Origin of the sequence: Streptomyces sp. NPDC053079, from assembly GCF_044546695.1 — a bacterium.
Classification (GTDB): Bacteria; Actinomycetota; Actinomycetes; order Streptomycetales; family Streptomycetaceae; genus Streptomyces.
The window spans coordinates 111140-511011 of record NZ_JBITZJ010000001.1; the positions used below are offsets into that span (position 1 = coordinate 111140).

339 protein-coding genes, 1 tRNA gene, 3 pseudogenes and 4 riboswitches (1 of these 347 cut by a window edge) are annotated in these 399872 nt (G+C 72.1%); of the genes and pseudogenes, 149 read left to right on the forward strand and 194 right to left on the reverse strand.

The window, feature by feature from the left end; translation table 11 throughout:
• The 5 genes from yvcK to ACIGXW_RS00565 all read right to left on the reverse strand — a co-directional run.
• Positions 1-702, reverse strand: the 5' portion of a protein-coding gene (gene yvcK, locus ACIGXW_RS00545) for a uridine diphosphate-N-acetylglucosamine-binding protein YvcK (RefSeq protein ID WP_399568430.1). It extends 351 nt beyond the left edge of the window; only the first 702 of its 1053 coding nucleotides appear in the window; its start codon is at positions 700-702; its stop codon lies off the left edge, out of view.
• On the reverse strand, positions 699-1637 hold the full coding sequence (gene rapZ, locus ACIGXW_RS00550; RefSeq protein ID WP_071964482.1) for an RNase adapter RapZ: 939 nt from the start codon (positions 1635-1637) through the stop codon (positions 699-701). The genes yvcK and rapZ overlap by 4 nt, the downstream gene beginning before the upstream one ends.
• 142 nt (positions 1638-1779) lie before the next feature.
• Positions 1780-3762, reverse strand: coding sequence for an excinuclease ABC subunit UvrC (gene uvrC / locus ACIGXW_RS00555; protein WP_399568432.1), 1983 nt, complete (start codon positions 3760-3762; stop codon positions 1780-1782).
• Positions 3763-3939: 177 nt separating this feature from the next.
• On the reverse strand, positions 3940-4806 hold the full coding sequence (locus ACIGXW_RS00560) for a hypothetical protein (RefSeq protein WP_399570750.1): 867 nt from the start codon (positions 4804-4806) through the stop codon (positions 3940-3942).
• Positions 4807-4811: 5 nt separating this feature from the next.
• The gene (locus ACIGXW_RS00565; protein ID WP_399568434.1) at positions 4812-5435 is read right to left on the reverse strand and encodes a papain-like cysteine protease family protein; all 624 of its coding nucleotides are present in this window, start codon (positions 5433-5435) and stop codon (positions 4812-4814) included.
• Between the two features lie 315 nt (positions 5436-5750).
• Between ACIGXW_RS00565 and ACIGXW_RS00570 the strand changes: the two genes are divergently transcribed.
• Positions 5751-6692: a hypothetical protein gene (locus tag ACIGXW_RS00570; protein ID WP_399568437.1), complete on the forward strand. Its 942-nt coding sequence runs from the start codon at positions 5751-5753 to the stop codon at positions 6690-6692.
• Positions 6693-6710: 18 nt separating this feature from the next.
• Here the strand turns inward: ACIGXW_RS00570 and ACIGXW_RS00575 are convergent, their stop codons facing one another.
• A complete protein-coding gene (locus ACIGXW_RS00575; RefSeq protein WP_399568439.1) occupies positions 6711-7145 on the reverse strand; it encodes a Rieske (2Fe-2S) protein in 435 nt (144 codons plus the stop codon).
• A gap of 85 nt (positions 7146-7230) precedes the next feature.
• On the opposite strand from ACIGXW_RS00575, the gene ACIGXW_RS00580 reads away from it, so the two are divergent.
• A complete protein-coding gene (locus tag ACIGXW_RS00580) occupies positions 7231-8148 on the forward strand; it encodes a carbohydrate kinase (protein ID WP_399568442.1) in 918 nt (305 codons plus the stop codon).
• A 98-nt stretch (positions 8149-8246) separates the two neighbouring features.
• Here ACIGXW_RS00580 and uvrA read toward each other — a convergent pair whose 3' ends face one another.
• On the reverse strand, positions 8247-11354 hold the full coding sequence (gene uvrA, locus ACIGXW_RS00585; RefSeq protein WP_399568444.1) for an excinuclease ABC subunit UvrA: 3108 nt from the start codon (positions 11352-11354) through the stop codon (positions 8247-8249).
• Between the two features lie 211 nt (positions 11355-11565).
• Here uvrA and ACIGXW_RS00590 point away from each other — a divergent pair, with 211 nt between their 5' ends.
• The 3 genes from ACIGXW_RS00590 (at position 11566) to ACIGXW_RS00600 (ending at position 14352) form a co-directional block, all read left to right on the forward strand.
• Positions 11566-12252, forward strand: coding sequence for a maleylpyruvate isomerase family mycothiol-dependent enzyme (locus ACIGXW_RS00590; RefSeq protein ID WP_399568447.1), 687 nt, complete (start codon positions 11566-11568; stop codon positions 12250-12252).
• Positions 12253-12262: 10 nt separating this feature from the next.
• A complete protein-coding gene (locus tag ACIGXW_RS00595) occupies positions 12263-12919 on the forward strand; it encodes an MBL fold metallo-hydrolase (protein ID WP_071961670.1) in 657 nt (218 codons plus the stop codon).
• Between the two features lie 125 nt (positions 12920-13044).
• Positions 13045-14352 carry an MFS transporter gene (locus ACIGXW_RS00600; RefSeq protein ID WP_399568449.1) on the forward strand — a complete coding sequence of 436 codons (1308 nt, stop codon included), beginning with the start codon at positions 13045-13047 and terminating at the stop codon, positions 14350-14352.
• 21 nt (positions 14353-14373) lie between these two features.
• Here the strand turns inward: ACIGXW_RS00600 and ACIGXW_RS00605 are convergent, their stop codons facing one another.
• The 4 genes from ACIGXW_RS00605 to uvrB all read right to left on the reverse strand — a co-directional run bounded on the left by ACIGXW_RS00605 (position 14374) and on the right by uvrB (position 20527).
• Positions 14374-15393, reverse strand: coding sequence for a TerC family protein (locus ACIGXW_RS00605; RefSeq protein WP_071961669.1), 1020 nt, complete (start codon positions 15391-15393; stop codon positions 14374-14376).
• Between the two features lie 112 nt (positions 15394-15505).
• On the reverse strand, positions 15506-17464 hold the full coding sequence (locus tag ACIGXW_RS00610) for a TerD family protein (protein WP_399568451.1): 1959 nt from the start codon (positions 17462-17464) through the stop codon (positions 15506-15508).
• Between the two features lie 128 nt (positions 17465-17592).
• Complete coding sequence (locus ACIGXW_RS00615) at positions 17593-18171, reverse strand: TerD family protein (RefSeq protein WP_071961667.1); 579 nt, start codon at positions 18169-18171, stop codon at positions 17593-17595.
• 214 nt (positions 18172-18385) lie between these two features.
• The gene (gene uvrB, locus ACIGXW_RS00620; protein ID WP_071961666.1) at positions 18386-20527 is read right to left on the reverse strand and encodes an excinuclease ABC subunit UvrB; all 2142 of its coding nucleotides are present in this window, start codon (positions 20525-20527) and stop codon (positions 18386-18388) included.
• Between the two features lie 231 nt (positions 20528-20758).
• Between uvrB and ACIGXW_RS00625 the strand changes: the two genes are divergently transcribed.
• From ACIGXW_RS00625 to ACIGXW_RS00640, 4 genes are all read left to right on the forward strand, one after another.
• Positions 20759-21751: a glycerophosphodiester phosphodiesterase family protein gene (locus ACIGXW_RS00625; RefSeq protein WP_079273545.1), complete on the forward strand. Its 993-nt coding sequence runs from the start codon at positions 20759-20761 to the stop codon at positions 21749-21751.
• A 63-nt stretch (positions 21752-21814) separates the two neighbouring features.
• Positions 21815-22387, forward strand: coding sequence for a methylated-DNA--[protein]-cysteine S-methyltransferase (locus tag ACIGXW_RS00630; protein WP_399568453.1), 573 nt, complete (start codon positions 21815-21817; stop codon positions 22385-22387).
• Between the two features lie 100 nt (positions 22388-22487).
• Positions 22488-23918 carry a WGR domain-containing protein gene (locus ACIGXW_RS00635; RefSeq protein ID WP_399568455.1) on the forward strand — a complete coding sequence of 477 codons (1431 nt, stop codon included), beginning with the start codon at positions 22488-22490 and terminating at the stop codon, positions 23916-23918.
• Between the two features lie 57 nt (positions 23919-23975).
• Positions 23976-24248, forward strand: coding sequence for a DUF6343 family protein (locus ACIGXW_RS00640; protein WP_399568457.1), 273 nt, complete (start codon positions 23976-23978; stop codon positions 24246-24248).
• 36 nt (positions 24249-24284) lie between these two features.
• On the opposite strand, the gene ACIGXW_RS00645 is transcribed toward ACIGXW_RS00640, so the two are convergent.
• From ACIGXW_RS00645 to rpsA, 8 genes are all read right to left on the reverse strand, one after another.
• Positions 24285-24593: a hypothetical protein gene (locus tag ACIGXW_RS00645; protein ID WP_071964031.1), complete on the reverse strand. Its 309-nt coding sequence runs from the start codon at positions 24591-24593 to the stop codon at positions 24285-24287.
• 13 nt (positions 24594-24606) lie between these two features.
• A complete protein-coding gene (locus ACIGXW_RS00650; RefSeq protein ID WP_399568459.1) occupies positions 24607-25341 on the reverse strand; it encodes a hypothetical protein in 735 nt (244 codons plus the stop codon).
• Positions 25342-25347: 6 nt separating this feature from the next.
• Positions 25348-25662, reverse strand: a complete 315-nt coding sequence (locus tag ACIGXW_RS00655) for a type VII secretion target (RefSeq protein ID WP_071964029.1) — start codon at positions 25660-25662, stop codon at positions 25348-25350.
• Positions 25663-25697: 35 nt separating this feature from the next.
• Entirely contained in the window at positions 25698-26288 is a 591-nt protein-coding gene (locus ACIGXW_RS00660; RefSeq protein ID WP_399568461.1) for a hypothetical protein, read from the reverse strand.
• Positions 26289-26545: 257 nt separating this feature from the next.
• Positions 26546-26917 carry a tetratricopeptide repeat protein gene (locus ACIGXW_RS00665; RefSeq protein WP_071964027.1) on the reverse strand — a complete coding sequence of 124 codons (372 nt, stop codon included), beginning with the start codon at positions 26915-26917 and terminating at the stop codon, positions 26546-26548.
• Positions 26918-27029: 112 nt separating this feature from the next.
• On the reverse strand, positions 27030-27623 hold the full coding sequence (coaE, locus tag ACIGXW_RS00670) for a dephospho-CoA kinase (protein WP_399568463.1): 594 nt from the start codon (positions 27621-27623) through the stop codon (positions 27030-27032).
• 24 nt (positions 27624-27647) lie between these two features.
• Complete coding sequence (locus ACIGXW_RS00675; RefSeq protein WP_399568465.1) at positions 27648-28592, reverse strand: PAC2 family protein; 945 nt, start codon at positions 28590-28592, stop codon at positions 27648-27650.
• 175 nt (positions 28593-28767) lie between these two features.
• Entirely contained in the window at positions 28768-30273 is a 1506-nt protein-coding gene (rpsA, locus tag ACIGXW_RS00680; RefSeq protein ID WP_360913027.1) for a 30S ribosomal protein S1, read from the reverse strand.
• A 500-nt stretch (positions 30274-30773) separates the two neighbouring features.
• Here rpsA and ACIGXW_RS00685 point away from each other — a divergent pair, with 500 nt between their 5' ends.
• Both ACIGXW_RS00685 and hrpB read left to right on the forward strand, forming a co-directional pair.
• Positions 30774-31577 carry a class I SAM-dependent methyltransferase gene (locus ACIGXW_RS00685; RefSeq protein ID WP_071964023.1) on the forward strand — a complete coding sequence of 268 codons (804 nt, stop codon included), beginning with the start codon at positions 30774-30776 and terminating at the stop codon, positions 31575-31577.
• Between the two features lie 45 nt (positions 31578-31622).
• Positions 31623-34208: an ATP-dependent helicase HrpB gene (gene hrpB / locus ACIGXW_RS00690; protein ID WP_399568467.1), complete on the forward strand. Its 2586-nt coding sequence runs from the start codon at positions 31623-31625 to the stop codon at positions 34206-34208.
• A gap of 60 nt (positions 34209-34268) precedes the next feature.
• Here hrpB and ACIGXW_RS00695 read toward each other — a convergent pair whose 3' ends face one another.
• The 4 genes from ACIGXW_RS00695 to polA form a co-directional block, all read right to left on the reverse strand.
• The gene (locus ACIGXW_RS00695) at positions 34269-34460 is read right to left on the reverse strand and encodes a hypothetical protein (RefSeq protein WP_071964021.1); all 192 of its coding nucleotides are present in this window, start codon (positions 34458-34460) and stop codon (positions 34269-34271) included.
• On the reverse strand, positions 34457-35479 hold the full coding sequence (locus tag ACIGXW_RS00700; protein WP_399568469.1) for a DUF3068 domain-containing protein: 1023 nt from the start codon (positions 35477-35479) through the stop codon (positions 34457-34459). The genes ACIGXW_RS00695 and ACIGXW_RS00700 overlap by 4 nt, the downstream gene beginning before the upstream one ends.
• 14 nt (positions 35480-35493) lie before the next feature.
• Positions 35494-35628 carry an SPW_0924 family protein gene (locus tag ACIGXW_RS00705; protein ID WP_399568472.1) on the reverse strand — a complete coding sequence of 45 codons (135 nt, stop codon included), beginning with the start codon at positions 35626-35628 and terminating at the stop codon, positions 35494-35496.
• 191 nt (positions 35629-35819) lie between these two features.
• Complete coding sequence (gene polA / locus ACIGXW_RS00710; RefSeq protein ID WP_071964019.1) at positions 35820-38558, reverse strand: DNA polymerase I; 2739 nt, start codon at positions 38556-38558, stop codon at positions 35820-35822.
• 134 nt (positions 38559-38692) lie between these two features.
• Here polA and ACIGXW_RS00715 point away from each other — a divergent pair, with 134 nt between their 5' ends.
• From ACIGXW_RS00715 to ACIGXW_RS00745, 7 genes and pseudogenes are all read left to right on the forward strand, one after another.
• Positions 38693-40981, forward strand: a complete 2289-nt coding sequence (locus ACIGXW_RS00715) for an FdhF/YdeP family oxidoreductase (RefSeq protein WP_399568474.1) — start codon at positions 38693-38695, stop codon at positions 40979-40981.
• Between the two features lie 67 nt (positions 40982-41048).
• Complete coding sequence (locus ACIGXW_RS00720) at positions 41049-41522, forward strand: hotdog fold thioesterase (protein ID WP_071964018.1); 474 nt, start codon at positions 41049-41051, stop codon at positions 41520-41522.
• Between the two features lie 342 nt (positions 41523-41864).
• Positions 41865-43081: pseudogene (locus ACIGXW_RS00725) on the forward strand (branched-chain amino acid ABC transporter substrate-binding protein).
• Between the two features lie 120 nt (positions 43082-43201).
• Positions 43202-44131 (forward strand): branched-chain amino acid ABC transporter permease, encoded by a 930-nt coding sequence (locus tag ACIGXW_RS00730; protein WP_360913040.1) that lies wholly within the window; start codon positions 43202-43204, stop codon positions 44129-44131.
• 5 nt (positions 44132-44136) lie between these two features.
• Entirely contained in the window at positions 44137-45921 is a 1785-nt protein-coding gene (locus tag ACIGXW_RS00735; RefSeq protein ID WP_399570753.1) for a branched-chain amino acid ABC transporter permease, read from the forward strand.
• 5 nt (positions 45922-45926) lie between these two features.
• Complete coding sequence (locus ACIGXW_RS00740; RefSeq protein ID WP_399568478.1) at positions 45927-46814, forward strand: ABC transporter ATP-binding protein; 888 nt, start codon at positions 45927-45929, stop codon at positions 46812-46814.
• A complete protein-coding gene (locus ACIGXW_RS00745) occupies positions 46811-47527 on the forward strand; it encodes an ABC transporter ATP-binding protein (RefSeq protein WP_399568481.1) in 717 nt (238 codons plus the stop codon). The genes ACIGXW_RS00740 and ACIGXW_RS00745 overlap by 4 nt, the downstream gene beginning before the upstream one ends.
• Positions 47528-47591: 64 nt before the next feature.
• On the opposite strand, the gene ACIGXW_RS00750 is transcribed toward ACIGXW_RS00745, so the two are convergent.
• On the reverse strand, positions 47592-48242 hold the full coding sequence (locus tag ACIGXW_RS00750) for a response regulator (RefSeq protein WP_361889579.1): 651 nt from the start codon (positions 48240-48242) through the stop codon (positions 47592-47594).
• A 96-nt stretch (positions 48243-48338) separates the two neighbouring features.
• On the opposite strand from ACIGXW_RS00750, the gene ACIGXW_RS00755 reads away from it, so the two are divergent.
• Positions 48339-48413, forward strand: a tRNA-Leu gene (locus ACIGXW_RS00755).
• A gap of 118 nt (positions 48414-48531) precedes the next feature.
• Entirely contained in the window at positions 48532-49302 is a 771-nt protein-coding gene (locus tag ACIGXW_RS00760) for a transcriptional regulator (RefSeq protein WP_399568483.1), read from the forward strand.
• 14 nt (positions 49303-49316) lie between these two features.
• On the opposite strand, the gene pyk is transcribed toward ACIGXW_RS00760, so the two are convergent.
• Both pyk and ACIGXW_RS00770 read right to left on the reverse strand, forming a co-directional pair.
• The gene (gene pyk, locus ACIGXW_RS00765) at positions 49317-50753 is read right to left on the reverse strand and encodes a pyruvate kinase (RefSeq protein WP_399568486.1); all 1437 of its coding nucleotides are present in this window, start codon (positions 50751-50753) and stop codon (positions 49317-49319) included.
• A gap of 132 nt (positions 50754-50885) precedes the next feature.
• On the reverse strand, positions 50886-51596 hold the full coding sequence (locus tag ACIGXW_RS00770; RefSeq protein WP_071964016.1) for an SIMPL domain-containing protein: 711 nt from the start codon (positions 51594-51596) through the stop codon (positions 50886-50888).
• A gap of 121 nt (positions 51597-51717) precedes the next feature.
• On the opposite strand from ACIGXW_RS00770, the gene ACIGXW_RS00775 reads away from it, so the two are divergent.
• Positions 51718-53514 carry a bifunctional metallophosphatase/5'-nucleotidase gene (locus tag ACIGXW_RS00775; RefSeq protein ID WP_399568488.1) on the forward strand — a complete coding sequence of 599 codons (1797 nt, stop codon included), beginning with the start codon at positions 51718-51720 and terminating at the stop codon, positions 53512-53514.
• Here the strand turns inward: ACIGXW_RS00775 and ACIGXW_RS00780 are convergent.
• Together ACIGXW_RS00780 and ACIGXW_RS00785 are read right to left on the reverse strand one after the other, a co-directional pair.
• Positions 53470-54900 carry a lysine N(6)-hydroxylase/L-ornithine N(5)-oxygenase family protein gene (locus tag ACIGXW_RS00780; RefSeq protein ID WP_399568490.1) on the reverse strand — a complete coding sequence of 477 codons (1431 nt, stop codon included), beginning with the start codon at positions 54898-54900 and terminating at the stop codon, positions 53470-53472. The genes ACIGXW_RS00775 and ACIGXW_RS00780 overlap by 45 nt on opposite strands.
• Entirely contained in the window at positions 54897-56312 is a 1416-nt protein-coding gene (locus ACIGXW_RS00785) for a pyridoxal phosphate-dependent decarboxylase family protein (RefSeq protein ID WP_399568492.1), read from the reverse strand. The genes ACIGXW_RS00780 and ACIGXW_RS00785 overlap by 4 nt, the downstream gene beginning before the upstream one ends.
• 245 nt (positions 56313-56557) lie before the next feature.
• Between ACIGXW_RS00785 and ACIGXW_RS00790 the strand changes: the two genes are divergently transcribed.
• A complete protein-coding gene (locus ACIGXW_RS00790; protein WP_071964736.1) occupies positions 56558-57112 on the forward strand; it encodes a F0F1 ATP synthase subunit B in 555 nt (184 codons plus the stop codon).
• A gap of 95 nt (positions 57113-57207) precedes the next feature.
• Here the strand turns inward: ACIGXW_RS00790 and pepN are convergent, their stop codons facing one another.
• From pepN to ACIGXW_RS00805, 3 genes are all read right to left on the reverse strand, one after another.
• Positions 57208-59721 (reverse strand): aminopeptidase N, encoded by a 2514-nt coding sequence (gene pepN, locus ACIGXW_RS00795; protein WP_399568494.1) that lies wholly within the window; start codon positions 59719-59721, stop codon positions 57208-57210.
• 363 nt (positions 59722-60084) lie between these two features.
• Positions 60085-60390, reverse strand: a complete 306-nt coding sequence (locus ACIGXW_RS00800; protein WP_071964734.1) for a chorismate mutase — start codon at positions 60388-60390, stop codon at positions 60085-60087.
• Positions 60391-60406: 16 nt separating this feature from the next.
• Complete coding sequence (locus tag ACIGXW_RS00805; protein WP_399568496.1) at positions 60407-61297, reverse strand: helix-turn-helix domain-containing protein; 891 nt, start codon at positions 61295-61297, stop codon at positions 60407-60409.
• A gap of 132 nt (positions 61298-61429) precedes the next feature.
• On the opposite strand from ACIGXW_RS00805, the gene ACIGXW_RS00810 reads away from it, so the two are divergent.
• Entirely contained in the window at positions 61430-63226 is a 1797-nt protein-coding gene (locus ACIGXW_RS00810; RefSeq protein ID WP_399568498.1) for a beta-galactosidase family protein, read from the forward strand.
• A gap of 46 nt (positions 63227-63272) precedes the next feature.
• Here the strand turns inward: ACIGXW_RS00810 and ACIGXW_RS00815 are convergent, their stop codons facing one another.
• Positions 63273-66341: an endo-alpha-N-acetylgalactosaminidase family protein gene (locus ACIGXW_RS00815; protein WP_399568500.1), complete on the reverse strand. Its 3069-nt coding sequence runs from the start codon at positions 66339-66341 to the stop codon at positions 63273-63275.
• 191 nt (positions 66342-66532) lie between these two features.
• On the opposite strand from ACIGXW_RS00815, the gene ACIGXW_RS00820 reads away from it, so the two are divergent.
• Positions 66533-67807 carry an alpha/beta hydrolase gene (locus ACIGXW_RS00820; protein WP_399568502.1) on the forward strand — a complete coding sequence of 425 codons (1275 nt, stop codon included), beginning with the start codon at positions 66533-66535 and terminating at the stop codon, positions 67805-67807.
• A 71-nt stretch (positions 67808-67878) separates the two neighbouring features.
• The gene (locus tag ACIGXW_RS00825) at positions 67879-68277 is read left to right on the forward strand and encodes a VOC family protein (protein WP_071965177.1); all 399 of its coding nucleotides are present in this window, start codon (positions 67879-67881) and stop codon (positions 68275-68277) included.
• Here ACIGXW_RS00825 and ACIGXW_RS00830 read toward each other — a convergent pair.
• From ACIGXW_RS00830 to ACIGXW_RS00850, 5 genes are all read right to left on the reverse strand, one after another.
• Positions 68274-68987, reverse strand: coding sequence for an MBL fold metallo-hydrolase (locus ACIGXW_RS00830; RefSeq protein WP_399568504.1), 714 nt, complete (start codon positions 68985-68987; stop codon positions 68274-68276). The two genes, ACIGXW_RS00825 and ACIGXW_RS00830, sit on opposite strands and share 4 nt — an antisense overlap.
• Before the next feature lie 91 nt (positions 68988-69078).
• Positions 69079-70230, reverse strand: coding sequence for a sensor histidine kinase (locus ACIGXW_RS00835; RefSeq protein ID WP_399568507.1), 1152 nt, complete (start codon positions 70228-70230; stop codon positions 69079-69081).
• Positions 70227-70907, reverse strand: coding sequence for a response regulator (locus ACIGXW_RS00840; protein WP_399568510.1), 681 nt, complete (start codon positions 70905-70907; stop codon positions 70227-70229). Before ACIGXW_RS00840 ends, ACIGXW_RS00835 begins: the two co-directional genes overlap by 4 nt.
• A 148-nt stretch (positions 70908-71055) precedes the next feature.
• A complete protein-coding gene (locus ACIGXW_RS00845; RefSeq protein ID WP_399568513.1) occupies positions 71056-71736 on the reverse strand; it encodes a hypothetical protein in 681 nt (226 codons plus the stop codon).
• A gap of 311 nt (positions 71737-72047) precedes the next feature.
• The gene (locus ACIGXW_RS00850) at positions 72048-72848 is read right to left on the reverse strand and encodes a S1 family peptidase (RefSeq protein WP_399568515.1); all 801 of its coding nucleotides are present in this window, start codon (positions 72846-72848) and stop codon (positions 72048-72050) included.
• A gap of 194 nt (positions 72849-73042) precedes the next feature.
• On the opposite strand from ACIGXW_RS00850, the gene ACIGXW_RS00855 reads away from it, so the two are divergent.
• Positions 73043-73915 (forward strand): hypothetical protein, encoded by an 873-nt coding sequence (locus ACIGXW_RS00855; protein ID WP_399568517.1) that lies wholly within the window; start codon positions 73043-73045, stop codon positions 73913-73915.
• A gap of 4 nt (positions 73916-73919) precedes the next feature.
• Here the strand turns inward: ACIGXW_RS00855 and ACIGXW_RS00860 are convergent, their stop codons facing one another.
• Complete coding sequence (locus ACIGXW_RS00860; protein WP_399568520.1) at positions 73920-74987, reverse strand: glycoside hydrolase family 113; 1068 nt, start codon at positions 74985-74987, stop codon at positions 73920-73922.
• Positions 74988-74992: 5 nt separating this feature from the next.
• Entirely contained in the window at positions 74993-76828 is a 1836-nt protein-coding gene (locus ACIGXW_RS00865; protein WP_399568522.1) for a DUF2334 domain-containing protein, read from the reverse strand.
• A 531-nt stretch (positions 76829-77359) separates the two neighbouring features.
• Here ACIGXW_RS00865 and ACIGXW_RS00870 point away from each other — a divergent pair.
• From ACIGXW_RS00870 to ACIGXW_RS00880, 3 genes are all read left to right on the forward strand, one after another.
• Positions 77360-78613, forward strand: a complete 1254-nt coding sequence (locus tag ACIGXW_RS00870) for a glycosyltransferase (protein ID WP_360913085.1) — start codon at positions 77360-77362, stop codon at positions 78611-78613.
• A gap of 98 nt (positions 78614-78711) precedes the next feature.
• A complete protein-coding gene (gene wecB / locus ACIGXW_RS00875) occupies positions 78712-79905 on the forward strand; it encodes a non-hydrolyzing UDP-N-acetylglucosamine 2-epimerase (RefSeq protein ID WP_399568524.1) in 1194 nt (397 codons plus the stop codon).
• Positions 79902-80567 carry a calcium-binding protein gene (locus ACIGXW_RS00880; RefSeq protein ID WP_399568526.1) on the forward strand — a complete coding sequence of 222 codons (666 nt, stop codon included), beginning with the start codon at positions 79902-79904 and terminating at the stop codon, positions 80565-80567. The genes wecB and ACIGXW_RS00880 overlap by 4 nt, the downstream gene beginning before the upstream one ends.
• Positions 80568-80682: 115 nt before the next feature.
• Here ACIGXW_RS00880 and ACIGXW_RS00885 read toward each other — a convergent pair whose 3' ends face one another.
• The 4 genes from ACIGXW_RS00885 to lgt form a co-directional block, all read right to left on the reverse strand.
• Complete coding sequence (locus ACIGXW_RS00885) at positions 80683-82143, reverse strand: glutamate synthase subunit beta (RefSeq protein WP_071964950.1); 1461 nt, start codon at positions 82141-82143, stop codon at positions 80683-80685.
• The gene (gene gltB / locus ACIGXW_RS00890) at positions 82136-86686 is read right to left on the reverse strand and encodes a glutamate synthase large subunit (protein ID WP_399568528.1); all 4551 of its coding nucleotides are present in this window, start codon (positions 86684-86686) and stop codon (positions 82136-82138) included. Before gltB ends, ACIGXW_RS00885 begins: the two co-directional genes overlap by 8 nt.
• A gap of 309 nt (positions 86687-86995) precedes the next feature.
• Positions 86996-87727, reverse strand: coding sequence for a VIT1/CCC1 transporter family protein (locus ACIGXW_RS00895; RefSeq protein ID WP_399568530.1), 732 nt, complete (start codon positions 87725-87727; stop codon positions 86996-86998).
• A gap of 259 nt (positions 87728-87986) precedes the next feature.
• Entirely contained in the window at positions 87987-88916 is a 930-nt protein-coding gene (gene lgt, locus ACIGXW_RS00900; protein ID WP_399568532.1) for a prolipoprotein diacylglyceryl transferase, read from the reverse strand.
• A gap of 107 nt (positions 88917-89023) precedes the next feature.
• Here lgt and ACIGXW_RS00905 point away from each other — a divergent pair, with 107 nt between their 5' ends.
• Positions 89024-89176, forward strand: a complete 153-nt coding sequence (locus tag ACIGXW_RS00905) for a hypothetical protein (protein ID WP_399568534.1) — start codon at positions 89024-89026, stop codon at positions 89174-89176.
• A 257-nt stretch (positions 89177-89433) separates the two neighbouring features.
• On the opposite strand, the gene ACIGXW_RS00910 is transcribed toward ACIGXW_RS00905, so the two are convergent.
• From ACIGXW_RS00910 to hisI, 12 genes are all read right to left on the reverse strand, one after another.
• Positions 89434-89982 carry an SMI1/KNR4 family protein gene (locus ACIGXW_RS00910; RefSeq protein ID WP_399568536.1) on the reverse strand — a complete coding sequence of 183 codons (549 nt, stop codon included), beginning with the start codon at positions 89980-89982 and terminating at the stop codon, positions 89434-89436.
• Positions 89964-100229, reverse strand: a complete 10266-nt coding sequence (locus ACIGXW_RS00915; RefSeq protein ID WP_399568538.1) for a LamG-like jellyroll fold domain-containing protein — start codon at positions 100227-100229, stop codon at positions 89964-89966. Before ACIGXW_RS00915 ends, ACIGXW_RS00910 begins: the two co-directional genes overlap by 19 nt.
• A 380-nt stretch (positions 100230-100609) precedes the next feature.
• Entirely contained in the window at positions 100610-101392 is a 783-nt protein-coding gene (locus ACIGXW_RS00920; protein ID WP_399570756.1) for a DsbA family protein, read from the reverse strand.
• Between the two features lie 65 nt (positions 101393-101457).
• Positions 101458-102273 carry a tryptophan synthase subunit alpha gene (trpA, locus tag ACIGXW_RS00925; RefSeq protein WP_399568541.1) on the reverse strand — a complete coding sequence of 272 codons (816 nt, stop codon included), beginning with the start codon at positions 102271-102273 and terminating at the stop codon, positions 101458-101460.
• On the reverse strand, positions 102273-103514 hold the full coding sequence (trpB, locus tag ACIGXW_RS00930; protein WP_399568543.1) for a tryptophan synthase subunit beta: 1242 nt from the start codon (positions 103512-103514) through the stop codon (positions 102273-102275). Before trpB ends, trpA begins: the two co-directional genes overlap by 1 nt.
• Positions 103515-103615: 101 nt before the next feature.
• Positions 103616-103768 (reverse strand): tryptophan biosynthesis modulator TrpM, encoded by a 153-nt coding sequence (gene trpM / locus ACIGXW_RS00935; RefSeq protein WP_399568545.1) that lies wholly within the window; start codon positions 103766-103768, stop codon positions 103616-103618.
• Between the two features lie 6 nt (positions 103769-103774).
• The gene (gene trpC / locus ACIGXW_RS00940) at positions 103775-104584 is read right to left on the reverse strand and encodes an indole-3-glycerol phosphate synthase TrpC (RefSeq protein ID WP_071964047.1); all 810 of its coding nucleotides are present in this window, start codon (positions 104582-104584) and stop codon (positions 103775-103777) included.
• A 146-nt stretch (positions 104585-104730) separates the two neighbouring features.
• A complete protein-coding gene (locus ACIGXW_RS00945; protein ID WP_399568548.1) occupies positions 104731-105171 on the reverse strand; it encodes a DUF2752 domain-containing protein in 441 nt (146 codons plus the stop codon).
• A 112-nt stretch (positions 105172-105283) separates the two neighbouring features.
• Positions 105284-105514 carry an HGxxPAAW family protein gene (locus tag ACIGXW_RS00950; protein WP_071964049.1) on the reverse strand — a complete coding sequence of 77 codons (231 nt, stop codon included), beginning with the start codon at positions 105512-105514 and terminating at the stop codon, positions 105284-105286.
• Positions 105515-105625: 111 nt separating this feature from the next.
• Complete coding sequence (locus ACIGXW_RS00955; RefSeq protein ID WP_071964050.1) at positions 105626-106273, reverse strand: TIGR02234 family membrane protein; 648 nt, start codon at positions 106271-106273, stop codon at positions 105626-105628.
• Between the two features lie 140 nt (positions 106274-106413).
• Positions 106414-107958, reverse strand: coding sequence for an anthranilate synthase component I (locus ACIGXW_RS00960; RefSeq protein WP_399568550.1), 1545 nt, complete (start codon positions 107956-107958; stop codon positions 106414-106416).
• Positions 107959-107969: 11 nt separating this feature from the next.
• Positions 107970-108338 carry a phosphoribosyl-AMP cyclohydrolase gene (gene hisI, locus ACIGXW_RS00965; RefSeq protein ID WP_071964051.1) on the reverse strand — a complete coding sequence of 123 codons (369 nt, stop codon included), beginning with the start codon at positions 108336-108338 and terminating at the stop codon, positions 107970-107972.
• 138 nt (positions 108339-108476) lie between these two features.
• On the opposite strand from hisI, the gene ACIGXW_RS00970 reads away from it, so the two are divergent.
• On the forward strand, positions 108477-109109 hold the full coding sequence (locus ACIGXW_RS00970; RefSeq protein ID WP_399568553.1) for a TIGR03085 family metal-binding protein: 633 nt from the start codon (positions 108477-108479) through the stop codon (positions 109107-109109).
• A 49-nt stretch (positions 109110-109158) separates the two neighbouring features.
• The gene (locus tag ACIGXW_RS00975) at positions 109159-109698 is read left to right on the forward strand and encodes a DoxX family protein (protein WP_071964053.1); all 540 of its coding nucleotides are present in this window, start codon (positions 109159-109161) and stop codon (positions 109696-109698) included.
• 73 nt (positions 109699-109771) lie between these two features.
• Here ACIGXW_RS00975 and hisF read toward each other — a convergent pair whose 3' ends face one another.
• Genes hisF through hisD form a run of 8 tightly spaced genes read right to left on the reverse strand, consistent with a single transcriptional unit; the run spans position 109772 to position 115485 of the window.
• Entirely contained in the window at positions 109772-110527 is a 756-nt protein-coding gene (gene hisF, locus ACIGXW_RS00980) for an imidazole glycerol phosphate synthase subunit HisF (protein WP_071964054.1), read from the reverse strand.
• Entirely contained in the window at positions 110524-110928 is a 405-nt protein-coding gene (locus tag ACIGXW_RS00985) for a RidA family protein (protein WP_360913128.1), read from the reverse strand. Before ACIGXW_RS00985 ends, hisF begins: the two co-directional genes overlap by 4 nt.
• Positions 110925-111650: a bifunctional 1-(5-phosphoribosyl)-5-((5-phosphoribosylamino)methylideneamino)imidazole-4-carboxamide isomerase/phosphoribosylanthranilate isomerase PriA gene (gene priA, locus ACIGXW_RS00990; RefSeq protein ID WP_360913130.1), complete on the reverse strand. Its 726-nt coding sequence runs from the start codon at positions 111648-111650 to the stop codon at positions 110925-110927. The genes ACIGXW_RS00985 and priA overlap by 4 nt, the downstream gene beginning before the upstream one ends.
• Positions 111650-112306 (reverse strand): imidazole glycerol phosphate synthase subunit HisH, encoded by a 657-nt coding sequence (gene hisH / locus ACIGXW_RS00995; RefSeq protein ID WP_399568555.1) that lies wholly within the window; start codon positions 112304-112306, stop codon positions 111650-111652. The genes priA and hisH overlap by 1 nt, the downstream gene beginning before the upstream one ends.
• Positions 112303-112470, reverse strand: a complete 168-nt coding sequence (locus ACIGXW_RS01000) for a hypothetical protein (protein ID WP_177338469.1) — start codon at positions 112468-112470, stop codon at positions 112303-112305. Before ACIGXW_RS01000 ends, hisH begins: the two co-directional genes overlap by 4 nt.
• On the reverse strand, positions 112467-113060 hold the full coding sequence (gene hisB / locus ACIGXW_RS01005; RefSeq protein ID WP_071965893.1) for an imidazoleglycerol-phosphate dehydratase HisB: 594 nt from the start codon (positions 113058-113060) through the stop codon (positions 112467-112469). Before hisB ends, ACIGXW_RS01000 begins: the two co-directional genes overlap by 4 nt.
• Entirely contained in the window at positions 113057-114163 is a 1107-nt protein-coding gene (locus tag ACIGXW_RS01010; RefSeq protein ID WP_399568558.1) for a histidinol-phosphate transaminase, read from the reverse strand. Before ACIGXW_RS01010 ends, hisB begins: the two co-directional genes overlap by 4 nt.
• Complete coding sequence (gene hisD, locus ACIGXW_RS01015) at positions 114160-115485, reverse strand: histidinol dehydrogenase (protein WP_399568560.1); 1326 nt, start codon at positions 115483-115485, stop codon at positions 114160-114162. The genes ACIGXW_RS01010 and hisD overlap by 4 nt, the downstream gene beginning before the upstream one ends.
• Positions 115486-115676: 191 nt before the next feature.
• Between hisD and ACIGXW_RS01020 the strand changes: the two genes are divergently transcribed.
• From ACIGXW_RS01020 to ybaK, 3 genes are all read left to right on the forward strand, one after another.
• Complete coding sequence (locus tag ACIGXW_RS01020; protein ID WP_399568562.1) at positions 115677-117284, forward strand: oxidoreductase; 1608 nt, start codon at positions 115677-115679, stop codon at positions 117282-117284.
• 64 nt (positions 117285-117348) lie between these two features.
• Positions 117349-118083, forward strand: a complete 735-nt coding sequence (locus ACIGXW_RS01025; protein ID WP_399568564.1) for an LON peptidase substrate-binding domain-containing protein — start codon at positions 117349-117351, stop codon at positions 118081-118083.
• An 11-nt stretch (positions 118084-118094) separates the two neighbouring features.
• On the forward strand, positions 118095-118601 hold the full coding sequence (gene ybaK, locus ACIGXW_RS01030) for a Cys-tRNA(Pro) deacylase (RefSeq protein ID WP_071965896.1): 507 nt from the start codon (positions 118095-118097) through the stop codon (positions 118599-118601).
• Between the two features lie 547 nt (positions 118602-119148).
• Here the strand turns inward: ybaK and ACIGXW_RS01035 are convergent.
• From ACIGXW_RS01035 to ACIGXW_RS01050, 4 genes are all read right to left on the reverse strand, one after another.
• Complete coding sequence (locus tag ACIGXW_RS01035) at positions 119149-119823, reverse strand: hypothetical protein (protein ID WP_399568566.1); 675 nt, start codon at positions 119821-119823, stop codon at positions 119149-119151.
• A 59-nt stretch (positions 119824-119882) separates the two neighbouring features.
• Positions 119883-120719: an ABC transporter permease gene (locus ACIGXW_RS01040; protein WP_399568569.1), complete on the reverse strand. Its 837-nt coding sequence runs from the start codon at positions 120717-120719 to the stop codon at positions 119883-119885.
• A gap of 43 nt (positions 120720-120762) precedes the next feature.
• Entirely contained in the window at positions 120763-121791 is a 1029-nt protein-coding gene (locus ACIGXW_RS01045) for an ABC transporter ATP-binding protein (protein WP_177337927.1), read from the reverse strand.
• Between the two features lie 108 nt (positions 121792-121899).
• A complete protein-coding gene (locus ACIGXW_RS01050) occupies positions 121900-123201 on the reverse strand; it encodes an NYN domain-containing protein (protein WP_071963501.1) in 1302 nt (433 codons plus the stop codon).
• Positions 123202-123452: 251 nt separating this feature from the next.
• On the opposite strand from ACIGXW_RS01050, the gene ACIGXW_RS01055 reads away from it, so the two are divergent.
• Positions 123453-123623, forward strand: coding sequence for a hypothetical protein (locus ACIGXW_RS01055; protein ID WP_177337925.1), 171 nt, complete (start codon positions 123453-123455; stop codon positions 123621-123623).
• A gap of 92 nt (positions 123624-123715) precedes the next feature.
• On the opposite strand, the gene dnaE is transcribed toward ACIGXW_RS01055, so the two are convergent.
• Positions 123716-127255 carry a DNA polymerase III subunit alpha gene (gene dnaE / locus ACIGXW_RS01060; protein ID WP_399568572.1) on the reverse strand — a complete coding sequence of 1180 codons (3540 nt, stop codon included), beginning with the start codon at positions 127253-127255 and terminating at the stop codon, positions 123716-123718.
• A gap of 158 nt (positions 127256-127413) precedes the next feature.
• Between dnaE and ACIGXW_RS01065 the strand changes: the two genes are divergently transcribed.
• The 6 genes from ACIGXW_RS01065 (at position 127414) to ACIGXW_RS01090 (ending at position 133792) form a co-directional block, all read left to right on the forward strand.
• A complete protein-coding gene (locus ACIGXW_RS01065; protein ID WP_399568574.1) occupies positions 127414-128751 on the forward strand; it encodes a DUF2252 domain-containing protein in 1338 nt (445 codons plus the stop codon).
• A gap of 37 nt (positions 128752-128788) precedes the next feature.
• Positions 128789-129421, forward strand: coding sequence for a hypothetical protein (locus ACIGXW_RS01070; RefSeq protein ID WP_399568577.1), 633 nt, complete (start codon positions 128789-128791; stop codon positions 129419-129421).
• A 45-nt stretch (positions 129422-129466) separates the two neighbouring features.
• Positions 129467-130315, forward strand: coding sequence for a thioredoxin domain-containing protein (locus ACIGXW_RS01075; protein ID WP_399568580.1), 849 nt, complete (start codon positions 129467-129469; stop codon positions 130313-130315).
• A gap of 91 nt (positions 130316-130406) precedes the next feature.
• Positions 130407-131096 (forward strand): hypothetical protein, encoded by a 690-nt coding sequence (locus tag ACIGXW_RS01080; protein WP_071963503.1) that lies wholly within the window; start codon positions 130407-130409, stop codon positions 131094-131096.
• 43 nt (positions 131097-131139) lie between these two features.
• Entirely contained in the window at positions 131140-131997 is an 858-nt protein-coding gene (locus ACIGXW_RS01085; RefSeq protein WP_399568583.1) for a thioredoxin domain-containing protein, read from the forward strand.
• A gap of 109 nt (positions 131998-132106) precedes the next feature.
• On the forward strand, positions 132107-133792 hold the full coding sequence (locus tag ACIGXW_RS01090) for an alkaline phosphatase D family protein (RefSeq protein ID WP_399568586.1): 1686 nt from the start codon (positions 132107-132109) through the stop codon (positions 133790-133792).
• Between the two features lie 43 nt (positions 133793-133835).
• Here the strand turns inward: ACIGXW_RS01090 and ACIGXW_RS01095 are convergent, their stop codons facing one another.
• Positions 133836-134432 (reverse strand): dienelactone hydrolase family protein, encoded by a 597-nt coding sequence (locus ACIGXW_RS01095; RefSeq protein ID WP_071963493.1) that lies wholly within the window; start codon positions 134430-134432, stop codon positions 133836-133838.
• A gap of 100 nt (positions 134433-134532) precedes the next feature.
• On the opposite strand from ACIGXW_RS01095, the gene ACIGXW_RS01100 reads away from it, so the two are divergent.
• Complete coding sequence (locus ACIGXW_RS01100; protein ID WP_399568589.1) at positions 134533-135636, forward strand: mechanosensitive ion channel family protein; 1104 nt, start codon at positions 134533-134535, stop codon at positions 135634-135636.
• A gap of 24 nt (positions 135637-135660) precedes the next feature.
• Here the strand turns inward: ACIGXW_RS01100 and ACIGXW_RS01105 are convergent, their stop codons facing one another.
• The 4 genes from ACIGXW_RS01105 to ACIGXW_RS01120 form a co-directional block, all read right to left on the reverse strand.
• A complete protein-coding gene (locus tag ACIGXW_RS01105) occupies positions 135661-137253 on the reverse strand; it encodes a Na+/H+ antiporter (protein ID WP_399568592.1) in 1593 nt (530 codons plus the stop codon).
• A 71-nt stretch (positions 137254-137324) separates the two neighbouring features.
• A complete protein-coding gene (locus ACIGXW_RS01110) occupies positions 137325-138266 on the reverse strand; it encodes an RluA family pseudouridine synthase (protein WP_399568594.1) in 942 nt (313 codons plus the stop codon).
• Positions 138267-138353: 87 nt separating this feature from the next.
• Positions 138354-138935, reverse strand: a complete 582-nt coding sequence (gene lspA, locus ACIGXW_RS01115) for a signal peptidase II (RefSeq protein ID WP_071963489.1) — start codon at positions 138933-138935, stop codon at positions 138354-138356.
• 64 nt (positions 138936-138999) lie between these two features.
• The gene (locus ACIGXW_RS01120; RefSeq protein ID WP_399568597.1) at positions 139000-140310 is read right to left on the reverse strand and encodes a TraR/DksA family transcriptional regulator; all 1311 of its coding nucleotides are present in this window, start codon (positions 140308-140310) and stop codon (positions 139000-139002) included.
• 442 nt (positions 140311-140752) lie between these two features.
• Here ACIGXW_RS01120 and ileS point away from each other — a divergent pair, with 442 nt between their 5' ends.
• On the forward strand, positions 140753-143908 hold the full coding sequence (ileS, locus tag ACIGXW_RS01125; RefSeq protein WP_399568599.1) for an isoleucine--tRNA ligase: 3156 nt from the start codon (positions 140753-140755) through the stop codon (positions 143906-143908).
• 173 nt (positions 143909-144081) lie between these two features.
• On the opposite strand, the gene ACIGXW_RS01130 is transcribed toward ileS, so the two are convergent.
• The 16 genes from ACIGXW_RS01130 to rsmH all read right to left on the reverse strand — a co-directional run bounded on the left by ACIGXW_RS01130 (position 144082) and on the right by rsmH (position 162048).
• Positions 144082-145269, reverse strand: a complete 1188-nt coding sequence (locus ACIGXW_RS01130; protein ID WP_071963488.1) for a DivIVA domain-containing protein — start codon at positions 145267-145269, stop codon at positions 144082-144084.
• A 61-nt stretch (positions 145270-145330) separates the two neighbouring features.
• Positions 145331-145615 carry a YggT family protein gene (locus tag ACIGXW_RS01135; protein ID WP_099197393.1) on the reverse strand — a complete coding sequence of 95 codons (285 nt, stop codon included), beginning with the start codon at positions 145613-145615 and terminating at the stop codon, positions 145331-145333.
• Between the two features lie 71 nt (positions 145616-145686).
• Entirely contained in the window at positions 145687-146295 is a 609-nt protein-coding gene (locus ACIGXW_RS01140; protein ID WP_360911534.1) for a cell division protein SepF, read from the reverse strand.
• Between the two features lie 121 nt (positions 146296-146416).
• Positions 146417-147136, reverse strand: a complete 720-nt coding sequence (locus ACIGXW_RS01145) for a YggS family pyridoxal phosphate-dependent enzyme (RefSeq protein ID WP_399568602.1) — start codon at positions 147134-147136, stop codon at positions 146417-146419.
• 3 nt (positions 147137-147139) lie between these two features.
• Positions 147140-147907 (reverse strand): peptidoglycan editing factor PgeF, encoded by a 768-nt coding sequence (pgeF, locus tag ACIGXW_RS01150; protein WP_399568605.1) that lies wholly within the window; start codon positions 147905-147907, stop codon positions 147140-147142.
• Positions 147908-147934: 27 nt separating this feature from the next.
• Positions 147935-149182: a cell division protein FtsZ gene (gene ftsZ / locus ACIGXW_RS01155; protein ID WP_399568608.1), complete on the reverse strand. Its 1248-nt coding sequence runs from the start codon at positions 149180-149182 to the stop codon at positions 147935-147937.
• 240 nt (positions 149183-149422) lie between these two features.
• Positions 149423-150301 carry a cell division protein FtsQ/DivIB gene (locus tag ACIGXW_RS01160; protein ID WP_399568611.1) on the reverse strand — a complete coding sequence of 293 codons (879 nt, stop codon included), beginning with the start codon at positions 150299-150301 and terminating at the stop codon, positions 149423-149425.
• Positions 150302-150330: 29 nt separating this feature from the next.
• On the reverse strand, positions 150331-151425 hold the full coding sequence (murG, locus tag ACIGXW_RS01165) for an undecaprenyldiphospho-muramoylpentapeptide beta-N-acetylglucosaminyltransferase (protein WP_071963485.1): 1095 nt from the start codon (positions 151423-151425) through the stop codon (positions 150331-150333).
• Positions 151426-151431: 6 nt separating this feature from the next.
• Complete coding sequence (gene ftsW / locus ACIGXW_RS01170; RefSeq protein ID WP_399568613.1) at positions 151432-152802, reverse strand: putative lipid II flippase FtsW; 1371 nt, start codon at positions 152800-152802, stop codon at positions 151432-151434.
• 59 nt (positions 152803-152861) lie between these two features.
• Positions 152862-154289: a UDP-N-acetylmuramoyl-L-alanine--D-glutamate ligase gene (gene murD, locus ACIGXW_RS01175; protein WP_071963483.1), complete on the reverse strand. Its 1428-nt coding sequence runs from the start codon at positions 154287-154289 to the stop codon at positions 152862-152864.
• Entirely contained in the window at positions 154286-155350 is a 1065-nt protein-coding gene (gene mraY / locus ACIGXW_RS01180; protein WP_399568616.1) for a phospho-N-acetylmuramoyl-pentapeptide-transferase, read from the reverse strand. Before mraY ends, murD begins: the two co-directional genes overlap by 4 nt.
• Positions 155350-156771: a UDP-N-acetylmuramoyl-tripeptide--D-alanyl-D-alanine ligase gene (gene murF, locus ACIGXW_RS01185; RefSeq protein ID WP_071963481.1), complete on the reverse strand. Its 1422-nt coding sequence runs from the start codon at positions 156769-156771 to the stop codon at positions 155350-155352. The genes mraY and murF overlap by 1 nt, the downstream gene beginning before the upstream one ends.
• Positions 156772-156836: 65 nt before the next feature.
• The gene (locus ACIGXW_RS01190) at positions 156837-158540 is read right to left on the reverse strand and encodes a UDP-N-acetylmuramoyl-L-alanyl-D-glutamate--2,6-diaminopimelate ligase (protein WP_399568618.1); all 1704 of its coding nucleotides are present in this window, start codon (positions 158538-158540) and stop codon (positions 156837-156839) included.
• 12 nt (positions 158541-158552) lie between these two features.
• Positions 158553-160460, reverse strand: coding sequence for a peptidoglycan D,D-transpeptidase FtsI family protein (locus ACIGXW_RS01195; protein ID WP_399568620.1), 1908 nt, complete (start codon positions 160458-160460; stop codon positions 158553-158555).
• Positions 160461-160468: 8 nt separating this feature from the next.
• On the reverse strand, positions 160469-161092 hold the full coding sequence (locus ACIGXW_RS01200; protein WP_071965997.1) for a septum formation initiator family protein: 624 nt from the start codon (positions 161090-161092) through the stop codon (positions 160469-160471).
• Positions 161089-162048 carry a 16S rRNA (cytosine(1402)-N(4))-methyltransferase RsmH gene (gene rsmH, locus ACIGXW_RS01205; RefSeq protein ID WP_071965998.1) on the reverse strand — a complete coding sequence of 320 codons (960 nt, stop codon included), beginning with the start codon at positions 162046-162048 and terminating at the stop codon, positions 161089-161091. The genes ACIGXW_RS01200 and rsmH overlap by 4 nt, the downstream gene beginning before the upstream one ends.
• Positions 162049-162345: 297 nt before the next feature.
• On the opposite strand from rsmH, the gene ACIGXW_RS01210 reads away from it, so the two are divergent.
• The 4 genes from ACIGXW_RS01210 to ACIGXW_RS01225 all read left to right on the forward strand — a co-directional run bounded on the left by ACIGXW_RS01210 (position 162346) and on the right by ACIGXW_RS01225 (position 167812).
• Positions 162346-162900 (forward strand): beta-class carbonic anhydrase, encoded by a 555-nt coding sequence (locus tag ACIGXW_RS01210; protein ID WP_399568622.1) that lies wholly within the window; start codon positions 162346-162348, stop codon positions 162898-162900.
• A 168-nt stretch (positions 162901-163068) separates the two neighbouring features.
• A complete protein-coding gene (locus ACIGXW_RS01215; RefSeq protein ID WP_399568624.1) occupies positions 163069-164067 on the forward strand; it encodes an AAA family ATPase in 999 nt (332 codons plus the stop codon).
• A complete protein-coding gene (locus ACIGXW_RS01220) occupies positions 164067-165416 on the forward strand; it encodes a DUF58 domain-containing protein (RefSeq protein ID WP_399568626.1) in 1350 nt (449 codons plus the stop codon). Before ACIGXW_RS01215 ends, ACIGXW_RS01220 begins: the two co-directional genes overlap by 1 nt.
• Positions 165413-167812 (forward strand): DUF3488 and transglutaminase-like domain-containing protein, encoded by a 2400-nt coding sequence (locus tag ACIGXW_RS01225; RefSeq protein ID WP_071966003.1) that lies wholly within the window; start codon positions 165413-165415, stop codon positions 167810-167812. The genes ACIGXW_RS01220 and ACIGXW_RS01225 overlap by 4 nt, the downstream gene beginning before the upstream one ends.
• Positions 167813-167896: 84 nt before the next feature.
• On the opposite strand, the gene ACIGXW_RS01230 is transcribed toward ACIGXW_RS01225, so the two are convergent.
• The 3 genes from ACIGXW_RS01230 to ACIGXW_RS01240 all read right to left on the reverse strand — a co-directional run bounded on the left by ACIGXW_RS01230 (position 167897) and on the right by ACIGXW_RS01240 (position 169905).
• Positions 167897-168292 carry a DUF3040 domain-containing protein gene (locus ACIGXW_RS01230; RefSeq protein ID WP_399568629.1) on the reverse strand — a complete coding sequence of 132 codons (396 nt, stop codon included), beginning with the start codon at positions 168290-168292 and terminating at the stop codon, positions 167897-167899.
• 236 nt (positions 168293-168528) lie between these two features.
• On the reverse strand, positions 168529-169284 hold the full coding sequence (locus tag ACIGXW_RS01235) for a methyltransferase domain-containing protein (protein WP_071966005.1): 756 nt from the start codon (positions 169282-169284) through the stop codon (positions 168529-168531).
• 117 nt (positions 169285-169401) lie between these two features.
• The gene (locus ACIGXW_RS01240; protein WP_071966006.1) at positions 169402-169905 is read right to left on the reverse strand and encodes an SAV_6107 family HEPN domain-containing protein; all 504 of its coding nucleotides are present in this window, start codon (positions 169903-169905) and stop codon (positions 169402-169404) included.
• A 192-nt stretch (positions 169906-170097) separates the two neighbouring features.
• Here ACIGXW_RS01240 and ACIGXW_RS01245 point away from each other — a divergent pair, with 192 nt between their 5' ends.
• The 4 genes from ACIGXW_RS01245 to ACIGXW_RS01260 all read left to right on the forward strand — a co-directional run bounded on the left by ACIGXW_RS01245 (position 170098) and on the right by ACIGXW_RS01260 (position 175476).
• Positions 170098-170892, forward strand: a complete 795-nt coding sequence (locus ACIGXW_RS01245; protein WP_399568631.1) for an ATP-binding cassette domain-containing protein — start codon at positions 170098-170100, stop codon at positions 170890-170892.
• Positions 170864-172990 (forward strand): YhgE/Pip family protein, encoded by a 2127-nt coding sequence (locus tag ACIGXW_RS01250; protein WP_399568634.1) that lies wholly within the window; start codon positions 170864-170866, stop codon positions 172988-172990. Before ACIGXW_RS01245 ends, ACIGXW_RS01250 begins: the two co-directional genes overlap by 29 nt.
• A 35-nt stretch (positions 172991-173025) precedes the next feature.
• The gene (locus ACIGXW_RS01255; RefSeq protein WP_071966009.1) at positions 173026-173643 is read left to right on the forward strand and encodes a TetR/AcrR family transcriptional regulator; all 618 of its coding nucleotides are present in this window, start codon (positions 173026-173028) and stop codon (positions 173641-173643) included.
• A 330-nt stretch (positions 173644-173973) separates the two neighbouring features.
• On the forward strand, positions 173974-175476 hold the full coding sequence (locus ACIGXW_RS01260) for a phytoene desaturase family protein (protein WP_399568636.1): 1503 nt from the start codon (positions 173974-173976) through the stop codon (positions 175474-175476).
• A gap of 22 nt (positions 175477-175498) precedes the next feature.
• On the opposite strand, the gene ACIGXW_RS01265 is transcribed toward ACIGXW_RS01260, so the two are convergent.
• From ACIGXW_RS01265 to ACIGXW_RS01285, 5 genes are all read right to left on the reverse strand, one after another.
• The gene (locus ACIGXW_RS01265; RefSeq protein WP_399568638.1) at positions 175499-176467 is read right to left on the reverse strand and encodes a hypothetical protein; all 969 of its coding nucleotides are present in this window, start codon (positions 176465-176467) and stop codon (positions 175499-175501) included.
• A 39-nt stretch (positions 176468-176506) separates the two neighbouring features.
• Positions 176507-177424, reverse strand: a complete 918-nt coding sequence (metF, locus tag ACIGXW_RS01270) for a methylenetetrahydrofolate reductase [NAD(P)H] (protein WP_071966012.1) — start codon at positions 177422-177424, stop codon at positions 176507-176509.
• A gap of 86 nt (positions 177425-177510) precedes the next feature.
• Complete coding sequence (gene thiE / locus ACIGXW_RS01275; protein ID WP_071966014.1) at positions 177511-178182, reverse strand: thiamine phosphate synthase; 672 nt, start codon at positions 178180-178182, stop codon at positions 177511-177513.
• A gap of 91 nt (positions 178183-178273) precedes the next feature.
• Positions 178274-178639, reverse strand: a complete 366-nt coding sequence (locus ACIGXW_RS01280) for an Rv2175c family DNA-binding protein (protein WP_071966015.1) — start codon at positions 178637-178639, stop codon at positions 178274-178276.
• Positions 178640-178730: 91 nt separating this feature from the next.
• Entirely contained in the window at positions 178731-179957 is a 1227-nt protein-coding gene (locus ACIGXW_RS01285; RefSeq protein ID WP_399568640.1) for an NAD(P)/FAD-dependent oxidoreductase, read from the reverse strand.
• A 188-nt stretch (positions 179958-180145) separates the two neighbouring features.
• A riboswitch (TPP riboswitch) is annotated at positions 180146-180258 on the forward strand.
• On the opposite strand from ACIGXW_RS01285, the gene thiO reads away from it, so the two are divergent.
• From thiO to ACIGXW_RS01310, 5 genes are all read left to right on the forward strand, one after another.
• On the forward strand, positions 180256-181434 hold the full coding sequence (gene thiO / locus ACIGXW_RS01290; RefSeq protein ID WP_399568642.1) for a glycine oxidase ThiO: 1179 nt from the start codon (positions 180256-180258) through the stop codon (positions 181432-181434). (Overlaps the previous riboswitch by 3 nt.)
• Positions 181431-181661 carry a sulfur carrier protein ThiS gene (thiS, locus tag ACIGXW_RS01295; protein ID WP_071966019.1) on the forward strand — a complete coding sequence of 77 codons (231 nt, stop codon included), beginning with the start codon at positions 181431-181433 and terminating at the stop codon, positions 181659-181661. Before thiO ends, thiS begins: the two co-directional genes overlap by 4 nt.
• Before the next feature lie 9 nt (positions 181662-181670).
• The gene (locus ACIGXW_RS01300) at positions 181671-182474 is read left to right on the forward strand and encodes a thiazole synthase (RefSeq protein WP_071966021.1); all 804 of its coding nucleotides are present in this window, start codon (positions 181671-181673) and stop codon (positions 182472-182474) included.
• 102 nt (positions 182475-182576) lie between these two features.
• Positions 182577-184565 (forward strand): Stk1 family PASTA domain-containing Ser/Thr kinase, encoded by a 1989-nt coding sequence (gene pknB, locus ACIGXW_RS01305; protein WP_399568644.1) that lies wholly within the window; start codon positions 182577-182579, stop codon positions 184563-184565.
• 50 nt (positions 184566-184615) lie between these two features.
• Positions 184616-185470, forward strand: a complete 855-nt coding sequence (locus ACIGXW_RS01310) for a deoxyribonuclease IV (RefSeq protein WP_399570759.1) — start codon at positions 184616-184618, stop codon at positions 185468-185470.
• Positions 185471-185500: 30 nt separating this feature from the next.
• Here the strand turns inward: ACIGXW_RS01310 and ACIGXW_RS01315 are convergent, their stop codons facing one another.
• Complete coding sequence (locus ACIGXW_RS01315) at positions 185501-186124, reverse strand: sulfite oxidase-like oxidoreductase (protein ID WP_071966024.1); 624 nt, start codon at positions 186122-186124, stop codon at positions 185501-185503.
• Between the two features lie 201 nt (positions 186125-186325).
• On the opposite strand from ACIGXW_RS01315, the gene bfr reads away from it, so the two are divergent.
• Positions 186326-186814 carry a bacterioferritin gene (gene bfr / locus ACIGXW_RS01320; RefSeq protein ID WP_399568647.1) on the forward strand — a complete coding sequence of 163 codons (489 nt, stop codon included), beginning with the start codon at positions 186326-186328 and terminating at the stop codon, positions 186812-186814.
• Between the two features lie 14 nt (positions 186815-186828).
• Here the strand turns inward: bfr and ACIGXW_RS01325 are convergent, their stop codons facing one another.
• Both ACIGXW_RS01325 and ACIGXW_RS01330 read right to left on the reverse strand, forming a co-directional pair.
• Positions 186829-187092 (reverse strand): (2Fe-2S)-binding protein, encoded by a 264-nt coding sequence (locus ACIGXW_RS01325; protein WP_177338503.1) that lies wholly within the window; start codon positions 187090-187092, stop codon positions 186829-186831.
• Positions 187093-187230: 138 nt separating this feature from the next.
• Entirely contained in the window at positions 187231-188580 is a 1350-nt protein-coding gene (locus ACIGXW_RS01330; RefSeq protein WP_071966026.1) for a class II 3-deoxy-7-phosphoheptulonate synthase, read from the reverse strand.
• A 123-nt stretch (positions 188581-188703) separates the two neighbouring features.
• Here ACIGXW_RS01330 and ACIGXW_RS01335 point away from each other — a divergent pair, with 123 nt between their 5' ends.
• Both ACIGXW_RS01335 and ACIGXW_RS01340 read left to right on the forward strand, forming a co-directional pair.
• Entirely contained in the window at positions 188704-188766 is a 63-nt protein-coding gene (locus tag ACIGXW_RS01335) for a hypothetical protein (protein ID WP_107423055.1), read from the forward strand.
• A gap of 121 nt (positions 188767-188887) precedes the next feature.
• Entirely contained in the window at positions 188888-190816 is a 1929-nt protein-coding gene (locus tag ACIGXW_RS01340) for an anthranilate synthase family protein (RefSeq protein ID WP_399568649.1), read from the forward strand.
• A 158-nt stretch (positions 190817-190974) separates the two neighbouring features.
• On the opposite strand, the gene ACIGXW_RS01345 is transcribed toward ACIGXW_RS01340, so the two are convergent.
• The 4 genes from ACIGXW_RS01345 to ACIGXW_RS01360 are packed head-to-tail and all read right to left on the reverse strand — an operon-like array spanning position 190975 to position 194742.
• Positions 190975-192006, reverse strand: coding sequence for a 6-phosphofructokinase (locus tag ACIGXW_RS01345; protein ID WP_399568651.1), 1032 nt, complete (start codon positions 192004-192006; stop codon positions 190975-190977).
• Positions 192007-192048: 42 nt separating this feature from the next.
• Positions 192049-192717 (reverse strand): response regulator, encoded by a 669-nt coding sequence (locus tag ACIGXW_RS01350; RefSeq protein ID WP_399568653.1) that lies wholly within the window; start codon positions 192715-192717, stop codon positions 192049-192051.
• Positions 192717-193940 carry a MacS family sensor histidine kinase gene (macS, locus tag ACIGXW_RS01355; RefSeq protein WP_399568655.1) on the reverse strand — a complete coding sequence of 408 codons (1224 nt, stop codon included), beginning with the start codon at positions 193938-193940 and terminating at the stop codon, positions 192717-192719. The genes ACIGXW_RS01350 and macS overlap by 1 nt, the downstream gene beginning before the upstream one ends.
• 28 nt (positions 193941-193968) lie before the next feature.
• Positions 193969-194742, reverse strand: coding sequence for a lysophospholipid acyltransferase family protein (locus ACIGXW_RS01360; RefSeq protein ID WP_399568658.1), 774 nt, complete (start codon positions 194740-194742; stop codon positions 193969-193971).
• A 122-nt stretch (positions 194743-194864) separates the two neighbouring features.
• Here ACIGXW_RS01360 and ACIGXW_RS01365 point away from each other — a divergent pair, with 122 nt between their 5' ends.
• Both ACIGXW_RS01365 and ACIGXW_RS01370 read left to right on the forward strand, forming a co-directional pair.
• Positions 194865-195683 (forward strand): alpha/beta hydrolase, encoded by an 819-nt coding sequence (locus ACIGXW_RS01365; protein ID WP_399568661.1) that lies wholly within the window; start codon positions 194865-194867, stop codon positions 195681-195683.
• The gene (locus tag ACIGXW_RS01370) at positions 195676-196320 is read left to right on the forward strand and encodes a hypothetical protein (RefSeq protein ID WP_399568663.1); all 645 of its coding nucleotides are present in this window, start codon (positions 195676-195678) and stop codon (positions 196318-196320) included. Before ACIGXW_RS01365 ends, ACIGXW_RS01370 begins: the two co-directional genes overlap by 8 nt.
• A 45-nt stretch (positions 196321-196365) precedes the next feature.
• Here the strand turns inward: ACIGXW_RS01370 and ACIGXW_RS01375 are convergent, their stop codons facing one another.
• From ACIGXW_RS01375 to ACIGXW_RS01400, 6 genes are all read right to left on the reverse strand, one after another.
• The gene (locus ACIGXW_RS01375) at positions 196366-197115 is read right to left on the reverse strand and encodes an endonuclease/exonuclease/phosphatase family protein (protein WP_360911464.1); all 750 of its coding nucleotides are present in this window, start codon (positions 197113-197115) and stop codon (positions 196366-196368) included.
• Positions 197116-197190: 75 nt separating this feature from the next.
• On the reverse strand, positions 197191-198132 hold the full coding sequence (locus tag ACIGXW_RS01380; protein ID WP_071965298.1) for an ROK family glucokinase: 942 nt from the start codon (positions 198130-198132) through the stop codon (positions 197191-197193).
• Between the two features lie 87 nt (positions 198133-198219).
• Positions 198220-198681 (reverse strand): DUF5304 domain-containing protein, encoded by a 462-nt coding sequence (locus ACIGXW_RS01385; protein ID WP_071965297.1) that lies wholly within the window; start codon positions 198679-198681, stop codon positions 198220-198222.
• A gap of 57 nt (positions 198682-198738) precedes the next feature.
• Positions 198739-199980 (reverse strand): ArsA family ATPase, encoded by a 1242-nt coding sequence (locus tag ACIGXW_RS01390; protein ID WP_399568665.1) that lies wholly within the window; start codon positions 199978-199980, stop codon positions 198739-198741.
• Between the two features lie 50 nt (positions 199981-200030).
• Positions 200031-200480 (reverse strand): SRPBCC family protein, encoded by a 450-nt coding sequence (locus ACIGXW_RS01395; RefSeq protein WP_071965969.1) that lies wholly within the window; start codon positions 200478-200480, stop codon positions 200031-200033.
• A 71-nt stretch (positions 200481-200551) separates the two neighbouring features.
• On the reverse strand, positions 200552-201313 hold the full coding sequence (locus ACIGXW_RS01400) for a metallophosphoesterase family protein (protein WP_071965968.1): 762 nt from the start codon (positions 201311-201313) through the stop codon (positions 200552-200554).
• A 267-nt stretch (positions 201314-201580) separates the two neighbouring features.
• Here ACIGXW_RS01400 and ACIGXW_RS01405 point away from each other — a divergent pair, with 267 nt between their 5' ends.
• The gene (locus ACIGXW_RS01405; RefSeq protein ID WP_071964161.1) at positions 201581-203377 is read left to right on the forward strand and encodes an AMP-dependent synthetase/ligase; all 1797 of its coding nucleotides are present in this window, start codon (positions 201581-201583) and stop codon (positions 203375-203377) included.
• A 59-nt stretch (positions 203378-203436) separates the two neighbouring features.
• Here ACIGXW_RS01405 and ACIGXW_RS01410 read toward each other — a convergent pair whose 3' ends face one another.
• Positions 203437-204579 carry a glycosyltransferase family 4 protein gene (locus ACIGXW_RS01410; RefSeq protein ID WP_399568668.1) on the reverse strand — a complete coding sequence of 381 codons (1143 nt, stop codon included), beginning with the start codon at positions 204577-204579 and terminating at the stop codon, positions 203437-203439.
• Positions 204580-204794: 215 nt separating this feature from the next.
• Between ACIGXW_RS01410 and ACIGXW_RS01415 the strand changes: the two genes are divergently transcribed.
• Positions 204795-205976: a glycosyltransferase 87 family protein gene (locus tag ACIGXW_RS01415; RefSeq protein ID WP_399568670.1), complete on the forward strand. Its 1182-nt coding sequence runs from the start codon at positions 204795-204797 to the stop codon at positions 205974-205976.
• Here the strand turns inward: ACIGXW_RS01415 and ACIGXW_RS01420 are convergent.
• From ACIGXW_RS01420 to ACIGXW_RS01440, 5 genes are all read right to left on the reverse strand, one after another.
• Positions 205966-207225, reverse strand: coding sequence for a hypothetical protein (locus tag ACIGXW_RS01420; protein WP_399568673.1), 1260 nt, complete (start codon positions 207223-207225; stop codon positions 205966-205968). The two genes, ACIGXW_RS01415 and ACIGXW_RS01420, sit on opposite strands and share 11 nt — an antisense overlap.
• A gap of 48 nt (positions 207226-207273) precedes the next feature.
• Positions 207274-208332, reverse strand: a complete 1059-nt coding sequence (locus ACIGXW_RS01425) for an NlpC/P60 family protein (protein WP_399568675.1) — start codon at positions 208330-208332, stop codon at positions 207274-207276.
• Positions 208333-208618: 286 nt separating this feature from the next.
• Positions 208619-209689 (reverse strand): NlpC/P60 family protein, encoded by a 1071-nt coding sequence (locus ACIGXW_RS01430; RefSeq protein WP_399568678.1) that lies wholly within the window; start codon positions 209687-209689, stop codon positions 208619-208621.
• Between the two features lie 173 nt (positions 209690-209862).
• Positions 209863-211215: an NYN domain-containing protein gene (locus ACIGXW_RS01435; protein WP_399570761.1), complete on the reverse strand. Its 1353-nt coding sequence runs from the start codon at positions 211213-211215 to the stop codon at positions 209863-209865.
• A 40-nt stretch (positions 211216-211255) separates the two neighbouring features.
• Entirely contained in the window at positions 211256-211495 is a 240-nt protein-coding gene (locus ACIGXW_RS01440) for a hypothetical protein (RefSeq protein WP_360911442.1), read from the reverse strand.
• A gap of 155 nt (positions 211496-211650) precedes the next feature.
• Here ACIGXW_RS01440 and ACIGXW_RS01445 point away from each other — a divergent pair, with 155 nt between their 5' ends.
• Together ACIGXW_RS01445 and ACIGXW_RS01450 are read left to right on the forward strand one after the other, a co-directional pair.
• A complete protein-coding gene (locus ACIGXW_RS01445) occupies positions 211651-212370 on the forward strand; it encodes a rhomboid family intramembrane serine protease (RefSeq protein WP_071964902.1) in 720 nt (239 codons plus the stop codon).
• Positions 212367-212648: an Lrp/AsnC ligand binding domain-containing protein gene (locus ACIGXW_RS01450; RefSeq protein ID WP_071964901.1), complete on the forward strand. Its 282-nt coding sequence runs from the start codon at positions 212367-212369 to the stop codon at positions 212646-212648. The genes ACIGXW_RS01445 and ACIGXW_RS01450 overlap by 4 nt, the downstream gene beginning before the upstream one ends.
• A gap of 29 nt (positions 212649-212677) precedes the next feature.
• Here the strand turns inward: ACIGXW_RS01450 and ACIGXW_RS01455 are convergent, their stop codons facing one another.
• From ACIGXW_RS01455 to ACIGXW_RS01480, 6 genes are all read right to left on the reverse strand, one after another.
• Positions 212678-214033: an aminotransferase class V-fold PLP-dependent enzyme gene (locus ACIGXW_RS01455; RefSeq protein ID WP_071964900.1), complete on the reverse strand. Its 1356-nt coding sequence runs from the start codon at positions 214031-214033 to the stop codon at positions 212678-212680.
• Between the two features lie 143 nt (positions 214034-214176).
• A riboswitch (SAM riboswitch) is annotated at positions 214177-214293 on the reverse strand.
• Positions 214294-214354: 61 nt separating this feature from the next.
• The gene (gene trpD, locus ACIGXW_RS01460; RefSeq protein ID WP_399568680.1) at positions 214355-215419 is read right to left on the reverse strand and encodes an anthranilate phosphoribosyltransferase; all 1065 of its coding nucleotides are present in this window, start codon (positions 215417-215419) and stop codon (positions 214355-214357) included.
• A 153-nt stretch (positions 215420-215572) separates the two neighbouring features.
• Positions 215573-217195, reverse strand: coding sequence for a cytochrome bc complex cytochrome b subunit (locus ACIGXW_RS01465; RefSeq protein ID WP_399568682.1), 1623 nt, complete (start codon positions 217193-217195; stop codon positions 215573-215575).
• The gene (locus ACIGXW_RS01470; RefSeq protein WP_399568684.1) at positions 217192-218247 is read right to left on the reverse strand and encodes a Rieske 2Fe-2S domain-containing protein; all 1056 of its coding nucleotides are present in this window, start codon (positions 218245-218247) and stop codon (positions 217192-217194) included. The genes ACIGXW_RS01465 and ACIGXW_RS01470 overlap by 4 nt, the downstream gene beginning before the upstream one ends.
• On the reverse strand, positions 218244-219053 hold the full coding sequence (locus ACIGXW_RS01475) for a c-type cytochrome (protein WP_360911431.1): 810 nt from the start codon (positions 219051-219053) through the stop codon (positions 218244-218246). The genes ACIGXW_RS01470 and ACIGXW_RS01475 overlap by 4 nt, the downstream gene beginning before the upstream one ends.
• 68 nt (positions 219054-219121) lie before the next feature.
• Complete coding sequence (locus ACIGXW_RS01480) at positions 219122-219742, reverse strand: heme-copper oxidase subunit III (protein WP_071963529.1); 621 nt, start codon at positions 219740-219742, stop codon at positions 219122-219124.
• A gap of 238 nt (positions 219743-219980) precedes the next feature.
• On the opposite strand from ACIGXW_RS01480, the gene ACIGXW_RS01485 reads away from it, so the two are divergent.
• Positions 219981-220400 carry a hypothetical protein gene (locus tag ACIGXW_RS01485; RefSeq protein ID WP_071963528.1) on the forward strand — a complete coding sequence of 140 codons (420 nt, stop codon included), beginning with the start codon at positions 219981-219983 and terminating at the stop codon, positions 220398-220400.
• A gap of 3 nt (positions 220401-220403) precedes the next feature.
• Here the strand turns inward: ACIGXW_RS01485 and ACIGXW_RS01490 are convergent, their stop codons facing one another.
• The 4 genes from ACIGXW_RS01490 to coxB form a co-directional block, all read right to left on the reverse strand.
• Complete coding sequence (locus ACIGXW_RS01490; RefSeq protein ID WP_399568686.1) at positions 220404-221651, reverse strand: Ig-like domain-containing protein; 1248 nt, start codon at positions 221649-221651, stop codon at positions 220404-220406.
• A 116-nt stretch (positions 221652-221767) separates the two neighbouring features.
• Positions 221768-222166: a cytochrome c oxidase subunit 4 gene (locus ACIGXW_RS01495; RefSeq protein ID WP_399568688.1), complete on the reverse strand. Its 399-nt coding sequence runs from the start codon at positions 222164-222166 to the stop codon at positions 221768-221770.
• Positions 222163-223890, reverse strand: coding sequence for a cytochrome c oxidase subunit I (ctaD, locus tag ACIGXW_RS01500; RefSeq protein ID WP_071963526.1), 1728 nt, complete (start codon positions 223888-223890; stop codon positions 222163-222165). The genes ACIGXW_RS01495 and ctaD overlap by 4 nt, the downstream gene beginning before the upstream one ends.
• Positions 223887-224858 carry a cytochrome c oxidase subunit II gene (gene coxB / locus ACIGXW_RS01505; RefSeq protein WP_071963525.1) on the reverse strand — a complete coding sequence of 324 codons (972 nt, stop codon included), beginning with the start codon at positions 224856-224858 and terminating at the stop codon, positions 223887-223889. Before coxB ends, ctaD begins: the two co-directional genes overlap by 4 nt.
• A gap of 347 nt (positions 224859-225205) precedes the next feature.
• On the opposite strand from coxB, the gene ACIGXW_RS01510 reads away from it, so the two are divergent.
• Entirely contained in the window at positions 225206-226591 is a 1386-nt protein-coding gene (locus tag ACIGXW_RS01510; RefSeq protein ID WP_399568690.1) for a cysteine desulfurase/sulfurtransferase TusA family protein, read from the forward strand.
• Between the two features lie 125 nt (positions 226592-226716).
• Here the strand turns inward: ACIGXW_RS01510 and ACIGXW_RS01515 are convergent, their stop codons facing one another.
• Complete coding sequence (locus ACIGXW_RS01515; protein ID WP_360911421.1) at positions 226717-227691, reverse strand: carbohydrate kinase family protein; 975 nt, start codon at positions 227689-227691, stop codon at positions 226717-226719.
• A 167-nt stretch (positions 227692-227858) separates the two neighbouring features.
• Here ACIGXW_RS01515 and ACIGXW_RS01520 point away from each other — a divergent pair, with 167 nt between their 5' ends.
• Positions 227859-228071, forward strand: a complete 213-nt coding sequence (locus ACIGXW_RS01520; RefSeq protein ID WP_071963522.1) for a hypothetical protein — start codon at positions 227859-227861, stop codon at positions 228069-228071.
• Positions 228072-228194: 123 nt separating this feature from the next.
• A complete protein-coding gene (locus ACIGXW_RS01525; RefSeq protein WP_399568692.1) occupies positions 228195-229721 on the forward strand; it encodes a hypothetical protein in 1527 nt (508 codons plus the stop codon).
• Positions 229722-229786: 65 nt separating this feature from the next.
• Here ACIGXW_RS01525 and erpA read toward each other — a convergent pair whose 3' ends face one another.
• Positions 229787-230143, reverse strand: a complete 357-nt coding sequence (erpA, locus tag ACIGXW_RS01530; protein ID WP_071963520.1) for an iron-sulfur cluster insertion protein ErpA — start codon at positions 230141-230143, stop codon at positions 229787-229789.
• A gap of 246 nt (positions 230144-230389) precedes the next feature.
• On the opposite strand from erpA, the gene nadA reads away from it, so the two are divergent.
• Positions 230390-231577, forward strand: coding sequence for a quinolinate synthase NadA (nadA, locus tag ACIGXW_RS01535; RefSeq protein WP_071963531.1), 1188 nt, complete (start codon positions 230390-230392; stop codon positions 231575-231577).
• 66 nt (positions 231578-231643) lie between these two features.
• Here nadA and ACIGXW_RS01540 read toward each other — a convergent pair whose 3' ends face one another.
• The 4 genes from ACIGXW_RS01540 to ACIGXW_RS01555 all read right to left on the reverse strand — a co-directional run bounded on the left by ACIGXW_RS01540 (position 231644) and on the right by ACIGXW_RS01555 (position 234844).
• Positions 231644-232327, reverse strand: a complete 684-nt coding sequence (locus ACIGXW_RS01540) for a response regulator transcription factor (protein WP_071963519.1) — start codon at positions 232325-232327, stop codon at positions 231644-231646.
• A 9-nt stretch (positions 232328-232336) separates the two neighbouring features.
• On the reverse strand, positions 232337-233623 hold the full coding sequence (locus ACIGXW_RS01545; RefSeq protein ID WP_399568694.1) for a sensor histidine kinase: 1287 nt from the start codon (positions 233621-233623) through the stop codon (positions 232337-232339).
• Positions 233624-233719: 96 nt separating this feature from the next.
• Positions 233720-233998 carry a hypothetical protein gene (locus ACIGXW_RS01550; RefSeq protein ID WP_399568696.1) on the reverse strand — a complete coding sequence of 93 codons (279 nt, stop codon included), beginning with the start codon at positions 233996-233998 and terminating at the stop codon, positions 233720-233722.
• 48 nt (positions 233999-234046) lie between these two features.
• Positions 234047-234844, reverse strand: coding sequence for a PspA/IM30 family protein (locus tag ACIGXW_RS01555; protein ID WP_399568699.1), 798 nt, complete (start codon positions 234842-234844; stop codon positions 234047-234049).
• A 281-nt stretch (positions 234845-235125) separates the two neighbouring features.
• Here ACIGXW_RS01555 and ACIGXW_RS01560 point away from each other — a divergent pair, with 281 nt between their 5' ends.
• Entirely contained in the window at positions 235126-235719 is a 594-nt protein-coding gene (locus ACIGXW_RS01560) for a DUF3043 domain-containing protein (protein ID WP_399568701.1), read from the forward strand.
• A gap of 59 nt (positions 235720-235778) precedes the next feature.
• Entirely contained in the window at positions 235779-236534 is a 756-nt protein-coding gene (locus ACIGXW_RS01565) for a class I SAM-dependent methyltransferase (RefSeq protein WP_399570764.1), read from the forward strand.
• 61 nt (positions 236535-236595) lie between these two features.
• Here the strand turns inward: ACIGXW_RS01565 and ACIGXW_RS01570 are convergent, their stop codons facing one another.
• Positions 236596-236811, reverse strand: coding sequence for a hypothetical protein (locus ACIGXW_RS01570; RefSeq protein ID WP_071963514.1), 216 nt, complete (start codon positions 236809-236811; stop codon positions 236596-236598).
• 114 nt (positions 236812-236925) lie between these two features.
• On the opposite strand from ACIGXW_RS01570, the gene ACIGXW_RS01575 reads away from it, so the two are divergent.
• The 4 genes from ACIGXW_RS01575 (at position 236926) to ACIGXW_RS01590 (ending at position 241797) form a co-directional block, all read left to right on the forward strand.
• The gene (locus ACIGXW_RS01575) at positions 236926-238125 is read left to right on the forward strand and encodes a bifunctional adenosylcobinamide kinase/adenosylcobinamide-phosphate guanylyltransferase (protein ID WP_399568703.1); all 1200 of its coding nucleotides are present in this window, start codon (positions 236926-236928) and stop codon (positions 238123-238125) included.
• Positions 238126-238189: 64 nt separating this feature from the next.
• Positions 238190-239236: a nicotinate-nucleotide--dimethylbenzimidazole phosphoribosyltransferase gene (locus ACIGXW_RS01580; protein ID WP_399568705.1), complete on the forward strand. Its 1047-nt coding sequence runs from the start codon at positions 238190-238192 to the stop codon at positions 239234-239236.
• A 78-nt stretch (positions 239237-239314) separates the two neighbouring features.
• Positions 239315-241081: a phosphatidylglycerol lysyltransferase domain-containing protein gene (locus tag ACIGXW_RS01585; RefSeq protein WP_399568707.1), complete on the forward strand. Its 1767-nt coding sequence runs from the start codon at positions 239315-239317 to the stop codon at positions 241079-241081.
• Positions 241078-241797 carry a hypothetical protein gene (locus tag ACIGXW_RS01590; protein ID WP_399568709.1) on the forward strand — a complete coding sequence of 240 codons (720 nt, stop codon included), beginning with the start codon at positions 241078-241080 and terminating at the stop codon, positions 241795-241797. Before ACIGXW_RS01585 ends, ACIGXW_RS01590 begins: the two co-directional genes overlap by 4 nt.
• Here ACIGXW_RS01590 and ACIGXW_RS01595 read toward each other — a convergent pair.
• Complete coding sequence (locus ACIGXW_RS01595; protein ID WP_071963509.1) at positions 241764-242501, reverse strand: hypothetical protein; 738 nt, start codon at positions 242499-242501, stop codon at positions 241764-241766. The two genes, ACIGXW_RS01590 and ACIGXW_RS01595, sit on opposite strands and share 34 nt — an antisense overlap.
• A 71-nt stretch (positions 242502-242572) precedes the next feature.
• Between ACIGXW_RS01595 and ACIGXW_RS01600 the strand changes: the two genes are divergently transcribed.
• The 6 genes from ACIGXW_RS01600 (at position 242573) to ACIGXW_RS01625 (ending at position 250453) form a co-directional block, all read left to right on the forward strand.
• Positions 242573-243370, forward strand: a complete 798-nt coding sequence (locus ACIGXW_RS01600) for an adenosylcobinamide-GDP ribazoletransferase (RefSeq protein ID WP_399568711.1) — start codon at positions 242573-242575, stop codon at positions 243368-243370.
• Between the two features lie 140 nt (positions 243371-243510).
• Entirely contained in the window at positions 243511-245034 is a 1524-nt protein-coding gene (locus tag ACIGXW_RS01605; protein ID WP_399568713.1) for a leucyl aminopeptidase, read from the forward strand.
• A 279-nt stretch (positions 245035-245313) separates the two neighbouring features.
• Positions 245314-246702, forward strand: coding sequence for a dihydrolipoyl dehydrogenase (gene lpdA / locus ACIGXW_RS01610; RefSeq protein WP_071963506.1), 1389 nt, complete (start codon positions 245314-245316; stop codon positions 246700-246702).
• A gap of 49 nt (positions 246703-246751) precedes the next feature.
• Complete coding sequence (gene sucB, locus ACIGXW_RS01615) at positions 246752-248536, forward strand: 2-oxoglutarate dehydrogenase, E2 component, dihydrolipoamide succinyltransferase (protein WP_399568715.1); 1785 nt, start codon at positions 246752-246754, stop codon at positions 248534-248536.
• Positions 248537-248671: 135 nt separating this feature from the next.
• Positions 248672-249295 carry a GntR family transcriptional regulator gene (locus tag ACIGXW_RS01620; protein ID WP_399568717.1) on the forward strand — a complete coding sequence of 208 codons (624 nt, stop codon included), beginning with the start codon at positions 248672-248674 and terminating at the stop codon, positions 249293-249295.
• A 192-nt stretch (positions 249296-249487) separates the two neighbouring features.
• Positions 249488-250453 (forward strand): WYL domain-containing protein, encoded by a 966-nt coding sequence (locus ACIGXW_RS01625; protein ID WP_071964675.1) that lies wholly within the window; start codon positions 249488-249490, stop codon positions 250451-250453.
• Here ACIGXW_RS01625 and ACIGXW_RS01630 read toward each other — a convergent pair.
• Positions 250444-251373, reverse strand: a complete 930-nt coding sequence (locus tag ACIGXW_RS01630; protein ID WP_399568718.1) for an SDR family oxidoreductase — start codon at positions 251371-251373, stop codon at positions 250444-250446. The two genes, ACIGXW_RS01625 and ACIGXW_RS01630, sit on opposite strands and share 10 nt — an antisense overlap.
• Before the next feature lie 186 nt (positions 251374-251559).
• Between ACIGXW_RS01630 and ACIGXW_RS01635 the strand changes: the two genes are divergently transcribed.
• The 6 genes from ACIGXW_RS01635 to ACIGXW_RS01660 all read left to right on the forward strand — a co-directional run bounded on the left by ACIGXW_RS01635 (position 251560) and on the right by ACIGXW_RS01660 (position 257888).
• Positions 251560-252078: a DUF4240 domain-containing protein gene (locus tag ACIGXW_RS01635; RefSeq protein ID WP_071964678.1), complete on the forward strand. Its 519-nt coding sequence runs from the start codon at positions 251560-251562 to the stop codon at positions 252076-252078.
• A gap of 11 nt (positions 252079-252089) precedes the next feature.
• Positions 252090-252986: a TIGR01777 family oxidoreductase gene (locus tag ACIGXW_RS01640; protein WP_399568721.1), complete on the forward strand. Its 897-nt coding sequence runs from the start codon at positions 252090-252092 to the stop codon at positions 252984-252986.
• A 177-nt stretch (positions 252987-253163) separates the two neighbouring features.
• The gene (locus ACIGXW_RS01645) at positions 253164-254483 is read left to right on the forward strand and encodes an NAD(P)/FAD-dependent oxidoreductase (protein ID WP_399568723.1); all 1320 of its coding nucleotides are present in this window, start codon (positions 253164-253166) and stop codon (positions 254481-254483) included.
• 324 nt (positions 254484-254807) lie between these two features.
• Positions 254808-255578 (forward strand): precorrin-4 C(11)-methyltransferase, encoded by a 771-nt coding sequence (gene cobM, locus ACIGXW_RS01650; protein WP_399568725.1) that lies wholly within the window; start codon positions 254808-254810, stop codon positions 255576-255578.
• Between the two features lie 98 nt (positions 255579-255676).
• The gene (locus ACIGXW_RS01655; RefSeq protein ID WP_399568728.1) at positions 255677-256513 is read left to right on the forward strand and encodes a MerR family transcriptional regulator; all 837 of its coding nucleotides are present in this window, start codon (positions 255677-255679) and stop codon (positions 256511-256513) included.
• A 121-nt stretch (positions 256514-256634) separates the two neighbouring features.
• Entirely contained in the window at positions 256635-257888 is a 1254-nt protein-coding gene (locus tag ACIGXW_RS01660) for a serine hydrolase domain-containing protein (RefSeq protein ID WP_399568730.1), read from the forward strand.
• A gap of 1 nt (position 257889) precedes the next feature.
• On the opposite strand, the gene ACIGXW_RS01665 is transcribed toward ACIGXW_RS01660, so the two are convergent.
• Positions 257890-259059 carry a cobalt-precorrin-5B (C(1))-methyltransferase gene (locus ACIGXW_RS01665; protein ID WP_399568733.1) on the reverse strand — a complete coding sequence of 390 codons (1170 nt, stop codon included), beginning with the start codon at positions 259057-259059 and terminating at the stop codon, positions 257890-257892.
• Positions 259060-259160: 101 nt separating this feature from the next.
• Here ACIGXW_RS01665 and ACIGXW_RS01670 point away from each other — a divergent pair, with 101 nt between their 5' ends.
• Positions 259161-259946, forward strand: coding sequence for a cobalt-precorrin-6A reductase (locus ACIGXW_RS01670; RefSeq protein ID WP_399568735.1), 786 nt, complete (start codon positions 259161-259163; stop codon positions 259944-259946).
• Positions 259947-259989: 43 nt separating this feature from the next.
• Here ACIGXW_RS01670 and ACIGXW_RS01675 read toward each other — a convergent pair whose 3' ends face one another.
• Genes ACIGXW_RS01675 through ACIGXW_RS01685 form a run of 3 tightly spaced genes read right to left on the reverse strand, consistent with a single transcriptional unit; the run spans position 259990 to position 263557 of the window.
• Positions 259990-261501, reverse strand: a complete 1512-nt coding sequence (locus tag ACIGXW_RS01675) for a precorrin-2 C(20)-methyltransferase (protein ID WP_399568737.1) — start codon at positions 261499-261501, stop codon at positions 259990-259992.
• Positions 261498-262151 (reverse strand): precorrin-8X methylmutase, encoded by a 654-nt coding sequence (locus tag ACIGXW_RS01680; protein ID WP_071962489.1) that lies wholly within the window; start codon positions 262149-262151, stop codon positions 261498-261500. The genes ACIGXW_RS01675 and ACIGXW_RS01680 overlap by 4 nt, the downstream gene beginning before the upstream one ends.
• A complete protein-coding gene (locus ACIGXW_RS01685; RefSeq protein ID WP_399568740.1) occupies positions 262148-263557 on the reverse strand; it encodes a cobalamin biosynthesis protein CobG in 1410 nt (469 codons plus the stop codon). Before ACIGXW_RS01685 ends, ACIGXW_RS01680 begins: the two co-directional genes overlap by 4 nt.
• A gap of 118 nt (positions 263558-263675) precedes the next feature.
• A riboswitch (cobalamin riboswitch) is annotated at positions 263676-263749 on the forward strand.
• 112 nt (positions 263750-263861) lie between these two features.
• Between ACIGXW_RS01685 and cobN the strand changes: the two genes are divergently transcribed.
• The 9 genes from cobN (at position 263862) to ACIGXW_RS01730 (ending at position 275133) form a co-directional block, all read left to right on the forward strand.
• Positions 263862-267530 (forward strand): cobaltochelatase subunit CobN, encoded by a 3669-nt coding sequence (cobN, locus tag ACIGXW_RS01690; RefSeq protein ID WP_399568743.1) that lies wholly within the window; start codon positions 263862-263864, stop codon positions 267528-267530.
• A gap of 57 nt (positions 267531-267587) precedes the next feature.
• Entirely contained in the window at positions 267588-268268 is a 681-nt protein-coding gene (locus ACIGXW_RS01695) for a Crp/Fnr family transcriptional regulator (RefSeq protein ID WP_399568746.1), read from the forward strand.
• 153 nt (positions 268269-268421) lie between these two features.
• The gene (locus ACIGXW_RS01700) at positions 268422-269300 is read left to right on the forward strand and encodes a hypothetical protein (protein ID WP_399568748.1); all 879 of its coding nucleotides are present in this window, start codon (positions 268422-268424) and stop codon (positions 269298-269300) included.
• Entirely contained in the window at positions 269297-271396 is a 2100-nt protein-coding gene (locus tag ACIGXW_RS01705) for a hypothetical protein (protein ID WP_399568751.1), read from the forward strand. The genes ACIGXW_RS01700 and ACIGXW_RS01705 overlap by 4 nt, the downstream gene beginning before the upstream one ends.
• A complete protein-coding gene (locus ACIGXW_RS01710) occupies positions 271393-272232 on the forward strand; it encodes a hypothetical protein (protein ID WP_399568753.1) in 840 nt (279 codons plus the stop codon). Before ACIGXW_RS01705 ends, ACIGXW_RS01710 begins: the two co-directional genes overlap by 4 nt.
• Before the next feature lie 15 nt (positions 272233-272247).
• Complete coding sequence (locus ACIGXW_RS01715; protein ID WP_399568756.1) at positions 272248-272445, forward strand: hypothetical protein; 198 nt, start codon at positions 272248-272250, stop codon at positions 272443-272445.
• Between the two features lie 71 nt (positions 272446-272516).
• A complete protein-coding gene (locus ACIGXW_RS01720) occupies positions 272517-273101 on the forward strand; it encodes a restriction endonuclease (protein WP_399568758.1) in 585 nt (194 codons plus the stop codon).
• 47 nt (positions 273102-273148) lie between these two features.
• Entirely contained in the window at positions 273149-274405 is a 1257-nt protein-coding gene (locus ACIGXW_RS01725) for a VWA domain-containing protein (protein ID WP_071962486.1), read from the forward strand.
• Entirely contained in the window at positions 274405-275133 is a 729-nt protein-coding gene (locus ACIGXW_RS01730) for a hypothetical protein (protein WP_399568760.1), read from the forward strand. Before ACIGXW_RS01725 ends, ACIGXW_RS01730 begins: the two co-directional genes overlap by 1 nt.
• 52 nt (positions 275134-275185) lie before the next feature.
• Here the strand turns inward: ACIGXW_RS01730 and ACIGXW_RS01735 are convergent, their stop codons facing one another.
• Complete coding sequence (locus ACIGXW_RS01735; protein WP_399568762.1) at positions 275186-276166, reverse strand: trypsin-like serine peptidase; 981 nt, start codon at positions 276164-276166, stop codon at positions 275186-275188.
• A 202-nt stretch (positions 276167-276368) separates the two neighbouring features.
• On the opposite strand from ACIGXW_RS01735, the gene ACIGXW_RS01740 reads away from it, so the two are divergent.
• From ACIGXW_RS01740 to ACIGXW_RS01760, 5 genes are all read left to right on the forward strand, one after another.
• Positions 276369-276752, forward strand: a complete 384-nt coding sequence (locus tag ACIGXW_RS01740) for a hypothetical protein (protein ID WP_399568764.1) — start codon at positions 276369-276371, stop codon at positions 276750-276752.
• Between the two features lie 314 nt (positions 276753-277066).
• Positions 277067-277549 (forward strand): helix-turn-helix transcriptional regulator, encoded by a 483-nt coding sequence (locus ACIGXW_RS01745; protein ID WP_360915029.1) that lies wholly within the window; start codon positions 277067-277069, stop codon positions 277547-277549.
• Positions 277546-278214: a hypothetical protein gene (locus ACIGXW_RS01750; protein WP_071965771.1), complete on the forward strand. Its 669-nt coding sequence runs from the start codon at positions 277546-277548 to the stop codon at positions 278212-278214. The genes ACIGXW_RS01745 and ACIGXW_RS01750 overlap by 4 nt, the downstream gene beginning before the upstream one ends.
• On the forward strand, positions 278207-279418 hold the full coding sequence (locus ACIGXW_RS01755; protein WP_399568767.1) for an MAB_1171c family putative transporter: 1212 nt from the start codon (positions 278207-278209) through the stop codon (positions 279416-279418). Before ACIGXW_RS01750 ends, ACIGXW_RS01755 begins: the two co-directional genes overlap by 8 nt.
• A gap of 166 nt (positions 279419-279584) precedes the next feature.
• Positions 279585-280763 (forward strand): cytochrome P450, encoded by a 1179-nt coding sequence (locus ACIGXW_RS01760; protein ID WP_399568770.1) that lies wholly within the window; start codon positions 279585-279587, stop codon positions 280761-280763.
• A gap of 120 nt (positions 280764-280883) precedes the next feature.
• Here the strand turns inward: ACIGXW_RS01760 and ACIGXW_RS01765 are convergent, their stop codons facing one another.
• Positions 280884-281474 (reverse strand): YIP1 family protein, encoded by a 591-nt coding sequence (locus ACIGXW_RS01765; RefSeq protein ID WP_071965774.1) that lies wholly within the window; start codon positions 281472-281474, stop codon positions 280884-280886.
• Positions 281475-281546: 72 nt separating this feature from the next.
• Complete coding sequence (locus ACIGXW_RS01770) at positions 281547-283106, reverse strand: APC family permease (protein WP_071965775.1); 1560 nt, start codon at positions 283104-283106, stop codon at positions 281547-281549.
• A 193-nt stretch (positions 283107-283299) separates the two neighbouring features.
• On the opposite strand from ACIGXW_RS01770, the gene ACIGXW_RS01775 reads away from it, so the two are divergent.
• A complete protein-coding gene (locus ACIGXW_RS01775) occupies positions 283300-284520 on the forward strand; it encodes an FAD-dependent monooxygenase (RefSeq protein ID WP_399568773.1) in 1221 nt (406 codons plus the stop codon).
• A riboswitch (cobalamin riboswitch) is annotated at positions 284482-284698 on the forward strand. It overlaps the preceding gene by 39 nt.
• 29 nt (positions 284699-284727) lie before the next feature.
• Complete coding sequence (locus tag ACIGXW_RS01780) at positions 284728-285864, forward strand: HoxN/HupN/NixA family nickel/cobalt transporter (RefSeq protein WP_399568775.1); 1137 nt, start codon at positions 284728-284730, stop codon at positions 285862-285864.
• A 27-nt stretch (positions 285865-285891) separates the two neighbouring features.
• Here ACIGXW_RS01780 and ACIGXW_RS01785 read toward each other — a convergent pair whose 3' ends face one another.
• The 3 genes from ACIGXW_RS01785 to ACIGXW_RS01795 all read right to left on the reverse strand — a co-directional run bounded on the left by ACIGXW_RS01785 (position 285892) and on the right by ACIGXW_RS01795 (position 288086).
• Positions 285892-286092 carry a hypothetical protein gene (locus ACIGXW_RS01785; RefSeq protein ID WP_071962672.1) on the reverse strand — a complete coding sequence of 67 codons (201 nt, stop codon included), beginning with the start codon at positions 286090-286092 and terminating at the stop codon, positions 285892-285894.
• A 142-nt stretch (positions 286093-286234) separates the two neighbouring features.
• The gene (locus ACIGXW_RS01790; RefSeq protein WP_071962711.1) at positions 286235-287356 is read right to left on the reverse strand and encodes a HAMP domain-containing sensor histidine kinase; all 1122 of its coding nucleotides are present in this window, start codon (positions 287354-287356) and stop codon (positions 286235-286237) included.
• Entirely contained in the window at positions 287349-288086 is a 738-nt protein-coding gene (locus ACIGXW_RS01795) for a response regulator transcription factor (RefSeq protein WP_399568778.1), read from the reverse strand. The genes ACIGXW_RS01790 and ACIGXW_RS01795 overlap by 8 nt, the downstream gene beginning before the upstream one ends.
• A 193-nt stretch (positions 288087-288279) precedes the next feature.
• On the opposite strand from ACIGXW_RS01795, the gene ACIGXW_RS01800 reads away from it, so the two are divergent.
• From ACIGXW_RS01800 to ACIGXW_RS01810, 3 genes are all read left to right on the forward strand, one after another.
• Positions 288280-290667 carry an ABC transporter gene (locus tag ACIGXW_RS01800; protein WP_399568780.1) on the forward strand — a complete coding sequence of 796 codons (2388 nt, stop codon included), beginning with the start codon at positions 288280-288282 and terminating at the stop codon, positions 290665-290667.
• A gap of 88 nt (positions 290668-290755) precedes the next feature.
• Complete coding sequence (locus ACIGXW_RS01805) at positions 290756-291943, forward strand: FAD-dependent monooxygenase (RefSeq protein ID WP_071962712.1); 1188 nt, start codon at positions 290756-290758, stop codon at positions 291941-291943.
• A 35-nt stretch (positions 291944-291978) separates the two neighbouring features.
• Positions 291979-292842: an Fpg/Nei family DNA glycosylase gene (locus ACIGXW_RS01810; protein WP_399568782.1), complete on the forward strand. Its 864-nt coding sequence runs from the start codon at positions 291979-291981 to the stop codon at positions 292840-292842.
• Between the two features lie 7 nt (positions 292843-292849).
• On the opposite strand, the gene ACIGXW_RS01815 is transcribed toward ACIGXW_RS01810, so the two are convergent.
• The 3 genes from ACIGXW_RS01815 to ACIGXW_RS01825 form a co-directional block, all read right to left on the reverse strand.
• Complete coding sequence (locus ACIGXW_RS01815) at positions 292850-294109, reverse strand: hypothetical protein (RefSeq protein WP_399568785.1); 1260 nt, start codon at positions 294107-294109, stop codon at positions 292850-292852.
• A 258-nt stretch (positions 294110-294367) separates the two neighbouring features.
• Positions 294368-295810 (reverse strand): amino acid permease, encoded by a 1443-nt coding sequence (locus ACIGXW_RS01820; protein WP_399568787.1) that lies wholly within the window; start codon positions 295808-295810, stop codon positions 294368-294370.
• 97 nt (positions 295811-295907) lie between these two features.
• Positions 295908-298262, reverse strand: a complete 2355-nt coding sequence (locus tag ACIGXW_RS01825; RefSeq protein WP_399568789.1) for a GH92 family glycosyl hydrolase — start codon at positions 298260-298262, stop codon at positions 295908-295910.
• Between the two features lie 198 nt (positions 298263-298460).
• Here ACIGXW_RS01825 and ACIGXW_RS01830 point away from each other — a divergent pair, with 198 nt between their 5' ends.
• The gene (locus ACIGXW_RS01830; RefSeq protein WP_399568792.1) at positions 298461-299648 is read left to right on the forward strand and encodes a serine hydrolase domain-containing protein; all 1188 of its coding nucleotides are present in this window, start codon (positions 298461-298463) and stop codon (positions 299646-299648) included.
• Between the two features lie 86 nt (positions 299649-299734).
• A complete protein-coding gene (locus ACIGXW_RS01835) occupies positions 299735-300448 on the forward strand; it encodes a (2Fe-2S)-binding protein (protein WP_399568794.1) in 714 nt (237 codons plus the stop codon).
• Here the strand turns inward: ACIGXW_RS01835 and ACIGXW_RS01840 are convergent.
• Entirely contained in the window at positions 300427-301035 is a 609-nt protein-coding gene (locus tag ACIGXW_RS01840) for a PAS domain-containing protein (protein ID WP_399570767.1), read from the reverse strand. The genes ACIGXW_RS01835 and ACIGXW_RS01840 overlap by 22 nt on opposite strands.
• 176 nt (positions 301036-301211) lie before the next feature.
• Between ACIGXW_RS01840 and ACIGXW_RS01845 the strand changes: the two genes are divergently transcribed.
• From ACIGXW_RS01845 to ACIGXW_RS01865, 5 genes are all read left to right on the forward strand, one after another.
• Positions 301212-304409: a bifunctional cytochrome P450/NADPH--P450 reductase gene (locus tag ACIGXW_RS01845; RefSeq protein WP_399568796.1), complete on the forward strand. Its 3198-nt coding sequence runs from the start codon at positions 301212-301214 to the stop codon at positions 304407-304409.
• A 117-nt stretch (positions 304410-304526) separates the two neighbouring features.
• Complete coding sequence (locus tag ACIGXW_RS01850) at positions 304527-305543, forward strand: phosphatidylinositol-specific phospholipase C domain-containing protein (RefSeq protein ID WP_399568798.1); 1017 nt, start codon at positions 304527-304529, stop codon at positions 305541-305543.
• A 36-nt stretch (positions 305544-305579) separates the two neighbouring features.
• Positions 305580-306149, forward strand: a complete 570-nt coding sequence (locus ACIGXW_RS01855; RefSeq protein WP_399568800.1) for a hypothetical protein — start codon at positions 305580-305582, stop codon at positions 306147-306149.
• Positions 306142-307329, forward strand: coding sequence for an MAB_1171c family putative transporter (locus ACIGXW_RS01860; protein ID WP_399568802.1), 1188 nt, complete (start codon positions 306142-306144; stop codon positions 307327-307329). Before ACIGXW_RS01855 ends, ACIGXW_RS01860 begins: the two co-directional genes overlap by 8 nt.
• Positions 307326-308522: a cytochrome P450 gene (locus ACIGXW_RS01865; RefSeq protein ID WP_399568806.1), complete on the forward strand. Its 1197-nt coding sequence runs from the start codon at positions 307326-307328 to the stop codon at positions 308520-308522. Before ACIGXW_RS01860 ends, ACIGXW_RS01865 begins: the two co-directional genes overlap by 4 nt.
• Here the strand turns inward: ACIGXW_RS01865 and ACIGXW_RS01870 are convergent.
• From ACIGXW_RS01870 to egtA, 5 genes are read right to left on the reverse strand one after another with little or no spacing between them, the layout of a single operon-like run.
• Complete coding sequence (locus tag ACIGXW_RS01870; protein ID WP_071962686.1) at positions 308519-308731, reverse strand: dodecin; 213 nt, start codon at positions 308729-308731, stop codon at positions 308519-308521. The genes ACIGXW_RS01865 and ACIGXW_RS01870 overlap by 4 nt on opposite strands.
• A gap of 54 nt (positions 308732-308785) precedes the next feature.
• Complete coding sequence (gene egtD, locus ACIGXW_RS01875) at positions 308786-309754, reverse strand: L-histidine N(alpha)-methyltransferase (RefSeq protein WP_071962687.1); 969 nt, start codon at positions 309752-309754, stop codon at positions 308786-308788.
• Positions 309751-310560, reverse strand: a complete 810-nt coding sequence (gene egtC, locus ACIGXW_RS01880) for an ergothioneine biosynthesis protein EgtC (protein WP_399568808.1) — start codon at positions 310558-310560, stop codon at positions 309751-309753. Before egtC ends, egtD begins: the two co-directional genes overlap by 4 nt.
• Positions 310560-311888, reverse strand: a complete 1329-nt coding sequence (egtB, locus tag ACIGXW_RS01885; protein ID WP_399568810.1) for an ergothioneine biosynthesis protein EgtB — start codon at positions 311886-311888, stop codon at positions 310560-310562. Before egtB ends, egtC begins: the two co-directional genes overlap by 1 nt.
• Positions 311885-313165, reverse strand: a complete 1281-nt coding sequence (gene egtA, locus ACIGXW_RS01890; protein WP_071962691.1) for an ergothioneine biosynthesis glutamate--cysteine ligase EgtA — start codon at positions 313163-313165, stop codon at positions 311885-311887. Before egtA ends, egtB begins: the two co-directional genes overlap by 4 nt.
• Before the next feature lie 312 nt (positions 313166-313477).
• Here egtA and ACIGXW_RS01895 point away from each other — a divergent pair, with 312 nt between their 5' ends.
• A complete protein-coding gene (locus ACIGXW_RS01895) occupies positions 313478-314776 on the forward strand; it encodes a cytochrome P450 (RefSeq protein WP_399568813.1) in 1299 nt (432 codons plus the stop codon).
• Here the strand turns inward: ACIGXW_RS01895 and ACIGXW_RS01900 are convergent.
• The 4 genes from ACIGXW_RS01900 to ACIGXW_RS01915 all read right to left on the reverse strand — a co-directional run bounded on the left by ACIGXW_RS01900 (position 314754) and on the right by ACIGXW_RS01915 (position 318669).
• A complete protein-coding gene (locus ACIGXW_RS01900; protein ID WP_399568815.1) occupies positions 314754-315509 on the reverse strand; it encodes a hypothetical protein in 756 nt (251 codons plus the stop codon). The two genes, ACIGXW_RS01895 and ACIGXW_RS01900, sit on opposite strands and share 23 nt — an antisense overlap.
• A 30-nt stretch (positions 315510-315539) precedes the next feature.
• Positions 315540-316163, reverse strand: coding sequence for a hypothetical protein (locus tag ACIGXW_RS01905; RefSeq protein ID WP_399568817.1), 624 nt, complete (start codon positions 316161-316163; stop codon positions 315540-315542).
• A 98-nt stretch (positions 316164-316261) separates the two neighbouring features.
• Positions 316262-317026: a crotonase/enoyl-CoA hydratase family protein gene (locus ACIGXW_RS01910; protein ID WP_399568819.1), complete on the reverse strand. Its 765-nt coding sequence runs from the start codon at positions 317024-317026 to the stop codon at positions 316262-316264.
• On the reverse strand, positions 317023-318669 hold the full coding sequence (locus ACIGXW_RS01915; RefSeq protein WP_399568821.1) for an isovaleryl-CoA dehydrogenase: 1647 nt from the start codon (positions 318667-318669) through the stop codon (positions 317023-317025). The genes ACIGXW_RS01910 and ACIGXW_RS01915 overlap by 4 nt, the downstream gene beginning before the upstream one ends.
• An 86-nt stretch (positions 318670-318755) precedes the next feature.
• On the opposite strand from ACIGXW_RS01915, the gene ACIGXW_RS01920 reads away from it, so the two are divergent.
• From ACIGXW_RS01920 to ACIGXW_RS01935, 4 genes are all read left to right on the forward strand, one after another.
• Positions 318756-319511, forward strand: a complete 756-nt coding sequence (locus tag ACIGXW_RS01920; RefSeq protein ID WP_399568824.1) for a PaaX family transcriptional regulator C-terminal domain-containing protein — start codon at positions 318756-318758, stop codon at positions 319509-319511.
• A gap of 81 nt (positions 319512-319592) precedes the next feature.
• Positions 319593-320294, forward strand: a complete 702-nt coding sequence (locus ACIGXW_RS01925) for a response regulator transcription factor (protein WP_071962696.1) — start codon at positions 319593-319595, stop codon at positions 320292-320294.
• Between the two features lie 23 nt (positions 320295-320317).
• Complete coding sequence (locus ACIGXW_RS01930) at positions 320318-321820, forward strand: ATP-binding protein (protein WP_104531582.1); 1503 nt, start codon at positions 320318-320320, stop codon at positions 321818-321820.
• Complete coding sequence (locus ACIGXW_RS01935) at positions 321817-322374, forward strand: hypothetical protein (protein WP_399568826.1); 558 nt, start codon at positions 321817-321819, stop codon at positions 322372-322374. The genes ACIGXW_RS01930 and ACIGXW_RS01935 overlap by 4 nt, the downstream gene beginning before the upstream one ends.
• Positions 322375-322405: 31 nt before the next feature.
• Here ACIGXW_RS01935 and ACIGXW_RS01940 read toward each other — a convergent pair whose 3' ends face one another.
• On the reverse strand, positions 322406-324667 hold the full coding sequence (locus tag ACIGXW_RS01940; protein WP_399568829.1) for a heavy metal translocating P-type ATPase: 2262 nt from the start codon (positions 324665-324667) through the stop codon (positions 322406-322408).
• Positions 324668-325109: 442 nt separating this feature from the next.
• Here ACIGXW_RS01940 and ACIGXW_RS01945 point away from each other — a divergent pair, with 442 nt between their 5' ends.
• The 5 genes from ACIGXW_RS01945 (at position 325110) to ACIGXW_RS01965 (ending at position 330827) form a co-directional block, all read left to right on the forward strand.
• Entirely contained in the window at positions 325110-325751 is a 642-nt protein-coding gene (locus tag ACIGXW_RS01945) for a TnsA-like heteromeric transposase endonuclease subunit (RefSeq protein WP_399568831.1), read from the forward strand.
• A gap of 17 nt (positions 325752-325768) precedes the next feature.
• On the forward strand, positions 325769-326134 hold the full coding sequence (locus ACIGXW_RS01950) for a hypothetical protein (RefSeq protein WP_399568833.1): 366 nt from the start codon (positions 325769-325771) through the stop codon (positions 326132-326134).
• 436 nt (positions 326135-326570) lie between these two features.
• On the forward strand, positions 326571-328025 hold the full coding sequence (locus ACIGXW_RS01955) for a hypothetical protein (RefSeq protein ID WP_399568835.1): 1455 nt from the start codon (positions 326571-326573) through the stop codon (positions 328023-328025).
• The gene (locus tag ACIGXW_RS01960; protein ID WP_399568838.1) at positions 328022-329305 is read left to right on the forward strand and encodes a TniB family NTP-binding protein; all 1284 of its coding nucleotides are present in this window, start codon (positions 328022-328024) and stop codon (positions 329303-329305) included. The genes ACIGXW_RS01955 and ACIGXW_RS01960 overlap by 4 nt, the downstream gene beginning before the upstream one ends.
• A 304-nt stretch (positions 329306-329609) precedes the next feature.
• Entirely contained in the window at positions 329610-330827 is a 1218-nt protein-coding gene (locus ACIGXW_RS01965) for a TniQ family protein (RefSeq protein WP_399568840.1), read from the forward strand.
• A 42-nt stretch (positions 330828-330869) separates the two neighbouring features.
• Here ACIGXW_RS01965 and ACIGXW_RS01970 read toward each other — a convergent pair.
• Positions 330870-331033: pseudogene (locus tag ACIGXW_RS01970) on the reverse strand (transposase); the annotation flags it as partial.
• Between the two features lie 439 nt (positions 331034-331472).
• On the opposite strand from ACIGXW_RS01970, the gene ACIGXW_RS01975 reads away from it, so the two are divergent.
• Positions 331473-332210, forward strand: a complete 738-nt coding sequence (locus ACIGXW_RS01975) for a hypothetical protein (protein WP_399568842.1) — start codon at positions 331473-331475, stop codon at positions 332208-332210.
• Between the two features lie 179 nt (positions 332211-332389).
• Positions 332390-333277 (forward strand): hypothetical protein, encoded by an 888-nt coding sequence (locus ACIGXW_RS01980; protein ID WP_399568844.1) that lies wholly within the window; start codon positions 332390-332392, stop codon positions 333275-333277.
• A gap of 574 nt (positions 333278-333851) precedes the next feature.
• Here ACIGXW_RS01980 and ACIGXW_RS01985 read toward each other — a convergent pair.
• From ACIGXW_RS01985 to ACIGXW_RS02015, 7 genes are all read right to left on the reverse strand, one after another.
• The gene (locus tag ACIGXW_RS01985) at positions 333852-334370 is read right to left on the reverse strand and encodes a hypothetical protein (RefSeq protein WP_399568847.1); all 519 of its coding nucleotides are present in this window, start codon (positions 334368-334370) and stop codon (positions 333852-333854) included.
• Positions 334371-334504: 134 nt separating this feature from the next.
• Entirely contained in the window at positions 334505-334885 is a 381-nt protein-coding gene (locus ACIGXW_RS01990; RefSeq protein WP_399568849.1) for a hypothetical protein, read from the reverse strand.
• 526 nt (positions 334886-335411) lie between these two features.
• Positions 335412-335918 (reverse strand): MarR family transcriptional regulator, encoded by a 507-nt coding sequence (locus tag ACIGXW_RS01995; RefSeq protein ID WP_360915726.1) that lies wholly within the window; start codon positions 335916-335918, stop codon positions 335412-335414.
• An 83-nt stretch (positions 335919-336001) separates the two neighbouring features.
• Entirely contained in the window at positions 336002-337327 is a 1326-nt protein-coding gene (locus tag ACIGXW_RS02000; protein ID WP_399568851.1) for an FUSC family protein, read from the reverse strand.
• Positions 337328-337348: 21 nt separating this feature from the next.
• Positions 337349-338365, reverse strand: a complete 1017-nt coding sequence (locus ACIGXW_RS02005) for an acyl-CoA dehydrogenase family protein (RefSeq protein WP_399568854.1) — start codon at positions 338363-338365, stop codon at positions 337349-337351.
• Entirely contained in the window at positions 338362-339582 is a 1221-nt protein-coding gene (locus tag ACIGXW_RS02010) for an acyl-CoA dehydrogenase family protein (protein WP_399568857.1), read from the reverse strand. Before ACIGXW_RS02010 ends, ACIGXW_RS02005 begins: the two co-directional genes overlap by 4 nt.
• On the reverse strand, positions 339582-340418 hold the full coding sequence (locus ACIGXW_RS02015) for an enoyl-CoA hydratase (protein ID WP_399568859.1): 837 nt from the start codon (positions 340416-340418) through the stop codon (positions 339582-339584). The genes ACIGXW_RS02010 and ACIGXW_RS02015 overlap by 1 nt, the downstream gene beginning before the upstream one ends.
• A gap of 45 nt (positions 340419-340463) precedes the next feature.
• On the opposite strand from ACIGXW_RS02015, the gene ACIGXW_RS02020 reads away from it, so the two are divergent.
• The 3 genes from ACIGXW_RS02020 to ACIGXW_RS02030 are packed head-to-tail and all read left to right on the forward strand — an operon-like array spanning position 340464 to position 343085.
• Positions 340464-341264: an SDR family oxidoreductase gene (locus tag ACIGXW_RS02020; protein ID WP_399568861.1), complete on the forward strand. Its 801-nt coding sequence runs from the start codon at positions 340464-340466 to the stop codon at positions 341262-341264.
• 12 nt (positions 341265-341276) lie between these two features.
• Complete coding sequence (locus ACIGXW_RS02025; RefSeq protein ID WP_399568863.1) at positions 341277-341909, forward strand: TetR/AcrR family transcriptional regulator; 633 nt, start codon at positions 341277-341279, stop codon at positions 341907-341909.
• 18 nt (positions 341910-341927) lie between these two features.
• The gene (locus ACIGXW_RS02030) at positions 341928-343085 is read left to right on the forward strand and encodes an acetyl-CoA C-acetyltransferase (protein ID WP_399568865.1); all 1158 of its coding nucleotides are present in this window, start codon (positions 341928-341930) and stop codon (positions 343083-343085) included.
• Between the two features lie 27 nt (positions 343086-343112).
• Here ACIGXW_RS02030 and ACIGXW_RS02035 read toward each other — a convergent pair whose 3' ends face one another.
• From ACIGXW_RS02035 to ACIGXW_RS02050, 4 genes are read right to left on the reverse strand one after another with little or no spacing between them, the layout of a single operon-like run.
• Positions 343113-344165: an NAD(P)H-dependent flavin oxidoreductase gene (locus ACIGXW_RS02035; protein ID WP_399568867.1), complete on the reverse strand. Its 1053-nt coding sequence runs from the start codon at positions 344163-344165 to the stop codon at positions 343113-343115.
• A complete protein-coding gene (locus tag ACIGXW_RS02040; RefSeq protein ID WP_399568869.1) occupies positions 344162-344926 on the reverse strand; it encodes a CoA-transferase subunit beta in 765 nt (254 codons plus the stop codon). The genes ACIGXW_RS02035 and ACIGXW_RS02040 overlap by 4 nt, the downstream gene beginning before the upstream one ends.
• On the reverse strand, positions 344923-345771 hold the full coding sequence (locus ACIGXW_RS02045; RefSeq protein WP_399570770.1) for a CoA transferase subunit A: 849 nt from the start codon (positions 345769-345771) through the stop codon (positions 344923-344925). The genes ACIGXW_RS02040 and ACIGXW_RS02045 overlap by 4 nt, the downstream gene beginning before the upstream one ends.
• A 14-nt stretch (positions 345772-345785) precedes the next feature.
• Positions 345786-346535: an enoyl-CoA hydratase family protein gene (locus ACIGXW_RS02050; protein WP_399568873.1), complete on the reverse strand. Its 750-nt coding sequence runs from the start codon at positions 346533-346535 to the stop codon at positions 345786-345788.
• 75 nt (positions 346536-346610) lie between these two features.
• Between ACIGXW_RS02050 and ACIGXW_RS02055 the strand changes: the two genes are divergently transcribed.
• Together ACIGXW_RS02055 and ACIGXW_RS02060 are read left to right on the forward strand one after the other, a co-directional pair.
• Positions 346611-347414 (forward strand): SDR family oxidoreductase, encoded by an 804-nt coding sequence (locus ACIGXW_RS02055; protein WP_399568875.1) that lies wholly within the window; start codon positions 346611-346613, stop codon positions 347412-347414.
• A 1-nt stretch (position 347415) separates the two neighbouring features.
• Positions 347416-348348 carry an SDR family oxidoreductase gene (locus ACIGXW_RS02060; protein ID WP_399568877.1) on the forward strand — a complete coding sequence of 311 codons (933 nt, stop codon included), beginning with the start codon at positions 347416-347418 and terminating at the stop codon, positions 348346-348348.
• A 127-nt stretch (positions 348349-348475) separates the two neighbouring features.
• Here the strand turns inward: ACIGXW_RS02060 and ACIGXW_RS02065 are convergent, their stop codons facing one another.
• The 3 genes from ACIGXW_RS02065 to ACIGXW_RS02075 form a co-directional block, all read right to left on the reverse strand.
• On the reverse strand, positions 348476-349330 hold the full coding sequence (locus ACIGXW_RS02065) for an ABC transporter permease (RefSeq protein WP_399568879.1): 855 nt from the start codon (positions 349328-349330) through the stop codon (positions 348476-348478).
• Positions 349327-352053: an alpha/beta fold hydrolase gene (locus tag ACIGXW_RS02070; RefSeq protein ID WP_399568881.1), complete on the reverse strand. Its 2727-nt coding sequence runs from the start codon at positions 352051-352053 to the stop codon at positions 349327-349329. The genes ACIGXW_RS02065 and ACIGXW_RS02070 overlap by 4 nt, the downstream gene beginning before the upstream one ends.
• 96 nt (positions 352054-352149) lie before the next feature.
• On the reverse strand, positions 352150-352689 hold the full coding sequence (locus ACIGXW_RS02075; RefSeq protein WP_399568885.1) for a DUF1697 domain-containing protein: 540 nt from the start codon (positions 352687-352689) through the stop codon (positions 352150-352152).
• 97 nt (positions 352690-352786) lie between these two features.
• Here ACIGXW_RS02075 and ACIGXW_RS02080 point away from each other — a divergent pair, with 97 nt between their 5' ends.
• A complete protein-coding gene (locus ACIGXW_RS02080) occupies positions 352787-353878 on the forward strand; it encodes an alpha/beta hydrolase (protein WP_399568887.1) in 1092 nt (363 codons plus the stop codon).
• Between the two features lie 96 nt (positions 353879-353974).
• Here the strand turns inward: ACIGXW_RS02080 and ACIGXW_RS02085 are convergent, their stop codons facing one another.
• The 6 genes from ACIGXW_RS02085 to ACIGXW_RS02110 all read right to left on the reverse strand — a co-directional run bounded on the left by ACIGXW_RS02085 (position 353975) and on the right by ACIGXW_RS02110 (position 363574).
• Positions 353975-357022 (reverse strand): alpha-mannosidase, encoded by a 3048-nt coding sequence (locus ACIGXW_RS02085; RefSeq protein ID WP_399568889.1) that lies wholly within the window; start codon positions 357020-357022, stop codon positions 353975-353977.
• Positions 357023-357034: 12 nt separating this feature from the next.
• On the reverse strand, positions 357035-359089 hold the full coding sequence (locus tag ACIGXW_RS02090; protein ID WP_399568891.1) for an endo-beta-N-acetylglucosaminidase: 2055 nt from the start codon (positions 359087-359089) through the stop codon (positions 357035-357037).
• Between the two features lie 126 nt (positions 359090-359215).
• Positions 359216-360472, reverse strand: coding sequence for a glycosyl hydrolase (locus ACIGXW_RS02095; protein WP_071964947.1), 1257 nt, complete (start codon positions 360470-360472; stop codon positions 359216-359218).
• A 52-nt stretch (positions 360473-360524) separates the two neighbouring features.
• Entirely contained in the window at positions 360525-361355 is an 831-nt protein-coding gene (locus ACIGXW_RS02100) for a carbohydrate ABC transporter permease (RefSeq protein WP_399568893.1), read from the reverse strand.
• A complete protein-coding gene (locus tag ACIGXW_RS02105; RefSeq protein WP_399568896.1) occupies positions 361355-362248 on the reverse strand; it encodes a carbohydrate ABC transporter permease in 894 nt (297 codons plus the stop codon). Before ACIGXW_RS02105 ends, ACIGXW_RS02100 begins: the two co-directional genes overlap by 1 nt.
• Before the next feature lie 3 nt (positions 362249-362251).
• Positions 362252-363574: an ABC transporter substrate-binding protein gene (locus ACIGXW_RS02110; RefSeq protein ID WP_399568899.1), complete on the reverse strand. Its 1323-nt coding sequence runs from the start codon at positions 363572-363574 to the stop codon at positions 362252-362254.
• Positions 363575-363733: 159 nt separating this feature from the next.
• Here ACIGXW_RS02110 and ACIGXW_RS02115 point away from each other — a divergent pair, with 159 nt between their 5' ends.
• Positions 363734-364792, forward strand: coding sequence for a LacI family DNA-binding transcriptional regulator (locus tag ACIGXW_RS02115; protein ID WP_399568901.1), 1059 nt, complete (start codon positions 363734-363736; stop codon positions 364790-364792).
• A gap of 53 nt (positions 364793-364845) precedes the next feature.
• Here the strand turns inward: ACIGXW_RS02115 and ACIGXW_RS02120 are convergent, their stop codons facing one another.
• Positions 364846-365376, reverse strand: a complete 531-nt coding sequence (locus tag ACIGXW_RS02120) for a hypothetical protein (RefSeq protein ID WP_399568904.1) — start codon at positions 365374-365376, stop codon at positions 364846-364848.
• Positions 365377-365817: 441 nt separating this feature from the next.
• On the opposite strand from ACIGXW_RS02120, the gene ACIGXW_RS02125 reads away from it, so the two are divergent.
• From ACIGXW_RS02125 to ACIGXW_RS02145, 5 genes are all read left to right on the forward strand, one after another.
• The gene (locus ACIGXW_RS02125; protein ID WP_399570773.1) at positions 365818-367416 is read left to right on the forward strand and encodes an ABC transporter substrate-binding protein; all 1599 of its coding nucleotides are present in this window, start codon (positions 365818-365820) and stop codon (positions 367414-367416) included.
• A gap of 32 nt (positions 367417-367448) precedes the next feature.
• Positions 367449-368414, forward strand: coding sequence for an ABC transporter permease (locus tag ACIGXW_RS02130; protein ID WP_399570775.1), 966 nt, complete (start codon positions 367449-367451; stop codon positions 368412-368414).
• A complete protein-coding gene (locus ACIGXW_RS02135; protein ID WP_071962895.1) occupies positions 368407-369273 on the forward strand; it encodes an ABC transporter permease in 867 nt (288 codons plus the stop codon). Before ACIGXW_RS02130 ends, ACIGXW_RS02135 begins: the two co-directional genes overlap by 8 nt.
• A 122-nt stretch (positions 369274-369395) precedes the next feature.
• On the forward strand, positions 369396-370316 hold the full coding sequence (locus ACIGXW_RS02140) for an oligopeptide/dipeptide ABC transporter ATP-binding protein (protein ID WP_399570777.1): 921 nt from the start codon (positions 369396-369398) through the stop codon (positions 370314-370316).
• Positions 370309-371028 carry an ATP-binding cassette domain-containing protein gene (locus ACIGXW_RS02145; RefSeq protein WP_071962894.1) on the forward strand — a complete coding sequence of 240 codons (720 nt, stop codon included), beginning with the start codon at positions 370309-370311 and terminating at the stop codon, positions 371026-371028. The genes ACIGXW_RS02140 and ACIGXW_RS02145 overlap by 8 nt, the downstream gene beginning before the upstream one ends.
• Here ACIGXW_RS02145 and lysX read toward each other — a convergent pair.
• Positions 370973-374344 (reverse strand): bifunctional lysylphosphatidylglycerol synthetase/lysine--tRNA ligase LysX, encoded by a 3372-nt coding sequence (gene lysX, locus ACIGXW_RS02150; RefSeq protein WP_399568906.1) that lies wholly within the window; start codon positions 374342-374344, stop codon positions 370973-370975. The two genes, ACIGXW_RS02145 and lysX, sit on opposite strands and share 56 nt — an antisense overlap.
• 265 nt (positions 374345-374609) lie before the next feature.
• Between lysX and ACIGXW_RS02155 the strand changes: the two genes are divergently transcribed.
• Positions 374610-374804: a hypothetical protein gene (locus ACIGXW_RS02155; protein WP_071962893.1), complete on the forward strand. Its 195-nt coding sequence runs from the start codon at positions 374610-374612 to the stop codon at positions 374802-374804.
• A gap of 31 nt (positions 374805-374835) precedes the next feature.
• On the opposite strand, the gene ACIGXW_RS02160 is transcribed toward ACIGXW_RS02155, so the two are convergent.
• From ACIGXW_RS02160 to ACIGXW_RS02170, 3 genes are all read right to left on the reverse strand, one after another.
• A complete protein-coding gene (locus ACIGXW_RS02160) occupies positions 374836-376242 on the reverse strand; it encodes a family 2B encapsulin nanocompartment shell protein (RefSeq protein WP_399568909.1) in 1407 nt (468 codons plus the stop codon).
• A gap of 153 nt (positions 376243-376395) precedes the next feature.
• Positions 376396-377808 (reverse strand): family 2B encapsulin nanocompartment shell protein, encoded by a 1413-nt coding sequence (locus tag ACIGXW_RS02165; RefSeq protein WP_399568912.1) that lies wholly within the window; start codon positions 377806-377808, stop codon positions 376396-376398.
• Between the two features lie 135 nt (positions 377809-377943).
• Positions 377944-379182 (reverse strand): phosphodiester glycosidase family protein, encoded by a 1239-nt coding sequence (locus tag ACIGXW_RS02170; protein WP_399568914.1) that lies wholly within the window; start codon positions 379180-379182, stop codon positions 377944-377946.
• Positions 379183-379387: 205 nt separating this feature from the next.
• On the opposite strand from ACIGXW_RS02170, the gene ACIGXW_RS02175 reads away from it, so the two are divergent.
• Both ACIGXW_RS02175 and ACIGXW_RS02180 read left to right on the forward strand, forming a co-directional pair.
• Positions 379388-380245, forward strand: a complete 858-nt coding sequence (locus tag ACIGXW_RS02175) for a phosphatidylinositol-specific phospholipase C/glycerophosphodiester phosphodiesterase family protein (protein WP_071962889.1) — start codon at positions 379388-379390, stop codon at positions 380243-380245.
• 423 nt (positions 380246-380668) lie between these two features.
• Positions 380669-381070, forward strand: a complete 402-nt coding sequence (locus tag ACIGXW_RS02180; protein ID WP_399568916.1) for a hypothetical protein — start codon at positions 380669-380671, stop codon at positions 381068-381070.
• Positions 381071-381092: 22 nt separating this feature from the next.
• On the opposite strand, the gene ACIGXW_RS02185 is transcribed toward ACIGXW_RS02180, so the two are convergent.
• Together ACIGXW_RS02185 and ACIGXW_RS02190 are read right to left on the reverse strand one after the other, a co-directional pair.
• Entirely contained in the window at positions 381093-382337 is a 1245-nt protein-coding gene (locus tag ACIGXW_RS02185) for an SWF or SNF family helicase (RefSeq protein ID WP_399568919.1), read from the reverse strand.
• Positions 382334-385270 carry a DEAD/DEAH box helicase gene (locus ACIGXW_RS02190; protein ID WP_399568921.1) on the reverse strand — a complete coding sequence of 979 codons (2937 nt, stop codon included), beginning with the start codon at positions 385268-385270 and terminating at the stop codon, positions 382334-382336. The genes ACIGXW_RS02185 and ACIGXW_RS02190 overlap by 4 nt, the downstream gene beginning before the upstream one ends.
• A 241-nt stretch (positions 385271-385511) precedes the next feature.
• Between ACIGXW_RS02190 and ACIGXW_RS02195 the strand changes: the two genes are divergently transcribed.
• Entirely contained in the window at positions 385512-386573 is a 1062-nt protein-coding gene (locus ACIGXW_RS02195; protein WP_399568923.1) for an acyl-CoA desaturase, read from the forward strand.
• Between the two features lie 49 nt (positions 386574-386622).
• On the forward strand, positions 386623-386805 hold the full coding sequence (locus ACIGXW_RS02200; RefSeq protein WP_360915609.1) for a hypothetical protein: 183 nt from the start codon (positions 386623-386625) through the stop codon (positions 386803-386805).
• Here the strand turns inward: ACIGXW_RS02200 and ACIGXW_RS02205 are convergent.
• From ACIGXW_RS02205 to ACIGXW_RS02220, 4 genes are all read right to left on the reverse strand, one after another.
• On the reverse strand, positions 386802-387824 hold the full coding sequence (locus tag ACIGXW_RS02205; RefSeq protein WP_399568926.1) for a TolB-like translocation protein: 1023 nt from the start codon (positions 387822-387824) through the stop codon (positions 386802-386804). The two genes, ACIGXW_RS02200 and ACIGXW_RS02205, sit on opposite strands and share 4 nt — an antisense overlap.
• Positions 387821-389101: an MFS transporter gene (locus tag ACIGXW_RS02210; RefSeq protein ID WP_399568929.1), complete on the reverse strand. Its 1281-nt coding sequence runs from the start codon at positions 389099-389101 to the stop codon at positions 387821-387823. The genes ACIGXW_RS02205 and ACIGXW_RS02210 overlap by 4 nt, the downstream gene beginning before the upstream one ends.
• Before the next feature lie 2 nt (positions 389102-389103).
• Positions 389104-389937 (reverse strand): alkaline phosphatase family protein, encoded by an 834-nt coding sequence (locus ACIGXW_RS02215; protein WP_071962904.1) that lies wholly within the window; start codon positions 389935-389937, stop codon positions 389104-389106.
• A 195-nt stretch (positions 389938-390132) separates the two neighbouring features.
• Positions 390133-390414 carry a hypothetical protein gene (locus ACIGXW_RS02220; protein WP_399570779.1) on the reverse strand — a complete coding sequence of 94 codons (282 nt, stop codon included), beginning with the start codon at positions 390412-390414 and terminating at the stop codon, positions 390133-390135.
• 294 nt (positions 390415-390708) lie between these two features.
• Between ACIGXW_RS02220 and ACIGXW_RS02225 the strand changes: the two genes are divergently transcribed.
• Complete coding sequence (locus tag ACIGXW_RS02225) at positions 390709-391125, forward strand: roadblock/LC7 domain-containing protein (protein WP_071962886.1); 417 nt, start codon at positions 390709-390711, stop codon at positions 391123-391125.
• A gap of 150 nt (positions 391126-391275) precedes the next feature.
• Entirely contained in the window at positions 391276-392253 is a 978-nt protein-coding gene (locus ACIGXW_RS02230) for a DUF6397 family protein (protein ID WP_399568932.1), read from the forward strand.
• On the opposite strand, the gene ACIGXW_RS02235 is transcribed toward ACIGXW_RS02230, so the two are convergent.
• Positions 392231-394744: a DEAD/DEAH box helicase gene (locus tag ACIGXW_RS02235; protein ID WP_399568935.1), complete on the reverse strand. Its 2514-nt coding sequence runs from the start codon at positions 394742-394744 to the stop codon at positions 392231-392233. The genes ACIGXW_RS02230 and ACIGXW_RS02235 overlap by 23 nt on opposite strands.
• 133 nt (positions 394745-394877) lie before the next feature.
• Between ACIGXW_RS02235 and ACIGXW_RS02240 the strand changes: the two genes are divergently transcribed.
• Complete coding sequence (locus tag ACIGXW_RS02240; RefSeq protein WP_399568937.1) at positions 394878-395669, forward strand: metal-dependent hydrolase; 792 nt, start codon at positions 394878-394880, stop codon at positions 395667-395669.
• Positions 395670-395701: 32 nt separating this feature from the next.
• Here the strand turns inward: ACIGXW_RS02240 and ACIGXW_RS02245 are convergent, their stop codons facing one another.
• Together ACIGXW_RS02245 and ACIGXW_RS02250 are read right to left on the reverse strand one after the other, a co-directional pair.
• Positions 395702-397483, reverse strand: a complete 1782-nt coding sequence (locus ACIGXW_RS02245) for an ABC transporter ATP-binding protein (protein ID WP_071962882.1) — start codon at positions 397481-397483, stop codon at positions 395702-395704.
• Positions 397480-399297: an ABC transporter transmembrane domain-containing protein gene (locus ACIGXW_RS02250; protein ID WP_399568939.1), complete on the reverse strand. Its 1818-nt coding sequence runs from the start codon at positions 399295-399297 to the stop codon at positions 397480-397482. The genes ACIGXW_RS02245 and ACIGXW_RS02250 overlap by 4 nt, the downstream gene beginning before the upstream one ends.
• 218 nt (positions 399298-399515) lie before the next feature.
• Between ACIGXW_RS02250 and ACIGXW_RS02255 the strand changes: the two are divergent.
• Positions 399516-399767 (forward strand): annotated as a pseudogene (locus tag ACIGXW_RS02255) (peptide-N4-asparagine amidase); the annotation flags it as partial.
• Between the last annotated feature and the right edge of the window lie 105 nt (positions 399768-399872).

The following is a 399872-nucleotide window of genomic DNA, read 5'->3' on the forward strand; positions in this document are numbered from 1 at the left end:
CGGGATGACGGAGGAGAACCAGGAGCCCGGGCCGAGCACGACCCAGTCCGCGTCCAGCACCGCCTCCACGGCCTCGGGCACCGCCGGCGGGTCCTCCGGGACGACGTGCACGGACTGCACCTCGCCGGGGGTGAGCGCCACGGTGGCCTGGCCGCGCACGGTGGTCACCTCGTCGGGGGCGGCCGGGTCGTGGCCGCGTACCAGCGCCTGGAGCTCCAGCGGGACCGCCGACATGGGCAGCACCCGGCCGTGCGCGCCCAGCAGCTTGCCGACCAGGTCCAGGGCCTGCACATGGTCGCCCAGCTGCTCCCAGAGGGCGACGATGAGGAGATTGCCGACGGCGTGGCCGTGCAGCTCGCCCCGGCTCTCGAAGCGGTGCTTGATCACGCGCGCCCAGGTCTGGCCCCAGTCGTCGTCGCCGCACAGCGCCGCCAGGGCCTTGCGCAGGTCGCCCGGGGGCAGCACGCCCAGCTCGTCGCGGAGCCGGCCGCTGGAGCCGCCGTCGTCGGCGACGGTGACGACGGCCGTCAGGTCGCCGGTGATCCGGCGCAGCGCGGCGAGGGAGGCGGACAGCCCGTGGCCGCCGCCGAGGGCGACGACCTTGGGCTGCGCGCCGCGGGCGGGACGGCCCTCGGCGCCACTGCGGCGGCGGCTCGGGACCAGTCTGCCGACGCGGCGCATGCGGGAGGTGCGGCCGGTCACTCGCGCCCCATGTCCCGGTGGACGACGACGGTCTCGACACCCTCCGAGACGAGACGGTGGGCGAGCTTCTCGGACATGGCGACGGAGCGGTGCTTGCCGCCGGTGCAGCCGACCGCGATCGTCACGTAGCGCTTGCCCTCGCGGCGGTAGCCGGCGGCGATGAGCTGCAGGAGCTCGGTGTAGCGGTCGAGGAACTCCTTGGCGCCGGGCTGGTTGAAGACGTAGCCCGAGACCTCCTCGTTCAGGCCCGTGAAGGGACGCAGCTCCGGCACCCAGTGCGGGTTGGGCAGGAAGCGGCAGTCCACGACGAGGTCGGCGTCGACGGGCAGGCCGTACTTGTAGCCGAAGGACATGACGGTGGCGCGCAGCTCCGGCTCCTCCTCGCCCGCGAACTGGGCGTCCATCTTGGCGCGCAGCTCGTGGACGTTGAGGCTGGAGGTGTCGATGACGAGGTCGGCGTCGCCCCGCAGCTCGCGCAGCAGGTCGCGCTCGGCGGCGATGCCGTCGACGATGCGCCCGGAGCCCTGCAGGGGGTGCGGGCGGCGCACCGACTCGAAGCGGCGCACCAGGGCGTCGTCGGACGCCTCCAGGAAGATCACCCGTCGCTTGACCTTCTTCGCGGCGAGGTCCGCGAGGGACTCGCGGAGGTTGTCGAAGAACCGCCGGCCGCGTACGTCCACGACCACGGCGATGCGCGCCACGTTGCCCTGGGAGCGGGCGCCGAGGTCCACCATGGTGGGGATCAGTGCGGGCGGCAGGTTGTCCACGACGAACCAGCCGAGGTCCTCCAGACACTTGGCGGCGGTGCTGCGGCCCGCCCCCGACATGCCGGAGATGATCACCAGCTCGGGGATGCCCGCCGCCTCGCCGGTCGCGTCCGCCGCCGTCGTCGTGCCCGTACTCACCTTTGCTCCGTCCCGGTCGGTCACGTTCATGCCGTCTTCCCCCGTTCTGCCGACGACGCCTTCGGCGCCGTCCTCTCTTCCATACTGCGGCTTTCCCGGGCCCACGGCCCGGGCCGCGGGCGGCGCCGGTCCGTGCGCCGTCCGCGGGAGCCGTCCTGTGCGGCCAGGTCCATCATTCCTCCGCGTCGTCCATGATCTCGCCCGTCGCCGTGTTGACGGCCGGAGCCGGGGGCGCCGCCCCGGCGAGCGCCGCGGCGATGGTCTCGGCCGTCTTGCGGCCGATGCCGGGCGTCTCGCAGATCTGCTCGACCGTGGCGGCGCGCAGCCGCTTGAGCGAGCCGAAGTGCTTGAGGAGCGCCTGCTTGCGGGTCTCGCCGAGGCCGGGGACCGCGTCGAGCGGTCCGGCCTTGAAGCTCTTGGCGCGCTTGCTGCGCTGGTAGGAGATGGCGAAGCGGTGCGCCTCGTCACGGACCCGCTGCAGGAAGTACAGGCCCTCGCTGGTGCGCGGCAGGACCACCGGGTCGTCCTCGTCCGGCAGCCAGACCTCCTCCAGCCGCTTGGCGAGGCCGCAGACGGCCACATCGGTGACGCCGAGCTCGTCCAGGGCCCGCTTGGCGGCCATGACCTGCGGCTTTCCTCCGTCGACCACGACCAGCTGCGGCGGGTAGGCGAAGCGCTTGGGCTTGCCGTCGTCCTCCGGGAGCGGCTCCTCTATCTCGCCGCCGGGGGCCTCCTCGCCCCACTCCCCCGTCTTCATCTTCTCCTGCAGGTAGCGCCGGAAGCGGCGGCTGACCACCTCGTGCATGGAGCGGACGTCGTCCTGCCCCGCGAAGCCTTTGATCTGGAAGCGGCGGTACTCGCTCTTGCGGGCGAGGCCGTCCTCGAAGACCACCATGGACGCCACCACGTCCTGGCCCTGCAGATGGGAGATGTCGAAGCACTCCACGCGCAGCGGCGCCGAGTCCAGGCCGAGGGCTTCGCTGATCTCCTCCAGGGCCCGGGAGCGGGTCGTGAGGTCGGAGGCGCGCTTGGTCTTGTGCAGCACGAGCGCCTGCTGGGCGTTGCGCTGGACCGTGGCCATGAGGTCCTTCTTGTCGCCGCGCTGCGGGATGCGCAGGTCGACGCGGGAGCCGCGGCGCGCGGCCAGCCACTGGGCGACGGGCTCGGCCGGGGCGGGCAGGGCGGGGACGAGGACCTCCTTGGGGACGGCGTCGCCGCTCTCCTCGCCGTAGAGCTGCTGGAGGGCGTGCTCGACGAGGCCCGCGGTGTCGACGGCCTCGACCTTGTCCGTCACCCAGCCGCGCTGGCCGCGCACGCGCCCGCCGCGGACGTGGAAGATCTGCACGGCCGCTTCGAGTTCGTCCTCGGCGACCGCGATCAGGTCGGCGTCGGTGGCGTCGGCGAGGACGACGGCGTTCTTCTCCATGGCACGTCGGAGCGCCTCTATGTCGTCCCGCAGCCGGGCCGCCTTCTCGTACTCCATCTCTTCGGCGGCATCATGCATCCGCTGTTCCAAACGGCGGATGTACGCGCCCGTACGCCCGGCCATGAAGTCGCAGAATTCCTCGGCCAGTTCGCGGTGCTCCTCGGCGCTGACGCGGCCGACGCAGGGGGCGGAGCACTTGCCGATGTAGCCGAGCAGGCAGGGGCGGCCTATCTGGGCGGAGCGCTTGAACACCCCGGCCGAGCAGGTCCGTACGGGGAAGACCCGCAGCATCAGGTCGACCGTCTCGCGGATGGCCCAGGCATGGGCGTACGGGCCGAAGTAGCGCACGCCCTTCTTCTTGGGGCCGCGCATGACCTGGACGCGGGGGAACTCCTCGCCCAGCGTGACCGCGAGGGAGGGGTAGCTCTTGTCGTCGCGGTACTTCACGTTGAAGCGCGGGTCGTACTCCTTGATCCAGGAGTACTCGAGCTGGAGCGCCTCGACCTCGGTGGAGACCACGGTCCACTCCACGGACGCGGCCGTGGTGACCATCGTCCGCGTGCGCGGGTGCAGACCGGCGAGGTCCTGGAAGTACGAGGAGAGCCTCTGGCGCAGGCTCTTCGCCTTCCCGACGTAGATCACCCGGCCGTGCTCGTCACGGAACCTGTAGACCCCGGGCGAGTCGGGGATCTGTCCCGGCTTGGGTCGGTAGCTGCTGGGGTCGGCCATGTCACACACCCTACTTGCGGGCAGTGACAATCCGTCGTCCGGCGGCCGGTACGGGCCCGGGGCCGTAAGGCGCACCGCGGCCCCGGCAGTGGTGGCTGCCGGGGCCGCGGCGAAGGGGCGGACCGCCGGGTCCCGCTCAGGGCCCGGGGGCCCTCACGGGGGGGGTGGCCCGGCCGGTCAGCGGCGCCTCAGCCTGCGCACCGCCACGGTGCCCAGGCCGAGGGCCAGGGCCGTCGCCCCTCCCGCCGTCGCGAGGGAGGCCGCGGCCGGCGAGCCGGCGTCGCCGCGTGGCGCCGCGGTCGCCGTCCGGTCCGCGCCGGCCTCCCCTGCGGCGGGGCTCCCGCCGTTCGGTGCGCTCTCCTCGAAGCCGCCGGCCGTGCCCTTCTTCGCATAGGAGGAGCCGGGCAGCTTGTCGCCGTAGGCCTGGTGCACGCGGGTGCGGTAGGCGTCGACGGTGGTGCCCTGCTTGCCGATCGCGCGGACGGCGTCCTCGTCGAGCGGCAGGATCTTCTCGCCCCGCTGCACGTACCAGGCGTTGATCTGCGGCTCGCGGAAGACGGTCCCGCCCTCCAGCGTGCGCGCCCCTTCGGCCGCGTAGCGTGTCTCGTCGTCACCGGTGGCGATGTTGACGACCTTCCAGCCGTCCCCGGTGCGGGCGGTCCACACCGAGGCCTTCTGCCCGTCGGCCGCCACCGCCGCGCTGGCGAGGAAGTCGAACGAGGCGATGGCGGCCCCGTCCCTGCCCGCCACGAACTCCGGCGCGAGCGTGTAGACGGGCACCGTCGCGCCCTCGATCCTCGGCCGTGCGTGAGCCGTGGTGAGGGCGCCGTCGCGGGCGAAGAAGCGCGAGAGGGTGGTGAGCGTGGCGGGTGCCGTCGCCGCGTCGTGGGCCTCGGCGACCCCGGCCGCCGGCGGCGGGGCGGGGAGGGGCGGCGGCGCGGCGTGCGCGAGCGGGGCGAGGCCGAGCAGCGCGGCGGTCAGGGCGCCGGCGGCGGCGGCGCGGGCCGCGCTCCGGCGCGAGCGCGAGTGGTCGTGGTGCGTCATGGCCCTCACGCCCCGATCCGGTAGAGCGAGTGGGTCCAGGAGAACTGGTTGTTGTCGACGTACCAGCTGTGCGCCGCCCAGTTGTAGCGGTTGCTGGAGGGCCAGGGATCGCCCCAGTAGACCATGCTGTTCGAGTCGTCGTACCCGTAGATGACGTGCATGTGGCCGCCGCCGGACTGCCATCCGATGCGGGTCTCCACGGGGCGGCCCGCGTCGATCTCGGCCTTGACGGTCGCGTAGCGCAGCCAGCCGCTGACGTACGAGCCCTGGTTGATGCCGGCCCAGGCGAGGGCGTTCTGCACATTGCCCAGCGTGGCCTGGTTGTTGGGGCAGGTGGTGCCCTGTGTCCGGTTGAACGCGGCGTTGCAGAACTGGTTCTGGCTGTACTTGCGGCCCATCCAGGTGGCGATGGTGTTGCCGGACGCCGCCCAGCACCAGTTCGTCTTCTCCTGGGCCTGCATGCTGATGTTGAGCTTGTTCGTCGCACGCACGGCGGCCTGTTCGCCGGTCGCCGCGTTCGCCGTTGTGGGGACGACGAGCAGGGCGCAGGCGACGAGGGCGGCCAGGGACAGCCGTCTGCCGCGTATGCGGGACTTCTCTCTGTGTGCCGATGCCGAAGCACGGGTCATGTGGCGTTCCTCCCGTGGCGGGGGGTTGGTGGTGGAGGAGCGCATCCGGACGCGTGTGGGGAGCATCGGGTGTTGTCGGGAACTGGTCAACCGGCTTCAATACCGCGTGGGGCCACGGTGTGAACAGATCGAATCGGATGTGAACGGCGGGTGCCCGTCCAGGAGGAATGCGACGCTCCCGGCCACCGGAGCCCCCGACGGCATAGGTGAACGTTCACATTCACACAGGGCTTTGCACGGCCTTCGCCGCGGGCGCCGCACGGGGGGGGGGCGGCAGAGGGAGCTCGGCGCGGAGCATCACGAAGGAGCGAGCGGATGGCACGCAGCACCCCACGCGCCGCCGAGGCCGAACTGGCGCAGGCACTGCGCACGGGCCCGTTCCACCTGGCGTTGCGCATGGCGTTGTCGGCGCGCGGGCTCGCCCTGCACCGGGTGCAGCACCGGCTGGCGCAGCGCGGGGTGAAGGTCGGTGTGACGAGCCTGAGTTACTGGCAGCAGGGCGCCCGGCGGCCCTGCCGTCCCGAGTCGCTCCGGGCGGTGCGGGTGCTGGAGGACGTCCTGGACCTGCCCGCGCACGCCCTGACCCGGTTACTCGCGGAGCCCCCCGCGCGGACGGCCCCGGACCGGCCGGCCGCGCGCTCGTACCGCTCGCTGGTGGAGGAGTCCCGGGTCCTGGGGCGGCTGCTGGCCGATCTGGAGTCGCCGGAGGACGGCGGCCTGCACACCGTCTGCCAGCTGGAGCGGGTGCTGATCGGCGCGCACCGTGAGCTGCGCGCCCGCGACTCGCACCATGTGGTGCGGGCGCACCGCGACGGGGTGGACCGCTATGTGGCCATTCACCACGGCGACCCGGGCTGCGACCCCGGGCAGGTGGCCGTGCGGGCCACCGAGAACTGCCGGGTGGGCCGGGTGCGGTGGCACACCGCGGCCGGCGTGCTCGTCGCCGAGCTCCTCTTCGACACCCGGCTGCGCGCCGGGGAGACCCATGTCTTCCGCTACGGCTTCGACGACGGTACGGGCGGTACGAGCAGCGAGTACGTGCGGGGCTTCAGCTTCGCGGGCGGGCAGTACGTGCTGCAGGTGCGCTTCGACGACGCCGCGCTGCCGGTCCGCTGCCGCCGCTTCACCCAGGCGTCGGCGGGCGCGCCGCGCGGCGGGCAGCAGGAGCTGACGCTGGCGGGGCGCCACCGGGGGGTGCACCTGGTGGAGCAGGGGGTGCGGCCGGGGATCCTGGGGATCGCCTGGGACTGGGCGTAGGCGCGCCTCCCGCGCGGCTCAGGCCTCCGGACCCGCGATCAGCTTGCCGCCGTCCGCCTTGACGGGAACGGCCGGCAGGGCCACGCTCGCCGGGCCCTGGAGGACCTTGCCGGTGGTCGCGTCGAACGTGCTGCCGTGGCAGGGGCAGCTGACCTTGCCGTCCTCGACCTTGTCGGCGACGCAGCCGGCGTGCGTGCACACCGCGCTGAACGCCTTGTACTCCCCCGCCGCGGGCTGCGAGACGACCAGCCGCTGCTCGCGGTAGAGCCGGGCCCCGCCGACGGGGACCTCGCCGACCGCCCCGAGGTCCACGGGCGCGGTCGGCACCGCGGGTCCCTTGGGGCCGCCCGTACCGCCGGAGCAGGCGGTGACGCCGAGCCCTGCGGCACCGGCCAGGGCGGCTCCGCGCAGCACGGTGCGGCGGGACGCCGGCGAAGGGGTGGGGCTGGACATGGGGGCTCCAACGGGGAAGGGCGGCGATGCGACACAGCGACAATACCGGCACTGGTTGCTCCGCTTACCGAGAGGACTCCACCCCATGATCGTCGTCGCCGGAGAAGCCCTGATCGACCTCGTGCCCGACGGCCCCGGGGGCGACGGCGGCCTGCCGGCACTGCTGCCGCGGTGCGGCGGCGGCCCCTACAACACTGCCCTCGCGCTGGGCCGGCTGGGCACGCCCACCGCCTTCTGCTCCAGGGTGTCGGCGGACGGCTTCGGCGAGGCGCTGCTGGGCGGCCTGCGGGTCGCGGGCGTCGACCTCTCCCTGGTGCAGCGCGGCCCGGAGCCCACGACGCTGGCGGTGGCGGCCATCGGCGCGGACGGCTCGGCGGGCTACGGCTTCTACGCGGGCGGCACGGCAGACCGTCTCTTCGCACTGCCGGAGGCGCTGCCGGACGGCACCGAGGCGCTGTGCCTGGGCACGTGCTCCCTGGTGCTGGAGCCGGGTGCGAGCGCGTACGAGGCGCTGCTGCGACGCGAGGCCCGGCGCGGGGTGTTCACCCTGCTCGACCCCAACATCCGTCCGGAGATCATCGGGGACGCCGCCGCGTACCGCCGGCGCTTCCTCTCGTGGCTGCCGGACGTGACCTTGCTGAAGCTGTCGGCGGAGGACGCCCGGTGGCTGGGCGGCGAGGTCACCGACTGGCTGGCGTCAGGCCCTGCCGCCGTCGTCGTGACCGGGGGCGAGGAGGGCCTGTCCGTCCACACGCGGGAGGGGCGGACGTACACCGTCCCGGCACGACGGGTGGACGTCGTGGACACGATCGGCGCGGGCGACACCGTGAACGCCGCCCTCCTGCACCGCCTGTCCCGCCTGACCGCCCTCTCCCCCGACGCCCTGGCCACCCTGGATGCCCCCACCTGGCAGGACACCCTCACCTTCGCGGCCCACGCGGCGGCCACGACCTGCTCCCGAGCGGGAGCGCAGCCCCCGTTCGCGGCGGAGGTGGGGGTGTAGGGCCAGAGCCCTTCCCGCCGCGACGGCGAGGCGCCCGACGGCGGAGTCCGGCGGTGCCGAACCCTCCGCAGCCGGGCGCCGACGCGCACCGGACCGGCTCAGGCCTTCCGGGCCTTGGCCGCCGTCCCCTTCTTGGCCGCCGTGGCGGTCTTCTTCGCCGCCGTGGCGGTCTTCTTCGCCGCCGTGGCGGTCTTCTTCGCCGCGGCAGCCGTGGCCGTCTTCTTGGCCGCCCCCGCCCCCTTGGCCCGCGCCGAGACCGTCTTCTTCGCGGCCCCCGCCGCCACTGCGGCAACCGTCTTCTTCGCCGGCGCCCGCTTCGCGGTCTTCCGCGCCGACGGCGCGGGCGACGCGGCCGCGTCGCTGACGCGGTCACCCAGCATGTCGCGCAGGAACTTGCCCGTGTGGCTGGCCGGCACCGACGCGACCTCCTCCGGCGTGCCCTCGGCGACGACGAGGCCACCGCCCGCACCGCCCTCGGGGCCCATGTCGACGACCCAGTCGGCAGTCTTGATCACATCGAGGTTGTGCTCGATGACGATCACGGTGTTGCCCTTGTCGACCAGCCCCGACAGCACGGAGATCAGCTTGCTGATGTCCTCGAAGTGCAGACCGGTCGTCGGCTCGTCGAGGACGTACACCGTCCGCCCCGTCGACCGCTTCTGCAGCTCGCTCGCGAGCTTCACGCGCTGCGCCTCGCCACCGGAGAGGGTCGGCGCGGACTGCCCGAGCCGTACGTAGCCCAGACCCACGTCGTGGAGCGTGCGCAGGTGACGCGCGATCGTGGGCACCGCCTCGAAGAAGCCGAGCGCCTCCTCGATGGGCATGTCCAGGACCTCGGCGATGGACTTGCCCTTGTAGTGGACCTCCAGGGTCTCCCGGTTGTAGCGCGCACCATGGCAGACCTCGCACGGCACGTACACGTCCGGCAGGAAGTTCATCTCGATCTTGATCGTGCCGTCGCCGGAGCAGTTCTCGCAGCGGCCGCCCTTGACGTTGAAGGAGAAGCGGCCCGGCAGATAGCCGCGGACCTTCGCCTCCATCGTCTCCGCGAAGAGCTTGCGGACATGATCGAAGACACCGGTGTACGTGGCCGGGTTGGAGCGCGGCGTACGGCCGATGGGCGACTGGTCGACGTGGACGACCTTGTCGACCAGGTCGTCGCCGTCCACGCGCGTGTGCCGGCCGGGAACGGCCCGGGCGCCGTTCAGCTCGCGCGCCAGGTGGGTGTAGAGGATGTCGTTGACCAGCGTCGACTTACCGGAACCGGAGACACCGGTGACGGCCGTGAGCACCCCGAGCGGGAAGGACACGTCGATGTCGCGCAGGTTGTTCTCCCGGGCCCCGCGCACGGTCAGGCGGCGCGAACCGTCGACGGGCCGGCGGATCTCGGGGGTGGGGATGGAGCGCTTGCCGGACAGGTACTGCCCGGTCATCGACGCCTCGGTCTTCAGCAGCTCCTTGAGGGGACCGCTGTGGACGACCTTGCCGCCGTGCTCACCGGCGCCGGGGCCGATGTCGACGACCCAGTCGGCGACCTTGATGGTGTCCTCGTCGTGCTCGACGACGATCAGGGTGTTGCCCATGTCGCGCAGGCGCACGAGCGTCTCGATCAGGCGGTGGTTGTCGCGCTGGTGCAGGCCGATGGACGGCTCGTCCAGGACGTAGAGCACGCCGACGAGGCCGGAGCCGATCTGCGTGGCGAGGCGGATGCGCTGCGCCTCACCGCCGGAGAGCGTGCCGGCGGCGCGGTTGAGCGAGAGGTAGTCCAGGCCGACGTCGACGAGGAACCTCAGGCGTTCGTTGACCTCCTTGAGCACCCGCTCGGCGATCTTCTTCTCGCGCCCGGTGAGCTTCATGTCCCGCAGGAAGTCGGCGCACTCGTTGATCGACATCGCGGAGACCTCCGCGATGGAGCGGCCCTGGACCGTGACCGCCAGGACGATCGGCTTGAGCCGCGTGCCCTCGCACGTGGGGCAGGGCACCTCGCGCATGTAGCCCTCGAAGCGCTCGCGGCTGGAGTCGCTCTCGGCCTCGGAGTGGCGCCGCTTGACGAACGGGACCGCGCCCTCGAAGGCCGTGGTGTACGCGCGCTCGCGCCCGTAGCGGTTGCGGTAGCGCACCTCGATCTGGGTGCGGTGGCCGTTGAGCAGCGCCTTCTTGGCGCGCTGCGGGAGGCCGGCCCAGGGGATGTCCGTGCGGAAGCCGAGCTCGTCGGCGAGGGCGCCGACGAGGCGGTTGAAGTAGTCCTTGGTGTGACCGTGCGACCAGGGGTTGATCGCGCCCTCGTCGAGGGACTTGTCCTCGTCGGGGACGATCAGATCGGGGTCGACCTCCATGCGCGAGCCGATGCCGGTGCAGTCGGGGCAGGCACCGAAGGGCGAGTTGAAGGAGAAGGAGCGCGGCTCGAGCTCCTCGAAGGACAGATCGTCGTACGGGCAGTAGAGGTGCTCGGAGAACATCCGCTCGCGCTCGGGGTCGTCCTCGGCGAGGTCGACGAAGTCGAGGATCACCATGCCGCCGGACAGGCCGAGCGCGGTCTCGACCGAGTCGGTGAGCCGGCGCTTGGCGCTTTCCTTGACGGTGAGGCGGTCGACGACCACCTCGATGGTGTGCTTCTCCTGCTTCTTCAGCTTGGGCGGGTCGGAGAGCTGGATGGTCTCGCCGTCGACCCGGGCCCGGCTGTAGCCCTTGGTCTGCAGGTCGGAGAAGAGATCGACGAACTCGCCCTTGCGCTCGCGCACCAGCGGGGAGAGCACCTGGAAGCGGCTGCCCTCCGGCAGCTCCAGCACCCGGTCCACGATGGCCTGCGGCGACTGGCGGGTGATGGGCCGCGCGCACTCGGGGCAGTGCGGCTTGCCGATGCGGGCGAAGAGGAGGCGGAGGTAGTCGTAGACCTCGGTGATCGTGCCGACCGTCGAGCGCGGGTTGCGCGAGGTCGACTTCTGGTCGATGGAGACGGCCGGGGACAGGCCCTCGATGAAGTCCACGTCGGGCTTGTCCATCTGCCCGAGGAACTGCCGTGCGTAGGAGGAGAGCGACTCGACGTAGCGGCGCTGCCCCTCGGCGAAGATCGTGTCGAACGCGAGGGAGGACTTGCCCGACCCCGAAAGCCCGGTGAAAACGATGAGGGAGTCACGCGGGAGGTCGAGCGAGACGTTCTTGAGGTTGTGCTCGCGAGCGCCACGGACGATGAGACGGTCTGCCACGCCGGTCGGCACCTTTCTTGAGAGTCGGCTCTGGGGGGAGCTGCGGGGTGCGCCGTGCCCCTCGATCCAGAGTACGGGGGGCCTCTGACAAAGCCCGGTTCACACGGATGCAGTAAGCGATGACCCTCCCGACCATATAGCACGCACATTCGATTTACGGGCGGGATCCACCTCCTTCACCCGAAGGAGTCACCGGACTATCGTCGGCGGCATGATTGATCATGTGCACGACCTGACCGCGGTACGTGAGGCGACCGACCGGCTGCTCGACGCGGTCGGCGAACTGGACAACGCGGCGGTCGCCGGGCCGTCACGGCTTCCCGGCTGGACCCGCGGCCACCTCCTGGCCCACCTCGCCCGCAACGCGGACGCCCTCGTGAACGTGCTCGAGGGCCGCCCCATGTACGCGAGCGCCGAGGCCCGCGACGCCGACATCGAGCGCGACGCCTCCCGCCCGCTCGACGCGCACCTCGCCGACCTGCGCGAAAGCGCCGCCCGCTTCCGGCAGGCCACCGACGCGCCCGCCGACTGGACCCGCACGGTCACCCTGCGCAACGGCGTGACCGACGTCGCCGCCCGCGTCCCCTTCCGCCGCCTCGTCGAGGTGGAACTGCACCACGTCGACCTCCGCATCGGCTACGAGCCGGCGGACCTGCCCGCCGAATTCACCGCGCGCGAGATCGAGTTCCTCACCGAACGCTTCTCCGGCCACCCCGACGTCCCCGCCCTCCGCCTCACCGCGACCGACGGCGGCACCTGGAGCACCGGCCGCACGGAGGGCGAGCCCCTGGCCGTCACCGGCACCGCCGCCGCCCTGATGTGCTGGCTCGCCGGCCGGCAGGGCGGCCCGGAACTCGAAACGGGTGGCGCTCCGCTCCCCGTTCTGCCCCCGCTATAGGGTGATCCCCATGACGTACAGCGGAGCGGTAGAGGTCGGCGGACCTGCGGACGTACACGAGTTGGCCGATCTGATGATCTCGAAGGTCGCGGTCGGTCCGATGAACAACAACGCGTATCTGCTGCGTTGCCGGACCACGGACGAGCAGCTGCTGATCGACGCCGCCGCAGAGCCGCACACGCTGCTCACCCTGGTCGGCGACAGCGGCATCACCTCCGTGGTGACCACCCATCAGCACCCCGACCACTGGGGCGCGCTGCGCGAGGTGGTGGACGCCACCGGCGCCCGCACCTACGCGGGGCGCGAGGACGCCGACGGCATCCCGGTGCCCACGGACGTGCTCGTCGACGACGGGGACATCATCCGCGTCGGCCGGGTGGAGCTGACGGCCCGCCATCTGGTCGGCCACACCCCGGGCAGCATCGCGCTCGTCTACGACGACCCGCACGGCCACGCCCACGTCTTCACCGGCGACTGCCTCTTCCCCGGCGGCGTCGGCAACACCCACGACGACCCCAAGGCCTTCGCCAGCCTCATCGACGACGTCGAGACCAAGATCTTCGGCACGCTGTCGGACGAGACCTGGGTCTACCCGGGCCACGGCAACGACACCACCCTGGGCACCGAGCGCCCGCACCTCGCGGAGTGGCGCGAGCGCGGCTGGTGACCTCCCGGCACGACAAGGGGTAGCGCGCCTTCCGCACAGCAGGCGGAAGGCGCGATTCCTTTGCGCCCCCGGCAGCACTTCCGAGCGCCCCGTTTCCTGTGGGCCACCCGGAAGTTGGGCAGTACATGCATCGTGACCGTTCCCCGGCCATGTTCCGCCTGGCGGCCGCCTCCATGGCCGGCACCGCCATCGAGTTCTACGACTTCTTCGCCTACGGCACCGCGGCCGCCCTCGTCCTGGGCCCGCTGTTCTTCCCCACCGTCTCCCCCCTCCTCGGCACCCTGGCCGCCTTCGGCACCTTCGGCATCGGCTTCATCGCCCGCCCGCTGGGATCCGTGCTCTTCGGCCACATCGGCGACCGGCTCGGCCGCCGCCCGGTGCTCATCTCCTCCCTGCTGCTGACGGGCATCGCGACCGTCACGGTCGGCCTCGTGCCCACCTACAAGGACATCGGCATCGCCGCCCCCGTCCTGCTGCTCCTCCTGCGCTTCCTGCAGGGCCTGGGGGTGGGCGGCGAGTGGGGCGGCGCCGTCCTGCTGACGGCCGAGCACGCACCCGCCCACCGCCGCGCGCTGTGGGCGAGCATCCCCCAGATCGGCCCGACGCTGGGCTTCCTGCTCGCCAACGGCATCACCCTGACCCTGTCGACCACCCTCACCGACGCCCAGTTCCTGTCCTGGGGCTGGCGCGTGCCGTTCTGGGCGGCGGGCGTCCTGGCGGCCGTCGGACTCCTGCTGCGCGCCCAGCTCACCGAGACACCGGACTTCCGCGAACTGACCGCGAACGACACCCGCTCCTCGCGGCCCTTCGCCGAAGTCGTACGCGGTCACTGGCGGCTCGTCCTGCTCACCGCCGGCGGGCTGTCCATGGGCTACTCCGTCTTCTACACGGTCACCACCTGGTCCCTGGCCTACGGCACCGAACAGCTCGGCATCGACCGCACGGTCATGCTCGGCTGCATCATGGTGGCGGTGGCCGTCTCGGGCGCGGCCGCTCCCCTGGCCGCCGTGCTGGGCGACCGCTTCGGGCGCCGCCCGATGTGCCTGGTCGGCTGCACCGCCGTCGCGCTGTGGATGTTTCCGCTGATCGGTCTGTTGCGCACGGGCCGGCCTGCCCTGATGGTGCTGGGCTTCGTCGTCGCGATGCTGTCCTTCATGACCGCGTTCGGCGTCGTCGGCGCCTATCTGCCCGAGCTCTACGACGCCAGGGTGCGCTGCACGGGAGCGGCCGTCGGCTACAACCTGGCGGGCGTACTGGGCGGCGCCCTCACCCCGCTCGTCGCGACCGCCTCAGCCCGGGGCGACGGGCCGCCCTGGGGGGTCGCCGTCTATCTGACCGGCATCGCCCTGGTCAGCCTGGCCTGCTTCCTGCTGCTGCCCGAGACGCGCCCCAGGGTCGCGGTGGGGGCGGCCCCCGACGCGGCGCCCGCCTGAGCCGGAGGGAGCGCCCGCCCGTCAGACGCGGGCGCTCTCCCGCTCGCCCTCCACCGCACCGGCCTCCGCGACGGCCGCCTCGGCCGCCTCGGCCCGTGCCTGCTTGGCGGAGGCCCGCAGGCTGGTGACGGTCGTGACGACCAGCACCGCGCAGATGACGCCGAGCGAGACCGGGATGCTGATCTCGGGAACCCCGACGCCGCCCTCGTGCAGGGCGTGCAGGACGAGCTTGACGCCGATGAATCCGAGGATGACCGACAGGCCGTACGAGAGGTGGACCAGCTTCTTCAGCAGGCCGCCGATGAGGAAGTACAGCTGCCGCAGGCCCATGAGCGCGAAGGCGTTGGCGGTGAAGACGATGTACGGGTCCTGGGTGAGGCCGAAGATCGCCGGTATGGAGTCGAGCGCGAACAGCACGTCCGTGGTGCCGATCGCCAGCATGACGATCAGCATCGGGGTCATCAGCCGCTTGCCGTTCTCGGTGATGAACAGCTTGGTGCCGTGGTACCGGTCGGTGGAGGGGAAGCGCCGCTCCACCAGCTTGAGAAAGCGGTTCTCCTCGAACTCCTCTTCCTCCTCGTCCGCCCGCGCCTCCTGGATGAGCTTCCACGCCGTCCAGATGAGGAAGGCGCCGAAGATGTAGAAGACCCAGGAGAAGTTGGCGATGATCGCCGCGCCCGCGCCGATGAAGCCGGCCCGCAGGACCAGGGCTATGAGCACGCCGACCATGAGCACCCGCTGCTGGTACACCGACGGCACCGCGAACTTCGCCATGATCAGGACGAACACGAAGAGGTTGTCGACGCTCAGCGACTTCTCGGTGATGAAGCCCGCGAAGAACTCGCCGGCCGGCTGTCCGCCGCCGAAGACCAGGAGCCCTAGCCCGAAGAGCCCGGCCAGGGCGACCCAGACCGCCGTCCAGATACCGGCCTCCTTGAGGGAGACCTCGTGCGGCTTGCGGCCCCCGATGAAGAAGTCGGCGGCCACGAGGGCGCACAGACCGAGGATGGTCAGGACCCACAGGGTCAGGGAGACGTCCACTGTTCCTCCGGTACGTCGTACGGGCGTACGGCAGTTCCCAGAACAGTACAGGAACACCCAAGGGACAGTAAAGAGAAACCCAAAACCCCAGCTCAGACGGCGTGTCGTCGCGTCAGATGCCGTACGCCTTCCGTGCCTGGCCGACCTGCCACAGCACCTGCCGCATCACATCGCTGCCCACGGGCACCGACGGGGGCTCGTACGTCCACGCGTGCCCCACCCACGGGTCGGCGAGGTGGTCGTCGGGCACCGGCGTGATCCGCAGCAGGGAGCGCCACAGCGGGTCCAGGACCGGCCCGTAGGCCCGTGCGTCCTCCCGGTCGGCGACCATCAGCAGGTGCACGCCCACGGACGGCCCCTCGTCCGCCAGATAGCGCAGCTGCGTGACGGCGCGGTCGTCGAAGCCGTGCGGGAAGTCGTTGACGATCAGCAGCTGCTCGGAGGTGTCGAGGTCCGCCGGAAGCGAGTCCAGCGCACCGCTGCGGACCGCCATCTGCACCAGGTCCACGCGCCGCGTCAGCCGCGCCAGCGCCTCGGTGACCCCGCGCGCCCCGGCCGCCGGCGGCTCGCGCAGCGCCCCGTACTCCAGCAGCGGGGCCAGCGCGGCCCCGGCCGTGCCGGCGGGGTCGATGACGTGCACCGAGTAGTCGCCCACGGGGTGGACGGCCAGGAGCCGCACGGCGTGGGCGACCGCGCAGTCCATCGCGAGCCTGCGCACCTCGGACGAATCCAGCAGACCGGCCTCGACACCGCCCTGGGAGCGCCCCGCGTCGACCCACAGCCCGCGCTCCAGCGGCAGCCGCACCAGCATGGGGATGCGCAGGTCCTTGCGCTCCGGCAGATGCAGGTCTCCCAGCCGCAGCGCCATGGGCCTCTCCAGCGGCACCTGGTAGCCCTGCCAGACGGGGCTGTCCCAGCGCGCGAAGGCGGGCGGCAGGGCGTGCTCGACGACCTCGGCCTCGGCGGCGAGCTGGGTCAGGTCCCGGTCGAGCGCGGCCCGCGCCTGGTCCACCAGCTGCGCCTGCTTGGCCCGCGCCTCCTGGCGGACCGCGTCGGCGGCGGGGCCGACGCGGGTGGCCGGGTCGGACAGCACCCGGTCCAGCTCCTGCTCCAGGCGCGACTCCGCGAAGTCGACCGCACTGCGGTAGGCGGCGGTCGTCCGGGCCAGGTCCTCGAACATGCCCCAGACCTGGTTGTAGAGCCGCTCGTCCATCGTCCAGCCCGTGGCGTCGCCCGCGACCGGCCGGGGCGGCTGCCCGGGCTCGGCGGGCGCGGCGACGGGGGCCGGGTCGGGAGGCGTGGAGGTCCGCCGGCCGGGGTGCCGGTAGCTGATCGGGCCGTCACCGGCCGAGGACTGCGACGCGGCCGCCACGGAGTCGCCCGGCACGGGCCCCTGCGCGGCGTCCTGGCCGTGGCCGGCCGGACCGGCCACCGTACGGGCGTCCGCCGCCGCGCCGCCCCGGTGGGCCGCGCTCTCGCCCCCGGCGCGCTGCGCGGGCGGCACGGCGACCGCCTGGGCCATGCCCCGCGCGACGGCCTCCTCGATGCTCGCCGCCATCTCGACCGCACCGGGCAGCCCCTGGTCGTGCAGCATCGCGGCCAGGCCGTCCGCGTACCCCTGGCCGACGGCGCGCACCTTCCACGCGCCCTGCCGGCGGTACAGCTCCAGGGCGACCACCGCCGACTCGGCGCCCAGGTCGGTGATGGTGTAGCTGACGACCTCCGCGCCGTCGACGCCGGTGACCGCCAGGAACGGGGCCGCCATCGCGCCGAAGCGCGCCGCGGCGCCCGCGCCGGACGGCAGGGCGAGCAGCACGTTGACCCGGTGGGCGCCCTCGGGGAGGGCCTCCAGGTCGGCGGCCAGCCGGTGCTCGGCGGCGGCCTGCCGGGACACCTCCAGGCCCGGGAGCCGCGGCGAGGCGGGGTGCGCGACCCACTCGGCGCCGGGGACCCTGCCGTCCGCGTCGCCGAGCGTCGCGCCCGCCACCACCGGTTGGCCCGCCGAGACCCGGATCTCCAGTCGGGTACCGGACAGCGGGTGGTTCTGCCCCCGCACCAGCTCGGCCGTCATCGCCGCTTCCCCCTTGTCATGTCGGCTCACTGTGCCGCGGGCCCGGCGGATGCCGCTCCGCCGGGCCCGGCTCGTACTGCTCTTGGGTCCGTACCGCTGTCGTCCCGGCCGGGGCCGGGACCGCTCGGCTACAGGGTGGCCTGGATCTCCGACAGCAGGTCCTGGAAGGTGCGGCCGTTGGCCGGCGTGCCGATCGCCGTCATCTGCCAGCCGTTGCCGACCCGGTGCACCTTCGCCATGATCTGCGCGGTGTACGGGCCGCCGCCGTCCAGGGTGTAGCGGGCCAGCTCCTGGCCCGTGCCCTCGTCGACCAGGCGGCAGAAGGCGTTGCGCACCTCGGCGAACGTCTGGCCGGTGAAGGAGTTCACCGTGAAGACGATCTGGTTGACGTGCACGGGCACGCGCTGCAGGTCGACGAGGATCGACTCGTCGTCACCGCCCTGGCCCGCGCCGCCGACCAGGTTGTCGCCGGTGTGGCGCACCGAGCCGTCCTTGCTCACCAGCTGCTGGAAGAAGGCCACGTCGACCGGCTGCTTGTCGGCGAAGAGCACCGCCGAGGCGTCGAGGTCGATCTCCTTCGTCCGCGTCCCGAACAGCCCGCGGCGAGGGGCCGCCTGCCAGCCCAGCCCCATCCGCACCGCGGTCAGGGTGCCCCCGTCGGCCTTCTGCAGGCTGATGCCCTGGCCCTTGGACAAGTTGACCGTCACGCGCAGTCCCTCTCTCGTTCGTTCGTCCCCGTGACCACGCGTGCGCGTGGCCTCCTTGAACGACCCTATGCACTGCCGGGGAGCGGGTACTCACCCGAGGGGGGTTTGTGGCGGTCTTGCAACATGCCCGCTCACCGTCGCGTACCCTGCCCCGCCCACCCCCTTCGCCCCGCGCGGCCCGCACGTCCCGCGTGCGGGCCGGACCGCCCGGCCGTCAGGCCAGGCCCGCCTCCCGCATCTGCCGCAGCTCCTTCTTCAGCTCGCCCACCTCGTCGCGCAGCCGCGCCGCGACCTCGAACTGCAGCTCCGCGGCCGCGGCCCGCATGCGGTCGGTCATCTCCTCGATGAGCTGTGCCAGTTCCGCGGCAGGCCGGTCCGTCGCGACCACCGCTTCCTTCGCCTTGCCCTTGGCCTTCGTCTTGCCCTTGGCGCCGGCGCCGGACGCCACCGTGGGCACGGGGGCCTTGCCCTTGTCCTTGCCGGTCTGGCGGAAGCCCGAACCCAGAAGTTCCTGGGTGTCGATCTCCTCGCGGGCGAGCGTGGCGACGATGTCGCCGATCTTCTTGCGGAGCGGCTGGGGGTCGATCCCCCGCTCCGTGTTGTACGCGATCTGCTTCTCGCGGCGGCGGTTGGTCTCCTCGATGGCCTTCTCCATCGCGGGAGTGATCTTGTCGGCGTACATGTGCACCTGGCCGGAGACATTGCGCGCCGCGCGGCCGATGGTCTGGATCAGGGACGTCCCGGACCGCAGGAAGCCCTCCTTGTCGGCGTCCAGGATGGCCACCAGGGACACCTCGGGGAGGTCGAGGCCCTCACGGAGCAGGTTGATGCCCACCAGGACGTCGAACTCGCCGGCCCGCAGCTCACGCAGCAGCTCGACGCGGCGCAGCGTGTCGACGTCGCTGTGCAGATAGCGCACCTGGATGCCCAGCTCCAGGAAGTAGTCCGTGAGGTCCTCGGCCATCTTCTTGGTCAGCGTGGTGACCAGGACGCGCTCGTCGCGCTCGGTCCGGGTGCGGATCTCGTGCACCAGGTCGTCGATCTGGCCCTCGGTCGGCTTGACCACGACCTCGGGGTCGACCAGGCCGGTGGGGCGGATGATCTGCTCCACGAAGCCGTCGCCGCGCGAGAGCTCGTACTTGCCGGGCGTCGCCGAGAGGTAGACGGTCTGCCCGATGCGCTCGGTGAACTCCTCCCACTTCAGCGGGCGGTTGTCCATGGCCGACGGCAGGCGGAAGCCGTGCTCGACGAGGGTGCGCTTGCGCGAGGCGTCGCCCTCGTACATGGCGCCGATCTGGGGGACGGTGACGTGCGACTCGTCGATGACGAGGAGGAAGTCCTCGGGGAAGTAGTCGAGGAGGGTGTTCGGCGGGGAGCCCGGCTCACGGTCGTCCATGTGCAGCGAGTAGTTCTCGATGCCGGAGCAGGAACCGACCTGACGCATCATCTCGATGTCGTAGGTCGTCCGCATGCGCAGCCGCTGCGCCTCCAGGAGCTTGCCCTGCTTCTCCATGCGGGCGAGGGTCTCCTCCAGCTCGGCCTCGATCCCCGCGATGGCCTTCTCCATGCGCTCGGCACCGGCGATGTAGTGGCTGGCGGGGAAGACGTACAGCTCCTGGTCGTCGGAGATGACCTCACCGGTGAGCGGGTGGAGCGTGGACAGCGCCTCGATCTCGTCGCCGAACATCTCGATGCGGACGGCCAGCTCCTCGTAGACCGGGAAGATCTCGATGGTGTCGCCGCGCACGCGGAACGTGCCCCGGGTGAAGGCCATGTCGTTGCGCGTGTACTGGATCTCCACGAAGCGGCGCAGCAGCTGGTCCCGGTCGATCTCCTGACCGACCTTGAGCGGCACCATGCGGTCCACGTACTCCTGCGGCGTACCCAGGCCGTAGATGCAGGACACGGACGCCACCACGACGACGTCGCGCCGGGTGAGCAGCGAGTTCGTCGCCGAGTGGCGCAGCCGCTCGACCTCTTCGTTGATCGAGGAGTCCTTCTCGATGTACGTGTCCGACTGCGGGACGTACGCCTCGGGCTGGTAGTAGTCGTAGTACGAGACGAAGTACTCGACCGCGTTGTTGGGCAGGAGCTCGCGGAACTCGTTGGCCAGCTGGGCCGCGAGCGTCTTGTTGGGCGCCATGACGAGCGTCGGCCGCTGGAGCTTCTCGATCATCCACGCGGTGGTCGCCGACTTTCCGGTGCCGGTGGCACCGAGCAGGACGACGTCCTTCTCCCCCGCCCGGATGCGCTGCTCGAGCTCGGCGATGGCCGTGGGCTGGTCACCGCTGGGCTGGTAGGAGCTGACGACCTCGAAGGGCGCCACCTTGCGTTCGATCTTGGATACGGGCCGCATGAGACCACCGTACGGCCCACCACTGACAACGGCCTCGCCCCTGGGGTTCCGCCCCTGTTTTCCGGGGCGAACGCCCGGCGAAAAGTCGGCAAAGGGTGCCGTCTGCGGGTGCCCCGCCCGTCGCGGGCCAGTAGGAGTTTCGTGTACGACTTTCCGTGCACGCCGTACGACTTTCCGTACACGAGGCCCGGGGCGCCGCCGGCCCGGGCCCGGACGCCGCGAGGAGCCCTTATGCGCATCCGCACCGTCTCCGCCGTGACCAGCGCACTTCTCGGCCTGTCCCTCACGACGCTCGCCTCCGCGTCCACGGTCGGCCTCGTCGCCACTCCCGCGCACGCCACGGCCGGCGATCCGGCCGTACCGGTGGCCATCGGGCACCGGGGGGTGCCGGTCCAGGCGCCGGAGAACACCCTGGCGTCGATCGACAGAGCGGCCCGGCTGGGCGTCGAGTGGGTGGAGAACGACGTCCAGCGCACCAAGGACGGCGCCCTGGTCGTCATGCACGACACCACTCTGGAGCGCACCACCGACGTCAAGCGCCGGTATCCGCGGCGCGCGCCCTGGAAGATCGCGGACTTCACGCTCGCCGAGATCGAGAAGCTGGACGCGGGCAGCTGGTACGGCCGGCGCTTCGCCGGCGAGCGGGTTCCCACCCTCGGCCGCTATCTGCAGCGGGTCGACCGCAACGGCCAGAAGCTGCTGCTGGAGGTCAAGGCCCCGGAGCTGTACCCGGGCATCGAGCGGCAGATGGTGGCGGAGCTGCGACGGGCGGGCTGGCTGGACAGCCGGCACGTCAAGAGCCGGCTCGTCGTCCAGAGCTTCAACGCCTCGTCCCTGAAGACGCTCCACAAGCTCCGCCCGGACATCAAGAAGGGCTTCCTGGGCGCCCCGAAGCCCGCCGAGCTCCGCACGTACGCCGCCTTCGCCGACCAGATCAACCCGAACCACAAGAGCGTCACCGCCGCCTGGGTACGCTCCGTGCACGCGCTCAAGGGCCCGCACGGGCGGCGTCTGGAGGTCTCGGCGTGGACCGTCGACGACGGCGACCGGGCGGTCTCCCTGGCCCACATGGGCGTGGACGGCATCATCAGCAACGCCCCCCACGTCGTCGCCGACGCTCTGGCCGAGGACGCCGGCGACCCGACGTTCCTGTCGGACCCCTCCGAGCTGTCCGGCTTCCCCGGCCTGACCGAGGCGGCCGTGGTCCTGGACTCCACCCTCTGACTGGACTCCACCCTCTGAACCGCCCCGGGGGGCACCGGCGGGGGACGCTCTACGCTGGATGACGTGACGGAATCCGAGCGCCCCCTGCCGGCCACCCCCCGGGCGTGGGCCTGGACGACGATCGATACGCCCGTGGGCCCCCTGGGACTGGCCGCGACCGCGGACGGCCTGCTCAACGTCGTCTTCCACGCCGACGCCGCTCTCGCCGCCCGCTGCGTCGGCCGCCTGACCGGTGTCCTGGGCTCCGCCCCCGCCGCCCCGCCCTCCCCCTGCCACGACGTCCTGGCCGGGGCGACGGCGCAGCTGCGGGCCTATTTCGACGGCCGTCTGAACACCTTCACCCTGCCGTTGGACTGGTCCCTGACCTCCGGCTTCAACCGCCGCACCCTCCGCGAGCTCCTCGACCACGTCCCCTACGGCACCCTGGTCGCCTACCAGGACCTGGCCGACCGGGTGGGCGAGCCCGGTGCCGCCCGGGCCGTGGGCGCGGCCATGGGCAGCAATCCGCTGCCCGTCGTCGTGCCCTGCCACCGGGTCGTCGAGAGCAACGGCGGCCTGGGCGGCTTCGGCCCCGGCCTGGAGGCCAAGCGCACCCTCCTGGCACTCGAAGGCGTCCTTCCGCAACCGCTGTTCTGACGGCTCCGGCGCCGGGCCGGAGCCGATTGTCAGTGGCACGCCCTAGCGTTCCCCTCACTGCAGACCGGTCGCCGCGACCGGCGGGGAGAGGGGCGTTGCCATGTCGTCGGACACCACGTATCTGGAGCTGTCCCAGGACGGCGGCGGGGCGCACAAGTTCTACGAAGTCGCCGTCGACGGCACGACCGTGACGGTGCGCTACGGACGGATCGGCGCGGCCGGGCAGGTCCAGACGTCCGCGTTCCCGACCGTGGAGAAGGCACGGGCCGCCGCCGCCAAGAAGGTGGGCGAGAAGGTCCGCAAGGGCTACGCGCCCGCCGTGCGGGGCGGCCGCGCGGCCCGCGCGGTGACGCGCCGCCAGGTCGCCTCCGCACCCTCCACCGCCCGGGCCGTGGCACCGGTGCTGTGGCGGTTCCGCACGGGAGCGGCCGCGTTCGGCATCCACATCGGCGAGGACCGCTGCTGGGTCGGCAATCAGTCCGGCGACGTCTACACGCTCGGCCACGACGGCGAGGTACTGGCCCGCTACCAGCTGCCGGACGGTGTGAAGTGCCTGGTGGCCGACGACTTCTGGATCTACGCGGGCTGTGACGACGGCACCGTCTACGACCTCTCCAGCAAGCTGCCGTTCGCCGCCTACGAGATCGCCTCCGACGTCGACATCTTCTGGCTCGACATCCACGAGGGCATCCTCAACGTGGCCGACCGCGACGGCGGCCTGACCGTCATCGACCACGAGGACGAGTACCAGTGGTCGCGCAAGAGCACCGGAAACCACGCCTGGATGGTGCGCCGGGACGAGCGCGCCGTCTACCACGGCCACGGGCGCGGCGTGACGGCGTACGCCCAGGACGGCGGCCGCGAGCTGTGGCACACCCCGACCGACGGCTCCGTGCTCTTCGGCTGGCAGGAGGACCACTCCGTCTACGCCGGCACCCACCACCACGTCGTCCAGCGCCTGTCCAAGGCCAGTGGCGCCGTCGAGGCGACGTACCGCTGCGACGCCGCCGTCTACTCCTGCGCCACCGCCCCCGGCGGCCGCTACGTCTTCGCCGGTGACTCCGCCTCCTCCGTCTACTGCTTCGCCGCCGACGGCACCCGCCTGTGGAAGCTGGGCACGGGCGGCGGCTCGGCCCTGTCCATGCAGTACCTCGGCGAGAAGCTGTACATGGTCACCACGGACGGCTCCCTGGTCTGCGTCGACGCCACGGAGGCCGCCATCACCGCCGCCCAGTCCGGCACGGTCCCCGTCCCCCTGGACGTCAAGTCCGCCGCCGCCCTGCCCACGTACGCCCCGTCCGCCACCGTCCGGACGGTCGCCACCCCGCCCGCCTCGGGCATCGTGGTCGAATGCGTCCAGGAAGCCGGCCGCCTCCGCGTCCACGTCGTCTCGGGCGGCTACGACCCCACCTGGAACGTCCAGTTCCCCCGCCACATACGCCAGCCCGGCGCCCGCTACGTCGTCGAGGCCCTCTCCCCCGCCGCGTCCGGCTTCTACCGCGTCCGCGGCGAGATCCAGCGCCTGCTCTGAACCGGGCCCGCCCCTCCCCCGGAAAGGGTGGATCCTGGGAGGAGGAGATGGTGCGCCATGCGTACGGGCAACGAACCGATCACCGCCCGCAGCCCCCTACGGCTGCGCTGCGCCCTGGCCTCCTTCGGCCTCGTCTGGGCCCTGGCCGGAACCCTCCTCTTCGCGGCCGCCGGCCACCCGGGGTGGGCGATCGCCTGCGGGGTGCTGGCAGCGGTGGCGGCCACCGACCTGGGCCTCGTGATCCGGCACATCCGGCAGGGCCCGCACTACCAGCCGGGGCGGGACGTCCCGCCGTACGAGCCGGTCAAGGGCAAGAAGCCCGAACGGTAGGGCCTGGGGCCTGGGCGGCAAGCCGGCGGGCCCCGCTCAGGACCCCTCGGCGTCCAGGGAGCTACGGGCGTCCGCCAGGCAGCGTTGGCGTTCCTCTTCGGACATGCCCTCCCACGCCTTGTGCGCCACGTGGGCGTGCTCGCCCAGCGCGTCCGCGTAAGCACCCACGCGCACGGCCTCACGCAGACCGACCCGGCCGGAGAGGACGTCACGCGCCATCTCCTGGAGGACGTCGCCCGCCCCACCGGCGGCCAGGTGCTGCAGGGCCTTGTGGACGACCCGGGCCTGCTCGCGGTCCCGGCCCGGAGCCAGGAACTCTTCGAACCCCACCTCTTGTTCAGGCATACGCCCTCCTGTCTCAGACCGCCGGGTGGTCATAGCCCGCCCGTGGCAGTGGAAACGCGTTGAGTTTCGCCATGACTTCGCCGCCGATATGTCCCATGACCGCGTAACCGCTGTTCACGGCCAGTTGGGCGGCGCCGATGAGCCGGGTCATCCGCTGCCACTCCTTGAGAATGACCTGGGCTTCCATCGCCCCGATGGCGTAGCCCATCGCTGCGGCGCACCCGGTCCAGCCGAGCGCTGCGGTAGCCGCTGCCGTGATGGACATGGTCACCAGAGCATCGACCATCGCGCTGATGCATCCCCCGATCGCCTGACCGGTGAGCGAGATCGACTGCGCGACGGCGCGGTACTCGTCGCCCATCCTGTCCAGCGCTTCCCGCACGTCCTCGAGGTTCTTCCGCAAGGCGTCGAAGTAGAGAAGCGCGGCTTCGGCGGCGTTGCCGTCCCACGTCCTGGCGATGCCTCTGCCGCCGGACTCGACGTTGCGCGCCACAGCGCCGCATGCCCGGCCCATGCGCTGCCACGACTCGGCGCATTTGGCATAGGCCGCCCAGTCCCCGGCCAGCTGCTCCTGGGCCCACTCGACGGGATTCTTCGGCAACATCAGCTCGGCCAGCTTGAGAAACCACCCGCCCGGACTCAGGAAATCACAGACCGCGTTGAGCGACAGCAGCGGATCGGTGAACTCCTCCGGCTTCCGCGGCGGAACGAGATACTCCGTAGGCTGCACCACATCGGTGAATTGCACGGCAGGTCAGCGCCTCTCCCGCGCGTACCCGGCGTCCAGGGAAGCGGCCACAGCGTGATCGGTGCGGCGGTAGTAAGCGGCAGCGGCACGCAGCTCTTCCGACGACTCCGTCAGGATGCCGGAGAGATGCTTCAGAGCTTGCAGAACCTCGTGGCGTAATCCGTCGTGACCATCGACGGCAAGGGCAAAGAGCCCATTCTGCCGGGCGGTGATGTGCGTGAACTTCCCGGCATAGTTCAGCACTTCCCGTGAGTCTTCGGCACCCCGGTAGATCTGACGCGCGAAGGCTTCCAACTGTCCTGAGTCAACCCGCAGTTCCATCCGATCACCCTCCCGGCGCGAAGCATGCCGATCCATCAGTGAGAAATGAGCGCCAGTACGAAGCACAGCACCAGGCCCGCCACCCCTACCCTCCGCAGCCACCTGAGACAGTCCGCGACCGCCGGCTGCAGACGCAGCAATGACTTGACCGCATCGAGTTCCTCCAGCGTTTTCGCATGAATCCCGACGATGACGGTCACCATCCCCAAGCAGACGAGAAGAGCCCCGCCGAAGGCGCAGGCCAGCCAGCCCCAGAACGCACGCCAGCCGATGACGTAGTACTCGGAGTCCTCGCGGTACACCCGTACACGCTCACCTGGCACGTAGAAGCCCTTGAGCTCGGCACCGTCGCGTACGGTCCGCCCGTTCTCCCCCCGGTAGAGGCCGACGCACACGTCCCGGTCGCCGTCACCGTGCCGCGCATGCGTGGTGCGCACCCAGCAGCGCTCCACGGTCAGGGTGCCCTTGTCGGTCACGTGCCCTGCGGCTTTCTCCGCCTGCGCGACCGAGAGAGCGGCTAACAACAGGCCGAGGAGCACCCAGCTCGCGCCCAGGGCCCGGGCCTTGTACCGGGGCCCGGACGGGGGCGCGACGGGGCTGACACCGAGCAGTTCCGGCATGGCCATGGACGGTCTCCTGGGGGCGGCTCGACAAGCAAGATCGAGACGGCCACGCTATGCACGGACAGGCGGGGCAAGCGCACGCCGCTCCCCCTGCGACCCCGCCCCGCACAGGACCCTCAGCCCCAAAGCAGCTGTATGCAGCGTTTCTCCAGAGGCAGCACGCGGCAAAGGAGCCCCTCACGCCCCTCACCCGATAGGACGAACCGATCAGTCCACCGGCCGCGCCCCGCACCCCTGCCCGAGCCGGGCTCGGTCCGCCCTCAGCCCCTCTCCCCGAACCGGGCCGCCGCCACGAAGTCCGGGCGGGGGTCCAGGGCCGCGGCGAGGCGGAAGTGGCGGAGGGCTTCGGTGGGACGGGCGGCGCGTTGGAGAGTGCGGGCCAGGGCGAAGTGGGCGAAGGCGTTGTCCGGCTCGCGTTCGAGGACGAGCTGGAATTCGAGCTCGGCGGGGCGGAGTTGCGCGGTCGCGAAGAAGGCGCGGGCGCGCAGCAGGCGGGCCGCGGTGTTCTCGGGGTGGGCGGAGATGACGGAGTCGAGCAGCTTGATGGCGCCGCGCGGGTCACCGGCGTCCAGCAGGTGCTCGGCAGCCCGGAAGTCGATCACGTGGGTCTCGGGCGTCGTCCGCTCGGTCACGTCCGTGTCCTTTCACCGCAGAACTCCACTACAGCACACACTGCAGAGCTGGCCGCAGCCTCGCTACAGCACTCAGCAGCACTCAGCAGCACTGCGCCACAACGCCTCCGCGCTACGACCTATTCCGCAGTTCCTCCCACACCGCCCGGACCCTGGGCTCCAGCTCCTCCAGCGGGCCGTCGTTCTCGATGACCAGGTCGGCGACGGCCAGCCGCTGCTCGCGGGTGGCCTGGGCCGCCATGCGGGCGCGGGCCTCGTCGGGGGTCATGCCGCGCATGCGCACCAGCCGGTCGAGGCGGGTCTCGGTGGAGGCGTCCACGACCAGGACGAGGTCGTACAGGGGCGCCAGCGCGTTCTCGGCGAGCAGGGGGACGTCGTGGACGACGACGGCGTCCGGGCCCGCCGCGGATTCCAGCTCGGCTGAGCGGGCCCGGACCAGGGGGTGCACGATGGCGTTGAGGGCGGCGAGCCGGTCCGTATCGGCGAAGACGATCGCGCCGAGCTTGGGACGGTCGAGCGCGCCCTCGGGGGTGAGGACCCCGGGGCCGAACTCGGCGACCACCGCCGCCAGTCCGGGCGTGCCCGGCGCCACCACTTCCCGTGCGATCTTGTCGGAGTCGACGAGCACCGCTCCGTAGGAGACGAGGAGCCGCGACACCTCGCTCTTGCCGGCGCCGATTCCGCCGGTGAGGCCCACCTTCAGCATGGGCCCACGCTATAGGGCCGGCGGTCAGCGACCGCCGTCGCCCTCCCTGTCGGCGAGGAAGCGCTCGAATTCCGCGCCCAGCTCATCGGCGGAGGGCAGGTCGACGGGCTCGGCGACGAGGTTGCCGCGGGTCTCGGCGCCGGCGACCGCGTCGTACTGGTGCTCGAGGCCCCGTACGAGCGCCACGAGCTCCTCGTCGCCCTCGGCGAGCTGACGCTCGATCTCCTCCTGGGTGCGCAGCGCCTCGGTGCGCAGGGCGTGCGCGGCGTTCGGCAGGACGAGGCCCGTCGCGGCGGTGACCGCTTCCAGTGCCGTCAGTGCCGCGTCCGGGTAGGGGGAGCGGGCGATGTAGTGGGGGACGTGGGCGGCGACGCCCAGAACATCGTGGCCGGCCTCGGCCAGGCGGTACTCGATGAGCGACTCGGCGCTGCCGGGCACCTGGGCCTCGTCGAAGTAGCTGCGGTGGCCCGGCATCAGGTCGGTGCGGTTGCCGTGCGGGGTGATGCCGACGGGGCGGGTGTGGGGGACGCCCATGGGGATGCCGTGGAAGTTGACGGACAGGCGTACGCCGAGGCGCTCCACCAGCTCTCGCACGGCGGCCGCGAAGCGCTCCCACTCCACGTCCGGCTCGGGGCCGGTGAGCAGGAGGAAGGGGGCGCCCGTCGCGTCCTGCACCAGACGGAGCTCGATCCTGGGGACCTCGTACGCGCTCCAGCGGTCGCGCTCGAAGGTCAGCAGGGGGCGGCGCGCCCGGTAGTCGATGAGCCGGTCGTGGTCGAAGCGGGCCACGACCTGGTGCGGCAGGCCGTCCAGCAGCCGTTTGACGATCTGGTCGCCCGTCTCACCGGCGTCGATGTAGCCGTCGAAGTGGTAGAGCATGACCAGCCCGGCCGTGTCCTGGGCCAGGGCCAGGTCGGCTACGGCGAGCCCCTTGGGCTCCCATTCGTACAAACCCTGCGGATCCAACACAGTGACCGTTCCTCCTCATGTTCCGTACGGAAGAACGCCCTTGAAGGGCGCCGGCATTCCCCGTGCGGGCGGTCAAGAGGATCAATGCGGGGGGCACACGGGCATGAGTAAGGCCCGCTCTCCAAGGAGAGCGGGCCTTACGTCAGTCAGCTGTCAGCTGCTGCCGGTCAGAGCGTCAGCTCTGGCCGCCGGCGAGCTTCTCGCGGAGCGCGGCGAGCGCCTCGTCCGACGCCAGGGCGCCGGACTGGTCGGCCGACTCCGAGGAGTACGAACCGCCGGAGACGGTGCCGGCACCCGAGGCGGCGGCCGGAGCGGCAGCGCCCTCGGCAGCGGCCTGCTCGTCGGCCTCGCGGGACTTGATGACCTGCGCCTGGTGCTGCTCGAAGCGCTGCTGCGCCTCGGCGTACTGGCGCTCCCACTCCTCGCGCTGCTTCTCGTAGCCCTCGAGCCAGTCGTTGGCCTCGGGGTCGAAGCCCTCGGGGTAGATGTAGTTGCCCTGGTCGTCGTAGGACGCGGCCATGCCGTACAGGGTCGGGTCGAACTCGACCACGGACGGGTCGGCACCGAAGGACTCGTTGGCCTGCTTCAGCGAGAGGCTGATGCGACGACGCTCGAGGTCGATGTCGATGACCTTGACGAAGATCTCGTCGTTGACCTGGACGACCTGCTCCGGGATCTCCACGTGGCGCTCGGCCAGCTCGGAGATGTGGACCAGGCCCTCGATGCCCTCGTCGACGCGCACGAACGCACCGAAGGGAACGAGCTTGGTGACCTTACCCGGGACGACCTGACCGATCTGGTGGGTCCGGGCGAACTGCTGCCACGGGTCTTCCTGGGTGGCCTTGAGCGACAGGGAGACGCGCTCGCGGTCCATGTCGACGTCGAGGACCTCGACGGTGACTTCCTGGCCGACCTCGACAACCTCGGACGGGTGGTCGATGTGCTTCCAGGAGAGCTCGGAGACGTGGACGAGACCGTCGACGCCACCCAGGTCCACGAAGGCACCGAAGTTGACGATGGAGGAGACGACGCCGGAGCGCACCTGACCCTTCTGGAGGGTGGTGAGGAAGGTCTGACGGACCTCGCTCTGGGTCTGCTCCAGCCAGGCACGGCGGGACAGGACCACGTTGTTGCGGTTCTTGTCCAGCTCGATGATCTTGGCCTCGAGCTCCTTGCCCACGTAGGGCTGGAGGTCGCGGACGCGGCGCATCTCGACCAGGGAGGCCGGGAGGAAGCCACGGAGGCCGATGTCGAGGATGAGACCACCCTTGACGACCTCGATGACGGTACCGGTGACGATCCCGTCCTCTTCCTTGATCTTCTCGATGGTGCCCCAGGCGCGCTCGTACTGGGCGCGCTTCTTCGAGAGGATCAGGCGACCTTCCTTGTCCTCCTTCTGGAGAACCAGGGCCTCGATCTCGTCGCCGACCTTGACGACCTCGTTCGGGTCGACGTCGTGCTTGATCGAGAGCTCGCGGGAGGGGATCACACCCTCGGTCTTGTAACCGATGTCGAGCAGGACCTCGTCCCGGTCGACCTTCACGATGACGCCGTCGACGATGTCGCCGTCGTTGAAGTACTTGATCGTCTCGTCGATCGCGGCGAGGAAGGCTTCCTCGTTACCGATGTCGTTGACCGCAACCTGCGGGGTGGTGGCGGTGGTCTCGGTGCTGCTCGTCATGTGGGAAAGGGCTCCGGTACGGACATTGAAGTCGTAGGTACTGCTACGCCGTGGGCCCGTATCGCACCGCCGAAGCCGGACAGCCTTGGAGGCGCAGTTTCCGTAAGGAGTCCGAAGACCCGATAGAAAACCAGAAGCGCCTCGACAACCGAGGGGACATACAACAAGTGCGAGCGCGACCTGCTCCGTCTGAGGCGCGCAGGCTCGCAGCGCAACTTGTAGCATACGGGGGCAGCCGGACACGGTCAATGCGCGAAGGCGCACACCCGGGACGAAATACCCGAAATCCGGCACAACTCAGGTTGTGCGAGGCCACGAGGGCCCCGCGACACCCCGTAGCGCCACGCCCGGGCCCCCGGAAGGACCCCGGCGAAATCCCGGCCGAGCGCCGCCGGACCCCGCGGCGACACGCTCCGGAGGGGACCTGTAAAGATCGAAAGACCTATTCAAGATCAAGAACCGCTCACCGCGGTTCCCTGGCCGAGGGCGCGACCGTCGAGATGACCCAAGAGTACGAGCCGGAAGCGACCCGCCGTGAGAGCGGCGGGACGGAGAGCAGCCGGGCCAGCCGCGGCTGGTGGGACCGCAACGCCGACGAGTACCAGAGCGAGCACGGCGGCTTCCTCGGCGACGACCGCTTCGTCTGGGGGCCCGAGGGCCTGGACGAGGCGGAGGCCGCGCTGCTGGGCCCGGCGAGCGGCCTCGAGGGCCTGGCCGTCCTGGAGATCGGCGCGGGCGCGGCCCAGTGCGCGCGCTGGCTGGCCGCCCAGGGCGCCCGCCCCGTGGCCCTGGACCTCTCCCACCGGCAGCTGCAGCACGCCCTGCGGATCGGCGCGGACTTCCCCCTGGTCGAGGGCGACGCCGGCGCGCTGCCCTTCGCGGACGGCTCCTTCGACCTGGCCTGCTCCGCCTACGGAGCGGTGCCGTTCGTCGCCGATCCGGTACAGGTGATGCGCGAGGTGCGCAGGGTGCTGCGGCCCGGCGGCCGCTGGGTCTTCTCCGTCACGCACCCCATCCGCTGGGCCTTCCCCGACGAGCCCGGCCCGGAGGGTCTGTCCGTCGCCGCCTCCTACTTCGACCGCACCCCTTATGTGGAGCAGGACGAGAACGGCCGGGCCGTCTATGTGGAGCACCACCGCACGCTCGGCGACCGGGTGCGCGACGTGGTCGCCGCCGGCTTCCGCCTGGTCGACCTGGTCGAACCGGAATGGCCGGCCTGGAACACCCAGGAGTGGGGCGGCTGGTCCCCGCTGCGCGGCCATCTGATCCCCGGCACGGCGATCTTCGTCTGCGAGCGCGACTGACACCGGGCCGCGGGGCCGCGCCGGGCCTCGGCGAGACTTGATCCCGTGATCCGCACCGAGGCCCTCGACCACCTGCCCGTACGCACCGCCCTGCCCGCGCTCACCCGTGCGCTGGACGACAGCGGCGCCGCCGTCCTGTGCGCGCCGCCCGGCACGGGCAAGACGACCCTGGTGCCGCTGGTCCTCGCCGGGCTCGTGGCGGCCGGCGATCAGGGCCCCGCGCCCGTACGCCGTGTGGTGGTCGCCGAGCCGCGCCGGATCGCGGCACGGGCCGCGGCCCGCCGCATGGCGTGGCTGCTGGGCGAGGAAGTGGGCGGCGCCACCGGCCGGGTGGGCTTCACCGTGCGCGGGGAGCGCAGGGCGGGGCCCGCGACCGTGGTCGAGGTGGTCACGACCGGTGTGCTGCTGCAGCGCCTGCAGCGCGATCCGGAGCTGGCCGGAGTCGACGTCGTGGTGCTCGACGAGTGCCACGAGCGGCATCTGGACGCCGACACGGCCGCGGCGTTCCTGCTGGACGTACGCGCCGCCCTGCGCCCCGAGCTGCAACTGGTGGCCGCCTCGGCCACCACGGACGCCGAGGGCTGGGCGCGGCTGCTGGGCGACGCGCCCGTGGTCCGGGCGCAGGGCGTCTCGCACCCGGTGGACGTGGTGTGGGCGCCGCCGGAGCGGGCGGTGCAGCCGCCGCACGGGATGCGCGTGGACCCAGTGCTGCTGGAGCACGTGGCCGCGGTGGTGCGGCGGGCGCTGCGCGAGCGCGACGGCGACGTGCTGTGCTTCCTGCCCGGCGTGGGGGAGATCGGGCGGGTGGCGGGCCTGCTGGGCGGGCCCGGGGTGCTGGGCGGCGCCGAGGTGCTGCAGGTGCACGGCAGGGCGCCGGCGGCCGTGCAGGACGCGGTGCTCGCCGGTGGCCGCGGTGCGCGACGGGTGGTGCTGGCGACGTCGGTGGCGGAGTCGAGCCTGACCGTGCCGGGGGTGCGGATCGTGGTGGACGCCGGCCTGGCCCGGGAGCCGCGCATGGACCACGCCCGGGGGCTGAGCGCGCTCACGACCGTACGGGCGTCGCGGGCCGCGGCCCGTCAGCGTGCGGGGCGTGCGGGCCGTGAGGCGCCGGGAGTGGTGTTCCGCTGCTGGTCGGAGGCCGACGAGGTGCGGCTGCCGGCGTTCCCCGCCGCGGAGATCACGGTCGCGGACCTGACGGCGTTCGCCCTGCAGGCGGCCTGCTGGGGCGATCCCGACGCGTCCGGTCTCGCGCTGCTCGACGCCCCGCCCGCCGGCGCGCTGGCCGCGGCCCGTGCGGTACTGGCGGCCACCGGCGCGACCGGCCCGGACGGGCGCCCCACCGAACGGGGCCGGCGCATGGCCCGGCTGGGGGTGCACCCCCGTCTGGCGCGCGCCCTCCTGGACGGCGCGCACGAGGTCGGCGCGCGCCGCGCGGCCGAGGTCGTGGCGCTGCTCAGCGAGGAACCGCCCCGGGAGTACGGCGACGACCTGGCCGCCGCCTGGAGGGCGGCCCGGCGCGGCGGCGACGCCTACGCGGCGCGCTGGCGCACCGAGGCCCGCCGCCTGGAGAACGCGGTACGGGGCGTCGCGGGCGGCGGCCCGGACGGGGCGACGGGTGAGGGCCACGACCGCACCGGGGCCGCACCTGCCGACGACGCCGTCGCCGGGCTGATCGCGGCGCTGGCGTTCCCCGAGCGGGTGGCACGCTCGCGCGGGGAGGGCTCGTATCTGATGGTGTCGGGGACGGGCGCCGAGCTGGGCGAGGGGTCACGGCTGCGCAGTGCGCGGTGGCTGGCGGTCGCCGTGGCGGACCGGCCGGTGGCGGCGGCGTCGGCGCGGGTGCGGCTGGGCGCGGTGATCGACGAGGGCACGGCGCGGGCCGCGGCCGGGGCACTGTTCGCCGAGGGCGAGGAGGTGCGCTGGTCGGAGGAGCGGCGTGACGTCGTGGCGCGCCGGGTGACGCGGCTGGGGGCGGTGGAGCTGGCCACGAGCACGCTGACCGCGCCGGACCGGGCGCTGGTGCGTACGGCTCTGCTGGAGGGGCTGCGGCGCGAGGGGCTCGGTCTGCTGCGCTGGAGTGCGGAGGCCGGGGGCCTGCGGCAGCGTCTGGCGTTCTTGCACCGGGAACTGGGCGAGCCGTGGCCGGAGGTGTCGGACGAGGCGCTGCTGGCGCGTACGGACGAGTGGCTGGGCCTGGAACTGGACCGGGCGCGCAGGCGCGCCGACCTGGAGCGGGTGAACGCCGGCCCGGCCCTGGAGCGGCTGCTTCCGTGGGCGAGCGGGGACGCGGCGCGTCTGGAGGAGCTGGCGCCGGAGCGTCTGGAGGTGCCGAGCGGCTCCCGGATCCGGGTGGACTACGCCGGTGAGCAGCCCGTCCTGGCCGTCAAGCTGCAGGAGCTCTTCGGGCTGCGGCAGACGCCGCGCCTGGCGGGCGGCCGGGTTCCCGTGCTCGTCCACCTGCTGTCGCCGGCGGGCAGGCCCGCGGCGGTCACGGCGGATCTGGCGTCGTTCTGGCAGGACGGCTACCGCTCCGTGCGGGCCGAGCTGCGCGGCCGCTACCCCAAGCACCCCTGGCCCGAGGATCCGTCCACGGCCGTGGCGACGCGGCGCACCAACGCGCGCCGCCCGTAGGACGTGCACCCCGGGCGCGCGGGTGCGGCGTGCGCGCCCGGGTGGCGGTGTCCTGCCCCGTCAGGGGAGGTAGCGCTCGACCGCCGCGGCCCCCTCCTTCTCCATCAGGCGCTTGGCCCTCTCGATCCGTTCCGGTGTCACGTCGCGACCGGAGGCCATGACCAGGTCTTCGGGGTCGTAGGGCCGCTCGCCGCCGGTGTACAGCCGGCGCGGCCGGGACGTGGTGGACGCGTCCTCGGGACTCTCCTTCACGGCGAGCCTCCTCTGCTCAGCGACCCCTCGTCGGGGGTCGGCCGTTCGGGTTTCCCTCCATCGTGTGCCACGTTCGCGGCGAGCGCACGACGATCTCGGGCCTCCAGGACGAGGGAAAGGGACAGCAGCGCGCCGCCGAGCGCCACGAAGCCCCAGGGGAGGTAGGCGGTGAGCAGCAGGACCAGCCGGCGCTGCGATTTCACCAGCGCAACCGTGTCCTCGACGTAGTCGGGCCGCATCTTCACATGGCCGGCGAAGGCGGTGATCGGCTTCTTGTCCGGCCGGCCGGTCCAGCGCATCTCCTCGCGGTGGTCCTCCTCGCCGTTGACGGGCGCGCCGGTGGTGGGGTCGACCCAGAACATGCGCCGGGTGGCGTACCAGCGCTCCAGGCCGAGCTGGCGGACGGTGTCGGGGGTGATGCCCAGCGGCAGGGTGCGGGGCAGGGGGACCTTGGTCCAGGGGATGGTCTGCTCGAAGTAGTAGACCTTCAGGCCGTGGAAGGTGCGGGTGCCCTTGTAGTGGATGGGCGCGGAGGTGCGGGTCATCAGGTCGAAGTAGCGGTAGGCGCGCTTTTCGACGAGGAAGGGCCACTTGTACTGAATGCCGTCGCGGCGCACCGGGGTGCCGTCGACGTGTTCGCCGCCCGCGTGGACGGGCTGCTGGCTGTGGGCGTCGAAGACATAGCGCTCGGGTATCCGCGAGATCATGGCGCCGTCGGGGCCGGCGGCGTAGGAGAGGCCGTCCCAGACGACGACGTCGCGGCCGGTCGCGTCCTTGATCTTGCGGGCCTGCTCCACGTTGCCCTTGAGGGTCTGCACCATGGTGAGGCGGGAGACCTTCTTCGGGGTGAGCGTGGCGTAGTCGATGAGGGTGGCGTCCTTCGCCTCCAGGACGGCCGTCTGGTAGCGGCCGGCGGGGACCTTGGCCAGGCGGGGGAAGGCGTACCAGCGCAGCAGTGGCGACAGGGCGGTGAAGAACACCGCGAGGGCCAGCAGCACCAGGCTCGCTCTGCGGCGCATGAGGGGCCTCCCGGCTACGGGTGTGCGGGGGCGGTGGACAGCAGGGGCTCGGGCGAGGTCTCGCCTTCGGGCGGGCCGATGGCCGTGACGGCGAGGACCAGGGCGAGGGCCGCGGCCAGTCCGATGGCCGCGGCGGCCAGTGCGCGCATGCGTAGCCTCCTGGCAGCGTTCCCCGGATATGACGAGGCGTCAGGAATGGGCACGGTAGCAACGCACACCGCGGATGAGAACCACACCGCCGACCACAACCGCGCCGGCCCTCCTCCCCCCTCGGCTCACCGAAGGGAAAGAAGGGCCGGTCAACGCGTACGAGTCCGCAAACCGGACCCCGCGAGGGCGATCAGTGCGCGGCGGACTCCCAGTCCCGGCCGACACCCACCGACACATCCAGCGGGGCACGCAGCTCGACGGCACCGGCCATCTCACGGCGGACCAGCGCCTCGACCTTCTCGCGCTCACCCGGCGAGATCTCCAGCACGATTTCGTCGTGCACCTGGAGCAGCATCCGGGACGTGAGCGTCTCGGCCGCCAGGGCCTCGCCCACCCGCAGCATCGCGATCTTGACGATGTCCGCGGCGGTGCCCTGGATCGGGGCGTTCAGCGCCATCCGCTCCGCCATCTCACGACGCTGACGGTTGTCGCTGTTGAGGTCGGGCAGATAACGACGACGGCCGAGCATCGTCTCGGTGTACCCCGTGGCACGGGCCTCCTCGACCACACGCTGCAGATAGTCGCGCACCCCGCCGAACCGCTCGAAGAACGTGTCCATCAGACGACGCGCCTCATCGGGCGCGATGTTCAGCTGCTGCGAGAGCCCGAACGCCGACAGACCGTAGGCCAGACCGTACGACATGGCCTTGATCTTGCGGCGCATCTCCGCGTCGACCTCACTCTTGGCGACGCCGAACACCTGGGAGGCCACCGTCGTGTGCAGGTCCTCACCGGACGCGAACGCCTCGATCAGACCCTCGTCCTCGGACAGGTGCGCCATGACCCGCAGCTCGATCTGGCTGTAGTCCGCCGTCATCAGGGACTCGAAGCCCTCACCGACGACGAAACCACGACGGATCGCACGCCCCTCGTCCGTACGCACCGGAATGTTCTGCAGGTTCGGATCCGTGGACGACAGCCGGCCCGTCGCCGCCACCGTCTGGTTGAAGGTGGTGTGGATCCGCCCGTCGGGAGCGATCGCCTTGATCAAACCCTCGACCGTGGAACGCAGCTTGGACTGCTCCCGGTGCCGCAGCATGATCACCGGAAGCTCGTTCTCCGTCTGCGCGGCCAGCCAGGCCAGAGCGTCGGCGTCCGTGGTGTAACCGGTCTTCGTCTTCTTCGTCTTCGGCAGGCCCAGCTCCCCGAAGAGAACCTCCTGCAGCTGCTTGGGCGAGCCCAGATTGAACTCACGACCTGCCGCCGCGTGCGCCTCGAGCACCGCCTGCTGCACCGCCGCCGCGAACTGCTGCTCCATCCGCTCCAGCCAGCCACGGTCCGCGGCGATGCCCGAGCGCTCCAGGTCTGAGAGCACCGCACTGGTCGGCAGCTCCACATCAGTGAGCAGATCCGCCGCGCCCACCTCCCGCACCCGGCCCTCGAACGCGCCACCGAGGTCCAGGACCGTACGGGCCCGGCCCATCAGGGCGTCCGCCTCGGCCTGCTCGTCCGCGCCGAACGCCAGCTGCCCGTCACCGGCGGCGGCCGTGGCCAGCTCCCGGCCCAGGTACTCCACCGACAGCGTGTCCAGGGCGAACGAACGACGGCCCGGCTTGACCAGGTACGCGGCCAGGGCCGTGTCCATCGTCACGCCCTCCACCGGCCAGCCGTGCTCGGCGAAGACCCGCATCGCGGCCTTCGCGTCGTGCATCACCTTCGGCCGCGCCGGGTCGGCGACCCACGCGGCGAACGCCCGCTCGTCGGCCTCGTCCAGCTCCGCCGGATCGAACCAGACCGCCGGGCCCTCGCCCGTCGCCAGCGCGATCTCCGCGACCCGGCCCGCGCCCTGCGCCCAGGTGTCGGTGATCGCCACACCCAGCGGGCCCGTGCCGTGCCCGGCCAGCCACGGCGCCAGCTCACCCGCGCCCAGCACCACGCCGTCCACCTCGGCGCCCGCCTCCGGGGCCGCCTCCTCGGACGACTCCCCACCCGGGTCCGCGGCCAGCAGCCGGTCCCGCAGCCCCTGGTTGCGGATCTCCAGCTGCTCCAGGAACGCCACCAGCGCCAGCCGGTCGAACGCCTGGCGCTCCAGGTCGTCCGGGTGCGTGGACAGCTTCACGTCCCGCACCATCTCGGTCAGCCGGCGGTTGAGCTTCACCGCCTCCAGGTGATCCCGCAGGTTCTGCCCGGCCTTGCCCTTGACCTCGTCCACCCGCTCGACCAGCTCCGCGAACGAACCGAACTGGTTGATCCACTTCGCGGCCGTCTTCTCGCCCACGCCCGGGATGCCCGGCAGGTTGTCCGACGGGTCGCCGCGCAGCGCCGCGAAGTCCGGATACTGCTGCGGCGAGAGGCCGTACTTCTCCACGACCTTCTCCGGCGTGAAACGCGTCAGCTCCGAGACGCCCTTCGTCGGATACAGCACCGTCACCGCATCGGTGATCAGCTGGAAGGAGTCACGGTCACCGGTGACGATCGCGACCTCGAAACCCTCCGCCTCCGCCTCCGTGGCCAACGTCGCGATCACGTCGTCGGCCTCGAAGCCGTCGACCGCGAACCGCCGCACGTTCATCGTGTCGAGCATCTCGCCGATCAGCGCCACCTGCCCCTTGAACTCGTCAGGGGTCTTCGAACGCGTCGCCTTGTACTCCGGGAACTCCTCCGAGCGCCACGTCTTGCGCGACACGTCGAACGCCACCGCGAAATGCGTAGGCCGCTCGTCACGCAGCGTATTGGCCAGCATCGACGCGAAGCCGTACACCGCGTTCGTCGGCTGACCACCCGAAGTGGTGAAGTTCTCCGCGGGCAGCGCGAAGAACGCCCGGTACGCCATGGAGTGCCCGTCCATCAACAACAGACGGGGCCGGCCTCCCTCCGCAGATGCCTCGGTGCCGGTCGGTTCGTTCGTCTTCGATGCCTTTGCTGCCACGCCCCCGATCCTGCCACGGCCCACTGACAAACCAGGCCACGCGGCCCTCGCCACCGCCGCTGCCGGACCCCCATGACAGGATCGGCACCGTACGCACACACCCGCGTACCACCGACCGCTCAAGGGGGAGCGAGATGGCAGGCAAGCCGCCCACCGGCGATCCGGTACAGGACGCACCCGACGTCACCGCCCCGCAGCACGCAGCCGCCGGCCTGCCCGCCATCGCCCATACGCTGCGCATCGCCCACGACCAGATGGGCGTCCGACGCACCGCCCTCACCCTCCTCAAGGTCAACCAGAAGGACGGCTTCGACTGCCCCGGCTGCGCCTGGCCCGAGCCCGACAAGCGCCACGCCGCCGAATTCTGCGAGAACGGCGCCAAGGCCGTCGCCGAGGAAGCCACTCTGCGCCGCGTCACCCCCGCGTTCTTCGCCGAGCACTCCGTGCCCTCGCTCGCCGACCGCAGCGGCTACTGGCTCGGCCAGCAGGGCCGCCTCACCCACCCCATGTACCTCGCCGAAGGCGCCGAGCACTACGAGCCGGTGACCTGGGAGCGGGCCTTCGACATCATCGCCGGCGAGCTCACCGCCCTCACCGGACCCGACGAAGCCGTCTTCTACACCTCCGGGCGCACCAGCAACGAAGCCGCCTTCCTCTACCAGCTCTTCGCCCGCGAATTCGGCACCAACAACCTGCCCGACTGCTCCAACATGTGCCACGAGTCCTCCGGCTCCGCACTCACCGAGACCATCGGCATCGGCAAGGGCAGCGTCCTGCTCGAAGACCTCTACAAAGCCGACCTGATCATCGTCGCCGGCCAGAACCCCGGCACCAACCACCCCCGCATGCTCAGCGCCCTGGAAAAGGCCAAGGCCGGCGGCACGAAGATCATCACGGTCAACCCGCTCCCCGAAGCGGGCATGGAACGCTTCAAGAACCCCCAGAACGCCCGCGGCCTCATCGGCGGCGGCACCCCCCTCACCGATCTCTTCCTGCAGATCCGCCTCGGCGGCGACCAGGCCCTCTTCCGCCTCCTCAACAAACTCGTCCTCGACACCGAAGGCGCCCTCGACACCGCCTTCATCAACGAGCACACCCACGGCTTCGAGGACTTCGCACGCGCCGCCCGCACCGCCGACTGGGACCAGACCCTGCGCGCCACCGGCCTGCGCCGCGAGGAGATCGAAACCGCCCTGCGCATGGTCCTCGCCTCCCAGCGCACCGTCGTGTGCTGGGCCATGGGCCTCACCCAGCACAAACACGCCGTCCCCACCATCCGGGAAGTCGTCAACTTCCTCCTCCTGCGCGGCAACATCGGCCGCCCCGGCGCCGGCGTCTGCCCCGTACGCGGCCACAGCAACGTCCAGGGCGACCGCACCATGGGCATCTTCGAGCGCCCCTCCACCGCGTTCCTCGACGCCCTGCAGAAGGAATTCGGCTTCGCCCCGCCCCGCGCCCACGGACTCGACGTCGTACGCGCCATCCGGGCCCTGCGCGACGGACAGGCCAAGGTCTTCTTCGCCATGGGCGGCAACTTCGTCTCCGCCACCCCCGACACCGACGTCACCGAGGCAGCCGTCCGCCGCGCCCGCCTGACCGTCCACGTCTCCACCAAGCTCAACCGCTCACACGTGATCACCGGCGCACGGGCCCTGATCCTGCCCACCCTCGGCCGCACCGAACGCGACCGCCAGCACAGCGGCGAGCAATTCGTCACCGTCGAGGACTCCATGGGCATGGTGCACGCCTCACGCGGCCGCCTCGCACCCGCCGGCCCCCAGCTGCTGTCCGAACCCGCCATCGTCTGCCGCCTCGCCCGCCGCGTCCTCGGCCCCACCAGCACCACACCCTGGGAAGAGTTCGAGAAGGACTACGCCACCATCCGCGACCGCATCGCCCGCGTCATCCCCGGCTTCGAGGACTTCAACGCCCGCGTCGCCCGCCCCGGCGGCTTCACGCTCCCCCACGCCCCCCGCGACAGCCGCACCTTCCCCACCAAGACCGGCAAGGCCAACTTCACCGCCGCCGACGTCGAACACCCCCACGTCCCCGAAGGCCGCCTGCTGCTGCAGACCCTGCGCTCGCACGACCAGTACAACACCACCATCTACGGCCTCGACGACCGCTACCGCGGCATCAAGAACGGCCGCCGCGTCGTCCTCCTCCACCCCGACGACGCGGCCGCCCACGGCCTCGCCGACGGCTCCTACGCCGACCTCGTCAGCGAATGGACCGACGGCAGCGAACGCCGCGCACCCGGCTTCCGCGTCGTGCACTACCCCACCGCACGCGGCTGCGCCGCCGCCTACTACCCCGAGACCAACGTCCTGGTCCCCCTGGACCACACGGCCGACACCAGCAACACCCCGGCCAGCAAGTCCCTCGTCATCAGGCTCGAGCCCCGGACCGACCACGACAGTTGACGCCGAAGCGGTCCAGCTGAAAAAACTTTCACCACACAACGACCAAAGGTGATCGGAGCCACGACGCATGGGCGAGCACAGCAAGACCACGTTCCCGCAGGACATCCTCGACCAGTGGGCCGACAGCGGGCTCGACCTCGGCGCCCTCTTCTCCGCGGGACACCTCGGCGAGCGCATGAGCGTCCACGTCGTCGAGGCCTCCCCCGAGCGCGTCGTCGCCACCATGCCCGTCGAAGGCAACACCCAGCCCTACGGCCTCCTCCACGGCGGCGCCTCCGCCGTCCTCGCCGAAACCATCGGCTCCGTCGGCGCCATGCTCCACGCCGGCCCCGGCCGCATCGCCGTGGGCGTGGACCTCAACTGCACCCACCACCGCGGAGTCCGCTCCGGACTGGTCACCGGCACCGCCACCCCCGTCCACCGCGGACGCACCACCGCCACCTACGAGATCGTCATCACCGACGAGCAGGACAAGCGCGTGTGCTCCGCCCGCCTCACCTGCCTCATCCGCGCGGCCGCCGACACCACCCCCGCCGCCTGAGAAAACCCACCGCACCACCCCACCGATGCCGCCCCCGGAACGCTTCCGGGGGCGGCATCGGTCTACTCAGCGCGACCCATACGCTCAACTCTGTTAAACAAACGCCCCCGAGTGACCTGCGGCATAACAAGACAGTCACATCATGGCCTGCACCTCTGCCCCTTAGTGCCGCACACCCCTAGAGTCACGGCCATTCACCACCCCGCCGGGCGGTTCGCACAAGGACTCTCCGCACCTCTCGAATTTCTCGTTCCGCCTTGCCTTCCTCCCGCCCGGCGGCGATACGGCACCTCCGCAGCGAGGGCCTCGCCAGGGAAAGGAAGCACCGTGCGACACCATTCCTTGCTCATCCTCACCACCGCGATCACCGCGGGAGCCCTCACCCTCAGCGCCTGCGGATCACGCGACGGCGACGGGGACAAAGACACCGACTCAGGCCGGAAGACCACCGTCACCATCGGCCTCGACGCCCCACTGACCGGCGACCTCTCCGCACTCGGCCAGGGAATCAAAAACTCCGCCCACCTCGCCGTCACCAACGCCAACAAAGCCAAAGAAGTCCCCGGCATAACCTTCGAACTCACCCCCCTGGACGACCAGGCCCAACCCACATCCGGCCAGCAGAACGCCACCAAACTCGCCGGAGACAAAAAGGTCCTCGGCATCGTCGGCCCCCTCAACTCCAGCGTCGCCCAGTCCATGCAACAGGTCGCCCAGGCCAACAACGTCGCCCTCATATCCCCCGCCAACACCACCCCGACCTCACCCAGGGCAAGGACTGGAAACAGAACAACCGCAAACGCCAGTTCAGCACCTACTTCCGCACCGCCACCACCGACGAGATCCAGGGCGCCTTCGGCGGCCAGTACGCCTACGAACAGATCAAAGCCAAAACGGTCTACGTCATCGACGACCAGAAAACCTACGGCGTCGGCCTCGCCGCAGCCTTCTCCGCCAAATTCACCTCCCTCGGCGGAAAAGTCACCGGCACCGAACACGTCAACCCGGAAGACCGTGACTTCAAAGCCATCGTCTCCAAAGTGAAGACCGCCAACCCCGACCTCGTCTTCTACGGCGGCGAATACCCCGCCGCAGCACCCCTCAGCCAACAACTCAAGGACGGCGGCGTCAAAGCACCCCTCATGGGCGGCGACGGCATGTACAGCGGCGACTACATCACCCTCAACAAAAAGTCCGCCGGCGACTACGCCACCTCCGTCGGCAAACCCGTCGAACAACTCGACTCCGCCAAGAAATTCATCGCCGACTACAAGGCCGCCGGCTACAAGGACCGCTACGAGGCCTACGGCGGCTCCACCTACGACGCCACCTGGGCCATCATCCAGGCCGTCAAAACCGTCGTCGCCGACAACGGCGGAAAACTCCCCGACAACGCCCGCACCAAAGTCGTCGAAGCCCTCAACAAGGTCAAGTTCGACGGCGTCACCGGCCCCGTCTCCTTCGACCAGTACGGCGACACCACCAACACCATGATCACCGCATACCAGGTCGATTCAGCCGCATGGAAAGCCCGCCACAGCGCCGAATACAAGCGCTGACCCCCACACACCCGCACACCACGCACCACACCCACCGGCCGGGCCGTACGAACCGACCACCCACCCCGCACGGCCCGCGCCGACCGCCCGCACCCCTTCCCATCCCACGGAGGCCCGGCGGTGCACGAACTGCCGCAACAACTGGCGAACGGACTCATCCTCGGCGCGATGTACGGACTCATCGCGATCGGCTACACGATGGTCTACGGCATCGTCCAGCTCATCAACTTCGCCCACGGCGAGATCTTCATGGTCGGCGGCTTCGGCGCACTGACCGCCCACCTCATCCTCCCCGACAGCACCGGCCTGCTCCTCGCCCTCCCCCTCATGATCCTCGGCGGCATCATCGCCGCCACCGCCGTCGCCGTCACCGCCGAACGCTTCGCCTACCGCCCCCTGCGCGGCGCACCCCGCCTCGCCCCCCTCATCACCGCCATCGGCCTGTCCATCGCCCTCCAGCAAGCCATCTGGAAGTGGTACCCCGACGCCAAGAAGGCCCGCGTCTTCCCCCAGTTCAAAGGCGAATCCCTCGACATCCTCGGCGCCACCGTCCAACGAGGAGAAATCTTCCTCCTCATCGCCGCACCCCTGTGCATGACCGCCCTCGGCCTCTTCGTCGCCAAAACCCGCACCGGCCGCGGCATGCAAGCCACCGCACAGGACCCCGACACCGCCAAACTCATGGGGATCAACACCGACCGCATCATCGTCATCGCCTTCGCCATCGGCGCCGCCTTCGCCGCCATCGCCGCCGTCGCCCACGGCCTCAAATACGGCCAAGTCGACTTCCGCATGGGCTTCATCACCGGCCTCAAAGCCTTCACCGCAGCCGTCCTCGGCGGCATCGGCAACATCTACGGCGCCATGCTCGGCGGCGTCGTCCTCGGCGTCGCGGAAGCCCTCGCCACCGGCTACATCGAGGAGATCCCCGGCATGACCCAATTCGGCGGCGGCTCCTGGAAGGACGTCTGGGCCTTCGTCCTCCTCATCCTCGTCCTGCTGCTCAGGCCACAAGGCCTGCTCGGCGAACGCGTCGCGGATCGGGCGTGATCACCATGACCGGCACCCACCCCACTCCACGCCCACACCACGCCCTCATACCCCTGTCCCCCAACACCGCCCGCATCCTCGTCATCACCGGCGCCACCCTCGCCATCGCCTCCACCTTCACCGCCTGGACCTGGACCACCAAATTCCCCGGCAACCTCACCGTCACCGGATACCCAGGCGGCCTCCAGACCATCACCCTCGCCGGCGCCCTCCTCACCCTCCTCCACGCCGTCGCCGGACACGGCACCCCCGGCCTGCGCTGGCTCACCCCCGCCGGCGCCACCGCACCCACCCTCCTCCTCACCCTCGGCACCTTCGCCACCACCTGGTACACCCTCGCCGCCATCGCCATCGACCTCGGCGGCCTCGCCAACCTCGAACCCGGCGGCTACCTCGCCGCAACCACCACCCTCCTCACCCTCGCCGCCGCCCTCGCCCTCCCACCCGACCACCCCTACGACGACCACGACGGCACCCGGCCACCCACCCCCTGGCACCGCCTCCGCCACACCCTCACCACCCACCGACCACCCCGCCCCACCCCCCTCCCCACCTGGGCCGAAATCCTCATCATCGCCACCGCCTTCGGCCTCGGCCTCTACCTCTTCAGCTACGGCATCGACACCGAATACGGCGAACTCTTCGTCGGCTACCTCCTCCTCACCGGCTGCGCCCTCGCCGCCATCGGCCGCTCCGGACTCACCACCCGCCTCACCACCCTCACCGCCAAACACCGCAACACCACACTCACCGCCGCCTTCGTCGCCGCCGCCTGCTTCCCCCTCACCCAGACCAACGACGCCTACACCAACCTCGCCACCAGCATCCTGATCTTCGCCACCGTCGCCCTCGGCCTCAACGTCGTCGTCGGCCTCGCCGGCCTCCTCGACCTCGGCTACGTCGCCTTCCTCGGCGTCGGCGCCTACGCCGCGGCCCTCGTCTCCGGCTCCCCCGAATCCGCCATCGGCGTCCACTTCCCCTTCTGGGCCGCCGTCCTCACCGGCATCGCCGCCTCACTCGTCTTCGGCGTCCTCATCGGCGCCCCCACCCTCCGGCTCCGCGGCGACTACCTCGCCATCGTCACCCTCGGATTCGGTGAAATCTTCCGCATCACCATGCTCAACCTCAACGGCAAAACCGGCCCCGACATCACCAACGGCGCCATGGGAATCCCCAACATCCCCGAACTCAACATCCTTGGATTCGACTTCGGAAAGACACACGACATACTCGGCACCCCCATCGGCCGATTCGGCAACTACTACCTCCTCATGCTCCTCGCCACCATCGTCGTCGTCCTTGTCTTCCGCCGCGCCACCGAATCCCGCATCGGCCGCGCCTGGATCGCCATCCGCGAGGACGAAACCGCCGCCACCGCCATGGGAATCAACGCCTTCCGCCTCAAACTCCTCGCCTTCGCCCTCGGCGCCGCACTCGCCGGACTCGCCGGCACCATCCAGGCCCACGTCATCACCACGGCCACCCCCGACCAATACCAATTCGCCGGCACCGTACCCCCCAACTCCGCATTCCTCCTCGCCGCCGTCATCCTCGGCGGCATGGGCACCATCACGGGACCGATCGTCGGAGCAGCCCTGCTCTACCTCATACCGAGCAAAATGGACTTCATGCAGGACTACCAACTCCTGCTCTTCGGGCTCGCCCTCATCCTCCTCATGCGATTCCGGCCCGAAGGCCTCGTCGCCGACCGCAGAAAACAACTCGAATTCCACGAACACGAGGACACCACCCCGGCCGGCGGCGCATCCCTCACCAAGGCGGAGGCGTAACCACCATGACGACCACCGCCACACCCAACCCGCTCACCACGCCCGTACTCACCGCCACCGGCGTCACCATGCGCTTCGGCGGACTCACCGCCGTCCGCACCGTCGACCTCACCGTCGGACACCGCGAAATCGTCGGCCTCATCGGACCCAACGGCGCCGGAAAAACCACCTTCTTCAACTGCCTCACCGGCCTCTACACACCCACCGAAGGCACCGTCACCTACCAAGGCACCACCCTCCCGCCCAAACCCCACCTCGTCACCCAGGCAGGAATCGCCCGCACCTTCCAGAACATCCGCCTCTTCCCCAACATGACCGTCCTCGAAAACGTCCTCGTCGGCCGCCACACCCGCACCAAAGAAGGCCTCTTCTCCGCCCTCCTCCGCGGCCCCGGATTCCACCGCGCCGAAAAAGCCTCCGAAGAACGCGCCATGGAACTCCTCACCTTCACCGACCTCGCCCCCAAACGCGACCACCTCGCCCGCAACCTCCCCTACGGCGAACAACGCAAGCTCGAAATCGCCCGCGCCCTCGCCAGCGACCCCGGACTCCTCCTCCTCGACGAACCCACCGCCGGAATGAACCCCCAGGAAACCCGCGCCACCGAAACACTCGTCCGCGCCATCAGGGAAAAAGGCACAGCCGTCCTCGTCATCGAGCACGACATGCGCTTCATCTTCAACCTCTGCGACCGCGTCGCCGTCCTCGTCCAAGGCCAAAAACTCCTCGAAGGAACACCCGACACCGTCCAGGCCGACGAACGCGTCATCGCCGCCTACCTCGGCACACCCTTCGAAGGCGCACCCGGCCAGGAAGAAATAGCCGAAGTCGAAGCCGCAGAAGCCACAGCCGAAGCCGCCACCACGGCGGAAACGGAGGGAGACCAGCGATGACCCCCCTCCTCGAAGTCGACAACCTCCGCGTCGCCTACGGCAAGATCGAAGCCGTCAAAGGAATCTCCTTCACCGTCCACGCCGGCCAGGTCGTCACCCTCATCGGCACCAACGGCGCCGGCAAGACCACCACGCTGCGCACCCTCTCCGGCCTCCTCACACCCGTAGCCGGAACGATCCGCTTCGACGGCAAACCCCTGGGCGGCGTCCCCGCCCACGAAATCGTCGCCCGCGGCCTCGCCCACTCCCCCGAAGGCCGCCACATCTTCCCCCGCCTCACCATCGCCGAGAACCTCCAGCTCGGAGCGTTCCTCCGCAAGGACACCGACGCCATCGCCCACGACATCCGCCGCGCCTACGAGCTCTTCCCGATCCTCGGCGAACGCGCCGCCCAGAAAGCCGGCACCCTCTCCGGCGGCGAACAACAGATGCTCGCCATGGGCCGCGCCCTGATGTCCCGCCCCAAGCTCCTCATGCTCGACGAGCCCTCCATGGGCCTCTCGCCGATCATGATGCAGAAGATCATGGACACCATCGCCGAACTCAAGGCCTCCGGCACCACCATCCTGCTCGTCGAACAGAACGCCCAGGCCGCCCTCACCCTCGCCGACCACGGCCACGTCATGGAGATCGGCAAGATCGTCCTCTCCGGAACGGGCACGGACCTCCTCCACGACGAATCGGTCCGCAAGGCCTACCTCGGCGAGGACTGACCCCGCCCACGCAGAAGGGGCCCGCGTCCATACGGACGCGGGCCCCTTCTCCTGCCAAGGACGACTACTGCTCCTTGGCCGCCTTCTTCTCCTTGGCGTCCTCGATGACGGCCTCGGCGACCTGCTGCATCGACAGCCGGCGGTCCATCGACGTCTTCTGAATCCACCGGAACGCCGCCGGCTCGGTCAGCCCGTACTGCGTCTGCAGCACGCTCTTCGCCCGGTCGACCAGCTTCCGCGTCTCCAGCCGCTGCGAGAGGTCGGCGACCTCCTGCTCGAGGGCCTTGAGCTCGGTAAAGCGCGAGACGGCCATCTCGATGGCCGGCACGACGTCGCTCTTGCTGAACGGCTTCACCAGGTAGGCCATGGCCCCGGCGTCCCGGGCCCGCTCCACGAGGTCGCGCTGCGAGAACGCCGTGAGCATCAGGACGGGCGCGATCGACTCGGCCGCGATCCGCTCGGCGGCGGAGATCCCGTCGAGGACCGGCATCTTCACATCGAGGATCACCAGGTCGGGCTTGTGCTCCCGCGCCAGCGCGACGGCGGTCTCGCCATCGCCGGCCTCGCCCACGACGGAGTAGCCCTCCTCCTCAAGCATCTCCTTGAGGTCGAGACGGATCAGGGCCTCGTCCTCGGCGATCACGACGCGGGTGATGTGCGGAGGGGTGTGCTGCGGCTCGTCGTCGACGGGCGGCTGGGGCTCGGCGGCGGTCACGGGTCTCCTCAGTAGGGCAGGTGCTGCTGCACGAGCCTACCTACGTCATGTAGGTTTGAGCACCGAGGGGGTATACACTTCCCTTGGATTGCAAGGGCCCCGGTAGCCCAATTGGTTAGAGGCCATGGATTCAAAACCCATCCAGTGTCGGTTCGAGTCCGACCCGGGGTACTTTACCTTCAATTCAAAGACGAGCTGAGATCCCCCACCGTTGGGGATCTTCACTCGCCGTGGTGAACATGGCTTCGAATCAGCCCGTGCCGACATTTATTCGGCCACGCTCGCAGCTATGTACGATCTCGAGACGCGCCAGCACGTCCTCGCCCTCGTCAGCCAAGGCCGCAGCCTCAACGCCGTGAGCAAGCAGACCGGCATATCCCGGTGGGCGATCCGCTCGTGGCAGACCCGGATCGAGCCCCTGGCCCGCACATCCGTGTGCTCGCTCTGCGGCCCCAGTCCACAGCCGCCCCAGGACACCACTGCATACGCCTACTTACTGGGCCTCTACCTCGGCGACGGCTGCGTCAGTCGGCAATCAAGCGGCAGCTACACGCTCCGCATCGCGTGCGCTGATGCGTGGCCCGGCCTCATCGACGCCTGCCGTGAGGCGATCAAACGTGTCCGCCCCACAAACAGCGTGTGCCTCGTTCAGAACCCGGGCTGCGTCTCTGTGGCCAGTGCGAGCAAGCACTGGCCCTGCCTCTTCCCTCAGCACGGCTCAGGCAAGAAGCACGAGCGGCGCATCACGCTGGAACGCTGGCAACAGTGGATCGTAGACACCCACCCCTGGGAATTCCTGCGCGGCCTGATCCACTCCGACGGCTGCCGCATCACCAACTGGACCACCCGTCTCGTCGGCGGCGAGCGCAAGCGCTACGAGTACCCGCGCTACTTCTTCACCAACAAGTCCGACGACATCCGGAAGCTGTTCACCGACACCCTCGACAAAGTCGGCGTCGAGTGGAAGATGACCCGGCGCGGCAACGGAACCGTCGACGTCTCCGTCGCCCGCCGCGCCTCCGTCGCCCTCATGGACGTCCACATCGGCCCGAAGTACTGACCGCCCGCCCCTGGTTACCCCTTCGGCGAATCGTCCTCCCCGATGTGGTGCACCCGCACCAGGTTGGTCGTCCCCGCCACCCCCGGCGGGGACCCCGCCGTGATGATCACCATGTCACCCTTCCGGCACCGCCCGATCCGCAGCAGGTACTCGTCCACCTGCTCCACCATCTCGTCCGTCGTCTGCACCATCGGCCCCAGGAACGTCTCCACCCCCCACGTCAGATTGAGCTGCGACCGCGTCGCCGGCTCGGGCGTGAACGCCAGCAGCGGGATGGGCGACCGGTACCGCGACAGCCTCCGCACCGTGTCACCGGATTGAGTGAAGGCCACCAAAAATTTGGCGCCGAGGAAGTCGCCCATTTCGGCGGCGGCCCGGGCGACGGCGCCGCCCTGGGTGCGGGGCTTGCTGCGCTCGGTCAGCGGGGGGAGGCCCTTGGCCAGAACGTCTTCCTCCGCCGCCATCACGATGCGGCCCATGGTCCTGACGGTCTCGATGGGGTGCTTGCCGACGCTGGTCTCGCCGCTGAGCATGACCGCGTCGGTGCCGTCGATGACGGCGTTGGCGACGTCGGAGGCCTCGGCCCTCGTGGGGCGGGAGGCGTCGATCATGGAGTCGAGCATCTGGGTCGCGACGATGACCGGCTTGGCGTTGCGCTTGGCGAGCTTGATCGCTCGCTTCTGCACGATCGGGACCGTTTCGAGGGGCATTTCGACGCCCAGGTCGCCGCGGGCGACCATGATGCCGTCGAAGGCGGCGACGATGCCGTCGAGGTTCTCGACGGCCTGGGGCTTTTCGATCTTGGCGATGACGGGGAGGCGGCGGCCTTCTTCGTCCATGACGCGGTGGACGTCGTCGATGTCGCGGGCGCTGCGGACGAAGGAGAGGGCGATGGTGTCGGCGCCGGTGGTGATGGCCCAGCGGAGGTCTTCGACGTCCTTTTCGGAGAGGGCGGGGACGGAGACGGCGACGCCGGGGAGGTTGAGTCCCTTGTGGTCGGAGACCATGCCGCCTTCGAGGACGACGGTCCTGACACGGGGGCCGTCGACGTCGGTGACTTCGAGGGTGACGCGGCCGTCGTCGACGAGGATGCGCTCGCCCTTGGTGACGTCGGAGGCGAGGCCGTCGTAGGTGGTGCCGCAGCAGTGACGGTCGCCCTCGGTCTCCTCGACGGTGATGGTGAATTCGTCGCCGCGTTCAAGGAGTACGGGGCCTTCCCGGAAGCGGCCGAGGCGGATCTTCGGGCCTTGAAGGTCGGCGAGGATGCCGATGTTGCGGCCGGTTTCCTCTGCGGCCTTGCGCACCCGCTGGTACCGGGCCTCGTGTTCGACGTAGGTGCCATGGCTGAGGTTGAAGCGGGCTACGTCCATGCCTGCTTCGACGAGTGCCTTGATCTGCTCGTACGAGTCGGTGGCGGGGCCCAGGGTGCAGACGATTTTCGCTCGGCGCATGGCACGACCTTATGACCTACTGGTGGGTAGAGAATTGGCCCCTCGCAACTCCCCAACGTCCGTTGGGTAAAAGCTTGTTGACACTTTGTGAAACGTGCAAGGGGCCGCTCTGATGAGCGCCTCGCGTTCCTCTCAGAGCACCGGTGGGCTCATCGTAAAGCGGGCGTTGACTTGTGCGTAGACGGTCTGGCGCTGGGGTTCGAGGTCGAGTGCGGGGGCCGGGGCGGGGGCGCCGCCGTAGCCGGCGGTTCGCATCATTCCGCCGGGGGCGGGCGGCGGGTAGCCGGGGAGGCCGGTGTTCTCGGCTCCGGTGTCGGCGAGTTCGACGACGGCGGTGAGTTCGGCGCCGAGTGCGGCGGCGTATTCGCGGGCGCGCTGGACGGCTTCGCGTACGGCTTGCTGGCGGGCGTCCCGGTGGGCGGGCGAGTCGGGGCGCAGGGACCACCAGGGGCCGTCGACCTGGGTGAGGTCGAGTTCGGCGAGGCGGGTGGCGATTTCGCCGAGGGCGGTGAAGTCGGCGAGGGTGGCGGTGAGATGGACGGTGCCGTGATAGGCGCGGATGCGTTCGTTGCGGCCTCTTTCGGTGAGCTGTGGGGTGATGGAGAAGCGTCCGGTCTCGAGTTTTTCGACGGCGGTGCCGTAGGACTTGAGGAGGTCGAGGACGTGGTTGTTGCGGTGGGTGAGGTCTTCGAGGGTGTTTCGGCGGTCGGTGCCGCGGGCGTTGACGGTGATGCCGATGCGGGCGATTTCGGGGTCGACTTCGAGGCGGGCTTCGCCGCGGACGGCGACGCGTGGGGTGTCGGGGGTGCCGTAGGGCAGCGGTGCGGGTGCCGGTGTGGTCATGGGTTCAGCGTCTCAGGTGGTGGTGATGTATTCGCAACCTTGTGAGGGTGTTGGGGGGTGTGGTTGCTGGGCCAGAATCTACGCGCGTTGGTTCTGATGATGAATGGGGAGAACAGAACATATGCCGCTCAACCGTAGGAATTTTCTGGGACGTACCGCTGCGACGGGTGCGGGTGTCGCGTTGGCCGGTGCCGTGGGTGCCGCGCCGGCGGAGGCGGAGTCTCTCGGGGGCCGGAAGAAGCGGTACTCCTTCACCGTGATGGGCACCACGGATCTGCATGGCAATGTCTTCAACTGGGATTACTTCACGGATGCGGAGTTCGATGACAAGGCGCACAACGATGTGGGTCTTGCCAAGATTTCGACGCTGGTGAATCAGGTGCGTGCCGAGAAGGGGCGGCGCAACACTCTGCTGATCGATGCGGGTGACACGATTCAGGGTACGCAGCTGTCGTACTACTATGCGAAGGTCGATCCGATCACCGGGGCGAACGGCCCGGTGCATCCGATGGCGCAGGCGATGAACGCGATCGGCTATGACGCGGCGGCCCTGGGCAATCACGAGTTCAATTACGGCATTCCGACGTTGCGGAAGTTCCAGGAGCAGTGTCGTTTCCCGATTCTGGGTGCGAATGCTCTGGATGCGAAGACGTTGCGCCCGGCCTTCCCGCCGTATGTGATGAAGAAGGTGTGCACGCCGCACGGTCGTGATGTGCGGGTGGCGATCCTGGGGTTGACCAATCCGGGTATCGCGATCTGGGACAAGGCGAATGTGCAGGGGAAGATGGTGTTCCCGGGCCTGGAGGAGCAGGCCGCGAAGTGGGTGCCGAAGTTGCGTTCGCTGGGTGCGGATGTGGTGATCGTTTCGGCGCATTCGGGTTCGAGTGGTACGTCGTCGTACGGTGATCAGTTGCCGTACATCGAGAATGCGGCGGCTCTGGTGGCCGAGCAGGTGCCGGGTATCGATGCGATTCTCGTCGGGCACGCCCATACGGAGATTCCCGAGTACCGGGTGACGAACAAGGCGACGGGCAAGCAGGTGGTGCTGTCCGAGCCGCTGAAGTGGGGGCAGCGGCTGACGCTGTTCGACTTCGATGTGGTGTGGGAGCGGGGTCGCTGGCAGGTGGAGTCGGTGGCGGCGAAGGTGTTGAACTCCAACACGGTGGCCGAGGACCGGAAGATCACGGGTCTGCTGAGCGATGAGCATCGCAAGGTGGTGGCGTATGTGAATCAGGTGATCGGTACGTCGTCGGCGGCGATGAGTGCGGCGGAGGCGTCGTACAAGGACACGCCGATCATTGATTTCATCAATCATGTGCAGGCGGAGACGGTGCGTGTGGCGCTCGCCGGTACCGCGTACGCCGCCCTTCCTGTTCTCTCCCAGGCGTCGTGTTTTTCCCGTACGGCTGCCGTTCCGGCGGGGAAGGTGACGATCCGCGAGGTGGCGGGGTTGTATCCGTTCGAGAACACGCTGGAGGCGCGGGTGCTGACGGGTGCGCAGCTGCGTGAGTATCTGGAGTTCTCGGCGCGTTATTACGTGCGGACGCCGGCGGGTGCGCCGGTGGATCCGGCGAAGCTGACGAACGCGGAGAGCATTCCGGACTACAACTACGACGTGGTGAGCGGCTTGTCGTACGAGATCGATGTCGCGAAGGCGCCGGGTTCGCGGATCGTGAATCTCTCGTTCGACGGGAAGCCGCTCGTGGATTCGGCGGAGTTTGTGTTGGCGGTGAACAACTACCGGGCGAGTGGTGGCGGGAATTTCCCGCATGTGGCGCGTGCCAAGCAGGTGTGGGCGAATTCGGAGGAGATTCGTAACACGATCATCGGTTGGGTGAAGGCGAAGCAGTCGATCGATGTGGGGGCTTTTGCGTCAGTGGACTGGAAGTTGACGCGGGATGGTGCGCCTGTTTTCTGAGGTGATGCCGGTGTGGGGCCGTGGCTGTGGTCGCGGCTCCAGGCCGAAGGTGGTGAAGGCGGTGCGCTGGGGCAGGGGGTAGTGGGTTTTTCCGGTGAGGGCGTTGAGGATGACGGCGCTGCGCCAGGCGGCGAGGCCGAGGTCGGGGGTGCCGATGCCGTGGGTGTGGGTTTCGGCGTTCTGGACGTGGATGGCTCCCTTGACGGAGGGGTCGAGGATGAGCCGGTGGTGTTCGTCGATGCGGGGGCGGCCGTTGGAGTCTCGGCGGATGTAGGGGTCGAGGGCGGCGAGGAGGGTGTCGACGCGGCGTTCGCGGTAGCCGGTGGCGAGGATGACGGCGTCGGTGGTGAGGCGGGAGCGGGCGCCCTGCTGGATGTGTTCGAGGTGGAGTTCGACGCGGGTGGTGCCGACGCGGCCGGCGGTGCGGACGAAGACGCCGGGGGTGAGGACGGCGTCGGGCCAGCCGCCGTGGAGGCTGCGGCGGTAGAGCTCGTCGTGGATGTCGGCGATGGTGTGGGCGTCGATGCCTTGGTGGAGTTGCCACTGTTGGGGCAGGACGTGGTCGCGTACGGCTTCGGGGAGGGTGCGGAAGTAGTGGGTGTAGTCGGGGGTGAAGTGTTCGAGGCCGAGTTTGCTGTATTCCATGGGGGCGAATGCGGGGCTGCGGGCGAGCCAGGCGAGTTTTTCGCGGCCGGTGGGGCGGCGGCGGAGGAGGTCGAGGAAGACTTCGGCGCCTGATTGGCCGGAGCCGATGACGGTGATGTGTTCGGCTTCGAGGAGTTTTTCGCGGTGTTCGAGGTAGTCGGCGGAGTGGATGACGGGGACGTTGTGTGCTTCGGCGAGGGGGCGTAGGGGTTCGGGGATGTGGGGTGCGGTGCCGACGCCGAGGACGAGGTTGCGGGTGTAGGCGCGGCCGAGGGCGTCGGCTTCGCCTTCGGGGTCGAGTTGGGTGTAGTCGATTTCGAAGAGGATGCGTTCGGGGTTCCAGCGGACGGCGTCGATGTGGTGGTTGAAGTGGAGTCCGCCCAGGTTTTCGCTGACCCAGCGGCAGTAGGCGTCGTATTCGGCGCGGTGGATGTGGTGGCGCTCGGAGAAGTAGAAGGGGTAGAGGCGTTCGCGGGATTTGAGGTAGTTGAGGAAGGTCCAGGGGCTGGTGGGGTCGGCGAGGGTGACGAGGTCGGCGAGGTAGGGGACTTGGAGGGTGGTGCCGTCGATGAGGAGGCCGGGGTGCCACTGGAAGGTGGGGTTCTGGTCGTAGAAGGCGGTGCGGAGGTCTGCTACGGGCTGGGCGAGGGCGGCGAGGGAGAGGTTGAAGGGGCCGATGCCGATGCCGACGAGGTCGAGGGGTTGGTCGGGGGCGGAGGCGGGGGGCTGGGGGTTGGTCATCGGGTCGTGTGGCCTTCCACGAGTTTCAGCAGGTGTCGGAGGTCGTCGGGGCGGGTGTGGGGATTGAGGAGGGTGGCTTTGAGCCAGAGGCCTTGGGGGGTGGTGGCGCGACCGAGGACGGCGTGGCCGGTGTGAAGGAGGCGGCGTCTGGTGTGGGCGGTGGTGTGGTGGTCGGCGCCTAGGGGGCGGAAGAGGACGGTGCTGATGGTGGGGCGGGAGTGGAGTTCGAGTGCGGGGTGGGCGTCGATGAGGTCGGCGAGGTGGTGTGCGGCGGCGCAGACGCGTTCGACGAGGTCGGCGATGCCTTGGCGGCCCAGGGCGCGGAGGGTGACGGCGATCTTGAAGATGTCGGGGCGGCGGGTGGTGCGCAGGGAGCGGTGGAGGAGGTCGGGGAGGCCGGCTTCGGTGTCGTCGGGTGCGTTGAGGTAGTCGGCTTGGTGGGCGAGGGGGCGCAGGGCGGTGGTGTCGGGGACGGCGAGGAGGCCTGCGGCGATGGGTTGCCAGCCGAGTTTGTGCAGGTCGAGGGCGATGGTGTGGGCGCGGTCGAGGCCGGTGAGGGCGGTCTTGAGGGTGTTGCTGAAGAGCAGTGGTCCGCCGTAGGCGGCGTCGATGTGCAGGCGGGCGTGGTGGGTGTCGCAGTGGTCGGCGATGGAGGGCAGGGGGTCGATGCGGCCGGTGTCGGTGGTGCCGGCGGTGGCGACGACGAGGGTGGGGGTGTCGTGGTGGGCGGTGAGGGCGGTGTGGAGGTCGTCGGGGTTGAGGGTGCCGGTGGGGGTGGGGAGGGTGTGGGGTTCGGGGAGGCCGAGGAGCCATGCGGCGCGGTGGATGCTGTGGTGGGCGTTGGCTCCGCAGATGATCTGCAGGGGTGTGGCGTGGTGGGTGCGGGCGGCTTCGCGGGCGAGGAGGAGGGCGAGCTGGTTGGACTCGGTGGCTCCGGTGGTGACGAGGGCGTCGGGTGCGGGGTGGTCGGGGTAGGCGAGGGCGGCGAGGGCTTGGGTGGTGAGGGCTTCGAGGGCGGTGGCGGAGGGGGCCTGGTCCCAGGAGTCGAGGGAGGGGTTGAGGGTGCCGGCGGCGAGGTCGGCGGCGGTGGCGAGGGCGAGGGGTGGGCCGTGCAGATGTGCGGCGCAGTGGGGGTCGGCGGGGTCGGCGGCGCCTTCGGCGAGGGCTTGGACGAGGGTGTGGAGGGATTCTTCGGGGCCGGTGCCGTGTTCGGGCAGGGCGGGGCCGGTGGCTCGTATGCGGGCGGCGACGGTTTCGGGGCCGCCCGCGGGTAGGGGGCCGCCGCGGGCGGTGGCGCCGCGGGCGAGGGCGTTGAGGGTGATGTCGAGGAGGGGGCGCAGGGCGCGGGTTCCTTGGGCGCCGCCCGCGAGTGCTGTTGCGGGGGTGGGGTGGGGCGTGGGCGGCGCAGGCATGACTATGTCCCTTTTGGGTTGGTTTTCTGTGTGTCTTCCTGGGTGTGCTGGTGGGTCCGGGGCTGGCACCAACGGGCCAAGCTACCGGCTGTGCACGCTCGGTGACCTCGAGTGGAGGAGGGTTCGCCCGATGGTGGTACGGGGCTGTCGTCGCCTTGTGGCGGGGGCGAGTTGGGGGTTCGCGCGGGGGCGCGGGGCGGGTGCGGGTCGGTGGGTGGGCGGGGCCGCAAGGTAATGTGCACACCATGGCCATGACTTTTGCCCTCGACATTGGGCCCCTGAAGCCCGAGCCCGCTCCGCTGATCCTCGGGCTGGTGCTGTTCTTCATCGTTTTCGCCGTGATGGCGAAGGTGATCCTGCCGCGGATCAACAAGGTCCTCGTCGAGCGTGAGAGCGCCACCGAGGGTCGTTTCGAGGAGGCGGACGAGATCCGCGCCGAGGCGGCGCAGGTCCACGCCGAGTACCAGGCGCTGCTGGCGGAGGCCCGTCACGAGGCGGCGCGGCTGCGGCAGGAGTCGGTCGAGCAGGGTACGGCGATCATCGCCGAGCTGCGGGCCGAGGGTCAGCGTCAGCGTGAGGAGATCGTCTCCGCGGGTCACGCGGTGATCGACGCCGAGCGTGCGGTGGCGGAGGCCGAGCTGCGGGAGCAGGTCGGTGCGCTGGCCACGGAGCTGGCGGGCAAGATCGTCGGCGAGTCGATGGCCGACTACGCCCGGGAGAGCGGCGTCGTCGACCGCTTCCTGGAGGAGCTGCGGACGGCTCAGCCGTCGCAGGCCGCGAAGGGCGACGCGCGCGACTGACCGTCGGTCCTGACGGTCGGCAGAGCCATGGGCCAAGGCTCCCGTACCCCCACCGGGGGTACGGGAGCCTTTGTCGTGTCCGCGGCCCGCGTCGGCTAGGGGTGTGCCGCGCGGACGGCCAGGGCGCGGCGCAGGTCGTCGAGCTGGTCGGCGAGCTTGCGGCGCAGTGCGGGGGTGGGGTCGGCGTCGCGCAGGAAGTCCTGGCCGCGGCGCAGGGTCTCTTCCTCGATCAGGGTGTGGGGGAAGCCGTGGGTTCCGGCGGCGGCGGCGAGGGCGGGGCCGCGGCGGGTGGCGAGGGCGAGGGCGTCGGGGTAGTAGCGGTCGCGGTAGGGGCGCAGGAGGTCTGCTTGCTCGGGCTGCCAGAAGCCTTGGGCGGTGGCGGTGAAGAGGTAGTTGCTGAGCTGGTCGTCGGTGTAGAGGGTGTGCCAGGCTGCGGCTTTGGCGGCGGGGTCGGGGCGGGCGGCGCGGCAGCGGGCGGCGCCTTCCTGGCCGGTGGCGCTGGGGTCGCGGGTGAGTTCGGTGTCGATGTCGTGGGGTGTGGCGGCGCCGAGGGTGGCGAGGCGGGCGAGGGTGCGCCAGCGCAGTTCGGGGTCGAGGGCGGGGCCGCCGGGGGCGGTGCCGGTGTGCAGCCACTGTTGGAGGGTGTCGGGGGTGGTGGCGCTGTCGATGAGGGTGCGGGCGGCGGCCAGGCGCAGTCCTTCGGTGCCGGTGGTGCCGTGGGTGCGGTCGAGGAGGTCGTGGCAGAGGTCGGTGAGGGTGGCCAGGGCGTGGTGGCGCTGTTCGGGGGTGAGGTAGCGGTCGGCGATCTGGGTGCGGGTGAAGGCGAGGACGCCTTGGACGACGGCGATGTCCCTCTCGTGCGGTAGGTGGGTGCGGGCGGCGTCGAGGTAGGCGGTGGGGTCGAGCTCGCCGTCGCGGACCATGTCGCGGGCGGCGTTCCACAGCACGGCCCGGCTGAGGGGGTCGGGGATGCCGGAGAGGGCGGTGAGGGCGGTGTTCCAGGAGGTGGGGTCGAGGCGGACCTTGGCGTAGGTGAGGTCGCCGTCGTTGAGGAGGACGAGGTCGGGGCGGGGGCCGGGCAGGGTGAGGCTGTGGGTGCCGGGGCCGGCGGGGAGGTCGGTGGTGGTGCGGTCGCGGGCGGTGAGGGTGGGCCGGTCGCCGGGGGCGTGGTCGTAGAGGCCGATGGACAGGCGGTGGGGGCGGGTGCCGTCGTGGTGGAGGTCGAGCCGCCAGCCGTCGGGGGTGTCGCTGACGGTGGGGGTGAGGGTGTCGACGCCGCTGGTGCGCAGCCAGGTCCGGGCCCAGGCGGGGATGTCTCGGTCGGTGTTGCGGGCGAGGGAGTCGATGAAGTCGGCGAGGGTGGCGTTGCCGAAGCGGTGGCGGGCGAAGTGGTCGTTGATGCCGGCGAGGAAGTCCTTCTCGCCGAGCCAGGCGACGAGTTGGCGCAGGGCGCCGGCGCCCTTGGCGTAGGAGATGCCGTCGAAGTTCAGGAGGGCGGCGGCGGTGTCGTGGACGTCGTCGGGGGTGGGGGCGACGGGGTGGGTGGAGGGGCGTTGGTCGGCGTCGTAGCCCCAGGCCTTGCGGGCGATGGCGAAGTCGGTCCAGGTGTCGTGGAAGCGGGTGGCTTCGGCGAGGATCTGGACGCCCATGTATTCGGCGAAGGATTCGTTGAGCCAGATGTCGTCCCACCATTGGAGGGTGACGAGGTCGCCGAACCACATGTGGGCCATTTCGTGGGCGATGGTGGTGCCGCGGCCCAGGCGTTGGGTGTCGGTGACGGCGGAGCGGAAGACGTATTCGTCGCGGAAGGTGACCAGGCCGGGGTTCTCCATGGCGCCGGCGTTGAATTCGGGGACGAAGGCCTGGTCGTAGGAGTCGAAGGGGTAGGGCTCGTCGAAGATCTCGTGGTAGCGGTCGTAGCAGCGGCGGGTGATGTCGAGGATTTCGTCGGCGTCGGCGTCGAGGTGGGCGGCGAGGGACTGGCGGCAGTGCAGGGCGAAGGGCAGTCCCGCGTGTTCGGTGCGGATGCTGTGCCAGGGGCCGGCGGCGAAGGCGACGAAGTAGGTGCTGAGGGGTTTGGTGGTGGCGAGCTGCCAGCGTCCTTCTTCGGGTGGGCCGAGGCGGGTGGCTATGGCGTTGCCGAGGACGGTCCACTCGGGTGGTGCGGTGACGGTGGCGTCGAAGAGGGCTTTGAGGTCGGGCTGGTCGAAGGCGGCGAAGACGCGCTGGGCGTCGTCGAGGAAGGTCTGGGTGTAGAGGTAGGTGCGGCCGTCGGCGGGGTCGGTGAAGCGGTGCATGCCTTCGCCGGTGCGGGAGTAGCGCATGTCGGCTTCGACGCGTAGTTCGTGCTCGCCGGCGCTCAGGGTCAGCGGGAGGCGGTTGCCGTCGAGGTCGGCGGGGTCGAGGGGCTGTCCGTCGAGGGTGGCGCGGTGCAGGGTGGCGGGCTTGAGCTCGACGAACGTACGGCCGGCGGTGCGGGCGGTGAAGCGGATGACGGTGGTGGAGCCGAAGTGTTCCTCGCCGCGGGTGAGGTCGAGGTCGATCCGGTAGCGGTGGATGTCGAGGAGCCGGGCTCGGCTCTGCGCTTCGTCGCGCGTCAGTACGGGCATGCGGCCCATGCTGCCGTAACGCTGGGCGCTGGGCCTGGGCATATTGCGTGCGGCCGCTTGCGCGTGGCGCTGTACTCGGGGTTGCCGGTGCGGGCCGTTTGCGCGCCGCGCCCCGGTCCGGCACCGCCGGGCCGGGCCGTTGCGGCTGGGCACCGCGGCGGCGGGAAGAGGCGCCGCTGTCGCGGCGAACCGTTTGTGCGCCGCAACGGCGGGAATCCCCGCCGTCCGGCCCGGCGCTGCCAAAGCCGGCGCAAGCCCTCGGGGCACCGGACCGCGCCGTCTCGGCCGGTCGCCGCCGCGGCGGGAAGGGGGTGCGCCGAGCCGCCCAGCGCCTGATGCTGCGGGCACCCGGCGCGAGCCGGGCTAGGCCCTCGCGATCGTTTCGTGGTGGCGGATGACCTCGGCGATGATGAAGTTCAGGAACTTCTCCGCGAACGCCGGGTCGAGCTTCGCGTTCTCCGCGAGTTCGCGCAGGCGGGCGATCTGGCGGGCCTCGCGGGCCGGGTCGGCCGGGGGCATCTTGTGGGCGGCCTTGAGGTGGCCGACCTGCTGAGTGCATTTGAAGCGTTCGGCGAGCATGTGAATGACCGCCGCGTCGATGTTGTCGATGCTGTCGCGCAGGCGGCCCAGCTCGGCGCGTACGGACTCGTCGTTGGCACTGTTGTTCATCTCCACCCCACCGAGCCTATGCGGACGGGCGGGATCCGATGACCGGTGGGTGCTCCGGATCGGGGATCTCGTTGCTCCAGCCGCCGGGCACGGTGCGGCCGCAGCGCTCGCGGAAGCGGATGGGGGCGGTGCCGACCCGGCGGGTGAAGAGCCTGCTGAAGTAGGCGGGGTCGTCGTAGCCGACGCGGCGGGCGACGGCGGCGACGGGCAGCTCGGTGGCGGCCAGGAGCTCCTTGGCGCGGCCGAGGCGGATGCCGAGCAGGTAGTCCTTGGGGCTGCAGCCGGCGCCGTGCCGGACGGCCAGGCGCAGCTCGGCGGGGGTCATGCCGTGGCGGGCGGCGTGCTGGGTGACGGACAGCGGGAGGAAGGCGTCGCGGGCCAGGGCGCGCAGGACGGGGTCGGTGTCGGTGGCGGAGTCGGCGCGGGCCCGGCGCAGGGCGACGAGGAGTTCGTGGACGGCGGCGGAGGTCTCGACCTCGAGCAGGGGGTTGCCGCGGCGGGCGGCGCGGGCGATGCGGGCGACGGCGGTGCGGGGGCCGGTGGTGTCGGTGAGGGGGATGAGGGGCCGTTCGGGGTCGATGTAGCCGAGTTCGGTGTAGGCGGCGACGGCGCTGCCGGTGAAGTCGACGAAGGCCTCGTCCCAGCCGGCGTCGCGGCCGGCGCCGTAGTGGTGGGGGACGCCGGGGGTGAGCCAGAGCAGGGCGGGGGCGGTGACGGGGTGGGTGCGGGCGTCGGGGGTGCGGTACCAGCCGGTTCCGGCGCTGATCACGACGGCCACGTGGTGGTCGAGGACGCGGGGGCCCACGGCGGGCAGGGCGCCGTGCTGGAGGCCGACGCCGAGGCAGACCAGGCCGAGCCGGTGGTGGACCGGGCCGGGGGTGAAGTAGCGCATCCATGTGTGATACACGCGTCCCGCCTTCCGCGGCGCCGTCGGCTCCGTCCAAACAGGGCCGATCTTTGTCCATGGCTTGCTCCCCCGCCAGAGGGCGAGGATGGCCGGGGTCGTGTCGGGACCGGGTCGAGGGCGGGAGGCGGGCGCGTGCCGGAGTTCGTGGTGGGGGACGAGGGTTTCGAGCTGGACGGGCGGCCGGTGCGGCTGCTGTCGGGGGCGCTGCACTACTTCCGGGTGCACGAGGGGCTGTGGCGGCACCGGCTGGGGATGCTGCGGGCGATGGGGCTGAACTGTGTGGAGACGTACGCGCCGTGGAACTGGCACGGGCCGGCCCCGGGGCGGTGGCGGGACGTCGGGGCGCTGGGGCGGTTCCTGGACGCGGCGGCCGATGAGGGGCTGTACGCCGTGGTGCGCCCGGGTCCGTACATCTGTGCGGAGTGGGAGAACGGTGGACTGCCGTCGTGGCTGACGGGTGAGCTGGGGTGCCGGGTGCGGACGCGGGAGGGGCGGTTCCTGCGGGCCGTGGACGAGTGGTTCTCGGTCGTGGCGGGCGAGGTGGTGGGCCGGCAGGTGGACCGGGGCGGTCCGGTGGTGCTGGTGCAGGTCGAGAACGAGTACGGGTCGTACGGCAGTGACGGGGTTTATCTGCGGCATCTCGCAGAACGGTGGAAGGCGCTCGGTGTGACGGTGCCGCTGGTCACCTCGGACGGGCCGGAGGAGCACATGCTGTCGGGTGGTGCGGTGCCGGGTGTGCTGGCGACGGTGAACTTCGGCTCGGGTGCGCGTGAGGCGTTCGAGGTGTTGCGGCGGTACCGGCCTTCGGGGCCGCTGATGTGCATGGAGTTGTGGTGCGGCTGGTTCACGCACTGGGGCGGGCAGGCGGCGTCCCGGGGGGCCGCGGAGGCGGCGCGGGTGCTGCGGGAGGTCCTCGAGTGCGGGGCGTCGGTCAACGTCTACATGGCGCACGGGGGTACGAACTTCGGCGGCTGGGCGGGGGCGAACCGGGCCGGGGACGACCATCGCGGGGCGCTGCTGCCGACGGTCACCTCCTACGACTACGACGCGCCGGTGGATGAGTTCGGTCGCCCTACGGAGAAGTTCTGGGCGTTCCGCGAGGTGCTGGCGGAGTACCGGCAGGCCGCCGGCCCGCTGCCCGCCCTGCCGCCGGCGCCGCCCGCGCTGAGCTCCCCCGTGGTGGCCCGGCTCGGCGAGTGGGCGCCGCTGGGCGAGGTGGTGGACGCGCTGGGGGACGAGGAGCGGGAGGGTGCGGTGCCGCCGGCGTTCGAGGAACTGGGCGTCGAGCGCGGGGTGGTGCGGTACCGCTTCGAGGTGCCGGGGCCGCGCGGGGCGTATCCGCTGCGGCTGGTGGGGCTGCGGGACGTGGCGACGGTGTACGTGGACGGGGTGCGCGCGGCTGTTGCCGGGGATGTGGACGGCGGTGGCGTGGTGCCGGCCGGTGAGGTGGCGGGGCCGGCGTCGGTGGAGGTGTGGGTGGAGTCACTGGGCCGCGTCAACTACGGCCCTCGCCTGGGCGAGTCCAAGGGCGTCACGGGAGGCGTGCTGCACGACCGGCAGTACGTGCACGGGGTACGGGCGCGGGCGCTGCGGCTGGATGCCGTGGAGGAGGCGGCTGCGTCGCGGAGGGTGCCGTGGCGGGCGTGGGACACGACCGGCGGGGACGGCGGCCCGGGTCTGTACCGGGGGGTGTTCGCGGTGGTGGGTGCCGGTGACGCGACGGTGGAGCTGCCGGGGTGGGTGCGGGGCTTCGTGTGGGTCAACGGCTTCTGTCTGGGCCGGTACTGGGACCGGGGACCGCAGCGTGCCCTGTATGTGCCGGGGCCGGTGTTGCGTGAGGGGGACAACGAGCTGCTGGTGCTGGAGTTCGACCGGGCCGGTGGGCCGGCGCTCCCGGTGGGGGCGGTGGCTGAGCTCCCGTCCCGCTGATCACCGGCCGATGACGGTGACCAACGGGACGGAACCCCGTGGATGTCTATTGCCCGACTGCGTGCACGGTGAAGCCATCCAGAGCGAACTCAGCGGTCCCGTTGTCTCCGACCTTCCGCAGTCCCACCCACGCCTCACCCGTATCGGGTGCGGTGAACTCGTAGGTGTGCGTCGCCGGGGCGGTGGCCGCGGGCAGGGGCGTACGGGTCAGTTCGCGTTCCCCGGGCTCGTCCACCGCCGTGATCCACGCGTACTGGTCCGCCCGCTCGTTCTCGTAGCGGAACGTCACGCGGTAGCGGCGTCCGGGGGTGAAGCGCACGGTGTGCGGGACGGTGCGGTAGACCAGGCCGGGGTTCTCGCCGCGCGACTTCAGCGACTGGGTGCCGTCGATGACGTCGTCGATCGCCTTGCCGTTCCAGCCGCGCTGGGTGTAGGGGGCGTGCCGCTGGGCGATGTGGGTGCGCGGGTCGGTCACGCCGCCCGCGTCGCCCTTGACGAACGGGCCCCAGCCCTGCGGCACGTTCTCGAAGTCCTCGAGGACCAGGGCCCCGGGAGCGGTGGCCCGCCGTGCGGGGACGACGCGCACCGCGTCGAAGCGGACCCGGGCCCGCCCGGCCGCCGCGGTCAGCGCCAGGGTCACGGGGCCGCCGCCGGGCGGCACGGTGAAGTAGGTGAACATCCGCTGGAAGCGCGTGCCGTGCTTGTGGTCGGCGGCCATGTGGTTGACGGCGGTGGAGGTGTCCGTCCAGTTGGTGGCGGTGACCCCGTCGGCGGTGCGGACGGTGAGCGCGGCCCGTCTGCGCTCCCCCGCCGTGGTGCCGACCTCGACCTGGACGGAGGCGGCGTAGGTGCCGGGCGCCAGCCGGGCCAGCTTCTGGCTGACGGTGGCCGCTCCCCCGGCGCCGACGACCAGTTCCCAGTCTCCGAGGGCGCTGCGTACGGCCCGGGCGGGGCCGGTGGCGTGCCAGGAGTCGAGGGTGCCGGAGAGGAAGTGCGGATCGCGTACGGGGGTGCCCTCCCCCCAGCGGGGGTCGGGGCGGTGCCGGTCCCGGGTGCGGGTGAGGACGTAGGGCTGTGCGGGTGCGGCGTCGAGGGTGACGCGGCCGTCGCGCACCGGCACGTCGGTGGCGTGGGCCCGGCCCTGGTCGGTGAGGCGGTGCAGCACCACCGAGCGCAGGGCGGCCCAGGCCCGTGGCAGCTCCCAGGTGGTCCGGCCGCCGCGGGGGTTGTAGTGGTAGAGCTTGGCGGGGTCGGTGGCCCTGAGCGGTTCCCAGGGCAGGAGGTAGGCGCCGTCGTCGTGGACGAGACGGCCGTCGGTGGTGATCTTCTTGGTGCCGTCGGCGTCCGAGACGTGGGTGGTGACGCCGTCGGGTGCGGCGAGGGTGATGTCGTGCTCGCCCCAGGTTTGGATCGCGAACGCCTGCAGATACTTCGCGGGAAGGTTCTCGGTCCACAGCAGGCGGTGGAACGAGGTCCAGTCGGTCTTCGCGCGCCAGCCCTCGAAGCTGCCGAGCTTCGCGGTGCCCAGGAGTGGCCACTTGTCGGCGAAGACGTCTTTTTGGTGGTGCCGGATGAAGCGGATGAGCCGGGAGTTGATGCCGCGCGAGGTGTCGGGGCCGTAGTCGGTCTCGGCGGCCCAGTGGGCCCACAGGCTGGAGCGCTCGAGGCCGTGGCCCCATTCGGTGGTGATCTGCCAGCCCTGTTCGCGCAGGAGGCGCTGCAGTGCGTCGGAGGTCCAGCCGGACTCGCGGAAGACGTCGATGTAGAGGGTGTTCAGGGCCGGGTCGGTCTCCTGGCGCAGTCGCCGGAAGCGGCGGGCGATGTCGCCGGAGACCAGGTCGCGGCGGGCGTCGATGCGGTACGACTGGTCGAGCCAGTCCCACTGCCGGTTGTTCTTGTCCACGAGGGTCTCGGAGAAGGCGTGGGCGACCGGGTAGGACTCGGTGGTGTTGACGTGCACGGCGAAGTCGCTGTTCCAGCGCTTGCCGATGCGCAGCAGCGTGTTGAGGTCGGCCAGGCCGCCGGCGCGGGTGTTGTAGTTGCCGCCGTAGTCGGGGTGGGCGCTGTCGTGGCCCTCGGACTGGTAGCCCTTGAGGAGGGTGAACTGGCGTAGCCCGTCGGTGGCGAGGTGGATGCGCTTGATGTGGTCGAGGGTGGCGAGGAACGGGTTGGTGGCCTGGCTGGCGAAGTTGAACGGGATGTGCGGCACGACGCGCAGGTGCTGCTCCCGGGCGCCGAGGGGTTCGGTCATGATGTCGCGCATCGCGATGGCGGCGTCCTGCCAGTCGGCGGTGCCGTCGCCGTTGCGGTCGCCGGTGACGATGACGGTGGCGTAGGGCAGGGGTTCGGTGGTGGTCAGGGGGGCGGTGGCGGCGCGGTGGGTCCACTGGCCGCAGGTGAGCTGGGCCTTGGTGTAGCCGGTGCGGGTCAGGGTCTGCCGGCGGAGGCGGCCGTTCTCCCAGGAGGAGGTGGCGTCCGGCTTGTCGTGGACGGTGTTGGTCTCGAGGGCGGCGGCGAGTTCGCCGGTGCTGACGACGGCGTAGGCGCAGCCGGTGGGGGCCGGGTCGGCGGGGGTGCGGGGGGTGGGTCGTACGAGGGTGTCGCCGTCGGCTGCCGCGTCCAGGTGGATGCGGGCGGCGAGGAGGGTGGCGTGGGGCTGGGTGCTGCGTACGGAGAGGAAGGCGAGCGTGGGGATGTCGAGGGTGCCCACGCGTAGGGCGGGGGTGTCGGCAATGCGGGTGACGCGCCAGTGCACGCGGGGGCCGTCGACGCGGATCTCGACGTCGATGCGGGTGGGGCCGAGGGTGAGGCGGTAGGTGGCGTGGGCGGTGCCGGTGGAGGAGGTGACCTGGGGGGTGTGTTCGACGCCGTCGATCAGCAGGGAGGTGACGGGGTCCTCCTGGCCGTACAGGACGGCGCCGTGGGCGCGGTCGGTGTAGGACACGATGCGCGGGAAGCGGGTGTCGACGCGGACGTCGAGCGTGTCGGAGCGCAGTACGGCCTCGGTCGGCGCGGCGGCGGCGTGGGCGGTGGGGGCCAGGGAGGTGCCGAGGCCGGCGAGGGCGGTGGTGACGACGACGGTCCGTCTGCTGGGGCCCGTGGTTTCTGCGGTCACGGCGTCACTGTGGGGCGGATGTGGTGGGGGTGCCCATGGACAAAGGGGGGTGCGGTGTTGGACTAACGCGATCCGGTGGGGTGGGGCGTCGTCTCGGCTGCGGGAACGATCCGTCCCCTAGGGGTGGGCCGGAGGGCGGCCCTTCTCAGGGAGGGGGCGGTCGCGGTGCGGTGCCGCCTAGGGTCGTGTCCATGATGATCAACGGCATCGGCAACGGGCGTTCGGGCAGGGGCAGTTCCATGGGGCGGCGGGGTGTGGCGGTCGCCACGGCCCTCGTCGTGGCGGCTCTGGGGGCGGCGCCCGCGGTGGCGGCGGAGCCCTCCGGGAAGGCCGCGTCCGCGCGGCAGCACGGCGAGCGGGGCGCGCTGCTGTCGGTGACGCCCGTCGCCACTGTGAGCCGCGACGAGGTGGCCGCGTTCCTGGGCAAGGCGGAGATCGACGCGTCGCGGGCCGTCCATGGCGTACGGGCGTACCGGCTCACGTACCGGACGGTCACCGCGCAGGGTGCGCCCACGACCGCCACGGGCCTGTTCGTGCTGCCCGAGGGGGGTGGGCGCACGCTGTCTCTGGTCGCCGAGACGCACGGCACCATGGCCAACCGCGACTACGCGCCCTCCGTGGGCGAGGGCTTCGGGCGGCTGTCGCCGTATCTGCACGCCTCGGCGGGGCGTGCGGTCGCCGCCCCCGACTATCTCGGGCTCGGCAAGGGGCCCGGCCGGCACCCGTACATGGACACCGCGTCCTCCGTGACCGCTTCGCTGGACATGCTGCGGGCCTCGCGGACGGCCGCGCAGCGGCTGGGCCGGCCGCTGAACGGCGATGTGTACGGCACGGGCTTCTCCCAGGGCGGGCAGGTGGCCATGGCGCTCGGGAAGGCCCTGGCGGGCGGCGCCGACCGGCACTTCCGCCTCCGTGGCCTCGCGCCGGTGGCCGGTCCGTACGACCTCGAGAACGCGGAGATGCCCGGCATCTTCGACGGCAGGGTCAACCAGACCAGTGCCGTCTTCTACCTCTCGTACTACCTCACGGCGCAGAACCGGCTGCGCCCGCTCTACAAGGACCCGGCCGAGGCCTTCAAGCAGCCGTACGCGGGCGTCGTCGACGCGCTCTTCGACAGCCGTCACACGGAGGAGGAGATCTTCAAGGCGCTTCCCGCGACGGTGGATCAACTGATCACGGACGGGTTCCGGGAGAAGCTGCAGCATCCGTCGGGGGCCCTGCTGGAGGCGATGCGGGCCCAGGACGGCACCTGCGCGTGGAAGCCGGACGTGCCGGTGCGGCTGCACGCGGCGGGCGGTGACACGGATGTGCCGATCGCGAACTCGCGCAGCTGTGCTCGCCAGTTGGCGCGCAACGGTGTGAAGGTGCCGGTGATCGACCATGGCAAGGCCGACCACTTCGGCACGTTCAAGGAGGCCGAGCCGCAGATCGTCCGCTTCTTCGACGCGCTGGAGCGTCGTTCCTAGGCGCGGCTCGCCCGTGCGGGGACGGCCCGGCCGTCGTTCCCCCGCGCTGTGCGGCACGGCATCATGAGTTCATGATCGCCACATTGCAGTGCACCGTCATCGACTGCCCCGACCCGTCGGCCCTGGCCCGCTTCTACTCCGCGATCCTCGGCTGGCGGGTCGAGGGCGACGAGGGCGACCCGGAGTGGGTCTGGCTGACCGACCCGGTCACCCGCCGGCGCATCGCCTTCCAGGGGGTGCAGGGCGAGTACCACCCGCCCCGCTGGCCCGACCCGGGTCACCCGCAGCAGATGCACCTGGACTTCGACGTCGACACGCGTGAGGACGTGGAGCGGGCGCAGGAGGAGGTCATCGCCCTCGGTGCGACGTTCCTCCACGACAGCGGCGGCCAGAAGAGCGGCTTCCGGGTCTTCGCCGACCCGGCCGGGCACCCCTTCTGCCTCTGCTACGGGCAGTCGTCCGCGGCCTAGGCCACGGGCTGCCCGGCCGCCGCCTCCCGCAGGGCCTCGCCCGCGCCGCCGACTATCGGCGCACCATGACCGAAACAGGCCGTTTGAACGTCGAGCTCGGCCTGACGGTGGAAGGACGCGAGGGCCTGGCGGCGGTCGGTGTTGAAGACGCCCAGAATCACGTGCGGGTGATTGGCGATGGTGTCGCCCGTGAACAGCACGCCGGACGACGTCAGGTGCAGCGCGACACTGCCGTCGGTGTGCCCGGGCACGGCGAGGACCCGCACCTCCTCGCCCCAGTCCAGGACGTCACCGTCGGCGAGCTCGCGGTCCACCCGGCACGGCGCGGCGGGCGGTACGTCCCCCAGGCCGGCCTGCACCGAGTCCCACAGGGGCACCTCCCAGTCCTCCAGCACCGGCGGCGGCCCGGGAACCTCTCCGCGGATGACGGGCGCGTCGGGGGCGCCCGCCAGCACCCTGGCCCCGGTGGCCGCCGCCAGGGCGGCCGCGGACCCGCTGTGGTCCAGGTGGAAGTGGGTCAGCACGATGTCCTTGACCTCCTCGGGGCGGGCCCCCAGATCCGCCAGGGCGTCCAGGATCCGCTGCTCGTTGCCCGGCAGCCCGGCGTCGACCAGCGCCCAGCCGGCGCCGTCTCGCATGCGCACCGCGTAGGCCTGGCCCGCGGTGAAGGTGAACATCCAGATGTGGGGGGTTACTTGTACGGTCTCCATGGCGTGAGGCTAGGCAGCGGCGCCGGCCCGCTCCAAGGCTTTGCGCCGTCGGCGGATTGAGCCCCCGGCGAACGCTGCCCGGCCGGCCCGGTCAGGCCGCCCGGTCCACCGGGAACAGCGCCGTCACCTGCCATCCGCCCTCCGGGGCGGGGCCCGCCGTCAGCGCGCCGCCCATGGCCTTGGCGCGCTCGGCGAGCCCGACGAGGCCGAATCCCCCGCCCCGGGCCTGCTCGGCCAGGCCCGCGGCCCGCTTGCCGTCATCCGCGATGCGCAGCTCGACGCCCGCGGGGACGCCGCGCACCCCGATCCGTACGGCCGTGGCGTCGGCGGCGTGCTTGCGGACGTTGGTGAGGGCCTCGCGGACGACGCGGTGGACGCCGGCGGCGACGTCTCCGGGGATCCAGGTTTCCATGCCCCGCTCGATGTAAAGGGCGACGGGTGGTCCGGTGCGGGCGAACGCCTCGGTCAGTTCGCGCACCTCCGGGAGGCCGGCGACGGGCTCGGTCTCGGCCTCGCCCTCCCGCAGGACGCCCACCAGGCGGCGCATCGCGCCCAGCGCCTCGCTCGCGGAGGTCTCGATGCGTTCGAAGGCCCTGGCGGCGGCCGGGCCTTCCAGGGCGGTGAAGCGGGCGGCCTGGGCCTGCACGGCGATGCCGGTGATGTGGTGGGCGACGAGGTCGTGGAGCTCGCGGGCCAGCTCCAGGCGTTCGGCCGTACGCACGGCGGCCATGTCGCGCACGCGCCGCGCGGACTGGCCGCGCAGTAGCAGGGAGTAGCTGCCCACGACGACGGTCAGCACCGTGAACAGGGCGGTGAACCACTCGGGGTTGAGGTCGCGCATGGGCGCGGCGACGATGGCGAGGGCGAGCATCGGGCCCAGGACGGCGGCGACGCGGCGGGAGGAGCGGCTGACGACGAGGGTGAGCAGGACGAGCAGGGCAACGTCCTCGCCCATGCCCCACACGATCGTGGGGTGCTGTCCGGCCATCAGGGCGGCGGAGGCGGTCCAGGAGACGGCGACGGCGATGGACGCCCGTACGTTCAGGGTGATCCAGCTGTAGGGCACGGCGCACAGGCAGACCAGGACGCCGGAGGCCAGGACGATGGCGTGCGGCCGGCTGGGCTGGCGGGCCAGGGCGATGCCCTCGAGGGCGACGAGGCAGAGCAGGACGACCCCGAGGCCGGCCTTGGCGGCTGCCGTTCCGCGGGGGTGGCGGGCGGCCCATGCGGCCCATCTGTTCACGTGCCGCCCGCGGCCAGTCCGCTCTCCCATGCCCAGGCGGCGATCTCGACACGGTTGCGGGCGTCGAGCTTGAGCTGCACGTTGGCCAGGTGGGTCTTGACCGTGGACAGGGAGACGAACAGTTCACCGGCGATCTCGGCGTTGGTGGCCCCGCGGGCCAGGCAGCGCACGACGTCGGCCTCGCGGTCGGTGAGCGGTTCGGAGGGCTGCCTGACGGTGCTCGGGGCGGAGCCGGCCGGGGCCATGTCGCGCAGCAGCCGCACGGTGATCGCGGGTGAGATGAGGGAGTCGCCGACGGCGGCGGCGTGGACGGCCTCGACCAGCATGGCGGGGCTGGCGTCCTTCAGGAGGAAGCCGGAGGCGCCGTTGCGCAGGGCGGTGTGCACGTATTCGTCGAGGTCGAAGGTGGTGACGATGACGATGCGGGGGCGCTGGCCGTGCTCGGGGTGGGCGGCGGAGAGGGCGGACAGGCGGCGGGTGACCTCGAGGCCGTCCAGCTTGGGCATGCGGATGTCGAGGAGGAGGACGTCGGGCCGGTGACGCTCTACGGCCTCCAGGGCGGCCTCGCCGTCGACGACGTCGGCCACGACCTCGATGTCGGGCTGGCTCTCCAGGATCATCCGGAAGCCGGTGCGGACCATCTCCTGGTCGTCCGCGATGACCACGGTGATCGCCATGCTGTGCCCTCGCTCCTGTCAGGCTTCGGAGGTTCCCGGATAAGGGTTCGGTGCTCGCGGAGCCCCGCCCGTGCGGGCGCCCCTCCATGTCACCGGGGGTGCGCGGGTGCCGCAACCGCAGGGGCGGCACGGGCGCGGCCGGCGCCCGTCAGTCCGCGGTGCGGCCGCTGCGGCGCAGCGCGACGCGTACGCCGTAGGCGCCGGCGCCGGCGGCCAGCAGGGCGACGCCGCCCGCGACGACGGGGGTGCCGACGTCGCCGACGTCGTGGCTGGCCTTGATCACCTGGCCGGCCTCGACGACGCGCTTGACGGGGTTGCCGGTCGAGTGGTGGGGCGGCTTGCCCGTGCCGGCCGTGCGGCGGGCGTCGGTCTTGGTGTCGGCCTGCCCGGCGGCGGCGGTGCGGTGGGCGGCCGTGGTGGCCGCCGGGGTGGTGCCGGACGCCTCGGGGGTGTGGCGCAGGGTTCCGGAGGCGAAGTCGTAGTAGTGGGTCAGGCTGCTGCCGTCGAGCCGGGCGCGCAGGGTGGGGCGGGGGCTGTCGCCGCCGAGGATGCGCAGGTGGAGCCGGTCGAGGTCGGCGCTGGGGCGGCCGGTGTCGAAGGTGCGCTGCTGCTTGCCGTGGCTGGTGACGGTCACGCTCGTGCGGCCGTCGCCGGAGGTCAGGCTGGCCCGGCTGCCGTCGGGCAGCCGTACGTGCTGGACCGTGGTGTGCCCGGGGCGGGTGTCGTGGTCGCGCTGGTCCGCCGCGAAGGCGCTCGCCGTCGGGTACGCCACGGCCGCGACGGCGGCGGTGAGGACGGTGGCGGCGGCGATGCGGGACTTCACGGACACGGGAGGTGCCTTTCCGTAACGGTCGGCTCTGGCGGTGGCCGCCGGGCTTCCGGGGGCACGCCTTCACGTTACGGACGTTTATGTGCCGCACACCTCGACTGTCCGACCATTCTCGTCTCGGCCGAAAGGATGACCGGGGCCCGTCCGCGTCATACCAAAGTGCGGTGCCCGGCGGTCGGGGCCGGGGCGGGCGGGGTGCGTGGACGGGCCGTCGGGGCCCGTACCGGGGCTGGGCCGTCCGGGTCAGCGGACGGCCTGCCGGACCGGTACGGGCGGTCGGGTGCGGGTGGGGTACGGGCCGGGGGACGGGCTCAGCCGCCCAGGCCGGCGGCGGCCGACCTGATGGCCGAGGCGAAGGTGCTCACCTCGGTGTAGACGCCGGGGTAGCCGGGGCGTGCGCAGCCCTGGCCCCAGCTGACGATGCCGACCTGGATCCAGGCGCCGGCGTTGTCCTTGCGGAACATCGGGCCGCCGGAGTCGCCCTGGCAGGTGTCCACGCCGCCCTTCTCCAGGAAGCCGGCGCATATCTCCTCGCCGGGGGTGAGGCTGCCGCCGTAGGCACCCTCGCAGGTGGCGTCGTCGACGTAGGGGACCTCGGCCTTCTGCAGGTAGCGCTGCTGCGGGCCGCCCTCGCGGGTGGCGCCCCAGCCGGCGACGGTGAAGGTGCCCTCGTTGTAGGCGGTGGTGTCGGCGATCTTGAGGGTGGGCAGGTTGATCGGCTGGGCGAGCTTGATGAGCGCCCAGTCCTTGCCGACGCCGTTGTAGCCGGGGGCCTGCAGGACGCGGGTGGACTTGACCTTGACGGCCTGGGAGGACTGGAGGTCCACGACGCCCGCGGTGGCGGTGATGGAGGTGTTGGCGCCGCTGCCGTTCACGCAGTGCGCGGCGGTCAGGACGATCTGCTGGGTGTAGAGGGCGCCGCCGCAGCCCATGGACAGCCGCACCATGAAGGGGAACTCGCCCTGGGTGGCGGGCACGCCGCCGACGACGCTGGGACCGGGCCGGGGCTCGGGGTCCTGGGCCTGGGCGGAGGAGGGCTGGAGGCTGAACGCGGCGAGGGCGACCGCGCCCACTGCGGTGCATCTTCTGAGCACCTTGAGGTAGTTGCGCAACGGTCTTCCTTTCGTGGGAGGTTGTGCGCACCGCACGGCCGGACGGTGGGGGTCCTTGTAGGGCTCATGACAATGCGCTTGGCGATTATCGGGCCGGGTGACACCCGTGATCTAGCCGCGTTTTCGGCCAGTCGGCGAAGGCCCGCCGCCCGTACAGTGGAAGGGCACCGGCAACCGCACGGGGGTGGTCACGCGTGGGCTCGGACATCGCGATCGAGCACGGCTTCCCGCACCTGGAGACCGTGCGGTCGGCGATCACGGCGCTGTACAAGCGGCTCTCCTACGACGGAGTGCGCTCCTTCGAGGCGAGCGTGCCGCCGGCCGGCGTCGCCTTCTCCGACGACGAGGACCCCTACCTGGGCGTCCAGCGCGTCGCCGGTGAGATGGTCCGGCATCTGCGCCTGCCCGACGCCCGAATGATCGTCAGCTTCCGGGAGATGCGGCACGCCGGAAACGTCGAACTCGCGGCGGGACCGGAGTACTTCATCGAGCTCAACGCCCGCTTCAAGACCCACCGCCGCGACATCGGCGCCGCGCTCTCGCACGAGGTGATGCACGTCTACCTGCACCGGCTCGGCCTGGAGTTCCCCGGCACACGCGACAACGAGATCCTCACCGACACCGCCGCCGCCTACCTCGGCGCGGGGTGGCTGCTGCTGGACGCCTACCGGGAGTCCTCGGTCTCGACGCAGAAGCTGGGCTACCTCACGCCCGAGGAGTTCGGCTACGTCCTCGCCAAGCGCGCCCTCGCCTTCGACGAGGACCCCTCGCCGTGGTTCACCAGCCCGCAGGCCTACGACGCGTACGTACGGGGGCGGGAGTGCGCGCACCGGGACGCGCGCCGCCCCCCGCTGGCGGCCGCCGGCCGGCTGGGGCACCACCGGTACGCCCGGGACCGGCGCACACGCACCGCGCCCGCCGGCGCCGGGTACGCCTTCGAGGGCGCCGATCCGCTACGGGTCAGCTTCCCCTGCCCGACGTGCCATCAGCGCATCCGGGTGCCGGTGCGCGGGCGGCTGCGGGCGCGGTGCGCGCTGTGCCGGACGGTGCTGGAGTGCGACACCTAGCGGTTCACGAACGCGCCCACCATTTGCGCAGGATCTTCTCCGCCGGCTTTCCGTGCGGCGTGTACGACAGCCTCTTCGCGGTCTCGCCGCTGTCCGGCCAGTCGTCCCACATCCACCAGCACACGCCCGCCCACCAGGGCTTGCCGTCGAACGCGGCGAGCAGCGCCTCGTACGCGGCGGCCTGTTCCTCCTCGCCGTCGCGCTTGCTGACCGTCCAGGAGAAGGGGGCGGTGGTCGTGCCGCGCTGGCTGACGTAACCGGCCTCGGTGAAGAGGATCTTGCGGTGCTGTCGCTGCGAGAAGGCGGCGAGCTCCTCGGTGATCGGCTGCCAGGCCTGCCGCAGCCGGGCCGTGTCCGTCGTCGCCTTGTCCGCCAGCGGCCAGTACGCGTCGATACCGATGACGTCGAGGTCCTTCCAGAAGGGGATCTTCTGGTACTCGTCGTAGTTGGCGGCGTACGTCAGCGGGCCCTTGTAGCGCTCGCGGACCGCGGCGATGGTCCGGCCCCAGCGTTCGCCGTCCTGCGAGGTGCCCGCGAGCTCGGTGCCGACCGAGAACTGCTCGACGCCCGTGTCCTGGGCCAGCCGCGCGTAGTGGGTGATGAAGCGCCGGTACGCGTCGAACCAGGCGTCCCGGTCGCGGGGGCGGATCTCGGCGCGGTCACCGCCCTTGGTCAGGTCCACATGGGGCTTGACCATGGCCTTGAGCCCCGCCTCGTGGGCGAGGCGGATGATGTGGCGCAGGCTGTCGTCGGCGGCGGTCTCGCCGGTGGTGCGCATGGCCGAGTCGGTGACGCGGTCCTGGTACCAGGTCGGCGTGAAGGTCACCCACCGGGCGCCGGTGGCGGCGATCTGGCGCAGATACGTTCCCGCCTGGGGACTGCTGTAGTCGTCGGTGTTCCACGAGGGAAGCGTGACGCCCCGCACTCCGCTCACCTTCCTGTCGTCGGGCCGGCCGCTCCGGTCGCCGCCCGTGGGGCCGGGTCCGGGGTCGCCGTCACCGTCGCCGGACGAGGAGCACCCGGCGACGAAGAGGACGGCCACCGCCGCCAGCGCGGCGGCCGTCCTCCTCATCGCGTTCACTGGGTGAGAGCCGCGGGGGCCACGAAGGTGTAGCCGAGGGCACGGATGCCTTCGACCGTCTGCTTCAGCGGCTCCACGTCGTAGTACGGGTGGTAGAAGAAGCTGGCCACGCCGTCACGGACGGCCAGGTTGGCCTTGGCCGACGCGATGAGGTCGGCCGGCAGCCTCGCCGGGTGGTTGTTGTAGGGCACGGGCTCGTAGTTGCCGATGTTCTCGGGAAGCACGGTCGTACCGTAGACGTCCTTGACCGCGTACGGGAAGAACTGCCCGATGTATCGGCTGGAGTTCACCGTTCCGCCGCTGAGCGTCCCGGCGAAGTACAGCGAACGCTCCAGCCGCGCGGTGTAGTTCTGGCCGAAGACCCGGTAGTCGGTGGCCGAGGCCGCGTAGTGCGGCGTCGTCCACAGCGTGGGCTTAGGCAGGCCCGCGGCCGTGAAGGCGGCGAGGGCGGACGTCACCCTGGACTGCGCCCAGACGGTGGAGTCCTCGGGGACCGGCCCGTCGTAGATGACGCTGTCGGCGGCGTCGACGTGGGCGCGGAAGAACTCGAAGTCGTCACCCGTGACCCCGGTGTAGGGGTTGTTGACGTTCTTGTACTGGTGCGTGTAGCCGTGGTTCATCAGGACGGCGCCGCGCTGGATCATGTACTTCAGCGCCGAGACGACCTGCGGGGCCTGGGCCAGGGTGACCGTCTTGGGCACGCCGTTGTTGTAGGCGCCCTTGGGGTCGGTGTACACCGGGATGACGTTGATCCCGTAGGGGATCTTCTGCGAGTAGAGGTAATCGGCCATCGCCCGCAGCTTCGCCGGGTCGGCGTCGGGGCTGATGTCCTCCAGCCTCACGAACGCCCGGTGGCGCTCGGCGGTCGCGGGGGCCAGGCCGTCGAAGAGCAGGTCCTCGAAGACGATGACGCGGTCGGCCTCGGAGACGTAGCTGAAGGGGATCTCCCCCACGTACGTGAGGTTGCCGGAGCGCAGGGCCCAGGGGAAGGTCGCCCCGCTGTTGGCGTCCTTGGCCTGGGCGATCTCGGTGATGTCGGGGTAGTCCGGGCCGTCGGAGACCGCGGGGTGCAGCACGCCGCCGTCGAAGCCGGTGGGGATTTTCCGGGTCAGCGTCTGGTTCTTGTACGTGACCTGGTTGACGTTGCCGACGTTGCCGTTGGTCTCGAAGAACGAGTTGGTCGGGTCCCAGCCGTACTTCTTCTTGAAGTTCTCCACGCCGACCGCGTTGGCCATGCCCCAGATGTTGTCGCCGATCCAGTTGACGGGCTTGGTGGTCTTCAGCGCGTCCTGGTAGAAGGCGGCGGGGATGGCGTCGGGCAGCGTACCGCCGTAGTAGGTGGAGCCGATGTAGTAGGTGGAGGTGTACTGCTCCACCATGCCCGCGGTGTAGGCGGAGACCGGCTTGGCGGTGACGGTGCCGAAGTGGCCGGCGAGGTTGGAGACCGCCATGGCGTAGAGCTCGCCGAGGTGGCCGTAGGGGCCGGTCGTGTCGTAGAGGACGAGCGCCGAGGGACCGGCCGCGGCGGCGAGCGCCTGGGGGCCGGCGGCGGTGACGGTCGTCTTCGGGGCGGGCGCGGGGCTGATGGTCAGCGTGCCGGCGCGGCGCTTGCGGTCGTTCGCGAGACGGCTGCTCGCCCAGGCCTTGAGGTCGTTGGTGCTCGCCCCCGAGAGCGAGGCGGAGCTGATGCCCTTGAGTCCGTGCGGGGGCCGGGGTTTGTCGTCCCGGCCTATCGCGGCCTCGGCGCCCGTGGAAAGCGCGACGCCGCCCAGCAGGGCGGCGATGAGGGCCAGGATGAGCGAGAGCCGGGAAATCCCCGCTCTCCCTCGCATGTTTTCCATTGTTGTTCCCCCCTGGTTGACCAGCTGTTGTCGATTCCTTCCCCCGTAGGGGGCGGGTCCCGACAGTTGGCTGATTCTTGTGGCCCTCTGGAGGGGGTGTCAATAGACAGCCCTGGTCCGGACCGTTCAATAAATGACAACCAAATTGGTGCAGACCAAAGATCCCATCAGTCACACCACTGTCACCAGCAGGCATAACTACCGGTTGGTACACAGAATTTACTGTTCCGATTCAACATCTCTCACCATGAAGGACTGAACAGGTCGCTCGGTCTGATACCTTCCCAGCGCACGCCTCAAGCGAGGCGGAATCCGGGGGGAACTCATGTACGGAAAACCCGCTCTGGGGACAGTCCTGCCTTTGGCCGGGCTGACGGCAGCCCCAGAAGTTATGCCGGGCATACCCTTTGCCAGGGGACTGCAGGAAGCGGCGGGGGCAGGTTTCCTGCTCTACTGCGCGATAGCCGCCGTACTTCTTTCGGCCAAATTCTGGTTCGTGCTCCGAAGCTCCGGTGACCGTTGATGATCACCGAAGTCCTGCTGTGGTCCAGCATCGCCATCATCGTGATGGCCGGGTGCTACAACAGCACCCTCTTCGTCCTCTCCAGACGTCGCGTCCGCCGCGACCGCGGCCCACGCGCCGAACGTCTCTACGTCTTCCTCCTCGCCTGTCTGAACGAGGAGAAGGTTCTCGCCGAGAGCCTGGCCCGCATCACCGCCCTGCCGGCCGGAAACTTCATGGCCCTGGTCATCGACGACGCCTCCGACGACCGCACGGCCGCCATCGCCCGCGCCGCCGACCCCGACCGGGTCCGGCTGCTGCAGCGCCACCTTCCCAACGCCCGCAAGGGCAAGGGCGCCGCCCTCAACGACGGCATCCGCCACCTGCGGGAATCCGGCCTCCTCGACGGCCGCGACCCGAGCGACGTCATCGTCTGCGTCGTCGACGCCGACGGCCGGCTCGATCCTCATGTCGTCCAGGCGGTCGACCCCTACTTCGACGACCCGCGCACCGGCGCCACCCAGGTCGGCGTGCGCATGTACAACCGGCACAAAGGCCTGCTCGCCCGGCTCCAGGACATGGAATTCGTCATCTACGGCGACATCTTCCAGTCCGCCCGCCGCTACTTCGGCAGCGTCGGCATGGGCGGCAACGGCCAGTTCATGCGGCTCTCCGCGCTGGACACCCTCGGCGACGGAAGCGGCAGGGGACCATGGAGCGACTCCCTGACCGAGGACCTCGACCTCGGGGTGCGCCTCATCGCCCGCGGCTGGACCAACCAGCACTGCACCACCGCCGCGGTCTCCCAGCAGGCCGTGCTCGACGTCCGCCGGCTCGTGCGCCAGCGCTCCCGCTGGTTCCAGGGCCACCTGCAGTCGGCCGGGCTGGTCCCGCTGATCCTGCGCGAGGTGCCCACCAAGGCCGCCGTGGACCTGCTGTACCACCTCTCCAGCCCCGTGCTGATCCTGCTCACCTCACTGCTGCCGCTGTCCTTCCTCGTCGCCACGGCCGGCACCGTCATCGGCTCCATCCAGGCCGGACACGCGCTCATCTCGCCCATGTGGATCGCCGGCCCGTACGTGCTGTCCTTCACGGCGGCGTACGCCTACGGCTGGGTCTACTCCCGGCGCGAGCGAGGACTCGGGCTCGTCCGCGCGATTCTGCTCTCCCACGTGTTCGTCCTCTACGGCTACATCTGGTTCGCCGCCGGATGGTGGGGCCTGTGGCGGATGCTCACCGGCAAGCAGACCTGGCTCAAGACCGCGCGCACCTGACGCCGGCACCGCGCGCGCCGCAGAACCGGCGCGCGCCCACCGGAGGACCGGCAGCGCCCCCAATCATCAGCCAAGCAAAGGTACTTCTAGGGAGACCCATGTCCCCGAACGTCATCGCCACGCCCGTACGCGCCATGCTCGTGCTGGGCACCCGGCCGGAAGCCATCAAGCTCGCGCCGCTCGCCCGCGCCATGGCCGCCTCACCGCTCTTCGACCCCATCGTCGTCACCACCGGCCAGCACCGCGAGATGCTCCACCAGATGCTCGAACTCCTCCAGGTCGAGGTGGCCGTCGAACTCGACGTCATGCGGGAGCGGCAGGAGCTGTCCACCCTCACCGCCCGTCTCGTGGACGGCCTGGGCGAGGTCGTCCGCGAGCAGCGCCCCGACGTCGTGGTCGTCCAGGGCGACACCACCTCCGCCCTGACCGGCGCCCTCGCCGCCTTCTACGAGCACATCCCCGTCGCCCACGTCGAGGCCGGGCTGCGCACCGGGGTGCTGGACAACCCCTTTCCCGAGGAGCTCAACAGGCGCCTCATCGGGCGCATGGCCCGCTGGCACTTCGCGCCCACCCCGCGCGCCGCCGGCCACCTGACCGCCGAAGGGGTGCCGGACGCCGAGGTGTTCGTCACCGGCAACACCGTCATCGACAACCTGCTGTGGGTCCTCGAACAGGACACCGGCACCAATCTCTTCCGCACCGACCTGCGGCGCGTCCTGGTCACCCTGCACCGCCGCGAGAACCAGGGCGACAAGATGCGGGCCATGGGCAAGGCCCTGCGGCAACTCGCCGACCGCGGCGACGTGGAGCTCGTCCTGCCGCTGCACAAGAGCCCCGCCGTCCGCGAGGCCCTGCTGCCGGAGCTGACCGGCCACCCCCACATCCGCGTCGTCGAGCCGCTGGGCTACGTCGACTTCTCCGCCACGCTCGCCGGCTGCGACCTCGTGCTGACCGACTCGGGCGGCATCCAGGAGGAGTCCCCCAGCCTCGGCAAGCCGGCCCTGGTCCTGAGGACCACCACCGAGCGGCCCGAGGCCGTCGAGGCGGGCGCGGCCAAGCTGGTCGGCACCGAACCGCAGGCCATCCTCGACGCGGCCGTACACCTGCTGGACGACGAGGAGGAGTACCGGCGGATGGCGACGGCCGGCAACCCCTTCGGTGACGGTCGGGCCACGGAGCGCATCGTGGCGCAGCTGGCGGAGGACTTCGGCGCCGACGCAGAAGCGGTGGCCGTATCCGATGCCGTGATCGCCCCACAGCCCGATGGTCCGGGGTCATACTCGACGGCATGACGAGAGATCGCCGGCTTCTCGCCCTCGCCGTGCTCGCGGCCGCCGTGGTGGCGGGCATCGCACTGGCCGTGAGCACCATGTGGGAAGACAGCGGAGAGCCGGCGAGGCCGTGGGCCGAGGGATCGGTCCACGGCCCCTGGCGGTCGGTCTTCGACGGCCACGGAGTGAACATCGGCCGCCACGACGGCCTGGCCCTCTCCCCCCAGCCCGCCAAGGTGCCGGAGGAGACCCACGCGGGGCTGATCGTCTCCACCGAGCGGTACGGGGACGTCGACTACCGCGCGCGCATGCGCACGGAGGCCCAGCTGCGCACCCCCGAGCCCAACCCGTGGGAGGTGCCGTGGCTGGTGTGGGGCTACACCGACCCGGAGCACTTCTACTACATCACGCTCAAGCCCAACGGCTGGGAGCTGGGCAAGCGCGACCCCGCCTATCCCGGCGGGCAGCGGTTCCTGGCGACCGGCGCGGAGCGGTTCCCGGTGGGCAAGTGGTCGGACGTGCGGGTCGGGCAGCGCGGGGCCCGGATAGAGGTGAGCGTGGACGGGCGGGGCCTGGTGGCTTACGAGGACAAGGAGCGCCCGTATCTGCGGGGCAACGTCGGGGCGTACACGGAGGACGCCCGGGTGGTGTTCAGCGACGTGTCGGTGCGCTCCGCCGACTGACGGTCCGGCGGTCCCCGCCGGATCGTCGCGAACCATCGTGGAACGGCGCCTGCCTCGGCCGGGGAGGTGAGGCAGGCGCCGGGTAGGGCGGGCCGCGTGCTCGGCGGCCGGGGGGTCAGACGCTGAGCGCGCGGTCCGTCGGCCTGACCGGGGCGGGCAGGGTGCTGGTTCCGGTCAGGTAGCGGTCCACGCCGCGGGCGGCGGAGCGGCCCTCGGCGATGGCCCAGACGATGAGTGACTGGCCGCGGCCCGCGTCGCCGGCGACGAACACACCGGGGACGTTGGTGGCGTAGTCGGTGTCACGGGCGATGTTGCCGCGCTCGTCCAGGGCGAGGCCGAACTGCTCGACGAGACCGTTCTGTCGATCGGTCCCGGTGAAACCCATCGCGAGGGTGACGAGCTGGGCGGGGATGCGACGTTCGGTGCCGGGCTTCTGCTCGAGCTTGCCGTCGACGAACGCGACCTCAACCAGGTGCAGCCACTGGACGTTGCCGTCCTCATCGCCCTCGAAGCGGGTGGTGGAGACGGAGTAGACCCGCTCGCCGCCCTCCTCGTGGGCCGAGGTGACCTTGTAGAGCATGGGGAAGGTCGGCCAGGGCTGGTTCGCGTTCCGCTCCTCCCCCGGCCGGGGCATGATCTCCAGCTGGGTGACGGAGGCGGCGCCCTGGCGGTGGGCGGTGCCGACGCAGTCGGCGCCGGTGTCGCCGCCGCCGATGACGACGACGTGCTTGCCCTCGGCGGTGATCGGGGAGACCGTGAGGTCGCCCTCCTGCACCTTGTTGGCCAGCGGCAGGTACTCCATGGCGAAGTGGATGCCCGCCAGGTCGCGGCCGGGGACGGGCAGGTCGCGGGAGGTGGTGGCGCCGGCGGCGATGACGACGGCGTCGTAGCGCTTGCGCAGCTTGGCGGCGTCGATGTCGCGGCCGATCTCCACCTCGGTGCGGAACTTGGTGCCCTCCGCGCGCATCTGCTCGATGCGGCGGTTGATGTGGCGCTTCTCCATCTTGAACTCGGGGATGCCGTAGCGCAGCAGTCCGCCGATGCGGTCGGCGCGTTCGTAGACGGCGACCGTGTGGCCGGCGCGGGTCAGCTGCTGGGCGGCGGCGAGTCCGGCGGGGCCGGAGCCGATGACGGCGACGGTCTTGCCGGAGAGGCGCTCGGGCGGCTGCGGGGTGACGTCGCCGGTGTCCCAGGCCTTGTCGATGATGGTGACTTCGACGTTCTTGATGGTGACGGGCTGCTGGTTGATGCCGAGGACGCACGCGGACTCACACGGCGCGGGGCACAGCCGCCCGGTGAACTCGGGGAAGTTGTTGGTGGCGTGCAGCCGCTCGGAGGCGGCGCCCCAGTCCTCGCGGTAGGCGTAGTCGTTCCACTCGGGGATGAGGTTTCCGAGCGGGCAGCCGTTGTGGCAGAACGGGATGCCGCAGTCCATGCAGCGGCTCGCCTGCTTGGAGATGACGGGCAGCAGGGAGCCGGGGACGTAGACCTCGTTCCAGTCGCGGACGCGTTCGGCGACGGGACGGGTGCGGGCGACCTCGCGGTCGGTGGTCAGAAAGCCCTTCGGGTCAGCCATGGGTCGCCGCCTCCATCATCTTCTCGTGGGTCTCGGTCTCGGAGAGACCGGCTCGCTCGGCGGCGTCCTTGGCGGCGAGCACTGCCTTGTACGTGGTCGGCATGACCTTGCTGAAGCGGGTCACGGCCGTGTCCCAGTCGGCGAGGAGGCTCGCCGCGACGGTGGAGGCGGTCTCCTCGTGGTGGCGGCGCACCACGTCGTGCAGCCACTGCCGGTCGTCGGCGTCGAGGGTGTCGACGGCGGCGGCCAGCTCCTTGTTGACGTTGTCGGGGTCGAGGTCGACGACGTAGGCGACGCCGCCGGACATGCCGGCCGCGAAGTTGCGCCCGGTGGCTCCGAGGACGACGGCGCGGCCGCCGGTCATGTACTCGCAGCCGTGGTCGCCGACGCCCTCGGAGACGACGGTGGCGCCGGAGTTGCGGACGCAGAACCGCTCGCCGACGCTGCCTCGCAGGAACAGCTCGCCGCCGGTGGCGCCGTAGGCGAGGGTGTTGCCGGCGATGGTGGAGTACTCGGCGAGGTGGTCGGCGCCGCGGTCGGGGCGGACGACGATCCGGCCGCCGGAGAGGCCCTTGCCGACGTAGTCGTTGGCGTCGCCCTCCAGGCGCAGGGTGACGCCGCGCGGCAGGAAGGCGCCGAAGGACTGGCCGGCGGAGCCGGTGAAGGTGATGTCGATGGTGTCGTCGGGCAGTCCGGCGCCGCCGTACTTCTTGGTGACCTCGTGGCCGAGCATGGTGCCGACGGTGCGGTTGATGTTGCGGATGGGTACCTGGGCGCGGACGGGCTGGGCCTGCTCGGCGCCGACGGTGTTGAGTGCGTCGGCGGCGAGCTTGATCAGCTGGTTGTCGAGCGCCTTGGCCAGGCCGTGGTCCTGTGCGGTGGTGCGATGGCGGACGGCGCCGGCGGGCAGGTCGGGCACGTGCAGCAGGGGCTCGAGGTCCAGGCCCTGGGCCTTCCAGTGGCCGACGGCCTTGGCGGTGTCGAGGAGCTGGGCTTGGCCGACGGCCTCCTCGAGGGTGCGGAAGCCCAGTTCGGCGAGGATCTCGCGGACCTCCTCGGCGATGAACTCGAAGAAGTTGACGACGAATTCGGCCTTGCCATTGAAGCGCTCGCGCAGGACGGGGTTCTGGGTGGCGATGCCGACGGGGCAGGTGTCCAGGTGGCAGACGCGCATCATGACGCAGCCGGAGACGACCAGCGGGGCGGTCGCGAAGCCGAACTCCTCGGCGCCCAGCAGGGCGGCGATGACGACGTCGCGGCCGGTCTTGAGCTGGCCGTCGGTCTGCACGACGATGCGGTCGCGCAGCCCGTTGAGCAGCAGGGTCTGCTGGGTCTCGGCCAGGCCCAGCTCCCAGGGGCCGCCTGCGTGCTTGAGCGAGGTCAGCGGGGAGGCGCCGGTGCCGCCGTCGTGGCCGGAGATCAGGACGACGTCGGCGTGGGCCTTGGAGACGCCCGCCGCGACCGTGCCGACGCCGACCTCGGACACCAGCTTCACATGGATGCGGGCGGCGGGGTTGGCGTTCTTGAGGTCGTGGATGAGCTGGGCGAGGTCCTCGATGGAGTAGATGTCGTGGTGCGGGGGCGGCGAGATCAGGCCGACGCCGGGGGTGGAGTGGCGGGTCTTCGCGACCCAGGGGTAGACCTTGTGGCCGGGCAGCTGGCCGCCCTCGCCGGGCTTGGCGCCCTGGGCCATCTTGATCTGGATGTCATCGGAGTTGACCAGGTATTCGCTGGTCACGCCGAAGCGTCCGGAGGCCACCTGCTTGATGCTGGAGCGGCGTGCGGGGTCGTAGAGGCGCTCGGGGTCCTCGCCGCCCTCACCGGTGTTGGACTTGGCGCCCAGCCGGTTCATGGCGATGGCGAGGGTCTCGTGGGCCTCCTGGGAGATGGAGCCGTAGGACATGGCGCCGGTGGAGAAGCGCTGGACGATGGCGCTGACCGGCTCGACCTCGTCGAGGGGGACGGCGGGGCGGTCGCTTTTGAAGGAGAACAGGCCGCGCAGGGTCATCAGCCGCTCGGACTGCTCGTCCACGCGCCGGGTGTACTGCTTGAAGATGTCGTAGCGGCGGGCACGGGTGGAGTGCTGCAGCCGGAAGACGGTGTCGGGGTCGAAGAGGTGCGGCTCGCCCTCGCGGCGCCACTGGTACTCGCCGCCGATGTCGAGGCGGCGGTGGCTGGCGGGGACGCCGGTGACGGGGTAGGCCTTGGTGTGCCTGGCCGCGACCTCGCGGGCGACGACGTCCAGGCCGGCGCCGCCGATCTTGGTGGCCGTGCCCTGGAAGTACGTCGCGACGAAGTCCTCGTCCAGGCCGACCGCCTCGAAGACCTGGGCGCCACGGTAGGAGGCGACCGTCGAGATGCCCATCTTGGACATGACCTTCAGGACGCCCTTGCCGAGCGCCTTGATGAGGTTGCGGATGGCGTCCTCGGGGGCGAGGTCCGGCAGGAACGTCCCTGCCCGGACGAGGTCCTCGACGGACTCCATGGCCAGGTACGGGTTCACCGCCGCCGCGCCGTAACCGATGAGCAGCGCGACGTGGTGGACCTCGCGGACGTCCCCGGCCTCCACCAGCAGCCCCACCTGGGTGCGCTGCTTGGTGCGGATGAGGTGGTGGTGGATGGCCGAGGTCAGCAGCAGGGACGGGATGGGGGCGTGCTCGGCGTCGGAGTGCCGGTCGGAGAGCACGATGAGGCGGGCGCCGTCGGCGATGGCGGCGTCGGCCTCGGCGCACATCGCCGCGAGGCGGGCGGCCAGCGCCTCGCCACCGCCGGAGACCCGGTACAGGCCGGAGAGCGTGGCGGCCTTCAGGCCCGGCAGGTCGCCGTCGGCGTTGATGTGGATGAGCTTGGCGAGCTCGTCGTTGTCGATGACGGGGAACGGCAGGGTGACGCTGCGGCAGGACGCGGCGGTGGGGTCGAGGAGGTTGCGCTGCGGGCCGAGGGAGGAGATCAGCGAGGTGACGAGCTCCTCGCGGATGGCGTCCAGCGGGGGGTTGGTGACCTGCGCGAAGAGCTGGGTGAAGTAGTCGAAGAGCAGGCGCGGGCGCTCGGACAGGGCGGCGATCGGCGAGTCGGTGCCCATCGAACCGATGGGCTCGGCGCCGGACTTGGCCATGGGGGCGAGGATGACGCGCAGCTCTTCCTCGGTGTAGCCGAAGGTCTGCTGGCGGCGGGTGACCGAGGCGTGGGTGTGCACGATGTGCTCGCGCTCGGGGAGGTCGGCCAGGTCGATCAGGCCGGCCTCCAGCCACTCCTGGTAGGGCTGCTCGGCGGCGAGGGCGGCCTTGATCTCGTCGTCCTCGATGATGCGGTGCTGCTCGGTGTCGACGAGGAACATCTTGCCGGGCTGCAGGCGGCCCTTGCGGACGACCTTGGCGGGGTCGATGTCGAGGACGCCGACCTCGGAGGAGAGCACGACGAGGCCGTCGTCGGTGACCCAGTAGCGGCCGGGGCGCAGACCGTTGCGGTCGAGGACGGCGCCCACGACGGCGCCGTCGGTGAAGGTGACGCAGGCCGGGCCGTCCCAGGGCTCCATGAGGGTGGAGTGGTACTGGTAGAAGGCGCGCCGGGCCGGGTCCATGGAGGCGTGGTTCTCCCAGGCCTCGGGGATCATCATCAGCACGCTGTGGGGCAGCGAGCGGCCGCCGAGGTGGAGGAGCTCCAGGACCTCGTCGAAGGAGGCGGAGTCGGAGGCGTCGGGGGTGCAGACGGGGAAGATCCGCTCGAGGTTGCCGTCGGCGCCGAACAGCTCGCTGGCCAGCTGGGATTCGCGTGCCCGCATCCAGTTGCGGTTGCCCTTGACCGTGTTGATCTCGCCGTTGTGGGCGACGAAGCGGTAGGGGTGGGCGAGCGGCCAGCTCGGGAACGTGTTGGTGGAGAACCGGGAGTGCACCAGCGCGACGGCGGTGGCGCAGCGGCGGTCGGAGAGGTCCGGGAAGAACGGCTCCAGCTGCCCGGTGGTGAGCATGCCCTTGTAGACGATGGTGCGGGCGGACAGCGAGGGGAAGTACGTGTCCGCCTCGCGCTCGGCGCGCTTGCGCAGGGCGAAGGCCTTGCGGTCGAGGGCGAGGCCGGTGTTCACACCGTCGCCGACGAACAGTTGGCGGAAGGCGGGCATGGTGGCGCGGGCGCCGGCGCCGAGCAGGTCGGGGGCGACGGGCACCTCGCGCCAGCCGAGGACGGTCAGGCCCTCCTCGGCGGCGATCGTCTCGATGCGCGAGACGGCGGCGGCCGCCTCCTGGTCGTCCGCGGGGAGGAAGCCGATGCCGACGGCGTAGGAGCCGGCCTCGGGGAGCGGGAAGCCGGCGCTCTCGCGGAGGAAGGCGTCGGGGACCTGCAGCAGGATGCCCGCGCCGTCGCCGGAGTCGGGGTCGGAGCCGGTGGCGCCGCGGTGCTCCATGTTGCGCAGGACGGTGAGCGCCTGTTGCACGAGCTCGTGGCTCGCCTCGCCGGTGAGAGTCGCGACGAAGCCCACGCCACAGGCGTCGTGCTCGTTGCGCGGGTCGTACATCCCCTGCGGGGCGGGGTGGGATGCGTGGCGCATCGGCGCTCCCGTCGTCGTCTGGCAGTCATGTCAGAGGCATGTGCCGAGGGACGACGTTGGCCCTCGCTGAAGAAGGTTGGTGCAAATTACATGATGGGGCGCTTCTCGAAAAGTGGAAGGGTCGGTCCATCATGTGGACATCGGTGTGGCGGGCGGGCGCTCCGGATCCCTGGGATCGCCAGGCCCGGCCGCGCCGAGAATCAGCACAGCACGGGCGGCGTTGCCCGCTGCGCTTCCGGATTGTGCCCTGTCACCGAGGAACTGAAACCGCGGAGAAACACGCACGTTATGCGGAAGCGTGCATAAGAATTACCCGACGGCGGTACCGAAGGCAATACCGAGGAGGTATGTCACACCCGCCGCGGCGCCGCCCAGCACCAGCTGCCGCAGCCCGCTGAACCACCACGACCGGGCCGTCACCCGGGCCACGACGGCCCCGCAGGCGAAGAGCCCCACCAGCGCCAGCAGCACCGCGGGCCATAGCTGGGTGGCCCCGAGGAGGTACGGCAGGACGGGCAGCAGGGCGCCCAGCGCGAAGGAGCCGAAGGAGGACACGGCCGCGATGGCGGGCGAGGGCAGGTCGGACGGGTCGATGCCGAGCTCTTCGCGGGCGTGGATCTCCAGCGCCTGCTCGGGGTCCTTCGACAGCTGCCGGGCGACCTCGCGCGCCAGCTTCGGCTCGACGCCGCGCGAGACGTACAGCGCGGCGAGCTCCGCCAGCTCGTCGCCCGGGTGCTTGCGCAGCTCGCGGCGCTCCACGTCCAGCTCGGCCAGGACCAGTTCGCGCTGGGAGGCGACGGAGGTGTACTCGCCGGCCGCCATCGAGAAGGCGCCCGCCGCGAGGCCGGCGAGGCCGGCTATGACGATGGCGTGCGAGGAGGCGGTGCCGCCGGCGACGCCCGTCATCAGGGCCACGTTGGAGACGAGTCCGTCCATGGCCCCGAACACCGCCGGTCGCAGCCAGCCGCCGTTCACATCGCGGTGCGTGTGATTGTCGCGGTGGGCGGCGTGTGTCGCCGCGGCCGTATCCAGGACAGCCATCTCTTCGAGCGCTCCCTTCCCCAGGGGCACGGGCCCTTCGCCCCACCCCTCCATGACTCGAAGGTACGCACGAATGGCGGTGATCCGCTAGCAAGGAAGGCCGAACTTACCTCTCTGACCTGCGGTTTTGTGGTGAGGGCGGGGAGATTTCCGGTGAGCGGAAGAACTAATTCCGGCCAGCGGCGACAAAGCGACGACGAAAAGGCCCCCACGGCGAAGTCCGTGGGGGCCAGAAGCGACGCTCAGCGTCAGACCTTCGTCAGACCTTCTTCTCCTTGGAGGGCTTCGAGGGCGTGGCGGGCTTACGAGGCGAACGCTCGGCGTCTGCGCTGTCGCCCTCGGCGCTGTCGCCGTCCGTGGCCTCCTCACCGGCGCCCGGCTCCACCACGAGCTCCCGTCCGGGGGCCTTCTTCGCGGAGATCACGATGTAGGCGACGGCGGCGAGGAAGAGGACGATGGAGGTCCAGCCATTGAGGCGCAGGCCCAGCACGTGGTGGGCCTCGTCGACGCGCAGGTACTCGGTCCAGAAGCGCCCGACGGTGTAGGCGGCGACGTAGAGCGCGAAGGCCCGCCCGTGCCCGAGCTTGAAGCGGCGGTCGGCGACGATCACCAGCGCGGCGACGCCGAGGCACCACAGCGACTCGTACAGGAACGTCGGGTGGTACGTACCGGCGACGCGCCCGATCGCCGGGTCCGCGTCGATCTTCAGCGCCCATGGCAGGTCCGTGGGCTTGCCGTAGAGCTCCTGGTTGAACCAGTTGCCCCAGCGCCCGATGGCCTGGGCCACCGCGAGCCCGGGCGCGACGGCGTCCGCCCAGGCCGGCAACGGAATCCCCCGCCGCCGGCACCCGATCCACGCCCCGACCGCCCCGAGCGCCACCGCGCCCCAGATGCCCAGGCCGCCTTCCCAGATCTTGAAGGCGTCCACCCAGTTCCGACCCGAGCCGAAGTACAGCTCGTAGTCGGTGATCACGTGATAGAGCCGCCCACCGACAAGCCCGAACGGCACCGCCCACACGGCGATGTCGGCCACCGTGCCGGCCCTGCCGCCGCGCGCTACCCAGCGCCGGTTGGCGAGCCAGACAGCGACGAAGACGCCGATGATGATGCAGAAGGCGTAGCCGCGCAGGGGGACCGGCCCGAGGTGGACCACTCCGGTGGAGGGACTGGGGATGTATGCGAGATTCATGGCAGCTATGAACCTACCGTGTGATGCCGCCGAACCCCAGAGTGGGCCATGGGGCCCTTACCGACAGTAGTGCCGCGCACACGGAAGCACGTTGAGGGAAGGACTCCGTGGCGCTCGGCGCGATCATCGTGGCCCAGGATGCGCTGCGCCTCGTCATCGACGGTGCGCTGCCCCTGAGCACTATCGTCTTCGCGGCCACGATCCTGCTCGGGTGCCTGAAGAAGGAGGGCACCGCTTGGTTCCGCTTCCCCCGTACCTGACCGGAACGGGCACGGAGTGTCAGGGCCGGCAGCATGAGCCTTCCCTGGCGTGAGTGATCCGGCAATGGGACTACTGAAACGGCTGAGCGGAGCTCTGGACCACATCGCCCAAGGACCTCAGCGGGCCGCCACGGCCCGCTGCAGGGCTTCCCCGCGAAAGCGCGAGGCTGACGACGCGCAACGGCCCGCCCGGGCTTATCCGGGCGGGCCGTCACTCACGGAGTCATGGTCTCCGAATCAGTGGAACCTCCTGTAGTTCAACCACCGAAGAGCTGAACTCTGGGATTCAAAGATGGCACAGCCTCAGGGAGTCCGCGCCTTTCCATGCTCCCTCCCAGCCAGGCGGTCAGGAACTCCACAAATCCTCCAGGGAACTCCCACCAGTCATCATTTGTTCCGCTGATGACCACCGGCCACTGGCTAGGGTTTGAATCACTGGCCCGCCAGTAGAACACATCCCCAGAGAAAGAGGAGGCGCAAGGAATGAGACCCCCCGGCTCCGGATGCGGAACATAGCCATGACTATCCCCCTCCTCGGCGAGATCGCCCAGCATCTCGAGATCGCTCGCGACTCCGTCGCAAAATTCGCGCTCCTTCCCAACAATGGGCAGGTGAACGCTAAGGAAGTCATCTACTACAAAGGGAGGGTACGCCTCGGCGAGCTCCTTGTAGTCAGCGGGCAGTGCGATACGGAGTCGCCCCTCCACCATCAACCAGTCCACATTGCGGCCGGTTGATGGACGCTGACGCCGAAGATCTGGGACAACCGATTCGAGTTGCTGGATCATCAACAGGTCGCCTGCCAATCTGCTCGATTCTCGACAAAGACGTTGAACAATGGCCCGTCCTTGGTCCTGGCCGTCATTTGGATCCCCTTCGGTATGACAGAGTTCCCATTTTCATAGTCAAGCCGACCGGAGTACTCAACCCAGTTACCCTTCTTCAGCTGACTGGCCATCCTGTTCTCACATCGCTTCATCCCACTGGTATTCATCCGAGCGTATCCGGTGAAGAGATTCTCGGACCTCCACTCACCGTAGAAACGGTCACCCACGATGTGGGTTCGGTTGAAGATCGGCTTTCCGTCCGACCCAATGTTATTACCGTCCGGGAAGCCCTTGACAGAGACCGTGGCGCCATCATCCCGCTTGCTACCCGTCGGTTTGATATCGGTCCTGCACATGAAGGCTGTAGCACCCGTCGGGCGTCCCTGTCCGTCCAAGGGCTGGTAGTTGTACCGCGCCGCACGGGGCTTGGAGCAAGGGTCGTCATTCTGGCCCTGTGACAGTCCTCCGCCACCCGGCGAAGGGTTTGCCCCCGGAGCCTGGTGAACGTTCGGCTGTTGGGCCTGGTTCGGCTGGTACGAGTCACTGTTGAACATCTCAAGGATGCGCACGGCAGTGACCGCAAGGTCGACGAGATCACCGGGCTTCCAACCACCCCGGTTCGGCTCCCAATCCGGCTTCAACGGCGGGCGATTCGGCGCCGGCTTGGGATTCTTGCCGTTGTTCGGGTTCTGGTCGATCGGCGGGGGCGGAGGATGGACCGGCACGCGGGGTCGGGGGCGGGCTATCGTCCTGCCGTAGCCCCGGCTGGTCGTGGACCGGTAAGAGGGACGGTACGGGCGGTAGTAGGTCGGTTCGTCATAGCCCCAGCCGTCGTCCTCGTCTTCCCAGAGGTTGCTGTTGTTCTCCTCGGCAGCCAGTCTCCTGAAGTGCTCAGCCTGGGCATTGATGCTGGTCGACTGGCTGCTGATCCAGTTCTGGGACCACGAGTTGTCGTAGGAGCTGCTGCTCGAATGACCGTGCGAGCGGTTGCGATCCCATGTGTCGTAGACCGTAGCGCCGCCACCGACGACGATACTGCCGAGGACGCCCCAGCCGACCGCTTCTCCGATCGCTGCTCCGCCCCAGATGACGAGCGGGATGAAATGCCCGCTGGGGTCCGTCCCGCTGAGGGGTGATCCGTTGGCGTACAGGTAGCGGTTCGCCTGAACCGACGGGCTCGGGTCCAGCTGCCACGTGTCACGGGCCGCGAAGCGTCCCGTGCCCGGCTGGTACCAGCGGGAGGCCATGTTGACGTCGCCGCTCGCCGGGTCGGTCCAGCCGGACTGGTAGCCCAGCGAGGATCGCGAGCCGGCCTTGGACCGGACCGTGCCGAACGGGTCGTACGAAGCGGACCCCACGACCTTCGTGCCGTCGGCCGACAGGCCGGCCACCACGTCGGTGTGCTGGTCGGTCACCGACCGCTGCGCGGTCGTGCCGTCCGTGCTGCCGAGCAGTGCGCCGCCCGGCGTCCGGCTGTAGGTGCTGGTGCCGTCCGAGACCAGGTTGTTGGAGCCGCCGTCGTACGTGAAGGCGGTGTCACCGTGCCGGCTCACTCGGTCGAGCGAGTCGTAGGTGAACCTCGTGTCCCCGTCGGCGATGCGGCGCTCGAAGGCGTCATGGGCCAGCGAGCGCTTGCCGCTGCCCGTGTCGACGGACGAGAGCGTGCCACGCGGCGTGTAGCCGTACCGGGTGGTGCCGTCCGTGAGCTGGCGGTTGGCCTCGTCGAAGGTGGCGGCGACATCGCCGGCCTTGACGCGGTTGCCCGCGTCGTCCCACACGTAGGTGGTGGTCTTGTCGCCACTCGTCCAGGACGTCATGCGGCCGGACTTGTCGTACTCGTACGTCTCCTTTCCGGCGCCCGAGACGCCACTGGTGGTCTTCGTGGTCAGGAGGTTGTTGAGGTCGTAGGCGTACGCGGTCGACATGACCTGGGTCGTGCCGTCCGCACCGATGACCTTGGACTCGGTCAGACGGCCGAGCGGGTCGTAGGTGTAATCGCGCTTGCCGCCGTTCTTCCAGTCGATGGCACCGGCCGGCTTCGTGGCGTACTGCTCCTGCAGGACGCGACCCGCCGGGTCGTAGGCGGTCATCGTCTGACCGCCGGTCACGGCGTCCTCGGTCCGGTTCAGACGGCCTGCGACGTCATAGCCGTACGTCGTCGTACCGGACTTGTCCGTCCGGGACGTCATGGCGCCGTCGGCGTCGTAGGAGTAGGTGGACTTGCCTCCAGGGCCGTTCGTGGTCAGCAGCTGGCCACGGTCGTTGTAGGTGTAGGTGTTGGGGTTGAGCACGTCACCCGAGCCGACCTTGGTCAGACGGCCCGCGAGGTCGTGCTCCAGGGTGCGGTCGGCCGTCTCGGCCTCGGCACCCGTGCCCGTCTCCTTGGTCAGGCGACCGTAGACGTCGAACGTGCTGCGCCGCTCGACGCCGCCGGGCAGCAGCTCGGCCACGTTCTGGCCCGCCGCGTCGTAGATCTTCGTCCACGTGCGGTCCGCCGGCTTCGGCTGGGCCGCCGTGGCGGGCTCGATCGTGGACTCGGGCAGGCCCCACGGAGTGAAGGAGTAGGTCGTGACGTTGCCACGGCCGTCGGTCAGGCGCGTGCGGTTGCCCATCACGTCGTAGCCGAACGATGTGGTGAGGGACTTGCCGTCCGCGACCGGCTCGGCCTGCTGCGTCATCCGGCCCAGGGCGTCGTACGCGAAGGTGGCCTTCGCGCCGGTCGCCGAGGTCGCGGAGACGCGGTTGCCGTCGGCGTCGTACTCCACCGCGGTGGACCGCAGAGCAGTCGTGCCCGTGCCGTAGTCGGCGGTGCCCACCACGCTGCCGAAGCCGTCGTAGCGCGTGACGCTCTTGCGGCCCGTGGGGTCCACGGTCTCGGTCTGGCGGCCCAGGACGTCGTAGCCGCGCTTCGTCGTCCCCCCACCCGGCATCGTGGCGGTCAGCACCTCGCCCGCCACGTTGTACGTGGCAGTCGTGACCCGGCCCGCCGGGCTGGTGGACGAGGTCTGGCGACCCGCGTCGTCCCAGGCGTAGCGCGTGGTCAGGTTCTGCACCGACGGGTAGCGCTCGACGGTCGTCGCCGTCAGCTGGCGGCCGAGCTCGTCGTAGGTGGCCTCAGTCCGCGCGCCGGTGGGTCCGGTGGCGGAGAGCTGGAGGCCCGTGGGCGTCCAGGAGAAACGATTCGCCTTGTCGTCGAGCGTCGACGGCTGCTGCAGGGTGCCGCCGTCGTTGTTCAGCAGGTTCGTCGCCGGGAGCGACTGCCGGATCAGGTGGCCGAGCTGGTCGTAGGTGTACGTCACGGTCCGGCCCAGCGGGTCGGTGGTCGTGGTCTTGCGGCCCAGGGCGTCGTAGGAGGCCCGGGAGACAGCAGTGATCTTCTCCCCGCCCGGCGGGGTGTAGTCGGGCAGAGTCACGGCGGTGGCCCGGCCGAGCTTGTCGACCGCGGTACGGGTCACCGACCCGTTCGCGGCACGGGCCTCGGTGGCCTCGCCGAAGGTGTTGTACCCCCTGAGGGTGGTCGGCTTGACGGCCTCGGGCTGCTGGCCCGGCTTCTCGGCCTGGACCTGCGGGGCGGTCTGCTCCACGAGGCGGCCGAGGGCGTCATAGCGGTTGGTGGTGGTGAAGGCGGCGGCGTCCGCACCGGTCTCGGTGCCGCGCGGCGTGACGGCCGTGACGGGAAGGCCCCGCTGGTCGTACGTGAACTTGGCCGTGCGCGTGCGGTCGCCGTCGACCGCGGTCTGGGTGAGCTTGTTGCCCGCCTTGTCGTAGGTGAAGCGCTGCGTGTTCAGCGCGGTCTTCTGCTCGACGGGCCGGTCGCCGTCGTCGTAGGTGAACTCGGTCCAGCGGTTGAGGCCGTTGGGGTCGAGCACGCTGCGCTTGACGCGGCCGGTGGCGTCCACCTCGTTGGTGACGGTGGGGGTGCCTCCGGTGCCGGTCCGCTGGACGAGATTGCCCGCACCGTCGTAGGCGTTGGCCTCGAGCACGATGTCGTGCTTGCTGCCATCCGCCTGGGTAACGCTCTTGGCCGTCTTCGACGCGAGCTTGCCGTCGTCGTAGTAGGTGTAGGCGGTAGTGGCTCCCATCGCGTTGGCCGTCGAGGCCAGGCGGCCTGCCGGGTCGTAGGCGTTGGAGACCACTACCAGGTCCTTGGCGTCCCCGGAGGGGTCGCCCTTCCAGTCCTTGAGGACCGTTTCCGCGGGACGGCCGGCGGCCGTGTAGCGGAACTCGTAGGTCGTCCCGAGGGGGTCGGTCGTACGGACCTTGCGGCCGAACGCGTCGTAGGCGACAACGGTCTGGTTGCCCTCGGCGTCGGTCGACTTGTCTTCCAGGCCGTGCTCGTCGTAGTGGTGGGAGACGGTGCGCTTGGCGTCGCCGCCGGTGGTGTCCTCCGTGGATTCGGTCAGCAGAAGGCCGTCGGGATCGAAGGCACGCGAAATCTTGGCGGTGTGGGTCGCGCCGGTGACCTCGTTCTTCACCGCGGCACCGGTCTCGGAGACGATCCGCGACATGGCGTCGTAGGCGAAGGTCGTGGTCACACCGTTCGGCTGGCTGTCGGAGACCTGGGTCTCGGACACCTTCCGGCCGATGCCGTCGTAGACGTAGCGCGTGACGAGTCCGGACGGAGCCGTGGCCTGGGCGAGGTCGCCTTGGGCCGTGTAGGCGTACTCCGTCACGGCACCGCCAGGTGCGGTGATCGTGCGGACCAGTCCTGCCGGAACGGTTCCGCCACCCACGGCGGACTCGCTGCCGGTCGTGTAGGCCGTGACGGATTTCCGCCCGTCGGCCAGCACCGTCGTGTCCGGAAGACCGAGCGCCGTGTACGTCATGGACGTGCGGTAGCGGTCGTCGCGGGCGCTCGTGGAACGGGCGTCGCGCGTGGCCGTCGGCTTGTCGTTGCGCGGGTCGAGCGGGTCGCCGCTGTTGAGGTAGTAGTCCGTGAACGATGTCCAGCAGGAGTTCGCGTCACGGCAGGTGGTCTTGGAGACCGTGTTGCCGCGGGCGTCGTGCCCCGTGACGGCGAAGTGCCCGTTGGGGTCGGTCACGGTGTGCAGGAAACCGCCGCTGTCGTACGCGTAGGTGGTCCGGCCGCCTTCCGCGTCCGTCGCGGTCACCGGGCGCTGGCCGCGCAGGGCGTCGTACGTCGCGCTGCTGGTGCGGCCCGCCGGGTCGGTGACGCTGACGGTGGACGTCAGCGAGGACATCCCCGAGTGGCGCATGGCCCGGTAGTGCTCGGCCACCTGGTCCTCGGTCAGCTCCTTCGGGTAGAAGGCGGCTTCGTCGAGGTCACCCGTGAAGTAGCGGGTTCCGGGCGCCTTGCCGTCCCAGCCCTCGCTCGAGTAGCCGCCACCGAGGTAGGTGTGGGCCATCGTCTCGGGCTTGGACGGCTCGTTCAGGCTGCCGACCTTCGTACCGTCGAGGTAGAGGGACTGGCTGCTCGCACCGCCGGTGATCACGGCGTGGTGCCACTGGTTGTCGGTGACGGCCGTGCCCGAGACGATCGGCTTTCCGGAGCCGCCGTGCCACAGTTGGCCCCGCAGCTTGCCGTCGGAGTCGATCAGCAGGCTCGGGTTCCAGTCGGTGGGGACCTTGCCCAGCTCCGCGTTCTGCAGACCCAGCAGGACGCCGCTCGCCTTGCCGGTACGGAACCACAGCTCCGCCGACATCGCGGGCGTGTTGCCCATGATGCCGTAGGGCAGTTCGACCGAGCCGTCCCCCGCCAGAGTCACGGCGGCGTTGTCGCCGGGCCCGAAGGCGCCGGTGGCAGCGAGCTTGGCCTTGCTGTACGTGCCGTCGCCGGGGTACACCGCGGTCTTGCTGCGGGCCTTGTCGCCGCTAGTCTCGTCGAGGCGCCAATAGCCGGACGGCGCGTCAGCGGTGATCGTGCCGCGGTAGTGGGCACCGTCGCCGGAGACCAGGCCGGCGCGCGAGCGGTAGTGCTCGGCGACCGTGTCCTGCGTCAGCTCCTTGGTGTAGAAGGCCACCTCGTCGAGCTGACCGGTGAGGTAGCGGGTTCCGGCGCTCTGGCCGTCCCAGCCCTCACTGGAGTGGCCCGCGCCGAGGTAGGCGTGGTCCAGAGTCTCCGGCTTGGCGGCACCCGCGAGGGATCCGGCCTTGGCACCGTCGAGATACAGCACCTGTCCACTGGTGCCACCGGTCAGAACGGCATGGTGCCACTCGTTGTCCGTGACCTTCTTCCCGGAGATGATCGGCTGCCAGGAGCCGCCGTGCCACAGCTGGCCCCGCAGCTTGCCGTCCGAGTCGACCAGCAGGCTCGGGTTCCAGTCGGTCGGCGTCTTGCCCAGCTCCGCGTTCTGCAGACCCAGCAGGACGCCCTGCTTCCCCGTGCGGAACCACAGCTCGAAGGAGAGCGAGTCGGCCCCCTTCAGCGGGTCCGTGGGGACCTCCACGGCACCCGTGGAGCCGTCGAGCGTCACCGAACCGTCGTCACCGTCGGAGAAGGCCCCGACCGCGCCGAGCATCACGCCGTCGCGGTACGAACCGTCCGCGCCGCCGGTGATCTCGTTGGACGCGGTGGAACCGCTGCGGTCACCCAGCCGCCAGTACTCGACGGGCCCGGAGGTACGGACCGTATCGGCGTACGCCGCCGAGCCGGCGGAATAGGAGGGCGCGGAGACCTTCCAGGTGCCGCCCTTGTCGTCCGTGGTCTCCGTGACACGACCCGTACCGGTGTCGTAGGCGACCTGGGCGTGGACGCGTCCCGACGGAGGAGTGACCTTGGTCAGCCGGCCCGACGCGGCGCGGGCGCGGTAGTGCTCGGCCACCGTGGTGGCGTCCAGGGACTGGTGGTAGACGGCCACCTCGTCCATGAGGCCGGTGAAGTGCCGGATGCCGGCGGCCTGGCCGTCCCAGTTGGTGCTGGAATAGCCGGCGCCAAGGTAGGTGAAGGACTGCTTGCGGTGGTCGATCGGTCCGGTCAGCGAGCCGACGAGGACACCGTCGAGGTACAGCGACTGCGTGGTACCGGCGGCGGTGAGCGCCGCGTGGTGCCAGGTGTCGTCGTTGACGGCGGTGCCGCTGACGATGGGCTGGACCCTTCCGGTCCAGTACTGTCCGACCAGCTTGCCCGCGCTGTTCACGGAGAAGGCAGGCGTCCAGTCGTTGGGCTCGCCGTCGGCCAGCCGGCCGTCCTGGAAACCGACCAGAACGCCGGGCTTGGTGGTCTTGAACCACAGCTCGGTCGTCAGCGAGGTCGAGGTCCGGATGGTGTCCTCGGGCAGCTCCACGTACGAGTTGGTGCCGTCGAAAGCGGCGGCCTTGTCACTCGTGCCCGCCACGGCTCCGGCGGAGCCCAGCTTCACGTCCCGATAGAGGGCCTGGTTGAGGCCGGTGCGGGAAGGGGCTTCGCTTGCGGCGATGGCTCCTTGGGCCTCCCCCAGCCGCCAGTAGGAGACGGGGTTCTGGTCGAGGACCATGCTGCGGTAGAGCGAACCGTCGCCGTACTCGTAGACCGTGCACTTGTCGGTCACGCCCGGCGGGCAGACCTTGGTGAGACGGTCACCGGTGTAGGTGTACGCCCACGTCAGCCCGTCGGCGCCGGAGCCGGTTCCCTTGGCCGTGGCCGAGGCGACCTTGCCTCCGCTCCAGCTGAAGGCGAGCGAACGCCCCGACAGCATGTCGCGGGCCTCGGTCAGCTTGCCGTCGGTGTACGTCAGGCGCTGTTCCCGGCCCGAACCGTCGGTGATCTTCGTCAGTCGGCCGGAGGGGTCGAAGGAGTACGCGGTGGCTGACTTGTCCCGCAGCACCCAGCCGCCGCCGGTAACGGAGGCGAGAGTGGTCGGTTTGCCGGACGGGGCGGCGTAGGTGCCGTCGGTGTTCCTGCCGAAGCGGACCCGACTGCCGCCCGCGGTCGTCACCACGACGTTGCCGGTGCTCTCCGCGACGGCGCGCATGTCCCAGCGGGTGGACCAGCCACTGCCGAAGACATTGTCGTCGCGTGGGTCGAGCGAGTTGTACGTGCGCGCGACCGACAGCTCCGGGCCCACGGTGGGGACGGACGCGTCGGTGGCGGCCGTGGCGTAGTTGCCCGACCGGCTGCCGAACTCACGGCCGCCGTCGCCGCCGAGGTGGGCGGTCACAGCGGGCTGCGGCACCTGGGTGGTGAAGTACGCGGGTCCGGGACGGTTGGAGGTGTCCTTGCCGTCGTACACGTACGCGTACCAGGCGTAGCTCTTGCTCCAGGAGAGCCAGCCGTTGGGCACGGCCCACTGCTGGGACGTTCCCCTGGGGCCGCTGCGGCAGTTCTTGCGGGCGTCCTTGCCCTCGACCTCGCAGACCTCGAACGAGTACTGCAGGGCGCCGGCCGGGGAGTGGTCCTCGTCCTTGCCGGATGCCCACAGAGTCGGGGTCAGGGAGTTGAGCATCCCCCCGCTGGCCGGGGACTCGGCCATGAGCTGTGGCGGCAGGTTCACCGCGGCGAACTTGATCGGTGCGCCGGGGACGCCCTCGCTGGTGAACCGGGGGCCGTCCAGGACGTCCATGGTCCACACCAGGGTGTAGGTGGCCGGCTGCAGTGCGGCGATCTTGGCGTCGAGAGTGACGCTCTGGCCCGGTGCGACGTCCTGCGGCATGGGCGTCCAGGCGACGTGCGCCGTGTCGTTGAACTCCTTGCCCGACTCGTCGTAGAGGTTGTAGCGCAGCTGGATCTTGCCACCCTTGGTCCAGGTGTCCTGGCCCTGGTTGGTGACGGTGACCTTCATGGAGCCCTGGGAAGTAGCCGTCACCGGCTTGGTGAAGTCGCCGACCTTGTAGGTGGCGCCGTACCGGGTCCAGGTGATGTCCAGGCTGGGCTTGCCGTTCGGGTAGTCGTCGGAGCCGAACTGCTTCCAGCTCTTGGTGTCCGACTCCGAGGCCTTGACGGCGAGTCCGTAGTTCTTCTTGCGTCCGTGGGTCCAGTCGCTCACCAGCTCACGGCCGGCCGATCCGAGGCCTATGGACTCCCAGGCCGCGCCGCACGACCACGACTGAGTGTTCGGCGGTCGCCAGCCGTGCGCGAAGCTCTTCGAAGCCAGGGACGATCCGGTGTCCGGTCCCGGGTAGGTCTTGGTCGAGGACTCGGACCAGTCGGACGTGATGGCGTGGACGGTCACCGGCCGTGCGTCGCAGGAGTACGACCAGGTGTTGTACAGCGACAGCTTCGCGTCGAGCACCCAGGCGTTCTTCAGCGAGCTCTCGACTCCGTCGAAGCGCAGGAAAGACGCGGCCTTGTGCGTGCCACCGTCGTAGGTGCCCGCCTTGAGGATCGTGTCGCTCGAGAAGTCGGTGTTGTAGGGGGACTGGACGTAGGTGCCGGACGTCGCGTCGACGCCCTTGACCGACGGGTCCACCTTCACCGGGAACACGCGCTCCGGCGCGTTCAGCCAGTCCTTGTCGAGGGTGACAACGAGGACCTGGCGGCCCTTGTCCGTGGCGAGGCCGTAGCGGACGCCCGTGGAGATCTCGCCTTGGTTGGCGTTGTCCGCAAGGTGGGAGTCCTCCATCCAGCCGGCCGGTATCCGAGCACGCTGCCGGGCGGCCTTGTCGGTGAACACCACCCCGCCCTGGTCGTCCAGCTTGGCCGTCAGGCCCTCGGTGCCGAGCGGGAAACGCCATTCGGTGGGCGCGTCCTTGCTCTTGAGGACGAGGGTCTCCTTGACCGTGTCGTTGCTGGCGATGTACTGCAGGTCGGCGGAGGGACGGGCGTCGGGGTAGGTGATGACGCTGCCGTCCACCGTGCCTGTCGCACGTGAGGCGCCCTCGAGCCCGTAGGCCAGCGCGATCCCGTCGCCCAGGCCCATGCGCAGCACCGGGTCCGCGTCAGCGGTGGCGGAGAAGCGGATGGCGACGGCGGTCGATCGGGTCTCCCAGAGGGGAGCGGCCTCGCCCGCCGAGCGCGTGGCCTTCTGCTCGGGACGGGTCAGCGTGGGGTCGATCTGCTCCCACGTGCCGTCGGCGGCACGGCGGTTGACCGGCTCGTTGTAGTGCCGGGTGGTGTAGGTGCCGTCCTCGTTGAGGAAGGTGCGCTGCCGCTCCTTGCGCTCGGCGGGCAGCTCCTTGCTGTCCTTCTCGGAGAAGCCCTGTGGCGCCGGAAGAACGGGAGCCTCGGCCGGCTCCGCCGGGCCCATCTTGGGTGCCTGCGGACGACCGCCCAGTTCCTGACCGCTGAGCTTGTGCTCCGCCGGCAGCTGGCCAGGGGCCTCCAGCGCGCCGCGGCGGCCGCCCTCGGCCACCGCCTCGGTGGCACCACCGGGTGCCCGGTGGTCACGGCCCGCGGCTGATCCCCAGCGCTGGTCGGGAGCTCCGGGGCTGGATGAACTTCGATTCCATTGATCGACTGCCAGCGCAACCTGTTCGGTTCCGCATAGCAGGGCCATGACAAATGCCATGGCGAATGCTATTTGCCGTATAAAGCGCACGAGTTTCCCTCATGGGTGAACAAAATCGATCATTATTACTACCTGACGCGATCTTTATTCAACCCAAAGCGGGCACGCTCGACCATGAAGTGGCGTATGTCATGCCCGCTTTGACGTAACATCAATGCGCATTGAGGGACTTACACCGCAACTCCGGGCAAGTCACACCTGATGCGAACGAGGGACCGGGCCGCCTACTTCTGCGCCTCCGCCACCAGCTGCCGCAGCTTGTCCGGGGTCAGGGGCTTCGTCGGGTCGTCGTAGAGGCTCTGGCCGTTCAGCATGACCGTCGGGGTGCCGCGCAGGCCCGAGGTGCTGAAGTTGTCCTGGGACTTCTGGACCCAGCTGTTGTGGGTGCCGTCGTTGACGCATTTCTCGAAGGCCGGGGTCTTCAGGCCCTCGATCTTGCCGGCCAGTTCCAGCAGCTTCGCCTTCTTGCCGTAGGCGTCGTCCGTCTCCGGCGGCTGGTTCTTGTAGAGCTCGTCGTGGTAGGCGAGGAACTTGCCGGCGTCCTGGGCGCAGGCCGCCGCGTTGGCCGCGTTCAGGGAGCCGGAGCCGGGGAGGTTCTTGTCGATCAGGGCGACCAGGTGGTACTCGGCCTTGAGCTGGTTCTTGTTCTGCAGGTCGTGGATCGTCTCGCGGAAGCCGTTCTCGAACTGGCCGCAGCCGGGGCAGCGGAAGTCCTCGTACACCACGAGGGTGGCCTTGGCGGCGGGGTTGCCGACCGGGATGGCGAGGTTGTCCTTGCCGATGGCGCCCTGGGGGGCGACGACCGGGCCGGATGTCTGCTTGTTGTCCTTGCCCTGCTGGGAGCCGGCCACCAGCGCCGCGATCCCGGCGCCCGCGCCGAGGACCGCCACCACCACGACGCCCGCGATCAGGGTCCGCTTGCGCTTCGCGCGGGACTCCTCCAGCTGCCGCTGTTCCTGCAGGCGCTCACGGGCGCTGCGCTTACCGTCGCTGTTCTTCTGGCTCACGTCCCCGTACAACGAACCGGGGGTGCGCACCAGCGCACCCCCGGCCGTCGTTTCCTTCAAAAGAGTTACGCGCGCTTGCGCACGCCCTCCGCCAGTTCGCCCGCCAGTGCGCGGACCGCCGTCAGGCCGGACTCCAGGTCGGGGGCGTCCAGCAGGCGCTTGACGAAGGCCGAGCCGACGATGACGCCGTCGGCGAACTGGGCGACCTCGCTCGCCTGTTCGGCGTTGGAGACGCCGAGGCCGACGCACACCGGCAGCGACGTCACCGCGCGGGTGCGGGCCACCAGTTCCTCGGCCTCGCGGCCCACCGACGCCCGCGTCCCCGTCACGCCCATCAGGGACGCGGCGTAGACGAAGCCGCTGCCCGCCGCGGTGATCTTGGCGAGGCGCTCGTCTCGGCTGCTCGGCGCGACCACGAACACCGTGGCCAGGCCGTGCTGTTCGGCGGCCTTGCGCCAGGCCTCGGACTCCTCGACCGGCAGGTCGGGCAGGATGCAGCCCGCTCCCCCGGCGGCGGCGAGGTCGGCGGCGAAGCGCTCCACGCCGTAGGCGTCGACCGGGTTCCAGTAGGTCATCACCAGTACGGGCGCACCGGTGATCTCGTGCGCCTCCTTCACCGTGCGGATGACGTCGGTGATCTTGATGCCGCCGCGCAGGGCGATGTCGTCCGCGGTCTGGATGACGGGGCCGTCCAGGACCGGATCGCTGTGCGGCAGGCCGACCTCGACGACGTCGCAGCCGCCGTCGAGCATTGCGGTGATGGCCCGTACGCCGTCGTCGACGGTGGGGAAGCCGGCCGGGAGGTAGCCGACCAGCGCGGCGCGGTTCTCCGCCTTGGCCGCGGCCAGGACCGAGCTCAGCAGTTCGATGTTGCCCGCCATTACCGGTCCCCCGCCTCGTCGTCGTACAGCCCGAAGTAACGCGCCGCCGTGTCCATGTCCTTGTCGCCGCGCCCGGAGAGGTTGACCAGGATCAGCCCGTCCTTGCCGAGCTCGCGGCCGAGCTCCAGGGCGCCCGCGAGCGCGTGGGCGCTCTCGATGGCGGGGATGATGCCCTCGGTGCGCGAGAGCAGGCGCAGCGCCTGCATGGCCTCGTCGTCGGTGACGGCGCGGTACTCGGCGCGGCCGATGTCCTTGAGGTAGGAGTGCTCGGGGCCGATGCCGGGGTAGTCCAGGCCCGCCGAGATGGAGTAGGGCTCGGTGATCTGGCCGTCCTCGTCCTGCAGGACGTAGCTGCGGGAGCCGTGCAGGATGCCGGGGGTGCCGGCGGTGAGGGTGGCCGCGTGCTCGCCGGACGCCACGCCGTGGCCGCCCGGTTCGCAGCCGACCAGGCGTACGCCCTCGTCGGGGAGGAAGGCGTGGAAGAGTCCGATGGCGTTGGAGCCGCCGCCGACGCAGGCGACGGCGGCGTCCGGCAGCCGGCCGGCGCGCTCGAGGATCTGGCGGCGGGCCTCCACGCCGATGACCCGGTGGAAGTCGCGTACCAGCGCCGGGAAGGGGTGCGGGCCGGCGACCGTGCCGAAGAGGTAGTGGGTGCGGTCGACGTTGGCGACCCAGTCGCGGAAGGCCTCGTTGATGGCGTCCTTGAGCGTGCGGCTGCCGGACTTCACGGCGACGACCTCGGCGCCGAGCATCCGCATGCGGGCCACGTTCAGCGCCTGTCGCTGGGTGTCGACCTCGCCCATGTAGATGGTGCATTCGAGGCCGAACAACGCGCAGGCCGTCGCGGTCGCCACGCCGTGCTGGCCGGCTCCCGTCTCGGCGATGACGCGGGTCTTGCCCATGCGCTTGGTGAGCAGAGCCTGGCCCAGCACGTTGTTGATCTTGTGTGAGCCGGTGTGGTTGAGGTCCTCGCGCTTGAGGAACACCCGTGCGCCGCCCGCGTGTTCGGCGAAGCGGGGCACCTCGGTCAGGGCGCTGGGGCGGCCGGTGTAGTTGACCATCAGGTCGTTGAGCTCGGCGGCGAAGGCGGGGTCCGCCTTGGCCTTCTCGTACTCGGCGGCGACCTCGTCGACGGCGGCGACGAGGGCCTCGGGGATGAACTTGCCGCCGAAGTCGCCGAAGTAGCCGGAGGCGTTGGGCACGTGGCCTTCGGGGTCGGGAACGAAGAAGTCAGAGGACACGGAGGTACTCCTCGAACAGGTCTGTGAGGGTTCCGGGTGACGGGTGGACAGGAAGGGCCCACCACGGGCGCGAGAGCGCCGCACCCGGCGATGACGGGAGACTAGAGCGCGGCGCGGCCGCGCCATCGCATCCCGTTGATCTGTCCCGGCTCACAGCCGATGTGGTACCGCACGCGGCGCCCGAGGACGCGGCGTGCGGGCGCACGGCAGCCACGCGGCCTGCAGCCGCGGGCGAGCCGTGCGTACGCGCTCATGGCGGGTCAGCCCCGCCCGTGCCGCAGCGCGGGGTGCGCGCCCGCGGCGACCAGGTCGGCGACGGCGCCCTTGGGGTCCCGCCCGGTGACCAGGGACTCGCCCACCAGGACGGCGTCGGCGCCGTCGTTGGCGTAGGCGATGAGATCGTGCGGGCCGCGCACACCGGACTCGGCGATCTTGATGATGCCGTCCGGGATCTCGGGGGCGACACGGGCGAAGGTGTCGCGGTCCACCTCGAGGGTCTTGAGGTTGCGGGCGTTGACGCCGATGACGCGGGCGCCCGCGTCCACCGCGCGCTGGACCTCCTCCTCGTCGTGCACCTCGACCAGGGGGGTGAGCCCGATGGACTCGGCCCGCTCGATCAGGGAGACGAGGGCCTCCTGCTCCAGGGCCGCGACGATCAGCAGGGCCAGGTCGGCGCCGTAGGCGCGCGCCTCCCACAGCTGGTAGGCCGTGACGATGAAGTCCTTGCGCAGGATCGGGATGTCGACGCGGGCCCGGACGGCCTCGAGGTCGGCGAGCGAGCCGCCGAAGCGCCGCTGCTCGGTGAGGACGCTGATGACGGCCGCGCCGCCCGCCTCGTAGTCCGCGGCGAGTCCGGCCGGGTCGGCGATGGCGGCGAGGGCGCCCTTGGAGGGGCTGGACCGCTTGACCTCGCAGATCACGCTGACGTTCTCGCCGCGCAGGGCGGCGGCGCCGTCCTTGGCCTGGGGGGCCTTGGCCGCGCGCTCCTTGAGCTCGTCGAGGCTGACGCGCGCCTGCCGTTCCGCGAGGTCGGCACGGACTCCGTCGATGATCTCGTCGAGCACACTCACGCGAGCGGCCCCCTTCCGGACTCGGATGGTCTGGGCTGGTGCGGCGGGATATCACCTCACCAGGCACTGCGATGGTACTTGCCGGAGGGCGAAGGTTTCGCATCCGGTTGACGCAGGTCCCACCAGGCGGACCCCCGTCTGGACGCTCATGGCGCGAGCGCGGACCCGAACGGCAGGTTCCGCACCACGGTGAAGACGAGCACGACCCCGGCCAGCACCCACCAGTGTTTTGCCCGCAATTCGACCGGCATACCCCCGCCTGTCCGCAGTGCCCGGACCAGCCACAGCACCCAGAGCACGGCGAACGCGGCGTAACCGGCGACGGCCAGGGCGTTGGCGCCGAGCGCGGCGACCGGGTCGCCGTGGACCAGCGCGTGCAGGCCCCGCAGACCGCCGCAGCCCGGGCAGTACAGCCCCGTCCAGCGCAGCAGCGGGCACGTGGGGTAGTGCCCCGGCAGACCGGGGTCGACCGCGCCCACCCAGGCGACGGCGGCGCCCAGCGCGGCCGCGACGCCCAGCGGCGCCCCGGCCCGGCGGGCCGCGGCCACCGGGCGGCCGGCCGGCCGGTCGTGTGCTTGCTCCCTCACCCTGCCGAGTGTGGGCCGCACAGCACGAAGGCGCAGCTCAAACCTTGCGTACGGGCGTCCGTACGGGTCCGGGCCACGCCTTGGCGCGAAGGGGCCGCAGAAGCGGTCCAGGTCAGCTCTGGGCCTGGGCCTGCGTCCGCGTGCCGCGCTTGGGGGCCTGGCCCATGCCCATGGAACGCATGATCAGGCCGACGACGCCGCCGAGGGCGACCACGACCATGCCGGCCCAGAAGCCGGCGGGCTTCGCCATCACGACGAACGCGCCCGAGATGCAGAAGCCGATGAAGGCGATGGTGACGCCGGTCCAGGCGGCAGGGGTGTGGCCGTGGTCGCTAGCCGACATGAGTTGACTCCTCGTTGCTGTATCGCGCCTGCGGGCGCAGAGATCGCTCGGGGATATTGTCCCCGACGCCGTGGGCCGCGCCGATCTGGGGTGCGCGTGTCCGGCGGCGGGTCACTTCCCGGTCCCGCCGGTGGGGTCCTCGCCGCGGTCCAGAGCCTTCCACAGCTCCTCGGGGCGGTCCGGGTCCGCGACGGTACGGGCGCGGCGCGGGCGGGGGGTGCCGTCGCGCTCGTAGCGGCCGGACATCGTGGGCCAGTACCGGCCGTAGCGCAGGGCGAGCAGCCCGGCCAGGAGCAGCAGCACGCCGCCGGCGACCGCGACCCACGGCCAGGCGGTGTGGCTGACGTTCTCGATGGAGGCCCGGGTCAGGCCGGAGATCTTGGCGGCCTTCTCCTCCAGCGCGGCGGTGTCGCCGGCGCCGGTGAGCGCGGCGGCCACGACGCCCGCGCCGCTCAGCGCGAGCAGGCCGGCCACGAGGGTGCGTCCGGCGCCGCGCACGGCGAAGACGGCGACGAGGGCGGCGAGGGCCACGATGGCCAGGGCGCCGGGCAGGGCGGTGACGTCCTGCCCGGTGGCCTGCTCGGGGACGGGGCTGCCCTGGGCGACGGGGGCGGTGCCCTCGGACCAGGTGCGGCCGCCGGCGAGCAGGACGAGGGCGGCGCCGGCCGCGCCGAGGAGCAGGGCGATGCCTACGCTTCGGCGGGCGGGGCGGGGTGCGGTGGCGGCGGCCTGGTCGGTGGGGGGTACAGCTGTGGTCACGGGTACCACTATCCCTTGCCGGGGCCTGGTGGGGTGCGGTCGGGGGTCGGGACGGGCCGGTGGTCCCGGTTGTGCCCACCCGTTCCGCCCCAGCGGAACGACTGCCCACAACCGGGCGGGCCGACTGCCCACAACCGGGACTACAGGCGGTTCGCCGTGTGGACTGCCCTGAGGACCGCCGCTGCCTTGTTGCGGCATTCGGCGTCTTCGGCTGCCGGGTCGGAGTCGGCCACGACGCCGGCGCCGGCCTGGACGTAGGCGGTGCCGTCGCGCAGCAGGGCGGTGCGGATGGCGATGGCGGTGTCGGAGTCCCCGGCGAAGTCGAGGTAGCCGACGCAGCCCCCGTACAGCCCGCGGCGGGTGGGCTCCAGCTCCTCGATGATCTGCATGGCGCGGGGCTTGGGCGCGCCGGAGAGGGTGCCGGCGGGGAAGCAGGCGGTGAGCACGTCGAAGGCGGTGCGGCCCTCGGCGAGCCGGCCCGTCACCGTCGAGACGATGTGCATCACGTGGCTGTAGCGCTCGACCGACATGAAGTCGACGACCTCGACGCTGCCCGGCGCGCAGACCCGGCCGAGGTCGTTGCGGCCGAGGTCGACGAGCATCAGGTGCTCGGCGCGCTCCTTGGGATCGGCCAGCAGCTCCTCGGCGAGGGCCGCGTCCGCCTGCGGGGTGGCCCCGCGCGGCCGGGTGCCCGCGATGGGGTGGACCATCGCGTGGCCGTCCTCGACCTTGACCAGCGCCTCGGGGCTGGAGCCGACGACGTCGAACCCGTCGAAGCGGAACAGGTACATGTACGGGCTCGGATTGGTCGCCCGCAGCACGCGGTAGACGTCCAGCGCCGAGGCCGAGCACGGTGTCTCGAACCGCTGCGAGGGCACGACCTGGAAGGCCTCGCCCGCGCGGATGCGCTCCTTGATGTCCTCGACGGCCGCCATGTAGTCGGCGCCGCCCCAGCGGGCCGTGTACTCCGGCAGCTCGGAGGGGGGCAGGGCGGTGGGCGCGGTGGGGGTGGGCCGGTGCAGGTCCGCGGCCATCGCGTCCAGACGGGCGACGGCGTCGGCGTACGCCTCGTCGACGCCGGTCGCCAGGTCGTTGTGGTTGATCGCGTTGGCGATCAGCAGGACGGTGCCGTTCCAGTGGTCGAGGACGGCGAGGTCCGAGGTGAGCAGCATGGTCAGCTCGGGCAGGTCCAGGCCGTCCTGCTCACCGCCGGGGTGCTCGCCGATCTTCTCCAGGCGGCGGACGACGTCGTAGCCGAGGTAGCCCACCATGCCGCCGGTGAAGGGCGGCAGTCCGGCACCCTCTATGAGGTCGCGCGGGGTGTGGAGGGTCTCCACGGTGGCCCGCAGGGCGGCGAGCGGGTCGCCGTCGGTGGGGACGCCGACGGGCGGGGTGCCCAGCCAGTGGGTCCGCCCGTCGCGCACGGTGAGGGTGGCGGCGCTGCGGACGCCGACGAAGGAGTAGCGCGACCAGGTCCGGCCGTTCTCCGCGGACTCCAACAGGAACGTCCCGGGCCGCTCGGCGGCGAGCTTGCGGTAGAGGCCCACGGGCGTGTCGCCGTCGGCGAGGAAGCGGCGGGTCACCGGGATGACCCGGCGGTCCTTCGCCAGCATGCGGAAGGTCTCGGCGTCGGGGGTGACATCCCCGCTGGACCCGTGGGAAGCAGATGCGGACGTGGCAGCCATGGCAGCGGAGCCTACTGGCCCAGCGGGAGGTTGCCGGAATCGAAACAGGTGCGGGTCCCGGTGTGGCACGCGGGGCCGACCTGGTCGACCTTCACCAGGAGGGTGTCCGCGTCGCAGTCCAGGGCCACCGACTTCACGTGCTGGACGTGCCCGGAGGTGTCGCCCTTGACCCAGTACTCCTGGCGGCTGCGGCTCCAGTAGGTGCAGCGGCCGGTGGTGAGGGTGCGGTGGAGCGCCTCGTCGTCCATCCAGCCGAGCATGAGCACCTCGCCGGTGTCGTACTGCTGGGCGATGGCGGGGACCAGGCCGTCGGCGCTGCGCTTGAGGCGGGCGGCGAGGGCGGGGTCGAGGGCGGAGGAGGGGCGGGCGTTGCCGGTCATGGGTCCATGATGCCTGGCCCGGGGGCCGGACGGGCACCGGGCGGCGAGCGCCGGACCCGGCCGGGGCGGGCGCCGGACGCCGTCCGGATCTGGCGCGGCGGCGTGGTCCCGCCGGGGGCGCGCCCGTAGGCTGACGCCATGTCAACTCACGCCCAGCGCGAACGTCTGCTTCTCGCCGACCTGTTGGAGACGGTGGGCCCCAACGCGCCGACCCTGTGCGCCGACTGGCGCGCCCGCGATCTGGCCGCGCACGTGGTGGTGCGCGAGCGGCGCGCCGACGCGGCCGCCGGCATCGTGTTCAAGCCGCTGGCCGCGCGCCTGGAGCGGGTGCAGGCCGAGTTCGCGGCGAAACCGTACGAAGAGCTGATCCAGCTCATCCGTACCGGTCCCCCGCGCCTGTCGCCGTACGCCCTCAAGCCGGTCGACGAGGCGGCCAACACCGTCGAGTTCTTCGTGCACACCGAGGACGTGCGCCGCGCCCAGTCGGAATGGACGGCGCGCGAGGTGGACCCGGTCTTCGCCGACGCGCTGTGGAGCCGGCTGGAGCGGACGGCGCGACTGCTGGGCCGCAGAGCGCCGGTGGGTCTGGTGCTGCGCCGGCCGGACGGCCGTACGGCGGTGGCGCACCGGGGCGCGCCCGTGGTGACGGTCACCGGGGAGCCCGGGGAGCTGACGCTGTTCGCCTTCGGGCGCCAGGACGCGGCGCAGGTGGAGCTGGAGGGCGAGAAGGACGCGCTGGCGAAGCTGCGGGAGGGGACACTGGGAATCTGAAGGCTCGGGGGCCCGGACCGGACACCGACACCGGAGGAAGGTGCCCATCATGGCTTTTCCTGGCAGAACCAACGTTCTCGGCGACCGCGCGGGCCCGCTGCCGGCGACCGGCATCTCGCTGGGGCTTCTGCTGCTGCGCCTGATGCTCGGCATCATCATGGTCGGACACGGCACGCAGAAGCTCTTCGGCTGGTTCGACGGGCCGGGCATCGACGGGGTCGCGAAGGGCTTCGCCGCCCTTGGTTATCCGGCGCCGAAGGCCATGGCCGTCATCGCCGGTCTCAGCGAGACGCTGGGCGGTCTGGGCCTCGCCCTGGGGCTGCTCACGCCGCTGGCCGCGGCGGCGGTCCTGGGCACGATGGTCAATGCGCTGGGTGTGACCTGGGACGGCGGATTCTTCCTGCCGAAGGGCGTGGAATTCACCCTTTTGGTCGCGTTGTCGGCCACCGCTTTGGCGCTGACCGGGCCGGGGCGGTACTCGGTGGACGCGCACCTGCCGGTGCTACGGGAGAACCGGCTGGTGTACGGGGTGGGGGCGATCGCGCTGGCGCTGGTGGCGGGGGCGGTGTTCCTGCTGATCCGGGACTGAGCCGGGCAGGGGGAATGTGCCCCTGCCCCGCCCTTTCACCGTTTCCTGTCCTCGATCGCCGGACGGGCTGAATTCAGCGCACCGGGTGCCCCGCCTCGCGGAGGGCCGTTTTGACCTCCGGGATGCGCAGGGTGCCGAAGTGGAACACCGACGCGGCCAGGACCGCGTCCGCGCCCGCCTCCACTGCCGGGGCGAAGTCCGCGAGCTTGCCGGCGCCGCCGCTGGCGATGACGGGGACCGTGACGTGGCGGCGCACCGCCGTGATCATCTCGGTGTCGTAGCCGTTCTGCGTGCCGTCGGCGTCCATGGAGTTCAGCAGGATCTCGCCGGCGCCCAGCTCCGCCGCGCGGTGCGCCCACTCCACGGCGTCCAGGCCGGTGCCACGGCGGCCGCCGTGGGTGGTGACCTCGAAGGATCCGGTCGCGGTGCGGCGGGCGTCCACGGACAGCACCAGCACCTGGCGGCCGAACCGCTCCGCGATCTCCTTGATCAGTTCGGGCCGCTCGATCGCGGCGGTGTTGACGCCGACCTTGTCGGCGCCGGCGCGCAGCAGCTTGTCGACGTCGTCGGCGGTGCGCACGCCGCCGCCCACGGTCAGCGGGATGAAGACCTGCTCGGCGGTGCGGCGCACCACGTCGTAGGTGGTCTCGCGGTTGCCGGAGGAGGCGGTGATGTCGAGGAAGGTCAGCTCGTCGGCGCCTTCCCGGCCGTAGACCGCGGCCATTTCGACGGGGTCGCCCGCGTCGCGCAGGTTCTGGAAATTGACGCCCTTGACGACGCGGCCGTTGTCCACGTCCAGGCAGGGGATGACTCGGACGGCGAGGGTCACGCCGGTTCTCCTTGGAAGGCTTCTACTTCTACTTCCACCAGGACGCGCGAGTCGACGAAGCCGGAGACCACGACCAGGGTCGCGACCGGCCGGACGGTGTCGAAGAGCTCCTTGTGGGCGCGGCCGACCGCGTCCACGTCCCGCGCGTGGGTGATGTACATCCGGGTGCGGACGACCGCCTCGGGCCCGAGGCCGAAGCGCTTCAGCGCGTCGAGGGCGTTGCCGAAGGCGGCCAGCGTCTGCTCGTACGGATCGCCTTCGCCGTGCAGCACGCCGCCCACCAGCGGCATGGTCCCGGCGACGAGCACCCGGTCCCCCACCGCCACGGCACGTGCGAAGCCGATCGACTCCTCCCAGGAGCTGTCTGTCTGCACGCGCCGCGGGGCTGGGGTTTCGGTCATACGGACACTGCCTCCAGGGCCTCTTCCAAGGTGAACGCCTTGGCGTAGAGGGCCTTGCCGACGATGGCGCCTTCGACCCCCTCCGGTACCAGGGTCGCAAGTGCGCGCAGATCGTCAAGGGAGGAAACGCCTCCGGAGGCGACGACCGGCCTGTCGGTGGCCGCGCAGACGTTCTTCAGCAGCTCCAGGTTGGGGCCCTGCAGCGTGCCGTCCTTGGCGATGTCGGTGACGACGTAGCGGGCGCAGCCCTCGGAGTCCAGGCGGGCGAGGGTCTCGTAGAGGTCGCCGCCGTCGCGGGTCCAGCCGCGGCCGCGCAGGGTGGTGCCGCGTACGTCCAGGCCGACCGCGATGCGGTCGCCGTGCTCGGCGATGACCTTGGCGACCCACTCGGGGGTCTCCAGGGCGGCGGTGCCGAGGTTGACGCGGGTGCAGCCGGTGGCGAGGGCGGCGGCCAGGGAGGCGTCGTCGCGGATGCCGCCGGACAGTTCGACCTTGATGTCCATCGAACGGGCGACCTCGGCGACCTGCGCCCGGTTGTCGCCGGTGCCGAAGGCGGCGTCCAGGTCGACCAGGTGCAGCCACTCGGCACCGGCCCGCTGCCAGGCCTGGGCGGCGGCCATCGGGTCGCCGTAGGAGGTCTCGGAACCGGACTCGCCGTGCACCAGGCGGACGGCCTGGCCGTCGCGGACGTCGACGGCGGGCAGGAGTTCAAGCTTGGGCATCAGAGCGTCTCGATCCAGTTGGTCAGCAGCGTCGCACCGGCGTCGCCGGACTTCTCGGGGTGGAACTGGGTGGCCCACAGCGGGCCGTTCTCCACGGCGGCGACGAACGGCTCGCCGTGCGTGGCCCAGGTGACCTTCGGCGCGCGGATGTTGGCGTTGGTGACCTCGAGGTTCCACTCGCGCACCGCGTAGGAGTGCACGAAGTAGTACCGGGTGTCCGCGTCCAGGCCGGCGAAGAGCTGCGAGTCCTCGGCCGGGGTGACGGTGTTCCAGCCCATGTGCGGTACGACGGGGGCCTTGAGCGGCTCGACCGTGCCGGGCCACTCGTCGAGGCCCTCGGTCTCGACGCCGTGCTCGATGCCGCGCTCGAAGAGGATCTGCATGCCGACGCAGATGCCCATGACGGGGCGGCCGCCGGAGAGCCGGCGCCCGATGATCCAGTCACCGCGGGCGGCGCGCAGGCCCTTCATGCAGGCCTCGAAGGCGCCGACGCCGGGGACGAGCAGCCCGTCGGCGTTCATCGCCTTGTCGAAGTCGCCGGTGATCTCCACGTCGGCGCCGACGTGGGCCAGGGCGCGCTCGGCGGAGCGGACGTTGCCGAAGCCGTAGTCGAAGACGACGACCTTCTTCGCGGTCTTCGTGACGGGGGTGCTCATGACCACAGCCCTTCGATACGCATCACACCGGCGGTCAGGCACATGGCGGCGCCTATGCCGAGCAGCACGATCACGCCCTTGGGCATGCCCTGCTTGAGGAAGGAGATGATGCCGCCGAGGAGGAACAGCCCGACGACGATGAGGACGGTCGACAGGCCGTTCACAGGGCACCCTTCGTGGAGGGGAGGATTCCGGCGGCGCGCGGGTCGCGCTCGCAGGCGTAGCGCAGGGCGCGGGCCAGGGCCTTGAACTGGCACTCCACGATGTGGTGGGCGTTGCGCCCGTACGGGACGTGGACGTGCAGGGCGATCTGCGCCTGTGCGACGAAGGACTCCAGGATGTGCCGGGTCATCGTCGTGTCGTACGCGCCGATCATCGGCGCCATGTTCTCGGGCTCGCTGTGCACGAGGTACGGGCGGCCGGAGAGGTCGACGGTGACCTGGGCGAGGGACTCGTCCAGGGGGACCGTGCAGTTGCCGAAGCGGTAGATGCCCACCTTGTCGCCGAGGGCCTGGCGGAAGGCGGCGCCCAGCGCGAGGGCGGTGTCCTCGATGGTGTGGTGGGTGTCGATGTGCAGGTCGCCGTCGGTCTTGACGGTGAGGTCGAAGAGGCCGTGGCGGCCGAGCTGGTCGAGCATGTGGTCGTAGAAGCCGACCCCGGTCGACACGTCGACCTGTCCGGTGCCGTCGAGGTCTATCTCGACGAGGACGGACGTCTCCTTGGTGGTGCGTTCGACGCGTCCAACGCGACTCATGAGTTGTTCTCCTTGCGAATGGCGCGTACCGCGTCCAGGAACGCGTCGTTCTCCTCGGGGGTGCCGGCGGTGACCCGCAGCCACCCCGGCACGTCGTTGTCCCGTACCAGGACACCGTGGTCGAGGAGGGCCTGCCAGGCGGCGTGGCTGTCCTCGAAGCGTCCGAACTGCACGAAGTTGGCGTCCGATTCGGTGACCTCGCAGCCGATGGCGCGCAGCTCGTCGACGATGCGGTCGCGCTCGGCCTTGAGCTGTTCGACGTAGCCGAGCAGCGTGTCGGTGTACTCCAGGGCGGCGAGCGCCGTGGCCTGGGTGACGGCCGAGAGGTGGTAGGGCAGGCGCACCAGCTGGACGGCGTCGACCACGGCGGGGTGGGCGGCGAGGTAGCCCAGGCGCAGCCCGGCCGCGCCGAAGGCCTTGGACATGGTGCGGGAGACGACGAGGTTCGGGCGGCCCTCGATGAGGGGCAGCAGCGAGGGGTGATGGCTGAACTCGCCGTAGGCCTCGTCGACCACCACGATCGACGGCTTGGCCGCCTGCGCGGCCTCGTACAGCCGCAGGACGGTCCGGGCGTCGACCGCCGTGCCCGTGGGGTTGTTGGGCGAGCAGACGAAGACGACGTCGGGCCGGTGCTCGGCGATGGCCCGCTCGGCCGCGTCGACGTCGATGGTGAAGTCCTCGTGGCGCGGGCCGGGGATCCAGCCGGTGCCGGTGCCGCGGGAGATCAGGGCGTGCATCGAGTACGAGGGCTCGAAGCCGATGGCCGTGCGGCCGGGGCCGCCGAAGGTCTGCAGCAGCTGCTGGAGGACCTCGTTGGAGCCGTTGGCGGCCCAGACGTTCTCGCGCGTGACCGTGTGCCCGGCGGTGCGGGTGAGGTAGGCGGCCAGCTCGGTGCGCAGCTCGACCGCGTCCCGGTCGGGGTAGCGGTTGAGGTGCCGGGCGGCCTCGGCCACACGCTCGGCGATGCGGGCGACGAGGGGCTCGGGCAGGGGGTAGGGGTTCTCGTTGGTGTTCAGGCGTACGGGCACATCGAGCTGGGGGGCGCCGTACGGGGACTTGCCGCGCAGTTCGTCCCGGATGGGGAGGTCGTCAATACCCGTCACTTGCTGTCCGGAACCTTCCAGTCGAACCTGGCCCTGACCGCCGCGCCGTGCGCGGGCAGGTCCTCGGCGTCGGCGAGCGTCACCACGTGCGCGGCAATGTCGGCCAGCGCCTCGCGGGTGTAGTCCACGACGTGGATGCCGCGCAGGAAGGACTGGACCGACAGGCCGGAGGAGTGGCAGGCGCAGCCGCCGGTGGGCAGCACGTGGTTGGAGCCGGCGGCGTAGTCGCCCAGCGACACCGGGGCGTACGGGCCGACGAAGATCGCGCCGGCGTTGCGCACCCGGGCGGCGACCCGGGCGGCGTCCTCGGTCTGGATCTCCAGGTGCTCGGCGCCGTAGGCGTTGACGACCTCGAGGCCCTGCTCGATGCCGTCGACCAGCACGATGCCGGACTGGCGCCCGCTCAGAGCGGGCAGGATGCGGTCCTCGACGTGCTTGGTGGCGGCCACCTGGGCGGCCAGTTCCTTCTCGACGGCGACCGCGAGGTCCTCGGAGTCGGTGACGAGCACCGAGGCGGCCAGCGGGTCGTGCTCGGCCTGGCTGATCAGGTCGGCGGCGACGTACGCCGGGTCGGCGGTGTGGTCGGCGAGGATGGCGATCTCGGTCGGGCCGGCCTCGGCGTCGATGCCGATGCGGCCCTTGAGCAGCCGCTTGGCGGCGGCGACCCAGATGTTGCCGGGGCCGGTGACCATGGTGGCCGGGCGGCACTCGTCGGTGCCGTAGGCGAACATGGCGACGGCCTGGGCCCCGCCCGCCGCGTACACCTCGTCGACGCCCAGCAGCGCGCAGGCGGCCAGGATCGTGGGGTGCGGCAGGCCGTCGAAGTCGGCCTGGGGCGGCGAGGCGACGGCCATGGAGCCGACGCCGGCCTCCTGGGCCGGCACCACGTTCATGATCACGGACGAGGGGTAGACGGACCGGCCGCCAGGCACGTAGAGCCCGACGCGGTCGACGGGCACCCAGCGCTCGGTGACGGTGCCGCCGGGCACGACCTGGACGGTGTGGTCGGTGCGGCGCTGCTCGCGGTGGACGAGCCGGGCGCGGCGGATGGACTCCTCCAGCGCGGCCCGCACGGCCGGATCCAGCTCCTCGAGGGCACGGGTGATCGCCTCGGCGGGCACCCGGACCCGCTCGATGCGCACGCCGTCGAACCGTTCCGCGTAGTCGATCAGGGCCGCGGTGCCGCGATGATGCACGTCGTCACAGATGGGCCGCACCTTCTCGAGGGCGGCCGCGACGTCGAGCTCGGCACGGGGCAGCAGATCGCGGTCGACGCCTTCGGAGGGGAAGGCGGCGCCGCGCAGATCGATTCGGGAGATCACGCGGTCAATTGTCTCAGACCCGTCCCGCCACACGGCTTCGCGTACCACTCAGTGATACGCGGCGAAAGAGTTGATCTTTTTCTGACCGAGGACGGACAATCGCTCCTCACCGCCGGTGTTCAACCGGTCACCCGGCGGGAAAGGCCCCTGCACGGGGTGCACGAAGGGGACGGGGGCAGGAAGGGGGAACCGTGACCGAGCCGGCCGACGGCGAGCCGCCCACCGGGCTGGAGCTCACCGCCGTCGAACGGGACATGTGGCAGGCGTTCCGCAACGGCGCCACCCTCGACCTGCGCAGCACCGCCTCCGCCGAGCACAACGACCCCGCCGGCCCGCATGTATGGGGCCCCGAGCGCAGCGTGCGCGCCCGCGTCGTCGCCCTGCTGCTGCTCCACGGGCCCGCCGCCCACCCCGGGCGTGTCGCCGCGCTCAAGCTCAACGGCGTGCGGATCACCGGCACCCTCGACGTCGCCGGCGGCACCGTCGTGCCCTACGTCGAGCTCCACAACTGCCGCTTCGACGAGCAGCTGCTGCTGCCCGAGAGCAACTTCACCACCCTGCGCCTGGTCGGCTGTGCGATGCCCCGCCTGGAGGGCGCCCGCATCCGCACCGAGGGCGATCTGCACCTGCCCCGCTGCGTGATCCCGCACGGCATCCGGCTGACCGACGCGCACATCGGCACCGACCTGCTGCTCAACCAGCTGGTGGTGCGCCGCGACCGGCGCGGGCTGTCCATAGCCGCCGACGGGATGACGGTCGGGCAGGACCTGCAGGCCGAGATGATGCGTTCGCACGGCGAGCTGAGCATGCGCGGCGCGACGATCGGCGCCTCGCTGAGCCTGCGCGGCACCACGCTCAACAACCCCTACGGGCGACGCGCCCTGAACGCCCCGCAGCTGACGGTGGAGCGCACCCTCTACCTCACGGCGGCCGGCATCGGCGGCCGCCGGTACGGCGGCGGCGCCACTCCCCCGTACGGCATCACCCTCAACACACCCGAGCAGGGCACGCGGCTGCGGCGCTTCGAGTGCCTGGGCGGCGCGCGGCTGGACGACGGGCGGTTCGGCGACGCGGTGGACCTCAGCCAGGCCCGGTTCGTGATGGAGGCCGACCAGGAGCTCTCGCTGCGCCGCGTCCAGACGCCCGAGCTGCGCTTCCTGGGCGAGAAGCAGCAGCGCGGACGGGTGGTGCTCTCGGGCGCGAAGGTGGCCAACCTGATCGACCGCTACGACAGCTGGCCGGGCCCGGGCGGCCTGGTGATGGCCGGCTTCTTCTACGAGAACCTGATACCGATGGGCCACTTCCCGCTCGCCCGCCGCCTGGACTGGGTCGCGGCGGCCACCCCGGAGTACGCCCCGGAGCCGTACGAGCGGCTGGCGGGCGCCCTGCGCGGCAGCGGCGAGGACGCGGACGCGCGGGCGGTGCTGCTCGCCAAGCAGCGACGCCGGCGCGAGACCCTGCCGCCGGCCGGCAAGGCGTGGGGGTACCTGCAGGACTGGACGGTGGCGTACGGCTACCGGCCGGGGCGGGCCGCGGTGTGGATGGCGGTGCTGTGGGCGCTGGGGGCGCTGTACTTCTCCTACCGTCCGGTGCCGCCCCTCAAGGAGGGCGAGGGCCCGCGGTGGGACGCCGCGCTCTACACCCTGGACCTGCTGCTGCCCGTCATCGACCTGGGGCAGGGCACCGCCTGGCGGCCCGGCGGCGGCACCCAGTGGGTGGTCGCGGCGCTCACGCTGCTGGGCTGGATCCTCGCCACGACGGTGGCGGCGGGCGCCTCCCGGCTGCTGCGCAGGCAGTGATCAGGCTGCGCCTCCAGTGAAATCCTCCCGGGGACCGGCAGCCCGGCCATTAGGCTTACCGGCCGTGACCACCGCGCGCCTTCCCCTCTTCCCGCTGAACTCGGTGCTGTTCCCCGGCCTCGTGCTGCCGCTGAGCGTCTTCGAGCAGCGCTACCGCGCCCTGATGCGCGATTTGGAGAAGCGGCCGGAGGACGAGCGCCGGTTCGGGGTGGTCGCCATCCGCGACGGCCACGAGGTGGCGCCCAGCGCACCGGGCCTGCCCGACGAGGACCGCCCCGAGCCCGGGCCCGCCTCCGGCTTCGGCGCCGACCCGCTGAAGGCCTTCCACACCGTCGGCTGCGTCGCGGACGCGGCCACCATCCGCGAGCGCCCGAACGGTACGTACGAGGTGCTGGCGACCGGCACGACGCGCTTCCGGCTGCTGTCCGTCGACGCCTCCGGGCCGTATCTGACGGGCGAGGTGGAGACCGTCGAGGAGCGCCAGGGCGAGGGGGCCGGGGCGCTCGCCTCCGGCGTTGTCCGGGCGTTCAGGGCGTACCAGAAGCGGCTGGCCGGGGCGAACGAGGCGTCGCTGGCGGGCCGGGCGGACCTGCCCGGCGAGCCGCAGGTGCTGTCGTATCTGGTCGCGGCCGCGGCGGTGCTGGACACCCCGGTCAAGCAGCGGCTGCTGCAGGCCCCCGACACCGCGACCCGGCTGTCGGAGGAGCTCAGGCTGCTGCGCGCCGAGACCGCGGTGATCAGTAAGCTCCCGTCGCTGCCGGCCGTCGAACTCACCCGGCGGCCCACCAGCCCCAACTGAGGAATCCGGCCTTGGCGAAGAAGCCGAAGAAGCAGCAGCAGGCGTCGGGGGCGACCCCGGCGATCGTCGCCCTGGAGAAGGCGGGCACCGCCTTCTCGGTGCACGCCTACGACCACGACCCGGCCGCGCCCTCCTACGGCGAGGAGGCCGCCCAGGCCCTGGGCGTCGAGCCGGGGCGCGTCTTCAAGACGCTGGTGGCCGACGTGGACGGCACACTGACCGTGGCCGTCGTGCCGGTCTCGGGCTCGCTCGACCTCAAGGCCCTGGCGGCGGCCGTCGGCGGCAAGCGGGCGGCGATGGCCGACCCGGCCGCCGCCGAGCGCACCACGGGGTACGTCCGGGGCGGCATCTCCCCGCTGGGGCAGCGCAAGCGGCTGCCGACGGCGCTGGACGCCTCCGCCCGCGCGCACGCCACGATCTGCGTCTCGGCCGGTCGCCGCGGCCTGGAGGTCGAGCTCTCCCCCGACGACCTGGCACTTCTGACGAAAGCGGTGATCGCCCCGATCGCCCGGGCCTGACCGTTGGCCCGCGCCCGGGCTGGACTGATGCCCGTCCCTTCGCTACGACCAAGGGGCGGGCCGCCGCGCGTGCGTCCCGCCCAGGGAGGGGACGCCCATGTCGAAGCGCACCCGCAAGCGCCGCTGGCGCCTGAAGAAGGGCCGCGCCAACCACGGCCGCAGGCCGGCCTGATCCAGCCCGTCCGGAGCAACACCCGGCGCGGCGATCCCAGCCCGTCCGGCGTTTGAGGACAGCCGCAACCGTCCCGGCGCGGAGCCGCCGACGCAACCCGGCGCGGCACCATCCAGCCGGGAAGGGGGGCGGCACCATCCAGCCCGGAACGGGGGCGGCACCACCCAGCCCGGGAAGGGGGCGCGGCACCACCCAGCCCGGCACGGGCCCGGCACCACCCAGCCCGGCACGGGCCTGGCACCATCCAGCTCGGAACGGGCGCGGCACCACCCAGCCCGGAACGGGGGCGGCACCACCCAGCCCGTCCGGCGCTTGAGGACAAGAAACGGTGAAAGGGCGGGGCGGGGAGAAGGCATCCCGCCCCGCCCCCAAGGCCTAGGCCCGGTCGGACTCCGGCGGCGCCTCCGGCGCCTCCGGCGCCCACGCCAGAGCGGGCTCCGGGTCGCGAGGCCCGAACAGGGCCGTGAGGCCCAGGTGCACGGCCATCGCCGCCAGCGGCCACGCCAGCAGCATCCCCTTGGCGGCCAGCTTCAGCGGTGCGTCGAAGACCACGCCCTTGCCCACGGCCCGCGCGTGCGCGGCCACGTCGGAGGACGGGCCCAGCCGGACGCCCAGCCGCCAGCCGATCACCGAGGCCAGCAGGGAGCCGGCCGCGAGGCCCACCACGAGGGCGATGCCGCCGCGCCGGCGGAAGAGGAAGACCGCCGTCGCACTGACCGCGCCGAACGCCAGGCCCAGCAGCGCGAACCAGCCGTCCGCGCCGATGGCCTGCTCGCCTTCGGTGTTCTTGAGGTAGACGGCCTTGCCGTCGGAGATCAGCGGCACCCGCGGCGCCAGCCACATCCACAGCAGCCCCAGCAGGACGCCGGCCACCGTGACGGCCGCCGCGACGATCGCGGCGTCCCGCATCTCGAGGCGCGTCTCCTCGGCCCGGGCCAGGGCCGCCTCGTCCCGCACCGCCTCCGGCAGCTCCGGGCCCGGCGAGGGCACGGCGCCGGCGGGCGCGGGGTCGGGGGAGGAGTCGTCATGCGGCGTCAGCGGTGCGGTCACCTTGCCATCGTGCCAGGCGCGGGCCGGGGCCCCGGCGCCAGGAGGGTCACTGCGGCGCGTCACCGCACGGCCGCCCGACGGTAGGCCCAGGTCGCCACGGCCAGCGACACCACACCGACGGCCGCGCACACCCCCAGGTCCGCCGCCACCAGCAGCCAGTCGGGGTGCGCGTCGAAGCTGCGCGCCAGCGCCTCCACGCCGTAGGTGGACGGCAGCAGGTCACGGGCGTAGCCGATCGGCGCCGGCATGCGGTCGGCCGGCAGCACGCCCAGCAGCAGCGCCGCCGACATGCCCAGCTGGCCGCAGAGCGTCGCCAGCTCCTGGCGCGGCGCCAGCAGTCCGAGGGCGGCGCCGAGCCCGGCCAGCGCCGCGCCGGACAGCGGGACCACCGCGGCCAGCACCCACAGGTGCACCATCGACAGCTTGAACAGCACGCTGCCGACCACCGCCGTCACCAGCGTGCCGGGCGCGGTGAAGGAGGCGTACGCCCCCGCCGCCCCCAGCACGACGGCCGCGGGCGGCACCGGAAGCGTCGCGTAGTGGTCGAGGCCGCCGCTGGCGCGCAGCTGGCCGAAGTACTGGGCGAGCAGGTTCAGCGCGACGAACGCGACGACCAGCACGCTGGAGCCGGCCACGACCGCCCGCGCCTCGGCGCCGCCGTCGACGACGCCCCGCATGAGGATCATGATGCCGACGGACTGGAACGTGGCCACGAACAGCAGCGGGATCCGCGCGACGCGGGCTCGCGAGAGCTGCGCGCGGTAGACCGCCGCCAGCGCCGGCAGCAGCCGCGCCCGGGGGGCCAGCGGTGCGGCCCCCTGGCCGTCGGGCCACGACTGGGTTCCGCCCTGCGCCCGGGCCTGCCCGGGCACCGCCTCTGCGGATACGGCACTCACGCGGCACAGCTCCTGTTCGGTTCGGCCTTCACGCCGGCGCCCCTCATGCCTTGACCAGTCCCTGGGCGCGGCCGCCGCCCAGCGCCAGATAGACGTCCTCCAGGCTGGGCGTGGCCAACGTGAAGTCGTCGAGGGCGGCGAACGCGGGCCCCCCGGTCACGGCGGCGACGGCGGCGCGGGCCTCGGCAGGGGCGAGCCGCAGCGACCACCGGCGGCCCGTCTCGTGGGCGGCGTCGCGCAGCGCGGCGACCTCCGGGACGTCCAGCGGCGGCTCGCCGCGCCAGACGAGGTCGACCCGTACCTCGTCCCCGACGAGCTCCTTGAGCCCGGCCGGGGTGTCGCAGGCGATGATCCGCCCGTGTTCGAGCACCGCGACCCGGTCCAGCACAGTCTCGGCCTCGATGACGTTGTGGGTGACCAGCAGCACCGTGGTGCCGCGCTCGGCGCGCCGGCGGTCCACGGCGGCCCAGACGGCCCGGCGGGCCACGGGGTCCATGCCGGTGGTCGGCTCGTCCAGGACGAGCAGGGGCCGCTCGCCGACCAGGGCGGCGGCGAAGCAGGCGAGGCGGCGCTGGCCACCGGAGAGCTTCTTGAGCGGGCGGCCGGCGATCGCGGTGAGCCCGAGCTCCTCGAGGACGGCGTCGCGCTCGGCGCGGGCGGCGCGCAGGTCCAGGCCGCGCAGCCGGCCGGTGGTCTCGGCGGCCAGGGACACGGTCAGCTCGTCCAGCGCGGTCGACTCCTGGCCGAGGTAGCCGACGAGGCGGGCGGCGCGCTCGGGGTGGCGCACGAGGTCGTGGCCGAGGAGCTCGACGCTGCCCTCGTCCGGGCGCAGCAGGCCCGTGAGCTGGCGGACGAGCGTGGTCTTGCCGGCGCCGTTGGGGCCCAGGAGGCCGAAGATCTCACCGCGCCGGACGTCGAGGTCGATGCGGTCGCTGGCCCGCACGGCGGCGGCGCCGGGCGCACCGCGCCGGCCGCGCGCGGCGGGGTAGGTCTTGACGAGGCCGCGCACGGCGCACACCACGCCGTCCCCCGATCGCCCCGGGGACCCCCGCTCCGCCTGTTTCGCGCCCATCCTCACGAGCTATGAGGGTACGCGCCCCGGCGCCTGCGGCGTGCTCCGGGGGCCTCCTCCGGCCACCGGTGGCGCCGCTCGCCGGGCGCCCCGTCGCCGCGCACGGGCTCAGTCCCCGGCGGGAGCGTGTTCCGCGGCGGTGCGGGCGTCGATCTCGCGCCAGAAGCCGGCGCGGATCGCGTAGCGGTCGTGCTCGTCGATCTGGTCGTCCTTGTGGGCGAGGAGACCGAAGCGGGCGGCGTAGCGCAGGAGCTCGCCGTCGATGCGGTGCGGGATGCGCGGGTACTCGGTGGACAGGTGCTGGAGGTGGATGGAGTCGGTGATGCGCTCGGTCCAGCGGCGGGCGAAGACCTGGCCGACCTCGAAGGGGTCGCCGCCGACGGTGGTGATGTCCTCCTCGCGGTCGGCCCACCGCTGCTCGGCGCTGGTGAGCTGGGCGAGCATGGGCAGGGAGGCGGTTTCGGGGGGCTCCCCGAGGCCGTTGCCGGCGCCGCGCTCGACCCAGCCCTTGTCGGAGGACCAGCGCAGCGTGGCGCTGGGGGTCGCGGACGCTCCCGAGGCGGCGGACTGTGCGGCTGCGGGCTGGGGGGCGCCGGCGGCGGGGCCGCGACCCAGGCCGGCGAGGTCCTTGGGGGTGGGCACGCCCCGTACCGCGGGGGAGTCGGCGCCGCGCTCGGGGGAGGTGCAGGGGGCGGTGGCGGTGGCCGCGGGGCGGGTGCCGTTGCGCTCGGCGGCCGGGCGGGCGTCGGCCGTACGGCTCGCCGCGGCGGCGGCAGCGGCCGCGGTCTCGGGCAGCGGCGCGGAGAGGATGGCGGCGATCTCGGGCCCGGGGGCGGGCTGGGGGGCGCAGATGCCGGTGAGTTCCTTGGCGCGTACCGCCCGGGTGATCCACGTACGGTCCAGGACGCGCCGCTCGTCGGCCTCGGCGACGAGGTCCTCGGACTGGTTGTAGTCGCCGTCGGCGGCCTGGACGGCCCACAGGTGGACGGCGACGCCGTGTTCCTTGGCGGACATCAAACCCGGGAGCAGGTCGCCGTCGCCGGTGACGAGCACGATGTCGGAGCAGGCGCGGTTGCGGGCGAGCTCGGTGAGCTCGGCGTGCATGGCCGCGTCGACGCCCTTCTGGGCCCAGCGGCCGTCGCTGCGGGTCAGGGCGCCGAGCCGGACGGTGACGCGGGACATCACGCGCAGCCGGCGGTGCTCGGGCTGGGGCACGCGGTCGGGGGCGCCGTCGAACCAGTAGATGCGCAGCAGCGGCCGCTGGGTGTCGGCCTCGGCGCGTTCGCGCAGGCCTTGGATGAGGGTCGCGTGGTCGACGGTGATGCGGGACCGGGCGGGTTCCCCGGCCAGTAGGCTCGCGGCGGCGCCCAGAAGATACCCGGCGTCCACCAGGACGACGCAGCGGTCCACGTTCCACCCTCTTTCCGTGAGTTCAGAAGTGCGGCCCCCCGGCACAGGCGTGCCCCGGTCTCCTTTGGCTTTCCCAGGAGTCTGCCCGACCGCGCGGGGGTTATCAGTCCGAACTGGATCTTCGGCGTGGCGGATACGGGCCACGGCCGATAAGTACCCCTGTCACCCACGGTAATTACCCGAAATGCACGTTTGGCCGCTGCGTGGGAGGGTGAATCGAGGGGGTCATCCCGATGCGGAGGCACTTCAGCATGGCCAAGAACAAGAACCGGAAGCAGCCACAGTCGTCGAGCGCCGCCGAACGCGGGCAGCAGCAGGCCAAGAGCTCCTCGATGGAGCAGCAGACGGAGCAGCGGCAGTCCCAGGTCACCCCTGGCGACATGGCGCGCAAGGGCCGCCAGAAGCGGTTCGGCCACAACTGACCGGCGCTTAGGTGCGTTTGAGGGGCGCGCCCGCTTGAAGCGGGCGCGCCCCTCGCGCGTTCCTCAGGGCCGGTGTACGGCCGGGTGCGGGCTCAGCCGGCCAGGCAGGACGGGCCGAGCAGCTGCTTCAGGTCGCCGAAGAGCGCCGGGTCCGGGGTGACCCGGTGCCGGTCCAGGCGCAGGACGGTGGTCTTCCGCGGGCCCTGGAGCTTGATCCGCACCTCGGTGGAGCCGCGGTGGTGGGTGAGGACCTGGCCGAGCCGCTCGACCATCGGCGGGGTGACCTTCACGGTGGGGATGGTGATGATCACGGGTGCGTTGGTGCCGGCGTTGGACAGGTCGGGGACCATCAGCTCCATGGCGACCAGCCGGGGGATGTCCTCGCGCTTGTCGAGCCGGCCCTTGACGAAGACGACGGCGTCCTCGACGAGCTGGGTGGAGACCAGCTGGTAGGTGGCGGGGAAGAACATGCAGTCGATGGAGCCGGCGAGGTCCTCGACGGTGGCGATGGCCCAGGCGTTGCCCTGCTTGGTCATCTTGCGCTGCAGGCCGGAGATGATGCCGCCGATGGTGACGATCGCGCCGTCGGCGTGCTCACCGCCGGTGAGCTGGGAGATCGAGGCGTCGGCCTTGTCGTTCAGGACGTGCTCGATGCCGAACAGCGGGTGGTCGGAGACGTAGAGGCCGAGCATCTCGCGCTCCTGGGCGAGCAGGTAGGACTTCTCCCACTCGAGGTCGGAGAACTCCACGTCGAGCCCGAAGCCCGGCTCGCTGCTGTCCTCCTCGCCCATGCCGCCGAAGAGGTCGAACTGTCCCTCGGCCTCCTTGCGCTTGACCTGCACCACGTTGTCGATCATCGGTTCGTAGTGCGCGGTGAGGCCCTTGCGGGTGTGCCCCATCTCGTCGAAGGCGCCGGCCTTGATCAGCGATTCGACGGTGCGCTTGTTGCAGACGACGGCCTCGACCTTGTCGAGGAAGTCGGGGAAGGAGGTGTACTTCCCCTTGGACTTGCGGCAGCGGATGATCGAGTCGACGACGTTGGCGCCGACGTTGCGGACGGCGGTGAGGCCGAAGAGGATCACGTCGTCGCCCTGGGCGGCGAAGTTGGACTCCGACTCGTTGACGTTCGGCGGGAGCACCTTGATGCCCATGCGGCGGCACTCGTTGAGGTAGGTCGCGGACTTGTCCTTGTCGTCCTTGACCGAGGTCAGCAGGGCGGCCATGTACTCGGCGGGGTGGTTGGCCTTGAGGTAGGCCGTCCAGTACGAGACCAGGCCGTACGCGGCGGAGTGGGCCTTGTTGAAGGCGTAGCCGGCGAAGGGGACCAGCACGTCCCACAGGGCCTGGATGGCCTCGTCGGTGTAGCCCTTCTTGCGGGCGCCCTCCTGGAAGAGGACGAAGTTCTTCGCCAGCTCCTCGGGCTTCTTCTTGCCCATGACGCGGCGGAGGATGTCGGCCTCGCCGAGCGAGTACCCGGCGATGATCTGGGCGGCCTTCTGGACCTGCTCCTGGTAGACGATCAGGCCGTAGGTGACGGCCAGGACCTCCTCGAGGGGCTTCTCCAGCTCCGGGTGGATCGGGGTGATCTCCTGCTGCTTGTTCTTGCGCAGGGCGTAGTTCGTGTGCGAGTTCATGCCCATCGGGCCCGGCCGGTACAGGGCGGACACGGCGGAGATGTCTTCGAAGTTGTCGGGCTTCATCAGCCGCAGCAGGGACCGCATGGGCCCGCCGTCGAACTGGAAGACGCCGAGGGTGTCGCCGCGCTGGAGCAGCTCGAAGGTCGTGGGGTCGTCGAGCGGCAGGCTCAGGAGATCGATGTCGATCCCCTTGTTGGCCTTCACCATCTTGACGGCGTCGTCCATGATCGTGAGGTTGCGCAGGCCGAGGAAGTCCATCTTCAGCAGGCCGAGCGACTCACAGCTCGGGTAGTCCCACTGGGTGATGGTCACGCCGTCGGAGTGGCGGACCCAGACGGGGACGTGGTCGGTGATCGTCTCGCTGGACATGATCACGCCGGCCGCGTGCACACCCATCTGCCGGACCAGGCCCTCGACGCCCATGGCGGTGTCGATGACCTTCTTGACGTCCGGCTCGTTCTCGTACATCCCCCGGATCTCGCCGGCCTCGCTGTAGCGCGGGTGCTTGGGGTCGAGGATGCCGGAGAGCGGGATGCCCTTGCCGAGGACGTCGGCGGGCATCGCCTTGGTGAGGCGGTCACCCATCGCGTAGGGGTAGCCCAGGACGCGGGCGGAGTCCTTGATGGCGTTCTTGGCCTTGATGGTGCCGTAGGTGCCGATCATGGCGACCTTGTCGGCGCCGTACTTCTCGGTGACGTACCGGATCACCTCGGCGCGCCTGCGCTCGTCGAAGTCGATGTCGACATCGGGCATGGAGATGCGCTCGGGGTTCAGGAACCGCTCGAAGATCAGGCCGTGCGGGATGGGGTCGAGGTCGGTGATGCCCAGGGCGTACGCGACGATCGAGCCGGCCGCGGAGCCCCGGCCGGGGCCGACCGCGATGCCCTGCTTCTTGGCCCACATGATGAAGTCGGCGACCACGAGGAAGTAGCCCGGGAAGCCCATCGAGATGATGGTGTCCATCTCGTACTCGACCTGCTTCATGCGGTCCTCGGGGATGCCGCCGGGGAAGCGGCGGTGCATGCCCCGCATGGTCTCCTCGCGGAACCAGGTGACCTCGGTGTAGCCCTCGGGGATGTCGAACTTGGGCATCAGGTTCCGGAACTGGAACATGCCCTCGGTGTCGATCTGCTCGGCGACCCGCTGGGTGTTGGCGCACCCCTCCTGCCAGGCGTCCGAGGCGTCGATGGCGTACATCTCGTCCGTGGACTTCAGGTAATAGCCCGAGCCGTCGAAACGGAAGCGGTCGGGGTCGGAGAGGTTCTTGCCGGTCTGGATGCACAGCAGGGCGTCGTGGGCGGTCGCCTCGTGCGCGTAGGTGTAGTGCGAGTCGTTGGTGACCAGGGGCGGGATGCCGAGCTTCTTGCCGATCTCCAGCAGTCCGTCGCGGACCCGGCGCTCGATCTCGATGCCGTGGTCCATCAGCTCGAGGAAGTAGCGGTCCTTGCCGAAGATGTCCTGGTACTCGGAGGCGGACTTCAGGGCCTCGTCGAACTGGCCGAGGCGCAGCCTGGTCTGCAGCTCGCCGGAGGGGCAGCCGGTAGAGGCGATCAGCCCCTCGGACCACTGGCTGATGGTCTCCTTGTCCATCCGGGGCCACTTGGTCAGCCAGCCCTCGGCGTAGGCGTCGGAGGACAGCCGGAAGAGGTTGTGCAAACCGGTGGCGTTGGCCGCCCAGATCGTCTTGTGGGTGTAACCACCCGAACCGGAGACGTCGTCCCGCTTCTGGTGCGGCTGGCCCCACTGGATCCTGCGCTTGTTGCGCCGCGACTCGGGGGCCACGTACGCCTCGATGCCGATGATCGGGGTGATCCCGGCCTTCTGGGCGGAGTGGAAGAAGTCGTAGGCGCCGTGGAGGTTGCCGTGGTCGGACATGGCGATGTGTGTCATGCCCATCTCATTGCAGGCATTGAACATGTCCTTGAGCCGCGCGGCACCGTCCAGCAGGGAGTACTGGGTGTGGACGTGCAGGTGCGTGAACGGCGTCTTGGCCACGGTGGACGACCTCCGGGGGGTGGGGCAGCGGGTCGGCGGGGACAGCTTCGAAGGTTACCGGCCCCCACCGACAGCCGCGGGCACGCGCCGGTACCCTCACGCGTTGAGCACGACAGCACTCACGTTCGTTCCATGCCCCACCCCAGGAGGACCCCGCGATGGCGACCGAGCACGACCGGGCCACGCAGCGAGGCGAGGAGATCCTCGCCGTCTTCGACACCGCTTTCGGGGAGCTGCTCGCGGCCGACCCTGCCGCCTTCCGGGTCAAATTCCGGAAGATGGCCGCCTCCGCCTTCGCGTTCTACCGGGGCACGGCCTGCCTGTTCTACTCCGACCTGGAGCACGAGCGCGACGCCGGCCCCTACCTGGACGACCGTACGAGCCGGGTGTGGATCCACGGCGATCTGCACGCCGAGAACTTCGGCACGTACATGGACGCCAACGGCCGGCTGGTCTTCAACGTCAATGATTTCGACGAAGCCTATGTGGGCCCTTTCACCTGGGACCTCAAGCGCTTCGCGGCCTCCGTGGCCCTGCTCGGCTACACCAAGGCGCTGAGCGACGAGAAGATCGGCGAGCTGGTGCGGATCTACGCCGCCGCCTACCGGGAGCGCGTCCACGCCCTGGCCATCGGCGCCAGCAACGACGAGCTGCCGCCCTTCACCCTGGACACCGCCGGCGGCCCGCTGCTGGACGCGCTGCGCGAGGCCCGGTCGATGACCCGCTTCGGGCTGCTCGCCACGATGACGGAGATCCGGGACTTCGACCGCCGCTTCCTCCCCGACGGCGGCTCCATCGAGCTCGACGCGGCCACCCGCTACAAGATCCTCGCGGCCTTCGACGGCTACCTGGAGACCCTCCCGGACACCAGCCTGGCCCGCCCCGACTCCTACCGCGTCAAGGACGTCGTCGGCCGCCGCGGCATCGGCATCGGCAGTGCCGGGCTGCCCTCGTACAACATCCTCCTGGAGGGCAACAGCGACGCCCTGGAGAACGATGTCGTCATCTACATGAAGCAGGCGCAGACCCCGGCGGTCTCCCGGCACGTCACCGACCCCCGGGTGCGCGGCTACTTCCAGCACGAGGGCCACCGCACGGTCATCTCCCAGCGGGCCCTGCAGGCGCACGCCGACCCGTGGCTGGGCTGGACGGAGCTCCAGGAGGACGGCAGGAGCTACGGACAGCTGGTCGCCGAGGTCTCCCCCTACGCGGTCGACCTCGACTGGTCGGACATCGACGACCCCGCCCAGATCGCGGCCGTCGTCGCCGACCTGGGCCGCGCCACCGCCACCATGCACGCCGCGGCGGACGACCAGAGCGGCCACTCGCTGGTGCCCTTCTCCACCGAGCGGGCCATCGACGCCGTGATCGCCGCCGACGAGGAGGGCTTCGCCGAGCTCCTGGTGGACTTCGCCCACACCTACGGCGCCCGGGCCCGCGCGGACCACCAGATCTTCGTGGACCTCTTCCGCAACGGCAGGATCCCGGGCCTTTAGCCGGGGCTCACCGCACGGCATGGCACACTCGGGCCTCATGGACATATCGGCGGCACGGCTGCGGGCACTGCGCGCGGCGCTGTTCTCAGCGCTGTGCGTCCTGCTGTCCGCCGCTTCGCACGTGCTGCTGTCCGGCCGGACCCTGCCCGCCTCCGCCGTCGCCGCGGCCGGCGCCGCCGTCTTCGCGCTCGCCTACGCCCTGGCGGGCGCCGAGCGCGGCTACTGGCGCATCGCGGCCCTGCTGGTGCCCCTGGAGCTGGCCTCCGGGGCGCTCTTCACCACCGGCCAGGACACCTGCTACGGCTCCGGGGGGCACCCGGCCCCCGGAGCGCTGACCTGGCTGTGCAGCGGCAGCATGGGCGGCCCCCTGGCGGGGGTCGCCACCCCGGGCGCGGCCCCCTGGCTGCTGCTCGCCGGCCACGTCACGGTGGGCCTCGTGGCCGCCGCCTGGCTGCGCCGCGGCGAGGCGGCGCTCGGCAGGCTGCTGCGGGCGGCCGCCGCGTGCGCCTTCCGCCCGCTGCTGCTGGCCGCCGCCGCGCTCGGCGCGTACGCCCGCCCCGAGGGGGCGCCCGTACGGCCCCCGCGCCCCGCGCGCACGGCCCGGCCCCGCACTCCGCTTCTCCACTCCGTCGTCCGGCGCGGTCCTCCGCTTCGCCCCGCCCTCGGCTGAGCAGTAGAGAACACACCGCACAGAGCACCACGGAGAAGCATCACCATGAGCAAGCGCAACACCTGGGAGAACAAGCAGACCGCGCGCGAGCGGCTGCGTGCCGAGCGCGAGGCCCAGGCCAAGAAGGAGAAGGCCCGCCGCCAGCTCGTCGTCGGCGGCGCGGTCGTCGGCATCCTCGCCATAGCCGGCGGCATCGCCTACGGCGTGAGCCAGCTGGGCGGCAGCGGCAGCAGCGGCAAGTCCACCAACGCCGCCTGGAAGGCCGCGGCGGACAGCAGCCTCGTCAAGCCCGCCAACACCGCCGGCGACAAGGGCACCGAGATCGTCATCGGCAAGAAGGACGCCAAGCACACCCTGGAGATCTACCAGGACATGCGCTGCCCGATCTGCTCGGTCTTCGAGCAGAACGTCGGCGAGACGATCGACAAGGACGTCAAGGACGGCAAGTACAAGCTGTCGTACCACGTCGGGACCTTCCTCGACCGGAACCCGCAGATCGCCGGCACCGGTTCGAAGAACGCCCTCAGCGCGCTCGGCGCCGCCCTGAACGTGAGCCCCGAGGCCTTCTCGGCCTACAACAAGGCGCTGTACTCCAAGGCCAACCACCCCGAGGAGACCAAGGACGACTACGCCGAGGACGACGCCCTGCTGAAGGTCGCCCGGCAGGTCCCCGCCCTCAAGGGCAACGCCACGTTCGAGAAGAACGTCAAGGACGGCACCTTCGACAAGTGGGCGCTGGAGGTGTCCGACTCCTTCGACAAGGCCAAGGACGTCACCGGCACCCCCACCCTGAAGGTCGACGGCAAGAAGCTCGAGGTCGAGACCGTGAACGGCAAGGGCGTCCCGATGACCCCGCAGCAGTTCACCCCGGCGATCGAGAAGATGCTGAAGTAGCCGCCCCCGCCGGCGGCACCGGCGACCGTCCCCTCAACGATGCCGAATCTTGACACGACACCTCCCTGATGCCGTGGCAGACTTCGGCGTCATGGAGGGGACGGGAGTTCGGTACAGGACGCTGCGCGCAGCGCTGTTCACCGCGCTGTGCGTCACCCTGTCCTCGGCCTCCCATGTGCTGTTGTCGCGCATGCCGTTGCCGCTGCCCACGGTCGCCGTGCTGTCGGCGGCGGTCTTCGCGATCGCCTATGCGCTGGCCGGCCGCGAGCGCGGCTACTGGTCGATAGCCGCCCTGCTGGTTCCGCTGGAGCTGGCCGCGGACACCGTCTTCACCACCGGCCAGCACGCCTGTTACGGCCAGGCCGGCGGCCCCGTCGCCGGCCCGCTGCGCTCGATGGGCGTCGATCTGGTCTGCCGCGGCGGCGACTTCGGCACCCCGCTGGCCCGCATGGCCGCCCGCAGCGGCGCCGACCCGCTCGCGAGCGGCGCCGCCACCCACTCCGCCACCCCCTGGCTGCTGCTGGCCGCGCACGTCGCCGTCGGCCTGCTGGCCGCCGCCTGGCTGCGCCGCGGCGAGGTGGCGCTGGGCCGGCTGCTGCGCGCGGTGGCCTCGTTCGCCTTCCGGCCCCTGCTGCTGGCCGTCGCCGCGCTCGGCGCCCGCACCCGTCCGCACGGGGCGCTCCCGCGGCCCGTACGCGACACCCTCCCCTCCCGTGCGCTGCCCCTGCTCGTCCACTCCGTCGTCCGGCGGGGACCGCCGCTGTGCCCGGCATCCGTCTGAGCACACCACCGGTCCCTTTCCCGTACTTTCACGGAGCGACATCATGAGCAACCGCAACACTCCGCAGAACAAGGCCGCCGCGCGCGAGCGGCTGCGCGCCGAGCGCGAACGCCAGGCGAAGAAGGACAAGACGCGCCGTCAGCTCCTGGTCGGCGGCGCCATCGTGGCCGTCCTCGCGATAGCCGCCGGCGCCGGCGTGGCCCTGACCAAGGCCACCGACGGCAGCAAGAACAACAAGGTCAGCAGCGAGGACTGGGAGAGCGCGGCCAAGAAGCGCGAGTTCAGGAAGCCCGCCAACTCCACCGGCGACAAGGGCACCTCGGTCGTCCTCGGCAAGCAGGACGCGAAGAACACCCTCGAGGTCTTCGAGGACATGCGCTGCCCCGTCTGCTCGGGCTTCGAGCAGACCGTCGGCGAGACCGTGCTGAAGGACCTCAAGGACGGCAAGTACAAGGTGCAGTACCGGATGGGCACCTTCCTTGACCGCAACCCGATGATCAAGGGCTCGGGCTCGAAGAACGCGCTGAGCGCGCTCGGCGCGGCGCTCAACGTCGGCCCGCAGGCGTTCCTGGACTACAAGAAGGCCCTCTTCGACAAGAAGAACCACCCCGACGAGCGGGACGACGCCTTCTCCGACGACTCCAAGCTCCTGTCGATCGCCGGGGAGGTCAAGGAGCTCAAGGGCAACGCCGCGTTCGAGAAGGACGTCAAGGACGGCACCTACGACAAGTGGGCGCTGGAGATGTCCGCCAGCTTCGACACGTTCGTCGGGCAGGGCAAGGAGCTCCAGGGCACCCCGGGCCTCAAGCTCAACGGCAAGGTCCTGGCCAACGAGCAGGGCCAGGCGCCGCGGGCCCCCGAGGAGTTCACCGCCCTGGTCGACAAGTCGCTCCAGAAGTAGGGCCGCCGGGGCGCGTCGCCGTCACCGGGGCGACGGGCGGGCGAACACTTGGGTTTCCGCCCGCCCGCGGCCTTACCGCCGGTCGTACCGGCCAGTAAAGTGACGGCTCGTGACATCCCACGACATATCGCGACGCTCTGCCGTCTCGGCCGCCGCGGTCACCGCGACGGCCGCCCTGCTGCCGCTGGCCTCCGCGCCGGCCGCCCTGGCCGACTCCACCACTCCGACCACTCCGACCGCCCCGGCCGGCCTCCGCCCCGCCTTCCTGCACGGCGTCGCCTCCGGCGACCCGCTGCCCGACGGCGTCCTGCTGTGGACCCGCGTCACGCCCACCCCCGACGCCGTGCCCGGCTCGGGGCGCGGGCCGGCCGTCGAGGTCACCTGGCAGGTGGCCGAGGACGCCGCCTTCGCCCGCGTCGTCGCCCACGGCACGGTCACCGCGTCCGCCGCCACCGACCACACCGTCAAGGCGGACGTGCGCGGCCTGCGCCCCGCCACCGGCTACCACTTCAGATTCTCGGTCGCCGCTGACGGCGGTGACCGCGTCCACTCCCCCGCCGCCCGCACCCGCACCACGCCCGCCCACGACGCGGCCACGGCGGGCGTCCGCTTCGGCGTGGTCTCCTGCGCCAACTGGGAGTCGGGCCACTTCTCCGCCTACCGCCACCTCGCCGAACGCCGCGACCTGGACGCGGTGTTCCACCTCGGCGACTACATCTACGAGTACGCCTCCGGCGAATACCCGAAGGCCAAGTACACCGTCCGGCCGCACGCCCCGGCGCACGAGATCGTCACCCTCGCCGACTACCGCACCCGCCACGGCCGCTACAAGACCGACCCCGCCCTGCAGGCCCTGCACCACGCGCACCCGATCGTGGCCATCTGGGACGACCACGAGTTCGCCAACGACGCCTGGACCGGGGGCGCGGAGAACCACACCCCGGGCGCCGAGGGCGACTGGGCGGCCCGCTTCGCCGCGGCCAAGCAGGCCTACTTCGAGTGGATGCCCGTGCGCACGTCCGTCCAGGGCACCACCTACCGCCGGCTGCGCTTCGGCCGCCTGGCCGACCTGCACCTGCTGGACCTGCGGTCCTTCCGCTCGCAGCAGGTGAAGGCCGGCAGCGGCAAGGTGGACGACCCCGAGCGCACGATCACCGGCCGCGCCCAGCTGGACTGGCTCAAGGCGGGCCTGGCCTCTTCCGACACCACCTGGCGGCTGGTGGGCAACCCGGTGATGATCTCCCCCGTCGCCTTCGGCGCCCTGCCCTCCCACCTGCTGGAGCCGATAGCCGAGCTGCTGGGGCTGCCCTCGGGCGGCATCACCATCAACGCCGACCAGTGGGACGGCTACACCGACGACCGGCGCGAGCTGATCGCCCACCTCGCCGACCGGGCCATCCGCAACACCGTCTTCCTGACCGGCGACATCCACATGGCCTGGGCCAACGACGTGCCGAAGAAGGCCGCGACCTATCCGCTGTCGTCGTCGGTGGCCACGGAGTTCGTGGTCACCTCCGTCTCCTCCGACAACCTCGACGACGTCCTGCACGTCGCACCGCACACGGTGTCCCTGGCCGCCGCCACCGCCATCAAGGCGGCCAACCGCCATGTGAAGTGGCTCGACATGGACTCGCACGGCTACGGCGTCCTCGACGTCACCGCCGAGCGGGCGCAGATGGACTACTACGTCCTGTCCGACAAGACCGACCCGGCCGCGACGTCGTCCTGGACCCGCTCCTACCGCACCCGTTCCGGAACCCAGCAGGTGGAGCGCGTACACAACCCGGTGTACTGACCGGCTCCGGCCCGATCGCGGGGGTCCGGGGCGGAGCCCCGTTTCAGGCCTGGGCCTCCGCGATCTCCTCCAGGAAGCCCAGCGCCACCTTCCACGTGGTCTCCGCGGCCTCCGCGTCGTAGTCCGCGAGGTCCGGGTCCGTGAAGAGGTGCCCGGCACCGGCGTAGCGGTGGACCTCCACGTCCGCACCCGCCCGCTGCATCCGCAGGTACCACGCGGTGAGCCAGTCGTGCGGCTCGAACGGGTCCGGGTCCGCCACGTGCAGCTGCACCGGCAGCTCGTCCACGGACGCGTCCTCGGCCAGGTCCGACGTGCCGTGCAGGAGCAGCAGGCCGCGCGCCTTCTCGTCGCCCAGCGCCAGGTTCTGCGCGATGGATCCGCCGAGGGAGAACCCCGCGTAGACCAGCCCCCGGTCGGACAGCGGCGCGACGGCGGTCACGGCGCGGCGCAGCAGCTCCTCATGGCCGATCTCGTCCTTGATGGCCATGCCGTCCTCGACGGTCTCGGCCGTGCGGCCCTCGTAGAGGTCCGGTGTGTGCACCTCGTGCCCGGCGGCGCGCAGGCGGTCGGCGGCGGCGTGGACCGCGGGCCGCAGTCCGTAGGCCGAATGAAAAAGGACGATCGTGGTAGGGGACGCCACTGGAGGTCACTTCCTTACAGCTGTGGGGGCACCCCCGGCATCGGGCTGGGGGAGCGTGCCCCCATCGTGCCAGCTACGTTCGGAAGGAGCGGAGGTGCCCATGGAGCACATACTGCGTCCCCTCGCGGTGGTCGGCGCGGCGGTGGTGATCACACTGCTGGCGGGCTGGGTCGCGGACCAGGTGGTGCGCCGGATCGGGCAGCGCCACCCGGAGACGCCGCTGTGGGGGCTGCTGGGCCGCTGCCGGGTGCCGGTGCGGCTGGTGCTGTGTGCGGCGCTGCTGCGGGCGGGCTATCCCTCGGCGGAGCTGTCCCCGTGGCACGCGGCGGTCGCGGAGCAGGTGCTGACGCTGGTGCTCATCGGGGCCTGCGCCTGGCTGGCCGTCCGGGTGGCCACGGCCGTGGTCGAGGCCACCTACGCGCGCTACGCCGCCGGCGCCCAGGACCCGGCGCGGGTGCGACGGGTGCGGACGCAGGTCACGCTGATCCAGCGGGTGGTGGCCGCCGCGGTGATGGTGGTCGCGGTGGCCGCCATGCTGCTGACCTTCCCGGCCATGCGGACGGCGGGCGCGTCCCTGCTGGCCTCGGCCGGCGTCATCGGCATCGTCGCCGGCATCGCCGCCCAGTCGACGCTGGGCAACCTCTTCGCCGGGCTGCAGATCGCCTTCGGCGACATGGTGCGCATCGGCGACACGGTCGTGGTCGAGGGGCAGTGGGGCACCGTCGAGGAGATCACGCTGACCTATCTGGTGGTGCGCACCTGGGACGAGCGGCGCCTGACCATGCCGGTGTCGTACTTCACCAGCAAGCCGTTCGAGAACTGGTCGCGGGGCGATCCCCGGATGACGGGCACCGTCTTCTTCCACCTGGACCACGCCGCCCCCGTCGATCTGATGCGCGAACACCTGCACGACATACTCAAGGCGTCCCTCGAGTGGGACGAGCGGGCCTGGAACCTGGTGGTCACGGACACCACGCCCACCACGGTCGAGGTGCGGGCGCTGCTGACGGCCGGCAACGCCGATGACATCTGGGCCCTGCGCTGCATGGTGCGCGAGGAGATGATCGCCTGGTTGCGCCGCGAGCACCCCTACGCGCTGCCGCGGATCAGCACCGCGCCCGCGCCCGGACGCGCCGAGGTGCCCGCCCGCCCGCAGGCGCTGCCGGCCGCCGAGGACATGGGGCCGGGCCCGGGCACGGCGTGAGGGCGGGGCCGGGGTCCAGTGGCCTCAGATGCCGCGCAGCGTGCGGTCGTCCAGGTGCCGCAGCACCCTGTCGACCACTTCAGGGTCCATTCCCGGCTCGCTGCGTGCCGCCAGCACCTCGTGCCGGGCCGCCGACAGCAGCTGCCCCTGCACCCGGTGGAGCGTACGCAGCCGTTCCACGCGCTGCGCGTGGGCGTCGCGGCGCTCCTCGTCGACCATGTCGGGGCTGATGCGGGCGCCCATGTCGTAGGCGCGTCGGCCGAGCATCTCCATCATGTCCTCGGGAAGGTCCTCCTCCTCGACGATCTCCAGCAGGCGGTGCCGGGCCGCCTTCGCCGCCCGGGCGGCCAGCTGCCGCTCCAGTTCCCGGCTCACGTCGATGTCGGCGCGCACGCCCAGGAGCCGGACCAGCCAGGGCAGGGTCAGGCCCTGGACGACGAGGGTGGCGATGATGACGGCGAAGGCGATGAAGAGGATCTCGTCGCGGGCCGGGAAGGGCGTCTTGTCCGCCATGGTCAGGGGGATGGCCAGGGCGAGCGCCACGGTGGCCACGCCGCGCATCCCCGACCACCACGTCACCACCGTCTCGCGCCAGCTCAGCAGGACCTCCTCCTCGGTGTCCCGGCGCTTGTGCAGCTTCTTGGTCAGCCACGCGGCGGGCAGCAGCCACAGCAGCCGTACGCCCACCACCACGGCCACGATGGCGCCGCCGATGCCCAGCATCTCGCCCCAGCGGCCGGAGGCGGTGCTGACGGCGTTGTGCAGCTCCAGGCCGACGAGGCCGAAGGCCGCGCCGGTGACGAGGGTGTCGACGACCTCCCAGAAGGTGTGGCCCGCCAGCCGGCCGAGGACGTCGTCGGGGTCGTGGGCGTACTCGGCCAGGAAGAGGGCGGTGGTGAGGACCGCGAGGACGCCGGAGCCCCTGAGCTCCTCGGCCAGGACGTAGGAGACGAACGGCACCAGCAGGGTGAGGCCGATCTGGAGGGTGGCGTCCCCGAGGACGTCCATCAGCCGTTTGGTCGCCCAGCCGAGCCCGAGGCCGACGGCGACGGCCACCACGGCGGACAGCACCAGCTCGGCGAGCGCGCTCGGCAGCGAGAAGTGGCCGCTGACGGCGGCCGCGATGGCCACGTGGTAGAGCACGATGGCCGTGACGTCGTTGAAGAGCCCCTCGCCCTCCAGGATGGAGACCAGGCGGCGCGGCAGTCCGAGGGAGCCCGCGACGGCGGTGGCGGCGACCGGGTCCGGCGGGGCCACGAGCGCGCCCAGCGCCACGGCGGCGGCCAGTGAGAGCCCCGGCACGATCGCGTTGGCGACGGCGGCGACGGCCGCGGTGGTGACGAAGACGAGCGCGACCGCCAGGAGGAAGATCGGCCGCTTGTTGGCCGCGAACTGCCGCCACGAGGTGCGCTGGGCGGTGGCGTAGAGCAGCGGCGGCAGCACCAGCGGGAGGATGAACTCCGGCGGGATGTCCACGGCCGGCACGAACGGCAGCAGGGCGAGGACGATGCCGCCGATCGTCATCAGGACCGGGGAGGGCACTCCCAGCCGGTCCCCCAGCGGAACGGTGACCAGCGCCCCCAGCAGCAGGACGAACAGCAGGGCGAGCTGGTCCACGGATTACCCCCGGGCCGGGTCGGTGCGGTGGAACTGGCTTTCAAGCCTGCCGCACCGGCCCGGAGGCCGCCTTACGAGCTCTCGGCGCGCACCGTGTCCAGGGCGTGCTGCAGGTCCTCGGGGTAGGCGCTCTCGAACTCGACCCAGCGGCCGTCCGAGGGGTGCTCGAAGCCGAGCCGCATGGCGTGCAGCCACTGGCGGGTGAGCCCCAGCCGCTTGGCGAGGGTGGGGTCGGCGCCGTAGGTGAGGTCGCCGACGCAGGGGTGCCGGTGCGCGGACATGTGCACGCGGATCTGATGCGTACGGCCGGTCTCGAGCTTGATGTCGAGGAGGCTGGCGGCGCGGAACGCCTCGATGAGGTCGTAGTGGGTCACCGACGGCTTGCCCTCGGCCGTGACCGCCCACTTGTAGTCGTGGTTGGGGTGGCGGCCGATGGGGGCGTCGATCGTGCCGCTCATCGGGTCCGGGTGGCCCTGGACCAGCGCGTGGTAGCGCTTGTCGACCGTGCGCTCGCGGAACTGCTGCTTGAGCAGGGTGTAGGCGCGCTCGGACTTGGCGACCACCATGAGGCCGGACGTGCCGACGTCGAGGCGGTGCACGATGCCCTGGCGCTCGGCGGCACCGGAGGTGGAGATGCGGTACCCGGCGGCGGCGAGCCCGCCGATGACGGTGGGGCCCGTCCAGCCGGGGCTGGGGTGGGCGGCCACGCCGACGGGCTTGACGATCACGACGATGTCGTCGTCGTCGTGGACGATCTCCATGCCCTCGACGGGCTCGGCGACGATCTGCACCGGCGCGGCCGGCGCGGGCATCTCGACCTCGAGCCAGGCGCCGCCGGTGACCCGGTCGGACTTCCCGGCCTCGGCCCCGTCGAGCTGGACCTTGCCCGCGGCCGCCAGCTCGGCCGCCTTGGTGCGGGAGAAGCCGAACATACGGGCGATCGCAGCGTCGACGCGCTCGCCCTCGAGGCCGTCGGGAACGGGCAGGGCGCGGATCTCGGGAATGGTGCTCACCCGTCGAGTATGACGGACGGCTGTGACAGGCCCGCACGCGCGGGCCCGCCGCGGCCTCCCGGGGGCTGCCCCGGGTTCCCTCCCGGGTCAGTCCTCGTGGACGGTCCCGTCCGGGTCCAGGCCCCGGAAGGAGAGGATGACGATCAAGAAGCCGCCGCAGACGATCGCGGAGTCGGCGAGGTTGAAGACCGCGAAGTGGGCGGGGGCGATGAAGTCCACCACCCCGCCCTCGAAGCCGCCGGGCGCGCGGAAGAGCCGGTCGGTGAGGTTGCCGAAGGCGCCACCCAGCAGCAGGCCGAGCGCGATCGCCCACGGCAGGCTGTAGAGCTTGCGGGCGATGCGGGCGATCGCCACGATCACGGCGGTGGCGATGACCGTGAAGACGATCGTCATCGCCTCGCCGATGCCGAAGGCCGCGCCGCGGTTGCGGACGACCTCGAACTGGAGCCACTCGCCGATCACCTGGACCGGGTCGTGGTGCTCCAGCTGGGCCACGACGAGCAGCTTGCTGCCCAGGTCGAGGAGGTAGGCGAAGGCGGCCACCGCGAGCAGCACCGCGATGCGCCGCTTGCCCGCGGGCGCGCTCGCCCCGTCGGCCCCGGCCGCCCCGGTGGGCTGGGCCGGGCCGGTGGGCTCGGTGGGCCGTCCGGCCTGTTCCGCCTCAGTCACGTGAGTCCCTGGATGTCGTCCCTGCTGACTGAGGACGAGGGTACGGCACGTGGTGCCGGGCCGGTCAGCGACGTTCCTGGCGCTGTTTGCACTCCACGCAGAGGGTGGCCCGGGGGAAGGCCTGCATACGGGCCTTGCCGATGGGTTTCCCGCAGTTCTCGCAGAGGCCGTACGTTCCGGCGTCCAGGCGTTCCAGCGCCCGCTCGGTCTGCTGCAGCATCTCGCGGGCGTTGGCGGCCAGGGCCAGCTCGTGCTCCCGGGTGATGTTCTTGGTGCCGGTGTCGGCCTGGTCGTCGCCGGCGCCGTCGCCCGAGTCGCGCATCAGGCCGCTGATCGCCTCCTCGGAGGCCTGGATCTCCGCCCGCAGCCGCATCACCTCGCTCTGCAGCTCGGTGCGGGCCTCCGCCACCTCCCCCGGCGACCAGGGCTCCTCGCCCGGCCGTACGGCCAGCGCCCCCGGCTCGGCGGCGGCCGTGCGCGCTCCCGGCACCTTGTTCGCGGTCTTCTTCGCAGCCACCGTCCTGGCTCCCGTCTCCTCAGCGGGCACCGCCGTGGGGGCCGGTGCGGACTTGTTGGCCCTGGCGGCCGTATCGGCCGGGGCGGCCTTGCCTGCCGCCCCGGCCGTACCGACCGAGGTGGCTCTCTTCCCTGAAGCGCCCTTCCCTGCGGGTGCGGTGCCCTTTCCGGCGGACGCAGCCCTACCCACGGCGGCCTCCGCCCCCACGGCTTCGGCCACCGTGGCAGTCTTCCCCGCCGGCACGCTTTTCCCCGCCGATGCGGCCTTTTTGGCTGGCGCCGACTTTTTGGCCGGTGCGGTGCCCTTGGCGGGGGCGGCCTTCCCGACGCCGCCGACCCGCTTGCCGGAGCCGGCCTCCGCGCCGGACACGGGCTCCTGGGGCGGGGCGGCCTTCTTGGCCGGAGCGGCCTTCTTGGACGAGGCGATCTTTTTGACCGGAGCGGCCTTCTTGGCGGAAGCCGCCTTCTTGGACGAAGCGGCCGTTGCGGCCGGGGCGGTGTTCGCCGCGGGCGGGGCTTCGGCCGGGGCGGCCGAGTGCGCCGCGGAGGACTTCTTCGCGGGGGCGGGCTTCTTCGCAGAGGTGGTCTTCGCAGCCTTCTTCGCGGGGGCGGTCTTGGCTACCGCCTTCTTCGCGGGGGCGGTCTTGGCTGCCGCCTTCTTCCCGGACGGGGCCTTCTTGGCCGGGGCGGTCTTCGCCGCAGGCGCAGCTTCGGCCGCGGCGGCCGAGTGCGCCGCAGCGGATTTCTTCGCGGGAGTGGACTTCGCCGCCTTCTTCGCGGCCGCGGTCTTCGCCGCAGGCGCGGCCGAGCGCTTCGCCGCGGCCTTCTTCACGTTCGCGGACGCCGACTTCTCCGCCATGGCCGCGACCCCTTCACATTTTATGATCTTGCGCGCAAATCGTGCGGGAACGATAAATCGCCTCAGGGCACGCGGCAACGGGGCACGCCGGTCTCCACCGTTGTGCCCCGCCTCCGGCCCCGTAATCGGTGGGCCGCCGCACGCGCGGCCCCGTACACTGGGCGGCAGCGAAAGGCGTGGAAGGGACGAGTAGCGCCGCACGCAGCCATGAGCGACCCGGGGACGGTGTGAGCCCGGGGGTGTGCGCGGTCGTGAAGATCAGCCCGGAGCCGCCGGAAGAACGCCCCGAGGGGTCAGTAGAGCCGGCATCGCGATCCCAATGAGGGGGCCGGAGGCGTGACACGCCTGCGGCCAAGGAGGGTGGTACCGCGGGAAGCGCAGCGGACAGCGCGTTCTCGTCCCTCCGACGGACAGCGCAATGACGTCCCGCCGGAGGAAGCCGATGACGCAGTACCGCCAGGTACCCGCACAAGTGGATCTGCCCGCCCTCGAGCACGCCGTGCTCGAATTCTGGCGCGAGAGCAAGACCTTCGCCCGCACCCTCGAACAGTCCGAGGGCCGCCCCGAGTGGGTCTTCTACGAGGGCCCCCCGACCGCCAACGGCATGCCCGGTGCGCACCACATCGAAGCGCGCGTCTTCAAGGACGTCTTCCCGCGCTTCCGCACCATGCAGGGCTACCACGTCGGCCGCAAGGCCGGCTGGGACTGCCACGGCCTGCCGGTCGAGCTCGCGGTCGAGAAGGAACTCGGCTTCAACGGCAAGCAGGACATCGAGAAGTACGGCATCGCCGAGTTCAACGCGAAGTGCCGCGAGTCCGTGACCCGCCACACCGACGCGTTCGCCGAGCTCACCACCCGCATGGGCTACTGGGTCGACCTGGACGACGCGTACCGGACCATGGACCCCGAGTACGTCCAGTCGGTCTGGTGGTCGCTGAAGGAGATCTTCAACAAGGGACTGCTGGTCCAGGACCACCGCGTCGCCCCCTGGTGCCCCCGCTGCGGCACCGGCCTGTCCGACCACGAGCTGGCGCAGGGCTACGAGACGGTCGTCGACCCGTCCGTCTTCGTGCGTTTCCCGCTGACCTCCGGCCCGCTCGCGGGCGAGGCGGCGCTGCTGGTGTGGACGACCACCCCCTGGACGCTCGTCTCCAACACCGCCGCCGCCGCGCACCCGGACGTCACGTACGTCGTGGCCACCGACGGCAACGAGAAGCTGGTCGTCGCCGAGCCGCTGCTGGAGAAGGCCCTCGGCGAGGGCTGGACCGCGACGGGGCAGTCCTTCACCGGCCGCGAGATGGAGCGCTGGGCCTACCGCCGCCCGTTCGACCTGGTCGAGTTCCCCGAGGCCGCCCACTTCGTCGTCAACGCCGAGTACGTCACCACCGAGGACGGCACCGGTCTGGTCCACCAGGCCCCGGCCTTCGGTGAGGACGACCTCAGGACCTGCCGCGCCTACGGCCTCCCGGTCGTCAACCCGGTCCGCCCCGACGGCACCTTCGAGGAGGGCCTCGACCTCGTCGGCGGCCAGTTCTTCAAGAAGGCCGACGAGAAGCTCGTCGCCGACCTCACCGAGCGCGGCCTGCTGTTCAAGCACATCGCGTACGAGCACAGCTACCCGCACTGCTGGCGCTGCCACACCGCACTGCTGTACTACGCACAGCCGTCCTGGTACATCCGTACCACCGCGATCAAGGACCGGCTGCTCGAGGAGAACGAGAAGACCAACTGGTTCCCCGAGTCGGTCAAGCACGGCCGCTTCGGCGACTGGCTGAACAACAACATCGACTGGGCGCTCTCCCGCAACCGCTACTGGGGCACCCCGCTGCCCATCTGGCGCTGCGAGGACAACCACCTCACCTGCGTCGGCTCGCTGGCCGAGCTCTCCGAGCTGACCGGCACCGACCAGAGCGGCCTGGACCCCCACCGCCCGTACATCGACGACGTCACCTTCACCTGCACCGCCGAGGGCTGCGCCCACCCGGCCGTCCGGGTGCCCGAGGTCATCGACGCCTGGTACGACTCGGGCTCCATGCCGTTCGCCCAGTGGGGCTACCCCTACAAGAACAAGGAGCTCTTCGAGCAGCGCTACCCGGCGCAGTTCATCTCCGAGGCGATCGACCAGACGCGCGGCTGGTTCTACACCCTGATGGCCGTCGGCACGCTCGTCTTCGACAAGTCGAGTTACGAGAACGTCGTCTGCCTGGGCCACATCCTCGCCGAGGACGGCCGGAAGATGTCCAAGCACCTGGGCAACATCCTCCAGCCGATCCCCCTGATGGACCAGCACGGCGCCGACGCCGTCCGCTGGTTCATGGCCGCCGGCGGCTCCCCGTGGGCCGCGCGCCGCGTCGGCCACGGCACGATCCAGGAGGTCGTCCGCAAGACGCTCCTCACCTACTGGAACACGGTCGCCTTCCAGGCCCTGTACGCCCGGACCTCCGGCTGGGCCCCCTCGGCCGCCGACCCGGCCGCGGCCGACCGCCCGCTGATCGACCGCTGGCTGCTCAGCGAGCTGAACGCCCTGACCGACCAGGTCACGCAGGCCATGGAGGCCTACGACACCCAGCGCGCCGGCAAGCTGCTGTCGTCCTTCGTGGACGACCTGTCCAACTGGTACGTGCGCCGCTCGCGCCGCCGGTTCTGGCAGGGCGACGCGGCCGCGCTGCGCACGCTGCACGAGGTCATCGAGACCGTGACCCGGCTGATGGCGCCCCTGGTGCCGTTCATCACCGAGCGCGTGTGGCAGGACCTCGTCGTCCCGGTCGACCCGCAGGCCCCGGAGTCGGTGCACCTGGCCACCTGGCCGAAGGCCGACACCTCGCTGATCGACCCGACGCTGTCCCAGCAGATGCTGCTGGTGCGGCGCCTGGTCGAGCTGGGCCGCGCCACTCGCGCCGAGTCCGGCGTCAAGACGCGCCAGCCGCTGTCGCGCGCGCTGGTCGCGGCGGCCGGCTTCGAGGCGCTCGGCGAGGAGCTGCGCGCCCAGATCGCCGAGGAGCTCAACGTCTCCTCGCTCGCCTCCCTCACTGATTCCTCCACTGGCCCAGCGGGCGGCGGCTCGCTGGTCGACACCACGGCCAAGGCGAACTTCCGTGCCCTGGGCAAGCGCTTCGGCAAGGGCGTCCAGGCCGTGGCCAAGGCGGTCGCCGCCGCCGACGCCGCCGCGCTGTCGCTCGCGCTGCGCGAGGGCACGGCCTCGGTGGTCGTCGACGGGGAGACCGTCACGCTCGCCCCGGACGAGGTCATCATCACCGAGACCCCGCGCGAGGGCTGGTCGGTCGCCTCCGACTCCGGTGCCACCGTGGCGCTCGACCTGGAGATCACCCCGGAGCTGCGGCGCGCGGGCCTGGCCCGCGACGCCATCCGGCTGATCCAGGAGGCCCGCAAGAACAGCGGCCTGGACGTCGCGGACCGGATCGCCCTTCGGTGGACCTCCACCGATGAGGAGACGGTGACCGCGCTGACCGAGCACGCGTCGCTCATCGCGGACGAGGTTCTCGCGACGGACTTCGCCGGCGGCGAGGGTGACGACACGTTCGGCGCCCCCTTCACGGACGAGGGCCTCGGACTGGCGTTCCGCCTCCGTAAGGCGTAAGCAAACGGGTGATGACCCCCGGCGCTGACGCGCCGGGGGTTTCGCCCACCCACCCGCCCGAAACCCGGAACGTCATGGCGTTCGGAATGGTCGGGCGGGCGGGCGCACAAATGGGCCGGGCCCCTGGGGAATCCCAGGGGCCCGGCCCATTGATGCCGACGACTACGCGGCCGTCAGTTGTCGTCCTCGTCGATCAGGAAGCCCCGCATCGGCGAGGGAGCCTGCATCGGCTGCTGGCCCTGCGGCCGCACCGGTGCCATCGGCTGCGTCATCGCCGGCGACATCTGCTGCTGACCGCCGTACGACGGGGCACCGGTCGACGGACCGCCGTGGCCGCCCATGGACTGGTTGCCACCCATGGAGTTGCCGCCCATGGAGTGACCGCCCATGCCCGCACCGGCCGGAGCCATCGACCCGCTCATCGAGGGGGCCGGCGGCAGCGACGCGGTCGCCGGGGTCCGCGGCGGGGCCAGCGAGTCGTCCGCCTGGTTCTCCAGCTGACGCAGCTGGCTCTCCAGGTAGGACTTCAGTCGCGTGCGGTACTCGCGCTCGAAGCCGCGCAGGTCCTCGACCTTGCGCTCCAGCGTGGCGCGCGCGGACTCCAGGGAGCCCATCGCCACGCGGTGCTTCTCCTGCGCGTCCCGCTCCAGGGCGTCCGCCTTGGCACGGGCGTCCCGCTCCAGACCCTCGGCGCGGCTGCGGGCCTCGCCGACGATCTTGTTGGCCTCGGAACGGGCCTCCGCGATCGCCTGGTCGGCCGTCTGCTGCGCGAGCGACAGAACACGGGCCGCGCTGTCACCGCCGGGACCCTGCCCCGGCTGCGGCAGCTGCGGACCACCCATGGGGCCGTTCTGCTGCATCGGGTTCTGGCCCATCGGACCGTTCTGCTGCATGGGGTTCTGCCCCATAGGTCCGTTCTGCCCCATGGGTCCGCCCATCGGGCCACCCATCGGACCGTTCTGTCCCATCGGGCCGGGACCGTGCGGACCCTGGGGACCGTGGCCGTGTCCGCCTGGGCCGGCCGGCAGCTGCGGGGCACCGCCCGGAAGCTGCGGCGGGCCACCCATCTGCTGCTGGTTCGGCGGCACCGGCTGCGGGCCGGATATGGCAGCGGGCACCGGAGCGCCGGGTCGCTGCTGCTCCTGCGGCTCGGGCTTGCGCATGGCCTGCTGCTGGTTCTGCGCGGCGGCACGCGTCGCGGCGGCCAGCTTGGCGCGCAGGTCCTCGTTCTCCCTGAGCAGGCGGGTCAGTTCGGCCTCGACCTCGTCGAGGAAGGCATCGACCTCGTCCTCGTCATAGCCTTCTCGGAGGCGGACGGTCGTGAACTGCTTGTTCCGCACGTCCTCGGGGCTCAGCGGCATCTCTTCTTCACCTCAACGTAGTCGTCGGCAATCGGCAAGACCGTATCGTTCACAGCCGCGTTCACAGCCGGCTCACGACGGTGATCAGGATGTAGACGATGATCATCAGTACGAAGAAGGACAGGTCGAGCGCCACGCCCCCGAGACGCAGCGGCGGGATGACCCGCCGCAGAAGCTTGAGTGGCGGATCGGTGACAGTGTAGGTGGCCTCCAGGACCACCACCATCGCCTTACCGGGTTGCCATGAGCGGGCGAACTGGAAGACGTAGTCCATCACCAGCCGGAAGATCAGCACGATCAGAAAGCAGTACAGCGCGATGTAGATCACCTGCTGTGCGATGCCCATCTCGCGCTTCCCTCTCCCCTTGCTCGTACTCGGCCTGACTGGCCGTTGTCCGGATTGCCCGGTGTTGCGTCTCAGCTCTGGTTGAAGAACCCACCCTCTGCGATACGGGCCTTGTCCTCCGCCGTGACATCGACGTTAGCAGGAGACAGCAGGAACACCTTCTGCGTCACCCGCTCGATGCTGCCGTGGAGTCCGAAGACCAGACCCGCCGCGAAGTCGACAAGGCGCTTCGCGTCGGTGTCGTCCATCTCGGTGAGATTCATGATCACCGGAGTACCTTCGCGGAAGTGTTCCCCGATGGTACGGGCCTCGTTGTAGGTCCGGGGGTGCAATGTCGTGATGCGGTAGGGCTCCCGCTCGGACACAACCTTGGGCATGATCACCGGTGCGTTCTTCTCCAGAGAGTGGCGTTCGGGTGTGATGGACGACACGGGGGCGATTCGGGCGGGTCGTCCCGGTTCCGCTACGAGCGGAGCGGGTTCGCGCTGCGCGGGCGGCTGGGCGACTCGAACCGGTTCGTCCGATTGCGTCTGTTGTGCTTGATGTGTCTGGTGCTGCCGGCGCCGGTCCGGCTCGGGCTCGGGCTCGAACTCGTCGTCGGGGTCGAACCCCGGGCCGTCATACCCATCGTCCTCCACGAGGCCGAGGTAGACCGCCATCTTGCGCATCGCGCCGGCCATTCTCTGCGTCCTCCGCTCTGTGGTGGATCGGCTCCGTCAACGGCGCCCGGATCCACGTGGTCCGCCCGCCTTTTGACGGGAATGACCATATTTTCTGCTGTGGTCCGACTTCTTGGCGACGTTACCCGAGCCGGGGTCGGACTCCGAGTACCGCTGAGCCGACACGTACATGTGTCGCACCGGCCGCAACCGCGTCCTCGAGGTCCGCGCTCATCCCTGCTGACACCATGTTCGCAGCCGGATGGGCCGCGCGCAGGTCCGTTGCGATTTCCATCAGCCGGTCGAATGCGGCCCGAGGCCTTCCCGCGTAAGGCCCCTCGAGCGGAGCGACCGTCATGAGACCGGCGGGCCGCAGCCCTTCCGCCTCCGCGATCGCGTCCGCCAGGGCCGCCACCGCGTCGGGTGCGACGCCGCCCCGCTCTCCCCGGGCTCCGGACTCCGCGTCAAGGGCCACCTGGATCAGGCAGTCCAGTTCCCGGCCGGCCCGGACGGCCGCGGTCGACAACGCCGTGACCAGTCTGTTCCGGTCAACGGAGTGCACCAGACCGGCGTAATTCACCACCGACCGGACCTTGTTTGTCTGCAACTGACCGACGAAGTGCCAGGTGAGGGGCAGATCCGAGCACTCGGCGGCCTTGGGGGCGGCGTCCTGGTCGCGGTTCTCCGCGACATGACGCACCCCCAGCTCCGCGAGGAGGCGGACGTCGCTCGCCGGGTAGGTCTTGGTGACCACGATGAGCGTCACCTCCTCCCGCTTGCGCCCCGCCGCGGCGCATGCGGCGGAGATACGTTCCTCCACCTGGGCGAGGTTGTCCGCCAACTGGGTTCTACGGTCCGTCACAGCTCAGCCGTCCAGCCACACGTAGCTTGCGAGCCGCCCGGTGGTGCGCTCGCGCCGGTAGGAGAAGTGGTCCGCCGACTCCAGCGTGCAGATGTGAGATTTGCCGCTGACGGTGACACCCATTCGGTCCAGCTGCGCCGCGACCCCCGCCGCGACGTCCACCGCCGGGGTGCCCTGGCGGGTGGTGGCCCAGGCCTCGGGCACCGCCGCGGCGACCTCGGCACGCATGGCCTCGGGCACCTCGTAGCACAGGCCGCAGACCGAAGGACCGATGTGGGCGAGGATCCGGGCCGGGTCGGCGCCCAGCCGGAGCATCTCCCCGACGACCGCGGGGACGACCCCGGCCAGCAGCCCGGGCCGCCCGGCGTGGGCGGCGCCCGCGATCCCGGCGACCGGGTCGGCGAGCAGGACCGGGGTGCAGTCCGCGGTCAGCACCGCGAGGGTCAGGCCCCGACGGGTCGTCACCACGGCGTCGACCGCCGGGATCTCACCCGTTCGCCCGGCTTGCCAGGGTTCGTCCACTACGGCGACGTCCTTGCCGTGCACCTGGTTCATCCAGACGACCGCGGCCGGGTCGAGACCGAGCGCGCCGGCCGCCCGTTCCCGGTTGGCCAGTACGGCGGCCGGGTCGTCGCCGACCGCGCCGCCGAGGTTGAGCTCCGCATACGGAGCGGCGCTCACCCCGCCCCACCTGTCGGTGAAGGCGAAGTGCGCGCCGCTCGCGTGTGCCACGTGCTCTACGGGAGGCACTGTGTGCTGTTGCCCTATCACTGGGAGCCGCTCACCGGTTCCTTGAGGTCACTTCAGGAAGTCGGGAACGTCCAGTTCCTCGGCGGTCGAGTCCTGGTAGGGACGCGCCGGCGGGACCTGGGGGGAGGCGACCGGGGGCGGCGGAACCTCGGCGACGGGCGACGGGTCCGGCACGGGCTCCTCGGTGCGCGGGGTCACGCTGCCGAGGCTGCCGAAGGACGGCCGGGACGGCTCGGACGGAGCGGCCGGACGGCTCGCGGCCGTACCGGCCGAGCCGCTCTCCTCACGGCCGGAGCCGTAGGAGGAGGAGCCGCCGAGCACCTTGTCGCGGCTGCCCTTCGCCGGCGGCTGGCCGCCGTCGAAGCCGGCCGCGATGACCGTGACCCGGACCTCGTCACCGAGGGCGTCGTCGATGACGGCACCGAAGATGATGTTGGCCTCGGGGTGGGCCGCCTCGCTGACCAGCTGCGCCGCCTCGTTGATCTCGAAAAGACCGAGGTCGGAGCCGCCGGAGATGGAGAGCAGGACGCCACGGGCGCCGTCGATGGACGCCTCCAGCAGCGGCGAGGAGATCGCCATCTCGGCGGCGGCCACCGCGCGGTCGTCGCCGCGGGCCGAGCCGATGCCCATGAGGGCCGAGCCCGCCTCGGACATCACGGACTTGACGTCGGCGAAGTCGAGGTTGATCAGGCCCGGGGTGGTGATGAGGTCGGTGATGCCCTGGACGCCGGACAGCAGTACCTGGTCGGCCGACTTGAACGCGTCGAGCACGCTCACCTGGCGGTCCGAGATGGACAGCAGTCGGTCGTTGGGGATGACGATGAGGGTGTCGACCTCGTCGCGCAGACCCGCGATGCCGTCCTCCGCCTGGTTCGCGCGACGGCGGCCCTCGAAGGTGAACGGGCGGGTGACCACACCGATCGTCAGGGCGCCCAGCGAGCGGGCGATGTTGGCCACGACGGGCGCGCCGCCGGTGCCGGTGCCGCCGCCCTCGCCGGCGGTGACGAAGACCATGTCGGCCCCCTTGAGGACCTCCTCGATCTCCTCGCGGTGGTCCTCGGCGGCCTTGCGGCCGACGTCGGGGTTGGCGCCGGCGCCGAGGCCGCGGGTGAGCTCACGGCCGACGTCGAGCTTGACGTCGGCGTCGCTCATCAGCAGGGCCTGCGCATCGGTGTTGATCGCGATGAACTCGACGCCCTTGAGACCGACCTCGATCATCCGGTTGATGGCGTTCACGCCACCGCCGCCGATACCGACGACCTTGATGACTGCGAGGTAGTTCTGCGGTGCTGCCACGTCGAAGGCCTCTCGCCTCGAGTTACGTATGCCTGGGGGCGGTTCTCAATGCCGACCCGAACCCTAACGTTGAAGTTTAGGGTTACCGGTGTCACTGTTCCGTGGGTTCTCTGAAGCAGGACACTAAGTCGACAAGCGGCGCGGCTTCAACGAACACGCCGAACCTCCCGTTTTTCTTTTCACCCTATGTGATCACCCATAGCCGTAGCCAACCAGGGTGCTGGCAGGCCGGGAAGGACGTCAACTCCCGGACACCGCCGGGGCGCCCGGGGCGCTCACGTCGTAGCGCTTCGCGCCCCCCGCCGCCTTGAGCAGCGCGGTGAGCGTACGGGCCTTCGCGTCGCTCCGCTCGCCACTGCCCCAGACGATGGTCCGACCGCCCGTCAGTTCCACGGTGATGGAGTCGTATGAGCGTACGCGGATGACGTGGGTGTCCCCCCGAACGGGTGGGGGCAGGGCCGCCGCCACCCGGACGGCCTCGCGTTCGAGCTGTTCGGTGCCGAAGCGCCGGTGACTGGGCGAGCCGTCGGGCTCCACGACGAGCCGGGGCACGCCCTGGAGCGGGTGATCGACTGTGGCGAACCGCACGCCCGCGCCATCGATTTCGATAAATTTCCCACCCTTTTCGAGCAGGGCTTTGGGCTGTCGTTCGGTCACTTTCAGACCGATTCCGTGCGGCCAGGATCGTTCGACGTCCACCGCCTCGATCCGCCGCAGCCGGTTGCGCAGCCGCTCGGCGATGGCGTCGGTGTCCACGGAGGCGAGGGGGTCGCCGAGCGGGACCTCGGCCGCCTCGCGCACCTCCTCGGGCGTCAGCACGGTGGTGCCGCTGACGTCCACTCGGGTGACGCGCAGCCAGGTGGAGCCGTAGAGGGCCCACCAGACGGCCGTGCCGAGGAGTACGGCCGCCAGCGACCCCAGGAGCAGCCTGCGCCGTCGCAGGGACCGGGGACGGGGCCTGGAGCCGCGTGGGGCGCCCTTACGGGGCTTGCCGCCCCGCCGGGGCGGGCGGGGCGGCAGCAGGGCGGCCCGGGACCGCTTGGGCGACCTGGCCGAGCCGGCCGCCTTGGACTTGGTGTTCTTCTGACCACCGCGCCGGGCGGTCGTCGGTCCGGCCACGCTCCCCAGCCTCCTGCTCCTACGGGCCGTCAGCCCGCTCTGCGTGCGGCAATCGCCTCGTACACCATGCCGACGAGCAGTTCGTCGGCGTCGCGCCGGCCGAACTCGGCGGCCGAACGGGACATCTCGTACAGTCGGTGCGGGTTGGACAGCACCGGGACCACCTGGCTGAGCACCCACTCGGGAGTGAGCTCGGCGTCGTCGACCAGCAGGCCGCCGCCCGCCTTGACCACGGGCTGGGCGTTGAGCCGCTGCTCGCCGTTGCCGATGGGCAGCGGGACGTAGGCCGCCGGGAGGCCGACGGCGGAGAGTTCGGCGACGGTCATCGCGCCCGCGCGGCAGAGCATCATGTCGGCCGCGGCGTACGCGAGGTCCATCCGGTCTACATACGATACCGGGATATAGGGCGGCATTCCGGGCATGTTGTCCGCATGCGGCAGTTCGTTCTTCGGACCGACCGCGTGCAGGATCTGGATGCCGGAGCGCTGCAGCGCCGGGGCGACGGCCTGGACGACCTCGTTGAGCCGGCGGGCGCCCTGCGAGCCGCCGGAGACCAGCAGCGTCGGCAGGTTGGGGTCGAGCCCGAAGGCGGCCCGCGCCTCGGGGCGGACGGCCGCCCGGTCCAGGGTCGCGATGGTGCGGCGCAGCGGGATGCCGACGTAGCGGGCGTTGCGCAGCTTGCTGTCCGGGGTGGACACCGCGACCCCGGCGGCGTAGCGCGAGCCGATCTTGTTGGCCAGGCCGGGGCGGGCGTTGGCCTCGTGGACGATGATCGGCACGCCGAGCCGCTTGGCGGCCAGGTAGCCGGGCAGCGCCACGTAGCCGCCGAAGCCGACCACGCAATCCGCCTTGGTGCGCTCCAGGATCTGCTCGGCGGCCTTGATGGTGCCGCGCAGCCGTCCGGGGACGGTGATCAGTTCCGGGGTGGGCTTGCGGGGCAGCGGTACGGCCGGGATCAGCCCCAGCTCATAGCCCCGCTCGGGCACGAGCCGGGTCTCCAGACCCCGCTCCGTGCCGAGCGCCGTGATCCCCACGGTCGGGTCCTGCCTGCGCAGGGCGTCCGCGAGGGCGAGCGCGGGCTCGATGTGGCCGGCGGTCCCCCCGCCGGCGAGTACGACATGCACCGAAATTCACCGCTCTCCGGACGGTCGCTTCTTGACGCGCCGTCTCATCGTCTTCCATCTCACCCCAGGCTGCCGCATGGCCAGCGCCGCCCGTGCACCGGGTTCGTCGCGCGCGAAGGCGATCAGGAGCCCGATGGCGAACATGGTCGGCAGCAGGGCGGACCCTCCGTAGGAGAACAGCGGGAGCGGGACACCGGCGATCGGCAGCAGGCCGAGCACCGCACCGATGTTGACCACGGCCTGGGCCGTGATCCAGGTGGTCACACCTCCCGCGGCGTACCTCACGAAGGGGTCCTCCGTGCGTCCGGCCACGCGGATACCCGCATAGCCTAGAGCCGCGAACAGGGCGAGTACCGACAGCGTCCCCGCCAGACCCAGTTCCTCGCCGGTGATGGCGAAGATGAAGTCGGTGTGGGGTTCGGGGAGTTCGCCCCATTTCTCCACACTGGCTCCGAGACCGGCACCGAACCATCCGCCGTTGGCCAGCGCGTAGATGCCGTGCACGGCCTGCCAGCACTGGTCGTTCGCACCGGGGTCGGTGGCGCCGATGCACTCCAGGCGGGACATGCGGTTGGCGCTGGTCTTGATGAAGAGTATGGCCAGGGCGGCCGTGACGCCGAAGACTCCGGAGAAGAGCCTGGTGGGGGCGCCCGCCACCCACAGCAGGCCGAGCAGCACGGCGGTCAGGACGACGGTGGTGCCCATGTCGCCGCCCAGCATGATCAGGCCGAGCAGCAGGAAGCTCACCGGCACCAGCGGCACCAGCAGGTGTTTCCACTGGGTGAGCAGCTTCTTGGACTGCTTGCGGGCCAGCAGGTCGGCGCCCCACAGGACGAGCGCGAGCTTGCCGAACTCGCTGGGCTGGAGCTGGAAGGGGCCGCCCAGGGAGATCCAGTTGGTGTTGCCGTTGATGGTCTCGCCGACGCCGGGCACCTGGACCATGCACAGCAGGATGACCGAGACCGCGAGCAGGGGGTAGGCCAGGGCGCGCAGCAGCCTGACCGGGGTGCGGGCGGCCGCGAGCAGCAGCACGGTGCCGATGGCGGCGGCCAGCAGCTGCTTGCGGAAGAAGTAGCTGGGCGCCAGGCCGTTCTGCAGCGCCTTGATCTGGGAGGCGGAGTAGACCATCACCAGGCCGAGGACGGTGATCAGCAGGGAGCCGCCGAGGACCAGGTAGTACGCGGTCAGCGGGCGGTCCCAGGCGCGCTTGGCGCGGGCGTGCAGCCCCCGCAGGCCGCCGGGGCCGCCCCGGGGGCGCCGCGGGCCGCCGGGGGCGGCTCGCGGGGCCGGACGGGGCGCCCGGGCGGGCCGGGTGCGCGCGGTGGGGCCCCGCAGGGCCGTCCACGCGCCGCTCGCGGCGGTGTCGTCGGCGTGCATCCGGGGTGTCCCCTCCGCTGGTGTCCCACGCCGCCGGCCCGCGCCGTGGGGACCAGCGGCTACTTCTGCGCGTCGCGACCGTCGGCCAGGGCCCGTACCGCCTCGGCGAAGGCCTCGCCGCGCTCGTTGTAGTTGGTGAACATGTCCATCGACGCACACGCCGGGGCCATGAGGACGGTGTCCCCCGGACCGGCGATCCGGGCCGCCTCGCGCACCGCCGCGGCCATCGCCCCAGTGTCGGTCCGCTCGAGGTCCACCACCGGGACATCCGGGGCGTGTCGCGCCAGTGCTTCCCTGATCAGCGCCCGGTCGGCCCCGATGAGGACGACGCCGCGCAGCCGCTTCGCCGAGGCGGTGACCAGCTCGTCGAACGTGGCGCCCTTGGCCAGGCCGCCCGCGATCCACACGATCGACTCGTACGCCGCCAGCGACGCCCGGGCGGCGTGGGTGTTGGTGGCCTTGGAGTCGTCCACGTAGGCGACGCCGTCGACGTCGGCGACGTGGGCGATGCGGTGGGCGTCGGGCCGGAAGGCGCGCAGCCCGTCGCGTACCGCCGCGGCCTCCACGCCGAAGGCGCGGGCGAGGGCGGCGGCGGCGAGGGCGTTGGCGATGTTGTGCGGGGCCGCCGGCTTGATGTCGGAGACCTCGGCGAGCTCCTGCGCCTGCTGGTGGCGGTTCTCCACGAAGGCCCGGTCGACGAGCAGGCCGTCGACCACGCCGAGCATGGAGGGGCCGGGGGCGCCGAGGGTGAAGCCGATGGCCCGGCAGCCCTCCTCGACGTCGGCCTCGCGGACCAGGTGCTCGGTGCGCGGGTCCTCGACGTTGTAGACGCAGGCGACCTGGTTGCCCTCGTAGATGCGGCCCTTGTCGGCGGCGTACGCCGCCATGGAGCCGTGCCAGTCGAGGTGGTCGGGCGCGAGGTTGAGGACGGCCGCGGAGTGGGCGCGCAGCGAGGGCGCCCAGTGCAGCTGGTAGCTGGAGAGCTCGACGGCCAGCACGTCGTAGGGCTCGTCGCCCAGCACCACGTCGATGATCGGGGTGCCGATGTTGCCGACGGCGGCGGTGCGCAGCCCGGCGGCCTCCAGGATGGAGGCCAGCATCTGGACGGTGGTGGTCTTGCCGTTGGTGCCGGTGATCGCCAGCCACGGCGCGGAGGTCTCGTCGCGCAGCTGCCAGGCGATCTCGACGTCGCCCACCACGTCCACGCCCGCCTCGGCGGCGGCCGCGAAGAGCGGGCTGTCCGGCTTCCAGCCCGGCGAGGTGACGACCAGGTCGGTGCCCTCGGGCAGGGTGGCGGCGTCGGCCAGGCGCACCGCGATGCCCTGGGCCTCAAGGCCTGCGGCGCGCTCGCGCAGCGCCGGGCCGTCGCCGCCGTCGACCACGGTCACCCGCGCGCCGAGGCCGGCCAGGGCGCGAGCGGCGCTGATGCCGCTCACGCCGAGACCGGCGACGGTGATGTGCTTGCCGTTGAAGCTCGTGCGGCTCACTTGATGGCCAACCATCCGGCGTAGAAGATTCCGAGTCCGACGGCCACGCACAGGCCCTGGATGATCCAGAAGCGGACCACCACAAGGACCTCGCTCCACCCCTTGAGTTCGAAGTGGTGCTGCAGCGGGGCCATCCGGAAGACGCGCTTTCCGGTGAGGCGGAAGGAGCCGACCTGGATGACCACGGACATGGTGATCAGGACGAACAGGCCGCCGAGGAGGGCGATCAGCAGCTCGGTGCGCGAGCAGATGGCCAGGCCCGCCAGCGCGCCGCCGAGGGCCAGCGAGCCGGTGTCACCCATGAAGATCTTGGCCGGGGAGGTGTTCCACCACAGGAAGCCGAAGCAGGAGCCCATCAGCGCCGAGGCGACCACGGCGAGGTCGAGCGGGTCCCGTACCTCGTAGCAGGCGGCGCCCGCGGTCAGCGGGTTGGCGCAGGACTGGCCGTGCTGCCAGGTGCCGATGAAGACGTACGCGCCGAAGACCATCACGGAGGCGCCGGTGGCGAGGCCGTCGAGGCCGTCGGTGAGGTTCACGCCGTTCGACATCGCGAGGATCATGAACAGCGCCCAGACCACGAAGATCACGGGGCCGACGGACCAGCCGAAGTCCTGGGTGAAGGACAGCCGCGTGGAGGCCGGGGTCTGGCCCCGGGTGTCGGCGAACTGCAGCGCGAGGACGGCGAAGGCGATGCCGACGATCAGCTGGCCGGCCATCTTCGCCTTGGCGCGCAGGCCCAGGCTCCGCTGCTTGACGATCTTGATGTAGTCGTCGAGGAAGCCGACCAGGCCCATGCCGGCGGTCAGGAACAGCACCAGCAGGCCCGAGGTCGTCGGCTCCTTGCTGGTGATCACCTTCGTCACGGCGTACGCGATGAGCGTGGCCAGGATGAAGGCGATGCCGCCCATGGTGGGCGTGCCCTTCTTCCCGGCGTGGCCGCGGGGGCCGTCGTCGCGGATGAACTGGCCGTAGCCCTTGCGGGCCAGGAACTTGATCAGCAGCGGGGTGCCGATGAGGGTCAGGAACAGACCGATGACACCCGCGAAGAGGATCTGGTTCATCAGCCGGCGACCTCACCGTCGACCGCGAGCAGCGCTTCGGCCACCCGTTCCAGCCCCACCGACCGGGACGCCTTCACCAGCACGACGTCACCCGGGCGCAGCTCGCTGCGCAACAGGTCGACCGCCGCCTGCGCGTCGGACACGTGCACCGACTCCTCACCCCACGAACCCTCGTTATAGGCGCCCATCTGCAGCCAGGCCGCTTCCCTGCCCCCGACTGCCACGAGCTTGCTGACGTTGAGCCGGACGGCGAGCCGTCCGACAGCGTCGTGCTCGGCGAGTGACTCCCCGCCGAGCTCGGCCATCTGACCGAGTACTGCCCACGTACGTCCGCCCCTAGCCCGTGCGGCTTCGCCCATCGCGGCCAGCGCGCGCAGCGCGGCTCGCATGGACTCGGGGTTCGCGTTGTAGGCGTCGTTGACGATCGTCACGCCGTCCGTGCGCTCGGTGACCTCCATCCGCCAGCGGGAGAGCTGGCCCGCACCGGAGAGCGCGTCGGCGATCCCGGACACAGGCATGCCCAGCTCATGGGCGACGGCGGCGGCGGCGAGCGCGTTCGACACGTGGTGCTCACCGTACAGCCGCATGGTCACGTCGGCGCACCCGGTGGGTGTGTGGAGCGTAAAGCAGGGCTGCCCGGTCCCGGTGAGGCGGACGTTCTCGGCGCGGATCTGCGCGTCGGGGGCCTCACCGAACAGGACCGTACGGGCCTTGGTGCGCGCGCTCATGGCGCGGACCAGGGGGTCGTCGGCGTTGAGCACCGCGATACCGCCCTCGGCGGCGACGGGCAGCGCCTCGACCAGCTCGCCCTTGGCCTGGGCGATCTGCTCGCGGCCGCCGAACTCGCCGATGTGCGCGGTGCCGACGTTGAGGACGACGCCGATGCGCGGCGGGGTGAGCTCGGTGAGGTAGCGGATGTGGCCGATGCCGCGGGCGCCCATCTCCAGGACGAGGTTGGCGGTGCCGGCGTCGGCGCGCAGCGCGGTCAGCGGCAGGCCGATCTCGTTGTTCAGGGAGCCGGGGGTCCACACCGTGGGGGCGAGCCGCTGCAGGAGCTGAGCGATCAGGTCCTTGGTGCTGGTCTTGCCGGCCGAGCCGGTGAGGGCGACGACGGTGGTGCCCAGCCGCTCCACGACGGCCCGGGCGAGGGCGCCCAGGGCGCGCTCGACGTCGTCGACCACGATGGCGGGGACGCCCACGGGGCGGGCGGCCAGCACGGCTGCCGCGCCCGCCTCGACGGCGCGCTGCGCGTAGTCGTGGCCGTCGACGTGTTCGCCGGCGAAGGCGGCGAAGAGGCTGCCCGGCTTCACCTCACGGGAGTCGATGACGACCGGACCGCCGACGGTTGCCAGCGGGTCCGGTATGTCGTGCTGCTGCCCGCCGGTGATGGCGGCGATCTCGGCGAGGGTCAGTGCGATCACCGGTGATCACCTCCTGCCGTTCGGGAGAGCTGCCGGGGGGAGGGTTGTACGCGCATGGCGGTCTGTCATCCCTGGTCGTTCCGGTGCTTGGTCGACGAACGCAGTCGCGTGTCGGCTTCGATCGCCTCGCGCAGCACCCGGCGGTCGTCGAAGGGGCGTACCACTCCGGCGATGTCCTGGCCCTGTTCGTGGCCCTTGCCCAGCACCAGGACGGTGTCGCCGGGTTCGGCGCGGGCGACGGCGGCGGCGATGGCCGCGGCGCGGTCCTCCAGCAGGAGGACGGTGCCGCGCTCGGCGGCGGGCACCTCGGCGGCGCCCGCGAGCATGGTGGCGAGGATCGCGAGGGGGTCCTCGGAGCGGGGGTTGTCGGAGGTCAGTACGGCCGTGTCGGCGCCGCGGGCCAGCGCGGCGCCCATCGGGGCGCGCTTGGTGGTGTCGCGGTCGCCGCCGCAGCCGAGGACGGCGTGGATACGGCCCGTGCCGACCTTGCGCAGGGCGCGGAGAACCGATTCGACGGCATCCGTCTTGTGCGCGTAGTCGACGACCGCGAGGTAGGGCTGGCCCGCGTCCACGCGCTCCAGGCGGCCGGGGACGCCGGGGACGGCCGCGACGCCGTCGGCGGCGGTCTGCGGGTCGGCGCCGGCGGCGACGAGCGCGACGATGGCGGCGAGCGCGTTGGCGACGTTGAACGGGCCGGCGAGCGGCGCTCTGGCGGTCACGGACCGGCCCTCGGGGCCCAGGACCGTGAAGGTGGAGTCGAACGGGCCGATCTCCACGTCGACCGCGCGCCAGTCGGCGTCCTCGCGGCCCTCGGCGGAGAAGGTGATCACGGGGACCTCGGACTCGCCGCGGGCGAGGCGGCGCCCGTACTCGTCGTCGGCGTTGACCACGCCGACGCGGCTGCGCTGCTTGGTGAACAGCTCCGCCTTGGCGGCGAAGTAGTCCTCCATGCCCGTGTGGAACTCCATGTGCTCCGGGCTGAGGTTGTTGAAGACGGCGACGTCGAAGACACAGCCGTCGACGCGGCCGAGGCGCAGGGCGTGGCTGGAGACCTCCATGGCCACCGAGCGCACGCCGCGCTCGCGCATGACCGCGAAGAGCGCCTGCAGGTCCGTGGCCTCGGGGGTGGTGCGCTCGGACTTGACCCGCTCGTCGCCGATCCGGGACTCCACCGTGCCGATCAGGCCCGTCGGGCCGCCCAGGGCCCGCAGCCCGCCCTCGATGAGGTAGGCGGTGGTGGTCTTGCCGGAGGTGCCGGTGATGCCGATCTGCAGCAGGTCGCCGCCGGGCTCGCCGTAGATCGTGGCGGCCAGGGCGCCCATGCGGGCGCGCGGGTCCTCGACGCCGAGGACCGGCAGGCCCGCGGCTCCGGCGCGCTCCGCGCCCGCCGGGTCGGTCAGCACGGCCACCGCGCCCAGGCCCGCGGCCTGGGCGGCGAAGTCCGCGCCGTGGAAGCGGGCGCCGGGCAGGGCGGCGTAGACGTCGCCCGGGCGCACGGCCCGCGAGTCGTGGGTGATGCCGGTGGCCTCGACGGCCTCCGCGCCCGCGGGGACGGGAATGCCCAGCTGACCGGCCAGCTCCGCGAGGGGCACGGGGCGGACCTGGGTGGGGCGGGGCGCTCCCGGGGCCATGGCGGGGGCGTCCTGGTGCGTGGTGTGGGACTGATCAGCGTGGGGCACGGCGGTGAGCGTACCGGGCGACCCCGCCTCGTCGCGAAGCGAGGGGCGCACCGGGCCGCGGTTCCCCGGATCGGGAGTGATCGTCGTCACGGCCGGCCCGGCTCACTGCTCGTCGTAGCTCACCGGCAGCCGGGGCGGCTGCGAGCCCGACGGCGGCACCTGGAGGGTCTTCAGGGCGAACTCCATGACCTGCTTGAAGACCGGACCGCAGATCTGCCCGCCGAAGTAACTGCCCTTGGTGGGGTTCTGGATGGCGCAGTAGACCGTCAGCCGGGGCTGGTCCGCGGGGGCGAAGCCGGCGAAGGAGGCGGTGTAGCCGTGGTAGCGGCCGGTGAGCGGGTCCACCCGGTTGGACGTGCCGGTCTTACCGGCGACGCGGTAGCCGGGGATCTTGGCCTTGGTGCCGGTGCCCTCCTGGTCGTCGACCACCGACTCCAGCATCGCGGAGAGCTCCTTGGCGGTCTTCTCGCTGATCACGCGGGTACGCGGCGGGGCCTGGGCGGGCTCGAAGCGGCCGTCGGGGCCCTTGGCGCCGCGGACCAGCGAGGGCTGTACGCGCTCGCCGCCGCCGGCGATGGTGGAGTACACCGAGGCAGCCTGGACGGCGTTGAGGGACAGGCCCTGGCCGAAGGGGATGGTGAAGGGCCGGGAGGACTTCCAGTCCTTGGGCTTGGCGAGGATGCCGGGGGTCTCGCCGGGGAAGTTCAGGCCGGTGGGACGGCCGACGCCGAACTTCCGGAGATAGGTGTAGAGGACCTGGTTGGCCTCCTCACGGCTCTTGCCGAGCTGCTCGCTGGCCAGGATGGTGCCGATGTTGCTGGACTTGGCGAGGACGCCGTTGAGGGTCAGGTGCCAGGTGGGGTGGTCGACGTCGTCGGCGAAGGCCCGGTCGGCGCGCGGCAGCCGGTTGGGCACCTCGACGTGCGTGGCGGGCGTGGCGACGCCCTCCTCCAGGACCGCGGCCATGGTCATGACCTTGCTGACGCTGCCCGGTTCGTAGGCGTCCTGCAGCGCGAAGTTGCCCAGGGCGGCCCGGTCGGCCTTGTCGAGCTCGTTGGGGTTGTAGCCGGGGGCGTTGGCCATGGCCAGGACCTCGCCGGTGCGGGTGTCCTGGACGACGACGTAGCCGCGGTCCGCCTGCGAGTCCTTCACCTGGCGGGCGATGGCGCTCTGGGCCGCCCACTGGATGTCGCGGTCGATGGTCAGCTCGACGTCGGAGCCGGGCACGGCGGCCTGCTCCTTGACGTCCCCGGTGGGCACCTGGCGGCCGCCGGACTGGGCGTACACGCGCCGGCCGTTCTTGCCCGCGAGGGTCTCGTTGAGCTGGGCCTCCAGGCCCCCGGCGCCCTGGCCGTCGCTGTTGACGAAGCCCAGCATGCCGGCGGCGAGCTCGCCGTTGGGGTACACGCGCTTGCTGTGGGACTCGCGGTTGACGCCCGCGAGGACGTTCGCGCCCCTGCCGCGGGCGGCCCGGTCGGCCTGCGTCTTCTTCAGCTCGGTGATCTTCTTCCAGACCTGGGGGCTCTGGCGCCGGGCGAGGACGACGTACTTCGACTTGGGGTTGGCGGTGAGCCTCTCCTCCAGCACGTCGCTCTCCTCGTGCAGCACGGGTGCCAGGAGCTCGGCGGCCAGCCGGGCGGCGCCCTCGGCCTTGATCCGCTCGGGGGTGAGCAGGTCGGGGGCGGCGGTGATGTCGTAGGCGTCGACGGTGGTGGCCAGGGCCACGCCACTGCGGTCGGTGATGGAGCCGCGCTCGGCGGCCAGCGTGACCGGGATGTAGCGGTTGACGTTGGCCCGGGCCGCGTAGGCGTCGGCGTCGACGGCCTGCACCTGCAGCAGCCGCACGGTGAAGACGAGCAGGACGAGCGTGAGCCCGACCCCGATCATGCGCAACCGGGGCCGGGGGCTGCCCAGCCGCAGGGCCTGGGAGCCCGGGCGGGGGCGTGCCGGTCGCGCGGCGGGGCGCGCGGGCCCGGGAACCGGGCGGCGGGGCTGCCTGGGCGCCGTCACGACCTCACCTACCTGATCTGTCGGAGGTTCCCCGCCGCGGTGGGCAGCGGGAGCGCCGGTTCGGGGAGCGCCGGCGCGGGGGCGTCGGCCGGGGCGGTGGGCCCCTGGTTGCGTACGGGCGGGAGCCCGGCGGGGGGCTGCGCGGCCGCGTCCCGCCCGGCCGGCGGCTGAGCCTGCGGGGGCAGGACGGCCGGGGGCGGCTCGGCGGCGGGCGCCTCGGGCGCCGGGGGCAGGGGCGCGGGGGCGACGTAGGACGCGGGGGTGGCGGGGTCCTCGGAGCCGGCGGGGACCGGGACGCCGCTGACGGTGCCGTCGGGGTTGAGGAAGGCGGGGCTGCCGCCGGGAATCATGCCCAGCTCGCGGGCGCGGCGCTCGAGCGCGTCGGGCGCGGCGAGCTGGTCGACCTCCTGCTGGAGGGCCTGCTGCTCGTCGGTGAGCTCGGTGGTCTTGCGCTGGAGCCGGCTGAGGTCGAAGGAGCCCTGGTTGAGGGAGGAGTTCAGCAGCAGCAGCGAGATGAGGCCGGAGCCGAGCAGCACGACGACCAGGAGGACGAAGGGGGTGCGCTTGGCTCCGGCGGCGCCGGCCGGCAGCAGCCGGCCCAGGCGGGCGCCCCGGCGGGCGGCCGGGGTCACGGGATGTCCTCGCGGATGCGCTCGGCGCCGCGCAGCCGGGCGGGGGCCGCCCGCCGGTTCTCCGCGATCTCCTCCTCGGTGGGCAGCTCGGCGCCGCGCGTGAGCAGCTTCAGCCGGGGCTGGTAGCGCTCGGGCACGACCGGCAGCCCGGGCGGCGCGGTGGTGGCGGCGCCCGCCGCGAAGACGCCCTTGACGATGCGGTCCTCCAGCGACTGGTACGACAGCACGGCGATCCGGCCGCCGACCGCGAGCGAGGCGACGGCGGCGGGGATGGCGGCCTCCACGCTGGCCAGCTCGGCGTTGACCTCGATGCGCAGGGCCTGGAAGGTGCGCTTGGCGGGGTTGCCGCCGGTGCGCTTGGCGGCCTGCGGCAGGGCGTCGCGGATGAGCTCGACGAGCCGGGCGCTGTTGGAGAAGGGCTCCTTCTCGCGCTCGCGGACGATGGCCGAGACGATCCGCTTGGCCTGCTTCTCCTCGCCGTACGCGCGCAGGATCCGCACCAGCTCGCCGGGCGGGTAGGTGTTGAGGACCTCGGCGGCGCTTATTCCGCTCGTCTGGTCCATCCGCATGTCCAGCGGCGCGTCCTGCGCGTAGGCGAAGCCGCGGTCGGCCTCGTCGAGCTGCATGGAGGAGACGCCGAGGTCGAAGAGGACGCCCTGGACCTTGGGGATGCCGAGCCGCTTCAGGACGTCGGGCAGCTCGTGGTAGACGGCGCGCACCAGCGTGGCGCGGTCACCGAAGGGCGCGAGGCGCTCCCCGGCGAGCGCCAGGGCCGTGGGGTCCCGGTCGAGGGCGACGAGCCGCGCCTCGGGGAAGCGGGTGAGCAGCGCCTCGCTGTGGCCGCCGGCGCCGAGCGTGCAGTCGACGACGACGGCACCGGGCTCGGTGAGGGCGGGGGCGAGCATGTCCAGGCAGCGCTGGAGCATGACGGGGACGTGTCGCGCGTTGCTGCTCATGCGCCCTTCTGAGAAGTACGGGGAGGCGCGGGGCGCACGCACCGCCGGGTCCCCGCCCGCTCGAAGGGGAAGCGGCCGTTCTGACGCCGGGGAAGCGCCGTCAGGGCGACCGGGAGCGGGAGGAGGCCGAGGGGTACGTAAGCGCACCGCGCGCACGTGGTGGTTCTTCGGATCCAAGGGGAGCGTCACGCCTCCCACTTCGCGCCACTTTAGTCCACTCGTCCCCTCGGTCAACCAACTGGCCAGCGCGTCACTCCGCGCGTGCGCCGCGGCCGGGCGCCGACTACCTTCATCCCTATGTCGATATCCGCGTCTCAGCCGCAAAAGCCCAGCTCCGGCACCGGGCCCGTCTCCGGGACGGTCACCGACCGTCTGGTGGAGGCCAACGCGAAGTACGCCTCCGCGTTCACCGACCCGGGCATGGACGCCCGCCCCGTCCTGAAAGTCGCGGTCGTCGCCTGCATGGACGCCCGTCTCGACCTCCACGCCGCGCTGGGCCTGCAGCTCGGCGACTGCCACACCATCCGCAACGCGGGCGGCGTGGTCACCGACGACATCATCCGCTCGCTCACCATCAGCCAGCGCGCGCTGGGCACCCGGTCGGTCGTACTGATCCACCACACCGGCTGCGGCCTGCTGAACCTCACCGAGGACTTCCGGCACGAGATCGAGGCCGAGGTCGGCCAGCGGCCGGCGTGGGCGGTGGAGGCGTTCAAGGACCTCGACCAGGACGTGCGCCAGTCGATGCAGCGCGTGCGCACCTCCCCCTTCCTCCCCCACCGCGACGATGTGCGCGGCTTCGTCTTCGACGTCTCGACGGGTCTGCTGCGGGAGATCGACCCCCGGCCCTGACCGCGATGCGGCGAGTTATCCACAGGCGGTGACGGGACACCGCGCGGGCGGCAAGAATGCCTACGGGCGCCGCCTCCGCCGATGCGTGCGGGCGCGGTGTCCGTGCTGCGGGGTGGGCCGGTCCGTACCGTCGGGCCCCGGCCCTGGAAATGGGCCGAGGAGGGCCGGGTGACGACCTATGACGATCGAGCGAGCCTGAGCGATCTGACCACGACGGCGGAGCGTGTCCGCAGGTCGGTGGAGGGTGTGATCGAGGGCAAGCCGGAGGTCGTACGGCTCTCGCTGACCGTGCTGCTGGCCGAGGGCCATCTGCTGATCGAGGACGTGCCGGGGGTGGGCAAGACCATGCTCGCCAAGGCGCTGGCGCGCTCCATCGACTGCTCGGTGCGGCGCATCCAGTTCACGCCGGACCTGCTGCCGTCCGACATCACCGGCGTGAGCGTCTACGACCAGCAGCGCCGCGAATTCGAGTTCAAACCGGGGGCGATCTTCGCGCAGATCGTGATCGGTGACGAGATCAACCGCGCCTCCCCCAAGACCCAGTCGGCGCTGCTGGAGTCGATGGAGGAGCGCCAGGTCACCATCGACGGGCACACCTACGAGCTGCCGAGCCCGTTCATGGTGGTGGCCACCCAGAACCCCGTCGAGATGGAGGGCACGTATCCGCTGCCGGAGGCGCAGCGCGACCGCTTCATGGCCCGCGTGTCGATCGGCTACCCCAGCCCGGAGGCCGAGCTGCGGATGCTGGACGTGCACGGGGGCCTCTCCCCGCTGGACGACCTGCAGCCCGTCGCGCACGCGCACGAGATCGTCAAGCTGGTCGACGCGGTCCGCACGGTCCACGTCGCCGACTCGGTGCGGCGGTACGCGGTCGACCTGGTCGGCGCGACCCGCAACCACCCCGAGCTCAGACTGGGCGCGTCGCCGCGGGCGACGCTGCACCTGCTGCGGGCGGCGAAGGCCGCGGCGGCCCTGGCCGGCCGCGACTTCGCCCTGCCGGACGACGTGCGGGCGCTGGCGGTGCCGGTCCTCGCGCACCGGCTGCTGCCGACCGCGCAGGCGCAGCTCGGCCGGCGCACGGCCGAGCAGGTCGTCCTGGACATCCTGCAGCGCACCCCCGTGCCCGACCCGTTCAGCCGGCAGCCGCCGGGCGCCGGGCGGCTGTGATGCGGCGGCCCACGGGCGCACGGGAGGCCGGGGGCGGTCTGGGGGCGGCGCTGGGCGGGCTGACCACCCGGGGCCGCTCGTTCCTGGCGGCCGGGGTGGCCGCGGCCGGGTGCTCCTACGTCCTGGGCCAGGAGGACCTGCTGCGGGTGGGGCTGCTCCTGACCGTGCTGCCCCTGGTGTGCGTGGTCGTGCTGCACCGCACCCGGCACCGGGTCACGGGCAGCAGGCGGCTCGCGCCCGCGCGGGTGAGCGCCTCGGCGGAGGCCCGGGTGAGCCTGCGCGTCGACAATGTCTCGCGGCTGCCCACGGGCGTGCTGATGCTCCAGGACCGGGTGCCCTACGTGCTGGGGCCGCGCCCGCGCTTCGTCCTGGCCCGCATGGAGCCGGGCGGGCGGCGCGAGGTGTCCTACCGGGTCCGCTCGGATCTGCGCGGCCGCTATCCGCTGGGCCCCCTGGAGCTGCGGCTGACGGACCCGTTCGGGATGTGCGAGCTGACCCGGGGCTTCGGGGCCTACGACACGCTGACGGTCGTGCCGCGCGTCGAGGCGCTGCCGCCGGTGCGGCTGGGCGGCCGGAGCGCGGGCTACGGCGACGGGCGGCACGGCGCGCTCGCCCTGGCCGGCGAGGACGACATCATCCCGCGCGGCTACCGCCACGGCGACGACATGCGCCGGGTGCACTGGCGCTCCACCGCCCGGTACGGCGAGCTGATGGTGCGCCGCGAGGAGCAGCCGCAGCGGGCCCGGTGCACGGTGCTGCTGGACACCCGCGCCGTCGCCTACGCGGGGGCGGGGCCGCACTCGCCCTTCGAGTGGGCGGTGGCGGGGGCGGCCTCCGTCGCGGTGCATCTGCTGGAGCGGGGCCTGGCGGTGCGGCTGCTGACCGACACGGGCAGCTCGGTGCCGGGCCCGGAGGGCACGGGCGGCGCCGGCTCCCCGCACGGCTCGGCGGACCTGGCCGGCCTGATGCTGGACACCCTCGCCGTGCTGGACCACTCCGAGGGCACCGGCCTCTCCCCCGCCCATGACGCGCTGCGCGGGGGCGACGGGGGGCTGCTGGTCGCGTTCTTCGGCGAGCTGGACGAACAGCAGGCGATGACCGCCGCGCGGATGCGCCGGCGCAGCGGCGCGGCGGTGGCCTTCGTCCTGGACGGCGCCTCCTGGGCGGGCGCGCCGCAGGGCGCGGACCGCGGGGGCGCGAAGGAGCGGCTGCGCGTGCTGCGCGAGGCGGGGTGGACGGCGCTGCCGGTCGCCCCGGGCGCGGCGCTGCCCGATCTGTGGCGGCTCGCGGGCGCGCCGGACGGCCTGGCGGACGCCCGCCGGGACGGCGTGGCGGGGGGCCGGTCATGAGCGGGTCGGTGCGCTCGGCGGTGTGCGCGGCGGTGGCCACGCTCGCGGCGGCCGGCGCGATGCTGCCGCTGATCGACCGGTCCACGTGGCTGCTGCAGGCCGCCCTGCTGCTGACCGTGCAGACGGCGGTCGGCGCGGTGGCCCGCAGGGTGCCGCTGGCGAGGTGGCTGACGGTCGTGGTGCAGGCGCTGACCGGGCTGTTGCTGCTCACCGTGGTCTTCGCCCGGTCGCAGGCGATCGGCGGGCTGCTGCCGGGGCCGGGTGTCTTCCGGGAGTTCGGCCAGCTGCTGCAGGAGGGCGCGGAGGACGTCGGGCGGTATGCGATCCCGGCGCCGGCGACGCTGGCCATCCGGCTGCTGCTGGTCGGCGGGGTGTTGGTCGTGGGCCTGGTGGTGGACGCGGTGGCGGTCACGTTCCGCAACGCGGCGCCGGCGGGCCTGCCGCTGCTCGCCCTGTATTCGGTCGGGGCCGGGCTGGCCAAGGGCGGCTTCGACTGGCTGTGGTTCCTGGCGGCGGCGGGCGGCTATCTGCTGCTGCTCCTGGCCGAGAGCCGTGAGCGGCTCTCGCAGTGGGGCCGGGTCTTCGCCGGCGGACCGCATCCCCCGCCGCCCGGCTCCCCCGGGCCGACGGCCGGGAGCCCTGGGCCCGCCGTGAGCCCGGTGCGCACGGGGCGGCGGATCGGTGCGCTCGCGCTCGGACTCGCCCTGGCGATACCGGCCGTGCTGCCGTCGGTCGGCGGCGGGCTGCTGCAACCGCACGGCAGGGGCGCGGGCTCCGGCGGCGACGGCGGCACGATCTCCGCCGTCAATCCGCTGGTCTCGCTGCAGAACAACCTCAACCAGCCGGAGAACCGCGAGGTGATGCGCTACCGCACCTCCACGGCCTCCACCGAGGACCTGTATCTGCGCATCGTCGCGCTCGACGAGTTCGACGGTTCGTCATGGCGCGCCTCCGAGCGGCGCATCACGGACGTGCCCGACCCGCTGCCCGCCCCGGCCGGGCTGGCCCCCGGGGCCCGCACCACGGAGGTGACCACCTCCGTCTCGGCCTCCGAGGGCTACCGGCAGAACTACCTTCCCCTGCCCTATCCGGCGGAGCGGGTCCGGGTCGGGGGGCAGTGGCGTTACGAGCCGGAGGGCCGGACGCTGGTCGGCGACCACGGGCAGACCACCCGCGGCGTCCGCTATCAGGTCTCCAGCCTGCTGGTGGAGCCGACCGCCGCCCAGCTCGCGGCGGCGCCCGCGCCCCCTCAGCAGCTGCTGCGCGAGTACACCAAGGTGCCGCCGACGCTGCCGAAGGTGGTGTCCTCGACGGCCCGGAAGGTGACCGCCGGTGCGGCGAACGCCTATCAGCAGGCGGTCAGGCTGCAGGACTGGTTCTCCGTGGGCGGCGGCTTCCAGTACGACACCGAGGTGCGCTCGGGCAGCGGCAGCAACGCGATAACGCGCTTCCTGGAGGAGAAGAAGGGCTTCTGCGTCCACTTCTCCTTCTCCATGGCGGCCATGGCCCGGACGTTGGGCATCCCCGCGCGGGTGGCGGTCGGCTTCACACCGGGCACTCCGCAGACGGACGGCTCGGTGTCGGTCGGCTCCAAGGACGCGCACGCCTGGCCCGAGCTGTACTTCGAGGGCGCCGGGTGGACCCGCTTCGAGCCCACGCCGAGCCGGGGCACCCCGCCGGAGTACACGGTCTCGCAGACCCCCAGCACCCCCGACCCGGCCGAGCCGGAGCCGCTGCCGCGCCGCTCCGCCGCGCCGGCGCCGGCCCCTTCGGCGGACGCGGGCTGCCCCCCGCAGCTGAAGAAGGACGGCGGCTGCCCGGAGCCCGCGCGGCAGGCATCCGCCGCCGACGGCGGCGGGCCGTCCTGGCGCACACCGGCCGGTGTGGCGTTGGCGGTGCTGGTCGCGTTGGCGCTGCCCGTGCTGCCGCTGCTGTGGCGGGTGCGGGTACGGGCCCGGCGCCTGCGCGGCGGGGGCGATCCGGGGGCGGACACGCTGGCCGCCTGGCGTGAGCTGACCGACTCGGCCTGGGACTACGGCATCCCGCCCGACGGGTCCCTGACGCCCAGGACGGCGGCCGAGCGGATCGTACGGGCCGCGGCTCTGGAGGCTCCGGCAGCCGGGGCCGCGGGCCGGCTGGCCACGGCGGTCGAGCAGGTGCTGTACGCCCCTTCGCCGCGGCCGGCGGCCGAACCGGCCGCGGACGTCGCGGCGGTGCGGGCGGGCCTGCGGGCCTGGGCGGGCCACCGGACGCACCTGCGTGCTCTGCTGGTGCCCCGCTCGGCCGCCCGTCTCGCATGGGGCGCCTCGCGCCGCCGGGCGGAAGCGGGTGCACGGCTACGCACCGCGCTCAGGCGCCGCACAGTCGGTGACGGACCATCGGCCCGAGGTCAGTGACGGTTCCCCGGCGCGGGCATACGCCTGGGGGCCAGGACCGACGGTCCTGGCCCCCAGGGCCACGCTGAAAGGGGATCGCCGGGCTCAGTGGCCCTGTTCGTCACGGCGGCGCTGCCACCGCTGCTCGATCCGGTCCATCATGCCGCGACGGCGACCGGCCGGCCGCCGGGGCATTCCCGCCGGGGCGGCACCCTGCTGGGCACCCGGCCGGGGAGCCTTCCGCCAGCCCGTCACCGCGAGCACGGCGCAGCCCAGCATGACGAGGAAGCCCACGACGCTGATCCAGATCCGCTGGGCGACCATTCCGGCCATGAGGAGCGCGATGCCCACCAGAAAACCCGCGACCGCCTGGTAGACCCGTCGCCGGGTGTACGTACGCAGGCCGCTGCCCTCGAGCGCTGTCGCGAACTTGGGATCTTCGGCGTACAGCGCTCGCTCCATCTGCTCGAGCATGCGCTGCTCGTGCTCCGAGAGCGGCACGGAGTCCTCCTACTCGTCGGTCGCGGGGGGCGACCGGGTGCGACCCTTTCAGGATAGGCAGGGAATCGCCCCCGTGAAACCCGCCCCTCTGCGCCAAATCGGCCACCGGCCCCGGTGTGGCGATCGATGCCGTCGGGACGTACATTCCCTGCTCGCCGATCCGCCATGCCGGACGGTGTCCCCCGATCATACGGGGCGAACGGGCCGACCGGGTGGCCTGCGTGCGATGCGCGGATTCAGCCGCGCTCGGCCAGGACGTGCAGTTGGGTGGCCACCGAGTGGAAGGCCGGCAGCTCGGCCGCCGCGGCCTCCAGCGCCAGGAGCGCGTCGAGGGCTCCGGGCTCGGCGTCGACGAGGACTCCGGGCACCAAGTCGGCGAAGACGCGCACGCCGTGCACCGCGGAGACCTCCAGGCCCGCGTCGCCCGCGAGCGCGCTGAGCTGCTCGGCGGTGAAGCGCCGGGTGACCGGGTCGCCGGCGCCCCAGTGCCCGGCGGGGTCGGTCAGGGCCTGGCGGGCCTCGGTGAAGTGCCCGGCGAGGGCGCGGGCGAGCACGGCGCCGCCGAGGCCGGCGGCGAGCATGCTGAGGGTGCCGGCGGGGCGGAGCGCGGCGGCGGCGTTGCGGACGCTCTCCGCGGGGTCCTCCACGTACTCCAGCACGCCGTGGCACAGCACCAGGTCGTAGCCGCCGCGCTCGACGACGTCGAACAGGCCGTGGGCGTCGCCCTGGACGCCGCGGACGAGGTCGGCGACGCCGGCCTCGGCGGCCCGGCGCTCGAGGGCGAACAGCGCGTTGGGGCTGGGGTCGACGACGGTGACCCGGTGGCCGAGCCGCGCGAGCGGCACGGCGAACTTGCCCGAGCCGCCACCGGTGTCCAGGACCTCCAGGGCGTCCCGGCCCGCGGCCTTGACCCTGCGGTCGAGGGCGTCCCGCAGGACCTCCCAGACCACGGCGGTACGGAGGGACGCCCGGGGGCGCAGGGGGTCTGACACGGCGGGTGACTCCTCGGCGACGACGGATGACCGGCGGACGACTGCCGTCGGCGGCCCCCAGCCTAATGGGCCCCACCACGCCGTTCCGCACCCCGACCGCGCCGCCCGCGCGCCGCCTCAGCCCGCCCGGCCGTACTCCGCCAACGGCTGCCGGGGCAGCCTCGGCTGGAGCACCAGCATCCGCTCGACCAGGCGCAGGAAGGCGTCCGCGTCCCGGAGCAGGTCATCGGCGTCCCGGCGGCTCGCGGCCGACCGTATGCCCGCCTCGGCCCGCGCCCGGCGCTCGGCGCCGGAGGCGAACAGGGCGCTCCACTCGGCCAGTTCGGGAGCGACCTCCGGCAGCACGTCCCAGGCGCTGCGGATGCGGCGGCGCCCGCGCCGGGGCGGCTCGGGGCGGGCCCGGGCGGCGAGCACGGCGGCGGCGGTGCGCAGGGCGGCGAGGTGTGCGGTGGCGTAGCGCTCGTGGGGCGCGTCCAGCCCGGCGGCCTCCGCGAGGCCCCGGTGGGCCTGGGTGAGCAGGTCGAGAGCCGCGGGCGGGGCTACGGCACCGGGCGACGGGGGCGTCCCGTCGGCCCTCGAGGTCAGGGGGGAGGGATGGACGTCGCTCACGCGGGCTGCCATGACGAACCTCCTTCGTCGGGGGCGATCCGCACGGTGACGGAGCCGCCGCATGGGCCCATCGTGGGGCACCCCACTGACAATCGCCCCTGACCTGCGCGAACGCCCGCACGGGAGGACGGGGTTGACGGGCGGGGGGCCCGGCGCGCCATACTTTTTGCACTGACCAGTCAGTACAAGATCGTTGGAGGTCGCGTGGACAGCACCCCGCACGGAGCCGCGATCACGGCCGAGGCCCTCGGGGTGAAGGGGCCACGCGGCTGGGTCTTCCGCGATGTGGACGTCGCCGCCCCACCCGGCTCGCTCGTCGCCCTCGAAGGGCCCTCCGGCTCCGGCCGCACCTGTCTGCTGCTCACTCTCACCGGACGTATGCGCCCCACCTCCGGCCGGGCCGAGGTCGGCGGCCTGCCGCTGCCGGGAAGGATGGCGGCCGTCCGGCGGACGAGCGCGCTCGCCCACGTCCCCGGCGTCGCCGAACTCGACCCCGCCCTCACCGTCGCCGAGCACCTGCGCGAACGAGGGCTGCTGCAGCGCCGGTTCGGCGGCCCGCCGCTCACCTGGCTGCGGCCGCGCGCCGGCCGCGACGCGGCCCGGGCCCGTACCGACACCGCCCTCGCGGCCACCGGGCTCGACCTGACCGCGCTGCCCAAGGGGGCGGCCACGGTGGTGCGGGAGCTGGAGCGCCTCGACGCGCTGCGGCTGTCGCTGGCCCTGGCGCTCATCGGCCGGCCGCGGCTGATCGCCGTGGACGACACCGACCTCAAGCTCCCGGACGCGGAACGCGAGCAGGCCTGGGCGCTGCTGCGCTCGCTCACCGGAGCCGGCACGAGCGTGCTGGCGGTCTGCAGCCAGGCGCCCCCGGGCGCCCTCGTCGTGCCGACCGCACCGGACGCACGGCGGCCGACGGCTCGCACCACCCCCGCCCGCGACACCGCCGGCCACGGCAGGAAGGGAGCAACGGATGCGCTCGCCGAAACTGGCCGCGCTTGAACTGAGGCGCTTCGCCAGGGGCAGCCTGCCCCGCGCCGCCCTCGTCGCGCTGCTCCTGCTGCCGTTGCTCTACGGCGCCCTGTACCTGTGGTCCTTCTGGGACCCCTACGGGCGGCTCGACAAGGTGCCCGTGGCCCTGGTCAACGCCGACCGCGGCACGCGGGTGGACGGCGAGAGGCTGACCGCCGGGGACACCATCGCCGAGGGGCTGCGCGGCAGCAAGTCCTTCGACTGGCACGAGACGAGTGCCGCCGAAGCCCGCAGGGGCGTCGAGAAGGGCCGGTACTACCTGTCGCTGACCATTCCCGCCGACTTCAGCGAAAAGGTCGCCTCCAGCTCCGGTACGACACCCACGACCGGTGCGCTCCAGGTCCGTACGAACGACGCCAACAACTACATCGTCGGCCAGATATCCCGCACGGTCTTCTCCGAGGTCCGCGCCACCGCGTCCCGCAGGACCTCGCGCTCCTTCTACGACAAGATCTTCGTCTCCTTCTCCGGCCTCCACGACGAGACGGCGAAGGCAGCGGACGGCGCCGACCGGCTGGGCGAGGGCATCGGCACGGCGCGCAAAGGGGCCGGGGACCTCAAGGACGGCCTGGCACGGGCCCAGCGCGGCAGCGGCGACCTCGAGACCGGCGTGGACAAGCTGCACACCGGCGCGGGCGCCCTGGACGAGAAGTCGCGGGAGCTGGCCACGGGCGCGCGGCAGGTGGCGGCCGGCACCCGGCAGCTGGCCGAGAAGGTGAACGGCGCGGCCGGCCGCGAGGGAGCCTTCGTCAAGGAACACGCCCAGGAGATCGGCAAGGCGGCCCGCGTCGTCGCCAAGGAGACGAAGACACTCCGCGAGCACCTGGGCGACCTGCCCTCCCCCGCCGTCACCGGGCCGCTGGCCGAGGGCAGCCGCAAGAGCGCGGCCGCCCTCTCCACGGCGTACGAGGAGCAGTGCGCGACGCGCCCCGCCGCCTACTGCCCCGCCCTGAAGAAGGCCGTCTTCGCCGCCGACCAGTCCGCCACCGGCGCCGCGAGGCTCGACGCCCTCGTCCGCGACGAGGGCGGCGAACTCGAACGGCTCCCCGGCCGGCTGGACACCCTGCACGCCTACGCCCAGCGGCTCGCCGACGAGGCCCCCGACCTCGCACGGGACATCGACGGCGCCGTACGGAAGGTCAACGCCCTCGACGACGGCGCCCACAAGGTGGCCGACGGGGCCGGCCGGCTCCACACCGGGGCCGGGCAGCTGCACAGCGGCCTCGGCACCGCCAAGGAGGGAGCCGCCGGCCTCGACGACGGCATCGGCAAGCTGCGCGAGGGCGCCGACGCGCTCCAGGGCGGCATCGTCAAGCTCTCCGACGGCTCCGCCCGGCTCGCCGGCGGACTGCACGACGGCGTCGCCCGGATCCCCGACTACGACAAGAACGACCGGGACGCCCGTACCGAGGTGATGGCCGATCCGGTCCGGCTGGCGTCCCAGGCGACGCACAAGGCCCCCAACTACGGCACCGGCTTCGCCCCGTACTTCATCCCGCTGTCCCTGTGGGTGGGCGCCATGGTCGCCTACATGCTCGTCCAGCCCCTCAACCGCCGGGCCCTGGCCTCCGGCGCCTCCCCGTGGCGGATCGCGCTGGCGGGCTGGCTGCCGGTCGTCGCCGTCGGCACGGTCCAGGCCGGTGCGCTGCTGGCCGTGCTGCACTGGGCGCTGGGCCTGCAGATGGCGCGCGCGGCGGGCACGGCCGGCTTCCTCGTCCTCGTCGCGGCCTGCTTCGCGGCCATCGTGCAGTGGCTGGGCGCCCGCTTCGGACCGGCCGGCCGCATCCTGGTGCTGGCGCTGCTGATGCTCCAGCTCACCTCGGCGGGCGGCACGTATCCCGTGCAGACCAGTCCCGGGTTCTTCAACGCCATCCACCCCTTCCTGCCGATGAGTTACGTCGTCGAGGGGCTGCGCCACCTGATCACCGGCGGCGGGACGGCGCCCGTGTGGCAGGCGTGCGGCGTGCTGGCCGTGTTCACGGTGTGCGCGCTGGCCCTGACCGCCTTCGCGGCGCGCGGCAAACAGGTCTGGTCCGTGAAACGGCTGCACCCGGAGCTGACTCTGTGAGCGCGGACACTGCGAGTACAGGGAGAATCACTCTCATGGACAGCAGCAGTACGCGCCGCCAGAACACCCGGCGGAAGCTCTTCGAGGCGGCGGTCACCCTCATCGCCGAGCAGGGGTTCTCCTCCACGACCGTGGACGAGATCGCCGAGCGGGCCGGGGTGGCCAAGGGCACGGTCTACTACAACTTCGCCAGCAAGACCGTGCTCTTCGAGGAGCTGCTGCGGCACGGCATCGAGCTGCTGACGGACTCGCTGCAGGCCGCCGCGGACGAGACGGCCGACCGCGGCGGCAGCCGTGTGGACGCCCTCGACGCGATGATCCGGGCGGGCCTGGACTTCATCACGCGCTATCCCTCGCTGACCCAGCTGTACGTGGCCGAGCTGTGGCGCACCAACCGGGCCTGGCAGTCGACGCTGATGCAGGTGCGGCAGAAGGCGATCGCCGTGATCGAGTCCGTCCTGCGGGAGGCGGTGGCGGACGGCGAGCTGAGCGAGGACATCGACGTTCCGCTGACGGCGTCCGCGCTGTTCGGCATGGTGCTGGTGGCGGCGCTGGACTGGCAGTCGTTCCAGCCGGAGCGGTCGATCGACGAGGTCCACTCGGCGCTGTCCCGGCTGCTGCAGGGGCGGGTGAGCGGCGGCAGCCGCCGCTAGCGGCGGGGGCGCGTACGTCCGCTGTTCCGGTGCGGGCCGATCCCCCTCGGCGCCACACCGGAACAGCGTTCCCCCGTACTCCCCCGAGCCCCCCGTGGGAGCCCCCGTGCCCCCCGGTAGCGGCAGGGCCGCCGTGCCGTTCCGCCGCCCCGTGTCGGCGGTGCGGTCACCGGCGTCCCCTCCGTGGGCACCACTCTGTCCTCCGGGCCGGTGCCACCCCATCCGCGCACCTACTCATCTCGGTTTCTGAGTACGCGTACTCAGACGTGAGCACCCGGCACCAGCGCCCGGTCCCGGGGGCTGTCGGTGGCGCCGGATAAAGTCGGGCGCATGGCACGGATTGCGGTGATCGGCGCCGGGATGGGCGCGATGGCAGCCGCTGCACGGCTGGCCGTCGCGGGCCACCGGGTGGCGGTGTACGAGCGCGCGGGGACGTACGGCGGTGGCGTCGGCCGGCTCGCGCGGGACGGCTTCGTCTTCGACACGGGGCCGGGGCTGCTGCACCTGCCCGCCGTCTACCGCGACCTGTTCGTCAAGACCGGCAAGGAGTCGCTGGAGCAGAGCCTGGAGCTCTCCCAGGTCGACCCGGCGAGCCGGCATCTCTTCGCGGACGGCACGGACTTCCGCCTGCCCAACGCCTCGCGCGCCGGCGTCGTCGCGGCGCTGGACGGCGCGCTCGGCGCGGGTGCGGGCGAGCGGTGGAGCGAGCTGATCAACCGGGCGCGCGAGGTGTGGGACGCGACGCGGCGCCCGCTGCTGGAGGAGCCGCTGCGCGCGGAGCGCCTCGAGGCCCTGGGCCGCGACCCCTACCCGGCGGTGCGCAGGCGCTCGCTGTTCCGCCGCGCGGCGCCGGTGACGCTGGCGTCGGTGGCCGGGCACGAGCTGAAGGACCCCCGCCTGGCCGCCCTCCTGGAGAGCTGCGCCCTGGCCTACGGACTCGACCCGCGCCGCGCCCCCGCGAGCGCGGCCGTGCTGCCGTACATGGAGCAGACCTTCGGCAGTTGGTACGTGAGCGGCGGCATGCGGGGGCTCGCGGACGCGCTGTACGAGCGGTGCCTGGCCCGGCGGGTGGAGTTCTTCTTCGGTGCCGCGGTGAGCGGCCTGGTGGAGAAGGACGGGCGCGCGGCAGGGGTGCGGCTGGCCGACGGAAGCGTCGCGGAGGCCGACATGGTGGTCGCCGGCGTCTCCCCCGGGCAGCTGGAGGCGATCGCGCCGGGCGCGGACGCGCCCGCGGCGCCCGTGCCGGCCGGCAGGTTCCATGTCTTCCTGGCGCTCTCCGGGGCGCGGCCCGAGGGCACGGTGCACCGCACGGTGGTCCACGGCGCTGACCGCACGGCCGAGTTGGACGCCGTGTTCGGCCCGGGTCCGGCCGGTGCCGGGTCGTACGGGCCGACGGTCACGGTGCTGCGGCCGGACGACCCCGCGACCCGCCCCGACGAGGAGCACGAGGCCGTGACGCTCACCGCCACGGTCGCGCCGCACGGCCGCGTCGACTGGAGCGAGGAGGCGACGGCCGCGGCGTTCGCGGACCGGCTGGTGGCCGCCGCCGAGGCGGCGATACCGGGCCTGCGGGAGCGGTCGCTGTGGCGGGAGGTGCGCACTCCGGCCGACACGGAGGCGGCGACCGGCGCCGAGGGAGGCGGGGTGCCCGCTCCCGTCCTGGCCGGGGGCGAGGGCGCGTTCCTGCGTCCGGGCAATGCCACCGCCGTGCCCGGGCTCTACCGCGCGGGCGGCTTCGCCCATCCCGGCGGGGGGCTGGCCCACGCCGGGATGTCGGGAGCGCTCGTGGCCGGTCTGATCGTGGACGGGGCCGACTGGCGCGGCTCGCAGTGAGCGCGGTCGCCGGCCGGCGGCGTCAGTAGCGGTAGCGCTGCTGCTCGTCGTAGCCCTGGCCGGGCTGCTGCTGCGGCGGGTAGGGCTGCTGCTGGCCGCCCTCGGGCGCGGCGGCCGGGGGCGCCGTGAGGTCCGCGATCTCGTTGTCCCGCTGCTGGGGCACCCACACGCCGCCGGGCGGGGTGTCCATGTCGTACTGCCGGGGCGCGTACCCCTCGGCGGAGTAGGCGCCCTGGCCGTACTGCTGCTGCGGATAGGGCTGCTGCTGGCCGTAGGCGTCGTACTGCTCGTAGGACGGGGGCCGGTTGCCGATGTACGGGTCGGAGTAGGACGCGTACTGCTGTCCCTGGCCGTAGTCGAACTGGCCGGCGTAGCCGCCCTGGGCGGGCGCCGCCGCGGTCTCCGCGTTCTGCGTGCCGTTGCCGTAGGCGTCGTACGCGGCCGTCGGATAGCCGGCCGCGTCGTAGCCCGCGGCCGGGGCGGCCGGGGGGTGCTCGGCGGTCGGCTGCTGGGGCACGTTGGGCATCAGTTCCGTCACCGCGCTGTCCACGCCGGGGACGGCCGACAGCGCGTCCGGGCCGGACGCCGGGAGCGTCATGTCGGAGACGGGGGACGGCGGCGGGGTGGCGGGCCGCTCGGCCTTGCGGCGGCGCCCGGCCCTCGACGTGCTCTCGCCCCGGCCCGCGCTCCGGCCCGCGGCGGCGCGGCCCTTGGCGGGGGCGCCCTCCTCGTCGTCGGTGCGGCGCAGGGCCCAGCCCCGGGAGAAGCCCCGCCGGAAGGAGAGCGTGACGAAGGTCTGGCCCACGGCGAAGGCGACGGCGCCCACGACGATGACGGCCACGGACGGGATGACCACGCCCACGACGACGCCGAGGAAGCCGACGAAGGCGAGGAGCCGCCAGCGCAGCCGCGCCTTGTACTGCAGCAGCACCTCGCCGAGCAGCCAGAGCGCGACGACCCCGAACGCGATGTAGAGGACCGTCCAGCCCATTAGCGCCCCTCTCGTCCGGCCGCCGTCGCCGGCCGGCCGTCAGGACCGCTGGTGCAGTCCCAGATTCTCGTAGATCTCCAACGTGGCCGTGGAGTGGTTCAGGGTAATGAAGTGCAACCCGGGAATCTCCTCGGCCATCAACCGGGCACACAGGTCCGTCGCGTACTCGATCCCGATTGAGCGTACAGCGGCCGCGTCGTCCTTCACCGCGAGGATCCTCTCCGCCAGGTCCGGGGGGAACGCCGCGTTGCTGAGCTGTGCGAATCGTTCAATTTGTCGCACGTTGGTGACCGGCATGATTTCCGGAATGATCGGAGTGTCACAACCTGCGGCCGCGACCCGGTCACGCAGCCGCAGGTAATCCTCGGCGTAGAAGAACATCTGGGTGATCGCGAAGTCCGCGCCCGCCCGGCATTTATCGACGAAGTGCCCGATGTCGGTCTCCCAGTCCGTGGACCGGGGGTGCATCTCGGGGAAGGCGGCCACGCCCACGCAGAAGTCACCCGACTCCTTGATGAGCCGGACCAGGTCGGCGGCGTAGCGCACCCCTCCCGGGTGACGCACCCACTCGCCCATGGGGTCGCCGGGCGGGTCGCCGCGCAGCGCGAGCATGTTGCGGATGCCGACGTCGGCGTACTGGCCGATGATGTTGCGCAGTTCGGCCACCGAGTGGTTGACCGCGGTCAGGTGGGCGACGGGGGTCAGGGTGGTGTCGGTCGCGATCCGCTCCGTGGCCCGCACGGTGCCGTCGCGGGAGGAACCGCCGGCGCCGTAGGTCACCGAGACGAAGGTGGGGCCGACGGCCTCGATGCGGCGGATGGCGTTCCACAGCGTCCGCTCGCCCTTCTCCGTCCTCGGGGCGGCGAACTCGAAGGAATACGAACGCTCGCCGGAGGCAAGCAGGTCACGCACCGTGCGCGCGTGGTCCGTCCTGGTGGAGGCAGTGCCAAGGGCCATACCGGCAAGTTAACCAGCGGCCCGTGGGGCCCCCAAGCCAGATCGGTGATTTGCCCTTTTCGCCCGACCGGTATCCAGCGGGTGTCTCACGCCTCGGACAGCTGGCGTCCCGCGTGGGCCCGGATCCGCCCGGCGAGCCGTGCGGCGGCCTCGCCCGGGTCGTCCGCCTCGGTGATGGCCCGCACCACCACGACGCGCCGGGCGCCGGCGTCCAGCACCTCGTCCAGATTGCCCTCGTCGATGCCGCCGATCGCGAACCACGGCCGTACGGGCTCGAGCGCGGCGGCGTAGCGCACCAGGGACAGCCCCGGGGCGTGGCGGCCGGGCTTGGTGGGGGTCGGCCAGCAGGGGCCGGTGCAGAAGTAGTCCACGCCGGGCTCGGCGACGGCGGCGGCCACCTCGGCCTCCGCGTGCGTGGAGCGGCCGATCAGCACGTCCTCGCCGAGGACGGCGCGGGCGGCGGGCACGGGCAGGTCGCCCTGGCCCAGGTGCAGCACGTCGGAGCCGGCGGCGTGCGCGACGTCCGCGCGGTCGTTGACCGCCAGCAGCCTGCCGTGGCGGCGGGCCGCGTCGGCGAAGACGGCGAGGTGCTCCAGCTCCTCCCCCGCCTCCATGCCCTTGTCGCGCAGCTGGATGATGTCGACGCCGGAGGCGAGGACCGCGTCCAGGAACTCCGGCAGGTCGCCCTGGCGCTTGCGCGCGTCGGTGCACAGGTACAGCCGGGCGTCGGCGAGCCGCTCGCGCGCGGTGACGGACATCGGGTCTCTCCCCGGGTCGGCGGCGTACGGGCCGGGGACCGCCCGCTGGGCGTCCCCCGGCCCGTACGCCGGACGGTTCACTCGGTCTCGGTCAGACGGCGAGCGCCTGGGCGCGGCGCTTCACCTCCGTGCCGCGATTCTCGCGCAGCGCCTGCGCGGGCGTGCCGGGCAGGGTGGGGTCGGCAGTGAAGAGCCACTCCAGCATCTCCTCGTCGCTGAAGCCGTCGTCCCGCAGCAGCGTCAAGGTCCCGGCCAGGCCCTTGACCACCTTGCCCTCGCCGATGAAGTCGGCGGGCACCATGAGCACTCGGTTCTCGCCACGGCGCACCGCGATCAGCTGGCCTTCCTTGACCAGCTGCCGGACGCGCGTCACCTCGACATCGAGCTTCTCTGCGATGTCGGGGAGGTTGAGCCAGGCGGGGACGAGAGCATCGATCTTTGCGTCAATCTCGGTCACGGGACAAGCCTGCCATCCGGGACTGACAGCCGGTAGCCGGGTTGACCCGAGCCGGGCCGGGAACCCCCGCCGACATCACCCCACCGGGCGCTCAGAGCGCGGCGGACTTCAGCGGAACCGAGGCGTCCGCCGCCTTCGCGCGGTCCAGCGCGGCGCCCTTCTCGATGAGCTTGCGCCCCTGGGCGAGGTCGCGCGGCCGCCCCACGGCCAGCAGCGCCACCAGGACGCCCGAGCGCAGCCAGCACACCGTCCAGGCCGCCCCCGAGGGGTCGCCGCGCCACAGGAGCTCGTCGGCGCCCGCGTGGTGGCCCGCGTACTGCACGAAGCGCCCGAACTGCTCGGACCAGAAGTAGGGCACCGGGTCGTACACCGGGCTCTCCGCGGGCCCGTGGACGATGTTCTCGGCGACGGTCCGCGGCCCCTGCAGGGCGTTGTCCCAGTGGTGCACCAGCAGCCGCTCGCCGTAGCGGGCCGAGGGGAAGGAGCAGCAGTCGCCGACCGCGTAGACGTCCGGCAGGCAGGTGCGCAGCCGGTCGTCGGTGACGACGGAGGCGTCGGGTGCGAGCTCGATGCCCGAGCCGGCCAGCCAGCCGGTCGCGGGCCGCGCGCCGATGCCGACGACCACCGCGTCCGCGGGCAGGCGGGTGCCGTCGGCGAGGAGGACCGCCCCCGGCTCCACGGCGGCCACGCGCGCGCCCGTGAGGAGCCGGGCCCCGCTGTCGGCGTACCACTCGGCCATGTGGGCGGCGACCTCGGCCGGCATGGCGCCCGCGAGCGGCCGGTCCGCGGCCTCGACGACGGTCACCCGGCAGCCGGCCTCGCGCGCGGCGGTCGCGAGCTCCGCGCCGATCCAGCCGGCCCCGACGGCGACGACGTCGCGCTGCCCGGCCAGGACCGGGCGCAGCCGCTCGGCGTCGTCGACGGTGCGCAGCACGTGGACGCCCGGCTGGTCCTCGCCGCCGGGCAGGGTGATCGGCTCGGCGCCGGTGGCGATGACCAGCACGTCGTAGGGCACGGGGCCGCGCCGCGTCTGCAGGACGTGCTCGTCGGCGTTCAGGCCGGTGGCCTCCAGGCCGAGCTCCAGGTCGATGCCGAGCGAGTCGAAGTCCACCTCGAAGGCGGATCCCTCCGCCCTGCCGAGCAGCACGGCCTTGGACAGGGGCGGCCGGTCGTAGGGCTGGTGGGGCTCGGCCCCCAGCAGGGAGATCGCGCCGTTCCAGCCCTGCTCGCGCAGGGCGACCGCGGTCTGCACCCCGGCCATGCCCGCGCCGACGATGACGACGCGCCGGTCACCGGAAGGTTTCGTCTGCTCGCTCACCCGATCACTGTAGGACGGCGGCCCGCGTCTGCCGCAGCACCGCGTGAGGAGACCTCTGACACAACGTCACGGGGGTTGCCCCCGCTCCCCCGGCTCCCCCACGGGGGCGCGGCGCGGCGCGCGTCCAGCCCTCCGCGCGGTGCGGCCGCCCTTCCGGGCGGTCCTCGGCGCGTACTAGGGTGGCCGCTGCACGCACTCGCGGGAGCCCGGACGCACCGGGCTGAGAGGGAGGCTGGACGGCCTCCGACCGTACGAACCTGATCCGGGTCATGCCGGCGAAGGGAGGGGCTGGACGCCCATGCACGCGCATCGAAATCCTGCGCACCATTCCTGCGACGTCCTCGTCATCGGCGGGGGCGTCATCGGCCTCGTCACGGCGTGGCGCGCCGCCCAGCGCGGCCTGCGCACCGCCGTCGCCGACCCTGCGCCCGGCGGCGGCGCGGCGCGGGTGGCGGCCGGGATGCTGGCCGCCGTGACCGAACTGCACTACGGCGAGCAGACGCTGCTCGCCCTCAACCTGGCCTCCGCGCGGCGCTATCCGCAGTTCACGGCCGAGCTGGAGGAGGCCAGCGGCCAGGACACCGGTTACCGCGCCTGCGGCACGCTGGCCGTCGCGCTGGACGCCGACGACCGGGAGCACCTGAGGGAGCTGCACGCGCTGCAGCAGCGGTCGGGCCTGGAGTCGCAGTGGCTGTCGGGGCGCGAGTGCCGCCGGCTGGAGCCGATGCTCGCGCCCGGCGTACGCGGGGGGCTGCGGGTGGACGGCGACCACCAGACCGACCCCCGGCGGCTCGCGCGGGCCCTGCTGACGGCCTGTGAGCGGGCCGGGGTCGTCTTCCACCGCTCGGAGGCGGTACGGGCCCTGATCGCCGCGGGCCGGGCCGCCGGGGCGGAGCTCGCGGACGGCACCCGCGTCGCCGCCGGGCAGACGGTGCTGGCGGCGGGCAGCCTCAGCGGCCGCCTCGCGGGCGTGCCCGAGCACGTGCTGCCGCCCGTCCGCCCGGTCAAGGGCCAGATCCTGCGGCTGCGCGTCCCGGCCTCCCACCGGCCGTTCCTCTCCCGGACGCTGCGGGCGGTCGTCCGCGGCGGCCCGGTGTACCTGGTGCCGCGCGAGAACGGCGAGCTGGTCGTCGGCGCGACGACCGAGGAACTGGGCTGGGACACCACCGTGACGGCGGGCGGCGTCTACGAGCTGCTGCGCGACGCCCACGAGCTGGTGCCCGGCATCACCGAGCTGCCCCTGGTGGAGACCCTCGCGGGGCTGCGCCCGGGCTCCCCGGACAACGCCCCGCTGCTCGGTCCGACCGAGCTGCCGGGGCTGCTCACGGCCACCGGTCACCACCGCAACGGCGTGTTGCTGACCCCCGTCACCGGTGACGTGATGGCCGAGGTCCTGACCACCGGGCGGCTGCCCGAGGCGGCCCGCCCCTTCTCCCCCCGACGCTTCACCCCCGCATTCCAGGAGCAGTCCGCATGACCGGCAGCGAAGTCGCCACCCACACCATCAGCGTCAGCGTCAACGGAGAGCGCCGCGCCGTCCCGGCGGGGACGACCCTCGGCGGGCTCGTCTCGACGCTCACCGACGCGCACAGCGGCGTCGCCGCCGCCGTCAACGAAGCCGTCGTGCCCCGGGGCCGGTGGCAGGAGACCGTGCTCGACGACGGCGACCGCGTCGAGGTCCTCACCGCGGTGCAGGGGGGCTGATCAGCACAGATGGCTGACGATCTGCTCACCGTCGCGGACACCTCCTTCACCTCCCGGCTGATCATGGGCACGGGCGGCGCCCCGAGCCTGGACGTGCTCGAACGCGCCCTCATCGCCTCCGGGACCGAGCTGACCACGGTCGCCATGCGCCGCCTCGACGCCACTGTGCGTGGTTCGGTGCTGTCGGTGCTGGAGAAGCACGGCATCCGGGTGCTGCCGAACACGGCGGGCTGCTTCACGGCCGGCGAGGCGGTGCTCACCGCCCGGCTGGCCCGCGAGGCGCTCGGCACGGACTGGGTCAAGCTTGAGGTGATCGCCGACGAGCGCACCCTGCTGCCCGACCCCATCGAGCTGCTGGACGCGGCCGAGATCCTGGTGGACGACGGCTTCACCGTGCTGCCGTACACCAACGACGACCCGGTCCTGGCCCGCAAGCTGGAGGACGTCGGCTGTGCGGCGATCATGCCGCTGGGCGCACCGATCGGTTCCGGCCTCGGCATCCGCAATCCGCACAACTTCCAGCTGATCACCGAGCGCGCGGGCGTCCCGGTGATCCTGGACGCGGGCGCGGGCACCGCCTCGGACGCCGCGCTGGCCATGGAGCTGGGGTGTGCGGCCGTGATGCTGGCCTCGGCCGTGACGCGCGCGCAGGAGCCGGTGATGATGGCCGAGGCCATGCGGCACGCGGTGGAGGCGGGCCGGCTGGCCCACCGGGCGGGGCGGATCCCGCGCCGGCACTTCGCCGAGGCGTCGTCGCCGGTGGCGGGCCGCGCGGACCTGGATCCCGAGCGGCCGGCGTTCGGCCGCCCGTAGCGCCGCCCCGAACGGGCATTCCTGTCACTGTTCGGCTTCAGAAAGCGCGAGCGAGGCACAACGCGCACGGGGTGTCGGTCATGGCTCGTAAACTCCTATGCCGTGGATACGACCCTGCCGGACCCCCTCGTCGATCACCTGCTCGACGGCCGCTACCGCGTCGAGGCGCGGGTGGCCGTGGGCGGCATGGCCACGGTGTACCGCGCGCTGGACACCCGGCTCGACCGGGTGCTCGCCCTGAAGGTGATGCACCCCTCGCTGGCCGCCGACGGGGCCTTCGTGGACCGCTTCATCCGTGAGGCCAAGTCCGTGGCCCGGCTCGACCACCCCAACGTGGTGAGCGTCTTCGACCAGGGCACCGACGGCCGGTACGTCTATCTCGCGATGGAGTACGTGGCCGGGTGCACGCTGCGCGACGTGCTGCGCGAGCGCGGGGCCCTGCAGCCGCGCGCCGCGCTCGACGTCGTCGAGCCGGTGCTGGCGGCCCTGGGCGCCGCGCATCTGGCGGGGCTGGTCCACCGCGACATGAAGCCGGAGAACGTCCTGATCGGCGACGACGGCCGGGTCAAGGTCGCCGACTTCGGGCTGGTGCGGGCGGTGGACACCAACACCACGACCAGCACGGGCTCGGTCCTGGGCACGGTGTCGTACCTGGCCCCCGAGCAGATCGAGCACGGCACGGCCGACCCCCGGGCGGACGTCTACGCCTGCGGCGTCGTGCTCTACGAGATGCTCACCGGCGCCAAGCCGCACAGCGGGGCCACCCCCGCCCAGGTGCTCTACCAGCACCTGCACGAGGACGTACCGCCGCCGTCGGCGGCCGTCCCCGGGCTCGCGCCCGGCCTGGACGCCCTGGTGGCCGCCGCCACAGCCCGTGACCCCCAGCAGCGGCCGGCCGACGCGGTCGCCCTGCTGGGCGAGGTCCGCCGGGCGCGCGCCTCCCTGACCCCCGAGCAGCTGGACGCGATGCCGCCGCAGGCGTCGGCGCCCCGGACGGACCAGGCGGGACAGCCGGGCCAGGCGGCTCAGGCGGGCTCCGAGGACCGTACGAGCGTGATCCCGCGGATCACCGCGCAGCCCCTGCCGCCGCGCGCCGAGGACGACCAGCTCAACCGCACCTCTCGCCTGGAGCTCCCGCCCACGCCCGCCGCACCGCCGCCGGGCCACCACGCCCCGGTCCGCCCGCCGCGCACCGGGTGGCCGCTGCCGCGCCGCTGGGTGCTGGCGGCGGCCGCCGCCCTGCTGGCGATCCTCGCGGGCACGGGTGTCTGGTACATCAACTCCGGCCAGTTCACCTCCGTGCCGGCCGTCCTGGACATGACCGAGGCCAAGGCGACCTCCGAGCTGGACAAGGCGGGGCTGGGCGTGAAGACCCGGCAGGCGTTCAGCGACACCGTCGAGCGGGGCCACATCATCGCCACCGACCCCAAGCCGGGCGAACGCATCCGCAACACCGGCAAGGTGACGATCACGATCTCGCGCGGCCCCCAGCGGGCCGAGGTGCCCAACCTCGCGGGCATGCCCTTCGCGGACGCCAAGCGGAAGATCGAGGGTCTGGGGCTGACCGTCGGCGACGTCAGCCGCCAGTTCAGCGACGAGACGCCCAAGGACGCGGTGCTCTCCAGCGACCCGCGCCCCGGTGCGCAGCTGCGCCCGGAGTCGCCCGTGGCGCTCGTCGTCAGCAAGGGCCGGCCGCTGAACGTCCCGGACGTGACCGGACTGTCCGTGGCGGACGCGACGACCGCGCTGACCGGCGCGGGGCTGCAGGTGAAGGTCTCGGACACCGAGGTCTTCTCCCCGCAGAACAAGGGCGCCGTGGCCGAGCAGTCCCCCGCCAGGGGCTCGCGGGCCGCCGAGGGCGACACCGTCACCGTGACCGTCTCCAAGGGCAGGGAGATGGTCGCCGTCCCGGACGTCACCGGCCGCAGCGAGGCGGACGCCAAGAAGGCCCTGACGGACGCGGGCTTCCAGGTGAAGGTGGACCGGCCGTTCCTCTTCCCGAAGGACTCGGTCGAGAGCCAGTCCGTGCGCGCCGGCCAGCAGGCCGCCAAGGGCGAGACCATCGTCATCCGGATGAAGAGCGGATTCTGACCATCGTGAGCACGATCACCGCGACCACGGACGACGTCCTTCCCGGCCGGCTGCGCAATCCCGTCGGCGGCCACATCCCCGTGGCCGGCGGCCTGGCCCGCATCGGGCTGCCGTACGCCCGCGCGATGGGCGCCGAGGCCGTCCAGGTCTTCGTCGCCAACCCGCGCGGCTGGGCGACCCCGGCCGGCACGGCACGGCAGGACGAGGAGTTCCGCGAGGCCTGCGCCCGCGAGTCGCTGCCCGTCTTCGTGCACGCGCCCTATCTGATCAACTTCGGTTCGCACACCGAGGCCACCGTCGAGAAGTCGGTGGAGTCGCTGCGGCACTCCCTGCGCCGGGGCCGGGAGATCGGGGCGCGCGGCGTCGTCGTGCACACCGGTTCCGCGACCGGCGGCCGCCCCCGCCACGAGGCGCTGGCCCAGGTGCACGAGCGGCTGCTGCCCCTGCTGGAGGAGCTCGTCCACGACGACGACCCGCGGCTGCTGCTGGAGCCGACGGCAGGTCAGGGCGCCTCGCTGTGCTCGCTGGCGGCGGATCTGGGGCCGTACTTCGAGGCGCTGGAGCACCACCCCCGGCTGGGGGTCTGCCTGGACACCTGCCACCTCTTCGCCGCCGGGCACGACCTGGCCGGGCCGGGCGGGATGAAGCAGACGCTCGACGAACTGGTCTGCGTGGTCGGCGAGGGCCGGCTGGGGCTCATTCACGCCAACGACTCCAAGGACGTCGTCGGCGCGCACAAGGACCGGCACGAGAACATCGGTTCCGGCCATATCGGGGCCGAGCCCTTCGCCGAGCTGTTCACGCACCCGGCGACGCGCGGCGTGCCGCTGACGATCGAGACGCCGGGCGGCCCGGAGGGACACGCCGCGGACGTGGCGCGGCTGAAGGCCCTGCGGGACGGCTGACCGCCGCGCCCGGCCACGGGGGCCGGGCGGCTAGAGCTCCGGGCCCTCGCCCGGCTGCTCCTGGTAGGAGTAGCGCTGCTCGCGCCAGGGGTCGCCGATGTTGTGATAGCCGCGTTCTTCCCAGAAGCCGCGCCGGTCGGCGGTCATGTACTCCACGCCGCGCACCCATTTGGGGCCCTTCCAGGCGTAGAGGTGCGGCACGACCAGGCGGACCGGGAAGCCGTGCTCGGCGGTGAGGGCCTCGCCGTCCTTGTGGGTGGCGAACACGGTCTTCTCGGCGGTGAAGTCGGCGAGCCGGAGGTTGGAGCTGAAGCCGTACTCGGCCCACACCATCACATGCGTGACCTCCGGTGCGGGCGGGGCGAGTTCGAGGATCGTACGGGCCGAAACCCCACCCCACTCGGCGCCGAGCATGCTGTACTTCGTGACGCAGTGCAGATCCGCCACCACCGTCGTGTACGGCAGCGCCGAGAACTCCTCGTGCGTCCAGCAGTGCTTGTCGCCGTCGGCGGTCGAACCGAAGACACGGAACTCCCAGCGGTCCGGCTTGAACTTCGGGACCGGCCCGTAGTGCGTCACCGGCCATCCGCGCTGGAGCCGCTGCCCCGGAGGCAGCTGGAGATGCTCCCCTTTGCGGCTTTCCGACTGACCCATGGGTCCATGGTGACAGACCTTCGGCAGTGGTGATGACCAGGGCCCGGGCCCGTACCGACGTATCGGGGCAACTCCCACTAAGTGTGCACTTACTGGACGGCTCCGAAGGGCAGTGCGAGGATGCGCGCGCAACCTGCAAGCCACACTCCCCCACAGGCCTGGACGGCCGTGGGCGGTGCCCCCAGGAAGGAGCACTCTGCGATGCAGGGCGACCCCGAGGTCATCGAGTTCCTGAACGAGCAGCTGACGGCCGAGCTGACGGCCATCAATCAGTACTTCCTGCACGCGAAGCTGCAGGAGCACCACGGCTGGACCAAGATCGCCTCGCACACCCGTGCCGAGTCGTTCGACGAGATGCGGCACGCCGAGGTCCTGACCGACCGGATCATCTTCCTGGAGGGGCTGCCGAACTATCAGCGGCTCTTCCACGTCCGGATCGGCCAGACGATCACCGAGATGTTCATGGCCGACCGGCAGGTGGAGGTCGAGGCCATCGACCGCCTCAGGCGGGGCGTGGAGGTCATGCGGGCCAAGGGCGACATCACCTCGGCCAATATCTTCGAGTCGATCCTCGCGGACGAGGAGGACCACATCGACTATCTCGACACCCAGCTGGAGCTGATCGAGAAACTCGGCGAACCGCTCTACATCGCCCAGTTCATCGAGCAGGAGAACGGCGGGAGCGACTGACCGGCGCGCGGCGCCTAGGCGGCGGCCCGCTCCTTCGCGGCCGCGGACGCCGGTATGAACGCCACGTCGGGGGCCAGCACGTCGGACTCCCCCTGGTCGGCCAGCTCACGGCGCGGGCACGCACCCCGGCCGAGCAGGGCCTGGATGCGGCGCACACAGCTGCCGCAGTCGGTGCCGGCCTTGCAGGCGGAGGCGATCTGGCGGGGCGTGCAGGCCCCGTCGTCCGCGTGCTGACGCACCTGCTGCTCCGTGATGCCGAAGCACGAGCAGACGTACACGCGGTCACCGCCTTGCGTCGGCCGGAAGGCCGGGTTGATCAATAAGGTTATCCTTACCTTACCCGGCCCGACGGCCGAAAAACAACGCCGTGGGGCCCGGATCACAGATCCGGGCCCCACGGTCGTTACCTACGGTTCCTACTGGTCCCGGTACATCTCCGCGACCAGGAAGGCCAGGTCCAGGGACTGGCTGCGGTTGAGGCGGGGGTCACACGCCGTCTCGTAGCGCTGGTGGAGATCGTCGACGAAGATCTCGTCGCCGCCGCCCACGCACTCCGTGACGTCGTCGCCGGTCAGCTCGACGTGGATGCCGCCCGGGTGGGTGCCGAGGCTCTTGTGGACCTCGAAGAAGCCCTTGACCTCATCCAGCACGTCGTCGAAGCGACGGGTCTTGTGACCCGAGGCCGCCTCGAAGGTGTTGCCGTGCATGGGGTCGCTGATCCAGACGACCTGCGCGCCGGACGCCGTGACCTTCTCGACCAGGGTCGGGAGCTTGTCCCGGATCTTGTCGGCACCCATGCGGGTGATGAAGGTGAGACGGCCCGGCTCACGCTCGGGGTCGAGCCGCTCGATGAGGGTCAGCGCGTCCTCGGGCGTCGTCGTCGGGCCGAGCTTCACACCGATCGGGTTACGGATCTTCGACGCGAACTCGATGTGCGCGCCGTCCAGCTGCCGGGTGCGCTCACCGATCCACAGCATGTGGCCGGAGACGTCGTACAGATCGCCGGTGCGCGAGTCGACACGGGTCAGCGCCGACTCGTAGTCGAGCACGAGCGCCTCGTGGGAGGCGTAGAACTCGACCGTCTTGAACTCCTCCGGGTCCACCCCGCAGGCGTTCATGAAGTTCATCGCCCGGTCGATCTCGCGGGCCAGCTGCTCGTAGCGCTGACCGGAGGGCGAGGACTTCACGAAGTCCTGGTTCCAGGCGTGCACCTGGCGCAGGTCGGCGTAGCCACCGGTGGTGAAGGCGCGCACCAGGTTCAGCGTCGAGGCCGAGGCCTGGTACATCCGCTTCAGCCGCTGCGGGTCCGGCGTACGGGCCTCGGGCGTGAAGGCGAAGCCGTTGACGGAGTCGCCGCGGTAGGTCGGCAGGGTCACGCCGTCGCGGGTCTCGGTCGGCTTCGAGCGCGGCTTGCTGTACTGGCCGGCGATGCGGCCGACCTTCACGACGGGCACGGAACCCGCGTAGGTCAGCACCGCGCCCATCTGCAGCAGCGTCTTGAGCTTGTTGCGGATCTGGTCGGCGCCGACGGCGTCGAAGGCCTCGGCGCAGTCGCCGCCCTGGAGCAGGAACGCCTCACCACGGGCGACGGCTCCCAGGCGCTGGCGCAGCTGGTCGCACTCGCCCGCGAAGACGAGAGGCGGATAGGACTCGAGCTCGGCGATCACATCGCGCAGAGCCTCTTGGTCCGGCCAGTCAGGCTGCTGCGCCGCGGGCAGGGAGCGCCAGGTGTTGCCACCGGCGTGGATTTCAGCGTTCACGGTCACGCCTCAACATTACGGGGTCCGGGCAGCCATCCTGGCGGACGGACCGGAATCTGAGACATCTGCCGAGACGGCTTTAGGGAAAACCCGGGACCTCCCCCGGGGACGTCGGGTAGGGTGCCCGCCATGTACGTGCTTCAGTCGCAGAACCAGAACTGGTGGTGGACCGCTCCTCCGGCGGCCCACTGATCGCGCGTACTCCCGACCGATCGCGAAGGCCGCCCCGAGGGGCGGCCTTCGGCGCACCTGACGGTCGCCGGCCCCGGGGCCGTTCCTCTCCTCGAAGTCCTCCAGGAAGGAACGACCCCAGATGACCGTGGACCACGCAGCCACCGCAGCCCTCCTCGCGCGGCTGACCGCCGCCGGCTGCCCGCCCTTCGCCCTGCTCCACCGCCGCACCCCCGGCCGTGGGCACGATGCCGTCGAGCTGCTCCTGGGCCCCGTGGCCGAGGCCGGGCGCCTGGGCGACATCCCGCTGCCGGCGGGCCCACCGGCCCACGGCGGCCCGGCGCACGACGCGCTGGCCCTCGTCCCCTTCCGCCAGATCCGCGAGCGCGGCTTCGACGTCCGCGACGACGGCACGCCCCTGCTGGTCCTGCGGCCCGAGGAGTCCCACGAGCTCCCGCTCGCCGCCGTCCGCGCCGCACTGCCCGCGCACGAGGTACGGGTGGAGGGCGGCGCCTTCGACGTGGACGACGAGGAGTACGCACGGATCGTCGAACGGGTCATCGAGGACGAGATCGGCACGGGCGAGGGCGCCAACTTCGTCATCCGCCGCACCTTCGAGGGCGAGATCCACGGCTTCACCGCCGCCGACGCGCTCTCCCTCTTCCGCCGCCTGCTGGACGGCGAGCGCGGCGCCTACTGGACCTACGTGGTGCACACCCCCGACCGCACGCTGGTGGGCGCGAGCCCCGAGGTGCACGTGCGGATGGCCGGCGGAACGGTCGTGATGAATCCCATCAGCGGTACCTACCGCTACCCGGCCGGCGGCCCCACCACCGACGACCTGCTCGGCTTCCTGCACGACCGCAAGGAGGTGGAGGAGCTGTCCATGGTCGTGGACGAGGAGCTGAAGATGATGTGCACCGTCGGCGACATGGGCGGCGTGGTCGTCGGCCCCCGCCTGAAGGAGATGTCCCACCTCGCCCACACCGAGTACGAGCTGCGCGGACGCTCCTCGCTGGACGTCCGCGACGTGCTCCGCGAGACGATGTTCGCGGCCACGGTCACCGGCTCGCCGGTCCAGAACGCCTGCCGGGTCATCGAGCGGCACGAGAGGCGGGGCCGCGGCTATTACGCGGGCGCACTCGCCCTCATCGGCCGGGACGCGGGAGGCACCCAGACCCTCGACTCGCCGATCCTCATCCGTACGGCCGACATCGACCGGCGCGGCCGGCTGCGGGTGGGCGTCGGCGCCACCCTCGTGCGGCACTCCGACCCCCACGGCGAGGTCGCCGAGACCCACGCCAAGGCGGCGGGCGTCCTCGCGGCCCTCGGCGTGCGACCGGGCCCCGTACGCCCGGCGGCGGCCCCGCCCGTACGGCTCGCCGACGACGCCCGCGTACAGGCCGCGCTGGACGCACGTCGCGCGGATCTGGCCCCCTTCTGGCTGCGGATGCAGACCGAGGACTGCGCCGCGACGCTGAGCGGACACGCGCTCGTCGTCGACGGGGAGGACACCTTCACGGCGATGCTGGCCCATCTGCTGCGCACCTCTGGACTGACGGTGACCGTGCGGCGCTACGACGAGCCCGGGCTGCGGGACGCCGTATTGGCCCACGAGGGGCCCGTGGTGCTGGGGCCCGGCCCGGGCAACCCCGCGGAGGCGACCGACCCGAAGATGCGGATGCTGCGCGGGCTGGCGGCGGACCTGCTGCGCCGGCACCGGCACGGTCTGCTGGGGGTCTGCCTGGGGCACGAGCTGATCGCCGCGGAGCTGGGCCTGGAGATCGCCCGCAAGGCGGTGCCGTTCCAGGGGGCGCAGGAGCGGATCGACTTCTTCGGGCGGGAGGAGACGGTGGGGTTCTACAACACCTTCACGGCGCGGTGCGATGCGGATACGGAGGCGGAGCTGGCTCTGCACCGCGTGGAGGTCAGTCGCGATGCCGCGAGCGGCGATGTGCACGCCCTGCGTTCGGAAAGTTTCGCCGGTTTGCAGTTCCATCCGGAGTCCGTGCTGACCTTGAACGGCCTGTCGATTGTCACCAACTTGCTGGCGGGCGTGTCGGTACGCTGAGGGCCCATTGCTCCCCACGCAGGCGGGGATGACCCCTGGACGCCGGCCAAGGCGTGCCCGCGCAGGGCTTGCTCCCCGCGCACGCGGGGATGGTTCCGGGTCGCCGGTCCGGGCTTCCTGCCGAAGCCCCGACCGGCGACCGAGGACTCCGCCGGCGGTCAGCCGAAGAAGACCTTCGCCTCCTCGTACAGCGCGGCCGGCACGGTCTTGAGCCTCGCCGTGGCCTCGGCCAGCGGGACCCGGACCACGTCCGTACCCCGCAGCGCGACCATCTTCCCGAAGTCGCCGTCCCGCACCGCGTCGATCGCGTGCAGCCCGAACCGCGTGGCGAGCCACCGGTCGAAGGCGCTGGGCGTGCCGCCGCGCTGGACGTGGCCCAGCACCGTGGTGCGGGCCTCCTTGCCCGTACGCGCCTCGATCTCCTTGGCCAGCCACTCCCCCACCCCGGACAGCCGGACGTGGCCGAAGGAGTCGAGCGCGGCGGAGTCCTTCAGCACCAGGTCCCCGTCCGTGGGCATGGCGCCCTCCGCGACGACGACGATGGGGGCGTAGCTGGCCCGGAAGCGGGAGGTGACCCAGCCGCAGACCTCGTCGAGGTCGAAGCGCTGCTCGGGGATCAGGATGACGTTGGCGCCGCCGGCCAGGCCGCAGTGGAGGGCGATCCAGCCCGCGTGCCGGCCCATGACCTCCACGACGAGGACGCGCATGTGGGACTCGGCCGTGGTGTGCAGCCGGTCGACGGCCTCGGTGGCGATGTTGACGGCGGTGTCGAAGCCGAAGGTGTAGTCGGTGGCGGACAGGTCGTTGTCGATGGTCTTGGGCACGCCCACGCAGCGGACGCCGTGCTCGTCGTACAGCCGGCGGGCCACCCCCAGGGTGTCCTCGCCGCCGATGGCGATCAGCGCGTCCACCTCGTACTTCGCGAGGCTCTCGGTGATCCGGCGGACGCCGTCCGGTTCCTTGAAGGGGTTGGTCCGGGAGGAGCCGAGGATGGTCCCGCCGCGCGGCAGGATGCCGCGCACCGCGGGGATGCCGAGCTCGGTCACGGCCCCGGTCAGGGGGCCGCGCCAGCCGTCCTTGAAGCCGATGAAATCGTAGCCGTGGTCCTGGACGCCCTTGCGGACGACCGCGCGGATGACCGCGTTGAGCCCGGGGCAGTCGCCGCCGCCGGTCAGCACTCCGATCCGCATGAGACACCTTTCCTTCCGCCGGGAACGCCCGGCCGCGAAGGGTCAGGCGTCGTCGAGACCTCGCTCTATCGCGTAGCGGACGAGCTCCACGCGGTTGTGCAGCTGGAGCTTGCCCAAGGTGTTCTGCACATGGTTCTGCACCGTGCGGTGGGAAATAACCAGGCGTTCGGCGATCTGCTTGTAGGACAGTCCCTTGGCGACGAGCCTGAGGACCTCCGTCTCGCGCTCGGTGAGCTGCGGGGCCCTGGGCTCGTCGGGGGCGGCCGGGGCGGGGTCGGCGGCCAGGCGGCGGTACTCGCCGAGGACCAGTCCGGCCAGGCCCGGGGTGAAGACGGGGTCGCCCGCCGCGGTGCGGCGCACGGCGTCCAGCAGCTCCTCGGTGCTGGCGGACTTCAGCAGATAGCCCGTCGCGCCGGACTTCACGGCCTCCAGGACGTCCGCGTGCTCGCCGCTGGCGGAGAGCACCAGGACGCGCAGCGCCGGGCGGTCCGCCACCAGCTCCTTGCAGACGGCCACGCCGGGCAGGCCGGGGAGGTTGAGGTCGAGGACCAGGACGTCGGGCTGGGCCGCCTTGGCCCGGCGCACCGCCTGGGGGCCGTCGCCAGCCGTGGCCACCACGTCGTACCCGGCGCCCGCCAGGTCGCGGGCGACCGCGTCGCGCCACATCGGGTGGTCGTCGACCACCATGACCCGTACTGCCTCTGTGTTCATCACGTGCCCTCGCTCCCCCGTGGAACCTTCAGTTCTACCTCGGTGCCCTGCCCCGGCACCGATACCAGCTCGGCGGTCCCGCCCAGGTCCCGCAGCCGGCCGCGGATGGACAGGGCGACGCCCATGCGTCCTTCCCGCTCCGCGTCCGCAAGCCGGCCCTCGGCAATGCCCGGGCCGTCGTCCCGCACGGTGACGATCACCTCGTCCGGCTCGTCCTCGAGCAGGATCCAGGCCCGCGCGCCCTCGCCGGCGTGCTTGGCGACATTGTCCAGTGCCGCACCGACGGCGGCCGCCAGCTCCGCCGCCGCGGCCGCCTCCAGCAGCACGGGCGTGCCCGGCGCAGAGAAGGTGACCGTGGCTCCCGCGTGCGGGGCGAGGAGCGCCCGTACGTCACAGGGGCCCGTCGGCGGTGCGGGGTCGGGCCGGACGGCCCGTACCAGCTCCGCGTCCTCGGCGAGCTGTGCGGCGGAGCGCTGCGGGGGCAGCAGGCCGCCCGCCACCAGGCTGCGCAGGGCGATCTCCTGCTCACCGGCCATCCGGCCCAGCTCGGCGGCCTCACCGCCGATCTGCGCGCCCCGGCGCTGCACCATGGCCAGCACCTGCAGGACGCTGTCGTGGATGTCGCGGGCCAGCCGCTCCCGCTCGCGCGTGGCGGCCTCGATCTGCAGGGCGCGGGCGAGCGTGCGCTCACTGGCCCGGGCGACCTCGACGATGTAGCCGATGGCGATGCTGGAGACCCACACCAGGACCACGTTGTGGACCGTGTCGCGGGCCGGGCTGCCGCGCTCGACCAGATTGGCGACCGCCACGATCGTGGAGCCGGCCGCCGCCCAGCGCCAGCCGCCCTTGATGGCCAGGCCCAGGACGGCCCCGCCGGTCCAGATGGACGGCAGGGTGGCCGAGCCTGCGTCGATGCGCTCGGCGGTGTCGATGAAGGGAGTGAGCAGGATTCCGGCGAGCGCGATCGTCAGGTCGGCGATCAGGAACGGCTTGGTGCACCGCTCGGCGGAGGTGACCCGGTTCCAGGTCAGCAGCATCCACAGGGTGAGTACGCCCATGTAGAGTGCGGCCGCCGGTGGATGGGCGTACTCGCGGTAGTTCAGGAAGAACAGCGCGAGCGCGTAGCCGAGCGTCAGGATGCGGTAGCCGGTCAGGGCGCGCCACAGCGGCAGCTCCACCGACATCCGCACGGCACGCTGACGCCCACCGGTGCGCTGTGTCATCCCTGCCCCAACCCCCCAGCCGGGCGACCTACGCCTCGGGCTTGTGATCCGCCTTCTTTCCCGCCTTGTCGAGACCGGCGGCCTTGGCCGCCTTCTCCTCCTCGGCCTTCTGCTTCGCCTCGTCCGCGATCTGCCGCTTGGCGGCCGTCGCGTAGATGTCGACGTACTCCTGGCCGGAGAGCTTCATGATCTCGTACATGACCTCGTCGGTCACCGAGCGGAGGATGAAGCGGTCGCCGTCCATGCCGTGGTAGCGGCTGAAGTCCAGCGGCTTTCCGATCCGGATGCCCGGCCGGATCATCTTCGGCAGGACCTTCCCCGGCGGCTGCACCTTCTCCGTGTCGATCATCGCGACCGGGATCACGGGTGCTCCGGTGGCCAGCGCCACCCGGGCCAGCCCACCGGGCTTGCCGCGGTAGAGGCGGCCGTCCGGGGAGCGGGTCCCCTCCGGGTAGATGCCGAAGAGCTCACCGCGCTCCAGCACCTCGATGCCGCTCTTGATCGCGGCCTCGCCGGCGCCGCGGGCGCCGGAGCGGTCGACCGGAAGCTGGCCGACGCCCTTGAAGAAGGCCGCCGTCAGCTTCCCCTTGACTCCGGGGGAGGTGAAGTATTCCTGCTTCGCGATGAAGGTGACCTTGCGGTCCAGCACCGCGGGGAGGAAGAAGGAGTCCGAGAAGGACAGGTGGTTGCTCGCCAGGATCGCGGGCCCCTCGGCCGGGATGTTCTCCAGACCCTCCACCCACGGCCGGAAGGCAAGCTTCAGCGACCCGCCGATGGACAGCTTCATTGCGCCGTAGAACAACCGAGAACCTCCTGTAGTGACGAGGAGACCTTAACCTGCCTACCCGCCGTGCGGCGCTCCGCGTAGGCTGAGGGCCAGACCCTCTCTTTCCTGTTGTCCCGCTCCATTGATCGGAGATTCCGGTGCCGCTCCTCCCCGGAGCCGAGCCGTTCCGCCATGACGGCGGAGAGGTCGGCGTCCTCGTGTGTCACGGCTTCACCGGTTCGCCGCAATCCGTCCGGCCCTGGGCCGATTATCTCGCGGAACGGGGTTTGAGCGTCTCCCTGCCGCTGCTGCCGGGGCACGGCACGCACTGGCAGGACATGGCGATCACCGGCTGGCAGGACTGGTACGCCGAGGTCGACCGCGAGCTGTGGTCGCTGCGCGAGCGGTGCTCCCAGGTCTTCGTGTGCGGTCTGTCGATGGGCGGCGCCCTGACGCTGCGCCTTGCGGCCAAGCACGGCGACGCGGTCTCGGGGATCGTCCTGGTCAACCCCGCCAACAAGGTGCACGGCCTGGCCGCCAGGGCGCTGCCGGTGGTGCGCCATCTGGTGCGGACGACCAAGGGCATCGCCAGCGACATCGCCAAGCCGGGCATGGAGGAGACCGGCTACGACCGGGTGCCGCTGCACGCCGCGCACTCCTTCCGGCGCTTCCTGCGGATGCTGGACTCCGAGCTGCCCCAGGTGACCCAGCCGCTGCTGCTGATGCACAGCCCCGAGGACCATGTGGTGCCGCCGGCCGATTCGGCGCGCATCCTGGCCCGGGTCTCGTCCCGGGACGTCACGGAGCGGCTGCTGGAGCACAGCTATCACGTGGCGACGCTGGACCACGACGCCCCGTGGATCTTCGAGGAGACGTACGGGTTCATCAGCCGGCTCTCCGCCGGCATCGGTGAGGAGAGCGCCGGGGAGCCCGCCGGCAGGCACGCCGACCCGCAGGGGACGGCCTCCCGTGGCTGAGCACGACGCGGACCGTGACCGCGACGAAAGCCGCGACCCCCTGGACGAGGACCGGGCGTGGGCCGAGCTGGTCGCCGCCTACGGCGAGCAGCCGGACCCGGACAAGGGCCGCTGGCCCGCCTCCGGCGACATAGCGGACACCCCGCGCTCGCCGGCCGGGGCGGAAGGGCCCGACGCCCCTGAGCCCTCCCCCAAGTCCGGGGCCGCCCCTCGGTCCGAGGCCGCGAAGGAGAACGAGACCGGGCCGGCCGGGGACGCCTCCGAGGACGCGGACTCCGCCCCCGCCGCGCCCAAGCGGCCGGGCAGCTTCATCGTCTACGCGCCGGGCGTCGGCCCGCGCGACTGGAGTGCCTCCGAGGCCGCCGACGAGGACGACGCCGCGGAGGAGGGCCACTTCGTACCGCCGGAGCCGCCGCCGCTGCCGACGGGTGACGTCACGTCGCGCTTCGCGTGGATCGCGGTGCTCGGTGGACCGTTGCTGCTGCTCATCATGGTCCTGCTGCGGCAGGAGCTGACGTGGTGGGCCACCACGCTGGGGGTGGGCGGCTTCCTCGGGGGCTTCGCGACGCTGGTGCTCCGGATGAAGGACGGCGACGAGGACGAGGACGACGACCCGGGGCGCGGCGCGGTGGTTTAGGGGTTCTTTCCCCTACCCCGCCCGGGGTCCCGGGCGGAGCCCCGGTCAAGCGGCCGGCACCCGCACGACCGCCAGCACCGGCAGATGGTCCGTAGCCGCACGGAGATCCGCTTCGGCGACCCCCGGCAACCCCATGGGCACCCCGCATCCCAGTACCTCGACGCCCTTGGTCGCGAAGACCGCGTCGATGCGCTGCTCGGGATCGCCCAGGCGGGTCGTGTGCTCGCGGCCCCACGGCCTGGTGGCCCAGCCGTCCTGCAGCTCGCCCGCCAGCAGGCCGAACGTCCGTCCGTCGGGCCGGTCGTTGAGGTCACCGGCCGCCACGGCGTGCGGGGCGTCCAGGGCGGCCAGCCGGTCCAGGAGCAGCCGCCCCTGGGCGTACCGCTCGCCGTCCCGGATGCTCAGGTGGCAGCTGAGGACGCCGAGGCGGGCCCGGCCGAAGCGGAGCACGGCGGTCGCGAAGCCGCGCTGGTGCAGCCCCGGGGTGCGGGGCAGCAGGACGTCCTCGGTGCGCTCGACGTGCGCGCGGAGCGAGGTGAGGATCATCGGCCCGGAGGCGGTGGCGCCCCCCGTGGTGTACACCAGCTCCGTCGCGCGGGCCAGGCGGGCGGCCGCCTTGCGCCAGCGGAAGAAGCGCGGCGCCTCCTGGACGCACAGGACGTCCGGCGCACAGGCCCGGACGACCCGGGCCAGGGCGTCGGTGTCGTCGCGCAGGGAGCGGATGTTGTAGCTCAGTACGCGGACGACGGCACAGCCGTCGGAGTCCGTCCGGGATGCGGGAAGATCGTGCAACACGGGCTGTCCCTTTCCGCCGCAGGGGCGCTGGGAGACGGTGGAGTCCGACGGCTGTCCGCGGGGCGGACGGGAGGGTTACCCCTGACGTGCCAGGTCGGCCGCGCCCACGAGGCCGGCCTTGCCGCCCAGCTGTGCGGCGAGCACCTGGGCGTGCGGGCGCCACTGGCCGCCGACCAGCCAGCGGCGGAAGGACTTGCGGATCGGGTCCAGGACCAGGTCGCCCTCGTCGGAGACGCCGCCGCCGACGATGAACGCCGAGGGGTCGAAGAGCGAGGCGAGGTCGGCGAGGCCGGCGCCGGCCCAGCGGGCCAGCTCGCGGAAGGAGTCGATGGCCACCGGGTCGCCCTGGCGGGCGGCGTCGCTGATGTGCTTGCCCTCGATGCCCTCGGGGGTGCCGTCGCCGAGGCCGAGGAGGATCTCGGCGTTCTCCGGGGTGGCCTGCGCGCGCTGCTTGGCGTAGCGGACGAGGGCGCGGCCGGAGGCGTACTGCTCCCAGCAGCCCTGGCTGCCGCAGCCGCACAGCAGGCCGTCGGGCACCACGCGGATGTGGCCGAACTCCGCCGCGACGCCGAAGCGGCCGCGGCGCAGCTTGTTGCCGATGATGATGCCGCCGCCGAGGCCGGTGCCGAGGGTGATGCAGATGACGTCGTCGTGGCCCTGGCCGGCGCCGAAGCGGTACTCGCCCCAGGCGGCGGCGTTGGCGTCGTTCTCGACGACGACCGGGAGGCCGACGCGCTGCTCGACCTTGTCCTTGAGCGCCTCGTGCCGCCAGTTGATGTTCGGGGCGAAGAGGACGGTGGCGCGCTTGTCGTCCACGTAGCCGGCGGCGCCGATGCCGACGGCCTCGACCTCGAAGCCCTCGCTGACCGTGCGCACCGCGTCCGCGATCGCGTCGATGACCCCCTCAGGAGTCCCCGGGGTCGGCACCTTGCACGTCGCGAGGATCGAGCCCTCTTCGTCGACCACGCCGGCCGCGATCTTCGTGCCGCCGATGTCGACGCCGATGGTGAGTCCCATGTGTCCCTCAGTTTTTCGCTCGAACCCCGCCGCGACCCACCGTACCGGAGCGTGGGGGCAGCCCTGTGCCGTTCCGGCTACAGGGGGTCAGTCGAGGTCGATGCGCTCGCTTCCGCCGCCCTCGCCCTCGCCCTTGCGGGGCTCGCGGGGCTCGTGCGGCGGCTCGTCGCGGGTCCAGCGCGCCTCCTGGCCGTGGACGGCGGCGCGGTAGGCGGCCATCAGTTCGGAACCGGCGGAGGCCAGGTGGTCGAAGACCTCGGGGTTGCGCTCGATGACCGGTTCGACGGCGGCCTTCGCCTGGGCGATGAACTGCTGGACGGCGCCCTGCGCGGCCGCGCCCGCCAGGGGCAGCTGGAAGGCGGAGACCTTGTCGGCGACGGCGTCGACGAGCTTGCGCAGCTCCTCGGCGGCGCTGCCCGGTTCGTAGCCCTGGCCGGACCCCGCGCGGCGGCGGGCGTTCTCGGCGGCGAGGTCCTCGGCGCAGGCCCGTTCCCAGGCGTCGGGGTCGGGCGCCCGGCCGGGGCCGGGGCGCTCGGTGGCATCGGTCATGACGGGCTCCTGCGGGCTGGATTTTCCTTCGACGTTACCTGAACGGCGCAGCGCCGTTCAGCGGCTCCTTGGCCACAGGTCGGGGTCGGGTATGAAGCGCACGCTGAGCGCCCCGTCGCGCAGCCCGGCGCCGGAGACGGTGCAGCGGCGCAGCGCCGACGGCAGGGGCAGGACGCGGCGGAACGGGCCGACTCCGACGATCAGTTCGTCGCCCCGGCGGACGAGGCCGAGGCCGTCGCGGTCGGCGCCGGGCAGCGGCAGCCGCCAGACGAGCATGCCGTCGGTGGCCAGGCGGTCCTCGACGGTCCAGGGGTCGGCGGGCGGGCCGGCCGCGTCGGTTTCCTGGTCCTCGCGGGGCAGCGTGGCGCGGGCGGCCAGGTCGCCGAGGTCGGCCGGGCCGCGGGGGGCGCGGCCCAGGTGCGGCAGGTCGCGCACGGTGACGCCGTCGGCGAGGAACTCCTCGCACAGGGCCCGGTGGGCGGCGGCCTGCTCGGTGGCGAGCGCGGCGAGCCAGGGGTCGGCGGAGTCCTGGGGCAGCAGCCGGTTCGCTACGAGCGAATCGATCCGGCAGCCCTGCAGGGCGAGGCCGGCGCGGGCGGTGCGCAGCGCGTCGGCGGCGAGGGCGCCGGGTTCGGCGACCAGGCGCACGGTCGTGCCGGGCGCCTCGATCACCCGCTGTACGGCGGTGAGCTCCTGCTGCCAGCGCTCGACGGTGTCGTAGAGGAGCTGGGCGGGCATCGGGACCCGGGCCAGCTGGGCCAGCATCGGCCGCAGGGCGCGGGCGGCCTGGCGCTCGGGGGGCAGCAGGCGGCGCAGGTAGCGGCTCAGCTGTTCGGGGAGGGCCAGCAGCCGCACGGTCTCGTGCACGGGGGGCATGTCGACGACGAGCAGGTCCCAGCGTCCGTCGGCGTGGGCGGCGCGCAGCGCGGAGAGGATCGCCAGCGGCTCGGCGCCGGGGAGCTCGGTGAGCTCCTCGGGGTCCAGGGGGGTGGCGCCGAGGAGGTCGAGGAGGGAGGTGCCGCGGTCCTGCAGGTCGCGGGCGAGGGCGCCGAAGTGCTCGCCGGCGGCGATGCGGGCGGCCCACAGGCCGGGGGCCGCCTCGACGGGCGGCGCCCAGGGGGCGCCGTCGTCGGTGCCCTGCGCGGGCAGGGCGGCGGAGAGCACCGTGTCGGGGGCGCGCCCGCGGTCGCAGGTGAGCAGCAGGACACGGCGCCCGGCGCGGGTGGCGGCGAGCGCCGTGGCCGCGGCCACGGTGGTGCGGCCCGCGCCGCCGGGACCGGTGACGAGGACCGTACGCAAGGTGGAGCCTCCGGCAGTGGTTCAGTGCATCGGCTGGAGCGTCGGCAGGCTCAGGAAGCGGTGCCCTGCTCGACGCGCTTCTTGAGCCCCGACAGGGCGCGGTCGATGATGACCTTCTCCGCCTTGCGCTTGATCATCCCGAGCATCGGGATCTTCACGTCGACGGTGAGCTGGTAGGTGACCTCGGTGTGCTTGCCGCCGGCGGCGGGCTTGAGGCTGTAGGAGCCGTCGAGCTGGCGCAGCATCGCGGACTTGTCCAGGGACCACTGGACGACGTCCGTCTCGGGCCAGCTGTAGTTCAGGGTGTGGTCGTCCTTGATGGCGCCCGCGTCGAGGACCAGGCGCACCTTCTTGGCGCGGCCCTGCTCGTCCTTCTCCAGCACTTCGGCCTGCTTGACCTCCCCCGTCCACTCCGGGTAGCGGTCGAAGTCGGCGATCACCGACATGACCTGGGCCGGCGTCGCCTCGATCGTGATGCTCGAGCTGGTGTGTTCCGCCATCTGCGTGGCTCCTCCGTACCGGTGCGCGGCCTCTTCATGGTCTGCCGGTGAAGGCTACCTCCCGCTGCGTGTCACCACTCCAGCACCCAGGGTGTGGCCGTGGACGCGAAGTGGCCGACGTTGACGCATTCGGTCGCGCCGATGCGCATCCGGCGCGCGAGCGGCTGGTGGACGTGGCCGAAGAGGGCGTACTTGGGGCGGGTGGCGCGGATGGTCTCCAGCAGGGCCGCGCTGCCGCGCTCGAAGCGGCGGGCGACGGTGTCGTAGCAGAGCTCGGGCACGTCGGGCGGGATGTGCGAGCACAGGACGTCGACCTCGCCGAGGGCGGCGAGCTTGGCGGCGTAGGTCTCGTCGTCGATCTCGTAGGGGGTGCGCATGGGCGAGCGGAGGCCGCCGCCGACGAAGCCGAAGACGAGGCCGCCGATCTCGACGCGCTCGCCGTCGAGGACGGTGGTGCCGGGGCGGGCGTACTCGGGCCACAGCGGCGGGATGTCGACGTTGCCGTAGGTGGCGTAGGTGGGGGTGGGGAAGGCGGCGAAGAGCTCGGCGTACTGCTTGCGGACGGCGGCCTCGACGGCCGCCTTCCGGTCGATGCCGTCCCACAGGGCGCGGGAGAGCGCGCGGGCCTCGTCGAAGCGGCGGGCGGTGCGCAGCTCGACGATGCGGTCGGCGGCCTCGACGCCGAACAGCTCGGGGAAGATGCCGCGCGAGTGGTCGGCGTAGTCGAGGAAGAGCACGAGGTCCCCGAGGCAGACGAGGGCGTCGGCGCCGTCCCCCGCCCGCGCCAGACCCTCGGCGTTGCCGTGTACGTCGCTGACCACGTGGACTCGCATACGGATCACCCTAGGCGGTGCTGTGGGCTCGCTGGAAGGGCCCCGACCTGCGGTTACTTCCGAGTCACCTAGCCGGGAGGCTAGGGTGCCGGAAGCAGTCCGGTGGCATGTGACGCATAGAACATCTGGCCGCGACCCTCTATTCGAAAAGTGGTACTGGTGGGTAACGTCCGGGCAGTCCACTCCCCCCGCCAGATCATGGACCGCAGCCGACGCAGCGCCCCTCGAAGACGCGGCGGCGCCGGCGCCCGACGAGGAGCAGCAGTCTTGCGCGAGTTCAGCCTTCCGGCCCTGTACGAGGTCCCCGCCGACGGAAACCTGACGGATCTCATCCGCCGGAACGCCGCGCTCCACCCCGACGTCGCCGTCATCGGACGCAAGGTCGACGGCCGCTGGGAGGACGTCACCGCCGCCGGCTTCCTGGCGGAGGTGCGTGCCGCGGCCAAGGGGCTGATGGCCTCGGGCATCAAGCCGGGCGACCGCGTCGGCCTGCTGTCCAGGACCCGCTACGAGTGGGCGCTGCTGGACTTCGCCATCTGGAGCGCCGGCGGCGTCACGGTGCCGATCTACGAGACCAGCTCGCCCGAGCAGATCCAGTGGATCCTCGGCGACTCCGGCGCGGTCGCCTGCCTGGTGGAGACCCCGGCGCACGAGGCCGCCGTGGAGTCCGTGCGCGAGCGGCTCCCGGAGCTGGCGAACATCTGGCAGATCGAGCGCGGCGCCGTGGAGCGGCTGCGGGCGGCGGGCGAACCGCTGAGCGACGAGGCGGTGGACGAGCGCAGCGCCCTGGCCGTCGCCGACTCCCCCGCGACCATCGTCTACACCTCGGGCACCACCGGCCGCCCCAAGGGCTGCGTCCTGACCCACCGGGCCTTCTTCGCCGAGTGCGGCAACGCGGTCGAGCGGCTCAAGCCGCTCTTCGACACGGGCGACTCGTCCGTGCTGCTGTTCCTGCCCGCAGCCCACGTCTTCGGCCGGCTGGTGGAGGTCGCGGCGGTGCTGGCCCCGATCCGGCTGGGCCTGGTCAGCGACATCCGCAACCTCACGGACGACCTGCAGGGCTTCCGCCCGACGCTGGTGCTGGGCGTGCCGCGCGTCTTCGAGAAGGTCTACAACGGCGCCCGCGCCAAGGCGCAGGCGGACGGCAAGGGCAAGATCTTCGACAAGGCGGCCGACACCGCCATCGCCTACAGCCGCGCCCTGGACACGCCCTCGGGCCCGTCCTTCGGCCTGCGGTTCAAGCACAAGATCTTCGACAAGCTGGTCTACAGCAAGCTGCGGGCGGTCCTCGGCGGCCGGGCCACGCACGCCATCTCCGGCGGCGCCCCGCTGGGCGAGCGGCTGGGGCACTTCTACCGCGGCATCGGCTTCACGGTCCTGGAGGGCTACGGCCTGACGGAGTCGTGCGCGGCGACCGCCTTCAACCCCTGGGACAGGCCGCGCATCGGCACGGTCGGCCAGCCCCTGCCGGGCTCGGTGGTGCGCATCGCCGACGACGGCGAGGTGCTGCTGCACGGCGAGCACCTGTTCACCGGCTACTGGAACAACGAGGCGGCCACCGCCGAGGCGCTGTCGGACGGCTGGTTCCACACCGGCGACCTGGGCACGCTCGACGAGGACGGCTATCTGAGCATCACCGGCCGCAAGAAGGAGATCATCGTCACGGCCGGCGGCAAGAACGTCGCCCCCGCCGTGATCGAGGACCGCGTCCGCGCCCACGCGCTGGTCGCCGAGTGCATGGTCGTCGGCGACGGCCGGCCGTTCATCGGCGCGCTGATCACCCTGGACGAGGACTTCCTGCCCCGCTGGCTGGAACAGAACGGCAAGACCGCCGGGCTGACGGCCGCCGACCTCGCCGACGACGCGGACCTGCTGGCGGCCGTGCAGAAGGCCGTCGACGACGGCAACGCGGCCGTCTCCAAGGCCGAGTCGGTGCGCAAGTTCCGTGTGCTGCCCACGCAGTTCACCGAGGCGTCCGGCCATGTGACGCCGTCGCTGAAGCTCAAGCGGAACGTGGTCGCGAAGGACTTCGCCGACGAGATCGAGGCCATCTACCACGGCTGACGCCGTGGACGAGGGACACCGGTAAGGGGCTTGCGCCATGGCGCAAGCCCCTTACCGGTCTACAGCAGTTCCTTCAGCCGCTCGGCCAGCAGGTCCCAGCGCCAGCGCTCCTCGACCCACTCCCGGCCGCGCTCGCCCATCCGCCGCCGCAGCTGCGGGTCCTTCAGCAGCGTGACGATGCGGTCGGCGGCCTCACCGGGCGAGCCGCCGCGCACCACATAGCCGGTCTCGCCCTCCAGCACCGCGTCCGGCGCGCCCCCGGAGTCGCCGGCGACCACCGGCAGCCCGGTCGCGGAGGCCTCCAGATAGACGATGCCGAGCCCCTCGACGTCCAGCCCGCCCCGGCGCGTACGGCAGGGCATCGCGAAGACGTCGCCCGCGCCGTAGTGGGCCGGCAGTTCCTCCCAGGCGACCGGGCCCGTGAAGCGGACCGCGTGCGCGACGCCCGTGCGCTCCGCGAGCCCCCGCAGGTCGTCCGCGTAGGGCCCGCCGCCGACTATGAGCAGCACCGCGTCGGGAACGGCCGCCAGGATCCGCGGCATGGCCTCGATGAGGGTGTCCTGGCCCTTGCGCGGCACGAGCCGCGAGACGCACACCACGACCGGCCGGTCGGCCAGCCCCAGCCGGGCGCGGATCTCGTCGCCCCCCGAGCCGGGGTGGAAGGTCTTCTCGTTCACTCCCGGCGGCAGTTGCACCATGCGCGCCGCCGCCTCGGGCGTCAACGCGGCGGCTATCCGCGACCGCGTGTACTCGCCCAGATAGGTGATTGTGTCGGTGCCCTCGCCGATCCGCCGCAACAGCTGCCGCGAGGCCGGCAGCTGGGCCCATCCCGCCTCATGCCCATGGGTCGTGGCGACCAGCCGGCGGGCGCCCGCCCGGCGCAGCGCCGGGGCCATCAGCCCCAGCGGCGCGGCCGCCCCGAACCACACCGAGGTGCAGCCGTGCTCCCGCAGCAGCGACGCCGCGCGCCGGGTGACCCGGGGCGTGGGCAGCAGCATGGTCGTGCGGTCACGGACGACGGGGAAGGGCTGCTCGGCGTCGAAGCGCGCGGTGGCCTCGGCGCCCTCCCGGCCGCGCTTCCAGGTGGAGGCGTAGACGACGATGCTCGCCGGGTCCAGGCGCAGGGCCATGTTGTGCAGGAAGGCCTGGATGCCTCCGGGGCGGGGCGGGAAGTCGTTGGTGACGATCAGGGTCTTGTGCATCGCCGCCGACAGTACCGGGTGGGATCGGGCGTCAGCCGCGCCGCGTCCCGTCACGTCGTCGCGCGCGGGCCCCGGGACCGGCATCATTCCCTTCAGTGACGGCAGGCACACGCTGTGTGGTGGCGCAGCGACCGAGGGGAACGAGGTGAGTGATGGTGGCGGGCACTGGTCTGCGGCTCTCGATCGTGGCGTGGGCCGTTAGCCGGGTCGCTTTGATGCTGTGCGTGTTCCGGGTATGGGACATGCCCGGCTCGGACGTCTCCGTCGACATCGAGGTGATCTACCAGGGCTGGTACGGGGTCCTGCGCACCGGAATCTTCCCCTACGACGACGTCACCTGGCAGTACCCGCCGGCCGCCGCGCTGGCCGTGCTCGCGCCCGGGCTGCTGCCGTTCCTCGACTACGCCCCGGCGTTCTTCGTGCTGTGCCTGCTGGCGGACGCGGCGGTCATGGGGATGCTGCTGTACGCGGTGCGCGACCCCCGGCGCGGCAAGGCGGGGGTGTGGGTGTGGGTCACCGGGGTGCCGCTGCTGGGGCCCATCGTCTACGCCCGCTACGACGTCATGGTCACCGCGGTCGCGGTGGCGGCCCTGCTGACGACCGCGCGCCGGACGCGGCTGTCGGGGGCGCTCATGGGCTTCGGCGCGCTGCTGAAGGTCTGGCCGGTGCTGCTGCTCGTCGGCACCCCGCGCGGCCCGCGCACCCGCTCCACCTGGGGCGCGGCACTGGTCACGGCGCTGTTGCTGGCGATGTTCTGCACGGCCGCGATGCCGGGGGCGCTGGCGTTCCTGACCTTCCAGCGCGACCGGGGCACCGAAGTGGAGTCCCTGGGCTCGCTGGTCTTCCATCTGGCGCGGCACTTCGGCTGGCACGGCAAGGCGCGGCTGAACTACGGCTCGGTGGAGTTCCTCGGCCGCCACGTCCACGCGGTGAGCGCCATGGCGCTGGGCCTGAGCGTGCTGGCCCTCGTCTGGCTGCTGCTGTGGCGGGTGCGGGCGCGCAGGTTCACCACCACCACGCCCTACGACGCGGCGTTCGCGGCGGTGCTGCTGTTCACCACCACCAGCCGGGTGATCAGCCCGCAGTACATGGTGTGGCTGATCGGCCTGGCGGCGGTGTGCGTGGTGATGCGCACGCCGCGGCAGGGCCTGCCGGTCGTGCTGGTGCTCCTGGCCGCGCCGCTGACGCAGCTGGAGTTCCCGATCTGGTTCTCGCACGTCGTGGCCAGCGACAAGCTGGGCATCGCCACGCTGACGCTGCGCAACGGGCTGCTGGTGGCGGCGACGCTGGTCGCCTGTACCCGGCTGTGGCGGGAGACGGTCTCCGAGGAGCCGGCGACCGGCGGCGAACCGGACCCGCCGACCGAGCCCCGCGAGTCCGCCCTCGTCAGCCGGTAGAGCCGGCGAGGCCGCCCGCCACGTACGAGCGCCAGCGCCCGGTGAAGTCGTCCTGGCCGACCCCCAGCACCTCGCGCAGCGCCGCCTCGAGCGCGCCCTCACGGCTGCGGTGGCCGCCCACCGCCCGGTAGAAGGCGACGAGCTTCTCCTCGCCCCACTGCTCGGCGATCATGCGGCAGGCCAGCCAGCCCTCCTCGTAGGCGCGGGCCAGCCGGCCGGCCTCGCCCGCGAAGCCGAAGTCGGCGTCCTCGGGCAGGTGCTGCGGCAGCCGTCCCGCGGAGACGGCCACGGCCAGCTCGGGGGCGGCCTGCCGGGCGGTGCGGCCGGTGTCACGGTAGGCGGCCCAGTCGGCGAAGCCCTCGGAGAGCCACAGCGGGGTGGCGGGCGAGGTCAGGGCGCGGGTGGCGACGTGGGCGGTCTCGTGGGTGAGCACGATCCGGCGGCCGAAGTCGCCGAGGACGCCGTAGGCCTCGGGGTTGACGATGATCCGGTCGGCGGGGGCCGCCCCCGCCCCGCCGACCTCGCCGGTGGTCACCGCCGCGATGCCCCGGTAGTTCGACGCGGGGGCGCCCAGCAGCGCCGCCATCCGCTCCAGCGAGGCGGGCATCTCGACCACCACCCGCTCCGCCCACTTCCCCGGCCACGCGGCGTCCACGGCGGGCACCGCCCGGTCGGCGAGGTCCGCCAGCGCCCGCAGCCGCGCGTGGTCCTGCCCCACCCCGAGGACCAGGCTGTGCTCGCCGCGCACGGCCGTGACCTCGCCCTGCTCCCACAACTGCCCGCCACCGCCCCGGCCGTCCTGGCCGGCCACGTACCAGCGGTCGGCGCGGCGCACCACGGTCAGCCGCAGCGAGGCGGTGACGGGCGCGGTGTCGTACCCGTCGAGCCGGTAGCGCAGTTCGGCCTCGGCGGCGACGCGGCGGCCGTCGCCGGGGGCGGGGGTGAAGCCGCCGGTGCGCACCAAGCGGTACTCCCAGGAGGCGAGCGGCACGGCGGCGAGGTTGGCGAACGCCCGGCGCCGCTCGGCCCGGTAGCCGTCGGCGGCCGGGTCCACGGCCGCGAGGTAGGCGCCCTCGTCCCGGGCCCGCACGGCGGCGCCCCACCGGTCGAGCAGGTGCTGCACGGAGGTGTCGGCCCTCTCGGGGCCCGCGCCGCCGCCGGAGCCGCAGCCGGCCAGGGCCTGGAGCGCGAGCGCCACCACGACCAGGCAGCTCCATGCCCGCCGTCCACTCCGCCTGCTGCCCGTCACGCCCGCATCGTACGAGCCGGACGGGCCCGGACAGCGGTCAGGGCACGCTCATGGCCGGGTGACGGAGGAAATCGGCATCATGTTGGCCGGGTCGTAGCGGACGCGCGCGCCGGGGTAAGGGGCGTGCACCACCTGTCCGTTGCCGACGTACATGCCCACGTGGCTGGCGTCGTCCCGGTAGATGACCAGGTCGCCGGGGCGGGCATCGGCCAGCGAGACGCGGCGGCCGGCGTTGCGCTGCGCCTGGGAGGTGCGCGGCAGGCCCACCCCGGCCCGCCCGTAGGCCCATTGCATCAGCCCGGAGCAGTCGAAGGCGCCGGGCCCGGTCGCGCCCCAGGCGTAGGGGGAGCCCACCGCCGAGCGGGCCGCCAGGGCCGCGGCGGCGCCGCGGCCGGAGAGACCGCTCAGGTCCGGCAGGGCGCTGTGCAGGGCGGCGGACGGGCGCTCCCCGGAGCGGGAGGAGCGGGTGAGGTCCGCCCGGTCCGGCTCGGGCAGGGAGTTCAGCAGCCGGCGGGCAGCGGCGAGCTTGCCCTCGACCTCGTGCTTGTGGCGCTCGACGGCCGCCCGGCTGACCTCCAGCTCGGCGAGGGTACGGGCGGCTTCGTGCCGCTCCTGGCGCAGGGTGCGCTGCGCGGCCAGCAGGGCCTTGAGCTGTTCGGCCTGGCGGCCGGTGACGCGGTCGAGGGTGGCGGCCCTGTCGAGGTAGCCGTCGGGGTCGGAGGACAGCAGCAGCTCGATGGCGGGGTCCACGGCGCCGTTGCGGTACTGGGCGGTGGCGATCATGCCCAGGGCGCTGCGCATCCGGTTGACCTGCTCCTGGCCGCGCGCGACCCGGTCGGCGGCCTGTTCCACCCGCTCGCGCAGGGCGTCGGCGCGCTCGCCCGCCGCGTTGTACTTCTCGGTGGCCTGCTCCGCCTGCTCGTAGAGCTGGTCGAGCTGCGCTTTCACCGTCCCCGGAGCCTTGGAGTCGTCGGCGGTGTCACCGGGGCTTGCGCCCGCCGGGGCCGCCGAGAGGGCGGCCGCGGCGGTGGCCACGGCGGCGGACAGAACGGTGACCCGGACGCTCTGGGTGAGACCGGACTGCGAAGGACGGCGATGGGACGCCACTGGGTGCCGCACTCCCTTCCACTGTGTGCGGACCCTGCCGCCCGGTTGACGGGCGGTCGACGGCCGGGCACCGCGCGGCAGACAGTAGCGGCGTGCTCACCCCCGGTTCAAAGACCTCGCCGGGGCGGGGAATCCCGACAAGACGAACGCCCCGCCGGAGACGCAGGTCACCGGCGGGGCGTGGTGTCAGTTGCCGTAGCCGTGATTCGCCCGAACGGGCGGTGCGGCGCGGCGGGGGGTTTGGGCCATGGGGGTACTCCCCCCGCCGTTCGGGCGAGGGGGGAGGTCAGCCCACCCGGACGCCGAACTGGAAGGGCATGTTGCTCATCGGCTCGTACCGCACGTTGGTGCCCGACCGGGGCGCGTGCAGCACCTGGCCGTTGCCCGCGTACAGGCCCACGTGGTGGAGGTCGCCGTAGAAGATCACCAGGTCGCCGGGCTTGAGGGAGCCCTGGTCGTAGATGCGGGTGCCGGCGTTGGCCTGGTCCTGCGAGATGCGCGGCAGGGTGACGCCGGCCTGTGCGTACGCCCAGGAGGTGAGCCCGGAGCAGTCGAAGGAGTTGGGGCCGGTCGCGCCCCAGACGTACGGCGAGCCGATCTTGCTCTGCGCGGCGCTGAGGGCACCGCCGGCGCGCTGCGAGGTGGGCAGGGACTTGCCCAGGTCCGGGCGGCTCTCGGAGCGCCCGGCGCGGGAGCCGTCCGTACCCCCCTTGGCCCCGTCCTTGCCGGCCGAATCGCTCTCGCCGAGGACCTCGGCGCGCTCCTTGGCGGTGAGGGTGTTGAGCAGGTCGCGGGCCTCGCCGAGCTTGCCCTGGACCTCGCTCTTGCGCTCCCCCAGCGCCTTGCGGGTCGACTCCAGGTCGGCGAGCTTGCCGGTGGCCTCGGCGCGCTCCTGGCGCAGCGTGCGCTGCTTGGCGGCTATCTGCTGGAGGGTGTCGGCCTGCTTGGCGCTCAGCTGGTTGAGGGTGGACGCCTTCTCGAGGTAGGAGTCCGGGTCGGAGGAGAGCAGCAGCTGCAGGGTCGGGTCGATGGAGCCGCTGCGGTACTGGGCGGTGGCCATCGAGCCGAGGCCGTCGCGGAGCTTGTTGAGCTCCTCCTGGCCGCGGGCGACCTTGTCCTGGAGCTCGCCGACCTGCTTCTCGAGCTTCTCCTGCTTCTCCTTGGCCCCGTTGTACTTCTCGGTGGCCTGCTCCGCCTCTTCGTGAAGCTTGTCGACCTTCGTCTTGACGTCCGTCTTGGAAGGCTGGGGGTCGGCGCTCGCGGACTGCGCGGAGAGGGCGACGGCCGCGGCGGCGGTCGCGGTCAGCACGGTCACCCGAGTGCGACTCGGCTGCTTGGGACGACGGTGGGAGGCCACGGAGCGAGCCCCTCCTCTTCCTCGAACAGAAAATCACGGTACGGAGGTTCGAGGCCCGACCCTAGTGAGCGGAATGTGATCCATTCAAATTCTCGTGCGAAAAATCTGCACCGTCAGTCCAACCTTTACCAAGGCGGCCCCTCAGGTCACACAGACTTAAGCGGACGTATCGCTCATGTACGAGCAAGTCGCTTGAGCAGCAACGCCGATGCGACCGGCCGCGCCCCCGCCTTGGCGACCCCGTCCGCGACCTCGCGGTCGGTGGAGACCACCACGACCGGACGGCCCGGCGGCTCGGCGCGCACGAGCTGGCGGATCAGCTCGTCCGCCGTCACCCCGGGCTTGCTGAACAGCACCCGCACCCCGCGCGGCGGCGCCAGCAGCACCGGCGCCGCGAGCTCGGCCCCGTCGAAGACACAGGTCACCTCGGCGCCGGTCTGCGCGGCCAGCATCGCCAGCCCGCCCAGCAGCCGCAGCCGCTGCTTGTCCAGCGGCATCGTCGGATAGCCGGTCTTGGTGACGTTGTAGCCGTCGACCACCAGATGCGCCTGAGGCAGCGCCAACAGCTGGTCCAGCAGGGCCGGATCGGTCTCCGACAGGGCCCGCGTGGCGATGTCCTTGGGCGTCATCGTGCCCGGCTGGACGGCCTCGACCGTGTCCGCCGGGTGAACGGAGGCGGGCGGCAGCGCCAGCTCGCGCCGCAGCCCCTGCGCCGCGTCCAGCACCGTGTCCAGCAGCAGCCGCAGCCGCATGTCCTCCACGCTGCGCCCCTCGCGGGCCGCCCGGCGGCTCGCCTCCAGGCCGGCCTCGGCCTCCGCCAGCCGCGCCTTGACGCGCCGCGTCTCGGCCAGGGCCGCCGCCTTCTCGGCCGCGGCCTCCGAACGCACCGACTCCAGCTCCGTCTGCGCCTTGCGCAGCGCCGCCTCGCCGCGCCGCACGTCGCTGACGGCGCTGCGCAGCTTGCGCTGGTGCGACTCGGCCTCCCTGCGCGCGGTCTCCAGCTCGGCCCGCACGCGCTCGTTCTCCGCCCGCGCCTCGGCCCGCGCGGCCGCCAGCTCCTCGCGCAGCCGGCGCAGTTCGCGCTGGGCCTCCTCGCCGGCCCGCTCGGCGCTCGCCCGCTGGGCCTCCTCGCCGGCCGCGGTGACCAGCTTGACCCAGCCCGGCGGGCGCAGCACGAAGGCCATGGCCGCCACGTCCTCCGGGTCGGCCGCCGCCGGCGGGGAACCGGCGTCGAGCGCCTCCGCCAGCTCGGAGCCCGTCTCGCGCAGCCGCGCGGAGATGCGCTGGCGGAACACGGCGTCGCTCTCGACGGCCGCCGCCATGGCGTTCCCGGCGAACTTGGCCCGCCGGGTGGGGGTGAACCGGGCGTACTGCCGCAACTGGGGCGGAAGTTCGGTGACCGTCAGGCCGCCGAACGCCTCGGCGACGAGCCCGATGACGCGCCGCCTGATCCCCTCGGGCAGGGGACGGTCGAGCACCTCGGTGACGCCGTCGTCGGCCCCGCCGGCATCACCGGCCGCCTCCACGCCGTCAGTGTGCTCCACCACCGTTCATCGCTCCCGTTCTTCAGGCACTCGCGCCCGGCCGGTCCACCAGCTCGATCTGGTCGACCACGTTGCACCAACGGCACCGCACGGACTCGATCGTCTCACTGACGACCTCGCGCTCCTCCACCTTCGACTCCCCCGCGAGATCGAGGTGCACGTAGTCGACGGCCTTCGTCGTACGCGTGACGTCGAACCGGGTGAGATTGCCGCACAGCGTGCAGCGCCACCGGGTGTCGGCTGTCGGCCGGGGAACGCCCATGGTGTCGTCCATCCTCGTTCGCGGTGCATACGGTCGGTGGAGTGCTTTTCGTAACCCTACGGCCTGGTGGTCGCCGAGCGCGGGGGCACGGGCCCGAGCGGGCGGACCGGCGAGGCACTCTGTGCTGGTTACGCCCGGTACGCCATGATCTGGTCATGATCAGAACGGCATGGCGCCCGGGCCGGGGCGGCATCCCCTGGGTGACCTGGACGCTCCTGGGCGGCTGCTGCGCGGCCTTCCTCGCCGGCCCCGCCTCGGGCCTGAACGCCTCCTACGGCACCGGCCCCGCGCTGCTGTCCGCCCAGACCGCCTACTTCGAGCGCTGGGGCGTCGTACCGCACGAGCTGTGGCACGGCCCCCTGCTGGGTCTGTGCACCCCGCTCACGGCGCTCTTCGTCCACGGCAACTGGCTGCATCTGCTCGGCAACATGCTCTTCCTCTACGTCTTCGGCGCCATGACCGAGGCACGCATGGGCCGCTCCGCCTTCGCCTGCTGCTACCTCCTCACCGGCTACCTGGCGCTGCTCGGCTACGCGGTCGTGCACGCCCAGTCCGAGCGCACCCTCGTGGGAGCGTCCGGCGCCATCTCCGGCGTGCTGGGGGCGTTCCTCTATCTCTTCCCCAGGGCGCGCGTCACCAGCCTCTTCCCCTTCCTCTTCTTCCTGCCGCTGCGCTTTCCGGCCTGGGCCGTACTACTGTTCTGGTTCGTTCTGCAGTGGCTGGCGACGGGCACGGAGGCCGGACGGCCGGGGATCGCCTATCTGGCCCATGTCCTGGGCTTCTCGCTCGGCTTCGGCTTCGCCTGGGTCCACCGCACGGCTGCGGCTAGAGTGAAGAACGCAGCCAGGTCCACCGAAGGAGACAAGCCGACGTGATCACTTCGATCGTGCTCATCAAGACCGACGTGGACCGGATCCCCGAGATCGCCGAGAAGATCGCCGCGCTCGAGGGCGTCAGCGAGGTCTACTCCGTCACCGGGGCGCACGATCTGATCGCGATGGTGCGGGTGGCCCGGCACGACGACCTCGCGGACGTCATCCCGGGCCGGATCAGCAAGGTGCCGGGCGTGGCCTCCACGGAGACGCACATCGCCTTCCGCACGTACTCGCAGCACGACCTGGAAGCGGCCTTCGCCATCGGCCTGGACAACTGACCACAGCGCCCCGCGAGGGGCGCGGGGCACTAGGCGGCCACGTCCGGCACGCAACGGCCGCCTTCGGTGCGGTAGATCCAGCGCGCGCCGTTGGCCACCAGCTCCCCCACGGCCCGGACGAACCGCTCGACGTGCTCGTCGGGGGTGCCGGCGCCGAAGCTGACCCGGATGGCGTTGAGCGACTGCCCCTCGTCGGGGGCGCCGCACTCCCCCGGGGCGTCCGGCTCGCCGCCCAGCAGCGTCCGCACCAGCGGATGGGCGCAGAACAGTCCGTCGCGGACCCCGATGCCGTACTCGGCCGACAGCGCGGCAGCGAAGTGCGAGCTGTTCCAGCCGTCCACGACGAAGGAGATGACGCCCACGCGCGGGGCGTCCTCGCCGAACAGCGACAGCACCCGAACCCCGGGCACCGCGGCCAGGCCCGCCCGCACCCGGTCGACCAGGTGCCGCTCGCGCGCCACCAGCCGGTCGAAGCCCGCCTCGGTCAGCGCCCTGCAGGCGGCGGCGACGGCGTAGACGCCGATGACGTTGGGCGAACCGGCCTCGTGCCGGGCGGCGCTGTCGTGCCACTCCACGTCCACACCGCCGTCCGCCCGGCGGGCCACCGCGCGGCTCGCCCCGCCGCCCGCCAGGTACGGCTCGGCGCCCCGCAGCCAGTCGGCGCGCCCGGCCAGGACGCCCGAGCCGAACGGCGCGTAGAGCTTGTGACCGGAGAAGGCGACCCAGTCGACGTCCAACTCGGCGATGTCCACGGGGTGGTGAGGGGCCAGCTGCGCGGCGTCCAGCACGATGCGCGCCCCGTGCGCATGGGCGGCCGCGGCCAGCTCCCGCACGGGCCACACCTCGCCCGTCACATTGGACGCCCCGGTCACACAGACCAGGGCGGGACCGTAGGGGTCGCGGTCGGCCAGCGCCCGCTCCAGCGCCTCGACGGCCTCCCGCGGGGAACGCGGGGCGTCGAGGTAGGTGACGTCCGCTTCGTTCCAGGGCAGCAGGGCGGCGTGGTGCTCGGTCTCGAAGACGAACACCCGGCAGCCGGCGGGCAGTACGGCGGCGAGGAGGTTGAGCGAGTCGGTGGTGGACCGGGTGAAGACGACCTGGTCGTCGGCGCGGCAGCCGAGGAAGTCGGCGACCGCCGCCCGGCTGTTCTCGAAGAGGTCGGTGGACAGCTGCGAGAGGTAACCCGCGCCCCGGTGCACGCTGCCGTAGTACGGCGCGTACGCGGCGACGTCGTCCCAGACCCGCTGCAGCGCGGGGGCGCTGGCGGCGTAGTCGAGGGCCGCGTACGTCACCTCGCCCCCGGTGACGAGCGGCACGCGGACGTCGCGGCCGAGGACGGGCAGCGGTGCGGTGGTGGAAACAGCGTCAACAGCGCATGCGGACATGGCGAATTCTCCCGGCAAGGGCGATGGATGGATGCGCGCGCCCGGACAGGGGCGCGCGGAATTACCGGAAACGGGCCGTAGGCCCTAGCGCATTCGCTGCATCACGGAAGGATCTCCCTCGACAACCAGGATCCCTGGCGAGGGATCCGCGCTTGCCGCAGACGTCGCTGCCTGCGGCCTGGTCATCACCCGGGGCACCCCGCCACGGAAGGAGGGTTGCCGGACAGCAAGCCGGGGCCGTATCGCTGTCGCTCGTGACCTGGCCAGGAGTATGGCACAAACATCTCGCCCCGCGGAACCGTCGTCCCGCGGGGCGAGACGTCAGGCGTTGCTGGCCGCCACCCACCGCTCGAGCGCCCGCCGCGCCGCGCCGGAGTCGATGGCCTCCGCGGCCCGCTCCATCGCCGCCCGGATCTGCTCCGCGAGCGGGGCGTCCGCCGGCTCCAACGCCACCAGCGCCGCGGCCGCGTTCAGCAGGACCGCGTCCCGCACCGGTCCCTGCTCGCCCGCCAGCAGCCGCCGCGCCACGTCCGCGTTGTACGAGGCGTCGGCGCCGCGCAGAGCCTCCACCGGCACCAGTTCGATCCCCACGTCCCGCGGGTCGAAGGGCTCCTCCCGCACCGTGCCGTCCCGCACGATCCACACCCGCGAGGTCGCCGTGGTCGTCAGCTCGTCCAGCCCGTCGTCACCGCGGAAGACCAGCGCCGAGGAGCCGCGCTCGGCCAGCACGCCGGCCAGGATCGGCGCCATCCGGGCGTCGGCCACGCCGGTGGCCTGGGCACGCACCCGGGCCGGGTTGGTCAGCGGACCCAGCACATTGAAGGTCGTACGGATGCCCAGCTCGCGGCGGGCGGCCGCCACGTGCCGCAGCGCGGGGTGGAACTTCACGGCGAAGCAGAAGGTGATGCCCGCCTCCTGGGCCACCTCCACCACCCGGCGCGGGGTGAGGTCCAGATTGACCCCGAGCTTCTCCAGCACGTCGGAGGCGCCGCTGGCGGAGGACGCCGCGCGGTTGCCGTGCTTGACGACCTTCGCACCGGTGCCGGCGACGACGATCGAGGACATGGTGGAGATGTTGACGGTCTTGGCGCCGTCGCCGCCGGTGCCCACGATGTCCACGCTCGGGCCGGGCACCTCGATCAGATTGGCGTGCGCGTACATCGCGCGCACCAGGCCGGAGATCTCGGCCACCGTCTCGCCCTTGGCCCGCAGGGCCACCACGAAGCCCGCGATCTGCGCGTTCGTCGCCTCGCCGCGCATGATCCGGTCCATGGCCCAGGCGGTGTCGTCCGAGCTGAGGTCGACGTCGCTGAGCAGGGCGTCCAGTACGCGGGGCCAGGAGGGGGCCACCGAGCGCTCGCCGCCTGCCGGGGTCGCAACGTTCATGGTCCACACTCCTGGTGGTCTCTCGTGTCCGCAGGGCCCGATTGGGGGCCCGGGTCCAGCCTATCCACGACCGGGGACGGCGAAGAGCCCCGTCCATGCGATGGACGGGGCTCTCGCTGTGGCGATCAGTTCACTGTGATCAGCAGGCGGGGATCAGTGGTGGCCGTGGCCGCTGGTGATCTCCTGGTACTCCTCCGCGGTGGCCTTGGGGATGTGCGTCCCCTCGCCGTAGAAGCCCTTCGAGAGCTTGACCCGCAGCTTCTGCGTCGCGCCGGCCTTGCGGGCGACACCGTTCTCGTCCACCTCGGGCTCGAGCTCGAGCGGCCGGGGCTGCTCGTGCGCGGTGAGGGTGTGCAGCTGCTCCTGCGAGAGCGGCTCGTGGACCTCCACGAACTCACCGTGCGGCAGGCGCTTGATGATGCCGGACTCGCGGCCGTGCAGCACCTTCTCCTTGTCGCGACGCTGCAGACCCATGCAGATCCGGCGCGTGACGACGAAGGCGATGACCGGGCCGACGAAGAACGCGATCCGGACGAACCAGGTGATGGCGTTGATCGACAGGTTGAAGTGGGTCGCCCACAGGTCGTTTCCACCACCGACCAGCAGCACCAGGTACCAGGTCAGCCAGGCCACACCGAAGGCGGTGCGGGTCGGGGCGTTGCGCGGGCGGTCCAGCAGGTGGTGCTCACGCTTGTCGCCGGTGACCCAGGACTCGATGAACGGGTAGACCGCGATGGCCGCCAGGACCAGCGGGAAGATGACCAGCGGGATGAACACGCCCAGGACGAGCGTGTGACCCGCGAAGTTGATCTCCCAGCCCGGCATCACTCGGATGAGGCCCTCGGAGAAGCCCATGTACCAGTCGGGCTGCGCACCGGTGGACACCTGGTCCGGGCGGTACGGGCCCATGGCCCAGATCGGGTTGATCGTCGCGATGGCGGCGATGGCCGCGATCACACCGAAGACCAGGAAGAAGAAGCCTCCGGCCTTGGCCATGTAGACCGGCAGCAGCGGCATGCCGACCACGTTCTTGTTCGTCCGGCCGGGGCCGGGGAACTGCGTGTGCTTGTGGTAGAAGACCAGGATCAGGTGCGCCACCAGCAGGCCGAGCATGATGCCCGGCAGCAGCAGGACGTGGATCGAGAAGAACCGCGGCACGAAGTCCGAGCCGGGGAACTCGCCGCCGAAGAGGAACATCGAGATGTACGTGCCGACGATCGGCACGGACAGGATCGCGCCCTCCATGAAGCGGACACCGGTGCCCGAGAGCAGGTCGTCCGGCAGGGAGTAACCGGTGAAACCGGTGAACATGCCGAGGACCAGCAGCAGGAAGCCGAACAGCCAGTTGACCTCACGCGGCTTGCGGAACGCGCCGGTGAAGAACACGCGCATCATGTGCACGAGCATGGCCGCGACGAAGATCAGCGCCGCCCAGTGGTGGATCTGCCGGATGAGCAGACCACCGCGGACGTCGAAGCTGATGTCGACCGTCGACTTGAACGCCTCGGACATCCGCATGCCCTGCATGGGGACGTACGAGCCGTGGTAGACGACCTCGTTCATGCTGGGGTGGAAGAACAGCGTCAGATACACACCCGTGAGGATGATGATGATGAAGCTGTAGAGGCAGACCTCGCCCAGCATGAAGGACCAGTGGTCCGGGAAGATCTTCCGCATGTTGGACTTGGCCAGGCTGTAGATGCCCAGCCGGCCGTCGGCCCAGTCGGCGACCCGCTCGCCGGCGGGCGCCTTGCGGCGATTGTCGTTGTTGCTCATCCGCGCTCCCAGTAGGCAGGACCGACGGGCTCGGCGAAGTCGCCCATGGCCTCAAGGTAGCCCTTGTCATTGACCTTGATCCGCAGCTGCGGAAGGGCGTGGCCGGCCGGGCCGAAGATCACGCGACCGCCGTCGGCGAGGTCGAAGGTGGACTGGTGGCACGGGCACAGCACGTGGTGCGTCTGCTGCTCGTAGAGGCTGATCGGGCAGCCGACGTGGGTGCAGATCTTGGAGAACGCGACGATGCCGTCGGCCGACCAGTCGAGCTCGCGCTTGTCCTTGATGTTCTCCGGACGGAGCCGGACGATCATCAGGGCGGCCTTGGCGATCTCCTGCTGGAAGTCGTGGTCCTCCTCCTTCATGCCCTCGGGCATGGCGAAGGTGAGGGAGCCGACCTGGATGTCCTCGGGACGCAGCGGCTGCAGCGTGTTCTGGTTGATGAGCATCTTGCCCTCGGACCAGGCGGTCTTGCGGAGCTTGGTGCCCGGCAGCGGACCGAGGTCACGCAGCAGCACCACGCCGGAGAGCGGCACCAGGGCCAGCGCGCCGAACATGGTGTTGCGGATCAGCTTGCGACGGCCGAAGCCCGACTCCTCGGCACCCAGCTTGAAGTCGGCCATGACCTTGGCCTTGACCTCGGCGGGTGCCTCGATCGGGTGGCGCTCGTCGGCGACCTCGACGTCGGACATCAGGGTGCGGGCCCAGTGGACCGCACCCGCGCCGATGCAGAACAGCGCCACGCCGAGGGTGAGCCCCAGCGAGAAGTTCAGCGCGCTGATGTGGCCGATCGGGAACACGTAGATGTTCTTGTCGACCGGCAGGGTCACATAGGCGGCGATGAAGCCGACCGTGGCCAGCATCGACAGCATGAACAGGAACGCGACCACGCGCTCGGAGCGCTTGGCGGCCCGCTCGTCGATGTCCTGCATGCGCGGCTCGTGGGGCGGCAGCCCCGGGTCCGCGAACGGGTCGCCGGCGGTGGCTACGGCACCTTCGTGCGCGTGGCCCTGCGTGCTCGGCAGGGTCTCTTCTGGAATGTCTTGGCTACTCATGACTTCTTGGCCTTAGCGGTGTGGGCCGCGACCCAGATGGCGACTGCGATCAGCGCACCCAGACCGAAGATCCACGCGAACAGACCCTCACTGACCGGGCCGAGGCCGCCCAGTTCGAGGCCGCCCGGGCTCTTGGTCTTGTCGCTGTTGACCGTGTCGAGGTACGCGATGATGTCCTTCTTGTTCTTCTCCGACATCGTGGTGTCGGGGAAGGAAGGCATGTTCTGCGGGCCGGTCTGCATGGCCTCGTAGATGTGCTTCGGGTCGACGCCCTCGAGGCTCGGGGCGTACTTGCCGTTCGAGAGGGCGCCGCCCTTGCCCGTGAAGTTGTGGCACTGGGCGCAGTTCGTGCGGAACAGCTCGCCACCCTTGGCGATGTCGGCACCTTCGGGGCTGTACTGGTTCTTCGTCGGGACCGAGGGGCCCGCGCCGAGGGAAGCGATGTACGCCGCGAGCTGGTCGATCTCGGCCTGCGTGTAGATGGCCTTCTTGCGGGGCGCCTGGGCGCCCTGCTGCTGCAGCGGCATGCGGCCGGTGGCGACCTGGAAGTCGACGGCGGCGGAACCCACGCCGACCAGGCTCGGCCCGTCGGTGGTGCCCTGACCGCCGGTGCCGTGGCAGCTTGCGCAGCCCACGGAGTAGAGCTTCTTGCCCTCCTCGATGGCGAGGGACTGGGCGGTGTCATCGGCCTTGGCCGTGTCCGCCGGCGCGAACGCGGCGTACAGCCCCCCAGTTACCGCCAGCGCGAAGAGTAGGACGACGACCGCCGCCAGCGGATGGCGTCGTCGTGCGGAGAGCTTTTTCACGGATTACCCCGGTGTCAGGATCTTCTGCGTCGATGTCGGACTGTTGGTCCGGTGCGGGACAGGACCGATTACTTGATCAAGTAGATCGTGGCGAAGAGCCCGATCCAGACCACGTCGACGAAGTGCCAGTAGTAGGACACGACGATGGCCGCTGTCGCCTGGTGGTGGGTGAACCTCTTGGCCGCGTACGTCCTGCCCAGGACCAGCAGGAAGGCGATGAGGCCGCCCGTCACGTGCAGGCCGTGGAAGCCGGTCGTCAGGTAGAACACCGAGCCGTACGGGTCGGAGGAGAGGGAGAGGCCCTCCTCCTTGACCAGATCGGTGTATTCGAAGACCTGGCCGCCGATGAAGATGGCACCCATCACGAACGTGACCACGAACCACATGCGCAGCTTCTTCACGTCGCCGCGCTCGGCGGCGAAGACGCCGAGCTGGCAGGTGAGGGAGGAGAGCACGAGGATCGTGGTGTTGGTGGCCGAGAACGGAAGGTTCAGCGCGGACGCCATTTCCTTCCAGTGCTCGGCTCCGGTCACCGATCGCAGGGTGAAGTACATCGCGAAGAGGGCCGCGAAGAACATCAGCTCGGAACTCAGCCAGATGATGGTTCCGACGCTGGTGAGGTTCGGTCGATTGACCGACGGGTGCGCGTGCCCGGTATCTGTTGCTGTTGCTGTCGCCACGACCGACATTATGTCGGTCGCTTATCTCGCGCTCACTCCGGGGGGTGCCGTTCGGTGTGTCAAGACGGTATGCCCTGCTCGTACGGCCCATTGCGCGGGTCCCCCAAAGGGGGGAAGGGCCGCTTCCGGGGCCTCGCGGGCCCTGCCGGACCCTCCTCCCGGACGGCCCTCGCGGAGTAGCATCCGCGCACAACCGCTCGACCCACAAGCTGTGCTGTCCATGTGTGCCCACAAGCCTGGAGGAACGATGCAGCCGACTGCCACGGTGCTGGTCTACAGCGACGACTCGAGCACGCGCGAGCAGGTGCGGCTGGCCGCCGGGCGGCGGCCGGCGGCCGATGTCCCGGCGGTGCGCTACCTGGAGTGCGCGACCCTGCCGGCCGTGCTGAAGACCCTGGCGGAGCACCACGTCGACGTGTGCGTGCTGGACGGCGAGACGGCGCCGGCGGGCGGCATGGGGGTGTGCCGGCAGCTGAAGGACGAGGTGTTCCGCTGCCCGCCGGTGCTGCTGCTCATCGGCCGTCCGCAGGACGCCTGGCTGGCCACGTGGAGCCGCGCGGACGCGGCCGTCACCCATCCGCTGGACCCGGTGGAGTTCGCGGCCGCGCTGGCCGCTCTGCTGCGCGAGGCCGGCCGGCCCCAGCCCGTGGGTTGCCAAGACTCCTGAGACCTACATCCGGGGACGCAGCCGGGCGGTGTCGGCGGGGCTCGTCCCCTCTCGTTTGCCGGCCGCCAGGGCGCTACCCTCGCGCCACTGCTGCCACGGCATGTTCCAGTCCCCGAAGCCGTTGTCGAAGGGCGTCATGGTCGCGCCGGCGCTGCCCACGACCTTGACGATGTCGCCGACGCGCACGTTGTCGAAGAACCACTTGGCGTTCGCGGTGCTCATGCCGGTGCACCCGTGGCTGACGTTGTCCGCCCCCTGCGACCCCTCGGACCAGGGGGCGGCGTGCACGTATTCACCGCTCCACGTGACCCGGGTGGCCCAGTAGACCGGCAGGTCGTACGAGTCGGAACTGCCCTCCGCGATGCCGATGCTGGTGCCGCGCATGCGTACGAAGGGTTCCTGGCCCAGGATCACCTTGACCCCATTGCGGGTGGCGTAGCCGGGTTTGCCGGTGGTCACGGGGATGGAGCGGATCTCCTCCCCGTTCCTGCGGACCGACATGTAGTGCCCGGCGGCATCGGTGATGGCCTCGACGCGGTCGCCGGTGGTCAGGTGCACGGGCTTGGAGGGGCCGCCGTAGAGGCCGCCGCCGACCTTGATGCCGTCGAGGGTGGCGGAGACGTCGATGTCGGCGTGGGCGGGCCAGTACTCCTGCGGGCGGTAGTGCAGGGTGCGGTTGTCCACCCAGTGCCAGGCGCCCTCGACGGCCGGCCGGGAGCGGACCCGCAGGGTGCGCTCGACGACGGCGCGCGCCCCCGGGTCCTGGACGGGCTCGCTCAGCTCGGCGGTGATGGGCTGTCCGACGCCGTAGGTGCCGTTCTGCGGGCCGAAGGCGACCCTCAGCAGCCGGTCGGCCGGATTGGTGTCGAAACCGATCGTGCGGCGCCCCTGGGCGCCGTCCTCGTCCTCGGTGCTGACGCGCACGGTGTAGTGGGCGCCGGCCGCGAGCGCGCCGGTGCTGTGCCAGCGGGAGCCGTCGGGGGCGAGTTCACCCTTGACGTACCGTCCGGCGGCGTCCGTGGCGGTGACGTCCGTGATCCGGTCGCCGCCGGTCGCGGTCACCTCCAGGGGCTTGCTCGGGTCGGCCTTGCGGCCGGAATCCGCGCCGGCGAGGTTCACCTGGTCCGTGGCGTCGTAGGGCGGGTCGGCCAGCGGGTTCGACGAGCCGCCGCACGCGGTCGCCCCCAGCGCCAGGGAGACCAGCACGAGGGCGCAGAGCGGCACCGTACGGCTTCGAACTGAGTGACTCATGGTCACACCGTAGGAAGAATCGCAACACATGGCCCGTGGAGTGCCGCAAACGGGTGGAAGCACGTCGGGCCCCGCACACCGTGAGGTGTGCGGGGCCCGAACGGGAGCTGCGGGAACTACTGGTTCTGGTTCTCGCCGCGGTAGAACTCGAACACCCAGCCGAAGAGGCCGACCAGGATGACCGGGGCGGAGAAGTACATCAGCCACCAGCCGAAGCAGATGCTCAGGAAGGCCAGCGCGCCACCGACGGCCAGGGACAGCGGCTGCCAGCTGTGCGGGGCGAAGAAGCCCAGCTCACCGGCGTCGTCGGCGACGTCCGCGTTCTTGTCGTCCCCGGCACCGGCGTCCACCCGGCGCGCGGTGAACGCCAGGTAGTAGCCGACCATGATGCACAGGCCGAAGGCCATGAAGAGGGCGGTCGTACCGGCCGCCTCCTTCGCCCACACGCCATAGACGATCGCCATGGCGAGGATGAAGACGGAGAGCCAGATGAACATCCGGCCTTGGATCTTCACTTGCCGGCCTCCTTGCCACCCGCGAGGGCCTTGTCAGCGGCGAGGTTCTCCTCGAGCTCCAGTGCCGCGATCTCCGGGTGGTGCAGGTCGAACGCCGGGGATTCGGAACGGATGCGCGGGAGGGTGAGGAAGTTGTGCCGCGGCGGCGGGCAGGACGTCGCCCACTCCAGCGAACGGCCGTAGCCCCACGGGTCGTCGACCTCGACCTTCTTGCCGTACTTGGCGGTCTTCCACACGTTGTACATGAACGGCAGCATCGACAGACCGAGCAGGAACGAGCTGATCGTCGAGATGGTGTTCAGCGTGGTGAAGCCGTCGGCGGCGAGGTAGTCCGCGTAACGACGCGGCATGCCCTCGGCACCCAGCCAGTGCTGCACCAGGAACGTGCCGTGGAAGCCCACGAACAGCGTCCAGAAGGTGATCTTGCCCAGGCGCTCGTCCAGCATCTTGCCGGTGAACTTCGGCCACCAGAAGTGGAAGCCGGAGAACATCGCGAAGACCACGGTGCCGAAGATGACGTAGTGGAAGTGCGCGACGACGAAGTACGAGTCGGAGACGTGGAAGTCCATCGGGGGCGAGGCCAGGATGACGCCGGTCAGACCACCGAAGGTGAAGGTGATCAGGAAGCCGACGGCCCACAGCATCGGGGTCTCGAAGGACAGCGAGCCCTTCCACATGGTGCCGATCCAGTTGAAGAACTTCACACCGGTCGGTACCGCGATAAGGAAGGTCATGAAGGAGAAGAACGGCAACAGCACGCCGCCCGTCACATACATGTGGTGCGCCCACACCGTGACCGAGAGACCGGCGATGGAAATGGTCGCCGCAATCAGGCCCCAGTAACCGAACATCGGCTTCCGGGAGAACACCGGAATGACCTCGGAAATGATGCCGAAGAACGGCAGGGCGATGATGTACACCTCGGGGTGGCCGAAGAACCAGAAGAGGTGCTGCCACAGCAACGCGCCGCCATTGGACGCGTCGAATACATGCGCACCGAATTTACGGTCCGCCTCCAGCGCGAAGAGCGCGGCGGCCAGCACCGGGAAGGCCAGCAGGACCAGGACACCGGTCAGCAGGACGTTCCAGGTGAAGATCGGCATGCGGAACATCGTCATGCCCGGGGCGCGCATGCAGATGATCGTGGTGATGAAGTTGACCGAGCCGAGGATCGTGCCGAAGCCGGAGAAGGCCAGACCCATGATCCACATGTCGGCGCCGACGCCCGGCGAACGGACCGCGTCCGACAGCGGGGAGTAGGCGAACCAGCCGAAGTCGGCCGCACCCTGCGGGGTGAGGAAGCCGGCCACCGCGATCAGCGAGCCGAAGAGGTAGAGCCAGTAGGCGAACATGTTCAGCCGCGGGAACGCCACGTCGGGCGCGCCGATCTGCAGCGGCATGATCCAGTTCGCGAATCCGGCGAACAGCGGCGTCGCGAACATCAGCAGCATGATCGTGCCGTGCATCGTGAACGCCTGGTTGAACTGCTCGTTCGACATGATCTGCGTGCCGGGACGGGCCAGCTCGGCGCGCATGAGGAGCGCCATCAGGCCGCCGATGCAGAAGAACGCGAACGACGTGACCAGGTACAGCGTGCCGATCGTCTTGTGGTCAGTGGTGGTGAGCCACTTGATCACCTGATTGCCGGGCTGCTTCTGGCGTACGGGTGGTGCTGCCGTGGCTGTTGCGGCGGCGGCACCCTGGGGTTCGTTGAGGATGCTCACTTGTTCTTGGTCTCCGCGTTCTTCGCGTGATCCGTCATCGCGATACCCGCCGGCTGGTAACCGGTCTGGCCCTTGGCCGCCAGCTCCTTCAGGTGCGCCTTGTACCGCTCCGGAGAGACGACCTTGACGTTGAAGAGCATCCGCGAGTGGTCCTGGCCGCAGAGCTCGGCGCACTTGCCCAGGAAGGTGCCCTCCTTGTTCGGGGTCACCGTGAAGCTGTTGGTGTGTCCCGGGATGACGTCCTGCTTCATCAGGAACGGCACCACCCAGAAGGAGTGGATGACGTCCCGCGAGGTGAGGATGAACTGCACCGTCTCACCCTTGGGCAGCCACAGGGTCGGGCCCGGGTTGTTGGTCTGCGGGTTCCGGTCGCCCGGAATGCCGACCTCGTAGACACCCTCCGCGCCCTGCGGTGCCTTCTTCAGGAACCGGTCGGGGATCGCGTCGAGCTCCTTGTTCTCCCGGAGCGGCTTCGCCGGGGTGGCGGCGTTGCCGTCGACGTTCTCCATGTAGTTGAACGCCCAGCTCCACTGGAAGCCCACCACGTTCACGACGTGCTGCGGCTTCTCCGGGTTGGTGAGGAGCTTGTTCTCATCGCGCGCGGTGAAGTAGAAGAGCACCGAAACGATGATGATCGGGACCACGGTGTACAGCGCCTCGATGGGCATGTTGTACCGGGTCTGGGTGGGGATCTCCACCTTGGACCTGCTGCGCCGGTGGAAGATGACGCTCCACAGGATCAGGCCCCACACCAGTACGCCCGTAGCGAGCGCAGCCGCCCACGAGCCCTGCCACAAGGAGAGGATCCGCGGCGCCTCTTCCGTGACGGGCGTCGGCATGCCGAGGCGGGGGAAGTCCTTCGATGTGCAACCGGTGGCGGTCGCCAGGACAGCGCCCGCGGCCAGCGCCTGCAGCAGCTTCCGCCGCACCGGGCGCCGCGACGAGCGGTCGGAGCCGTTGGGACTCACGTAGCGCCTTCCCGAGAGTCTCGCCCGTGCGGCCGGCTGCGGCCGTCTCGCTGGTCGGTCGCCGGCCCGCTGCGGGCAGGGGTTTGGATGTTTATGCGGACCAAACCCTACTGGACGCTATTTGGGGTCGCGCGGGGAGGGTGCCCAACGCGCCGGTCCGGTCCCCGAAGGGGTGGAATCTCGGGATCCGGCGGCTATCTGGAGGACCGTCAGGGCCGCGTGCGAGCAGGTCGCAGGGGGTGCGCCGGGGCCGTCCGGACGAAGCCGGCCGAGGCGGCGGGCGACGGACGGCGGGCACCGGGCGACGGCCCCGCCGCTCGCACGCGCGGGGGCGTTAGCGTTCATATGTGCCCTACTTCGACGCGGCCTCCGCCGCCCCCCTGCACCCGGTCGCCCGCCAGGCGCTGCTGGCCGCCCTCGACGAGGGCTGGGCCGACCCCGCCCGGCTCTACCGGGAGGGCCGCCGGGCCCGGCTGCTGCTGGACGCCGCCCGCGAGGCCGCGGCGGAGGCGGTGGGCTGCCGCCCCGACGAGCTCGTCTTCACCCCTTCGGGGACCCGCGCCCTGCACGACGGCATCGCCGGCGCCCTGGCCGGACGCCGCCGGGTGGGCCGCCACCTGGTGGTCTCCGCCGTGGAGCACTCCGCCGTCCTGCACTCCGCCGAGGCCCTCCAGGCGGCGGGCGGCAGCGTCACCGAGGTGCCGGTGGACCGCACCGGACGGGTCGGGCCGGGCGCGTTCGCGGCGGCGCTGCGCCCGGACACCGCCCTGGCGGCACTGCAGTCCGCCAACCACGAGGTCGGCACCGAGCAGCCGGTCGCCGAGGTGGCCGGGGCCTGCCGGGAGGCGGACGTGCCGCTGCTGGTGGACGCCGCGCAGTCGCTGGGCTGGGGCCCGGTGCCCGGAGGCTGGTCACTGCTGACCGCGAGCGCCCACAAGTGGGGCGGCCCGTCCGGGGTGGGCCTGCTGGCCGTGCGCAAGGGGGTGCGGTTCGCCGCCCAGGGCCCGGCGGACGAGCGGGAGTCGGGCCGCGCCCCGGGCTTCCCCGCCCTGCCCGCGATCGTCGCGGCCGCGGCCTCCCTGCGGGCGGTGCGCCAGGAGGCGACGGCCGAGGGCGCCCGGCTGCGCGCCCTGGTGGAGCGCGTGCGCTCCCGGGTGCCGGAGCTCGTGCCGGACGTGGAGGTGGTCGGCGACCCGGTGCGGCGCCTGCCGCACCTGGTCACCTTCTCCTGCCTGTACGTGGACGGCGAGACGCTGCTGCACGCGCTGGAACGCGCGGGCTTCTCCGTCTCCTCGGGCTCCTCGTGCACGTCCAGCACCCTGAAGCCCAGTCATGTGCTGCGGGCGATGGGGGTGCTGTCGGAGGGAAACGTCCGGGTCTCCCTGCCGTGGGGAACGACGGAGGCGGACGTGGAGCGCTTCCTGGAGGTGCTGCCCGGGACCGTGCGCGCGGTACGGGAACAGCTGGGCGCGCCCACGGGGGCGGCTCCCGCCCCGGCCGGCACGGCGCCCGAGCTGGTCGTCGACTCGCTGGGCAAGCGGTGCCCGATCCCGGTGATCGAGCTGGCGAAGGTCATCGGGGACGTGCCGGTGGGCGGCCTGGTGACGGTGCTGTCCGACGACGAGGCGGCGCGGCTCGACATTCCGGCGTGGTGCGGGATGCGGGGGCAGGAGTACGTCGGGGAGCGCCCGGCGGAGCGCGGTACGGCGTACCGCGTACGCCGCCTGTCGTGACCACCGCTACCGCGGCGGGATTCGCCCACCCACCCGCCCGATCACTGCCGACGTCGGGACGTTGGCGGTAACGGGCGGGCGGGTGGGCGAAAGGGGGTGTGGGGGCGGAGCCCCCACGAGGAGGGTCAGGCCAGGTGGGCCTGGACCTCGGCGGCGGCCTCGTGGCCGTACGCCTTGGTGAAGCGCTCCATGAAGTGCCCGCGCCGCAGCTCGTACTCCTGGGTGCCCAGCGTCTCGATGACCAGCGTCGCGAGCATGCAGCCGACCTGCGCCGACCGCTCCAGCGACAGCTCCCAGGTCCGGCCCGCGAGGAAGCCCGCGCGGAAGGCGTCGCCCACGCCGGTCGGGTCGACCTTGGCCTCCTCCTGGGCACAGCCGACCTCGATCGCCGGCTCGCCGGCCCGCTCGATGCGCACGCCCTGGGCGCCCAGGGTGGTGACGCGGGTGCCGACCTTGGCCAGGATCTCCTCGCCCGTCCAGCCCGTCTTGGACTCGATGAGCGCCTTCTCGTACTCGTTGGTGAACAGGTACGTCGCGCCGTCGATCAGGACGCGGATGTCGTCGCCGTCCATGCGGGCCAGCTGCTGGGAGGGGTCGGCCGCGAAGGGGATGCCCCGGGTGCGGCACTCCTCGGTGTGGCGGATCATCGCCTCGGGGTCGTCCGCGCCGATCAGCACGAGGTCCAGGCCGCCGACCCGCTCGGCCACGGGCTGCAGCTCGATCTGGCGGGCCTCGCTCATCGCGCCGGTGTAGAAGGACGCGATCTGGTTGTGGTCGGTGTCCGTGGTGCACACGAAGCGCGCGGTGTGCAGCACCTCGGAGATGTGCACGGAGGCGGTGTCGACGCCGTGCCGGTCGAGCCAGGCGCGGTAGTCGGCGAAGTCCTGGCCCGCGGCGCCGACCAGGACCGGGCGCAGCCCGAGCAGGCCCATGCCGAAGCAGATGTTGGGGCCCACGCCGCCGCGGCGCACGTCCAGCTCGTCGACGAGGAAGGAGAGGGAGACCGTGTGCAGCTGGTCCGCCACGAGCTGGTCGGCGAAGCGGCCGGGGAAGGTCATCAGATGGTCGGTGGCGATGGAGCCGGTGACAGCGATACGCACGACGGGTCTGCTCCCTGGGGGGCGAGGTGACGAGAAAGGTCGACAAGAACCACACCACGCTACCGGGTCCGGCGACTGTGCCCGAGTCCGGATCCCCATGATTGGTAGGTAAATCTACCTAATAGTAGGTCTTACCTCGTCGGCTCCCCCATGCGTACGGTGCGGGTATGCCGAAGACTGTGAAGGACGTCACTTCCACCACGGATCCGGAATCGCTGGACGAGCTGCGCAGGGACTGCGCCCGGATGGCACCGCACTGGACCGGCACCGCCGGTGAGCCCCGCCGGGGCGGAACGACGCCGCTGTCGCTCATTCACGGGGTGGTCGTTCCCGCCGGATCGGCACGGCTGCTGGACGGGATGTCGGAGTACGGCGACTGACGGTCCCCGAAGGCACACCGAAAGAGACAGTGGAACCGCTCGCTCCTGCACTCCGTCCAAGCGGCGTCCCCTTCAGGGGGGATGCGGCAGTACACATATTGAGCGGAGCGAAGGAGCGATGCGGTGAGCAGCGAGGGCAGCACTGCGGGCGGTAGCCCCGACAAACGGCAGCGGAAGCATTCGCCGCTGGCGGTGGCATCGGTGGCGGCGGCCGTGCTGCTGGCCGGGGGCGGCGGGGCGTACTGGGCGTCCACGGCGTCGGACGGCGCCGGCGGCGACCCCGTGGCCGCGCCCGGCGACGGTGGCTCCCCCGCGCCGCTCGTGCTGGACGACTACGGGCGTACGGCCGGCTCCGGCGACTCCTCCCGGGGCATCGCGGTGGGCGAGCCCGATCCGCACGGCACCCGCTACCGGGCCGAGGGCAAGCTGCCCCCGGGGCCGCGGACGGCGGCCGTCCACCTGCCGGAGCGCACGGTCTCGCGTGAGCGGGTGGCGGCCCTGGCCAAGGTCCTCGACGTCCAGGGCACGCCCCGGCTGGACGGGGGCACCTGGACGGTGGGCGGCGGCCGGGACGCGGCGGGGCCCACGCTGCAGGTGAGCGAGCGCGGGCCGGGCAACTGGTCGTACTCCCGCTACGGCGTGCCCGGCGGTACCCACTGCGTGCCGAAGGGCCCGGGGACCGAGCCCGGCCCGAAGGACGAGCCGGGGCCGAAGTGCCCCTCCTTCCGTGACGGCTCCCCGGCCCCGGACCCCGCCGCGGCGCGGCCGGTGCCGGAGGAGAAGGCCAGGAGCGTCGCGGCGCCGGTGTTCAAGGCGCTCGGCCAGGACGGTGCGAAGACGGATGCGGGCAAGGTGTCCGGGGCCCTGCGGGTCGTCACCGCCGAGCCGGTGGTGGACTCGCTGCCGACGTACGGCTGGCAGACGAACCTGCAGATCGGTTCGGACGCACAGGTGGTCGGCGGCAGCGGGATGCTGGACGTGCCGAAGAAGGGCGCGACCTACCCCCTGGTCACCGCCGAGCGCGCGCTCCAGGAGCTGAACAAGGGCGCCGGCACCGGCCGGGTGAGCGTCGGCGGCTGCGCGACGGCCGTGCCGTTCAAGGACGACGGGGGCGCGCCCTGCCCGGGCAAGCCCGAGGGGCCGGAGCCGGTGGCGGTGACCGGCGCGGTCCTCGGACTGTCGGCGCAGTCGGTGTCCGGGCGGCAGGCGCTGGTGCCGTCGTGGCTGTTCACGGCCCGGATGCCCGGCGACAAGGGCGGGACGGTCACCGTCGCCCAGCCGGCGATCGACCCGAAGTTCATCGCCGGGCCGTCCTCGCCCCCGGCGGGCGGCGAGCCGAGCGGGAAGCCGACGGCCACCCCGCCGGCCTCCGGGCCCGTGCAGGTGGAGTCTTACACCGCGAGCGACGACGGCAAGAAGCTCGTCCTGCACTTCTGGGGCGGGGTGTGCAGCGACTACGCCGCACAGGCGGAGCAGTCCTCGTCCGCGGTGACGGTCAAGGTCACCGGCACCGAGAAGCAGCCGGGCCGGTACTGCGTGATGATGATCAAGCGCTTCGACACGGAGGTCGCGCTGGACGAGCCGCTGGGCGAGCGCAGGGTCGTGGACCTGGCGAGCGGGAACACCGTCCGCGAGCGGCAGCAGAAGTAGCCGGGCACGCAAAAGGGCGGCATCCCCGGTCGGGGTGCCGCCCTTTTCGCAGGTCCGTCCGGCGCTTAGCTGAACGAGTCGCCGCAGGCGCAGGAGCCGGTGGCGTTGGGGTTGTCGATCGTGAAGCCCTGCTTTTCGATGGTGTCGACGAAGTCGATGGAGGCGCCGCCCAGGTACGGGGCGCTCATGCGGTCGGTGACGACCTTGACACCGTCGAAGTCCTTGACGACGTCGCCGTCGAGCGAACGCTCGTCGAAGAAGAGCTGGTAGCGCAGGCCGGAGCAGCCGCCGGGCTGGACGGCGACGCGCAGGGCGAGGTCCTCACGGCCCTCCTGCTCCAGCAGGCTCTTGACCTTGGCGGCGGCGGCGTCGGACAGGAGGATGCCGTCGCTCACCGTGGTCTTCTCGTCCTGAACGGACATCTGCTTCACTCCCGGGTTTGGTGCGGACTGCTTGCCTTCGGCAGCAACCCACGGCGTCCCGGATTCATTCCGGGCCTGGTCTGCTGACTTCCGTCTTTCATGCTCGCACACCGCTCGCCCGCCCGGGAATGTGTCACATCGACGCGATGGCCATCGTCAAACTGACGTGAACCGGTTATGATAGATAGCGTCAAATTGACGACAAGGCCCGAACCGGCCGTCCGCAGAACAGAAAGGGTGCGTGTCGTGACCACCGCCCAGCCCTTGGATTTCCAGGCTCCCTCCCCTTCGCCCCTCGCCCTCCTGCTGCTCGGCCGTGAGTCCGACCCCCGGAGCGAGCGCGGCGTGGAGTGCCCCGGCGATCTGCCGGCGCCGTCCGACCCGGACCTGGTGGAGCGTGCCCGGGCGGCCAAGGCGAAGCTCGGGGACAAGGTCTTCGTGCTCGGCCACCACTACCAGCGCGACGAGGTCATCGAGTTCGCGGACGTCACCGGCGACTCCTTCAAGCTGGCCCGCGACGCGGCCGCCCGGCCGGACGCCGAGTACATCGTCTTCTGCGGTGTGCACTTCATGGCCGAGTCCGCGGACATCCTGACCACGGCCGACCAGCAGGTCGTCCTGCCGGACCTGGCCGCGGGCTGCTCGATGGCCGACATGGCCACCGCCGAGCAGGTCGCCGAATGCTGGGACGTACTGACCGAGGCCGGCGTGGCCGAGGTGACCGTCCCCGTCTCGTACATGAACTCCTCCGCCGACATCAAGGCCTTCACCGGCAAGCACGGCGGCACCATCTGCACCTCCTCCAACGCCGAGCGGGCGCTGAACTGGGCCTTCGAGCAGGGCGAGAAGGTCCTCTTCCTCCCCGACCAGCACCTGGGCCGCAACACGGCCGTCCGCGACATGGGGATGTCCCTGGACGACTGCGTCCTGTACAACCCCCACAAGCCGAACGGCGGGCTGACCGCCCAGGAGCTGCGCGACGCCAAGATGATCCTGTGGCGCGGGCACTGCTCGGTGCACGGCCGCTTCTCGCTCGACTCCGTCAACGACGTGCGCGAGCGCATCCCGGGCGTCAACGTCCTGGTGCACCCCGAGTGCCGGCACGAGGTCGTGGCCGCCGCCGACTACGTCGGTTCGACGGAGTACATCATCAAGACCCTCGAGGCCGCCCCGGCCGGGTCGAAGTGGGCCATCGGGACGGAGCTGAACCTGGTGCGCCGTCTGGCGAACCGTTTCGCCGGTGAGGGCAAGGAGATCGTCTTCCTCGACAAGACGGTCTGCTTCTGCTCGACCATGAACCGGATCGACCTGCCGCACCTGGTGTGGGCGCTGGAGTCCCTGGCGGACGGCAAGGTCGTCAACCGCATCGAGGTCGACCCGGAGGTGGCGAGCTTCTCGAAGCTGGCCCTGGAGCGGATGCTGGCGCTGCCGTAAGCCCGGAACCTCTCGTACGCGAACGCCGGGCGGGCCGCCACCGCGGCCCGGCCGGCGTTCGCGTACTCAGTCCGTCCTCGGCCGCACCAGCCCCGATTCGTAGGCGATCACCACCAACTGGGCCCGGTCCCGCGCCCCCAGCTTGGCCATCGCGCGGTTGACATGGGTCTTGACGGTCAGGGGACTGACCGTCAGCCGCTCCCCTATCTCGTCGTTCGACAGCCCGCCCGCCACCTGCGCCAGCACCTCCCGTTCCCGGCCGGTGAGCGCGTCCAGCCGGGTCGCGGGACGCGCCGGGCGGTCGGCGGGCTCGCCCTGCGCCAGGAACTTCGCGATCAGTCCCTTCGTCGCCGCGGGCGACAGCAGCGCCTCCCCCGCCGCCGCGATGCGGATCGCGGCCAGCAGCTCGTCCGGCTCCGCGCCCTTGCCCAGGAAGCCGGAGGCGCCCGCGCGCAGCGACTGCACCACGTACTCGTCGACCTCGAACGTCGTCAGCATCACCACCCGCACCGCCGCCAGCGCGGGGTCCGAGCAGATCGTGCGGGTCGCGGCGAGGCCGTCGGTGCCCGGCATCCGGATGTCCATCAGCACCACGTCGGGGACGTGCGCACGGGCCAGCTCGACCGCCCGGTCGCCGTCCGCCGCCTCCGCCACCACCCTCATGTCCGGCTCCGAGTCCACCAGCACTCTGAAGGCGCTGCGCAACAGGGCCTGGTCGTCGGCCAGGAGAACGGTGATCGGCTCAGTCATGGGCCCAGCCTAGGGTTCGCCCGCACCGCTCGTACGGGCCTGCAGCGGCAGCACCGCGCGCACCCGGAAGCCGGCCGTGCCCTCCCCGCGCGGGCCCGCCTCGCAGGTGCCGCCGAGGGCGACGGCGCGCTCGCGCATCCCGATCAGCCCATGGCCGCCCGCGCCCTCGGCGGGCGGGGCGGGCCGGCCGCCGCCGTTGTCCAGGACGGTCAGCTCCAGGCCGGCGGGGCCGCGCACCAGCGCCACCTCGGCCCGGGCGTCGGGGCCCGCGTGCTTGTGCACATTGGTCAGCGCCTCCTGCAGCACGCGGTAGGCCGTGAGGTCCACCGCCCCCGGCAGCGGCCCGACGACGGCCGCGGCCTCGTCGGCGCCCGTGCCGGTGCCGGGGCCGCCGGGCAGGGTGGAGGCGGCGGTAACGTCGACGCGCAACCCCACCCGGGCGAAGCCGTCGACGAGCTGGTCGAGCACACCGAGGCCGGGTGCCGGCTCGGTGGGGGCCTCGGGGTCGCCGTACTGCCGCAGCAGGCCCACGGTGGCGCGCAGTTCCTCCAGCGCCGAGCGGCTGGCCTGGCGGACGTGGGCGAGGGCCTGTTTGGCCTGCTCGGGACGGCTGTCCATGATGTGCGAGGCCACGCCCGCCTGGACGTTGACGAGCGCGATGTGGTGGGCGACGACGTCGTGCAGCTCACGGGCGATGCGCAGCCGTTCCTCGGCGACGCGGCGCCGGGCCTCCTCCTCGCGGGAGCGCTCGGCGCGCACGGCCCGCTCCTCGATCGCGGCGACGAAGGCGCGGCGGCTGCGGACCGCGTCCCCGGCGGCGCCGGCCATGCCGGTCCAGGCGAACAGCCCGAGGTTCTCCTGGGCGTACCAGGGCGGCGGGCCGAAGAGCATGACGGCGGCGGTGAGGACGGCGACGGTCACGGCGACGATGCGCCAGGCGGTGGGGCGCTCGGTGCGGGAGGCGACGGTGTAGAGGGCCACCGCGACGCTGGTGGCGATCTGGGTGCGCGGCGGGCCCCCGTCGGTGACGGTGACGGTCCCGGCGACCGTCAGGGCGCAGGTCAGGCCGAGGACGGCGCGCGGGCGGCTGCGGCGGGCCACCAGGCAGGCGCAGGCGGCCACCGAAAGCAAGAGGAAGCCGAGGCCGGGCGGCCTGCGGTCGTCGTGCGGGCCCACGTAGGAACCGGTGAGGACGAGGCCGAGGACGAGGACGGCCAGCAGGGTGTCGGCGGCGAAGGGGTGGGCGAGCAGCCAGCGGTGCGGGCGGGCGAGGCCCGTGGCGGCGAGGGAGGTCATCGCGGTCCGATCGGAGGGCGGGCCGGTGCGTGGAGCGGCGGCGCCCCCGTCCCGGGAGGGGACGGGGGCGCCGCCTGTGCCGAGTGTGCCGGGGGGTCAGCCCGGGATGAGGCCGTCGTCGCTGAGCATCGCGCGCACGTCGGCCAGGGAGGCGTCGGGCGCGGGCAGGATCAGTTCGGAGGGTTCCAGCGCGTCGTCGGGCAGCGGCGTGCCCAGGCGGCGCACGGCGTCCAGGAGGGCGGCCAGCGTGCGCCGGAAGCCTTCCTCGTCGCCGCTCTCCACCTCGTCGAGCAGCTCGTCGTCCAGCTTGTTGAGCTCGGTGAAGTGGCTGTCGGCCACCTTCACCTGGCCCTCCCCCATGATCCGTACGATCATGACGGTCTCCCTTGCCTCAGGGCGAGTCGTGCCTACGGGCCGATTCTCTCAGCTCTTGTCGAAGCGCGGCTGGTCCTGGGACTGCGCGGGCCGGGCCTGGCCGGCGGGGCCGCCCTCGATGGCCTGCTGCCGGCCGCTGGTGCCACCCGCCAGCTCGGCCTTCATCCGCTGCAGCTCCAGCTCCACGTCGGAGCCGCTGGAGAGGCGGTCCAGCTCGGCGGTGATGTCGTCCTTGGCCGTGCCCGTGGGGTCGTCGAGCGCGCCCGAGGCGAGCAGCTCGTCGATCGCGCCGGCGCGGGCCTGCAGCTGCGCGGTCTTGTCCTCGGCGCGCTGGATGGCCATGCCGACGTCGCCCATCTCCTCGGAGATGCCGGAGAAGGCCTCGCCGATCCGGGTCTGGGCCTGGGCGGCGGTGTAGGTCGCCTTGATGGTCTCCTTCTTCGTGCGGAAGGCGTCCACCTTGGCCTGCAGGCGCTGGGAGGCGAGCGTGAGCTTCTCCTCCTCGCCCTGGAGGGTCTGGTGCTGCGTCTCCAAGTCGCTGACCTGCTGCTGGAGCGCGGCCCGGCGGGTCAGCGCCTCGCGCGCCAGGTCCTCCCGGCCCAGCGCGAGCGCCTTGCGGCCCTGCTCCTCCAGCTTGGTCGACTGGGTCTGCAGCTGGTTGAGCTGGAGCTCCAGGCGCTTGCGGGACGTCGCGACATCGGCGACGCCGCGCCGTACCTTCTGCAGCAGCTCCAGCTGCTTCTGGTACGAGTAATCGAGGGTCTCGCGCGGATCCTCGGCCCGGTCCAGGGCCTTGTTGGCCTTCGCGCGGAAGATCATCCCCATCCGCTTCATGACACCGCTCATGGGCCTCGCGCGCCCCCTTCTGACCGACAAGATCGGGCTTCGGCTCTCAGCACATCTACAGAACCCACAGTACGGGGCCTGCTTCCATTACCGCACTGTTCGGGCCGCGATGCGCTCCTCCTCCAGGACGATCACAAGGTCGTCCTCCTCCGGCCCAAGGAGTAGATGAGGACCCAGGGAAGGTGGGGGGACGCCGGCGCGAGGTGCGGGGCGCCGGCCGTTGCCGGATCGTTCCCGGGAGGGCTGGGGCAGGGGGCCGCGACCCCGTACCCTTGGGTTTCGTGTTCCGAAGCCGTTCGAAAGCGCAGGCCGCACCCACCGAGGTGACCGCGGACCAGCCCAAGCAGCCCCGTGACCCGCAGGCCCCCAAGGGCCGCCCCACCCCCAAGCGCAGCGAGGCCAACTCGCAGCGCCGCTCCCTGGCGCAGACGCCCGCCAACCGCAAGGAGGCCGCCAAGCGCCAGCGCGAGGCGCGCCGCGCCGACCTGGCCAAGCAGCGCGAGGCCCTGGCCAGCGGGGACGAGCGGTATCTGCCGGCCCGTGACAAGGGTCCGGTGCGTTCCTTCGCCCGCGACTTCGTCGACGCCCGGTACTCCGTGGCGGAGTTCTTCCTGCCGCTGGCCGTGCTGATCCTCATCCTGAGCATGGTCAACCGCGGCAAGTTCCAGTCGTACGTCCTGCTGGCGTGGCTGGTCGTGATCCTCCTGATCGTCGTCAACTCCGTCATCACGGGCATCACCCTCAAGCGTGCCCTCAAGCAGCGCTTCCCGGACGAGCCCACGCGCGGCGCGGTGCCGTACGCCCTGATGCGCACGCTGCAGATGCGCCGCCTGCGGCTGCCCAAGCCGAGGGTCAAGCGCGGGGAGAAGCCCTGAGCGCCTTCGCCTCGGGCAGCGCCTTCGCGTCGGGCTTCGGTGGTGGCGCGGAGGGGTGGCTGAGCGGGCTCGGGGGGCTGCGGAACATCGTCCGCCAGGAGCTGGTGGCCCGCCAGATCGACGAGCAGATAGCCGCCCGGTTCCCCGTCGGGCGGCGGCTGCGCGTGCTCGACGTGGGTCCCGGCCAGGGCACGCAGGCGCTGCGCCTGGCCCGGGCCGGGCATGAGGTCACCGGCCTGGAGTCCGACCCGCGGATGGTCGCGGCCCTGCGCGAGGCGCTGGCCGCCGAGCCCGAGGGCATCCAGGAGCGGGTGCGGATCATCGAGGGCGACGGCCGGGACACCGGGGCGCACTTCCTGCCGGGCGCCTTCGACATCGTGCTCTGCCACGGCGTGCTGATGTACGTGCCGGAGCCCGACCCCATGCTCGCGGGCCTGGCCCGGGTGCTGGCGCCCGGCGGCCTGCTGTCTCTGGTGGTGCGCAACGCGGACGCGCTGGCGATGCGGCCGGGGCTGTCCGGCGACTGGAACACCGCCCTCGCGGCCTTCGACTCGCCCGCCTACACCAACCGCATCGGCCTCGAGGTCCGCGCGGACCGGCTGGAGACGCTGACGGCGACGCTGGCCGGGATCGGGGCGCCGCTGCACAGCTGGTACGGCGTGCGGGTCTTCACCGACCTCGCCGGCGACGAGGAGCAGCCGCCCGCCGGTGAGGAGCTGCGGAAGCTGCTGGCAGCCGAGGACCGGGCCGGGCGCACCGACCCCTACCGCGCGGTGGCGGCGCTGCTGCACCTGTGCGGAGTACGGGGCGGATAAGAGAAGCGAAAGCCGTCGGCCCGGGACCTTCAAGGTCCCGGGCCGACGGCTTTCGCGTCGCTCAGCCCTCAGCCGCGGCGTGCAGGCTCATCGGCGCCGCGTAGATCTCGGTGTCGTCCTCGAACAGCCGCACCTGGTCCACGCCGCCCTCCAGCAGGGCCCGCCATTCCTCACCGATCCAGGACTCCGCGTCTCCCTGGGTGGTGAACTCCTCCGGCTCCACAGCGGGGGACGTCTCCGTCCCGTCGGCCTTCTCGAACCGCCACGTCCACACCATGTCCGCCTCCTGGGGCCTGCAGTGAGTGTCCGTGTCGCAGCCTAACGGCCCGTTAGCCGCGAGAAAGGGTGAGCCCCGCGCGCCTGCCGTGCGGGGACGCGAGACGATCAGTGGGTGGATCTGACTCTCCTCGGCACCGGAGCCCCCCAGGGGCTGCCGCGCCCCGGCTGCCCCTGTGCCGCCTGCGCCCTCGCCGTCGGCGGCGAGACGCGGGCGGCGACCGCCCTGCTCGTCGACGGCGCCCTGTTGCTGGACCTCACCCCCGGCCCGGCGTTCGCCGCGGCCCGGGCGGGACGCTCGATCGCGGGGGTGCGCCAGGTGCTGCTCTCGCATCCGCACGACGGGCCCGCCGTGGAGTTCCCGGCCGGGCTGCCCGCGCCGGTCCGGGTGCCGGACGGGCGCGAGCTGTCGGTGATCAGCGGCCACAAGGTGCGGGCGATGGCCCTGGACGCGCCGGGCACGGGATACGAGGTGACGTCCCCCGACGGGGAGCGGCTGCTGTACCTGCCGCCGGGAGCGGCGCCGGCCGGGCTGTCCGGGCTGTCCGGCCCGTACGAGATGGTGCTGCTCGACGTCCTGGGCCGGCCCGACGCGCTGGCCCGGCTGCGGGAGTCCGGGGCCGTGGGGCCGACCACGGACGTCGTCGCGGTCCATCTGGACCACGACGTCCCGCCGGGCCGGGAGCTGCACCGGCGGCTGGCGGCGGCGGGTGCGCGCACGGTGCCGGACGGCACGACGCTGACCGTCGGCGACTACCACGAGGTGCCGGACGTGCCCCGGCGGACGCTGGTGGTGGGCGGGGCCCGCTCCGGCAAGTCCGTGGAGGCGGAGCGGCGCCTGGAGTCCTTCCCCGAGGTGCTCTACGTCGCCACGAGCGGGACGCGCGAGGGCGACCAGGACTGGGCGGACCGCATCGTGCGGCACCGCGAGCGCCGGCCGGGGTCATGGCGCACGGTCGAGACGTGCGACCTGGTGCCGCTGCTGGCGGAGGAGGGCCCGCCGCTGCTGATCGACTGCCTGGCGCTGTGGCTGACCGACGCGATGGACTCCGTCGGGGCGTGGGACGACCAGGTGTGGGCCGAGAGCGGCGAGGCGGCCCTCGCCGAGCGGGTCGCGGAGCTGGTGGCCGCGATACGCGCCACGCCGCGCACGGTCGTGGTGGTCAGCAACGAGGTCGGCTCGGGCGTCGTCCCGGCGACGGCCTCCGGCCGCCGCTTCCGCGACGAGCTGGGCCGCCTGAACGCGGCCGCGGGCGACGAGTGCGAGCACGTGCTGCTGGTGGTGGCGGGCCAGGCGCTGCCGCTGCGCGGCTGACGGGCCGGACCCGGGCCCGGCCGCAGCCCGAACGGCCGGGCCCCCCACCGGTAGTGTGTCGCGGATGAGCGGTCTGAATCTTGATGACTTCGCCTCGCTGATCGAGCGCCCCGACTCCGGCGTGCGGCGGGACGCCGAGGAACGGCGGGAGCGTCTCGGCCCGCGCCCCGGCGCGCTGGGCCGGCTCGACGAGCTGGGCGAGTGGCTCGCGGCCGCGCAGGGGGCCGTGCCGGTGAAGCCGGTGGAGCGGCCCAAGGCGCTGCTGTTCGCGGGCGACCACGGGGTCGCGGCCCTGGAGGTGTCCGGCGGGCCGAAGGGCGGGGCGCTGGAGCTCGTACGGGCCGCCCTCGACGGGCGGAGCGCGGGTGCGATCCTGGCCCGCCGGTTCGGCGCGGAGCTGCGCGTGGTGGACATGTCGGTGGACTGCGACCCCGGCGAGCTGCCCCAGGACGTCACCCGGCACCGGGTGCGACGCGGCTCGGGCCGTATCGACATCGAGGACGCGCTCGGCGCCGAGGAGGCGGAGCGGGCCTTCCGCGCCGGGATGGCCGTCGCCGACGAGGAGGCCGACTCCGGCACGGACCTGATCGTCCTGGGCGATCTGAGCGTCGGCGGCACCACGGCGGCCGGCGCGCTGATCGGCGCCCTGTGCGGCACGGACGCCTCCGTGGTCACCGGCCGGGGCGGCTTCGGCATCGACGACCTGGCCTGGATGCGCAAGTGCGCGGCGATCCGCGACGCGCTGCGCCGGGCCCGTCCGGTCCTCGGCGACCAGATGGAGCTGCTGGCCGCGGTCGGCGGCGCGGACCTGGCCGCGATGACGGGCTTCCTGCTGCAGAGCGCGGTGCGCCGCACCCCGGTGATCCTCGACGGCGTCGTCTCCGCCGCCTGCGCGCTGGTCGCCCAGCGGGTCGCCTTCCGGGCCCCCGACTGGTGGCTGGCCGGGCAGGCCAGCGGCGATCCGGCCCAGACGAAGGCACTCGACCGGATGGCGCTCAACCCTCTCCTCGACCACGGCGTCACTGTGGGCGAGGGGACAGGGTCACTGCTCGCCCTGCCATTGGTGCAGGCGGCCGCGGCCCTGGCGGCGGAGCTCCCCGAACGCTCCTGACGACACCGGCCGGGCAAGCCCGTCACCGGTCGCGAGCGCCCGGAATTCCGCCGCACATGGGCCCCATAATCACTTTTCATGGGAGAAGTCCGCTTGACTCCGGATGAGGGCGCCCGCGGTGGTACCTGGCAGCGGCGTGCCGCGTCGTTCGCGGTGTGGTACCTGCGTGCCGTTACGTTCGTCAATCTGCTCGGCGCGGTCTGGGTGTCCTTCGGTTCGGACATCCGCCGGCACAACGTCGAGGAGTACTTCACCCCGTATCTGCTGACGGCCGGCTTCGCGCCCGCGGTGGTGTCGCTGTTCATGGCGATCACGCTGCGCCGGCGCAAGCGGGCCGCCTGGATCCTGAACCTGGTGCTGGCCGGGCTGCTCCTGCTGCTGCTGGCGTTCGTGATGTTCTTCCCGGAGTTCCGGCGGCACGCCCTGAACTGGTTCTCCCTGGTCACCACCGCCCTGTTCGTGCTGGCGCTGCTGGTGGGCCGCCGGGAGTTCTACGCCAAGGGCGACCGCTCCAACCCCAAGCTCGCCACGGCTGTCGCCGCCGGCGGCCTGCTGGTCACCTCGCTGATCGCCGCCGGACTGGTCACGGTCACCAACCAGGCCACCGACGAGCAGCGCTCCACCTTCCTGGACCGCTGGCACTACGGCGTCATGCGGCTGATCTCGATCGCCGCCGACGACACCCGCTACGCGGGCATCGCCCCGCCCGGCTGGGTCGACGTCGTCATCAACGTGATGAGCACGATCCTGCTGATCGTCGTGGCGTACGCCGCCTTCCGCTCCCGGCGCGCCACCGACCCCCTCACCGCCGGGGACGAGGCGAAGCTGCGCGAACTGCTCGACAAGTGGGGCGACCGCGACTCGCTGGGCTACTTCGCCCTGCGCCGCGAGAAGAGCGTCCTGTGGTCCCCCTCCGGCAAGGCGGCCGTCACCTACCGCGTCATCGGCGGCGTCTCCCTGGCCTCCGGCGACCCCATCGGCGACCCCGAGGCATGGCCCGGCGCCATCGAGCCCTGGCTGGCCGAGGCCCGCGAGCACGGCTGGGTCCCCGCCGTGATGGGCGCGGGCGAGGAGGCCGGCACGATTTACGCGCGGCACGGCATGGACGCCCTGGAGCTCGGCGACGAGGCGATCGTGGACACCGCCGAGTTCACCCTCGAGGGCCGCGCCATGCGCACCGTGCGCCAGGCCTACAACCGCGTCAAGCGCGCCGGGTATACCGTCCGCATCCGGCGGCACGAGGACATCCCCGAGGAGGAGATGGCCGAGCTGCTGCGCCGCGCCGACGACTGGCGCGACGGCGCGACCGAGCGCGGCTTCTCCATGGCGCTGGGCCGCCTCGGCGACCCGGACGACGGGCGCTGCGTGATGCTGGAGTGCCATGACGGCGAGGGCGATCTGCGGGCGCTGCTGAGCTTCGTCCCCTGGGGGCCCAAGGGCCTTTCGCTGGACCTGATGCGCCGTGACCGGGACTCCGAGAACGGCCTGATGGAGTTCATGGTCATCGAACTGCTCCAGCAGGCCCGGGCCCTGGGCATCACCCAGGTGTCGCTGAACTTCGCCATGTTCCGGTCCGTCTTCGAGCGCGGCTCCCGGCTGGGCGCGGGTCCGGTGCTGCGGATGTGGCGCTCGCTGCTCAGCTTTTTCTCCCGCTGGTGGCAGATCGAATCGCTCTACCGAGCAAATGCGAAATACCGCCCTATCTGGGAACCTCGTTTCATGCTGTTCGAGAAGAGCAGTGACCTGCTGCGGATCGGTATCGCCAGCGCCCGCGCCGAGGGCTTCCTGGAAGCTCCCGGCCTGCCCAAGTGGCTCAACCGCAAGCACTTGGAGAGCCGGCGATGAACCGCGCGGCGCTGCTCCGCGCCGCGCGCACCGAGTGGGGTCCGTTGTATACGGCCGTGTGGGGGACGTTCCGGCGCAGACACGCGTGGGCCATCCCCATGACGCTCTCGGCCGTCGTCCTCACCGCCGTCTTCCAGATCGTCCAGAACCAGCCCTGGGGCTTCGGGCCCGTCCAGCGGCTCGGCTCCGTCCAGGCGGAGCTGCCCTGGTGGCTGGCGCTGCTGCGGACCCCGCTGTCGCTGTTCGTCCCCGCCCTGGACCTGCCCGTGTGGGGGGCGCTGGCCCAGATCCTGATCGTCTTCGGCCTGGCCGAGGCCGCGCTGGGCATGGGGCGCACCCTGGCCGTCGCGTACGTCGCCACCCTCGCGGGGACGATGTACGCGCGGCTGGCCATCGCGGTGGGGCCCGACTCCGTCCTGGGGCTGCCGCCGGAGGCCGCGAAGATCATCGACACCGGCCCCTCGGCGGCGGTCGTCGGCCTGGCGGTGTACGTCTCCTGGCGCTACCGCGCCTGGTTCACCTGCGCCCTGGTGGTGCTGGCCATGGTGGGCGAGGTCCTGGTCAAGCCCAACCTGGCCGGCAAGGAGCACGTCGCCGCCGTGGCGGCCATGCTGCTGGTGTGCGGAGTGGACGAGCTGCGCAGGCGACGCAAGCCCCGCCGCGACGCCCACCGCGAGCGCGATCAGCGGTCCGGGGCGCCGGCCAGCAGATCGTGAAGCCTGTTGCGCGCCGCCTCCCAGCGCGCGTCGTGCCGGTAGGCGCGCACCCGCGCCCGGCGGCGGGCCCGCGGCCGGTGCCGGTAGAAGCGCCGCGCCCACGGTGAGCCGGGCCGGGCCAGCCGCACCGCGCCCACGATCGCCACGAACGGCACCACCGCGCCGATCAGGGCGATCCGCGGCTTGCCCTTGGCCAGGGCGAAGAGCGCGATCAGGAAGTTGAGCAGGGTGTTGGTCACCACGATGGTGCGGTTCTGCAGCTCGTCCGGCGTCAGCTCGTTCACCCCGAACGGGGAGAAGCCCAGGAGGACCAGGGCCACGAGAGCCGCCGTCAGCACCACCATCTCGACGCTCTTGCGGCCCTGCTCGGTCCAGTACACGTCGTCCAGGTGCAGGACGAGCGCGAACTCGTCCAGCACCAGACCCGCGCCCATGCCGAACAGCACGGCCGCCACCGCCGCCCCGAAGCCACGCTGTCCCTCGGCCACCGCGCCGAAGCCGCCGACCACCATCAGCACCACGCCGGGCACCACGTGATGGACGTGCAGCCCACCGGGCCTGATGTTGCCGAACGGGCCCTTGCCCGCCCGGATCAGCCGGGTGATGACCCGGGTGACCAGGAACGTCAGTACGAACGCGGTCAGCGCCAGCAGCAGCGGCAGCTTGCCCGGCTCGACGATGTTGCGTGTCAGCCAGTGACCCATGGCACTCCCGCTCCGCTCCGCGCTCCCCCGGCCAAAGTACTGCCCACGGGCGGCGGGATACCCTGCCCGCGATGACCGACACGACACCCGTCCGGCCCACCGGCGGCGACGCCCTGCGCTTCGCCTTCGGCACCCTCACCGTGCTGCCCGTCCCGCTCACCCGCTGGGACCGGCAGACCGCCCGCGGCGGCATGCTCGCGGCGCCGCTGGCCGGTCTCGTGGTGGGCGGCTGCGCGGCCGCCGCCGGGCTGCTGTTCCTGCTGCTCGGCTCGGGCCCGCTGCTCGCCGCCGTGGCCTCCGTCGCGGTGCCCGCGGTCCTCACCCGCGGGCTGCACCTGGACGGACTCGCCGACGTCGCCGACGGACTGGGCAGCGGCAAGCCCGCCGAGGACGCGCTGCGCATCATGAAGCAGTCGGACATCGGCCCCTTCGGCGTCATCGCCCTCCTGCTGACCCTGCTCGGCCAGGTCGCCGCCCTCGACGCGCTGTACGCCGCCGGCTGGACGCGCGGCGCCCTCGCGGCGGTCGTGGCCGCCCTCGCCGCACGCTGCGCCCTGACCCTGGCCTGCCGCTCCGGCGTCCCGGCCGCCCGCCCCGACGGGCTGGGGGCGGCCGTCGCCGGCGCCGTCCCCCGGCCGGCCGCCCTGGCCGTGGCGGCGCTCGCGGCCTGCGCGGCCGCCGGCGCGGGCGCGCTCGCCGGCCCCCAGGGGGCACTGCGTTCGGGGCTCGCCGTCCTGCTCGCGCTGGCCTGCGGCGAGCTGATGCTGCATCACTGCAGGCGCCGCTTCGGCGGGGTGACCGGCGATGTGTTCGGCGCCCTGGCGGAGACCGCCGCGACGGCCGCGCTGCTCGCCTCGGCCCTGGGCTGAGCGGCCCCGCGGGGATACGCTCTCACGTGCCCAAAGGCCCGAGCCCGGGCGGCAAGAGCGCGGCGCATACGATGCGCAGGGTGCGGCCGGCCCACCACCCATCGGCCGAAATATCAACGGAAGTAGGGACACCCACCACCGTGACTGCTCTGACTCTCAGCACTTCCAGCGCGGCGACGCTGCGCGCGGACGCCATTGTCGTCGGTGTGGCGAAGGGCCCGAAGGGTCCCGTCGTCGCCCCCGGCGCGGAAGCCGTGGACAAGGCGTTCGACGGCAAGCTGGCCACCGTCCTGGAGACCCTCGGCGCCGGTGGCGGCGAGGGCGAGGTGACCAAGCTGCCCGTCCTGTCCGGCCTCAAGGCCCCGGTCGTGCTGGCGGTCGGCCTGGGAGACCAGCCCGCCAAGGGCGACGGCTTCGCCGAGGAGACGCTGCGCCGCGCCGCCGGCACCGCCGCCCGCGCGCTGACCGGCGCCAAGAAGGCCGCGTTCGCCCTGCCCGTCGAGGACGCGGAGTCCGTCGCCGCCATCGGTGAGGGCGCGCTCATGGGCGCGTACGCCTTCACCGCCTACCGCGGCGACGGCGCGGCGAAGAAGGACGCCAAGAGCGCCCCGCTCGCCGAGGCCGTGATCCTGGGCGCCAAGCCCCGCGACAAGGCGTTCAAGGCCGCCGCCGAGCGCGCCGCCGCCGTGGCCGCCGAGGTCAACCGCGCCCGCGACCTGATCAACATGCCCTCCAACGACCTCGACCCGAAGTCGTTCGCCGCGAAGGCCCAGGCCGCGGCCAAGGAGTTCGGCCTCAAGGTCGAGGTGCTGGACGAGAAGGCGCTGCTCAAGGGCGGTTACGGCGGTCTGATGGGCGTGGGCCAGGGCTCCGCCACCCCGCCGCGCCTGGTGCGTCTTGCCTACACCCACCCCAAGGCGGAGAAGACCCTCGCCCTGGTCGGCAAGGGCATCACCTACGACTCGGGCGGCATCTCGCTGAAGCCGGCCGGCCACAACGAGACCATGAAGTGCGACATGGCCGGCGCCGCCGCCGTCTTCGCCGCGGTCGTGGCCGTCGCCCGCCTGGGCCTGGAGGTCAACGTCACGGGCTGGCTGGCGCTCGCCGAGAACATGCCCTCCGGCAACGCCACCCGTCCGGGCGACGTGCTGAAGATGTACAGCGGCAAGACGGTCGAGGTGCTCAACACCGACGCCGAGGGCCGCCTGGTCCTGGCCGACGCCCTGACCCGCGCCTCCGAGGAGAACCCGGACGCGATCGTGGACGTCGCCACCCTCACGGGTGCCATGGTCCTCGCGCTCGGCAACCGCACCTTCGGTGTGATGGCCAACGACGACGCGTTCCGCACCTCGCTGTACGAGATCGCCGAGGAGGTCGGCGAGCAGGCGTGGCCGATGCCGCTCCCCGCCGAGCTGCGCAAGTCGATGGACTCCCCCGTGGCCGACCTCGCCAACATGGGTGAGCGCATGGGCGGCGGTCTGGTGGCCGGCCTCTTCCTGCAGGAGTTCGTGGGCGAGGGCATCGTCTGGGCGCACCTGGACATCGCGGGCCCGGCGTTCCACGAGAGCGCCCCGTACGGCTACACCCCCAAGGGCGGCACCGGCTCCTCGGTGCGCACCCTGGTCCGGCTGGCCCAGCGCACGGCCGACGGCGACCTCGGCTGATCCCCCGGCGGTGGCGGCGGCCCCGGGAATGACCCGGGGCCGCGCTGCGTTCGCTCTCGACGAAAACACACATTCCTACGCACTGGTAACCCTCGAAGGTGACGCATCAGTCGTCGCCGAGCCCCAGCCCGGCGTCCCGCCGTCCGTCAACAAGTGCGAAGATGTTGTCTCGGCAGGACAGGGCCCACCCATCACAGGGCCGAAGCAAAGCGGCCGTACGACAGCCGCCGACCGGTCACCGACGACCGGTCCGGCGCACCCATGCATGGAGGACGTGACGTGGCGAACGACGCCAGCACCGTTTTCGACCTAGTGATCCTCGGAGGCGGTAGCGGCGGTTACGCCGCTGCCCTGCGCGGAGCGCAGCTGGGTCTCGACGTCGCCCTGATCGAGAAGGACAAGCTGGGCGGCACCTGCCTGCACCGCGGCTGCATCCCCACCAAGGCTCTGCTGCACGCGGGCGAGATCGCCGACCAGGCTCGTGAGGCCGAGCAGTTCGGTGTCAAGGCCTCCCTCGAGGGCATCGACATCGCGGGCGTCCACAAGTACAAGGACGACGTGATCTCGGGCCTGTACAAGGGTCTGCAGGGCCTGGTCGCCTCCCGCAAGGTCACCTACGTGACCGGCGAGGGCCGCCTGTCCTCCCCGACGTCCGTCGAGGTCAACGGTCAGACCTACACCGGCCGCCACGTCCTGCTGGCCACCGGCTCCGTGCCGAAGTCGCTGCCGGGCCTGACCATCGACGGCGACCGCGTCATCTCCTCCGACCACGCGCTGGTCCTGGACCGCGTGCCGAAGTCCGCGATCGTGCTGGGCGGCGGCGTCATCGGCGTCGAGTTCGCCTCCGCGTGGAAGTCCTTCGGCGTCGACGTCACCATCGTCGAGGCGCTTCCCCACCTCGTCCCGGTCGAGGACGAGAACAGCTCCAAGCTGCTGGAGCGCGCCTTCCGCAAGCGCGGCATCAACTTCTCCCTCGGCTCCCGCTTCTCGGGCGTGGAATACACGGCCGACGGGGTGAAGGTCTCCCTGGAGAACGGCAAGACCTTCGAGGCCGAGCTGCTGCTCGTCGCCGTGGGCCGCGGCCCGGTCTCCCAGGGCCTGGGCTACGAGGAGGCCGGGGTCGCGATGGACCGCGGCTACGTCCTGGTCGACGAGTACATGCAGACCAACGTGCCGACCATCTCGGCCGTCGGTGACCTCGTCCCGACCCTCCAGCTCGCGCACGTCGGCTTCGCCGAGGGCATCCTGGTTGCGGAGCGTCTGGCCGGTCTCAAGCCCGTGCCGGTCGACTACGACGGCGTGCCCCGCGTCACGTACTGCCACCCGGAGGTCGCTTCGGTCGGTATCACCGAGGCGAAGGCCAAGGAGCTGTACGGCGCCGACAAGGTCGTCGCTCTGAAGTACAACCTCGCGGGCAACGGCAAGAGCAAGATCCTGAAGACCGCGGGCGAGATCAAGCTCGTCCAGGTGCGGGACGGTGCCGTGGTCGGCGTCCACATGGTCGGCGACCGTATGGGTGAGCAGGTCGGCGAAGCCCAGCTGATCTACAACTGGGAGGCGCTGCCGGCCGAGGTCGCGCAGCTCATCCACGCGCACCCGACGCAGAACGAGGCTCTGGGCGAGGCCCACCTGGCCCTGGCCGGCAAGCCGCTGCACTCGCACGACTAAGTCCCGAGCGCACCACCATCCGCACTATTCGTAAGGAGCAACCGCAACCATGGCGGTTTCCGTAACCCTGCCGGCGCTCGGCGAGAGCGTGTCCGAGGGCACCGTCACCCGTTGGCTCAAGGCCGAGGGTGAGCGCGTGGAGGCCGACGAGCCGCTGCTCGAGGTCTCCACCGACAAGGTCGACACCGAAATCCCGGCCCCCGCGTCCGGCATCCTGGCCCACATCAAGGTCGGCGAGGACGAGACGGTCGAGGTCGGCGCCGAGCTGGCCATCATCGACGACGGCGCCGGTGCCCCGGCCGCCGCGCCGGCTCCGGCCGCCGCCGAGGCCCCGGCCCCCGCCGCCGCGACCGAGGCCGCTCCGGCCCCGGTCGCCGAGGCCCCCGCCGCCCCGGCGCCGGCCGCCGAGGCCCCCGCCCCCGCAGCCGCCCCGGCCGCTGCCTCCGGCACCGACGTCGTGCTGCCCGCGCTGGGCGAGTCGGTCACCGAGGGCACCGTCACCCGCTGGCTGAAGGAGGTCGGCGAGGAGGTCTCGGAGGACGAGCCGCTGCTCGAGGTCTCCACCGACAAGGTCGACACCGAGATCCCGGCGCCCGCCTCCGGCGTGCTGCTCGAGATCGTCGTCGGTGAGGACGAGGTCGCCGAGGTCGGCGCCAAGCTCGCCGTGATCGGTGCCGCCGGCGCCGCTCCGGCCGCCGCCCCGGCTCCGGCCGCCCCGGCCCCCGCGCCGGTCCAGGAGGCCCCGGCCGCTCCGGCGCCGGTCGCCGCCCCGGCTGCCCCGGCCCCCGCTCCGGTCGCGCCCGCCGCCCCGGCTCCGGCTCCGGCTCCGGTCGCCGCCCCGGCGCCGGCCGCTCCGGTCGCCCCGGCTGCTCCGGCCGCCCCGGCCCCCGCCGCCCCCGCGGCGGACGGCGCCTACGTCACCCCGCTGGTGCGCAAGCTCGCCGCCGAATCCGGCGTCAACCTGAGCACCGTGCAGGGCACCGGCGTCGGTGGCCGCATCCGCAAGCAGGACGTCATCGCCGCGGCCGAGGCCGCCAAGGCCGCGCCGGCTCCGGCCGCCGCCGCCCCGGCAGCCGCCGCCCCGAAGGCCCCGGCCCTCGAGGCGTCCCCGCTGCGCGGTCAGACGGTCAAGATGCCGCGCATGCGCAAGGTCATCGCCGACAACATGATGAAGGCGCTGCACGGCCAGGCGCAGCTGACCTCCGTGGTCGAGGTGGACATCACCAAGATCATGCGGATGCGCAACAAGGCCAAGGACGCGTTCGCGGCGCGCGAGGGCGTCAAGCTCTCCCCGATGCCGTTCTTCGTCAAGGCCGCCGTCCAGGCGCTGAAGGCCCACCCGGTCATCAACGCCCGGATCAACGAGGACGAGAACACCATCACCTACTTCGACTCCGAGAACGTCGGCATCGCCGTCGACTCGGAGAAGGGCCTGATGACCCCGGTCATCAAGGGTGCGGGTGACCTCAACATCGCGGGCATCGCGCGCAAGACCGCGGAGCTGGCCGGCAAGGTCCGTTCCAGCAAGATCAGCCCGGACGACCTGGCCGGCGCGACCTTCACGATCAGCAACACCGGCTCGCGCGGTGCGCTGTTCGACACGGTCATCGTGCCCCCGAACCAGGTCGGCATCCTGGGTATCGGTGCGACCGTCAAGCGCCCGGTGGTCATCAACCACCCGGAGCTCGGCGAGACCATCGCGATCCGCGACATGACGTACCTGGCGCTGTCCTACGACCACCGCCTGGTGGACGGTGCCGACGCGGCCCGCTACCTGACCACGGTCAAGCAGATCCTCGAGGCCGCCGAGTTCGAGACCGAGATCGGTCTCTGACCCGAACGCCCCTGAGGTAAAGCGCTGAAGGGCGCGGCCCCGGTTCCGTACTCGTACGGGCCGGGGCCGCGCCCTTCGGCTTGCCGGGCCGGACGTCGATAATGACGTTCCCGGCAGATCCGACCAAGGAGAGAAATGACCCCGCCCGTCGTCCATTCGCTGCGCGAGCAGATCCGCGAGCACATCCTCGAGGGGATCGTCAGCGGGCGCTGGCAGCCGGGCGAGCGGATCGTGGAGCGGCGGATCGCCGCCGAGCTGCTGGTGAGCCAGACCCCGGTGCGCGAGGCGCTGCGCGAGCTGGAGTCGCTGCGGCTGATCGAGTCCGCGCCCAACAAGGGCGTGCGGGTCCGCGACCTGACCGCCGCCGACCTCAAGGAGAGCTACCCGGTCCGGGCCGGCCTGGAGCAGGTCGCCGCCGAGCTGGCCGCGGACGCCCTGGCCGAGGACGTCTCGGCGCTGGAGCGGGAGGTGGCCGCGCTCGAGGTGGCCGACCGCGCCGGCGACAGCGAGGCGCAGGCGCGCCACACGGTCGCCTTCCACCGCGAGATCGTGCGGGCCGCGGGGAACTCCGTGCTGCTGCACACCTGGGAATCCCTGGGCATCGAGGTGTGGACGACGCTGTCGATCCGCTGGCTGAGCCCGGAGCCCCGCGCCCACGCCGAGGACCACGCGGAGATCGTGCGGGCCTTCCAGCGGCGCGACCCGGCCATCGGCGAGCTCCTCAAGCGGCACGTTCTCAGCTGCGCTCCACGAATCTGACCTGCAGCCATTGATCGATCATCGATCAAAGGCGTATCGTCTGCGCCGGAGCCGCACCGCGCCGCCCTGTCCTGTGACGCGGAACGGCTCAGGGGTGACGACAGGACCCCGCGCGCTCGTCCATGCCCTGGCTCGGCACGCGGGCTCCTGTCGTCACGCCCCGTTGTCGGTGCCCCCCGGCATCATGGGGTCATGCGCGCGGCCCGTCTGATCAAATTGGTGCTCCTGCTCCAGTCCCGCCCGTCGATGACCGGCACCGAGCTGGCGAGCCGGCTCGAGGTCTCGGAGCGTACGGTCGCCCGGGACGTCCTCGCGCTGTCCGAGGCCGGAGTGCCCGTCTACGCCGACCGCGGCCGCGCCGGCGGCTACCGCCTGATCGGCGGTTACCGCACCCGGCTGACCGGCCTGGGCCGGACGGAGGCGGAAGCCCTCTTCCTGTCCGGCGTGCCGTCCGCGCTGCGCGACATGGGCCTGGCGGACGTAGCCTCCGCCGCCCGGCTGAAGGTCTCCGCCGCGCTCCTGCCCGAGCTGAGCGACGCCCCCACGAACGCGGCCCAGCGCTTCCATCTGGACGCCCCCGGCTGGTGGCATCCCCACGACGCGCCCGCCCTGCTGCCCGCGATCGCGGACGCGGTCTGGGACGACCGCCGCATGGCCGCCCGCTACCGGCGCCGCGAGGGCGAGGTGGAGCGGGACCTCCAGCCGTACGGCCTGATCCTCAAGGCCGGCGTCTGGTATCTGGCGGCCCGCACCGGCGAGGACTTCCGCGTCTACCGCGTGGACCGCTTCACCGCGGTGACCGTGGGCGAGGACCGCTTCCGCCGCTCGGCCGACTTCGACCTGCCCGCCTTCTGGGAGGAGCGGGCAGCGCAGTTCGCCCGCTCGATCCTGCGCGACCGCGTGGAGCTGCGCCTGACCCCGGAGGGAGCGCGCAGGCTGCCGCACGTGACCGACCGCACGGCGGCGCGGGAGGCCCTGGCGGCCGCCGGGGAGCCGGACGCGCTCGGGCGCCTCACGCTCTCGCTGCCGGTGGAGTCGTCCGAGGTGGCGTACGAACAGCTGCTGGCGCTGGGCCCGGAGGCGGAGGTGCTGGGGCCGCCGGAGCTGCGCGAGCGGTTCGCGCGCGCGGCGGCCCGGTCCGCCGGTCTCTACCGGTAGTCCTCCGGGGTGCCGTCCGCGCCGTCGAGGACGACGTCCTGGAAGTACCCGAAGGCGTCGGGCCGGGAGCCGTCGGTGTCGGTGAAGCCGTAGACCTTGGCCAGCTGACCGCTGGAGAGGGACTTGCCGTTCCACCGGGCCCGCTCCGGGTCGGTGGCCAGGGCGACCAGGGCCCGGCCGATGTAGACGGGGGACTCGGCGACGGCGAAGTGCGGCTGGGCCTTCACCGCGTCCCGCCACGTCTCCTCCGTGACCCCGAAGTGGTCGAGCATCTGCTCCGAGCGCAGGAACCCGGGGCTGAGGCAGACGGCGGTGCAGCCGTAGCCCTTGAGCTCCTCGGCGAGCCCGAAGGCCATGCGGATGGGCGCGTACTTGGCCAGGTCGTAGAAGAGGTTCTCCCGGTAGGTGCGGTTGAACTCCTCCGTGCCGTCGGTGATCTCCACGAGCAGCCCGCCCGGCCGCCGGATGAGCAGGGGCACGGCGAAGTGGCTGGTGATGGCGTGCGTGTCCGTGGAGAGCCGCAGCATCCGCAGCCCCTTCTCCAGGTCCACCTCCCACACCTTCTTCTCGAACTCGATCAGGTGATCCCCGCCCCACACGTCGTTGACGAGGACGTCCAGCCGCCCGTGGTCGCGGTCGATGCGCTCGACCAGCGCCCGGACCTGCCCGGGCTCCAGATGGTCGGTGGGCACGGCGATGCCCGTGCCGCCCGCGGCGGTCACCAGCTCGGCGGTCTCCTCGATGGTCTCGGACCGGCCGACCTCGCTGCGATGCGCCCGCGTGGAACGCCCCGTCACATAGACGACGGCGCCCGCGGCCCCCAGTTGCACGGCCATGGCCCGCCCCGCGCCCCGCGTGGCACCCGCGACCAGCGCCACGGTCCGCGCCAGCGGCTTGTCTTCACTCTGCGATGCGGTCACGAAACGTCTCCTCTTCCTCGGCGTCCCCGGTCTTCGACGACTGCCACGACGGTCGCACCGATACCGGACACCTTCTGTCGTGATTTTCCGGCGATCGCGAATCGGACTCACCGATAACAACACGGCCGCATCCGGCTCCCTGGAGGTGCGTGGCCCTGCGGCAGGGCCGATGCTGGTCCCGTGATGATGGACGAGACGGAGTTCTGGGAGCTGATCGACAGCGCACGCGAGACCGCCGAAGGAGACCCCGAGGACCAGGCCGACGCCCTGGTCGAGAAGCTGATGCAACTCGACCCGGACGCCGTGCTCGACTTCGCCCGGCACTTCGAGGCCCGGTACAACCGCGCCTACCTCTGGGACCTGTGGGGGGCCGCGGCCGTGCTGCTGGACGGCGCGAGCGACGACGTCTTCGACTACTTCCGCTGCTGGCTGATCGGCCAGGGCAGAGAGGTCTTCGAGGGCGCGGTGCACGAACCGGACACCCTCGCGGACCTGCTGGACGACTTCGACCCGGAGGTGGACGGCGACGGCGAGGACCTGGGATACGCGGCGGACGAGGCGTACGAGCAACTGACGGGCGCCGAGACCCCCGACCTCGGCCTGCCGCCCCAGCCGTCCGAACCGCTCGGCGCCCCGTTCGGCCTGGAGTCCGAGGAGGCGCTGGCCGAGCGGTTCCCGCGGCTCTGGGAACGGTTCAGGGCCTGACGGGGGGACCCATGCGCGTCGCGATCACCGGTTCGGACGGCCTCATCGGGAGGGCGCTCGTACGTTCGCTGGAGTCCGACGGCCACCAGGTGGTGCGCCTGGTGCGCCGCCCGCCCCGCCGGCCGGACGAAGTCGAGTGGGACCCCGCCCGCCGACGGGTGGACACACGGCACCTCGCCGGCTGCGAGGCGGTGGTGCACCTGGCCGGTGCCGGAGTGGGCGACCACCGCTGGACGGAGGCCTACAAGAAGGAGATCCGCGACAGCCGGGTCCTGGGCACTGCGGCGATCGCCGAGGCCGTGGCGTCCCTGGTCACCCCGCCGCGCGTCCTGCTCAGCGCGAGCGCGACCGGCGTCTACGGCGACACCGGAGACCGGCCGGTGGACGAGAGCACCCCGCCCGGCGACGGCTTCCTCGCAACTGTCTGCCAGGACTGGGAGGAGGCGACGGGCGCCGCCACGGAGGCGGGCGTACGCACCGTCCTGCTCCGCACCGGCCTGGTGGTCTCCCGCGACGGCGGCGCCTGGGGCCGCCTCTTCCCGCTCGTCAAACTCGGCCTCGGGGGGCGGCTGGGGAGCGGACGGCAGTACTGGAGCTTCATCGCCCTGCACGACCACGTCGCCGCCCTGCGCCACCTCCTGGACTCCCCCGCCCTCTCCGGCCCGGTCAACCTCACCGCACCGCACCCCGTCACCAACCGCGAGGCCACCGAGGCGACGGGGCGCGTGCTGAAGCGCCGGACACCCTTCCCGGCGCCCGCTCCGGCGCTCAGGCTGGCACTGGGCGAGATGGCCACGGAAGTCCTGGCCAGCTGTCGTGTCCTGCCGCGGCGACTGCTGGACTCGGGCTTCGACTTCGCGTACCCGGACATCGAGAGCGCCGTACGCGCGGCGCTGGACAACAGCTGACGCACCCGTCCCCCGCTCCGGAACGGCGATGTGTGCGACCACCGTGCGACCATGCTCGCCCCGTGCGCGACTGTTATTGACCGGATTTCTCTCTACGGTCGAGGCGAACTCGCGCATCGCCGCCGCCGGTTGAGGGCATCAGGCCCCCGAGCGAGCGGACCGACCCCGGGAGGGCACGTGCTCAGCAGCGCACGCACCGCACACCACGCTGACGTCGTCATCGTGGGAGCCGGCCTCGCCGGCCTCTCTGCGGCTCACCATCTCATCAGCGCCGGGGTGACCGTCACCGTCCTGGAGGAAGCCCCGGGCCCCGGCGGGCGCATGACGACCGATGAGGTCGACGGCTTCCACCTGGACCGCACGGGCCAGTTGCTCAACACCTCGTTCCCGGAACTCCTGCGCACCCCCGGGCTGGAGGCGCTCAAGCTGCGCCCCTTCACCCCCGGGGTGCTGGTCCACACCGACGGCCGCAACCACCGCACCGGCGAACTCCGCGGGGCCAAGCGCGCGTTCACCACCGCCCGCGCCTTCGCGGCGGCCCGCGCCTCACGGAGCGCCGGCCTCGATCAAGCGCGGCTCGGCGCGGCACTGGCCCGCCTCGCCGCGCTGCCCATCGACCGGATGCTGGCCCGCCCGGACCGGCCCACGGCCGCGACCCTGAGCAGCCGGGGCCTGCCGACGCGCACGGTGGAGGGCTTTCTGCGCCCCCTCCTGGCCTCGCTCCTGTCCGACCCGGACCTCACCACGTCCAGCCGCTGCGCGGACCTGGTCCTGCGCGGCTACGCCCGCGGCCGCCTCTGCCTCCCGGCGGGCGGCGCCGGCGTCATCCCCCGCCTCCTGACGGCCCAGCTGCCGCAGGACACGGTGCGTACGGGCGTACAGGCCACGTCCGTGGGCACGACGTCCGTCGGCACGGCGGCGCACGGGCAGATCACCTGCCGCTCCGTCGTCGTGGCGACGGGCGCCCGCGCCGCCGCCGAACTGATCCCGGGCCTGCGCCTGCCGGGCTTCCACCCGGTGACGATCCTGCACCACACCACCGACGCGCCGCCCCTGCGCGACGCCTCCCTGATCCTCACCGGCGGCCGCCGGGGTCCGGTCGCGCACACCACGGTGGCCAGCGAGGTCGACCCCGACCGCGCGCCCCTGGGCAGGTGCCTGATCACGTCCACGGTCCTGGGCCCGGCGGCGTCCCTGCCCACGCCCGAACTGGACCGGGCGGCCCGGGCCCAGCTGGCCCGGGTCTACAACACCTCGACCACCGCCTGGCACCTCCTGGCCGCCCACCACGACCCCGACGCGGTCCCCGCGATGCCGGCTCCCCATGACGTGCGCCGGCCGGTCCGGCTCCTGTCGGGGCTCTACGTCTGCGGCGACCACCGGGATACGAGCACGGTGCAGGGGGCCCTGTTCTCGGGCCGGCGGGCCGCGCAGGCGGTCCTGCGCGACCTGGGCATCCGCCCGGGGTACGGGGCGCAGGCGCTGCGGGCGGCGTAGCACCGGTCACCCGGCACGTGAGCGAGGCAGGCAAGGTGCAGGTCGCGGTCCCGTTGTGCCCACCCTCCCCCAGCTACCGCTGGGAGGTGCCCCCAGCCCAGCGGGACGATTGCCCACAACGGGCGGGGGACGATTGCCCACAAACGGGAGGGGCCGGGGCGGGGTGGGTCCTGGCAGGGGGCGTAAGGGTTATTTGCGGCGGCATGCGGGGCGCCGAATCCGGGCACCGCACCCGCCGTAAATAATCCAGCCCCCAGAAGGACCCACCCCGCCCCGCCCCCGCACCACGACGTACGCGAACCGCACCCACCGGAGGAAGACCCCATGACCGTGTACTTCATCGGCGCCGGACCGGGCGCGGCCGACCTCATCACGGTGCGGGGCGCGCGGATCATGGCCCGGGCCGGCGTCTGCCTCTACGCAGGCAGCCTCGTACCGACCGAACTGCTGGCCGAGTGCCCGCCGGACGCCCGCCTCGTCGACACCGCCCACCTGAACCTCGACGAGATCACCGCCGAGTTCGTCCGCGCCCACGCCGCCGGCCAGGACGTCGCCCGCCTGCACTCCGGCGACCCCTCCGTCTACAGCGCCGTGGCCGAGCAGATGCGCCGCCTGGACGCGGCCGGCATCCCCTACGAGATCGTCCCCGGCGTCCCCGCCTTCGCCGCCGCCGCCGCGGCCCTCGGCCGCGAGCTGACCGTGCCCACCGTCGGCCAGACCGTCATCCTCACCCGCGTCGCCCAGCGGGCCACCCCCATGCCCCCCGGCGAGGACCTCGCCACCCTCGGCCGCAGCGGCGCCCTGCTGGTCCTGCACCTGGCCGCCCGCCACGCCGACCGGGTCGTCGCCGAACTCCTCCCGCACTACGGCCCCGACTGCCCGGCCGCCGTCGTCGCCATGGCCAGCCGCCCCGACGAGATCGTCCTGCGCGGCACCCTCGCCGGCATCGCCGACCAGGTGAAGGAGGCGGGCATCGTCCGCACCGCCGTCATCATCGTGGGCCGCACGCTGGCGGCGGAGCAGTTCCCCGACAGCTTCCTGTACTCGACCACGCGGGACCGGGACACGTGCGGCCGGACGGTGCTCGAACCCTGAGCCCAACAGCCGGACCGCTCCGGACTGCTCCGGACCGTTCCGGACCGTTCCGGACCGCTTGACCCTCACACCGTGTCAGGTCATGGACTGAGCCCACCATGTTCACCATCGGAGACTTCGCCCGCCACGGCCGCGTATCCGTCCGCATGCTGCGCCACTACGACGCCATCGGACTGCTGCGGCCGGCCCACGTCGACCCGTTCAGCGGCTACCGCTTCTACGAAGCCGGTCAGCTCGCCCGCCTCAACCGCGTCATCGCCCTCAAGGACCTCGGATTCACCCTCCAGCAGGTCCGGGAGATCGTGGACGAGCAGGTGGGCACCGAGGAACTGCGCGGGATGCTGCGGCTGCGGCACGCCGAACTGGAGGCGGCCGTCGCCGCCGCCACGGCCCGCCTGGGCCAGGTCGAGGCGAGGCTCCGCACGATCGAGAGTGAGGGACGCATGAACGCGAACGACGTGGTGGTCAAGCGCATTCCCGCCGTCAGGGTCGCCGAGCTGAGCGCCACGGCGGCGAGCTACGGGCCCCAGGACATCGGCCCCGTCATCGGCCCGCTGTTCGACGAGCTGTGCCGCCGGCTCGAGGCCGCCGGGGTCGAGCCGACGGGCCCGGCCATCGCCTACTACGAGGACGCGCCCGGCGCCGGCGAAGAGGTCGTCGTCCATGCCGCCCTGCCGGTCCCGGCGGACGTCCGCGGCGGCCCGGACTTCCGGGTCGTCGAGCTGCCCGCCATCGACAGCGCGGCGACGATCGTCCACCACGGCTCCATGGACGACGTGCTGCCGACGGCCCAGGCCCTGGCCCGCTGGATCGACGCGGGCGGCCACCGCTCGACGGGCTACGCGCGCGAGCTCTACCTCGAGTCCGCGCAGGACCCGGGCCAGTGGGTGACGGAGCTGCAGGAGCCGATCGAGCGGGCCGGCAGCGACGACTGACCGGCACCCACGACGGACCGGCGGATGTGGGCCCGGTCATAGCCAGGGACGCCCGGCTGTGATGCCCTGGGAAACGATCATGAAGCGGCCGTCCGGCCGCGTGTTTCCAGGGGGGAAGCCCATGTCGCAGCGCACATCGAAAACGCGCGCCACGCTCGTAGCGCTCACGGCCGCGGCCGTCGTCGGCGGCATCGTCGCCGGCGCCGGCCCGGCCGTGGCCAAGACCCCGGCCGCGACCCCGGCCGAGGAGTCGGGGAAGCAGGCCGCGACCCAGCGGGCCCTCGACGGCCTCGTGGCCGCCGGCATGCCCGGCGTGGCCGCCGAGGTCCGTACGCCCAGGGGGAACTGGTCCGGCTCCGCCGGCTACGCGGACACCGACACCAAGCGCAAGCGGACCGCTGCCGACCACTTCAGGGCGGGCAGCATCACCAAGACCTTCGTGGCCACCACGCTCCTCCAGCTCGAAGCGGAGGGGAAGCTGAGCCTGGACGACTCCGTCGAGCGCTGGCTGCCCGGCGTAGTGAAGGGCAACGGCTACGACGCCAACAAGATCACGATCCGTCAGCTCCTCAACCACACCAGCGGTGTGCACGACATGGTGTACACCCCGGAGTGGGACAAGGACATGAACGGCCCCGGCTTCTTCCGGCACCGCTACGACGTCAAGACCCCGCAGGAGGTCATCGCGTACGGGCTGAAGTACGGGCCCGACTTCGAGCCGGGCAAGGGCTGGAACTACTCCAACACCGGCTTCGTCCTCGCCGGCATGGTCATCGAGAAGGTCACGGGCAAGCCGTACGCGCGCGAGGTCGAGCGCCGCATCGTCAAGCCGCTGGGCCTGAAGGAGACCACCTTCCCCGGCACCGACCCCACCCTGCCCGCCCCGCACCCGGTCGGCTACTCGAAGCTCTACGTGCAGAACCCGGGCCCGGAGATCCACGACGCCACCGAGTACCGCCCCTCCTGGTCCGGCGCCACGGGCGAGGTCGTCAGCACCAGCGGTGACCTCAACCGCTTCTACAGCGCCCTGCTGCAGGGCAAGCTCCTGCCGCGCAAGCAGCTGGACGCGATGCTCACGACGGTGGAGACGGGCCAGCAGTTCACGTACGGCCTCGGCATCATGTCGCGTTCGCTCTCCTGCGGCACGACCGTCTGGGGCCACGACGGCGTCGTGTGGGGCTCGCTCTCCGGAGCCGCCGTGACCCGCGACGGCAAGAACGCGCTCACCTTCAACATCAACGGCGACTGGCTGGAGCAGAGCCCGCCGTTCGAGAACATGTTCGAGGGTGCGTTCTGCGGCACGACGCAGAAGCCGGTTCAGAAGCCGGCCAAGGCGCTGACGAACCGCGCGGCGCTGGGCCCGGTGAACCGCTAGGTCACCGCTCCCGCGGCCCCCTGGGCTCCGCCCGCCCCACGATGACGCCCGCGCGGTCGATGCAGATGACGTCGACCGCGACGGGCGCGCCGCGCAGCACGGCGAGGGCCTCGTCGCGGGCGCCGGAGGCGACCAGATCGCCGAGCGGAACGCCCTCGGCCTCGCACAGACGCAGCGCTTCCAGGCCGGTGTTGGCACCGGTGACGGCGGTGGCGAGGGCGGCGCCGCCACCACCGTGGCGGGCGAGCTCGGCGAGGAACTCCTTGTTCACCTGCGAGCGGGCGGAGTGCAGGTCGAGGTGGCCGGCGGCCAGCTTGGAGAGCTTGGCGAAGCCGCCGGCGATGGTGAGCCGGTCGACGGGGTGACGGCGGATGTACTTGAGCACCGCCCCCGCGAAGTCGCCCATGTCCAGCAACGCGTCCTCGGGCAGTCCGTGCACGGCCACGGCGACCTTCTCGGACGTCGCACCCGTGCATCCCGCGACGTGCGTGCGGCCCGCGGCGCGGGCGACGTCCACGCCGCGCCGGATGCTGTCGATCCAGGCCGAGCAGGAGTAGGGGACGACGATGCCCGTGGTGCCCAGGATGGAGATACCGCCCAGGATGCCCAGCCGCGGGTTCCACGTGGAGCGTGCGATCTCCTCGCCGTGATCGACCGAGACCTCGATCTCGACGTCGCCCGTGCCGCCGTGCCGGGCGGCGACCGCGGCGACGTGCTCGCGCATCATCTGGCGGGGCACGGGATTGATCGCGGGTTCGCCGACCGCCAGCGGCAGCCCCGGCCGGGTGACCGTGCCCACGCCGGGGCCCGCGCGGAAGACCACCCCGGAGCCGGGCGGCAGCACCCGTACCGTGGCCCGCACCAGCGCGCCGTGCGTGACGTCCGGATCGTCGCCGGCGTCCTTGACTATGGCGGCCATCGCCGCCCGCCCCCGGCCGAGCAGCTCCTCGGCGGCGAGCGCGAAGGCGGGCGTCTGCCCCTTGGGCAGGGTGATCGTCACGGGGTCGGGGAACTCGCCGGTGAGCAACGCGGTGTACGCGGCCGTGGTGGCGGCGGTCGCGCACGCGCCGGTGGTCCAGCCGTGCCGCAGACCGGTGTGCTGGAGCTGGGCGGTGCGGCCGCCGGTGGCCTGGCCGGCCTGCCCGGCCTTGGCGGCCTCGGTCTCAGTCACGTGCCGCACCGGCCGTAGGCTGGGCCTTCCCGCCGCGACGGCGCCGGTATGCGTCGGCCGCCGATGACCACGACCGCCCGCGGGACCGGGCGGCACCGCACATGAAAGGGCATCCGGTGAGCTCCAGCTCCGTGCGCCACATCCTGATCCTCGGCGGCACGACCGAGGCCCGCCGCCTGGCGGAGACGCTGGCCGCCGATCCCGCGCTGTGCGTCACCAGCTCGCTCGCCGGGCGCGTCGCCGAGCCGCGGCTGCCCCGGGGGCAGGTGCGGATCGGAGGGTTCGGCGGGCCCGAGGGCCTGGCCCGGTGGCTGCGCGAGCAGCAGGTGGACGCACTCATCGACGCCACCCATCCTTTCGCCGGCACGATCAGTTTCAACGCGGCACAGGCTGCCGCCGACGTCCATGTTCCCCTGCTCGCCGTCCGCCGCCCCGGCTGGGTCGCGGGCCCGGGCGACGACTGGCACCCGGTCGACTCGCTCGCCGAAGCCGCGGACGCCCTGCCCGCGCTGGGCGAGCGGGTGTTCCTGACCACGGGCCGGATGCACCTCGCCGCCTTCGCACACCTCGAGGGTATGTGGTTTCTCATCCGCTCCGTGGACGCGCCCGAGCCACCGATGCCGGCCCGCGCGGAGGTACTGCTGGACCGGGGCCCCTTCACGGTCGAGGGCGAGCGGGAGCTGCTGCGACGGCACCGCATCGACGTCCTCGTCACCAAGGACAGCGGAGCGGCGGCCACCGCCGCGAAGCTGGTCGCCGCGCGCGAGGCGGGCGTGCCGGTGGTCGTCGTCCGGCGGCCGCCCGTCCCTTCGGGGGTACCCGTGGTCGCCGGGCCGGCGGAGGCGGTGGAGTGGCTGACCCCGGTCCTCGAACGCCGGACGGGCTGATTCATCAGCCCGTCCGGCGTTCGAGGACACCGCGCGCGGCGCGTCAGCGCTCCGGGTACCGCCGCGGCGTCCAGACGATCTCCTCGCCGTCGCCCTCTCCGCGCCGTACCGCGCGGGTCTGGGTCGAGCCCACGATGAGGATCGTGCGCATGTCGACCTGGTCCGGGTCGAGTTCGCCGAGGCGCACGATGCGGACGCTCTCCTGCGGGCCGCCCACGTCGCGGCCCAGGACCACCGGGGTGTCCGGCGTGCGGTACTCCAGCAGGAGTTCGCGCGCCTTGCCGACCTGCCAGACGCGGCTGCGCGAGCCGGGGTTGTACAGCGCCAGGACCAGGTCCGCGGCGGCCGCGGAGCGCAGCCGTTCCGCGATGACCTCCCAGGGCTTGAGGCGGTCGGAGAGGGAGACGACCGCGTAGTCGTGGCCCAGGGGCGCACCGGCGCGGGAGGCGGCGGCGTGTGCGGCCGTCATGCCGGGGACCACCCGGACCGGGATCCGGCGGTACGGGTCCTCGGAGGCGACCTCCAGCACGGCGGTGGCCATGGCGAAGACGCCGGGGTCGCCGGAGGAGACGACGGCGACCCGCCGGCCCTGGCGCGCGAGGTCCAGCGCGAACTCGGCGCGCTCGGACTCCACCTTGTTGTCGGAGGCGTGGCGGGCCTGGCCGGGCCGCGCGGGAACACGGTCGACGTAGGTGCTGTAGCCCACGACGTCCTGGGCCGCCGCCAGCGCGCCGCGCGCCTCCGGCGTCAGCCACAGCGGGCCCGCCGGGCCGAGCCCGACCACCACGACCTCGCCCTCCGCCCCGGCGGGGGGCGCCGCGTCGACGCGGCTGGGCAGCACGGCCACCGAGAAGTACGGCACCGACTCCGGGTCCACGTCCGCCACCCGGCCCGTGCGCTCGCCGCTCATCGTCGCGCGCTCGACGTACCGCGCCTCCGCCAGCCGGCCCGAACGCTCCAGCGCACCGCGCACCGCGGGGAAGGTCCGGCCCAGCTTCATCACCACGGCCGAGTCGGTCGAGGCCAGGCGGGCCGTCAGCTCCTCCTCCGGCAGGGTGCCCGGCAGGATCGTCAGCACCTCCTCGCCCTCCACCAGCGGCGTACCCAGCCGGGCGGCCGCCGCGCTGAACGAGGTGACCCCGGGGATCACCTCCGTCGGGTAACGGTCGGCCAGCCGCTTGTGCATGTGCATGTACGAGCTGTAGAAGAGCGGGTCGCCCTCGGCGAGCACGGCCACCGTGCGCCCGGCGTCCAGGTGCGCGGCCAGCCGGGCCGCGGCCTCCTCGTAGAACTCCTCCATCGCGCCCCGGTAGCCGCCAGGGTGGTCCGTGGTCTCCGTGGTGACCGGGTAGACCAGCTGCTCCTCGATGTGGCCGGGGCGCAGATGGCGTTCGGCGATGGAGCGCGCGATGCTGCGGCCGTGCCGGGCGCTGTGATAGGCGACGACGTCGGCCGAGGTGATGACCTCGACGGCCCGTACGGTCATCAGCGACGGGTCGCCGGGGCCGAGTCCCACTCCGTACAGCCGGCCCGTCGTCAAAGGCTGCTCGCTCACTCTTCCTCGCTCGCTATCGCGTTGATCGCGGCCGCGGCCATCGCACTGCCGCCCCGCCGGCCCCGCACCACCAGATACTCCAGCCCCAGCGGGCTGTCGGCCAGCGCGTCCTTCGACTCGGCCGCGCCGATGAAGCCGACCGGGATGCCGATGACGGCGGCCGGGCGCGGCGCGCCCTCCGCCACCATCTCCAGCAGGCGGAACAGCGCGGTCGGCGCGTTGCCGACCGCCACCACGGCGCCGCCCAGCTTCTCGCGCCACAGCTCCAGCGCCGCCGCGCTGCGCGTCGTGCCCATGCGCGCCGCCAGCTCCGGGACCGCCGGATCGGCGAGGGTGCACAGCACCTCGTTGTCGGCGGGCAGCCGCTTGCGGGTGACGCCGCTGGCGACCATGTTCGCGTCGCACAGGATCGGCGCCCCGGCGCGCAGCGCCTCGCGGGCCCGGGCCACGACCTGCGGGGAGTACGCCAGGTCCCGTACGAGATCGGTCATCCCGCAGGCGTGGATCATGCGCACCGCGACCTGGCTGACGTCCGGCGGCAGTCCGCCGAGGTCGGCCTCGGCGCGGATGGTCGCGAAGGACTGGCGGTAGATGGACGCGCCGTCCTTGTCGTAGTCGAACACTGTGCCCTCGTCGCCTTCGTCGTTCATGGTGTACGGGTGGTGCGTGTGGTGCCGGTGGTCCGTGCCGTGGCCACCGCTTCGGCCAGCTCTTCCGCTGCCGCCGCTCGTGTCGTGCCGTCCCGCTCCCCGTCCCGCACGGTGACCCGGTAGCCGTCGGCCGTCGCCAGCACGTCGACCCACCGGCCGTCGGCCGGGTGGCCGCAGCGCCGTTCGCACCCGGACCAGTACACCGGCAGCGTCCCGGCCCCGCCAGGGCGCGCGCCGGTGAGCGCGGCGGTCGCGTCGGCCCGCACGTCCGCCAGCGACTTCGCGCACCCGGGACGGCCCGCGCAGGCGCCCGCGCCGTGCCAGGGGGAGTCGGCGGAGGTGATGAGCCCGGCGTCGGCGAGGGCCGCGGCCGCCGCCGCGGCCGCCCGGGCCGACAGGCCCGGGACGACGATGCCGCGCCAGGGTGTCACACGCAGCTCGCCGTCGCCGTCCCGGTCGGCGGTACGGGCCACGAGCCGCCACTGGCCGGCGCTCATGCGCCCCAGCGGCGCGGCCACCGACAGCGCCCACCGTCCGCCGGGGCCGTGGACCGCGCCCGGCGCGGTCGGGGCCCCCGGCGGCAGGACGACGCGGGGAACGAGCACGCAGTCGATGCCGGCCGCGGTCAGCCGGCGCGCCAAACCCTCCGGGCGCGGGCGCAGTTCGGGGGCGAGGTCGCGCACGCGCCAGGCCCTGTGGCCGCTCTCGCGCAGCGCCGCGAGGAATTCCCGTGCCGCCAGGACGGCCGCGCGCGGGGCGTCGTCGGCGGCGACGCGCAGGCCGGGGCCGTCGGTGGCGAAGCACAGCAGGGCCGTGCGCGCGCCCTCTGCGATCAATGTCACATCGGGGGCGAGCGCCACGATGTCGCCGCGCCCGTCGTCCAGGCCGAAGAGGAAACGTCCCGACAAGGCCGACAAGTCGCTTGAGGTATCTGTGTCCTCCGCACCGCCGCCGGTGCAGAGCAGCGCGTCCAGGGCCCGTGCCCAGGCCTGGACGTCCGCCCGCGCGTCCCCGGGGCTCCGCCCGTCCAGCCCGCACAGCGGTGACGCGACCACGTTGCGCACCCGGTCGTGCAGGTCCGAGGGCAGCAGCCCCGCCCCGCGCAGCCGCCCGCCCAGCTCGCCGCCGGCCCCCTGGGCGAGGCCGCGCAGCTGGACGTTCCCCCGCGAGGTGATGTCGAGACGGCCGTCCCCGAGCTCCTGCGCCGCCAGCGCCAGCGCCTCCGCCTGACGGGCAGTCAAAAGCCCGGCCGGTACGCGGATGCGGGCCAGCCCACCGTCGTCCGCGGCGTGCAGCCGCAGCGCACCGGGACACGCGTCGCCGCGATCGCGCACGGTCGCGCCGGTTCGGCACGTCTCGTCCCGGTCCGCGGGAGATGTGGGGGGCACAGGCATGGCGGCGAGCATACCGACGCCCCCACCCGGTGCACCGTCCCCGTACCCGATCACCAGCGCTTACTATGCTCACCAGGTGGGCAGTCTCCATAGGATTCCGGCCCGCCATACGCCAGCGACGGCGCCAGGGGAGGAAGCCGGTGAGACTCCGGCACGGTCCCGCCACTGTGAGCGCGGCAGCGATGCCGCGCGAGTCAGGAACTCCCGCCGTCCTCCAACCGCCCGGGGCGCGGACCCCGAGGAAGGCCTGCCGCCGCATGCGCACATTCCGGCCCCGCGCACCCCGGGCGACCCTCGAAGCACTCGGGAGCGCCGCGTGATCCTTCTCCTGTCGACGTCCGACACCGACCTGCTCAGCGCCCGCGCGGCAGCCGCCGGCCCGGTCCCGTACCGGCTCGCCAACCCCGCCCGGCTCGCACTCGACGACCTCCCCTCGCTCCTGGAGGGCACCGAACTGGTCGTCGTACGGCTCCTCGGCGGCATCCGCGCCTGGCAGGAGGGGCTCGACCTGCTGCTCGCCCAGGACCGGCCCGTGGTCGTCCTCACCGGCGAACAGGCTCCCGACGCCCAGCTGATGGAGGCCTCCACCGTCCCCATCGGCATCGCCGCCGAGGCCCACGCCTACCTCGCCCACGGCGGCCCCGCCAACCTCGAACAGCTGGCCCGGTTCCTCTCCGACACCGTGCTCCTCACCGGCCACGGCTTCGAGCCGCCGGCCGCCGCCCCCGCCTGGGGCGAGCTGGAGCGCACCCCGCGCGCCGCGAACGCCGACGGCCCGTGCATCGCGGTGCTCTACTACCGCGCCCACCACATGAGCGGCAACACCGCCTTCGTCGACGCCCTCTGCGGCGCGATCGAGGACGCCGGCGGCCGCCCCCTGCCGCTGTACGTCGCCTCGCTGCGCTCCCCGGAGCCCGAGCTGATCGAGGCCCTCGGCGCGGCCGACGCCGTCGTCACCACCGTCCTCGCCGCCGGCGGCACCCGCCCGGCCGAGGCCTCGGCGGGCGGCGACGACGAGTCCTGGGACGCCGGCGCCCTCGCCGGCCTCGACGTGCCGATCCTGCAGGCCCTGTGCCTGACCGGCCCGCGCAGCGCCTGGGAGGAGAACGACGAGGGGCTCTCCCCGCTCGACGCCGCGACCCAGGTCGCCGTGCCCGAGTTCGACGGTCGCATCATCACCGTCCCGTTCTCCTTCAAGGAGGTCGACGAGGACGGCCTGCCCGCCTACGTCGCCGACCCCGAGCGCGCCGCCCGCGTCGCGGGCATCGCCGTGCGCCACGCCCGGCTGCGCCACATTCCCGCCGCCGAGAAGCGGATCGCGCTGGTCCTGTCCGCGTACCCCACCAAGCACTCCCGCATCGGCAACGCGGTCGGCCTGGACACCCCGGCCTCCGCCGTCGAACTCCTGCGCCGCCTGCAGGCGGAGGGCTACGACTTCGGCGACGAGCCCGTCCCCGGCCTGGAGTCCGGCGACGGCGACGAGCTGATCTACGCCCTCATCGAGGCCGGCGGCCACGACCAGGACTGGCTCACCGAGGAGCAGCTCGCCCGCAACCCCGTCCGCATCCCCGCCGCCGACTACAAGCGCTGGTACGCGCAGCTGCCCGCCGAGCTGCGCGAGGCCGTCGAGCAGCACTGGGGCCCGGCGCCCGGCGAGATGTTCCTCGACCGCAGCCGCAACCCCGAGGGCGACATCGTCCTCGCGGCCCTGCGCCGCGGCAACCTCCTCATCCTCATCCAGCCGCCGCGCGGCTTCGGCGAGAACCCCATCGCCATCTACCACGACCCCGACCTGCCGCCCTCCCACCACTACCTGGCCGCCTACCGCTGGATCGCGGCCGCGCGCGAGGACGGCGGCTTCGGCGCCGACGCGATGGTCCACCTCGGCAAGCACGGCAACCTCGAGTGGCTGCCCGGCAAGAACGCCGGCCTGTCCGCCGCCTGCGGCCCCGACGCCGCCCTCGGCGACCTGCCGCTGGTCTACCCCTTCCTCGTCAACGACCCCGGCGAGGGCACCCAGGCCAAGCGCCGCGCCCACGCCACGCTCGTCGACCACCTCGTGCCGCCCATGGCTCGCGCCGAGTCCTACGGCGACATCACGCGCCTGGAGCAGCACCTCGACGAGTACGCGCAGATCTCCGCGATGGACCCGGCCAAGCTCCCGGCGATCCGCGCCCAGATCTGGACCCTCATCCAGGCCGCCAAGCTCGACCACGACCTCGGTCTGGAGGAGCGCCCGGACGACGACGGCTTCGACGACTTCCTCCTGCACGTCGACGGCTGGCTGTGCGAGGTCAAGGACGCCCAGATCCGCGACGGCCTGCACGTGCTGGGCGGCGCGCCCACCGGCGAGGCGCGCGTGAACCTCGTCCTGTCGATCCTGCGCGCCCGCCAGATCTGGGGCGGCAAGTCCGCCCTGCCGGGCCTGCGCGAGGCACTCGGCCTCGACGAGTCGGCGGCGACGCGCAAGACGGCGGACGAGGCGGAGGCCGAGGCGAGGGCCTTGGTGGAGGCGATGGAGGCGGCGAACTGGGACCCGGCGGCGGTGCCCACCGTTGTGGGCAATCGTCCCGCAGGGCGGGACGGGTGGGCACAACCCACGATGCCGGGCACTGATCCCGCAAACGCCGACGCCGTCGCGGCCGTCCTGGACTTCGCGGCTCGCGAGGTCGTCCCCCGCCTGGCGGGCACCACGGCCGAGCTGGACCACGCCGTCAAGGCACTGGCGGGCGGCTTCGTCCCGGCAGGCCCCTCCGGCTCCCCCCTCCGCGGCCTGGTCAACGTCCTGCCGACGGGCCGCAACTTCTACTCCGTCGACCCCAAGGCCGTCCCCAGCCGCCTCGCCTGGGAGACCGGCCAGGCCCTGGCCGACTCCCTCCTGGAGCGCTACCGCACCGACAACGGCGACTGGCCGGAGTCGGTGGGCCTGTCCCTGTGGGGCACGAGCGCGATGCGCACGGCGGGCGACGACGTGGCGGAGGCGCTGGCCCTGCTGGGCGTCCGCCCGGTGTGGGACGAGGCGTCGCGCCGGGTGACGGGCCTCGAGCCCATCTCCCTCGACGAGCTCGGCCGCCCCCGCATCGATGTCACCCTCCGCATCAGCGGCTTCTTCCGCGACGCGTTCCCGCACGTCATCGGCCTGCTGGACGACGCGGTGCGGCTGGCGGCGTCGTTGGACGAGCCGGCCGACCGCAACCACGTCCGCGCCCACGCCCAGGCCGACCTCGCCGCCCACGGCGACGAACGCCGCGCCACCACCCGTATCTTCGGCTCCCGTCCGGGCACGTACGGCGCCGGCCTGCTCCAGCTCATCGACAGCCGCGACTGGCGCACCGACGCCGACCTCGCGGAGGTCTACACCGTCTGGGGCGGCTACGCCTACGGCCGGGGCTTGGAGGGCCGCCCGGCCCGCGCGGAGATGGAGACGGCGTACAAGCGCATCGCGGTGGCTGCAAAGAACACCGACACCCGCGAGCACGACATCGCCGACTCCGACGACTACTTCCAGTACCACGGAGGCATGGTCGCCACGGTCAAGGCCCTGCGCGGCAAGGCCCCCGAGGCGTACATCGGCGACTCCACCCGCCCCGAGACGATCCGCACCCGCACCCTGGTCGAGGAGACCTCCCGCGTCTTCCGCGCCCGCGTGATCAACCCCCGCTGGATCGAGGCCATGCGCCGCCACGGCTACAAGGGCGCCTTCGAGCTCGCGGCCACCGTGGACTACCTCTTCGGCTACGACGCCACCACCGGCGTCGTCCCCGACTGGATGTACGACAAGCTCGCCCAGACCTACGTCCTCGACCCGGAGAACCGCGCCTTCCTCCAGGACGCCAACCCCTGGGCCCTGCACGGCATCTCCGAACGCCTCCTGGAGGCCGAGAGCCGCGGCATGTGGGCCAAGCCGGACGCGGAGACGCTGGACGCGCTGCGCCAGGTCTTCCTGGAGACGGAGGGCGAGCTGGAGGGCGGGAACGACGCCTGACGGGCGAACTGCGGTTCGCGCCCTGAGCGACCGCGTCCCGGCCTAGAGTGCAGTCCCATGAACGGGGGATTGCACGGGCCGGGGCGCACCCTCGGGGTGACGCTTGAACAGATGATCGGCGAGTCGCTGTGGAACGCCCTGGTGGCCAAGGGCCGTCCGCGCGAACACCGGTCGGGGGACGTGCTGCTGCGGCAGGGAGACCGCGGTACGCACGTCCTCGTGCTCTGCGGCGGAGTCGTCAAGGTCTCCCGCGTCGAACGGGACGGCCGGGTGCGGGTGCTGGCCTTCCGCGGCGGCGGAGACGTGGTCGGCGAGGCGGCGGTCATCGAGGAGGACGAGACCCGGCTGGCGTCGGTCGAAGCGATCTCCCACTGCAGGGTCTCGGTGGTGTCCAAGCGGGAGTTCCTGGATTTCCGCGACCTGCACGAGCTGACCGAGACGCTGCACCGGCACACCGCGATGCGCTGGAGAGAGGCCACGAGGGTCGGCGACGGCGACTCCCGCACCCGGCTGGCCGTGGCGCTCCTCGCCCTGGCGTCGGCCGCCTGCCCCGAGGGCCCGCCGACCGCGGTGGAAGTGGCCGTCACGAGGCTGGACCTCGCCCAGTACCTGGGCGTCTCCCGCAACACCGTGAGCACCACGCTCCAGTCGCTCGGCGAACGGACCGTGACGGCCGAGCGCAAGAGCATCGTCATCCGCGACATCGCGGCCCTCCGCTCGATCGCAGACGCCAGCTGACGACAGGATCATGCCGCCTGTGTGACGCTCGTCACGGGCGATGTGCACCGCGGGTGCACAAGCGACCGGCCGCCCTCGCGAGGATCGACGGCATCAGACCCGGCACGGCGAGCGCGCCGGGGCCGACCCGTCTTCTCCGCAGGGGAGTTCCGCATGCCTTCAGCCGACATGCCGTCCGCCGGACCCGCGCCCTGGAGCGTGAGCCGTGATCTGCCGCCCTACCGGGGCATCCTCGCCGTGGACGCGAAGGACTTCACCGGCAGGCCCGCCGTCGATCACGTGGAACTGACCTCGATCATCCCGCAGTTGCTGGAACACGCGCTCGACCGTGCCGGTCTGCGGCAGCTCTGGGAGGAACAGAGGTTCGCCAACAACACGGGCGACGGTTTCGTCTTCGGCTTCGACCCCGTGGCCCTGCCTCGGGTCATCCACCCCTTCCTGGGCGAACTCCAGGAAGTACTGACCGACTACAACATCCACGCCACCGGCACGCGCCGGCTCCGCCTGCGGGCCAGCCTCCACGTGGGCCCCCTGCCCGATGGCGGCTCGCCCGGCGACGGCAACGGCACCCCGCGGAACGATACCCACCGGCTGCTGGACTCCCGGCCCGTGCGGGCCATCCTCGCGGCGTCCAGCGAGAGCATCACCCAGGTCGCCGCGATCCTCTCCCAGCGGGTCTTCGAGGACGCGGTGCTCTCGGGCTACACCCGCCGCCATCCCGACCACTTCATCGAGGTGGCGGCGAGTGTCGAGGGCAAGTCCTTCCAGCAGCTCGCCTGGCTGTATGTCCCTGCCCCCTCGGGCAACCTGTACGACCGCCGGATCCTCGGCGACCGCGACCCCGTGACGGCGGAGCCTGCCGCCGCATCCGAGCCGGCCCCCGCCCCTGAGCCGGTCCCCGCCCCTGCTGCCGAACCACCGCGTGCCGCTACTCCCGCCGCGACCACCAACTACGGCTTCCTCTCCCACGCGAACACGGTGCGCGGTGGCCAGCACCAGCACGTCCACGGTCAGGACGGCACCGGGCGATGAACGCGGAGCCGAGCGGCCCGGCGCAGCCCGCGCCTCCCCCGGACTTCGGCCAGATTTTCGGGGAGATGGGCGGACCGCCCGTCATCTGGAACTACGGCCTTGTCAGTATCGCGGGTACGGTTGACGGCGGTCAGCACATGGGTGCCCCAGTAGCCGCCCGTGGTGAGACCGTCGAGAGCCGCGAAGGCGACATCGCCGGCGAGCAGACCCTGGCGGCCATGAGTGGCTTCGCCGAACCGAGCTGGTTCACCGAAGCCCTTCAAAAGGCCCACAGTCGGGTGGTCTTCCTCGTAGGCGCGCCGGGCAGCGGGCGCCGGACCGCCGCGCTCAACCTGCTGCGTCGGCACACCGGAGGCTTCGCGCTGCGCGCCGTCGACTCCGACGTCGAACTGGCCGCATGGACCCCCGACAGCACCGATACCCGTGGCTATCTGATCGACGGTCTCCTGGAGTCGAGGATCCTGGCCCTGGGGAGCATCGGTCTGGCCAACCTGCGGCAGCAGCTCGACCGGGCCGACGCCTGCATGGTCATCGTCACCGACAGCACGCCGCAGGTACTCGCCCACTTGCGGGACGTTCTGCACACCGAACCCGTGTCCGCCGTTCCGCCGGCCCCGCGTGCTGTCCTGGACGCCAAACTCGCGACCGTCTTCCCGGGTTCGGAACGGCAAAGGTCGGTCCTCGCCGCACTACCGGCGGGCTTCCTCGAAGAGACCCTGCAGCGTGACCCGCGACCGTCCGAGGTCGTGGAGATCGTCTCCGAGATCATCCGGGTCGCGGACGGGGAGACCGAAGCGGCGGACATCGGCCGGCACCTGAGTCTCCACGCCGAGGAACGTGCCCCCCAACTGCTGCGCTCGGTTCGCGACAGCGCGGACGATCTCGCCCTCCTCCTCGCCACCTGCGTCTTCGAACACTTCGACCACACTGTGGTCGAGGAGGAGGCCCGGCGTCTGCTGGACGTCGCCGGCGGACGCCTCGACGTCGCACCGCCCGAAGCGGACGCCGGCAGGCCTGCTGAGAACCCCGCCTTCGTCTTCCTTCGGTCCCGCAAGGAGCGCTTGGCCGCCATCGAGGCGGACCGCGGGCCCCGGGAAGTGCGAGTCGCCTCCACCCACAGCTACGTCACCGTGCCCGTGTCTTTCACCCGGCACCTCCAGGGCCGAGCGGTTCTCCATGACGTCTGGCGCGAACACCGCGACGCCGGCGAACTGCTGGTGGAATGGATCCGACAGACTCCGGCCGCCCACCGGGCCCGCGCGGACCGCGCCGGATTCATCCTCGGCCAGTTCGCCCAGTGGAGCTCCGGTCACCGCGCGCTCGCCCCCATCGAGGAACTGGCCGCGTCGGACCGGCCGGGTGACTGGCGGATGGCGGCGCGGGCCTTCGGCGCTGCTTCCGCCGATCCCGTACTCGCCACCGCCGTCAAGAACCGGCTTCGGGGCTGGGCCCGGGCGGCCACGGTCTCCTACCGTTGCACCGCGGCGCTGACCTGCGCGACCGAGTTCGGCCTGGCCCGCCCCGAGGCGGCGCTGAGCCTCCTGCACACCACCGTGGTGTCGCGGGACGACGGCTCCACCGCGGTCGAGTCCGCCGTCCGCAGGGCCCTGCTCTCCCTGTTCGCGGAAAATACGGTCCGGCCCCGCGTCATCGACGCCCTCGTCCAGTGGACGTCCGAGGGCGGGGCGGCGAGGCGTACGGCGTGTGCCGCGGTCGCCCAGTCGCTGAGGGGCGCGGCATCCGCCAGAGAAGCGGGGGAGTGGTGGAGCGGCCACCTGCTCGCGAGGCCCAGCGCATCCGCAAGCTCCCCCGCGGAGCCGCCCGGCCTGGTGCTGATCCGCCATGCCCTCATGGAGCGGACGACCTACGACGCGACCCGCGCCGCCCTCCTGGAGTGGCAGCGCCGCTCGGCCGGAGACCCCCGCCGGGCGCAGGCCCTCGAACACCTCGCCGACCGGCTGGCATCGCACCTGCACGGCGGCGTCTTCCGCCTGTTCACCGACCTGGAACGCACCGCATCCGCACCCGGCGCCGAACGTGCGGCGCGTGCCCTGGCCGAGTGGCGCAAGGACATCCCGCAGAAAGGCCGAGCATGACCACGACCACCTACTACGCCGCGCCCCCACTCCCCGGCAGCGGTCTGTGGGTCACCTGCCAGGGCGGGGCCTTCCGGCAACTCCTGCGGTTCCGTACGTCTGCCCGGCCCGACACCGCCCTGGTACTGATCGACCGCGAGCACAGGGCCCTGTGCGAGCCCGGGACGCGTGCGTCGCTGACGCGAGCCGCCCTGGGCGGCTACGCCGAGGCCCACCTCGTCGACACCTCCCGCCGCAGCGGAGTGTGGCACATGCCCCTCGGCCCCCGACCCACCGCTCTCGAGGTCACGTGGTGGGCCGAGGACCCGACGCTCGTCGTCCTCAACCGGCACCGGCTGGCCGACCCCTGGGCGTCGGTCAGCGCACACCTGGACGGGCTGCTCGACGCGGCTACGGCCCGCTACCGCGCCGCCGGGCGGGAACTCACCGCGCAGGAATTCATCCCACTCCTTTCCCAGCCGCAGCACGTGGCGCACCTCGGCCTGTCCTGCCGTCTCGAGACCGCCCCGCCCGAGGTCGAAGCCTTCGGCCCGGCCATCGGTGTCCCGCCCCGACTGTGGTCGCCGCAACGCCGCGAGGAGTACGAGTTCTACCTCCAGGCCGTCCGCACCGGCCCGGACGCGCTCGCCGCACTGTGGCTGCTCCACCACCCCGACGAGGTGCGCCAGGTCCTGGAGTGGGTGACGGACCATCCGCGCGAGGTCATGGGGCATGCGGACGAGGCGGACGTCACCCGCACTCTTTTCGACAGCCTTCCCCACGAGATGAAGGAGCAACTGGCGAAGGCCAACGCCGAATTCATCCACGCCACTGTGCAACCCGATGCCGAGTTCTGAACCGGAGAGGACGTCATGCGCGAGGAGTGGTACTACCGTCGCGGTCACTGGGTCCGCAAGCCCGCTCGCGGGCGGAGCGACGGCAACAGCCCGTGGATCGCCCTGGCCGTCGTCGCGGTGCTCGTCTGGGGGATGCTGAACAGCTGCCTGAACGACGGCACCTCCGACGAGCCCGCCCCGAAGTCCCCCGCATCCTCCACGGCACCCCGGTGAACCGCCGCGCACCACGGAGGCGACTTCGGCCACGTACCTCGGGCGAGACCACGGCAGCCCTGATCGCGCTCGTGGCCGTCGTGCTCATCCTCCGGAGCCTGCTGAACCTTCTCGCCGGACTCGGACCGTACCTCTGGCTGGTCCTCCTGGCCGCGGCCGGCTGCGGGTCGGCCGCAGGTCTGGCCCGCGCGGCCCGGCGTCGCGCCGAGCGCAGGGAGCGGGTGCGACGTGTGCAGCAGCTGCGGTTGCCGCTGCACGAAGTGGACGCCCTGTCGCCGGACCGGTTCGAGCTGGCCATACGGGATTTGATGATCCGTGACGGCATCAGGGCACGGCACGTCGGCCGCCGGGGCGACCAGGCGGCCGACGTGATCGGACGGGCCCCGGACGGGAAGGTGATCGTCGCCCAGTGCAAGCACACCATGTTCGGAGGCAGGGTCGGATCGCATGTGATGTACGAGGTCAACGGCACTGCCACGCCCGTGCACGGAGCGGATGTCGCCGTCGTCGTGACCAACGGTGGCTTCACGCGTGACGCCCGCCTCTGGGGCGACCGCAACGGCGTGCACTGGGTCGACCGGGACCGCCTGCGTGCCTGGGCGGAGGAGGGGAGGACCTTGCACCAAGTGCTGGGGCTGGGTCGTACCGGACCCTGACGTACCGTTTTTTGGGCCGGGCCTCGGTCCGTCACTAGGATCCTCGGATGATCATCACAAAACGGCTGGCGGCGGGCGCGTGCGCCCTGCTCGCCGCCCTGGCCGGGGGCATCGTGCCGGCGAACGCCGCCGACGGGCCTCCGAAGAATTCGCCCAAGGTCGAGCTGGTGCTGGACGTCAGCGGCTCGATGCGGGCCCGGGACGTGGACGGCGAGTCGCGGATGGCGGCCGCGCAGCAGGCGTTCAACGAGGTCATCGACGCGGTGCCGGACGGGGTGCGGCTCGGCATCCGGACGCTCGGGGCCGACTACGCGGGGGACGACAAGGAGACCGGCTGCCGCGACAGCAAGCAGCTCTACCGCGTCGGCAAGGTGGACCGGACCGAGGCCAAGGCCGCCGTGGCGACGCTGCGGCCGACCGGGTGGACGCCCATCGGGTACGCGCTGCGGGGCGCGGACCAGGATCTGGGGACGGACGGCGGGACGCGTCGCATCGTTCTGATCACCGACGGCGAGGACTCCTGCGGCCTGCCCGATCCCTGTGACGTGGCGCGTGAACTCGCCGCCAAGGGTACGCACTTGACCGTCGACACCCTGGGCCTGACCCAGGACGACAAGACGCGCGAGCAGCTCAGCTGCATCGCCGAGGCCACCGGCGGCACGTACACCACCGTGCGGCACCGCAAGGAGCTCTCGGGCCGTATCAAGCAGCTCGTGCGCCGGGCTGAGACGCCCGTCGAGACGCCCAGGCCCACCCAGGGCGCGAGCGAGTGCGCGAAGGCGCCCGAGATCGGTGCCGGCGTCTGGACCGACCGGGAGACGTTCGCCGAGCACCGCTGGTACCGCGTCAAGGTCAAGCCGGGGCAGGAGTTGCGTGCCTCGGTGAGCGTGGGCGCCGACCGTGCCGTCGACCGTGACTACGGGGTGCTGGTGCGCGCCGTGGGCGAGGGCGGACAGGAACTCGTCCGCGGGTCGGACGCCTCCAGCGGGCGTACGGACGTGATGGCGTCGGGGCTCCGCCTTCCGGTGTGGAAGGCGAAGAAGGACGACAAGGAGCCCAGGGACGTGTGCCTGGAGGTCTCCAACTCCTTCTCCGCGCCCCCTTCCGTCAAGCGGGAGCCGGGTCTGCCCGTCGAGCTCGCCGTCGATCTGGTGGACGCCCCCGACAACCCCTCCGACCTCGCGGCCTTCGGTCTCGGCCGGGGCTGGGTGCTGCTGGTCGTACTGGGCGTGACCGGGCTGCTCGCGGGGCTCCTGTGGGGCTGGCTGGCCCGCTGGCGCGTCGCGGTGTGGAGGGAGAACTGATGCGTGCACAGCGAATGCGCCGGACCGTGACGGCCGGACTGCTCGCCGGGGCGGCCCTGTTCGTCCCGGCCTCCGCCGCCACCGCCGCCGACGATGACGCGCCCACCGAGGCCGGCACCGCCTTCCGCACCGCCGTGGCGATCGAGCAGGGCCGCAAGGCCACCGCCGACGCGTCCACGGGCGACTACCTCTACTGGCAGTTCCCGGCCGGTGCCGGGCAGAAGGCCACGGCCAAGGCCACGGTGACCCTGCCCGAGACGTCCGCGCGGCACGGCTCCGCCACCTGGCAGCTCGACGTCTTCGACGGGCTGCGCCGGCGCCAGGCCTGTACGTCCGGCGAGCAGAACAAGCGGGCCTCCCAGCAGGACGCCTCGGTGACCTTGACCTGCGCCCTGCGGACCGTACGCCCGTGGTCGGAGCGGTGGGCCAACGACCCGCTGCCCGGCGCGTACTACATCCGGCTGACCGTCGTCGACGCCCCCGAGAAGGACCTGGGGCTGCCGGTGAAGGCCGAGGTCGAGGCGACCGCCGAGGACGTGGGCGGGGAGCGCGCCGAAGGCGGCGAGCTGGGCGCGCCGCTGCACGCGGCGGCCGTCGCCGAGCCGGAAGGCGGCTGGAACGGCAGCTGGTTCACGTCCCGCTGGGCGTGGACCGTGGGCGGTGCCGTCCTCGGCGCGCTCGCGGCGATCGGCGGCTACACCCTCACCCGCCACCCCCGCCGCCGCTAGCCGGCGGGAGCACGGCGGCACCCCCGGGCCCGGGGGTGCCGCCGTCGTGCGTTCAGCGGGTCGCGGGCGGATCGCCTTCGACGGCCCGCAGGTACAGCTCCAGCAGGTCCTCGTTGAAGTACGAGCTATAGGAGATGTCCGGGGTGTCGCCGCCGGTGTGGTAGCCGCCGATGACGCCGATCAGCGCGTACCCGCCGGGCCCGCGCACCAGGAACGGGCCGCCCGACGTGCCGCCGATGTAGCCCGCGCAGGCGATCTCCAGGAAGTCGCCCGGCGCGGCCGGATCCGTGCTGGTGTAGCGGTGCGTGGAGGAGCGGCAGTCGAGCGGCTTGGGGTGGGTGGCGTCGCTGCTGCCCGGATAGCCGATCAGCCGTACGTCCTCGTGCCGGTAGCCCGGGCGGATCGCCAGGTCGAAACCGCCGACGGCGCGCTGGACCTTCGTGCCGTCCGCGCGCGGCCCGAGCCGGACGACCGTGTAGTCCCAGCGTGCGCCGCCGTCCGTGCCCAGGTCGTAGTACCGCTGGTCGATGTAGATGAGCTCGACCGGGAAGACGCCGTGCGGCTTGAGGCCGTCGTGGTACTGCGGGACGAACGACAGCCGCTTCTTCGGGTCGGGCGAGCGCAGGCAGTGGGCGGCGCCGACGACGAGGTCGCGGTGCGGGCTGCGGATCACGGTGCCGCCGCAGAAGCGGCCCTGGTTCTGGCCGTCGGTCCAGAAGAACGTGCCCACTTGGGGGAGGCCGTCGAAGGGACGGCTCGGCGGTACGGGCTCGTCGGCGGCCGCCGGCGCGGCGGTCCGCCGGGCGTCGGCGGCGGGGCGCGCGGCCCGCATGCGCTCGGGGGTCCAGTAGGCATCGCTGGAGACGGCGGCCGAGGCGGCCGGGCCGGCCGAGGGGGTCGAGGCGGCCGTGGCGGCCGAGGGGGTCGAGGCGGCCGTGGCGGCGGGCATCGGCAAGGCGGCGGCCGCCACCGTCAGCAAGGTGACGAGGACGGCGGTGGGGCCCCGGCGTATGGCGAAGGGTCTGCGACGCATGAACGATTCCTCCCGGTGCGGAACGGCACGTACGAGGTGAGCGTGTCATCGTCCTACGAGCGGCCGGGGTACGGCGAGTGACCGACGCGACAGGATTCACCACAACGCCGGACAGTGCTGTCAGAGGCGGCCGGTAGCCTGTGCGTAACAGTGAGTTGGGGTGTCCGGGCTGTGTCCGGCCCGCAGGGTGGGGAGTGGGATGATGGTCGATCCGGTTTCTCTCGACGCGATCACGACCGCGGTGACGGCGGCCGCCGGCTCCGTCGGCACGGAAGCGGGGCGTCAGGTCTGGGGTTCGCTCGTCGACTTCACACGGCGCGCCTTCGGACGCGGCCGGGAGGACGACGCCGCGGCCGCGCCGCTGCCGCTCGACCCCGGCAATGAGCAGGAGGTACAGGCGCTGGCCGCCCTGCTGTTCGGCCGCATATTCCAGGACGAGGCGCTGACGGCGGAGTACCGCCGGTGGGAGGAGCTGGCGAGGACGACGAACGTGTCCGTCACCCACACCACGGTCACCAACACGGTGTCCGGCAACGCCAGCGTCGGCACGCTCTACCAGGGTCACACCATCTCCGTGAAGCCCTGACGGGCGGAAGCTTCTCCCGCACGACTACGGCGGCCCCGGCTCCACAGAAGCCGGGGCCGCCGTATCAAGCGCGCCCCGGCACACCCCGGTTCCCCGCCACCCTGTCCCGCCCCGTCGTACCCACCGTGGACGAGCGGTCTGCGGTCCGGACCTTCTCAACTCCCGGTTAAGTCCTTCACCGGCTCGTAACCACGGGCGGACTAGTGCTCGGCATTCATCCCGTGACAGGATGCCTCTCGCGGCTGGAAAGCACTTAACTGGCCGTGAAAGACCTAGAAGCCGTGTCGCGAAGAAGGCTCGAAGGAACGGGGCAGATGGCAGCCGGGGGGGACAGGACGGCCGGTGACGCGGGCAGCCCGCTCGCGCAGCGGCTCAACTACCTGTTCGCGAACATGCACCCGCCCGGCGCCCCCTACACCAACGGGCATGTGGCCGAGGAGATCAGCCAGGGGGAGGAGTACGGCGACGTCAGCCTCACCGAGCAGTATCTGTCGATGCTGCGCAACGGCAAGCGCGCCAACCCCAGCCCCGACGTCCTGCGGGCACTGGCGAAGTTCTTCGCCGTGCCGGTGGGCTATCTGATGGGCGACCTGTCCGCCTCGCAGGCGGAACGGGTGGAGGAGGAGGTCCGCTTCCTCGTCGCCATGAGGGATCAGCGCGTCCGGGCGATCGCCCTGCGTTCGGTGGGTCTGCCGCCGGAGGTGCAGGACAGCCTGACCACGATCATCTCGCAGTTCCGGCAGCAGATGAACCTTCCGTCCGACCCGCCCGACGCGGGTGGTGAGGAGCGCCCGTGACCGTCATCGCGGAGGACCGGCTCTTCACTTACTGGCGGCGTAGCGAGGACGAGGACGGTGCAAGCATGCGGGTGGGGCGCATACGCCGGCGCTGCAAGCAGCTCATCGCTGAGCTCGCGCTGCCCGCGACCACCGATCTGCAGGGCATGTGCGACGCCGTCGCCCGGCGCGTCGGCCGGCCCATCCACCTGGTGCCGATGAGCCTGGACGGCGTCGTCTCGGGCATGACGGCCACCACCGACGACGCGTACTGGGTCGTCTACGAACAGAAGACCTCGCCCTGGCACCAGGTCCACATCGTGCTGCACGAGATCGGCCACCTGCTGCTGGGGCACGACCAGGACCCCGCCGTCACCGAGGACGCCCTCAAGGTGTGGACGCCGTCGGTCGACGTGGCCACCGCCATGCGGCGCATGGGCCTGACCATGGGCCTGGCGCGCCACCACTGCTACGACAACCTCACCGAGCGCGAGACGGAGATCCTGGGCACCCTCCTCATGGCGAAGGTGGTGCCCCCTCCGCCGGGTCAGGAACTGCCCCTGGAGGGCGACGCCGCCGAGCTCGCCGCATCGCTCGGCCCGGCCCTGCAGCACGTACGCCGCGGGCTGCGCCGCGAAGAAGGCGCGGGCGCCGACGGGACGGCGGGGGGCGAGGCCGGTGTTTGACGTCCTCTACCTGGCGTTCAGCGCCGTCGCCTGGGCCATCGTCGGCTACAAGGCCCGTGCCTGGTTCCGCGACCGCGGCAACACGGACCTGGGGCTGACCGCCCTGATGACCTCCGGCGTCCCGATCGTCTTCCTGTTCTCGGCGCCCAGCGTCTACCGCGCCTTCGACCGCCTGACCGGCGTGGCGAACCTGGCGATGGTCTTCCTGTACTCGGCCGTCGTGCTGTTCGCGTCGGGCGCGAGCGTGCTGCTGCTGCGCTGGACCAGCAGGGGCGACGAGGCGGCCCACGCCCGCGCGGCCGCCCGGTCCCGGTGGGCCGTGGGCGTGCTCGCGGTCACCTGGGCCACGGCGATCGTCTGCTTCGCCGTCGGACGGCCCGACGACGTGGAGCACCCCCGCGACTTCAGCACCGCCTACGCCAACGCCCCCGGCGTGGTGGCCTTCCTGGTGCTGTACCTGGCCATCTTCGGCACCAGCCTCGCCGGCCTGGGCACCCTGTGCCCGCGCTACGCCGCCCAGCTGGGCCGCTCCTGGCTCGCCAAGGGGCTGCGGACGCTGGCCGCCGGCTGCTGGCTGGGCCTGGTGTACTGCGCCTGCAAGCTGGCCGGCTTCGTCCTGACCTGGGCCGGCCACGATGTGTACTGGCTCTCCAACGGCGTGGCGCCGATGAGCGCTTCGGTGGCCGCGCTGCTGGTCCTGCTGGGGTTCTCGCTGCCCGCCGTCGGTCCCCGGGCGGCCGCCTGGCGCCGGCTGCGCCGGCTCGGCCCGCTGTGGCGCGAGGTCACCGCACACGCCCCGGAGGTCACCATCGGGGAGTCCCGCTGGACGAACCGCTGGCCCTTCGCGGACCTGGAGTGGCGGGCCAACCGGCAGATGGCGGAGATCCGCGACATCCAGCGCGGCGTCCGGCGCCATGTCGAGCCCGCCGCCCTGGAGATCGCCCGGCGCAAGGCCGAGGAAGCCTTCCTCGACGAACACCGGCTCGCCGCCGTGGTGGAGGCCGCGGCCCTGCGCCGGGGCCTGGCCAACCAGCAGACCGGACACGTGCCGACGCCCCACGCCGACAGCGTGGTGATGACCGTCAGCGCCGATCCGGCCGAGGAACACGAGCACTTGGCGCGCGTCGCCGACGTCTACCACGATCCGATGGTGGACGCCGTGCTCGCCGAGTTGAGAGAGGCCAGCGCGGCACGCCGTCCCTGACGGCGCGCGGCCCATGGACGAGGCGGCCCTGGACGGGGGTCAAGGCCGCCTGCGACACAGGCCGGCGCCGGATCCGTACGGATCGACGATCCGTACGGATCCGGCGCCGCCAGTGCCGACGATCCGCCCGGAACCGGACCTTCAGTCCCCTCTAGAGTCGGGTGACATGCAGCCCATCGATGTCAACGCGCTGATCGACGACCCGTACGGCACGTACGACAAGCTCCGCGAGGCCGGGCCCGTGCACCGCGTCACCGGCCCGGACGGCAAGCCGGCCTGGCTGGTGACCCGTTACGAGGACGTCCGCAAGGGCCTCGCCGACCCGCGGCTCTCCCTCGACAAGCGCAACGCCCTTCCCGGCAACTACAGCGGCTTCTCGCTGCCCCCGGCGCTGGACGCCAACCTGCTGAACATGGACCCGCCCGACCACACCCGGGTGCGCCGCCTGGTGGTGAAGGCGTTCACGCCCGGCCGGGTGGACAAGCTCCGCGCGCCGGTGCGCCGGGTCGCCGACGACCTCCTGGACGCCGTCGAGGCCGACGGGCGGACGGATCTGCTCGCCACCTATGCGGGGCCGCTGCCGATCATCGTCATCTGCGATCTGCTCGGCATCCCGCAGCGCGACCGGCGCGACTTCCGGGTCTGGACCGACGCCCTGATCACCCCGGACCGTGAGCGGCCGCACCTGATGAAGGAAGCCATCGCCAGCATGATGCGCTTCTTCACCGGGCTCATCGAGAGCAAGCGGGCCGAGCCCGCCGACGATCTGCTCTCGGACCTGATCGCCGTGGAGGACGGCGGGGACACGCTGTCCCGGGACGAGCTGACCTCGCTGGCCTTCCTCATCCTCTTCGCCGGCTACGAGAACACCGTCCACCTCATCGCCAACGCCGTCCTCGCCCTGCTGGACCACCCCGCGCACCTGCGCGAGCTGCGAAAGAATCCGGACGGTCTCGAGGCGGCAGTGGAGGAGCTCAGCCGGTGGGACGGGCCGGCTCCGCTGGCGATCCGCCGCTTCCCGCTGGAGGACATGGAGATCGGCGGAGTGACGGTACCGGCCGGCGAGACCGTACTGCTGTCCGTGGCCTCCGCCAACCGCGACCCGCGTCATTTCCCCCATGCGGACCGCCTGGACCTGCGGCGGGAGCGGTCGGGCCAGCTGGCGCTGGGCCATGGCATCCACTACTGCCTGGGTGCGCCGCTGGCCCGGCTGGAGATGGAGACGGCGCTCGCCGCGCTGCTGGAGCGCTTCGAAAACCTGGAACTCGATGTTCCGAGAGAGTCGCTGAGGTGGCGTCCCACCATCAGGGCGCGTGGCCTGATTTCGCTCCCGGTCCGCTGGTAATCGACAAGCCGAACAGGTTTTTGATGCATAACCCATCCTTGATGAGGTAGAACTGTCCTCGAGCCCGCCCGGTGTGCATCCCCCGTCGCACCGGGCGGGCCTTCGGCGTTCCGGCCCACCTCACCCGCTGCCGGGCGGGAACTTCAGCAGGACCACCGCCGCCAGCATCTGCACGCTCACGGACGCCGCGGCCCGATGGGTCGGCAGATGGTGCTGTCCGCGGATCAGCAAGGTGGCCAGGGCGCAGCCGAACGCCGCCGTCACCGAGGCGGCGGCGCGCACCGGCATCGAGCTCGCCGGCAGCCAGGTGTCGAGCGCCAGCCGGGGCAGGTCGCTGGCCCAGAAGATGACGACGAACAGGCTCGCGGTGGGCGCGAACCTGCCGTTGCCCCCCAGACGGCGGGCTATGGCGTGGGTGGCGGCGCCCAGCAGCAGGCTGGCCAGCATCATCACCGCGGAGCCGATGGCCATCGCCTCCAGCGCCAGCACGGGACTGACCCCCCACTGCCCCCAGAAGGAGTCCTTGGCCAGCGTCCCGAGCGCCCCGCACAGCAGGGAGACGAACGCGGCCGCCCCCCACACGCTCCGGTCCCGCGCCTCGTCGAGGACTTCGACGGGCCGGTACCAGAGCCCGAATATCAGGCGGTGCCACAGCAGCTTGCGCGGCTTGGCGGTGGGAACGGGCGGGGGCGGGGCAGTGGTCACGGGCATGGGTGCCGTTTTATCACCGTTCGGCCGGACCACCGGAGTCCGGTCCATGGGCCCGGGGCGGCCGATGCTCCGTCAGGCCGGGGTGGGCTCCTTGGTGTCGGGGTCGGCGTCGGGGTCGCCTCCGGGGCCCGTGCCGGGTACCGCGGCGTCGTGGTGGGCATCGGGGTCGGGGGCGTTCAGGAATTCCTCGCTGATCTCCCGCGGTCCGAACGGCCAGACCTTCTCGTACTTCGCCCAGAGCACGAAAGCCACACAGCCCGCCGCGACCCAGGCCAGCGACCACTCGATCGGGTGCCGTCCGGGGGAGTTCTCGTCCGCGTAGCCGTAGATGACCAGCCAGCCCGTCAGGGCCACCAGGCTCGGCAGCGGATACAGCCACACCCGGTACGGCCTGCGCAGCCCCGGCTGGCGCCGGCGCAGCACGGTCAGCGCCAGCACCTGGGCCAGGGCCTGCACGATCACCATCACGGCGGTCAGCAGGGAGATGAGCGTCGCCAGATCCGTGTGACGACCGATCAGGAAGCCGACGGCGGTCAGCAGGCCCATCGTCGCCAGCCCCAGCACCGGGAAGCCGTGGCGCGGATGGAGCTTGGCGTACGGGCGGAAGAAGACCTTCTCGCAGGCGGCGTCGTACGGCGCGCGCGAGCCGCCCAGCAGGCCGGTGAAGACCGAGGCGACGGCCGTGACGAGGATCAGCACCGTGACGGTGTTCGCGGCGCCCTTGCCCCAGGCCTCCTCCAGCACGGCGGAGGCGACGGACGAGTGGGCCGTCGAGGCGGGGTCGAGCATCTGCCGCCAGTCGATCACGCCCAGCGTGCCGATCTGCAGCAGGAGGTAGATGCCCATGATGCCGAGGATCGAGTAGACGATCGCGCGCGGCATCGTGCGCCCCGGGTTCTTGATCTCCGCGCCCAGGTAGGCGACGGTGTTGTAGCCCATGTAGTCGTAGATGCCGATGGTCAGGCCCGCGGCGAAGCCGATCCAGAACTGATGGCTGGTCACCTCGAAGGCGTCGCCCGGGTAGGTGAAGGCCCGGTCGGGGCTGAAGTGGGTGAAGGCGGCCACGATGACGAGCGCTACCGAGGCGAGCATGACGCACCACAGCACGGCCGTGATCCGTGCGATGTGGTCGACGCGCCGCCACAGCATCGTGATGATGAGGGCGATGACGGCCAACCCCGTGAGGTCGCCCGCCGTCTGCCCCATGTCCGGCCACAGATAGCCCAGGTACTGCACGAAGCCGATGATCCCCGTGGACATGCCGATGGGGATGAAGAGCATCGCCGTCCAGACGAACAGGAACGGCACCAGCTTGCCCGTCCGGTACTGGAAGGCCTGCCGCAGGTACACGTAGCTGCCGCCGGCTCTGGGCATCGCGGCCCCCAGCTCCGCCCAGATCAGGCCGTCCGCCAGGGCCAGGACCGCGCCGGCGACGAAGCCGATGACGGCCTGCGGCCCGCCGAAGGAGGCCACCATCAGCGGGATCGTCACGAAGGGCCCGATGCCGCACATCTGGCTCATGTTGATGGTCGTGGCCTGGAACAGTCCGATGCGGCGCACGAAACCGTCCCGCTGTCCCGGCACCGCCGCCTTTTCGGGCCCGCGTTCCGCGCCTGTTGCCGAATCCGTCATGGCGTCAGCCCCTTCGCCCCGTGATTAGGTCCACTGCACTCGTACACCGGCCCGCCGGACGCGTCCATCACCTGCGGAGTGTCGGCGACTCTGGTGCCGCGGACGACGGACAGTCAAGATCTGTGCACGAAGCGCATCAACGCATCACCCGAGAAGAGACGCGAGGATGACAGTGCGGGGAGGAAGAGTGGCCGTGGTGGGCGGCAGCATCGCGGGCTGCGCCGCCGCGCTCGCGGCGGCCCGCGCCGGTGCCGACGAGGTCGTGGTCTACGAGCGGACCCCCGGCGGGCTCCAGGACCGGGGCGTGGGCCTCGCCGTCCGCGACGAGCGCTACAGCGAACTGGAGGCGGCCGGCTACGTCGACGCCGCCATGCCCTGGGTGCGGCTGACCACCCGCACCTGGCTCACCCGGGACGGCGGCGACCGCGCCGGCCGCCGGCTGGGGGAGCTGCCGTTCCCGTTCCGCTCGTACAACTGGGGCTCGCTGTGGCGGGAGTTACGGGCCCGCGTCCCCGCGTCCGTCGACTACCGGCGGGGCGCCACCGTCGAGCAGGTCGTCCCCGAGCCCGACGGGGTCGGGGTGCGCCTGGCCGACGGGAGCGAGGAGCGCTTCGACCTGGTCGTCGGCGCGGACGGCTACCGCTCGGCCGTACGGGCGGCCACCCGTGCCGCCACCGCGCCCGTCTACGCCGGCTATCTGGCCTGGCGCGGCACCGTGCCCGCCGACGCGCTGCCGGGCCCGCGCACCGCATGGGCCGAGCACGAGGCGGCGACCGTCACCTTCCCCGGCGGCCACATGATCGCCTACCGCATTCCCGGCGCCCACGGCGTTGGCGCCTTCGCCAACTGGGTCTTCTACACCGCCCCGCCGCCCTCCGCCGCCCCCGCGCTGCGGGAGGCGACGAGCCTGCCGCCAGGCACGGTGACCGACGAGCTGATGGCACACCACGCGGCGGTGGTCGAGCGGCACTTCCCGCCGTACTGGCAGGAGTTCGTCCGCCTCACGCCCAGGGAGCGGACCTCCGTCCAGCCCCTCTACGACCTCGCCGTGCCGCACTACGGCGAGGGCCGGCTCGTCCTCGCCGGCGACGCGGCCGCCGTCACCCGCCCCCACACCGGCAGCGGCGCGGTCAAGGCCCTCCAGGACGCCACGGTGCTGGAACGCGCTCTGCGCTCGGCCACGAGCTGGGACGAGGCGGTACGGGCCTACGACGCCGAGCGCTCGGCCGCGGGCCTGGCCGTCGTCGAGCTCGCCCGCCGGCTGGGCCGGGCACAGGTGGAGGCCACGCCCGACTGGGCGGCCATGGACCAGGGCGCGCTCGAACAGTGGTGGCGCGAGGCGGCCGACGGGGAGCGGGTCTTCGGAGGCCAGGAGTTAAAGTGGCCCGGCCGTGGTGTTCGGGAAGACCGGTGACGGACCCTCGTGGTCCCATTCCGGAGCGGCCCTCGCCACTGTGATCGGGGAGTGACCGTCCCGTTCCGCGCGCCCATGGGCGCGCGGAGCCACTGGCCGCAGCCGGCTGCCGGGAAGGCGGGGGCGGGCGCGAACGGACCCGTAAGCCAGGAGACCGGCCACGGCATCTCGAAATGATCCACGAGGTGCTGGAGCGTTCACCCCACGATGACTGCGTTTCCCGAGTTCCCCGATTCCCCCGCCGGCCCCGCGCCCGCCTTCCGCTGGCGTCGCCAGGACACCCTGCGCACCGCGGGCCTGCTGGCCGTCATAGCCGCCCTGCACGTCGTCGCGTTCGGCGTGCTCTTCCTGATGGTCGTGCCGAACCACTACACCGTCGACTCCAAGGTCTTCGGCGTCGGCCTCGGCGTCACCGCCTACACCCTCGGCATGCGGCACGCCTTCGACGCCGACCACATCGCCGCCATCGACAACACCACCCGCAAGCTGATGGCCGACGGCAAACGCCCGGTCTCCGTCGGCTTCTGGTTCGCCCTCGGCCACTCCAGCGTCGTCGTCCTGATGGCCCTGCTGGTGGCCGGCGGCACCCAGCTGGCCGGGACGCTGATGAACGAGGAGTCCACCACCCACCAGACGCTCGGCGTCATCGGCACGACCGTCTCCGGCGGCTTCCTCTACCTGATCGCCGCCCTCAACCTCGTCGCCCTCGCCGGCATCCTGCGCATCTTCCGCGCCATGCGCGAGGGCCGTTACGACGAGACCGAGCTGGAGAAGCACCTCGACTCGCGCGGCTTCATGAACCGCGTCCTCGGCCGCTTCACCCGCTCCATCACCCGCCCCGGGCAGATGTACCCGCTGGGCTTCCTCTTCGGCCTCGGCTTCGACACGGCCACCGAGGTCACGCTGATGGTCATGGCCGGCAGCGGCGCCGCCGCCGGGCTGCCCTGGTACGCGATCCTGTGCCTGCCGCTGCTGTTCGCCGCCGGCATGAGCCTGTTCGACACGCTCGACGGCACCTTCATGAACTTCGCCTACCAGTGGGCGTTCTCCAACCCCGTCCGCAAGGTCTACTACAACCTCACCATCACCGGGCTGTCCATCGCGGTCGCCTTCCTCATCGGCACCATCGAACTGGTCGGCGTCCTGCACGAGAAGCTCGGCCTCGACGACGCGGTGACCGGCTGGATCGCCGGACTCGACCTGGACAACGTCGGGTTCGTCATCGTCGGGCTGTTCGTGGTGGTGTGGGCCGTCGCGCTCGCCTACTGGCGCCTGGCCAAGGTCGAACAGCGCTGGGCGGCCCGTACGGCCCCGGCCACGCCCGCCGCCGTCACCGACCCGTGAGCCGGGCGCGCCCGGACGGCCGGCGGGTCAGGGGCGCGCACACCCCTTGCCCTCGCACTCCTTGCGCGCGCTGATGACGGGCCGGCCGTTGCCCGCGGACTCCTCCCGCACCACCACCCGGGTCGGCCCGCCGCACGTCAGACATGTCCGTGAGGAGGGGTCCCGCTCCCGGTCGATCGCCGCGGCGATCCTGTGCAAAGGGCCCGCGGCGGTATCGGTGTCGGACATGGGCCATCCCGTTCGCTTCACGGTCGTCGCACTGCCAGAGGGCTGCATCGTGACGCACACCCCCTGATCACGTCAGCGCCTTGGGCTCCGATCACCCTCCACGGGGTGCGGCGGTGTCCGCGCTGACGCCGTCGGCCCGCCCCTAGGGGCGGGCCGCGGGCAGCGTCACCTCGAAGCGGCAGCCGCCCGGGACGTTGCGGACCGTCGCCCGGCCCGCATGCGCCTCGACGATGCCGCGGACGATCGCCAGCCCCAGGCCCGCGCCGCCGTGCCCGTGGGCCTCGGGGGTACGCGCCGCCGAACCGCGCCAGCCCGTGTCGAAGACGCGCGGCAGGTCCTCCTCCGGGATGCCCCCGCACTCGTCGGTGACCGACACCACGACCGTGCCGGCCGCCCGCCGCGCGGCGACCGCCACCGTGCCGTCGGCGGGGGTGCGGCGGATGGCGTTGACGAGGAGGTTCCCCAGGACCCGGGTCATCTCCTTGCCGTCGACCTCGACCGGGACCGCGTCGACCTCCCCGCCCACCAGACGCACGCCGTGCTCGCGCGCCAGCGGCCCGGCGCCGGCCAGCGCGTCGCCGACCAGGTCGTACACCGACATGCGGCTCGGGTGCAGCGGCAGCGCCCCCGCGTGGATGCGCGAGAGCTCGAAGAGATCGCCGACCAGGGCGTTGAGCCGGTCCACCTCGGTGCGGATCTGACGGAAGTAGCGCCCGGGGTCCTCGGCCACGCCGTCCTCCAGCGCCTCCGACATCGCGCGCAGCCCCGCCAGCGGGGTCCGCAGGTCGTGCGAGATCCAGGCGACCAGCTCGCGCCGGGACGCGTCGAGGGCGCGTTCGCGCTCCCGCGACGCCGCGAGCCTGGCACTGGTCGCCGCCAGCTCCCGGCCCAGCTCGGCCAGTTCCGCCGTGGCCCCGCCGTCCGGGGCGGCGAAGCCGCCCTCGTCGAAGGAACGGGCCGCCCGGGTCAGGGCGGCGCTGCGCGCCACCACCCAGCGGCCCAGGAGCAGCGCCGTGGCGAGGGAGACCACGGCGGCCATCGCGCACACCGTCGTCACGACGGTCAGGTCGTGCGAGGACAGGAACATCGCCCACGCGACGGCCAGCGTCCCGGCCAGCATCGCGGTCACCGGGACCGCGGCCACCACGGTCAGGGACACCGCGACCGACCGGTGGCGCAGGGCCCGCAGCGCGAGGGCCCCCAACAACCCGGCGGCGACCGCGCCGAGCAGGGCGTAGAAGGCGATGAGCGCGACGTCACGCACGGCCGGGCTCACCGTCCAGCCCCGGCGCGGTGAAGCGGTAGCCGACGCCCCAGACGGTCTGGATCAGCCTCGGCCGCGCCGGGTCGTCCTCGACCTTGCCGCGCAGCCGCCGCACATGGACGGTCACCGTGGACAGGTCGCCGAACTCCCAGCCCCACACTTCCCGCATCAGCTCCTCACGGGCGCAGGCCCGGCCGGGGTGGCGCAGCAGGAACGCCAGGAGGTCGAACTCGCGGACCGTGAGGGAGATTTCGGCGCCCCCCTTGGTGACGCGCCGGGCCGCGGGGTCCAGCGCCAGGCCCCCCGCGCGCAGCGGCGGCGTGCCCGCCGGGCCGGGCGCACCCGCGGCGTGGGCGCGGCGCAGGACCGACCGCACCCGCAGGACGAGCTCGCGGGGGCTGAAGGGCTTGGTGACGTAGTCGTCCGCACCGACCTCGAGGCCGAGGATGCGGTCCTCCTCCTCGCCACGGGCCGTCAGCATGATCACGGGGAGGGCGCCGTGGTCGCGGCGCAGCGCGTGGCACACCGCGAAGCCGTCCATGCCGCCGGGGAGCATGAGGTCGAGGACGACGAGATCGGGCCGGACGGCGGCGGCCGCCGCCAGGGCGGCGGGGCCGTCCGCCGCCCTGGCGGCGGTGAAGCCGGCGCGGGTGAGGTAGCCCGCCACGATCTCGGCGACGGTGGGGTTGTCGTCCACGACGAGGACGTGGGCGGGTGGGGTGTCGTGCATGCCCTCAGCTTGGCACCCCGGAGGGCTCTTCCCCGATCCCGCCCTTTCACCGTTTCTTGTCCTCAATCGCCGGACGGGCTCAATTTCAGCCCGTCTGGGGGTACCTCCCAGCGGTAGCTGGGGGAGATTGAGGACCGGGGTCTGGGGCGGAGCCCCAGTTACGGGAAGGGGCGGGGTGGGGAATGATCAAGTCATGCACGACCCCTACGTCCGCGTGCGCGGCGCCCGCGAGCACAACCTCAAGGCCGTCGACGTCGACATCCCCCGAGACGCCCTCGTCGTCTTCACCGGAGTCTCCGGCTCCGGCAAGTCCTCCCTCGCCTTCGGCACCGTCTACGCCGAGGCCCAGCGCCGCTACTTCGAGTCCGTCGCCCCCTACGCGCGCCGCCTCATCCACCAGGTCGGCGCGCCCAAGGTGGACGAGGTCAGCGGGCTGCCACCCGCCGTGGCGCTGGAGCAGCGGCGGTCCGCGCCCACCTCGCGCTCCTCCGTCGGCACCGTCACCACGCTCTCCAACTCGCTGCGCATGCTCTACTCCCGCGCCGGCGCCTACCCCGAAGGGGCCGCGCGGCTGGACTCCGACGCCTTCTCGCCCAACACCGCCACCGGGGCCTGCCCGGAGTGCCACGGTCAGGGGCGCGTCCACCGGGTCACCGAGGACTCGCTGGTCCCCGACCCGTCGCTGTCCGTCCGCGAGGGAGCCATCGCCGCCTGGCCGGGCGCGTGGCAGGGCAAGAACCTGCGGGACATCCTCGACACGCTCGGGTACGACGTCGACCGGCCCTGGCGGGAGCTGCCGCGGGCGGACCGCGAGTGGATCCTCTTCACCGACGAGCAACCCGTCGTCACCGTGCACCCCGTACGGGACGCCGAGCGCATCCAACGCCCCTACAAGGGCACGTACATGAGCGCCCGCCGCTACGTGCTGCACACCTACGCGGACTCCAAGAGCGCCGCCCTGCGGGCCCGTGCCGAGCGGCACCTGGTCAGCGGGGCGTGCCCGGTGTGCGACGGGCGGCGGCTGCGGCCCGAGGCGCTGGCCGTCACGTTCGCCGGGCGGGACATCGCCGCGCTCGCCGCGCTGCCGCTGGACGCCCTGGCGCGGACGCTGCGCCCCGTGCGGGACGGCGAGGGGGTCGCCGCGGCGCTCGCCCGGGACCTGGTCGCCCGCATCGAGGTGCTCACCGAGCTCGGCCTGGGCTACCTCAGCATCGACCGCCCCACCCCGACCCTGTCGGCCGGCGAGCTGCAGCGGCTGCGGCTCGCCACCCAGCTGCGCTCCGGCCTCTTCGGCGTCGTCTACGTCCTGGACGAGCCCTCCGCCGGTCTCCACCCGGCCGACAGCGCCGCCCTGCTGACCGTCCTGGACCGGCTCAAGGCGGCCGGGAACTCGCTGTTCGTCGTCGAGCACCACATGGACGTCGTCCGCCGCGCCGACTGGATCGTGGACGTCGGGCCCGCGGCGGGCGAGCACGGCGGGCGGGTGCTCTACAGCGGGCCGGTGGACGGGCTGGCCGAGGTGGCCGGCTCCGCGACGCGCCGGTTCGTCTTCCCCGACGGGGCCGGGCCCCGGGCCCGTACGCCCCGCGAGCCCTCGGGCGTCCTGGCGCTGCGCGGCGTCACCCGGCACAACCTCCGCGACCTCGACGTGGACGTCCCGCTCGGGGTCTTCACCGCCGTCACCGGGGTCTCCGGTTCGGGCAAGTCGACGCTGGTGGGGGAGGCGCTGGCGGAGACCGTGGCCGCGCACCTGGAGGGGCGGCAGCCGGAGGTGAAAGCCGAGGGGCTCGCGGCCGTCGACCGGCTCGTGCGCGTCGACCAGAAGCCGATCGGCCGTACGCCGCGCTCCAACCTGGCGACCTACACCGGCCTCTTCGACGCCGTGCGCAAGGTCTTCGCCGCGACCGACGAGGCCCGCGCCCGGGGCTACGGCGCCGGCCGCTTCTCCTTCAACGTCGTCGCCGGGCGCTGCGAGGTCTGCCAGGGCGAGGGGTTCGTCGCCGTCGAGCTGTTGTTCCTGCCCGGTACGTACGCCCCTTGCACCGCCTGCGGGGGAGCGCGCTACAACCCCGAGACGCTGGAGATCGCCTACCGGGGCGCGAGCATCGCCGACGTGCTCGACATGACCGTCGACGCGGCCGCCTCCTTCCTCGCCGACGTGCCCGCCGCACGGCGCGGCCTGCGCACCCTGCAGGACGTGGGCCTGGGCTACCTGCGCCTGGGGCAGCCCGCCACCGAGCTGTCCGGCGGGGAGGCGCAGCGCATCAAGCTCGCCACCGAGCTGCAGCGCACCCACCGCGGACACACCCTGTACGTGTTGGACGAGCCCACGACCGGGCTGCACCCGGCCGACACCGAGGTGCTGCTGCGCCAGCTGCACGGTCTGGTCGAGGCGGGCAACACCGTGGTGGTCGTCGAGCACGATATGGCCGTCGTGGCGGGCGCGGACCGGGTCCTGGACCTGGGGCCGGGCGGCGGCGCGGAGGGCGGCCGGGTGGTCGCCGCGGGCACGCCGCAGGAGGTGGCGCGGTCGGCGGCGAGTGTGACGGCGCCCTATCTGGCCGAGGCCCTGCGGGCGTAGCCACGCGCTCTGGACGGAGTGCACCCCTTCTGGTTACGTCTTGGTCACGTGTTCGACCGGGATCGACGTGTGGGGGCGGAGCAAGACCATGGCCCATGTCCTGATCATCGGCGGCGGCATCGCCGGACCCGTGACCGCGATGGCCCTGCACAGGGCCGGCATCGACGCGACCGTCTACGAGGCGTTCCCGGCCGGCGCGGACGACGCCGGCGCCTTCCTCACCCTCTTCGCCAACGGGCTCGCCGCCCTGCGGGCCATCGACGCCGACGGGCCCGTGCGCGAGGCCTCCTGCGGCGCGGAGACGGTGGAGTTCATCAGCGACACCGGCCGGCTGCTGGGCCGGCGGCCCCTGTCGGGCTCCTGGGACCCGGGGCTCGGCCCGCGCACCCTCCGGCGCTCCGTGCTCTGCCGCACCCTGCGCACCGAGGCCGCCCGCCGGGGCGTGCGCGTCGAGCACGGCAAGCGCCTCGTCGACCTCACCGTCCGCCCCGGGGGAACGGTCGTGGCCCGCTTCGCGGACGGCACCCGCGCCGAGGGCACCGCGGTCGTCGGCGCCGACGGCCTGCGCTCGCGCACCCGCGCCCTCCTCGATCCGGCCGCGCCCCCGCCCCGGCACACGGGCCAGCTCACCGTCTGCGGCCGCACCCGCGCCGCGCACGCCCCCGTCCCGGACCGCACGTACCGCATGTACTACGGGCAGCGGGCCTTCTTCGGCTGCACGAGGGCACCGGACGGGACCACCTACTGGTTCGCCAACATGCCCGCCGCCGAGCTCCCGCGGGCCGTCCTCGCCGCCGCCACCCCCGCCCAGTGGCGCCGCCGCGTCACCGAGGCCTTCGCCGACGACCGCACCCCCGCCGCCGCGATCGCCGCCGCCACCGGCGACGACATCGTCGGCATCAACGCCTATGACATCCCCACCACACCCGTGTGGCACGACGCCCACACCGTCCTCGTCGGCGACGCCGCCCACGCCACCGCCCCCAACGCCGCCCAGGGCGCGTCCCTGGCCATCGAGGACGGCGTCGTCCTCGCCCGCTGCCTGCGCGACCTGCCCGGCAACGAGCCGGCGTTCGAGGCGTACGAGGGGCTGCGGCGCGAGCGCGTCGAGCGGGTCGTGGCCCTGAGCGGCGCCATGGCCGGGCGCGCCCCCGGTACGGAGCAGGAGCGGCGGGCCCGCGACGCGGAGGTCGAGCGCCGCATGGCCGAGGACCCCCGCGCGCGCATGGACTGGCTCACCGGCTACCGCATCGACTGGGCCGCCCCCGTCCACTGAGTTGCCGCTTCCGCCCGCTCCGGCAGACTTGAACCATGCCGGAACTGCCGGAGGTCGAGGCCCTCACCGAGTTCCTGGCCGAACGCCTCGTCGGCCGCAGGATCGAGCGCGTGCTGCCCGCCGCCGTGAGCGTCCTCAAGACCTACGACCCGCCGCTGAGCGACCTGGAGGGGCGCGCGGTCACGGCCGTGCGGCGGCACGGCAAGTTCCTCGACGTGGTCACCGACGACGGCCCCCACCTGGTCTTCCACCTCGCCCGCGCGGGCTGGACGCGCTGGCACGACAGCCTTCCCGAAACACCCCCGCGCCCGGGCAGGAGCCCTCTCGCGCTACGGGTGAGGCTGGCCGGCGGCGACGGCTTCGACCTCACCGAGGCCGGCACCCAGAAGCGGCTCGCGGTCTACTGCGCCCGCGACCCCTCCGACGTGCCGGGCATCGCCCGCCTCGGCCCCGACCCCCTCGCACCGGAGTTCACCCTCGAGGCGTTCGCCGCCGTGCTGCGCGGCGAGCGCCGGCAGCTCAAAGGCGTCCTGCGCGACCAGAGCGTCATCGCCGGCATCGGCAACGCCTACTCCGACGAGATCCTGCACGCCGCGCGCATGTCGCCGTTCAAGCTCGCGGCGAGCCTGACGGACGAGGAGACCGCCGCCCTCCACCAGGCCCTGGGCACCACCTTGCGGGAGGCCGTCGAGCGCTCGCGCGGGCACGCCGCCGCCGAGCTGAAGGCCGAGAAGAAGAGCGGCCTGCGGGTCCACGGCCGTACCGGGCAGCCCTGCCCGGTCTGCGGCGACACCATCCGCGAGGTCTCCTTCAGCGACTCCTCCCTGCAGTACTGCCCCACCTGCCAGACGGGCGGCAAGCCGCTGGCCGACCGGCGGTTGTCGCGGCTGCTGAAGTAGGCCGCTCTCACACCAGGGCCAGGGCCGTCAGCGTGGCCGACACCAGCGCGGTGACCGCGGCGGACCGGCCGAGGCCGACGCGGCGCGCGGAGCGGGCCGCTTCGGCCAGCAACTGGGCCACGATCGCGAAGGCCGTGGCCGCGGCCAGCCCGAATCCGCGCATGCCGGCCGCCTCGGCCCGGTCCACCTGCCGGTGCTGCTCGGCCAGCATCGTGCGCCACTGGCGTGGTTCCGTCCGCAGCGCCGCCGACGTGGCTCCGTCGACGCGGTCGGCCGGTTCCGCGGGCCGGCCCATGTAGTGCGCCGTACGGGCCATGAGGCCGGCGGCCTTCGTCTCGGCCACGGCCACGGCCTGCTCGTGCGCGGCGTCCTGGGAGCCCCCGGCCTTCAGGGCGGCCGACAGGCGTGCGGATGCCTGGAGGTCCGCCGCGAGCGCGGTCTGCAGGCTCGCGGTGAGGAACGCCGTCCGCTGGCCGCTCACCTCGACGGCCGTGGAGATCCCGGCGGCCCGGCGCGCCGCCTCGGCCTGGCCGCGCTGCTCGTCGCAGGCCGCCACCATCTGGCCGAAGGGCAGTGCCAGGAGAAGCGCGGCCAGGAACAGCCGGAAGCGTGCGACGCGCCGGTCGTCGCCGGGCGGGGCGGTGGCCGGCTGCGGGAGGAGTTCGGGCCCCCGCAGCACCCGGGGGGCCGGTGGCGGCGCGGGCGGGCGACGCCATCGCACGGGCCGCAGGACGTTCGCGGCCGCCGCGGCCAGGAGGAGGACCGTGACCGCCACCCACACCGAGATCCGCCCCCACAGGGCCCACCGGTCGCCCTCGCGCAGCGTGGCGCCCGGGTCGAGGGCGTACAGCGCGGGCGAGCGCTTCTGCAGGTCGGCCAGCCGGCGCGGGACGTCGTAGCCGAGCTCGCGGTGGACGTAGGCGTCGTCGCCGAGGGACCCGGCGGTGGCGCGGGACGCGAGCGCGCTCTGGGCGGCGAGGGCGTACTCGGACGCGGCCAGCCGCCCCCGGTCCTCCAGGGGCCGCAGGGCGTCGGCCCGTATCCGCGCGGCCGCCGCCCGGAACGCGCCCGGCGCCTCGTCGCCGTAGACGTGGCGGACGTCCTCCCGCACCGCCGCCTGGCGCTTGAGCTCCTCGCGCACCGCGTCCTGATAGGCACCGCCGGCGCCGCTGAACTGCCAGGTGGCCGACAACGTGGCCAGGGCCACCACGACCAGCACCGCGATCTGCAGCCGGATCCGTACGCTGAACCGGCTCCCGCCGGTCACGAGCGCGCCGACGTCGTATGACGGGCCGTCACGGGGCCGTCCAGCCGCTCGATCCGATACGTCACCGACCGCATCACGCGCCCCCGTCGGTTGCCTGCCGCCGCCCTCGCGGCGGGGCGGCGAGCTTGTTCCTCGAAGGTAGCGCGGCGACGGAGCGAAAAGAACGGGCCATGGCCGGAAAGTCATATCTTTTCAGGTAGGCAGACAGGTCGGCCAAAAAAGGTGAGGCCTCTGTCAATTCCGGCGGTGGGAAAGCCGCTAATCCCGGGGAATTCCGCGCTCGTCCGCCTTCGCCAGCTCCGAGTGGCGGTAGGAGTAGGCGAAGTACACCACCAGCCCCAGCGCGAACCACGCCGCGAACCGCACCCACGTCTGCCACGCCAGATAGGTGATCAGCCAGATCGACGCCGCGACCCCGATCGCCGGCACCACCGGCACCCCCGGGCAGCGGAAGCTGCGCGGCAGGTCCGGCCGCCGGTAGCGCAGCACGATGACGGCGGTGCACACCACCGCGAAGGCCAGCAGGATGCCGATGTTGGTCAACTCCGCCGCCTCGCCGATCGGGACGAACCCCGCGATCAGCGCCGAGGCGACGCCCACGATCCACGTCACCCGCGTCGGCACGTGCCGCGTCGGGTGCGTGTGGGCGAACCACTTCGGCAGCAGCCCGTCACGGCTCATCGCGAACCACACCCGGGTCACACCGAGCATGAACGTGAACATCACGGTGAGGATGCCGATGATCGCGCCGACGGCGATGACGTCCGCGATCCCGCTCAGCCCCACCGCCTTGAAGGCCGTCGAGAAGCCGCTTTCCTTGTCGATCTCGTGGTAGGGCTGCATGCCGGTCAGGACCAGGCAGGCCAGTACGTAGAGCACCATCGAGATGGCGAGCGAGTACATGATCGCCTTCGGCATGTGGCGCTGCGCGTCCTTCGATTCCTCCGCCGCCGTGGACATCGCGTCGTAGCCGAACACCGCGAAGAAGACCGTCGCGGCTCCCGTGAACGCCCCGCTGACGCCGAAGGGGAAGAAGGGGGTGTAGTTGGAGCTCTCGATGTGGAAGAACCCCACGATGATCACCAGCAGCACGACCAGGACCTTCAGGCCCACCACGATCGTCTCGAACCGGGCGGCGTTCTTGATGCCCATGGTCAGCAGATAGGCGATCAGCAGGCACAGCACCGCCGCGAACAGATCCACCCGGTGCCCTTCGCCGGTGCCCGGCGCGCCCAGCATCCAGTCGGGCAGCTGGGTGTTCGTCTCCGCGAGCAGGAAGTTGATGTAGCCGGAGATGCCGATGGCCACGACCGCGACGATGGCCGTGTACTCCAGCAGCAGGTCCCAGCCGATGAACCAGCCGCCGATCTCGCCGAGCACCGCGTAGCCGTACGTATAGGCGGACCCGGCGCGCGGGATCAGGCCCGCGAACTCGGCGTACGAGAACGCCGCCGCCGCGCTCGCCACGCCCGCGATCAGGAACGAGACCAGGACGGCCGGGCCCGCCACGCCGTTGGCGATCGTGCCCGCGAGGCTGAAGATGCCGGCGCCGATGATGCCGCCGACGCCGATCGCGGTGAGCTGCCACAGCCCCAGGGTGCGGGTCAGACGCTCCCCGTGGGCCTCGGTCTCCTCCGCCTCCTCGATCGTCTCGATCGGTTTGCGGCGCAGTACGCCCTGACCAACCCGGAGCCCGGCCATGCGTTGTCCTCTCGTCGATCCTTCAGGGCGGGATCGCGGTCATCATGGCCGAGCCGGGGCGGCGACGGAAGGCGCCGCCCCGCAGGGGCGGCGGGGATCAGCCGATGGCGGGCGGCACGGCCCGGGCGGTCGTCCCCCAGCCGGAGGGCTTCGTCCCGACGGTGAAGTCCAGCCGCTCGCCCCGGCGGATCGCGTCCGTCGTCAGATACGTGCGGTCGTACGCGGCACCGTCCAGCCGCACCGTGCGCACGTACCGGTTCTCCCGCGAGGTGCCCGGGGCGCTGACGGTGAAGCGGCCCCGGGGGTACCAGCGCCGGTCCAGGCGCAGGTCGACCCGGTCGAAGACCGGTGTGCTCAGCCCCCACACGTCCGCGCCCGGCTGCACCGGGTACACCCCGATGGCCGACAGCACCATCCACGCCGACATCGTGCCCAGGTCGTCGTTGCCGGTCATCCCGTCCGGACTGTCGGTGAACAGGGTCAGCGCGGCGTGCACCACGTCCGTCGTCTTCCACGGGCGGCCGGTGGACAGATAGGTGTACGGGGCGATGAGGTCCGGCTCGTTCTGCGGGTTGTACTTGTCGGCGTTGTAGTAATCGTACGGGCCGTTGACCCACACCTGGCGGGCGGTGCGCGCCGGGTCGGCGAGCAGGCGGTCGTAGGCGAAGAAGGAGTCGAGCCGCTTGTCGGCCGCGTCCTTGCCCCCGATCAGCCGCACCAGTCCGGGCAGGTCCTGCGGCACCAGCCACTGGTACTGCCAGGCCGTGCCCTCGTGGAAGCCGGGGCTCTTCGCCGGGTCGGCGGACCCGGTGAAGGCGCCGGAGGCGTCACGGGGCCGGAAGAAGCCGGTGGCCGGGTCGTAGAGCCTGCGGTAGTTCAGCGACCGCTTCGCATAGCGGTCGGCGTCCGCGCGGTGGCCCAGCTCGCGGGCCATCCGGGCGAGCACCCCGTCGGCGAGCGCGTACTCCAAGGTGGCCGAGGCGCCCTCGTGCAGGTCGGAGTCGCCGGGCTTGCTCTTGGGCCGGTCGGGCAGGTGGGGCACGTAACCGTCGCGCAGATAGCGGTCGTTGCCCTCCCGGCCCACGGCGGGGGAGGCGGCGGGCGGCATTCCGTCCGCGTTCTTCCTCAGGACCCGGTAGGCCTCCTCCTCGTGCCCGGCGAGCAGGCCGTGCTGGAAGGCGTTGGTCAGGTAGGGGGTGACGGGGTCACCGGTCATGATGTTGGTCTCGACCGGGCCGTAGCCCCACTTGGGCAGCCAGCCGCCCTCCGCGTCGATCCGCAGCACGGACAGCGCCATGTCCCTGGACTCGCGCGGCGCGAGCAGGGCCAGCAGCTGGGCCTGGGTGCGGTAGGTGTCCCACAACGACCAGTTCTGGTAGTACGTGAAGCCCCTGGCCTGATGGGCCTTGTGGTCCCAGCCGGTGTAGCGGCCGTCGACGTCGCTGCCGATGTTGGGCGCGAGGAAGGCGCGGTAGAGCGAGGAGTAGAAGGTCCGGCGCAGCGTCGCGCCGCCGCCCTGGACCCGTACGTCGCGCAGCCGCCGTTCCCAGGCGTCGTGCGCCGCGAGGGCCGTGCGGTCGAAGCCGTCCTCCTCGGCGCGCAGATTGCGCTGCGCGCCCGCCGCGTCGACGTAGCTGATGGCGGTGGTGGCCTCGACGTCCCGGTCGTCGGTGGCGTCGAAGCGGACCCAGGCCCCGTTGCGGCTGCGCGAGGTGGAGGCCCGCGAGCCGTCGGCCAGCGCGTCGCCGTTCCACGTTCCGTAGCCGGTGAAGGGGCGGTCGAAGCGGGTGAGGGTGTGCACGGTGTACGGGCGGGTGTCCTGGCAGAAGCCGCGCCCCGTGATGGTGGTGCGGACCGTACGGCTGTCGATGATCTCGACGCTGGTGGAGACCGTCTTGTGCAGCGACTGGCCCGTGTTGAACAGGACGTTGGCCTTCTGCGTGGCCGGGAAGGTGTAGCGCTGGCGGCCCGTGTGGGCGGTCGCCGTGAGCTCCGCCGTGATGCCGCCGTAGGAGCCCAGTCTGACGCGGTAGTAGCCGGGGCGGGCCCGCTCGTCGCGGTGGCTGAATTCGGCGGCGTACCGGGCGTTGTCCGTCTGCTTCACGTCGCCCGTCGTGGGCAGCACCGGCAGGTCGCCGCCGATGCGGCAGCCGACGCCGGACAGATGCACGGTGCTGAAGCCGCGGATGTGGTGGTCCTGGTAGTCGTAGCCCGTGCTGTGGCCGGTGTCGGGGGAGAGCTGCACCATGCCGAAGGGCACGGCGGCCCCGGGGAAGGTGTTGCCCTCGTTCCGGGTGCCGATGAAGGGGTTGACGAGGCCGGTCAGCTCCTCGTCCGGGGCCGTCGCCGCGGCCGGCCCCGGGGGGACGAGGGCGGTGGAGCCCAGCAGCGCCACGAGGGCGAGAGCCATCACGCCGGTGCGGCGCAGCAGTGGGTGTACGGCCCGTCTCATCCGACCACGCCCCTCGAGCGACATCGATGTCGCTCGAGCCTGTCACGACGAGGTGACGGTGGGTCAAGTACCCGCCGGGCGCCGTGCCTGCCGTCACCTACTCGGGTGAGCAGTCGGCCCGATCCGTTTCGCGTCGGCCGAAGAAGGGGAGTTGGCCCGGGCAGGCGGGGTGCATCGGGTCGTCAGGGGGCGGGGACCATGGCAGACGCCGGGGCCGGGCGTGCGCGCGGGCGGGGACGCGCCGACGGCCGGCGTACGCTGCGGGCCGCCCTGGCAGCGCTCGTCACCGCCCTCACGGTGGCCGTGGCCGCACCCTCCGCGACCCCCGCCGGGGAAGGCGCGGGACACGAGCGCACCCGGGCCGCCATGGAGGCCGCCGTCCGCGACGGCATCCCCGGAGTGCTGGCGCGGGCCCATGACGGGCAGGGCCCGTGGGAGGGCTCGGCCGGGGTCTCCGACCTCACCACACGCCGCCCGTACCTGCCCGGGGACCACTTCCGGACCGCCAGCATCGCCAAGACGTTCGTCGCGACCGTCCTGCTCCAGCTGGAGGCGGAGGGCCGGGTCGCGATGACCGACACGGTCGACGCGCGACTGCCCGGGGTGGTGCGCGGGAACGGCCACGACGGCCGGAGGATCACCATCGCTCAGCTGCTCAACCACACCAGCGGAGTCTTCAACTACCTCGACGACCCCACCGTCCGCGAGAAGGCCTACGGCAAGGCCTTCCTCGAGCACCGCCACGACGCCTGGAGCGGCGAACAGCTGGTCCGGCTCGCCATGACACACGCCCCCACCTTCGAGCCGGGCACCGGCTGGTCCTACTCCAACACCGAGTACACCCTCGCCGCGATGATCGTCGAACGGGTCACCGGCCGTCCGTACGCGACCGAGCTGCGCCGGCGCATCACCGAACCGCTCGGCCTGCACTCCACCACCCTGCCCGGCGCCGACGGCAGGCTCCCCAGGCCGAGCGGGCGGGCCTACACCCGCTTCCACGACGACCCGGGCACCACGCACGACGTCACCGAGTTCAACGCGTCCCTGCTGTGGGCCGTCGGCGACATGATCTCCACCACCGCCGACCTCGACCGCTTCCTGGGCGCGCTGCTCGGCGGCCGGCTGCTCCCGCCGGCGCAACTGACGCGGATGACGACCACGGTCCCCATGGGCAACGAACCGGACATCGCCACCGGACTGGGGCTGTTCCGGTACCGGCTGCCGTGCGGGGTGGAGGTGTGGGGCCACGACGGCCTCTTCTACGGCACGCAGAGCATCGCCTACGCCACCCGGGACGCGGGGCACCGGCTGGTCCTCGACTTCAACGGCGACTGGCTCGCCGGGACCAGGGCCGCGGGGGACGTGCTGCGGGCGGAGTTCTGCTGACGGACACCGCCCGGGCATACTGGTCGCTTTCGACCCCCTGCCCCGCCCCGCGGGGCGGACGACCGACCGAAGGAACCGACCGGCCCATGCGCCTTCGCGAACTCGCCGACGTCGGGCCGTTCTTCGCCCTGCGCACCGGCGACGACCCCGAAGGCGCCGACAGCGGCTATCTGCCCCTGGGCGAAGAGGCCGTGCGGCTGCGCGTGGAGACCGTCGCCGAGCGGCTGGGGACGGCGGACCGCCGCGTGGCCGCCTCCATCGCCTTCCAGGGCATCGCGGGCCGGCTGACGTCCATCGCGCTCGGCTCGGCCGTCCTGACCGGGCGGGTCCCCGACCTGGCCGGCGGCGATCTGCGGTGGCACCCGGCCCGCAGCGCCCCCGACGACCTCCTGCTCCCCGCACCGGCCGCCGTCGCGCCGGCCGCGGACCCGGCCGGGCAGGCCGAGCGGATCTCGGCCGCCGTGCTGCACGGCCTGCTGGTCCCCCTGCACCACGCCACCCGTGCCGCGACGCCCGTCTCGGCCCGGCTGCTGTGGGGCAACGCCGCGTCCTCCCTGGCCGGTTCCCTGCGCGTCCTGCACACCTGGTGCCTGGAGCACAACCGCCCACAGGACGCCGACCACGCGCTCGCCCTCACCCGGGCCCTGTTCCGGGACCCGCTGCTGCGCGACACCGGCACCCTGCGCCGCACCCGCGGCGGCCCGGTCTTCGAGCGGCGCACCTGCTGCCTGTACTACCGGGTGGCCGGCGGCGGTATGTGCGGGGACTGCGTGCTGCGTCACCCGCCCCGCGGGCGCTGAGCGGCGGGAGGCGCCGGCGGCCACTGCCCGGGAGCCAGCACGCCCAGCACGTACGCCTTGGCCACCAGGGCCGTGCGGTTGGGCACGCGCCAGCGCCGGGTGAGCCGGCCCACGTGGTAGTTGACGCCGTCCACCGTCAGCCCGACCGCCTTGCCGATGGCGGCCGTCGTGGCCCCGGCGGCGACCAGCGCGAGGATCAGCCCCTCCACCTCGCTGACCTCGGCCACCGGCTCCCGCGCCACGGGCTCGTCCCGTACCCGCAGCACCGCCAGCAGCGTCGGGAACTCCGGGGAGGGATCGCCCACCGGGTCCACCAGCAGCTCGCCCTCCCGTTCGGGCTCCCGCGCGCCCTGCCGCCAGCGCACGTCGATGGTGTAGCGGGACCGGTGGCCCAGCCGCAGCGCCTCGGCGAGCCTGCCGAGCTGGCCGGCGGCGCTGCTGCTGGGCCGGAAGAGGTCCAGCAGCCTGCGGCCCCGCACCTGGCCGGGGGACAGGCCCCACTGGGCGGCCATGGCCGGGTTGGCCATGGTCACCACGCCCTCGCACGTACAGATGGCGATCGGCACCGGGACGCGGTCGAGCAGCATGAGGAAGTAATTGCGCCACGCGAAGAACTGCTCGCTGTTCACGGACCCGGTCTCCTCGCTCGCCCACCTCGGTGCCCGGCCCCGGCACGTGCGCAAGCGCGACGCGCCGGGAGCCACTGCACAATCATGTAGTCCGCGGGCCGGGCGGTCCGAGGCGGGGCGGCGAGGCTGAACGCATGACGTATGTGACCCAGGCCCCCGCGGCCGCCATTCCCCTTGTGGACGTCTCCGCCGTCGGGGCCACCGGCACCCCCCTGCAGCAGGCGATGCGCCTGGCCCGCCGGCACGGACCGATCTTCCGGCGCCGCCTGCACGACAGCGACCGGCTCTTCGTCACCTCGCTCGACCTGGTCGCCGAGCTCGCCGACGAGGAACGCTTCACCAAGCACGTCGGCCCGGCCCTGGAGAACGTCCGCGAGTTCACCGCCGACGGCCTGTTCACCGCCTACAACCACGAACCCAACTGGGCCAAGGCGCACGACATCCTGATGCCCGCCTTCGCCCTGGGCTCGATGCGTGCCTACCACCCGGCCATGGTCAAGGTCGCCCGCCGGCTCATCGACTCCTGGGACGCCCACCTCGCCGCCGGCACCCCCGTCGACGTCCCCGAGGACATGACGCGGATGACCCTCGACACCATCGGACTGGCCGGGTTCGGCTACGACTTCGAGTCCTTCGCACGCGGCGGCGAACCGCACCCCTTCGTCGGCGCCATGGTGCGCTGCCTGGAGTGGAGCATGAACCAGCTGGGCCGGGACCCCGGCGGGGACTACGTGGCCGAGGACGCGGCCTTCCGGGCCGACGCCGCCTTCCTGACCACCGTCGTCGACGACGTCGTCAGCGCCCGCACGGCCTCCGGCGACACCCGCACCGACGACCTCCTCGGCCTCATGCTCGGCGCCCCGCACCCCGCCGACGGCACCACCCTCGACGCGGCCAACATCCGCAACCAGGTCATCACCTTCCTCATCGCCGGCCACGAAACCACCTCCGGGGCACTGTCCTTCGCCCTCCACCACCTCCTGAAGGACCCCGTCTCGCTGCGCCTGGCCCAGCGCGAGGCCGACGAGCTGTGGGGCGACGCCGAGGACCCGGACCCGACCTTCGAGGACATAGGCCGGCTGCGCTGGACCCGCCAGGTCCTGAGCGAGGCCCTGCGGCTGTGGCCCACCGCGGCCGCCTTCGTCCGCGAACCCCGCGAGGACACCCTGCTCGGCGGCCGCTACCCGCTGCGCGCGGGGGAAGGCGTCACCGTCCTCACCCCGATGCTGCACCGCGACCCCGTCTGGGGCGACAACCCCGAGCTGTTCGACCCCACACGCTTCGCACCCGAGGCGGAGGCGGCCCGCTCACCGCACGCCTACAAACCCTTCGGCACCGGCGAACGCGCCTGCATCGGACGCCAGTTCGCCCTGCACGAGGCCACCATGCTGCTGGCCCTCCTGGTCCACCGCTACCGCCTCGTCGACAGCGCCGGCTACCGGCTGCGCGTCAAGGAGACCCTCACCCTCAAGCCCGACGGCTTCACCCTCACCCTCGCGCGCCGCACCTCCGCCGACCGCACCCTCGGCCGCGGCGCCTTCCCCGGCGGCACCTCCACCACAGTGCGCACCGACCGGAGCGACGACCCCGGGCTGCCCACCCGCGCCGGCCAGGGCACCGGCCTGCTGGTCCTGCACGGCTCCAACTACGGCACCTGCCGCGACCTGGCCCGGGGCATCGCCGACGAGGCCGGCCGCCTCGGCTTCGACGCCGCCCTCGCCCCGCTCGACGAGCACACCGGCGCCCTGCCCGCCGGCACCCCCGTGGTCGTCGTCGCCGCCTCGTACAACGGCCGCCCCACGGACGACGCCGCCCGCTTCACGCAGTGGGCCGAGCGCGAGGCCGGACCGGGCGCGGCCGCTGGGGTGCCCTACGCGGTCCTCGGCATCGGCGACCGCAACTGGGCCGCCACCTACCAGCGCGTGCCCACCCTCCTCGACGAGCGCCTCGAAGCCCTCGGCGGCACGCGCCTGCTGCCCCGCGCCGAGGCCGACGCCTCCGGCGACCTGAACGGCGCCGTGGAGGAGTTCACCCGGGCCCTGACCCGGACGCTCCTGGAGCACTACGGCGACCCGGCGAGCGCCGGCGCGGCCCGGCCGGCGTCGCCCGACGGCCCCGCCCACAGCGTCACCGAGATCACCGGTGGCCCGCTCTCGGCCCTGGCGGCCCGGCACGACATGGTGCCCATGACAGTCACCGAGGCCCATGAACTCACCGACCCCGCCCACCCGCGCACCAAGCGCTTCCTGCGCCTGGCCCTCCCCGACGGCGTCACCTACCGCACCGCCGACCACCTCACCGTCCTGCCCGTCAACGACCCCCGCCTCGTCGACCGCGCCGCCGCCCTCTTCGGCGTCGACCCCGCCACCGTCCTGTCCGTCCACCCGCACCGCCCCGGACGCGACAGCCTTCCCGTCGACAGGCCGCTGACCGCCGGCGAACTCCTCTCCCACCACCTGGAACTGCAACAGGGCCCGACGCCCCGTCAGCTTCAGGCGCTGGCCGACCGCAACCCCTGCCCGCCCGAGCAGGAAGCCCTGCGCGGCGTCGCCGCCGAGGACCCGCGCACCGTCCTGGACCTCATCGAGGACCACCCCGCCCTGCGCGGCGCCCTCGGCCCCGCCGCCCTGCTCGAGCTGCTGCCCCCGATGCGCCCGCGGCACTACTCCATCTCCTCCTCCCCGGCCGTCGACGCCCGCCACGTCGACCTCATGGTCTCCCTCTTGCAGGCACCTGCCCGCTCCGGCCGGGGCGAGTTCCGCGGCACCGGCTCCGCGCACCTCGCAGGACTGAGGCCCGGCGACACCGTCCTGGCCCGCGTCCAGCCGTGCCGCGAGGCGTTCCGCGTCACCGACCACGAGCGGACCCCGGTCGTGATGATCGCCGCCGGCACGGGACTGGCCCCCTTCCGGGGCGTGGTCGCCGACCGCGCCGCCCTCGCCGCGGCCGGCACCCGGCCGGCGCCCGCCCTGCTGTACTTCGGCTGCGACGACCCCGACGCCGACTTCCTGCACCGCGCCGAGCTCCACGCGGCGCAGGAGGCGGGCGCGGTCTCCGTGCGCCCCGCCTTCAGCGCCCGGCCGGAGGCCGGCGGCGGCCCGTTCGTCCAGCACCGCCTGGCCGCCGAGGGCGACGAGATCTGGTCCCTGCTGGAGTCCGGGGCGCGGGTGTACGTCTGCGGCGACGGCGCCCGCATGGCACCGGGCGTACGCGCCGCCCTGCGCGACCTCCACGCCCGCCGGACCGGCTCCGACGCCCGCGCCGCCGACGCGTGGCTGCGCGAACTGACCGACGCCGGACGCTACGTCGAGGACGTCTACGCCGCCGGCTGAGACCTGGGGTCCCTACCACTTGGTCAACTCCCGTAACCTGCTCATCGATCACATCAGCGATCACCGAGCACGGAGACGAAAGTGGTGGGGACCTTGCGGACGGCCATACGAACCGGAGTGACCGCGGTCGCGGTGGCGGCCGCACTGGCCGCCCCGACGGCCCCCGCCGGAGCGGCACCCGCCCGGCCCCTCTCCTACGCCGCCACCACCTCGGTGGGGGTGCACAACGCCTACGAACAGGCCAAATACCCCTACTTCGCCGACGCCCTGGACTCCGGAGCCTCCCTCCTGGAGCTCGACGTCTGGTCCAACGGCTTCGGCGGCAGCTCCTTCCGCGTCTCCCACGCCAACCCGCTGCGCAACGCCAACAACTGCGAGGGCGCCGGCTCGCCGGCCGAACTGCGCACCAAGTCCCGCAACCAGCCCCTCGCCGGCTGCCTCGCCGACATCCGCGCCTGGCACGACGCCCACCCCGGCCACCGGCCGGTGCTGCTCAAGGTCGAGATGAAGGACGGCTTCAACGCCGACAGCGGCCGCGGCCCCGCCGAGCTCGACGCCCTGCTCACCAGCCGGCTCGGCGACGCCCTCTACCGCCCCGCCGACCTGCTGGGCGAGCACGCCACCCTCGACGAGGCCGCACGGGCCGGGCGCTGGGCCGACCGCTCCGCCCTGGCCGGCAAGTTCCTCGTGGAACTCATCCCCGGCACCGTCGAGGAGCGCAACCCCGCCGACCGCCTGTGGACCGACCGCGAGTACGCCACCCACCTGCGCGACCTCGCCGCCGCCGGCCGCATCCGCGAGGCCGGCGCCTTCCCCGCAGTCCACGGCGCGGTCCCCGGCGACCCGCGCACCCGCTACGCCGACGCCGGCATCCGCCCCTGGTTCGTGCTCTTCGACGGCGACGCCGCCACCTACCTCAAGGGCGGCATCGACACCGCCTGGTACGACAGCCGGCACTACCTCCTCGTCATGACCGACGCCCACAACGTGCCGCCCGCCATCGACGTCACCCGCCCCACCGAAGCCCAGGCCCGCGAGCGCGTCTCCCTCCTGGCCAGAGCCCACGCCAGCTTCGCCACCGCCGACTGGTACCCGCTGCCGCAGGTGCTCGCGACGGTGGCGCCACGCGGCTGACGCCGCCGGGCCGGGGCGGGTGAGGAGACGGTGATCGTGGTGAGATGGCGGTTCGGACCGGGCGGCAAGCGCCCGGGAGGCATCAGGGAACAGTGCGAGGAACGGGTACGGGCCCTCGGCCTGCCCGCCCGGGGCACCTTGACGATCGACGAGGTCTGCGCGCACATCAGCAGCCTGCACGGCCGCCCCATCCACCTCATCCCCCTGGACCTGCCCCTCGGCAGCCCCGACGGGCTGTGGGTCTCCGCCGAGGCCCAGGACTACGTCGTCTTCGAACAACGCCTCGCCCCCGTCCACCAGCACCAGGTGATCCTCCACGAGATCGGCCACGTCGTCTGCGACCACGACGCGGCCCCCGTGATGACCGCCGACTCCTCCCGGCTCCTCTTGCCCTCCCTCGACCCCGAGATGGTGCGCAGAGTGCTGGGCCGCGAACACGAGCACTCCGAGGTCGAACTCGAAGCGGAGCTCGTCGGCTCCCTCATCGGCCGCCAGATCGGCACCTGGACGGCACAACGCACCTGGACCGTGCCGCCCGAAGCCCGGGAACTGGCCGCCCGGCTCGCCGCCCTGGAGTCCCCGACCCTCCGAGGGAGAGATGAATAGCGTCCTGTACCCCGTCTGCGCCGGCGTGGCGTGGCTGGCCCTGCTGTACAAAACCCGCGTCCTGCGCACCGACCGGTCCGCCGCACAACTGGCGCTGACCGGCAACTTCCTCCTCCTGGGGATCACCTACACCGTCTCCACCCCCGTCGTATGGGTGGCCACCAGCCGGGCCGCGGGCATCGTCAACTTCTCCGGACTGCTCACCCAGAGCTGCGTGGTGCTGATGTCCGCCTGCCAGCAGCTGGTGCTGCTGCACCTCACCCACGAACGGGCCACCGCCTGGCGCAAGGCGGTGCCCCGCCTCATCGCCCTCGCCCTGGTCCTCGTCACGATGGTGACGCTCTTCTCGGCGGCCACCATCCAGCGGGAGGCGCCGAACGACTTCGCCCTGTCCAAGGCCCAGTACTACCCCGCGTACATCACCGTCTACCTCGTGGCCTACACGGCGAACCAGATCGACGTCGGCATCCTGGGCTGGCGCTACGCCAAGGTCGCCGCCACCCCGTGGCTGCGCCGCGGCCTGCTCCTGATCGCCCTCACCCTGCCGTTCGCCCTGGTCTACAGCGGCTGCCGGGCCGCGGACGTCATCGCCGGGCAGTTCGGCACCGACGGACGCGCCTGGGAACCCATCGCCCAGCTCGCCGTCACCATCGCCACCATCACCAAGATCATCGGCTGGACGATCCCCGACTGGGGACGCCACCTCAGCACCCTCGCGGACGGCGTCAGGGACCGCCTCACCTACCGCGAGCTGGTCCCCTTCCACCGCGAGGTCACCGCCCTGGTGCCCGAACCCGTCATACCGCTGGACCCCCGGGCGGACCTGCGCACCCGGCTGTACCGCACGGTGGTCGAGATCCGCGACGCCCAGTGGTCCCTGCGGACCTGGATGGACCCCGCCGTGGCCGACGCCGCCCGCCGCCGGGCCGAGGCCGCGCAGCTGCAAGGCGACGACGTGGCCGTCGTCGTCGAAGCGGCCCAGCTCCGCGCCGCGATCCAGGCGAAGGCCGCACAGCGGCAGCCGGCCGGACACACCCACGCCCCGCGCGTCGCCGAACCGGGCGACCTCGCCGCCGAACTGGCCTTCCAGCGCAGGCTGGCCCGCGCGTTCGCCGGCTCGCCCCTCGTCACCGCGGCCCTGGCGGACACCACGAGCACCCGGACCGAGGAAACAGCATGACCCTGCCCATGCCGTTCGACACGGCGTTCTTCGACGACCCCTACCCCGTGTACGCCCGGCTGCGCGCCGAAGGCCCGGTGCACCACGTCACCACCCCGGACGGCTCCCCGATCTGGCTGGTGCTGCGCGAACGGGACGTGCGCGCCGGGCTGGGCGACGGCAGGCTCTCGGTCGACAAGGCCCACTCCCGCAACGGCTACAAAGGCTTCACTCTGCCGCCGGCCCTGGACGCCAACCTGCTCAACATCGGCCCCGCCGACCACCTGCGCCTGCGCCGCCTGGTGTCCAAGGCGTTCACCCCCCGCCGCGTCGAAGACCTGCGCGGGCGGGTACGGGCCGCGGCCGACCGCCTCGCCGACGGGCTCGCCGCCCACGACGGCGCGGCCGACCTGGTCGAGCACTACGCCAATCCGCTGCCGCTGATCGTCATCGGGGACCTGCTCGGCGTGCCCGAGGACAGCCGGCGCCCGTTCTCAGCCTGGGCGGGCGCGATGTTCGACCCCGCGTACCCCGGCCAGATCGCGGAGAGCGTCGGCCACATCCACCGCTTCCTGCTGGACCTGGTCGCCGCCCGGCGCGCCGCCCCCGGGGAGGACCTGCTGTCGGCGATGATCGCCGCCCGCGACGAGGGGGACCGGCTCAGCGAGGACGAACTGGTCTCCCTCGCCTTCCTCATCCTGCTCGCCGGCAGCGAGAACACCCAGCACCTCATCACCAACGGCCTGCTGACCCTGCTCGGCCACCCCGCGCAGCTGGACGCGGTGCGCTCCGACCCCGGCCTGCTGCCGGGCGCGGTCGAGGAGATCCTGCGCCACGCCCACCCCAACCAGTGGGCCATCCGCCGGTTCCCCACGCAGGACGTCGACATCGAGGGCGTGCGCATTCCGGCCGGGGACACCGTGATGCTCGGCATCGCCTCCGCCAACCGCGACCCCGAACGCCACCGGGACCCGGACGCGTTCGACATCCACCGCGAGGACAAGCAGCACCTCTCGCTGGGCCAGGGCCTGCACTACTGCCTCGGCGCGCCGCTCGCCCGCATGGAGACCGCGATCGCGCTGGGCACCCTGCTGGAGCGCTTCCCGCGCATCGGCCTCGCGGCCGCGCCGCGGACGCTGCGCCGGCGTGCCTCGTTCCGGTCCCACGCCCTCAAGGCGCTGCCGGTCACCGTCGGTTCCGGCGGCCGCCCCTAGGCGTCCTCCAGCCGGAACCCGACCTTGAGGCCCACCTGGTAGTGCGCGATCGCACCGTTCTCGAGGTGGCCGCGGATCTGGGTCACCTCGAACCAGTCCAGCTCCCGCAGCGTCTGCGCGGCGCGGTTGATCCCGTTGCGGATCGCCTCGTCCACGCTCTTCTGCGAGGAGCCGACGATCTCTGTCACCCGATAGGTGTGGTTGGACATGGTCCCACCGTGCCCCACCTCCCGCGCCGGCGCGAGGCGGGGGAGGCAGGGGGGCTACGGCACCACCGGCACCGACAGGGACAGGGCGAACCGGTCCTCCTCGTCCGTCCACCAGTGGGTGAGCTCCAGCCCGGCCGCCGCAAGCTCCGCTCGGACGCCCTCCCGGCGGAACTTCGCGGATACCTCGGTCCGCAGCTCCTCGCCCGGCTCGAAGTGCACGGCCAGGTCCAGCGCGGGGATCTTGGCCACCACCGGCGTCCGGGCCCGCAGCCGCATCTCGATCCACTCGCGCCGCGCGTCCCACAGGGCGACGTGGTCGAAGTCGCCGGGGTCGAAGTCCGCGCCGAGCTCGCGGTTGATGACGGTCAGGACGTTCTTGTTGAAGGCGGCGGTGACCCCCTGGGCGTCGTCGTAGGCCGGTACGAGCACCCGCTCATCCTTGACCAGGTCGGTGCCGAGCAGCAGCGCGTCGCCGGGGGCGAGGCCGGAGCGGATGCCGGCGAGGAACGTCGCGCGCTCGGCCGGCAGCAGATTGCCGATGGTGCCGCCGAGGAAGGCGACGATGCGCGGCCCGGGCACGTCGGGCAGGGCCAGCCCGTACTGGAAGTCGGCGACGAGGGCGTGCACGGTCAGCGCCGGGTGCTCGGCCAGCAGCGTCCGCGCGGCACCGGAGAGCGCGCTCTCGCTGACGTCGACGGGGACGTAGGTCTCCAGCTCCGCCAGGGCCCGGATCAGGTGGCGGGTCTTGTCCGAGGAGCCCGAGCCCAGCTCGACGAGCGTACGGGCGCTGGTGGCCGCGGCGATGTCGCCGGCCCGGGCGATGAGGATCTCGCGCTCGGCGCGCGTCGGGTAGTACTCAGGAAGCAGCGTGATCTCGTCGAAGAGCTCGCTGCCGCGGGCGTCGTAGAACCACTTGGGGGGCAGTTCCTTGGGCGAGCGGGTCAGGCCTTCGGCCACGTCCGCCCGCAGGGCGGCGGCCGTCGCGTCGAGGGGGAGGGTGCGGGTGAGGACGAACGGACTCACGAAACGGGCTCCTTGAGCGGGAAACGCGAAGGACGCGAGGAAGCGGCAGGCGGGGACTGAGGGTCGAGTGGGGACAGCGTGACGCCGGTGCGGTCGGCGGTCAGGAGCGTGCGGTCGCAGACCTCTCTCCAGCGGGGATCGTCGTCGTACGGCTCGGAGGCCACGACCGTCCGGCGCGCACCGGGGTCGGCCAGGTACCAGAGCGAGTCGCCCCAGGCGGTGGCCGCGACGGCCGCCCCGTCCGTCAGGAGCAGGTTCAGCCGCGAGCCCGGCGCCGCCTGGACCAGCGTCGTCACCGCCCCCGACAGCGCCCGCCCCATCGGCTCGCCGGCCAGCAGCCGGTGCTCCACCAGCGCCCAGACGAACGCCGAGTCCGACCGCGCCGCGAGCCGCAGCAGCGCTCCCGGCGGCAGCAGCGGGGCGAGCGGGGCGGCCGAGTCCGGCCATCCGCTCAGCGCACCGTTGTGGCTGAACAGCCAGGGGCCGCCCGCGAAGGGGGCCGCGGCCGCCTCCGCGTCCGCTCCCGCGAACGTCGCGTCCCGCACCGCCGCCAGCAGCGCCGGGGCCCGCACGACGCGGGCGAGATCGGCGAACGACTCGTCCCCCCAGATCGGCCCGGCCCGCCGGTAGCGCGCCGGCAGCGGATCGCCCGGCGCGTACCAGCCGACGCCGAAGCCGTCCGCGCTGACCGTGCCGTTGCGCATGTACCGCGGCGCCCACGACTGGCGCACCAGCGCGTACGGGGGCACGACGAGGCTCTCACCGAGCGGGGCGTCCGGGCCCAGCACGGCGATATGACGGCACATCAGGAGGGTTCCGCGTCGCGAGCGGTACGGAAACCGGAGAAGATCTGCCGGCGGACCGGCAGATCCCAGTTGCGGAACGTCCCCCGGCAGGCCACCGGGTCGACCGCGAAGCACCCGCCCCGCAGCACCTTGTGGCGGTCCCCGAAGAACACCTCGGAGTACTCCCGGTAGGGAAAGGCCCTAAAGCCCGGATACGGCAGGAAGTCGCTCGAAGTCCACTCCCACACGTCCCCGATCAGCTGCCGCACCCCCAGCGGCGACGCACCCCGCGCATAGGCGCCGACGGGCGCCGGGCGCAGATGCCGCTGGCCGAGGTTGGCGTGCTCGGGCGTGGGGTCCTCCTCGCCCCACGGATAGCGCCTCGAGCGGCCGGAGACCGGGTCGTGCCGGGCGGCCTTCTCCCACTCGGCCTCCGTGGGCAGCCGACGCCCCGCCCACGCCGCGTAGGCCTCGGCCTCGTACCAGCTCACGTGCAGCACCGGCTCGGCCGGCGGCACGGGCTCCACGACCCCGAACCGCCGCCGCACCCACGCACCGCCCTCGCGCCGCCAGAACAGCGGGGCGCCCAGCCCGTGGCGGCGCACCTGCTCCCAGCCCCGCGGATGCCACCAGCGCGGATCGTCGTAGCCGCCGTCCTCGACGAACCGCAGATACGCGCCGTTGCTCACCGGCAGGGTGTCGATGAAGAACGACGGTACGAAGCGCGGATGCGCGGGCCGTTCGTTGTCCAGCGCCCAGGGCTCGGTCGAGGTGCCCATGGTGAACGGGCCCCCCTCGACCAGCACTTCCGCCGGCAGCAGAGCGGCGTCCGGCGCGGCCGGCGGCGGCTCGGGGGCGGTGAGCGCCGGCGGGCCGCCGCGCAGCTGGTGCGTGATGAGCATGGTCTCGTCGTGCTGCTGCTCATGCTGGGCGATCATGGCGAAGGCGAAGCTGTCCTCCACCAGCGGCCCGCCGCCCAGCACCGGGGTGCGCTCCAGGACGTCCAGCACCCTGCCGCGCACCTCCGCGACGTACCCCCGCGCCTCCCCCGGCGTCAGCAGGGGCAGCGACGGCCGCTCGGCGCGCGGATGCTCGAAGGCGTCGTACACGGAGTCGATCTCGGGGCGCAGCGCCTCGTGCCCGGCCACGGCACGCAGCAGCCACAGCTCCTCCTGATTGCCGATGTGCGCCAGGTCCCACACCAGCGGCGACATCAGCGGCGAGTGCTGCGCGGTCAGCTCCCGCTCGTCGACGCAGCCGGTCAGGGCGCGAGTGCGCTCGCGGGCGGTGAGCAGGGCGCCCGCGGCGCGCTCGCGCAGGGTGACGGGGTCCTGCTCCGGGGCGCTCACCGGCGGACCCCCTTGCCGGCGACCTCGTCCAGCAGATCATCGGCCGGGCACCGGCCGCGGTCGACGTAACGGGCCGTGAACTCCTCCACGGCGTCGAGGACACCGGCCTGCGCGCCGAGCCGGGGCAGCGCCTCCCGGGCGGCGGCGAAGCAGGCCACGGCGGCGGCGTGCAGCTCCGGGTCGGCCAGGCCGTGCCGGGCCGCCCTGCGCCAGAGCGCGTTGCGCGGCGCAGGCTGCCGGCTGGGCGTGTCCGCCAGCGCCTTCACCGCGCGGAAGGCGGCCTCCGCCGCCGACGGATCGTCGAACAGCGCGGCGGTCACCGCCAGCGGCACGATCCAGCCGTCGTCCCCCGGCTGCGCGTCGATCATGCGCAGCTCCAGATGGCCGCGCGGCCTTATGGGCGGGAACAGCGTGGTCAGGTGGTAGGCGACATCGCCGACCGTGGGCCGCCGCGGAAGGCCCGTCCGGGCCCACTGGCGCAGGGCCAGCCCCTGCTGCACCGCCCAGGGCTCCTCGTCGGACCGCACGAACATCACGTTCGCGTTCAGCGCGTACGCCGCCCAGGCCGCCCGCGGATCGCGATGGCCCACCGGGGCGAGGGTGCGGCCCGGGTCCATCCGTGCGTAGCAGGCCTGCCGGGTGGAGCGCCATCCGCTGGGCCGCCCCAGGTGGAGGGGGGAATTGGCGAACGCGGCGGACAGCACCGCGCCCAGCAGGTGGGCCAGCCGCCAGCGCTGCAGATACCCCAGCGGCCCCGGCTCCTCGTACCCGGCGTCCACGCAGACCTGCACCGACGCCGTCCGGCACATGACGTTGCGCCCGGCACCGTTGATCCGGTCGTAGTAGACCTCCATCGCGTTGTAGCGGGCCTCGTCCCGGACGCGAGGGGGTTCGTACCACGGCTCCTTGCCGTACCCCGCCAGGGTCAGGCCCAGCGGGTGGAGCTCGGCGCGGGCCAGGGCGAGGTCGGCGCTGAGGTCCTCCACACAGGCGGTGAGGGACCCGGCGGGCTGTGAGCTGAATTCCAGCTGGCCACCGGGTTCGACAGTGAACAACGACCGCAGCGGCAGCGCTCCCACACGGTCGGCGGCGGCCGCCAGACGGTGGGGGGCGACGGGGCGGGTGCGGTCGTGCAGATCGTGGACGAGCCATTCCAGTTCGACACCGAGAAGGCGGGGTGGTCCGGTCTTGAAACAGATGCCGCGCACGAACGCATCGGCTTCCGATTCGCCGACCGGCCTGGTGAGGCCTTCCTTGTCAGCAAAGCAGTCGGTCACGCTTGCTACCTCCCGTCCGTTGGTCCGTACCCCCAAAACACCGGCGACAGTCGGGCGTGGTGGGGGACGGACCGTGAACCGGTCAATCTGCGGACCCCCGGACGGCCCCGGCCGGGGAGCGCGCAAGGCGTGCCGGAGGCGCTGCCGGGCCGTCCACGCCCTCTTCCGCGAGCGGGGCGCCGGCGAACGGCGCGTGACCGGAAATCGCGCCTCCCAAGGAGGATCTCGCCGTCCGCTTCCGGACTCGTGGTCACCCGGACATTGTTACGGGCCCTTGACGAGCCCGCCAGAGGAGGACGTACGGTCCCGCAGGTGAGCGCATGCCGGCCCAGTGCCGTCTTCGACCCCGCCACCTACGCCCGCGGCGTCCCCTACGAGCTGTTCCGGGAGCTACGGGAGCGCGCCCCCGTCTGCCGGGTGCCGGAGACCGCGGTCGGCCCCTGGCCGGCCGGACCCGGCTACTGGGCGGTCTTCCGGCACGCCGACGTCAAACACGTGCTGCGCACCCCCGGGCTGTTCTCCTCGCACCTGGGCGCCACCCAGATCCGCGACCCGGACACCGCGGACGACCTGGATTTCGTGCGGGCCATGATGCTCAACCAGGACCCGCCCGCCCACGCCCGGCTGCGCCGCATCGTCGCCGCCGCCTTCACCCCGCGTGCCGTACGGGACCTGGCGGCCGTCATCGAGGAGCGGGCCCGCGCCCTCGTCGACGCCGTCGCCGGCCGGGGCGCGGCCGACTTCGTCGAGGTCGCCGCCGATCTGCCGGTGTGGACCCTCGCCCACGTCATGGGCGTGCCGGAGGAGGACCGGCGTTTGCTGTTCGACTGGTCCAATCGGGTCATCGGCTACCAGGACGCCGATCACCGCGCGTCGAGCACCGCCGACCCCGCCGCGCTCAGCCCGATCGGCCGCGCCGCCCTCGCCCACCGGCCCGCCGCCCCGCCGGAGCGCGGCGGCAAGCCGATGGACCCGCGATCGCGCGAGGCCCTCGCCGACATGTTCGCCTACGCCCACGCGCTGGCCGACGGGCCCCGCCCCGGCAGCGTCATGGCACGGATGCGGCAGGCGGGGCTGACCCGCGAGGAGTTCGAGAACATGTTCTTCCTCTTCGCGGTCGCCGGGAACGAGACCCTGCGCAACGGCATCCCCGGCGGCCTGCTGACCCTCCTGGACCACCCGGAGAGCTGCGAAGCGCTGCGCCGGCGGCCGGACCTGACCGATGCGGCGGTGGAGGAGGTGCTGCGCTACTGGCCGCCCGTGATGGACTTCCGGCGCACCGCCACCCAGGACACCGAACTGGGCGGGCAGCTCATCCGGCGGGGCGAGAAGGTCGTCGTCTACCACGCCTCCGCCAACCGCGACGAGCGTGTCTTCGCCGACCCCGACCGCTTCGACATCACCCGCAGCCCCAACGACCACGTCAGCTTCGGCTTCGGCCCGCACTTCTGCCTGGGCGCCCACCTCGCGCGCCTGCAGCTGCGGGCCATGCTGCGGGCGGCGCTGGACCGGCTGCCCGGCCTCGAACGGGCGGGCGAGCCGGTCCGGCTGACCTCCAACTTCCAGAACGGCCTCAAGCACCTGCCCGTCAGATGGAGAACATCTCGCTGAACGCTCCCGTGGCGTCGCCCACGCTGTGCCCGAAGGGCGAGTTGAAGTCCCAGATGAGGAAGAGGAGGAAGGCGATCAGCGCGCTGTAGAGCCCGGCCAGCATGAGCTCGCGCGGCGAGCGCCTGATCTGCAGCGTGAAGATCAGCCCCACCGCCACCAGCGCCCCCGCCAGCAGCCCGAACCACACCACGCCCGGCAGTGTCGGCCCGGCGGACTGGGACCGCGCGTGGCGCGCCGCGTCCGCCGCGCCGACCTGGTCCAGCAACGGCTGGTAGGACTGGCCCTCGTGGTCGTTGCGCGGCTCGTACGCGGTGAGGTCGGCGCGCACCTTGTTCAGCAGTTCCGTGCCCTTGTCGGTGAGTTCGCCCTCCTCGAGCATGATGGGCCACTCCTTGCGGACCACGTGCGTCACATAGGCGTTCACCTGCTCGCGTGTACGGTCCCGGGCGGCCGGCGCGTACGCCTGCACCCGTTCGCTGACCTCGTGCAGGGCCTGGGCCTCCGCCCGGACGGTGTCCTGCGCGGAGTTGCGCGCCTCCCAGACGCCGGCGATGGCCAGGCCCAGGACGATGGCGTAGACCACGCCGACCATCATCGTCATGTACTCGATGACGTCGGGGGTCTCGGACGGATCGTCGTCGTCGCTGATCCGGCGCTGCCTCAGCACGGTGATGGACAGGACGACCGCGCACGCGGCGAGCATGGCGAGGGCCAGAACCAGCCACTCGGACAAGGGAAACCTCCAGAAGCGATGGTGCGGGGGTCAGCGGCTGCGGCCGCCGCCGGAGCGCGGGCGCAGCAGCGCGGCGGCGAGGACGGCCGGGGCGGTGAGGACCAGGGTGAGCGTGACCAGCGAGGTGCCGCCCGCGGCCGGCTTGGTGACGCTCTGGTGGTACGCGCGGGGCGCGATGTGGGACTCGGGGGGCGGGGCGGCCGCCGCGGCGGGGGCCGGCGGCGGTGGCGGCGCGGGCGCCGGTGGCGGCTGCGGCGCGCGGTGCGGCACGGGCCGCGGGGTGGGCGGCGCGGGCCGCGGCGGGCCGGGGGGCTCCGGTGCCGGCTCGCGCCGCGGCGGGGGCGGGGGCGGTGGCGGCGGCGTGGGCCGGGGGGCGGGCGGCGGCGGGGGAGCGGGGGAGGGCGGCGCGCACATCGAGGCCGAGGCGAAGCTGTCGCCGTTCCCCGCGAAGGCCGTCAGACAGCCGGGCCCGGCGCTCACGAGGACCGTGGCGGGGCCCGGTTCACCGTCCTCGGTGCCGGCGTGGGCGCGCGCTGTCATGGACGGCGGGGCCCCGGGCGGCTCGTCATCGGACGCGGCCGTGGCGCCCGTCGTCGCCAGTACGGCCACGAAGGCCACGCATCCCGCCCGTCCCGCACGCCGCCATCCACTCACGACGGCGATCTTGGGGGGCCCGCCGCCCGCTTCGCGCGCTGCTTCGTCCCGATTCCTCCGAAGAGGTGAAATCAGGACACGGTTGGGTTATCGGGCCCTCACGGTTCGGTGAAGTCCCCGTGCCGTCCCGCGCCCGCCGCGAAGCGGGCCGCGCCCTCGCCGGCCCGGGGCAGGGAGGCGGCGCCGTGGGCGAGTTCGGCCGCCATGGCCCGCTCCTCGGTGAGGCCCTCCTGGTCCAGCAGCGAGGCCCGGTCGCCGCGCAGGCACTCCTGCGGGAAGCGGGCGATGTGGGCCGCGAGCTCCTCCGCCGCCGCGCGCGAACCGCCGGGCGGCGTCAGGCGGTTGGCGAGCCCGATGTCGTACGCCTCCCGCGCCGGCACCGGGCGGCCGGTGAGGACCATGTCCATGGCGCGGCTCGTGCCGATCAGCCGGGGCAGGCGGACCGTGCCGCCGTCGATCAGCGGTACGCCCCAGCGGCGGCAGAAGACGCCGAAGACCGCGTCCTCCTCGGCCACCCGCAGATCGCACCAGAGGGCCAGTTCCAGGCCGCCCGCGACCGCGTAGCCGCTGACGGCCGCGACGACCGGCTTGGACAGGCGCATCCGGGTGGGTCCCATGGGACCGTCGCCTGCGGAGACGATCCGGTTGGTGTCCACGGAGCCGAACGCCTTGAGGTCGAATCCGGCGCAGAACGTGCCGCCTTCGCCCCACAGGACGGCGACCCGTGCGGTCTCGTCCGCCTCGAACGCACGGAAGGCGTCGGCCAGGGCGGTGGCCGTGGGCCCGTCCACGGCGTTGCGGACCTCGGGGCGGGCGATGACGACGGTGGTGACGGGGCCGCACGTCTCGACACGGACGGTCATGAGGCCTCCTTCGGCACCGCGCGCTCCAGGACCGGCCCGAAGTCCGTGCCCGGCGGCAGGGTGCCGAACGCCTGCCCCCAGTCCCCGCCGAGCCGGGACGCGCAGAAGGCGTCCGCGACGGCGGGGGTGCTGTGGCGCACCAGCAGGCTGCCCTGGAGGACGAGCGTGAGCTGCTCGGCGACGCGCCGGGCGGCCTGCTGGGCGCGGTGGGGGTCGGCGAGCGAGCCGAGCAGGTCGCGCAGGCGCGCGGCGGCGGCGTCGAGCCGGCGGTCGGCCCCGGCGGCCAGGCCGACCTCCGCGAAGTAGGCCTCCAGCGCCGCCGGTTCCTTCCGCAGCGCCCGCAGCACGTCCAGCGCCGCGACATTGCCGGAGCCCTCCCAGATCGACAGCAGCGGAGCCTCCCGGTAGAGCCGGGGCATGCCGGACTCCTCGACATAGCCGTTGCCGCCCAGGCACTCGAGGGCCTCGGCGGCGTGCGCGCTGCCGCGCTTGCAGACCCAGTACTTGCCGGCGGCCAGGCCCAGCCGCCGCAGGGCCGACTCCTGGGCGTCGCCGGCCTCGGAGCGGTCGAGGGCCGCCGCGAGCCGCATCGCCAGCACGGTGGCGGCCTCGGACTCGACGGCGAGGTCGGCCAGGACGTTGCGCATGAGCGGCTGGTCGATCAGCTCGGCGCCGAAGGCCCGGCGGTGGGCCGCGTGGTGCAGAGCCTGCCGCAGCCCGGCCCGCATGCCGGCCGCGGAGCCGATGACGCAGTCGAGCCGCGTCATGTTGACCATCTCGACGATCGTGCGCACCCCGCGCCCCGGCTCGCCCACCGGCCAGGCCACCGCCTGCTCGTACTCGATCTCCGCGGAGGCGTTGGAGCGGTTGCCGAGCTTGTCCTTCAGCCGCTGCAGCCGCATCGCGTTGCGGGTGCCGTCGGGCAGGACCCGCGGCATCAGGAAGCACGTGAGGCCCCGGTCGGTCTGCGCCAGCACCAGGAAGACGTCGCTCATCGGCGCGGACGTGAACCACTTGTGGCCGGTGATCACGTACGAACCGTCGCCCGCCGGCACGGCCGTGGTGGTGTTGGCCCGTACGTCCGAGCCGCCCTGCTTCTCCGTCATCGACATGCCCGCGATCAGGCCCCGCTTGCCGAGCGGCGGGCGCAGCCCGAAGTCGTAGGTCCGGGACGCGAGCAACGGCTCGTACGCGGCGGCCAGTTCGGGCTGCGCGCGCAGGGCGGGCACGGCGGCGTAGGTCATCGAGACCGGGCAGCCGTGGCCGGGCTCGGCCTGCGCCCAGGCGTAGAACTTCGCCGCCCGCACCAGATGGCCGCCGGGGCGGGCCTCGGCCCACGGAGCGGCGTGCTGGCCGCTGCCGACGGCCTCGGCCATCAGATGGTGCCAGGCGGGGTGGAAGTCGACCTCGTCCACCCGGTGGCCGTAGCGGTCGTGGGTGCGCAGCACCGGCGGGTACGCCTCGGCCAGCCGCGCCCACTCCCGCACCTCCTCCGACCCGGCCCGGGCGCCCAGGGCGCGGACCTCCTCCTCGCCCCAGCCGGCGCCGTCGCGCCGCAGGGCCTCCAGCAGGGCGGGGTCGTCGGCAGTGGAGAAGCCGGTCAGGGGCGGGGCCTGGTTGAACACTTCGTGCGTGGCGCTCACGGCGACCTCCGGCGTGCGGGGGCTCGGCGGCATTACACTTTCATGATGCATGATGCGAGGCTGTAATGGATAGGGTGTGGCCGGTCATGGACGAAACGCTTTCCCTGCGGCCGCTGACCGCACGCTCGGTCGTGCTGTCCACCCTCCTCGGCCACCACCCGCCCGCGCTCCCCGCCCGCGCCCTGGTCCGGGTGGGCGAGCTCTTCGGCACCGCCGAGGGGACCGTGCGCACCGCCCTCACTCGCATGGTGGCCGCCGGCGACCTCGAACAGCGCGACGGCACGTACCGCCTCACCGACCGGCTCCTGGCCCGCCAGGCCCGGCAGGACGACAGCCGTGCCCCGCGCACCCGCCCCTGGGACGGCACCTGGGAGATCGCCGTGGTCTCCACCGAGCGCCGCACCGCCCCCGACCGGGCCGCCCTGCGCCAGGCCATGGCGGCCCTGCGCCTGGCGGAACTGCGCGAGGGCTGCTGGCTGCGCCCGGCCAACCTCGTCCGCACCGGCCGGCCGGCGGTGGTGGCCGAGCAGTGCACGCTGCTCACCGGCGCCCCGGAGCAGGACCCGCCGGCGCTGGCGGCCGCCCTGTGGGACCTGGACGGCTGGGCCCGGCGGGCCCGGGCCCTGGAGGCGGCCCTCGCCGATCGCCCCGGGCCCCTCGCCGAGCGCTTCACGGTGTCGGCGGCGGTGCTGCGGCACCTGCTGGCGGACCCGGTCCTGCCGCCGCCCCTGCTGCCGGACGACTGGCCGGGCGAGCGCCTGCGCGCCCGGTACGAGGCGTTCGACCGCGACTTCCGCGCACTGCTGCTGCGGCACATCGGGGCGCCGCCCGGCCCGTCCTGAATATGAGCACTCGGTGACAGTTCCACCGGCGGCACCGCCCCGATGCGCATTCGCTCATACGCACGACCGATACTGGTCCCCATGTCACGCGTGCTTCTGATCGAGGACGACCGGGCCGTACGGGAAGGTGTCACCCTCACCCTGCGCCGTCGCGGCCACGAGGTGGAGGCCGCGCCCGACGGCGGGGCCGGGCTGGCGGCCCTGGAGAGCTTCCGCCCCGACCTGGTGCTGCTCGACCTGATGCTGCCCGACATGAGCGGCTTCGAGGTCTGCCGCCGCATCCGCGCCACCCAGCAGATCCCGATCATCATGCTCACCGCGCGCGGCGACGACATCGACGTCGTCCTCGGCCTGGAGGCCGGCGCCGACGACTACATCGTCAAGCCCGCCCGCGGCGAGGTCCTCGAAGCCCGCATCCGCGCCGTCCTGCGCCGCGCCGCACCCGTCGACGGCGGGGTGGACCCCGTCGTGTCCCAGGCCGCCGCCGAGGTCCACGGCGACCTGGCCATCGACCGCGCCGGCCTGCTCGTCTCCAAGAACGGCCAGGACCTGGCGCTCGCCCCCTCCGAGATGAAGCTGCTGCTGTACCTGTCCGCCACCCCGGGCCGCGTCTTCAGCCGCCAGCAGCTCCTGGAACACGTCTGGGAGCACAGCTACCACGGCGACGCCCGCCTCGTCGACGCGTGCGTCATGCGGCTGCGCACCAAGGTCGAGGAGTCCACCCGCTCCCCGAAGTACATCCAGACCGTGCGCGGCTTCGGCTACCGCTTCGGCCCCCTGTGAACGAGCGAACGAGCGGTACCGCTGTGAAACGACCGGCGCTGCGTCGCCCCACCGTGCGGCGCCCCGCCCTGCGGACCCTCGCCCGCGGGCTGCGCGCCCGGCTCGTCGTGGCGTTCCTCCTGGTCTCGGCGCTGAGCGCGCTCACCACGGCCGCCCTCACCTTCCGCGAGGCGCGCACCGCGATCCTCAAGCGCACCCAGGACACGGCCGTCAACGCCCTGCGCTCCCAGGTCGACTCGCAGGTGCCCGACCTCCGCTTCCCGCCGCGCAACAGCGACCTGATGAAGTTCACCCAGGACCTCGGCCGGGCCGGCCAGGCCCAGCGCTGGATCGTGCACGCCCGCTACCAGAACGGGCCCATGGTGCCGAACAACCTCAAGGGCACCCTGGACACCCATCTGCCGTCCGGGGTGCGGGAGAAGGTCCGCAGCGGCATCGCCGCCTTCCAGCGCGTCGACATCGACGGATCGCCCTGGCTCGTGATCGGCCTGCCCGTCGCCTACCGCGACGGCGGCGGCCAGATGTCCGGCCTGGAGGTCTACGCCCAGGTGCCGCTGCGCCAGGACGAGGCCAACGTCCGGGCGCTGGTCGAGGCGGCGCAGAGTGGCGCCCTGCCGGCCATCGCCCTGGCCGTCGTGCCCGCCCTGATCGCCGCGCGCGGAGTACTGCGGCCCGTACGGGAGCTGCGCCGCGCCACCCAGCAGATCACCGAGGGCGAGCTGGACACCCGCCTGAAGGTCACCGGCCGCGACGAGCTGGCCGACCTCTCGCGCACCTTCAACGACATGGCCGCGGCCCTGGAGAAGAACGTCGCCGAGCTGCGCCGCATGGAGGCCAACTCCCGGCGCTTCGCCGCCGACGTCTCCCACGAGCTGCGGACCCCGCTGGCCGCGATGACCGCCGTCGTCGACGTCCTCGACGAGGACGCCGCCACCCTCGACCCCGACACCGCCTACGCGGTCCGGCTGATCAGCGAGGAGACCGGCAAGCTCGCCCGCATGGTCGAGGACCTGATGGAGATCTCCCGCTTCGACGCCGGCGCCGCCGCCCTGCACCTGGACGAGGTCGACGTCGCCGAGACCGTCCGCAAGACCCTCCAGGCCCGCGGCTGGCAGGAGAAGGTGACGGCCGACCTGCCCGAGGACGTACGGGCCCGGCTGGACCCGCGCCGCATCGACGTCGTCGTCGCCAACCTCGTCGGCAACGCGCTGCGCCACGGCGGGGAGCCGGTGAGCGTCGCCGTGCGGGTGGAGCGCCCCGGCGACCCGGAGGCCGAGGAGCGGCTGCTGATCGAGATCGCCGACCGGGGCGAGGGCATCGACCCCGAGGTGCTGCCGCACGTCTTCGAGCGGTTCTTCAAGGCCGACGCCGCCCGGGTCCGCTCCGAGGGCAGCGGCCTCGGCCTCGCCATCACCGCGGAGAACGTACGCCTGCACGACGGCACCGTCCGGGCCGCCAACGGGCCCGAGGGGGGAGCGGTGTTCACCGTCGACCTCCCGCTGCGCCGGGGAGGCGAGGAGGCATGAGAGCACAACGCGCGGTCGCCGCCGTGACCCTGGCCGGTGCGCTCGCCGGCGTCCTGGCCGGCTGCGGCATCGAGCCGAGCGGGGTCATCGAGGTGGGCCTGCCCGCCCAGGGCGCCAAGCGCCCGGGCGCCCCGGTGAAGGAGGCCCGGCTCTACTTCGGCTACCCCGGAGGACTCCAGCCGGTGTCCCGCCCCGCCGAGCAGGAGGTGAGCGCGGAGGAGGCGGTGCCGCTGCTGCTGGCCGGGCCCAACGAGGCCGAGAAGATCCGCGGGCTCTACTCCGAGCTGCCCAGGCCGGCCGGGCGGGTCGAGGTCTTCACCGGCCAGGGCTCGGTGACCATCCAGCTGCCGCTGGACGTCACCCGCCTCTCGGCGATCGCCCGCAGCCAGCTGGTGTGCACCGCCGCCCACAGCGCGGTGCCCGGCGACCTGCCGGCCGAGGAGGTCAAGGTGGTCCTCACCGGCGGTGGCAAGAAGCTGGCCGACCAGGTCTGCGACAACAAGTACATCGCCCCCGTGGTGGTCCCGAGCATGTCGCCGGCCCCCATGCCCTGACGGGTCCGGCGGCCGGCGCCCGGGGCAGCGTTCAGTCCGCGGCGCGGAAGGTGCGCAGCCGCAGGCTGTTGCCGACGACGAAGACCGAGGAGAAGGCCATCGCCGCACCGGCGATCATCGGGTTGAGCAGGCCGGCGGCGGCGAGCGGCAGCGCGGCCACGTTGTAGGCGAAGGCCCAGAACAGGTTGGACCTGATGGTGCCGAGGGTCCGGCGCGAGAGCCGGATCGCGTCCGCCGCCACCCGCAGGTCGCCCCGCACGAGCGTCAGGTCGCCCGCCTCGATGGCCGCGTCGGTGCCCGTGCCCATCGCCAGGCCCAGGTCGGCCTGGGCCAGGGCGGCCGCGTCGTTGACGCCGTCGCCGACCATCGCCACCGACCGGCCCTCGGCCTGCAGCCGCTTGACGACGTCCACCTTCTCCTGCGGCATGACCTCGGCGATCACCTCGTCGATGCCGGCCTCGGCGGCCACCGCCCTGGCCACGGCCGTGTTGTCGCCGGTGAGCAGGATCGGCGTCAGGCCCAGCGCCCGCAGCCGGACGACCGCCTCGCGGCTGGTCTTCTTGACCGCGTCCGCGACCTCGAGGACGGCCCGCGCCTCGCCGTCCCAGGCCACGACGACGGCCGTGCGGCCCGCCGCCTCGGCGGCCGCCCGGGCCCGCTCCAGCTCCGGCGGCAGCGGCACGGCCTCCCCGGCGAGCAGCCGTGCCCGGCCCACCAGCACCGCGTGGCCCTCGACGACGCCCCGCACGCCCAGGCCGGGGACGTTGACGAAGTCCTCCACGGCGGGCAGCCCGCCGGTCCGCTCGACGGCTCCGGCCGCCACCGCCCGCGCGATCGGGTGCTCGGAGGCGCTCTCCAGGGCGCCCGCCAGGCGCAGCGCCTCCGCCTCGCCCGTGCCGTCGGCCGTGTGCGTGCCCAGCAGCGTCATCCGGCCGGTGGTGACGGTGCCGGTCTTGTCCAGGACGACCGTGTCGACCTTGCGGGTCGTCTCCAGCACCTCGGGGCCCTTGATGAGGATGCCGAGCTGTGCTCCCCGGCCCGTACCGACCATGAGGGCGGTCGGCGTGGCCAGGCCCAGCGCGCAGGGGCAGGCGATGATCAGTACGGCGACGGCGGCCGTGAACGCGGCGGTCAGGCCCGCGCCGGTGGCCAGCCAGACGCCGAGCGTGGCGAGCGCCAGGACGATGACGACGGGCACGAAGACCGCCGAGATCCGGTCGGCGAGCCGCTGGGCGGCGGCCTTGCCGTTCTGGGCGTCCTCCACCAGGCGGGCCATGCGCGCCAGCTGGGTGTCCGCGCCCACCCGGGAGGCCTCGACGACGAGCCGGCCGCCGGCGTTGAGGGTGGCGCCGGTGACGGTGTCGCCCACGCCCACCTCGACCGGCACGGACTCGCCGGTAAGCATGGACGCGTCCACGGCCGAGCCGCCCTCGACGACCGTGCCGTCGGTGGCGATCTTCTCTCCGGGCCGGACGGCGAAGCGGTCGCCGACGGCCAGCTCCTCGGTGCGGATCAGCACCTCGCGGCCGTCGCGCAGGACGGTCACCTCTTTGGCGCCCAGCTCCAGCAGCGCCTTGAGCGCGGCCCCGGCCCGGCGCTTGGAGCGGGCCTCGACATAGCGCCCGGCCAGGACGAAGGCCGTCACCCCGGCCGCCGCCTCGAGGTAGATGTTCCCCGCGCCGTCGCCGCGGGCGACGGTCGGCTCGAAGGCGTGGGTCATGCCCGGCATGCCCGCGTCGCCGAGGAACAGCGCCCACAGCGACCACAGGAACGCCGCCGAGGTGCCCACCGAGATCAGGGTGTCCATCGTGGCCGCGCCGTGCCGGGCGTTGGTGAACGCCGCCCGGTGGAACGGCCACGCCGCGTACGTGACGACGGGCGCGGCCAGCGTCAGGGACAGCCACTGCCAGTAGTCGAACTGCCAGGCGGGGACCATCGCCAGCACGACCACCGGGACGGCGAGCACCGTCGCGGTGATCAGCCGCTCCCGCAGCGTGCGCAGCTCCCCGTCCTCCTCGGCGGTGGCTCCGGGCTCCCCTTCGGTGCGTACGGGCGCGGGGGGCGCGGCGGTGTAACCGGTGGCCTCGACCGTGGCTATGAGCTCGGCCACCGTCAGGTCCTCGCGATAGGTGACCTCTGCCTTCTCGGTGGCGTAGTTGACCGTGGCCTCGACGCCGTCCATGCGGTTGAGCTTCTTCTCCACGCGGGCGGCGCACGAAGCACAGGTCATACCGCCGATGACGAGCTCGACCCGGGCGGTGCCGGTCGTGGTGCCGGTGGTCGTAAGGGCCATGGTGTTCGCTGCTCCTCGCCGGGCGACGGGGCCGGGGGCCGCACCCCCGCCTTATACCCCTAGGGGGTATCGCAATCTCAGTTATACCCCCGGGGTGTATCCGTGGCAAGGCGCCCCCGGAGATGCCGGAAGGCGGCTGCGACCGAGACTTTTATTTAGCGGACGAGCTCACTAGTTGGCGGATCTTGGTCCTGTAACGCTGTGTTGTAATCAGTTACGAAGAATCGCCCCGTTGCTGGTCGAGCGGTGCTGCTGTGGGTGAGTGAGCGAGGCAGCGAACGCGAAGATCCGGTCGGATTCAAGTCACCTGGACCAGCTGATCACGGAGTACGACGGGGATGTGGCTCTTCGGGATCGGTTGCGGCTCGGGGACAGCTGGTCACGTCGGTGGAGCTCAACATGGAGGGTGGGCGCGGGCGAGGTCTGCTGGCCGATCCGGGACATGGCTCAGGTGCCGGTGCTGTCGTCCCGGCCGATGCGGGGGTTCACATGGCGAGCGAAGCAGCGGCATCGCCCCGGGCTTGAGGTGATGGCGTCAACGGGGAGGAAGCACGGCTTCGAGTCGCTGGAGGAGATGCGGCTGCTGGTCGCGCTGGACTTCCTGGGTGCATCGGAGGTGCTGTCGCAGCCGCTCCGGCTGGACTTTGAGCACGTGGGCGGGTCGTCCTGGCACATCCCGGACTTCCTGGCCGTGATCGGCGGGGGGAGGTGGCTGCTGGACGTCCGCCCGATGGAGCTGGTCAAGGAAGAGGACGCGCTGAAGTTCGCGGCGGCCCGCGAAGTGGCCGCGGCATGCGGCTGGCGGTACACCGTGGTCGCGGGCTGGCATCCGCATGTGTGGAGCGTCCTTGATCACTTGTCCTCGCGTCGGCGGCTGGCGAGGGATCTGCTGGGCATGCGGGATCAGTTGCTCACCGCTATCGGCGGCCGGGAGGGGCGCGTGATGACGTTCTCCGAGCTGGCGGACGCGACCAGCGTCCCTTCCGTGGCCCGGGCGAACATCATCCGGCTGCTCTGGCGACGTGAACTCGGCGTCGACCTGGGCAGCCCCTTGCGCGACAGCTCGCTGATCTGGGGGGTGTGATGGCGGCGAGGGGGTTCTTGCAGATCGCTCCGGGCAGACGGGTCGCGCTCAACGGCGTCGAGTGGACGATCGAAGATGTCCACGGCCAGCACGGCCGGCTCGTCCTCGTGGACACCGACGGTCGCACGGAGACCCGCTCGTTCCGCTGGCTCATCAACCACGGTGACCTGCGGCTCCTGCCGACGGCCGAGGCATCGGGGCGGCCTTCGCCGGTCTCCCGGCAGCCGAGGACACTGGCCGACCTGACCAAGGACCAGCTGGAGCGGGCCCGGTTGCGGCTGCGCATGTCTTGGAAGCCGAAACCGGCTTCCGGGAGGGCCACCCGGCTCGGGCCCTGCCGGGTGAGCCCCGGCCTGCCTACGATCCGGACTGCACGACGCTGACCCAGCGCCGTCGCGCGAAGGCGGCGGAGGCGAAGGCAATGCCCCGTCCGGAGGCGGTACGGCTCGGCCTGCAGCACCTCAGCTACCGAACGCTGGAGCGCCTGTCGGGACTGGCGGGCGACAGCCTCCTGCTGGCCTGTGCGGACGGGCGCTGGACACGGCGACGCAGTGGGCACCGCAGCATCACCGCGGAGGTCCGTGAGGGGATCTTCGCGGTCAAGGCCGAGTGCAACGAACGCGCCCGCCTCAGCATGGCCGCCAAGCACCGGTTGATGCACCAGTACATCCGCGAGCGGTTCCCGACGTTCCCGACCGAGAAGATTCCTTCCCGCTGGCGCTCGCGGACGTATGGAAGGAGTGGTTCGGGCCCGGCGGCGCCCGGCCGCGCTATGAGCGGACGGCCCAGTCCGCCGCGGAGGCCGGCGTCTCCGGCCGGATGGTGGTCCACCGGCCGGGCCAGGCTCTGGTGCTGGACTCGACCCGGATGCCGGTGAAACTGCGCGAGACCGTCTTCGGCGACGCGGTCACCGCGACACTGACCCTTGCACTCGACCTCTACACGCACGGACTGCCGGCCTTCCGGCTCACGCTGCAGTCCGACACCTCAGTCGACGTCGCCATGCTGCTGCGGGACGTGATGCTGCCGCTCCCGATGCGGGACGGCTGGGGCGAGGACATGGAATGGCCCTACGCCGGGGTCCCGGCCGACGTGATCGCCGAGTTCACCGGGCACCGGGTCGCCGCCCTGCCGTTCTTTACCCCGGAGACGGTCACCACTGACCACGGCGGCCCCTACAAGAACCACGACCTAGTGGAGGCCGAACGGGAGATCGGCTGCCGGATCCTGCCCGCCCGCGTCCTGCGGCAGACCGACAAGTTCGCGGTCGAGCGCCAGTTCCTGACCATCCAGACCATGCTCTTCGAGCACCTGCTGGGCTTCACTGGCGGTGACGTCGCGGACCGCGGGGCAGACCCGGAACACGACGCGAGCCTCACGCTCGTGCAGGCCGAGCACATCATCGCGACCTGGATCGTCCGGATCTGGCAGAACCGCAAACTGGGCGAATACGCACCGTGTTGGGCGCCGGGTGAGGACCACAGCCCCAACACCCTGTTCGCCGCGGCGATGGAACAGGGCGGCTTCGACCTGGACTTCCCCGAACCGAGCTTCTACTACAAGGTCCTGCGCAAGCACCACGTGAAGATCCATCCCCGACGCGGAGTGAAGATCCTCGGGCTCTGGTATCACGACCCCGTCCTCGACGAGCCACGCTTCCTGCAGCCCTCCGCCCGGGGCGGCAAGCACGCGGGCAAGTGGGTGGTCCGCAGCGACAGAAGGGACCGCCGGCAGGTGTTCTTCCAGGACCCGGCCCACCACGAGACCTGGCACACCCTGCCCTGGCGAGGACTGCCACCCGAGGGCGAGATCCCCGCCTTCTCCGACAAGACCGCCGACGCCCTCCTGACACACGTGAAGGCGAACAACATCAGGATCCACTCCGAGAGCGAGCTCTTGGAACATCTGCTGGAGATCCTCGGCTCGGTCACCCCCGTCGACCAATGGCCCAGCCAGGCCAAGAAGAAGGCCGGGAAGAAGCAGCGCCTCGCCCAGGCCCGCGAGACCACTCGCGCACAGGCTGCGGCAGCCGACCGCTCCGCCCCGCCAGCCCCCGCCGACGAGCCGACCCCGGCCGAGATGCCCGCAGTCTGGGCAGAGCACGCCCGCGCGGTCGACACCGACCGCCGCCGGCGACGCGAAGAAGCACTCACCGGAACCAGACCCGTCGCCCCGCCGACACTGCACGAGGCCCTGAGCCGACGACCCATGTTCCTGCTCCCGCCCCGCAACGGCTCAGAAGCCGACACGACTGTCCGGGAGAACGACGCATGACCCGAGCCCTCTCCCACGACGATCCGCTGGAGGGCCTGCCCCCACGAGCCAAGATCGCCGAGTTGATCCTGGGAGGCCAACCGCCCCGCGACACCTACGTCGGCTGGCAGCACTACCGCACCCACTGCGGCCGGCTCGTCCCCGCCCCGGCGATCTCGCTGCAGCAGTGGCCGACGATACCCGAGAGCCGCCAGGCCGACTACGACCTCTACCGGCAGTTGACGAACGCGAACCTCCCGCTGCAGAACACACCCATGCACGACAAGGTCGGCAAGCTGATCCGGCGCCGGTTACGCGGCAACACAATGAAGCAGGACGACCCGACGCGCGCCGGCGTCATGGTCAGCGGCTGGGGCAACTACGGCAAGACCGCATCCGTCTGCTCCGCCGGGGCCGTCTTCGAAGGCCAGTGGCTGCAACTGCACAGCTACCTCAACCCCGGGGCTCTGCCGGGCACACGTGACCTCCACGCCCCGGTCGTCTACGTCTCGACCCCGGTGACAGCGACCCCGAAGAGCCTTTGCGCGTCGATCCTGGGTTTCTTCCGCGCCCCGATGCGCAAATCGGCCACACTCCCAGAACTGGTACGACAGGTCGCCGACTCCCTCCACGACCACGGCGTCAAAGCCCTGATCCTGGACGACATCAGCCGACTGCGGATGCACCGGGCCGACGACCAGGACGTCCTCGACCTGATGCGGGCTTTCATGAGCCTGGACGTCACCCTGATCCTGACCGGCGTAAATATCCCCGGCATCGGGCTGCTGCGCGAGGCCAAGTGGAACAAGAATACCCGGCAGTGGGAGATGCCACCGCTGGAGTCGACCCGCATCCACGGCCTGGAGATCACCCAAACCGAGCACCGCTTCGAACTCATCGAACTCGACCGCTTCCGCTACACCACCCCGAAGCAGATCCAGGCCTTCGTCGATCACCTGAAAGGAATCGAGCAGCACCTGCAGCTGCTGAAGGCGAAGGAAGGCATGCTCACCGGCGGCACCATGCCGGAGTACTTGATGCGCCGCACCAGCGGCGTCGTCGGCCTCCTGGGACGCCTGCTCGAGGACGGCGCCCAGGAGGCCATGGAGTCCGGGAAGGAACTGATTGACGAGAGCCTCCTGGACGAGATCGTGCTCCGACGAGACAAGCCCGAGCAGCCGCCGGACGAACCCGCCATCCCCATCGCCCCACCGACCAGCGACAAGGAGTCCCGGCGGGTGAAAAAGCGCCGCAACACCGTTTTCGATGACGAAGGCCCCGCCGTCACGGACACGGCATGACCAACACGCCACTGCCCAGGAGCATTGACCCCGCCCCTGGCGAACTCCTCCCGGGCTACCTGCTGCCTCTCGCCCACCGGATCGGCATCCCTCCGTTCGACCTGGCCCACCGGTGCGGGCTCATCGCCGGTGCCGCACTGCCCACCCGCCACCTTGTCCGCCTGACCACCGCCCTCGTGCGGCAGATCGCCCACGTCTGCCGACTCGAGACAGACGAGGCCCAGGCCCTCACCCTGGCCGCGCACGCCCCCAACTACCGCCCCTCCAGACCATCTACCTGGGGCGATACCAGAGCCCGACCACCATGGCCAACGACGGCTGGGTCTTCACCGCCTTCAGCCGCTACTGCCCCGACTGCCTGCACGACAGCGCCGACGGCCCCGGCGGACCCGTCTGGCACGGCACCTGGCGGCTTCCCCACACGTTCCTCTGCCCCCAGCACCACCGCTTGCTCGACTGGCGATGCCCCGCCTGCCACACGCCCGCCTTCTCCAACGGCTACCGCACCGACGGACGATGGCGCCCCACCCAGCTTCTCCCCACAGCACACAGACAGCTTCACCCCGCACAATGCCGCCACCGACCCGCCACGGACCGGCACACCCCGTGCGTCCACCGCCTCGACCGTCCGCTGGCCCCCGCCACCGGACCCACGCCGACCATGCTCCGCGCACACCAGCGCCTGGCCGCCGCCTCTACCGGACCGCCCGGGCACGCGGTGGCAAGCCTCGGCCGCCCAGCAACACCGCAGCAATTCTTCAACGACGTCCGCCTCACCGCCCTGGCCATCTGCGGCACCTGGCCGGCCGCCACCGGCCTCCTTCCCGACAGCGACCACCTGCACGCCATCGCCTCCCACGCCGAAAGCCTGCACCGCACCCGAGAGGAACGGGCCGGCCATCAAGAAGACGGCTGGCTGGCCCGCTCCTTCGACCACCCGCCCGCCGACCCCCTCCCGACCGCCGCCCTCCTGACCCAGGTCGTACAGATCCTCGACAACCCGCACGGCGGGACGGCACTCGCGCAGTTACTGGCCCAGATCCCCTCAGCCGGGGCGAGATACCGCAGGCTAAAACTCCTCGCACCCTACTGCTCACCCGCCATGACGTCCGTGATCACCGAGAACGTCCGCCTTCTTCGCCGGGGTGCCAACGGCGCGCCCCCACTTTTCCCCCAGCCACCCACCCACCAAGGCAGGCTCGACCCCCGCAGCATCCCGCACCACCTCCCGGACACCTGGGCAGCCCCACTCGATCACCTCGACGCCCCCGCCCTTCTCCTGCGACGCGACGCCGTGATCCGCCTGGTTCAGATGGCCCGCGGCGGCACCCGCGCCGAAGCAGCCCACTACCTCGGCATCACCCTCGGCGCCCTCCAGTCCGCCACCGTTCGCATCCGCGCCTGGCAGAAACAGCCCGGCAATGCCGAGGCATACCAAGCTGCCCTCCACCGCGCGGCGGACATCGCCATGAGGGACCAGCACACGAATGAGGCCGAGGGCCCAACCACACCGACCCTGTGACTGAGAGCCGCAGGCGACCCGTGAGCGTTCCGCTGGCCCGGCGCCGGCGGCGGCACGGGGCACCTTCACCTCGACCGGGCCGACATCGGTCAGCACCGTCTTCGAATGGGTGCCCTGTTGCCGCTGTTCCTGCCCGTCGCGTCGTGCTTCTCGTAGCCGACGTGATCGGTCATCTCGCCTTCTGACTCCAGCACCCGCTTGGTCAGAGAACAGCCGCCTCAGGCGCCGACGCAAGCGGCAATCCCTTCACGTGCATCGCCATTAGGAGCGGTACACCTTTCCAGACAACCATCTATCAAACTGGCGCGCTAGAGATAACTGTGCGATTAAAGTAGCTGGAAAATCGTGGAATTATCAGGCAATGGTTCAGTTACCATTCTCGGCGTGCCTGGCAGCTTTATCGATCTACGGGAGTGCGTCGTGGCAGATCCGGATCAAAGCACCAGCGATCCTCGGCCGGAGCCAGCCGCCACAGGATCCCCGTGCGGCTCTCAGAGCTCTAGCGCCTCACCGGAGTCGGCGCCCCAGCAGGGCACGCCATCTGGATCAGTCCAACCGTCTGACGAAAACCAAGATGACAACTCGGGGCCCGCCGACGCCCGCAGAGGGATAGGCGCAATCCTGTTTTCCCTTCCCGGAATCATAGTGACCACGATTGCGACCGGACTTACCTCATGGGGAATTGCATACCTGACGACCCACATTGAAGATTGGAGTAAGCCGGAAGAGTCTGTTGCGGTTTCCGTTGAAACGAACCCCGCGAAGGTCGGGACCTTCGGAAACCAGGGGATCAGCGGGGTTCTTCCCCCCGGCAAGAAATTGGCGACAGCCCCGGGGCCTGGTTGTGACGGGTTCCATCCATGGCTTCAGGCAAATGATGGAATAGATGCCGGAGTCAGTAAAATTCAGGTTCTTGTCGAAGGTAAGGCGTCTGGGCAGGTCCAGATATCCAATCTTCGTGTCATTGTCCTGGGCAAAGAGACGCCCTCTTCGGGGGTTCTTGTCCGTTGCCCCTCCGCAGGGGGCGCCAATCTCAGGACAATCCAGATCGACCTGGACCGCTCTCTCCCTAAGATCCAGTATCTAGATAAAGAAGGCAGGCCGTTCGGCTTCACCGTCGAAAAAGGGGAGGTCGAGACCTTCCTGGTCACGGCGACGGCCGAGAAGGCACGTTATTCTTGGCGCCTAGAGATGGACATTACAGTCGACGGAGAACGTAAGACGGTCCGTGTGCAGAACAATGGGAAGCCGTTCCAGACCGCTCCTGATCCTCATGCCGGCGGCTGGACCTGGAACTACAAGGACTCCTGGATGCAAGGGGAGAAGCGGGTGGGTGTGGGGGAGTCGTTCCCAGCGCCCGCCTCTCGGGAGGCGGGACGTTAGGCATGGCGCGCATCCTACGTATGCGGGTTGTCGTGGCCCTGGTTGCCTTTTCTGTTGCGTCAGCGCTCGGGGTAGCCATTTCTCTGTGGCCTGCGGATCGACCCCTTGAAATACGGAAACCGTCTACTGGAATTGAAGCGACGACTGTTCGATTGCTCGACCGAATAGACAACGATCTAGTGACCGCCGTAATGGCTGGAAGTAAGCGCTTCGTGGTATACGGAACCGCAGGCGGGGTAGTCTACATTTCGCATCTAGATCGAACTCCAGCCTCCCCCGAGTCAATCGCCCGCCTAAAAGGAAAGATCACGCGCCTGGCGATTTCACAAGATGGCGCCACGATTGCCGCTCTGTCTTTTGGAGGGGATCTCCGTGTAATCAGGCTGCCGGGCGGAGCGCATCACGATTTCCAGGTCAGCCTTATGGAGACAAATGCTGCACTCTCCCTGACTCCGAGTGGAGATCGGCTCGCTCTCGCCGTCTTTGACGTATATGTCATAGAAGTTGATGCAGAGAAAATCACTACGATGCCAAGCAATCCCCCACCGGATGGCGGAAAGACAGCCTACGATGCTGTTGTTCTCACTGAAACCGGTCGACTCGTGGCAGCGGCTCTAGAGTCCGTTGACATCTGGGACACGCGTAATCCGGCCGCAGATATGAAGGCCTTTAGCTGCCCCTGTAGCGCCAGCGACGTTTCCCTGGCCCGAGATGGCGAGTTGGCGCATTTTGGAACTTCGGACGGGCACGCTGTAACGGTAAGCACCTCAAGTGGCAAAATGCTGCGAGACAAGACAGTTTCCATCATTCCAAATGATGCTGTCCAGGCAGTTGCAGGCCTTGCGGAGAAGCTAACTGTTGCTGGCACCAATCGAAACCATCTCTACATATGGAGTGATGATCGGAAGCGGGTGGCTTGGGACGCTGCTTTGGGGGAGGGGAACGTTACGAGAATATCCACCCTTGCCGGAGGTGAGGCTGCAATTGTGGAGTCTCAGATGAGTAGCTCAAAGGAATCTGAATGGTGGATTCAGCCGTGGTTGTTGCTCCTTAACTCACATCATTGAAAGCCACCAGGGGGGGGCAGCAGCGGCTCCGCCTAGGACAACACCGCACTGTTCCACCCAGGAGCCCGCCCCTTCGGCGGCGCCGGGCTGGGACGCCACGTTCAACCTCGAGATCCGCTAGCACGACAACCAGCCGGTCAACCCCGGCGTCATCGAGCAGACCTTTATCACGCCGGCAGGCTTCGCTCCATCGGCACCGCCGCGTGCGGCTACTGCTACGCCCAGCCCGCAGTAACGGGCAGCCTCGAGACCCGCCTTGAGGGCGAAGGCGGGCTTGACGACCACCAAGGTGGCTGGGGCCTTGGTGGGCCCCAGCTGCTCAGGCTCCGCCCCGTCCCCACTGCCGTCGGAGCGGCTTTCGGGGAACAATCACCCGCCACCTGGGAAGCGATCTTCACCGGAGCCCTGCGGCCCTGGTCAGCCCTAGTTGTGAACACCCGTGGTCAGCTGCAGCCCGTCGGACCGGGCGCGGTCAACCAGCATCGCAATCAACTGCTCCTCGGACACCGCCTCCGCGGCCTACTCGGCAACCGCTAACCACCACCATTGATAACGGGACACCTCCATCGTTCAGTCACCGGAAGCTCTGAGCGTCAGCGCGCAAACCCGCTGCCAAGGTTCTAGCCCGGGCGAGCCTCCCTTTATGCCGCCACCCTGACACGGTTTCCTGCGCTATTGAGTCGTAATAAAAGTCAAACCTCAGAGCTTGCGCCTCCTGGCCTCCAGGGTGCAGCTTGGCGTGAGTACCGCCGACCAGTTCTCCGGTCTCCGGGTCTTCGCGTTGAAAATAGGGCTTATAGAAACCCAGGAAACGCTTTTTTGCGTGCGCCCCGATCCAGTTCTCAAATTCCCCCGGCGGCGTCACTACAGCGGGCGCGGCGAGGATCAGCAGCCCAGTTCCCGAGGCGGCCCAATACTTGACTGGATCGGCTGCATTCTGGAGGAGACTGAATACGAAAAGGAGAATTCCAGCATAGATCAAAACGATAACTGTCGGCCAGAAGGAAATCACCTTAATTTCCAATGCGCGAAGGGCTGTCATCGGATGTGAGATGCATGTCGCTTCCTCAATCAAGTAGGCCACCAACGCCACGGCCAGCAGTGAACTGGCTACCCACGTCACGACGACCCGGGCGCCAGCTTGCAGCAGTCCTGCTACCGCCACACCTAGCAGCCGCAGACCCCAGTCTCTCGCTTGGCAGCTCCTCTTGGAGACCACGGAACTCCTCAATGGCAGTGAGGTTTCTTATGGCCGCAGCACCACGTCACCTCGTCAGGCATCCTCTGATAGGGGGACTCGGGTATTTCCTTGTAGCACATGCCACCTTCCGCCGCTATCCTCAGATAGCCGATCGCGGCCCTAACATAGAACGCCGGACTCCCTCGGGTTCCTATCCAGCCATCAGGAACCGCCCCCTCGAATCCAGATTTCACAAGGCTGCCAGCGGAAATCCCCGACTCGACGCCCTCAAGCTTCTTAAGCACATCGTGGAGATCTGCGGAGACGCTATCAACAACAGGCGAAATGAGTGCCTCGTTATTCGGCTCCCAGATTTCAGAAGAGAGCCGCCCACCGCTTCCTTGGGTGTCACCGGAGTTCAGGGTCACGAGACTTCACCAGCTCTCCATAATTTGACCACACAGAGTCGGCCTGAGAGTCCTGTAATCCACGCTAAAACTTTCCTCCGTGGACCGCATGTCATGACATGCTCATGCGTGACAATGGGCGCATGGTCCTGTGGATAACCGGGTGGCCGACGACAGGGCTCGATATGGATCGTGACGCTCTGTGATGTGCGTGGTTCGTCAACCCGTCAACTAGCACTCGGCATCACACCCGGGTGAGGGTCAAGGTGACTGTTGTGTGCCCGGTGCGGGGCTTGTCCGGCTTTCCGCGGTCGACCTCGCGATCGGCCCATGCCTTCAGCTGGTGTGCTGACCAGCGGCGCTGGTTGACCGGGAACTACGTAGCCGTGCCGTGATCCGCCAACTATCACCCTCAAGGTCCGCCAACCAGTTTCCTCCGCATCCCCGTGGCCTGCGCCGAAGCGGGCATGATCCGCCATCTACCGCCCTCGGTCACAGCGGCCGCGCGGTGCGCGGCCGCCTTCCGGCAGGGGGTCCCGGAGGGGCGTCAGGGCTGGAGGCCGCCGAGCCTGCCCTCGAGGAGGACGAGCAGTTCGGCGAGGGTGTCCGCGAGCTCGGCCTGGCGGTCGTCGCCCAGCCCGCCCAGCAGGGCCTGCTCGTAGCCGAGCTGGAGGGGGATGAGCCGGTCGATGAGCTCCTCGCCGGCGCGGGTCAGGGAGAGGTGCGCCACCCGCCGGTCACGGTCGTCGGGGCGCCGGGCGACCAGCTCCCGGCCCTCCAGGACCCGTAGCCGTTTGGTGACGGCCGCACCGGAAGCGAAGGTCTCCCGCGCGATCTGCCCCGGGGTCAGCTCCCGGCCCGTACGCCGCAGGGTGCCCAGGATGTCGAACTCCGCCCGGGTCAGCCCCTCCCGCACCAGCGGGGCGTCCGTCGCCTGCTGCAGCAGGGCGGCGCAGCGGTTGAGCCGGCCGATGACGGCCATCGGCGCGGTGTCGAGTCCGGGGTGGACCTGCTGCCACTGGCGCAGCACGCGCGCGACGATGTCCTCGGCCACAGTGTCGGTCCTCTCCGGTGGGTGTTCTCTGTAGATTCTGCCGTGACCGGTTCCGGGGGGACCCACTGGAGTGCGCCCCGCGTTCAGGCCGCGGTCGCGGAAGCCGCCTCCCGTCCCACCGGCGCGGACAGGATCCGCCGGCCCTCGCGCTCCACCCGGGCCACGCGGTCCCCGGGGAGGGGGCGCTGCCACCATTCGCCGGCCGCGACGTCCGCGGCCTCGCGCAGTTCCAGCAGGGCCGCCGCGAGCCGGTCCCGGGCGCGGGCCACCTCCTCGTCGGGCGCCTGCCCGCGCGGGGCGGCCGCGACCGCGCCGCGCGCGGCCTCGGCGTGCGCGAGGGCGGCGTCGACCCGGTCGGCCGCGCGCCGGTTGGTGACCAGGGCGCAGACCAGCAGTCCCGTGGCGGCGCCGACGAGGGTGTCGGTCCAGCGGTCGGCGACGAGCCCGCCGGCGGGGTGCGCCCCGGCGAACTCGCCCAGCAGCAGGGCCATCGGCGTCACGCACAAGCTGCCCAGCCAGTAGTTCCGCGCCATGAACGCCTCGGCGCCTATCTGCAGGGCGAGGGCGAGGAGCACCAGCGCGAGAGCGCCCGTCCGGGCGAGGGGCAGCAGCGCGGTGAAGAGCAGCAGGCCCAGGAGGTTGCCCACGACGCGCTGCACGGCCCGCTGCCAGGAGAGCGTGGTGTTGGCCTGGAAGACGGCGGCGGCCGTGACGACCGCCCAGTACGGGTGGGCGCTGCCGAGCGCCAGCGAGACCCAGCCCGCGAGGGTGCCCCCGACCGCGACGCGGACCCCCACGGGCAGCAGCGGGGAGCCGGGGCGCAGCCGTGCCAGGGCGCCGGGGGCCGGGCGGTGACCGGCGGTGGGCGGGCGCCGGCGGACGAGCGCGGGGGCCATGCAGATCAGCCAGGCCAGCGCACCGGAGGCCAGGACGAGGCCGAGGTGGCCGGGAACCTCGCCGGGCCGCTGCGGCACGAAGAACGCCGTCGACGTGACGAACGTCAGCACGATGCTGCCGGGCGGCCCGATCCTGCTCGCGTCGCACGCCACCTTCTGGACCGCCGCCACCAGCGAGGCGAGCAGGACCAGCAGCGGGGCGGACGGGATGAAGGCGGCGCAGCCCAGCGCCACCCCCACGCCGGCGACCGCGCCCAGCACGACCAGGGCGAGGGTCCGGACGCGCAGGGCGTACGGCCGGTTGTGGCCGTACAGCGCGCAGAGCGCCCCGGCGGCGGTATAGAGGGCCAGGTCCAGGCGGTCGAGGGCGAGCAGCGTGACATCGGCCGTCGCCATCGCGGCCGCCGCGCTGAACGCAGGCCACGGCCAGCCGGGCGCCGCCGGCCTCAGACGCAGCAGGCCGCGCAGCGGCAAGGGCAGAGGCCGGGGCCTGGGAGAGGAGGGCTTCGCCATGCAATGAGATTAACAGGTGTTTTACTGGTGAAGAATATCCCCCTGGAGGACCTTCGCCCGGCAGTCGGCCGGGCTTCCCCAGGCCGAGCGCAGGGCCCGGGCCTTGCCGATCCACAGCGACAGGTCGTACTCGGCGGTGTAGCCGATCGCCCCGTGGACCTGCAGCGCGGTACGGGCCGTCGCGTACGCGGCCTCGCAGGCGGCCGCCTTCGCCGCCGCCACCTCCGCCGCGGCCCCCGGCGCGCCCGCGGCCAGCGCCACGCCGGCGGCGTCCAGCAGGGGCCGGGCGAACTCCAGGCCGACGAGCGCGTCCGCGAGGCGGTGCTTGACCGCCTGGAACGAGCCGATGGGCCGGCCGAACTGGACGCGCCGGCGGGCATGGGCGACGGTCCGGTCGAGCAGGGCGAGGCCGACGCCGAGCGCCTGCGCGGCGGTCGCGAACGCCGCCCAGTCGGCGGCCCGCGCGGCGGCTTCCCGCACCGCGGGCCCGGCGGCCAGCGGCTCTCCGCCCGGGCGGGGCGGGGCGAGGCGCCGCGCGGGATCGAGCGAACGCCGCACCGGGCCGTGGCCGGGGGCCAGGCGCAGCTCGTCATCGGAGCTCACCACGAAGAGGGCGTCCGCGGCGTCCGCGTCCAGCGCGTACGGGCCCGCGGCCGGCGCCGCCAGCGTCACCGGCGCCCGCCCCTCGCACATGCGCGGTACCCACGCCCGCGCGGGCGCCGCCTCGCCCGACTCGGCGAGGTACGCCAGCAGGGCCGTCACCGCCACCGTCTCCACCAGGGGGCCGGGAACGCAGTGGCGGCCCCACTCGACGCAGGCGACGGCCAGCTCCACCGGCAGCGCGCCCACCCCGCCGAGGGCCTCCGGCGCCGCCGGAGCGAAGACGCCCGCCTGCGCCGCCCGTTTCCACAGCGCCAGCCCCGGACCGTGCTCACCGCGCGCCCAGGCCCGGGCCACCGAGGGGGTGTCGGAGGCGGCGAACATCCGCCGCAGCACCCGCCCGAAGGCCACCTGCTCGGCGTCCGGCACGAACCTCATCCCCGCCGCCCCTTCGGGAGGTCGAGCAGCCGCTCCGCGATGACGTCGCGCTGGATCTCGTTGGTGCCCGCGTAGATCGGCCCGGCGAGGGCGAACGTCCATCCGTCCGCCCAGCCGCGGTCCGCGCCGGCCGCACCACCCGAGCCGCCCGAGTCGCCCGTGTCGTCCGTGTCGTCCGTGTCGTCCGTGTCGTCCGCGAGTTCGCCGTCCGGTCCCAGCAGGTCCAGCGCCGTCTCGTGCAGGGCGAGGTCGAGCTCGGACCAGAAGACCTTGGTGAGGCTGGACCGGGCGCCGCCCGAACCCCCGGCCGCGCCGCGCGCGGCCTGCGCGTAGCCGTACAACTGGTAGGCCCGGGCGCGGATCACGGCGTCCGCGACCCGGTCGCGCAGCGCGGTGTCGCCGGGGTCGGCTGCCGAGCGCCACAGCGCGGCGAGCCGCCGGGCCGCGGCCGTGAAGCGGCCGGGGCTGCGCAGGGTCAGCCCGCGCTCCTCGCCGGCCGTGCTCATCGCGACGCGCCAGCCGTGGCCGGGCTCGCCGACGACGTCCGCGTCGGGCACGAAGACGTCGTCGAGGAAGATCTCCGCGAACGCCGGCCGTCCGTCGAGACGGCCGACGGGCCGGACGGTCACCCCGTCCGCGTCGAGCGGAAACATCGCGTAGGTCAGCCCCTGGTGCGGCCGTTCCGCGCCCGGGTGGCTGCGGAACAGCCCGAAGGCGCGGTCCGCGAAGGCGGCCCGCGAGGACCAGGTCTTCTGCCCGGCGAGCAGCCAGCCGCCCTCGCAGCGCACGGCGGTGGACCGCAGGGAGGCCAGGTCGGAGCCCGCCTCCGGCTCCGACCACGCCTGCGCCCAGACGGTCTCCCCGCCGGCCATGGAGGGCAGGAGGCGGGCGCGCTGTTCGTCCGTGCCGTGCGCGAAGAGCGTGGGGGCCAGCAGATGGATGCCGTTCTGGGAGACGCGGGCCGGGGCGCCGGCCGCGTAGTACTCCTCCTCGAAGACCAGCCACTGCAGCAGCGAGGCGTCCCGCCCCCCGAAGCGGTACGGCCAGGAGACCACCGACCAGCGGCCCTCGTTGAGCGTCCGCTCCCACGCCCGGTGCTCGGCGAAGCCCTGCCGGGTCTCGAGCGAGGCGAGCGGGGTGCGCGGCACGTGGTCCGCCAGCCACGCGCGGGCCTCCGCGCGCAGCGCCCTTTCCTCCGGGCCGAAGTCGAGGTCCATCAGGCGTCCTTCATGGCGCGCACGTCCATCCCGCCCAGCGGGTCCGCGGACGTCTCCGCGTTGTGCGCGTGCGCCAGATGGTGCAGCCCGAAGACGGAGTCCAGGCCGGCGTGCAGGCCCTGCAGGTCCTCCGCCTGGTTGACGGCCCGCTTGGCGAGCGCGAGGCCCATGCGGGGCATGCGCGCCACCCGCCGCGCCAAGTCTTCCGTCGCACGGGTGAGTTCCTCGCGCGGCACGAGGCGGTTGACCATGCCCACCTCGTGGGCGCGCCGTGCGCTCATCCGGTCGCCGGTGTAGAGGAACTCCTTCGCCACGCGCGGCGGCATCACCCACGGGTGGGCGAAGTACTCGACGCCGGGTATGCCCATGCGGACGACGGGGTCGGCGAAGAAGGCGTCCTCGCTCGCCACGATCAGATCGCACACCCAGGCCAGCATCAACCCGCCGGCCACACAGGCCCCTTGAACGCTCGCCAGCACCGGCTTGGGCAGCTCGCGCCAGCGCCGGCACATGCCGAGGTAGACCTCGGACTCGCGGGCGAACCGCTGCTCCGCGCCCTCCTTGTCCGAGTGGTCCCACCACAGGCCCGCGCGGCGCTCGAACGGCAGGTGGGCGTCGCGGCGCGGGGTGCCGATGTCGTGGCCGGCGGAGAAGTGCTCGCCCGCCCCGGCGAGCACGATCACCTTGACCTCGTCGTCGTCGGCCGCCCGGTAGAAGGCCCGGTCCAGGGCGTAAGTCATCGCCGAATTCTGGGCGTTGCGGTACTCCGGCCGGTTCATGGTGATCCAGGCGAGGGGGGCGCGCCGCTCGTAGCGGACCGTTGCGTCAGGGGTCATCGGACATCCTTCCCTAACAAGTGTTTGGTAGGTTAGCGTGGGGCCATGAGCAGCGTCGAGGGTTCCGGCCCCCCGCCCTACGTCCCCGCTCACGACCTGCTGTCCGGCCGCGGCGCCGTCATCACCGCCGCCGCGGGAACCGGCATCGGCGGCGCCACGGCCCGCCGCTTCCTCGAAGAAGGCGCGAGCGTCGTCCTCGGCGACGCCCACGCGCGCCGCCTCGAGCACAACGTCGCCGCCCTCGCCCGCGAGTTCGGCGAGCGGCGGGTGGCTGGAGTGCCGTGCGACGTCACCGACGACACCCAGATCGCTGCCCTGCTCGACCTCGCCGAAGCCCGCCACGGCACCCTCGACATCCTCGTCAACAACGCCGGCCTCGGTGGCACCGCCGACCTCGCCGACATGACCGACGACCAGTGGCACAAGGTCGTCGACACCACGCTGAACGGCACCTTCCGCTGCACCCGCGCCGCCCTGCGCCGCATGCGGGCGAGCGGCACCGGCGGAGTCGTCGTCAACAACGCCTCCGTCCTCGGCTGGCGCGCCCAGCGCGGGCAGGCCCACTACGCCGCGGCCAAGGCCGGCGTCATGGCCCTCACCCGCTGCGCGGCGCTCGAGGCCGCGGCCTACGGCGTGCGGGTCAACGCCGTCTCGCCCAGCCTCGCCGCCCACCCGCACCTGGCCAAGGTCACCACGCCCGAGCTGCTCGCCGAGCTGGCCGGGCGCGAGGCGTTCGGGCGGGCCGCCGAGCCCTGGGAGGTCGCCAACGTCATCGTCTTCCTCGCCAGCGGCTACTCCTCGTACATGACCGGCGAGACCGTCGCCGTCAGCAGCCAGCGCGCGTGAGGGGCGGCGCGCGTGACCGAGAATGAAGCCGTGCCGATCAGCAAGAAGACCACCACCGACAGGCCGGCGCCCGCGAGGCGCGGCGAACTGCTCGCCACGGCGGCCGAAGTGTTCGCCGAGCAGGGCTACAGCGCCACCACCGTCCGCCGGATCGCCGACGAGGCGGGCATGCTCGCCGGCAGCCTCTACTACCACTTCGACTCCAAGGAGTCGATGCTGGACGAGATCCTCTCCACCTTCCTGGACGAGCTGTGGGAGGGCTACGACGCCGTCGTCGCCGCCCGCCTCGGACCCCGCGCGACCATCGAGGCCCTGGTCACCGAGTCCTTCCGGGAGATCGACCGGCACCGCGCCGCCGTCGCCGTCTACCAGAAGGAGTCCCGGCACCTCGTCGACCACCCCCGCTTCGCCTACCTCGCCGAGTCCCAGGAGAAGTTCGAGCGGCTGTGGCTGGGCACCCTCGAGCGCGGCACGGCCGAGCGCGCCTTCCGCGCCGACCTCGACGTCCGGCTCACCTACCGCTTCCTGCGCGACACGGTGTGGGTGGCGGCCTCCTGGTACCGGCCGCACGGGGCCCACAGCCCGGAGGAGATCGCCCGTCAGTATCTGTCCATGGTCCTGGACGGCATCGCCGTACGGGACTGACGACCCGCGGGAGCAGCCATGGCCGAGGCCTACATCGTCGAAGCGGTACGCACCCCCGTCGGCCGGCGCGGCGGCGCACTCGCCGCCGCCCACCCCGCCGACCTCGGCGCGCACGTCATCACCGCGCTGATGGAGCGCACGGGCGTCGACCCGGCCGCCGTGGACGACGTGGTCCTCGGCTGCCTCGACACCGTCGGGCCCCAGGCCGGTGACATCGCCCGCACCAGCTGGCTGGCCGCCGGGCTCCCCGAGCACGTACCCGGCGTCACCGTCGACCGCCAGTGCGGCTCCGGCCAGCAGGCCGTCCACTTCGCCGCGCAGGCCGTGCTCTCCGGCACCCAGGACCTCGTTGTGGCGGGCGGCACCCAGAACATGTCGCAGATCCCCATCGGCTACGCCTTCCAGCGCGCCACCGAGCCGCTGGGGCTGACCCGGGGCCCGTTCGCCGGCTCGCAGGGCTGGCGGGCCCGCTACGCCGACCGGCCCGTCAGCCAGTTCCACGGCGCCGAGCTGATCGCCGACCGGTGGGGGATCTCCCGCGAGGACATGGAGCGGTACGCGCTGGGCTCCCACCACCGTGCGCTGCGCGCCATCGACGAGGGCCGCTTCGCCCGCGAGATCGTCGCCTACGGCGACGTGAGTACCGACGAAGGGCCGCGCCGGGACACCTCCCTGGCCAAGATGGCCGCCCTCGCGCCCGTCGTGCCGGGCGGCCGGCTGACGGCCGCCGTCTCCTCGCAGGTCTCGGACGGCGCCGCGGCCCTGCTGATCGCCGGCGAACGCGCCGTGCGCCACCACGGCCTCACCCCCCGCGCCCGCGTCCACCACCTGTCGGCGCGCGGCGAGGACCCCATCCTCATGCTGACCGCCCCCATCCCGGCCACGGCGTACGCCCTCCGACGGGCCGGCCTCACGCTCGACGCCATCGACCTGGTGGAGATCAACGAGCCGTTCGCACCGGTGGTCCTGGCCTGGCTCACGGAGACCGGAGCCGACCCGGAGCGCGTCAACGTCAACGGCGGCGCGATCGCGCTCGGCCACCCCCTGGGGGCGACCGGAGCGAAGCTGATGACGACTCTGCTGTACGAACTGGAGCGCACGGGAGGGCGTTACGGCCTGCAGGTGATGTGCGAGGGCGGCGGCCAGGCGAACGTCACGATCGTCGAACGGCTGTGACCGCCCCCATGGCCCCTGCGCCGCGCGCTAGGCGGTGCGCCGTCCCAGGTCCCGCAGGACGTCGTCCGCCTCCGCCATGATCCGCGCGACCAGCTCGGCGCAGGACGGCAGGTCCTCGATGACGCCCGCCACCTGCCCGGCGGCCATCACCCCCAGGTCCGTACGGCCGTCCACCATGGCGGCCTTCAGCAGCATCGGCGTGTTCGCGGCCATCAGCACCTGGGCCCAGGTCATCTCCCCGCTGCGCCGCATGGCCAGCCCGTCCCGCAGCAGCCGCGGCCAGCCCATGCCCGACAGCTTCCGGAAGGACGCCGCGTGCCGCAGCGCCCGTACGAGCGCGCCGGCGCGGCCCGCTCGCTCCAGGCCGGTGACGAAGGGCGTGCGCAGCATCCGGTGGGGCAGGCCGTCGACGCGGTCGGTGACGGTGATGTCCCGTACCGACGCCGCGAGGTAGGCGGCCTTGACCGCCGCGGGCACCGTGCTGTCGGAGGTGAGCAGGAAGCGGGTGCCCATGGCGACGCCCGCGGCGCCGTAGGCGAGGGCGGCGACCAGGCCCCGGCCGTCGTGGAAGCCGCCCGCCGCGACGACCGGGATGCCGACCGCGTCGACGACCTGCGGCAGCAGCACCGAGGTGGCGACCTGCCCGGTGTGACCGCCGCCCTCGCCGCCCTGCACGAGAACCGCGTCCGCGCCCCAGGCCGCGACCTTCTCGGCGTGCCGCCGGGCGCCGACGGACGGGACGACCACGACACCGGCGTCCTTGAGGCGGGCGATCAGTTCGCGCGAGGGGGCCAGCGCGAAGGAGGCCACCCGCACCCCCTCCGCCACGATGATCGCCGCGCGCTCGGCGGCGTCGCCCGCGTCGGCGCGCAGATTGACCCCGAAGGGCCGGTCCGTACGGGACTTCACCTCCCTGACCGCCGCCCGCAGCTGCCCGGGCGTCATGGTCGCCGAGCCCAGGACGCCGAGGGCGCCCGCCTCGGCCGCGGCGCTCACCAGCCGGGGCCCTGCGACCCAGCCCATCCCCGTCTGCACCAGGGGGTGACGGACGCCCACCAGGTCGGTGAGCGCCGTCCTCATGCCCGCACCTCGCCCTCGCGCAGCCCTGCCGGGTCCAGGACCTCGCGGATCAGGCGCAGCTCGACGTCCGTGGGGGCGCGGGTGACCGGGACGGCGGCGGGGACGACGAGGGGGAAGCCGGTGGCCGCCCGGACCTCCCCGGCGGTGACACCGGGGTGCAGGGACCGCACGCGCATCACGTGGTCGGGCGTCTCGAAGTCCAGCACCGCGAGGTCGGTGACCACCCGCGGGATGCGGTGGAAGCGCGTCGCGGACGGCCCGGCGGCGGCCGCCCGGTCGTACCCGACGCCGCAGACCATGTCGACGCGCTCGACCAGGACCCGGGGTGAGTGCCGGGGGATCCAGTAACTGGTGGGGTTGTTGAGGGTGTTGACGGGCGCGCCGCGGACGCCCAGCAGCTGGCGGGCGGGCCGTTTCCAGTCGCCGACGCAGCTGATGTTCTGGTTGCCGTACCGGTCGAGCTGGCTCGCGCCCATCATGACGTGCCGCCTGCCGCCGGTGACCAGCGCCAGGTGGCGGCGGTAGGGCAGCCAGCCCTCGGCCACCGCGGGCGCCGTGCCCAGCGGCGGCACGTCGGCCATCAGCGTCGCCTCGCCGTCCGTCAGCATCAGCTCCGGCGCGAAGGTCAGCCGCGCCAGCCGCGCGCCGATCGTGGGCACCACCCCCATCGGGCTCGCCAGGACCTCGCCGTCCCCGCGCCACGCCTCCGCGCACGCCACGACGCACGTCTCGGCCCTGCTCGCCCCCGCCGTGCCGCTCATGCGCCCTCCCGGACCGAGGCCACGACCGCGGCCCGGTAGTCGTCCTCGTCGCCGGACAGAAAGCGCTCGGTGAACCCCCGCCACGCCTGCGGATCGGCGGCGGCCCGGGCGTACGCCGCCTGGAAGGCCTCGTCCCGCTCGTAGTCCGGCGCGCAGGAGGTGAAGTGCGCGCCGCCCGGCGCTTCGACGACACCGGTGACGCAGCTGCGCTGCACCAGCAGCGTCTGCGGTCCGCCGAGGGAGGCGAACTCATCGGTGTCGACGACGCGTTCGCAGGAGACGTAGGCCTCCCGCGCGGCCTCGCAGAACAGGTCGTCGAAGTACGGGTCCGGGCCCAGGTACTGGGCGTTGCCGCGGCGGTCCGCCCGGTTGAGGTGGACCAGGGCCGCGTCGAGGGTGAGCGCCGGCACGGCGACCAGCTCCTCACCGTCCCCGTAGGGGGAGGTGACGGTCCGCAGGCCGGGGTTGACCCTCATCACGTCCGACCCCAGCCCGGCCCGTACGGGCAGGAACGGCAGCCGGTGCGCGGCGGCCGTCAGCCCCCACATGAACATCGCCTCGTCCAGCTCCATCAGCTCCAGCTCGCCACGCTCGCGGGCCGCCCGGAAGTGCGGTTCGAGGGGGATCGAGTCGAGGGTGGCGAAGGCCGCGACGAGCTTGCGTATCCTCCCGGCCGCCGCCAGCAGCCCGACGTCGGGGCCGCCGTAGGAGACCACGGTCAGGTCGGTCAGGCCGGAGCGCAGGAGAGCCCGGACGAGCGCCATCGGCTTGCGGCGCGAGCCCCAGCCGCCGATGCCTATCGTCATGCCGCTCTCCAGCCGGGACACGGCCTCGTCGGCGGTCATCGTCTTGTCGGTGCTCACGGCCGCTCCTTCGCCACGAACGCCTCGCGCCGGCGGTCGGCCACCCCGCTGAGGTTCGCCTCGAACGTGAAGCCCTGCTCGTAGCGGTAGCTGCGGCGGACGTCGACGGGGTCGATGCCGTTGAGCGCGGCCTTCGCGAGCCGCAGCAGCGAGCCGTCCTTCGCCGCGATCTCCCGCGCCAGGTCCAGCGCCGCCTCCATCAGCGCGTCGGGCGGCACGACCCGCCAGACGGATCCGTGCCGGTGCAACTCCCGCGCGGTGACGGTGCGGGAGGTGTAGTAGAGGGTGCGCATCAGATGCTGGGGCACGAGCCGGGCGAGGTGCGTGGCGGCGCCCAGCGCCCCCCGGTCCAGCTCGGGGAGGCCGAAGGTGGCGTCGTCGGAGGCGACGACGGCGTCGGCGTTGCCCACGAGACCGATGCCGCCACCCAGACAGAAGCCGTGCACGGCCGCGACGACGGGGACCGCGCACTCGTAGACGGCGCCGAACGCCTCGGCGCAGCCGTGATTGGCGCCCAGCAGCGCCTGGTGGCCGGGTGTGCGCTGCAACTCCTTGATGTCGACACCGGCGTTGAAGCCGCGCCCGGCGGCCGCGAGCACGACGCAGCGGACCGCCCGGTCCTCGCCCGCCGCGCGCACGGCCTCCGCCAGGGCGTACCAGCCCCGCACGGGAAGGGCGTTGACGGGCGGGAAGTCCACGGTGACGACGGCCAGGCCCGGTTCGGGGTGTGCGGTGGAGACGCCCATCAGCTACCTTTCCACCAAACGTTTGTTAGGTATTGCCGAAGGTAGCAGCGGACTGCTCACCGCGGGAGGCGCGAAATGAGCGGAACTCCCGGACTCGACGGCCGGGTCGCCGTCGTCACCGGCGGAACGCGCGGTGTCGGCGCCGGCATCGCCCGGGCCCTGCTGCGCGCGGGCGCCGACGTGGTGCTCTGCGCCCGAAGCCCCCCCGACCGACCGGTCACGGCGCACACGGGGGAGGGGAGGGCGGCCCGCTTCCTCCCCGTCGACCTGCGTGAGACGGCCGCCGTCGAGGACCTCTTCGACCGGGTCGCGGACGAGTACGGCCGTATCGACACCCTGGTCAACAACGCCGGAGGCACCCCCTTCCGGCCGCTCCACGAGGCACCGGCCGCCCGCCACGCCCGGGTCCTCGAACTCAACCTCCTCGCCCCCCTCACCGCCTCCCTCGCCGCCCACCGCGTCATGCGCGAGCAGCCGTCCGGCGGCTCCATCGTGATGATCGGCAGCGTCAGCGGCACCCGCCCCTCACCCGGCACCGCCGCCTACGGCGCGGCCAAGGCCGGACTGGAGAACCTCGCCCGCACCATGGCCGTCGAATGGGCCCCGCACGTGCGCGTCAACACCCTCGTCCTCGGCATGGTGCGCACCGCGTCGGCCCACCTGCACTACGGCGGCGACGCCGGCGTCGCCGCCGTGGCCCGTACCGTCCCGGCGGGCCGTCTGGCCGAACCCGACGAGGTCGGGGACGCCGTCGTCTTCCTCGCCTCCGAGCGCGCCGCCTACATCACCGGAGCGAGCCTGCTGATCCACGGCGGCGGCGAGCGCCCCGCGTTCCTCGCCGCCGCCGACGTCAACCACCGCCCGAGCCGGGAGCCCTGACATGAACGGAATCTGCACCGGCCGCGTGGCCGTCGTCACCGGCGCCGGCCGGGGCCTCGGCCGGGCCCACGCCCTGGCACTCGCCGCCGAGGGCGCCCGCGTCGTCGTCAACGACCTCGGCACGGGACCCGCCGGCGAGGGGGCCTCGGCGGGCCCCGCCCACGAGGTCGCCGGCGAGATACGCGCCCGGGGCGGCGACGCCGTCCCCCACGTCGGCGACGTCGCCACCGCCGAGGGCGCCGCCTCGCTGGTGACCACCGCACTGGAGGCGTACGGCCGCCTCGACGCCCTCGTCAACAACGCCGGCTTCCTGCGCGACCGCATGTTGGTCAACCTCGACGAGGACGAGTGGGACGCGGTCGTCCGCGTCCACCTCAAGGGCCACTTCCTGCCCCTTCGGCACGCCGCCGCACACTGGCGCACGGAAGCCAAGGCGGGCCGGGAGCCCGCCGCACGCGTGGTCAACACCACCTCCGGCGCCGGGCTGCTGGGCAGTGTGGGCCAGGCGAACTACGCCGCCGCCAAGGCCGGAATCGTCGCCCTCACGCTCGTCGCCGCCGCCGAACTGGACCGCTACGGCATCCAGGTCAACGCCGTCGCCCCGGCCGCGCGCACCCGGATGACGGAGGGCCCCTTCGGCCCGGCGATGGCCGCACCGACGGACGGCGGCTTCGACGCCATGGCCCCCGCCAACGTCTCCCCCCTGGTGACATGGCTCGCCTCCCCGTCCTCCACGGGCATCACCGGCCACGTCTTCGAGGCGGAGGCCGGCCGCATCACCGTGATGGAGGGCTGGCACCCCGGCCCGACAGCCGACAAGTCCGACCGCTGGACCCCGACAGAGGCGGGCCAGGCGGTGCGGGGGCTGCTACGGGGCATGCGGATGCCGAGGCCGGTGTACGGGGCGGGATTTTCCAGCCCGTCCGGCGATTGAGGACACCGCGCGCAGCGCGGTCCGGGGGTCTGGGGCGAAGCCCCGCCACGCGGCGGAGCCGCATATCGGATACAGCGGGAAGGGGCGGGTAGGGGAAAAAGCCCCCCCGCCCCAGCCACGCGCACCGTCAGGACACCACGTCCTTGCCCCGGAAATGCCGGAACGCCAGAGCGAACAGCACCAGCGCGTACGCGACCGACACCGCCGTCCCCTTGATCATGCCGCCCCACTCCGCATGCGGCTGAAGCGCGTCCGCCCACGCGTACTGCCAGTGCGCCGGCAGCAGATCCCGCCAGTGCCCCAGCGCCGTGACCGCGTCCAGTACGTTCCCGACGATGGTCAGCCCCATCGCACCGCCCACCGCCCCCAGCGGCGCATCCGTGACCGTCGACAGCCAGAACGCCAGCGCCGCCGTCACCAGCTGGCTCACGAACACGAAGGCGACGACGACCGCCAGCCGCCCCGTGGCCGTGCCCGCGTCCAGCGAGCCGCCCGTGGGGATCCGCAACGGCCCCCAGCCGTACGCCGCCGTCCCCGCGACCAGCGCCACCAGAGGCAGCAGCACCATCGCCGCGGCGCTGAAGCCCAGCGCGACCGCCAGCTTGCTCAGCAGCAGCCGCGAGCGCGGCACGGGCGCCGCCAGCAGATAGCGCAGCGACGACCAGCTCGCCTCCGAGGCGACGGCGTCACCGCAGAACAGCGCCACCGGCACCACCAGCAGGAACCCCGCCGAGACGAACAGCGCCGTCGCTGCGAAGTTCACCCCGGACGCGGTGGCGGTGTCCATCAGCGTCACCCGCGCGTCACGCCCCGCGGGATCGCCGCCGATCGCGAAGGCCGCGATCAGCACGAACGGCAGCACGGCCAGCACCGCCCCCATCACCAGCGTGCGGCGCCGCCGCAGCTGTCGTGCCGCTTCCACGCGCAACGGCAGGGTGTGCCGCGCGCGGTAACCGGGTGCGGATGCCTGCGCCGCGCTCATGCCGAGCCTCCGATCAGGGTCAGGAACGCGTCCTCCAGCCGCCGGTGCGGGCCCACGCTCGCCACCGGGATCTCCAGCCGGACCAGTTCCACCAGCAGTTCCGGCGCGCTCGCGCCGTCGAGCCGCACCAGCAGCCCCTCGTCGGTCGCCACCGCCGAGGCCACGCCGGGCAGCGCGGCGACCTTGTCGACCGTCACCTCCGACAGCCGGCCCTCGACGCCGACCAGCAGCGTGTCGCCCGAGCCCACGATCTCCGCCACCGGCCCGGCGCTGACCAGCCGCCCGCGGTCCATGACCACCAGGTGCGTGCAGGACTGCTCGACCTCGGCGAGGAGATGGCTGGAGACGATGACGGTACGGCCGGCCGCCGCGTAGCGGATCATCACCTCGCGCATCTCCCGGATCTGCGGCGGGTCCAGGCCGTTGGCCGGTTCATCCAGGATCAGCAGGTCCGGCAGCCCCAGCATGGCCTGGGCGATCGCCAGGCGCTGCCGCATGCCCTGCGAGTACGTGCGCACGGCCCGGTCCAGCGCGGAGCCCAGCCCCGCGATCTCCAGGGCCTCCTCCAGATGCGCGTCCCCGGCGGGCCGGCCGGTCGCCCGCCAGTACAGGTCCAGGTTGGCCCGCCCGGACAGGTGCGGCAGGAAACCGGCGCCCTCCACGAACGCGCCGACCCGCGACAGCACCGGCGCACCCGGCCGGATCGCGTGCCCGAAGACCCGGATCTCTCCCGCGTCCGGCCGGATGAGACCCATGAGCATGCGCAGCGTCGTGGTCTTGCCGGCGCCGTTCGGCCCGAGCAGCCCCAGCACCTGCCCGCGCTCGACCCGGAACGACAGGTCCCGCACGGCGTACCGGTCGGCCGACTTGGCGTACCGCTTGCTCAGGCCGGTGATCTGCAGCGGCACCTCCGCCAGCGCCGGATCCGGGGCGGGCACGGCGGTGCGCCGCCGCCCGGTCAGCAGCACGGCCGCCGCCACGAGCGCGGCCCCGGCCGGCAGCCCCCACGTCCACCACGGCAGTCCGGCCGAACCGGTCCGCACGTCCGGCGCCGTCGGAACGCTCAGGCCGCCGCCGTCCCCGCCGCCGGCGAGGGAGACGGTGTACGTGGCGGGCCGGGCCGGCGAGGCGTAGCCGAGGTCGGTGGCGGCGAGCACCAGCCGCATCCGGTGCCCGGCCTCGAAGGTGTGGTCGATGGCGGGCAGCCGCAGTTCGACGGTCCTGCCGTCCTTCGCGTCGCCGACGCGCACCGGGGTCACCAGCTGACCGGGCAGCACCTGCTGCCCGCCCGGGCCCACGTCGTAGACCTTGGCGAAGAGCACGGCCTCGCCGGAGTCCGAGGCGACTTTCACCCTGGCGGTGGGCGAGCCGGTGACGCGTACGCCCTCGGTGAGCTTGTCGGAGTCGAAACGGGCGTACTGGCCGGGGAAGTCGAGGGACACCCCCAGACCCAGCCCCGACAGCTGGGAGACCGCGCCGATGCCGGGCACGGCCGAGATGGCCGGCGGCGTCGCACCGGCCGGGTTGCCGAACGACTGCTCGCGGCCGGTCAGCGCGACCGTATGGGCCTCGTTGCGCAGCCCGGGGTAGCGGCCGGCGGTCGCGGCGCGCATCCGCGCCCTGCCGTCGGTGGTGTCGATGCCTCCGGTGCGGCTGACGCGGAACGCCGGCCCGGTGCCGGTGTGCTCGTCGCCCTTGAGGTAACGGTCGAACCACGCGCGCGTGCGCCGCTCGACGCGGCCGGCCTCGCTCGAGGTGCCGCTGTCGTGGCCCCCGGCGATCCAGTCGACGGCCACGGGCGCGCCGTTGCGCCGGATGGCCTCGGCGGCGGCGTCGGACTGGTCGAGCGGGAACAGCGAGTCGTTCTGCCCCTGGACGAGGAGGGTGGGGACCTTGATGCGGTCCGCGACGGCGGAGGGGCTGCGGCGCTCCAGCAGTGCGCGCGCCGCCGCGTCCGGCCTGCCGGCCACGGCCACGCGCTCGTACATCTCGCACAGGCTCTTCTCGAACCGGCCGCAGCCGGCGCCGGCGGGCCGGGCGTCGGCCTTGCCGTCGGTGCCCGTGGAGGTGGGGCCGGTGGTGGTGGAGCCGGTGGTGAAGAAGATTCCGGCCCACAGTTTCTTGAAGACGTCGGCGGGGAAGAGGGCGTCGCCGAGGTTCCAGTAGGTGATCTGCGGGGCGATGGCGTCCACCCGCTTGTCGTGTCCGGCGGCGAGGAGCGCGACGGCGCCTCCGTAGGAGCCGCCCGCGATGCCGACCCTGGGGTCGCCGGCCGCGTCCAGCCGGACCTCGGGGCGCTTGGCGAGCCAGTCGAGGAGCCGGCTCACGTCGGCGACCTCACGGTCCGGGTCGTTGAGCGCGATCCGTCCGCCGGACCGCCCGAAGCCGCGCGCCGACCAGGTCAGCACGGCATAGCCGGAACGGGCCAGTTCCTCGGCCTGGTCCCGCAGGTCGTCCTTGCTGCCGCCGAAGCCGTGCGCGAGCAGCACGGCCGGCCTGCGGTCCCCGGCGGGCCCGGAGGTGAAGAAGGAGGTGTCGACGCGGACGGTGTCCCGGCTGTCCGGCGCCTCGGGCATGGGGATCAGCCGGTCCTCGCGGTGCACGGGTGGATCGCCGCCGGTGGCCGAGGCCACGGTCCAGGTGCCGGCACCGGCGAGCACGGCGACGGCGGCCGTGGCGGCGAGCAGCCGCCGCCCGCGTGGCCGGGGGAAACGCAGCTTCATGTTCGAATGCTAAGCGGAGACGGTTTCCATCTGAGCGGCCGCCGGCACGTCGCCCGTAGGGGCGTCGGGTCAGTCGGGTCAGTCGGGCCAGTCGGGTCAGGAGTCCGCCATGTCGGCGAGCTTGGTGACGGTGTTCCAGTTGCGGGCGGTGCCCGCCGATCCCAGGCGCCGCTCGGTGAGCACCTTGGCCAGCTTCGAATCCCGGATGCCCGCCGCGCAGTGCAGGTACACCTCGCGCTCGCCCAGGGCGAACTCCTCCGGCGCGTACGCCGCCGGGTCGAGGTCCGCGACGGCGGCCGGATCGACGGGCTCCGCGAGGAAGGTCACCAGGAACCGTGCGGGGTCGACGTCCTGCCCGGCGAACGGGTTGGCGTCAATGACACGTCGGATCTCACGCGATTCGCGGACGAGACAGGTGACCGAGAACCCGAGCGCCTCTTCGACGGCCCGCTCCAGTCCGGCGGCGAGCGACGCGCCGTCGGCGTCCGGATGGGTGAACACCGCGTTGCCGCTGTTGAGGTGGGTACGGACCGCCTCGCAGCCCATGCCGGTCAAAAGCTCCCGGAGGGTCTGCATGGGGACGCGCTTCTTGCCGCCCACGTTGATGCCGCGCAGCAATGCCACGTACGTTGTCACACCGCCACCCTAATATGACGTGCATCACACCGCCTTGAGGGGGGATCAGATGATGCGCATGGCTTGCCGACGGGTGCGACGCAGGGGCGAGGCGTGGGTGAGGCCGAGATGGATCCTGCTGGTGCTCGCCCTCCTGCTGCCGCTGCCCCTGCTGGGCACGACCCGGACAGCGGGCGCGGCCCCGGCCCCGGCCCGGGCGTCCACCGGTTCCGCCCACGTGGCCTGGGAGGTCCGGTCCGGAGACCGCATGCTCGACCTCGCCGTCTCCTCCCCGAGCACGGGCGCCCCCGTCAAGTGGGTGCGGCTCCTGCTGCCCAGGAACTGGTCCAAGGACGCCACCCGCACCTGGCCGGTGCTCTGGCTGCTGCACGGCGGTGGCGGCAACCACAAGGACTGGACCGAGAACACCCACGTCGAGGAGCTCACCGCCGGCCGGGACGTCATCGTCGTCATGCCGGAGACCAGCGCCTGCAGCGGCTACAGCGACTGGTGGAACCACGGCAAGGGCGGCGCCCCCGCCTGGGAGACCTACCTGCTCGACGAGGTGCGCCCCCTGCTCGAGAAGGGCTACCGGGCCGGCACGACCCGCGCGATCGCCGGGCTGTCCATGGGCGGCCTGGGCGCCCTGAAGTTCACCGCCGCCCACCCGGGCGTGTTCCGCGCCGCCGCCGCGTACAGCGGCGCCGTCAATCCCCTCTTCAAGTCGCCGGACGGCGGATTCGACGGCCCTGACGCAGTCAAGCTCGGCGGCGTCGCCTGCGTGACGGACTGGAAGCGGCTGTGGGGCGAGCCCGGCTACCCCTTCGACACCGACGACCCCACCGACCTGCGCCAGCAGCGCCTGTGGCAGCGCAACAGCCCCCTGCACCAGTCCGCCGCACTCGCCGGCACCCCCCTCTACCTCTCCTACGGCGACGGCACCGACAGCGGCACGGGCTGGAAATGGGGCGACCCGCCCCCCTCCACCACCCGCTGCGTCGACCCGCCCACGCACGGCACGGAGCCGGTCGAACGCGTCATCCACGGCATGAACCAACAACTGCGCACCCGCCTGGCCGAGCTCCACATCCCGGCCACGGTCTGCGCCCACAAGGGCGTACACACGTGGCCGTACTGGGAGCGCGAGCTGGTGGCGTCGTTCCCGATGCTGATGGCTGCGCTGGGAATTTCCAGCCCGTCCGGCGTTTGAGGACCGGGGTCCGGGGGCGGAGCCCCCGCCCTGCGGCGGAGCCGCATATCGGATACAGCGGGAAGGGGCGGGGTGGGGGAAGGTCCCGTCCTGACGTCAGGCGCGACTCAGTCGCAACGTGACGACTTCGAACGGCCGCAACGCCACCCTGACCGCCCCCTCCTCCACACCGGCCGCCCCCAAAGCCCGCTCGAGCAGATCGCAGACCCGCGCCGACCGCACAACAAAGCCCGCCGCCAGGCGAACCCGCGCCCGCCCCCCCAACGACTCGTACAGCCGCACCACCACGTCCCCACTCCCGTCATCCGCCAGCTTCACCGCCGAGACGACGACCGCGTCAGCGTCGTCACCGACCACCGACACCAGCGGCTCCACCCCCGTCACCCCCGCCGCCCCCGGCACACGCCGCTCCGGCAGGTTGATCCGGTACCCCTCCCGCACCGCGTCCCCCACGGACGCCCCCGGCACCAGCGCGTACCGGAAGCGGTGCACGCCCTGGTCGGTTCGGGGGTCCGGGAAGCGCGGGGCCCGCAGCAAGGAGAGCCGCACGGTCGTCGTGGTGCCCGCGCCCCCCTCCCGCACGGCGCGCGTCACGTCGTATCCGTACGTCGAGTCGTTGACCAGCGCCACGCCCCAGCCCGGTTCCCCCACGTGCACGAACCGGTGCGCACAGGCCTCGAACTTGGCGGCGTCCCAGCTGGTGTTGGTGTGCGCGGGGCGGTAGAGGTGACCGAACTGGGTCTCCGCCGCCACCCGGTCCGTATGGACGTCCAACGGGAAGGCGGCCTTGAGGAACTTCTCCGTCTCGTGCCAGTCGACCTCCGTCGCGATGTCCACCCTCCGCTCTCCCACCGGGAGCGCGATGCGCTGCTCGACCCGCGACGCCCCGAAGCGGCGCACCACCCGCACCGAGCTGCCGTCGTCCCCCCGTTCCAGCACGTCGACGTCCGTCAGATCGGTGACGGTGTTGCGGTAGAAGTGGTCCACGTCCCACGCGTCCCACATGTTGGGGAAGTCCTGGTGCAGCTGGAGCAGGTTGGCCGCCCTGCCGGGGGCGACGGTCTCCCGCCCGGTCCGCAGGTCGTACACCGACACCACGAGACCGCGCGCGTCGATCCCGACCCGCAGCAGACCGTTGCCGAGGACGTAGCCGCCGCCCTCGCGCTCCGCCACGGTCACCGGCTCGCCCACGGCCGGTCCGTCGGCCACCGCGCCGTGCGCCGGAGCGCCGCCGCGCCCGTGCGGCGCCGCGTTGAAGACGACCGTCCCGGCCGTCCCCCGGGCCGTGCCGGCACCGGCCAGCGCCGCCAGCGCCCGCCCGATGACCGACTCCAGCTCCGCGGCCACCTCCGCGTACGTCCGCGCCGCCTCCCGGTGCACCCACGCGATGGACGTGCCGGGCAGGATGTCGTGGAACTGGTGCAGCAGCACCGTCTTCCACAGCCGGTCCAGCGCCTCGTACGGATACGGGAACCCGGTGCGCACCGTCGCCGTCGCCGCCCACAGCTCCGCCTCGCGCAGCAGGTGCTCCGAGCGCCGGTTGCCCTGCTTGGTCCGCGCCTGGCTGGTCAGCGTCGCCCGGTGCAGCTCCAGGTACAGCTCGCCCGCCCACACCGGGGCGTGGGCGTACTCCGCGTGCGCCTTCTCGAAGAACGCCGACGGCTTCTCGAAGACGACCTTCGCCGAGCCCTCCAGGTCCGCCAGCCGCTTCGCCCGCGCCAGCATCTCGCGCGTCGTGCCCCCGCCGCCGTCGCCCCACCCCGTCGGCGCGAGCGAGCGCGTGGCACCGCCCTTCTCCTGGAAGTTGCGGACCGCGTGCGCGACCTCCTGGCCCGAGAGCTGGGAGTTGTAGGTGTCGATCGGCGGGAAGTGCGTGAAGACCCGGGTCCCGTCGAGCCCCTCCCACCAGAAGGTGTGGTGCGGGAACTTGTTCGTCTGGCTCCAGGAGATCTTCTGCGTCAGGAACCACTTCGCCCCCGCCAGCTTCACCAGCTGCGGCAGCGCGGCGGAGTAGCCGAACGTGTCCGGCAGCCACACCTCCTCCGTCTCGATCCCGAACTCCTCCAGGAAGAACCTCTTCCCGTGCACGAACTGCCGCGCCAGCGCCTCCGAGCCCGGCATGTTCGTGTCCGACTCCACCCACATGCCGCCCACGGGAACGAAGCGGCCGTCGGCGACCGCCTTCTTCACCCGCGCGTACACCTCCGGCCGGTGCTCCTTGATCCACGCGAACTGCTGCGCCTGCGACATGGCGTAGACGAAGTCCGGTTCGTCCTCCAGCAGGGCCGTCATGTTCGACGTCGTACGCGCCACCTTGCGGACCGTCTCGCGCAGCGGCCACAGCCACGCCGAGTCGATGTGCGCGTGCCCGATCGCGCTGATCCGGTGCGCCGAGGCGTGCGCGGGCGCGGCCAGCACCCCCGCGAGCTCCCCGCGCGCCCGCTGCGCCGTACCGCCGACGTCCTGCAGGTCCACCGCGTCCAGCGCCCGCCCCACGGCCCGCAGGATCTCCCAGCGCCGCGGCGAGTCGGCCGACAACTCGGTCACCAGCTGACCCAGCACCTCAAGGTCCTGCACCAGCTCCCACACCGTCCGGTCGAAGACGGCCAGGTCCATGCGCACCAGCCGGTAGCGCGGAGCGTCGTCCGCCGTCTCGCGGTCGCCGAGCTCGGTCGGCACGAAGGGGTGGTAGTCCAGGATCACGGGGTTGGAGGAGGCCTCGATGTGCAGCAGCACCTCCTCGCCGCCGGCCACCCTCTCGCCGACGCGCACCCACTGGTTGCGCGGGTTGAGCCCCTTCACCGGAGAGCCGTCCGGGCGGTAGACGAGGCCCTCGCACTGGAACCCCGGCATGTTCTCGTCGAAGCCCAGGTCCAGCAGCGCCTCGACCGTACGCCCGGCCCACGCCGCGGGCACCGTCCCGGACACCGTGAACCAGCTGGTGCCCCACGCCGGACCCCACGGCGAGCCCACCGCGATGGGCGTACGCTCCCCGGCGATCCCTTCCGCCACGGGCACGGGCTCGCCCGGGGCGTGCCACACGCTGACGTCCAGCGGCACCGACTCCGGGTACACGGCCGGGCGGATGCGCTCGTCCAGCACCCGCTTGAGGCGGGCTTCGGTGATCGTGCTGTCGTTGTGCATACGTCGGGTTCCTTACGCAGAGGGCCTGGCGGCGGACCAGCGGTACGTGACGGAAGCGGGGACCGAGGCGGCGTACAGCTCGTCCACGGCGCGCACGTCGATGCGCGTGACCGCCTCCTCGGCCGTACGGCGCAGCGCCGGGACGTAGTAGGCATGCCCGCACGTGCCGCCCAGGAAGCGGAATCCGCCCCCGGGCAGCGCCTGACGCAGTTCGTAGTGGCGTACGGGACCGGCGGCCGCGCCCCACGCCAGCCGCAGCGCCACCGTGCCGCCGGGGCCGGGCGCCGCGGCGGTGACGCTCACCGCCCCCGGGCGGCCGGGCGCCTTCGGGGCGGCGTCGCGTATCGCGAGCCGGCCCAGCCGCCAGCGGACCGGACCGCCGTCCTGTGCGGTCAGCCGGATGCCGAGGGCGCGGACGGTCCGGCCGGCCCGCCCGCGCAGCAGCGCGCCGACGCGCAGCGTGGCCGTGGTCCAGCCGCACCCGCCGGCACGGAGGGTGCCCGCCTGCAGGTATGAGAAGCGGTACGGGCGCTCCTCCAGGGCGACCGCCAGCTCCACGCGGACGCCCGCCGAGCCGGGGTCGCAGCGATGGGCCAGCTCCACCACCGTCGCCTTCGACAGCGGCAGCCTCGCCGCGTACAGCTCGACCGTCGTCGGTCCGTCCGTCCCGCCCTCCACGAGGAGGCTGCCGCCACCGTGCCAGGCGTCGGCGAAGTCGAAGCCGACGGCCGGCCGCGCGCCCGCCGTGTGGATCACCCAGCGGCGGCCGGGCAGCCGGTCCTGCAGGCCCAGGTGGTTCCAGGCGGTGTCGGCGGTCCGCCGGCCCCGCTCGTACCAGCCCAGTCCATGGCCGGTGTTGAAGGTGGTGGCGAAGGGCAGCGACGTCAGCGTGGAGCGGTCCGCGACGGACGCGGCGGGAGCGCGCCACGCACCGGCGTCCGGACGGGCCGGGTCCAGGGACGGCCCGGACCAGAAGCGGTCGTCCCGCGCGTGAAAGGCGGCGGGCGTGCGCCCGCCCGCCGGGAGGCTCTTCCACGTCCACTCGGGCCGGTAGAAGCCGAACGAGGCCAGGTGCGGACGGTCGGCCGGTACGACCGCGTCCCAGTCGACGCGGGTGTCCCAGCCGTTCGCCTCGACGTCGATCCCGGCCCACAGCTCGTACGGGCTGCGCCCCAGGCCCTTCGCCAGCTCGCCGGAGGAGACGAGGCCGGAGCGGCTCCAGTTGAAGTTGAGGAACATGCTGTCGGCGGAGCGGAAGAACGGCGCGTTGCGCTCGTTGAGCTCGTTCTGCCAGGAGACGTCCCCGGAGATCGCCATCGCGTCGTACCAGTGCACGCGCAGCCCCTCGCCGTGGGCCCGTAGGTACGCGACGAAGTCCCGCATGTCCGCGCCGAGCCGGGCGTCCCCGCCGCCGGTCTCGGCGTTGAGGAACCAGCCGTCGAAGCCGTACGCACGCGCCACCCGGATCAGCTGATCGGCGAGGGGAAAGCCCCCGCCCGCGCCGCGCGAGACCAGCTCCCGCGTCCAGCGCAGCTGCCCGCCGTAGGCGGCGGGCGGGAGGAAGACCGTGCCCAGCACGGGCACGCCGTTGCGGTGGGCCGCGTCCACGACGGGCGCGTTGGGCGCGAGGACCAGGCCCTCGTCCGAGGAGCCGCCCCAGAACACCAGCTCGTCGAGATAGGCCCAGTGCGTGAGCGCGTAATAGTCGGCGGTGGCTGACCCTTGCGAGGGGTTCGCGGACGTGGTGGCGAAGGCGGCGAGCGCACAGACGCGGGCCTGGCCGGCGCGCGCGGAGCCGTTGGCGGGCGGCGGGGTGAACCGCGGCGCGAGGGGCACGCTCGCCCTGTTGAACGCCAGGTCGGAATCGTCCTCCGCTCGCCAGGCCCGCAAGCTCCGCCACCGCACGCCGGGTGCGGGGACCCCGGAGGGCAGGCTGTCGGGGTACCAGTAGGAGGCGTACGGCTGCAGATCCGCGACGACGCCGGCGGCCCGACCGACGGCGGGCACACCGGCCGCCACGACACCGGCCCCACCGGCGAGGAGGAGGGTGCGACGGGTCATACGCATAAGGGCTCCTTGGCAATCCAGCCCGTCTGGGGGCACCTCCCAGCGGTAGCTGGGGGAGTTTGAGGACCGGGGGTCCGGGGGCGGAGCCCCGGTTACGGGAAGGGGCGGGGTGGGGGAACAAACCGGCTACCGCACCTGATCCACGGCGAGCACCTCCCCAATGCCCCGCGCTCCCAGATACGCGGCATCCCCCGCCAACTCCCCGAGCACCACCGCCGGCCTCCCCCCAAGCGAAGCAACCCGCATCCACGCCTCGAAGAACTCCCCGCCCGGCGCACACACCTCACGCCGAGGCGCCCGCTCCGGATCGCCGGCATCCAGCACCAGCCCGACCCCGCGCGCGGCGGGCGCCTCGTGCGCACCCTCCTCCCGCCACTCCCGTACGAGCCGTGACATCACCTCCCCGGCAGGTTTGATCCGCCGGTCGTTGGTGAACAGCCCGAGCCCGTACTCCAGCTCCGGAAAGTCGGCGAGCGCACGGTCGACGTCATGGGAGCACCACCAGGTGACGCCCCACACGTCCGGACAGTCCAGCGCGCCCGCCACCGTCGCCTCGGTGAACGCGGCGGCGTGCTCGGGCGGAACGTGCGGGGCGGGCGCGCCGACCTCCTGGAGCCAGACCGGCCGCGACGGGTCCCCGGCCCAGGCCTTGGACAGCTCGACGAGGTACGCCGCGTGCAGTTGCGTGGCGCGCCCGCCGTGGCCGTACCGCTGCGCGGTCCCGTTGAAGACCCACGAGTGCACGGCGGTCGCGGCCCCGAGCCGGGCCGAGTGGGCGGGGGTGAAGGGGTGCGTGCCGTCGAACCAGGCGGCGTCGTACGAGGCGTGCAGGTGCATGCGGCCCGGTGCGCCCTTTTCGCACGCCTCCAGCATCCGCGCCAGCCACCGGCCGGCCTGGCCCGTGTCGATGCGGTCGGGGTCTGGGTGGGGAGCGCCGGAGAACTGGTTGATCTCGTTGCCGACGGTCATGCCGAGGAAGTTGGGCCGGTCGGCGAGGGCGGCGGCCAGTACGCGCAGGTACTCGGCCTGTGCCTCGACGACGCCGGGGTCGGTGAAGATGTTCCGCCGGTGCCAGGTGGTGGTCCAGGACGGAACGAAGTCGAAGCTGGAGAGATGGCCCTGGAGACCGTCGACGTTGACGTCGAGGCCCCGCTCACCGGCGGCGTCCACCAGCTGCAGGAGCTGCTCCACGGCCCGCGGCCTGATGAGGGAGCGGTTGGGCTGGAAGACGGGCCAGAGCGGGAAGACGCGGATGTGGTCCAGACCGAGGACGGCGATGGAGTCGAGGTCGGCGCGGATGTCGTCGAGGTCGAAGTCCAGCCAGTGGTGGAACCAGCCGCGGGTGGGGGTGTAGTTGACGCCGAAGCGGGGCGTGACGGCCATGGGCGGATCCTCCTCGGTGCGCGCGGAAGCGGGTTGCGGGGGGGGGGGGGGCTCAGCCCTTGACGGCGCCTTCGCCGACCCCGCGGAAGAAGTACCGCTGGAGGCAGGCGAACATCACGATGAGCGGAGCGACCGCGATGACGGTTCCGGCGGCGACCAGCCGGGGGTTCTGCGCGAAGGTGCCGTGCAGGAAGTTCAGTCCGACGGTCAGCGTGAAGTTGTCGGAGTCGGAGAGGACGATCAGCGGCCACAGGAAGTCGTCCCACGCGCCCATGAAGGCGAAGATCGCGACGACGGCGAGCGTGCCGCGCACCGACGGCAGCGCGATCCGGGTGAACCGCTGCCATGCGTTCGCTCCGTCGATCACGGCCGCCTCCTCGATCTCGTACGGCACGGCGGCGAAGGCGTTCCGCATGAGGAGCACGTTCAGGGCGCCGACGGCACCGGGCAGGACCACAGCGGTGAGGGTGTTGTTGAGGTGGAGGTCGCGGACCATCGTGAACTGCGCGATGACGATGGACTCCAGCGGCACGAGCAGCGCCGCCACGAACGCGGTGCCCGCCACCCCGCGACCCCGGAAACGCAGCCGGGCCAGGGCGTAGCCGGCCATGGAGGCGCCGACGAGGTTGGTGAGCACGCTGGCGAGGGCGACCTTGAGGGAGTTCAGGGCGTAGTCCCAGACGGGGATGATCTCGGCGACCTCGGCGTAGTTGTGCAGCGTCGGGTGCTCGGGCAGGAAGCGCGGGGGAGAGGTGTAGATGTCCTCGGTCGTGCCCTTGAGCGAGGTGGACAGCTGCCACAGGAACGGGCCGACGGCGACGGCCAGGACGACGAGCATCAGGACGTAGCGCAGCGCCTTCTCCCAGCGCGGCGTCCGCAGCATCAGGCGTCCTCCTTCCGGTCGGCGCGCAGGACGAGCAGCATCAGCAGCAGGGCGATGACGAAGACGACCAGGGAGATGGCGGAGGCGTAGCCGACACGGCCGCTCAGGCCCGTACCGGTGCGCTGGACGAGCATGACGAGGGTGGTGTCCTGCCCGGCGGGGCCTCCGGAGGGCCCGGTCAGGAGGTAGACCTCGGAGAAGACCTTGAACGCCGCCACGGACGACAGCGCGCCGACCAGCACCATCGTGGAGCGCACGGCGGGGACGGTGACGCTGGTGAAGCGGCGCAGGGCCCCGGCCCCGTCGACGGCTGCGGCCTCGTGCAGCTCGCGGGGCACGTTCCCGAGCGCCGCGAGGTAGATGACCATGTAGTAGCCGAGGCCCTTCCACACGGTCAGCGCCATGGCGCTGAACAGCAGCAGCCACTCGTCCCCGAGGAAGCCGACGGGCCCGGCGCCGAGGGCGTGCAGGATGCCGTTGACCAGGCCGCGGTCGTCGAGCATCCACGCCCAGATCAGGGCGACGACGACCACGGACGCCACGACGGGGGTGTAGAAGGCGGAGCGGAAGAACGTCACACCCGGCAGCTGCTTCTGCACCAGCAGGGCGAGCAACAGCGGCAGCAGCACCGTGAACGGCACGACCAGCAGCACGTACAGGCCGCTGTTGCGCAGGGCGACCCAGAACTGTTCGTCCTCGAGCATGGCGCGGAAGTTCTCGAGTCCGACCCATGTGCCGGGGGTGAGGGTGCGGGCGTCGGTGAACGCCTTGTGGACGGTGGTGAGGAAGGGATAGAGGCTGAAGGAGGTGATGACGGCGAGGCCGGGCAGGAGGAAGAGCCAGGGGCTGGCGGCGCGGTGTGTACGGACGCGGGGAGCGGGGTTCCGGCCCACGGGTCAGCTCTGCCGGAGCAGCTTGTCGCTCTGCGCCGCCGCGTCGTCGAGCGCCTGCCGGGGGGACTTCTTGCCCTGCAGCGCCTTGGCGACCTCGTTGCGCAGGATCGTCTTCATCTCGTCGCTCATCACCACGGGCGTGTAATTGACCGCGCCCTTCAGCATCTTCGCCGAGGCCACCCGGACGCGTCCCTCGTCGGTGCCGTCGTCCTTCGTCCAGTACGGATCGTCCAGGGAGCCCTTGGTGCTGGGGAAGACGGCGACTTTGTGGGCGAAGGCCTCCTGGTGGAGCCGGTCCGTGACGAAGTGGGCGAGGGCGACGGCCGCCGCCTTGTGCTTGCTGCGCTCATTGACGGCCAGGCCCATCACATACATGTTGGGTTTGCCGGTGTTGTTGGGCGCGTCCGTGATTCCCAGATTGCGGTAGAGGGTGGGCGCGTTCTTCTTGAACGTCTCCATGTCGTGGGCGCCGCCCGGGTTCATGGCGACCTTCTGCTCCAGGAACTTCTGCCCGGCCTTCTCGGGAGTGTTGGTGAGCGCCTGCGGGTCGAGCCCGCCCCGGTCGTAGAGTTCCTTGTACTTGGTGAGCAGTTCGACGCCCTTCGGCTCGTTGTACGTGAACTTCGTGGCGTCGTCGTTCATGAGCCGGACCCCGTAGCGGCCGAAGTCCTCGATGGACGGGGTGCCCGCGAGAGTGGCGGCCCTGCCACCGGACCGTCCTGCCATCCGGTGGGCGACGGCGAACAGCTCGTCGTAGTTCTTCGGCGGTTTCTCCGGGTCGAGGCCGGAGTCCCGGAACAGGGCCTTGTTGTAGAACAGCGGTCCGGTGTTGAGATACCACGGGAAGGCGTACGAGCCCCCGAGTCCCGGCAGCACATTGCCCTGCCAGGCTTCCGCCGTGTATTCGTCCTTGAACCGGGCCGCGGCCTTCTCCTTGTCCAGGTTCATCAGCACGCCCGCCTTGGCCAGCGGATAGGACAGGTCGGGGGAGACGTTCACGACGTCCGGGAGCGTGCCGCCCGCCGCGTCGGCGCTGAGTTTCTCGGCGTAGTGCTCCGCCGGCTGGTCCAGCCATTTGACCCTGACCCCGGGGTGCTGCTCTTCGAAGTCCTTCACCAGGCCCTCGAAATAGTCCTTGAATTTCGCCCGCAGATTCCAGGTCTGGAAGGTGATGTCGCCCTCCGGCTTCCCCTCGGCGCCCGCCGCACCGCCGTCGTCCCCATCCGATCCGCATCCGCCGAGCGCCAGGACCGCGGCGAGGAAAGGCACGGTGGCGACGGCGGCTCTACGGGACCGGGATCGTGACCTGGGCCGGGATATGGGCATGGTCGACGAGCTCCTTCGATCGGGCCGGATACGGGGCCGGAAGGCCGGGAGGAGGCAGGTCAAAACCTGCACCCGCGACGGGAGTCACGTCAACACTGCCGCCAAGAACTAATGCGCTTTAGTGTGTTGCCACATCCGCGCCCGAGAGGGGAGACGGCCATGCGCCGCACGCCGGCCCGACGCCCGACGATGAAGGACATCGCGCGCCGCGCGGGCGTCTCCTTGAGCGCGGTGTCCTTCGCCCTCAACGACCGCCCGGGCGTCTCCGCCGCGACCCGCGCCCGCGTCCGCCGCGTCGCCGAACAGCTGGGCTGGCAGCCCAGCGCCGCCGCCCGCGCCCTGTCCGGGGAGGGCGCGGCCACCGTCGGCCTGGTCCTGGCGCGGCCCGCCCGCACCCTGGGCGTCGAGTCCTTCTTCCTCCAACTCGTCTCAGGAGTGCAGGAAGCGCTCGCCGGCCGCCGGCTGGGCCTGTTGTTCCAGGTGGTGGAGGACCTGGACGCCGAATGCGCGGTCTACCGCCGCTGGTGGGCCGAGCACCGCGTGGACGGCCTCCTCGTCGTGGACCCCCGCGACGGCGACCCCCGCCCGGCCCTCCTGGCGGAGCTGGGCCTGCCCGCCGTGATCATCGGCGCCCCGGGCTCCGCCGCCGTCCCGCCCGGGGCCGCGATCTCCACCCTGTGGGCCGACGACACCGCCGCGATGGCCTCGGTCGTCGACCATCTGCACGGCCTCGGGCACCGGCGCATCGTGCACATCGCCGGCCTGCCCGGCCTCGCCCACACCCGGCGCCGCATCGCCTCACTGCGCGCCGAGGCCACCCGCCGAGGCCTCCCGGACGTCGCCTCCGTGACCACCGACTACTCCGACGCCCAGGGCGCCGAGGCCACCCGGAACGCCCTGGCCGCCGCCCGCCCGCCCACCGCGCTCGTCTACGACAACGACGTCATGGCGGTGGCCGGCCTCGCCGTGGCCGCGGAGGCCGGCGTGTCCGTACCCGGCGAGCTCTCCATCGTCGCCTGGGACGACTCCGTCCTCTGCCGCACCACCCATCCCGCCCTCACAGCCCTGGCCCGCGACACCGCCGCCTTCGGCCGCCACGCGGCGGAACACCTCATGTCCCTCCTGGACGGCGCCCCCGCCCTGAGCACCCAGGACCCCCTCCCGCACCTCGTCCCCCGAGGCACGACCGGCCCGGCCGTCACGCCGCCCCGGCAGTGAAACGCAACGGGCCGCCGCAGCGCGACGCTGCGGCGGCCCGTGAAGCCCTCGGCTCAGTCGCAGAGGTAGGCGTACTCGGACTTGTAGTCGGCGATGCGGACGCCGCTGGAGGTCGTGATGTACGCGGTGACGGTGGCGCACACGGGCTCGTTGGTACGAACGGGGCCGGCGTACTGGGTGAACTTGCCCTTGTCCTCCTGGCAGGCACCCTTCATCGAGGCGCAGACCTGGAGGTACATGTTCTGGGCCTTACCGGTGTTGTTGTCGTAGATCGAGCAGCCGCTGTCGTTGCCGCCCTTGGTGTAGTTGAAGAGGGTGGCCAGACGCATCTTCGGGTCGGTGCCCTTCGGCAGGGGCACGGCACTGTTCAGCACGTAACCCGCACCGCAGACGTTCGCCCCCGACGCCGCCACCTTCGGGCTGGCCTTGGCGAACGCGACGGTCTCCTTCGACGCCTTGGCCGAGATCTTCACGCCGGGCACGGGCTGCTCGACGGCGGACGCCTGCGGGGCGACGATGCCGCACGCGGCGATCATGGCGACGGCGGGCGCGAGACGCAGAACAGAGCGGACGTTAATGGACATAGCTGTCGCTTCCCCCAGAAAAGTGCAAGAACGGATTAATCGCAGAGACTGGTCCCGGCCCCGGTTCCATGAACCCGGGCCGCCCTCGCGATCAAGCGGGAATCTATGCCCGAAAAGGCACCTTCGAACACCGGCGGAACCGCTTCCGCGGGGGCCGGGGCGGGTGCCGGTGACGGGCTGTCATGAGGATGGGCCTCGGGGGGCGATATGTCCCGATGTATCAGCGACATATGACCTCTGGCGTCACGAGGAGTCACATGTGTCGTTGATCACGAAGCCTTGAACGAGCCGCCTCAACTCCCCTTATGGAAGCGGAAGTTCCCCTTTCCGGCAGGCCCGACGGGGCTGTCCGGTTTTACGTGCTGTTTAATTGCGAGAAGTTCGCAATTGCAGTTGATCGTGAAGTACGTGAGCAAGAAGTACGTGAGTAGAGGTGTGGGCATGACGGCCCGGTCCATACGGGGAGTGGCCGCCACGGCCATGGCAGGGGTTCTCGCGGCCGGCGCGGCGGCCTGTTCGGCGCCCGGTAGTGGGGGCGAGGGGGCCGGGGGCGGTAAGGACTCGCTCGTCGTCGGGCTTGCCAACGAGCCCGAGACGCTCAGCCCGCTTCTCGGCTACGGCAAGGACGGGAACTCCAAGATCTTCGACGGGCTGCTCCGGCGCGACGCCGCGATGAAGCTCCAGCCCGCCCTCGCGGCCGAGCTGCCGAAGGTCGCCGACGACGGGCGCACGTACACCTACAAGCTCCGGCAGGGCGTGAAGTTCAGCGACGGCAAGCCCTTCTCCGCCAAGGACGTGGTCTTCACCTACCGGACCATCCTCGACGAGAAGACCAACAACGCCGCCAAGGGCGAGCTCGACGCCATCGACAAGGTCATCGCCGAGGGCGACGACACCGTCGTCTTCGCGCTCAAGTACCCCTACGCGGCCTTCGCCGAGCGCACCGTCCTGCCCATCGCCCCCGAGCACGCGGCCAAGGGCCAGGACGTCAACACCGGCTCGTTCAACACCGCGCCCATCGGCACCGGCCCCTACGTGCTCACCGGCTGGAGCAAGGGCGAGAAGCTGACCTTCAAGGCCAACCCCACCTACTGGCGCGGCGAGCCCAAGGTCAAGAAGCTCACGATGGCGATCATCAAGGACGACGACGTGCGCGCCACCCGGCTGCGCTCCGGCGACCTCGACGGCGCCATCCTGCCGCCCAACCTCGCCAAGGGCTTCAAGGGCGACAAGGGCAAGCCGACCATCACCGCCAAGACCACCGACTTCCGCGGCGTGACCCTGCCCACCGCCAACAAGGTCACCGGCGACCTGGCCGTACGTCGCGCCCTCGACCTTGCCGTCGACCGCAAGGCCATGGTCGACAAGCTGCTCGAGGGCGCCGGCCGGGCCGGTCACGGGCCCGTGCCCACCGACAGCGAGTGGTTCGCGAAGGGCACCGAGCGCCCGCACGACCCGGACAAGGCCCGCAAGCTGCTGGACGACGCGGGCTGGAAGCCCGGCGGCGACGGCATCCGGGAGAAGGACGGACAGCGCGCCGCCTTCGCCCTCTGGTTCCCCGCCGGTGACAAGCTGCGCGAGGAGCACGCCCTCGCCTTCGCCTCCGACGTCAAGAAGGCCGGCATCGAGGTCAAGGTGCAGAGCGGCACCTGGGAGGTCATCGAGCCGCGCATGAAGGACGACGCGGTCCTCGCCGGCGGCGGCAACCCCGCCGACCCCGACTTCGACCTCTACAACCTGCTGCACTCCTCCCTCGCCCTCGATGGCTTCAACAACATGGCCGCCTACCGCAACCCCGACGTCGACAAGGCCCTGGAAGAGGGCCGGCGCAGCGGCGACAAGGCCGCCCGCAAGGCGGCGTACGACGCCGTCCAGCGCGGCCTCGCCGACAACCCCGGCTACACCTTCCTCACCCACGTCGACCACCTGTACGTCATGAACGACTCCTGGCAGGAGCTCACCACCCAGGTCGAGCCCCACGACCACGGCCTGGGCGCCGGGCCGTGGTGGAACGTCGAGGACTGGCAGCCGAAGAAGTGACAACCAGGTCCCCCGGCATCCCCTGGGGGCCGATGGCCCGCATGGCGGGACGGCGGCTGCTGGCCGCCGTCCCCCTGCTCGCCGTCGTGACCTTCGGGGTCTTCGCCATCGCCGCCGCCTCGCCGTTCGACCCCGCCAAGGCGTACGCCGGTTCCGCCGGGCTCAGCGCCGGCCGGGGCGTCCTCGACCAGTTGCGCGAGAACCTCGGCGCCGACCGCCCCTTCGTCGCCCGCTGGTGGGACTGGATCACCGCCGCGCTGACCGGCGACCTCGGCGACTCCACCTCACTGCGCCAGCCCGTCGCCCAGGTCATCGGCGAACGCATCGGCTGGTCCGTACTGCTGTGCGGCGTCGCCTTCGTGCTGGCCGTGACCGTGGGCACCGCGCTCGGCGTCCTCGCCGCCCGGCGCCGCGGCGGCCTCCTCGACCGGATCGTCACCCCGCTGGCGTACACGCTCGAAGCGGCACCGCCCTTCTGGCTGGGACTGCTCGCGATCTGGTTCTTCGCCGTCCACCTCGGCACCCTCCCGGCCGGCGGCCTCACCGACACCGGCACCGACGTCGCCACCGCCGGACAGATCACCTCCCACCTGGTGCTGCCCGCCGCGGTGCTCGCCGCCACCCAGCTGCCCTGGTTTGTGCTGTACGTACGCCAGGGGGTCGGCGACGCCCTGGAGGAGGACCCCGTGCGCGGCGCCCGCGCCCGTGGCCTGCGCGAGCGGAACGTACTGCTCGGCCACGCCCTGCGCTCCGGACTGCTGCCCGTCCTCACCCTCATCGGCTCGCGCGTGCCCGAACTGATCACGGGCGCGCTGCTCGTGGAGACCGTCTTCAGCTGGCCCGGCATCGCCTCCGCGACCGTCCAGGCCGCCACCAGCGTCGACTTCCCCCTGCTGGCCGCGCTCACCGTCCTCGCCACAGCCGCGGTGCTGCTCGGCAACCTGCTCTCCGACCTGCTGTACGGACTGGCCGACCCCCGGGTGGGCTTCGATGGCTGACCTCACCTGGCGCGGGGCGGCGGCCCACGGCTCCCGCACCCGCGCCCTGCGCGTCCGTACCTCGGCGCTCGTCGTCGTGGCCGTCGTCCTGACCGTGCTCGTCGTCCCCCTCGCCGTACCCCTGGACGAGCAGGCCGTCGACCTCGGCGCCAAGCTGCTGCCCCCGAGCCCCGCACACCCCTTCGGCACCGACGAAGTGGGCCGCGACCTGCTGCTGCGCTGCGTCTACGGGCTGCGCGTCTCCCTCCTCGTCGGCGTCGTCGCCGCCCTCGCCGCGACCGTCATCGGCACCGCGGCCGGAGCACTGGCCGGCGCCCTCGGCGGCTGGGTGGACCGTGCCGTGATGCGGATCGTCGACCTCTTCTCCTCCGTTCCGCACCTACTGCTCGGCATCTTCGTCGTGGCGATGTTCCGGCCGGGGATCTGGCCGGTGGTCGCCTCCGTCGCCCTCACGCACTGGCTGTCGACGGCCCGCATCGTCCGCGCCGAGCTGCTGTCGCTGCGCACCCGTCCCTACATCGACGCGGCCGTCTCCGGCGGCTCCTCCCGGTGGCGCGTCACGGTGCGCCATCTGCTGCCGGGCGTGCTGCCGCGGGCCGCGCTCGCGGCCGTACTGATGATCCCGCACGCCATCTGGCACGAGTCCGCCCTGTCGTTCCTGGGGCTGGGCCTGCCCACCCACGAGGCGAGCCTCGGCAACATGGTCAACAGCGCCCGCGGCTCGCTCCTCGCCGGCGACTGGTGGCCGACGCTCTTCCCGGGCCTGTTCATCATCGTCCCCACCCTGGCCGTGGCGGGCCTGGCCGGCGCCTGGCGCGAACGGCTCGACCCCCGGCGCCGATCGGAGCTGACGCTGTGAGAACGCGCCTGCGCGCCCGGACGGATGGCGCCACCACGGCCCCGGCCGTCCCCGGGACCGGCCCCCTGCCCGCCGCGGGCGAGAGCGTGCTGTCCGTCGCCGACCTGTCCGTGCGGTTCCGCATGCGCGGCGGGCGGTACGTCGCCGCCGTCACCGGCGCCACCTTCGAACTGCGGGCCGGCGAATGCCTCGCCCTCGTCGGCGAGAGCGGCTGCGGCAAGTCCGTACTCGCCTCCGCGCTCCTCGGGCTCCTGCCCGGCAACGCCGAGACCGCCGGGGCCGCGCTCCTCGGCGGCACCGACGGCCTCGACCTGCTCACCGCCGACCAGCGCACGCTCGCCCGCACCGTACGAGGCCGCCGCATCGGCCTCGTACCGCAGAGCCCCGCCGGACACCTCACCCCCGTGCGCACCGTCCGCTCGCAGCTGAGGGAGACCGTGCGCGAGCTGACCCGCGCCCGTGGGACCGCCCTGGACGAGGCCGTCGAGGCCGCCGCCGAGCGCGCCGCGTTCCCCGCCGACCACCTCGACCGCTATCCGCACCAGCTCTCCGGCGGCCTCGCCCAGCGCGCGGCCACCGCGCTCGCGCTGGTCGGCGACGCGCCCCTGCTGCTCGCCGACGAGCCCACCACCGGCCTGGACCGCGAGCTCGTGGACCGTACGGCCGACGAACTGCGCCGCCACGCCGACGCCGGCCGCGCCCTGCTGATGATCACCCACGACCTCGCGGCGGCCGAGCGGATCGCCGACCGCGTCGCCGTGATGTACGCGGGCCGCATCGTCGAGTTCGCCCGCGCCGCCGACTTCTTCGGCGGACCCGGGCCCCGGCACCCCTACGCACGCGGCCTCCTCGACGCCCTGCCCGAGCGCGGCTTCACCCCCATCCCGGGCATGCCGCCCGAGCTCGGCGCCCTGCCCGACGGCTGCGCCTTCGCCGCCCGCTGCGACCGGGCGGCGGCCGCCTGTTCGGCCGTACCGGCGCTCACCGGCGGCGTCGCCTGTCACCACCCGCACCCGGCAGCCGGGGAGACCCACCGTGCTTGAGCTGCGTGACATCACCGCCGGTTACGACCCGCGCGATCCGGTCGTCCGCGCGGTGTCCCTGACCGTCGCCGACGGCGAGGCCGTCGGCCTCCTCGGCCCCAGCGGCTGCGGCAAGTCCACCCTGGCCCGCGTCGCCGCCCTCCTGCACCGGCCGGAGGCCGGGACCGTCGTCATCGACGGCGAACCGGCCCGGGGCTGGCGCCACCGCGCGCCCCGCGAACAGCGCACCGCCTTCGGCGTCGTCTTCCAGCAGCCCCGCCAGTCCGCCGACCCCCGGCTGCGGCTGCACGACCTGATCGCGGAGCCGCTGCGCGCCGCAGGCCGCCGGGCCGAAGCCCCGCAGCGCGTGGGGGAACTGGCCGCCGCCGTCGGACTGTCGCAGGAGCTGCTGGCCCGGCGCCCGCACGCGGTCAGCGACGGCCAGCTGCAGCGCGCCTGCCTGGCGCGGGCCCTCGTCCTGCGGCCGCGCTGGCTGATCTGCGACGAGATGACCGCCATGCTCGACGCGTCCACGACCGCCGCCCTGGTCGCGGCCGTCGAGGCCTACCGGCGCGACAGCGGCGCGGGCCTCCTCGCCGTCGGCCACGACGCGGCACTGCTGGACCGCTGGTGCGACCGCACGGTGCGCTGGACGGAACTGTCCCCTCAGGCCACGGCTAGCGGTGCCGCACCAGCGGAAACGGCAGCGTCTCCCGGATCGACAGCCCCGTAAGGAACATCACCAGCCGGTCCACGCCGACCCCCAGCCCGCCCGTCGGCGGCATCGCGTACTCCAGGGCCCGCAGGAAGTCCTCGTCCAGCTCCATCGCCTCCGGGTCGCCGCCGGCCGCCAGCAGCGACTGCGCCGTCAGACGGCGGCGCTGCTCGACGGGGTCGATCAGCTCGGAGTACGCCGTGCCGAGCTCCGTACCGAACGCCACGAGGTCCCAGCGCTCGGCGAGCCGGGCGTCGCACCGGTGCGGGCGGGTCAGGGGCGAGACGTCCGTGGGGAAGTCCTTGTAGAACACCGGCAGGGTCGTCCGCTCCTCGACCAGGCGCTCGTACATCTCCAGCACGATGTCCCCGCGCCCGTCCTGCGGCCGGTGCGGCACGCCCGCCGCGTCGCAGTGCACGCGCAGCGCCTCCACGGTGGTGTCCGCGCCGATCTCCTGCCCCAGCGCCTCGGAGATCGCGCCGTAGACGGTCTTCACCGGCCACGGGCCGGAGATGTCGTGCTCGACGCGCTTGCCGTCGTCGTCCGCGCGCACCGCGATCGCCGAGCCGTGCGCGGCGACGGCCGCCTGCTGGATCAGCTCACGGGTCAGCTCGAGCATCACCTCGTAGTCGGCGAACGCCTGATACGCCTCCAGCATCGTGAACTCGGGGTTGTGCTTGTACGACACGCCCTCGTTGCGGAACGTGCGGCCCAGTTCGAAGACCTTCTCCATGCCGCCGACGCACAGCCGCTTCAGATACAGCTCCGGCGCGATCCGCAGGTACAGGTCGAGGTCGTAGGCGTTGATGTGGGTGGTGAAGGGCCGGGCGTTCGCGCCGCCGTGGATCTGCTGGAGCATCGGGGTCTCGACCTCCAGGAAGCCCCGGTCGAGCAGGCCCTGCCGCAGTGCCTGGACGGCCGCGCTGCGCGCCCGTACGGTCCGCCGGGCCTCCGGGGACACGGCCAGGTCCACGTAGCGCATGCGGACCCGGGCTTCCGGATCGCTCAGACCGCGCCGCTTGTCGGGCAGGGGGCGCAGGCACTTGGCGGTCATGCGGGCGCGGGTGACGAAGATGGTCGGCTCGCCGCGGTCGGTGGTGCCCGGCTCGCCCTCGGCCTCGATGTGGTCGCCGAGGTCGATGTGGGTGGTGAACCGCCGCAGCAGTTCCTCGCCGGAGCCGTCGCGGGTGAAGGTCAGCTGCAGGTCGCCCGACCAGTCGCGCAGCACGGTGAAGGCCACCCCGCCGTGGTTGCGGATGAGCAGGACCCGGCCGGCCACGGTGACCCGTTCGCCGGTACGGGACGAGGGAGGCAGCCCGCCGACGGATGTGCGCACCGCGGCGAGGGTGTGCGTGCGCCGGGCGTCGACGGGGTACGGGTCGACGCCCGCGGCACGCAGCCGCTCCAGCTTTTGCCGCCGCACCCGCACTTGCTCCGGCAGGCCCGCGAGCTCGTCGGATTCCGTGGCGCCCGGGCCGGCGCCGGCGGGTGTGAAGCCGAGCTCGGAGAGCGAGGGCAGGCCCGCTGTCGAGGCCGGGCGGGCCGCGCCCCTGGCTCGCCCGCGGCTCCACAGCTTGCCCAGGCTGGGCACGGCGACGAAGCCCTCCGCGATACCGGCGGCCAGCCCGATCCGGGCCAGCGCCCCCGCGTCGGCGTAGCACAGGAAGCGGGGGTGCCACTCGGGGTTGTACTTCACGTTCGAGCGGTAGAGGGCCTCCAGCTGCCACCACTTCGAGAAGAACAGCAGCAGCTTGCGCCACAGCCGCAGCACCGGCCCCGCGCCGATGCGCGCGCCCTCCTCGAACGCCGACCGGAAGACGGCGAAGTTCAGCGAGATGCGCTTGACCCCGAACCGGCCGGCCTGTGCGCACAGCTGGGCGACCATGAACTCCATGACGCCGTTGGGCGCCGCCCGGTCCCGCCGCATCACGTCCAGCGAGACCCCGTCGGAGCCCCACGGCACGAACGACAGCAGCGCGATCATCGTGCCGTCCCTGTCGAAGGCCTCGACCAGCAGACAGTCGCCGTCGGCGGGGTCGCCCAGCCGGCCCAGGGCCATGGAGAAGCCGCGCTCGGTCTCGGTGTCGCGCCAGGCGTCGGCACGCCCGATGACCTCGCCCATCTCCTCGTCGGAGAGCGACGCGTGACGCCGCACCCGTACGGTCGCGCCCGTCCGCTCGACCCGGTTGACGGCCTGGCGGGTCACGCGCATCTCGCGGCCCTCCAGGTCGAACGAGGCGACCTGCAGGATCGCCTCGTCACCGAGCTGCAACGCACTCAGCCCCGAGCGGGCGTACGCCTTGGCGCCCTCCTCGCTGGCCCCCATCACGGCGGGCTGCCATCCGTAGCGGCCGGCGACCTCCAGCCAGGCGTCGACGGCCGGCGTCCAGGCCTCCGGGTCGCCCAGCGGATCGCCGGAGGCCAGGCAGACGCCTGCCTCGACGCGGTAGGTGACGGCGGCCTTGCCGCTGGGGGAGAAGACGACCGCCTTGTCGCGACGGGTCGCGAAGTAGCCGAGCGAGTCCCGGCCGCCGTAGCGGCCGAGGAGGGCACGGATGCGCGGCTCCTCGTCGTCGTGCAGGGCCGCCTCGAGGCGCTGGGAGCGGAAGAGCGTCATGGCGGCGTTGAGCAGGGCCAGCGCACCGAAGAGTCCGAGGAGGAAGTAGACCCAGTGCGGGGGGTAGCCGATGAAGAGCCGGCTGCTCACCAGGCCGCCGCACACCTTGTTGGCGACGAACAGCAGCCGGTTGCCGCCGCCGCGCTCCAGGGTGCCCGGGAACAACGACACCAGGGCCCAGCCCAGCAGAATGGCGACGCCCAGGCTTGCCGCGAGGACGAGCAGGGCGCGCAGAAAGGCGCCGCGCCGGGAGGCGGCGTAGAACTCGCGCCGGGCCAGGATCAGCAGCGCCATCGCCGCGACGCACAGGACGAGCGAGGGGATCGTGTCCCAGTAGCCCACCGCCATCAGCACCGCGTCCGTGAACAGCAGCAGCGCGAGATAGCCGAGGACGAACCAGAGCGTGACCCGCTTGCGTGCGGCCGTCGCGGCGGCGAGCAGCAGCAGGAAGACGGCGTAGGCGAGGTTCGGGGCCGTGGGGACCGTCAGCAGGTCCAGCGCGTCGGTCAGCGGCCGGGCCGCACGCCGCAGCGGCGGGATGAGCGAGGTGAGCGCGCAGAAGACGCCGAGCAGTCCGAAGAAGAGGGCGAACCCGTCGGGAACGCGGTGCAGGAAACGGCGCCAGGCGCTCTCCCGCCCGGCCGCCTCCGGGCCGGCCTCCTGTGCCCTCGTCTCCTGTGCCGTGGCGGGACCGCGCTCCCGGACTGTGCGGCTCATTCCGTCAGCCTAGGCACGGGCCCGGCGGTACGCCCGTCGAGCGCGGTCGTGCGCGACGGCCGGGTGGCGGCTCTTCCGGCCACCCCTGCCTGCTCCCAGCGGCCGCGCCCGCTTGCGGTGTCTCACGGTTTTTCATGGCTTGTCATGTTTTTTCGCGTATGAATCGCTGATTTTCCACCCAGATGGAGTATGTCTGTCGCACCGGTTGGGAGGGTGCGATGGGCGACACTGACGAACATCCGCCGCTCCGCCGAGGAGGTACACCATGGCTGTTTCGATTTCGGTGGTCCTGTTGCTGCTGATCCTGGCGGTGGTGTTCATGCGCAGCGGAGGGCTGCGCACGTCACACGCGGTGGTCTGCGTCATGCTCGGCTTCCTGCTCGCGAGCACGAGCGTCGCGCCGACCATCTCCCACGGGCTCTACGCCACCGCCCATTTCGTCAGCGGGGTACGGCCCTGACCGGGCCGCCCCCTCGTCCGTCACCGGCCGGTCAGCGGCCGATCTCGACGTCCTCCAGGATGCCGAGCGCGTCCGGTACCAGCACCGCCGCCGAGTAGTAGGCGCTCACCAGATAGGACGAGACCGCCTGCTCGTTGATGCCCATGAAGCGCACGTTGAGGCTGGGCTGGTACTCGTCGGGGATGCCGGTCTGGTGGAGCCCGATGACGCCCTGGTTGTCCTCGCCGGTCCGCATCGCCATGATCGAACTCGTCCCCGTGTCGCTGATGGGGATCTTGTTACACGGCAGCAGGGGCACGCCTCGCCAGGAGCGCACACTGGTGCCCATGACGTCGATGTTCTTCGGGTACAGGCCCCGGCTGTTGCACTCGCGTCCGAACGCGGCGATGGTGCGCGGATGGGCCAGCAGGAACTGGGTCTTGCGGCGCCGGGAGAGCAGCTCGTCGAGGTCGTCGGGGGTGGGCGGGCCGCTGCGGGTGTGAATGCGCTGGCCGAGGTCGGCGTTGTGGAGCAGGCCGAACTCGCGGTTGTTCACCATCTCGTGCTCCTGGCGCTCGCGCAGGGCCTCGACGGTGAGCCGCAGCTGTTGCTCGACCTGGTTCATCGGCTCGTTGTAGAGGTCGGCGACCCTGGTGTGCACGCGCAGCACCGTCTGGGCGACGCTCAGCTCGTACTCGCGCGGCTTGAGCTCGTAGTCGACGAAGGTGCCGGGAAGCGCGGGCTCGCCGACGTGTCCGGAGGTCACCGCGATGTCGGCCTCGCCGCGGTTGTTCGCCGGCCGCGTGGGGCGGGACGCGAAGCCCGTCACATGGGCGCGCAGTGATTCGGAGCGGTCCGTCAGTTCCTGGAAGGCCTGCAGGGGCAGGGCCAGGATCGTGCAGCGCGTCACAGCGCGGACGGTGAAGTTCCATGTGGCGTCGGGCTCCAGCGGCACCCGTTCGCCGAGGTAGTCGCCGTCCGCCAGGGTGCCGAGCGCGGTCTCGTCCCCGTATTTGCCGGTGCCCGTCTTGGCGAGCTTGCCGTGGGCGATCAGGTAGATGTGGTCGGCGGGCCGGCCGGCCTCCACGATCGCGTCACCGGGAGCGTACTCCCGCTGGACGAAGGCGTCCGCCAGCGCCTCCAGGGCCTCGCCGTCCTCGAAGCCCCGCAGCAGCGGGAGTTCACCCAGCTCGGGCGGGATGACCCGGACCTCCGTGCCGGTCGAGACGAACTCCACACGGCCGTCCCCGACGGTGTAGGTCAGACGCCGGTTGACCCGGTAGGTGCCTGCGGACACCTGCACCCAGGGCAGGATGCGCAGCAGCCAGCGCGAGGAGATCCCGCGCATCTGGGGTACGGACTTGGTGGTCGTCGCGAGCTGGCGTGCCGCGTCGGTGGCCAGGCTCAGCTGTGCCTGCGTCGGCTGCTCGGAGCGCTCCGGCTCGGCTGACGTGGTCATTAGTGGTGATCACCCATCTGTGAGAAGCATGCGCGTACAAGGCGGGGCCTGTAGCCCGCCGGCCCCGCATCCACCGGGTCGTCGGTACCGGTGGCGGCTGAGCGGGGCCGGGCGGCCTACGGGCGGACAGGACGTCTTTGCAGAGGCTCTTCGTCAGTGCCCGATTTCGACGTTCTCAAGAATTCCGAGAGCGTCGGGCACAAGAACGGCGGCCGAATAGTAGGCGCTCACCAGATAGGAGATGATCGCCTGTTCGCTGATACCCATGAAACGCACGGAAAGGCTTGGCTGGTATTCATCGGCGATTCCCGTCCTGTGCAGACCGATGACACCTTGGGACTCCTCTCCGGTGCGCATCAGCAGCACGGAGCTGACCCCGGTCTCACTGACCGGGATCTTGTTGCACGGGAAGATGGGCACGCCGCGCCAGGCGGGCACGGAGTGGCCGCCGACCTCGACGCTGTCCGGGTAGACGCCCCGGCGGTTGAACTCGCGGGCGATCGCCGCGATGGTGCGTGGGTGCGCCAGGAAGAGGCCGGGGTCCTTCCAGACCGTAGCCAGCAGCTCGTCGAGGTCGTCGGGGGTGGGCGGGCCGCTGCGGGTGTGGATGCGCTGACGCAGGTCGGCGTTGTGGAGGAGGCCGAACTCGCGGTTGTTGATCATCTCGTGCTCCTGGCGTTCGCGCAGGGCCTCGATGGTGAGCCGCAGCTGTTGCTCGACCTGGTTCATGGGTTCGTTGTAGAGGTCGGCGACCCGGCTGTGCACCCGCAGCACCGTCTGGGCGACGCTCAGTCCGAACTCGCGCGGCGAGGGCTCATAGTCGGCGAAGACGCCGGGCAGTGAGGGTTCCCCGACATGGCCGGAGGCGACATTGATGGCCGACTCGCCGTGTTCGTTCTGGGGGAGGCCTGACCGGGTCCGGTAGGCCTCGACGTGGGAGCGCAGCCCCTGTGAGCTTTCCACTACCTGCTGGAACTCCTGGCGCGGCAGCGTCAGCACCGTGCAGGCCGTGACCGCCCGGACGGTGAAGTCCCAGTTGCCGGCCTCCGGTGCGGCCAGCGCCCGGTCGCCGAAGTACCCGCCGTCCGCCACCACGCCGAGCACGGCCGGCTCGCCGTACTCGCCCTCGTGCACCTTCTCGGCCTTGCCGTGGGCGATGAGGACGACCTGATCGGCCGGCTGCCCGGCTTCCACCAGCACATCACCCGGGCCGAACTCCCGCTGGGTGAACCGTCCCGCGAGGGCCTCGAGCACCTCCGGGTCGGAGAAGCCGCGCAGCAGCGGCAGCTCGCCCAGCTCCGCCGGGATGACCCGCACTTCGGCGCCGGTGTTGAAGAACTCCACCCGGCCGTCGCCGAGCGTGTGTGTCAGTCGCCGGTTCACCCGGTACGTACCACCAGAGACCTGGACCCACGGCAGCAGCCGCAGGAGCCACCGTGAGGTGATCCCCTGCATCTGCGGCACGGACTTTGTCGTGGTCGCCAGATTCCGGGCGGCCTCCGTGCCCAGACTCAGCCGGCCCGGTGAATTATCCGTGCCGGCACCGGACTCCACTGACGTCGTCATAATCGAATGCCCACCCATCCAATGCGGAACCGCCCGTTACGAGGTCGCCAACGAATTCCCGCTCGACCCCATTCGAAGTTAGCAGTGGAATTCGGCGGGCGCGATCACTCAAAAGGATGGGATTGAAAGGTGATGTCAACGTCGGATAAAAACGCCGATGCCGTTGGCCACCGGCCGTTCCGCACCGCCTGACGGATGGTTGCGCACCGTCGCGCGGGCGCTGCCCCGGCCACGGGTGACGAGGGTGGAGGATCCGCCGCCGTCCAGGTTGAAGGCGTCGACGGCCCCCACCTTGCGCATGGTGCGGGCCAGTTCGGCGATGGTCAGCCCGGAGCGGTAGTCCCTGCCCCCGTCCAGGGCCAGGAGGTACAGCCGCCGTCCCCGGTCGGCCAGGCCTGCCGCCGTCCGTACGGCCGCCGTCGCCAGGTCCAGCCCGACGAGGGGCCGGCCGCCGCGCAGGATCGGGAATCCGCCGATGGCGAACCGGAACGCCCCGGAACCGCCGGGCCGCAGCCGCTGCTCGACCGTCACGCGATCGCCGACCTCCAGCTTGCGCAGCTCACGCGCCCCCTCCTCGCGTCCCACCAGCACCACCGAACCGTCGGCGATCGCGCCCCGGCCGGGCTTGTCCGCCACCGAGGCGACCCGGCCGCGCCGCACGGTCACCTCAAAGGTGTCGTCGCTGCACGGCGCGCCGCGGTCGGTGTCCGTACCGCACGTCGCCCGCAGCCGTGAGGTCCTGCCCCACGTCGGGGTGAACGCCCCGATGCCGTCCACCGGCAGGGCGTATTGATTGAAGCCGCTCAGCGACCACTCTTCCTCATCCGTGCGCACCGACCCCTCCAGCGCGAGCCGGTCCATCCGCCCCACCCGGTTCGTCCCCACCCCGAAGACGTCCTGCGTGCTGACGCCCGGCGGCATCGCCGGCCCGAACCGCTGCCCGTCCGGCACCGCCGCCTTCAGCGAGCGGCCGCCCGCGACGGCCGGGCCGACCGGCGCGCCCGTGGCTTCCACACCCGGGTGCTGCGCCTCGACGATGTTGAAGAAGTCACCGTTCACCGCGCCCACCGCGCTCCGCTGGTCGGCGAGCCGGGACACCCGCTCGCGCCCGCCGACGACGCCCGGGTACAGCAGGTCCACCGAGACCCGCTGATTGCTCAGGTCGACGGTGAGCAGATGCCCGTACGCCGGTCCGTGGGACCCGTTCAAGGAGAAGCCCCGGTACGTCACCCCGGGACCGATCGCGGTGGGTGCCTCCAGCCGCAGCGCGGAGATCTCCTCCACGCCGGCCCACGCCGTGCCGCCGCCCACGAGCGAGAGCCATGCCACCAGCACCGTCAGAACCGCGCGTACGCGGCGTACACGTCTACCCACAGTCACCCCAGAGGTCCCGTCAACTCTGCCATGACGCAAGGGACTTAACCATGCCCCGAAAGAACGACAGGGAAAGCCTCGACATCGGCCTGGGCAACTCTCCACTCGTCCCTGTCAAACGGCCCGGTGGGCCCCGATACTCGCAAACGTCAGCTCACCTGCTGTCCCCACTTATTCGCCCGTCGAGCCGCCGGGAGGCACACCCATGTCCTGTACGCGCCGAGCCGCCGTCGTCACCCTCGGAGCCGCTCTCGCCGCGTCCTTCGCGACGCCCGCCGTCGCCGACGCGCCCGCCCCGCACGGCGTGGAACGCGGCAAGCGACCGCTGCCCCAGGCCCACGCGCACAACGACTACGCACACCCCCGCCCGCTCGCCGACGCGCTCGACCACGGATTCAACAGCGTCGAAGCCGACATCTGGCTCGTCGGCGACCGGCTCCTCGTCGCGCACGACGCCTCCGAGCTCGACCCCCGGCGGACCCTGGAGGCCCTCTACCTCGACCCGCTGCTGCGCCGAGTCAGAGCCAACCACGGGCGCGTCCACCGTGGATACGACCTGACGCTGCAACTGCTCATAGACATCAAGACCCCGGGCGAGGCCACCTACCGGGCGCTCTCGAGGCACTTGCGCCCCTATCACTCGATGCTCACCGTCAGCTCCGGCGGACGGGTCCGCCGCTCCGCCGTCACGGCGGTCGTCTCCGGTGACCGCGGCGCGCGGATCCCCATGGAGGCGGAGCGGGTCCGGCACGCCTTCTACGACGGCCGCCTCACCGACCTCGGCGGTGCGCCCGCCTCCTTCGCGCCGCTCGTCAGCGACAACTGGAGCCAGCACTTCACCTGGCAGGGCACGGGCCCGATGCCCGAACAGGAACGGGCCGCGCTCCGACGGATCGTCGGCGCCGCCCACTCCGAACGCCGCAAGGTGCGGTTCTGGGCGACGCTCGACCAGCCCGGGCCGGCCCGTGAGGCGCTGTGGAGGGAACTGCTCGCGGCGGGGGTCGACTACCTCAACACCGACGATCTCGCGGGCCTGGAGGCCTTCCTGCGCGCAGCTCGCTGAGCACCCGTCGCACCTCCGGCCGGGGAACGGCCGGCAGCAGCGCCACCGCGTACACCAGTTTGCCGAGCATGAAGGTGGTGTCCGGTGTGGCGCGCACCAGCTCTGCGACATCCGGTGCGGCCTCCTCGTCCGTCTCCACCCACCCAGGGTCGTCCGGCGTGCGCCTCGGGCAGGGAGTCGTCGAACGCCGTCTTATTGCCGTGCCGGAACACCAGCAGGAGGCGTGCCGGGCGGGCCTTCGCCTCGGTAACGCGTAGCTGGGTGATTTCGGCACTCATCCGGGGAATCGTACTGTTAGCTGATCTTTATCCCGGTAGCGCCACGCAGGCGCCGCGAGGCCGGAATGTCGCATTCCGGAGGGGAATGTGTAGCGGTACGGTCACCGCGCGGGCGCGCTCGTACGTCCTCGGGGACGCTGGCCGTATGGCCACCCCACCAGGACCACCGCCCGGGCCCCCGTACGGACCGCCCACGGGTCCGCCGGCTCCGCCGCCCGGCGGCTTCGGGCCGGGCGAGCCGCCCTGGCGGCCCGGGTCGCAGCCGCCGCGCGGCGGCAGACGCCGCGTCGCGCTGGCCGTGAGCGCGCTGGTGGCGGTCGCGGCGCTCGCGCTGGGGGCGGTGCTGGTGATGGGGGACAGGAGCGACAGCGGGCCGGACAAGGAACGCTCGCCCGGCGGCCCGGGCTTCGCCTCGCCGTCCTTGCGGCTCCCGAGCGAACTTCCCTCGTGGCTGCCCAGCGGCCTGCCCTCGGGCTTCCCGTCGCAACTGCCCACCAACATGCCCGGCCTGCCGAGCGCGCTCCCCACCGACATCCTCGGGCTCTAGACGAGCACCGCCCGCCCGGCCGTCAGCCCTCCGCGAGCAGGGTCGCGAGGGCTGCCGCCGGGTCCCGGTCGCGGCTGCCGGCGGGCTGCCAGCGGCCGCCTTCCTTGCGGTACGGCCACCAACCCCCGTCCCGGCCGTAGCGCAGCTGGGCGTCGGCGCCGACCACCGTCCACCGATTGCGTGTCACCCGCAGCCGGGGAGCGCTCTCGTCGTCCTCCCACGCGTCGGCCAGGGCGGCGCGGGCGCGCGCGAGAGCATCCGGCTCCGGCGTCCAGTCCTCCTCCAGGACGGCCAGTGCGGCCGGTCCCCCGTACCCCCAGGCCCGTACGGCCCGTGCCAGTTCCGCCGGTGCGTAGCCACAGCCGGTCGCGAGCCGGGCCGTCACGCCCTCCGGCGGGGTCGCGGAGGCCAGCCGCACCGCGTCCTGACGGAGCGTGAGTTCCTCCGCCACAGGCGTCATCTCGTGGCCGGGGGTCAACGCCTCGGCCAGCAACCGGCGGGCCCGGACGGCGGCGTCGGCTATCAGGAACTCCAATGCCTCGACGTCGACTCCGGGCGCGGCCGTAGTGTCACCGGCCAGTACGGGCGGACGCCCCGGAACCTCCACCGGCGGCGGTGGCCCGGGCAGCGGCGGTACGACTGTGTGTGCCGCGAACGCCTCGCGTGCCGGCCTGCCGGCAGGAGGCTCCGGCGTGTGCACGGTGGTCCGGGCGGTGCTGCGCTCCTGGAGCTCGTCCAGCAGTTGCCGCTCTCCCCGGCCGCGCATCAGCAGCAGGACGAACGGGTCCTGGTCGAGCAGCCGCGCCACCTGATGGCACAGGGCCGCCGTGTGCGGGCAGTGGTCCCATGCCTCGCAGCCGCACTCCGGCTCCAGGTCGCCGATGCCGGGCAGCAGGTCCACGCCCGCCGCGGCGGCGTCCTCGACGAGATGCGGTGGCATGTCCCGGTCCAGCAGGGCGGCGATGTGGCCCGCGCGGTCGGCCACCAGGTCCAGGAACCGGTCCCAGTCGGTCTCGGAGAGCTGCTGGATCACTACGTCGGAGCGGTAGGGCGTACCGTCCCGGTCGCGTACGAGCGCGGTGATCCGGCCGGGCCGGACGGCCACCGCGCCGACCGCTCCCGCGCGGGCGTGCCTGCGGCCGGCCTTGACCTGTTGTCCGTCCAGGGCCGTGTCCTCCAGCGCCTTGAGCCAGGCCCGGCCCCACCAGCTGTGTGCGAAGGCCTGGCCCTGCACGGGCGGCAGGGCATCGAAGGTGCGCTCGGTCATCGTGCGGTCGTCCCCCTCAGTTCCACGAGTTCCGCCAGCTCGGCGTCGGTCAGCTCGGTCAGCGCGGCCTCGCCGGAGCTCAGTACCGCGTCCGCCAGCGCCTGCTTGCGGGTGAGCATCTCCGCGATGCGGTCCTCGATCGTGCCCTCGGCGACGAGACGGTGCACCTGCACCGGTTGGGTCTGGCCGATGCGGTAGGCGCGGTCGGTCGCCTGCGTTTCGACAGCCGGATTCCACCAACGGTCGAAGTGCACGACATGCCCGGCGCGGGTGAGGTTCAGGCCTGTACCGGCGGCCTTCAGCGACAGCAGGAAGACGGGGACCTTCCCCTCCTGGAAGTGCCGGACCATCTCCTCACGCCGCGCCACGGGCGTCCCTCCGTGCAGGAAGAGGGTCGCCACGCCGCGCGCGGCCAGATGTTGCTCCAACAGGCGCGCCATCTGGACGTACTGCGTGAAGACGAGCACGCTCGCCCCTTCGGCCAGGATGGTGTCCAGCAGCTCGTCGAGAAGCTCGACCTTTCCGGAACGCCCGGAGATCCGCGGACCGCCGTCCTTGAGGCCGGGCTCCTTGAGGCTGTGTTCTTTGAGGAACTGTGCCGGGTGGTTGCAGATCTGCTTCAGTCCAGTGAGCAGCTTGACGATCAGCCCACGCCGTTCGAAGCCGTCTGCCTCCGCCACTTCGGCGAGCACCTCCCGCACCACGGCCTCGTACAGCGCCGCCTGCTCCTTGGTGAGGGTGACACTGTGGTCCGTCTCGGTCTTGGGCGGCAGCTCGGGGGCGATACCGGGGTCGGACTTGCGGCGGCGCAGCAGGAAGGGGCGGACGAGGGCGGCGAGCCGCTCGGCGGCGGCCGGGTCGGCGCCGCCTTCGACGGCCTGCGCGTAACGCCGGCGGAAGCTGACGAGCGATCCCAGGAGGCCGGGCGTCGTCCAGTCCAGGATCGCCCACAGCTCGGACAGGTTGTTCTCGACCGGAGTGCCCGACAGCGCCACGCGCGCCTTCGAGCCGATGGTGCGCAACGCCTTGGCAGTGGCGGAGTACGGGTTCTTGACGTGCTGCGCCTCGTCGGCGACGACCATGCCCCAGCCCGCCTGCGCCAGCCGGGGCGCGTCCAGCCGCATCGTGCCGTAGGTGGTGAGGACGAACTCTTCCTCGGCAAGGGCGTCCAGGTCGCGTGAGGAGCCGTGGAAGCGCCGCACGGGGGTGCCGGGGGCGAAACGTTCGATCTCGCGCTGCCAGTTGCCCATCAAGGACGTGGGGCAGACGACCAGGGTCGGGCCGGCGGCACCGGGCAGTGTCTGGCGGTGCAGATGCAGGGCGATGACGGTGATGGTCTTGCCGAGACCCATGTCGTCGGCCAGGCAGCCCCCGAGGCCGAGCGAGGTCATCCGGTCCAGCCAGCCGAGGCCGCGCAGTTGGTAGTCGCGCAGGGTGGCGGTGAGCGCCGCGGGCTGGGAGAGGGGCTCACGGGTGCTCTCGGGATCGGCGATGCGGTCGCGGAGCGCCGCCAGCCAGCCGGTGGCCTGCACGTCGACGGTGCCGTCGCTGTCGTCGCCGTCGTCATCGTGTGCGTGGGCGCGGCCGGTCAGAGCCGCGCCGAGCGCCTCGAGGGGAGTGACCTTGCGGTCCTGCCGTTCCCGGGCGCGGCGCACCGCTTCCGGGTCCACCAGCACCCACTGGTCGCGCAGACGCACGGCAGGGCGGCTCGCCTCGGCGAGCCGGTCCAGCTCCTCCTTGGTCAGTTCCTGGTCACCGATGGCGAAGCGCCAGCCGAAGGCCAGCAGCGCGTCGGCGGAGAGCAGGGGCGGCATGCCCGACCGGCGGTCGAAGGCGGGCCCGTCCTCGTCGTCGGGCGGACCCACGACGGCCCGGGCGGTGAGCTTGCGGACCAGCTCCTTCGGCCAGTGCACCTCCACCCCGGCGGCGTCCAACGCCACCGATGCCGCGCCGAGCAGTTCGCCCACTTCCTCGTCGGCGAGTTCGACGGCGTCGGGGGCCGCGGAGGAGAGCAGCGGTGAGAGCGTCGGCCAGGCGTGAGCGGCGCGCCGGAGCGCGAGCAGGGCGTTCATCCGGGCGGTCATTCCGAGGGCGGCTCCTGCCGGGGAGTTGCCTGACCACACGTCGGCGGCGTCCGCGACGAGTGCCGGATCGGTGAGGCTGTGCACCTGGAGCACGGCCCGGAAGCGCGGGTGCGCGTCGTCGCCGGAGCCGTCCTCGGCCCCGGCCGGCCCGAGGATCTCGACGCGCAAGGACAGCCGTACGCCGGTGTCGTGCCCGGCCGCGACCTCCGTGGCCCAGGCGCGCTGTGCGGGCAGTCGCTGCGGCTCGGGGGCGGCGAAGGCGGGGCCGCCGGTGGCGAGTGCGGCGGCGGGGGAGCGGGGCAGGCCGTCGGCCACGGCGTCCAGGAAGGCCCGCACGAGCCGGTCCGGTCCGGGCAGCATCAGAGGGTCGCTGCCGGGGAGCGGTACGGCATGGGCGGACGGCGGCATGGCGGCGGCCAGCTCACGCACCCGCTGCTGGTCGTCGGCGGTGAGGGGCCCGACCCGCCAGGAGTCGTGGTCGGTGTCGGTCAGGCCCGGCAACAGCTTCCCGCGGGCGGCCAGTTGCAGGGCGAGCACGGCGACGGCGCCCCAGAAGGCGGCCGCCTCGTCGGCCCGGGCGGCGCGGGCGCGGGTGAGTACGGGCAGGGCCTCGCGGACGGGCAGGACAGTGGCCCGAACGGTCGTGGTGGTGACGTCCGTGCCGTCCGGGACGACGACGGTCAGCTCTTCGACGTCGCCTGTCGTCACAGGAGGTTCGCCGGTCGGCAGCCAGAAGGCGACGCGTCCGGTGCGGGCGGGGTCTCCCGGCAGGAAGGCCGTCCGGCACCCGACGAGCCGGGAGACAGTGGAGGGTGTTGCGGCAGGGGGTGGGGTCACAGCGCTGCGCATTCCTCAAATTTGACTAGTGCTGAGTCGGAATCGCCGAGGGTACAGGTCGGCAGTGCCCGACGGAGCGGTTCGATCAGAGAGGCGCGTCACTTCTGCCGGTGGGGTGTACCCAAACCCCCTGTCCGCTCAGGGGGGTGGCCCCCCGCGGGTCCGGGTGGTGACGCCATGGCCCCACCATGCCCGCGATCCGTACGTTTCGTGAGGTCGGATCCCCTCCCCTGAAATCACCGGAGAGAGCCCCATGCCACAGGCCAGTGCCGTCCTCGCAGAACCCGCCGCGGGCAGCGACTTCGCCCCGCTCCTGCGCCAGGTCCGGTCGGCAGGTCTCCTCGACCGCCGCCGGGGCCGGTACGCGCTCACCATCGCCGGCAACCTGCTCGCGCTCACCGCCACGGCCACCGCCGTCGTGCTCACCGGCGACTCCTGGTGGACGCTGCTGCTGGCCGTCCCCGCGGCGGTGTTCTGCGCCCGGACCGCCTTCATCGGGCACGACAGCGGACATGCGCAGATAGCCGCCACCCGCCGGGCCAACCGGATCCTCGGACTGATCCACGCGGACCTGCTGCTGGGCATGAGCTACGCATGGTGGAACGACAAGCACAACCGCCACCACGCCAACCCCAACCACGTCGACAAGGACCCCGACGTGGGAGTGGGCGCCCTGGTGTGGACCCAGCGGCAGGCCGCCCGGCGGGAGGGCTTCACCCGGTGGCTCACCCGCCATCAGGCCCGGCTCTTCTTCCCCATGCTGCTGCTCGAAGGCATCAATCTGAAGGTTTCGAGCGTGCGTGACCTCAAACGGCAAGAGGTGGGCGAACGCCGGGTCGAGGCGGTGCTGCTGACCGTGCATGTGGCCGGCTACGCCACCCTGCTGCTGTCCTCGATGTCACCCGGCAAGGCGGCCGCCTTCGCCCTGCTCCACCACGCCCTCTTCGGGCTCCACCTCGGCGCGGTCTTCGCCCCCAACCACAAGGGCATGGAAATGCCCGATCCGGACGGCGAGCGCTGGGGGCATCTGCGGCGGCAGGTCCTCACCTCCAGGAACGTACGCGGCGGGCTGCTCACCGACTGGTTCATGGGCGGGCTGAACTACCAGATCGAACACCACCTCTTCCCGAACATGCCGCGCCCCCACCTCCGGCTCGCCCGGCCCCTCGTCCGCTCCCACTGCGCGGCGGCCGGGCTGACGTACGCTGAAACCGGACTCATCGATTCCTATGCGCAGGCGTTGCGCCACATGCACGAGGTCGGTGCCCCGCTGCGGGACGGACAAGGAACCGGCGACATCGGCCGGGCGTTGTGACAGGCACAGCGGCAGGTGTCGCACCGGCCGCCGCGAAGGAGGCACGGAAATGACCAATAGGGCCAAGGTCGCCGTGGGCGGTGTGGCGGTGGGAGTGATCCTGCTGTGGCTGCTGCCCTTCTGGGCGGCGCTGCTGGTGATGGTCGGGGTGCCGGTCGGTGCCTATCTGCTGCTCGACTCCTCGCAGCGCAAGCGGCTGCGCCGGGTCTCCCGCAAGCAGCTGGACCGCTAGGAGCGCCCGACGTAGGCGGGGGCGAGCGCCGCCGCCATCGCCAGACGGGGCGCGCCGGAGCCGTCGGCCGGGACGGTCCACAGGTCGGAGCCGTAGTCGCCGGGCAGGGAGTAGACGAGAGTGTGCCCGTCCCGCCAGACCACTTGATCGTCGATATTGCGCCGTTCGGCCGTGGCACTCTCACGCAGCGTGCGCAGATCCAGTACGTACAACCGCCAGGGCGCGTCGGAGGAGGCGCCCTGGACGCGCTTCTTGTAGGCGATACGGGTGCCGTCGGGGGAGAGGGACGGGCATTCGACGTTGGAGTGCAGGGTGCGCAGCGTCCGGTCCGTGCGGTCCCCGCGCACCAGATAGGTCTTTCCGCCCGTTGCGACGGTGGCGTAGAAGCGGTTGTCGTCCGCGAACGTGACACCCCAGACGTTGATGTCGGCGGCCCGGTACGGGCGGTCCTCCACGAAGACGCGGTACGTCTCCAGATTGCGGTCCAGGGTCCAGGTGCGGGTGTCGAGGACCGAGGTACGGGTGGAGAACGCGGTGCCCGCGTAGGAGTCGCCGCTGACGAAGACCGTCCAGGCGACGGTGCGCCCGTCGGGGCTGACCCGGGCGCGGCTGGGAACGCCCGCCAGGTCGTAGCGGCGCAGCTCCCTCAGGCGTGCGTCGATCACGAGGGCGCGGTAGCCGTCGCGGAGCGTGCCGTGGACGGCCCGCAGACAGATCCCGGTACCGCCGGCCGCGTGGAAGCGCAGGCAGCGCACCCCTGAGGCGGTGCGCGGGCCGGTGGGGTCGGCGTCGGGGACCGAGGCGATCTCGTCGCGGTGCGGGCCCCAGGCCATGTTGCGGAAGACGCTGCGGCCCGGGGCGTCCAGGGTGACCTTTCCCGACCGCACGGGCGGGCCGTCCACCTGGGTGCGGTCCTTCTCCGCCGCCCGCCCGGCGGCGTGCAGGGTGGCGCCCACGGCGACACCCGTCAGGAGCAGGATGGCGGCGAGGAGGACGAGGAGGCGGTGAGTGCGTTTCAACGGGCGGGCTCCGGTGTGGCGTCGGCGGGGGAAGGGCGCAGCAGCCGTGCGCTGACGGCGGCGGAGACCAGCAGACCGGCGGCGGCCGCGCCCAGGGCCGTACGGTCGCCCCAAGCGGTCCAGGCGGCGCCGAAGCCGATCGAGCAGACGAAGCGGGCGGCGGCCTGGCCGGTCTGGACGACCGCCAGCCCGCTGCCCCGCACCGGAGCGGGCACGCTGTCGGCGGTGGCGGCGGCGAGGACGCCGTCGGTGGCGGCGTAGAAGGTTCCGTGCAGTGCGAGGACGAGTGCGGCGAGGGCGGGGGAGTCGCCGAGCGGGGCGACGAGCAGCCCGTACGCGCCGAGCAGCGCGAGGTGGCCGCAGAGGAACAGCCGGCGGCGGCCGAAGCGGTCGGCCACCATGCCGAGCGGCACGGCCAGCAGCAGGAACGCGGTGGCGGTTCCCAGCGGAAGCAGCGGGAACCAGGACTCGGACAGTTCCAGGCGGCGCTGCAGGGTGAGGTAGAGGAAGGAGTCGCTCACGGTGGTCAGGCCCAGGAGCACCGCACAACCGGTCAGCCGGCGGATGCCGGGACGTCGCAGCACCTCGCGGACGGGTGTGCGCGCCTCCGTGCGCCGGGGGCACGTGGGTTTGCCTCCCTGACCCGGCACAAACAGCACCAGGATCAGGACGCCCAGTGCGGCCACGCATCCGCTGGCGGCGAAGACGGCGTCGTACCCCTCTGCCGCGGCCCGCAGGATCACGAAGGCGAGCATCGGGCCGAGCAGCGCCCCCGCGGTGTCCATGGCGCGGTGCACTCCGAAGGCCCGCCCCCGCACGGTGGGCTCACAGGCCAGCGAGATCATGGCGTCGCGCGGTGCGGTGCGCAGGCCCTTGCCGGTGCGGTCGGCTGCCAGCACGGCGCCTATCAGCGGCACGCTGTGGACGACGAGCAGCAAGGGCTTGCACAGTGCGGACAGGCCGTAGCCGACGGTGGCCACGGCCTTGTGGCTACCGCCCCGGCGGTCGGAGAGCCGGCCGCCGATGAGCCGTACGAGCGCGCTGATGCCGTTGTAGACGCCGTCCAGAAGGCCGAAGCCGAGCGGGGACAGGCCCAGCCCGGCGACCAGGTACAGCGGCAGGACGGCGCTGACCATCTCCGAGGAGATGTCGGTGATGAGGCTGACGGTCCCGAGGGCGAGCACGGCGCCGGGGACCGCTGCGCGCCGGGCGCGGCCGGTGGCACGGATGCCGTCGGCCGCACCGCCCGGGGCGGTGCGGCTGTCAGCGAGGTACACGGTCAGGTGTTCCAGATGCCGGTGATGTCCTTGGCGTTCGCGGCGTGTCCGGCGTGCGGGAGGCCGTACATGGTCTCGAGCGTGCGCAGCACGTCGTAGTGGTTGTACGTCGTGCCGGAACTGGCGCCCGCCTTCACCTGGGCTCCGTAGAGGACCGTCGGTATGCGGTTGCCGCTCAGCCTGTTGTCCTCGTCGAAGGTGATCAGGAGCAGGCTGTTGTGGCTCTTGGCCCAGTCGGCGTAGCCCTTGAGGTTGTTCTTGAGCCAGGTGTCCCCGGTGCCCACGGAGCAGTCGTGCATGTCGTTGCACAGGTCGGGCACGACGAACGAGACCGTGGGGAGGGTGGAGTAGTCGCGGGGGAAGGCGCTGAAGGTGTGCGCGGTGTTGGTGGGGACGTTGTCGAAGCCGAACCAGGGGTTGTGCTTCTGGGCGTATTTGCCGCTCTTGCAGGTGGTGGAGCCCTCGGACGGCAGCCCCTCGTTGTAGCTCGCCCAGGTTCTGCCCGCGGCGATGAGTTCGGAGGCGAGGTTGGGTTCGTTGCTGAATCCGGGGTCGACGCAGCTGTCGTCGGTGACGTCCTGGGTGTCGCCGGAGAACAGCGCGTAGTAGTTCGGCTGACTGGGGTGGGTCTCGGCGTACGAGGCGGTGAGATTCGCGCCGCCCGCCGCGAGCGAGTTGATGTACGGGGCGCGGGAGATGCCCATGACCTGGTTGTAGGCGTGGTTCTCGAAGACGACGACTACGACGTGGTCGGGGGTGGGCACGGCGGGCGCGGCGGCGGAGTCCGAGGCCCAGAGGCCGAGGGAGGCGGCGGCGAGCCCGAACGCGGAGGCCAGGGCGACGGAATGACGGCGGCGGAGGCGGCGCGGACTGTGGGGGCGGCTGGCTGCGGCGGGCACGAGGTCCTCCGTACAGGGCGAAGTCGGTGGGGGTGCGGTGCGCAGGGCGCGAGGGAAGCGTAGAGCCGCAGGTGTGACATGTACACGACTTCAGGGTGACGGCTTCGGAAACGTCCGCCGACCGGAGCGCGTTCAGGTGGGGGGCAGGCCGAGCAGGGTACGGGCCACGGTCTGCGGCGACTCGTCGCGCTCGCGCGCGAGCGCTATGACGGCCCGGCACGCCAGCTCGTTCACCCCGAAGCTGAGCGCCTCGGGCGAGACCCACCGTGCCGCTTCCGCGCTCTTTTCGACGTCGTTCTCGGCGCACGCGGCCACATAGACCGCCGCCGCCTCGAAGAGATTGTGCTGGCGTGGGCGGCCGGGGCCGGTGCCCACGGGTGGCCGCGGGGCCGGAGGCTGCCGCACCTCTTCGATACGCCTGCGAAGTTTGTCGAACACGCGGATCACCTGCCCCCGGGAGCGGCATTTCCTGCGGTCGTTCAAGTGTGCCCTGCATCGGTGGAGTTGAACCGCCGCTAATGGAAAGTGGGCGGTTGGTGAACTGTCACGTCGATCGAATGCGTCACGGTCATTTTCCGTGCCGTGTCCCTGTCCTGTGCCAACTGGCGAACAGACGCGTGCGGACGGGCCGGGCGGGTTGCCGGGAGCACGGAGGTGAGCAAGGCTTGCACGGCAGTTACGGGGAATTGCGGAACGGGGAGGCGGAACATGGCAAACGGTAAAGAACTCGACTCGATGCTGAACGACTTGACCGAGCGCGTGGAGGAGATACGACACGCGCTGGTGTTGTCCAACGACGGGCTGGTGACGGGAGCGAGCGCGAGCCTGGAAAGGGAGGATGCCGAACACCTGGCGGCGGTCGCTTCCGGGCTGCACAGCCTGGCCCGGGGGACCGGCCGGCAGTTCGGATCCGGACGGGTGCGGCAGACGATGGTCGAATTCGAGGAGGGCGTGCTCTTCGTCACGGCCGCGGGCGAGGAGAACTGCCTGTGCGTCCTCGGCGGCGCCGAGGCCGACATCGGCCAGGTCGCCTACGAGATGACGTTGCTGGTCAATCGCGTCGATCAGGCGAGCGTGGGGCAGGAGGGTCTGGCCGGAGGCGGATCCGGCGGGCAGGTCGGCTGAGCGCCCTGGCTGCGGCGTTCGTGGAACGGGCCTGCGGAGCCGGGCCTGCGGCAGCCGGGCCGAAGTTATCCACAGGGCTGGACGTCGCACCGTTGCGCACCGCTATCGTCGTCACTGTAAGTAATCGACGGTGGTGGCGGGGAGGGTGTCATGACGGTACGACAGGCTCAGGTGCGCGGAGTTGCGGAGCAAAGTATTCCGTTCGCGCGGGCCGCACGGGAGCTGGAACTCAAACCACGCGAGTTCGAACTGGCCGTGCAGCTGGGGGAGGTACGGACCGTTTCGTCCGGCCCCGGCGGGCGTCGACGCATCGCCCGGGAGGAGATCGAACGGCACAAGTCCGCCGAAGGCTTCCCCAAGGAGCTGCGCACGCGGCTCTGGGTGGTCGGCACGGCCGAAGGAGCCGAGCTGATGGGCATCAGCCCCGCCCGGTTCACCCGCCTCGCCCGGGGCGGCTGCTTCGCGCCCGTCCGCTTCTACGTCAACCGATACCGCGTGGTCGTCTGGCACTACCTGGCGACGGATCTCGTGGAATTCGCCGACCGCAACCCCGAGATGCTGACCGGCCGCACCCCGGCCCTGCTGCGCGCCGCGCTGGAGAAACACCCCGACCGACGCGCCCGCAGCTGGCGCGCCCGCCGGCTCGACCAGCTGACGGCCGCGGCCGGGGACCCGTGGGAGCGGGCGGCGGTGCCCGCGGCCGTACTCGACCCCGGTGAGCTGGCCCACGCGGTGCCGGACCCGGGCGAGCGCGCCTACCTCCATGCCTTGTGCCCGGTCCTCGTCCAGGCGCGGCCGGAGGCGACCGCCGCACGCGAAGTGATCGACGAGCTGGTGATGGCGGAGGACCCGGACGAGATCGACTGGCACCGGCACTGTCTCATCGCCGCCCTGGCGGAGGCCCGCTCCCATCGTCCCGCCCCCGGCTGCCATAGTCGTGCGGATACCGGGCCCGACCCCGCCGGGGCGCCGGACCCGGAGGAACGGCCGACGCCACCCGCCGAGCCCGTGCCGCCGGCCGACCCCGCGACGCCGGCGCGGCGTGGGCTGTGGGCGAGGCTGTGCGGAAGAAAAGGGGCGCCCGGCCGGGGCAGGACGCCCGAGGCTACAGCTGGCCGACGTCCATGACCCGCACCACCGCGCGGCCCTCTTCGTCGGATGCCGCGAGATCCACCTCGGCAGAGATGCCCCAGTCATGATCACCGTTGGGGTCGGCGAAGGTCTGCCGCACCCGCCACAGACCGTCCTCCGGCCGCTCCTCGATGCGCAGCAGCTTCGGGCCGCGTGCGTCGGGGCCGGTGCCCAGGTCCTCGTACTCGTCCCAGTAGGCGTCCATGGCCTCGCCCCAGCGGTCCTCGTCCCAGCCGGCCTCGGCGTCCATCTCGCCGAGCTCGGCGACGTTGTCCAGGGCGGCCAGCTCGACACGGCGGAACATCGCGTTGCGCACCAGCACCCGGAACGCCCGGGCATTGGCGGTGACCGGCTTGACCTGGTCGGCGCGCTCCTGGGCCTCCTCTGCCGACTCCTCCTCCGGGTTCGCCAGCTGCTCCCACTCGTCCAGCAGGCTGGAGTCGACCTGGCGCACCATCTCGCCCAGCCAGGCGATCAGATCCTCGAAGTCCTCGGACTTCAGGTCGTCCGGCACGGTGTGGTCCAGCGCCTTGTACGCACTGGCCAGGTAGCGGAGCACGATGCCCTCGGTCCGGGCCAGGTCGTAGTGCGAGGTGAACTCCGTGAAGGTCATGGCCCGCTCGTACATGTCGCGGATGACCGACTTCGGCGAGAGCGGGTGGTCGCCGACCCACGGGTGGCTCTTGCGGTAGACGTCGTAGGCGTGGGACAGCAGCTCTTCCAGGGGCTTGGGGTAGCTGATGTCCATCAGCCGCTCCATGCGCTCCTCGTACTCGACACCCTCCGCCTTCATCGCCGCGACCGCTTCGCCGCGCGCCTTGTTCTGCTGCGCGGCCAGGATCTGGCGCGGGTCGTCCAGCGTCGACTCGACCACCGAGACCATGTCCAGGGCGTAGGAGGGGGACTCGGGATCCAGGAGTTCGAAGGAGGCGAGCGCGAAGGTCGACAGGGGCTGGTTGAGCGCGAAGTCCGACTGCAGGTCCACCGTCAGGCGGACGATCCGTCCCTCGGCATCCGGCTTGTCGAGCCGCTCGACCACGCCGCCGTCCAGCAGCGAGCGGTAGATGGCGATGGCCCGGCGGATGTGCCGCAGCTGGCTCTTGCGCGGCTCGTGGTTGTCCTCCAGCATCCGGCGCATCGCGTCGAAGGCGTTGCCGGGCCGGGCGATGACCGCCAGCAGCATCGCGTGTGTGACCCGGAAGCGGGAGGTGAGCTGCTCGGGCTCGGAGGCGATGAGCTTGTCGAAGGTGTTCTCGGTCCAGTTGACGAAGCCCTCGGGGGCCTTCTTGCGGACCACCTTGCGGCGCTTCTTCGGGTCGTCGCCCGCCTTGGCCAGTGCCTTCTCGTTCTCGACGACGTGATCGGGGGCCTGGGCCACGACGAAGCCCGCGGTGTCGAAGCCGGCCCGCCCGGCCCGCCCGGCGATCTGGTGGAACTCCCGGGCCCGCAGCGTCCGCACCCGCTGGCCGTCGTACTTGGTCAGGGCCGTGAACAGCACCGTGCGGATCGGCACGTTCACGCCGACTCCGAGGGTGTCCGTACCGCAGATGACCTTCAGCAGACCGGCCTGCGCCAGTCGCTCCACCAGTCGCCGGTACTTCGGCAGCATGCCGGCGTGGTGGACCCCGATGCCATGGCGCACGAAGCGCGAGAGGTTCCGCCCGAACTTGGTGGTGAAGCGGAAATTGCCGATCAGCTTGGCGATCTCGTCCTTCTCCTCGCGCGAGCACATGTTGATGCTCATCAGCGCCTGCGCCCGCTCGACGGCGGCCGCCTGCGTGAAGTGCACGATGTACACCGGCGCCTGGTGCGTGTGGAGAAGCTCGGTGAGGGTCTCGGTGAGCGGCGTCGCACGGTACTCGTACGACAGCGGAACGGGCCGGGTCGCGGACCGCACCACGGCGGTGGGCCGCCCGGTGCGCCGGGTCAGGTCCTCCTCGAAGCGGGAGACGTCGCCCAGCGTGGCGGACATCAGGATGAACTGCGCCTGCGGCAGCTCCAGCAGCGGGATCTGCCACGCCCAGCCGCGGTCCGGCTCCGCGTAGAAGTGGAACTCGTCCATGACGACCTGGCCGATGTCGGCGTCCTTGCCGTCCCGCAGCGCGATCGAGGCGAGGACCTCGGCGGTGCAGCAGATGATCGGGGCGTCGGCGTTGACCGAGGCGTCGCCCGTGAGCATGCCGACGTTCTCGGTGCCGAAGATCTTGCACAGGTCGAAGAACTTCTCCGAGACCAGCGCCTTGATCGGGGCGGTGTAGAAGGTCACCTGATCGTTGGCGAGCGCGGTGAAGTGCGCTCCGGCCGCGACGAGGCTCTTGCCCGACCCGGTCGGCGTCGAAAGGATCACGTTCGCGCCGGAGACCACCTCGATCAGCGCCTCCTCCTGAGCGGGGTACAGCGTGATGCCCCGCTCCTCGGCCCAGGTCGAGAAAGCTTCGAAAAGGGCATCGGGGTCGGCATGGCTCGGCATCTGATCGATAAGGGTCACACCCCCATACTGCCTGGCCCGGGGGCGGAACTGGGAACCGGCCGGTCGAACGATGATCATCCGGGCATTACGCTGAGTCGCCGATACGGCGTCAGAAAGGCGGGGCGCCGACCAGCGAAGGGGTGGAACGAGCATGATGGGACCGGCGCACTCGCTCTCCGGCGCGGCAGCCTGGCTGGGCGTCGGGGCCGCCGCTGCGGGATTCGGGCACCCGATGCCCTGGCCGGTGCTCGTCGTCGGCGCGCTGATCTGTGCCGGTGCGGCGCTCGCCCCCGACCTCGATCACAAGTCCGCGACGATATCGCGGGCCTTCGGTCCGATATCGCGCATCCTGTGCGGAGTCATCGACGCGCTGTCCCACGCGGTCTACAAGGCCACCCGCGCCAAGGCCGACCCCCGTCGCAACGGCGGGCACCGCACCCTGACCCACACCGCGCTGTGGGCCGTGCTCATCGGAGCCGGCACCTCGGCCCTGGCCATGACCGGCGACCGCTGGGCCGTGCTCGGCATCCTCTTCGTCCACATGGTGCTCGCTGTCGAGGGGCTCCTGTGGCGGATGGCCCGGACCTCCAGCGACGTCCTGGTCTGGCTGCTCGGAGCCACCAGCGCCTGGATCCTCGCCGGTGTCCTGGACGAGCCGGGCAACGGCTCCCACTGGCTGTTCACCGGCCCGGGCCAGGAATACATGTGGCTGGGCCTGCCCATCGTCCTCGGGGCCCTGGTGCACGACATCGGGGACGCCCTCACCGTCTCCGGCTGCCCGATCCTGTGGCCCCTGCCCATAGGCCGCAAGCGCTGGTACCCCCTCGGCCCGCCCAAGGGCATGCGCTTCCGGGCCGGAAGCTGGGTGGAGCTGAAGGTCCTCATGCCGGCCTTCATGGTGCTCGGCGGCGTCAGCGGGCTCGGGGCCCTGGACCTCATCTGACGTCCCCGGCCCCGGCCGCCCGCTCCCACCGGCTACTGGTGCCAGGAGCGCCACAGCGCCGCGTACGCGCCGTCCGCCGCGACCAGTTCGTCGTGACTGCCCAGCTCGCTGATCCGGCCGTCCTCCGCGACCACGATCACATCCGCGTCGTGCGCGGTGTGCAGCCGGTGCGCGATCGCCACGACCGTACGCCCCTCCAGCACCGTGGCCAGCGAACGCTCCAGATGCCGGGCGGCCCGCGGATCCAGCAGCGAGGTCGCCTCGTCCAGGACCAGTGTGTGCGGGTCAGCGAGGACCAGCCGCGCGAGGGCGACCTGCTGGGCCTGCGCCGGGGTGAGCGCGAGCCCGCCCGAGCCCACCTCCGTCTCCAGGCCCTTCTCCAGGGCCCGCGCCCAGCCGTCGGCGTCCACCGCGGCGAGCGCCGACCACAGATCGTCGTCCCCGGCAGTCGTCCGCGCCAGCAGCAGGTTGTCGCGCAGCGAGCCCACGAAGACGTGGTGCTCCTGATTGACCAGCGCGACATGGCGGCGTACCCGCTCCGTGGGCATCCGGGACAGCTCAGCGCCGCCCAGCGTCACCGCGCCCGCACGCGGCGCGTAGATCCCGGCCAGCAGCCGGCCCAGCGTCGACTTGCCCGCTCCGGACGGGCCGACCAATGCCACCCGCGTCCCCGGCGGGACGTCGAGGGAGACACCGTGGAGCACGTCGCTGCCGGGGACGTAGCCGAAGCGCACCTCGTCCGCCCGCACCTCCCGGCCCGCCGGACGCGCTCCTTCGTCGGCGTCGGCGGGCTCGATCTCACGCACTCCCACCAGCCGGGCCAGCGACACCTGGGCCGTCTGGAGCTCGTCGTACCAGCGCAGGATGAGCCCGATCGGCTCGGTGAGCATCTGCGCGAACAGCGCGCCCGTGGTCAGCTGCCCCACCGAGATCCATCCCCGCAGGACAAACACCCCACCGATGATCAGCACCGACCCCAGCAGCAGCACATGCGTCACATTGATCACGGGAAAGAGGACCGAGCGCAGCCAGAGCGTGTACCGCTCCCAAGCCGTCCACTCGGCGACCCGCTGGTCGGACAGCTCGACCCGGCGGTGCCCCAGCCGGTGCGCCTCGATCGTCCGCCCCGCGTCCACGGTCTCGGCCAGCGACGCGGCGACCGCCGCGTATCCCGCCGCCTCCGAGCGGTACGCGCCCGGTGCGCGGCGGAAGTACCAGCGGCAGCCGCAGATCAGCAGCGGCAGGCCGACGAGCACGCACAGCGCCAGCGGCGGCGCCGTGACCGTCATCGCCCCCAACAGCAGCCCCACCCACACGAAACCGACCGCCAGCTGCGGCACGGCCTCACGCATGGCGTTCGCCAGCCGGTCGATGTCCGTGGTGATCCGGGACAGCAGATCACCGGTGCCCGCCCGCTCCAGCACGCTCGGCGGCAGCGCCACGGACCGCACCAGGAAGTCCTCGCGCAGATCCGCCAGCATCTCCTCGCCCAGCATCGCCCCGCGCAGCCGCACCATGCGCACGAAGACGGTCTGCACGGCCAGCGCGACCGCGAAGAGGGCCACCGCGCGCCCCAGGTGGATCTCTTCCACACCCGACGACAGATCGTCGACCAGCCCGCCCAGGAGATACGGGCCGACCATCGAAGCGATCACGGCGATCGCGTTCACCGTCACCAGCAGGGCGAAGGCCGCCCGGTGCCGGCCCAGCAGTTCCTTCACATAGCCCCGCACCGTGGCGGGCCTGCCGACCGGCAAGGTCGTCGCCGACTCCGGTGCGGCCGGGTCGTACGCCGGTGGCGCCACGCCGATCATGCCGACTCCTCGATCTGCTCGCTCTTGTCGAGCTCGGTGAGCTCGCTGTCCAGTTCCCCGCCCGTCTCCTCATCCGTCCGACGGGTGACCACCGCGCGGTAGCCGGAATGGGAGCGCACCAGCTCGCCGTGCGTACCCACCGCCGCCACCTTGCCGTCGCGCACGAGCACCACCCGGTCCGCCCGGTCCAGGAGCAGAGGGCTGGAGGAGAACACCACCGTCGTACGTCCCTTGCGCAGCGCCCGCACACCGTCCGCGATCCTGGCCTCGGTGTGCGAGTCGACGGCCGACGTCGGCTCGTCCAGCACCAGCACCTCGGGATCGGTCACCAGCGAGCGCGCCAGCGCCAGCCGCTGCCGCTGCCCGCCGGACAGCGAGCGGCCGCGCTCGGTGATCCGTGTACGCATCGGGTCACCGCTGTCGTCCGTCGAACCCTGTGCCAGTGCGGTCAGCACATCGCCGCACTGCGCCGCCGCCAAGGCCGCCTCCGCCGTCACGGCCCCCGACGCCGGAACGTCGAGCAGCTCGGCGAGGGTGCCCGACAGCAGCACCGGGTCCTTGTCCTGGACGAGCACCGCGGCACGGGCCGCGTCCAGCGTCACCTCGTCCAGCGCCACCCCGCCCAGCAGAGACGACGGCGTGCCCTCCGTGCCCTCCGGGGCATGTCCGCCGAGCCGGTCGGCGAGCCGCCCGGCGGCGTCGGGATCACCGCACACCACCGCTGTCAGCTGCCCCGCCGGAGCCAGGAGGCCGCTCGCGGGGTCGTACAGATCACCCGTCAGGCTCTCCGTGTGCCGTTCCTCCTCCGCCGAGGACGTGGTGCGCTCCAGCCCCAGCACCCGGGCGGCACGCTGCGCGGACGGCCGGGAGAACGAATACGCCATGGCGATCTCCTCGAACTGCCGCAGTGGGAACAGCAGGAAGGTGACCACGCCGTAGACCGTGACCAGCTCGCCCACGCCGATCCGGCCGTCCTGCGCCAGCGCCACCCCGTACCAGACCACCGCGATCAGCAGCAGCCCCGGCAGTACCACCTGCACAGCAGCGATCAGCGCCCACATGCGGGCGCTGTGCACGGCCGCCTTGCGTACCTCCTGCGAGGCGCGGCGGTAGCGGGACAGGAACAGCTCCTCGCCGCCGATGCCGCGCAGCACCCGCAGCCCCGCCACGGTGTCCGACGCCAGTTCGGTGGCCCGACCGGCCTTCTCGCGCTGCTCGTCGGCCCGCTTCGTCGCGGGCGGCAGCAACGGCAGCACCGCCAGGGCCAGCACCGGAACACCGACGGCGATCAGCGCTCCCAGGGCGGGCTGGTAGATCACCAGAGCCACGCACAGGACGACTGTTGTGAACAACGCGGACGCGAAACGCGACAGCGCCTCCACAAACCAGCCGATCTTTTCGACATCGCCCGTCGACACGGCGATGACCTCACCCGCCGCCACCCGCCGCGTCAGCGCCGCTCCCAACTCCGCGGTCTTACGGGCGAGAAGCTGCTGTACGCGTGCCGCGGCGGTGATCCAGTTGGTGACAGCCACACGGTGCAGCATCGTGTCACCGAGCGCCGTGAGCGCGCCGAGCACCAGCACCAGTGCGCCCGCGACCGCCAATCGTGCCCCCGACCGGTCGACGACGGCCTGCACGGCCATGCCCACGGCCAGTGGGAACGTGGCCACGGACGCCATATGGAGGACGCCCCAGAGCATCGCCTTCACCTGACCGCTCAACTGGTTGCGTCCCAGCCAGATCAGGAAGCGCGGGCCCGAGCGGACATCCGGCCGGCCCGGATCGGCATACGGAAGATCACTGATGTGCATGGCATCCCGGTTCGGCATGGGGGTGGGTGGGGGCCGTGCCAGGCTCGCGCTCGTGGCGCACCGGTTACAACTGGTTTTCTGTCGAGGGCAGTGGATCAGGCCAGAGGGGTACTGGTGTGCCATCCGGTGAGACGCTTCACTCCTGCCCCATGAGACGACTGTTGCTGGCGCTGTGCGCCGCGACCGTAGGCCTGTTGCTGGGCGTCAGCCCCGCCCTGGCCGCGGCGCCCGCCGAATTCGGGACCGACTGGCACGACCCCATCACCGCCGGACCACCGGTGGCCACCCCCGGCACCACCTCGTGCAAAGTGACCGTCGCCGAGACCGAGTTCCGCGACTACACGCCCTACAAAAGCACCTATCTGCCACCCAAGGGCTGCGGGGACCGCTGGAACAAGGTCGTTCTGCGCCTCGAAGGCGCCGTCGCCGGGCGGCAGTACGACCGTCTGGGCTATCTGCACATAGGCGGCGGGGGGGGGGGGGGGGCGCCCCCCCCCCCCCCCCCCCCCCCCCCCCCCCCCCCCCGGCCGGGGGGGGGGGGGGGGCGCCCCCCCCCCCCCCCCCCCCCCCCCACG

Bases quoted from the DNA above. Each gene is read 5' to 3' on its own strand.
- ACIGXW_RS01070 (WP_399568577.1), top strand. From the start codon at position 128,789: ATGGACATATCGGCGGCACGGCTGCGGGCACTGCGCGCGGCGCTGTTC.
- metF (WP_071966012.1), bottom strand. From the start codon at position 177,424: ATGGCCCTTGGCACTGCCTCCACCAGGACGGACCACGCGCGCACGGTG.
- ACIGXW_RS02180 (WP_399568916.1), top strand. From the start codon at position 380,669: ATGGCCACCCCACCAGGACCACCGCCCGGGCCCCCGTACGGACCGCCC.
- ACIGXW_RS02120 (WP_399568904.1), bottom strand. From the start codon at position 365,376: ATGTCCATTAACGTCCGCTCTGTTCTGCGTCTCGCGCCCGCCGTCGCC.
- thiO (WP_399568642.1), top strand. From the start codon at position 180,256: ATGCACGCGCATCGAAATCCTGCGCACCATTCCTGCGACGTCCTCGTC.
- ACIGXW_RS01945 (WP_399568831.1), top strand. From the start codon at position 325,110: ATGGCTCAGGTGCCGGTGCTGTCGTCCCGGCCGATGCGGGGGTTCACA.
- ACIGXW_RS01680 (WP_071962489.1), bottom strand. From the start codon at position 262,151: ATGAACGACGAAGGCGACGAGGGCACAGTGTTCGACTACGACAAGGAC.
- ACIGXW_RS01685 (WP_399568740.1), bottom strand. From the start codon at position 263,557: ATGCTCGCCGCCATGCCTGTGCCCCCCACATCTCCCGCGGACCGGGAC.
- ACIGXW_RS02200 (WP_360915609.1), top strand. From the start codon at position 386,623: ATGACCAATAGGGCCAAGGTCGCCGTGGGCGGTGTGGCGGTGGGAGTG.
- ACIGXW_RS00760 (WP_399568483.1), top strand. From the start codon at position 48,532: ATGTACGATCTCGAGACGCGCCAGCACGTCCTCGCCCTCGTCAGCCAA.
- ACIGXW_RS00600 (WP_399568449.1), top strand. From the start codon at position 13,045: ATGCATCGTGACCGTTCCCCGGCCATGTTCCGCCTGGCGGCCGCCTCC.
- ACIGXW_RS01660 (WP_399568730.1), top strand. From the start codon at position 256,635: ATGTCGCAGCGCACATCGAAAACGCGCGCCACGCTCGTAGCGCTCACG.
- ACIGXW_RS01395 (WP_071965969.1), bottom strand. From the start codon at position 200,480: ATGGCGGAACACACCAGCTCGAGCATCACGATCGAGGCGACGCCGGCC.
- ACIGXW_RS00700 (WP_399568469.1), bottom strand. From the start codon at position 35,479: ATGCGCCGCAGAGCGAGCCTGGTGCTGCTGGCCCTCGCGGTGTTCTTC.
- lysX (WP_399568906.1), bottom strand. From the start codon at position 374,344: ATGAGCCGCACAGTCCGGGAGCGCGGTCCCGCCACGGCACAGGAGACG.
- ACIGXW_RS01765 (WP_071965774.1), bottom strand. From the start codon at position 281,474: ATGCCCGTGACCACTGCCCCGCCCCCGCCCGTTCCCACCGCCAAGCCG.
- ACIGXW_RS00970 (WP_399568553.1), top strand. From the start codon at position 108,477: ATGTCAACTCACGCCCAGCGCGAACGTCTGCTTCTCGCCGACCTGTTG.
- ACIGXW_RS00590 (WP_399568447.1), top strand. From the start codon at position 11,566: ATGATTGATCATGTGCACGACCTGACCGCGGTACGTGAGGCGACCGAC.
- ACIGXW_RS01840 (WP_399570767.1), bottom strand. From the start codon at position 301,035: ATGCTGCTCGACCGCGTCCCGGTGCCGATCGCCATCTGTACGTGCGAG.
- ACIGXW_RS00645 (WP_071964031.1), bottom strand. From the start codon at position 24,593: ATGCCTGAACAAGAGGTGGGGTTCGAAGAGTTCCTGGCTCCGGGCCGG.
- ACIGXW_RS02000 (WP_399568851.1), bottom strand. From the start codon at position 337,327: ATGGCGAAGCCCTCCTCTCCCAGGCCCCGGCCTCTGCCCTTGCCGCTG.
- ACIGXW_RS01265 (WP_399568638.1), bottom strand. From the start codon at position 176,467: ATGGGCTGGACGGTCCTCTACATCGCGTTCGGGGTCGTCGCGCTCTGG.
- ACIGXW_RS01700 (WP_399568748.1), top strand. From the start codon at position 268,422: ATGCCTTCAGCCGACATGCCGTCCGCCGGACCCGCGCCCTGGAGCGTG.
- uvrC (WP_399568432.1), bottom strand. From the start codon at position 3,762: ATGGCCGACCCCAGCAGCTACCGACCCAAGCCGGGACAGATCCCCGAC.
- ACIGXW_RS02140 (WP_399570777.1), top strand. From the start codon at position 369,396: ATGCGCGGCGGGCGGTACGTCGCCGCCGTCACCGGCGCCACCTTCGAA.
- ACIGXW_RS01600 (WP_399568711.1), top strand. From the start codon at position 242,573: ATGACCGACACGACACCCGTCCGGCCCACCGGCGGCGACGCCCTGCGC.
- ACIGXW_RS01940 (WP_399568829.1), bottom strand. From the start codon at position 324,667: ATGGCCCTTACGACCACCGGCACCACGACCGGCACCGCCCGGGTCGAG.
- ACIGXW_RS01555 (WP_399568699.1), bottom strand. From the start codon at position 234,844: ATGAGCGGTGTCATGAAGCGGATGGGGATGATCTTCCGCGCGAAGGCC.
- ftsW (WP_399568613.1), bottom strand. From the start codon at position 152,802: ATGCACGCCGACGACACCGCCGCGAGCGGCGCGTGGACGGCCCTGCGG.
- ACIGXW_RS01400 (WP_071965968.1), bottom strand. From the start codon at position 201,313: ATGCGAGTCCACGTGGTCAGCGACGTACACGGCAACGCCGAGGGTCTG.
- ACIGXW_RS01830 (WP_399568792.1), top strand. From the start codon at position 298,461: ATGGCAGACGCCGGGGCCGGGCGTGCGCGCGGGCGGGGACGCGCCGAC.
- ACIGXW_RS01860 (WP_399568802.1), top strand. From the start codon at position 306,142: ATGAATAGCGTCCTGTACCCCGTCTGCGCCGGCGTGGCGTGGCTGGCC.
- ACIGXW_RS01455 (WP_071964900.1), bottom strand. From the start codon at position 214,033: ATGTCCGCATGCGCTGTTGACGCTGTTTCCACCACCGCACCGCTGCCC.
- ACIGXW_RS01240 (WP_071966006.1), bottom strand. From the start codon at position 169,905: ATGGCAGCCCGCGTGAGCGACGTCCATCCCTCCCCCCTGACCTCGAGG.
- ACIGXW_RS00575 (WP_399568439.1), bottom strand. From the start codon at position 7,145: ATGTCCAGCCCCACCCCTTCGCCGGCGTCCCGCCGCACCGTGCTGCGC.
- ACIGXW_RS00880 (WP_399568526.1), top strand. From the start codon at position 79,902: ATGACGAGAGATCGCCGGCTTCTCGCCCTCGCCGTGCTCGCGGCCGCC.
- ACIGXW_RS02045 (WP_399570770.1), bottom strand. From the start codon at position 345,771: ATGACCGCCGACGAGGCCGTGTCCCGGCTGGAGAGCGGCATGACGATA.
- ACIGXW_RS01385 (WP_071965297.1), bottom strand. From the start codon at position 198,681: ATGACCGATGCCACCGAGCGCCCCGGCCCCGGCCGGGCGCCCGACCCC.
- ACIGXW_RS01865 (WP_399568806.1), top strand. From the start codon at position 307,326: ATGACCCTGCCCATGCCGTTCGACACGGCGTTCTTCGACGACCCCTAC.
- ACIGXW_RS00580 (WP_399568442.1), top strand. From the start codon at position 7,231: ATGATCGTCGTCGCCGGAGAAGCCCTGATCGACCTCGTGCCCGACGGC.
- ACIGXW_RS01465 (WP_399568682.1), bottom strand. From the start codon at position 217,195: ATGAGCAACAACGACAATCGCCGCAAGGCGCCCGCCGGCGAGCGGGTC.
- ACIGXW_RS02195 (WP_399568923.1), top strand. From the start codon at position 385,512: ATGCCACAGGCCAGTGCCGTCCTCGCAGAACCCGCCGCGGGCAGCGAC.
- ACIGXW_RS02185 (WP_399568919.1), bottom strand. From the start codon at position 382,337: ATGACCGAGCGCACCTTCGATGCCCTGCCGCCCGTGCAGGGCCAGGCC.
- ACIGXW_RS01550 (WP_399568696.1), bottom strand. From the start codon at position 233,998: ATGATCGTACGGATCATGGGGGAGGGCCAGGTGAAGGTGGCCGACAGC.
- ACIGXW_RS00685 (WP_071964023.1), top strand. From the start codon at position 30,774: ATGACCCAAGAGTACGAGCCGGAAGCGACCCGCCGTGAGAGCGGCGGG.
- ACIGXW_RS02165 (WP_399568912.1), bottom strand. From the start codon at position 377,808: ATGACGACGTCAGTGGAGTCCGGTGCCGGCACGGATAATTCACCGGGC.
- hisB (WP_071965893.1), bottom strand. From the start codon at position 113,060: ATGAGTCGCGTTGGACGCGTCGAACGCACCACCAAGGAGACGTCCGTC.
- egtC (WP_399568808.1), bottom strand. From the start codon at position 310,560: ATGTGCCGTCATATCGCCGTGCTGGGCCCGGACGCCCCGCTCGGTGAG.
- ACIGXW_RS01715 (WP_399568756.1), top strand. From the start codon at position 272,248: ATGCGCGAGGAGTGGTACTACCGTCGCGGTCACTGGGTCCGCAAGCCC.
- ACIGXW_RS01470 (WP_399568684.1), bottom strand. From the start codon at position 218,247: ATGAGTAGCCAAGACATTCCAGAAGAGACCCTGCCGAGCACGCAGGGC.
- ACIGXW_RS01695 (WP_399568746.1), top strand. From the start codon at position 267,588: ATGAACGGGGGATTGCACGGGCCGGGGCGCACCCTCGGGGTGACGCTT.
- ACIGXW_RS02055 (WP_399568875.1), top strand. From the start codon at position 346,611: ATGAGCGGAACTCCCGGACTCGACGGCCGGGTCGCCGTCGTCACCGGC.
- ACIGXW_RS01910 (WP_399568819.1), bottom strand. From the start codon at position 317,026: ATGACCGTCCGTGTCGAGACGTGCGGCCCCGTCACCACCGTCGTCATC.
- trpA (WP_399568541.1), bottom strand. From the start codon at position 102,273: ATGGCGGGCAACATCGAACTGCTGAGCTCGGTCCTGGCCGCGGCCAAG.
- ACIGXW_RS01410 (WP_399568668.1), bottom strand. From the start codon at position 204,579: ATGCACAAGACCCTGATCGTCACCAACGACTTCCCGCCCCGCCCCGGA.
- ACIGXW_RS01590 (WP_399568709.1), top strand. From the start codon at position 241,078: ATGAACCGCGCGGCGCTGCTCCGCGCCGCGCGCACCGAGTGGGGTCCG.
- ACIGXW_RS00820 (WP_399568502.1), top strand. From the start codon at position 66,533: ATGATGATCAACGGCATCGGCAACGGGCGTTCGGGCAGGGGCAGTTCC.
- ACIGXW_RS01785 (WP_071962672.1), bottom strand. From the start codon at position 286,092: ATGTCCGACACCGATACCGCCGCGGGCCCTTTGCACAGGATCGCCGCG.
- ACIGXW_RS00735 (WP_399570753.1), top strand. From the start codon at position 44,137: ATGACCGGCACCCACCCCACTCCACGCCCACACCACGCCCTCATACCC.
- ACIGXW_RS01760 (WP_399568770.1), top strand. From the start codon at position 279,585: ATGCAGCCCATCGATGTCAACGCGCTGATCGACGACCCGTACGGCACG.
- ACIGXW_RS01055 (WP_177337925.1), top strand. From the start codon at position 123,453: ATGGCCAAGAACAAGAACCGGAAGCAGCCACAGTCGTCGAGCGCCGCC.
- ACIGXW_RS02155 (WP_071962893.1), top strand. From the start codon at position 374,610: ATGGCTGTTTCGATTTCGGTGGTCCTGTTGCTGCTGATCCTGGCGGTG.
- ACIGXW_RS01260 (WP_399568636.1), top strand. From the start codon at position 173,974: ATGGCACGGATTGCGGTGATCGGCGCCGGGATGGGCGCGATGGCAGCC.
- ACIGXW_RS01545 (WP_399568694.1), bottom strand. From the start codon at position 233,623: ATGACCTCCCTCGCCGCCACGGGCCTCGCCCGCCCGCACCGCTGGCTG.
- ileS (WP_399568599.1), top strand. From the start codon at position 140,753: ATGACGCAGTACCGCCAGGTACCCGCACAAGTGGATCTGCCCGCCCTC.
- ACIGXW_RS02130 (WP_399570775.1), top strand. From the start codon at position 367,449: ATGGCCCGCATGGCGGGACGGCGGCTGCTGGCCGCCGTCCCCCTGCTC.
- ACIGXW_RS02090 (WP_399568891.1), bottom strand. From the start codon at position 359,089: ATGCGTATGACCCGTCGCACCCTCCTCCTCGCCGGTGGGGCCGGTGTC.
- ACIGXW_RS02030 (WP_399568865.1), top strand. From the start codon at position 341,928: ATGGCCGAGGCCTACATCGTCGAAGCGGTACGCACCCCCGTCGGCCGG.
- ACIGXW_RS00865 (WP_399568522.1), bottom strand. From the start codon at position 76,828: ATGCGAGGGAGAGCGGGGATTTCCCGGCTCTCGCTCATCCTGGCCCTC.
- ACIGXW_RS00635 (WP_399568455.1), top strand. From the start codon at position 22,488: ATGTCGTCGGACACCACGTATCTGGAGCTGTCCCAGGACGGCGGCGGG.
- ACIGXW_RS02060 (WP_399568877.1), top strand. From the start codon at position 347,416: ATGAACGGAATCTGCACCGGCCGCGTGGCCGTCGTCACCGGCGCCGGC.
- ACIGXW_RS01485 (WP_071963528.1), top strand. From the start codon at position 219,981: ATGCAGCCGACTGCCACGGTGCTGGTCTACAGCGACGACTCGAGCACG.
- ACIGXW_RS01340 (WP_399568649.1), top strand. From the start codon at position 188,888: ATGACCGTGGACCACGCAGCCACCGCAGCCCTCCTCGCGCGGCTGACC.
- pepN (WP_399568494.1), bottom strand. From the start codon at position 59,721: ATGCCCGTACTGACGCGCGACGAAGCGCAGAGCCGAGCCCGGCTCCTC.
- ACIGXW_RS01225 (WP_071966003.1), top strand. From the start codon at position 165,413: ATGAGCGGGTCGGTGCGCTCGGCGGTGTGCGCGGCGGTGGCCACGCTC.
- ACIGXW_RS00870 (WP_360913085.1), top strand. From the start codon at position 77,360: ATGATCACCGAAGTCCTGCTGTGGTCCAGCATCGCCATCATCGTGATG.
- ACIGXW_RS01045 (WP_177337927.1), bottom strand. From the start codon at position 121,791: ATGGGCGCGAAACAGGCGGAGCGGGGGTCCCCGGGGCGATCGGGGGAC.
- ACIGXW_RS02135 (WP_071962895.1), top strand. From the start codon at position 368,407: ATGGCTGACCTCACCTGGCGCGGGGCGGCGGCCCACGGCTCCCGCACC.
- ACIGXW_RS00950 (WP_071964049.1), bottom strand. From the start codon at position 105,514: ATGTCGGCTAGCGACCACGGCCACACCCCTGCCGCCTGGACCGGCGTC.
- ACIGXW_RS00895 (WP_399568530.1), bottom strand. From the start codon at position 87,727: ATGGCTGTCCTGGATACGGCCGCGGCGACACACGCCGCCCACCGCGAC.
- ACIGXW_RS01745 (WP_360915029.1), top strand. From the start codon at position 277,067: ATGGCAGCCGGGGGGGACAGGACGGCCGGTGACGCGGGCAGCCCGCTC.
- ACIGXW_RS02175 (WP_071962889.1), top strand. From the start codon at position 379,388: ATGTCCTGTACGCGCCGAGCCGCCGTCGTCACCCTCGGAGCCGCTCTC.
- ACIGXW_RS01445 (WP_071964902.1), top strand. From the start codon at position 211,651: ATGATCAGAACGGCATGGCGCCCGGGCCGGGGCGGCATCCCCTGGGTG.
- ACIGXW_RS01520 (WP_071963522.1), top strand. From the start codon at position 227,859: ATGCCGAAGACTGTGAAGGACGTCACTTCCACCACGGATCCGGAATCG.
- ACIGXW_RS01315 (WP_071966024.1), bottom strand. From the start codon at position 186,124: ATGGGTCAGTCGGAAAGCCGCAAAGGGGAGCATCTCCAGCTGCCTCCG.
- ACIGXW_RS00975 (WP_071964053.1), top strand. From the start codon at position 109,159: ATGGCTTTTCCTGGCAGAACCAACGTTCTCGGCGACCGCGCGGGCCCG.
- ACIGXW_RS00745 (WP_399568481.1), top strand. From the start codon at position 46,811: ATGACCCCCCTCCTCGAAGTCGACAACCTCCGCGTCGCCTACGGCAAG.
- ACIGXW_RS00565 (WP_399568434.1), bottom strand. From the start codon at position 5,435: ATGACCCGTGCTTCGGCATCGGCACACAGAGAGAAGTCCCGCATACGC.
- ACIGXW_RS01595 (WP_071963509.1), bottom strand. From the start codon at position 242,501: ATGGGTCACTGGCTGACACGCAACATCGTCGAGCCGGGCAAGCTGCCG.
- ACIGXW_RS00610 (WP_399568451.1), bottom strand. From the start codon at position 17,464: ATGACGGCCGAGCTGGTGCGGGGGCAGAACCACCCGCTGTCCGGTACC.
- ACIGXW_RS01135 (WP_099197393.1), bottom strand. From the start codon at position 145,615: ATGGGCATCGCACAGCAGGTGATCTACATCGCGCTGTACTGCTTTCTG.
- ACIGXW_RS00790 (WP_071964736.1), top strand. From the start codon at position 56,558: ATGGCCATGACTTTTGCCCTCGACATTGGGCCCCTGAAGCCCGAGCCC.
- ACIGXW_RS00740 (WP_399568478.1), top strand. From the start codon at position 45,927: ATGACGACCACCGCCACACCCAACCCGCTCACCACGCCCGTACTCACC.
- ACIGXW_RS01580 (WP_399568705.1), top strand. From the start codon at position 238,190: ATGAGCGGTCTGAATCTTGATGACTTCGCCTCGCTGATCGAGCGCCCC.
- ACIGXW_RS00825 (WP_071965177.1), top strand. From the start codon at position 67,879: ATGATCGCCACATTGCAGTGCACCGTCATCGACTGCCCCGACCCGTCG.
- ACIGXW_RS01120 (WP_399568597.1), bottom strand. From the start codon at position 140,310: ATGGCGGAGAAGTCGGCGTCCGCGAACGTGAAGAAGGCCGCGGCGAAG.
- ACIGXW_RS00720 (WP_071964018.1), top strand. From the start codon at position 41,049: ATGGGCGAGCACAGCAAGACCACGTTCCCGCAGGACATCCTCGACCAG.
- ACIGXW_RS02230 (WP_399568932.1), top strand. From the start codon at position 391,276: ATGACGGTACGACAGGCTCAGGTGCGCGGAGTTGCGGAGCAAAGTATT.
- wecB (WP_399568524.1), top strand. From the start codon at position 78,712: ATGTCCCCGAACGTCATCGCCACGCCCGTACGCGCCATGCTCGTGCTG.
- ACIGXW_RS01655 (WP_399568728.1), top strand. From the start codon at position 255,677: ATGTTCACCATCGGAGACTTCGCCCGCCACGGCCGCGTATCCGTCCGC.
- ACIGXW_RS02125 (WP_399570773.1), top strand. From the start codon at position 365,818: ATGACGGCCCGGTCCATACGGGGAGTGGCCGCCACGGCCATGGCAGGG.
- ACIGXW_RS01440 (WP_360911442.1), bottom strand. From the start codon at position 211,495: ATGGGCGTTCCCCGGCCGACAGCCGACACCCGGTGGCGCTGCACGCTG.
- ACIGXW_RS00800 (WP_071964734.1), bottom strand. From the start codon at position 60,390: ATGAACAACAGTGCCAACGACGAGTCCGTACGCGCCGAGCTGGGCCGC.
- ACIGXW_RS02225 (WP_071962886.1), top strand. From the start codon at position 390,709: ATGGCAAACGGTAAAGAACTCGACTCGATGCTGAACGACTTGACCGAG.
- ACIGXW_RS01220 (WP_399568626.1), top strand. From the start codon at position 164,067: ATGCGGCGGCCCACGGGCGCACGGGAGGCCGGGGGCGGTCTGGGGGCG.
- ACIGXW_RS00780 (WP_399568490.1), bottom strand. From the start codon at position 54,900: ATGACCAACCCCCAGCCCCCCGCCTCCGCCCCCGACCAACCCCTCGAC.
- ACIGXW_RS02070 (WP_399568881.1), bottom strand. From the start codon at position 352,053: ATGAAGCTGCGTTTCCCCCGGCCACGCGGGCGGCGGCTGCTCGCCGCC.
- ACIGXW_RS02250 (WP_399568939.1), bottom strand. From the start codon at position 399,297: ATGCACATCAGTGATCTTCCGTATGCCGATCCGGGCCGGCCGGATGTC.
- ACIGXW_RS01770 (WP_071965775.1), bottom strand. From the start codon at position 283,106: ATGACGGATTCGGCAACAGGCGCGGAACGCGGGCCCGAAAAGGCGGCG.
- ACIGXW_RS00625 (WP_079273545.1), top strand. From the start codon at position 20,759: ATGCGCATCCGCACCGTCTCCGCCGTGACCAGCGCACTTCTCGGCCTG.
- ACIGXW_RS01935 (WP_399568826.1), top strand. From the start codon at position 321,817: ATGAGAGCACAACGCGCGGTCGCCGCCGTGACCCTGGCCGGTGCGCTC.
- ACIGXW_RS02110 (WP_399568899.1), bottom strand. From the start codon at position 363,574: ATGCCCATATCCCGGCCCAGGTCACGATCCCGGTCCCGTAGAGCCGCC.
- ACIGXW_RS01670 (WP_399568735.1), top strand. From the start codon at position 259,161: ATGAAAGGGCATCCGGTGAGCTCCAGCTCCGTGCGCCACATCCTGATC.
- ACIGXW_RS01620 (WP_399568717.1), top strand. From the start codon at position 248,672: ATGACCCCGCCCGTCGTCCATTCGCTGCGCGAGCAGATCCGCGAGCAC.
- trpM (WP_399568545.1), bottom strand. From the start codon at position 103,768: ATGAGCGCGTACGCACGGCTCGCCCGCGGCTGCAGGCCGCGTGGCTGC.
- ACIGXW_RS01835 (WP_399568794.1), top strand. From the start codon at position 299,735: ATGCGCCTTCGCGAACTCGCCGACGTCGGGCCGTTCTTCGCCCTGCGC.
- ACIGXW_RS01725 (WP_071962486.1), top strand. From the start codon at position 273,149: ATGATCATCACAAAACGGCTGGCGGCGGGCGCGTGCGCCCTGCTCGCC.
- ACIGXW_RS01820 (WP_399568787.1), bottom strand. From the start codon at position 295,810: ATGGCCGGGCTCCGGGTTGGTCAGGGCGTACTGCGCCGCAAACCGATC.
- ACIGXW_RS01810 (WP_399568782.1), top strand. From the start codon at position 291,979: ATGCCGGAACTGCCGGAGGTCGAGGCCCTCACCGAGTTCCTGGCCGAA.
- ACIGXW_RS02050 (WP_399568873.1), bottom strand. From the start codon at position 346,535: ATGGGCGTCTCCACCGCACACCCCGAACCGGGCCTGGCCGTCGTCACC.
- ACIGXW_RS00860 (WP_399568520.1), bottom strand. From the start codon at position 74,987: ATGAGGAGGACGGCCGCCGCGCTGGCGGCGGTGGCCGTCCTCTTCGTC.
- ACIGXW_RS01730 (WP_399568760.1), top strand. From the start codon at position 274,405: ATGCGTGCACAGCGAATGCGCCGGACCGTGACGGCCGGACTGCTCGCC.
- ACIGXW_RS01345 (WP_399568651.1), bottom strand. From the start codon at position 192,006: ATGCGGATCGGAGTGCTGACCGGCGGCGGCGACTGCCCCGGGCTCAAC.
- ACIGXW_RS00660 (WP_399568461.1), bottom strand. From the start codon at position 26,288: ATGGCCATGCCGGAACTGCTCGGTGTCAGCCCCGTCGCGCCCCCGTCC.
- ACIGXW_RS00640 (WP_399568457.1), top strand. From the start codon at position 23,976: ATGCGTACGGGCAACGAACCGATCACCGCCCGCAGCCCCCTACGGCTG.
- rsmH (WP_071965998.1), bottom strand. From the start codon at position 162,048: ATGAGCAGCAACGCGCGACACGTCCCCGTCATGCTCCAGCGCTGCCTG.
- ACIGXW_RS00770 (WP_071964016.1), bottom strand. From the start codon at position 51,596: ATGACCACACCGGCACCCGCACCGCTGCCCTACGGCACCCCCGACACC.
- ACIGXW_RS01250 (WP_399568634.1), top strand. From the start codon at position 170,864: ATGCGCTCGCCGAAACTGGCCGCGCTTGAACTGAGGCGCTTCGCCAGG.
- macS (WP_399568655.1), bottom strand. From the start codon at position 193,940: ATGACACAGCGCACCGGTGGGCGTCAGCGTGCCGTGCGGATGTCGGTG.
- ACIGXW_RS01140 (WP_360911534.1), bottom strand. From the start codon at position 146,295: ATGGCCGGCGCGATGCGCAAGATGGCGGTCTACCTCGGCCTCGTGGAG.
- ACIGXW_RS02005 (WP_399568854.1), bottom strand. From the start codon at position 338,365: ATGAGGTTCGTGCCGGACGCCGAGCAGGTGGCCTTCGGGCGGGTGCTG.
- priA (WP_360913130.1), bottom strand. From the start codon at position 111,650: ATGCCCAAGCTTGAACTCCTGCCCGCCGTCGACGTCCGCGACGGCCAG.
- ACIGXW_RS01540 (WP_071963519.1), bottom strand. From the start codon at position 232,327: ATGACTGAGCCGATCACCGTTCTCCTGGCCGACGACCAGGCCCTGTTG.
- ACIGXW_RS02065 (WP_399568879.1), bottom strand. From the start codon at position 349,330: ATGAGCGCGGCGCAGGCATCCGCACCCGGTTACCGCGCGCGGCACACC.
- cobM (WP_399568725.1), top strand. From the start codon at position 254,808: ATGACCGTGTACTTCATCGGCGCCGGACCGGGCGCGGCCGACCTCATC.
- ACIGXW_RS00830 (WP_399568504.1), bottom strand. From the start codon at position 68,987: ATGGAGACCGTACAAGTAACCCCCCACATCTGGATGTTCACCTTCACC.
- ACIGXW_RS01965 (WP_399568840.1), top strand. From the start codon at position 329,610: ATGGCCAACGACGGCTGGGTCTTCACCGCCTTCAGCCGCTACTGCCCC.
- ACIGXW_RS00655 (WP_071964029.1), bottom strand. From the start codon at position 25,662: ATGGAACTGCGGGTTGACTCAGGACAGTTGGAAGCCTTCGCGCGTCAG.
- rapZ (WP_071964482.1), bottom strand. From the start codon at position 1,637: ATGAACGTGACCGACCGGGACGGAGCAAAGGTGAGTACGGGCACGACG.
- ACIGXW_RS01735 (WP_399568762.1), bottom strand. From the start codon at position 276,166: ATGCGTCGCAGACCCTTCGCCATACGCCGGGGCCCCACCGCCGTCCTC.
- ACIGXW_RS01380 (WP_071965298.1), bottom strand. From the start codon at position 198,132: ATGGGACTCACCATCGGCGTCGACATCGGCGGCACGAAGATCGCGGCC.
- ACIGXW_RS00715 (WP_399568474.1), top strand. From the start codon at position 38,693: ATGGCAGGCAAGCCGCCCACCGGCGATCCGGTACAGGACGCACCCGAC.
- ACIGXW_RS01255 (WP_071966009.1), top strand. From the start codon at position 173,026: ATGGACAGCAGCAGTACGCGCCGCCAGAACACCCGGCGGAAGCTCTTC.
- ACIGXW_RS02160 (WP_399568909.1), bottom strand. From the start codon at position 376,242: ATGACCACGTCAGCCGAGCCGGAGCGCTCCGAGCAGCCGACGCAGGCA.
- ACIGXW_RS01075 (WP_399568580.1), top strand. From the start codon at position 129,467: ATGAGCAAGCGCAACACCTGGGAGAACAAGCAGACCGCGCGCGAGCGG.
- ACIGXW_RS01740 (WP_399568764.1), top strand. From the start codon at position 276,369: ATGGTCGATCCGGTTTCTCTCGACGCGATCACGACCGCGGTGACGGCG.
- mraY (WP_399568616.1), bottom strand. From the start codon at position 155,350: ATGAACCAGATCCTCTTCGCGGGTGTCATCGGTCTGTTCCTGACCCTC.
- lgt (WP_399568532.1), bottom strand. From the start codon at position 88,916: ATGAATCTCGCATACATCCCCAGTCCCTCCACCGGAGTGGTCCACCTC.
- erpA (WP_071963520.1), bottom strand. From the start codon at position 230,143: ATGTCCGTTCAGGACGAGAAGACCACGGTGAGCGACGGCATCCTCCTG.
- ACIGXW_RS02240 (WP_399568937.1), top strand. From the start codon at position 394,878: ATGATGGGACCGGCGCACTCGCTCTCCGGCGCGGCAGCCTGGCTGGGC.
- ACIGXW_RS01920 (WP_399568824.1), top strand. From the start codon at position 318,756: ATGGACGAAACGCTTTCCCTGCGGCCGCTGACCGCACGCTCGGTCGTG.
- ACIGXW_RS02245 (WP_071962882.1), bottom strand. From the start codon at position 397,483: ATGATCGGCGTGGCGCCACCGGCGTACGACCCGGCCGCACCGGAGTCG.
- ACIGXW_RS01825 (WP_399568789.1), bottom strand. From the start codon at position 298,262: ATGAGACGGGCCGTACACCCACTGCTGCGCCGCACCGGCGTGATGGCT.
- ACIGXW_RS02100 (WP_399568893.1), bottom strand. From the start codon at position 361,355: ATGCTGCGGACGCCGCGCTGGGAGAAGGCGCTGCGCTACGTCCTGATG.
- ACIGXW_RS01805 (WP_071962712.1), top strand. From the start codon at position 290,756: ATGGCCCATGTCCTGATCATCGGCGGCGGCATCGCCGGACCCGTGACC.
- ACIGXW_RS01130 (WP_071963488.1), bottom strand. From the start codon at position 145,269: ATGCCGCTGAGCCCCGAGGACGTGCGGAACAAGCAGTTCACGACCGTC.
- pyk (WP_399568486.1), bottom strand. From the start codon at position 50,753: ATGCGCCGAGCGAAAATCGTCTGCACCCTGGGCCCCGCCACCGACTCG.
- ACIGXW_RS00840 (WP_399568510.1), bottom strand. From the start codon at position 70,907: ATGGCGATCACCGTGGTCATCGCGGACGACCAGGAGATGGTCCGCACC.
- ACIGXW_RS00705 (WP_399568472.1), bottom strand. From the start codon at position 35,628: ATGCGCGCACTGGCCGCCGCGGCCATCGGACTGGCCGCGGCCCTCGCC.
- trpD (WP_399568680.1), bottom strand. From the start codon at position 215,419: ATGAACGTTGCGACCCCGGCAGGCGGCGAGCGCTCGGTGGCCCCCTCC.
- ACIGXW_RS01960 (WP_399568838.1), top strand. From the start codon at position 328,022: ATGACCCGAGCCCTCTCCCACGACGATCCGCTGGAGGGCCTGCCCCCA.
- ACIGXW_RS02035 (WP_399568867.1), bottom strand. From the start codon at position 344,165: ATGAGGACGGCGCTCACCGACCTGGTGGGCGTCCGTCACCCCCTGGTG.
- thiS (WP_071966019.1), top strand. From the start codon at position 181,431: ATGACCGGCAGCGAAGTCGCCACCCACACCATCAGCGTCAGCGTCAAC.
- ACIGXW_RS00560 (WP_399570750.1), bottom strand. From the start codon at position 4,806: ATGACGCACCACGACCACTCGCGCTCGCGCCGGAGCGCGGCCCGCGCC.
- ACIGXW_RS01210 (WP_399568622.1), top strand. From the start codon at position 162,346: ATGTCGATATCCGCGTCTCAGCCGCAAAAGCCCAGCTCCGGCACCGGG.
- ACIGXW_RS01065 (WP_399568574.1), top strand. From the start codon at position 127,414: ATGGCGACCGAGCACGACCGGGCCACGCAGCGAGGCGAGGAGATCCTC.
- ACIGXW_RS01585 (WP_399568707.1), top strand. From the start codon at position 239,315: ATGGGAGAAGTCCGCTTGACTCCGGATGAGGGCGCCCGCGGTGGTACC.
- sucB (WP_399568715.1), top strand. From the start codon at position 246,752: ATGGCGGTTTCCGTAACCCTGCCGGCGCTCGGCGAGAGCGTGTCCGAG.
- ACIGXW_RS01415 (WP_399568670.1), top strand. From the start codon at position 204,795: ATGCTGTGCGTGTTCCGGGTATGGGACATGCCCGGCTCGGACGTCTCC.
- ACIGXW_RS01640 (WP_399568721.1), top strand. From the start codon at position 252,090: ATGCGCGTCGCGATCACCGGTTCGGACGGCCTCATCGGGAGGGCGCTC.
- rpsA (WP_360913027.1), bottom strand. From the start codon at position 30,273: ATGACGAGCAGCACCGAGACCACCGCCACCACCCCGCAGGTTGCGGTC.
- ACIGXW_RS01625 (WP_071964675.1), top strand. From the start codon at position 249,488: ATGCGCGCGGCCCGTCTGATCAAATTGGTGCTCCTGCTCCAGTCCCGC.
- ACIGXW_RS01570 (WP_071963514.1), bottom strand. From the start codon at position 236,811: ATGGTGTGGACGTGGCGGTTCGAGAAGGCCGACGGGACGGAGACGTCC.
- ACIGXW_RS01870 (WP_071962686.1), bottom strand. From the start codon at position 308,731: ATGTCCAACCACACCTATCGGGTGACAGAGATCGTCGGCTCCTCGCAG.
- ACIGXW_RS02015 (WP_399568859.1), bottom strand. From the start codon at position 340,418: ATGACCCCTGACGCAACGGTCCGCTACGAGCGGCGCGCCCCCCTCGCC.
- hisH (WP_399568555.1), bottom strand. From the start codon at position 112,306: ATGAGCACCCCCGTCACGAAGACCGCGAAGAAGGTCGTCGTCTTCGAC.
- ACIGXW_RS00775 (WP_399568488.1), top strand. From the start codon at position 51,718: ATGCCGCTCAACCGTAGGAATTTTCTGGGACGTACCGCTGCGACGGGT.
- ACIGXW_RS01350 (WP_399568653.1), bottom strand. From the start codon at position 192,717: ATGAACACAGAGGCAGTACGGGTCATGGTGGTCGACGACCACCCGATG.
- ACIGXW_RS01480 (WP_071963529.1), bottom strand. From the start codon at position 219,742: ATGTCGGTCGTGGCGACAGCAACAGCAACAGATACCGGGCACGCGCAC.
- ACIGXW_RS02190 (WP_399568921.1), bottom strand. From the start codon at position 385,270: ATGCGCAGCGCTGTGACCCCACCCCCTGCCGCAACACCCTCCACTGTC.
- ACIGXW_RS00785 (WP_399568492.1), bottom strand. From the start codon at position 56,312: ATGCCTGCGCCGCCCACGCCCCACCCCACCCCCGCAACAGCACTCGCG.
- ACIGXW_RS01100 (WP_399568589.1), top strand. From the start codon at position 134,533: ATGGAGCACATACTGCGTCCCCTCGCGGTGGTCGGCGCGGCGGTGGTG.
- ACIGXW_RS01795 (WP_399568778.1), bottom strand. From the start codon at position 288,086: ATGCACGACACCCCACCCGCCCACGTCCTCGTCGTGGACGACAACCCC.
- bfr (WP_399568647.1), top strand. From the start codon at position 186,326: ATGCAGGGCGACCCCGAGGTCATCGAGTTCCTGAACGAGCAGCTGACG.
- ACIGXW_RS00595 (WP_071961670.1), top strand. From the start codon at position 12,263: ATGACGTACAGCGGAGCGGTAGAGGTCGGCGGACCTGCGGACGTACAC.
- ACIGXW_RS02010 (WP_399568857.1), bottom strand. From the start codon at position 339,582: ATGGACCTCGACTTCGGCCCGGAGGAAAGGGCGCTGCGCGCGGAGGCC.
- ACIGXW_RS01710 (WP_399568753.1), top strand. From the start codon at position 271,393: ATGACCACGACCACCTACTACGCCGCGCCCCCACTCCCCGGCAGCGGT.
- ACIGXW_RS01490 (WP_399568686.1), bottom strand. From the start codon at position 221,651: ATGAGTCACTCAGTTCGAAGCCGTACGGTGCCGCTCTGCGCCCTCGTG.
- uvrB (WP_071961666.1), bottom strand. From the start codon at position 20,527: ATGCGGCCCGTATCCAAGATCGAACGCAAGGTGGCGCCCTTCGAGGTC.
- ACIGXW_RS02115 (WP_399568901.1), top strand. From the start codon at position 363,734: ATGCGCCGCACGCCGGCCCGACGCCCGACGATGAAGGACATCGCGCGC.
- thiE (WP_071966014.1), bottom strand. From the start codon at position 178,182: ATGTCCGTCACCGCGCGCGAGCGGCTCGCCGACGCCCGGCTGTACCTG.
- ACIGXW_RS01705 (WP_399568751.1), top strand. From the start codon at position 269,297: ATGAACGCGGAGCCGAGCGGCCCGGCGCAGCCCGCGCCTCCCCCGGAC.
- gltB (WP_399568528.1), bottom strand. From the start codon at position 86,686: ATGCGCCACGCATCCCACCCCGCCCCGCAGGGGATGTACGACCCGCGC.
- ACIGXW_RS02020 (WP_399568861.1), top strand. From the start codon at position 340,464: ATGAGCAGCGTCGAGGGTTCCGGCCCCCCGCCCTACGTCCCCGCTCAC.
- hisI (WP_071964051.1), bottom strand. From the start codon at position 108,338: ATGACCGGCAACGCCCGCCCCTCCTCCGCCCTCGACCCCGCCCTCGCC.
- ACIGXW_RS01300 (WP_071966021.1), top strand. From the start codon at position 181,671: ATGGCTGACGATCTGCTCACCGTCGCGGACACCTCCTTCACCTCCCGG.
- ACIGXW_RS02095 (WP_071964947.1), bottom strand. From the start codon at position 360,472: ATGGCCGTCACGCCCCGCTTCGGCGTCAACTACACCCCCACCCGCGGC.
- ACIGXW_RS01955 (WP_399568835.1), top strand. From the start codon at position 326,571: ATGGTGGTCCACCGGCCGGGCCAGGCTCTGGTGCTGGACTCGACCCGG.
- ACIGXW_RS01635 (WP_071964678.1), top strand. From the start codon at position 251,560: ATGGACGAGACGGAGTTCTGGGAGCTGATCGACAGCGCACGCGAGACC.
- ACIGXW_RS01085 (WP_399568583.1), top strand. From the start codon at position 131,140: ATGAGCAACCGCAACACTCCGCAGAACAAGGCCGCCGCGCGCGAGCGG.
- ACIGXW_RS00985 (WP_360913128.1), bottom strand. From the start codon at position 110,928: ATGACCGAAACCCCAGCCCCGCGGCGCGTGCAGACAGACAGCTCCTGG.
- ACIGXW_RS02085 (WP_399568889.1), bottom strand. From the start codon at position 357,022: ATGCACAACGACAGCACGATCACCGAAGCCCGCCTCAAGCGGGTGCTG.
- ACIGXW_RS01845 (WP_399568796.1), top strand. From the start codon at position 301,212: ATGACGTATGTGACCCAGGCCCCCGCGGCCGCCATTCCCCTTGTGGAC.
- ACIGXW_RS00885 (WP_071964950.1), bottom strand. From the start codon at position 82,143: ATGGCTGACCCGAAGGGCTTTCTGACCACCGACCGCGAGGTCGCCCGC.
- ACIGXW_RS01080 (WP_071963503.1), top strand. From the start codon at position 130,407: ATGGAGGGGACGGGAGTTCGGTACAGGACGCTGCGCGCAGCGCTGTTC.
- coaE (WP_399568463.1), bottom strand. From the start codon at position 27,623: ATGCTGAAGGTGGGCCTCACCGGCGGAATCGGCGCCGGCAAGAGCGAG.
- ACIGXW_RS01800 (WP_399568780.1), top strand. From the start codon at position 288,280: ATGCACGACCCCTACGTCCGCGTGCGCGGCGCCCGCGAGCACAACCTC.
- ACIGXW_RS00570 (WP_399568437.1), top strand. From the start codon at position 5,751: ATGGCACGCAGCACCCCACGCGCCGCCGAGGCCGAACTGGCGCAGGCA.
- ACIGXW_RS00960 (WP_399568550.1), bottom strand. From the start codon at position 107,958: ATGGCTGCCACGTCCGCATCTGCTTCCCACGGGTCCAGCGGGGATGTC.
- ACIGXW_RS02040 (WP_399568869.1), bottom strand. From the start codon at position 344,926: ATGAGCGGCACGGCGGGGGCGAGCAGGGCCGAGACGTGCGTCGTGGCG.
- ACIGXW_RS01925 (WP_071962696.1), top strand. From the start codon at position 319,593: ATGTCACGCGTGCTTCTGATCGAGGACGACCGGGCCGTACGGGAAGGT.
- ACIGXW_RS01780 (WP_399568775.1), top strand. From the start codon at position 284,728: ATGACTGCGTTTCCCGAGTTCCCCGATTCCCCCGCCGGCCCCGCGCCC.